Source organism: Streptomyces sp. M41(2017), assembly GCF_002078175.1.
Lineage (GTDB): Bacteria > Actinomycetota > Actinomycetes > Streptomycetales > Streptomycetaceae > Streptomyces.
In genome coordinates this window covers 1204237-1659839 of sequence record NZ_MWFK01000002.1, presented here as the reverse complement: position 1 = coordinate 1659839, position 455603 = coordinate 1204237, and the positions used below count along the sequence as shown (strand labels likewise).

Sequence of the window (455603 nt, the reverse complement as noted above, 5' to 3'; positions counted from 1 at the left end):
GGTCCGAGCACCACGCGCGCGCGGGTGTGCTGCCGTACCGCGTCGCTGAGGAAGTCGAGGTGCTCGAAGTGCTCGGCCACCACGACCGTGACACCGGCCGCCCGGCCGTGCCGCAGGGGCACCTGGAGCAGCGACTGCGGGTCCGTGCGGCCGTCGGCGGTGGCCAGGTGGGCCAGCGCGGTCGGCCGGTCGACCAGGATCCACAGCGGGTTCTTGATGTCGTCCGGAGTGGGATGCCCCGACTGGAGAGCGCGGTTCGCGGCGATCAGCCGCCGCTCCGTCTCGTTCGCCGCCCACTCCAGGCTGCCGAGCGCGCCGGCCGTTCCGCACTCGACGGCCAGGACGCCGTCCCGCCCGGTCAGGCACGCGTACTCGCCGGTGCCGCCGCCGTCGACGATGACGACGTCGCCGTACTGAAGGGCCTGGAGAGCGATGGAACGCACGAGTGTGGTCGTGCCGGTGCCCGGTTCGCCCGCGATGAGCAGGTGCGGTTCCGTCGAGCGGACGCCGGTGCGCCAGACGACCGGCGGGACGTCCCGCTGCTCCTCGCCGTAGGTGAGGGGGAGCGTGCGCTGGACGTCGGTGGGGTCGGTGAAGCCGAGGACCGTCTCACCGGGCGCGGTGACGAAGCGCTGGGCGGTGATGTCGGTGGGCAGCGGCGGCAGGACGGTGACCGTGAGTTCGTTGCCCTCCTCGTCCCACTCGAAGTGGTACTCGCGGCCGCGGCCCGACTTGGCGTACAGCAGCTGTTCGATCCGAGCGCGGGCGTCCGGCTCGCCGTCGGTGAAGTACGCCGGGTAGCGGACGAGGAGACGGGAGACCCGGCCGTCGTCGTCGAAGTCGTACGAGGCGAAGGCCTTCTCCCAGTCGCCGCCGTGGGCGTAGAGGGGAGCGGGGTCCTCGGCCGCGGAGAAGTACGGCACGAGGGCCTCGTAGAGCGACTGGAGGCGTCCGGTCTGTGCCTCGTCGGGACCGGTCGGGGGCGGCGGGGTGCGTTCCCGGCCGGTCCAGGCTGCCGCCGCCATCAGGCTGATGACGGCGAGCAGCGGTCCGTACGGCACCAGAGCCACCACCAGGATCACGGAGGCCACCAGGAACAGCAGTGGTCCGCGCCGGTCCTTGGGCGTGGCGGCCCACTTGCGCCGTCCGGCGGCTGCCAGCCGGCGCAGTCCACGAGTGACCGTGATCAGTGGATGGAGGACGTCGGTGGCGCTGTCGGCTGCCGTCCGGGCCAGCTCCCGGCTCTTGGCGATGTGTGCGTTGCCGTTGACGAGGATGCGGGGGAGAGGGCGCCGAGCCACTGCTGTCTCCTGAAGGTGCGTACGAAGTGGGGGGACGTCGTCAGAACTTGATCCCGCCGAGGAGGCCCGCCAGGCTCTCCCCGCCGGCCTTGATGCTCGGTGCGATGGCCGTGCTCGCGAGGTAGAAGCCGAAGAGTGCGGCCACCAGAGCGTGCGACGCCTTCAGCCCGTCCTTCTTGAAGAACAGGAAGACGATGATGCCGAGAAGGACGACGCCTGACATGGACAGAATCATTTGAGCTCTCCTGGTTCGTGGGGACAGTCACCATGAGTTGTTCCAGGATCACAGAATGTATCCATACGATAAAAGGTGCAACTGGGTGAAATTCGGCTGTTTTCACTCGTGCGATGGAGCTCTCTTGGGCCGCCTGAGCTGGTCTGTTGCGCCTTGCGCGCCTTTTGTGATCTTTGCCGCAGGCGATGCCGGTCATGTGCCCGTGGAGCCAGTACCCTGTCGATTCACCCGAACGGTTGCACTGAGAGGCGGTCCGCCCCGATGAGTGAAGTCCCCGACCCCGAGGTCGTGGAGCTCGCGACGAAGATCTTCGATCTGGCGCGGCGCGGCGAGACGGAGACGCTCGTGGCGTACGTGGACGCGGGCGTTCCGGCGAATCTCACCAACGACCGCGGCGACTCGCTCGTGATGCTCGCGGCGTATCACGGCCACGCGGAGGCGGTCCGCGCCCTGCTGGACCGCGGCGCCGAGGCCGACCGGGTCAACGACCGCGGCCAGACCCCGCTCGCGGGGGCCGTCTTCAAGGGCGAGGACGCGGTCGTCCGGGTTCTCCTGGCCGCCGGTGCCGATCCGGCCGCGGGCACGCCCTCGGCGGTCGACACGGCCCGCATGTTCGCCAAGACCGACGTGCTCGAACTGTTCGGCGCGCTCTGACGTCGGCGCTCTGACCAGGCGCGACGCAAGAAAAAGGGGAGGCGGAACGGGGCCGCCGGAAATACGGTCGCGGCAGGAAGAACTGCCGAGTCATCATGACGACGTGATTCACGGACGTGATGGCCGGGCAGATGTTGCCGCACCGCGCGGACCGTGACGCGGCCCGTATGGGCCACCGACGAGAGGCAGAGGAAGATGGTCTACAGCAAGCAAGAGACGGCGGGCGCCCCGACGTGTTGTCACGCGGCCAGGTAATGCAGGATCCCGGTTGCGTCGACGCTTGATGTGAGGCTGTTTCCCATGTTCGATCCGGTCATAGCGCCCAGCGGTACGCTGCTCGGCCTGCTCCAGAGGGGCCGCGGCGACGGCACGCTGCACGCGCTCACCGCACCGCGCGCCGAAGCGCTCGCGGCGCTGAACCACTGTGTGCTGCGGGATCCCCGCCACGACTGGCAGGTGGAGAACCGCTCCCTGTACTACGCCCGTCTCTACCTCGATCTGGCCGGCGGGCTGGACGAGATCGAGCGGCACCTCTTCGACGCCGAGGACGTCCTCGACGACTGCGAGTCCCGCACGGGGCTGTCCCTCGCGGTCCTCGGACACCTCGCCTCCTACGGCAGGCAGGACGCCCTCGCGCTGCTGCGCAGGTACGCCGCCACCGGCACCAATTGGGCCTGGGCCCTCGACGAACTCGCCCTGCGGGACGACGACGCCGGGCTGCGGGCGCTCGCCGTCCCGACCCTCGCCCGGTTCCCGGCCGACCCCGAGGGCGAGGCCGCCCTCACCGCCGCCGTGCGCGACGCGTTCGAACCACGGCCCTGGCGGCTGTGGGCCGACGACCCGCGCCCCTCCGTCGCCGCACGCGTGCGTGCCGCCCAGGAGGCAGGGTCCTTCGACCGCTGGCAGCGCCAGATGCGCCCGTCCGGGCCTCGCCCCGGCTGGAGCGTGCAGGCCGTCTTCGACTGGGCCCAGCAGGGCATCGACCGCGGAGCCGCGCTGTATGTGCCGGCCGCCCGCTGCCTGACCGCCGTCGCCGGCCCCGAGGACCGGCCCGAGATCGTCGAGGCGGCGCGCGACGGCGCCGAGGGAGCGCGCTGCACGGCCCTGCGCTACCTCGCCGACGGCAACGACCCCGACGCCCTCGATCTGATCGAGGCGGCCGTGGCGAACGGCTCGACCGGTGTCACCGAGGCCGCCGTCGACGCCTTCGAGCGGATGCGCGGCGCCGCCGCGGTCGACCGGGCCCGCGGATGGGCGCACCGGCCCGACGCCCTCGGCGCCGCCGCCGGACGCGTCCTCGCCTGCCGCGGCGGAGCACAGGACCGCGACCTCGTGCTGGGCGCCCTGCGCGAGGCCGTACGGGGCGAAGGACCCGACGCGCCGACGCTGTGGACCCTCGTCGACGGCACCGGACGGCTCGGCATCGCCTGCGCCGCACCCGTCCTGCGCCACATCTACCGGGAGACCGCCTCCTCGCACCTGCGCCAGCGGGCCGCGCGGGCCCTGGCCGTCACCGACCCCTCCTTTCCCGCCGGCTTCGCCGTCGAGTGCCTGTGGGACTGCGAGGAGACCACCCGCGAGACCGCCGCACGGCACGCCGAGACCGGCGACGCGCGCGTGGTGGACCAACTGCGCCGACTGGCGGCGGATCCGGCCGAGGAGGCCGAGGTCCAGACAGCGGTCAGGAGCCGGATCGGGCCCGACATGCCCGCCGTGTGAACGGGCGGTGGCCCGTGGGCCGGAGTCGCGTGGACAGGGGCTGACCTGGCCGGGTGCGGTGCGCAACGCTCACGGGACGTTCACCGTCGGCAAAGATCGACGTTGACGCGGGCACGTCCAGTACGGCGAGAACACCCGTATGCGTGTCGTCATCGTGACCGAATCCTTTCCCCCCGATGTGAACGGCGTGGCCCACTGCGCGCTCCAGACCGCCCGGCACCTCGTCGATCGCGGTCACGCTCCCCTCGTCGTCGCCCCGGCCACCTCCGCCGGGAACGGACCCGACGTCCTCGCGCCGTGTCCCGTCGTCCGTGTCCCCTCCCTCCCGCTCCCGGGCTACCCCCAGGTCCGCGTCGCCCTCCCCAGCCGACGCGTCGCCGCGGCCATCACCGAACACCGCGCGGACCTCGTCCACCTGGCCAGCCCCTTCATCCTCGGCGTCCGCGGCATGGCGGCCGCCTCCCGTCTCGGCATCCCCGCCGTCGCCGTCTACCAGACCGACCTCGCCGGATACGCCCGTACGTACATCAGCGCCGGTGAGGCGACCGCGTGGCGGCGCATCCGCTCCGTGCACGCAGCCGCCGACCTGACGCTCGCTCCGTCCACCGCGGCCCTGTCCGACCTGGAGACCCACGGCGTGCCCCGTGTCCGGCTCTGGGCGCGCGGTGTCGACACGGCGCGCTTCCGGCCCGCTCTCCGGGACGAGGCGCTCCGCCGCGAGCTGGCCCCGAACGGCGAGCTGATCGTCGGCTACGTCGGCCGGCTCGCCCCGGAGAAGCACGTCGAACTGCTCTCCGGGGTCTGCGGACTCGACGGCGTCCGCGTCGTCGTGGTCGGCGACGGACCCAGCGAGACCACCCTGCGGGCCGCCCTCCCCGGCGCCGCCTTCCTCGGCCGGCGCACCGGTGACGAACTCGCGCGGATCTTCGCCTCCCTGGACGTCTTCGCGCACACCGGCCCCTTCGAGACCTTCTGCCAGACCGTCCAGGAGGCCATGGCCAGCGGGGTACCCGTCGTGGCGCCCGCCGCCGGCGGACCGCTCGACCTCGTGGACCACGGCCGCACCGGGCTCCTCGTACCGCCCCGCGACCCCGACGCCCTGCGGGACGCGGTGCTGACTCTGGCCGCCGACCCCGCCGTGCGGGCCGCCTGTGGGGCCGCCGGTCACGCCATGGTCGAGGGCCGCACCTGGGCCGCGGTGGGCGACCAGCTCATCGGCCACTACGACGACGTCCTGTCGGCACGGAAGCTGGTGGCGGCATGAGCCTCAGGATCGTACGGCTGGCCAACTTCGTCGCCCCCGCGTCCGGGGGCCTGCGCACCGCCCTGCGGGAACTGGGCGCCGGCTACCTGGCGGCGGGCCACGACCCGGTGCTGGTCGTTCCCGGCGAGCGCGCCGGCGACCACGAGACCGAGCAGGGGCGCGTGATCACCCTGCCCGGCCCGCTGCTGCCCGGGACCGGTGGCTACCGCGTGCTGACCGACCGACGGAGAGTGGCCCGGCTCCTGGAATCGCTCGCCCCCGACCGCCTGGAGGTCTCGGACCGCACCACCCTGCGCTGGACCGGAGTCTGGGCCCGGCGAGCCCGGGTCCCCGCCGTGATGGTCTCCCACGAGACCGCCGACGGTGTCCTGCGGACCTGGGGACTGCCGGAGGCGATGGCCCGGCGGACCGCCGACGCCCTCAACGTCCGTACCGCCCACTCCTACGCGCGCGTGGTGTGCACCACCGAGTTCGCCGAGCGCGAGTTCGTCCGTATCGGCGCCCGCAACGTCGTACGCGCCCCGCTCGGCGTCGACCTGGAGAGCAGCCGTCCCGCCCTGCGCGACCCGGCGCTGCGGGCCCGCCACGCGCGCGTCGACCAGATCCTGCTCGTCATGTGCTCGCGGCTCTCGGTGGAGAAGCGGCCCGGCACGGCGCTCGACGCCCTCGAAGCGCTGCTGCGGCGCGGGCGGCCCGCCGTGCTCGTCGTCGCCGGCGACGGGCCGCTCAGGGCCCGGCTCGAACAGCGGGCGCGGGAACGGAGGCTGCCCGTCACCTTCCTCGGGCACGTCGCCGACCGCAGTCTGCTCGGTTCGCTCCAGGCCTCGGCCGACGTGTGCCTGGCCCCGGGGCCGGCCGAGACGTTCGGGCTCGCCGCGCTGGAGGCCATGGCCTGCGGCACCCCGGTCGTCGCCAGCTCGCTCTCCGCCCTGCCCGAGGTCCTCGGGTCCGCAGGAGCCACCGCCGCCGACAGCGGAGACTCCTTCGCGGACGCGGTCGGGCTGGTGCTCGGCCGTCCCGAGAGCGAGCGGCGCGGCGCGGCACGCGCGCGTGCCGAGTGCTTCGGCTGGGACGCCGCCGTCGCGGGCTTCCTCGCCGCGCACGACGCGGTCGCGGTCCCGCCCCGGATCCAGGAAGTCCAGGAGGGCGTGGCATGAGACCGCTTCGCTTCGTGGTCCTCGGGGACTCGCTCACGGAAGGCGTGGGCGACCCCTTGGGGGACCGGTGGCGGGGTTGGGCCGAACTGCTCGCCCGCGGCCTCGCCCCGGTGGACGCGGCCGTGGAGTTCACCAACCTCGCGGTCAGCGGGGCGCAGACCCGGGACGTCCTGGAGCGGCAGACCCCCGAGGCGCTGGCGCTGCGGCCCGACGTCGTGTCCGTCGTCATCGGCGTCAACGACACCCTCCGGTGCACGTTCGACATCCGCTCCGTCGCCGAACGGCTGGACACCGTCTACGCGGCGTTCCGCGCGGGGGACACTCTGCTGATGACGGCCTGCCTGCCGGATCCGGGCTCGATGCTCGGACTGCCCGGGGCCCTCGCCCGCCCGCTGGCCCGCAGGCAGCGCGCGGTCAACGCCGTCGTGCACGCGCTCTCAGAACGGCACGGGGCGCTGCATCTGCACGCCGCCGAGGAGGAGTGGCTGACCGACCGCGCCATGTGGAGCGCCGACCGGCTGCACCCGGGGGAGCGCGGGCACCGCCAACTCGCCCTGCGTTTCCACGCCCTGCTCGCCGACCGGGGCATCGCCACCGGGGCCGCGCCGTCGGGGGAACCCGAGTTCGCTGCCCCCACCCGCTCGGCGAGCCTCTGGTGGCTCGCCACCGCGGGAACGGGCTGGGTCGCCCGCCGGTGCACGGACCTGCTGCCCCAACTGCTCACCCTCGCCGTGTCAGAGGTGCGCCACCGGACGCGGGGCACCAGCTCCCGCCTCGACATCGGCGCGGCGCACGCCGTCTCCGCCGCGCTCGCCGCCCTGTCCGCGGCCGAACGGCCCGACGCGGCATGACGGTCGGGCGCCCGGGACGCCCGGGACGCCTGGGACGCGCGGGCCGTCACGGTCCCGCTTCCCGTCCCGGGCCCACGACCCGAGGCCGGGCTCAGCGGCGACGGACCGCCAGGAAACGGACGGGAATGCCCGGGACGGCCTGAGCGGCCGCGGGGAGGTCCGTCTCGCGGACGACCGCGATCACCGGATAGCCGCCGGTCGTCGGATGGTCGGCGAGGAACACCACCGGCCGCCCGTCGGGCGGCACCTGCACCGCGCCCAGCACCATTCCCTCACTGGGCAGTTCACCGGAAACGGCCCTCTCCAGGGCGGGCCCCTCCGTGCGCAGCCCGATCCGGTTGCTCGCCGACGACACCCGGTAGGTGCGGGTCGTCAGCGTCCGGACCGCCGATGCCGTGAACCAGTCCTCGCGCGGGCCGGGCGTCACCCGCAGGACGAGTTCGTCGGGCGGGGCGGGGTGCGGAACGACGTCCACACGCGCGTGCCCGGCGCCCGGGCACCCCAGCGGAAGCACCGTTCCGTCCGTCAGGGGCGCGGGGCCCAGCCCCGACAGCAGATCGGTGGACCGGCTGCCGAGCACCGGATCGACCGCCACACCACCGGCCACGGCCACATAGGAACGCACCCCCGCGCGAGCGGGGCCGATGTCAAGGAGAGCGCCGGCGGGCACCCGGACGGGTGCTCCCCAGGCCGCGGGCCGCCCGTCGACCGAGACCGGACAGGGCGCTCCCGTCACGACCGCGACGACCGCCGAACGAGGGCGCAGGGAGCAGCCGTCGAGGGTCGTCTCCAGCACGGCCGCCCCGGTGGCGTTGCCGACGAGCCGGTTGGCCAGCGCCGCCGCGGGGGCGTCGAGCGCCCCGGAGCGCGGCACGCCGAGGTGCGCGTGCCCGGGGCGCCCCTGGTCCTGGACGGTGGTCAGGGCGCCCGCCCGTACCACCGACAGGGCCCGATCACTCATGAGCCGTCCACCGGGACGAAGCGGACCCGTGTGCCCGGCGCCAACAGCGCGGCCGGCACGCGCGCGTGGTCCCACAGCACCGCGTCCGTGCTGCCGATCAGCTGCCAGCCGCCCGGCGAACTGCGCGGATACACCCCCGTGTACGGGCCCGCCAGCGCCACGGAGCCCGCCGGAACCGCGGTCCGGGGAGTCGCCCGGCGCGGCACGTCGTACCGTTCCGGCAGCCCGGTCAGATAACCGAAGCCGGGCGCGAACCCGCAGAACGCCACCCGGAACTCGGCCGCCGCGTGGATCGCCCGCACCTCGTGCACCCGCACCCCCCACAGGGCCGCCACGTCCGCCAGATCGGGACCGTCGTAGCGCACGGGGATCTCGACGGCCTCGTCCGCGCGCGTGCCCAGTGGGGGGATCACCCAGCCGGGCAGCCGTTCGGCCACCCTCGCCGGGTCGTCCAGGCCGTCCAGCAGCACCGTGCGCGCCGCCGGGACGATCTCCCGCACCGTCAGTGAGCCCTCGGCGCGGCGCCGCAGCAGTTCGGCGTGCAGCGCCTGGGCCGCCTCGACGGAGAAGACCTCGACGAGCAGCGCCCGGTCGCCGACGGGAAGCACCCTCGTACGGGTGGGCGTGGTCGCCGGTGCCGTGCGGTGACCCGCGGGGGTGTCGTCCCCCGAGGGCGTCCGGGCCGCCCCGTGGTCGGCCCGGACGCCGGTACCGGGGGACACCGACGGTGTCGCGTCGCCCGTCGTGCGAGCCGTCATACGAACGCCTCCACACGGACGCCCGAGGATTCCAGCCGCTCGCGGACCCGGCGGGCGAGGCCGACCGCGCCGGGAGTGTCCCCGTGCAGGCACAGGGAGCGGGCGCGGACCGGGACGCGCTCCCCGGAGCGGGCCGTGACCGTCCCGGACCGGGCCAGTCCCAGCGAGCGTTCGACGACCGCCTCGGCGTCCGTGATCACCGCGCCCTCCTCGGTGCGCGGCACGAGCGTGCCCTCCTGCGTGTAGGCGCGGTCCGCGAACGCCTCGGTGACGACGGGCAGTCCGGCCCGCTCGGCCACCTTCAGGAACCGCGAGGAGGGCAGTCCGAGGACGGGCAGACCGGCACCCGCGAGCACGACACCTTCCACGACGGCGGCGGCCTGCTCCTCGTCGTGCACGACCCGGTTGTAGAGCGCGCCGTGCGGCTTCACGTAGGCGACACGCGAGCCCGCCGCGCGCGCGAAGACCTCCAGGGCGCCGATCTGGTAGGCGACTTCGGCCGCCAGTTCGTCGGACGGCACGTCCATCGCGCGCCGCCCGAACCCCGCCAGGTCCCGGTAGGAGACCTGGGCGCCGATCCGTACCCCGCGCTCCGCGGCCAGCTCGCACACCCGCCGCATGGTGGGCGCGTCCCCGGCGTGGAAGCCGCAGGCCACGTTGGCGCTGGTGACGACGGACAGCAGTTGTTCGTCGTCCGTCAGCCGCCAGCGGCCGAAGCCCTCGCCGAGATCGGCGTTGAGATCGATCCGGGTCATGGGTTGCCGTGTCTCCTCTCCCGGCCTCTTCAGGCCACTCGGTACTGCTCGTCGCGGGCGTCCGTGAGGAACATCCGCCCCGGCGCGTGGGTGATCGCGAACGGCGGCCGGGACGCCATCACGGCCGCCTGGGGCGTCACCCCGCATGCCCAGAACACCGGGATGTCGTCCGGCGCCGCGATCACCGGATCCCCGAAGTCCGGGCGCGAGAGATCCTCGATGCCCAGCCCCGACGGCTCACCGCAGTGCACCGGGCTGCCGTGCACGGCCGGCAGCAGACTGCTCTCCCGGATCGCCGCCGCCAGGTGCTGCGGTGGCACCGGGCGCATGGACACCACCATCGGCCCGTGCAGCCGCCCGGCCGGACGGCACTGCCGCGCCGTCACGTACATCGAGACGTTCCGGCCCTGCTCGATGTGGCGCATCGGTACGCCCGCCGCGCCCAGCGCCCACTCGAAGGTGAAGCTGCAGCCGATCAGGAAGGACACCAGATCGGGGCGCCAGTGCTCCACCACGTCCGTGGGTTCGGCGACCAACTCGCCGTGCTCCCACACGCGGTAGCGCGGCAGGTCGGTGCGCAGGTCCGCGCCCGCGGCGAGCGGCGTGGTCCAGGAACCGGCGTCGGTGACGTCGAGGACCGGGCACGGCTTCGGGTTGCGCTGGCAGAACAGCAGCGTCTCGTACGCCCAGTCTGCGGGGACCGAGACGAGGTTCGCCTGGGTGTGGCCCGCGGCGATCCCGGCGGTGGGCAGCGACAGTCCCGCACGGAAGCGGCGGCGTGCCTCGCCGGGGCTCCACGCGTGCGCGTGGGGCTCGGCTTCCCGCACACCGGGGGAGGGGACGTGGTCTCGGGCGGTGGTCTCGGCGGGGTTCCGCGGGAGGACCCTGACGGTGTCGGTCACAGCAACTCCTTGCCACGCGTCTCGGGCAGTCCGAGCAGGGCCACGGCGGCCAGGGCGTAGCCGATCGCGCCGAAGACCAGCGCGCCGCCCACGCCCCAGCTGTCGGCCAGGAAGCCGACCGTGGTGGGGAAGACGGCGCCGACGGCCCGTCCCGTGTTGTACGTGAAGCCCTGTCCGGTGCCGCGTACCGCCGCCGGGTACAGCTCGCTGAGGAAGGAGCCGAAGCCGCTGAAGATGGCCGACATGCAGAAGCCGAGCGGGAAACCGAGCACCAGGAGAAGGGTGTTGGCCCCGCTCGGGATGTTCGCGTACGTGAGGATGCAGGCGGCGGAGAGGACCGCGAACAGCAGGATGTTGCGCTTGCGGCCCAGCCGGTCGGTGAGGTGTCCGCCGGTCAGGTAGCCCAGGAAGGCACCCGAGATCAGGAACGTCAGGTAGCCGCCGGTGCCGACGACGGACAGCCCGCGCTCCGACTTCAGATAGGTGGGCACCCAGGTGGCCAGCGTGTAGTAACCGCCCTGGACACCGGTGGAGAGCAGGACCGCGAAGCAGGTGGTGCGCAGCAGACCCGGTGCTCCGGCCGTGCCGCGCTGGAAGATGGCCGTGAACCGCCCCTTGTCGGCGCTCTTCTCGCGCACCGCGGTCGCCCCGGGCGCGTCCTGCACCCGTCGCCGCACCCACACCACCAGCAGCGCAGGCAGTGCCCCGGTCCAGAACATCACGCGCCAGGCGAGATCGTCGCCGAGGAACTGGAAGACCAGCGTGTAGACCACCACGGCGAGACCCCAGCCGACGGCCCACGCGCTCTGGACCGCGCCGAGTGTCCGTCCCCGGTGCCGGGGACTCGCGTACTCCGCGACGAGGATGGCGCCGACGGCCCACTCGCCGCCGAACCCGAGGCCCTGGAGGGCACGGAACACCAGCAGCGTCTCGTAGTTGGGCGCGAAGCCGCAGGCGACCGTGAACAGCGCGTACGTGACGACGGTGATCATCAGCGCTCTCACGCGGCCGATCCGGTCCGCGACCACGCCGGCGACGGCGCCGCCGATCGCGGAGACGATCAGGGTGACGGTGGTGAACAGGCCCGTCTGGCCGCTGTCGAGGCCGAAGTAGGCGGCCAGGGCGACCATGCTGAGCGGCAGGGTGAAGTAGTCGTACGAGTCGAGGCCGTAGCCGCCGAACGCGCCGCCGAAGGCACGTCGGCCGCGCGGGCCGAGAGCGCGCAGCCAGCCGAACGCGCCTTCCTGGACGATGGGTTCACCCGTGTCGGGTGGAGTGTCCTTGGTCAGGGACGGGGGCGGAGGGGTCGTGCTCATGGGCACCTCGCAGGGAGGGACGGAGGGTGCTTGAGGACTGAGCCGTGCCGTGCGGAAGCGATGGGCGCCGGGGCGGTGCGAAGGGGTCGGTCCGTGGGCCGGGTCTGCCGGCGCCTGTTCGACAAGGTAGAGGATCGTTGAACGATCCCTCAATACCCCTGTTGTCTCGTTCCTGGGTCTGCGGTTGAATTCCGGGCATGGCAGAGCTGACGGAACTGGCCGACGACCGAGCCCTGTTGGGCCGCACCAGCACCGCCGAGCGGGTCGCGGACATCCTCAGGTCCCGCATCGCCGAGGGCTTCTTCCCGCCCGGGACGCGGTTGTCCGAGGACAGCATCGGCGGCGCGCTCGGCGTCTCGCGGAACACGCTGCGGGAGGCGTTCCGGCTGCTCACGCACGAACGGCTGCTGGTGCACGAGCTCAATCGCGGGGTCTTCGTGCGGGTGCTCACCGTGGAGGACGTAGAGGACATCTACCGCACCCGCGCCCTCGTCGAGTGCGCCGTCGTCCGCGGGCTCGGCGACCCCCCGTACGCCGTGGAGGGGCTCGCGGCGGCCGTCGCGGAGGGGCGGCGGGCAGCGGCTGAAAGTGACTGGAAAGGGGTGTCCACGGCCAACATCCACTTCCACCGCGAACTGGTCGCCCTGGCCGGCAGCGCCCGCACCGACGAGGTGATGCGCAGCGTCTTCGCCGAACTCCGCCTCGCCTTCCACGTCGTGGACGACCCGCGTCGGCTCCACGAGCCCTATCTGGCCCGCAACCACGAGATCCTCCGAACCCTCCAGGAGGGTGCCGGAGACTCCGCCGAACACCTCCTCGCGGCCTACCTCGACGACTCCCTGAAGGGCCTCGTCGAGGTGTACGCGCGCCGGGTGGCGGACGGGGGACAGGGGGCCGTCTGACCGGCGGGACCGCGGAAGGAGTCCGTGAGCCCGCAAGCGGCTCGGCCGGGCGGTGCCCGGAGGACCTTGACCTGTCGCGAGCCGCGCCCGGCCCTGGGAGCGCGCCCGGCCCTGTGAGCGGCCGGGCTCTCACCGCCGGTTGGGTGGCCGGGAGGCCGATCCGGACGAGGCCGGAACCTGGGGCTCGATCCGGCACCCCACCGGGACCGTCGGCCTTGATCCGGCACTCCCTCCAGGACCGGTCGGTCTCGATCCGGCACTCCCTCCGTGACCGGTGGGTCTCGACTTGGCACTCCCTCCGGGACCGGTCGGTCTCGAACCGGAACGCCACCGGGACCGGTCGGTCTCGAACCGGAACGCCACCGGGACCGGTCGGTCTCGAACCGGCACGCCACCGGGACGGTCAGCCTCGATCCGGCACTCCTTCCGGGACGGTCGGCCGGGAAGGTGGTCCCGGCCGTGCCGGTCGGGTAGCCGTCCCGGCCGCACCGGTCAGGCCGGCCGGGTCGGGCAGAGTGAAGGCGGGGACGACTGCGACGAACGCCGGGGTCGGAGGGAACATGCGGCGACAGCGAGGGCGAGGAGAGGGGCGGGCCGGGGGCGCCGGTCGCTTCTGCGTCGTTTCGACCGTTGTCGGACCGAGGACCTAGTCTGTGCACCGTGACTTCGCCTGCAACGACGGACAGCGTTCCGCCCCAGCTCAGCGCGGGGCCGCGCCCGGCTCCGGGTCCGGCCGCCGACGAGGGCCTGGCGCGGCGGCTGCGCGCGCTCGCCTGCACCGCGCCGCTGCACGACCTGGACGTGCGCAAGGCGAACCTCGCGGGCGAGTACACGGTGTACGGCATGGCCGAGGTCGCCCTCGCCGCCATCGACCTCGTCACACTGAACATGGACTTCGACACGGGTGCCGACCACGACCAGATAGTGGCCAGGCTCATCCCGCGCATCGCCGCCCAGGCCCCCCGCCGCCCCGTCGTCGAGCACGAGCGCGTGGCCCGCTGGGTCCTGGAGAACCTGATCAACGTCGGCAGCGTCGACCGGGGTTTCCGTGCCGTGTACGGCACCTTCGCCCCGGACGGCTCGTACGTCCGGCGTGACTACGACTTCAAGCTGATCGAGGAGGTCCCCGGTTACGGGGGCAGCGTCTACCTCCGGACGACCGACGAAGCGGTCAACGTCCTGGTCGGTGCCCTCGACACGGACGTCACGAGCGCGCAGATCGCCGCCGAGGTCAAGCTGGAGGTCCTGATCAGCCGCGGCCGGCTCGCCGACGCGCAGCTCGCCGCCGAGCAGGCCCGCTACCGCACCGTGCAGTACGCGGAGACCCTCCGCAGAGCCCTCGACGCGACCCGGCGCAACGTACGGGCCGTCGACTGGCTCCAGGCCGTCCCCGACATGATCGCCGAGGCCCTGGACCACGTCGCCGACCGGTACCGCCACGAGAACGCGATCCTCACCAACATCCGCAAGGCCCGCGACGAGTCGGAGGACCCCGAGCAGAAGCGCCGCGCCGCCGAGCTGGTCGACATCGTCAAGGACTGCATCCGCCGGCACACCCAGCTCCAGTCCCGCCTCCTGGAGGCGGGACCGCTGTTCCGCGCCGAGCAGGACCGGCAGGCCTTCGGCACGCCCATGACCACCTCGGGCATCGACCTGTACGGACACCTCGTCGCACCCGTGCTGCCGCTCCCGGTCGAGAGCGCGCTGCGCGTCACCGACGCCTTCTTCGCCCGGGGCACGGGCCTGCGCACCCCTGTCGCCGTCCGCGTCGGAGATCTCGTCGACATCCTGCTGACCCCGCCGCAGGAGCGCGAGCACCTCGGCGCGGAGATGCCCGAGCCCGACCTGATCGCCACACCGGACGACAGCCGTTTCAGCGAGGAGCAGCTGGCCTCCGCCATGGACCTGCTGAACCTCCCCGCCGACGCCCCCCGCCGGTTGTCGGGCCTGCTGGCCGACGCCCGCCGCCGCGACCCCGAACTGCCCTATCTGGTCGCCCTGTTGGCCGTGCACGCCGCCAGCCCGCCGGTCGGTACCGCCTACCGCCAGGGCGAGGAGCGCCTGCTGTTCGCCGTGGACGACGGGACCGAGCTGGACGACCCGGAGTTCGGCGGCGCCGACCTGATCGTGGGCATGGCGCTCCTCGACGCGGCGGGGATGAAGGCGGACCGCGCGTGAACGCCCCGCCGGACCACCCGGCCCCTCCCGGCCGACGAGCCCTGCCGGGCGCCACGGCCCACGTCCCCGTACCGGCCCATGGCCGGCCGAACCCCGTACCCCGCCGCCCCGACCCGGTACGTCCGAACAAGGAGTCCCAGCCGTGACCGAGCACGTCGAGTGGAGTGAACCGGAGGCCGTCGCCGCTCCGGCGAACGCCCCCGTCACCCCTGCCGACGCCGCCGACGCGGCGCGGCTCGTCGCCTTCGGACTCCAGCCCAAGCTGCAGCCCGCACGCGACCAGGAGTACACCGAACTGCTGCGCCGCTACCGCGAGGACCCGCCGTTCGCGCGGCTCGCCGACGCGGTCGCGGCCGGCCTCGGGCTCATCGTCCTGGAGGTGTCCCCGCGCGCGGGGATGGCGGTGACCGCCGCCGAGGACTCGGTCTTCGCCGTCCGCATGGGCGACTACGCGCGCCGCGCCTCGGCGGACTCCGGAGACCGCTTCCTGCACGGCCTCGCCCACCTCGCCGTCGCCGCGATGGCCTTCCCGCGCCCCGAGGACCTCGCGGACGACGGATACATCGGGCGTGTCTCGGTCAACGGCGTCGACGCGTTCGTCCGGCAGGCCTGCCGCCGCCTGGAGGAACGGGCCGAGGAGACGGGCGAGAACACCGACCCGGCGACGGACGCGCCGGGCCTGGAGGCGGCCTGGCGGATCTGGGCCCGGCGCAGTTCCACCGGCGCGACCAAGGACGCCCGAAGACTGGCCGGCTCGACGACCGGCATCATCGCGAAGGCCGTCGCGTTCCTCACCGAATCGGGCTTCCTCCAGCGCACCGGGGACGACGCCGGCGGCACCTACCGGACGACGGCGCGCTACCAGCTCCAGGTCCGCGACATGGCGGGCACCGCCGCGATGGGCGAACTGCTGGAGCTGGGCGTCGTCCCGGTGACCGACGGCACCGCGACCCTGCTGCCCGCCGAGGACACCGACGACCTGGAGCTGGCGGCCGGCGCCGGACTGCCCTTCCACTCCTGACGCGGCCCGCCCCGGCCCCCGACCACGCCCCACCTCCCCTCACGACGACGAGAGTCCGCCGCCATGTACGAGTTGTCCCGGGTCCGCCTCTACTCCATCGGGCCTGCCGGTGCGCGCTACGCCGACACCGTGCTGGACCTGCGCGGAGTCGGCGAGCCCGTGCCCGACCCCGCGCCCACCCAGGCGGAGTTCTTCGCGGAGGAGCCGGTCGGGCCGCCGCGTCGTCCCGCCCCCGCCGGAGTGCTCTTCCTGGAGAACGGCGGCGGCAAGTCGGTCCTGCTCAAGCTGATCTTCTCGGTGATGCTCCCCGGCCACCGCAACACCCTGGGCGGCGCCAGTTCCGGTGTGCTGCGCAAGTTCCTCCTCGCCGACGACTGCGGACACGTCGCACTGGAGTGGCAGCACACGATCACCGGCGAGTGCGTGGTCGTCGGCAAGGCGAGCGAATGGCGCGGACGCCAGGTCTCCAACGACCCGAGGAAGTTCGCCGAGGCCTGGTACTCGTTCCGGCCCGGCCCCGGACTCAGCCTCGACAACCTGCCCGTCGCCGAGGCCACCGCCGTACGACCCCTCGCCGAGGGAGCCTCCGGCGCGCAGGGCAGACGCCGCACCATGAAGGGCTTCCGGGACGCGATCACCGAGGCGGGCAAGGCGTACCCCCACCTGGAAGTCCACTGGGAGGAGATCCACGACCGCTGGAACGAACACCTCGGCGACCTCGGACTGGACCCCGAACTCTTCCGCTACCAGCGGGAGATGAACGCCGACGAGGGTGAGGCCGCCGGTCTCTTCGCGGTCAAGAAGGACTCCGACTTCACCGATCTGCTGCTGCGCGCCGTCACCGACACCCGCGACACCGACGGACTCGCCGACCTCGTCGGCGGCTTCGGCAACAAGCTCGGACGGCGGGCCGAGCTCATCGCCGAACGCGACTTCACCGCCGGGTCCGTCGACCTGCTGGGACGCATCGTCGACGCCGGCGAAGCACGGGCACGCGCGCGGGACATCCACTCCGGCGCGGAGCGGCGGACCCGGACCCTCGCCCGCAGACTGTCGGCACGCGCCGTACAGGAACGGGTGCGCGCGGGAGAGCTCGCCCAGCGGGTCACCGCCGCCGCGTACGCCGTCACCCATGCCGAGGGCGCCCGTGAGCGCAGCGCGCTGATCGCCGCCGAACTCGCCTACCGGCACGCCTCCCTGGCCCTCGCCGGAGCGGAGAAGTCGGCCGCCGCGCAGAAGCGGGAGCTGGCCGACGCGCGCACCCTCCACTCCGCCTGGCAGGCCGCCGAGGCCGTGCTGCGGCACCGCGCCGCCGCCGACCGCTCCACCCGCGTGGCCGCCGCGATCCGCGAGGCCGAGCGGGACGCCGCACCCGCCCTCGCGGCTCGCGCCCGGGCCGCCGTCGACCTCGTACGCGCCCTGCACCGGGCCGCCGACGGCGCCGAGTCGCTGGCCAACGAGCAGGAGGAGCGGTCCGCGGGCCTCCAGGAGATCGGTGAGCGCTCGCACGCCGACGCGACGGCCGCCGCCACCGGGGCCCAGCGCGCCCGCAGCGAGGTCGGCCATCTGAAGCAACGCCTGGCCGAGGTCGAGCAGGAGACCGCCGAGGCGGTCCGCGCCGGCTGGCTGGACGACACCGCCCCCGACGCCGACCCGGCCCGCGCCGCCCTCGCCGCCAGCGACGCCGAGAAGACCGCCGTCGCCGGCTGGGACACCGCCCGCGAGGCCTCCCGGCGTGCCGCCGACCACGCGCGCGAGGCGGCCTCCGCCGAGTCCCGTGCCGAACTGACGGCCGCCCGCGCGGCGGACGCGGCGACGGCCGCCGAGGGCTCGTACGCCGGGGAGCGCCGCACGGCCGAAGCCCTCGCGGAGGAGGAGCGGCTCGTGGAGCTGCTCGGCCTGCCGGGCACCGACACCCGAGGCGCCGGCGCCGTGCCCCGGCCCCGCCGCGACGAGGAGACCGACGGCACCGCCGCCCTCACCGACGGCGCGCCCCTGACACCCGAACAGCTCGACCGGTACGCCGACGACCTGCGCGCACTCCTCGACGACGGTGTCGCCTCCGCCGAACGCCACCTCTTCGAACTGCGCACCGCCGCGGCCGACGACGCGCGCATCCTCGGAGCACTCGGCGACGGCGGCCTGCTGCCCCCCGGGCCGGACGTCCTCGCCACCGTCGAGTACCTCGGCGAACACGGCATTCCCGCGCTCCCCGGCTGGCGCTACCTCGCCCAGGCCGTCGACCCCGTCGACCACGCGCGCGTGCTCGCCGCCCGCCCCGAACTCGTCGACGGCGTGATCATCACCGACCCGGACACGCACGCCCGGGCACGCGAGACGCTCGGGGACGCCGCCCTGCTGCCGCGCTCGGCGGTCGCCGTCGGTACGGCCGCCGCCCTGCTCGCCCCGACCCCGGCCGAGGACGCGGGAGACGCCGGCGTCTTCCTCGTACCGCCGAACCCGGCCATGCACGACGAGCACGCGGCCGACGAGGAGCGCCAGACGCTGCGGGCCCGCGCGGGCCTGCGCGACGAGGAGATCCGGACGCTCGCCGCCCGCCTCGGCAAGGACCGGGAACTGGCGGCACGGCTCGCGTCCTGGCGCACCGGCTGTCCGGCCGGACGGCTCGTCGAACTCGCCGCGACCGCCCGGGACGCGCGGGCCTTCGCCGAGGAGGCCGAGGCCGAGCTGACCGAGGCACGCACCGTCCGGGCCGAGGCCGACGAGACCGCGGCCGGCGCCGCCCACGTACGCGACGAGCGACAGGAGGCCGCGCAGAAGGCCCGGCGCGCCGCCGACGCTCTCGCCGGACTCGCCTTCCGACTCCGTGAACGCGCCGGATGGCAGGTCCGGCTCCGTGAACTCGCCGACGAGGCAGCCGAGTCCGAGGCCCGCGCCCAGGAGTGCCTGGAGCGCGCCCGCGCCGCCGACGAGGACCGCCGCGCCACCCAGCGCGCCGCCGACGACGCCCGCCGCACGGCCCGCGCCCTGCGGGCGGAGCGCGCGGAGATCGCCGGCGCACCGGACGACGTGGCGCAGGACGACACGGCCGCGCAGTCCTCGCTGCCCGCCCTGCGGGAGGCCTACCGGGCCGCGTCCCAGCTGTACGAGAAGGTCGGCGTCGGCGCCGACCTGCGGGCCGAGCAGGCACGCGCCGAGAGCGACGAGAGCGCGGCCCTCGCCGATCTCGACCGCCTCAGCAACAAGGTCCGTACCCGGGCTGCCCAGCTTCTGGAGTCGCCCGACGGATCCGACGGCCCCTCCCGGCAGGCCGCCGTCGCGCGCGCCGACGAGCTGGTGCAGCTCCTGGAGACCCGGATGTCCACCGCGAGCGAGCAGCTCGGGCGGCTGCGCGGCGAGGCGGAGCGGCACGCGCCCGAGGAGGGCGGCGCGCACACCGAGCTGGCCGATGATCTCGTGCCGCGCGACGCCGAGCACGCCCAGGCCCTGCTCCGCACCGCCACCACCGAACTCGCCACCCGGGCCGAGGCGTTGGAGCGGGCGCGGGAGTCACACGGCGAGTTCCTCGGCGCCCACCGGTCCGCCGAGGACGCGGCCGGCGGCTTCGACGAGACGTCCGCCCTGCTCAGGGACCTGCTCCGCGAGCACTCCGACGAGGAGCAGGAGGAGCCCGAGCCGTATCCCGGAAGCCTCGAGGAGGCACGGCACTCCGCCGCCGAGAGCCGCCGCTCGCTGCGCGGCTGCGCCGCCGACCTCAGCGCGTCCGAGGGTGCCGTCCGTGAGGCCTGCGACATCCTCGTACGGCACGCCAACTCCACCCGCTACGAGCAGGTGCGGACCCCCGCGCGGCAGCAGATCCGTGAGCTGCCCGCCTCCTCGCTGCCGGAGCACGCGCACAAGTGGGCGGACGCGTTCGCGCCCCGACTGCGCGTGCTGACCGACGAGTTGGAGCAGCTGGAGCGCAACCGCGACTCGATCGTGGACCGGCTGCGGGGACTCGTGGAGTCCTCCCTCGCCACCCTGCGGTCGGCGCAGCGCCTGTCCCGGCTCCCGGAAGGCCTCGGCGAGTGGTCCGGGCAGGAGTTCCTGCGCATCCGCTTCGAGGAGCCCGACCAGGCCACCCTCACCGAGCGGCTCGGCGAGGTCGTCGACGAGGCGACCCGCGCCGCCGTCAAGAAGAACTCCGACATGCGGCGCGACGGCATGTCCCTGCTGCTGCGCGGCGTCGGCGCCGCACTCCAGCCCCGGGGCGTCGCCGTCGAGATCCTCAAGCCGGACGCCGTCCTGCGCGCCGAACGCGTCCCCGTCGGACAGATGGGCGACGTGTTCTCCGGCGGACAGCTGCTCACCGCCGCCATCGCGCTGTACTGCACGATGGCCGCCCTGCGGAGCAACGACCGCGGCCGGGACAAGCACCGGCACGCGGGCACCCTCTTCCTCGACAACCCCATCGGCCGCGCCAACGCGACCTACCTGCTGGAGCTCCAGCGGGCCGTGTCGGACGCGCTCGGCGTCCAACTCCTCTACACCACCGGCCTGTTCGACACGACCGCGCTCGCCGAGTTCCCGCTCGTCATCCGCCTGCGCAACGACGCGGACCTGCGCGCCGGGCTGAAGTACATCAGCGTGGAGGAACACCTCCGGCCGGGACTGCCGAAGGAGGCCCCGGCGGGCGAGGCCGCGCACACCGAGATCACCGCGACGCGCATGTACAAGCGCCCGGCGCCGGTGACCCCCTAGGGACCCGGCCGGGGAGCCGCGCACCGGTCACGGTCTTGCGCGCGGCTCCTCGGGCACCCGTCGGGGCCGGGGCTTCAGGGGCCCGTCCGCCCGTCCTCCTTCACCAGGTCGGCGCACTTCTCGCCGATCATCATCGTGGTGATGCACGGGTTAACGGAGATCAGATCCGGCATCGCCGAGCCGTCCGCGACCCGCAGGCCCCCGACCCCCTTGACCCGCAGCCGGGCGTCGAGCGGGGCCGACGGGTCGTCGTCCGCACCCATCTTCACGGTGCAGGAAGGGTGGTAGACGGTGTTGTGCGTCTTGTGGATGTAGTCCAGCAGCTCGTCGTCGGACCGGACGTCGGGGCCGGGCGCCAGCTCCGCACCCGCCCAGCCGCTCAGCGCCGGCTGCGCGGCGATCCGCCGGGCCAGCCTCAGCCCGTACGTCATGACCCGCACGTCGTGCTCGTGCGTGAAATAGCGCGGGTCGACCATCGGCTTGTCCCGGTAGTCCCGGGTGCGCAGCCGCACCGTGCCGCGCGACTTCGCGCGCGTCACGTTCGGAGTGAGGCAGAACGCGTTCTCCGACGTGGGGAAGCCGTACCGCGCGGTGTTCATGTCGAACGGCACCGAGCCGTAGTGGAACATCAGGTCCGGCCGGTCCAGGCCCGGTTCGGTGTCGTAGAAGATCCCCGCCTCCCACCACTGGCTCGACGTGGTGGGCATGGGCTGCCGGGCCTCCCACATGATGACGCCCTCGGGATGGTCCTGGAGGTTCTCGCCGACCCCCGCCGCGTCGACGACCACCTCCACACCGACCTCGCGGAGATGCGCCGCGGGGCCGATCCCCGACAGCATCAGCAGCTTCGGAGTGTCGACGGAACCGCAGGAGACGATCACCTCGCGACGGGCGCGGACCGTCCGGGTGTGGACGAGATCCGGGTCGAGGTACCGCGCGCCCACGCACCTCCGCCCCTCCAGGACCAGCTTCTTCGCCCGCACTCCCGTCCGCACCGAGAGGTTCGGCCGCTTGCCCATGACCGGGTGGAGGTACGCCACGGACGAGGACTGCCGGATGTTGTTCTCGTCGGAGTTGATCTGGAACCAGTTGGCTCCCCGGACCACCGTCGTCCCGCTGTTGAACGGCGTCGTCGGGATGCCTTCCTGGGCGCACGCCTCCAACAGGGCCGCGCCGCACGGGTCCTCGCCCTTGAGCGTGCGCAGCTTCACCGGCCCGGTGCGGCCGTGGTGATCGCCGGGGGCGTCGTTCGACTCCAGCCTCCGGTACAGCGGGAAGAGATCGGCGGAGCCCCAGCCCGTACAGCCGGCGGCGGCCCAGTCGTCCAGGTCCTCCGCCGGAGCCCAGAAGGCGATGCACGAGTTGTGCGACGAACAGCCGCCGAGCACCTTGGCCCGGGCGTGCCGCATGAAGCTGTTGCCGCTGGCCTGCGGCTCGACCGGATAGTCCCAGTCGTAACCGGATTCCAGCAGACCCATCCAGCGGTCCAGTCTGAGGACGTCCTCGTCTCCGACGTCGCTGGGACCGGCCTCCAGGACGCACACGGTGACGGACGGATCCTCGGAGAGCCGGGCGGCGACCACATTGCCCGCGGTGCCACCGCCCACCACGACATAGTCGAACTCATCGATGCTCATGCGCTGTTGCCCTCCATTACTCGGCTGCCGGGGCGGTGAGCGGGGGCGTCGGGGCGGGATCCGGCCGGTGCGAGTCGAGCACACCGGTGCGGTGCCGCTGGACGAACCAGTAGTAGGCGAAGCCGCCTCCGGCGATGACCGCGACGAACAGCACCGCGCCCCAGCGCAGGTACCAGTGGAACGGCGCCGCCGCGTTGTACACCTCGGCGCGCGGCCAGATCAGGTTGACCGTCATGGCCGCGCCCCACACCACGGCCACGAGGTTCACCGGCAGGCCCCACCGGCCCAGCGAGAACCTGCCCTCGCCCGCCGGCTGCCACCGGCCGCGCAGCCGGGCCACCAGCATCGGCGCCGTCACCCCCAGGTAGGCGAGGTAGATCATGATGATGCCGATGCTCGTCACCACGGTGAAGATCTGCGGCTGGCGGATGTTCACGACGAGGATCGCCACCGCCAGGATCCCGATGACCACCGCGGGCAGCACCGGGGTCCGGAACCGCGGACTGACCCGGGCCATCAGGGACGACGCGGGCAGGTTGTTGTCCCGGGACATCGCGAAGGCCAGCCGGATCGCCGCCGTGTGCACCGCGAGGGCGCACACCGTGACCGCGATCAGCACGCACCACAGCATCGCCTTGCCTGCCGTCGGACCGAGCACGTCCAGCACCACGAACTGCAGGCCGTCCGTGGACAGTCTGCCGCCGTTCAGGCTGGACACGCTCATCAGCGCCAGCAGCAGGACCAGACCGCCGAGGACGAACGACGCCACGATGGCACGGATGATGGCCCGCGGCGCGTTGCGCGAGGGATCGAGCGACTCCTCGCCGAGCGAGGCCGCCGTGTCGAACCCGTACATGACGTACGCCGAGGCCAGCGAGGCCACCAGGAACGCGCCCAGGTACCCCGTCGCATGACCGGCTCCCGTGCCCGCCGTCTCCGTGACCACCTGCGGACCCCGGGTGATGTGGACGGCGAACAGCACGATGAGGACGACGGTGGCGATCAGCTCGATGAACACACCCGCGCTGTTGATGGTGGCCATCAGCTTCACACCGAAGGCGTTCACCAGGGTCGTGAACAGGATGAGCACCGTGGCCAGCACCACCGCGTTGGTCGCGACGTCGTACTTGCCCGTCCCGTCCCCGACGAACTGGAAGACGTCCGAGATCTGCGGGAGCGTCAGCTGGTAGGCCAGCGCCACCGCCGAGATCGACACGATGGAGGCGACGAGCATCATCCAGCCGGCCAGCCAGCCGAGATGCGGATTGCCTATCTTCTTCGACCAGTTGTAGACGGAACCGGCGACGGGATAGCGCGCGGCCAGCTCCGCGAAGCAGAGCGCGACCATGAACTGGCCGACGAAGACCATCGGCCAGGACCACCAGTAGGCGGGACCGCCACTGCCGTAACCGAAGTAGAAGAGCTGGAAGGTGCCGGTGAGGATGGAGATGTAGCTGATGCCGGCGGCGAAGGTGTGGAAGCTGCCGAGGGTGCGCTTCAGTTCGGGCCTGTACCCGAACTCGGCGAGTTCGGCGTCGTCGTGCTGTGGTCCTGTCGGGTGCTCGGTGGTGGACATGAGCGGACTCCAGGTGGTCCTGGGGGCGGGGTGAGGGAGCGGCCTGAGCGGGTGCCGGGTTCCTTGAGGGGCTGGTTCGCGCGGGCGCCGTGTCCGCGGGGTGCGCCGGGGCCGGTCGGGCCCGCCCCGGCGGTCGGGTCAGTCGAACCAGCCTTGCGGGGAGGGATCGGTGTTGCGCCAGATGTGCTTCGTCTCGCGGTACTCGGCCAGACCCGACGGGCCGAGTTCGCGCCCGGATCCGGACTGTTTGTACCCTCCCCATTCGGCCTGCGGGACATACGGGTGGAAGTCGTTGATCCACACCGTGCCGATCCGCAGCCGGGCCGCGACCCGCTGCGCCTTGGCCTCGTCGGTGCTGAACACCGCGCCGGCGAGACCGTAGATCGTGTCGTTGGCGAGGCGTACCGCCTCGGCCTCGCCGCTGAAACGCTCCACGGTGAGGACGGGCCCGAACGACTCCTCCCGCACCACGGACATGTCGTCGCTGCACTCGTCCAGCACCGTCGGCGGATAGTAGAAGCCGTCGTCCAGGCCGGGACCCGTGGGACGCTCGCCTCCGCAGCGCAGCACCGCTCCCTCGGCCAGCCCCCGGGCGACGTACGCCTCGACCTTCTCGCGGTGCGCCGCCGAGATCAGCGGCCCCGTCTGCGCCCGCTCGTCGAACGGCCCGCCCAGTCTGATCCGGGAGGCACGCCGGACGATCTCGTCGACGAGCCGGTCGTGCAGCCCGTCCTCGACCAGCAGCCGCGCGCCGGCCGAGCACACCTGCCCCGAGTGCAGGAAGACCGCCGTCAGTGCCATGTCGACGGCCGTCTCGAAGTCGGCGTCGGCGAAGACGATGTTGGGGTTCTTCCCGCCGAGTTCGAGCGCGACCTTCTTGACCGTCCCGGCCGCCGCGGCCATCAGCGCCCTCCCGGTCGCCAGGCCCCCGGTGAAGGAGACGAGGTCGACGTCCGGGTGGTCGGCGAGCGGGGCGCCCGCCTCGGGGCCCGCGCCCAGCACCAGATTGGCGACGCCCGGAGGCACGCCCGCCTCCTCCAGGAGCCGCATCAGACGGATCGCCGTGTGCGGGGTCAGTTCGCTCGGCTTGAGCACGAAGGTGTTGCCCGCGGCGAGCGCCGGAGCGACCTTCCAGGCCGTCTGCAGGAGGGGGTAGTTCCAGGGCGTGATCAGTGCGCAGACCCCGACCGGTTCGTACACGACACGGCTGTCGACACTCGGCGTGCCCGTCTCGACGACCCGGCCGGCCTCGGCGGTCGCCTGCCGGCCGAAGTAGCGGAAGCAGTTGGCGATGTCGTCGATGTCGTACTCGCTCTCGACGAGTCGCTTGCCGGTGTCCAGCGACTCGGCACGGGCGAGCGCGTCCTTGTCCCGGACGAGGAGGTCGGCCACGCGCAGCAGCAGATCCCCGCGGTCCGCCGCCGGAGTCGTCGGCCAGGGTCCCTCGTCGAAGGCGCGACGTGCGGCGGCGATCGCCTCCACCGTGTCCTTGCCGCCCGCCTCGTCGACGACGCCGACCCGGGAGCCGTCCGCGGGACAGCGGATCTCCCGGGTGCGCTCGTCGAGTGCGCCGCGCCAGCTTCCGTCGATGTACAGGTCAGGCACGTGGGCCTCCCAGTCGGGCGATCAACCACGCGTGGAAGATCCCGATGTGATGCTCGGTCGGGACCAGCACACCACCGTTGCGATAGGCCCGCGACGCCATGGCCGGCTGGGTCCGCTCGCACGCTTCGAAATCCTGCTCGTTCACCCGGTGAAACAGCTCCACGGACTTGGACAGGTCCGCGCCGGACGCGACGACCTCGGGGGCGTAGAGCCAGTCGCACTCGACGACCGTACGGTCCTCGGCCAGCGGGAACATGCGGTGCAGGATGACATGGTCCGGGACCAGATTGACGAAGACCGTCGGTTTCACCGTGATCGCGTAGTAGCGGCGGTCCTGCTCGTCCGCGACAGCGGGAAGTCTGGCGAACCCCTCGCTGCCGTCGACCGTGAACCCCCTGATCTCCTCCCCGAACGCGGCGCCGTGTCCCACGTAGTACTGGGCGGCGTACCCCTCGGCGAACTCCGGGAGTACTTCGGTCAGTTCCGGATGGATCGTCGCGCAGTGGTAGCACTCCATGAAGTTCTCGACGATCAGCTTCCAGTTCGCCCGCACGTCGTAGGTGACCCGCCGCCCGAGCGCGAGGTGCTCGGTGCCGTAGTGCTCGATGGCCGCCGCGGTGCCGAGGCGCTCCACGGCCGCGCCCATCACCGTCTCCTCGAAGGAGGGCGGTTCGGCGGCCAGGCACACCCAGGCGTAACCCAGCCACTCGCGCAGGGCGACCGTGACCAGGCCGTACGCGACGCGGTCGACGTCCGGCATCTTCACCAGGTTCGGGGCGGCCACCAGCCGGCCGTCGAGGTCGTACGTCCAGGCGTGGTACGGGCATTGGAGGTTGCGCCGCACCTCGCCCGACTCCTCGGTGCACAACCGGGCGCCGCGGTGCCGGCAGACGTTGAGGAACGCGCGCAGTTCTCCCGTGCGGGAGCGGGTCACGAGTACGCTCTCCCGGCCGATCTGCACGGTGCGGAAGGCTCCCGGCCGGGCGAGGTCCCCGGAGCGGACCGCGCAGAACCACATCGACTCGAAGAGCCGCTCCTGCTCCTGGCGGAAGATCTCCGGGTCCGTGTAGTACCGCCCGGGGAGGGTCGCGATGAGGCTGGGGGAGAGCGGGGAAGGGGAGGCGGGGATCGTCGTCACGGGGGCTCCTCAGGCGGGCGCGGCGGCGAGGCGGTGGGGGTCGAACAGGCCGATGGGGTGCTCGGTCGAGCCGTCCAGGGCGAGGTCGGCGAGGATCTCGCCGACGACCGGCACGAACTTGAATCCGTGCCCGGAGAAGCCGCAGGCCACGGTGACCGACTCCGGATGCGCGGGATGACGGGCCATGACGAAGTGCTCGTCGGGGGTGTTGGAGTACATGCAGGTCGACGCCTTGAGGAAGGTGCCCGGCAGATCGGGGATGCAGCGCGCCATCTGGTCCGCCATGGCCCGGATCTCGTCCTCGTGCACCGTCCGGTCGATGTTCTCGGGGGTGCATTCCACACCGCCCCTGCGGAAGAAGGCGACCTTGGCGCCCAGGTCCGGTCCGTCGATGGCGGGGAAGCCATACACCTGGACGCCGGCCGCGTCCTCCCAGATGTAGATCGGATGCCGCTCCGGCACGAACGGGGCGGTTCCGCCGCGCGGCTGGAACCAGTACATGATCTGCCGCTCGATCCTGAACGGCACCCCGAGATCGGTGAGCAGCCCCGGAGCCCACGCGCCGGGGCAGATGACGAGTTGGCCGGCCGTGTAGGTGTTCTCCGCCGTATGGACGCGCACGCCGTCCCGGTACGGCTCCCAGCGGGTCATCGGCTCTTCGAAGTGCAGGTCGGCGCCCTGCCGGGTGGCGAGCTGGAGGTGTGCGGCGACCGTGTTCTCGGGGCGGATCAGTCCGGCCCGGGCCTCGAACAGCGCCACCTCGTCGTCGCGTGGGTTCAGGGTGGGGAAGCGGCGCCTGATCTCCGCCGCGTCCAGCATGTCGTGGGGCAGGTCCCACTGCCGGGCCGAGAGGACGGATCCCGCGACGGTCCGCGACTCGGGCCGCCCCACCATGACGCCGCCGCAGAGGGTGGCGATGTCACGGCCGGTGGCCCGCTCCAGGTCGTCGTACAGCTCGTAGGCGCGCAGCAGCAGCGGGACGTACGCCGGGTCCTCGAAGTAGGACTGGCGGGTGACGCGCGAACCGCCGTGGCTGGAGCCCCGGTTGTGCACGGGGCCGAACTTCTCCAGCCCGAGCACGCGGGACCCGCGCGCGGAGAGGTGGTGGGCGGCGGCGCTGCCCATACCGCCGAGACCGATCACGATCACGTCGTACGTGGGGGACACGGGGCCTCCTCGACCTTTTGTCCGGCTCTTGCCTCTTCATCGGATTCAACGGCGGATTCGGTTCATCTCCGGGTCGAAGAGCGGTTCGTCGCAGACGGTGGCGGGGATCTTCTCGCCGAAGTAGTCGACGTGGACGCCCGTTCCGGCGGGGAGCGCGGGCAGCCAGGCGTAGGCCACGCAGCGGCCGAGCGTGTAGCCGTACGCGGCGCTCGTGACATGGCCGGCGGGGGTGCCGTCGACGTGGACCGGTTCCTTGCCGAGGACGACGGCGGCCGGATCGTCGAGGAGGAGCGCGGTGAGCCGGCGCGCCGGTGTCCGCGCGGCCGGTCCCCGGAGGGCGTCCCGGCCGACGAAGCCGTCCTTGTCCATGCGGACGGCGAAACCGAGTCCCGCCTCGTAGGGATCGTGCTCGTCGGTCATGTCGGTGCCCCAGGACCGGTAGCCCTTCTCCAGGCGGAGCGAGTTGAAGGCGGACCGCCCGGCGGCGATCACACCGTGGGCCCGGCCGGCCTCCCAGAGGGTGTCCCAGAGCCGGAGTCCCAGGTCCGCCGTGGTGTACAGCTCCCAGCCCAGCTCTCCGACATAGCTCAACCGCATCGCGGTGACGGGGACATGGCCGATGTACGTCTCCTTCGCGCGGAAGTAGCCGAAGCCCTCGTGCGAGAAGTCGTCGCGGGTCAGCGGCTGGACGAGATCGCGGGCGAGCGGACCCCACACCCCGATGCAGCAGGTGCCGGACGTGATGTCCCTGATGTGCACGTCGCGCGGGGCGTACCGCAGGAACCGGTCGAGGTCGGCGGGGGAGTTGGCGCCGACCTGGAACCGTTCGGGGGCCAGCCGGGCGACGGTGAGGTCGGAGCGCACACCGCCCGCCTCGTCGAGGAGCAGGGTGTAGGTGACCGCGCCCGGCTTCTTGCGGAGGTTGTTGGAGGTCATGCGCTGGAGGAAGGAAAGGGCACCGGCGCCGGTGACCTCGAGACGGCGCAGCGGGGTCATGTCGTAGAGGGCGACCCTCTCCCGGGTCGCCCTCGCCTCCGCCGCGACGACGGGTGACCAGTGGCGGGCCGACCAGGCGTCGCGCTCGGGCAGCGGACCGAGTGAGTCGACGAGAGGGGCGTTCGCCTCGTACCAGTGCGGGCGTTCCCAGCCGCCGCCCTCCAGGAAGTAGGCGCCGAGCCGCTCCTGCCGGGCGTGGAACGGACTGACGCGCAGCGGGCGCGGGTGTTCCATCGGCTGGAGGGGATGCAGCACGTCGTACACCTCGACGAACTGCTGTGAACCGCGTTCACGGACGTACGCCGGTGAACGCTGCGCGTCCTCGAATCGCGTGAGGTCGCACTCGTGCAGGTCGACGGAGGCACGTCCGTCGACCATCCACTCGGCGACCGCCTTGGCCACCCCCGCCGAATGCGTGACCCACACGGCCTCCGCCAGCCAGAATCCGCGGAGTTGCCGTGACTCGCCGAGGACGGGCATGCCGTCCGGGGTGAAGGAGAAGACGCCGTTGAATCCCTCCTCGATCTCCGTCGCGCGCAGTGCGGGCAGCAGCCGGCGGCAGTCCTCCCAGCTCGGCGCCCAGTCCTCCTCGGTGAACGGGTACGAGGACGGCATCTCCATCCCGCGCGCGCGTGCCGCGTCGTACGGGAGCACCGTGAACGGGTCGACCGGCAGCGGCCGATGGGCGTAGCTGCCGATGCCGATGCGGTCATGGTGCTCGCGGAAGTAGAGGTCGCGGTCCTGGAACCGGAGGATGGGCATCGAGGCCTCCGCCTCCGCTCCCGCCAGATCGGGGAGCGGCCGCGTCCTGGCGTACTGGTGCGCGAGCGGCTGCAGGGGCACGTCGACGCCGGCCATGCGGCCGATGACGGGGCCCCAGAAGCCGGCCGCGGACACCACATGGTCGGCGGGGAACGTGCCCCGGTCGGTGACGACCCCGGTGACCCTGCCCTCCGCCTGCTCGATTCCGGTGACCGTGTGACGGTCGAGGAAGCGGGCTCCTCTTCCTGTGGCGCGGTCCAGTTGGGCGCGGGCCGCGAGGACGGCGCGGGCGAGTCCGTCGTCCGGGGTGTGGAAGCCGCCGAGGACGACCGACCGGTCGATGAGCGGCCAGAGCTCCGTGCACCGGTCGGCGCCGACGATCTCACCGCGGATGCCCCAGGCGGTGGCGTAGCCGGCCCTGCGGTGCAGTTCGGCCAGACGCTCGGGGGTCGTGGCGAGTTCCAGGCCGCCCACCCGGTCGAAGCAGGAGACGCCGTCGACCTGGAGTGAGGAGAACTTCTCGACCGTGTACCGCGCGAACGCGGCGAGCGTCCTGGAGGGGCTGGTCTGGAACACCAGGCCCGGCGCGTGCGAGGTGGAGCCGCCCGGGGCGGGCAGCGGGCCCTGTTCGAGAACGGTGACGTCGGTCCAGCCGCGGGCGGTCAGTTCGTCCGCGAGGGAGCAGCCGACGATACCGGCGCCGATGACGACGACACGGGGACGGAGTGCGGGAGTGCTGGACATGCCCCTCCTTGCAGGGTGGGGGAGTGAGCGCTCAGTGGGCGGGGGAGCCGAACCGCCCAGGAGCGAAGTCGGGTTCGCCGTGCACGCGGGTCGAGGGCGACCGCTCCGATCCCGTCACAGGACCACGACGGAACGGAGCACCTCACCGCGGCGCATCTTCGTGAAGGCCTCCTCGACCTGGTCGAGGGCGATCGTCTCGCTCACGAACGCGTTCAGGTCGAGCAACCCGTACAGGTACTGGTCGATGAGGAACGGGAAGTCCCGGCTCGGCAGGCAGTCCCCGTACCAGGAGGACTTCAGGGCGCCGCCGCGCGAGAACAGGTCGATCAGCGGGAGGTCGACCGTCATCCCGGGGTCGGGGACGCCGACCTGGACGAGCACACCGGCGTGGTCGCGCATGTTGAAGGCCTGTTTGTACGTCTCCGGTCGGCCCACCGCGTCGATGGCGACGTCGACCCCGAAACCGTCGGTCAGTGCCCGGACCGCCTCGACGGGGTCGGTTCCGCGCGAGTTGACCGTGTGGGTGGCGCCGAACCGCTCCGCCAGGTCGAGCTTCCTGTCGTCGATGTCCACCGCGATGACCTTCATCGCGCCGTTCAGGCAGGCGCCGGCGATGGCCGCGTTGCCCACGCCGCCGCAGCCGATGACGGCGACGGTGTCACCGCGCCCGACGTTGCCGGTGTTGACCGCGGCGCCGTATCCGGCCATCACCCCGCACCCGATCAGCCCCGCCGCCTCGGGCCGTGCGGCCGGGTCGACCTTCACCGCCTGTCCTGCGGCGACCAGGGTCTTCTCGGCGAAGGCCCCGATCCCGAGAGCGCTGCTGAGCGGGGTGCCGTCGAGGAGGGTCATCGGCTGGGTGGCGTTGCGCGAGTCGAAGCAGTACCAGGGGCGGCCGCGGCGACAGGAACGGCACGTGCCGCAGGGCGCGCGCCACGCGAGGATCACGTAGTCGCCCGGTGCGAGGTCGACGACACCCGGGCCGACCGCCGCGACGGTTCCCGCGGCCTCGTGGCCCAGCAGGAACGGGAACTCGTCGTTGATCGCGCCCTCCCGGTAGTGCAGATCCGTGTGGCAGACCCCGCACGCCTGGACATCGACGAGCACCTCGCCCGGCCCCGGGTCCGGAACGACGATCGTCTGCACCTCGACCGGTGCGCCCTTCTTCACAGCGACTACGGCACGGACCTCGTGGGGCACGACAAGCTCCTCTGCTGTTGCGCATTGCACGATGGGTTGCGTGATGAGGAACATCTTGAGAATGCCCTCAGGGAGCCGTCAAGGGGTGGGAGTTAACCCTTGGCAAAAGGAACGGGAGCCCCGAAACGCGGTGGACACACAACGACGCGGGGCCGGATCACCCGGCCCCGCGTCACCGACGAACGGGCCTGCTCGCGCGGGGGAGCGGACCTCGACCGCCGTGGACGGCACTCCTGTCGGCCGGCCGGCTGCAGCGCATCGCGCCGCCCGGCACCGCCGGGCGGGCACTCACCGCCTCAGAAGCCGTATCCCATCCGCCGGGACAACTCCGCTCCCGCCGCCACCGTCCGCTTCGCCAGCTCCGGAAGCCGGTCCGCGTTCATCCGGTACACCGGTCCGGACACGCTGATCGCGGCGATCACCTTGCCGTCGTGGGCCCGCACCGGTGCCGCGACGGCGGCGAGCCCCAACTCCAGTTCCTCCAGGGTGAGCCCGTACCCCTGCTCGATCACGGCCTCCAACTCCCCGCGCAGCGTGGACGGCCCGGTGACCGTGCGCTCCGTGAAGCGGGGCAGGGTCCGCGCCAGCAGACCTTCCCGCAGGGTGGGCGGCATGTGGGCGAGCAGGACCTTCCCGCTGGACGTCGCGTGCAGCGGGGTGCGTCTTCCCAGCCAGTTCTGCGCGGTGACGGACGCGGTGCCGCGGGCCTGCATGATGTTGACCGCCGCGTCGTCGTCGAGCACCGCGATGTTGACGGTCTCACCCAGCTCGTCGGCGAGTTCGCGGCAGACCGGTACCCCCTCCTGGGAGATGTCGAGGCGCACCGCCGCCGCCCCCGCGAGCCGCAGCACGGCGGCTCCCAGGTAGTACTTGCCCCTGTCCTTGGCCTGCGCGACCAGGCCGCGGTTCTCCAGGACCCCGAGCAGGCGGAAGGCCGTGGACTTGTGCACGTCCAGTTCCTCGGCGATCTCGGTGACGCCCGCCTCGCCGACCCGGGCGAGGATCTCCAGCACGCTCACGGCGCGGTCCACCGACTGGACGGCGCTGCCCGCGCCCCGGCCGCTCTGCTTCTCGGAGGTGTCCTCGGTCCGTTCGGCCTGCTTCTGCGTGCGGGTCATAGGTCAACTCTCACCACCTGACGGCCCGGTTTGGGCCGCATCTGCGGGAAGCCCTTGACGTGACGGGACACCCGCGCGGATTCTGTTGCGCATAGCGCTCCCTCGTGCGCCATGCGAAACATCATGTTACCGAAGCGTCCGGAACCGGGAAGGTTCCCGACGCCCCTGGACCTGAGAGGTCGCGGACGAACCGTCCGGACCGAGAGGGGGGCCCATGATTCCCGTCTGCCGCCTTGAAGACCTCCCCGTCGGCGAATCCGTCCGCGTCGGGACCACACCACCGGTCGCCGTGTTCAACGCCGACGGTGAGCTGTACGCCATCGACGACACCTGCACCCACCAGGACGCCTCCCTCTCGGAGGGCTGGCTGGAGGGCTGCCTCATCGAATGCCCGCTGCACGCGGCCTCGTTCGACCTCCGCACCGGTTCGCCGACGTGCCTTCCCGCGCGCCGCCCCGTCCGTACGCACCGCGTCACCGTCGACGACGGGATCATCCACGTCCACCTCGCCGTGGAGGAGGGCACCGCCGCATGAAGGCCGTATCTCCCGCCCGCACCTGCCGCGCCCGGCCCAGGAGCGGCGTCGAAGCCGGCACCCTCCCTCCTGAACTCCCCGGACCTCTACGGCCCGAGCATGCACCGCGCGCAGTCGAAGCACCCGGGGACAGGTGACCCGGATGAGGACCGTGACCGTCGTGGGCGCCTCCCTCTCCGGCCTGTACGCCGCCCGAGAGCTGCGCGCTCAGGGCTTCGACGGGCGGCTGGTGATCGTCGGCGCCGAACCCCACCTCCCCTACGACAGACCTCCCCTCTCCAAGGACTTCCTCACCGGCCACGCCGGCGAGGACCAACTCGCCCTCACCGACGCAGAAGAGAGCGCGCAGCTCGACGCCACATGGCTCCTCGGCGTCGGCGCCGGCGGCCTCGACACCCGGGGCCGCGCCGTCGTCCTCGGCGACGGCCGTACCGTTCCCACGGACGGCGTGGTCGTCGCCACGGGAGCCTCTGCCCGACGTCTTCCCGGCGACGGGCTCCCCGGCGTGCACACCCTGCGGACCCTCGACGACGCCCGCGCCCTGCGTGCCGAACTCACCGCAGGGCCGCGCCGTGTGGTGGTCGTCGGCGGAGGCTTCGTCGGCGCCGAGACCGCGTCCTCCTGCACCGTCCTCGGCCATGACGTCACCGTCGTCGAGGCCGCCGCGCTCCCCCTTGTGCCTCAACTCGGCCCGGAGATGGCCGCCGTGTGCGCGGCACTCCACCGTCGGGCAGGCACCCGTCTCGTGACCGGGGCGGCGGTCGCCGGGTTCCGGGTGGGCGAAGCAACTCCCGGCGCCGTCACCGGAGTCGAACTCCGTGACGGTCGCGTGCTGCCCGCAGATGTCGTGATCGTCGGGATCGGGGCGGTTCCGAACACCGGCTGGCTGGTCGGCTCGGGGCTCCGTCTGCAGGACGGAGTGGTCTGCGATGCCGGCTGTGCGACCGCTCTGCCGAACGTGGTCGCCGCGGGCGACGTCGCGCGCGTGGGCGGCAGCCGTGCGGAGCATTGGACCTCCGCCACCGAACAACCTCGCATCGCCGTGGCCAGCCTGCTCGCCGGACACACGGTCGAGTCCGCGCGGCCGCTGCCCTACTTCTGGTCCGACCAGTACGGGGCGCGCATCCAGTTCGCCGGGCGACGTCATCCGGCGGACACGGTGCGGATCGTCGAGGGCGATCTCGACGGCGGCGCACCGACGGCGGACGGTGTCCTCGCCCTGTACGAGCGAGAAGACCGCACGACCGCAGTGCTCTCCGTGAACCGGCCCCGCCCTTTCCTGCGTGTCCGGCGTGAACTGGCGCGCACCGCCGGCCCGGTGGAGCCGGCGCCTCTGTGAGGACCGGGCTCAGGGCCGCTACGAGTGCGACAGCTGTCCGGCCGCGCCCCGCCTGCGTATCCGCTCCTGCGTCCGCGCCGAGACCCGGGCGTGACGCCGGGCCTTGCGACGCTCGCGCCGCAGCGCCCGCGCGGTGCTGCTCGGTTCCGACACCACACCGTGCCGCTGGTTCCACACCTGCCGGGTCACCCAGACGTCCAGGGCCGCCCAGGTGGCCACGACCGTGCTCGCCACACTGCTCAGAACCATCGGGAAGGCCAGCCACGACCCCGTCACCGTGCACAGGAAGGCGACGACCGCCTGGGTCAGCGTCACCGAGATGATGACCACCGCCCGCACCGCCGACGTACGCACCGGATCGGGCAACCGCCGTTTGCGCGCGGGCTCCTCGATCCACAGCGGCCGGTAGTAGGCCCGTACCTCGTCCTCTTCGTATGCGTACGCGTCCGTGACGGTGCCCTTCTCGTCGGCCCGGCCCCGGCTGTCCCGGGCCGACCGCCGGGCTCCCGCCCGGTCGCGCTCTTCCGTCACCGCTCGCGGCCGGTCACGCGGATCGCGCCCGACTGCCGGTATGTCGCGATCCGGTGCCTGCGGGGCCTGTTGTGCCGCCTCGCGCGGCGCAACCCGTGCCTCGAGTGTCCCGCTCCGCTCCGCCGTGCCCATCAACTCGTCACTCCCCACCGCCCAGCAGCCATCTCGCACGAGTGTCTTGCAACACCCGCTCCCCAGTGGCTGCCCGGCTTGCGCTCTTTTACGCCGCCTGAGTGCGTCATGCGGCGCCTGTGGCCGATTCCGCCCTCAACTCCCGTACATAAAGACGAACGACCAGCGTCGAAGATTCCCGGCGAGCGAAGAATTCCGGCCAACTGACCAAGTTTATTCCTTCGTTGGGATCCGGCCCCGGAAGGCGGATTCAGGGAGGCAATCTCCCCCAATGAACGGACAACTCCCCATGTCTTGTTCCCCGTCGGGGCCGGAGTGGGTGCGGACAGGCCTTCGAGTTACCTGTGTGTCAGTAGTAGGCTCACGCCGTTTGTTGACGCACAGGTGTACCCCCCCGAACCGGAGGGGTCGAGCTGGGGGAGGCCATGCGCTTTCGCGGGAAGTCCATCCGCCGGAAGATCGTGGCGCTGCTCCTCGTGCCTCTGGTGTCCTTGACCGCGATCTGGGCCTTCGCCACCGTGATCACGGGGCGTGAGGCCAGCCGGTTGTTCAGCGTGTCCGACATCGTGAAGAAGATCGGATATCCGACCGAGGACACCGTCAGGGTCCTCCAGCAGGAACGCCGCCAGACTCTCGTCTACCTGGCCGACCCGCGGGCCTCCGACGGCCTCGCCGCGCTCAAGCGGAGCCGCGCCGCCACGGACCGCATCGTGGCCAAGGTGCGCGAGAACTCGCGCGACAAGGACGTGCGCGAGGAGATGAACGAGGGCACCACCGAGCGGCTCACGTCCATCCTCGACGCCGTCGACGGGATCGACTCGCTGCGCCGCAGCGTCGAAGAGGGCACGGTGAACCGGTCCCAGGCCCTCGACCTGTACGACCGGCTGATCGACCCCTGCTACGTCCTGATGGCCAACCTTCACGTGGTGGACGACGTGGAGGTGGACAAGGAGGGCCGTGCCCTGGTCAACGTGGCCCGAGCACGTGAACTGCTCTCCCGTGAGGACGCGCTTCTCGGCTCCGCGCTGGTCGCCGGGCGAACCACCCGTGACGAGCTGCGCGACATCTCCGACCTCATCGCCCAGCGCACCCTCCTCTACGACGTCAGCCTGCCGCTCCTGCCCTCCTCGGAGCGCGAACGCTACGAGCGCTATTGGAAGAACGCCGACACGGCACCCCTGCGAGTGGCCGAGCAGGCCGTCGTCACCTCCCCCGCAGGCTCCCCGCGGGGCGTCACCGCGAGGAGCTGGGACACCGCCGCGGGTCATGTGCTCGACGACCTGGGCACGCTCGACGACCAGGCCGGCGACCGCTACCAGGACCGCGTCAGGCCCGTGGCCATGACCGTCATCCTCAAGGCGGTCGTCGCCGGCGTGATCGGCCTCATCGCCCTGCTCGTCTCCCTGGTCATGTCCGTACGCATCGGCCGCAGCCTCATCCGCGACCTGCGACGGCTGCGCCTGGAGGCCCACGAGGCGTCCGGCGTCCGGCTGCCCAGCGTCATGCGCCGCCTCTCCGCGGGTGAACAGGTCGACGTCGAGACCGAAGTGCCCCGACTGGAGTACGACCGCAACGAGATCGGTGACGTGGGCCAGGCCCTCAACACCCTTCAGCGCGCCGCCGTCGAGGCGGCCGTCAAACAGTCCGAACTGCGCGAGGGCGTCTCCGAGGTCTTCGTCAACCTCGCACGCCGTAGTCAAGTGCTCCTCCACAAACAGCTCACCCTGCTCGACACCATGGAGCGCAGGACCGAGGACACCGACGAGCTGGCCGACCTGTTCCGCCTCGACCACCTGACCACCCGTATGCGCCGGCACGCCGAGGGCCTGGTCATCCTCTCCGGCGCCGCGCCGTCCCGGCAGTGGCGCAAGCCGGTCCAGCTCATGGACATCGTCCGGGCCGCCGTCGCCGAGGTGGAGGACTACGAGCGCATCGAGGTGCGCCGGCTGCCCCGCGTCGCCGTCACGGGACCCGCCGTCGCCGACCTCACCCATCTCGTCGCCGAGCTGCTGGAGAACGCCACGGTGTTCTCGCCCCCGCACACGGCCGTCCAGGTCGTCGGCGAGCGCGTCGCCAACGGCTTCACCCTGGAGATCCATGACCGCGGCCTCGGCATGGCCGCCGAAGCGCTGCTCGACGCGAACCTGCGCCTCGCCGAGACCCCCGAGTTCGAGCTCTCCGACACCGACCGGCTCGGACTCTTCGTGGTGAGCCGGCTCGCCCAGCGGCAGAACGTCCGCGTCTCCCTCCAGCCGTCCCCGTACGGCGGGACCACCGCGGTCGTCTTCATCGCCGACGCCCTGCTCACCGACGACGTACCGGACACCAACGGCATCGGATTCCGTCTCGACCGCACCCTGCCCACCAAGGAAGGCGCGACGGAGGAGAGCCGCACCGCGGCACTCTCCCAGACACCGGTGCGACTGCCGGGACTGCCGCCCTCGATCCTGGACGGCCCCGTCGAGCTGGAGGCACCCGTCGAACTCGACGCGATCACCGGGTTCCCCGGCGCGCTCGGCGACGACGACAGCGGACGCGGCGGCCTCTTCCGCCCGCGCACCTCCATCGCCGGAGTCCCCGCCGAACACCACCAGCAGGCCCGGGACGGCAGCGACGAACCCGCCCGGTCCGCGGACGCCGACCGGCCGGACGCCGGGCCGGTCCCCCTGCCGCGTCGCCGCACGCCCAAGCTCGTCAGCTCCCACGGCCGTCCCGTCTCCCCGACGCGATCGCGACGGGGAGAGACGCAGGACGAGGTGTCCGACGACATCGAGCCGGCGCAGCACCTGGAGCCCGTGCGGGGTCGCGGCACGCCCTCCGGCCAGGGAACCCGGCAGGGCACGGATCGCCCGGAGCGCCGAACGGCGCAGTTCGATGGAGCCAAGCCGCTGCCCCAGCGACGCGGTGAGCGTTCCTCGGGTTCCGCCCGGCGCGGCGACGACCGCTCCGGCACCCCCGGACTGCGCACCGCCCCCGGCCCTGGTGAGGCCTCCGAACGCGGTACGGCCGCGTTCCGCGATGCGCCCGCACTGCCACAACGCACTCGCGGCTCCGCCGCGCCAACGGGCCCGGACGACACCCTCCCGCGCTCCGACAGGGACATGGAGGAGTCGGACACGAACGCCACTCCACTGCCCCGACGGGTCCGACAGGCCAGCCTGGCACCGCAGTTGAAGGACGGACCCGCGCGCCTCGCCGAACGGGACATGACCCGCGACGGTGCGGGACCCGATCCCGCCGAACGGGACGCGGACGAAGTACGCAGCCGGATGGCCTCGCTCCAGCGCGGCTGGCAGCGCGGCCGCGAGGAGAACGCCGTGGGCGACCAGGCCCAGGACGGCTCAGCACCACGAACGACAGAGGGGGACGGTCGATGACCGCACCGAAGGCCGCAGAACCCACCGCGACCGGCAGCCGGACCGGTGATCTGAACTGGCTGCTCGACGAACTCGTCGATCGCGTCGCCAGCATCCGCAAAGCCATCGTGCTCTCCGGCGACGGCCTTCCCACCGGGGCCTCCAAGGACCTCACCCGGGAGGACAGCGAGCACCTCGCCGCCGTCGCGTCCGGCTTCCACAGCCTCGCCAAGGGCGTGGGAAGGCACTTCGAGGCGGGCAGCGTCCGGCAGACCGTCGTGGAACTCGACGAGGCGTTCCTCTTCGTCACGGCCGCCGGCGACGGCAGCTGCCTCGCCGTCCTCGCCGACGCCGACTCGGACGTGGGCCAGGTCGCGTACGAGATGACGCTCCTCGTCAAGCGGGTGGGCGCACATCTGGCCGCCGCTCCGCGCACCGATCTGCCCGCCGGTGGGTAGTGGGATGACATGAGCGGAGACGGTCAGGGAAACGGCCAGGACGCACGCCACTGGTTCGACGACGACGCCGGACCGGTGGTCCGTCCGTACGCCATGACACGCGGCCGCACCACCAGTGCGGGTCAGCACCGCCTCGACCTGATCGCGGTGGTGGTCACCGAACAGCACGCCGACGACCCCGAGGCGGACCACTCGCTGTCCCCGGAACACGTGGACATCGTCGAGCTCTGCCGCGACGCGCCCCAGTCCGTCGCCGAACTCGCCGCAGAGCTCGACCTGCCCGTCGGCGTGGTGAGGGTGCTCATCGGCGACCTCGTCGCCGACGACATGGTGCATGTGACACGCCCCGTACCCCCGGCCGAGCTGCCCGACGAGAGTATTCTGCGCGACGTGATCAGCGGCCTCCGGGCGCTCTGAGCTGGGCGGAAGCGGGGAACAGACGTGACAGGCTGGCAGTTCTGGGTCGACCGTGGAGGCACCTTCACCGACATCGTCGCGCGGCGCCCCGACGGTCGACTGCTCACCCACAAACTCCTGTCGGACAACCCCACCCGCTACGCCGACGCGGCCGTCGCGGGCGTCCGCGAACTCCTCGGTGCCGACGGTGCCGATGGCGGTGTCGGGGGCGAGAGCGCCTCGATCGACGCCGTCCGCATGGGCACCACCGTCGCCACCAACGCCCTGCTCGAACGCAAAGGCGAGCGCACACTGCTCATCACGACCAGGGGATTCCGCGACGCCCTGCGCATCGCCTACCAGAACCGGCCCCACATCTTCGCGCGCGCCATCGACCTTCCCGAGCTCCTCCACGAACGGGTCGTCGAGGTCGACGAACGGATCGCCGCCGACGGCACCGTCCTGCGCGCCCCCGACCTGGACGCGCTCGCCGGACCTCTTCAAGAGGCCTACGACGACGGGATCCGCGCCGTCGCCGTCGTCTGCATGCACAGCCACCTCCATCCGGGCCACGAAGAGGCCGTGGGCGCCCTGGCGAGCACGATCGGCTTCCCGCAGATCTCGCTCTCCAGCGAGGTCAGCCCCCTGATGAAGCTGGTACCGCGCGGGGACACAGCGGTCGTCGACGCCTACCTCTCGCCCGTACTCCGCCGCTACGTCCAGCAGGTCGCCGACGAACTGCGCGACGTGCGGCTGATGTTCATGCAGTCCAACGGCGGCCTCACCGAGGCCGGTCAGTTCCGTGGCAAGGACGCCGTCCTGTCCGGGCCCGCCGGTGGCATCGTCGGCATGGCGCGGATGTCGCAGCTGGCCGGCTTCGACCGCGTCATCGGATTCGACATGGGCGGCACCTCCACGGACGTCTCCCACTTCGCCGGCGAGTACGAGCGGGTCTTCACCACCCGGATCGCCGGGGTCCGGCTGCGCGCCCCCATGCTGGACATCCACACCGTGGCCGCCGGCGGAGGCTCCGTGCTCCACTTCGACGGTTCCCGCTACCGCGTGGGTCCGGACTCGGCGGGCGCCGACCCGGGTCCCGCCTGCTACCGGAACGGCGGGCCGCTGACCGTCACCGACGCCAACGTCGCACTCGGCCGCATCCAACCCGGCCATTTCCCCGGCGTGTTCGGCCCCGACGGGAACCAGCCCCTGGACGCCGACGTCGTCCGGGACCGCTTCGCCACGCTCGCGCGGGAGATCCGCGAGGCGACCGGCGACGCACGCACCCCGGAGCAGGTGGCCGAGGGCTTCCTCCGGATCGCCGTCGCCAACATCGCCAACGCCGTCAAGCGGATCTCCGTCCAGAAGGGCCACGATGTCACCCGCTACACGCTGACCACCTTCGGCGGCGCCGGTGGCCAGCACGCGTGCCGGGTGGCCGACTCCCTCGGTATCCGTACGGTCCTCGTCCCGCCCCTGTCCGGCGTGCTCTCCGCCCTCGGCATCGGACTCGCCGACACGACCGCGATGCGGGAACAGTCCGTGGAAGCACCCCTGGAAGCCGCCTCCATGCCCGGCATCCTCAAGACCGCCGACGACCTGGAGAGTGCCGCCCGCGCCGAACTTCTGGCCGAGGACATTCCCGAGGCCGGCGTCCGGATCACCCGCAGGGCCCAGCTCCGCTACGACGGCACCGACACCGCACTGACCGTCGAGCTCACCGAACCCGACACCATGACCCGCGCCTTCGAAGAGCGTCATCGCGCCACCTACTCCTTCACCCTCGACCGCCCGGTCGTCGTCGAAGCCCTCTCCGTGGAAGCCACCGGTCTCACCGAAGCCCCCGATCTCTCCGCCCTCGCTCCCCACGAGGCCGAACCCGGCTCCATCCCGACAGGACCGGCCACCGTCAGCCTTCACACGGACGGTGCCTGGCGTGATGTACCGCTGCACCGCCGCGAACAGCTCCCGCCCGGGGAGGGCGTGACCGGACCCGCGCTCATCACCGAAGCAGGGGCGACAACCGTCGTCGACGGCGGCTGGCGGGCCGCGACGACCGACGACGGGCATCTGATCATGGAACGCGTGTCGGTCACGGAGAGTTCCGACGTGAGCACGGAAGCGGACCCCGTCCTCCTCGAAGTCTTCAACAACCTCTTCATGTCCATCGCGGAGCAGATGGGCGCCCGGCTGGAGTCGACCGCCCAGTCCGTCAACATCAAGGAGCGTCTGGACTTCTCCTGCGCCCTCTTCGACCCGGACGGCAACCTGGTCGCCAACGCCCCCCACATCCCCGTCCACCTCGGCTCGATGGGGACGAGCGTTCAGGAGGTCGTCCGGCGGCGCGGCGACAGCATGCGCCCCGGGGACACCTACGCCGTGAACGATCCCTACCACGGTGGCACCCATCTCCCCGACGTCACCGTGATCACCCCGGTGTTCGACACGGAGGGTGACCACATCCTGTTCTACGTCGCCTCGCGCGGCCACCACGCCGAGATCGGAGGCATCGCCCCGGGCTCGATGCCCGCCGACAGCCGGACCATCGACGAGGAGGGCATCCTCTTCGACAACTGGCTCCTCGCCGAGAACGGCCGCTTCCGTGGGGCGGAGACCCTCGCCCTGCTGACCGCTCCACCGCACCCCTCACGGAACCCGGGCACGAACCTCGCCGACCTGCGGGCCCAGATCGCCGCCAACCGGAAGGGCGTCGACGAGGTCGCCCGCATGATCGAGGACTTCGGACTCGACGTCGTCCAGGCGTACATGAAGCATGTCCAGGACAACGCCGAAGAAGCGGTACGCCGCGTCATCGACACCCTCCAGGACGGCGAGTTCGCCTACGAGACCGACTCCGGAGCGGTCATCCGCGTCCGCGTCACCGTGGACCGCGAGGAGCGAGCCGCCACGGTCGACTTCACCGGCACCGCAGCGCAGCTCGCCACCAACTTCAACGCGCCCTTCGCCGTGGTCAACGCCGCCGTCCTGTACGTCTTCCGGACGCTGGTGGACGACGACATCCCGCTCAACGAAGGATGCCTGCGCCCGCTGCGCATCGTGGTGCCACCCGGGTCGATGCTCGCCCCCGAGCCACCCGCCGCCGTCGTCGCCGGCAACGTCGAGACCTCGCAGGCGATCACCGGAGCCCTGTACGCGGCCCTCGGAGTGCAGGCCGAGGGATCCGGCACGATGAACAACGTCACCTTCGGCAACGAGCGGAACCAGTACTACGAGACCGTGGCGTCCGGATCGGGCGCGGGGAACGGCTTCCCGGGCGCCCCCGTCGTACAGACCCACATGACCAACTCGCGGCTCACCGACCCCGAGGTCCTGGAGTGGCGACTGCCCGTCCGGCTGGACGAGTTCGCGCTCAGGCACGGCAGCGGTGGAGCCGGACAATGGCAGGGTGGCGACGGCGCCGTCCGTCGCGTCCGCTTCCTCGAGACGATGACCGTCTCCACGCTCTCCCAGCACCGCAGGGTCCCGCCCTACGGCATGGCGGGCGGCGAGCCGGGCGCCCTCGGCACCAACCGCGTGGAGCACGCCGACGGCACCGTCACCGACCTCGGCGGAAGCGGTTCGGCCGAGGTCGCCCCCGACGACGTCCTCGTCATCGAAACCCCCGGCGGCGGAGGCTACGGGCCACCGCCGCGCGACCACCACCAAGCAGGAGAAGAGAACGATGATCTTCGGGCGTACTGAGCGCGGCAAGCCCCCGGTCGAGCCCGTCACGCTCAAGATCCTGGTGGCCGGCGGCTTCGGCGTCGGCAAGACGACCCTCGTCGGCGCGGTCAGCGAGATCAAGCCGCTGCGCACGGAGGAGCTCCTCACCGAGGCGGGCCGGCCCGTCGACGACATCAGCGGCGTGGAGGGCAAGAACACCACCACCGTTGCCATGGACTTCGGCCGCATCACCCTCCGCGAGGATCTGGTCCTCTACCTGTTCGGAACCCCGGGTCAGGACCGTTTCTGGTTCCTCTGGGACGAGCTCGCCACCGGGGCCCTGGGCGCCGTCGTCCTGGCGGACACCCGACGCCTCGAGGACTGCTTCGCCGCGGTCGACTACTTCGAAAGGCGCTCCATACCCTTCGTGGTGGGGGTCAACTGCTTCGACGAAGCGGTCCGTTACCCCACCGACGCGGTCCGGCAGGCACTCGACCTCGATCCCGGCGTTCCCGTCGTCCTGTGCGACGCGCGGGACCGCGAGACCGTCAAGGAAGTCCTCATCCGCGTCGTCCAGCACGCCATGGCCCGCGCCGCCGACCGTCGCGAGGCCCTGACCACCTGACGCGTACAGCAAGGCCGCCGCACGCAGGTACGGCCCGTACCCCCGCCGACAGGGGTACGGGCCGCAGTCGTGCACGCGCGCGTGGTTCGTTCGAGGGGCACGCACGCGTGGAGCCTTGTTTCGCGCCGACATCGCGGAGCGTCGGGCGTCGTTCTCAGTCGATCGCGTCGTCGTGCCAGCCGAAGCTCTTCTCCACAGCCTTGCGCCAGTTCTGGTACTCGCGGTCACGCACCGACGTCTCCATGGACGGGGTCCACTCGACGTCCTTCTGCCAGTGCGACTTCAGTTCGTCGAGGTCGCCCCACACGCCGGTGGCGAGTCCGGCGGCGTACGCGGCTCCCAGACAGGTCGTCTCGGACACCTTGGGGCGGATCACCGGCACCCCGAGAACGTCCGCCTGGTGCTGCATCAGCAGATTGTTCTTCGTCATGCCTCCGTCCACCTTCAGGGTGGTGATCTGCACTCCGGAGTCCTGGTACATGGCATCCACGACCTCGCGCGTCTGCCAGCTGGTGGCCTCCAGCACCGCGCGCGCGAGGTGGGCCTTCGTGACGTACCGCGTCAGGCCGGTGACCACGCCCCGCGCGTCCGACCGCCAGTAGGGCGCGAACAGGCCCGAGAAGGCCGGCACGATGTACGCGCCGCCGTTGTCCTCGACGCTCGCCGCCAGAGTCTCGATCTCGTCCGCGTTGCGGATGATGCCGAGCTGGTCACGGAACCACTGGACCAGAGCGCCCGTGATCGCGATCGATCCCTCCAGGCAGTAGACCGGCGCCTCGGAACCGATCTTGTACCCCATGGTCGTCAGCAGCCCGTTCTTCGAGGGGACGGGCCGGTTGCCGGTGTTCAGCAGCAGGAAGCTGCCCGTGCCGTAGGTGTTCTTGGCGGTACCGACGTCGTAACAGGCCTGGCCGAATACCGCGGCCTGCTGGTCGCCGAGGGCCGATGCCACGGGGACACCCGAGAGCTGGCCCACGGCGGTGCCGTACACCTCGGCGGAGGACCTGATCTCCGGGAGCACCGCTTCGGGGATGTTCATCGCGGAGAGGATCGACGGATCCCACTGGAGGGTCTCCAGATTCATCAGCATGGTCCGGCCCGCGTTGGTCACGTCGGTGACGTGCTGCCCGCCGTCGGTGCCACCCGTCAGGTTCCAGATGAGCCACGAGTCGATGGTGCCGAAGGCGATCTCACCGCGCTCGGCCCGCGTCCGCAGGCCGGGGACGTTGTCCAGCAGCCAGGCCGCCTTGGGCCCGGAGAAGTAGCTGGCGAGTGGCAGACCGGTCTGCTCACGGAAACGGTCCTGGCCGTCAGTGCCACCCAACTCCGTACAGAGCGCCGACGTACGGGTGTCCTGCCAGACGATCGCGTTGTGGACGGGCTTTCCGGTGGCGCGATCCCACAGCACGGTCGTCTCGCGCTGGTTGGTGATCCCGAGAGCGCTCACCTGGTCGGCGCGCAGTCCGGCCTTGGCGATCGCTCCCGCGACCACGGCCTGGACCTTGGACCAGATCTCGGTGGCGTCGTGCTCCACCCAGCCGGGCTTCGGGAAGATCTGGCGGTGTTCACGCTGGTCGACGGCGACGATCGCGCCGTTCCGGTCGAAGATGATGCAGCGGCTCGACGTGGTGCCCTGGTCGATTGCGGCGACGTATTTCTCGGCGTTGTCCGTCATGGCGTCCCCTTACGTGTTCTTCGTCAGGAGCTGCGTGCGGGTCAGAAGGCTGCGTTGTAGATCAGGGCACCGATCGCGGCACCGGCGATCGGGCCCACGACCGGGATCCAGGAGTAACTCCACTCGGATGTGCCCTTGTTGGGTATCGGCAGCAGTGCGTGCGTGAGGCGCGGCCCCAGGTCGCGGGCCGGGTTGATCGCGTACCCGGTCGGCCCGCCGAGCGAGAGGCCGATACCGACGACGAGGAACGAGATGAGCAGGACCGGCAGCCCCGCGTCACCGATGCCCGCGACGTGCTTGCCTCCGCCGGCCAGCGCGAGGATGGGCAGCATCAGCGCGGCGGTGCCGATGACCTCGGTGATCAGGTTCTGCACCGGGTTGTTGATCTCGGGCCGTGTCGAGAAGATGCCCAGCGTCTCGATGGCCGTGTCCTCCTCGGCGTTGAGATGGAACTGTCCGAGGTAGAGAAGCCAGCACAGGACCGCCCCGACGATCGCTCCGGCGAACTGCCCGAGGATGTAGAAGGGCACGTCCCCCCACTTCGTGGAGCCCTCGATCGCGAATCCGATCGTGACCGCCGGGTTGATCTGCCCGCCCGACAGCGGTGCCGCGGTGTACGCCCCGGCGAGCACGCCGAAACCCCATCCGAAGGCGATGACGATCCAGCCCGCCCCCTGGGCCTTGGACTTGTTGAGGGTGACAGCGGCGCACACACCCGCGCCGAACAGAATCAGAATCGCGGTGCCGATCAACTCGCCGACAAAGATGTCCCCGTTGGTCATGGCGGCTCCTAGGCCCTCGCCCGGGGCGAACCGCTCCGGGCCACCGATCAGGGTGCGTTTCCCATGGCTACTTCAGCCGAAGGCAGGGAGGTCCCGAGCCCCGCCCGGCGTCCGTGACGAGCGTGCCGTCGTGGCGGAATCGCCCGTGGGGGGACGGCCCTGGGTGCAGGTCGGAGACTCGAGCGGTGCGGTGCCCGAACACGCTCGAATGCGGCGATGCCGACTGACACCCGGAAGTGTTCACCGGTGCCCAGGGGGCGTCAAGGTCGTGGACCGCAACGGTTCGAGGGGTGCAAAGGGGACGTGGCGTGGGACCGGCGGCGGAGCGGCCGACACGCCCGAGCTGTCCGGCCCGTGGTCGAACGACGCCCTGCCGACACTCGGGCACCACGCCACGCGGTCGAACACCGGCGACGTCGTCGGACGTACGGTCCCGGTCTCCGTCCGCGACGACATCCAGAACCTCCCAGGCCGTCGCGTCCACACCGACCGTGCGCGGCGGATCACCGAGTCGAGCGGCCGGCCGGTCGGCGTACAGCGCGTGCCCGTACCGCCCGGACATCGACAGCAGGAACCGTGAGCGGTGGACCGACCGGAGGCGGAATCCCGGACGGGGCGACCAGAAGGACCCCGGACACTTCGGGCAACCCCGTGAGCAGGGCGCATACCTGACTCGCCGATGCGGTGGCGGGGAGCAACGCGGCCGGACGTACGAACTGCCTTACGGGCGGCCCTGTTCCGGGGGGGGGGGGGGGGCACCGACGCTCCGGGACAGGGCCGGAACGTATACGTCCGCCGAAGGGAGCCGGGAGGGCGGCGCGAACAGTTCGCCCTGTGCGAGTTGCAGCCCCGGCGGGCACTGCGGCGGCGCAGTGCAGTTCCGTCTCGACGCCCTCCACGGACAGGAGCGCGCCCAATTGCTCGCAGAGGGTCCGCATGGCCCGCACCGCGGCGGGCCACGACAGCAAGGACACGTCGAGCTTCATCAGTTCAGGCGCCAGGTCCGTCGGCAGGCGGCGGTGGCAGGTGGCCCTTGGCGCTGAGCCGCCGCTCCGTCTCCCCTTCGTGCACCGCGACTGCCGGACCCGGCTACCGGATCGCCACCACCGACGAGCCGTGCCCGAACAGCCCCTGGTTGGCGGTGATCCCGACGCGCGCTCCGGCGACCTGCCGGTCACCTGCCGTGCCGCGCAACTGCCACGTCAGTTCACAGACCTGAGCGATGGCCTGAGCCGGAACGGCCTCGCCGAAGGAGGCGAGCCCGCCGCTCACGTTCACGGGTATGCGTCCGCCGAGCGTCGTGGCACCTTCACCCAGCAGCTTCGCGGCCTCGCCCTGCGCGCAGAGACCCAGGTCCTCGTACCACTGCAACTCCAGTGCGGTGGAGAGGTCGTAGACCTCGGCGAGGGAGAGGTCCTCGGGGCCGATGCCCGCTTCCTCGTAGGCCGCGCGGGTGATCGACGCACGGAAGGTGTCGGCCGGCGGCTCCACCGCGACGGAGGAGTCCGTAGCGATGTCCGGCAGATCCAGCACGGTGTTGGGATAGCGGGGCGTGACCGTGGACACCGCGCGGATGCGCACCGGCGTCGACGCGCCGTGCCGGCGGGCGAACTCCATGCTGGAGAGCACCACCGCCGCTCCGCCGTCCGAGGTCGCGCAGATGTCGAGGAGCCGCAGCGGATCGGCCACCACGGCGGAGCCGGCGACCTCCTCGGCGGAGACGCGCTTGCGGTAGCGCGCGTTGGGATTGAGCGCGCCCACGGCCGCGTTCTTCACCTTGACCTGGGCGAAGTCGTCCAGTGTGTCGCCGTGCAGGAACATCCGGCGCCGCGCGTACAGCCCGAAGTACGTCGGGTTTGTCGCCCCGAGGGCGCGGAACCGCAGCCAGTCCGGATCGTCGGGCCGGTCCCCGCCCGCGGGGCGGAAGAACCCCTTGGGCGCCGCGTCCGCGCCCACCACCAGCACCACGTCCGCCAGGCCCGAGAGGATCTGGGCCCGTGCCGTGGCGAGAGCCTGCGCGCCTGACGCGCACGCCGCGTACACGCTCGCCACGCGGGCCCCCTGCCATCCGAGAGCCTTCGCGAAGGTCGCGCCCGCGACATACCCGGGATAGCCACCGCGGACGGTGTCGGCTCCCACGATCGACCCGACATCGCGCCAGTCGATGCCCGCGTCCGACAATGCGGCGCGCGCGGCCGCGACCCCGTACTCGACGAACCCGCGCCCCCATTTGCCCCACGGGTGCATCCCGGCGCCGAGCACCGCCACTTCGCCCGTCATGCCGCCGCCTCCGTCCGCCCCATGTTCCTCACGACGCCTCCGTCGGCCGCCAGTGCCATGTCGTCCAGGTCGTCTCCGCGTCCTCGTTCAGCACACCGGGGACGACCTCTACCTCCATACCCACCGCCAGGTCGGCGACGGTGATCCCGGGAGCCGCCTGACCGAGAACCACGATGCGCTCGGATTCCAGCTCCACGGCGATCAACACGTAGGGGCTCCAGGGGAGTTCCGGATCACTCACATAGGGTGACGGAGGACGGTACCGGCTGTCGGTGTACGACCAGACGCGGCCACGGTGGGACAGCGGAACCTCGGCCAGTTCGCCTCCCGGGCAGTCCGGGTTGCGGCAGAAGGCGTCCTCGCGGGGAAAGAACACCGAGGCGCACGCCGAGCAGCGTGTGCCCAGCAGGCGGAAGTCGCGGCCCTCCCCGGCGAACCACCCGGCGACCACCGGTGTGCGTGTGCGCGTCACAGTCCCTCCCGGCACCGAATCCAAATCTGACGGAACGTCAGAAGTGTGGCACGGGCTGCCGGAATTGGGCAGGGCGAGGGGTGAACCAGGGGCGGGCCCCGGGCGTCGGAGTACCTGTGGGGGCGGCCGGGGCCCACGGGGGTGGTTCCGGCCGCTCCCTCGCGAACCACGATGAAGACGTGTGTTCGGTGATCCGCTACAGTCCGCGTCGTGTCCGAGACCCCTCACCCGCCCGCCGATTTCGCGCCGGGCTCCCACTGTTCGAGCTGTGGTGCCCCCTATGGAGACGGCGTCTCCGACTGGCCCCGCACCTGCCCCTCCTGCGGCACGGTGGCCTACCGCAACCCGCTGCCGGTCGCCGTCGCCCTGCAGCCCGCCTACGACGACAAGGGCACCGCGCTTGTCGTCATCACCCGGACCATCACTCCCGCGCGCGGGGGCATCGCGTTGCCCGGAGGGTTCATCGACCACCGGGAGGAATGGCGGCACGCCGTCGTGCGCGAACTCAAGGAGGAGACGGGCATCGACGCGGCGGTGAGAGACGTCCGGCTCGCCGACGTCCTGAGCTCACCGGCAGGCCATCTGCTGCTCTTCGGTCTCCTTCCGGAACGCCCCGCCGCCGAACTGCCTCCGTCCGCCCCGACCGACGAGACGGAAGGGTGGCATCTGCTGCGCCGACCGACCGAACTGGCCTTCCCGCTGCACACGCTGGTGGTCCGGGCCTGGTTCGAGGGACGGTACATCTGAGGGTCAGCTCGTTCCGAGCCCTCGTATCCGCACCGGATACGAGGGCTCGCTGAGGCCGCCCTTGCCATCGGCGCGGCGCACCACCACCTCGCCCTCGTCCCAGCGGGTCACGAAGCGTTCGATCTCCGGTTCCGCCCACCCGTCACCCGCGTCCGGCACGACGAGCCCGCTGCCGCCCCGCCCGCGCGCGGGTGCCCACGCCTCCAGCTCCAGCCCACCGTCGACACCCCGCACGGGAACCACCGAGCCGGCCCTCGCCAGCACCGGAATCCGCGACAAGGGAGCGTCGATCAGAACCTGCCCGGGCCCCTCGTACGCCTCCTCGGTCACCGTGTCGTACCAGCGCCCGCGTGGCAGCTGCACCGCCCGCCGGTCCGCCCCGTGATCGAGGACCGGGGCCACGAGCAGACAGTCCCCGAGCAGGAAGGCGTCCTCGCAGTCGCGCAGTGCCCGATCCTCCGGCGCGTCCCACCACACCGGCCGGACGTACGGCGCACCCGTACGGCGTGCCAGATGCGCCAGCGTCATGAAGTACGGGAACAGGCGCCGCCGTTCGACGAGCGCCACGCGCGCGTGCTCCAGCACCTCGTCACCGAACGCCCAGGGCTCCCTGCGCCCCGCGCGCAGACTCGCGTGGGTGCGGAACAACGGGAGATACGCGCCCAGCTGGAACCAGCGCAGGTAGAGCTCCCCTGACGGGCTGCCGTCGAATCCACCCACGTCGGGCCCCGAGTAGGGCACTCCGCACAGCCCGAGCCCCATCACCAGGGACAGTGACGCCCGCAACCCCGGCCAGCCGGTGGCCACGTCCCCGGACCAGGTCCCTCCGTAGCGCTGCATGCCGGCCCAGCCCGAGCGTGAAATCAGGAACGGCCGCTCCTGGGGGAGGAGTTCACGGACGCCCTCGTAGCCTGCCCGTGCCATGCCCAGCGCGTACACGTTGTGCGCCTCGCGGTGGTCGCCGCCGCGTCCCTCCAGGGAGTGCCGCGCCGAGCGCGGCAGCGTCGACTCCCCGAAGGCCGTGAACGAGGTCGGCTCGTTCATGCCGTGCCAGAAACCGGCGAACCCCTGCTCCAGCCTCTCCTCGTAGAGCCCGCCCCACCAGGCACGCGTACGTGCGCGCGTGAAGTCCGGATAGACGGACTCGCCGGGCCACACGACCCCCGGCACCAGATGCCCCGCGGCGTCCCGGACGAACGCGTCCTCCGCGAGCCCGCTGTCGAACACCCCGTCGCCCGCCTCGGCCTTGACCGCGGCGTGCACGATCGACACCAGCCGGATCCCGTCCCGGCGCAGTTCCTCGGCCAGCACAGGAAGCTTCGGGAACCGCTCCCGGTCCACCGTGAACACCCGGTGCCCGTCGTGGTGGTCGATGTCCAGATGGACGGCGTCCAGGGGGAGACCGCGCTCCCGGTATCCCGCGACGACCCGGCGCACCTCCTGCTCACCGCCGAGACCCCACCGCGCGTGATGATGTCCCAACGCCCACGCCGGCGGCAGCGCGGCCGCCCCGGTCAGTGATGCCCACGCGGTCAGCACGCGCGCGGGGGAGCCGACGATCACCCAGCAGCGCAACGGACCGCCGTCCATCCGCAGCTCGCACGAACCGGTCCGGTCGTGCCCCGAGCCGGCCCCCTCCTCGCCCTCACGCAAGGACACCGTCCCGTCCCAGGTGGTGTCGTGGAACACCAGGTGCGTGGCCGCGTCCGCGACGACCATCTGCACCGGCATGGTGATGTACAGCGGATCGTCACCCGGCCCGAAGGGACGCCCGGGGTCCGTGTTCCACAGCCGGTACCTGCCGTTCCGCAGCCGCGGTCCACCCGCTCGCCCGCCCAGGCCGAAGATCCGGGCGTCGGCCGCCACTTCGGAACGCTGCATCCAACGGGCCGTGCCGCCGCCGACCGGCTCCCACCAGCGGGGCGGCAGATCGCGTCGCAGCATCACCCCACCAGGGGTACGCACCTCGACCGCTCCGTGCCGTGAGACGACGACCGTGACCCGCTCGGCGACGACCCGCCACCCCTCGTCCTTGTCCGGCTCCAGGACGGCCCGCGGGTCCGGCTCGGGACAGGGGCCGGCGAGCGCGTAGGACGGCTCAGGGGCCGCCCCGTCCCAGCCCCAGAACACGGCACCGCTCGCCGCGACGGTGATCCGCAACTCGGAGCGCGTGAAACGGACGACCCCGCCGCCGGGCTCCGGCTCCACGCCGAGCACGGGTCCGGGCACCCGGGCCCGCTCGGGGCCCCGCTGCGGCAGACCGATGGCGTCGGCCCGCCTCCTGCGCCACGCCGCCCGCACCGTGCGCAACCCCTGAGTGGCACCCCCCGAGCCGACCGCCTTCACCGAACGCACCAGGTCACGACCGTCCATGCTGCTCACCCTGCCACTACCGGCGCCATGCGAGTGAGTCGTTCAACTGCCGTTCACCCGCGGCGACGCCACTTCTTCACGTCGCCGCCCCTGTGTGGCGCGCCCTGGTGCAGAAGTCGATCACATGGCATCGTCCGTGTCAGCCGCGTGACGCGCACACCCCTGCCCGTGCGCGACCCACGCCCACGAAGCGCACAGTCCGGGAGCCGCCCCATGTCCACCGCGAACCCCTCACCGCTCTGGGAGCCCACCGACGAGGTGGTGGCCCAGGCACAGGTCACGAAGTTCCAGGCCTGGGCGGCCGAGGAGCACGGAGCCCCGTCCGACGGCGGCTACGCGGCCCTCCACCGCTGGTCGGTCGACGAACTGGACACCTTCTGGAAAGCCGTCACCGAATGGTTCGACGTACGGTTCCCGACCCCCTACGCGCGCGTGCTCGGCGACCGGTCGATGCCCGGTGCGCAGTGGTTCCCCGGAGCGACGGTCAACTACGCGGAGCACGCGCTGCGCGCCACCGAGACCCGGGCGGACGAACCGGCCCTCCTGTATGTGGACGAGACGCACGAGGCCGTCCCGGTGACGTGGTTCGACCTGCGCCGGCAGGTCGGCTCCCTGGCCGCGGAACTACGAGACCTCGGCGTCCGACCGGGAGACCGCGTCAGCGGCTATCTCCCGAACATCCCCCAGGCCGTCGTGGCCCTCCTCGCCACCGCCGCGGTGGGCGGGGTCTGGACGTCCTGCGCCCCCGACTTCGGAGCCCGTAGCGTCCTCGACCGGTTCCAGCAGGTCGAACCGGTCGTCCTGTTCACCGTCGACGGGTACCGCTACGGCGGCAAGGAACACGACCGCCGAGACGCCGTCGCCGAGCTGCGCCGGGAACTGCCGACACTGCGTGCCGTCGTCCACATCCCCCTGCTGGGCACCGACGCTCCCGAGGGTGCCCTGGAGTGGTCCTCCCTCACCTCCGCCGACGTCGAGCCCGTCTACGAGGAGGTCCCCTTCGACCACCCCCTGTGGGTGCTCTACTCCTCCGGCACGACCGGCCTCCCCAAGGCCATCGTCCAGTCCCAGGGCGGCATCCTCGTCGAGCACCTCAAACAGCTCGGCCTGCACTGCGACCTCGGGCCCGAAGACCGCTTCTTCTGGTACACGTCCACCGGCTGGATGATGTGGAACTTCCTCGTCTCGGGCCTGCTCACGGGAACCACGATCGTCCTCTACGACGGCAGCCCCGGGTACCCCGACACAGGTGCCCAGTGGCGTATCGCCGAACGCACCGGAGCGACGCTCTACGGCACGTCCGCCGCATACGTCATGGCGTGCCGAAAGGCGGGCGTCCACCCCTCCCGCGACTTCGACCTCGCGCGCGTGCGGTGCGTCGCCACCACCGGCTCGCCCCTGCCGCCCGACGGATTCCGCTGGCTGCACGACGAGGTCCGCGACGACCTCTGGATCGCCTCCGTCAGCGGAGGCACCGACGTCTGCTCCTGCTTCGCGGGAGCCGTTCCGACACTCCCCGTGTACATCGGCGAACTCCAGGCACCGGGCCTCGGCACCGACCTGCAGTCCTGGGACCCCAGCGGAAAGCCCCTCGTCGACGAGGTCGGCGAGCTCGTCGTCACCAACCCGATGCCCTCGATGCCGATCCGCTTCTGGAACGACCCCGACGGCAGCCGCTACCACGACAGCTACTTCGACACGTACCCCGGAGTATGGCGGCACGGCGACTGGATCACCGTCACGTCCCGGGGCTCGGTCGTCATCCACGGCCGCTCCGACTCGACGCTCAACCGGCAGGGCGTCCGCATGGGTTCGGCCGACATCTATGAAGCCGTCGAACGGCTTCCCGAGATCAGGGAATCCCTCGTCATCGGCGTCGAACAGCCCGACGGCGGCTACTGGATGCCCCTGTTCGTCCACCTCGCCCCGGGAGCCGTCCTCGACGAGGCACTCCTGGGCCGCATCAAGCGGACCATCCGCGAGCAGCTCTCCCCACGCCACGTCCCCGACGAGGTCATCGAGGTGCCCGGCGTGCCCCACACCCTGACCGGCAAGCGCATCGAGGTGCCGGTCAAGCGCCTCCTCCAAGGCACCCCCATGGACAGGGCGGTCAACATCGGCTCCGTGGACAACGTCGAACTCCTGCGCTTCTACGAGGAGCTGGCCCGCCAACGCGGATGACCGGAACGCGAAGGCAGCCCCGGACCTCATCGAGCACGGCGCCGAGATCCAGGGGCTGCCCGCACCGCGTCGACCCGCGCCCCGAGCCACGGACCGTCACCGCACCCCCCGTGCCGGCCGTGCCCGGCTGGATACCTTCCCCTCAGGAAAGCCGGCTGAACTGCAGTTTCCGCCACGTGGGCGGGCGGGAGCGGCTCTCCCCGCCAGCGTTGTCAGTGCCCCCGATTACTGTGAGTGAGCATTGATCGACTGTGCACTGGGGGAGAAATGGCAGACATCCAGCACCACACCCTGCGCCGTGTCCTGCGGCGTGAGATCGCGGGCACCATCGGCCTGCTGACCGATGAACAGGACTTCCGGACGATGCGGAACTACCGCAGCTTCGCCTTCGACGACCACACCACCTATCTCCAACAGGTGGAGTCCCTGCTGCGGAGCCTCGCGGCCCAGGGCAGCCACACCACGGTGGCCCTCTTCGACCCCGTGGAGTACGCCGAGTACTGCGCCGAGAGCGGCCTGGAACCCGACACCCCGTCCAGCCGCACCCGCTTCACCGCGCACCTGGCCGCGACCGGCCCCACCGTCCCCTACGACGGGCAGCCGCTGGCCGAACTCGTCCCGGATCTCGTCGACGAGGCCGTCCGCCAGGCCACCTGGGAGTACGCGACGACACTCCTGGCCCGCATCGGCACCTGCGCCACCTGCGGAGAGGACATCGGCCGCGCCTCCTTCATCCGCGCGGCCCACCTGCTCACCCGCGTCGTCGACACCGCCGGCCCCGGAAGTCTCCATCTGGTCTGCAGCGTCTCGACGGCGCCCGACACACTCGTCGCCGTCCTCCGCGTGGAAGAGCGCACCGACGACGCGATTCGCCTGGACGAATCCGAAGCCCTCGAATTCACCACCGTGCTCGCCCTCGGCATCGCCACCCGGAGCGCCGGCGGACTCGTCATGCGCACCACCACCCCCGACACCACCGACCGCGTCTACGGATGGCGACTGCGCGGCGAGAACCTCGACCCGCTCACCGCCTCCGAAGTGTTCGACGCCTACTGCACCGACATCGAGTCCGGCGACCTGGTCTCGCCGGAATCAGGCGTCGACTACGGCACACCCCCCGACCTCGGCGACACCGGAGAGGGGACGCACCACACGCACTGAACGTGGAAGGGGCGCCCCATCCGGCGATGGAGCGCCCCCCGTCCCGCTTCCTCCGCCGCCCCTCGGCGACGGTGCCACGGTTACTCGCCGGACAACACCGCCTGCGCGGCGCCGCGCGCCTCTTCCGCCGTGTCCGCCGCACGTGCGGCCGCGGCCGCACGCTCGCACTGGGCCAGCGTGTACTTCGCCAGAGTCGACCGCACGTAGGGGATCGACGCGGCACCCATCGACAAGGAGGTGACACCCAGACCGGTCAGCACACACGCGAGCAGCGGATCCGACGCGGCCTCGCCGCAGACCCCGCAACTCTTGCCCTCGGCCCTGGCCGCATCCGCGGACAGCGCGACCAGGTCGAGGAGCGCGGGCTGCCACGGATCCTGCAGACGGGACACAGCGCCCACCTGCCGGTCGGCCGCGAACGTGTACTGCGCGAGGTCATTGGTGCCGAGCGACAGGAACTCGACCTCCTGCAGGACCGAACGGGCCCGCAGCGCGGCGGACGGAATCTCCACCATCGCGCCGAACTTCGCGTGCAGTCCGGCGGCCCGGCACGCGTCCGCGAACGCCTTGGCGTCCGTACGGTCCGCGACCATGGGGGCCATGACCTCGAGATGGACCGGCAGACCCTCCGAAGCCTTCGCGAGGGCGGTGAGCTGCGTGCGCAGCACATCGGGGTGATCGAGCAGCGAACGAAGCCCGCGCACACCGAGGGCGGGGTTCGGTTCGTCGGCCGGAGTCAGGAACTCCAGCGGCTTGTCCGCACCGGCGTCCAGCACGCGCACCACGACCCGGCCCTCCGGGAAGGCCTCCAGGACCTGCCGGTACGCCTCGACCTGCTTCTCCTCGGACGGCGCGTTCTTGCTGTCGTCGAGGAAGAGGAACTCGGTGCGGAACAGGCCGACGCCCTCGGCACCGGCCTCCAGCGCCGCCGGTACGTCCGCGGGACCGCCGACGTTGGCCAGGAGCGGCACCTTGTGGCCGTCGGAAGTGGCACCTGGACCCGTCGAAGCGGACAGCGCGGCTTTGCGCTCGGCCGCAGAGGATTCCAGTTGCGCCTTCTTCTCGGCCGTCGGCTCCACGAAGATCTCGCCGGTGCTGCCGTCGACAGCCACCACCGTGCCTTCGGCGAGCTCGCCGGCGCCGGGAAGAGCGACGACCGCCGGCACACCCAGCGCACGCGCGAGGATCGCACTGTGGCTGGTCGGCCCGCCCTCCTCGGTGACGAATCCGAGGACGAGCGTCGGGTCCAACAGCGCCGTGTCGGCGGGCGCGAGGTCACGTGCGATGAGGACGTAGGGCTCGTCACTGTCCGGGACGCCCGGCATCGGCACTCCGAGGAGGCGCGCGACGATGCGGTTCCGTACGTCGTCGAGGTCGGCCACGCGTCCGGCGAGATACTCACCGGCTCCCGCGAGCAGCGCACGGTACGCGGCGAACGCGTCGTAGACCGCCCGCTCGGCCGTGCTGCCGACGGCGATGCGCCGTTCCACGTCGGCCATCAGCTCGGGGTCCTGGGCCATCATGGCCTGGGCCTCGAGGACCCCTTGGGCTTCGCCCCCCGCCAGATTGCCGCGCGCAATCAGGTCGGCTGCCACAGCCTCCACGGCCTTGCGGGCACGCCCCTGTTCGCGCTCCGCGTCCTCCGCAGGGATCTGCTTGGCCGGCGGTTCGAGAACCGCCGTTCCCATGTGCCGAACCTCGCCGATCGCCACACCGTGGCTCACGCCGACGCCTCGCAGCGTTGTCTCCATCTCACCCGTCTCCGATAGTGCGGCGGGTCCCGCCGCCGCGTGGTTTGTCGAACGTGCCGTCCAGGACAGCGTTGATGTCACCGCCAGCCGAAGAGCGCGTCGCCCGCCTTCACATCGCCGTCCTCGCGAACGTCGGAGAGGGAGTCCGCCGTGGCCTCGAGAGCCACGATCGGGCACACAGGGGACTTGCCGGCTGCCTCTACGGCGGCCGGGTTCCACCGGACGACGGCCTGGCCGCGCGTCACGGTGTCCCCCTTGTTGACGAGCAGCTCGAAGCCCTCGCCGTTGAGCTGCACGGTGTCGATGCCCAGGTGGGTGAGGACTCCGTGGCCCTCGCCGTCGACGACGACGAACGCGTGCGGGTGGAGCGAGACGATCACTCCGTCCACGGGGGCGACAGCCTCCGAGGGCTCACGCACGGGGTCGATCGCCGTGCCGGGGCCGACCATCGCCCCGGAGAACACGGGGTCCGGTACTGCTGCGAGTCCGATGGCGCGTCCTGCAAGAGGGGACGTCACGGTGGTCATGGGAAGCCTCCCAGGGGTGGAGATGTATATGGGCCGTCACTGCCTGTCCCTGACGGCGCACTGTTTCAGCAGGGTATGTCATATGAAGTGCCGGTTCCGCACGAGAGGTCCCGGTTGGAGGCCGTAGAGCACGGGCGAAACGATTTGCGCCCGCTCCCGGCCCCCGTGTACTGTCGTACCCCTGCTTGAGGCTGAGCGGCGTCACCAAGCGTCGTTGCCCGGCAGCACCCAACTTGTCAGATCCTATCTCGGGGTCCCGTTCTGCATGTTTGCGGGACGGTGGTCAGAGAGACGGGAAATCGCTGATAGAGTCGGACTCGCCGGAAAGGGAAACGCGAAAGCGAAAACCTGGAAAGCACCGAGGAAATCGGATACGGAAACGGTCTGATAGAGTCGGAAACGCAAGACCGAAGGGAAGCGCCCGGAGGAAAGCCCGAGAGGGTGAGTACAAAGGAAGCGTCCGTTCCTTGAGAACTCAACAGCGTGCCAAAAATCAACGCCAGATATGTTGATACCCCGTCTCCGGCCGTTCGGTCGGGACGAGGTTCCTTTGAAAAAGTCCTGCCCCTCGGGGTAGGCGCACAGCGAGGACGCTGTGAACGACCGGTCTTATTCCGACCGATTGTTCCGCTCTCGTGGTGTCGTCCCGATTACGGGAAAACATTCACGGAGAGTTTGATCCTGGCTCAGGACGAACGCTGGCGGCGTGCTTAACACATGCAAGTCGAACGATGAAGCCCTTCGGGGTGGATTAGTGGCGAACGGGTGAGTAACACGTGGGCAATCTGCCCTTCACTCTGGGACAAGCCCTGGAAACGGGGTCTAATACCGGATAACACTCCTGCCTGCATGGGTGGGGGTTAAAAGCTCCGGCGGTGAAGGATGAGCCCGCGGCCTATCAGCTTGTTGGTGAGGTAGTGGCTCACCAAGGCGACGACGGGTAGCCGGCCTGAGAGGGCGACCGGCCACACTGGGACTGAGACACGGCCCAGACTCCTACGGGAGGCAGCAGTGGGGAATATTGCACAATGGGCGAAAGCCTGATGCAGCGACGCCGCGTGAGGGATGACGGCCTTCGGGTTGTAAACCTCTTTCAGCAGGGAAGAAGCGAAAGTGACGGTACCTGCAGAAGAAGCGCCGGCTAACTACGTGCCAGCAGCCGCGGTAATACGTAGGGCGCAAGCGTTGTCCGGAATTATTGGGCGTAAAGAGCTCGTAGGCGGCTTGTCACGTCGGTTGTGAAAGCCCGGGGCTTAACCCCGGGTCTGCAGTCGATACGGGCAGGCTAGAGTGTGGTAGGGGAGATCGGAATTCCTGGTGTAGCGGTGAAATGCGCAGATATCAGGAGGAACACCGGTGGCGAAGGCGGATCTCTGGGCCATTACTGACGCTGAGGAGCGAAAGCGTGGGGAGCGAACAGGATTAGATACCCTGGTAGTCCACGCCGTAAACGGTGGGAACTAGGTGTTGGCGACATTCCACGTCGTCGGTGCCGCAGCTAACGCATTAAGTTCCCCGCCTGGGGAGTACGGCCGCAAGGCTAAAACTCAAAGGAATTGACGGGGGCCCGCACAAGCAGCGGAGCATGTGGCTTAATTCGACGCAACGCGAAGAACCTTACCAAGGCTTGACATACACCGGAAAGCATTAGAGATAGTGCCCCCCTTGTGGTCGGTGTACAGGTGGTGCATGGCTGTCGTCAGCTCGTGTCGTGAGATGTTGGGTTAAGTCCCGCAACGAGCGCAACCCTTGTTCTGTGTTGCCAGCATGCCCTTCGGGGTGATGGGGACTCACAGGAGACTGCCGGGGTCAACTCGGAGGAAGGTGGGGACGACGTCAAGTCATCATGCCCCTTATGTCTTGGGCTGCACACGTGCTACAATGGCAGGTACAAAGAGCTGCGAAGCCGTGAGGCGGAGCGAATCTCAAAAAGCCTGTCTCAGTTCGGATTGGGGTCTGCAACTCGACCCCATGAAGTCGGAGTTGCTAGTAATCGCAGATCAGCATTGCTGCGGTGAATACGTTCCCGGGCCTTGTACACACCGCCCGTCACGTCACGAAAGTCGGTAACACCCGAAGCCGGTGGCCCAACCCCTTGTGGGAGGGAGCTGTCGAAGGTGGGACTGGCGATTGGGACGAAGTCGTAACAAGGTAGCCGTACCGGAAGGTGCGGCTGGATCACCTCCTTTCTAAGGAGCATCTAGGCCGCCAAGCTTGCTTGGTGGTCCAGGGCCATTACGTCGGCATACGTTCGACGGTGGTTGCTCATGGGTGGAACGTTGATTATTCGGCACTCAAGTCATCTCGGGCTGCAAGTACTGTTCTTCGGAGCGTGGAAAGCTGATCACGAGTGGTGAGGGTGTCGGGCACGCTGTTGGGTGTCTGAAGGTACGGCCGATGGTTGGCTGCCTTCAGTGCCGGCCCCAGTGAACTCCGGTGGTAACCGGGGGTGATGGGTGGTTGGTCGTTGTTTGAGAACTGCACAGTGGACGCGAGCATCTGTGGCCAAGTTTTTAAGGGCGCACGGTGGATGCCTTGGCACCAGGAACCGATGAAGGACGTGGGAGGCCACGATAGTCCCCGGGGAGCCGTCAACCAGGCTTTGATCCGGGGGTTTCCGAATGGGGAAACCCGGCAGTCGTCATGGGCTGTCACCCACTGCTGAACACATAGGCAGTGTGGAGGGAACGCGGGGAAGTGAAACATCTCAGTACCCGCAGGAAGAGAAAACAACCGTGATTCCGGGAGTAGTGGCGAGCGAAACCGGATGAGGCCAAACCTTGTATGTGTGAGACCCGGCAGGGGTTGCATGCAGGGGGTTGTGGGATCTCTCTTTCACAGTCTGCCGGCTGTGAGGCGAGTCAGAAACCGTTGATGTAGGCGAAGGACATGCGAAAGGTCCGGCGTAGAGGGTAAGACCCCCGTAGTCGAAACATCAACGGCTCGTTTGAGAGACACCCAAGTAGCACGGGGCCCGAGAAATCCCGTGTGAATCTGGCGGGACCACCCGCTAAGCCTAAATATTCCCTGGTGACCGATAGCGGATAGTACCGTGAGGGAATGGTGAAAAGTACCGCGGGAGCGGAGTGAAATAGTACCTGAAACCGTGTGCCTACAAGCCGTGGGAGCGTCGGATATGTGCTTGCACATATCTCGTGACTGCGTGCCTTTTGAAGAATGAGCCTGCGAGTTTGCGGTGCGTTGCGAGGTTAACCCGTGTGGGGAAGCCGTAGCGAAAGCGAGTCCGAATAGGGCGATTCAGTAGCGCGCTCAAGACCCGAAGCGGAGTGATCTAGCCATGGGCAGGTTGAAGCGGCTGTAAGAGGTCGTGGAGGACCGAACCCACCAGGGTTGAAAACCTGGGGGATGACCTGTGGTTAGGGGTGAAAGGCCAATCAAACTCCGTGATAGCTGGTTCTCCCCGAAATGCATTTAGGTGCAGCGTCGTGTGTTTCTTGCCGGAGGTAGAGCACTGGATAGGCGATGGGCCCTACCGGGTTACTGACCTTAGCCAAACTCCGAATGCCGGTAAGTGAGAGCGCGGCAGTGAGACTGTGGGGGATAAGCTCCATGGTCGAGAGGGAAACAGCCCAGAGCATCGACTAAGGCCCCTAAGCGTACGCTAAGTGGGAAAGGATGTGGAGTCGCACAGACAACCAGGAGGTTGGCTTAGAAGCAGCCACCCTTGAAAGAGTGCGTAATAGCTCACTGGTCTAGTGATTCCGCGCCGACAATGTAGCGGGGCTCAAGCGTACCGCCGAAGTCGTGTCATTGCAGCAATAGGGCCAACGCCTGCTGTGATGGGTAGGGGAGCGTCGTGTGCCGGGTGAAGCCGCGCCGGAAGGCAGTGGTGGACGGTTCACGAGTGAGAATGCAGGCATGAGTAGCGATACACACGTGAGAAACGTGTGCGCCGATTGACTAAGGGTTCCTGGGTCAAGCTGATCTGCCCAGGGTAAGTCGGGACCTAAGGCGAGGCCGACAGGCGTAGTCGATGGATAACCGGTTGATATTCCGGTACCCGCTGTGAAGCGTCAAACATCGAGCCCATTAATGCTAAGGCCGTGAAGCCGCCCTGATCTCTTCGGAGTTGAGGGGAGTGGTGGAGCCGCCGGCCCAAGGTGGTAGTAGGTGAGTGATGGGGTGACGCAGGAAGGTAGTCCATCCCGGGCGGTGGTTGTCCCGGGGTAAGGGTGTAGGCCGTGTGATAGGTAAATCCGTCACACATTGAGGCTGAGACCTGATGCCGAGCCGATTGTGGTGAAGTGGATGATCCTATGCTGTCGAGAAAAGCCTCTAGCGAGTTTCATGGCGGCCCGTACCCTAAACCGACTCAGGTGGTCAGGTAGAGAATACCGAGGCGTTCGGGTGAACTATGGTTAAGGAACTCGGCAAAATGCCCCCGTAACTTCGGGAGAAGGGGGGCCATCACTGGTGATCCGATTTACTCGGTGAGCTGGGGGTGGCCGCAGAGACCAGCGAGAAGCGACTGTTTACTAAAAACACAGGTCCGTGCGAAGCCGTAAGGCGATGTATACGGACTGACGCCTGCCCGGTGCTGGAACGTTAAGGGGACCGGTTAGTCACTCTTCGGGGTGGCGAAGCTGAGAACTTAAGCGCCAGTAAACGGCGGTGGTAACTATAACCATCCTAAGGTAGCGAAATTCCTTGTCGGGTAAGTTCCGACCTGCACGAATGGCGTAACGACTTCTCGACTGTCTCAACCATAGGCCCGGTGAAATTGCACTACGAGTAAAGATGCTCGTTTCGCGCAGCAGGACGGAAAGACCCCGGGACCTTTACTACAGTTTGATATTGGTGTTCGGTTCGGCTTGTGTAGGATAGCTGGGAGACTTTGAAGTCATGGCGCCAGCCATGGTGGAGTCGTCGTTGAAATACCAGTCTGGTCGTGCTGGATGTCTAACCTGGGTCCGTGATCCGGATCAGGGACAGTGTCTGATGGGTAGTTTAACTGGGGCGGTTGCCTCCTAAAGAGTAACGGAGGCGCCCAAAGGTTCCCTCAGCCTGGTTGGTAATCAGGTGTTGAGTGTAAGTGCACAAGGGAGCTTGACTGTGAGACCGACGGGTCGAGCAGGGACGAAAGTCGGGACTAGTGATCCGGCGGTGGCTTGTGGAAGCGCCGTCGCTCAACGGATAAAAGGTACCCCGGGGATAACAGGCTGATCTTCCCCAAGAGTCCATATCGACGGGATGGTTTGGCACCTCGATGTCGGCTCGTCGCATCCTGGGGCTGGAGTCGGTCCCAAGGGTTGGGCTGTTCGCCCATTAAAGCGGTACGCGAGCTGGGTTTAGAACGTCGTGAGACAGTTCGGTCCCTATCCGCTGTGCGCGTAGGAATATTGAGAAGGGCTGTCCCTAGTACGAGAGGACCGGGACGGACGAACCTCTGGTGTGCCAGTTGTCCTGCCAAGGGCATGGCTGGTTGGCTACGTTCGGGAGGGATAACCGCTGAAAGCATCTAAGCGGGAAGCCTGCTTCGAGATGAGTATTCCCACCCCCTTGAGGGGTTAAGGCTCCCAGTAGACGACTGGGTTGATAGGCCAGATCTGGAAGGCGGGTAACCGCTGGAGGTGACTGGTACTAATAGGCCGAGGGCTTGTCCTCAGTTGCTCGCGTCCACTGTGTTGGTTCTGAAACCACGAACAACCGTCGTAGCTATGCCACGGCTCCGGTTGACAGTTTCATAGTGTTTCGGTGGTCATAGCGTGAGGGAAACGCCCGGTTACATTCCGAACCCGGAAGCTAAGCCTCACAGCGCCGATGGTACTGCAGGGGGGACCCTGTGGGAGAGTAGGACGCCGCCGAACTCGTATTAGAGCTCCGGCTCCCAGGATTTCGATCCTGGGAGCCGGAGCTTTTTTGTTTTTCGGGGGAGTTTCCCCTGACGCCGCGACCCCTCTGCGCTGGTGCGAGGAGCCTGCGGGTAAGGTCAGGGGGCATCGTTGGCTCGTTTCCCACAGGAGGCCCCCGGGTGGAGGTCCAGGAGACCCGCGTTCAGACGGACCGGGTCCTCACCATCCCGAACATCCTCAGCATGGCGCGCCTCGCCGGCGTCCCCATCTTCCTGTGGTTGATCCTCAGGCCGGAGTTCGGTGGCCCCAAGAGCGACGGATGGGCCCTGCTCGTCCTCATGCTCAGCGGTATCAGCGACTACCTGGACGGAAAGCTCGCCCGGCGCTGGAACCAGATCAGCAGCCTCGGCCGGCTGTTGGACCCCGCGGCCGACCGGCTGTACATCCTGTCGACGCTCGTCGGTCTCACCTGGCGCGAGATTCTCCCGCTCTGGCTGACGGCCGCCCTGCTGGCACGTGAGCTGGTCCTGCTCGTCATGGTGGGCATCCTCCGACGCCACGGCTATCCGCCGCCGCAGGTGAACTTCCTCGGCAAGGCGGCCACCTTCAACCTGATGTACGCCTTCCCGTTGTTGCTGCTCAGCGACGCGGGCGGCTGGATCGGGACAGTCGGCGCTATTTTCGGATGGGCGTTCGCCGGATGGGGTACAACCCTCTATTGGTGGGCAGGAGTCCTCTACGTGGTGCAGGTCCGCCGGCTGATCCGAGCGGACACCTTGACCGATTGAGCTCGGCCCCCGTTGGGGCGGCTTCTGAAGTGCCCCGATGGCCCCCGCTCGAGAACTGCGGGACAATCAGGACGGGTGAAGTCGGCTGTACCGTCGTCTCTTAGAGGAGGACGCTTCCGACATGAAGGCCGTCGTGATGGCCGGAGGCGAAGGCACACGCCTTCGCCCAATGACCTCAAGCATGCCCAAGCCGCTCCTGCCCGTGGTGAACCGCCCGATCATGGAGCACGTGCTCAGGCTGCTCAAAAGGCATGGGCTCAACGAGACCGTCGTCACCGTGCAGTTCCTGGCCTCTCTGGTCAAGAACTACTTCGGTGACGGTGAAGAGCTCGGCATGGAGCTGACCTATGCCAATGAGGAGAAGCCACTCGGTACTGCCGGGAGCGTCAAGAACGCCGAAGAGGCGTTGAAGGACGACGCCTTCCTCGTCATTTCCGGTGATGCACTCACCGACTTCGACCTCACCGAACTCATCGCCTTCCACAAGGAAAAGGGCGCGCTCGTCACCGTCTGTCTGACGCGTGTTCCCAATCCGCTGGAATTCGGCATCACCATCGTGGACGAGGAAGGCAAGGTAGAGCGCTTCCTGGAGAAGCCGACCTGGGGCCAGGTCTTCTCGGACACGGTCAACACCGGCATCTACGTCATGGAACCCGAAGTCTTCGACTACGTCGAGGCCGACGTGTCCGTGGACTGGTCCGGCGACGTCTTCCCCCAGCTGATGAAGGAAGGCAAGCCGATCTACGGCTATGTCGCCGAGGGCTACTGGGAGGACGTGGGCACCCACGAGAGCTACGTGAAGGCCCAGGCCGACGTCCTCGAGGGCAAGGTCGATGTCGAGATCGACGGATTCGAGATATCGCCGGGTGTCTGGGTGGCCGAGGGTGCCGACGTGCACCCCGACGCCGAGCTCCGTGGACCGCTGTACATCGGTGACTACGCCAAGGTCGAGGCCAACGCCGAGATCCGCGAGCACACGGTCATCGGCTCCAACGTCGTCGTCAAGAGCGGCGCGTTCGTGCACCGCGCCGTCGTGCACGACAACGTGTACATCGGACAGCAGAGCAATCTGCGTGGCTGCGTGATCGGCAAGAACACCGACATCATGCGTGCCGCCCGGATCGAGGACGGCGCGGTGATCGGCGACGAGTGCCTCGTCGGCGAGGAATCGATCATCCAGGGCAACGTCCGTGTCTATCCGTTCAAGACCATCGAGGCCGGCGCGTTCGTCAACACCTCGGTGATCTGGGAGTCCCGCAGCCAGGCGAACCTGTTCGGCGCGCGCGGTGTATCCGGCATCCTGAACGTCGAGATCACGCCCGAGCTCGCCGTGCGCCTCGCCGGCGCCTACGCCACGACCCTGAAGAAGGGGTCCACGGTCACCACGGCCCGTGACCACTCCCGAGGTGCCCGCGCCCTGAAGAGGGCGGTCATCTCCGCTCTGCAGGCCAGCGCCATCGACGTACGCGACCTGGAGAACGTACCGCTGCCGGTGGCACGGCAGCAGACGGCCCGGGGCAGCGCGGGCGGCATCATGATCCGGACGACACCCGGAGTGCCCGACTCCGTCGACATCATGTTCTTCGACGAACAGGGCGCCGACCTCTCCCAGGGCGGGCAGCGGAAGCTGGACCGGGTGTTCTCGCGCCAGGAGTACCGGCGTGCGTTCCCCGGCGAGATCGGCGACCTGCACTTCCCAGCGAGTGTCTTCGACTCGTACACGGGGTCGCTGCTGCGCAACGTCGACACCACTGGGATCAGGGAGTCCGGCCTCAAGGTCGTGGTGGACGCCTCCAACGGCAGCGCGGGACTCGTGCTGCCGAGCCTGTTGGGCAAGCTCGGTGTCGACTCGCTCACCATCAACCCCGGCCTGGACGAGTCCAGGCCGACGGAGACGGCGGAGTCGCGGCGGGCCGGTCTCGTGCGGCTCGGCGAGATCGTCGCGTCGGCGCGGGCCGCGTTCGGCATCCGTTTCGACCCGGTCGGTGAGCGGCTGTCGCTCGTCGACGAGAAGGGGCGGATCGTCGAGGACGACCGTGCCCTGCTGGTCATGCTCGACCTGGTGGCGGCGGAGCGCCGCAGTGGCCGGGTCGCGCTGCCGGTGACGACCACACGGATCGCCGAGCAGGTGGCGGCGTACCACGGCACGCAGGTCGAGTGGACGACGACGTCCCCGGACGACCTGACCCGGGTCGGTCGTGAGGAAGCCACGATCTTCGGTGGTGACGGGCGCGGCGGGTTCATCATTCCCGAGTTCAGCGGCGTCTTCGACGGTGCGGCCGCGTTCGTACGGCTCATCGGTCTCGTGGCGCGGACCCAGCTCACGCTCAGCCAGATCGACGCCCGGATTCCGCGGGCGCACGTCCTCAAGCGGGACCTCGCGACACCGTGGGCCGTCAAGGGTCTGGTCATGCGGCGGGTCGTCGAGGAGGCGGGAGACCGCTCCGTGGACACGACGGACGGCGTACGCGTCGTGGAGGCCGACGGACGCTGGGTCATGGTGCTGCCCGACCCCGCGGAGGCGGTCACGCATCTGTGGGCCGAGGGCCCGGACGACGCCTCCGCGGAGGCTCTGCTCGACGAGTGGGCGGCCGTGGTGGACAGCGCCGGCCGCTGAAACATCCTTCACCCGTGCGTGTCGGACAAGTGCCCCCAAGGGGGCCTGTCCGGCACGCCGGTGGGGCCATTCGGAGGTAGCACCCGCGACGTGCGACGATGTGCGGCATGCCGCAGCAGCCCCCCGTTCGGAGCAGCGCTCCGCGCCCCTCGCGCCCGGACGCCTCCATGTCGCTGCTCACCAATGTCATGGACCACAGCCTCGACGACGGATACGCCGAGGCGGCCGCCCGTAAGCAGGCCGAGGGCGACGGTGGTCTGCCGAAGACTTTGCGGGCGAAGCTCGGACTCGCGGCGGGCCTGGTGCTCGCGGCGCTGGTGGTCACCGTGGGAGCGGCGAACGCGCGGATAGCGGCCCCGGTCGTCGCCAAGGAGCGCCAGGAACTCATCGACCGCATCGAGCGAGAGTCCTCGACCGCGGACAAGCTGGAGAAGAACGTCGACACGCTGCGCTCCGACGTGAGCGCGCGCCAGCGCGAGGCCCTCAAGAAGACCGGCGGCGGGCAGGCCGACCTGGTCAGCATCCTGTCGGGCGCCACCGATGTCCACGGGCCGGGCGTGAAGCTCGTCGTGAACGACGCCAAGGAAGCCAGTACCGGCGGCGACGGGACCAACCCGCGGGAGACGTCCGGATTCTCCGACACCGGACGCGTGCGGGACCGCGACATGCAGCGCGTGGTCAACGGGCTCTGGGAGTCGGGCGCCGAGGCCGTCTCCGTCAACGGACAGCGGCTGACCGCCCTGTCGGCCATCCGGGCCGCCGGTGACGCGATACTGGTCGACAACAAGCCGCTGGTGCCGCCGTACACGGTGCTCGCGGTGGGGGACGGCCAGCGACTCAGCACCAGGTTCCAGGACAGCGCCGACGGGCTGTACCTGCACGCCCTGCAGGAGAACTACGGCATCCGGACCAGCATTTCCGCCGAGGACGACGTCCGGTTGTCCGCGGCACCGAGTGTGATCGTACGTACAGCAGAGCCGAGCACAGAGAAGGGCACATCGTGATCGCCGTACTGGGCCTCGTCGTGGGAGTCGTGGCTGGATTGTTGGTCCGGCCCGAGGTTCCGGCGGTCGTCGAGCCGTACCTTCCGATCGCCGTCGTCGCGGCGCTCGACGCCGTGTTCGGCGGCCTGCGCGCGATGCTCGACGGCATCTTCGACGACAAGGTCTTCGTGGTCTCGTTCCTGTCGAACGTGGTCGTCGCCGCACTGATCGTCTTCCTGGGCGACAAGTTGGGCGTGGGCGCCCAGCTCTCCACGGGCGTCGTCGTCGTCCTCGGTATCCGCATCTTCTCCAACGCCGCCGCGATCCGCCGGCACGTCTTCCGGGCGTGAGGCCGATGAGCAACGAGGACGAGACCCCCGAGAACCCGCTCCGCAGAGAGCTGCCGGACGAGGTCCCCGCCGCCGCGGAGGGCCCCGGTCCCGTACAGCCGGAGCCGGTCGCCCGTCCGTCGTCCGCCGGTCGGCAGCGGCTGGTCAGCGGACTGTGGCCGCCGCGCGTCTCACGTGCCCAACTCATCGTCGCCGTGCTGCTGTTCGGCCTCGGCTTCGGCCTGGCCGTCCAGGTGGCCTCCAACAGCGACGGGGACAGCGCCCTGCGCGGGGCCCGCCAGGAGGATCTCGTACGCATCCTCGATGAACTCGACAACCGCACTCAGCGTCTTGAAGACGAGAAGCAGGGACTCGAGGACCAGCGCACCGAACTGGAGAACAGCTCGGACCAGGCCGAGGAGGCCCGCAAGCAGACGGTCGAGAAGGAGAAGCAACTCGGCATCCTCGCGGGCACCGTGGCCGCCCAGGGCCCCGGCATCACGCTGACGATCGACGACACGAAGGGGACGGTCAAGGCCGACATGCTGCTCGACGCGATCCAGGAGCTGCGCGCCGCGGGCGCGGAGGCGATCCAGGTGAACGGAGTGCGTGTGGTCGCCGGTACCTATCTGGCCGACTCCGGGAGCGGAGTGAAGGTCGACGGGAACAAGATCACCCAGCCGTATCGTTTCAAGGTCATCGGCAAGCCGCAGGATCTGGAGCCGGCGCTGAACATTCCGGGGGGTGTGGTGCAGACGCTGGAGAAGGAGCAGGCCACCGTCACGGTGGAGCGTTCGACGAAGATCGTCGTGGATGCCTTGCGACCGGCGGAGCGGCCTGACTACGCTCGGTCGTCCTCCCCGTGAGGTGGGTCGCATGAGGTCCGCCGGGCGAGGGCATGAGGTTGCGGGGGGTCGGCGCACCGAATGGGTGGTGCGTGGTGGAAACTGTCTGGTGGATACGGACGTTGTGAGGATGTCCGGGTCGACCGGTGTGTTCATTCAGTGTTCGTCCTGCCCCACGGGCGGGTCTGTTTCGGTCAAGGGGAATCGCCCGTGAAGTTGTTTGCGAAGTTGTTCGGCAAGAGCACGCGAGAGGCCAGCGGTGACAACGCGACGGCCCGCCACCGTGCACCGCGCCAGGGAGACGCGGCGGACGCCCAGAGCGGCGACCGCCCGCTGTTCCGTGACCAGGTCGGCGGTGCCGGTGGTCCCGGCGCGCCGTCTGTTGACCCTGCCCAGTCCGGCCGCATAGGTTTCGGGGAACCGTCAGCCTCAAGCTCGGGTGGAGGGTTCGCCTCCGATCCGTATGCGTCCCAAGCCCCTGGTGGGCAGCCGCGGCAGGAGGATCCGTCCATGTCGGCCCTGGTGTGTACGAGGTGCGGGAACCGGAACGCGGAGAACAGCCGGTTCTGCTCCAACTGCGGTGCCCCGCTGCGGGGCGGCGCGGAGCGCCCCTCCGAGACGACGTCCACGATCTCCATCTCGGGGATCGAGGCCTACGACGCAGAGGTGACGGGCCAGACGCCCTCGCCGATGCTCTCCCCGGAGGCGCAGGCGGCGGTCGACGCGCTGCCGCTCGGCTCGGCGCTCCTGGTGGTGCGCCGCGGCCCGAACTCGGGCAGTCGCTTCCTGCTGGACAGCGATCTGACCACGGCCGGGCGTCATCCGCAGAGCGACATCTTCCTCGACGACGTGACCGTGTCGCGTCGCCATGTGGAGTTCCGTCGCGTGGCGGACGGATCGTTCACCGTCGCCGACGTCGGCAGCCTGAACGGGACGTACGTCAACCGGGAGCGGATCGACCAGGTCGCCCTGTCGAACGGTGACGAGGTGCAGATCGGCAAGTACCGGCTGGTGTTCTACGCGAGCCAGCGGGGCGTCTGACCCTCCCCCAACTCCGTCCGGGGGGACACCGAGGGATGTCCATGCTTCAAACACCGAGCGGCGGTGCCGGCAGCGGCACCGCCGCGGACAGTGGTCTGATGAGCATCGGCGCGGTGCTGAGCCAGCTGCGCGACGAGTTTCCCGAAGTAACCATCTCCAAGATCAGATTTCTGGAGTCGGAGGGGCTCGTCGAGCCGCGGAGGACCCCTTCGGGGTATCGCAAGTTCAGCGCGAACGACGTCGAGCGCCTCGGTCACGTCCTGCGCATGCAGCGCGACCACTATCTCCCGCTCAAGGTGATCCGCGAGCACCTGGACGCCCTGGAGCGCGGTGAGCAGGTACGTCTGCCCGCGGTGGGGCGCCAGCGCGACTCCGGTGACGGAGAACCCCTCGGAGAGCTCTACGGCGAGCCCGAGGGGCCGACGGCGGCCCGGGTGGGCCGTGCGGAGCTGCTGGCCGCCGCGGAGATCGGTGAGCAGGAACTCGAGGAGTGGGAGTCGTACGGCCTGATCGGCCCCCTTCCGGACGGTGTGTACGACGCCGAGGCGGTGACCGTGGCCGCACTCGTCGTGGAGCTGGGCCGCTTCGGAATCGAACCGCGGCATCTCAGGGCGATGAAGGCGGCGGCGGAGCGGGACGCGGGCCTGGTGGACCAGGTGGTGGCCCCGCTGCGGCGCCACCGCAATCCGCAGACCCGGGCGCACGCGGAGGCCCGGGCGAAGGAGCTGGCGGGGCTCACGGTGAAGCTCCACGCGGCCCTCGTACAGACCGCGCTGGGCGTGCGACTTCCCTGATCGGGGCACCGGCGCCGCCGGTGGATCGGCCACCCGTTCTGTGCCCGACTACCCAAACGTCCCGAGCACGGCCTAGGGTTGCTGTGTGAACGAGCTCGATGTCGTAGGTGTCCGGGTGGAAATGCCCTCCAACCAACCGATCGTGCTTCTGCGTGAAGTGGGAGGCGACCGCTACCTCCCCATCTGGATCGGACCGGGGGAGGCGACGGCGATCGCCTTCGCCCAGCAGGGCATGGCCCCCGCACGACCGCTGACCCACGACCTGTTCAAGGACGTGCTGGAGGCTGTCGGCCAGGAGCTCACCGAAGTACGGATCACGGACCTTCGTGAGGGTGTGTTCTACGCGGAGCTCGTCTTCGCGAGCGGGGTCGAGGTCAGCGCGCGTCCCTCGGACGCCATAGCGCTCGCCCTGCGCACCGGCACGCCGATCTACGGCAGTGACGGGGTGCTGGACGACGCGGGCATCGCCATCCCGGACGAGCAGGAGGACGAGGTGGAGAAGTTCCGCGAGTTCCTCGACCAGATCTCACCCGAGGACTTCGGCACCAACAGCCAGTGAGGCCGGCGGCGCGGGAGTCACTTCGGCGGCATTTGCCCCTGGCGCGTGTGGTGTGCCGCGGCCCGCGCCGACCGCATTCGGCTAGCCTTTCCCCGCGGTAGGACACGGCAAACCACTCCTTGGGTGATTAGCACTCGGCGTGCCGAGTGTGGCGATCGTTGACGAGCCCCTGGTGACTGCCTACCGTCGTGAAGGCAGGTCTAGGACGGAGGTCGGCGTGAGAAGCAGCGGCGACGGTACGGCTGGGGGTGCTCCCGGACGCGGTCTGGGAGAGAGCGGCCCGTACCCTCCCCCAAGCTCTCGGCTCGACTCGAGCAGGGGGCACCCTCAGCACGGCGGCGCGGCCGATCACGGTCCGCGGCGGCCGACGGCAGTGTCCGACGACGAGGGAGGGACAGTTCCCGAGGAGGTCGGCTACCGGGGACCCACGGCGTGTGCCGCCGCGGGCATCACCTACCGCCAACTGGACTACTGGGCGCGGACCGGTCTGGTCGAGCCCAGTGTGCGCCCGGCCTACGGGTCGGGGACACAGCGGCTCTACAGCTTCCGTGACGTGGTGGTTCTGAAGATCGTCAAGCGCTTCCTGGACACCGGGGTGTCGCTGCAGAACATCCGCACCACGGTTCAGCACCTCAGGGAGCGCGGTTTCCAGGACCTGGAACGCATGACGCTGATGAGCGACGGCGCGACGGTCTACGAGTGCACCTCCCCGGACGAGGTCCACGCCCTGTTGCAGGGTGGTCAGGGTGTCTTCGGCATCGCCGTGGGCGTGGTGTGGCGGGACGTCGAGAGCGCCCTGTCGCAGCTCCACGGGGAGCGGGTGGACACCGGGGAGACGCTCCTCGCCAACAATCCCGCCGACGAACTGGCCCGCAGACGGAACCGGGCCGTGTGACCGAAGCGCGCTTCCGATGACCTGATGCCCCGGCGTTGCCGGGGCATTGTCAGTGGCGTAGGGCAGCATCGGACATGTGAGAACCGCGCCCACGATCCTGCATCTCGACATGGATGCCTTCTTCGCCTCGGCGGAGCAGGCGTCCAAGCCGAGTCTGCGCGGGAAGGCCGTCGTCGTGGGCGGCCTCGGGCCCCGCGGGGTCGTCTCCACCGCTTCGTACGAGGCACGGGTTTTCGGGGTGAACTCGGCGATGCCGATGGCACAGGCGCGCCGCCGGGCGCCGAACGCCGCGTATCTGGTGCCGCGCTTCGCTCTCTACAAAGAGGTCAGCGAGCAGGTGATGGGCCTGCTGAGGGCCCTGTCGCCGCTGGTGGAGCCGCTGAGCCTGGACGAGGCGTTCGTGGACCTGGAGGCGGGCGGAACGGCGTGGGACGAGCGCTCGGCGCGGCTGGCCGGGGTGAAGCTGCGGGCGGACATCAGAGCTGTCACGGGGCTCACGGGATCGGTGGGACTCGCCGCCTCCAAGATGCTGGCCAAGATCGCCTCGGAGCAGGCGAAACCCGATGGTCTGGTGCTGATCGATCCGGGCACCGAGCGGGAGCTTCTGGGGCCGATGTCCGTGCGGACCCTGCCGGGCGTCGGACCGGCGACGGGGGACCATCTGCGCCGGGCCGGGATCACCACGGTCGAGGAGATCGCCGAGGCGGGCGAGGACGAGCTCGTGCGGCTGCTGGGGAAGGCCCACGGGCACGCGCTGTTCGCGATGGCGCTGGCGCGCGACGACCGGCCCGTGGTGTCCGACCGGGAGACGAAGTCGGTGTCGGTGGAGGACACGTACGACGTGGACATCCACGACCGCGTCCGGGTGGGCCTCGAGGTGGCGCGGCTCGCGGACCGCTGTGTGCGGCGGCTGCGCGGGGCGGGCCTGTCGGGCCGGACCATCGTGCTGAAGGTGCGCCGGTACGACTTCTCCACGCTGACCCGGTCCGAGACGCTGCGCGGGCCCACGGACGACCCCGGGGTCGTCCAGGAGGCCGCCGCACGGCTGCTGGAGGGCGTGGACACGACCGGGGGCGTGCGGCTGCTCGGGGTGGGTGTCTCCGGGCTCGCCGACTACACGCAGGAGGACCTGTTCGCCCAGGCCCAGGCGCAGGCGCACGCGGAGGCCGTCGCCGCGGCGGAGCCGTCGGCGCAGGAGCAGGCGGAGGCGGAGCCGGACGGGCCCGCGGGCGGGAAGGAGCCGGCCGCGGAGCGGCGGTGGTCCGCGGGGCACGACGTCCGGCATGCCGAGTTCGGGCACGGATGGGTGCAGGGGAGCGGTCTGGGGCGGGTGACGGTGCGGTTCGAGACGCCGTATTCGGAGCCGGGCCGGGTGCGCACCTTCCGGACGGACGATCCTCGGCTGGAACCCGCGGATCCGCTTCCCCTGGTGGAGCGGAGACCGGAAGGGCCGGGGCGGACGCCCGCGGACGTGGAGCCGGGAGCCTCGGGAGCCGGAGCGCCGGACGCGGAACCGACGGCACCTGCGGTCTCGAGCGCAGGGGGCCAGGGCGCCGGGGGCCAGGTGCCCTCGGGCACCGGGGATCAGGTGTCCTCGGATCCCGCGAGCCGGCCGAAGTCACGGTCCGGCGGCGGCGGAGGGGCCGCCACGTCGAGTCCGTAGTGGTGGTAGAGCTGCAGTTCCTGCTCGGGGGAGAGGTGCCGGCCGACGCCGAAGTCGGGGGCGTCCTTGATCAGGGCCCGGTCGAAGGGGATGCGCAAGGTCCCCTCGACGACCTCACTGGGCTCCAGGGGGACGAACGCGTCCCGGCTGAACAGGCCGGTGCGTATGGCCGCCCATTCCGGTACGCCGGTCGCGTCGTCGAGATAGACCTCGTCGATGGTGCCGATCTTGGTGCCCTTGCGGTCGAACGCCTTGCGGCCGATCAGGTTGCGCGGATCGATGTCGGTCTGCACGTTCCCTCCACGTGGTCGCAAACTCATCCGTAAGCACTACATCCGTAAGCACTACAAAAGAGCACTTTCGGGCGGGCGGCCACTCGAAGGCAGGTGTCTTGTCCCCGCTGGTAGGCTGGCCAACGGCTGCTGATCCCGTGCGGGAGAGTCCTCCAGACTTCACCGGAGGCGCCGAAGGAGCAAATCCTCCCCGGAATCTCTCAGGCTCACGTACCGCACGGACGAGGTCACTCTGGAAAGCAGGGCGGGTGCCGATGGCCTCCGCCCTCACCGACGGTGAAAGCCGGGACGTCAGCGGACGGACCGGTGAAGCTCTCAGGTTGAGATGACAGAGGGGGAGGCCGTCGGGGTACCCGTGCCGGGGTACCCCTCGAAGGTCGCGTCAGACCAGGAGGCCTCCGCAATGACCGCCCCTCGCATTCCGCTCTCCGAGCTCGAACAGGGAATCCCCTTCGAGCAGCGCCACATCGGGCCCGACTCCGAAGCCCGGGCCAAGATGCTCGCGCAGGTCGGATACGGCTCGCTCGACGAGCTGACGGCCGCCGCGGTGCCGGACGTGATCAAGAACGCCGAGGCCCTGAAGCTGCCGGCCGCGCGCACCGAGGCCGACGTGCTGGCCGAGCTGCGTTCCCTCGCGGACCGCAACCAGGTGCTCGGCTCGATGATCGGTCTCGGTTACTACGGCACGTTCACGCCGCCGGTGATCCTGCGCAACGTCATGGAGAACCCGGCCTGGTACACGGCGTACACGCCGTACCAGCCGGAGATCTCGCAGGGCCGGCTCGAGGCGCTGCTGAACTTCCAGACCGTCGTCGCCGAGCTGACCGGTCTGCCCACCTCGGGCGCCTCGCTGCTCGACGAGGGCACCGCCGCCGCCGAGGCGATGGCGCTGTCCCGCCGGATGGGCAAGAACAAGAGGGGCCTCTTCCTGGTCGACGCGGACGCGCTGCCGCAGACCATCGCGGTCATCCAGACCCGCGCCGAGCCGACCGGCGTCGAGGTCGTCGTCGCCGACCTCGCCGAGGGCATCCCGGCCGACCTGGACGGGCGCGAGATCAACGGCGTGCTGGTCCAGTACCCGGGTGCCTCCGGTGCCGTACGTGACATCAAGCCGCTCATCGAGCAGGCGCACGCGCTGGGCGCGGTCGTCACGGTCGCCGCCGACCTGCTCGCCCTCACGCTGCTCACCTCGCCCGGCGAGCTCGACGCGGACATCGCCGTCGGCACGACGCAGCGCTTCGGTGTCCCGATGGGCTTCGGCGGACCGCACGCCGGCTACATGGCGGTGCGCGAGAGGTTCGCCCGCAGTCTCCCCGGCCGCCTGGTCGGCGTGTCCGTGGACGCCGACGGGCACAAGGCGTACCGCCTCGCCCTCCAGACGCGCGAGCAGCACATTCGTCGCGAGAAGGCGACCAGCAACATCTGCACGGCCCAGGTGCTCCTCGCCGTGATGGCCGGCATGTACGCCGTCTACCACGGCCCCGACGGGCTGCGGACCATCGCGCGCCGCACGCACCGCTACGCCACGGTTCTGGCCGCCGGGCTCACCGCCGGCGGAGTCGAGGTCGTGCACGGCGCGTACTTCGACACGCTCACCGTGCGGCTCCCGGGCCGCGCCGCCGCCGTCGTGGAGCGCGCCCGCGACCTCGGCGTCAACGTCCACGGGGCGGACGCCGACCATGTGTCGGTCTCCTGCGACGAGACGACCACGCGCGCGCAGCTCGCCGCCGTGTGGACCGCGTTCGGCGTCGAGGGCGATGTCGAGGCGCTGGACGCGAGCGCGCAGGACACACTGCCGGCCGCGCTGCTGCGCACCGACGACTACCTCACGCACCCCGTGTTCCACCAGCACCGCTCCGAGACCGCGATGCTGCGCTACCTGCGCAGGCTCTCCGACCGCGACTACGCGCTCGACCGCGGCATGATCCCGCTGGGCTCCTGCACGATGAAGCTCAACGCGACCACGGAGATGGAGCCGGTCACCTGGCCCGAGTTCGGGCAGATGCACCCCTTCGCCCCCGCCGAGCAGGCCCAGGGCTACCTCACGCTCATCCACGAGCTGGAGGACCAGCTCGCCGAGGTCACCGGGTACGACAAGGTGTCGCTGCAGCCCAACGCCGGTTCGCAGGGCGAGCTGGCCGGTCTGCTGGCCGTCCGCGGCTACCACCGTGCCAACGGCGACGACCAGCGCACCATCTGTCTCATCCCGTCCTCCGCCCACGGCACCAACGCCGCGAGCGCCGTGATGGCCGGAATGAAGGTCGTCGTCGTGAAGACGGCCGACGACGGCGAGATCGACGTCGAGGATCTGCGCGCCAAGATCGAGCAGTACCGCGACGAGCTGTCAGTGCTGATGATCACCTACCCGTCGACGCACGGTGTGTTCGAGGAGCACGTCGCCGACATCTGCGCCCAGGTGCACGAGGCCGGCGGCCAGGTCTACGTCGACGGCGCCAACCTGAACGCCCTGGTGGGTCTCGCCAAGCCGGGCCACTTCGGCGGCGACGTCTCCCACCTCAACCTGCACAAGACGTTCTGCATCCCGCACGGCGGCGGCGGTCCCGGCGTCGGCCCGGTCGGCGTGCGGGCGCACCTGGCGCCGTACCTGCCGAACCACCCGCTGCAGCCCGAGGCCGGCCCCGAGACGGGCGTCGGTCCGATCTCCGCCGCGCCCTGGGGTTCCGCGGGCATCCTGCCCATCTCCTGGTCGTATGTCCGGCTGATGGGTGGCGAGGGTCTCAAGCGCGCCACGCAGGTGGCCGTGCTGTCCGCGAACTACGTGGCCAAGCGCCTGGAGCCGCACTACCCGGTGCTGTACACAGGCCCCGGCGGACTGGTCGCGCACGAGTGCATCATCGACCTGCGCCCGCTGACCAAGGCGACCGGCGTCAGCGTGGACGACATCGCCAAGCGCCTGATCGACTACGGCTTCCACGCGCCGACGATGTCGTTCCCGGTGGCCGGCACTCTGATGATCGAGCCGACCGAGTCCGAGGACCTCGGCGAGCTGGACCGGTTCTGCGACGCGATGATCGCGATCCGCGCGGAGATCGAGAAGGTCGGCTCCGGCGAGTGGGCCGTCGACGACAACCCACTGCGGGGGGCGCCGCACACGGCCGCCGCGCTCGGCGGTGACTGGGAGCACGCGTACAGCCGCGAGGAGGCCGTGTTCCCCGCCGGTGTCTCGGCAGCGGACAAGTACTGGCCGCCGGTCCGCCGGATCGACCAGGCCTACGGCGACCGGAACCTCGTCTGCTCCTGCCCGCCGCTGGACGCCTACGAGGACTGATCGGCACGCCGAACGCGGATGGTCACACGCAGTGACCATCCGCGGAGATGCGTCGGGGCCGGTTCGGAGAGTGCGTCTCCGGGCCGGCCCCTCGTCTGTCTGGGCGGCCCTGTGGGGGCCGCCCGGGTGTGCGGGTCAGGCAGCGGTCATCACCGCGGCGCCGCCCAGCGGGCGGTGCGGGGCGATGATCCGGCCGTCCGGCAGGAGCTCACCGGTGTCCTCGAAGAGGAGAACGCCGTTGCACAGCAGGCTCCATCCCTGTTCCGGGTGATGCGCCACGAGACGGGCGGACTCCCGGTCGGCGGACGCGGCTGACGGGCACGGTGGCTGGTGCTGGCACATGGGTGGGATCTTTCGCTGGGTCGAGAGGTCAGTGATGGATGTGGTGTCTGTCCCGCGGCTCGAAGTACTCATGGCCGCCCCCCGTTGGTGTGTGGTCTGGAACCCAGTGTTGCCCCACGGGCGTCGATCCGCAGGGATTTGACGGCACCGCTTCTCACAGGTTGATGACGCATCACCCGTGCGGACGGTTCATCCCAACTGCAGTACCTCTTCGGGTGGTTCGAGGTGACCGAATAGGGCTAGTCCGGTCGGGTCGGGAAGGCGTCCTCCCTCGTACGAGCGCTGTGGAGCCCCGATGAGCGGGCCGGTGGTCCGGGGTGGTGACAGCGCTGTGCCCCGCGGCCGGTCGTCGGCCGCGGGGCACGGTGGTCGTCGGGTCAGGCGGGTGAGCCGAGCAACGGTCCGGGAGTGACGGGGGTGACCCGGTGGGTGAGTACCGGGAGGAGTTCGGCGACGCGGTGCGGGCGGTGCGCGGCGATGCCGGGAGGGGCGGGTGCCAGGGGGACGAGGAGGTCGGTGGCGGCCGGATGGCCGTCGGCGCCGTCAGCAGTGACGTCGCCGTGCAGCCAGAGGGTCAGCATGTACAGCTCGGGTACGGACAACAGGCGTGCCTGGTAGGGCTGGTGCATGGCTTCCGCCTGCCGCAGGGCGTGTTCCGTGGCGGCGATGTAGGGCCCCTCGAAGAAGCGCGAGAAGGCCCAGCCGTCCGGCGTGAGCATGGTGTCGGCGGCCGCCACCGCGCGGTCCCCGCTGCGGAGCAGGAACCGCCACCCCGCGAGCCGGGTGGTGGACGCGCCGGCGGGCGTGATGCGGTCCAGGACATGGACGGGCAACGGGAGTTCGGGCGTGATCGGTCCCTGCGCCAGGCGCAGGGAGGGCGTTCGGGCTTCGCGGACGGCGGTGGGAGAACCGAGTGCCGTGAGGACGGTGCGCAGGGCGGGCGCGGGAGCCGGAGGTACGTGCAGCGGCATGGTGGGTCGCCTCTCGTTCGACAGGCACAGTGGCGCGAGGGAGGGGGCGGACGGCGCTGTCAGCTCTCGGGTCAGAGGGGCGTGGGGTCTGGATCCGCCGGCAGGAATGCCGCCTGTCGTCGTCACCGTGACGACAGGACCTAGGACCGCGAGCGCAAACTCTCTGCCTCGGTAGCGGAGTTTATACGACACGTGTTCATACAGTGTTTCGGCTAGTCGTCCCGAATATGAAGAACAAGGCACTATTCGGTCGCGAAAACGCGCGCTTCATCCCGGTTCTGCGGGGCCGCATCGCGGTGACCTCGGAATATTTCACCGGAGCGGTCGGCCGATACTCGTCGGCGTTTTTCACGAGATCACGCCGCCCGTAAACTTGCTTATTGCCGCATGCCTCGTGAATGTGCCCGCGGAATCGGACCCCAGCGTAGCGGCCGAAGGGCGCGCGCGGGACGTTATGGATCGCGTTGCCGGGGCATCATCCTCCGTACCCGGGACACCAAGGCCGCCGGATCGTCGGCCTGCCCAGTCGAGGAAGGACATCGCGATGGGGGAGAAGGTCGTTGCAGGGCCGTTCGACCTGAGCGACCGACAGCGCCACCGCGACAAGCTCCGGCAGTGTCTGACGGTGCTGGAGAGGCTGCTGGAGGAGAAGAGGTTCGACCGGCCGAAGAACCTGATGGGCCTGGAGATCGAATTGAATCTCGCGGGGCCCGACGGCATGCCGCGCATGATGAATGCCGAAGTACTGGAGCGGATTGCGAGCAAGGATTTCCAGACAGAACTCGCCATGTTCAACCTGGAAGTCAACATAGCCCCACACCGCTTGGACGGCCGGGTATTCGACCGGCTAGCCGAGGAGTTGCGCACCTCGCTCGCGTACGCCCATCGAAAGGCGAGCGAGGTCGACGCGGGAATCGTGATGATCGGCATCCTGCCGACGCTCGGACAGGACGACCTGGTCTCCGCGAACCTGTCGGACGTCGACCGGTACGCGCTGCTCAACGACCAGATCGTCGCGGCGCGCGGCGAGGACTTCGTGCTCGACATCGACGGGGTGGAACGCCTCGTGTGCCGCTCGGGATCCATCGCGCCCGAAGCCGCCTGCACCTCCGTGCAGTTGCACCTCCAGGTCACCCCGGGCCGCTTCGCGGACGTGTGGAACGCGGCGCAGGTCGTCGCCGCCCCGCAGGTCGCCGTCGGCGCCAACTCGCCCTTCCTGTTCGGCCACGAGCTGTGGCGGGAGTCGCGGCCCCCGCTCTTCCAGCAGTCCACCGACACCCGCCCGCCCGAACTGATGGAACAGGGCGTCCGGCCCCGGACGTGGTTCGGCGAACGCTGGGTCACCTCCGCCTACGACCTCTTCGAGGAGAACCTGCGGTTCTTCCCGCCGCTGCTGCCCATCTGCGACGACGAGGACCCGCTGGAGGTGCTGAACGCCGGCGGAGTGCCGAAACTCGCCGAACTCGTGCTGCACAACGGAACGGTGTACCGGTGGAACCGGCCCGTGTACGACATCGCCGACGGCGTTCCGCATCTGCGGGTCGAGAACCGGGTGCTGCCCGCCGGTCCGACCGTCACCGACGTCGTCGCCAACGCCGCGTTCTACTACGGGCTGGTGCGCGCGCTGGCCGAGGAGTCCCGGCCGGTGTGGACGCGGCTTCCCTTCGAGGCCGCCGCCGCCAACTTCGACGCGGCCTGCAAGCACGGCATCGAGGCGCGCCTGGAGTGGCCGCGGCGCGGACGCCACAGCGGCACCGTCCAGGTGGACGCCGCGCAGCTGATCAGCGACGAACTGCTCCCGCTGGCAGCCGCCGGACTGGACGCGTGGGGCATCGAACCCGCCGACCGGGACCTGTACCTGGGTGTGATCGAGGACCGCTGCCGGCTGCGCACGAACGGCGCGACCTGGCAGGCCGCCACCTTCCACCGGGCACTGGAGAAGGGCCTCGGACGGGATGCCGCCCTGGCCGCGACGACCAGGCGCTACGGCGAACTCATGCACCTCGGGGACCCGGTGCACACCTGGCCGGTCGGGCTGCCGGAGCCGGCTCCGCTGGCGTGAGGTGACGGGGTGGCGGTCGGCCCGTGCTGCCGGGGGCTCAGCCGGTGATGCCGGAGCCGGCCGCCACGATCGCCTTGAGCATCACGGCGTGGATCTGTGCCGGGTCGTTGACCTGCTGACCCGATCCACCGGTCGCCCTGGCGATCTGGTCGACCTCCTCCTTGTCGGCGTCGGGACCCACCGCGATCGCGATCAGCGGCACCGGGTGCTCCGGGTCGGTCAGCTTCTGCAACTCGGCGACGAGGTTGGAGCGGGAGATGCTGCCCGGGTCCTGGTTGGCGCCGTCCGTCAGGACGACGAGCGCGTTGAACTTGCCCTTCGCGTAGGACGCGACGGCCGCCTTGTACGCGGCGAGCGTGGTGTCGTACAGGCCGGTGGCCCCGTCGGGGACCGGCTCCAGGGAGCTGAACGCGGCCGACAGTTTCTCGCGCTGGGTTCCCGCGCCCTTCGAGTCGCCGAGCCGGGCGGTGGGCACGAGCACGCGGTAGTCCTTGTCGCCGTCGAGCTTCGTGGAGAACTTCCACAGCCCGATCTCGTCCTCGGGCGTGAAGGTGGCGAGGGCCTGGAGCAGGGACGACTTGGTGACGTCCATGCGGGACTGGTCGGTCCCGGCCACCGGTTCGCTCATGGACGCGGAGGCGTCGACGACCGTGGTGATCCGGGCGCTCTGCACGGTGATCGTCCACATGCCGAGGGCTTCCTTGACCGCGGAGGGCGACTCGGGTTCCGTGGCGGTCCGGGTGTACGGCTGCGGGGAGCTGCCGCCGGCCGCGGTGACCAGCGCCCTGGACGGGCTCTGCGCGTCCGTTCGGAAGCCGTACTTCCGCAGGATCCTCTGTGGTGCGGGTTCTCCCAGCAGAGTCATGAACCGCAGGGCGGCGCGGCTCTCGTCGGTGCTCTGCCCTGCCTCGTCGACCAGGGTGTAGGGGTAGTCGAGCAGCGGAGTGCCGTCCTTCGGGTAGAACAGGTCGAGGTCCTGCCCGCCCTCGTCCGAGGCGTTGTGCGCGAACGCCGCCTGCTCGGAGAGGATCAGTGCCTGGTTCCGCTTCGGGTTGCCCCGCTCGGTGCCGGAGTCGTCGCGGGGGAGTGTGTCGAGGACCTGGGTGTCGCTGTCCGAGGTGCGCTGCGAGAGGGCCTTGGCCATGGCGGCGGCCTGGGTGTCACCACCCTTGACGCGGGACGCGGCCGCGCTGATCCGGGTGAGGGCGAGCAGACCCGTCGAGCTGCGGGTCGGGTCGGCCGCGCCCAGCTTGAGCTTGTCGTCCTGCATCGTCGCGCCGACCAGTTCGGTCCACGCGTAGGTCTTCTCGGGCCAGCCGAGCGTTTTCGCGGCCGCCGGGACCATGGCGACGCCCACGGGGGTGGAGGCAATGTTGCCGGCGCCGGTGACCTGGGTCGCGGTGGTGGCCCCGGTGACGCGCTCCACCCACAGCCCCGAGTCGGGCACCCAGACCTGAATGCCGGTCGGCTTGCCGGTCTGGAGCGAGTCGGTGACCTTGTAGGACTCGCGAGCGGTCACCCGGACGTCGAGGCAGCGGCCGTCCGAGGTGATGTTCTTCTCGCGTGCGTACGCCGCGGCGGCCGTGAGGGCGGGCGTGATGTCCGGCGATGCGGCCACCGCGAGCTGCACGGCGTCGTCCTTGCAGGAGCCGCCGAAGGAGAACAGACCGCCGCGGACCGCGACGGCCGTGCCGCCGGCGACGGTGAGGACGAGCACGGTCGCGACAGCCACCGTGCGGCGGCGTGCGCGGATCCGGGGGTCGGCGGTGCCCGCCCGGCGCTCGTCGGGCAAGCTGTGACGTCCCATGACGGTGTGGTCCCTCCGAGGTGAGCCTGAGCCGTGGGACAGCCGTAAAACAGGCAAAGGGGGAAGTACACCCCGTACGGAGCCCGTGTCCCCCAACGGCCTGTCGCGCACGATCTTCGTAACTTCTTTCGAGACCCTAGCGGGGCGAAGATGGGGATGAGGCGCGATTACTCAACTGGAGGCGGGAGTGCAGGTGGAGGCGGGCTCGGTGGCCGATTCTTTTCCCGAAGCGGGGCTGACACGACGGATTTTCCGGGATGAGACGCTGCTCGTCCTGGCGCTGTCGCTCGGTGCGAGCGGAGTGTCCGCCCTGATCAGCTTTGTCGGATCGGTCACCAAACCAGGGGGCTTGAAGGATCAGGCGGCCACGCTCAACGCCTCGGCCGCACCGGGGCGTCCGTGGCTCGATCTGGCCTGGCAGCTCTTCGGTATCGCGTCCGCTCTGGTGCCGGTCGCGCTCGTCGCGCACCTGCTGATGCGCGAGGGCAAGGGCCTGCGCGTGATCGGCTTCGACCGTACGCGGCCGGGGCCGGACCTCGGGCGGGGTGCCCTCGTCGCGGCCGTGATCGGCAGTACGGGGATCGCCTTCTATCTCGGGGCCCGCGCGTTCGGCGCCAACCTCACGGTGGTGCCGGAGGCGTTGCCCGACGTCTGGTGGAAGTTCCCGGTGCTGATCCTCTCGGCGGTGCAGAACGCCGTACTGGAGGAGGTCATCGTCGTCGGCTACCTGCTGCGCCGGCTCGGACAGTTGGGCTGGACGCCGGGGACGGCCCTGGTGGCGAGCGCGGTGCTGCGCGGCTCGTACCACCTCTATCAGGGCATCGGCGGGTTCGTCGGCAACATGGCGATGGGCGTCGTCTTCGTCTACCTGTACCGGCGTTGGGGCCGGGTCGGGCCGCTCGTGGTGGCGCACTCGCTGCTCGACATCGGCGCGTTCGTCGGGTACGCCCTGCTCGCAGGCAAGGTGGGGTGGCTCCCGACGGCATGAGCGCGGGAAGCGGACCACGAAGGGGCGTACGGCATCGGCGTACGCCCCTTCGCATGCCGGGACGCGGGGTGCGGCCGGCCCCACGTCCCGGGCGGCGTCACGCCAGCAGCTCGCCGTCGACGACGGTGACCGCTTGCCCGGTGAGGAGGGTGCGCTCGCCGCGCAGTTCCGTGCGGACCAGGCCGGAACGGGGTGAGGCCTGCAGTCCCGTCAGAGTGGTCCGGCCGAGGCGCTCGGACCAGAAGGGGGCGAGGGCGGTGTGCGCGCTGCCGGTCACCGGGTCCTCGTCGATGCCCACGTTGGGGAAGAAGCAGCGCGAGACGAAGTCGTAGCCCCGGGAGGGGTCCTCGGCGCGAGCGGTCGTGATGATGCCCCGCTTCGAGTAGCGGGCCAGCGCCTTGTGGTCCGGGGCGAGTCCGAGCACCGTCCTCTCGTCGGTGACCTCGATGAGCAGGTCCCCGGTGTTGGGGCCGGTGTCGAAGGTGGCCAGCGGTTCGGCGCCGAGGGCCTCGGCGACGCCGTTCGGGGCTGCCACCGGGGTGAGCGGAGCGGTCGGGAAGTCCAGCGTGATCGAGCCGTCGTCGCCGGGGGTCGCGACGAGAACGCCGCTGCGCGTGGTGAACCGCACCGGACCCCGATGCGCGCCCGTCGTGTGCAGGACGTGCGCGGCGGCGAGCGTCGCGTGCCCGCACAGGGCGACCTCGGTGGTGGGGGTGAACCAGCGCAGCGCCCAGTCGGCCTCACCGCCGGCGGGGAGCGGGTGGGTGAACGCCGTCTCCGCGTGGTTCACCTCCACGGCCACGTTCTGGAGCCAGGCGTCGTCCGGGAACGAGTCGAGGAGGAGGACCCCGGCCGGGTTGCCGGCGAAGGGGCGGTCGGTGAAGGCGTCGACGATACGAATGCGCATGGTCCGAAGCTAGCCGCCGTGCGAGGCGGCGGGCCAAGGCCAATCCGGTGCGGCTGGACCCAAGACGGCGCGGCGGTGACCGCGTCCCGTGAACACCCGCCCGGCAGAAGGAAGACGGCGAAGCTCGCGCGAGCCGCGAGCCGCGAGCCGCGAGCCGCGAGCCGCGAGCCGCGAGCCGCGAGCCGCGAGCCGGGGCCGGGACGCCGTCGCGCCGACGGGGAGACCGGGTGGTCGCGGCGAGGGCCGGTGGCCGCGCGGCCGGCGCGGGGAATGACGGTGTGGCTGAGCGGATCCCGCTAGGACTCCGTGACGGCGGTACCGGCGTCGCGTGCGCGCGCCGCGGCCGCCGCGTCCAGCAGCGACCAGCCGTCGATCTCCACCGACCGCCGCTCCTCGGGGCGCCACCCGCGGGCCAGAGCCACGTCCAACAGGGCCCGGACCGCTCCCGGCTCGTGCAGGTTCAGGTCGGCGCCCCGGGTGAAGCCGACGTCCCCGGAGCCCAGCGGTGCCCCTCCCGGGATGTACCTGCCGGGCCCCTCGGTGAACACGACACGCAGCACGCCGCCGGTGCCGGACGGCTGCGGGGTCAAGGTGAGGACCTCGCGGCAGTCGACCGGACGTCCGCCGGGATCCGGCCGGTGGCTGTGGCGCAGCCCCCACAGATACACGCGCCCGTCGGCGACGAGCCGACGGGGCTGGTTCGCACGGCGTGGCATGCGAGCGAGGCTACGGGGTCCCACCGACACGCGCGACGACGAACCGTCATCGCCCGCCCCCTGTCCGCCAGGTGGTCGAGGTCTGGCCACGGCCCCCTGGTCGACTCCTGCCGGGCCGCGAGGTGTGATCAGGGGCGGTCGGGTGCGGCCCGAGCAGGGGCTCAAGCGGATCGCCCTGGCGCCGGGGCGGGCGATCGGGGCGGTTGGTGCGTCGCATCCGTTCCCCCGGCTCACCGTATGCGGAGCCTCCGACAGTGCCCGAGGCGGACGTCCGGGCCGGGGCGGTGTGTGGCGGGCCGGGTCGACGGTCGACGGTCGGGGTGGAGGTCGGACACGGTCCGCTCGGTGCGGGGTTGTCTTCCGAGTGGTTCCGATATATCGTTGACGCATCGCGACCGATCAACGATGGAATGGAGTGATTGCGATGCGTTCCCGTGGAGAAGACTTCGGATACGAGCACGAACACGGACATGGACACCACGGCGGACCCGGCCATCGAGGTCGGGGCGGCTTCGAGGGGCGACGCGGGGCTTTCGGGCCCTTCGGGCCGGGCGGACCCGGTGGCCCCGGCTTCGGTGGACCGGGCTTCGGCGCCGGCCCCTGGGGCGGGCGTGGCGGTCGGGGCGGACCGCGGGGGAGGGCGCGGCGCGGCGACGTGCGCGCGTCGATCCTCGCTCTGCTCAAGGACCGGCCCATGCACGGTTACGAGATGATCCAGGAGATCGCCGAGCGCAGCGGCGGGGCGTGGAAGCCCAGCCCGGGTTCGGTGTACCCGACCCTCCAACTGCTGGAGGACGAGGGCCTGATCACCAGTGAGGCGGAGGGCGGCAAGAAGCTGTTCTCGCTCACCGAGTCCGGCCGCACCGCGGCCGACGAGGGACCCGACGCGCCCTGGGAAGAGGCCGGGCGCGGGGTCGACTGGGAAACGCTGCACGAGATCCGGCAGGCCGGATTCGGCCTCATGGAGGCCTTCGGCCAGGTCTGGAAGACCGGCAGCAAGGATCAGCGCGAGAAGGCGCTGAAGGTCATCAACGAAGCCCGCAAGAAGCTGTACCTGATCCTCGCCGACGAGGACTGACGGCATGCTGTGGTACCTGCCGGCGCCCCGTGGAAGTGTTTCCGCGGGGCGCCTTTCCGCTTACGGGGTGCCGGATCCCGCCGTGCGCGAGGCGGAACCGCGCGGGACTCAGGCCACCAGTCCGGACAGCTTGCGCAACGACTCGTCGAGCGCGGCCGTCGCCGAGTCCTTGAGTTTGCCGGCCATGAGGGAGACCGCGGCACCCGTGAACTCGCCGTCGATCCGCACCGACGTGGCGTCCCGTTCGGGGGTGAGCGTGTAGCGGGTGGTGACGTTCACCGCCATCGGGCCCTTGCCGCGGATGGCCAGGACGCGGCCGGGCTCCAGTTCCTCGATCGTCCAGATGACCTCGGCCGGGAAGCCCATGAGCTTCATGTTCTCCGCGAAGGTGCCGCCCACTTCGAACTTCTCGGGTCCGCCGTTCGGGAAGTTCGTGTGCGTCGCGTTCCACTCCCCGTATCCCGGCCAGTCCGTGAGCCGGTCCCAGATCTTCTCGGCGGGCGCCTCGATGCGTGCTTCCGCGCTGACTTCGGCCATGCGACCACCCCTTCGTGTCGGCGGCTGCGCCCGGCGCAGCTCCGGTGTCGCGGAACGTAGCCGCAGGCCCGGCAACATTCAATACTGATGAACCGTCAGAATCGCGGGACGTGGCGGAGGGGCGCGGAGCGAGGGGGCAAGGCGGCGCGCCCCCTCGGGGAGAATCGGCGCGAAGTCATCCGCAGGGAGGAGAATCCGCACCGGGTTGCCCACCCTGTGTCGGACGCCAAGATGCTGCCCGCCGGGGATGCCCCGGCTCCGCGGGGCTGATGAGGTGGGAGATGTGTCGTCCCTCATCCCCCAGCAGTCCGCCGCCGCGAGCGGCCCGAGCCTTCCTGACAACGATGCCGGTCTCAGCGCGGAGCTGGCCTCGGTGGTCTCCGGTGCGCGAAGACGGGCGCTGCGGGACGGCGACCGGCAGATCGACACGGCTCATCTGCTGCACTCGCTGCTGGAGTCCGACCCCGAGGTGCGCGCCGCGTTCGACGGGGGAGCACAGCTCGCCCGGCTCCTCGGCTACCTCGTGCAGCGCAGCATCGGTTACGGGCTGCGCTGGCAGGGCACCGTCGAGGATTCCGGCGCCGTCCCGGTCGTCACCGAGGCGGGCTGGTCGCCCGCGGCGGCCGGCGCGATGGAGCGGGCGCAGGAGAGTGCCCTGGTGCGCGGGGACGAACGCGCCCGAGGCCTCGACCTGCTCGCCGCGCTCGTCGCCGATCCCCGGTCGAGGGCGGTCGAGGTCCTCGCGCACGCCGGGGTCGACGTCCCGGTGCTGCCGGAAGGGGCGGCGACGGAGTCCAGTCGTTGAGACAGGTGTCATCGGGGATGACGGTCATGTCATCGCCTGTCATCATGTGCCCGTGCATACGTCTCAGGGGAGTCAGGGCAGTGGTGGCAGAGGGGTGGGGCTGGGGCTCGCGCTCGTGTCGGCGGTCGCCTTCGGCGGATCGGGTGTCGCGGCCAAGCCGCTGATCGAGGCGGGGCTCGACCCACTCCACGTCGTGTGGCTGAGGGTCGCGGGCGCGGCGCTGGTCATGCTGCCGTGGGCGGTCCGGCACCGGGCGCTGGTCAGGCGCCGTCCCGCGCTGCTCGCCGGCTTCGGGCTCCTCGGCGTGGCCGGTGTCCAGGCCTGCTACTTCGCCGCCATCTCCCGTATCCCCGTGGGTGTCGCCCTGCTCGTGGAGTACCTCGCTCCCGCTCTGGTCCTCGGCTGGGTGCGGTTCGTGCAGCGCAGGCCCGTCACCCGTGCCGCCGCGCTCGGCGTCGTCCTCGCCGCCGGCGGACTGGCCTGCGTGGTCGAGGTGTGGTCGGGGCTGAGCTTCGACCTCCTGGGGCTCCTGCTCGCGCTCGGCGCCGCCTGCTGCCAGGTCGGCTACTTCGTGCTGTCCGACCAGGGCGGCGACGCCGGCGACGAGGCACCCGAACCGCTCGGTGTCATCGCGTACGGGCTGCTCGTCGGCACGGTCGTGCTGACCGCCGTCGCCCGCCCGTGGACGATGGACTGGTCCGTCCTCGGCGGCAGCGCGGACATGAACGGCACGTCCGTCCTCGCCTCGCTGCTCCTCGGCTGGATCGTGCTGATCGCCACCGTCGTCGCCTACGTCACCGGGGTGCTCTCGGTGCGCAGGCTCTCCCCGCAGGTCGCGGGCGTGGTCGCCTGCCTCGAAGCGGTGATCGCCACCGTCCTCGCCTGGGTGCTGCTCGGCGAGCATCTCTCGGCTCCGCAGATCGTCGGCGGAGCGGTCGTCCTGCTCGGCGCCTTCATCGCGCAGTCGTCGGCTCCGGCGAAGCCCTCCGACGGACCGGTGGCCGGTGGGCCGGGCGACGCCGAAAGGGAGTTGTCGGCCCACGGAACCGCCGTCTAGGCTGCGGATCATGCCAGCGACGCTCGTTCTTCCGCCTCCGGCCGCCTGAGGCGGGCGTACCGAAGACCCGCCCGGCCCGCGCCGGGCGGAACGGCGCTGCCCGCAGAAGAAGCCCGAGGACCTTTCCGTACGTCCCTGCCGCCACGGCCGGGACGGCGACGTGGTCCCTTCCCGAACTTCTGCGGAACTGCGGAGAGAACACGTGTCGAACGCGAACACTTCTTCCGGCCTGCCCATCGGGCGAGGTCTGCTCTTTCTGATCGTCGCCGGTGCCGCCTGGGGCACCGCGGGCGCGGCCGCGTCATTGGTCTACCGGGCCGGTGACATGGGGCCGGTCGCCCTCTCCTTCTGGCGTTGCGCGGGCGGGCTCGCCCTGCTGCTCGCCGCGCGGGTGCGGCCGGGGCGGCGCCCGGTCCGTCCCGTCATCAGGGAGCCGCTCGGCGGCAGGGCGCTGCGGATCGGTCTCACGGGGATCGGCCTCGCGGTCTTCCAGACCGCCTACTTCGCCGCTGTCGAGGCGACCGGGCTCGCGGTGGCGACCGTCGTCACGCTGGGCGCGGGGCCGGTGCTCATCGCGCTCGGCGCGCGGGTCACCATGGGGGAGCGGCTCGGGCGTGGCGGGAGCGCGGCCGTCGTCGGGGCGCTCGCCGGGCTCGGGGTGCTGGTCCTGGGGGGTGAGGGCGCGACCGTACGGCCCTGGGGCGTCCTGCTCGCCCTGCTCTCGGCGGCCGGATACTCGGCGATGACGCTGCTCACCCGCTGGTGGGGTCGCGACGGCCGGGCCGACGGGTCCGCCACGACGGTGGGGGCGTTCGCCGTCACCACCGTGTGCCTGCTGCCCTTCGCGCTCGCCGAGGGACTGACGCCGCACACCGCGCACCCGGTCCGGACGCTGGTCCTGCTCGCGTACATCGCAGCGGTTCCCACGGCGCTGGCCTACGCCCTCTTCTTCGCGGGTGCCGCCGTCGTCCGCTCGGCGACGGTGTCCGTGATCATGCTGCTGGAACCGGTCAGCGCGGCGGTGCTCGCCGTCTGCCTGCTCGGCGAGCGGCTGACCCTGCCGACCGTGGTCGGCACGCTCGTCATGCTCGGCTCGGTCGGGGGACTCGCGGTGGCGGAGGCGCGCGCCGCGGGGGCCGACCGGCGTTCGACGGCGGAGCCGGAGGCGGCGCTCGTGTGAGGACGTCGGGGTGGTGGTGGGGGCCGACCGGCCCGCACCGCCACCCGGCTCCATGGTCCGGCCGCGCCGGCGGCGGGTGATGCGCGACCGGTGAGCCGTCAGCCGGCCAGGTAGTCAGGCAGCTCGATGCCCGGGGCCAGGTCGTCCGCCGGGACGGGGGTGCCGTGTCCCCTGGTCACGGGGATCACGCCGGTCCAGTACGGAAGCCCGAGGTCCTCCTCGTCGTCGTTCGGACCGCCGGTGCGCAGCTTGGCGGAGACCTCGTTCAGGTCGAGGCTGATCACGGCGGTGGCCGCGAGTTCCTTGGCGTTCGCGGGCCGGGAGTCGGCCGAGCGTCCGGCGACGACGTGGTCGACCAGCGCGTCCAGGGCCAGGCGCTTCTCCTCGGGGTCCGTCACCTGGTGGGCGATGCCGTGCACCACCACGGAGCGGTAGTTGATCGAGTGGTGGAAGGCGGAGCGGGCGAGGACGAGTCCGTCCACGTGCGTCACGGTGAGGCACACGGCCAGACCGGGATCGGCCTGGCCGGTCATCCGCAGCGGGCGGGACCCGGTGGAACCGTGGACGTAGAGACGCTCACCGGCCCGCGCGTACAGCGTCGGCAGCACGACCGGGGCGCCGTCGCGGACGAAGCCGAGGTGGCAGACGTATCCCTCGTCGAGTATCGCGTGCACCATCTCGTGGTCGTACGCGGCACGCTCCTTGGAGCGGGTCGGGACGGTGCGGTCGGTCGGGGTGTAGGCAGCGGACTGCGTCGTCCTCGGCTGGGTGCTCGTCTCCGGCATTGCCTTCTCCATTGCACTGGTGCATAATCTTGTTTGTGCTAGGAGAGTATCGGATCGAAGGGCGCCGCGCAGCCGACATCGCTGCCAGTGTCGAGCGCGCGGTGGGGTCGGGGGAGCTGGAGCCGGGGCAACTGCTCCCGCCGATGAGGGAGTTGGCGGAGCGGCTCGGGGTCAATCCCAATACGGTCGCGGCCGCCTATCGCACGCTGCGGGAACGCGGGGTGATCGAGACCGCGGGCCGGCGGGGCAGCCGGGTGCGGTCGAAGCCGGTCACCACGGGACGGGAGTACCTCCGGGTGGAGGTCCCCGAGGGCGTTCGGGACCTCGCCCACGGCAACCCCGACCGGGCGCTGCTGCCCGGCCTCGCCTCAGCCTTCGCCGTGGCGGGCCGGGAGTCCGACCTGCACCCCGTGCAGTACGGGGAGGACGCCGTGGAGCCGGAGTTGGGGCGGATCGCCCGCGCCGACCTCGACGCGGACGGGGTGCCCGAGGGCCCCGTGGTCGTGACCTCCGGATCGCTCGACGCCATCGAGCGGGTCCTGGCCGCGCACCTCAAGCCCGGCGACGCGGTGGCGGTCGAGGACCCCGGCTGGGGCAGTGTGTTCGACCTCGCTCCGGTCCTCGGCCTGCGGACGGTCGGGGTCGGTGTCGACGACGAGGGCCCGCTGCCCGACGACGTACGGCGCGCGCTGGCCGGCGGGGCGCGGGCCCTGATCGTCACCGACCGGGCGCAGAACCCCACCGGCGCCGCGGTGACCGCCGCACGCGCGCGTGCCCTGCGCTCCGTGCTCGCCGAGTACCCCGAGACCCTGCTCGTCGAGGACGACCACGGTCACCGGATCGTCGATGTGCCCCTGCATCCACTCGCCGGGGTCACCCGCCACTGGGCGTTCGTGCGCTCCGCCGCGAAGGCCTACGGGCCCGACCTGCGGCTCGCCGTGCTCACCGGGGACGCCGTCACGGTCGACCGCGTGCACGGCCGGCAGCGGCTCGGCCCCGGCTGGGTGAGCCGGCTGCTGCAGAAGGCCGTGGTCCATCTGTGGACCTCCGGCGCGGTGGACGTGGTCGCCGTGTCGGACGCCTACGGAAAGCGCCGCGACGCCCTGATCTCCGCCCTGGAGGCGCGTGGCGTCGCGGCGCACGGGCGGAGCGGCATGAACGTCTGGATCCCCGTCCCGGACGAGACCGGCGCCGTCGCCCGTCTGTTGCACGCCGGCTGGGCGGTCGCCCCCGGCGCCCGGTTCCGGATGAGCGCGCCGCCCGGCATCCGGATCACCGTCTCTCCCCTCGGGTTCGACGACATGGAACCGCTCGCGGACGCCGTGGCCGCGGCCGTGGGTCCCGGTCCCGCCCGCCGCTACGTCTGAGATGCGCGGGCCACGTCGACGCCGGGGTGCCTGAGGTTGGCGCCCTGGACGCACCGGACGCCCCGGGATCAGCGGCGCGGCTTCGCCTGGGTCAGGGCCGCGCCCGCCAGGACGATCACCGCGCCGACCGGGGTCGACCAGGCCAGCGACTCGCCGAGGATCGCGACACCGGCGGCGGTGGCGATGACCGGGATGAAGTACGTGACCATCTGCGCCGTCGTCGGGCCGACCTCGGCGACGATGCCGTACTGCAGGAAGATCGCGAAGCCGGTGCCGAGTGCGCCCAGAGCGACGATCGCGAGCAAGGGAACCACCGGGAATCGGCTCGGCAGCGAAGTGAACAGCGGTGTGACGACGGCGAGTTGTACGGTCGCCAGGAGCAACTGGGCGCCGGTCATGGACAGGTGCGAGGCGCCGGTGCCGGCCAGGGTGCGGCGGACGTAGATCCAGCCGACCGGGTAGCTGAGCGAGGCGAGCAGGGCCATCGCGGTGCCGGTGGCGTCGAGACCGTGGAAGCCCTGCCAGACGCCGAGGACGGTCAGGACGCCGAGGAAGCCGATGCCGAGGCCGGCGACCCTGCGCCGGGTGGGCCGGTCCTCGGAGAGGGCGACCAGGGAGAGCGCCATGCCCCACAGCGGTGACGTCGCGTTGCAGATGCCGGCGAGCGTGGACGGGATGGTCAGCTCGGAGTAGGCGAACAGGGAGAACGGCAGCGCGTTCAGCAGCAGGGCGGCGACCGTGAGATGGCCCCAGGTGCGCGCCCCGCGCGGCAGCCGCTCCCGCTTCACCGCCATCGCGGCCACCAGCACCGCCGTCCCGAACAGCAGCCGGCCGAAGGTGACCTGGAAGGGCGCGTAGCCGTCCGTGCCGACCTTGATGAGCAGGAAGCTGAACCCCCAGACCAGGGACAGGACACCGAACCGGATCCGCCAGTCCAGGGCGGTACGGGGGCGGGCCGGGGCGCCGGTCGGCGATGCGGTGCGGGGCGTGGCGACGGTGGTCATGAGGCCACGATGCGGCACCGCGATGTCGTAGCACAAGCGAGAAATTTCGAGCGGTATCTCGTAGCATCGCTTACATGTTGAATCTCGAGCGCCTGCGCACCCTTGACGCCCTCGCGCGGCACGGCTCGGTGAGCGCGGCGGCCGAGGGGCTGCACGTGACGACATCGGCCGTCTCGCAGCAGATGTCCAAGCTGGAGCGCGAGGTGGGCCAGCAACTGCTCGCCAAGAACGGCCGGGGGGTGCGCCTCACCGACGCGGGACGGCTGCTCGCCGAGCACGCGGCGCGGATCCTGTCCCAGGTCGAGCTGGCGCGGTCGGACCTGGAGGCGCATCGCGGGCAGGTGGTGGGCGAGCTGCGGCTGTCGGCGTTCCCGACGGCGGCGCGCGGACTGTTCCCGGCCGCGCTCGCCGCGCTGCGGGCCGACCACCCGGGACTGCGGGTGCGCTCCAGCGAGTTGGAGCCGGAGGCCGGGGTCGCGGGAGTGGTCCGCGGTGACCTCGACCTCGCGGTGGTGCTCGACTGGTACAACAAGCCGATGCCGCTGCCCGACGGCCTGGTGAAGGCGTCGATCCTCGACGACCCCGCCGATGTGGCGATGCCCGCCGGGCACCGGCTCGCGGGCAGGGACGAGGTGGACCTGGGGGAGTTCGCGGACGACGAGTGGATCACCTGGAACGAGGGCGAGTTCTGCCACGAGTGGCTGATGTTCACCCTGCGCTCCAAGGGCGTCGAACCGCACGTCGGACACCGTGCCGCGGAGACGCACACCCAGCTCGGGCTGGTCGCCGCCGGCCTCGGCGTGTGCGTGGCCCCCCTCCTCGGACGCCATCCGATGCCCGAGGGTGTCGTCACGGTCCCCGTCCGCCAGCGGGTGCGTCGGCACGTCTACGTGGTGTGGCGGGCCGACGCCGACCGGAGGCCGTCGATCAGGGCGGCGGTGGACGCCCTGCGCAGAGCGGGCGAGGCGGTCAAGTGAGCCGTCGGTGCGGCGGTTCGGCTACATCGGGGGCAGCTTGCGGAAGTCCCACGAGGCGATGGCGTCCGGGGTCAGCCGCATCCAGGCGTGCCGGCCGTCGTGCGGCATCTCCTCCAGCCCGAAGTTCTTCCGGGCGAACAGGGTCTCGGGGACGTCGAGTTCGGCGCACAGCTCCCCGGTCCGCGGGAACTCGCCCACGAACTCGACGGTGCCGGACAGCTCGACACCGCGCAACTCCCCGTACTCCTCACCCGAGTCGATCACGACGGCGACGCGCGGATCGTTGCGCAGCTGCACCCAGCGCTTGCTGCGCACCACCGAGTAGAGCCACAGCGAGGTGCCGTCCCAGGTGAACCAGAGAGCGCTGACGTGCGGGACGCCGTCCTTCGACACGGACGCGACGCGGCAGGTGCGCTGGGTCGTGAGGAACTCGTCCAGTTCACCGGGAGTCATCATGATCTTCCGGCCTCGGCGCTGAGTGACGGCCATGCGGTCCCCTCGTCCTGTGTCTGTGGGCCCCGCTCCCTGCGGACCGGGGTCTCTGACGTTCCGTCAGAAAAGCATGAGGTGTCTTCCGTCCTCACGCAATGGTCGTTACGCTCGCCCGCCCCGACCCACGACGACAAGGAGAGCCATGCCGTCGTCCGAGCACCTCAGTGAACTCCTCGACCCCGCCGGCACGGTCCTGCTCACCATCGAGTGCCAACAGGGTGTCGTGGGCCAGGACAGCGCGCTACCCGAACTCGCCAAGGAGGCACGCTCCTCCGGAGTGCTGGCCCGGGTGGCCCGCCTGGTCGACGCGGCGCACGAGAACGGTGTGCAGGTCGTGCACGCCGTCGCCGAACGACGCCCGGACGGCCGCGGCGCGAACCGCAACGCCCGGCTGTTCCGCGCGGCCGAACGCCTGCCCGTGCAGCAGCTGACCGGCACCACGGCGGTGCGGGTCGCACCGCCCATCGAGGTCGCCGAGGAGGACTTCGTCGTCCGCCGCCTGCACGGACTGTCGCCGATCGCGGGCACCGACGTCGATCCACTGCTGCGCAATCTCGGCTGCCGCACCCTCGTGGTGACCGGCGTCTCGGCCAATATCGCGGTCCCCAACGCCGTGTTCGACGCCGTGAACCGCGGCTACACCGTCGTCGTGCCGTCGGACGCCATCGCGGGGGTACCCGCCGAGTACACCCCCGCGATGATCCGGAACACCCTCGCGCTGGTCGCCACCATCACGACGACCGACGACGTGCTCGCGTGCTTCAAGGGGCCCCGGCGATGACGCCCCGCACGCTCACGCGAGTTTGATCGATTCGCCCTCGACGGTGATGTTCGCGGCGGCCAGGGCGCTGGTCGCGGGTCCCTTCTTCACGCTGCCGTCGGTGGCCGAGAACTGGCTGCCGTGGCAGGGGCAGGTGATCACGCCGTTCGCGATCCCCTTGACCGCGCAGCCCTGGTGCGTGCACTTCGACGAGAAGGCCTTGAAGGTACCGGCCGCGGGCTGGGTCACGACGACTCCCTGGTCGGCGAAGACCTTGCCGCCGCCCTCCGGGATGTCCGTGGTCTTCGCCAGTTCCGTGCCGCCGCCTGCCCCGCCGCCCGAACTCTTGCCGCCGCTCCCGCCGTCGCCGGAGCCCACACTGTCGGACGCCTTGTCGTCCGCACCGCACGCGGTCAGCGCCACGGCGAGTCCCGCCGCGCCGACCGCCGCCACGACGGTGCGCCGTGCCGGTCCCGGCACGGGGTGAAGCGATTCGCTGGTCATGCTGACGTTCCCTTCGACGGACGGAGATGGTTCTGATCAGAAGTACGGTCGGGCCGTCCGCCCTGTTCAGGGCATGAGGACTTCTTGACCGGATCGACAGCCGGTCGACAGGAGCGGCCGTCCCGATGGGGCGCCGCGGTCCGGGCAACCGGTTCCGGCGAGGCCGCGGGCTGCGTCCGCCGGACGTGAACGCCCCAGTAACCTGGGGCGATGCTCAAGGAAGTCAACGCCACCCGGTACATCACGCCGTTGCGTGAGGGCGGATCGCTGCCGGGACTCGTCGAGGCCGACGACCTCGGGACGTACGTCATGAAGTTCACCGGCGCCGGCCAGGGGCGCAAGACGCTCGTCGCGGAGGTCGTGTGCGGTGAGCTGGCGCGCCGGCTCGGACTGCGGGTGCCCGGCCTCGTGACCATCGGCCTCGACCCGGTCCTCGGCCTCGGCGAACCCGACCAGGAGGTCCAGGAACTGCTGAAGTCGAGCGGCGGACCGAACCTCGGGATGGACTTCCTCTCGCGCGCCCTCGGCTTCGACCCGCTGGCCTTCGAGGTCGGACCCGAGGAGGCCGGCCGGATCGTCTGGTTCGACGCCCTGGTCAACAACGTCGACCGGTCCTGGCGCAACCCCAACCTGCTGATGTGGCACGGCGAGCTGTGGCTCATCGACCACGGCGCCACGATGATCTGGCACCACCACTGGCCCGGAGCGGAGACCTCCGCGGCCAAGCCGTACGACATCGCCGACCACGCTCTCGCGCCCTTCCGCCCGGACATCGCCGCCGCGGCCGCCGAGCTGGCCCCGCTGATCACCGAGGACCTGCTCGCCGAGGTCACCGCCCAGATCCCCGACGCCTGGCTGGCGGACGAACCGGGCTTCGAGTCGGCCGACGCGCTGCGCCGCGCCTACGCGCGACCGCTGCTGGCCCGGGCCGGCGTCATCCACCGGCGGATCAAGGGCGCCGACGGCATCCACGGCACCGAGGGGGACAAGTGAGCGAGCGGGACGTCTTCGAGTACGCGCTGCTGCGGGTGGTGCCGCGTGTCGAACGCGGCGAGTGCTTCAACGCGGGTGTGCTGGTGTACTGCCGCGCCCGGACCTTCGTCGCCGCCCGGACCCATCTGGACGAGGGCAAACTGCTCGCGCTCGACCCGGGCGCGGACGTCGCGGGTGTGCGGGCCGCGCTGCGGGCCGTCGAAGGGGTCTGCGCCGGAGGGAAAGCCGCCGGTCAGGCGGCGGGGGACGATGCCGGGCGGCGTTTCCGCTGGCTGATCGCACCCCGCTCCACGGTCGTCCAGCCGGGCCCCGTGCACACCGGCCTGACCGCCGATCCGGAGGCCGAGACCGAGCGGTTGCTCCAGCTGCTGGTCAGGTAATGGATCACATGCGCGCGGTGTGCCGTTGACACCGGGTGCCAGGGCTTCTAGCGTCACGTCTGCTGAAGGTACTAAGCGGTCGCTCACCGGACGGGCGTACCGTGTGAGCCGCAGGTCCTTCGGGGCTCCCGAAGGCGCCGCAAGGTTGTCGAGACAGCTTGGCCGGGCTTGGGCCGGCTTTTCCAAGGGCGAGGAGAACCAGCAATGTCCACCACTGAGCAGCGCGTCGCCGTAGTCACCGGTGCCGCGCGCGGCATCGGCGCCGCGACCGCCGTACGTCTGGCCGCCGAGGGCCGCGCCGTCGCGGTGATCGACCTCGACGAGGCCGCGTGCAAGGACACCGTGGAGAAGATCACCGCCGCCGGCGGCAAGGCCCTCGCGGTCGGCTGCGACGTCTCCGACGAGGCCCAGGTCGAGGCCGCCGTCGCCCGCATCGCCGAGGAGCTCGGCGCGCCGACCATCCTGGTCAACAACGCGGGCGTCCTGCGCGACAACCTGCTGTTCAAGATGAGCGCGACCGACTGGGACACCGTCATGAACGTGCACCTGCGCGGTGCCTTCCTGATGGCGAAGGCCGTGCAGAAGTACATGGTGGAGGCCAAGTTCGGCCGGATCGTGAACCTGTCGTCCTCGTCGGCGCTGGGCAACCGCGGCCAGGCCAACTACTCCACGGCCAAGGCCGGTCTGCAGGGCTTCACCAAGACCCTCGCCATCGAGCTCGGCAAGTTCGGCGTCACCGCGAACGCCGTCGCGCCCGGCTTCATCGTCACCGACATGACCGCCGCCACCGCCGCCCGCGTCGGCATGGACTTCGACGACTTCCAGGCCGCGGCCGCCACCCAGATCCCCGTGCAGCGCGTCGGCAACCCCGACGACATCGCCAACAGCATCGCGTTCTTCACCGGCGAAGCCGCCGGATTCGTCTCCGGCCAGGTGCTGTACGTGGCCGGCGGACCGCTCAACTGAGGCCGGGGGAAACCGACATGACCACTCTTCCCGAACTCTCGGGCAAGGTCGCGCTCATCACGGGCGCGAGCCGCGGTATCGGCTACGGCGTCGCGGAGGCCCTGGTCGCCCGCGGTGACCGGGTCTGCATCACCGGCCGCAACGAGGACGCCCTCAAGGAGGCCGTCGAGACACTCGGCGCCGACCGTGTCATCGGCGTCGCCGGCAAGGCGCACGACGAGGCCCACCAGGCCGTCGCCGTCGAACGCACCATGGAGGCCTTCGGCCGCGTCGACTACCTGGTCAACAACGCCGGTACGAACCCCGTGTTCGGCCCGATCGCCGAGCTCGACCTCAACGTGGCGCGCAAGGTCTTCGAGACCAACGTCGTCTCCGCGCTCGGCTTCGCCCAGCAGACCTGGAAGGCGTGGCAGAGCGAGAACGGCGGCGCCATCGTCAACATCGCCTCCGTCGCCGGCCTCGCGCCCTCGCCCTTCATCGGCGCGTACGGCATCAGCAAGGCCGCGATGATCAACCTCACCGTGCAGCTGGCACACGAGTTCGCGCCGAAGGTCCGCGTCAACGCGATCGCGCCCGCCGTCGTGAAGACGAAGTTTGCGGCCGCACTGTACGAGGGCCGTGAGGCGGAGGCCGCCGCGGCCTACCCGCTCAACCGGCTCGGCGTGCCCACCGACATCGGCGGGGCAGCCGCCTTCCTCACGTCGCAGCAGTCGGACTGGGTCACCGGTCAGACGCTCGTGGTCGACGGCGGTCTCTTCCTGAACGCCGGCGTCGCCTGAGACACCCTCGGGGAACGTTCCCCGAGCCAGGGCCGGTGGCCTCCCGCACCATGGGGGACCACCGGCCCTTGTGTTGTGGGGAGTCGACAGCGTGGGTGCCCGCGCCGGGCGACGCGGAGTCCGATATCCGGAGCACCGGACGGTCCACAGGATCCTGACAACGTAGTCACAAATGTGCTGATCAAGTGCCCTGCCGCGAACCCGGTTCCGATACCGGAATGCTGCGGTATGGTCTGCCGACCCTTGGTACGGCAGATCGAGGAGCGTGCGCGTGTTCAACCGGAGCAGATGCCTGAGACAGCTGGCTGCGATCACGTCCATAACCCTGGTGGCCGGATGCGGCGTCTTCTCCTCGGGCTCGTCCGAAGACAAGGGGCCGATCGTGGTGGGCACCACGAGTGCCCCGAGCACGCTGGATCCCGCGGCCTCCTGGGACGGGTCCTGGGAGCTGTTCCGCAACATCTACCAGACCCTGCTGGGCTACCCGAACGGCTCGGTCAGCCCGCAGCCGGACGCGGCCGAGAAGTGCGCGTTCACGGATGGAACCAACCGCACCTACCGTTGCGAACTGCGGTCGGACCTGACGTTCTCCGACGGAGACCCGCTGGACGCCCGGGCGGTCAAGTACTCCATCGACCGCATCAGGAAGATCAATGTCCGGGGCGGCCCCGCCGGTCTGCTCGGCAGCCTCGAACGCGTCCAGGTGCTCGGCAAGCGCGAGATCGTCTTCCACCTCAACCAGCCCGACGCCACCTTCCCGTTCGTACTGGCCACCCCGGCGATGTCGATCGTCGACCCCGAGGAGTACCCGGCCGGCTCCCTGCGCAAGGGCGACCGGATCTTCGGCTCCGGGCCCTACAGCCTGGAGTCGTACCAGGAGGGCAAGCAGGCCGAGCTCGTCAGGAACAGTCACTACGAGGGCTTCGCCGAGCGCCGGAACGACGCGGTGACCATCCGGTACTTCCCGGACTCGGCCCAGATGGTGGGGGCCCTGAAGGACCGCAAGATCGACCTCACCTACCGCGGTCTCGCCGCCTCCGACATCGTGGACCTGCAGGGCGGAGGCACCGACAAGGACCTCCAGCTCGTCGAGGGCGCGGGCACCGAGATCAGCTACCTGGTCTTCAATCCCAAGGACCCCTGGGCCGGCAAGGCCGCCGTCCGCAGGGCGATCGCGCAGGTCGTCGACCGGCCGGCCATCGCGCACAAGGTCTACCGGGACACCGTCGACCCGCTGTACTCCATGGTCCCGGCCGGCCTGGTCGGTCACACCACCGGCTACTTCGACGCCTACGGCAGCCCCAGCGCGTCCAAGGCCCGCAAGATCCTCCTGGACTCCGGGATCGACCGGCGTGTCCCGCTCACCCTCTGGTACACGACCGACCGCTACGGCTCCGAGACCGCCCCGGAGTTCCGCGAGCTCAAGCGGCAGCTCGACGCCTCCGGCCTGTTCACCGTCACCCTCAAGAGCCGTCCCTGGAAGACCTACGAAGCCGGCTACCGCGACGGCGAGTACCCGGTGTTCGGGCGCGGCTGGTTCCCCGACTTCCCGGACGCCGAGAACTTCATCGCCCCCTTCGTGGGCGAGCAGAACGCGCTCGGAACGCCGTACCCGGCGCCGCGCATCACCGAACACCTGCTGCCCGACTCCCGCGGGGTGAGCAACCGCGCCGCCGTGGTCAAGGAGTTCGAGGAGGCGCAGCAGATCCTCGTCGACGACGCCCGGCTGCTGCCCCTGTGGCAGGGCAAGCAGTACGTGGCCGCGAGCGGGGAGATCTCCGGCGGTGAACGGGCCCTGGATCCGTCGACGATCATGACCATGTGGGAGCTGGACCGCAAGACCAGCTGGTAGCGGGTCCGGACCGGCGGCGGTGACGTCCGCGTGCGGCCGCGCATCCGGGACCTGTCGCCCGGCCGGGCTCCACCGGACGGTGGGCGGTACGGGGCACGGAACCCGTTGTCAGTGGGCGACGGTAGGTTCTGTGGTCTGGAAGTGACCGCACATCGGAGGAAGTTGACGTGACCGATATCGCCATGCTGCCCGAGTCCTGGCGCGGAGTACTGGGCGAGGAGCTGCAGCAGCCCTACTTCAAGGAACTCACCGAGTTCGTCGAGGAGGAGCGTGCGAAAGGCCCCGTCTACCCTCCGCGGGAGGAGGTCTTCGCCGCGCTCGACGCCACACCGTACGAGCGCGTGAAGGTCCTCGTCCTCGGTCAGGACCCGTACCACGGCGAGGGCCAGGGACACGGCCTGTGCTTCTCGGTCCGCCCGGGAGTGAAGACCCCCCCGTCGCTGCGGAACATCTACCAGGAGATGAAGGAGGAGCTCGGCACCCCGATCCCGGACAACGGCTATCTCATGCCGTGGGCCCAACAGGGCGTCCTGCTGCTCAACGCGGTGCTGACGGTGCGTGCCGGTGAGGCCAACTCGCACAAGGGCAAGGGCTGGGAGAAGTTCACCGACGCGGTCATCCGCGCGGTGGACGGGCGTCCCGATCCCGCGGTCTTCGTGCTCTGGGGCAACTACGCGCAGAAGAAGCTCCCGCTCATCGACGAGACACGGCATGTGGTGGTGAAGGGGGCACACCCCTCCCCGCTGTCCGCGAAGAAGTGGTTCGGCTCGCGTCCGTTCACGCAGATCAACGCGGCCGTGGCGGCGCAGGGTCACGACCCGATCGACTGGACCGTTCCGGACCTCGGCTGAGACCGGCGTCCGCCGGCGCCCTCCGATGGGTCAGGACCGTCACCGGCCTGGCCCATCGGTGCACGGGGGCGCCTGAGCGGGATTGTCAGCGGCTCGGGCTAGCGTCGGCTGAGACAGTGACGAGCCTGGAGGACGCGGTGGCGGAGCAACAGGAGCAGGCGGCGCCGGACGCCATGATGACCAGGATCGGACAGGCCGTCATGCTGCACCACGCCGGTGACCGCGAAGAGGCCAGGACCCGTTTCCTGGACCTGTGGGAGGAGATCGGCGAGGACGGCGACGCCCTGCACCGCTGCACCCTGGCGCACTACATGGCCGACACCCAGGACGATCCCGCGGACGAACTCGTGTGGGACCTGCGCGCCCTGTCGGCCGCCGACGAGCTGGCGGACGGCAGGCTCGCCGAGCACCACCAGTCCCTCGCCGTCCGCGCGTTCTACCCCTCGCTCCATCTGAACCTCGCGGCCGACTACGTGAAGCTCGGGCGGTCCGAGGCGGCGCGCACCCATCTGAGCCACGCGCGCGGCGCGACCGGCGCGCTCGCGGACGATCGCTATGGGGACGGCGTCCGGGCCGCGATCGGCCGCCTCGAACTGCGTATCCAGGGTCCCGGCAGCTCGGTGGAGACGGACCGACCCGACCGTTTCGGCGGTCCCGGGGGCGAGACGCTGGGACCGCCGAGACAGCGTCCGTGAGAGCGGGCGGAGTGCCGAAGGCCGGGATCAGTGTCCGTAGGTCCCGGAGCAGATGACCGCCTCCGGGCTGTCCGCCTTCCAGCCGCCGTAGGTCCTTCCCAGGGCGCACACATCCGCGTTCTTCGGCACGTCGGGGGGGACACGCGGGACGGCGGTGCGGGGCTCGGCGTGGTGCGGCGCGGCAGGAGGGGCCGGGCGCGGGTGACGCTGGTGCGGACGCGCGGGCTCCGCCGGTGCGGCCGCCGGTGGGGGAGCGGCCCGCTGCCGGTGCGGCGTGGCGGGCTTCGGCTTCCTGGAAGGGGCGACGCGTTCCAGGGCTTCGCGGGCCGGGGCCTGCACGATCTGCGGTTCCGCCCTGCCGCCCGGCTGCGGCACGGCGGATCCGGACGGGGCGGTCGGCGGTCCGGAGGCGGGGGGCCGCTGGACCGTCATACAGCCGGAGAGGGCGGTGACCGCCACGGTGACCAGGAGTGCCGCGGTCGTCGTCGTTCGATGCACCCCGGCAACTCTGCTGGTTCGCAACGGCTTTGGGGAGCGGGGAGACGCAGGTTGCCCCGCACGGGTGATCCTTCCGCTCCTCCGGCGGGCGCGGGGCCCTGCGGGCTGACGACGGAGGAGGCCCTGAGCCGGGGCGCCACGCTGACGGGGAGCCAGGTCCATCGAGGGCGTTCGCGGTCTCTGGGCCGTCGGCCGGAGGTGTGGCCCGGGCGGTCCGCGATCGCGGCGAGCGGGCGCCGCCGGACTGCTCCGTGCGGGGAGGCGATCGGCGCCGACCACGGCGGACCTGCGCTTTTCCCGCGCCTCTCGGGCGACATCGTCGACGGGCGCCCGACGCGGCGGCCGTATGCTTCCGACGGAGCACGGTCTCCGGCCCCGCCCTCGGAGGGTCGCGCCGGGACAGGTGCGCGCGGACAGGCCCGGACGAACGAAGGAGATCGCTGTGAAGGTCGGCTGCATCGGACTCGGCGACATCGCGCAGAAGGCGTATCTGCCGGTGCTCGGCGTGCAGCCGGGGATCGAGCTGCACCTCCAGACGCGGAACCCCGAGACGCTCGCGCGGGTCGCCGACACCCTCCACCTGCCGGCGCCGCAGCGCCACACGGACCTGGACGACCTCTTGGCGCAGGGCCTCGACGCGGCGTTCGTGCACGCGGCCACGATCGCCCACCCGGAGATCGTCACGCGGCTGCTGGAAGCGGGTGTCCCGACGTACGTCGACAAGCCGCTCGCCTACGAACTGGCCGAGTCGGAGCGGCTCGTGCGGCTCGCGGAGGAGCGGAACGTCAGCCTCGCCGTCGGCTTCAACCGCCGTCTGGCGCCCGGCTACGCGCAGTGCGTCGAGCACCCACGCGAGCTGATCCTGATGCAGAAGAACCGCACCGGGCTGCCCGAGGCCCCTCGGACGATGATCCTCGACGACTTCATCCATGTCGTCGACACCCTGCGGTTCCTGGTACCCGGCCCGGTCGACGACGTGACCGTCCGCGCCCGCACGGAGGGCGGCCTGCTGCACCACATCGTGCTCCAGCTCGCCGGAGACGGCTTCACCGCTCTCGGTGTGATGAACCGGATGAGCGGTTCGAACGAGGAGATCCTCGAGGTGTCGGGTCAGGACACCAAGCGGCAGGTCGTCAATCTCGCCGAGGTGGTGGACCACAAGGGACAGCCGACCGTGCGGCGGCGCGGGGACTGGGTGCCGGTGGCCCGTCAGCGGGGCATCGAGCAGGTGGTCCTGGCGTTCCTCGACGCAGTCCGCGCGGGAAAGGTGCTCAGCGCCCGGGACGCGCTGGCGACTCATGAGCTGTGCGAGCGGGTGGTCCTGGCGGTTCAGGAACGCTCCGCCGCACTCTGAGAGCCCGGGCGCCCTCCGTCAGACACAGCGCCGCCAGGACGAGCAGGGCACCGTGCACCGGCCAGTCCCCGAACCGGACGTACGGGGTGACGCCGGTGGCCAGCGGCACCTCGTACACCGCGGCCTCGCTCGCGTCCGTGCCGAGCCAGGAACCGATCCGCTCGCCGCTCGGGCCGTAGACCGCGGAGACTCCCGTGAGCGTGGCGTGCACCATGGGGCGGCCGGTCTCGGCGGCACGCAGCGCGGCGAGCGAGGCGTGCTGCTCCGGCGCCCAGCTGTGCTGGAAGCTCGACGTCGACGACTGGGCGAGCAGCACCTCGGCACCGTCCTCGGCGAGATGGCGGCTCATGTCGGGGAACGCGGACTCGAAGCACACCATGGGACCGATACGCAGCCCGTGCCCCACGTCCATCACCACCTGCCCGGTGCCCCGCATCCGGTCCTCGCCGGCCGCCTTGCCGACGGAGGTCGCCCAGCCCAGCAGGGAACGCGCCGGTACGTACTCGCCGAACGGGACCAGCCGCATCTTGTCGTAGCGGTCGCCGGTCGGGCCCTGCGGACCCACCAGCACCGAACTCTTGTAGATCCCGGGCCGGTCGGAGCGGCGCGCGTCGACGTTCACCAGGATGTCGGCGCCCACCTCGCGCGACAGGGCCGCGATGCGGTTCGCCAGGTCGGGCCGCCCCGCGAGGTCGTGCCCGACACTGCTCTCGCCCCAGACGACCAGATCGGCTCCCCGGCCCGCGAGTTGCCGGGTGAGGGCCTCCTCCCGGTCGAACCGCCTGTCACCGCCGGCGCCGCCGTCCATGACGCCGGGCTGCACGACGGCGATCCGTATGCGGCCGTCGACGTCCGGGCGCGGCGACCAGACCCAGGCGGCCGAGGTCGCGGCGGCCGTCGCGACCAGTCCGGCCACGGCGGGCAGCCGGGACTCGCGCACCGCGACCAGGACGGCGATCGCGACGTTGACCGCGACGAGCAGGAAGCTGAGCAGCCACACCCCGCCGACCGAGGCCAGCCGCAGCGCGGGTCCGACCTGCCACTGGCTCGAACCGAGCAGACCCCAGGGACCGCCCAGGCCCTGCCAGGAACGGACGAGTTCGACCGCCAGCCACCCCGAGGGCAGGACGAGGAGGGCGGCGCCGACGCGGCCCGCCGAGGGCACTCCCGCCAGGAACCGGCGGACGAGCCAGCCCCACGGGGCCCACAGCGCGCCGAGCAGGGCCGCTATGAGGACCGTGAAGACATGCAGGCTGGGCAGCAGCCAGTGGTGCACGGCCAGCATGAAACCGAGTCCGCCGAGCCAGCCGTCGTACGCGGCACGCCTGCCGGTGGGCGCCGCGCGGGCCAGCAGGATCCAGGGCACCAGCGCGACGTACGCGAACCACCACCAGGACGGGGCCGGGAAGGCGAGCATGGGCAGCGCGCCGGCCAGCGCCGCCACGATGTTCCGCCTCCAGGGGGAGACGAGCCATCGGTCGAGCGGACGATCGGGCCTCTTCACAACGTGCCTCCCTCCCCGGTGGTCCCTCCAGTGTGCGCGCCCCCGACGATCTACGACAGGGGGCACCGAGAGCGGAGCGGGGCGCGCACCGGGTGAAGCGACCCAGTTCGTGACACCTGGCACGTTGGCGGGGAGGAGGGACGGGGTAGTGCGGGCCGGTGGTGCGGTGGTGCGGTGGTGCGGTCGTGCTGACGGGCTTGGAGGGGCGGGACGCGGAGGTGACCGGGAGATGCGGGTGCCGGGACCGCGGGGGGTCCGGTGGATCAGGATGTCGCGGGGGTGTGCCTGCGGGGTTGCGGCATCCGGCGCCACTTCTCGTCGACGACCACCTGACGCAGCCGCCAGCCGTCGTCCGTACGCAGCAGGCCGAAGGCGTAGCGTCCGCCGCACACGAAGTCGGGGGCGGTGGAGGCTGCGTCCTGGCCGGCCAGCCTCATCGGGTTGATGTAGTCCGCCCGGAGCAGGGCGGTGTCGCCCGCGTTCTGGTCCAGGAGATCGAAGCGCACGCGCCGGTTGACGATCAGATGCTGGCGCATCGAGAACAGCTCCAGGCTCGTGGCGAGCCACTCCGCGACCTGACCGGCGTCGCCCTCGATGCCGCCGGCCGTGCGGTAGTCGGCGCGTCCGTCCTTCGTGAACAGCCTTCGGTAGGCGTCCCAGTCGCCGTCGTCCACCGCCACCGCGTACTCGGTCACGAGTCCGTCCACGGCCAACCGGTCCATCACGGTCGCGAGTTCCACGCGCTGCGTCATCGGCTCAGTGTTGGCCACCGGGCGGGCCACGCCAAGGGGGTGGGAGGGGTTATTCGATGTGCGGTCGCTTCGGGTTCCGTTTGCGCCCGCGTCGCAGGGACCGGGGACGCGGGCAGGGACCGGTGACCATGGCCGGTGAGGCGCCCGCGGAACCCGTCTGCCATCGTGGGTGATCCACTTCGACCGCGGACCCGGGGTGCCGCGGTCGGTCGAACCAGGAGGTTGTCATGACGCGTCCCGTCACGATCGTCACGGGCGGCAGCCGGGGCATCGGGGCTGCGACCTGTGTGCGGCTCGCGGCGGACGGGCACGACGTGGTGGTCGGCTACGTCAGTGATGCCGACGCCGCCGAGCGGACGGCCTCCGCCGTTCGTGAGACCGGTGGGCGCTGTGTCACGGTGCGGGTGGACACCTCCGACGAGACGGATGTGGAGCGGCTGTTCGCCACGGCGGAGGAGCGGCTCGGGCCGGTGACGGGACTGGTGAACAACGCCGGGGTGACCGGGCCGCTCGGCCGTCTCGCGGACGCCGATCCCGCCGATCTGCGGCGGGTGCTGGAGGTCAACGTGCTGGGCACGCTGCTGTGTTCGCGCCGTGCCGCCCGCTCGATGACCGCCCTCGGCGTTGGGGTCATCGTCAATGTGTCCTCGGCCGCGGCCACCCTGGGGAGTCCCGGCGAGTTCGTGCACTACGCGGCGAGCAAGGCGGCCGTCGACGCGCTGACCACGGGGCTCGCCAAGGAACTGGGTGCCGACGGCATCCGTGTCAACGCCGTCGCCCCCGGGATGATCGACACCGAGATGCACGCGGCCATGGGCGCCCCGGACCGAGCCCTGCGCGCCGCCGCGTCGATTCCGCTGGGCCGGGCCGGCCGGGCGGAGGAGATCGCCGCCGCTGTCGCGTGGTTGATGTCACCCGACGCGTCGTACGCGACGGGAGCGGTGCTGCGGGTGTCCGGCGGGCGCTGATCCGGGAGAGAGCGACGGGCTTTCGGCGGCGCTGAGCCGGGGGGAAACCGACGTGCCTGATGCCCCCGGGGACACCTGCGGGCCCGCGGTGGGCGGGCTTCAGGCCGCCTCGATGATCTCTCCGCGGATCGCCTCGGCCCACCGCACGACCAACAGCTCGTACTCCGCCCGCTCCTGCGCGGACAGGGATCCGCCCGCCCGCATCCACAGGGCACGGATCTGTTCGTTTAACGCGGCGGCCGAACGCACGGAACCAGAGGGATCGAAGTCGGGGGACATGCGCACCAGCCTAGGGGCAAGGACTGACACTGCGCTACCGGGCGGCTACGCAACTCGTATGCCCTTCGTCACGACGAAACGGAACGACGTCACGCGGCGTGTCGAACTTCCCTTATGGAGGCGCCGGTTGACCTGGCCCTCTGCGCCGTCGCGGGGTCGTGCAGGGAATCAGCCCGCCGACTCGGCCGCGTGCGGGCTCAGTGTGCCCATCGTGACCAGCGCGATGATGACGATGCCGAGGACGATCCGGTACCAGACGAACGGCATGAAGCTCTTGTGCGAGATGAACTTCATGAACCAGGCGATGACCGCGTACCCGACGCCGAAGGCGATGAGCGTGGCGAACATCGTGGGGCCCCAGGCGACATGGCCCTCCGCCGCCGCGTCCTTCAGCTCGAAGGTGCCGGAGGCGAGGACGGCCGGCATGGCGAGGAGGAAGGAGTAACGGGCCGCCGCCGCACGGGTGTACCCCATGAACAGGCCACCGCTGATCGTCGCGCCCGAGCGGGAGACGCCGGGGATCAGGGCCATCGCCTGGCAGAGGCCGTAGATCAGGCCGTCCTTGGTGTTCAGGTCCTCAAGTGCCTTGCGCTGCTTGGCCGCCCGGTGCCGGCCGCCCGTCTCGTCGCGGGCCGCCAGCCGGTCGGCGACGCCTATGACGATGCCCACCACGATCAACATGGTCGCGGTGACCCGCAGATCGCGGAAGGGCCCTTCGATCTGGTCCTTGAGGGTGACGCCGAGCACGCCGATCGGGATCGAGCCGACGATCACCAGCCACCCCATCTGGGCGTCGTGGTCGCTGCGCATCGCCTTGTCGGTGAGCGAGCGGAACCACGCCGACAGAATGCGTCCCACGTCCTTGCGGAAGTAGATCAGCACGGCCGCCTCGGTGCCCAGTTGAGTGATCGCGGTGAAGGCCGCACCGGGGTCCTCCCAGCCCGCGAACGCGGCGGTCAGCCGCAGATGCGCGCTGGAGGAGACGGGAAGGAATTCGGTCAGCCCCTGGACGAGTCCGAGGATGAGGGATTCAAACCAAGACATGAAGTTACGTGGTCCAAGCGCTGATCGAGGAAGGGCGGCGGGCACGCCGTATCGCGGTGCGAGGTGATCACGGGTGTTGAGGGCAGCGTAGCGCCCGCGTCCGCACGTCCCGCCACAGGGGTTTCACCGGCTCCCCACGCGAGATTCGCCCGGGGCGACCGGTACGCCCGTGGGTCGGCCCGGCGGAACCCGGTCGTCCGGCCGCCCCTGTGTCACCGCGGATCGCCCTGCGCCACCGCCGGCCCGGTCACCGTCCACCCGGGGCTCTGGGGGTGCGGCGTCAGGGTGTGGTGGTCGACCTGCTCGCCGCATTCGCGGCAGACCACCTGGGGGACCAGCTCGTGACCACAGGTGTGCTCCAGCACCATGGGCCGCGCACCGTCCTCCTGGAGGTGGCGGTCGCCCCACGCCATGAGGGTCAGCAGGACGGGCTCCAGCTCCCGCCCGGCGGCCGTCGCCCGGTACTCGTAGCGCCTGGGTCGCTCGCTGTACTGCACCTTCTCCAGCACGCCCGCGTCGACGAGGCGCTTCAGCCGGGCGGTCAGCACGTCGCGCGGGGCGCCGGTGTTGCGGACCAGCTGGTCGAAGCGGGTGGCACCGAGCGACACCTCGCGCAGGACCAGCAGGGAGTACTTCTCGCCGACGAGGGCGAGGGTGGCGGCGATGGAACAGGGGCGCGCGTCCTTCATGGGCCCAGTCTACGGGGAGGGTTGGATGTTCCAACTCACTCGGTTACCCTTGGGTCACTTAGTGGGTTGGAAAATCAAATGCACTGGGTCGCGGTGCGTCGCCCCGGCGCATCCCGACGTGGCGGGCCGAGCACGGCGCGCCGAACCCGCCCGGCCGCCGGTCCCCGACCTGGAGACCTCAGAGACCTGAGAGGCATCCCATGCGTGACGCCGTGATCGTCGAAGCCGTACGCACGCCCGTGGGCAAGGGCAGGCCGAGCGGCTCGCTCGCCCACGTCCACCCCGTCGAACTTCTCGCCCACACCCTCCGCGCACTGGTGGAGCGCGCCGGGATCGACCCGGCTCTGATCGACGACGTCGTCGGCGGCACGGTCGACCAGGTCGGCGAGCAGGCCATGAACACCACGCGGTACGCCGTGCTCTCCGCGGGCTTCCCGGAGAGTGTGCCCGCGACCACCGTGGACCGCCAGTGCGGCTCGTCCCAGCAGGCCGTCCACTTCGCCGCGCAGGGCGTCATGTCGGGGGCGTACGACATCGTCGTGGCCTGCGGTGTGGAGTCGATGAGCCGGGTCCCGATGTGGTCGAACGTGCCCGCGGGCAAGGACCCGTTCGGGCCCGGGGTCGCCGAGCGCTACCCCGAGGGGCTGGTGCCCCAGGGCATCAGCGCCGAACTCATCGCCGCCAAGTGGGGCATCTCCCGCGAGCGGATGGACTCCTACGCCGTGGAATCGCACCGCAGGGCGGCCGAGACATGGGACAGCGGCCTCTTCGACGCCGAGGTCGCACCGCTGGACGGCGTCACCCGTGACGAGAGCGTCCGCCCGGGCAGTACACCCGAGACGCTCGCCGGTCTGAAGCCCGCCTACTACGACGCCGGGTTCGGCGACCGCTTCCCGCAGATCGACTGGTCGGTCACGGCGGGCAACGCCAGCCCGATCAACGACGGCGCGTCGGCCGTGCTCATCATGTCCGGCGAGACCGCCGACCGTCTCGGCCTGCGGCCCCTCGCCCGGCTGCACAGCTTCGCCGTCACCGGATCCGACCCGCTGCTCATGCTCACCGGCGTCATCCCGGCCACCGAGAAGGTGCTGCGCAGGGCCGGCCTCGACCTCGGCGACATCGACCTCTTCGAGGTGAACGAGGCCTTCGCGGCCGTCGTCCTCGCCTGGCAGCAGGAGACGGGCGCCGACCTGTCCCGGGTCAACGTGCACGGCGGCGCGATCGCGATCGGCCACCCGCTGGGCGCGAGCGGCACCCGGCTCACCACGACCCTCGTCCACGCCATGCGCGTCCGCGGAGCCCGCTACGCGCTGCAGACGATGTGCGAGGCGGGCGGCCTGGCCAACGCGATGATCCTGGAAGCCGTCCGCCCCTAGGGCGCCGTGCCGCGCAGGTGGTGGCGCTTGCGCCAGGCCACCACGGCGCCGACCAGGGCCGGAACCGCGATGAACCCCATCGCGATGAGGAAGGCCGGAGAGGTCGGCGCCGACGCGCGGGCGCCGGCGACCGCGTACGCGGCGGTGTTAGGGATCGAGCCGAGCGCCGTCGCGAGCAGGAAGGGCAGCCAGCCCATGCGGGAGACGGCGGCGCAGTAGTTGGCGGCCCAGAACGGCACGCCCGGGAAGAGCCGGGCCACCATCATCGAGCGGAAGCCGTGCCGGCTGAGCTGTCCGTCCGCCGCCTTCAGCCAGCGGGCCCGCAACAGGGGGCGCAGCGCGTCCTGCCCGAGGATCCGGCCCAGCCCGAAGGCGACGCCCGCGCCGAGCACGGTGCCCGCCAGCGCCGTGGCGAGGCCCAGCTGGGAGCCGAACAGGGCGCCGGCCGCCAGGTTGAGCAGCGGTCGGGGCACGAACGCGACGGTGCACAGGCCGTACGCGACGCCGAACGCGAGCGCCGCCGCCGCGCCGCCGAGCTGGGGCGGCCAGCCGTCCGCGAGCAGCCGCTGCGGTTCGAAGAGCAGCACGCTCGACGCGGCGCCGGCCAGCAGGACGAGCAGCAGGGACAGCCGTGACCAGGGCGAGAGGAGCACTCTCAGGCAGCGGGCGGCGGTGCCGGTACGTGCGGTGTCGAGGGCGGCGGGGGTTGCGCCGGCGAGCTCGGCGGCGACGACCAGGTCGGTGGTGACGCCGAACTTGTCTGCGATGGCCTGGGGACTGGCCGTGGCGGTGCCCCCAGAGCGGTTGGTGGCATCGAGCATCCGGTGACACTAACCGACGCATGTGTGTGATCGCCGTATGGTTCGTCTCATGGGCGTCACAGCTTCCGGAACGTCAGGTGCTCCGTTCGAGGTGCCGAACAGCACGCTCGCGGACACCCTGATGGAGCGGCTCACGGTCGTCTACCCGGCTGCCGCGGATCCCGAGCGCGCCGCGTCCATGCGCGCGTACATGAAGGACATCGCCCCTTTCCTCGGGTTGAGCACGCCCGATCGCCGAGCCCTCTCGCGGACCGTGCTCCTGGACACCGCCCGCCCCGACGAGAGGGACTGCGCCGCGCTCGCGCTGCGCTGCTGGGAGCTGCCGGAACGCGAGTACCAGTACTTCGCCGTCGACTACCTGCGCCGTCATGTGACGCGTCTGTCCTCGGAGTTCCTGCCGGTGGCCCGGCACCTCGTCGCCACCGTCTCCTGGTGGGACACGGTCGACGCGCTCGCCGCGCACGTCGTGGGCGGTCTCGTGACCGCCGACCCCGGCCTGCGCTCCGATATGGACGCCTGGATCGAGGACGACGACCTGTGGGTCGCCCGGACGGCGCTGCTCCATCAGCTCCGTCACAAGGAGGCCACCGACGTCGAGCGGCTGTTCGCGTACTGCGTCCGCCGGTCCGGGGACACGGACTTCTTCATCCGGAAGGCGATCGGGTGGTGTCTGCGCGAGTACGCGAAGACGGACCCGCAGGCGGTACGGGACTTCGTGGCCGCGGAACGCGAGCGGCTCGCACCGCTCTCCGTGCGTGAGGCCCTCAAGAACGTCGGCCCCTGAACCACGGGCCCGCCCTCTCCGTGAACCCTCGCCTCCTGCACCAGCGTTCACCGTGCGACGCCCCGGTGCGCGCGGAGGGAAAACCATTCGACGGGGGACGACGCGTGGGCGAGTATCAGCTCATGTTCCGGTACGCCTTCCTCTTCGCAGCATCCGCAGTCGCGGATGCGCCGAAGGCTGCCGTCCCGTTCATCGCGGCAGCCGTCGACGGCGCCCGAAGCTGACCCTTCCCGGATCGTCCGGCGGACCCCGCAGGGGGAGGGTCGGCAACTCCTGGGGGTCCCCGCTCCGGCCCGTTCGCGCCGGGGCCACCACTCGGCTTCGCCGACACCGAAGAGGCTTCGAGGTACAGCCATGCCCAAGACGGCTTACGTGCGCACCAAACCGCACCTGAACATCGGCACCATGGGTCACGTCGACCACGGCAAGACCACCCTGACCGCCGCCATCACCAAGGTCCTCGCCGAGCGCGGCTCCGGCACCTTCGTCCCGTTCGACCGCATCGACCGGGCGCCGGAGGAGGCCGCGCGCGGCATCACGATCAACATCGCGCACGTCGAGTACGAGACCGACACCCGGCACTACGCGCACGTCGACATGCCGGGCCACGCCGACTACGTCAAGAACATGGTCACGGGCGCGGCCCAGCTCGACGGGGCGATCCTCGTCGTGTCCGCGCTCGACGGGATCATGCCGCAGACCGCCGAACACGTGCTGCTCGCCCGGCAGGTGGGCGTCGACCACATCGTCGTGGCCCTCAACAAGGCCGACGCCGGGGACGAGGAGCTCACCGACCTCGTGGAGCTGGAGGTCCGCGAACTGCTCTCCGCGCAGGGGTACGGCGGCGACGCGGTACCCGTCGTACGGGTGTCCGGCCTCAAGGCCCTCGAGGGGGACCCGCGCTGGACCGCGGCGATCGACGCGCTGCTCGACGCGGTGGACACCTACGTGCCGATGCCCGAGCGCTATCTCGACGCGCCGTTTCTCATGCCCGTCGAGAACGTGCTCACCATCACCGGACGCGGAACGGTCGTCACCGGTGCCGTGGAGCGCGGCACGATCCGCGTCGGTGACCGCGTCGAGGTGCTGGGCGCCGGCGTCGACACGGTCGTCACCGGCGTGGAGACCTTCGGCAGGCCGATGGAGGAGGCGCAGGCCGGTGACAACGTGGCGCTGCTGCTGCGCGGGGTGCCCCGCGACGCGGTCCGCCGCGGGCACATCGCCGCCGCGCCCGGCAGTGTCGTCCCGAGCCGTCGCTTCACGGCGCAGGTGTACGTCCTGTCCGCCCGCGAGGGCGGCCGGACGACCGCCGTCTCCACCGGATACCGGCCGCAGTTCTACATCCGCACGGCGGACGTGGTCGGCGACGTCGACCTCGGCGAGCGGGCCGTGGCGCGGCCCGGCGACACCGTCACCATGACGGTCGAGCTCGGACGGGACGTCCCGTTGGAGCCGGGGCTCGGCTTCGCGATCCGCGAGGGCGGCCGGACGGTCGGCGCCGGGACGGTCACGTCGATCGTCTGACCGGCTCGGCCGCCCGGCCCGGCCGCCGCGCTCCACCCGTGTCGTCGCCCGGCGGGGCGACGACACGGGTGCCCGCCTGCACGGGCGCCCCCTGCCCGTGCACGCGGGGGCCGCGGGGGCGTGCCGGAGGGGGAGACGGGGGCCGGCGGTCGGGCCGCGTGGCGCAGGCGGGCACCGGTCGCGCTGCCCGGATCCGGCCGCCGGGCTCCCCGGGCGGCGGGACCGGCGGGAGGCCGCACAATGGATCCGTGGACGAGCCGATACCCGTGACACGGGCCGTGGATCACGGCACCGCGAAGCTGATGCCCGACGTGGACCGTAAGCGGGCGTGGCTGCTGACCGTGGACGGCGCACCCCAGTCGTACGTGGACCTGGACGAGCCGGCGCACCTGGAGTTCGAGTACACGCGTCGCCTCGGGCACGTCCTGGACACGGTGGCGGAGCCGGGGCGGGCACTGGACGTCCTGCACCTCGGCGGCGGGGCGCTCACCCTGCCCCGGTACGTCGCGGCCACCCGGCCCGGTTCACGGCAGGACGTGGTGGAGGCGGACCGGGGGCTGCTCGCGCTGATCGACGAGCACCTGCCGCTGCCCCCGGGCTCGGGCGTCACCCTGCACGGCGCCGACGCCCGGCACTGGCTCGAAGCCGCTGCCCCCGACTCCGCGGACATCCTGATCGCCGACGTCTTCGGCGGCTCGCGCATCCCGGCCCATCTGACGTCCACCGCCTACGCGCAGGCGGCCGAACGGGCCCTGCGTCCGGACGGCGTCTACCTCGCCAACCTCGCGGACGCGGCGCCGTTCGCCTTCCTCCGGTCCCAACTCGCCACGTTCTCGACCGTGTTCGAGGAACTCGCCCTCATCGCCGAACCCGGGGTACTGCGCGGCCGGCGCTTCGGGAACGCCGTGCTCGTGGCCTCCCACAGGCCCCTCGACACGGCGGCCCTGGCCCGCCGCACCGCCGCCGACGCCTTCCCGGCGCGTGTCGAACACGGCGCCGCGCTCAGGCGTTTCGTCGCCGGAGCCGCGCCCGTCGGGGACGAGGACGCGGTCCCGTCACCCGAGCCGCCCGGCGGATCCTTCGGCATCGGCTGACGCGAGCGTCCCGCCGGGCACCTGGGCACCCTCCGCGCCGAGCAGCGGGACCCCGTCGGCGGGGGACACCGGCGTCCGCTGCGCCACCTGCCGGGTGCGCCGCGTCAGGTTCCGTACCTCCGGCACGCACAGCACCGCCGCGGTGACCACCACGACCAGCGCCGAGCAGCCCCACAGCGCGGACGTGCGGCCGAAGGCCTGCTCGGCGGGGCCCGCGAGCGCGGTGGCCAGCGGGACCATGGCGACCGAGCCGAACCAGTCGTAGGCCGACACCCGGGAGAGCTTCTCCTCCGGGATCTCCTGGTGCAGCGCGGTCATCCACGAGACACCGAACACCTCTATCGCCAGACCGCTGACGAACATCACCGCGTACAGCGGGCCCACCGGGACAGGGACCGCGAGAGCCGCGGCGGGCGCCGCGAGCGGGAAGACGCAGAGGGTGCCGGCGAGCAGCAGCCGCCGGGGCTTCCACCGGGTCATGAGCAGGGCGCCGCCGACGGTTCCGGCGCCGAACGCGCCGAGGGCCAGCCCCCAGGGCCCCGGCCCGCCGAGGCTGTCGCGGGCGACCAGCGGACCGTAGACCGCGTCCGCGGCGCCGACCACCGCGACGACGACGGAGAACTGCGCGACGATCGTCCACAGCCAGGGGCGGCCGACGAACTCGTGCCAGCCGTCGCGCAGATCGGCGAGCAGACCGGCTCCGGGTGCGCGTGGCGGTATGTGGCCGACGTCCAGGAAGGAACGCAGGCCACCGGCGACGGCGAACGCCACAGCGTCCACCGCGAGCACCCAGCCCGGTCCGATCACGGCCACCAGCGCTCCGCCGAGGGCCGCTCCGCCGAGGCCCGCGCCCTGCATCGCCATCCGGAACACCGCGAACGCGCGGCCGGCCTGTTCACCCTCCACGGAGGACATCAGCATGCCCTCGGCTGCGGGCCCGAAGAACGCCTGTCCGGTGCCGCCGAGCGCGGACAGCAGCATCATCTGCCACAGCTGCGCGTGACCGCCGAGGACCAGGAGCGCGAAGGCGCCCTGCGAGACGCAGTTGAGGACGTTGGCGGCGACCATCACCCGGTGCCGCGGCAGCCGGTCCGCGACCGCACCGCCGATGAGCAGGAACAGGACCAGCGGCAACGTCCGCGCCGCGGCGACCAGACCGACGTCGCCACCGTCGCCACCGGTGGCGAGCACCGCGAACGCCGCCGCGATGAGCGCGCCCTGGCTGCCCAGGTTGGTGACGACCGCGGCGGCGGTCAGCAGGGTGTAGTTCCGTCCCGCCCAGGAAGGGCGTCGGGTGCGGCGGGGGAGGGCGGCGGCTGAGGTCACCCCGTGACTATCGCCGCCCGCCGCTCGACTTGCCAAACCGATTGCATCCGCGTCGAGCGAACGCCCCGCCGGGCGCCCCGCCGGGCCGGACGCCGGGCCTCAGGAGCCGGACCCCGGCCCTCAGGAGCCGGTCGGCGTCCCGTGCAGCCGGACCGTGCTGAGGATCTTCCGCACGGTCGCGTCGGGGACCTCCTCCTTGACACCCTTGGCGCCGTAGAACGTCCACGAGACGAAATCGCCCGCCGAGTTCTTGAAGGCGAACGTGGTCGCCTTGCCGTCGGAGTCGCACTTGCCCTTCTTGGGGACTCCCGTGGAGTAAGTGGTCGCGACGCTGCCCTTGACGCCCGACGCCGTGGTGTACGTCTCCGACTTGCCGACCTTCAGCAGCTTCTTCGAGGCCTCCTTCTGGTCGGTGTACCCGCCGAAGACCCATACGGCGGCGTCGTTGCGCGCCACGTCGGCCGTGTTCTTGGCACCGCTCTGGCCCTTGGTGCCCGCGGCGGCCAGTGACGTGTCACTGTCGTGACCGTCCTTGTCGTCGTCGGACGTGCACCACTTCTCCTTGAGGAACGCGGGCGCGGACATGCCGATGAACGGGGAGCCGTCGCCCTTCTTCTCGTCCTCGAAGCCGATGAAGGTGCCGGGCGTCTCGACCTTCCAGTCCGCCGGAACGTCGAAGGCGGTGCCCCACTTCGGGTTCACCACGACCTTCCAGCCGGCGATCGTCGCCTTCTCCTCGTCGCCGCCGCGCGGGTTGTCGTCGCTTCCGCCGCCGCTCGCGCTCGGCGACGTCGAGGCGGACGCCTTGGGCGACTTGGACGCGTCACCGCCCGCGTCGTCGTCCTTGTCGCCGCCGCCCAGGACGAGGAACGCGGTGACCCCGGCGGCGATCACCACGGCGGAGGCCGCGACGATCGCGGTGACCTTGGTTTTGTTCCCGCCGCCCCCGCCGCCGCTGCCGCCGGACGGCAGGGGTCCGCCGAGCGGCTCGGTCGGAGCCCCCCACTGCGGTCCGCCCTGCGGCTGCCCGTACGGCGCGCCGGGCTGCTGGTACCCCGGTTGCTGCCCCGGCTGCTGGTAGCCGGGCTGCTGGTAGGGATTCGGCTGCTGGTACCCCGGCTGCTGGTACGGGTTCTGGTCCTGCGGGTTCTGCTCGCCCCCGGGCGGCTGCTGTCCTGGCCACATGGCCGGTAACGATAGAGGGGGCGGAGACCCGAGTGCCATGGCGGTCCCCGAAAGGAGCGGGCCACCACCGTACTTGCCCCCTTTGGTCCCGGCTTGCGACCGGCGGCTGCGTCTCCTGGGCCGGCGCACCCGGCGCGCCCGCCCGAACCGGCGACGGGCGGCGGGCTGGTCAATGTTTGCTACCCATGGGTAACATCGAGGCATGAGCGCAGACCAGATGACGATCGGCGAGATGCTCGCCGCGACCGTGCCGATGGCCCGGACCCTGAACCTCGAGTTCGTCGAGACCTCTCCGGAGAAGGCCGTCGTGGCGCTCCCGGACCAGGGCGACTTCCACAACCACGTCGGCGGCCCGCACGCGGGTGCGATGTTCACGCTGGGGGAGTCGGCCAGCGGGGCGATCGTCCTGGCCGCCTTCGGTGACCAGCTCGCGCGCGCCGTGCCGCTCGCCGTGAGCGCCGAGATCGCGTACAAGAAGCTCGCGATGGGCCCCGTCACCGCCACCGCGACGCTCGGCCGGCCCGCCGCCGAGGTCGTGGCCGAACTCGACGCCGGTCAGCGCCCCGAGTTCCCGGTCGCCATCGCGATCCAGCGCGCCGACGGCGCGGTGACCGGCGAGATGACCGTGGTGTGGACGCTCCGCCCCAACAGCTGAGCCGCACGGTGCACGCCGGGCCCTGATCGGGACGTACGAGCCGATCGGGGCCCGCGGTCGTTCCGGGCCCCACTGCGGCTCAGGCCGTCGGCCCGGATCCGGCCGCGGTGACCGGCAGGGCGACCCCGGTGAGTCGTTCGGCCTCGCTCCACAGACGGGCGTTGGTCCCGGAGTCGAGGGCCCGGCGGGTGACGCGTGCCGTGGTCGTCGGACCGACCAGCCCGAACCGGCCGCCCGGACCGTAGTAGCCGCCGGCCACCGCGTCGGGGCTGGTGGCGGCGTACAGGAGCGGCTCGGTGCCCTGTTCGACCTGCTGCTTGGGCAGGAAGTCCAGCGCGTTGAGCAGGGACCGCTTCGGCTTGTCCCGCCCGAGGCTCGCGCCCGCCGTCTGGAGGTTGGTGACCGTGTAGCCGGGGTGGGCGCCGGTGCTCAGCAGGTTCCAGCCGCGCTCGGCGGCGATCGCCGCGAGCTGCCGGGTCAGGATGAGGTCGGCCAGTTTCGACTGGGCGTAGGACAGGTTGGCGCTGTAGCGACGGCTCTCCCACTGGAGGTCCGTGAAGTCGATCCGGCCGTAGTTGGCGGTGCCGCTGCTCATCGTGGCGACGCGCGGGGCGCCCGCGGCGAGCAGGGCCGGCAGCAGCCGCACGGTGAGCGCGAACGGGCCGAGGAAGTTGCTGCCCATCTGGAGCTCGAACCCGTCCGCCGTGGTCATCCGGGTCGGCGGTGCCATCACGCCCGCGTTGTTGACCAGCAGGTCCAGCGGGGTGCCGTCGGCCAGGATCCCGTCCGCGAACGCCTCGACCGTCGCGAGGTCGGCGAGATCGACATGGCGCACGTCGAGCCGGGCCTGCGGATGGCGGGCGAGGATCTCGGCGCGGGCCCGCTCGCCCTTGGCGACCGTACGGACGGCCATGATCACGTGCGCTCCGGCGGCGGCGAGCCGCAGGGTGGCCTCCTTGCCGGTGCCGCTGTTGGCTCCGGTGACCACGACGAGCTTCCCGGTCCGGTCCGGCACGGTGTACATGAGAACTCCCTCGGCAGATTCAAAAGACCAGTGGTCTCTTCTCTCTTCCGAACGTAGCAGACCACTGGTCTGATAACAACAGACCGGGGGTCTGTAGTCTGGGGTGATGAGTACGTCCTTCCAGCGCGCCCGCAGCGAGGAACAGCGCGCCGTGCGCAAGCAGGCCATCCTCGACACGGCCGCCGCGATGCTGGCCGAGATGCCCGTCGCCCGGCTGAGCCTCAACGAGCTGAGCCGTCGCGTCGGGCTCGCGAAGTCGAACGTGCTGCGCTACTTCGAGTCCCGTGAGGCCGTGCTGCTCGAACTCCTCGACGCCGCCGAGCGCGAGTGGCTGGCGGGGCTGGAGGGGCAGCTCGGCGCGGCCGTCGACGACGCCGCGACCGTGGCCGAGCGCGGCGACCGGGTGGCCGAGGTGCTCGCGGTGTCCCTCGCGGCGCGACCCGTCCTGTGCGACCTGATCAGCGCGCAGGCGGCCGTCCTCGAGCGGAACGTCTCGCCCGTCGTCGCCGCCGAGTACAAGCACACCGCGATCGCCAACGTCGGGCTGCTCGCCCGACTGGTGCAGACGCACGTGCCCGAATTGGGCGACGGTGACGCGGGCCGGTTCGCCGCCGCGACGATCATGGTCGCCGGGGCGGCCTGGACGCACTCGCAGCCCTCCGCCGCGATGCTCGCCGCCTACGAGGCCGATCCCCGACTGGCCGCCCTGCGGCTCGACTTCACGGACGTCCTGCGCGAGATGCTCGCGGTCGTCGTCGCGGGTCTGCTCGCCCGTGCGGCACGCGACGACGCCGGGTCCGCACCCGGAGTCTGACGTCCCGGGTCCCGGCCCGCCGGGGACGGGTGCGCTCGGCGACCGCACTCCTTCGGTTCTTGTCCGACTCCCCGCTGTTTCTGTTCACTTCATTGACACGAGTCACCTCGGGTCATAGTTTTCGCGCCGTACCCACGGTGCCTGACGGACGGTCAAGTCGACTTCCACGCAACCGCGTTCGAGGAACGAACGCGAGGGTCGCCGACACCGGTACACGCGGACCACGACGACGTGTCCGCGCACCGAAGGAGTGACGGCTCATGTCCCACACCTTTTCCCGGCGATCGGCCCTGCGACTGGTGGGCGGCGCCGTCGCGGTCGCCGCGGCCGCCACCGCTCCCGGCTTCGTCCCCGGCGCCCACGCGGCACCCGGAACGGCCGCGGGCCCGCGCGTCGAGGGCCTGATCCGCAGACTCACGCTCGACGAGAAGATCTCCCTGCTGCACGGCGCTGCCGACCCGGAGTCCCTCGGCCAGGCCGGCTTCGTCCCCGGCGTCCCCCGGCTCGGCATCCCCTCCCTGCGGCTCGCCGACGGCCCGGCCGGCGTCCGGGTCACCCGGCACGCGACGGCCCTGCCCGCCCCCGTGCTGCTGGCCTCCGCCTTCGATCCCGGACTGGCCCACCGCTACGGCCGGGTCATCGGACACGAAGGACGCGCCCTCGGCCAGGACGTCCTGCTCTCCCCGATGGTCAACCTCATCCGCACCCCGTACGCGGGCCGCAACTTCGAGACGTTCAGCGAGGACCCGCTGCTCGCCGCGGATCTGGTCGCCGCCGAGATCCGCGGCATCCAGGGCGAGGGCCTCGTCGCCACCGTCAAGCACTTCGCCCTGAACAACCAGGAGAAGGACCGCCAGTCCGTCGACGTCGTCGTGGACGAACAGACCCTGCACGAGGTCGAACTCCGCGGCTTCGAAGCCGCCGTCGACGCGGGCACCGGCGCGGTCATGGGCGCCTACAACAAGGTCGACGGCGTCTACGCCTGCGAGAACCGGGCGCTCCTGACCGGCGTCCTGCGCGATCAGTGGGGCTTCGACGGCTGGGTGATGACCGACTGGTTCGCCGCCCACAGCACCGCCGCCGCGATCACCGCGGGCCTCGACATGGAGATGCCCGACGGCACCTACTTCGGAGCGGCTCTGCGGTCGGCGGTCCGGAACGGCACTGTCTCCGAGGCGTACATGGACCGCGCCGTGCGCCGGATCCTCGGAGTCATGGACCGCTTCGGCCTGCTCGACGGAAGCGCTCCGGCCCGCCCCGCCCGCGACGCGAAGGCGGGCGCGGCCGTGGCCCTGGAGGTCGCGAAGGCGGGAGCCACCCTGCTCCGCAACGAGCACCACGCGTTGCCCCTCACCGGCGCCGCGGCACGCGACATCGCCGTCGTCGGCCCCACCGGCATGCTGCCCTTCGTCAGCGGCGGCGGCAGCGCGCACGTGGTGCCCGACCACGCCGACAGCCCCCTCGACGCCATCCGGGCCCGCGCGGGCCGCGGTGCCCGCGTCACCTACTCCCCGGGCGAGGACCTGTTCGGCAAGGCCGTCCCCGCGAGCGCGCTGAGCCCGGCGCTCACCACGGGGGCCCAGCAGGTGCCCGCGGGACAGGCATGGTCGTACGAGGGGACCCTCACCGTCGCCGAGCCCGACGAGTGGACCCTGGTCATCCACTACTCGGGCGAACGGCCCAAGGTCCTGCTCGACGGGCAGGACCTCTTCCCCGTGGCGCCCGGCTACGGGGAGTACTTCTCCGGCGGCCTGGTCTCCGCCGCCCCCGACGGGCTGGCGGTGCGGCGCGCGACCCTGAACCTCGGGAAGGGGGCGCACACGCTGAAGATCACCGCCAACGGCGGAAGCGCCGGGCAGGTCTTCCGGCTGCGGCGCAGCACCGGCGCGACCCGCGCCCAGGACGTCGCCGAGGCGGTCCGCGCCGCCCGGGCCGCGCACAGCGTCGTCCTGTTCGCCTACGAGGACGCCACCGAGGGCCTGGACCGCACGACCATCGCCCTCCCCGGGCACCAGGAACACCTCATCGAGGCGGTGTCCGCGGCGAACCCGCGCACCACCGTCGTCCTCAACACCTCGTCCGCCACCTCCATGCCGTGGCTGCGCCGCACCGCGGCCGTGCTCCAGATGTACTACCCGGGGCAGCAGGGCGCCGCGGCCACCACCGCCGTCCTGTTCGGCGACTGCGATCCCGGAGGCCGGCTCACCCAGTCCTTCGCCGTCGACGACGACCACCACCCCGTGGCCGGGGACCCGCGCCGCTACCCGGGCGTCGACGGCACCGAGGAGTACTCCGAAGGCATCCACGCCGGATACCGCTGGTACGACGCGGAGGGCGTGCGCCCGCTCTTCCCGTTCGGCCACGGACTCTCGTACACCTCCTTCGCCTACGACGACGTCCGGGCCCGACAGGAGCGGCGGGGGCTGCGGGTCGAGTTCACCGTGCGCAACACCGGGCTGCGCGACGGCGTCGAGGTCGCGCAGGTCTACGTCGGACCCTCGCCCCGGCTCGAACTCGACCAGGCGGTCCGGGTGCTGGGCGGCTACCAGCGGCTCGTTCTGCGTGCGGGGGAGCGGCGACGGGTCACCGTGCGGGTGGCCGCACGCACCCTCTCCTCCTGGGACACGAAGAAGCACGGCTGGGTGCTCGGAACGGGGCGCCGGACCGTCTGGGTCGGGGCCTCCTCGCGCGACCTGCGGCTCAGGACCACCGCGGAGGTCCGTGCCTGATCCGGAGCGGGTGCGCCACGCGCCGGCCCCGCGGCCACCGCCTGCCCTTCCCGTGCCGCCCCTCCCTCAGCGCCGATGGGCGGGGGGCGGCTGCCGGGCCCGCGCGACCGGACCCCGGTCCGGAGCGACCAGGTAGGCTTCCGGGCGTGCGCTCCGGGGGAAGCGCGCGCCGGGTGACCGAGCGAGACGCAGCCGCCCGGGTCAGGCACAGCTCAACGGGAGGAACCGGCGTTGCACGTCCAGGAGTGGCTAGAGACGGTGCCCGCGGTCAGTATCTACGCGCTCGTGGCCCTGGTCATCGGCGTGGAGAGCCTGGGCATCCCGTTGCCCGGGGAGATCGTGCTCGTCTCGGCGGCCCTGCTCTCCTCGCAGCACACCGGCATCAACCCCGTCATCCTCGGAGCCTGCGCCAGCCTCGGCGCGATCGTGGGCGACTCCATCGGCTACGCGATCGGACGCAAGGGCGGCCGCCCGCTGCTCGCCTGGCTCGGCGCGAAGTTCCCCCGGCACTTCAGCGAAGGCCATGTGGCCACCGCCGAACGGTCGTTCCAGAAGTGGGGCATGTGGGCCGTGTTCTTCGGCCGGTTCATCGCCCTGCTGCGGATCTTCGCCGGCCCGCTCGCGGGCGTCCTGCACATGCCGTACTGGAAGTTCCTGATCGCCAACGTCCTCGGCGGCATCGTCTGGGCGGGCGGCACCACCGCCGTCATCTACTACGTGGGTGTCGTCGCCGAGGCCTGGCTGAAGCGTTTCTCGTGGCTCGGCCTGATCCTGGCGGTGCTCATCGGTCTCGGCTCGATGCTGATCGTCCGCCGCCGGGCGCAGAAGTCGGCGGCGGAGCACGAGTCGGCGGAGCCGGAGCCCGTCCCCGCCGACTAGCCCTCCGCCTCCCGGGCGGGACCGCTCACGTGTGGATCCCGCGGTGTGCCTTGGCCAGTTCGACGTACAGCGTGCCGTTCAGGGTGATGCCCTCGCGCTCCTCGTCGGTCAGCGAGCGCCTGATCTTGGCGGGCACACCCGCGACGAGCGACCCCGGCGGGACCTGCATGCCCTGCGGTACGAGCGCCTGCGCGGCGACCAGCGAACCGGCCCCGATCACCGCGCCGTTGAGCACCGTGGCGCCCATCCCGATCAGACAGTCGTCCTCGACGGTCGCCCCGTGCAGCACGGCGTTGTGGCCGATGGAGACCCGCTCCCCGACGGTGATGGGGAAACCGGGGTCGACGTGGAGGCTGCAGTTGTCCTGCACGTTGCTGTCCGCGCCGATGACGATCGGCCCGCAGTCGGCCCGCAGCACCGCGCCGTACCAGGCGCTCGCGCCCGCGTGCAACGTGACGTCCCCGATGACGACCGAGGTGGGCGACACGAACGCCTCCTCGTCGACCTGTGGGTCCTTGCCGCCGATTCCCTTGATCAGCGCCTGCTGAGTCGTCACCGTGTCACCGTCTCGTCGTCTCGTCGGTCGTCGTCGCGCGGCCGGTGGTACCGGCCGCACCGGCACCGTATGCCATCGTCGGCGCCCTCGGTGGGGTGAAGATCACAGCGGTGCGACGGCGTTCGCGTATCCCGCGCTGAGTACCGTGAGCGGGTGCCCACGAGCAGGAACACGTTCTCATCATGGCGGCGACGTCTCGCGCAGCGCGCCGTCCACGCGGGCTGGGCCTGGGTGCAGCGCACGGGCGCGGTCACGGCCGAACATCCGGGACGGTTCCGCTTCGGAGCCATCGGGCCGAGCACCCGCCTGGCCTTCCCGCTCGGCACGGTCTTCGGGGAGCCCTGGATCCACCTCGGCTCGCACTGCATCGTCGCCGAACAGGTCACGCTGACCGCGGGGCTGATGCCCGACCTCGACCTCGGCCCCGATCCGATCCTGCGCGTCGGCGACGGCGTCGTGCTCGGCCGCGGCAGCCACGTCATCGCGGACACGACCGTCACGATCGGCAGCGACTGCTACTTCGGGCCCTACGTGTACGTCACGTCCACGAACCACTCGTACGACGATCCGCACCAGCCCATCGGCCGGCAGTGGCCCCGGATGGAGCCCGTGGAGATCGGCGACGGCTGCTGGATCGGGACCGGGGCGGTGATCCTGCCCGGGGCGCGGATCGGCAGGAACGTCGTGGTGGCCGCCGGCGCGGTCGTGCGGGGCACGGTGCCCGACCGGTGTGTGGTGGCCGGAGCCCCCGCGCGCGTCGTCCGGCGCTGGGACCCCGTGGAAGGGTGGCAGCCGCCGCTGCGGACCCCGCCGCCGGTGCCGATCCCCGACGGGGTGACCCCGGACCAGTTGTCGGCGCTCTCCGGGCTGGACGAGGAGACGGCCGCGCGCCTCGCCGCACTGGACCCCGACACGCCGGACGCCTCCGCGGACGTGCCGGTGCAGAGCGGGGACGTCCGCGCCGAGTCCTGAACCGTCCGGTCCCCGCCCGGCCCGGCGGTCATCCCGTCGCCAGCAGAACCGTGCCCACCAGGGCGAGTCCGGCACCGGCGGCCTGCACGGCACGTAGCCGTTCCCGCAGGAGGCCGCGCGCTGCCAGGGCTGTGACCACCGGATAGAGCGAGGCGAGGACGGCGGCCACGGTCACCGGGCCGTGCTGGGCGGCCACCGAGTACGTGCCGTTGGCCGCGACGTCGGCGAGGCCGACGAAGGCGAGCGCGGGCAGGGAGGCCCAGGGGAAGCCGCCCTCGGGAAGCGCGGACGCCCCGCGCCGCACGGAGACGGCCAGCGCCGCGCCGCCGGTGGCGACGTTCGTCACGCGCTGCACGAACAGGGCCAGGAACAGTCCGGTGACCGACGAGGACGCCTCCGCGATGAGCGCGAACACCGTGCCGAACCCGGCGGCCGCGATCAGCGTGAGGAGGATCGCCTGCCGCTGCACGGGCGCTCCGCGCAGCTGGGGCCCGCCCGCGAGCACGACTCCGGACACGGCGACCGCGATGCCCGCGACCTGCAGCAGCCCGGGGCGCTCGCCGAGGAAGAGGCCCACGCCGATCGGGACGGCGACGGCCAGCGAGCCCAGCGGGGAGACCACGCCCATCGGGCCGAGCGCGAGCGCCTTGTAGAAGGAGAGCAGCGCGACCGGACCGACGAGGCCCGCCGCGAACGCGAACCACAGCTGCGGTCCCGCCGCGCTCCAGGCGCCGGTGACGAGCACGATCGCGCCGAGCACCACCGCCGCGATCGACTGGGAGACGACCACCACCGTGAGGGCGGGCGTGCGGCGGGTCAGCAGGCCTCCTCCGAAGTCCGCCAGACCCCACAGGAGGCTGGTGGCCAGGGCGAAGAGTGCTGTCACGGGGGGCCTCGCAGTACAGTTCGGTGGACGATCGGGTGCACCACACGATAGTTCACCTGATTGAACTCTGTCATTCACAATATTGGACGGAATGTGTCGGATCTCGACCTGCTGACTCAGTCCCTGGGGCGCAACGTCAAACGCTGGCGCGCCGAGCGCGGCTTCACCCTGGAAGCGCTCGCCGCCCGTGCCGGAGTCAGCCGCGGCATGCTCATCCAGATCGAGCAGGCCCGGACCAACCCCAGCCTCGGCACCGTCGTCAAGATCGGCGACGCGCTCGGCGTCAGCATCACCACTCTGCTGGACTACGAACAGGGGCCCCGCGTCAGGATCGTCCCCGCCGACCAGGCCGTACGCCTGTGGCACACCGACGCGGGCAGCTACAACCGGCTGCTGGCCGGAACCGAGGCGCCCGGCCCGCTGGAGATGTGGGACTGGCGGCTCATGCCGGGCGACGGCAGCCCCTCCGATCCGCACCCGGCGGGCACCGTCGAGCTGGTGCACGTCCTCGCGGGCGAGATGACGCTGACCGTGGACGGCGTCGAACACCGCGTTCCCGAGGGCGCGAGCGCGTCCTTCGAGGCCAACACGCCGCACACCTACGCCAACAAGGGCGAGGTGCCGGTCGACATGGTGATGGCCGTGTCCGTACCGCTGGTCCACTGACGGCGCGTCCGGGCTGCCGTCCGCCCGGTGGCGAGACGGCTCCCGGCGCCGCCTGCTCGCGTGGTGGACGCCCCCGCCGGGCCGGTGGGCACCGCTGTTAGCGTGCGGTCATGCGCGCACCGATCGGACACTTCGACCACGCCGTCCCCGCCCCCGACTGCCTGGACGAACTCACCCGTCCCGTCGCCGACGCCGTACGCGGCTGGCGCGGGGCCACCCCCGCCGAGCAGATCGTCCACGTCGACACGAACCCCGATTGGGCCGACACCGCCACCTTCGTCGAGCACTACGGCAAGGAACTGCTCGACCGGTCCGCGAACTGCGTGGTCGTCGCCGGAAAACGCGGCGGTGAGACGACGCTGGCCGCCTGTGTCGTCCTGTCCGCCACCCGCGTCGACGTCAACGGCGTGGTGCGCCGCCAACTCGGGGCGCGCAAGGCCTCGTTCGCCCCGATGGACACGGCGACCGGCGAGACCGGCATGGAGTACGGCGGCATCACGCCCGTCGGACTCCCCGCCGACTGGCCGGTGTTGGTCGACGCGGCCGTCGTCGCGCTGCCGTACGTGCTCGTGGGAAGCGGCCGCCGACGCGGCAAGCTCCTGGTGCCGGGAGCGGCGTTCGCCGAACTGCCGAACGCGGTCGTACTGGAGGGGCTGGGCCTCGCCTGACCCCTGCGGCGGGGGAGCGGCGGCCGCGGTCGGCCTCCGCCCCCGCCGGGCCTCGTTCAGGCGGTGACGTGATGGGCCAGCCGCCCGTGCGGGTCCGCCTCGCCGGGCAGCGGCGCCGGGTCGGCGTGCACGAGCGCGGCGGTCAGCTTCGGGACCGCGTGCAGCAGGGCGTGCTCGGCCTCGACGGCGATGGCGTGGGCCCGGCGTACGGTCACCTCGCCGTCCACCACCACGGCGACCTCCCCGCGCAGCCGGTGGCCGATCCAGCGCAGCCGCAGCTCGCCCACGTCCCGCACGCCCGCGACGTCCCGCAGTGCCTGCTCGGCGCGGTCCACCAACTCCGGCTCCACGGCGTCCATCACGCGCCGGAACACCTCGCGGGCCGCATCCCGCAGCACCACCAGGATGGCCACCGTGATGGCCAACCCCACCAGAGGGTCGGCGAGTTGCCGGCCCAGGGCCGAGCCGCCCGCGCCCACGAGCACCGCGAGCGAGGTGAACGCGTCGGTGCGGGCGTGGAGTCCGTCCGCCACCAGCGCGGCGGAGCCGATCTCGCGGCCCACCCGGATCCGGTGCCGGGCTACCCACTCGTTCCCGGCGAAGCCGATGAGCGCGGCGACCGCCACCACCGGAAGATGCCGGACGGGGTGCGGATCGAGGAGGCGGCCGACCGCCGCCCAGGCCGCGAAACAGGCGGACGCGGCGATCGTCAGCACGATCACGACGCCCGCGAGATCCTCCGCCCGACCGTAGCCGTAGGTGAAACGCCGGGTCGCCGCGCGACGGCCCAGCACGAACGCGATCCCGAGCGGTACGGCCGTCAGCGCGTCGGCCGCGTTGTGCACGGTGTCGCCGAGCAGGGCCACCGATCCCGACAGTGCCACGACGACCGCCTGGACCAAGGCCGTTGTCCCGAGGACGGCCAGGGACGCCCACAACGCGCGCATGCCCCGGGCCGACGACTCCAGCGCGGCGTCGACACGGTCGGCCGTGTCGTGGGAGTGCGGGGCGAGTCGATGGCGGAGCCGGCGGATCAGGCCGGGAGGCGGGTCGCCGGCCGGGTGATGGTGGGCGGCGTGCTCGTGATCGCCGTGCGGGTGCGGGTGCGGGTGCGGGTGCGCGTGCGGGTGGGCGGGCGAGGCGGCGTGCTCGGTCCGGCCGTGCTCGCCGTGCGGATGCCGGTGCTCGGCCCGGTCGGGCTCGCCCGGCGCGGGACGATGAAGGCCGGAGCCGTGCTCGTCGTGGTGGCCGTCCTCGTGATGGTGCCGGTCGTGCACGGGCGTCCCCTTCCGGTGCGCGGGAGTGGACGCGCGGGCGCCCACGACGCCATTATGTGCGTATGAGCGCACGCATGCACCTGTCACCTGCGCACGGTACGCATCCGCGCAGTCCCGGCGAGGAGCAGTTCGCGCTCGCGGCCGAACTCCTCGCCCTGCTCGGCGACCGCACCCGCCTGGCGCTGCTGCACGCGCTGGCCGACGGCGAGGCGGACGTCGGCACGCTGACCGAGGGCTGCGGGGCGGCCCGCCCCGCAGTCAGCCAGCACCTGGCCCGGCTCCGTCTCGCCGGGCTGGTGAACACCAGGAAGGACGGCCGCAGGGTGATCTACTCGCTCGGCGACGGCCATCTGCGCCGGGTGGTCGACGAGGCGCTGAGCCTGGCCGACCACCGGCTGTCCGACCGTCCCGCGCACGACTGAGTCCACGCTCCGGCCCGCGACTTCGGACCCCGCGGGACCCGCCGAGCGGGACTCAGGCCCCCGCGGGTCCAGCCGAGGGCATCGTGTCGTCCTCGCCCTCCTCCATCAGGTTGGCCGCCGCGCCCACGATGCTCGGGTCGGGCAGCCCGACGACCTCCTCGTCCTTGTCCGCGTAGGCGAAGCGGGCCAGCACACTGCGCATGGCGTCGACGCGGGCCCGCTTCTTGTCGTTGCTCTTCACCACCGTCCACGGCGCCTGTTCGGTGTCCGTCTCGCGGAACATGGCGACCTTGGCCGCCGTGTAGTCGTCCCAGCGGTCCAGCGAGGCCAGGTCCATCGGACTGAGCTTCCACTGCCGCACCGGGTCGACCTGGCGGATCGTGAAACGGGTGCGCTGCTCGCCCTGCGAGACCGAGAACCAGAACTTGATCAGGTCCACCCCGTCGTCGACGAGCATGCGCTCGAACGCGGGCGCCTGCCGCATGAAGCGCCGGTACTCGTCGTCGCTGCAGAAGCCCATCACCCGCTCCACACCGGCCCGGTTGTACCAGGACCGGTCGAACATCACGATCTCGCCCGCCGTCGGCAGATGCTCGACGTACCGCTGGAAGTACCACTGACCGCGTTCCCGCTCGGTGGGTTTCTCCAGGGCCACGACGCGGGCGCCGCGCGGATTGAGGTGTTCGGTGAAGCGTTTGATCGTGCCGCCCTTGCCGGCCGCGTCACGCCCCTCGAAGACGATGACGAGCCGCCGTCCCGTCTCCTTGATCCAGCTCTGCAGCTTCAGCAGTTCTATCTGCTGGAGCCGCTTGTGCCACTCGTACTCCTTGCGCTCCATCCGCTGTTCGTACGGGTAGTTCTCCCGCCAGGTGTCGACCGTGCTTCCGTCCGGCCGGATCAGCACCGGGTCGTCGTGGTCGGTGTAGTCGACCCGCATGCCTGCCAGCAGTTCCGTCATCCGGCCCTCCCCTTCGCGTCCCGCGCGTTCCCCGTCGACCGGGTTCTTCCCGCCGAGTCAGTGGAACTGCGGCACGATCAGATAGATCCCGTACGCCACCACGGCCGCGCAGGCCAGGAAGCAGAGCCCTGCCTGAGTGATCCCCAGGGCGCCGCCGGAAGCGCCCGTGTCGGCGGCGCCTTCACGGGCCGCCTCGACGCGGGCGAGCCCGAGCACACCGAGGGCGAAGACGACGACCACGGCCACGGTGACTCCCGTGCTCACCGCGGCGACCTCGCCGAGTGCGGTCCAGTCGAGATGCATGTCCGGAACTCTCCCTGACTCAGGCGGCCGAGCCGACGCCGGCCGGCGCGGCCGTGCGGACGGTGACCTGGTGATCGTCGTTCACGTTCGATGCGTGCACCGGATTGCGGCGTGAGGCGGCGACGATGAACGACGCGACGGCCACCGCGACGAGCGCGATCACCACGGTGCCGAACGTTCCGCCGTGCTTCACCACACTCGCCGACACACCGCCGACCAGCGCGGCGGCCGGCAGGGTCACCAGCCAGGCGACCGCCATCCGGCCCGCGGTGCCCCAGCGCACCTCGGCCAGCCGCCTTCCCAGTCCGGCGCCGAGAATGCCCCCCGAGCAGACCTGCGTGGTGGACAGCGCGAAACCGAGGTGGGCCGAGGTCAGGATCACGGTCGTGGAGGCGGCCTCGGCCGCGAAGCCCTGGGGTGACTGGATGTCCGTGAGTCCCTTGCCCATCGTCCGGATGATCCGCCAGCCGCCGATGTAGGTGCCCAGACCGATCGCGAGGCCCGCCGACGCGATGACCCAGACCGGCGGGCCGGCGTCGTGGCCGAGCGCGCCCGACGAGATCAGGGTCAGCGTGACGACGCCCATCGTCTTCTGCGCGTCGTTCGTCCCGTGCGCCAGCGACACCAGCGAGGCGGAGGCGATCTGGCCGAGCCGGAAGCCCTTCGTCACCGACTTCTCGCGGGCCCGGGCGGTGATCCGGTACGCCAGGTAGGTGGCCAGGAGCGCGGCGACGCCCGCGACGACCGGCGAGGCCACCGCCGGGATCAGGATCTTCTCCAGCACCTTGTCGAAGTGGACGCCCTTCGTACCCGCGCCGACCCACACCGCGCCGATGAGCCCGCCGAACAGGGCGTGCGAGGAACTGGACGGAAGCCCGAGCAGCCACGTCAGCAGATTCCAGAGGATCGCCCCGACCAGGCCCGCGAAGATCATGCCGGGGGTCACGAGGGTGTCGTCGACGATCCCACCGGAGATGGTCCTGGCGACCTCGGTGGACAGGAACGCCCCGCCCACGTTCAGAACACCACTGATGAGGACGGCCGTTCTGGGCCTGAGGGCGCCGGTGGCGATGGACGTGGCCATCGCGTTCGCCGTGTCATGGAACCCGTTGGTGAAATCGAAGGCCAGAGCCGTGACGATGACGACCGCCACGAGGAACGTGATGTGGTCCATCCCTCGATGAAAGCAATCGGAGGCGTACGCCGGGCGAACCGGAGGCAAAGCGCACGCATGGCCGAGTCGAGATGGACGTGTGTTCACGACGTATCGGACGGCGCCCGGCCACACGGACGTCCCTGATGGTCCGTCACAGCGCTTGCCCGGCAGCGGACGAACTGTTCAGGATGACGGCCATGCCGACCTTCGCCGCATCCGACGGAACCCGACTCGCCCACCACGGCAGGGGCGAGGGCCCGCCGCTGCTCTGTCTGCCCGGTGGGCCGATGCGCGCCTCCGCCTACCTCGGCGACCTCGGAGGGCTGGCCCGTCACCGCCGGCTCTGCCTGCTCGACCTGCGGGGCACCGGCGCCTCGGACCGTCCGGCCGACCCGGCGACGTACCGCTGCGACCGCCAGGCCGACGACGTGGAGGCGTTCCGGCAGCACCTCGGACTCGACCGGGTCGATCTGCTCGCCCACTCGGCGGGCGGCGACCTGGCCCTGCTGTACGCCGTCCGGCACCCCGACCGCGTCCGCTCCCTCACCCTCGTCACCGCTCGGGCCCGGGCCCTCGGTGTCGACTTCACGCCGGAGCACCGGGCGGAGGGGGCGGCGCTCCGCGCGGGGGAACCGTGGTTCGAGGGTGCGCACGCTGCCTACGGACGGATCTGGGCCGGCACCGCCGGCGATGCCGACTTCGACGCGGCCGCCCCGTTCTTCTACGGCCGTTGGGACGCGGCCGCACGCGCCCACGCGGCGACCGACCTCGACCAGACGAACGAGGAGGCCGCCGACCGCTACGCGACACCGGACGCCTTCCGGCCCGCGGCGGCCCGGGCCGTCGTGGCCGCCTGGGACGTGCGGGTGCTGCTCGTCGCGGGCGCCCTGGACAGCGGCCCTCTGCCACGCGTCGCCGCGACCGTCGCGGACCTCTTCGCGCGGGCCGAGTCGGCCGTCCTGCCGGGGGCCGGCCACTTCCCCTGGCTCGACGAACCGCGACTCTTCACGGACACGGTCGAGGGTTTCCTCGGCCGCCAGGAGTGAGCGGAAGGGGTCGCATCAGGACGCTCCGGACCTGCCGGACCTGTCTGCGGGAGGAAGGGGCGGGGTGAAGGCGGGGAACGGGCCCTGGGCCAGGCGCAGATCGACCCACTCCGCCGTCTCGCCCGGCAGGACGTACCGGTCGAACTCCACGAACCCGTGGCGTCGGGCGAAGCGCAGGCCCGCCTCGTTGGCCGCGAGCACCACCGTCTCGATCGTCTCGGCACCCAGCGCCCGGGCCTCGGCCAGGCCGTGCGCGTACAGCTCCTCGCCGAAGCCCTGTCCGCGGTGCTCGGCCAGCACGCGCGCGATGACGGTCGCGGTCCCGCCGTCCCCGGCCGGCGGGCGCACGGTCGTGCAGCCCACCAGGACGTCACCCGCGTACGCGACCTCCAGACGGTAGCGCCGGACCCGCTCGCGCACGTCGTCGAGCGACAGGGCGGCGGGCGGCACGATCACGTTGTGGACGTGCTGCCAGTCCGTGAGACGGGCGTCGTCGTCGGGCTTCTCGATACGCAGTGTGGGCACCGGAGCAGGAAACCCGCGCGCGCGGCCCGCCGTCAACGGCGTTTGCGCGCAGGGCCGTCCGGACGGTGCCGGGGCGTCGTGCCCGCCGATTCAGCCGAGACGCGGGATCTCGATCGCGGGGCAGCGGTCCATCACCATGTCGAGCCCCGCGGCGCGCGTCCGTTCGTAGGCGCCCTCGTCGATCACGTCCAGCTGGAACCACACGCCCTTGGCTCCGATGGTGACGGCCTCGTCCGCGACCGGACCGGCCAGCCCGCTGTTGACGAAGACGTCGACGACGTCGACCTCGAAGGGGATGTCCGCCAGCGACGCGTACCCCTTCTCCCCGTGGACCGTCTCCGCCTTGGGGTGCACCGGCACGATCCGCTTGCCGAAGCGCTGGAGGACGTCGGCCACGCCGTAGGCCGCGCGATGCTGGTTCGAGGAGAGCCCGACGATCGCCCAGGTGTCGCCCAGCTCGGTGAGGATCTTGCGGATCGTTGCCTGGTCGCCGTACACGCTCGGCCTCCTCGTGGTCCCTGACATGGATGCTCGGCCATCCGGCCGCCCACCAGGCACAACGGCTCGCGTCACGCGGTGATTCCCGCCGGTTCCGGGTCGTTCGACGGCGTCGCCGCCGGGAGGGCGGAGAACCGGCGAAGTCGGCGCGACCGGGCCACCCGGGGGCGCGCGGGCGGGAGCGCCCGTCCGGAATGGCGCCGACCTCCCCGCGCCCGGCCGCCCACCGGCCTAGGCTCAGCCCGTGCTCCGTATCCTCGACGCCCGTACGGGCGAACTCATCGACGCCGCCCGCGCCCGCCGCGGTCTGGTCCGGGTCCACGCGCGCGTGGACGCGTTCGACGCCACGGCGCTGCGGGTGCTGGTCTGCGCCGACGTCCTGGTGCGGGCCCTGGAGGTCGGCGGCAATCCCGTGTGGTCGACCCTGACGTCGGTCGAGGATCCTGCCCACGCGGACGGACTGAGGGAGAGCGCTGCCGGACTCGGTATCCGGCCCTTCGAGGAGCATCACGACACGGGGACGGGACCGGTGGCCACCCAGACGGTCGAGGTGTGCGCCGCGGGCGGAACGGCGACGGACGCCGTCCGCTTCGAGGTGGCGCCGGTCGACACCGGCGGCGGCCCGGTTCCCGCACCCGCCGACCCCACCGTCCTGCGCCTGGCACTGCTCGCACCTCCCAGGGACCGGCCCCTCCGTCTCGACGCGGCGGCCCTGGCGGACGCCGAGAGCACCCTCGAGCGCCGGCGTGCCGCCGTCGCTCACTGGGCCACCCGGCCGTCCAAGGCCGTCCCCGACGACGTACGCCTGCGGCTGCGCACCGCCTGGGAGGACGACCTGGACGTCCCCGCCGTCCTGGACGTGCTGGGGTGGATCGAGACGTCGGACCTCGCGGAGGGAGCGCGCTTCGAGTCCTACGCCTACGCCGACCGGCTGCTCGGCCTGGAACTCACCCGCGAGATCGGTTCGGCGTGGTGAACCGGCGCGCCCAGGCGGGCCCGCGGCGCAGGCTCGTCGTACTGCGGCACGCGAAGTCCGCCTACCCGGCCGGAGTCCCCGACCACGAGCGCCCTCTCGCGCCGCGCGGACTGCGGGACGCGCCCGCGGCCGGACGCGCGCTGGCCGAAGCCGACTGGATCCCCGACCTCGCGCTCTGCTCCACCGCCGTGCGCGCCCGCCGGACCTGGGAACTCGCGGCCGACCAGTGGGGCACGCCGCCGCCGGTACGGGTCGACGAACGGCTGTACGCGGCGGACGTACCCGAGCTACTCGAAGCGGTACGCGAAGTCCCCGAAGGGGTGCGGACGTTGCTGCTGATCGGACACAACCCCGGGCTGGAGGAACTGATCCTCACACTCGCCGGTGACGGATTCGACGACACACTCGACCAGGTCAGGACGAAGTACCCGACGTCGGCCGTCGCGGTCCTCGTCTGGCACGGCGCGGGGTGGCACGAACTGGCACCCGGCACGGCACTCCTGACGGACGTCACCGTGCCACGCGGCAAGAAGGCCTGATCCGCCGCGCCGGCCGGTCGCCGCCCCCCCGCGCCCCCCCGGTTCCGGTCGGGCGGGCACCGCCGTCGGGCACGCGCGCGTACAGCGCATACGCTGGGACGATGCTGGACGAGTACCGCACCGTGGCCCGCGCGGGTGTGCACGAGACCGAGATCAACCGCTCCCGCTTCCTGTGCGCCCTCGCCCCGGCCGCCACCGAGCAGGAGGCCCAGGACTTCATCGCCGCCGTCCGCAAGCGGCACGCCGACGCGAGCCACAACTGCTCCGCCTACGTCATCGGAGCCGACGCGGCCGTGCAGAAGGCGAGCGACGACGGCGAACCGGGCGGCACCGCGGGCGTCCCCATGCTCCAGATGCTGCTGCGCCGCGACATGCGGTACGTCGTCGCCGTCGTCACCCGCTACTACGGCGGGATCAAGCTCGGCGCCGGTGGACTGATCAGGGCGTACGGCGGCTCGGTGGGCGAGGCGCTGGACGAACTGGGCACCATCACCCGGCGCCGGTTCCGGCTGGCGACCGTCACCGTCGACCACCAGCGGGCCGGCAAGGTAGAGAACGATCTCCGCTCCACCGGGCGCGAGGTGCGTGATGTTCGTTACGGCGAGGCGGTCACCATCGAGATCGGGCTGCCGGACGCCGACGTGGACGCGTTCCGCGCCTGGCTGGCCGACACCACGGCGGGGACGGCCGGGTTCGAGCTGGGCGGAGAGGCCTACGGAGACGTGTGACACGGGCGGAGAGGCCGACCGGGACGTGTGACAGGCGGCGCGAACCGGACGAAACGGTCAACTCCCCTGCGGTCATGACGGGCTGATACGGGAGTAACCGCCCGTGATGTCAGACCCGGCCGTTACCCTTCGGGGATCATGAGGCTCCTGCACACTTCCGACTGGCATCTGGGCCGGGCGTTCCACCGGGTGAACATGCTCGACGCCCAGGCCGGGTTCATCGGCCATCTCGTCGACACCGCCCGCGAGCGCGAGGCGGACGCCGTGGTCGTCTCGGGAGACGTGTACGACCGTGCCGTCCCGCCGCTCGCCGCCGTCCAGCTCTTCGATGACGCGCTGCACCGGCTGGCCGACCTCGGCGTGCCCACGATCATGATCTCCGGCAACCACGACTCCGCGCGACGCCTCGGTGTCGGTGCCGGGCTCATCGACCGGGCGGGCATCCACCTGCGGACCGACGCCACGGCCTGCGGCACACCCGTGGTGCTCACCGACGGCCACGGCGACATCGCCTTCTACGGCCTGCCCTACCTCGAACCGGCCCTCGTGAAGGACGAGTTCGGCGTGGACAAGCCGGGCCACGAAGCCGTGCTGGCCGCCGCCATGGACCGGGTCCGCGCCGACCTCGCCACGCGCCCGCCGGGCACCCGCTCCGTCGTCCTCGCCCACGCCTTTGTCACCGGCGGCGCGGTGAGCGACAGCGAGCGGGACATCACCGTCGGCGGGGTCGCCTCCGTGCCCGCAGGGGTCTTCGACGGCGTCGACTACACCGCCCTCGGCCACCTGCACGGCAGCCAGACCATCAGCGAGCGTGTGCGCTACTCGGGCTCGCCCCTGCCGTACTCCTTCTCGGAGGCCGACCACCGCAAGACCATGTGGCTGGTGGACCTCGGGCCCGACGGCTCCCTGGACGCGGAGCGGATCGACTGCCCCGTGCCACGCGGCCTCGCCCGCGTCCGCGGCCACCTGGAGGACCTGCTCGCCGACCCCGGCCTCGCGCGTCACGAGGACGCCTGGGTCGAGGCCACCCTCACCGACCCGGTGCGGCCCGCCGATCCCATGGCCCGCCTGACCGAGCGCTTCCCGCACACGCTCAGCCTCGTCTTCGACCCCGAGCGCGCTCCACAGGACCCCGACGTCTCGTACGCGCGGCGCCTCGCCGGCCGCAGTGAGCAGGAGATCGCCGAGGACTTCGTCGCGCACGTGCGCGGGGCGGGCCCCGACCCCAGCGAACAGGCCGTGCTGCGGGACGCGTTCGACGCCGTCCGCGCCGACGAGACCGTACGGGAGACCGCCCGGTGACATCCCGCCCGCCGCACCCCCCTGCGACCGCACGCCCGGACACCGAGAGGACCCGATGAGGCTGCACCGCCTGGACATCACCGCCTTCGGCCCCTTCGGCGGCACCCAGCGGGTCGACTTCGACGAGCTGTCCGCCGCCGGACTCTTCCTGCTGCACGGCCCGACGGGCGCCGGCAAGACCTCCGTGCTCGACGCCGTCTGCTTCGCGCTGTACGGCGCGGTCCCCGGCGCCCGGCAGAGCGGTCAGGGCCTCGGCCTGCGCAGCGACCACGCGGCCCCCGCCACCCGCACCGAGGTCCGCGTCGAACTCACCGTCGCCGGAAGGCGCCTGGAGGTCACCCGGCAACCGCCCTGGGCACGCCCCAAGAAGCGCGGCACCGGCACCACGACCGAGAAGGCGCAGAGCTGGCTGCGCGCCTACGACTCCGCCGCCGGCGCGTGGACGGACCTCAGCCGCTCCCACCAGGAGATCGGCGAGGAGATCACCCAACTGCTCGGCATGAGCCGTGAGCAGTTCTGCCAGGTCGTGCTGCTGCCCCAGGGAGACTTCGCGCGTTTCCTGCGTGCCGACGCCGAGGCCCGCGGCAAGCTGCTCGGCCGGCTCTTCGACACCCACCGGTTCGCGGAGGTGGAGAAGCGCCTCGCCGAGCGGCGCCGGGCCACCGAGGCCGAGGTGCGGTCCGGTGACGCCGCGCTGCTCGCCGACGCGCACCGCATGCACCAGGAGGCCGGGGACATCACCGAGATTCCGTTCCCCGACCTGGCCCCGGGGGATCCGGGTCTCGCCGAGTCCGTGCTCGCCTGGGCGGCGGTGGCCCGCAGCGCCGCGCGCGAGCGCTCGACCATCGCCCACTGCGCGCGCCGGGCCGCCGAGTCGGCGCAGGCGGCGGCGGACCGTGCACTGGACGAGGTACGTGAAGTGGACCGGCTGCAGCGCCGGTTCACCGAAGCACGGGAGCGGGCCGCACGCCTGGAGGACCGCGCCGAAGCCCACCGCGACGCCCGGACGCGGATGGAGCGCGCCCGCAAGGCCGAGGCCGTCGCTCCCGCGCTCGACCTGCGCGAGGCGGCCGAGGCCGAGCACCGGCGGGCGGCCGACGCGGAGACCCGCGCGCGGGCGGATCTGCCGGAGACCTTCGCCGGGGCCGGAGCCCCGGGGCTGGCCGCCGCCGCACGCAAGGCCGCCGAGGAGCTCGGCGGCCTCGCGTCGGCACGCCGCGCCGAGCGCCGCCTCACCGAGCTCGGCACGGAGCGCACCGACCTGGACCGCCAGGAGCGGGCCGACGAGGACGTCCTCCAGGACACCGAGAGCTGGCTGGCCGACTGGGAGAACCTGCGCGCGGACATCGAGACGCGGATCGAAGCCGCGCAGGACGCCGCCTCCCGCGCAGAACAGCTCGGCCTGCGGCGCGACCCCGCGATCAAGCGGCTCGGTGCCGCCCGCGCGCGCGACGCGTTCGCCCGGGACACCGAGGACGCCCACGAGCGGACCCTCACCGCGCGCGAGACGGCCACCGAGGCCCGCACCCGGTGGCTCGACCTGAAGGAGCAGCGCCTCCAGGGCATCGCCGCCGAACTCGCGGCCGGCCTCGTCGAGGGGGAGGCCTGCGCCGTCTGCGGTGCCACCGAACACCCCGCCCCCGCGCGGAAGATCGCGGGACACGTCGACCGCGAGACGGAGGAGCGTGCCCTCGCCGCCTACCAGCGCGCCGACGAGGAGCGGGCCGAGGCGGAGCGGCGCCTCGGTGTCGTCCGCGAGGCCCTGGCCGCCGCCACGGCCGAGGCCGGAGACGCGCCGACCGGGCAACTCGCCGAAGAGGCAGAGGAACTGGAGCGGCACCTCGACCAGGCGCGCAGAGCGGCCTCCGGGCTGCACGCGGCTCGCGAGGCGCGCGAACAGGCCGAGCGGGAGCACCGGCAGCGGCTGGCCTCCCAGCAGGAAGCCTCCCGCCGGGTCGCCTCACGCGCCTCGCTCAGGGACGCCCTCGACCGCGAGAAGGTCGCACTGGAAGAGGAGTTGGAGCAGGCGCGTGCTGCCGCCGTGAGCGTGGCCGTGCGGGCCGCCCAGCTGGAGCGGCAGGCCGCGCTCCTCACCGAGGCGGCCGACTGCGCCCGCGCGTTCGAGGACACCGCGCAGCGACTGAAGGACGCCGACGCGCGCCTCGCCGACGCCGCCTTCCGCGTCGGGTTCGAGACCCCTCGGGCCGCAGCCGACGCGCTGCTCGACGACGAGGCCCACCGCGACCTCCAACGAAGGCTCGACGCATGGCAGTTCGAGGAGTCGGCGGTCCGTGCCGTGCTCGCCGAGGCCGACACCGCGGACGCCGCCCGCCGCCCGCCCGCTGAGCTGCCCGCCGCCGAGCGGGCCGCCGAAGCCGCCGACCGCCGCCTGCGGGAGGCAGCCTCGACGCAGGACGCGGCGGCTCGTCGCTGCACGGAGCTGGACGGCCTCTCCGCCCGGGCCCTCAGGGGAGTGGTCCGGCTCGCCCCGCTGCGCGCGGAGTACGACCGGGTGGCCGGGCTGGCCGGTCTCGCCGCGGGCACGTCGGCGGACAACGAACGCAGGATGCGTCTGGAGTCGTACGTCCTCGCCGCCCGCCTGGAGCAGGTCGCCGCCGCCGCGACCGTACGGCTGCAGCGCATGTCCTCCGGGCGCTACACCCTGGTGCACTCCGACGACCGGGCCGGCCGGGGCCGCAGCGGGCTCGGGCTGCACGTCGTGGACGCGTGGACCGGACGCGAGCGTGACACGGCGACCCTGTCGGGCGGCGAGACGTTCTTCGCCTCCCTCGCCCTCGCCCTGGGTCTCGCGGACGTCGTGACCGACGAGGCCGGCGGGGTCCGGCTCGACACGCTCTTCATCGACGAGGGCTTCGGCAGTCTCGACGACCAGACCCTCGACGAGGTCCTCGACGTCCTCGACTCGCTGCGCGAGCGCGACCGCAGCGTCGGCATCGTCAGCCATGTCGCCGACCTGCGCCGGCGGATCCACGCCCAGCTGGAGGTGGTGAAGGGGAGGACGGGGTCGGTCGTACGGCAGCGGGGCGGCGAGGGGTGAGCGGGGCGCTCACCGGGTGGTGAGGCCGGGGACGCCGGGTGCGTCAACCCCAGCGGCCTGCGCCGAGGCGGACACCTGCCCGCCGGCCCGGCGCCTTTCCACGCCCGTTCGCGTCAGCCCGACCGGCCGCGTGCACCGCGTCGGCGTCAGAGGCCCAGCGGGCGGCGGGGCAGCGGCGAGGAGTAGACGACGCTCGTCGTCACCGAGCCCAGCGTGCCGATCCTGCCCGCCACCGTCTCCAGGTGGGTCATCGAACGCGCCGCGACCTTGATGACGAAGCAGTCGTCGCCGGTCACATGATGCGCCTCGAGAATCTCGGGCGTCGCCTCGACGAGGTCGTGGAACGGTTTGTAGTTGCCGTTCGGATACCGGAGCCGCACGAAGGCGAGGATCGGCATCCCCAGACTCTCCGGCGCGACGACGGCCGCGTACCCCTGGATGACGCCCGCCTCCTCCAGGCGCCGCACCCGCTCGGTGACGGCGCTCGCGGACATGGAGACGGCACGGGCCAGGTCGGCGAAGCTGGCCCGGCCCTCCCGCTGGAGGACGTCGAGGATGCGCCAGTCGGTGGCGTCCGGGGAATACGCGGTCACTGTTGATGAATACCAGCCGAATCCCCGGCGGATCAAGAGCGATGCCGTGGATCGCCGCTTCAGGACGGCGATCGACGACCGTAGATTTCTGGTCAGGAAGTCCCGCGGGACCGGTGCGGCACAGGCACCGGGGTGGCGACGGCGGCACCGGGCCGACGGGACACGGGTGGAAGGCCAGACCATGACTGTCACCACTGCCGGCAGCACTGCCGACACGGCAACCGACACCGCTGCGACTCCGGAGGCCGCACCGGCGAACCCCGTTCTGCGCGTCGCGCCCGCCTCGCCGGCCGCCGCGGCGGCCTACTTCGGGACGAGCCTCGCCTTCCACGCGGACGTGTCCGACGTGGCGGCGGCCCTCTCCACCGGCGAGGACCCCGGATTCGTCGTTCTCGACGCCCGCTCCACCGCGTCCTGGGACCAGGGACACGTTCCCGGCGCGGTCCACCTGCCGACCGCTCTCATCCCCGGTCAGGCCGGGCACCTGCTGGACCGGTCCGTACCCGTCGTCACGTACTGCTGGGGCCCCGGCTGCAACGGCGGAACCCGGGCGGCACTCGCTCTCGCCGAACTGGGCTATCAGGTCAAGGAGATGCTCGGTGGCTTCGAGTACTGGGCGCGCGAGGGCTTCGAGTTCGAGACCTGGCAGGGGCGGGAGCGCCGCGCCGCCGACCCGTTGACGTCACCCGTGGACACGGACGACTGCGGTTGCTGAGTGTCCCAACAAGGTTCTGAGGGACGCCAATTGGGAGTTCACGGCCTCACCGGCGCGGTACCGGGCGGCTTCGGGGCGCCTGCCGAACGGGTGCCGGCGCGCGCCGTGTAGCTTCTGCCCATGGTCAGATACGCGGAGCCCGGTGCGGTCGAGTGGGTGGAGTCGGGCGGCGGGCCGCTCATAGCGATCCCGGAAGCGGTCCTGCCGTTCTGGTCGGGGGCGGACGGCGACGAGTCGTCCTCCGACTACGACCGGGCCTGCGATGTCGAGGGCTTCATCGGGCTCGTACCGGTCGGTGACTCCAGGGCCCTGGTCCTCGGCGACGAACCCGCCTCGACCTCCTACCTCCCCGAGCACGGCGTCTTCGTACGGTGGAGCGCCGCCGAGTCCGAGGACGAACTCCTCGCCGTCGTCCCGGCGGCCCTCGCGACGGCCGTGTGGGATCCGGAGGTGCAGTGGAACGTGCCCGGCCCCGTCGTCCTCTTCGACGCCGCGTGGCCGGGCCCGGCCTCCGAGCGCACCGACCACCTGAAGGTGGCCCTCGCGCCGGGCCGGTACGGGGTGCGCGCGGCCCATGTCGAGCCGGGCCCCGAGACGTGGGTGGGGCTCGTCCAGCTGCGTCGGCTCGCGCACTGACGCATGGTGCGGAGCGGCCCTCGCCGGCAGGGCCGCTCCGCACGCCGCGGTCAGAGCCGGGACAGTTCCTCGACCAGATCGTCCAGTCCGAGCGACCCCAGCGACAGGGCGGCCATGTGCCACGCCTTGGCGTCGAAGGCGTCACCGTGGCGCCGCTTCGCGTTCTCGCGGCCCAGCAGCCAGGCGCGCTCGCCGATCTTGTAACCGATGGCCTGCCCGGGCATCGTGAGGTAGCGGGTCAGCTCGCTCTCCACGAAGTCCGCGGGACGACTGCTGTGCGCGCCGAAGAACTCCTGCGCCAGGTCCGGCGTCCAGCGCTCGCCCGGGTGGAACGGCGAGTCGGCCGGGATCTCCAGCCCCAGGTGCATCCCGATGTCGATGATGACGCGGGCGGCCCGCATCATCTGCGCGTCGAGGTAGCCGAGCCGCTGCTCCGCGTCCGTGAGGAACCCCAGTTCGTCCATCAGGCGCTCCGCGTACAGCGCCCAGCCCTCGCAGTTGGCGCTGACCCGGCCGACGCCGGACTGGTAGCGGGACAGGTCATCGACCACGTGCACCCACTGGGCGAGCTGCAGGTGATGGCCGGGCACGCCCTCGTGGTACCAGGTCGACACGAGATCGTAGACCGGGAAGCGGGTCGCTCCCATCGTGGGCAGCCAGGTGCGTCCCGGGCGCGAGAAGTCCTGCGAGGGGGCCGTGTAGTACGGGGCGGCGGCGCTGCCGGGCGGGGCGATGCGCGACTCCACCCGCTTGACCTGCTCGGCCAGTTCGAAGTGGGTGCCGTCCAGGGCCGTGATCGCCTCGTCCATCAGCCCCTGGAGCCAGGCCTGGACCTCGTCGACCCCCTCGATGTGCCGGCCGTGCTCGTCGAGGTGCGCGAGCGCCACCCACGGTGTCGACGCGCCGGGCAGGATCTTCTCGGCCTCCGTCCTCATCTCGGCGAGAAGCCGGTGGTACTCGGCCCAGCCGTACGCGTACGCCTCGTCCAGGTCGAGATCCGTGCCGTTGAAGTAGCGCGCGAGCCGCGCGTACCGTTCGCGGCCCACCGTCTCGGACGCGCCCTCGATCGTCGGCGCGTACACGTCGCGCATCCAGTCCCGCAGGGAGAGCAGCGCCTCCGTCGCGGTCCGCGCCGCCGTGTCCAGCTCCTCGCGCAGCGACGCCGGGCCCGCCGAGACGAAGTCCTCGAACCAGCCGCGCCCCTGCCCGTCCGTGTCCGACCACTCGGTGAGCTGTTCGATGAACGTGGCGGCCGGGCGCGGGGCCGCGTACAGCTTGCGGTCCAGGCCGAGGGCGAGCGACTCGCGGTAGCCGGTGAGCGCGGCCGGTACCGCCCGCAACCGCTGGGCGACGGTGGCCCAGTCCTCGTCCGTCCCGGTCGGGGTCAGTGTGAAGACCTGCCGCACCGAATGCACCGGGGTGTGCAGGTTACCGACCGCCCGCAGGCCCTCGCCGGCGTCGTGGACGGCGAGTTCGGCGGTGAGCCGCTCTCGCAGCAGCCGGCCGCAGCGGCGCTCGATGTCACGCTCCGCTCCGGGCTGCCGCTCGGCCTCGTCGAGCCGGGCGAGTGTGACGCGCGCCAGTTCGGCGACGGCCTCCTGGCCGGCGGGCGAGGTGTCGGGGAGCCTGCCGTAGCTCTCCGGAACCCCGAGATAGGTACCGAGGACCGGATCGAGGGCGGTGAGCTCGTCGACGTACGCGTCGGCGACCTCGCGGGGCAGCGGCTTCTTCGTCTGTGACATGCGGCCATCCTCGTACGGGGACGGCCGCCGCGTCAGCCCCGGTCCGCCGGTCCGGTCACCGCATCAACCGGATTTCGCCGCCGGTGACGACCCTGCCGGAGCCGGGGGCAGCAGCGGTCCGCAGTCCCACTGCTGGAAGATCAACCGCGTCTCGACGCGGGCCACTTCGCGCTGGGAGGTGAACTCGTCGAGCACCAGCCGCTGAAGATCCGCCATGTCCGCGACCGCGACGTGGATGAGGTAGTCGTCCGGGCCGGTGAGGTGGAAGACGGTCCGGGACTCCGGCAGCAGCCTGATCCGGTCCACGAACGGGCCCACCAACTCCCGTCGGTGCGGCCGGACCTGCACGGACAGCAGGGCTTCGAGCCCCCGCCCCAGCTTCGCCGGGTCCAGCCGCAGCTGATGGCCGAGAATCACCCCCGCCCGCCGCAGCCGCGTCACGCGGTCCAGGCAGGTCGAGGGCGCGACACCCACCTGCGCCGCGAGATCCCGGTACGTCGTCCGGGCGTCGTTCTGCAACAGCCGCAGCAGATGAAGATCGACCGGATCGAGTACGACGGAATCGGCCATGGCGCGAACGTAACACGGGATGCGGCGCCCGAACCCCGTCGGGTGTTCAGGCTTCCTCCCATGGACTCCGTTGTGTACGACACCGCAGACGCGTACGACGCCGACGCCCGCGACGACCGGCGGGGAACCGGCGCCGCTTCCGTCGCCCGCCCCCGGGCCCTCGCCACCGAGGCCGTGCACGCCGGCCGGGAGGATCTGGCCGCCCTCGGCCTGCACGCGGCACCGATCGACCTGTCCACCACCTATCCCTCGTACGACAGTCGCGGGGAGGCGGCCCGCATCGACGCGTTCGCCGCCGAGGGCGCAGAACCCGAAGGCCCGCCCGTCTACGGCCGCCTCGGCAACCCGACCGTGGCCCGCTTCGAGACGGCCCTCGCGCGCCTCGAAGGCACCGAGAGCGCGGTCGCGTTCGCGAGCGGCATGGCCGCACTCAGCGCCGTGCTGCTGGTACGGAACGCGATGGGCCTGCGCCATGTCGTCGCCGTCCGGCCTCTGTACGGGTGCAGCGACCACCTGCTCACGGCGGGGCTCCTCGGCTCCGAGGTCACCTGGGTCGACCCGGCCGGAATCGCCGACGCCCTGCGTCCGGACACAGGTCTCGTCATGGTCGAGTCGCCCGCCAACCCGACGCTCGCCGAACTCGACCTCCGGGCCGTCGCGCACGCCTGCGGTTCCGTCCCGCTCCTCGCCGACAACACCTTCGCCACCCCCGTGCTGCAACGCCCCGTCGAATTGGGCGCGCGGCTGGTCCTGCACAGCGCCACCAAGTACCTCGGCGGACACGGCGACGTCATGGCCGGGGTGGTGGCGTGCGACGAGGAGTTCGCCCGGGGGCTGCGCCAGGTGCGGTTCGCGACGGGCGGCGTCCTGCACCCGCTGGCCGGCTATCTGCTGCTCCGCGGCCTGTCGACCCTGCCGGTACGGGTCCGGGCCGCGTCCTCGAACGCCGCCGAACTCGCCCGCCGGCTGGCCGACGACCCGCGCGTGGCCCGCGTCCACTACCCGCGCATCGGCGGCGCCATGATCGCGTTCGAGGTGCACGGCGACCCGCACGACGTCATCGCCGGGGTCAGGCTCATCACCCCGGCCGTGAGCCTCGGCAGTGTGGACAGCCTCATCCAGCACCCGGCATCCATCAGTCACCGCATCGTGCCCACCGAGGACCGCCATGACGCGGGCGTCAGCGACCGGCTGCTGCGCCTGTCGGTGGGCCTGGAGGACGTCGACGACCTGTGGTCCGACCTGGACGGCGCGCTCGGGTTCACGAGCGGCGGCTGAGGGGTTCGGGGGTGCGGGTGGGGCTTGGGCGCGGGGACGGGCGAGGCGGCGGCGAGTCCTCCCGTGGGTGCCGCCCGCCGCCTTCGCCCCGCCGGTGAACGGGCACGCCCGTTCACCGGCTCCCGGGTCAGCCCCGGACCGCTCGCGTCCCCTGCTGCTCCCGGCCCTCGCCGACGCCCTGCTCGTACGGCAGCAGCGACGTCGTCAGCGGCGTCGTCTCCAGACGGGCGGTGATGACGAGGGTGCCCTCCTCGATCTGGTAGTCGAGGGGGAGTCCCAGACTGCGCATCGCGGCGACCATGCCGGTGTTGGAGGCCTGCGTGACGGCGTACACGCTCTCGCAGCCTGCCTCCACCGCCATCGTCACCAGGCGGCCGATCAGTTCGGTCCCGATGCCGCGTCGCTGCCACTCGTCCTCGACGAGGAGGGCGACCTCCGTCTCGTCGCCGTCCCAGAGGAGGTGGCCGAGTCCGACGATCCGGCCCGACGCCGTCTGCACGGCGAGGGTGCGGCCGAAGCTGGGGCTGAGCAGGTGGTTGAGATAGCGGTCGGCGTCACCGACCGGGCCGTGATACCGCATGCCCAGCGTGCGCGGCGAGCAGCGCTCGTGCATCGCCTTGGCCGCCTCGACGTCGGAGATGTCGGCGCGCCGCACGGTGATCGCGTTGCCCTGCGGAAGCGTCAGCAGGTCCCTGCCGCCGGGGACCCGCGGACCGAGCCGCGCGTCCAGTTCCACCAGCGCACGCGCCCGCGCGAACTCGGTGGGGGTGAAGGGCAGGTACGGCCGCTCCACCGTGATGACTCCGCCCTCGGGCGCCCGCAGCCGCATCACCGTGCCCTCCAGCGCCCCCTCGACGGGAGCTCCCTCCGCCGACCGTCCCGAGAGGGGCGACTTGGCGGGCAGGGAGCGGATGGTGCAGCGGCCGAGCAACTGCCGCAGGGCGAGAGGGAGTTCGGAAGTATCGAGAGCGGTACGGGTGGCCAGTCCCAGCACTCGGGTCGGTGCGTCCACGAGGTCGTGGGCGTCCGCGCGCTCGATCCAGGTGGCGGTGCCGCCCGCCCGTGCCACGTCACGGGTGATCTCGGACGCGGCCAGCTCGGCGGGCGCGCGCAGCAGGAGTTCGTCCACCGTGCCGTCCGCCAGGGGGTGCGTCTGCAGGCTCAGGATGTCGACCTGTCGGTGGGCGAGGGCGGCGCACAGCCTGGCCAGCGAACCCGGGGTGTCCTCGACCGTCGTGCGCATGCGCCACAGCACGGTCTCCCCGGCGGCCTCAGGCGTGCCGGGCCCCTCGCGCTGCTCCTGTTCGTCGGACGGCCCGGCCGCTCGCCGTTCGGCGAGCGGCCGGGCGCCGGTATCGCCCGTCGGCGGTGCGTGACCGTGGCGGCGTGCCCACCATGTGTGGAACCCGGCCGTGGCGACCAGGAGCACCGCCGAGATCGCCAGCAGGGCGGGGCCGTCCGGCCCGTGCCCGATCAGGTTGGCCACACCGTCGGCGACCGCCACGGCCGTGAAGAGCGCGGCGAGTTCGACGACATCGCGTCGCCAGTGGTGGACGGGGCGTCCGTGCTTCGCACGCGTCACATCAGACATGTCTGGAGTCATACCGACACTGTGAAGGAACGGTGTTGCGTGATCACGAACGCTTTGTGACTGATCGGTTAAGTGTCACTCTGCCCCTTTTGTAGTTCTTTTTTGAGGATCTTTACCTCGAACGTGCACGCGGGTGTGCGGGCCCGGTCAGCGCGCGCACGCGGTGCAGGGGCGGAGCGGGGGCGGATCCGGGCTCCGGGCGCCCCTCCGTCAGGCGGCGTCCTCCTGCGCCAGCGCCGTCCTCAGGCGGCGCGCCTGCACGACCACTCGGGACGAGCCGCGCCGCTCGGCGGCCCGCGACAGATGGTCGAGAGCGCCGCGCGCCCCGGACCTCTCGGCGCAGTCGGCGGCGACGGCCAGCAGGTCGCCGAGCCCGCGCACCGGACCGGCGCCCGACGACGGGTCCACCGCGAGCCCGGACAGCAGACTCGGCAGCAGGACGCGCAGCACGGACCACACGGTGGAGTGCGCACCCGTGGCCGCCGCCGTCCGTATCGACTCCGCCAGCCGGGACGGCTTCAAGGCACCCCGCTCCACCAGCTCCCCGAGATCCGAGCCGAGCCGCCCCGCGTCCAGGTGTCCCCGCGCGGCGAGGACCAGCAGGGCGTCCACGGCGGCGAGCCGGTCCTCCGGGTGACGGGCCGCGAGGCCGTACGCGACGGCCAGGTGCAGCGCCTCGCCGGCCGTGCCGTCGGCCTCGGCGAGGAGCGGCAGGACCGCGGCCCCGCCACGGCTCTCGTCCACGGCGACGGTGCTGATGTCGTGCAGCAGGCGCGCCGCCAGAAGCTCCCGCCGCCCCGGGACGACGGCCAGCCAGTGCTGTCGGTCCGCTGTGTCCCAGTGCCGGCAGTACCAACGGTGCTTGGACAGGGCGAAGGGGCGGCCCAGCAGCCGGAACTCCGGAGGGAACAGGCCCTGGATCTCCTCCAGTTCACCGATCTCGACGAGGACGCGGGTGCCCGATGTCCGCCGCCGGATCGCGGGCGGCGGGGACGCCTCGGAGGTGAGCCACTGGGCCAGCCGGTATCCCTCCGGACTGCCGAGGGCCCGCGCCCGCGCCGCGGCTGCCGCCGCCGTCGCCGGGTCGTCGCGGCGGACGCGCAGGAGCGCCTGGGCGAAGTCGGCCGCTCCCGGCCGGGTGTCGAGCCTGCGGTACTCGGTGAGGCGGGCGACCAGCTCGTCGGCCTCCAGGAGTCCGGTGCCCCAGGTGGGAGTGGCCAGCAGGAACGGCAGGGGCTCGGTGCGGATGCGGTACGCCACCTCCCACAGGCGCGCCTCGAAAGCCCGGGCAGGGCCGCTGTGCCGGCAGTTCGCCTCCGTGCTGCCCCGCTGGACCGCGGCGTGCAGTGTGTGCATCCCGACCGCCTCGAACACCGCCGCGACGACGACGTCCAGGCCGTGCGGCGACAGGCCGAACGGTCCGTTCCCCGTGGAGTGCCACGATGCGGCGTCCTTCCACCAGCGGCGCGCGACCACCGGGTCGAGCGCCGCCACCAGATCCTCCCGGTCGCGGTGGGCGTGCCGGACCAGTCCGTCCAGGGCGCGCTCGAACGCGGCCACGTCGCCACCGGAGACGAGCAGCGCGCCGACCTCCTCGGCCAGTTCGGCCGCCGATTCCGGCGCCGCCGCCAGCCGTGGCCGCTCGGGAACGGCAGGCAGGATCTCGTCCTCGACAACGGACACGGAGTCCAGCGCCTCGTCGCCCAGGAGCTGCCGGGCCCGAAGCCGCAGCCCCGGGCTCAGATCCGCCGCGAGCTCGCCGAGCCGATCGCGGGCGCCGCCCTTCGGGGGCAGGGCGGAGAGGTGGCGCTCCACCAGCTTCAGGGCGCGCTCCTGCAGGTCCGTGTCCTCCTGCCCGAACGCCTGCGCCACCGCGGGCAGCAGGACCTCCGTCGCGGCGGGATCGCGCCTGAGGACCTTGCCGAGGAGGACGAGTTGAGCCCGGACCAGCTTCTTCTCGGTCCTGAAGAGCACGCCCGAGGACAGCTCCGCCAGCTGCCCGGACGTCAACTCGCCGTCCAGGGCGAGCGAGGCGAGGACCGACTGGGCGTGCCCGGCGACGGCCGGGGTGGCCTCGCAGGCCAGCGCCGTCCAGTCGGCGGTTCGCTCCCGCTCCTCGTCCCGGGTGGGAGCAAGGCACGTCAACAGGCGCAGGAAGACCCGCTGGTCGGCGACCGGGCCGCCGCGCAGCAACCGCGCCACACAGGCGTCCATCATGACCTTCCGGTCGAGGACGCCCTCCCGCGTCACCGTCGCCAGCGCGTTGTACCAGCTGCCCGGGCCGTCGCCGAACCGCCAGGCGATCTCCCCCGCCGCCTGCGGCGACTCGAAGAAGGCCGTGACCATCCTGGCCGTGTCCGGGTCCTGCCGCAGCCGCTCGGCCACGGAGCCGGTGCCCTGCCACCCGGTGCCGATGTTCTCGAACCAGCCCCGGACGTAGGCGTCGGTCGTCGGGGTCGGGCTGCCGGACAGCCTCACCAGCCCCGAGAGCAGCGCGAACGGGAGCCCGGACGCCACCGGCCGGGCGGCCAGCCGGTGGGTGACGTCGGCGAGCCAGTCCGACTCCCGGTCGCCCAGTACGTGCAGGAGGACACCGGGGGACCCCTGGGACCAGCGCATGTCCGCTCCGGCGATCCACGCGGCCGCCGCCGCGGCACCCGTGTGACAGGCCGCCCCCGCCGCGTGCAGCGCGGGATACGCCGTCCGGGATTCGGCGTTCCACGGCGCCGCCCGCAACTCCTTGCGCAGATCCTTCAAGGCGGGCAGAGCGGCCCGGCGTTCACCGTCCGTCATCCCGTCCAGAAGACCGACGGCCTGCGCCGTCGACCCCGCCCGTACCGCCTTCAGCAGTGCTTCGCCGCTCATCGTCCCTCGCCCCCCTCGACCTGGATTCCCGCGAGTCCCTCGCGTCCCGCACCGGCCCGCGCCGGGTCCTCCGCACGGCCACCCCGCGCGCCCCGCCGCACCATCCGTACGGCCAGCGCGTGCTTGCAGGGGCCGCGCCCCCCGCGATACTTCGCCCACCAGAGACAGGAGCAGCTCAGCGTCCCGGCGGTGTCGCGGACGCGGTGCACGTGCCCGTCGTCGGCGGTCACCGTGCCGAGGCCGCCGTCCAGGGCGACCGCGCCCGCGGCGACCAGGGCCCGCGCCGAGCGCAGCCGCGGGTTGTGGCGCTCCACCCGCCCCGCGTCGTACGGCAGTTCCCGGTGGAAGTAGGCCGCTTCCGCGGTGTCGTACCCGACGCGGCCCGACGTGCCCAGCCGGACCAGGGCGGCCCGCACCCGCTCGGCGGTCAGGCCGGACGAGGCGGCCAGGTCGCCCACGTCGACCCGTGGCTCCCAGGCCAGCAGGACGGCGATCAACTCGGCGTCCTCGGCGGCCTCGTCGGTGGCCAGCGCGTCCAGCACCCCGCCCTCCCCGGAGAAACCGCGTGAGGCGTCCGGCGAGAGCGTCAGAGTGAGCCGCATGCCCGGCAGCACCGCTTCCCAGGCGCCCGCCGCGACGGCGTCCCCGGTGACCGGCGGGCCGTACACCCGCAGGGCCATGGCATGGCGCAGCACCCGCTGGAGGGCGATCAACCGCTCCGGACCGGGCAGGCAGACCGCGCCGGGGACCGGACGCGTCGTCGGACGCAGACTCCGGCCGGCCGGGACCACCCATCGCGGTCCGCCGGAGGCCCCGAGTGCGGTGCCGCGCGGCAGGGAACGCAGGAACCGCACCGCCTCCGCGGCAGGCAGCTCGGCGCGCAGATCGAAGCCCGCCGCGATCACCTGGGCCTCGGCGAACCCCCGCAGCCAGCGGTCGGGCAGCGGCACCTTCTTCTCGACGACCGGGCCGTCCAGCGTGGTCACGGCCATCTCGTCGGGGCCGACCCGAAGATGCAGCGGGTCGTCCCCGCCGATCCGGGACAGTGCCTCACGCAGCGGGTTGTTGACGTCGACGTTGGTCGTCCCGTGCCCGACCTCGCCGCCGTCCAGACCCGCGTCCAGCACGTCCAGCCGTGCGTACACCCCGCCGCAGCCGGAGAAGGACTCGAAGCGGAGCCGGTCGCCGTTCCCCGTCACCACCGGGTCCAGTGACGCGCGCAGCTCCCGCTGGTAGTACCGGGCGGACGCGACGTCCGCCACCGCCAGAAGACCCGCCGCCGCCACTTGAGGGGACGTCAGGAAGCCTGCGAAGAACCGTGGATGGTCCTCGATGCCCGCGGGCGTCGCACCCCGCGAGGTCTCAAGTCCCAGGCGCCGCCCGCCCGGTGCGGATTCCAGCGCGGAGGGTCGGGTGTAGGCCACGGCCTGCAAAGATCGCGTCATGGAAAAACCGTAGAGGCGACCACTGACAACAGGTCCTGACCTGCGAGGACTTGGCCGGTCACGGCGGTTTGGGGGGCCTCGTGGAGCCGCGCACCGGGGGATGACTCCGGTGCGCGGCGGACCCTTCGAGGGTACGGGATCCGAACGCCCGGCGCGGTCGCGGCGGGCGCGCACCGCTCGGCCCCGCGGAGGGCGGCCCCGGCAGCCCCTTGGTCCCCTACTGCCCCACGCGACCCGGCTGGAGTCGCTGCGTGAACAACACGGTCCCGTCCTGCTCGCGCAACCGCACCGTCAGCTCACCGCTGCCGCCGTCGATGTCCACCTCGCCGAAGAACTGGTAGCCGCCGGCGGGCGAGACGTTCGAGGCGGTCGGCGCCTTCACGAACACCCGCTCCGGTCCGAACGTGCCGTCCAGAGCGCTCGCCGGGAAGGCGCCGGCGTTGAGCGGGCCGGAGACGAACTCCCAGAACGGCTCGAAGTCCGTGAACGCGGCCCGCGAGGGCTGGTAGTGCTGGGCGGAGGTGTGGTGCACGTCGGCGGTCAGCCAGACCGTGCCCGTGATCCGCCGGTGCTTGACGAACCGCAGCAGTTCCGCGATCTGCAGTTCACGCCCCAGCGGCAGGCCCGGGTCGCCCTGCGCCACAGCCTCGATGTTCGGCTTCCCCTCCGTGGTGTCGGGCACGACGAGACCGATCGGCATGTCCGCGGCGATCACCTTCCACACCGCGCGTGAACGGGACAGTTCGCGCTTCAGCCACTCCAGCTGCTCGGCCCCGAGGATGCCCTGCGGGTCCGTGGTCTGGTCGTCGGGCGAGTTCGCGTTGCGGTAGGTGCGCATGTCGAGCACGAACACGTCCAGCAGCGGTCCGTGCCGCATGACCCGGTACACACGGCCGTCACGGCGGCCCGGCGGCAGCGTCGAGACGGGGAAGTACTCGCTGAACGCCCGACGCGCCCGGCCGGCCAGCACGTCGACGCTCTTCTCGGTGTACCGCGTGTCGGTGCTCGCGATCACCTCGCCCGGGTACCAGTTGTTGCGCACCTCGTGGTCGTCCCACTGGACGATCGACGGCACCTGGGCGTTGAACCGCCGGAGGTTGTCATCCAGCAGGTTGTAGCGGAAGTTGCCGCGGAACTCCGCCAGCGACTCCGCGACCTTGGACTTCTCCTCGGTCGTGATGTTCCGCCAGGTGCTGCCGTCGGGGAGCGCGGCCGTGGCGGCGAGGGGGCCGTCCGCGTAGATGTTGTCGCCGCTGCAGAGGAAGAAGTCCGGGTCGAGTCGGGCCATCGCGTCGTAGATGCGGTAGCCGCCGATGTCGGGGTTGATGCCCCAGCCCTGTCCCGCCAGGTCCCCCGACCACAGGAAGCGGACCCCGCCGCGCCGGCCACGCGGGGTGGTACGGAACGTTCCGGCCACCGGTTCGCCGGTGCGCCGCGGGTCGTCGGGGTCGGCGAGCAGGACGCGGTAGTGGATCTGCTCGCCGGAGGGCAGCCCCCGCAGCCGCGTGGTCCCGGTGAAGTCCGTGTCCGGCCCGAGCAACGGCCCGTGCCAACGGAGCGGACTGCGGAACGACTCGGTCGCCGAGGTCTCGACGATCATCCGGGCCGGCCGGTCGGAGCGGACCCAGACGAGCCCCGAGTCGGCGGTCACGTCACCGGCCTGGACACCCCAGCCCGCTTTCGGCCCTCCCGACCGGGCGAAGGCCGGTGCCGAGCCGAGCGCGGTGGGCAGAGCCAGGGCCGCCGACGCGGCGAGCGAGCCGCGCAGCACGCTGCGTCGGCCGGGGAGGGAACTGTGCGGGCGGTGGGACATGAGGGCGCCTCCGGGGGACGGATTCGGCCGGTGTGGACTGCCACACCTACTGGTGCGCCGCAGCGCACACGGAAACCAGAGGTGAACAACTCTCCCTGAGAGAACGGGAAAGGGCGCGGAGGCGGCGCGGCCGGCCGACACGTTCGACCGACACCTCGGGGCCCTCGGGGGCGGCGCCGGTGCTCACCGTTCCGCCCTGTCGGCACCCGCGTCGCCCTGGGCCTCGGCCATCAGACGCACGCCGTCGCGTATCCGCGCGGGCGGCAGATGCGCGTACCCCAGGACCAGTCGCACACCGTCGCGGACGGCCTCCCCGTAGTGGGCCGCCGGGCGGACCACCACGCCCGCCCGCGCCGCCCGCTCCAGGAAACGGTCCTGGGGCCCGTACCGGGCCGGGAGCGCGGCGACGGCGTGCAGGCCCGCCGCGATGCCGGACACCCGCGTCCCGGGGAAGTGCTCGTCCAAGGCCGTCACCAGCGCGTCCCGCCTCTCCCGGTAGGCGCGTTGGCAGCGGCGCAGCTGTCGGTCGTAGTCGCCCCGCTCGACGAACCGCGCCAGGAGCGCCTGGTCGAGGACCGGGTTGCCGAGGTCCATGGTCCGTTTCCGCTCGACGACCTCCTCGACGTGGGACGCGGGGACCAGCAGCCAGCCGAGCCGCAGCCCCGGAGCGAGCGACTTGCTGACGGAACCGGTGTACGCGACGTGCTCGGGGTCCAGTCCCTGGAGGGCGCCCACCGGTGCGCGGTCGTAGCGGAAGTCGCCGTCGTAGTCGTCCTCGATCACCAGCCCGTCCACCCGGCGGGCCCAGTCGAGGAGTTCGGCGCGGCGCCGCGCCGAGTACGCGATGCCGGTGGGGAACTGATGCGCCGGCGTCGTCACCACGACGCGTACCCCGGAGTTCCGGAGCGGATCCACGGCGAGCCCCTCGCCGTCCAGGGGCAGCGGTACGGTGTCGAGGCCGGCCGAGGCGAACAGTGCTCCGTGCTCCGGACTTCCGGGGTTCTCGACCCCGACACCACGTCCTCCGCGCGCGTGCAGGACGAATCCGAGCAGGGTCATCGCCTGCGCCACGCCGGAGACCACGACGACACGGTCGGGATCGGCGACCACGCCCCGGCGGCGGCCGAGGAGCGCGGCGAGAGCGGTCCGCAGCGCGGGCAGGCCGCGCGGATCCGGATACCCCAGCGCCTCGTGGGGCAGTTCGGCCAGCACACCGCGATGCGCGGCGGCCCACGCGGCACGCGGGAAGAGCAACAGGTCGGGCGTGCCCGCCACGAAGTCGGCCCGCACGCCCGTCGGCCGCGGGGAGTGGTCCCGCGCGCGCGGGGCGACCGCCCGCACCGCGCCGCCGACCCAGGTGCCCGCTCCCCGGCCGCTCCGCAGATACCCCTCCGAGCCCAGCTGCTCGTACGCCTCCGTGACCAGGCCCCGGGACACCCCGAGGTCACTAGCCAGTTCACGGCTGGACGGCAGCCGGGTGTCCGGGGCGAGCCGCCCGGAGCGGACGGCCTCGCGCAGCGCTTCCTGGAGCGCGCGTCCCCGCGCGCGTGCCGGTGCGGCCGCGGCGGGCAGCAGCAGCTCCCAGGCCGCCGCCCACGGTGCCGCACCGGACGGAGCGGGTTCCGGCGGCCCGCCGTGACTGGTCCCCGATGGCGTCATGGAAGTGGACCTTAATCCGGACCACGTCCCCTCATAGCGTCACCGTCATGAACGCCACCACCACCCGCGGCACCCTGCTCGTCGCCCTGGCCTGTGTCCTCGTCGGCGGTTCCTTCACCGCCAACAGCCTCCTCGGCGACTACCCGTACGGGGGCGGCCAGTTCCTCCGCTACGGCCTCGCCTGCCTCCTGCTGCTGCCCCTGCTCGGCGGGCGCGGAACCGCCCCGCTGCGCCTGCTCGGAGCCCGAAGGTGGACACGTCTCGCGCTGGTCGCGGCCGTCGGCATGGTCGGCTTCAACCTCGCCGTGCTCGCCGCCGAGCGCACGGCGGAGCCCGCGGTCCCGGGCGTCCTCGTGGGCTGCGCCCCGGTCGTCGTGGCCGTTCTGGTGCCCCTCCAGGAAGGACGCCGTCCGCTGCGGCGCGTGCTGTACGGGGCCTCGGTCGTCGCCCTGGGGGCCTTCGCGGTCCAGGGCTGGGGACGCACCGACGCCGCCGGAATCGCCTACTCGGCCGGCGCGCTGGCCGGTGAGGTCGGCTTCGCCGTGCTCGCCGTGCCGGTGCTGCGCCCGCTCGGGCCACGACTGCTGTCGGCCACCGTGTGCGGGATCGCCGCCGTCGAGTCGGCGGCGGCCGGGCTGATCGCCGACGGCGGGGACTGGCTGCGGCTGCCGGACGCCACGGAGACGGCCGCGCTGGTGTGGCAGGCGGTGGTGGTCACCGTCGTCGGCTTCGTCTGCTGGTACATGGGCGTGCAGCGGATCGGTGCCGAGCGCGCCACGCTCTTCTCCGGTCTCATCCCCGTCGCGGCGGCCGCCACCGCCCCACTCGTCGGAACCGGCTCCTACGGGTCGCCCCAGGCCGTCGGCAGCGCGCTCGTCGCCGCCGGAGTAGCGCTCGGGTCAGGGGCGTTGGGGCCACTCGCCGCCCGGCGAGCCGCACCCGTCGCCGCGCGGCGGGGCGGAGGTCCGGAGGCCAGGACGGTCGTGCGGGGCGGTGGCGGCGGGCGGCGTCAGGGTGTCGGCAGGGGAGAGGGGCCGAGCACGTCAGCGGCTGCCGTCGAGCAGGACGCGGGCGACGAGCGCCGGGTCGTCGTTCATGGGGACGTGGCCGCAGCCGGGCAGCCGCACCAGCCGCGCGCGCGGAATGATCTGCTTGGCCCGGACGCCCTGGCGGCGCACCAGCAGCCGGTCACGGGTGCCCCAGGCCACGGTGACGGGCAGCGCGGGGATGTCGTCGGTGAACTGGACGGTCGTCCCCGCCCGCAGGGTCTCGGTGAACGCCTCGGCATGGGCCAGCGCGAGGGTCTCGGCGACGACCGCCTCGGGTGAACGGCGGGCGGGGCGGGCGTAGATGCTGCTGGTCAGCACCGTCCGTCCGGCGGCCGAACGGGAGAGCCGCTCGACGACCGGAAGGGGCATGCGCCGTGCCGCCTGACGCATGGCGAGCAGTACTCCGAACGCGTACCTCCGCTCGACCGGCGACCAGAAGCCCGCCGGCGAGAAGGTCGTGACGGACCGTACGAGCTTCTCGCGGCCCAGTTCCAGCGCCAGCAGCCCGCCCAGCGAGTTGCCGGCGACGTGCGGGCGCTCGATCCCCAGTGCCTCGCACAGCGCGCCGAGCACCGGCACCACCGTCGACAGGTCGTGCGTGAGCCCGTCGGGAAGTGCCGGGGACGCGCCGAAACCGGGGAGGTCGACGGCGATGACGTCCCGCTCGCCCGCGATCAGCGGAATGACCGGGTCCCAGGCCTGCCGGTGATGTCCGATCCCGTGCAGCAGGAGCAGCGGTTCACCGGTGCCCACGCGCGTGTAGGACAGCGTGACCGTCCTCGGGCCGTGCGGGGAGGGGACGCTGAAGGAGACCGTGTCGGACATGGTGCTGCTCCTCGTCTGGGACGCGGGGAAGGACTGACTCGTAGACAGCTTGTCAGCAACTGCTACCGACGGGTAGCCCCTACTCGTCATCAACCCCACGAGGCCGCCGAGCGACCCCGCCCGGGCCGATCACGGCGGCGGTTCCGCCTGGACAGGAAGGGGAGCGTCGGGTGGGATGGTCCGGTGGCAACCGACATCGCGACCGACGTGTTCGAAGAGCACCGGCCCGTCCTGACCGGCGTGGCGTACCGCATGCTCGGGCGGGTGGCCGACGCCGAGGACGTGGTCCAGGACGCCTGGCTGCGCTGGTCCGCCGCGGACCGGTCCGACGTGCGTGAACCGCGTGGCTACCTCGTCCGCGTCACCACCCGCCTCGCCATCGACCGGCTCCGCCAGATCCAGTCGCGCCACGAGGCCTACGTCGGACCGTGGCTCCCCGAGCCGTACGTCACCGACTTCGCGGACACCGTGGAGGACGGCGCCGAACGCGCCGTCCTCGCCGACACCGTCTCGCTGGCCGTCCTCGTCGTCCTGGAGTCCCTCTCGCCCCTGGAACGCGCGGTGTTCGTCCTCCGGGAGGCGTTCGGCTACCCCTACGCCGACATCGCGGCCGTCCTCGACCGGGGTGAACCGGCGGTGCGCCAACTCGCCGGGCGGGCCCGCAAGCACGTCGAGGAGCGTCGGCCGCGCTACGAGGTCGACCCGGCCGAACGCAGGGATCTCACCGAACGGTTCCTCGCGGCGGCCGTGGAAGGCGACCTGGAAGGCCTGATGTCCTTGCTGGCGCCGGACGCACGTCTGATCGGCGACAGCGGAGGCCTCTCCAAGGCGCCGCTGCGCGTGCTCGACACCGCCGACAAGATCAGCCGGTTCATCGTCGGCGCCGGCCGCAAGGGTGTGCCCGAGCTCTCGTTCCGCTTCCTCGAACTCAACGGCGGTGTCGCGGCCGTCGCGATGTCCGCCGGGAAACCGGACACCGTCTTCCAACTGGACGTCGCCGACGGGCGCATCAGGTGCGTCTATGTCATCCGCAACCCGGAGAAACTCGTGTCGCTCCCCGGCGGACATCCTGACGAGAGTCCGGCCCCGTCCGCCCGCGACACCGGTTCCGCACCGCCCTCCGCTTGACCGCAGTGCAGCGAAAGCCCCCGCCCATCTGGCCGGGGGCTTTCGGCGTTGTGTCGCGAACGTCGCCCAGCGCGAACGCCCCGTGAACGCTGTGCTGCAACGCGCCTGTGGGTTCCCCAAGGATCGAGGATTGGTCTTGACCAAGGGTGGGGGCGGCCCTATGGTCGCAGGGATAGTGCAGGAACCTTTAATAAACAAGGGCGCTAAAACGCCGCCGGGACACGGCGATTGCGGAGGCACAGGGTGGGGACCACGCAGTTGGAATCGGTGCCGGAACCGAAGTACTGGCATCTCAAGACCGTGCTCAGCGAGGCGCTGGACTCCGAGTTCACCGTGGGCGAGATCCTGCCCAACGAACGTGACCTCGCGGCCCGGTTCGGCGTCGCCCGGGCCACGCTGCGCCAGGCGCTCGAACAGCTCGAACTCGAAGGCCGCCTGCAGCGCCGCCGGGGCGTGGGCACCACGGTCGCCCCGCCGCGCGTGGGCGTGGCCGTCGGCAACGAACAGCACGTGTGGCCGGGGGCGGCGGGGGACGCCTGGCAGGCCGCCGACTGTGTCGTCGCCGCACCGCCCGCGCCGGTGGCCGGCTTCCTGGAGGCCGCCCAGGGCGAGCTCGTGCACACGGTGCGCCGGTCCCGCGTGACGCACGGCCAGCCCGTCGCCGCCGAGCTCCTCTACGTCCCGGCGTCCTCGGTGCCGGACCTGTCCGCCATCGACGCGCCCTCGGGTGCCGCACGGGCGCGTGCGGTGCTGCGCGAACTGCAGCGTCTGGAGCTGGAGGGTCAGGACCGCGCCGTGGAGCTGGGCTCGGCCCGCGCGGACGACGCCCGCGAACTCGACCGCCTGCCCGGCGCGCCGGTCCTCGTCGTCACGACCCGCTTCTTCGCCGGGGGACGCACCGCGGCGGTCTCCGTGGCCACGTACCGTGCGGACACCTGCCGGCTCACGTTCGGCGTCTCCGGCGGCGTGGAGATCCACCACGACCCGGAACGCCGCGCCTCCTGAGCCGCCCGGCCGGGGCCTCGCGCCCCGCCGAACCGCACCGTGTCACCCGCTCCGCGCCCCGGACCCCTCCGGGGCGCGAACCGTTTCCCCGCCGCCGTCCGCACGAGGTGCGCGGCCCCCGGGTCAGCGGCGGGCCGTCACCGTTCCCTCCACGGCGAAGAGCTGCTCCTCGACGTGGTCCAGGGCCAGGCGCAGGGCGCCGGTCGCGACGGCCGCCTCGCCCAGCAGGGAGAGGGCGACCTTGGGCGGGCGCAGGCAGTAGCGCGCCAACTCGCGCCGCAGCGGCTCCAGTACGCCGTCCAGGCCCGCCGCCCAGCCGCCGATGACGACCAGCTCCGGATCGAGGGCGAGGGCGAGCGCGGCCACGTCGTGCACGAGCCGCTGGATGAACCGTTCCATCGCGGCGCGTGCCCGCTGGTCGCCGTCCTTGGCCAGTGCGAAGACCTTGGCGACCGCCTGCTCGTCGAGCGGATGCAGCGGCTCGTCCGTCGTGGACAGCAGGGTCTCGGGCGTGACGTCGCGGCCCAGCAGATGCAGCGCGCCGATCTCACCGGCCGCCCCGCCGTACCCCCGGTGCAGCCGCCCGCCGATCAGCGAACCGGCTCCCGGGCTCAGCCCCGCGAGGACGAACACGACGTCGTCCGTCTCGGTCGCCACACCCTTCCAGTGCTCGGCCACCGCCGCCGCGTTGGCGTCGTTCTCCACGAGTACCGGGCATTTGAACGAACGGCTCAGACGTTCGCCCAGGGGCAGGCCCGTCCACTCGGGCAGCGCGGTGCCGAGCCGCACGGTGCCGTCGGCCTCCACGATGCCGGGGCTGCCGACCCCCACCGCCCGCAGGGAACTGCGGGCCACACCGGCCCGGCGCAGCAGCTCGGCGACCGCGATCCGCAGCCGTTCCAGCCGCTCGTCGGCGGACGCCGTCTCGTCCACGTCCTTGGCCATCGCGCCCATGACACGGCCGTCCAGGTCCGCGAGGAGCGCGGCGACACGGTGCGGGCCGATCTCCAGGCCCAGCAGGTGCCCCGCCTCGGCCCGGAACCGGTACCGACGCGCCGGGCGTCCCTGACGGCGCGTGGCACCCTCCTCGGCCGCCTGCTCGACGACGAGTCCGTTCTCGATGAGTCCCTCGACGACGCCCTCGACCGTGGGCCGGGACAGCCCCGTCACCCGGGTGACCTCGGTGAGGGTCGCGCAGTCCGTGGCACGCAGGGCGTGCAGCACCACCGCGGAATTGATCCGTCGCAGCAGAGAGGGATCCCCGCCGGTCAACTGCCCCAACGTCCATCCTCCCAGCTTGTGCGCGTGTTGGCCGGATCGTACTCGGCGCCGGGGACCCCGGCGAGTGCCGGGGACCATTTCGTCCTCATCAGTCCTCCTCAGCCCGGCGCCACGAAGCCCGACTCGTACGCCGCGATGACCGCCTGCGTACGGTCCCGGGCGCCCAGCTTCGCCAGTACGGCGCTGACGTGGGACTTGACCGTCTCCGTGCCCACGACGAGCCGCGCGGCGATCTCCGCGTTCGACAGACCTCCGGCCATCAGCCGCAGCACCTCGGCCTCCCGCTCGGTGAGCGCGGCCCGCTCCATGGCCGCCCGCGCCGCCGGGTTCCCCGCGGCGTCCCCGTAGGCGGCCGCCAACTGCCGCACGGAGGAGGGAAAGAGCAGGGACTCGCCCTCGGCGACCAGCCGCACGGCGTGCACGATCTCGGCCGGGCGCGCCCGCTTCAGGAGGAACCCGTCGGCGCCCGCGCGGAGCGCCTCGTAGACGTACTCGTCGTTCTCGAAGGTCGTCACCACGAGGATCTTCGGCGGATCGGCGACGGCCCGCAGCACCGCGCGCGTGGCCTCGATGCCGTCGAGCAGCGGCATCCGGACGTCCATGGCGACCACGTCGGGCCGTAACCGCCGGACCAGCGGGATCACCGCGGCACCGTCGGCCGCCTCACCGACGACCTCGATGTCGGACTCCGCCTCCAGCACGGCACGCAGGCCCGCGCGCACGAGGGGTTCGTCATCGACGAGGAGAACGGTGACCGGCATCGGGCCAGCGTAGATCAACTCACCGGCAGCTCGGCGTGCACCTGCCAGTCACCCTCGTGCGGGCCCGTTCTCGCGCGGCCGCCCAGCAGCGCGGCCCGCTCGCGCATGCCCCGCAGGCCGCTGCCCCGCGCGGGCGCGGACAGGCCGGCGGGCAGCGGGTTGCGGACCTCCAGAGCGAGCCTGCCGTCACGCACCTCTATGCGGACCCGCACCGGGACACTCCCCGCGTGCCGGAGCACGTTCGTGAGCGACTCCTGGAGGATGCGGTAGCCCTCCCTGGACACCGGACCGGGCACGGTCTCCAGCGGGCCGCTCACCTCGGCGTGCACCGTCGCTCCCGAGGCCCGGGCCGACTCCAGCAGCCGGTCGGCGTCGGCCAGTGTCGGACGCCCGCCCGCCGGACGCTCCGCCTCGCGCAGCACCCCGAGGACCCGCTCCAGATCCTCCAGGGCCGCGCGCCCCGTCTCCTCGATGGCCACCAGGGCCCGGTCGGTGAAGGCGGGGTCCCTCGCCGCCCGCGCCGCGCCGGCCTGGACGACCGCGACGGTCAGGGCGTGGCCGATGGAGTCGTGGAGTTCGCGGGCGATGCGATTGCGTTCCAGGAGCTGCTCGGTGCGCTCCTCCAGGGCGGCGAGACGCTCGGCGGGGGAGGGCCCCAGGAGCCCGCGCGCGAGGACCGTGACCAGCTCACCGAGTCCGACGACCGCTCCGTACAGCGCGAGCAGCGGCAGCGGGACCAGCAGGGCGCAGCTCCAGTGCGGGTCCAGCAGGGACACCACGGGGTCGCCGGACGACCGGTGACCGGCCGCCGCTCTGCAGAGGTCGAACGCGAGGACGGGCAGCCAGACGGTGGCGGCGCAGGTCGACCAGCCCAGCAGGAGCCGCGCCTCCAGCCACAGCACGGTCCGCCACCGGTCCCGCGGACCGGCCGAGGGGGCCACCGAGAACGCCGGGTCCTCGCCGCCCCGCCGGCCCGGCGCCAGCATGAACCGTGCCTGTACGCCCTCGCCCCGCCGGACGGCCGGGACAAGGCCCAGCGGCACGATCAGAACCGCGGGCACCCAGGGCTTCGACGGGTCGACGAAGAGCCAGACGCTGACGAACAGCATCGGCACCCACAGGTGCAGCAAGCGCGTGTACGTCGTCCCCCACAGCAGCGGGCGCAGAAAGCGGGCCATGCGCACATCGTGTCAGCGGGTACCGACGACGAACCTCCCCCGCCCGGGGGAGACGGTCCCCGCCGACGGGGGAGGCGGTGGCCCGCGTGCCACGGCCACGCTGAACCCATGACCAGCATCGACGTCCACGAACTGACCAAGGAGTACGGCGGCAGGCGCGCCGTGGACCATCTGACCTTCAGCGTCCTCCCGGGCCGTGTCACCGGATTCCTCGGGCCCAACGGCGCCGGGAAGTCCACCACGATGCGGCTCGTGCTGGGCCTGGACCGGCCGACCTCCGGCACCGCCACGGTCGGCGGCCGCGGCTACGCGTCCCTCGACGAACCGCTCCGGCAGGTGGGCGCCCTGCTCGACGCCGGAGCCGCGCACGGATCGCGGACCGCCCGGGACCACCTGCGGGCGCTCGCCGCCACCAACCGCATCCCCGAACGCCGGGTGGACGAGGTGCTGGAGGAGGCCGGGATCGCGTCCGTCGCCCGGCGCCGGGTGAGGACGTACTCCCTGGGGATGCGTCAGCGCCTGGGCATCGCGGCGGCGCTCCTCGGTGACCCGCCGGTGGTGCTCCTCGACGAGCCGTCGAACGGTCTCGACCCGGAAGGGATCATCTGGATCCGGGAGTTGCTGCGCCGCCTCGCCGGGGAGGGGCGCACCGTCCTCGTCTCCAGCCACCTCATGAACGAGACCGCCTCCTTCGCCGACCAGTTGGTCGTCCTCGGCCGGGGACGGCTCCTCGCCGACCTGCCCATGCGGGAGTTCATCCACGCGCGCGTGCGACCACGGGTGCGCGTGCGCAGTACGGACGCCTCCGCCCTCGGAGACCTGCTCGCCCGGCACGGCATCGAGGCCGCCGAGAGCGAGGACGGGCTGTGGACCGCCCTGGACGTGCGGGTGGCCGACATCGGGCACCTCGCCTCGGCCTCCGGCCTCCCGATCCTGGAACTCGCCGCGGAGGAAGGCACCCTGGAACAGGCCTACCTCGATCTGACCGCCGCCGAGACCGAGTTCGGCACCGCTCCGACGCAGCACCAGGAGGCCTGACCATGACGGACACCGCCGCGGCCAAGGGCCTGACCGAACCGGGCGCCACCCCCGCGGGCCGTCCCGGGGGCTTCGCGCCCGCCCTCCGCGCCGAGTGGATCAAGATCCGCACCCTGCGTCCGCTCGTCCTCGCCCTGTTCGCCGTTCCCCTCACCACCGTGGCCTTCTCCGCGCTCGCCGGACTCGACGACTCCAGGGGCCCGGACTTCGACCCGCTGTTCTCGGCTCTCTTCGGAGTGAGCTTCGGGCAGATCGCCGCCATCACCTTCGGCACGCAGGCGATGGCGGCCGAATACCGGTACGGAGCCCTGCGGTTGTCGCTGGCGGCGGTCCCCGACCGAGGGCGCTGGTATCGCGCGAAAGCGGTGGCGATCGCCACCCCCGTCCTCGTCGTCGGCCTGGTCACCGGAGTCACCGGACTGCTCGTGGGGACGTCCGTGCTCGGTGCCGGGGCGGACGGCCTGGGCCTTGCGGAGGAGGTCCGCGCGGTCGTCGGCTGTGCGCTCTACCTGACCCTGATGGCGCTGCTCGCGGCGGGCCTGACAGCCGTACTGCGCAGCGGAGTCGCCACGTTGAGCACGCTGATCCCGTTCCTGCTGATCGTGTCCTTCGTCGTCGGGGGAGCGTCGGGAAGCGTGGCGGACTTCCTCCCCGACAAGGCCGGCCAACTGGTCCTGCACCGGACGCAGGACGGCACGCTCGGCCCCTGGGCCGGTCTCGGGGTGACCGCTCTGTGGACCGCAGCGGCCCTCGGCGCCGGAGCCCGGAGCGTCCGGCGCCGGGACGCCTGACCGCCGACGGTCCCTCTGACGCCCCGCCAATTGTCAGTGCCGGGCGCTTTACTGGAGGCCATGACCATCGCACGGCATCTCGCCACGATCGACCGGCTGTGCTCCGAGGAGTTCCCCGCGGAGCACGGCCGCTCCGCCGACGGAACCGCCGGACCCGGGTACCACGTGGCCGAGTTGGTGACGAGCGAGGACTTCTCGGACACGGACGGCGCGACGCGCGCGGAGACGGAGGAGCAGTTCGAGGCCGAGCGGGAGGGACTGTCGCAGCTGCTCACCCGGCGGTGGGGTCCTCCGCAGTGGGTCAGCCTGGCGAGTGTCCTCGAGCGGTCGACGAGCGGTGAGGACATACCGGAGCCCTGGGGTGACCTGAGCTCTCGCGTGCCGGACCTGCACCTCTGGAGACCGGACGGCTGCGAGCGCTGGATCGCCCTGGGCATAGGGCGGTGGGGCCGCGAACTCCCGTTACAGCTCCTGGCCCTGGTCACCGTGACGGACCCGCCGTGACTCAGGAGGCCTCGGCGGCCGACCGCAGACGGCCGTACTCCTCGGCCATCGTCGCGGCGGTCCAGTGCGCGTTGAGCCCGCTGGGGTTGGGCAGCACCCACACCCGGCTCGATCCGATGGTCCGCTTCTGAGGGCCGATGCGCGCCTTCCGGTCGTCGAAGGCCGCCCGGTACGCGGTCACACCGACCACCGCCAGCCACGCCGGGCGCAGCCGCTCCACCCTCTCGGCGAGCAGCCGGCCGCCCTCGCGGTACTCCTCGGCGCTCAGTTCGTCGGCCCGCGCGGTCGCCCGCGCCACCACATTGGTGATGCCCAGCCCGTAGGAGAGCAGTTCCTCCTGTTCGGCTGGCTTCATGAGCCGCGGCGTGAACCCGGACAGATGCAGCACGGGCCAGAACCGGTTGCCCGGCCGGGCGAAGTGATGACCCGTGGCAGCCGTCATCAGTCCCGGGTTGATGCCGCAGAAAAGCACCGAGAGGCCGTCCGCGACGACATCCGGCACGAGCCGGTCGCGGGCGGCCTTCAGGTCCGCGGGGGTGAGCCGCGTCAGAGGATCGCCCCCGGCGTGTAGCCGGCCGCCTCCGGGTGCTGCTTCAGGATCTCGTCGACGCGGGCCACCACGGCGGCGACCTGGTCGGCGGCGGCGCCCGTGAAGGACAGCTTGTCGGCCATCAGCTCGTCCAGCTGCGCACGGTCCAGCGGGATGCGCTCGTCCGCGGCGAGCTTGTCGAGCAGTTCGTTGCGCTCCGTGCCCTGCTCGCGCATCGCGAGGGCGGAGGCGACCGCGTTCTCCTTGATCGCCTCGTGGGCGACCTCGCGGCCGACACCGGCGCGCACCGCGCCCATCAGGACCTTGGTCGTCGCGAGGAACGGCAGGTAGCGGTCCAGCTCACGGGCGACGACGGCCGGGAACGCGCCGAACTCGTCGAGGACGGTCAGGAAGGTCTCCAGCAGACCGTCCAGCGCGAAGAACGCGTCCGGCAGCGCGACGCGGCGCACCACCGAGCACGACACGTCGCCCTCGTTCCACTGGTCGCCCGCCAGCTCGCCCGTCATCGACGCGTACCCGCGCAGGATGACCATGAGGCCGTTGACGCGCTCGCAGGAGCGGGTGTTCATCTTGTGCGGCATCGCCGAGGAACCGACCTGGCCGGGCTTGAAGCCCTCGGTGACCAGCTCGTGCCCGGCCATCAGCCGGATCGTCTTGGCGGTCGAGGACGGGGCGGCGGCCAGCTGCACCAGCGCGGTCACGACCTCGTAGTCCAGGGAGCGCGGGTAGACCTGGCCGACGGAGGTGAAGGCCTGCGAGAAGCCCAGGTGCCCGGCGATCCGCTGCTCCAGGTCCGCGAGCTTGGCCGCGTCGCCGCCGAGCAGGTCCAGCATGTCCTGCGCCGTGCCGACGGGACCCTTGATGCCGCGCAGCGGGTAGCGGCCGAGGAGCTCCTCGAGGCGGCCGTACGCGACGAGCAGCTCGTCGGCAGCCGTCGCGAAACGCTTGCCCAGGGTGGTGGCCTGCGCGGCCACGTTGTGCGAGCGGCCCGCCATGACCAGCTCGGCGTACTCCCCGGAGAGCCTGCCCAGCCGGGCGAGGACGGCGACCGTGCGGTCGCGCATCAGTTCCAGCGAGAGCCGGATCTGCAGCTGCTCGACGTTCTCCGTGAGGTCGCGGGACGTCATGCCCTTGTGGACGTGCTCGTGCCCGGCGAGGTCGTTGAACTCCTCGATGCGGGCCTTCACGTCGTGCCGGGTGACCTTCTCGCGCTCGGCGATGGAGGCGAGGTCGACCTGGTCGAGGACGCGCTCGTAGTCGGCGACGGCGGCGTCCGGCACCTCGATCCCGAGGTCCTTCTGCGCGCGCAGCACGGCGAGCCAGAGCTGACGCTCCAGCTTCACCTTCTGCTCGGGGGACCAGAGCGTGGCGAGCTCGGCGGAGGCGTAGCGTCCGGCGAGGACGTTGGGGATACGGGGCTTTGCAGGCGCGGCAGTCACGTGTACGGAGCATACCGGCTGAACAGAGCCGCTCCCGTACCGCGGGTCGGCCTCATGATCCCTGGACGGCGACCTCCGGACTCATGATCCCGAGCGCGGTGGTCGGGTCTCGTACCCCGCTCGCGCGTGCGGGTCCGGATGGGACTGATCACTGCCGACCACCGCGCGCAGACCCCCGTACGTCTTGGTGGTGAAACGGTCGCGCGCCAGGCTGAGTTCGGTGGTGATCAGCTGGTTCCGCTCGTCGTTGACCTCCTCGATCTCCTCCATCAGCTGCGCGTTCCTGGCACGCAGCGCCGCGTTCTCGTTGCGCGACTGGTCGACCGCCCTGGCGTGACTCGCGAGCCGCATCGCCGTGAGGGTGGTGCTGCGGGCCAGGGCCCGCTCGCGCCGGGACAGGTCCGTTTCGCGCATCTGCATGTCCAGCTCAAGACGCCTCCGGTGCTCCGCCAGCACCCCGAGGTCCCGCCGTGTGCGGGCCTCGACCTGGCTGAGCGTGTGACGCAGCAGGGCGGCCAGCAGCCCCGCGACGCCGACGGTCAGGAGAGTGCCCCCGACGGCCGCCAGTTCCCACGTACACTGCCAGACGCCCTCGCCCACGAATGTCCCGCCGGCTGTGCAGCTGGCGGTGGACGCGATTGCCAGTCTGTACGCCACGTTTCGTTACCCCCTTGCCGTGGCCCCCCGGTCGTCGCCTGCGTCGAGGTCTTTCTGGAGCTCGATCGCCTGGACGATGTTCCCGTTGAGCATCGTGCGGATTCTGAGATCGGTGATTCCCCACGCGTCCATGGCCTCCTCGGGCGTGAGTGACGCCGAGGCCACCCTCCGGATCGTCGGCTGAGGCCCGTGTTCCGGGGAAAGCATGCCGCTGTTGACCAACATCTCCCGTTGGTCGAGACCGAGCACCGACGCCCATGTCGTCAGTTGTGAGGGGAGGGGAAGCGTCTTCCCCTCCAGGGTTCTGCTGATCGTCGTCAGGCTCACTCCGATCGAGACGGCCAGTTGGGCCCGGCCGCCGGCTCGTGGGCGGACGTCGTACCCGGCCGCGGTCGCGGCTTTCGTGAGGTACTCGCCAACCCTCCTTGCGAGAGCTTGTCGCTCACCGCGGGACTCGTGGGGGGACTCTTCCATGCTCCGCATGCCCGGAGAGTAGCGCGCACGTATGCAACTTGCACACGACTTGCACGCGCTTATCGTCGCAGGTCAGTTGGAGCGATCTCGTCACGACAGGCCAAGGGGCAGTGTTCGTACGCCAGTTCAGGTCAAAAAGTCGTGCGGCTGTACCGCGAAGCAACTTGCGTACGTGTACGCAAGTTGCATATGTTGCATGACTGTGAGTTAGTCGCACGTATGCAAGTCCTGGTCGTGGGGACCTCTGCGCCCCGCCTCGGCGTCCGCTCGATCACGGTGCGGAGCTGCGAGGCGGCGGCGGGGGCACCGCGCGACCGCACGAACCTCGCTCACGAGGCCCGGGCCGCACACGCGCCCGGAGCCGGCCACGGCCGGAACACACCGTCACACCATCCGCCGCCCGGCAGACCGTCAGCGCACCCGCCCACCACAGTTCATCCACTCATGAACGGAGTAGGCCTTGATCGCCGAGGCTAACGCCGCCACACCGCGGTCCGACACCAGAGAACCGGCCCTGATCGCCCGCGCCCTCGCGGGCGACCGGGACGCGTTCGGGGAGCTCTACGCACTGCACCACCCCGCGGTGCTCGCCTATGTACAGCGTCGCGTGCGCAACCGGCAGGTCGCCGAGGACATCACGGGCGAGACCTTCCTCAACGCCTGGATGAAACGGGGCACGTTCACCTACCGCGGTGTCGGGTTCGTGGGGTGGCTGATCACCATCGCGCGCAACAAGGTCATCGACCACTGCAAGAGCGCGCAGCGGCGGGAGTTCGTCGTCGAGGACATGCTCGGCTTCGACGAGGATCTCACCGTCAGCACCGAGGACACCGTGCTGATCGGCCTGGACGAGGAGCTGTTGCGCCAGGCGCTCGGCCAACTCCGGCCGCCCCAGCGCGAAGTCCTCACCCGGCGCTTCCTCATGGAACTGTCGGTCCTGGAGACCGCCCGGCACATGGCGCGGACCGAAGGCGCGGTGAAGACCCTGCAGTTCCGGGCCCTGGCCAAGCTGCGCAGCGAGCTCCTGGGTGTGGCGGCATGACCCCCGCGCCCGGGGGCCGGACGGCGGTGGAAGCGGATCTCGCCGATCAACTCGGCGCTTTCGCGCGGGAGTTCGTCGCCGAACTGGAGGCGCAGGGGCGGCTCGTGGAGGTCGGCGGCGCCGGAGTCCTCGAACGGCTGCGGACCCAGGTCGAGGCCTGGCGCAACGGCCCGGAGTCCTATCGGGTGGCCGTGGACACGATCGTCGAGGACTGCGGATACCCCAGCGAGGTCGCGATGCGGATCGCCACGGCGTTGAACCGCAGGGGGCTGCTGCCGGGCGGCGAGGAACCCGAACCCCGGCCCGACCACGGCCCGGCGGCGCTGCCCCTCGTCCCGGGTGCGCGTGGCGCCATCGTCCTGCACCTCGCCGACCGCGGTGCGGGGCGTCCCTCCGCCGAGGCCGAAGTCGAGGCCGAGGGCGAGGGCGGGCGCGGAGACGATCACGATCACGAGCACCGACAACGGCGCGAATACGGCCATGAATCCGGTGTCGCGGGGGTGCCCGAGATCGGCTGCGGCGGCGGGCACCGTAAGGGCCGCGAGAAATGGATCGGGAACGGGACCGGAAACGGGGTCGGCCAGGGAAGCGCCGGCGGGGACGGGGCCGAGGGCTTCGCCGGACCTGAGGCCGCCCACGGGTACGCGGTGGCCGCCGGATCCGAGGCTCGGCGCGGACACGAGATCGCGGTCGGCGGCGAAGAGGCCGCCGCCCGGGAGGCCCCGTCCGCAGCGGACCGTGTGCACGGACGCGCTGTCGCTCCGGTGCCCGAGCCGGTGCCCGAACCGGTGGACGGACAGGTGCCACGGGTGCGCCCGGCGGCAGCGCGGTCCCGCACCGCCGGATGGGACACCGCCTCCGCCCGCGCGGTCTCCGTCGCCGCGACCCTCCAGTCGGACCACCTCGCACGCCTGGAGGCCATGCGGATCACCGCGGACGGCGAGCGCGTCACCGTGGCCATCAAGGCGACCTGTCTGGCCGACTGGGAGTACTGGCTCGACGCGATCGGCGCGGCCCGCAACGTACGCACCAGGACGGCGGGACACGCGCAGGTGGCCGCCGGGACCCTCGACGGCGTCGCGGTCCACCTCACCGCCCACGGCGTCCCCGAACTTCTCCAGGAGGCCAGCGACGCCGCGGCCGATCCCTTCTATCTGTGGGGGCGGATCTACGACCTCGGCGTGGGACAGACCGATCGGTCCGACCGCGTCTGGCTGTCGCTCGGACGGCGACAGGACGAACGCGGCATGCCGCTGCTGGTCCTGCGCGGCACCGCCGGTCCGCCGTACCCGCTGGCCGCCATCGTCATGGCCCACGGACCGCTGGCTCCCGCCGCCCCGCCCGCCGCGGGCACCGACGGGGGAGACGGGTAGCCGAGCGACGCGATCCAGCCAGCCCAGCCGCGAGGTCTCCGCTTCGGGTGACTGTTTCTCACCCGTGCCCACCGGCACCGCTGCACCAGAGGAAACACGGTCACGCGTCCACCGGGTCGCCGGAACCCCGTACTGCACCTGGCCCAGAACCTCCTCCGAGCGCTGTAGGCGAACGCCTTCGGCGTGGCCGGTTCTCTCCCTCGGCCGCGTGGTGACGAGGTGGCGTCGGTGGGGCACATCGGCCCTGATCCGTCCACGAATGGCGCGACAGGGCGAAAAGGTACGAGTCCGCCGCTCCGCCGTTCGCCCGGGCGGCCCGGCTGCGGCCCGTCGGCCCCGTGGCGCCCGGGGGCGTACTTCTCAGGTCCCCGCATGAGTGCTTGGATGCTGAACCCGGCCGGGTTCCCGGCCGGCCCCGTTGCTCGCCATCCGATCCGGGTGGTGGGACGGCTCCTTTCCATGCTCCGCAAAGCTGAAGGGGTCGTCGGCTGGGCCCGGTGCTCACGCCGGGCCCAGCCGTAGTGCCCGGGAGCGCTTCCCCACGCGCCGTCGGAGGGCGTCGCGCCGTCGAGCGCCCCCCGTGCGCCCTGTGGAGGCCACGGCGCGAGGCGGTAGCTTGCCTGTCATGCGGAGCATGGCCGCCGTGCCGCTCGACAGAGAGGCACGGCGGAAGCCGTCCGCCAACCGCGCGTGACAGGACCGGCCGCAGCGCGGATGCACCGGCGGCGGCGCCTGCCGTTCACGTGCCCGCCCGTGCCGGTTCAGTCCAGCCCGGTGTCCAGTGGATCGACCCCGGGTGCCCGGAGTGCGGATTCAGCCCCCGTGCACGGACTCCGTGCCATGGCTTCCCGTGACAGGAACCTCGTACGGCAGCAGGTCCGGGCGCTTCGCCGGGCGGCCGTCGCCGGACGAGCGGCCCGTCAGGCGCCGGCCGATCCACGGCAGCAGATGCTGCCGGGCGAAGCGGGCGTCCGCGGTGCGACGGGAGACGAAGCCGGGCAGGGTCGTCGGCCCCATCGGGGTGCGCCACTCCTGGTCCTCGCCGTCGTACCCGAGCGTCTGCCACACGGCCTCGGCGACCCGGCGGTGTCCCTCGGCGGTCAGGTGCAGCCGGTCCACGTCCCACATGCGCGGGTCCGCCAGCGAGGGCGCTCCGTACAGGTCGACCACCAGCGCTCCGTGCCGCTTCGCGAGGTCGTCGACGACGACGAACAACTCCTCCATGCGCGGACGGAAGCGTTCGAGCACCGGACCGTTGCGCGCGGGGCTGCGCATCAGGACGAGTTGTTCGCAGGCCGGGGCGAGCCGTTCCACGGCCTCCTCCAGGAGACCCCGGACGCGTCCCATGTCGACCTTGGGCCGCAGGGTGTCGTTCAGGCCGCCCACGAGCGTGATCACGTCGGGACGCATGGCGGCGGCGACATCGACCTGCTCGGCGACGATCTGCCCGATCAGCTTGCCGCGCACCGCGAGGTTGGCGTAGCGGAAACCGGGGGCCCGGGCCGCCATCCGGGCTGCGAGGAGGTCGGCCCAGCCCCGGTAGGAACCGTCGGGCAACAGGTCCGACATGCCCTCGGTGAAGGAGTCGCCGACCGCGACAAGACTGGTGTAGGTGGCATTCGTCTGCATGGCGGGAAAGATGGTAACCCGAACACATACTCAGCGGTCGGTCGGGTCCACCGCCGCGGGAGCCGTTCGCCCGGGCCGGCCCGCCGTACACGCCGGTGCCCGGCGGACGACGACCGTCCACCGGGCACAGGCCTCCGCTCCGGGACCGGAAGCGCGACTCCCGGGCCGGAAGCGTGACTCCCGGGCCGGAAGCGTGACTCCCGGGCCGGAAGCGACTCCTAGACCGGCTGTCCGAACAGCTCCCGCAGGACGTCCTCCATGGTCACCAGGCCGGCGAGGCGTCCGTCGCTGCCCATCACCGCCGCGAGGTGCGTCCGGCTGCGGCGCATGGCCGTCAGGACGTCGTCCAGGGGAGTGCTCTCCCGCACCCGCGCGATGAGCCGCATGTCCTCCACCCGGAACGGTACGTCGCGCGGGGTGGCGTCCAGCGCGTCCTTGACGTGCAGATACCCGAGGATGCGACGGCCGTCGTCGACGACCGGGAAACGGGAGAAGCCCGATTCGGCGGACAGCCGCTCCAGCTCCTCGGGCGTGACGCCCGCATGCGCGTAGACGACCCGTTCCACCGGGAGCACGACGTCGTGCACGGGCCGACGGCCCAGCTCCAGGGCGTCGTGCAGGCGCTCCTGGGCCCGGTCGTCGATGAGCCCGGCGGCGCCGGAGTCCTTCACGAGGCGGGCCAGCTCGTCGTCCGAGAAGGTCGCCACGACCTCGTCCTTGGTCTCCACCCGCAACAGCTTCAGCAGTCCGTTCGCGAAGGCGTTGACGGTGAAGATCACCGGGCGCAGGGCACGCGAGAGGGCGACCAGCGGCGGCCCGAGCAGCAGCGCCGTCCGCACCGGTTCGGCGAGCGCCACGTTCTTCGGCACCATCTCACCGAGCAGCATGTGCAGATACGTCGCCAGGCTGAGCGCGATGACGAAGGAGACGGCGTGGCCCGCGCCGGAGGGCACGCCCACCGCGTGGAACACCGGCTCCAGCAGATGCGCGATCGCGGGTTCGGCCACGATGCCGAGCACCAGGGTGCACAGCGTGATCCCCAGCTGGGCCGTGGCGAGGAGCGCGGAGACGTGTTCGAGACCCCACAGCACGCTGCGGGCGCGTCGGTCTCCCTGCTCCGCGTGCGGCTCGATCTGACTGCGGCGCACCGAGATCAGCGCGAACTCGCCGCCCACGAAGAAGCCGTTCACGACGAGCGTCGCGAGCCCGATCAGCAGTTGTACGGCGGTCATCGCGTGGCCTCCTCGGCGTCGTGCGGCGCGTGCAGCAGCACGCGGGCGGCCCGTCGTCCCGAGGCGTCCACCACGTCGAGCCGCCAGCCGGTGGCCTCGACGGCGTCCCCCTCGGCGGGGATGCGGCCCAGCTCGGCCGCGACGAAACCGGCCAGGGTCTCGTACGGGCCGTCGGGCACCCGCAGTCCCACCCGGGCGAGCTGGTCCGTACGGGCGGACCCGTCGGCCGAGTACAGCGTCCGGCCGGAGTCGTCCGTGCCGACCGGCGCGATGTCCGGCGTCTCGTGCGGATCGTGCTCGTCACGGACCTCGCCGACGACCTCCTCGACGATGTCCTCCAGCGTGGCGACACCGGCGGTACCGCCGTACTCGTCGATGACCACGGCCATCGTGCGCTTGCCGGCCAGCCGGTCCAGCAGGCGGTCGACGGTCAGCGACTCCGGCACGAGCAGCGTCTCCCGCATGATCCGGGCGACGGGTGTCTGGATCCGCTCCTCGGCGGGCACCGTCAGGACGTCCTTGATGTGGGCCACACCGACGACCTCGTCGAGGCTGTCCTGGTAGACGGGGAAGCGGGACAGGCCGGTCGCCCGGGTCGCGTTCGCCACGTCCTCGCAGGTCGCCTGCATGTCCAGGGCGATGACCTGGACGCGCGGCGTCATCACGTTCTCCGCGGTCAGGTCGGCGAGGTTCAGGGTGCGCACGAACAGCTCGGCGGTGTCCGCCTCCAGCGCTCCCTCCTTCGCGGAGTGCCGGGCGAGCGCCACCAGCTCCTGCGGCCCGCGTGCGGAGGCCAGCTCCTCGGCGGGTTCGAGGCCGAAACGCCGTACGACGTGGTTGGCCGTGTTGTTCAGGTGCGCGATGAACGGACGGAAGGCCGCGCTGAACCAGCGCTGCGGCGTCGCCACGCGCTTGGCCACGGCCAGCGGCGTGGAGATCGCCCAGTTCTTCGGCACCAGCTCGCCCACGACCATCAGGAAGACGGTCGAGAGCGCCGTACCGATGACCAGGGCCACCGAACGCGACGCGGAGGCCGGAACGCCGATCGACTCCAGGGGGCCGGCGATCAGCTTGGCGATCGAGGATTCGGAGAGCATGCCGACGACCAGGTTGGTCACGGTGATGCCGAGCTGGGCGCCGGACAGCTGGAAGGTGAGGTTGCGTACGGCCTTGAGGGCGCCCGAGGCGCCCCGCTCGCCGCGCTCCACGGCACGTTCGAGTTCGCTGCGCTCGACCGTGGTCAGCGAGAACTCCGCCGCCACGAAGGCGCCGCAGGCCAGCGAGAGCAGAACGGCCACCAGCAGCAGGAGAACTTCGGTCATCGGGTCACCTCCGTCCCATGATCGGCCAGGGTCGGGGGGATCGCGCGATGTCCGCGGCCACCGTGACGAGCACGGCGCCGGGTACTGGGAGGTTCGCCCATGGGCGGACGCTCACACCTTTCGTAGGAGGACGGAGTGTCCACCAAGGGTAAAGGAAGGGCAAAGCGTTCTCCTCGGTGGCCCCCGTACCTGACAAGGAACCAGGGGAGTGTCGCTGGGACCAGTCCGGTTCCCCCGACCGGTCCGGACGACACCCGCTACGCGCCGAGCGGCTTCACCCAGCGCCGCCAGTGTTCCTCGGGCGCGTACCCGGCCGCGCGCCAGGCGTGGTGGGCCGACTCGTTCCGCCGCAGCACCATCGCGTCCCCGCGCCGCCCGCCGAGCCGTACGAAACGTTCCTCCGCGGCGGCGAGCAGCGCCGAGCCGATGCCGAGCCGTCGTCGGTCCGGACGCACCGCCAGCCGGTACAGATGGCAGCGCCAGCCGTCGAAGCCGGCGATCACCGTGCCGGCCAGTTCCCCGTCCCGTTCCGCGAGGAGCAGGGCCCCGGGGTCCCGGGCGAGCAGCCGCTCCACGCCGTCGCGGTCGTCACTTATGCTCGTGCCCTCGGCGGCCGTCTTCCAGAAGGCGAGCACCGTGTCCAGATCCTCGGGCGCGGCGGCCCGTATCCGCAGGTCGGTCATGGGCCGATCCCATCACGCGGGCCGTGCCGTGGCACCGGATTCCACCATCCGGACGGCCGTCGGCCACCGGTGCGCGAGGAGACCCGGTCGGCCGCCGGCGCGCCGGTCACTCGTGCGCGATCGCCGCGAGGACGTTCATCCGCGACGCCCGCAGCGCCGGGAGCAGTGCGGCGACGACGCCGACGAGCGCCGAGCCGACCACGACCGCCACGATCGTCGTCCAGGGGACGGCCAGCTCCTCCATCCCCTGGAGAGCGAGCACCCGCTGGACGCACACGCCCCAGACGAGCCCCAGCGCCAGACCGAGCACGGCCCCGAACACGGCGATGACCACCGACTCCAGCCGGATCATCCGGCGCAGCTGACGGCGGCCGAGCCCGATGGCCCGCAGCAGCCCGATCTCGCGGGTCCGCTCGACCACCGACAGGGCGAGGGTATTCACGACACCGAGCACCGCGATGACGATGGCGAGCCCGAGCAGCGCGTACACGAGGTAGAGCAGCACGGCGATCTGGTCGTGCACCAGCTTCTTGTAATCGGCCTGGTCGCGGACCTGAACCTGGGGATACGGATCGAGGGTCTTCTCCAGACGTGGGCGCAACCGGTCCGCGTCGGTGCCCGGGCCCGCGTTCACGTACAGCGCGGAGTCCTGCCCGCCGGGCACGTACTTCTCGACCGTGCCGAAGCCGATGACGAGCCCGCCCTGCATCCCGAACCCGCCGCTGCCCGCCTGGTCGGTGAGCGCGCCCACCGTCAGGTCGGCCCTGCGGCCGGCCGGGAACTCGACGGGAATCGTGCTGCCCACCCGGACGCCGTGGTCCTCGGCGAACGTCGCGTCCATGGCGATGCGTCCGTCCGCGAGCGCCGCCGCGGTGTCGCCCCGCGCGTACGTGATGTGGGCGACGTCGTCGAGCCGCCGGTCGTAGGCCGCCGCGGACGTCTCGACGCGCCTGCCGTCCGGCAACCGGACCGCGATCGGCGTGAACCGCTGCCGGACGACGAGCCCCACGCCCTCGGTGGCGCGCACCTTGTCCGTCAACTCCTTGGAGAACGGGACGAAGTTGTCGTTCTGCAGCACGAAGTCGGAGCCGAGCGTCTTGTCGATCTGGCTGTCGAAGGACTTGCTCATGGAGGCGCTGGCCACCGACATCCCGCCGACCAGGGCGAGCCCCACCATGAGCGCGGCGGCGGTGGCGCCGGTGCGGCGCGGATTGCGCAGGGCGTTGCGCTGGCTCATCCGGCCGACCGAGCCGAAGAGCGCCGGGAAGGCGCCTCCGAGGACCCGGATCACCGGCCGGACCAGCAGCGGCCCGGCGATCACCGTGGCGATCAGCGTCAGGACGACACCGAGTCCCAGCAGTGAGGCGGACGTCGACGTCTTCGACGCGGCCGCGCATCCGGCGAGCGCCGCCGCTCCGGCCGCCCCGACGACCAGGCCCACGACGGCCCGCGTCCGCAACGGCTTCCCGACCCCGGCGACTTCGGCGTCGGCGAGGGCCGCCATCGGCGAGACGGTCGCCGCGCGCCGGGCCGGCAGATACGCGGCGACGAACGTGACGCCCACCCCGACGACGTACGCCGCCACCGGCGTCGGCCAGCCGATCACCATCTCCGTGGACTTCAGGTTCATGCCGAACGCGGTCATCAGCTTGATCAGACCGACCGCGAGCCCGATCCCCGCGGCGAGGCCGAGGGTGGAACCGACCAGGCCGAGGAGCAGCGCCTCGGTGAGCACCGACCGGCGCACCTGGCGGCGGTCCGCGCCGAGAGCCCTCAACAGGCCGAGTTCGCGGGTGCGTTGGGCGATCAGCATGGAGAACGTGTTGACGATCAGGAAGATGCCGACGAGCACGGCGATCCCGGCGAAGCCGAGCATCACGTACTTGATGATGTCCAGGAAACCGCCGAGCTGTTCGGCCGACGACTCGGCCTGTTCGTCGGCCGTCTTCACGTCGTACCTGCCGGCGCCCAGCTCGGCGGCGATCCGCTGCTTGACCGTCGCGTCGCCGACGCCCTTCGTCGCGTCCACGGAGATGCTCGTGGCGACGCCGGTGGATCCGAGGAGCTTCGTCTGCGCGGTCGCGGTGTCGAGGTAGACCAGTGCGGCACCGGGGTTCGTGGTGGTGAAGGTCGCGATCCCGACGATCCGCACCTCGAACGACCCGGGCTGCGCCTGCACGGTGAGCGTGTCCCCGATGCCGAGGTGCTTCTTGTCGGCGGTGTCCGCGTCGAGCAGCGCCTCGCCGTCGCCCTCGGGCGCGTGCCCTGAGGTCAGCTTCACCGGACTGCGGTCGGTGACCCGCCAGTCCGTGACGACGGTGGGGGCACCGGTCGTCGGGCCGACGGACCGGTGCGCGCTGTCCACGACGGGGGCGTTCTCCACCGAGGCGTCGACCCGGGCCGCGGCGACGCCCTCGACCTTCGCGATCCGGTCCGCGAGCGAGGCCGGCACGGTCTCGGTGGCGCCGGTCGGCAGCTGCGCGTTCAGGTCGTTCCTCGGCTCCACGGTCACATCCGCGGAGGTGGAGGCGAAGAGCCGGTCGAACGTGCGGCTCACCGTGTCCGAGAAGATGAGGCTGCCCGCGACGAACGCCACGGACAGCACGATGGCGAGCGCCGACAGGAGCAGCCGGCCCTTGTGCGCGAGAAAGCTCCGCAGGGTCGCTCTGAGCACAGCCGCCTCAGTCCTTGTCGAGGGACACGTCGGCGGAGCCGGCCGTGGCGGAGCCGCTGCCCGAGCCGGCCGGGGGAGACCCCTCGGTGGCGCCGCCGGCGCGGGGCGTCCCACCGGGCCCGCCCGGGGCCGGGATGCCGCCGGACCCGCCGGCGTCCGACGCCGTGCCCCCCGGTTCGCGGCCGTCGTAGGTCACGCGGACCGTGTCGAAGCGCTTCATCCGCTCCAGCACCGCCTCGGCGGTCGGCCGCTCCGTCTCGTCCACGATCCGCCCGTCCGCGAGGAAGAGCACCAGGTCGGAGTGGGCGGCCGCGCCCGGGTCGTGCGTGACCATGACGACGGTCTGGCCCAGTTCGTCGACGGCCTCGCGCAGGAAGCCGAGGACCTCGAGTCCGGCACGGGAGTCCAGGTTGCCGGTCGGCTCGTCGGCGAAGATCAGCTCCGGCCGGGAGGCGAGCGCCCGAGCACAGGCCACGCGCTGCTGCTGGCCGCCGGACAACTGGGCGGGCCTGTGCTTCAACCGGTCCCGCAGCCCCAGCGTGTCGATGACCTGGTCCAGCCACTGCCGGTCGGGCTTCTGGCCCGCGATGTCCATGGGCAGCGTGATGTTCTCCGCCGCGTTCAGCGTCGGGATCAGGTTGAACGACTGGAACATGAAGCCGATCCGGTCCCGGCGCAGCCGTGTCAGCTCACGGTCCTTGAGCCCGGTGATCTCCGTGCCGCCCAGCCAGACCTGTCCGGCCGAGACGGTGTCGAGCCCGGCCAGGCAGTGCATGAGGGTGGACTTCCCGGAGCCCGAAGGGCCCATCACGGCGGTGAACCGGCCCCGCGCGATGTCCACGTCGACCGAGTCGAGGGCGAGCACCGCGGTCTCGCCCGAGCCGTACGCCTTCGTCAGACCGCGGGCTCGGGCGGCGATCCCGTCTCCCTCCGCGCGGCCGGGTGCCTGCTCCGCAGCAGCTGTGGACAAGGCCGCCTCCTCCGTGTTCGACGTCCCGAATCCCTCGTCGCGCCCGAGCGTAGTGTGACGGAGGGCACACCCGGTATCCCCCTTGAGTGCCGGATGGTCTCCGCCCCAGGTCGCGCCCCGGGCACGGATGTAAGGGGCACTCTCCACCCGCGTGCGCCCGGCCGGTGGCGGCGACGCCGGCCGTCCCGGGCTGCTGGAGGGGGAGGCCCCCTTGCGGGTGCTAGCGGTTCCGCGCTAGCTTCGAAGGATGGCGAAGACTCAGCTGAACGTCCGGGTGGACGAGGGCACGGCCCGAGCCGCCCGTGAGCGAGCCCTGGAACGGGGGATGAGCGTGAACCGCTACATCGAGGAGCTGGTCCGGCAGGACACCGGGGAGGTCGGCCACACGTTCGTGGACGCCGCCGCCGATTTCATGAAGCAGTACGAGTCCGTGTTCGCCGAGGAGTTCGGCTCGGACCGTGAAGGCACCCGCGAAGGTCGTCGTTGATCCCTTGAGCAGTCTCAGAGTCGATCTTGCCTGGCTCCTCATGATCGCCGAACAGAAAACCCCCGGAGATCCCCAGGTCACCGACTGGGGAGCCCTCGTCGCCGCCGTCAGCCGGCACGAGGCGGAGATCTTCGGCATCCCCGTCTACGACAGTCCGCACACCCGCGCCGCCGCGCTCCTCCAGCTCCTGCTGCATGTCCCGGCGCTCGAGCGTTCCAACGCGATGTTCGCCTCGGCCGTCGCGTACGCCTATCTCGTCGCCAGCGGCCTGAAGGTCGTCACCTCGCCCGAACAGGTGCGGGAGCTGGCCCGCCTGGTGAAGAGCGGTGACGCCACCGTCCACGAGATCGCGCACGAGTTGCGCCGCTGGAGCCTGTAGTCGGGCACCGCCCACCGGCCCTCAGTCCATGGGCCGGTACGCGGTGCCCAGGACGCAGTACGAGGTGGGCAGCCTCATCCCCTTCTCGGGCATGAACAGCCTGCGGTACGGCCCCAGCTCGAAGCCGGCGTCGCGCAGTGCGGAGACCGTGTCGCGGGACAGGTGGCAGCCGCCGGCCAGCCGGGGCCACACCGTGCGGTCCAGGCCCCGCTGCGTCGACCGCATCACCGGTCCGCCGCCGCTGCCGTGCTCGAAGAACCGCACCGTGCCGCCGGGGCGCAGCACCCGCCGCACCTCGGCGAGGGTCCTCGGCACGTCCCGCACGCTGCACAGCACCAGCGACAGCACCGCCGCGTCGTACGCCTCGCTCTTCACCGGCAGGGCCTCCGCCGTACCCGGCGCCACATCGACGGGCACCTCGCAGCGCAGCGCCGCCTCCACCGCCAACTGGCGCAGCAGCCGCTCGGGTTCGATGGCCACGACCTCCGACACGGTCCCCGGATAGTGCGCGAAGTTCAGCCCGTTGCCCGCGCCGATCTCGATGACCCGGCCGGACAGCCCGGCGAGCAGCCGGTCCCGCATCCGGCCCATGCCCATCCGGGTCTCGGCGCCGACGCTGAGGCGAGCGTAGGAACGGGCGAACACCGGATGGTGCACGGCGTCAGCCGTCACCTTGCCGGAGCCGGCCGGACGCAACGGCTTGAACGGCATGACGGACCTCCCGGGAGGACGGGTCTTACCGGGATTGTCCCCCCGCGGGGTCCGCCGCACGCGCCGGACGGCCGGCCCGCTCCCACCGCACCCGCGCGCCGGGACACCGGCCGGGCCGGTGTCCCGGTGGAGGCCGATCTCCGTGGGCGCCCGCGCGTCCCCCCGGCCGGGGGCGGCTCAGGCGCCGCTGGCCGCGGCGAAAACGTCCGCGTTCCACCGTCCGCCCAGTCGCGGATCGAGCCAACCCGGGGCGCCCGTACGGAAGTCGGCGGGCGACAGACCCCCCGCTCCCGCCGGGACCGCGCCCAGCAGCGGCGCACCGCACACCGCCGGCAGGTCGGCGAGGTTGCAGCGCATCGCCAGATCCGGCGCGTCCGGCCAGCTGCCAATGACGACACCGGCGAACTCCAGCTCGCGGCGCCGCAGTTCACGGGCCGTCAGTTCCGTCGCGTTGAGGGTGCCGAGCCCGGCCGGCGTCACGACCAGCACGGGCGCGTCGAGCATCCGGGCCGCGTCCGCCAGCGTGCCGTCCTCGTCGTCGAAGCGGACGAGGAGGCCGCCCGCCCCCTCGACGAGCACCAGGTCGTGCTCAGTGGCCAGTTTGGCGGCGGCCTCGGCGACATCCCGCGGTGGCACCGGCGCGAGGCCGGCCCGCCGGGCGGCGGTCGCCGGCGCCAACGGCTCCGGGTAGCGGCCGAGTTCGAGCGTCGTGACCGCGCCCGCGAGCCGCGCCGCCTCGTCGGCGTCGCCCCGCTCGTGCGGTCCCACACCGGTCTGTGCCGGTTTGAGCACGGCCACCGACCGTCCGGCCGTGAGCGCCGTGGCGGCGACGGCGGCCGTGACGACCGTCTTGCCGACCTCCGTGCCCGTTCCCGTGATCACCAGTACCGGCATCTCAACCCTCCCGCGCCGCCGCGCACACGGCGCGCGCGATCCGTTCGACGTCCCTGTCACCCGTGACGTACGGCGGCATCGTATAGACGAGGTCGCGGAACGGCCGCAGCCACACGCCCTCGCGCACCGCGGCCGCCGTCGCCGCCTTCATGTCCACCTCGTGGTCGAGCTGGACGACTCCGATCGCGCCGAGCACCCGTACGTCCCGCACGCCCGGCAGGGCCGCGGCCTCCGCGAGCCCGTCCCGCAGTCCCGTCCCGATCCGCTTCACCTCGGTCCGCCAGTCCTGGCCGAGCAGCAGGTCGACCGACGCGCACGCCACCGCCGCCGCCAGCGGGTTGCCCATGAACGTCGGGCCGTGGGCGAGTACCGGGACCTCGCCGCGCGAGATGCCCTCGGCCACCCGCGTGGTGCACAGCGTCGCCGCCATCGTCAGATAGCCGCCGGTCAGCGCCTTGCCGACGCACATGACGTCCGGCGTCACCCCCGCGTGGTCCGCCGCGAACAGCTCGCCCGTCCGACCGAAGCCGGTGGCGATCTCGTCGAAGACCAGCAGCACGTCGTGCGCGTCGCACGCCTCTCGCAGCACCCGCAGATACGCGGGGGAGTGGAACCGCATGCCGCCCGCGCCCTGCACCACCGGCTCGACGATCACCGCCGCCAGCTCGTCGGCGTGCGCGCCGATCAGCTCGCGCAGCCGCTCGGCGTACGACGCGTCGTACTCGGCGGGCGGCGCGTCGGCGAACACCTGGCGGTGGAGCACGCCCTGCCACAGCTCGTGCATCCCGCCCTCGGGGTCGCACACCGACATGGGCTGCCAGGTGTCCCCGTGGTAGCCGCCGCGCCAGGTCAGCAGGCGCTGCTTGGCCGGGCGACCGAGCGAACGCCAGTACTGGAGGCACATCTTGACGGCGACCTCGACGGACACGGAACCGGAGTCGGCCAGGAAGACGTGTTCCAGGCCGTCCGGAGAGATGTCGACCAGCCGCTTCGCGAGCCGTACGGCGGGCTCGTGCGTGAGCCCGCCGAACATCACGTGGCTCATCCGGTCCAGCTGGCCGCGCGCCGCCTCGTCGAGCACCGGATGGCCGTAGCCGTGGATCGCCGACCACCAGGACGACATCCCGTCGACCAGCTCACCCGCACCGCCGGCCAGTCGGAGCCGGACTCCGCTCGCCGACTCCACGACCAGCGGTTCCTGGCGGCCGGGCATCGGCCCGTACGGATGCCAGACGTGCCGCCGGTCGAGGTCGAGCAGCTCCCGCACGGACAGGTCAGGCATTGGGCGCGAGATCCGTTCCGGCACCACGGCGGCGGACGGCGACGAGGTCGGTCCTGGCGCCCGCGGGCACCGCTTCCGCGCCCTGTGTCCGCGAGTCCGCCTGCTCCGCACCCGCGGTCTCCGCGCCTGCCGCCTCGACGGAGGGTGCCGGGACCGAGCCGCACGCACCCCCGCCGTCGTGGGACCCGCAGCCGCCGCCCGCGTGGGATCCACAGCCGACCTCGGCGTGCGACCCGCACCCCGCGCCCTCGGACACCGTGTCCCCGGCCGACGCCTGCGCACCGCAGCCTCCCGCCGCCGCACGGTGCTCCGGCAGGGTCACCTCGCCCGCGTTCTCCACCTCGAAGCCCGCGTCCGCGATCATGTCCAGATCCGCCTTGCCCGCCTGGCCCTCGCTGGTGAGGTAGTCACCGAGGAAGATCGAGTTGGCGAGGTGCAGGGCGAGCGGCTGGAGGGTGCGCAGGTGCACCTCGCGGCCGCCGGCGATCCGGACCTCGACGTCCGGGCACACGAACCGGACCATGGCGAGGATGCGCAGGCACCGCTGCGGGGTGAGGTTCCACTCCTTGGCGAGCGGGGTGCCCTCGAACGGGATCAGGAAGTTCACCGGGACGGAGTCGGGGTCGAGAGCGCGCAGCGCGTACACGACGTCGACGAGGTCCTCGTCCGCCTCGCCCATGCCCGCGATCAGACCCGAGCAGGCGGACAATCCCGCCGCGTGTGCCTTCTGGACGGTGTCGACCCGGTCGGCGTACGTGTGCGTGGTCGTGATCTCGCCGTACGTGCCCTCGGACGTGTTCAGGTTGTGGTTGTACGCGTCCGCGCCGGCCTCGCGGAGCCGCTCGGCCTGGCCGTCGGAGAGCAGACCGAGGCAGGCGCACACCTCGACGCCCTCGTTCTGGTCCTTGATGGCCTTGATCGTGTCGGAGACCCGCTCCACGTCACGGTCGGTCGGCCCGCGGCCGCTGGCCACCAGGCACACCCGCTTGGCGCCCCCGGCGAGCCCCGCCGCCGCGGCCCGGGAGGCCTCGTCGGGCTTCAGCCAGCTGTACTTCAGGATCCCGGCCTGGGAACCGAGGCGCTGCGAGCAGTACGAGCAGTCCTCCGGGCACAGGCCCGACTTCAGGTTGACCAGATAGTTCAGTTTCACCCGTCGGCCGAACCAGCGGCGGCGCACCTTGCCGGCCGCGGCCACCACGTCGAGCACGTCGTCGTCGGACGTGGCCAGTACGGCCAGCGCCTCCTCGCGGGTCGGCAGCTCGCGCCGAAGCCCCTTGTCCACCAGCGTGTTCAGCAGGTCCATGAGGTCCGATCCTGGCGTATACGACCGGTCCCGGCCAAGGAGAGATCGGACAACAGAGTGGGTTCGACGTGTGGGTATTGCCACATCCTGGGCGGCTGGTCCGGCCGCTAGGGTCTGTGCACTGCCTACAAAACACCCGCCACGACGGTCCGGAGGACACATGGCGTTCGGCTGGATCGACGAGCAGGCCGCGGCGCGCCGCACCGCCGGGCTCGTACGGACCCTGCGCCCGCGCCCCGCCGACTCGCCGCTGCTCGATCTCGCGAGCAACGACTACCTCGGTCTGGCCCGCCACCCGCGGATCACGGCCGGTGCGGCGCAGGCGGCGAACACCTGGGGCGGCGGCGCGACCGGTTCCCGGCTCGTCACCGGCACCACCGAACTCCACACCGAACTGGAACGCGAACTGGCCGACTTCTGCGGCTTCGAGTCCGCGCTCGTCCTCTCCTCCGGCTACGCGGCCAACCTCGCCGCCGTCACCGCCCTCGCGCCGCACGGCTCGCTCGTCGTCTCGGACGCGGGCAACCACGCCTCACTGATCGACGGCTGCCGGCTCGCCCGCGGCACCACCCAGGTGGTGGGGCACGTGGATCCCGCCGGAGTGCGCAAGGCGCTCGGCACGCACGAGGGCCCGGCCGTCGCCGTCTCCGACACGGTCTTCTCGGTCGACGGGGACGCGGCATCGCTCGCCGAACTCGCCCTCGCCTGCCGGGAGTACGGGGCCGGGCTGATCCTCGACGACGCGCATGGGCTCGGTGTCCTCGGCGACGGGGGCCGGGGTGCCCCGCACGCTGCGGGACTCGCCGGGAACCCGGACGTCGTGGTGACGGTGACGCTGTCGAAGTCGCTGGGCAGCCAGGGCGGAGCCGTCCTCGGTCCGGCGGCGGTCATCGACCATCTCGTCAACGCTGCGCGCACCTTCATCTTCGACACCGGCCTCGCGCCGGCGGCCGTGGGAGCGGCGCTGGCCGCGCTGCGACTGCTGCGCGAGGAACCGGAACGGGCGGCGAGGGCGCGCGCGGTGGCCACGGCGCTGCACACCCGGCTGACGGCCGAGGGGCTGTCGGCGGTACGACCGGACGCCGCCGTCGTCTCCGTCAGGGCACCGTCCCCCGAACGGGCCCTGAGCTGGGCCGCCGACTGTCGCGAGGCGGGCCTCGCCGTCGGCTGCTTCCGTCCCCCGTCGGTGCCCGACGGTGTGTCGAGGCTGCGGCTGACGGCCCGCGCGGACCTCTCCGAGGAGCAGATCGAGCGCGCGGTGGACGTGATCAGCCGCACCCGGTGAACCGGCCCGCGGTCAGGCCAGGCCGGTGATGAACCCCTCCCAGGCGGCAGGGGCGAACAGCAGGGCGGGGCCTGCCGGATTCTTGGAGTCGCGCACCGCGACCGTCCCGGACCACGGTCCGGAGCCGGGGCGCGCCGTCTCGACGCAGTTGTTCATTCCCGTGCTGCGGCTGCTGCGCAGCCATCGCACGTCGCGCAGTGCAGTGCTGGAGGGTACGTACCGAGGCGATGCAGACAATGGGGGTGCCTCCTTACGCGCCGTCACCTATCCCGGCGATGTAGTCCAACGAGTCCTCGGGCGAAAGGGCGTGGAACTGAAGGGTGTTGAAGGCCTCCGTATAGGCCTGGAGGTCTTCTTTCCGTTCGAGGTAGAGGCTACTCGTCAAGTGGTCGAGAACAACCACATCCAGATCAGTTGTGTTCGGAAATGAGAAGATAACGAAAGGCCCGGTGATCCCGATGTGAGCTCCGGCGGCGAACGGCAGCACCTGGAGCCGGACTTGGGGGAGCGCCGCGGCCTCGCACAGCCGGTCCAGCTGGCGGGCCATCACCTCGGGACCGCCCACCTCCCGTCGCAGTACCGCCTCGTCGAGCACCGCGCACAGCTCCAGCGGGGGATCGGCGCGCAGCACGTCCTGCCGGGCCAGCCGCACCTCGACCAGGGTGTCGAGCTTGCTCTCCTCCAGACCGTCCACGGCGGCCCGCGTCACCGCGCGGGCGTAGTCGGGCGTCTGCAACAGCCCCGGTACGACGGACGTCTCCAGGGTGCGCATCCCCCTCGCGCCCGACTCCAGACTGATGAAGTCGCGGTAGGCGGGCGGCAGGACCCCCCGGTACGCGTGCCACCAGTGGTGCCGGCCGTTCCCCTCGGACCCCGCCAACACGACCAGCAGCTCGCGCAGTTCGGGGTCCTCGACCGCGTACACGTCCAGCAGGCGCTCGACGTCGGCCGGTTTCACACCGCTGGTTCCGGTCTCGATGCGGCTCACCTTCGACTGGTGCCAGCCGAGCAGGCGGGCCGCCTGGCCGCTCGTGAGGCCCGTGCCCGCGCGCAGCGCGCGCAGTTCGGCGCCGAGCTTGCGGCGGCGCACCGCGGGACCGTGCTGCATGGCCGTTCTCCTTACTCCTTCCAAGCCGCCCGAATACGTTCCGCGGACGCAGAGTTCACCGCATCGAGCGACAGATATATGCATTACTCGGTGGATCGCACCCGCGACCGGCCCGGTAATGGCAGTCTGGCGCAAGCACCAGTCCGGGACCGTACTCGAACCATCCGCTCCGTGTCGGACTCCGGTCCCGTGGGAAAGGGACGACCTCGCCATGGCAGATCACCAGGAAGCAGCCGTCACTCTGCCGAGCGAAGCCGTCTCGGTTTCCGTGGCCCGTAAATTCGTCGCGGAAGTGCTGGCCGAATGGGGCCTGCCCGGCGACGCCGAAGTCGGTGAGACCGTCCGCCTGATCGTGTCCGAACTGGCCACCAACGCCGTTCAGCACACCTTCGGGCAGTCGCCCACCTTCACGGTCGACGTGTGTCTCGACCGGGAGGAGCGCCTGCGGATCGGCGTCACCGACAGCCATCCGCGCTTCCCGAAGCGGCTCCCCGCGGCGGTCCAGCAGGACAACGGTCGCGGCATGGTGATCATCCGCTGGCTCGCCAACGAGTGCGGCGGCAGGCTCAGCGTCCGCGCCACCCGCGAGGGAGGCAAGACGGTCTCCATCGAACTCCCCTGGACGGCACCGGTCCGGCCGATCACGGCCGGGGCACCGCCCGAGGCGTAGCGACGCCGCGAGGACCCCATCCCCGGCCGGGCGACCGGTCGTTGGAGGAGAGGCCGCTGACCGCGACGCCCGGCGCGGCACGACACCCCGATGCCGCGGTGCGCATGGACCGCGCGGAACTACGCCTCCGGCCGGTTTCCCCAGGGGTGCCCGCGGCCGACGCGGCCGAACGCGCCGCGCAGCAGGGCGCGGAACGCGTCGGCGGCGGGCGTGGCTCCCTCCGCGCGGTGGACGACCGAGATCGTGCGCCGCAGGTCTCCCGGGTCCAGCAGCCGCGTCCCCACCGGAGTCGCGGCGGTCGACGCCACCATCTCCGGCACCACCGCGACCCCGAGCCCGGCACTGACCAGCGCGCACACCAGGGCGTAGCCCGGCGTCTCGACGAGCACGGCAGGGGTGGCTCCGGCGCCGGCGAGCGCGGCCTCCACGGCCTGCCGCGGTGGGTGGTCCGGCGCCATGCTGATCAGCGGCTGGCCCGCGAGGTCCGCGAGGGGCAACCGCCCGGAACCGGCCGCGAGCACGTGCCCCGGCGCCGTCACCAGCACCAACTCCTCGACCAGCACAGCCTCCACGGCGACGGACGAGGGCAGCGGTACACGCGGCGCGGGCTCGTAGGTGTGCGTGAGGGCCAGGTCCACCTCCCCGGCGGCGACCGCCGCGATCCCGTGCGGAGGCTCGTAATCGGCGACCGCCAGCTCCACGTCCGGATGGGCCCGGCGGAACGCGCTGAGCACGGGCGGCAGCAGATGGATGCCCGCCGTCTGGAAGGTGCCGAGCCGCAGCGTCCCGCCCGACAGGCCCGCCAGCCGCGCCAGTTCGTGCCGAGCCAGTTCCATCTCGTCGAGCACCCGCCGCGCTCGCGCCACCAGCAGTTCGCCGGCGCCGGTGAGCCGCGTCCCGCGGTGCGACCGCACCAGCAGTGCCGCCCCCGCCTCCCGCTCCAGCTTCGCCACCTGCTGGGAGAGTGCGGGCGGCGTGTACCCGAGCCGTTCGGCGGCCCGGGTGATCGAGCCCGCCTCGGCGACCGCCACCAGCGCCGCCAGCCGCGTCGGGTCGTACATGTGCCGCTCCTGGATCCAGGGGCCACTACCGGACCTCGTCGAGGGGCCGCCCCGGACGGCCCGGTCCGAGGTGACCCCTCACCGGGGTCTAAACGGATGCTTAAGGAGAACCCAGGATATTCGACATACCTGCTGAAGGCCCCTGCGGGTGAACCTGGTGGCATGGACGCACAGCTCTTCGCCTTCACCGGAGTGGCCGCCGGCATGGTCGCCATGCCCGGAGCCGACTTCACCGTCGTCGTACGCAACGCCCTCGTCTCGCGCCGGGCCGGAGTCGCGTGCGCCCTCGGCATCGCGGGCGGACTGCTCCTGCACACGGCGCTGGCCGTCGCCGGGGTGGCCGCGGTCCTCACCGCCGTCCCCGCGCTGTTCCGGACGCTCCAGCTGCTCGGTGGCGCCTACGTGCTCCACCTGGGCCTGCGGACCGTGCGCGCCCTCGGGCGACCGCGCCCGGCCGACGGGACCGGACCGGGGACGGTCACGGCCTCGGCCGACGACCGGAAGGAGTCCGGAAAGGATGCGCATGGGGCGGCGGGGACGGCGGGGACGGGCACGGCTGCCCGACCGCTGCGTCAGGGCTTCGTCACCAACGCCCTCAACCCGAAGGCGCCGATCACCTTTCTGAGCCTGCTGCCGCAGTTCGTGCCGGCGGGCAGCCCCGCGATGCCGCGGACGCTGCTCCTCGCGCTGATCGTGGTCGTCCTGGCCCTGGTGTGGTTCCCGGCGGTCGCGCTGCTCGTGGACCGGCTGGGACGGTGGCTGCGCCGGCCGCGGGCCGCACGCGCCGTGGAGGCCGTCACCGGCGGAGCGCTCACCGTGCTCGGCCTCGTGCTGCTCCTGGAGCCGCTGAGGGGCTGAGCCGGGCGCTGCCGGCGTGGCGGGGACGGTCGCCGTCCCTGCGGCGCACGGCCGGACGGAGGCGGCGCACCGAAAAGGGCGGCCGGACGGAGGCGGTACACCGAGGGGTGGCAGGACCGCAGTGTCGGTGTTCCCCGGGCGGCGGCCCCCGCCGCCGCCCGGGGTCAGGTCAGCTGACCCGCCCGTACCAGACGCTCCGTGTCCAGATCTTCTGGAGCTTCACCACTTCCCCGGTCTTCGGGGAGTGCCAGATCTTTCCCTTCCCGGCGTAGATGCCGACGTGGTAAACACTCCGGCCCGAGTGGAAGAACACGAGGTCCCCGGCCTTGCGGTGCGAGGCGGAGACATGGTGCGTCTTGTTGTACTGCGCCGCGGCCGTTCGAGGCAGCTTCTTGCCCGCCTTCTTGAACGAGTAGAGCGTGAGCCCGGAGCAGTCGAAGCGGTGCGGTCCCGTGGCGCCGTACTTGTACGGGGCGCCGTGCTTCGAGGCCGCGACCTGGAGTGCCTTCGTCGCGGTCGTGGCCGCCTGGGCGTCGGGTGCGACACCAGGGACCACGAGGCTGCCGCCGACGGCGGCGATGGTGAGGGCCGAGGCCGTACCGGCCCTGGTCCACAGCGACGGGACACGATTGAGCGCAGTCATGCGCAACCCTTCGTCAGCCGCCTGTGAAGGATGACCTGTCGGATTCGGGCTGGCGAAGTTGCCCGGCCGCTGCTGCGGCTTCACCCCAAGGACCGCGCGGAATGCTGCTCCGGCGGACCGTCGTGCTGGGTCCTCCACTCCTGCCGATCCACTTCTGTCGACCGGGCATCCGGGCGGCGGCAGGACTCGGCGTCCGCCCGGACCGCCCCGCCGCTGTGGCGGGGGCTTGTCGTCGGAAGGGATCTTCACCCATGAACGTCCGAAAATCCGAGTGGAACCGATGTTTTGTGGGCTTACTCACCACTCACCCGTTCGGGTGGACACCCCTCTGTTCGAGGGGGTGTTGGGGACGCGGGCGACCCCCGCACCTGCATCGGAACCCCTCATTCCGCCTTTCTGCCCTCCGTGTTGCGCAAGTCGGAGGGGTCCGAGAAAGGACGGATTCCTACGCCATCAGGGGGTACACCATCTGGTGCGTTTGAGTCGCGGTGCGGACGGTCCGGCGGCGCGGTGCGCGCCGGACCCGGGCGTGAGCGCCTCAACTGCCGGACACGGGAGGGATCGTGACCCGCGTGGTGCGCCGCTCGCCGTCCAGCACGCGCAGAGCCTGAGCCAGGGTCGGCGCGTGCACCTCGCTCTCGCCCCGCTGGTGCATGAGCGCGAGGGCGTCCCGCAGGGCCGTCGCCTTGGCGACCAGAGCCTGGGCGGCGCGCAGCCCCCGGTAGGTGTCGCCGGGACGCGCGGGATTGATCCGGCCGACCAGGTCGACCACGTCCAGATAGCGGTCGATCAGCTCGGCCTCCGCGCGGGTCAGCGCGGGCAGCGGCGGCAGGTCGGGGATCATCGGCCGCTCACCTCGCGCCGGGTGCGCCGGGCGAGTCGCCGGACGGCGAGATGTCCCGGTCGGGGGCGCGGTGTTCGAGGTGGGTGAACCGCCCCGTCACGGCGTTCGCCGAGGTGTCGTCGATGGTCGTCCCGAGGAGCACGGTCCGCTCGTCGAGCGGCTGCGCGTACGGATCCGGTGTCCCGTGTCCCGCGCCGGGGTGTCGGGTGAGGCCGGTCGGGACGTGGCGGGTGGACGGGCGGTGCATGGGCACGCCTCCTCGCGATCGGTGGATCGACGTCTGTAAAAAATGTACAGGGCGTACGTCAATCGGGAAGGGCTCCCCGCTGAGAGCGAAGAGCCTTGTCAGGCGGCCGGGGAGCCCTTCCGGGCGCGCCTCGCGCCGCCTTCCGGGCCGGCCCCACGCTCCCCGGACGCCGCCGCGACCGGTCTAAGCTGGGCCCATGGCCTACGAGATTCCGGTGACCCGAGCCAGGGCCGAGCTGGCCGAACTGATCAACCGCGTCGTGTACGGCGGCGAGCGCGTCGTCGTGACACGGCACGGGAAGCCGCTCGTCGCCCTCGTCTCCGCCGCCGACCTCGAACGCCTCGAAGAACTCCACGGTTCCGCCGACGAGCCGGCCATCGGATCCCTGTCCGGCGCCCGTGAGGTGGCCTCCGCGTCCCGCGAGCGCCGGCGGTTCGGCATCGCCGCCGAGCACCGAGGGCCCAACGCCTCCTGACCGCGCGACGGTTGGCCGGCCCCGCGTTGTGAGCCGGGTGCTCCGTGCTTCGGTACGGGGCACCCGGCTCTGTGCGTGGGCCCCGCGGGGCCGGGTTCGGCGCCCCGCCGTATACGGTCCATCGCCCACGGCCTGGTGTCGTACCCCGCGCAGCCGTGGCCCGGCGGCCATGATGGGGGTGCCTGCCGGCCGATCCCTGCCCGGAGGTGACGCCGCCGACGTCGCGTCGCGAACCGGGTATGCGGCCGCCCAGGAGCCGGTCATCAGTGGATCAAGGACTGGTTAACGTAGTTGAAACTCCGTCCAACTAACCTGCCGATCCACGCCGCCAGGGGTTCTTGTGCCCGGATTCGCCAAGAACGCGACAAGTGTCGGTGTGTTACATCTATCTCGTCGCGATGGTTGCGGCACCCCGGGCCCCGCACGGTCCGGAGCGAGGACTGTGAGGTGGGAAGCCGTGCAACTGACCCCGCACGAGCAGGAGAGGCTGCTGATCCACGTGGCCGCCGACGTGGCCGAGAAGCGCCGGGCCCGCGGAGTGAGACTGAACCATCCGGAAGCGATCGCTCTGATCACGTCGCACATCCTGGAAGGCGCCCGGGACGGCCGCACCGTCGCCGAGCTGATGTCCTCCGGACGCAAGATCCTCACCCGTGACGACGTCATGGAGGGCATCCCCGAGATGATCCACGACGTCCAGGTCGAGGCGACGTTCCCCGACGGGACCAAGCTCGTCACCGTCCACGACCCGATCGTCTGACGGGGGAGCACGCGCCATGATTCCCGGAGAGATCCTCTTCGCCGACGGGCCCGTCCTCTACAACGAGGGCCGCGAGGTCACCCGCCTGACCGTCCTGAACGCCGCCGACCGCCCCGTCCAGGTCGGCTCCCACTACCACTTCGCCGAGGCCAACCCCGGACTGGACTTCGATCGCGGCGCCGCACGCGGCAAGCGGCTCAACGTCGCCGCGGGCACCGCCGTGCGCTTCGAGCCCGGAATCCCCGTCGACGTCGAACTCGTCCCGCTCGCCGGCGCCCGCGTGGTGCCCGGCCTGCGCGGCGAGACCGGAGGTGCCCTCGATGCCTGAGATCTCGCGCGCCCAGTACGCCGACCTGTTCGGGCCCACCACCGGCGACCGCATCCGCCTCGCCGACACCGATCTGCTGGTCGAGATCGAGGAGGACCGCTCGGGCGGCCCCGGACTCGCCGGTGACGAGGCGGTGTTCGGCGGCGGAAAGGTCATCCGCGAGTCCATGGGCCAGTCGCGCGCGACGCGCGCCGACGGCACCCCGGACACGGTCGTCACCGGGGCCGTGATCATCGACCACTGGGGGATCGTCAAGGCCGACGTCGGTATCCGCGACGGCCGGATCACCGGCATCGGCAAGGCGGGCAACCCCGACACCATGGACGGGGTCCACCCCGATCTGGTGATCGGCCCGGAGACCGAGATCATCGCGGGCAACGGGCGCATCCTGACCGCGGGCGCCATCGACGCCCACGTCCATCTGATCTGCCCGCAGATCGCCGACGAGGCGCTCGCCTCCGGCATCACCACCCTCGTCGGCGGCGGTACCGGACCCGCGGAGGGCTCCAAGGCCACCACCGTGACGCCCGGCCCCTGGCACCTGGCCCGGATGCTGGAGGCGATGGAGGGCTACCCTCTCAACTTCGGTCTGCTCGGCAAGGGCAACACCGTCTCGCACGACGCGATGCTGTCGCAGATCCGGGGCGGCGCGCTCGGCCTGAAGATCCACGAGGACTGGGGCTCGACGCCCGCCGCGATCGACGCCGCCCTCACGGTGGCCGACCGCACGGGCATCCAGGTCGCCATCCACACCGACACCCTCAACGAGGCGGGGTTCGTCGCCGACACCCTCGCCGCGATCGGCGGGCGCGGCATCCACGCGTACCACACCGAGGGTGCGGGCGGCGGGCACGCGCCGGACATCATGTCCGTGGTCTCCGAGTCGTACGTGCTCCCCAGTTCGACCAACCCGACCCGGCCCTACACCGTCAACACCGCCGAGGAACACCTCGACATGCTGATGGTGTGCCACCATCTCAACCCGGCGGTGCCCGAGGACCTGGCCTTCGCCGAGTCCCGCATCCGGCCGTCGACCATCGGCGCCGAGGACATACTGCACGACCTCGGCGCCATCTCGATCATCTCCTCCGACTCCCAGGCGATGGGACGGGTCGGCGAGGTGATCATGCGAACCTGGCAGACCGCCCACGTGATGAAGCGGCGCCGTGGCGCACTGCCCGGAGACGGCGGCGCGGACAACCACCGAGTGCGTCGCTATGTCGCCAAATACACCATCAACCCGGCGCTCGCGCAGGGCCTCGCACGGGAGATCGGTTCCGTCGAGACCGGCAAGCTCGCCGACCTGGTGCTGTGGGAGCCCGCGTTCTTCGGGGTCAAGCCGCACCTCGTCATCAAGGGCGGAATGATCGCGTACGCGCAGATGGGCGACGCCAACGCGTCGATCCCGACGCCGCAGCCGATCCTGCCCCGCCCGATGTTCGGCGCGATCGGGCGGGCGCCGGCCGCGAACTCGTTCAACTTCGTGGCGCCGCTCGCCATCGAGGACGGGCTGCCGGAACGGCTCTCGCTCGGCAAGCGGTTCGTGGCCATCGACTCCACCCGGGCGGTCACCAAGGCCGACATGCGGGAGAACGACGCACGGCCACAGGTGCGGATCGACCCCGACAGCTTCGCCGTGCACATCGACGGCGAACTCGTCGAGGCGACTCCGGCCGCCGAACTGCCCATGGCCCAGCGTTACTTCCTCTTCTGATGTCCCGCGCAGCACTGCTGGTCCTGGCCGACGGCCGGTTCCCCGCCGGAGGGCACGCGCACTCCGGCGGGGCCGAGGCCGCCGTGAAGGCCGGGCGGATCACCGGGGCGGCGGGCCTGGAGGAGTTCTGCCGGGGCCGGCTGCACACGACCGGACTCGTCGCGGCCTCACTGGCCGCGGCGGCCGCGCTCGGCGGCGACCCCGCGGCGCTGGACGCCGCAGCCGACGCCAGAACCCCCTCCCTCGCCCTGCGGGGCGTCGCGCGCCGGCTGGGGCGGCAGCTCATGAGGGCAGCCCGCGCCACCTGGCCCTGCGCCGAACTCGACCAGCTGGCCAAGGAGTTCCCCAAGGGAGCCCACCAGCCGGTCGTCCTCGGCGTGGCGGCACGGGCGGCCGGACTCGGACCCGAGGACGCCGCGTACTGCTCCGCGTACGAGTGCGTCAGCGGGCCCGCGTCCGCGACGGTACGGCTGCTGAGCCTCGACCCGTTCGAGGCCACGGCTGTCCTGGCCCGGCTGACACCGGAGCTGGACGTCGTCGCGCACGCGGCGGCGAGCGCGGCACGGCGGGTCCTCGACGAAGGGGTCGAGGCACTCCCCGCCACGTCGGCGCCCCTGCTGGAGATCAGCGCGGAGGCGCACGCCGCCTGGCCCGTCCGCCTCTTCGCGTCCTAGCCGAAGGCGTGCCGCACGGAAGCCGCCCTGCGGGGAACGGCCACCACCGGACACGGCCGTTCCCCTCGCCCTGCGGGGGACGGCCACCACCGGACCCGGTCGTCCCCGCACCGCTCCCGGAGACCGGCACCGTCGCCGCCGCCGGAGCCCCGCCCTCGGAAGAAACCCCCATACCAGCACCCCGTCCCGGCCCGACCGGCCGGCGCCGGACAGAACGAACCGAACCCCAGCGGACCGGAAGAAACCGGAGACCTGACATGCATCTCGGCCACTCCCACGACGGCCCCGCCGCGATCAGCGCCGATGCCCACCGGCCCGACGGCCGCCGACGTGCCCTGCGCATCGGACTCGGCGGACCCGTCGGATCGGGCAAGACCGCCACCGTCGCCGCCCTCTGCCGCGCCCTGCGCGACGAACTGTCCCTCGCCGTCGTCACCAACGACATCTACACCCGCGAGGACGCCGCGTTCCTGCTGCGCGAGGCGGTCCTGCCGCCCGAGCGGATCACCGCCGTGGAGACGGGGGCCTGCCCGCACACGGCGATCCGCGACGACATCTCCGCGAACCTCGAAGCGGTCGAGGACCTGGAGGACGAGGTCGGACCGCTGGACCTGATCCTCGTCGAGTCCGGCGGCGACAACCTCACGGCGACCTTCTCGAAGGGACTCGTCGACGCGCAGATCTTCGTGATCGACGTCGCGGGCGGGGACGACATCCCGCGCAAGGGCGGGCCGGGCGTCACCACCGCCGACCTGCTCGTGGTGAACAAGACCGACCTGGCGCCCTACGTCGGCTCCGACCTCGGACGCATGGCCGCCGACGCCAAGGCCCAGCGCGACGAACTCCCTGTGGTCTTCCAGTCGCTGCGGACCGAGGCCGGCGTCGCGGACGTCGCCGGCTGGGTGCGCGGCCGGCTCGCCGCATGGACGGCATGACCACCCAGGGCGTGCGTGCCACCGCACGGATCGAGGCCCGGGCCGACGGCAGGGGCGGAACGGCACTGCCGGTGCTCGACGGCGAGGGCCCCCTTGCCCTGCGCCGCACCCGCAGCAGCGGAGCCGAGGCGCGGGTGACGCTGGTCGGCGCGATGAGCGGACCGCTCGGCGGCGACCACCTCACCGTGGAGGCACGGGTGGGGCCGGACGCGCTCCTGCGGGTCGGGTCGGCCGCAGCCACCATCGCCCTGCCCGGACAGGCCGGGGGTGAGGCCCGCTACGACGTACGCCTCGATGTCGCCGAGGGCGGTGAACTGCACTGGCTCCCCGAGCAGTTGATCTCCGCGGGCGGCAGTGAGCTGTCCGTCGTCTCGCGTATCGAGCTGCGGCGCGGCGCCCGGCTCGTCTTCCGGGAGGAGCAGGTCCTCGGGCGGGTCGGCGAGGACCCGGGGCGCCTCACCAGCAGGCTCACCGTGCGCCACGACGGACGGACCCTGCTGGACCAGGAACTGGCGTGCGGCCCCGGAGCGCCGGGAGGCTGGGACGGGCCCGCCGTCCTCGCGGGGCGCCGGGCTCTTGGCCAGCTCGTCGTCGTACGACCGGAGTTCGAGGAGGAACCGCCGCCCGCGCGCCTGCTGGGGGAGTACGCCGCTCTCACCCCGCTCGCCGGGCCCGCCGTGCTCGTCACCGCGCTCGCCCCGGACGCCCTGCTGCTGCGGCGGATCATGGACGAGGCGCTGTGCGACCTCACGTGACGAGAAACCGCTGGAGAAAGGCGGGTTCGCGCCATCCTCACCGCTCAACGGAGCACCGCGTACCGGCTATCGGAATGGTAAAGAACGCCGGTCACATCTGTTCTCAGGGACCTCACAGCAGCAAGGATCCCCGTACCAATCGCAACGATGTACGGGGAGGTCCCACTTGAGGTCCAAGAGACCGACGAAGCGGGTGACGGCGTTCGGTTCGGCCGGCGTGCTCGTCACGGCGACCCTGATAGCCGGAGCCGTGGCGGCCCCGTCGGCCACCGCCGACTCGCGTCACGGCTGGAGCCACGGGCAGAGCCGCGAGCAGCGCGGTGCCGCCGTCGCCGCGGACCGGGCCGCCAAGGCGGGGATCGACTGGCAGGACTGCCCCGCCGACTGGGGCTTCGTGAAGCCCATCCAGTGCGGCTGGGTCAGCGTGCCGCTGGACTACGCACACCCGCACGGCAAGCAGATCAAGCTCGCCGTCGACCGGATCGGCAGCACCGGGACGAAGGAGGAGCGCCAGGGGGCGCTCGTCTACAACCCGGGCGGCCCCGGTGGCTCGGGCATGCGCTTCCCGACCCGGGTCACCGGCAAGAACCCGCTCTGGGTGAACACCTCGAAGGCCTACGACTTCGTGGGCTTCGACCCCCGCGGTGTCGGCCACTCCGCCCCGATCTCCTGCATCGACCCGCAGGAGTTCGTCAAGGCGCCCAAGGCGGACCCGGTCCCGGACAGCGAGGCCGACAAGCGCGCCCAGCGCAAGCTGGCCGCCGAGTACGCCGACGGCTGCGCCGAGCGCAGCGGCAAGGCCGTGCTCCAGCAGATGACCACCCCCAACACCGCCCGCGACCTGGACGTCATCCGCGCCGCGCTCGGTGAGAAGAAGCTCAACTACCTGGGCGTCTCGTACGGCACCTACCTCGGCGCCGTCTACGGCACCCTCTTCCCGGGCCACGTGCGCCGCATGGTCGTCGACAGCGTCGTCAACCCCGCGCGCGAGAACATCTGGTACGAGGCCAACCTCGGCCAGGACGTGGCCTTCGAGGGCCGCTGGAAGGACTGGGAGGACTGGGTCGCGAAGAACGACGCCGCCTTCCACCTCGGTGACACCCGTGCCAAGGTCCAGAACCAGTGGCTGAAGCTGCGCGCCGCGGCGAAGAAGAGCCCCCTGGGCGGTGTCGTCGGCCCCGCCGAGCTGATCTCCTTCTTCCAGAGCGCCCCGTACTACGACTCCTCGTGGGTACCGGTCGCCACGGTGTTCAGCAAGGTGGTCGCCGGTGACACCCAGGCGATCGTGGACGCCGCCGCGCCCGACCTGTCCGACACCGCGGGCAACGCCTCCGCGGAGAACGGCAACGCTGTCTACACGGCCGTCGAGTGCACCGACGCCAAGTGGCCGACCAGCTGGCGGAAGTGGGACCGGGACAACTCCCGGCTGCACAAGGACTACCCGTTCATGACGTGGGCCAACGCGTGGATGAACCTGCCGTGCGCCACCTGGCCGGTCAAGCAGCAGACGCCCGTCGAGGTCAAGACCGGCAAGGGCCTGCCGGCCGTCCTGATCGTGCAGTCCACGAACGACGCCGCCACGCCGTACGCGGGTGCCGTCGAACTGCACAAGCGCTTCAAGGGCTCCCGCCTCATCACGGAGAAGGGCGCCGGTTCGCACGGTGTGACCGGTCTGCTCAACCCCTGCATCAACGGGCGGGTGGACTCCTACCTGCTCACCGGGAAGACGGACGCGGCCGACGTGACGTGCACGCCGCACGCCACCCCGCAGCCGTAGCACCCGCGACATGAGGGGGCGGCCGGTTCCGACCGGCCGCCCCCTTCACGTACGTCCCGGCCGGTCGCCGGTGCCGCTCAACTCGACGGCGTGCGGCGGAACGGGCGCCGCGACTCCGCCTTCGCGGCGGCCTCCTTCTTGACGTCGGCCGCGTACCGGTCGACGTACTCCTGCTCGGAGAGGGAGAGGATGGCGTACATGATCTCGTCGGTGATGGCGCGCAGGACCGTCTTCTCGTTCTCCATCCCGGCGTAGCGCGAGAAGTCGAGGGGCTCGCCGAAACGGATCGACACCGGGCGGATCCGCGGAAGCTTCCGGCCCGGGGGCTGCGCCTCGAACGTGCCGATCATCGCGCAGGGGATCACGGGCGCCTCGGCGCGCAGCGCCATCACCGCCACGCCGACCTTGCCCTTGTAGAGGCGGCCGTCGTGCGACCGGGTGCCCTCCGGGTAGATGCCGAGCAGCTCGTCCTTGGCGAGGACGCCGAGGCCCTCGCGGATGGCGGCCTGTCCGGCCTCCTTGCCGGAGCGGTCGACCGGGATCTGCCCCGCGCTGCGGAAGAACGCGGCCGTCAGCCGGCCCTTGATCCCCGGCCCCGTGAAGTACTCGGCCTTCGCGAGGAAGGTGATCCGGCGCTTCAGGATCGCGGGCATCAGGAAGTGGTCCGCGAACGACAGATGATTGCCGGCCACGATGGCCGCGCCCGACGACGGTACGTGCTCGAGGCCCTCGATCCGAGGCCGGAAGACCAGTCTCAACAGCGGACCAAGAAGAACGTACTTGAGCACGTAATAGAACACTGGAGCGCTCCTCATTTCCCCGGGGGAGCGATCAGTGTAGGCGCGGCCGTCGCCGGGCGTAACCGCTTCGGGGTCACCCTCTGTGGCCCCGTGGCCGGTATCAGACCCCTTGCGTCAGTACCTTCTCCAGAGCCCCGAGAGCCGTCCCGAGTTCGTCCTCCGTGATGGTGAGAGGCGGTGCCAGACGGATGGTCGAGCCGTGGGTGTCCTTCACGAGGATCCCCTCGCCCATCAGCGCCTGGCTGATCTCACGGCCCGTGCCGATGGACGGGTCGATGTCGACGCCCGCCCACAGACCGCGCGAGCGGAAGCCGACGACCCCCCGGCCCACCAGCGTCGTCAGACCGTCCCGCAGGAGGACGCCCAGCGCGGCCGCCCGGCGCTGGTGTGCCCCGGTCCTCAGCAGGCCGACCACCGCGGAGCCGACCGCGGCGGCGAGCGGGTTGCCGCCGAACGTGGAGCCGTGCTCGCCGGGCCGCAGCACCTCCATGACGTCCCGGCGCCCGACGACCGCGGAGACGGGCACGATGCCGCCGCCCAGGGCCTTGCCGAGCAGCACCAGGTCAGGGACGACGGATTCGTGGTCCACCGCCAGGGTGGTCCCCGTGCGGCCGAGGCCCGACTGGATCTCGTCCGCGATGAAGAGGCAGTCGGTCCGGCGCGTGAGGTCGCGGACACCGGCGAGATAGCCGTCGTCCGGGATGACCACACCGGCCTCGCCCTGGATGGGTTCGATCAGGACCGCGGCGGTGGTCTCGTCGATCGCCGCCTCCAGCGCGGCCAGGTCGTTGTACGGCACGACCCGGAAACCGGGCGTGAAGGGACCGAAGCCGGCCCGCGCCGTCTCGTCCGTCGAGAAGCTGACGATGGTGGTCGTCCGGCCGTGGAAGTTGTCCGCGGCCACCACGATCGTGGCGCGGCCGGGCTCGACACCCTTCACCTCGTACGCCCACTTGCGCGCCAGCTTGATGGCGCTCTCCACCGCCTCCGCGCCGGTGTTCATCGGCAGCACCATGTCCTGGCCGGTCAACTCGGCCAGTGACTCGGCGAATCCGGCCAGCCGGTCGTTGTGGAACGCCCGTGAGGTGAGGGTGAGCCGGTCGAGCTGGCGGTGCGCCGCCTCGATCAGCACCGGATTGCGGTGACCGAAGTTGAGGGCGGAGTAGCCGGCCAGCATGTCGAGGTAGCGACGGCCCTCGACGTCCTCGACCCAGGCGCCCTCGGCGTGCGCGACGACCACGGGCAGCGGGTGGTAGTTGTGCGCCAGGACGGGCGCCTCGGCACGGATCAGTTCGGCGGAGCCGCGCGTACCGTCGACGGCGGGGGTACTCACACGGGCGGGAGCGGTCATGAACGGATCTCCTGAGTGCAGCACTTGATGCCGCCGCCGGCCTTCTGGAACTCCGAGAGGTCGACGGGGACGGGAACGTAGCCGTGCCGGTCGAGCTGACCGGCCAGGGCCTCGGCGCGCGGGGCGATGAAGACGTGGCGGCCGTCGGACACGGAGTTGAGGCCGAAGGCGAAGGCGTCCTCGCGGGTCGCCACCACCGCGTCCGGGAACAGCCGGGCCAGCACCTCGCGGCTGCCCGGCGAGAAGGCCTCCGGGTAGTAGGCGATGTTCTCGTCGTCCAGGACGAACAGCGCGGTGTCCAGGTGGTAGAACCGCGGGTCCGTCAGACGCAGCGTGATCACCGGGACGCCGAAGAACTCCTGGACCTCGCGATGGGCCTCGGGCGTCGTACGGAAGCCGGTGCCCGCCAGGACGTAGTGGCGGGTCGGGACGAGGTCGCCCTCGCCCTCGCAGACCGCCTCGGGACGGTGGACGTCGAACCCGGCCGTCTTGAACCAGGTGTCGTAGGCGGTGGACTCGGGGCGCCGCTCCGGCGCGTGGAAGTACGAGCCGAAGACCCGGCCCGCGATGACGAGCGCGGAGTTCGCCGCGAAGACCATGTCGGGCAGGCCGACGACCGGCTCGACGGAGTCCACGGAGTGGCCGTGCGCGCGGTAGGCGCTGATCAGCGCCTTCCACTGGTCGCGCGCGAGATCCACATCCACGGGGGTGTCGGGATGCATCCAGGGATTGATCGCGTACTGAACGGCGAAGTGTCTGGGTTCGCAGACGAGAAAGCGCCGGGGGCGCGGCACACGGCTGTCGGGCACAGAGGGGTCCCTCCGCTTCCTGCGGTGTCGGCTGGGTGGATACCTCAACGGTAGGAAACGGGGGATACGGGCGACAAGCGATGAGAGCTGCGTGTACGCGCACCATCGCTGCGTGATCGACTGGGTCAGCGCACGTTTCCTGCGTCGTCGGGGGCCGCGTGGGTCGCCCCCGCCTCCGGAGCCTCGGGCAGCAGGTGGGACAGCACCATGTAGCTGATCGTCTTCCGGATGAACGGTTCCACCCGGATGCGCTCCAGCACCTCCTCGAAGTGCTCCACGTCCACCGCCCGCACGTGCAGCAGCGCGTCCGCGCCCCCGGTCACCGTCATCGCCGCGGTGATCTCCGGATGGTTGCGCACCACCTCGGCGAGCCGCCGCGGCGGGGCCGCCCCCTCGCAGTACACCTCGACGTACGCCTCCGTGCGCCAGCCGAGCGCGACCGGTTTCACCGTGGCGGTGAACCCGGTGATCACGCCCGTCTCGCGCAGCCGGTCCACGCGTCGCTTGACCGCCGTGGCGGACAGCCCGATCGCCGCGCCGATCTCCGCGAAACTCGTCCGGGCGTTGGCCATCAGAGCGGTGATGATCTTGCGGTCGAGCTCGTCGAACATCGCGGGCTTGCTGTTCATGGCGGCACTGTATCCAGCGGCGGGCACCACCCCGCCGGGTACGACGGCCCTGTCCGGCACGTGTCCAGCCGCGTGAATCGCTCCTACACTCCACTCTCATGCTGCGCGCCCTCGCCGTCGACGACGAACAACCCTCCCTGGAGGAACTCCTGTACCTCCTCAACGCCGATCCCCGGATCGGCAGCGCCGAGGGAGCCGGCGACGCGACCGAGGCGCTGCGCCGCATCAACCGCGCCCTGGAGTCCGGTCCGGGCGGCCCCGAGGCGATCGACGTCGTCTTCCTCGACATCCACATGCCGGGCCTCGACGGACTCGACCTCGCCCGGCTGCTCGGCGGGTTCGCGCAACCGCCGCTCGTCGTGTTCGTCACCGCCCACGAGGGCTTCGCCGTCCAGGCCTTCGACCTCAAGGCCGTCGACTACGTCCTCAAGCCCGTACGGCGCGAGCGGCTCGCCGAGGCGATCCGCCGGGTGGCCCAACTCCGCGACACCGCACCGCGGATCCCCGTCCACGAACCCGACCCCGACCATCTGTCCGTCGAACTCGGCGGCGTCACCCGCTTCGTGGCCGTCGACGACATCACCCACGTCGAGGCCCACGGCGACTACGCCCGGCTGCACACCGCGCAGGGCAGCCACCTGGTGCGCATCCCGTTGTCCACCCTCGAAGAGCGCTGGCGCTCCCGCGGCTTCGTCCGCATCCACCGCCGCCACCTCGTCGCCCTGCGCCACATAGCCGAACTCCGCCTGGACGCGGGCACCGTCAGCGTCCTCGTCGACTCCGTCGAACTCCAGGTCAGCCGCCGCCACGCGCGACAACTGCGCGATCTGCTGCTGCGCCGGACCACGAGCTGAGGGGGACGGCGTGCCGCAGGATCCCGCCGAACGCCGCGTGGTCGTCACCGGAGCACCCCGGCGTGCCGGGCGGACGTCCGGCTACTACCGGCCACGGACCGAGATCGACGAACAGACCACCCTCGGCCACACCTACGTCCGATCCCTGATGCGCAGTCAACTCCGAGTGGCGCTGGCCGTCTTCACCGTCCTGGTCCTGCTCGTCGCCCCGCTGCCGCTGTTCTTCGCCGCGATGCCCGACCGCGCCGGCCTGGAGTGGGCCGTCCTCGGCTTCTGCGTCTACCCGCCGCTGGTCCTGCTCGCCCGCTGGTACGTCCGGCGCGCCGAACGCAACGAGCGCGACTTCGTGCGGCTCGTCGAGGACCGCTGACCCGTGAACCAGAACTACGCCGTCCCCGCGGTCGCCCTCGTCGTCGTCGCGACCGTCCTCGTCGGCGCCTTCGGCCTGCGCATCTCCCGGACCACCTCCGACTTCTACGTCGCCTCGCGCACCGTCGGCCCCCGCCTCAACGCCGCCGCGATCAGCGGCGAGTACCTCTCCGCCGCCTCCTTCCTCGGCATCGCCGGACTGGTCCTCGTCCAGGGACCCGACATGCTCTGGTACCCCGTGGGCTACACCGCGGGCTACCTCGTCCTGCTCCTGTTCGTCGCGGCACCGCTGCGCCGCTCCGGCGCCTACACGCTCCCCGACTTCGCCGAGGCGCGCCTCGGATCGCAGGCGGTGCGGCGGCTCGCCGGCGCCTTCGTCGTCGGCGTCGGCTGGCTGTACCTGCTGCCCCAACTCCAGGGCGCGGGACTGACGCTGGCCGTGATGACGGACGCGCCCGACTGGTTCGGCGGCGTCCTGGTGGCCGTCGTCGTGGTCGCCACCGTCGCCGCGGGCGGCATGCGCAGCATCACCTTCGTGCAGGCCTTCCAGTACTGGCTCAAGCTCACCGCCCTGCTCGTCCCCGCGCTCTTCCTCGTCCTCGCCTGGCAGGCCCACGGCGCGCCCCGCCACGCCTTCGACGAGCCGCCGGCCTTCCGCGAGCAGCGCCTCGTCCGGATCGACGACACCGTCGACCTGAACCTGTCCCGGCCGCTCACCGTCACCGCGACCGGCACCGTGGACGGCCACCGCCACGACGCCACACGCCTTCGCCTCCCGGCCGGCACCCACCACGTCGAGCGCGGCACCCGGCTGACCTTCGACCGCGGCGCCCCGGTCCCCGCGGCCGACCGCGGCAGCAACGGCGGGATGTCGACCTCGCTCGCGGCCGGACGTGAGGAACGCCCCCTCTACGCGACGTACGGACTGATCCTCGCCACCTTCCTCGGCACCATGGGCCTGCCCCACGTCGTCGTCCGCTTCTACACGAGCCCGCACGGGGTCGCCGCGCGCCGCACCACCGTCGCCGTGCTCGGCCTCATCGGCGCCTTCTACCTGCTGCCGCCCGTCTACGGAGCGCTCGGCCGGCTGTACACCCCCGAACTCAGCCTCAGCGGCGACGCGGACGCCGCGGTACTCCTGCTGCCCGACCGGATGCTCGGCGGAGCCGGCGGGAACCTGCTGGGCGCCCTCGTCGCGGGCGGAGCCTTCGCCGCGTTCCTGTCCACGGCCTCCGGACTGACGATGGCGGTCGCCGGGGTGCTCACCCAGGACGTGCTGCCCTCGCGCGGGGTACGGCACTTCCGGCTGGGCACCGTCCTCGCGATGGCCGTCCCGCTCGCCGCGAGCGTGCTGGTCGGCGGGCTGCCCGTCGCCGACGCGGTCGGCCTCGCGTTCGCCGTGTCCGCGTCCTCGTTCTGCCCGCTCCTCGTCCTCGGCATCTGGTGGCGGCGGCTCACCCCGCCCGGCGCCGCCGCCGGGATGCTCGTCGGCGGCGGCGCCGCCCTCGTCGCCGTCGGCGCCACCATGGCCGGCTATCCGCGCTCCGGCTCGCTGCACGCCCTGCTCGCCTGGCCGGCCCTCTGGTCCGTGCCGCTCGGCTTCGTCACCATGGTGCTCGTGTCCCTGGCCACCGCCGCCCGCGTACCGGCGGGGACGGCCGCCATCCTCGCCCGCTTCCACCTCCCGGAGGAACTCACCGAGGCGGCGGGACGGTGAGCGGGTTCCTCGCCGGCCTCTGCGTCGCGGCGCTGCCGCTCCTCGCCGCGGGGTTCTGGCTCGGCAGACGCACCGCCCGGCCGCAGAACCTCGGCGGCCTCGGCACGCCCGTCGAGCACGCCACCTTCCAGACCCTGCACACCGCCTCGCTCGCCGCGCCGCCGCTGCGCGCCGGTCTCACGGAGGAGACGGCCCGCCGCTCCGCGCGACGGCTGCGCACCCTGCTCGGCACCGACGCGCTCTGCCTCACCGACCAGGAGACGGTGCTCGCCTGGGACGGCGTCGGTTCCCACCACCGCGCCGAGATCATGGAACGGCTCGGCGGCCCGCTGGACACCGGCCGCGGCGAGGCCTTCCGGCTGCACTGCGAGGAACCCGCCTGCACGCTCCGCTGGGCCGTCGTCGCTCCGCTCACCGTCGAGGAACGGGTGCACGGAGCGCTGGTCGTCTGCGCGCCCCGCGAGTCGGCCGTCCTCGTGCGCGCGGCCGGCGAGGTCGCGCGCTGGGTCTCCGTCCAGCTGGAGCTGGCCGACCTCGACCAGTCCCGGACCCGGCTCATCGAGGCCGAGATCAGGGCCCTGCGCGCCCAGATATCACCGCACTTCATCTTCAACTCGCTCGCGGTGATCGCCTCGTTCGTGCGCACCGACCCGGAGCGCGCCCGCGAGCTGCTCCTGGAGTTCGCCGACTTCACCCGCTACTCGTTCCGCCGGCACGGCGACTTCACCACGCTCGCGGACGAACTCCACGCCATCGACCACTACCTGGCGCTCGTCCGGGCCCGCTTCGGCGAGCGGCTCTCCGTCACCCTGCAGATCGCACCCGAGGTGCTGCCGGTGGCGCTGCCCTTCCTCTGTCTCCAGCCACTGGTGGAGAACGCCGTCAAACACGGTCTGGAGGGCAAGACCGACAAGAGCCACATCAGCATCACGGCCCAGGACGCGGGAGCCGAGGCCCTCGTCGTCATCGAGGACAACGGGGTCGGCATGGACCCCGACCGGTTGCGCCGCATCCTGTCCGGCGAGGTCGGGCCCTCCGGCGGGATCGGCCTCTCCAACGTCGACGAGCGGCTGCGGCAGGTCTACGGCGACGACCACGGCCTGGTCATCGAGACCGCCGAGGGCGCGGGCATGAAGATCACCGCGAGGCTGCCCAAGTACCAGCCGGGCGTCCACTCGGCGGCCCGGCGCGCCCGGCAGTGACCGGTTCGCACGGGGGCCGGGCGCGCCGCGCCGGGGTCAGGCGTGGGAGACCACCATCCCCAGCGTGATCAGACCGAGCACGACCCAGCCGAACCACAGCCAGCCGTTGCTGCCCAGTGCCACCGTGTAGGCCGTCACCATGACGAGCCCGCCCACGGTGAGCACCCCCATCGTCTTCGTCGTACCGGGCATCGCGACACCCTCCTCCAGGCGGGTCCGCAGCGCGGACCGTGGCCTTCGGTGCCATTTTCACCCGGAGGGACGCGGTTCGCCAGGGGCGGGAGGCTGTCCCGCGCCCGGCGCCGGTCAGCGACCGCGTGCGTCGAGCGAGGCCAGATAGGCGTTGTACGCCTCCAGCTCCTTGTCACCGTCGCGGTCCGCGGCCCGGTCCTGGCGCTTGGCCTGCCGCTGCTCGGAGCCGTACCACTGGAAGAGCAGGGCGAGCAGCACGAGCACGGAGGGGATCTCGCTGAACGCCCAGGCGATGCCGCCCGCGGCGGTCTGGTCGGCGAGCGCGTCGATACGGAGGGAGGCGGGCGGGTTCTCGTACGTCTCGACCATCGGCTGCGAGGCCATCATCAGCGCGATGCCGAAGAACGCGTGGAAGGGCATGCCCGCGAACAGTTCCAGCATCCGCATCAGATAACCCGGCCGGTGCGGGCCGGGGTCGACGCCCATGATCGGCCAGAAGAACACCAGCCCGACCGCGAGGAAGTGGCACATCATCGCGATGTGGCCCGTCCTGGAGCCCATCAGGAAGTCGAAGATCGGGGAGAAGTACAGCGCGTACAGGCTCGCGATGAACAGCGGGATGGTGAACGCGGGGTGGGTGACGATCCGCATGAACCGGCTGTGGAGGAACATCAGCAGCAGTTCACGCGGCCCCTTGCTGCCGCGCTTCGCCGCCACCGGCAGCGCCCGCAGGGCCAGCGTGATCGGAGCGCCGAGCAGGATCAGGATCGGCGACAGCATGCTGATGACCATGTGCTGCACCATGTGCACGCTGAACATGACCATGCCGTAGTCGTTCAGGCGGGTGCACATCATGAGGAGGACGGTCAGCACACCGATGACGAAGGAGACGGTCCGGCCCCACGACCAGCTGTCGCCGCGCCGTGCGAGTCGCACCACGCCCCAGCCGTACAGCGCGAGCCCGAGCAGACACGCGACGAGGAAGAACGGGTCCGTGGACCATGTGAGCCCCCGTCCCAGCGTGAACGGCGGCAGATCCATGGTCATGCCGTGCCCGCTGTGATCCATCCACCGGCTCCTGTTTCTGGGGGTGCCTCCCAGGGCCCTTTTACGGCACTGCGGGAGGGTTGTGCGCTGTCTGTCCGCACCAGACTAGAACTGCCCCCGGCCGCACTCGCGACCGGGGGCAGTTCCAGACGGGTACGTCTCAGAGCACGCACTCCGCCTCGGCGTAGCGCTCGTCGGGGACCGTCTTGAGGGTCTCCACCGCCTCCGCGAGCGACACCATCACGATGTCGGTCCCGCGCAGCGCGGTCATGTTCCCGAACTCGCCGCGGTGCACGGCCTCCACCGCGTGCCAGCCGAACCGGGTCGCGAGGACGCGGTCGTACGCCGTCGGCGTGCCGCCGCGCTGCACGTGTCCGAGGATGACCGGCCGGGCCTCCTTGCCGAGCCGCTCCTCCAGCTCGATGGAGAGCTGCCGGGCGATACCCGCGAAGCGCTCGTGGCCGTAGACGTCCTTGCCGCCCTCGTCGTACTCCATGGAGCCCTCGCGGGGCTTGGCGCCCTCGGCGGCGACGACGATGGCGAAGCGCTTGCCGGCCGCGAACCGTTCGCCGACCTTCGCGGCCAGCTCCTCGATGTCGAAGGGCCGTTCCGGTACGACGATGGCGTGCGCGCCCGCCGCCATGCCGGAGTGCAGCGCGATCCAGCCGGTGTGGCGGCCCATGACCTCCACGATCAGCACACGCTGGTGCGACTCGGCGGTGGTCTTCAGCCGGTCGAGGGCCTCGGTCGCCACACCGACCGCCGTGTCGAAGCCGAAGGTGACGTCCGTGACGGCGATGTCGTTGTCGATGGTCTTGGGCACACCGACGATCGGCAGACCGGCGTCCGACAGCAGCCGGGCGGCCTTGAGCGTGCCCTCGCCGCCGATCGGGATGATCGCGTCGAGCCCGAGCTCCTCGACGTGCCCGCGGGCGCGCTCCACACCGTCACGCAGATGCGCGGGCTGGACCCGGGAGGAGCCGAGCATGGTGCCGCCGCGAGCCAGGATGCCGCTCACCGCGTCGAGGTCGAGCTTGAGGTAGTCGCACTCCAGCAGTCCCTTCCAGCCGTCGCGGAAGCCGATGACCTCGTCGCCGTGGTCGACGACGGCACGGTGTACGACGGACCGGATGACGGCGTTCAGGCCGGGGCAGTCGCCGCCGGACGTGAGGACACCAATGCGCATAGCCCGAAATACCTTCTCAACGTGGTCCGGGGACCGGACCACGTTGTCCGGCAGGATTCCCGCCACCCTACCGGCGGGAGGGGGCGGAACCGCACCGTGCGTCCGCCAGCTGGACGTGCCCGCTCACCTGTGCGGGAGCCGTGTCAGACGGGCCCCGGGGCGGCGCCCGCCCGACACCCCCGGAAACGCCGAGAGGAACCGTTCCTCCCTGGAACGGTTCCTCTCGGCCGGCCCGCCGCCCGGCGGGCCGGTGCGCCTAGGCGGGCTGGGTGGCCGCCGCGATGCGCTCGGAGCGCAGCGCCTCGTACCAGCGGTCGTCGATCGGCGGCAGCGCGTTCACGTCGAGCGCCAGCTTCAGCAGCAGGTCGGCGATCAGCGGATTGCGCGCGAGGACGGGGCCGTGCATGTACGTACCGAACACGGTGTCGTTGTACGCGCCCTCCGTGCCGTCCCCCGTGCCGTTGCCCTTGCCGAGCCGCACGTTCGCGAACGGGCGGGCCGTGGGGCCGAGGTGGGTGACGCCCTGGTGGTTCTCGAAGCCGGTCAGCTGGGGCAGGCCGAGCCGCGGGTCGATGTCCGCGAGCACGTCGCCGACGCACCGCTCGCCCTCGCCCCGGGTGGAGACCACGTCGAGCAGGCCGAGGCCCGGCTCGCGCTGGCCGAGGTCGTTGATGAACTCGTGCCCGAGGATCTGGTAGCCGGCGCACACCGAGAAGACGATCGCGCCGTTGCCCACCGCGCGGTGCAGACCGCCGTCGCGGCGCAGCCGCTCCGCCGCGAGCCGCTGAGGCCGGTCCTCGCCGCCGCCGATGAGGTAGATGTCGCCGGAGGTGGGGATCGGCTGGTCGCTGCGCACGTCGAGACGGGCCACGTCGAGGCCGCGCTGGCGGGCCCTGCGCTCCACGACGAGGGCGTTGCCCTGGTCGCCGTAGGTGCTCAGCAGGTCCGGATAGATCCACACCAGACGCAGGCTGTTGTCACTCATTCTCTTCGTCCTCCGTGGCTCAGTTGCCGACACGACGCCTCAAGTCCTGGAAAGCGGTGTAGTTGGCGATGACCTCGATGCGTCCGGGCGGAGCCATCTGCACGGCCTGGTCGAGGTTCTCGCATACCTGGAACTGCTGGTTGGCGACTTCGAGGCGTACGGCGAGGTCCAGCTTGCGGTCGCCGAGGACGAAGATCGGGTGCCCGGTCAGGCGGGTGTAGTCGACGTCCCACAGCCAGGACGTGTCCGTGCCGTCGGCGCCGCGCGCGTTCACCGACAGGATGACCGGGGTCGGCGGCGGGTCGATCAGCGAGAACGTCTCCAGCCAGCCCGCCGGGTTCTTGGCGAGCAGCAGACGCAGGTCGCGCTGCATGAACTGCACCACGTCGTAGCGTCCGGCGACGGCCTGCACCTGGTACATGCGCTCCAGGGCCACCTGCGGGGGCACCCCGAAGACGGCGGCGACGGCGGCCGACGAGGCGGCGTTCGCCTTGTTGGCGCGGCCCGGCAGCTGGAGGTGGATCGGCCACGCGGAGCCATGCGGGTCGAGCACGTGGTCCCCGGACAGGGCCCAGGTCGGCGTCGGTCGGCGGAAACCGCAGTCCCCGCAGAACCAGTCGTCGCCGGGGCGCTGCATCACACCGCCGCAGGACGGGCAGGACCAGGCGTCGTCCTTCCACATCTGACCGGCCGCCACCCACATGACGTTCGGCGAGGAGGAGGCGGCCCAGACGACCAGCGGGTCGTCCGCGTTGGCTACCACGACGGCCTTCGAACCAGCGAGCCCCTCGCGCCAGTGCTCGGCCATCATCCGGGTCTCGGCGGCCCGGTCGAGCTGGTCGCGCGAGAGGTTCAGCAGCGCGATGCACTTCGGGTCCGTGTCCCGGGCCACGCCCGAGAGGTACTTCTCGTCGACCTCGATGACCGCGAACTTGGCGTCCGAACCACCGGCGAGCGCCGAGGTGATGCCCGCGGGCATGTTGGCGCCGAGCGCGTTGGACACGACCGGGCCCGCGGCGCCCAGTGCCTCCGCGATCAGCCGGGTCGTGGTGGTCTTGCCGTTGGTCGCCGACACCAGGATCACGTCCAGGTGTGTGGCCAGCCTCGCCAGCAGGTCGGGGTCGAGCTTGAGAGCCACCCGGCCGCCGATCACCGATCCGCTGCCGCGTCCGGCGGCTCGCGAGACGGCCGCCGCCGCCTTGCCCGCCGTCACGGCCAGCTTGGCCCGCGGCGTCAGCGGGTCCGAGTTGCCTGACATCGTTTCTCGATCCTCCTTGCGTACGCGCCGCGCCCCTGCCCCCGGCACCGTGTGGGCCTCAGCCTATCGAGATCCACTCACGTGCCCGAATCGCGGCACCACCTGGGTGCCCGCGCGACATGCGCGCGCCTCCCAGGACCGTACCCTTGCCGCCATGCGACAGAGCTCCATCCCGGGCACCCACGGGCGCGTCCGGCCCCTCACTCTGCTCGGCGACCCCGTGCTGCGCACGGCCTGCGCGGAGGTCACCGACTTCGGTCCCCAACTCGCGTCCCTCGTCGAGGACATGTTCGCCACGATGTACGCGGCCGAGGGCGTCGGTCTCGCCGCGAACCAGATCGGCCGGGGGCTCCGCGTCTTCGTATACGACTGTCCCGACGACGACGATGTCCGCCATGTCGGTCATGTGGTGAATCCACGGCTCGTCGCCGCGGACGGCGAGGTCCTGCGCGGACCCGAGGGCTGTCTCTCGCTGCCGGGCCTGGAGGCCGGCACCGAGCGCTTCGACCGTGCCGTCGTCGAGGGACTCACGGTCACCGGCGAGCCCGTGACCGTCGAGGGCACCGGCTGGTTCGCCCGCTGCCTCCAGCACGAGTGCGACCACCTCGACGGCCTGGTGTACGCCGACCGGCTCACCGGATGGCGCAGGAAGCGGATCCTGCGTCAGGTGGGCCGGGCGTCCTGGAGCGGGTGAGGGGGAGTCAGAAGCCGGGGCCGCCCACGCGGTCGCCCGCGGCGGCGAGCCGGCCCCACAGCAGGTCGGCCAGGCTGCGCACCAACTCGGCGCGCGTGCAGGGCCGTTCGCCGAGCCACCAGTCGCCGGCCGCGTGCATCATGCCGACGATCCCGTGGCCCCAGACCCGCGCGAGCTGCTGGCTGCCGGGACCGAGGTCGACCCGCTCCTCGATGACCTCGGCCAGTTCCTCGCCCATGCGGCGCAGGACCGGGGCGGAGTACTTGCCGACGTCGAACCCCGGGTCGCCCGGCTGACCGCCCTCCGACGGATGCATGAGGAAGCGGTACACCTGGGGGCGGGCCTCGATGGCCGCCAGATAGGTGTCGAGCGTCGCCTCGACGCGCTCGCGCCGGCCGGCCGGCGCGTCCAGAGCCGCCCGCAGTGCTCCGAGGAGCGCGTCCGTGTGCCGCTTGGCGAGCGCGGCGTACAGGCCGCCCTTGTCGCCGAAGTGGCGGTACAGGATGGGCTTGGTGATGCCGGCCTCGGCGGCGATGGCGTTCATGGAGGCCCCTGGGCCGTCGCGGAGCACCACTCTGTCCGCGGCCTCCAGCAGCTCGCGCCGGCGGCGGTCCGCGGACCTCTGCTGGTCGGTCCGCTGTGTGGTGTCCATGTGCTCTCCCCACCCGTGGTGATTCGGTGACGCCTGCGCAAACTAACACTGTTCGGCGCACGGGGATCGAACGGGCTGCCGAGCCGGGCCCGGGAGTTGACTTTTCCTACTGGGCGGTAACAGACTCGGGTTACCGCAAGTAACATATCAGTGCAGCGCTGGAGGGGACATGGCCGAGTTCACCATGGAGCTCAACGACGAACAGAAGGAGGTCCGGGACTGGCTGCACGGCTTCGCCGCCGATGTCATCCGCCCCGCGGCCGCCGAATGGGACGAGCGCGAAGAGACTCCCTGGCCGGTCATCCAGGAGGCCGCGAAGGTCGGCATCTACTCCCTGGACTTCTACGCCCAGCAGTACTTCGACCCCACCGGTCTCGGCATCCCCATGGCGATGGAGGAGCTGTTCTGGGGCGACGCCGGCATCGCCCTGTCCATCGTCGGCACCGGCCTCGCCGCCGTGGGCGTCCTCGCCAACGGCACCGAGGAACAGATCGGCACCTGGATACCCCAGATGTACGGCGACGCCAACGACGTCAAGGTCGCGGCCTTCTGCTCCTCCGAGCCCGACGCGGGCTCCGACGTCGCCTCGCTGCGTACGCGCGCCGTCTACGACGAGGCCAAGGACGAGTGGATCCTGAACGGCACGAAGACCTGGGCGACCAACGGCGGTATCGCCAACGTCCACGTCGTCGTGGCGGCGGTCGACGCCGAGCTCGGCTCCAAGGGCCACGCCTCCTTCATCGTGCCGCCCGGCACCCCCGGTCTCTCCCAGGGCCAGAAGTTCAAGAAGCACGGCATTCGCGCCTCGCACACCGCCGAGGTCGTCCTGGAGAACGTGCGGATCCCCGGCTCCTGTCTGCTCGGCGGCAAGGACAAGCTCGACGAGCGTCTCGCCCGGGCGCGTGAGCGGGCCAGGACGGGCGGCGAGCGGGTGAAGAACGCGGCGATGGCCACCTTCGAGGCCAGCCGTCCCGCCGTCGGCGCGATGGCCGTCGGCACCGCCCGGGCCGCGTACGAGGTCGCCCTCGACTACGCCAGGACACGCGAGCAGTTCGGCCGCCCGATCATCGACAACCAGGGCGTCGCCTTCCAGCTCGCCGACATGCGCACGTCGATCGACGCCGCGCGACTGCTGGTGTGGCGGGCGTCGTGGATGGCGATCAACGGCAAGCGGTTCACCGCCGCCGAGGGCTCGATGTCGAAGCTGTTCGCGAGCGAGACGGCGAAGAAGGTCACCGGTCAGGCGATCCAGATCCTCGGGGGCAACGGCTACACCCGGGAGTACCCGGTGGAGCGCATGCACCGCGACGCCGCGATCTACACGATCTTCGAGGGCACCAGCGAGATCCAGCGTCTGGTGATCGCCCGGACGCTCTCGGGCATGCCGATCCGCTAGGCGGGGGCGAAGGGGCCGGGCGGCCGAGGAACGGCCCGCCCGGCGACGGTCCGGCCGCGGTGCCCGCGTCCGGGCGGGCGGTCAGTCGCCGGTCGGACCGCTGCTGTGCGCGATGCAAGCGACGTCGATCCGGTCGGCCAGCTTGGCCAGCTCGATGGTGAGCGCGGCGACCGTGTCCTCGTCGAGCCCGTCCTGGCCGGCCTCCACCAGGTGCAGCCACCGGCCGCCCACCGTGCGCAGCAGCTTGCTGACGTCGGCGGCCGCCACCTGCAACGTGCCGCGGTCGTCGACGATCAGGGGGAGGGTCACTTCGCGGTTCACAGGGGGGATCGTAGCTGCGGAACGCTCACGCTCCGTGCCATACGGTGGTGATGTTGCAGAACTCGCGGATTCCGTGCTCCGACAGCTCACGTCCGTAGCCGGACCGCTTCTCCCCGCCGAAGGGGAACGCCGGGTGCGAGGCCGTCATCCCGTTGAAGAAGACGCCGCCGGCCTCGATGTCCCGCACGAACCGCTCCACCTCGGCCTCGTCACGCGTCCACACGTTCGAGCTCAGCCCGAACGGGGTGTCGTTGGCGATGGCGACCGCCTCGTCCAGGTCGGCCGCCCGGTAGAGCGTGGCGACCGGGCCGAACGTCTCCTCCTGGTGGATGCGCATCTCGGGGGTGATGTCGGTCAGCACGGTCGGCGCGTAGTACCACCCGTCCGGGAACCCGTCGGGGCGTTCGCCGCCGCACAGTACGGTCGCGCCGTTCTCCACCGCGTCGTCGACGAGCTCCTCCAGGTCGGTGCGGCCCTGCTCGGTCGAGAGCGGTCCCACCTCGGTGTCCTCCTCGAGCGGATCGCCGACCTTGAGGGCCCGCATCCCTTCGGCGAAGTGCTCCGCGAAGGTGTCGAACACGTCGGTGTGCACGATGAACCGCTTGGCGGCGATGCAGGACTGTCCGTTGTTCTGCACCCGGGCGGTCACGGCGGTTCGCGCGGCCCGCTCGACGTCGGCGGACGGCATCACGACGTACGGGTCGCTGCCGCCCAGTTCCAGCACCGTCTTCTTCACCTCGTCGCCGGCCACCGAGGCGACCGCCCGGCCCGCCGGTTCGCTGCCGGTCAGCGTGGCCGCCTTGACGCGCGGGTCGCGCAGGATGTCCTCGACGGCTCCCGAGCCGATCAGCAGGGTCTGGAAGCAGCCCTCGGGGAAGCCCGCCCTGCGGAACAGGTCCTCCAGGTAGAGCGCGGTCTGCGGCACGTTCGACGCGTGCTTGAGCAGGCCCACGTTGCCCGCCATCAGAGCGGGCGCCGCGAACCGGACCACCTGCCAGAGCGGGAAGTTCCACGGCATCACGGCGAGCACCGGGCCGAGCGGCCGGTAGCGCACGAGGACGCGGGACGCGCCGGAGTCCTTCGCGTCCGCCGCGTCCGGGTGTTCGTCGGCGAGCAGTCCCTCGGCGCGGTCGGCGTACCAGTGCATCGCCTTGGCGCACTTGGCCGCCTCCGCGCGCGCCTGCTTGACGGGCTTGCCCATCTCGACCGTCATCACCCGGCCGATCTCGTCCTGGTCCTGCTCCAGAAGTTCGGCGGCCCGGTGCATCAGCCGCGCCCGCTCGGCGAACGAGGTCGTGCGATACGAACGGAACGTGGCCTCGGCGGCGGCGAGCCTGCGCTCGATCTCCTCGGCGCCGAGCGCGTCGTACGTCTTGAGCGTCTCGCCGTTCGCCGGGTTCACCGTCGCGATGGCCATGGGCCGACCTCCTGAGAGCGGGCTGTTGTCCGACCCTCCCGCGCCGCGGGGTCCGGCGCAACGCGGAGGGCTGGTGGGCGAGCCGGCGCACGTGGCCGAACGCCGACTCTCAGGCCGAGTGCTCCACCAGCCGGTCGAGAAACGTCGCCTGGGCGGACACGATGAGGGTCCGGGCCCGGTCCGGGGTCATCCACTCCACCCGGTCCAGTTCGGGAAACTCCTGGTGGCGGCCCGATTTCGGCGGCCATTCCATCGTGAAGGTGCCGGGCACCACGGCCGCCGGATCCAGATCCGCCTCGATCGCCCAGGCCGTGACGACCTTGCCGTTCGTCTGGGTGACCTCACCGAGCGTGACGGCCTCGCCGTCGGGCGGCGGCAGCCCCAGCTCCTCGCGGAACTCGCGGCGGGCCGCGTCCCAGGCGGTCTCGTCGGGTTCGTACTCGCCCTTGGGGACCGTCCAGGCCCCGGCGTCCCGCCGTGCGAAGAAGGGGCCGCCCATGTGGCCGAGGAGGACCTCGATGCCGTGCCCGGTGCGCCGGAACAGAAGCAGGCCCGCACTCCGCCTGGCCCTCCTGCCGCTCACGCCGTCACCTCGGGGTGGGCGGCGAGCAGGGTGTCGACCGTGTCGGCTTCGGCCGGGCGCTTGTCCTCGCGGTAGCGGACGACCCGAGCGAAGCGCAGGGTGACGCCGGCCGGATAGCGCGTGGACCGCTGCAGACCGTCGTAGGCGATCTCCACGACCAGTTCGGGCCGTACGGTCACCACGTGCCCGTCGTCCTCCACCGCCAGTTCCCGGAGCCGCTCGGTCTGCCAGGTGAGCATCGCGTCGGTCATGCCCTTGAAGGTCTTGCCGAGCATGGCGAAGGCGCCGTCGCCGGTGCGGGCGCCCAGGTGCAGGTTGGAGAGCTTGCCGGTGCGCCGGCCGTGCCCCCACTCGGCCGCGAGGACCACCAGGTCGAGGGTGTGCACGGGCTTGACCTTCAGCCAGGACGCACCGCGCCGGCCCGCGCTGTAGGGGGCGTCGAGCGCCTTCACCACGACACCCTCGTGGCCGCGCGCCAGCGAGTCGGCGAGGAAGCGCTCGCCGTCGTCGGCGTCCTCCGGTCCCGCCACGGGCGTCCGCCGGACCCGCATCGGTTCCGGCACGAGACGGGCCAGCTCCATGTGCCGTTCCGCGAACGGGAGGTCCAGCAGGTCCCGGCCGTCCACCGAGAGGGCGTCGAAGAAGACGGGGGAGACGGGCACGGCCTTCGCGGCCGTCGCCACGTCCACGCGGGACCCCACGCGCCCGGCCGTCTCCTGGAAGGAGCGCGGCCGGCCCCGCTCGTCCAGCGCGATCACCTCGCCGTCCAGGATGAACCGCTCGCCGCGCAACTCCCGTGCGGCGGACGTCAGTTCAGGGAGGCGGTCGGTGATGTCGTCGAGCGTCCGGGTGTAGACGCGCACCTCCTCGCCGTCGCGGTGCACCTGCACCCGGATGCCGTCGAGTTTCTCCTCCACCACACAGGCGCCGAGCTTGCCGACCGCCTCGGACACTGACGCGGCGCTGTGCGCCAGCATCGGCAGCACCGGCCGGCCGACCGTGAGCCGGAACCCGGACAACGCCTCCGGGCCGTCGGCGAGCAGGGCGCGCGCGACCGTCCGGAGCGAACCGGCGAGCATCACCGCGCGCCGTACGTCCCCGGCGGGTGTGCCGGTCGCCTGGGCGAGCCCCTCCACGGCGACGGCGTCCAGGGCGCCCTGGCGCACCTCCCCGGTGAGCAGCCCGAACAGGAAACGCTGCTCCTCCTCGGTGGCCGCCCCCATCAACTCTGCCACCAGTCGGGCCCGCTCGGCCTGCGAGCCGGTGCCGGACACCTGGCCGAGAGCGCTGAGACGGGCGTCGACCTCGCGCACGGTGAGGGTGGGCTCGGCGGCCGGCGGGACCCGGTCGCTCAGCACCTTCCAGCCGATGCCGAGCCGGCCCTGCGGCAGCCGGCCCGCCAGATACGGGATCACGATCGGCACGTCGTCCGGCTCGGCGTCCCGGAACAGCTCCGCGAGCAGAGCGGTCTTCCGGGACCGCGCCGAGGTGGCGGCGACCTCCTGGGACACATGGGCGAGCCGGCTCAGCAGCATGCAGCCATGGTGCTACGCGGACGCCGGGTTCACACCCGTACGGGGGCGGGCCGGTGACCTCGCGGTGCCGCGGCCGGGCGTTGTCCGTGCGGCGCGGGCGCCTACCGCCGCCCCCGTGCCACGGCAGCGTCCAGGTCGGTGAAGAGCAGTTCGCCGTTGAGGGTGGCCGCCGCGCGGTAGCCGCCGCTCGCCGCGTTCACGACCTGCTCGGCGAAGCCGGCGGCGTTGCCCGCGGCCCAGACGCCGGGCACGCTCGTCAGGCCGGTCGGATCGGTCACCGGATAGGAGCCGAACGGGGTCTCGGTCAGCTCTGCGCCCAGTCGTGCGAGCAGGCCGGTCCGCGGCACGGCCCGGGGAGCGACGAACAGCGCCGAGCGCGCGTGCGTGGACCCGTCGGTGAGGCGCACGCCGGTGAGCCGGTCGGCGTCCACCACCAGCTCCGCGACCTCGCCCGGCACCACGGCGACCCCGGCGGCGGCCAGCCGGCGCAGGTCCTCGTCACCGAGCTCGTCCTCCGCGACGGTGTGCAGGAACAGCGTGACGTCCTTCGACCACTGGGTCACCATCAGCGCCTGGTGCACGCTCATCGGCGTCGTGGCCAGCACACCGAAGGCCTCGTCGCGAACCTCCCAGCCGTGGCAGTACGGGCAGTGCAGCACATCGCGCCCGAAGCGCTCGGCGACGCCGGGCACGGCGGGCAGCTCGTCGGCCAGGCCCGTGGTGACGATCAGCCGACGCGCGTGGACGGCCCGCCCGGACCCGAGCGTCACGTCGAACTCCCCGGTGCCGTCGCGGACCACGTCCACCGCGTCGTCACGCACGATCTCCACCCCGTAGCCCTCGACCTCCCGGCGGCCCTCGGCGAGGAACGCGGCGGGCGGCATGCCGTCCCGGGTCAGATAGCCCTGCAGGTGCGCGGCGGGCGCGTTGCGCGGTTCGCCCGCGTCGACGACGAGGGTGCGGCGCCGGGCCCGGCCGAGGACCAGGGCGGCCGACAGTCCGGCCGTGCCGCCGCCGACGACGACCACTTCGTATGTCTCGGTCATGGTGACCACCTCCGCCCCGAACGTCGCCGATCGACGACGGATTGACAAACGGCTTTGCCGAATCTGCAATGTGGGGATGAGCGAGGAGACGTCCACGGGGACGAACGACGGGAGCAGGCCGGGCGCGACGGGGGACGCCGGGACGGACGAGGTGCTGGCCGAGGTGGGCCCCCGGCTGCGCCGGATCCGCAAGGACCGCGGGGCCACGCTGGCCGGGCTGTCCGAGGCGACCGGCATCTCGGTGAGCACGCTGTCGCGGCTGGAGTCGGGTCTGCGCAAGCCCAGCCTGGAGCTGCTGCTGCCCATCGCGCGGGCGCACCAGGTCCCGCTCGACGAACTGGTCGGCGCTCCGCCGGTCGGCGACCCGCGGGTGCGGGCCGAGCCCATCGTGCGCGGAGGGCGCACGCACTGGCCGCTGACCCGCCAGCCCGGCGGCCTCCAGGCCTACAAGGTGCTCGAACCGCAGCGGTCCATGACCCCGGACCCGCGGACCCACGAGGGCTACGAGTGGCTGTACGTGATGGCCGGGCGGCTGCGCCTGGTGCTCGGCGAGCACGACGTGGTGCTCGGTCCCGGGGAGGCGGCGGAGTTCGACACACGGGTGCCGCACTGGTTCGGGTCGACGGGGGAGGGGCCCGTCGAGTTCCTGAGCCTGTTCGGGCCGCAGGGGGAGCGGATGCACGTGCGGGCCCGGCCGAAGGTGCGCGGCCAAGAGATCTGACCGCCGGAACGCTCCACCGGGGAGTGGCGAAGACGACGGGCGCCCCCTGTTCCCAGGTGGGCAAGCGACCGCTTAGTATGCGATCGACCCCGGTCAGACGACGCAGTCCCCTGGAGGCCCCGCATGCAGGCATGGCAAGTGCACCAGAACGGCGAGCCCGCGGAGGCGATGCGCCTCCAGGAGGTGGACCGGCCGACGCCCGGTGACGGCCAGGTCCTGCTCACGGTCCGCGCCGCCAACATCAACTTCCCGGACGCGCTGCTGTGCCGCGGCCAGTACCAGGTCAGGCCGCCGCTGCCGTTCACGCCCGGCGTGGAGATCTGCGGCGAGACCGAGGACGGACGCCGGGTGATCGCCAACCCCGTTCTGCCGTACGGCGGCTTCGCCGAGTATGCGCTCGCGGACGCCGCGGCCCTCCTGCCGGCCCCCGACGCCCTCGACGACGCCGAGGCCGCGGCCCTGCACATCGGCTACCAGACGGGCTGGTTCGGCCTGCACCGCCGCGCCCGCCTGGAGGCCGGCGAGACGCTGCTCGTGCACGCCGCGGCCGGCGGGGTCGGCAGCGCGGCCGTACAGCTCGGCAAGGCGGCCGGCGCGACCGTCATCGGCGTCGTCGGCGGCGCCGACAAGGTCGCCGTGGCACGGGAACTGGGCTGTGACGTCGTCATCGACCGGCGCGCCGAGGACGTCATCGGCGCGGTCAAGGAGGCGACCGGCGGACGCGGCGCGGACGTGATCTACGACCCGGTCGGCGGCGACGCCTACACCCAGTCCACCAAGGTCGTCGCCTTCGAGGGCCGGATCGTGGTCGTCGGCTTCGCGAGCGGCAGCATCCCGAGCCCGGCGCTCAACCACGCCCTCGTGAAGAACTACGCGATCCTCGGCCTGCACTGGGGCCTGTACAACACCAAGAACCCGAAGCTCGTCCAGCACTGCCACGAACAGCTCACCGAGCTGGCCACCCGCGGCGCGATCAAGCCGCTGGTGAGCGAGCGGGTCCCGCTGAGCGGGGCCGCCGCCGCCGTGCAGCGGGTCGCCGACGGGGTCACCACCGGACGGATCGCCGTGGTGCCCGCACTGGAGAACGGAGCCGCCGCATGACCGACGCAGCCGAACTGCGCCGCCGCACCCAGGAGTTGCTGGCCGCGCACCCGCCCGCCGAAACAGAACGTCTGGACTTCCTCAAGGCCCGCTTCGACGCCGGACTCGCCTGGGTGCACTACCCCGAGGGCCTCGGCGGACTCGGCGCACCCCGCCGCCTCCAGGCCGTGGTCGACGCCGAACTGGCCGCCGCGGGCGCGCCCGACAACGACCCCCGGCGCATCGGCATCGGCCTGGGCATGGCCGCGCCGACGATCCTCGGCTTCGGCACCGAGGAGCAGAAGCGGCGCTTCCTGAGGCCCCTGTGGGTCGGGGAGGAGGTGTGGTGCCAGCTGTTCAGCGAGCCCGGCGCCGGCTCGGACCTCGCCGCGCTCGGCACCCGCGCCGTCCGCACCGACGCCGACGCACCCGAGGGCGGCGGCGACTGGGTGATCAACGGGCAGAAGGTGTGGACGTCCAGCGCCCACCTCGCCCGCTGGGCCATCCTCATCGCCCGCACCGACCCGGACGTGCCCAAGCACCGGGGCATCACGTACTTCATCTGCGACATGAGCGACCCCGGTGTCGAGGTGCGGCCGCTGCGCCAGATCACCGGCGAGGCCGAGTTCAACGAGGTCTTCCTCACCGACGTCCGCATCCCCGACGCGCACCGCCTCGGCGAGGTCGGTGACGGCTGGCGGGTCGCGCAGACCACGCTGATGAACGAGCGCGTCTCCATCGGCGGCATGCGCATCCCGCGCGAGGGCGGCATGATCGGCCCGGTCTCGAAGACCTGGCGCGAAAGGCCCGAACTGCGCACCCACGACACGCACCAGCGCCTCCTGAAGCTGTGGGTCGAGGCCGAGGTCGCGCGGCTCTCCGGCGAACGCCTGCGCCAGCAGCTCGCCCAGGGCCAGCCGGGACACGAGGGCTCCGGCATGAAGCTCGGCTTCGCCCGGCTCAACCAGGAGATCAGCGGACTGGAGGTCGAACTCCTCGGCGAGGAAGGCCTCCTGTACGAGGACTGGACGATGCGCCGGCCGGAACTGGTCGACTTCACCGGCCGGGACGCCGGCTACCGCTACCTGCGCTCCAAGGGCAACAGCATCGAGGGCGGGACCAGCGAGGTCCTGCTGAACATCGTCGCCGAACGCGTCCTCGGCCTGCCGTCCGAGCCGCGCACCGACAAGGACGTCGCATGGAAGGACCTCGCCCGATGAGCCAGGTGAGCACCGAGCCCGATCTGCTCTACACGGAGGAGGAAGAGGCGCTGCGCGCCGCCGTCCGCGACCTCCTCACCGACCGCTGCGCCGCGGCCGACGTCATCACCCGCGGTGAGTCCGCCACCCCGCACGACCCCGAGTTGTGGAAGGCCCTCGCCGACGGCATGGGCCTGGCCGGACTCCTGGTGCCCGAGGACCAGGGCGGACAGGGCGCCACCCACCGCGAGGCCGCCGTGGTCCTGGAGGAACTGGGCCGCGCGGTCGCCCCCGTTCCCTATCTGACGAGCGCCGTCGTCGCCACCGAGGCGCTGCTGGCCTGCACGGGAGCCGACGCGGCCGAGCTGCTCGCCGCCCTCGCCTCCGGCCGCACGGTCGGTGCCCTCGCCGTCCCGCTCAGCAGCGGGCCCGGAGCCGCCCTTCGCACCGTCCCACTGGAAGGCGGCGCGCTGCACGGCGAGTTGACGGGCGTCGCCGACGCGGCCGCCGCCCACGTCCTGCTCGTCCCGGCCGACGACGGCGGGCTGTACGCGGTCGACGCGGACGCCGTCACGGTCACCCCGCAGGTCTGCCTCGACCCGACCAGGCCGCTCGCCCGCGTCACGTTCGAGGGGGCGCCGGCACGACTGCTCACCGACGACGCGTCGAGCGCGGTCCGGCGCGGGCTGCGGGCCGGTGCCGGACTGCTCGCCTCCGAGCAACTCGGCCTTGCCGACTGGTCGTTGACGGAGACCGTCCGCTACCTCAAGGAGCGCAAGCAGTTCAACCGGCCGGTGGGCGGCTTCCAGGCGCTCAAGCACCGGCTGGCCCAGGTGTGGCTGGAGGTCGTCAACACCCGTGCCGCAGCCAGGAACGCGGCGGACGCGCTGGCCACCGGCAGCTCCGACGGCGACATCGCCGTGGCCGTCGCCCAGGCCTACGCGGCGCCCGCCGCCGTCCACGCGGCGGAGGAGGCGCTCCAGTTGCACGGCGGGATCGGCATGACGTGGGAGCACCCGGCGCACCTGTACCTGAAGCGCGCCAAAGCCGACTCGATCGCGTACGGCACGGCGGGCGCGCACCGCGCCGCACTGGCGGACCTGGTCGACCTCCAGGCCCCCTGAACCGACCTCACCCGGCCCGGCCCTGCCCTCGGCCCGGGTGCCGGTTCCGAGAGGAGTCCGAGAGCAGTCCGGAGAGGCCCGCCCCAGCTCGGGGCGGGCCTCTCCCGTGCGCCCGTCCTCCGTCCGAAGGAACCGGCCGGACGGACGACGGGGCGTCACCGGCCGCGCGGTACGCGGCGGAACGCCCGGATCCGGTCAGGTGAACACCCCACGGCGCTCCGGCCAACTCCCGCACCGGCAGGGTTTCCTGACCACTGCCGGACCGCATACTCCCTGAGGTCCCGTACGGCACCCCTCAAGGGAGGCAGAGCATGGCCCTCACCACCCGCCGCAGAGCCCTCGGCACCCTCGGCGCCGCCCTCGCCGGCTCGGTCGCGTTACCCGCGTCCCGGGCCCTGGCCGCCGACGCGAAGCCGCGCACCCGTCCCCTGTGGCGCGCACACGCCCACAACGACTACGACCACCCACGCCCCCTCCTCGACGCCCTCGACCACCGCTTCGGCAGCGTCGAGGCCGACATCTACCTCGTCGAGGGCCAACTCCTCGTCGCCCACGACCCGGTGGACCTCGACCCCACCCGCACCCTCGAATCCCTCTACCTCGCCCCGCTGGCCGCCCGCGTCCGCGCGCAGCACGGCTCGGTCTACCGGGGACACCGCACCCCGCTGCAACTCCTCGTCGACATCAAGACCGAGGGGGCCTCGACCTATCGCGAACTCGACCGCCAACTGCGCCGCCACCGGCACCTGTTCACGACGTACGCGCACGGCCGGGTGCGTCCCGGGCCCGTCACCGCCGTCGTGTCCGGGGACCGCGCCGCCCGCGCCCCGATGGAGGCGCAGACCGTCCGGCACGCGTTCTACGACGGCAGGCTCGCCGACCTCGGCAGCGCCGCGCCCGCCTCCTTCGTCCCGCTGATCAGCGACAACTGGACACTCGCCTTCAGCTGGCTGGGCGCGGGACCCTTCCCGGCCGTCGAACGGGCCAAGCTGCGCACCATCACGGCCGGCGCGCACCGGAACCGGCAGAAGGTCAGGTTCTGGGCGACTCCCGACGTCGCGGGCCCGGAACGCGAAGCCCTGTGGCGCGAACTGCTCGCCGCCGGCGTCGATTACCTCAACACCGATGACCTGGGCGGTCTCCAGGAGTTCCTGGACGCCCACGACCGCAGGTAGAAGACCACTCGTTCGGCGGACACGTCAGCCGCCCGGACGAACTCCCCGCTGGGCCACACTTGCGGCCGAACGCCGCGAAGCGGACGTGGCGGAGGAGGTTGACGATGGCCATTTCCATCTCTGCGGTGCTGCTGCTCCTGGTGCTGGCGGTGATCTTCCTGCGCAACGGGCTGAAGTTCTCCCACGCACTGGTCTGCGCCCTGCTGGGGTTCCTGCTGGCCAGCACGAGCATGGCGCCGACGATCCACAGCGGACTCACCGCCACCGCGGACATCGTCGGAAGTCTCACGCCGTGACACTCCGGGGCGTGCCCGTGCGGGCAGCCCCGGAGCCACCGGCGGGACGGCGTGTCACGGGCGGGAGAACACCCCGATGCCGTTCGGTACAGGGCGCTCCGCGCCGCCGGTCGGATGGTTGAGGACGCTGACGGTGTCGGAGCCCGGCTGCCGGGCGACCATCGTGGTGGACCCGCCGCCGTCCAGGCTGAAGGCGTCCTCGGATCCCACCCTGCGCATCGCGGCGGTCACTTCGGCGATGGTGAGCCCTCCGCGGAACTCCGGGGCACCGTCGAGGGCGAGGAGTTGCAGCCGGTGCCCGTGGTCGGAGAAGCCCACGGCGGTCCGCACGGCCGAGGTCCTGTCGTCCAGGCCCGGCAGGGGCACACCGCCGGTCATCATCGGATAGCCGCCCACCGCGAAGCGGTACGGCACCCGGGACGACCCGGAGACCAGCCTGTGCCGCACGAGCACGTGCTCGCCGACCGACAGCTTCCGCAACGACCGGGCGCCCGCCTCACGCCCCACCAGGACCGTCGTGCCCGGTGCGATGCCGCCACCGCCCGGAGTGTCGGCGACGGACGCGACCCGACCGTCCCGGACCGTCACCTCGTAGGTGTCGGAGCTGCACGGCGCGGCCCGCTCGGTGTCCGTCCCGCAGGTGGCGCGCAGTCGGGAGACGGAGCCCCAGTCGGAGGTGAACGCGCCCACGGAACCGACCGGGAGCGCGTACTGGTTGAATCCGCCGAGCGGCCAGGTGCCGTCCTCGCTGCGGACCGAACCGTCGAGGTCCAGTCCGTCCAGCCGCGCCCGGCGGTCGACGCCGACCCCGAACACGTCGTTCGTGTGGGTGCCGGGCGGCAGCGCGGGCCCGAACCGCTGGCCGTCCGGGACCGCGGCCTTGAGGGCGTGACCGCTCGCGATCGCGGGCCCGACGGTCGCACCCGTGGCCTCGACGCCCGGGTGCTGGGACTCCTCGATGTTGAAGAAGTCGCCGTTGACACCGGCCACCGCTCCCTGTCCGGCGGCCAGCCGGGACACGGGCTCCCGCGACGCCACGGCTCCGGGGTGCAGCAGGTCGACCCGCACATGGGGATTGCGCAGGTCGACGGTCAGGACGTGCGCGTGGGCCACACCCTTCGCGGCGGGGATGTCCAGCTCGCTGTACTCGACACCGGGCGCGATGGCCCCGGTGTCCTCCGCGCCGCTGGCCGGTGCCGCCCCCACCAGGGCGGCAGCGGCCAGCGCTCCGCATGCCGTGAAGACCGTCAGTGCCGATCCGAACCGTGCGTCGCGACGCGTCACCGTGCCCCCTGATGTCTCGTCAACTTTCCCAGGACTCAGGGGGATTGCACCAGAGGACGGTGCCCGGGCCGGTGGCTAGCGGCCGACGACCCGGGAACGGATCAGAAAACGCACTCCTTCGGGTGCTTCGAGGGAGAAGCCGCTGCCCCGGCCCGGCACGACGTCGACGGTCAGGCGGGTGTGGGCCCACAGGTCGTACTGGCTCTTCGACATCCAGAACGTCACCGGTTCCTCGACGCCCTCGACCTCCAGCTCGGCCAGCAGCACGTCCGAGCCGCCGGTGCGGAACTCGCCGGCCGGGTAGCACATGGGCGCGCTGCCGTCGCAGCAGCCGCCCGACTGGTGGAACATCAGGGGCCCGTGCAGACCGTGCAGGCGTCGCAGCAGATCGGCGGCGGCGGGGGTCAGCCCCACGCGCGCGACGTCGTCGTCCTTGTCGTCGTCCATCGGTACGTCCCGTCGGGTGTCACGGCTCGGGCCTCACGGCCTTCCCGCAGGGTGCGGGACCGCGCGTCGGGCGAGCGCCGGCGCGGGGCGTCGACCAGCACACCACCCGGGACGTTGCGACGGGGTTGCACCCGGGCGCACAAAAGGCCGGCCCCGGTGCGCCCGCGGGAGGCGGGTCGTCACCGGGGCCGGTCAGGTGCGCGGCCGGGGGCCGTCCCGTGCGGGGACGGGGGAGCGGGCGGGTCCGGTCAGCAGATGCGCGGCAGCTGTTCGCCGAGCGGCATGTCGACCACGCGGGTGCCGCCCAGGCCGGTGGCCGCGACGACCATGCCGGGGTGATCGGGAACGCACTGGCCGATCACCACGGACTCCTTGCCCAGCGGATGCGCGCGCATCGCCTCGAGGACGGCGTCGGCGTGCTCGGGCGGCACGAACGCCACCAGCTTGCCCTCGTTGGCCACGTACAGCGGGTCGAGGCCGAGGAAGGCGCAGGCGTTGGCGACCGTGTCCGGGATCGGCAGCGACCGTTCGTCGAGCGCGATGCCGACGCCCGACGCCGCGGCGATCTCGTTCAGGGAGGTGGCCAGACCGCCCCGGGTCGGGTCGCGCAGCACATGGAGGTCACGGCAGGCCGCCAGCATGTCCGCGACGAGCCCGGCCAGCGAGGCGGTGTCGCTCTGGATCTCGACGCCGAACTCCAGCCCCTCCCGCACACTCATGATGGCCACGCCGTGCACCCCGATCGGCCCGCTGACCAGGACCACGTCACCGGGCGCCGCACGCTGCGGGCGGATGTCGACGCCGTCCTGGATCAGGCCGATCCCGGCGGTGTTGATGAAGATGCCGTCGCCGTGCCCCGCGTCGACCACCTTGGTGTCGCCGGTCGCGACGACCACGCCCGCGGTGCGGGCCGCCTCGCCCAGGGCCTCGGCCACCCGGCCCACGACGGACAGCTCGATGCCCTCCTCCAGGATGAACCCGCAGGACAGATAGGCGGGCGCGGCCCCCGCCATGGCCAGGTCGTTCACCGTGCCGTTCACGGCCAGGTCCCCGATGCTGCCTCCGGGGAAGAACAACGGCCGGACGACGAAGGAGTCGGTGGAGAAGGCGAGGCGGGCGCCGCCCAGGTCCAGGTGCGCCGAGTCGCCCAGCTCGGCGAGCACGTCACTGCCGAAGGCGGGCGCGAACAGGTGCTCCACCAGCTCGGCGGAGAGCGTGCCGCCCCCGCCGTGCCCCATGACGATCCTGTCGTGGTCGCGCAGCGGCGCGGGACAGGTCCAGGAGGAGAAGTCGACCGGAGCCGACGCGGAGTCAGCCAACGGAACTCGCCTCCTTGTCCGGGGTCTCCAGCCGCCGGTACAGGTAGTACGCGGCACACGCGCCCTCACTGGAGACCATCGTCGCGCCCAGCGGACTGCGCGGCGTGCACTCCTTGCCGAACGCGGCGCACTCGTTCGGCTTGATGAAGCCCTGGAGCACCTCGCCACTGCGGCAGACGGTCGACTCCTGCGTGTCGATGCCGGTCACCGAGAAGCGGTGCTCGGCGTCGTACGCGCGGTACTTGGGCGAGAGGCGCCAGCCGCTGGCCGGGATCATGCCGATCCCGCGCCAGGCCCGGTCGGTCACCTCGAACACGTCCGCCAGCATGGCCTTGGCCGCGGGACTGCCCTCCGCCTGCACGGCCCGCGGATAGGCGTTCTCCACCGTGTGCTCGCCGGCCTCCAGCTGCCGTACCGCGCGCCGGATGCCCTCCAGGATGTCGAGCGGTTCGAACCCGGTCACCACGATCGGCACCCCGTGCTCCTCGGCGAGTTCGGGATACTCGGCCATGCCCATCACCGTGCAGACGTGCCCGGCGGCGAGGAAGCCCTGGACCCGGCAGTCCGGCGAGCGCATGATCGCGTCGATGGCCGGGGGGACCCGGACGTGCGAGACCAGCAGGCTGAAGTTGGAGATGCCCAGCTTCTTCGCCTGGTAGACGGTCATGGCGTTGGGCGGCGCCGTCGTCTCGAAACCGATGCCGAAGAACACGACCTGCCGGTCGGGGTTCTCCTGCGCGATCTTCAACGCGTCCAGCGGCGAGTAGACGACCCGTACGTCCGCGCCCTCGCTCTTGACCTTGAACAGGTCGCGTCCGCTGCCGGGCACCCGCAGCATGTCGCCGAACGAGCAGAAGATCACGTCGGGCCGGGAGGCGATCTCCAGCGCCTTGTCGATGATCTCCAGCGGGGTCACGCAGACCGGGCAGCCCGGTCCGTGGATCAGCTCGATCTCCTCGGGCAGGAGCTGGTCGATGCCGTGCCGGATGATCGAGTGCGTCTGGCCGCCGCAGACCTCCATGAGCGCCCAGGGCCGCGTGGTGACGGCTCTGATGTCGTCGAAGAGCCGTTTGGCGAGGACCGGGTCGCTGAACTCGTCCAGGTACTTCATGGCCGCGCCTCCTTCTCGACGCCGTCCGTGGGCGGCAGTCCGGTTCCGGCGGGACGTTCGGCGCCCGCGTCCCGGGCCGCCCGGCCCCACGCGTCGCCGAACTCCTCCTCCAGCACCCCGAGGTTCTCGAACAGCTCCAGGGTCTGTTTCGCCGACTCCTCGTCCAGCCGCTGCAGGGCGAACCCGACATGGACGATGGCGTAGTCCCCGACCCGCATGTCCGGCACGTACTCCAGACACACGTCCTTGACGACGCCGCCGAAGTCCACCTTGGCCATCCGCGTCGCGTCGCGTTCCTCGATCTCCAGCACTCGGCCGGGTACGGCCAGACACATGACGCGCTCCTCGCTAGTCCTGTGCTCGGGCGGCGACGATCAGCTGCCCGAGGGCGAGACCGCCGTCGTTGGGGGGAACCCTGCGGTGCCGCAGCACGGTGAAGCCGTCCCGTTCGAGGACGGCGGCACAGCCCTCGGTGAGCAGGGCGTTGCAGAACACCCCGCCGCTCAGGGCCACCGTGCGGATTCCGGTGCGGTCTCGTGCCACCGCGCACACCTCCTGGACCAGGGCGACCACCGCCCGGTGGAACCGCCGCGCCACCGGCCCGGCCGTCACACCGCCGAGGACGTCCGCCGCGGCGGCGGCCAGAACCGGTCCCGGATCGGCGGTCAGCGGCGCCGCGCGGTCCTGGCGGCCCGTTCTCAGGATGAACCGGTACACGTCGTCGCGCTCGTCGTCGGCGAGCGGACCGGTCAGGTCGCCCAGCGCCGCGTTCTCCAGCTCCATCGCCGCCTGCGCCTCGTACTCGACCCGGTGGCAGACCCCGGCGAGCGAGGACACCGCGTCGAACAGGCGGCCCATGCTGGAGGTGGGCACACAGTTGAGCCCACGCTCCAGCTGCCGTGCGAGCAGCCGGCGCTCCTCGGGCGTCGCGGCGGCGACGCACGGCAGCTCGTCCGTCCAGGGCAGGTCGGCCGCCCGCAGATGGGACAGCGCCATCCGGTACGGATTGCGCACCGCCGCGTCGCCGCCCGGCAGCGGCACGTATCCCAGACGGGCGAACCGCCGGTATCCGTCGTAGTCGGCGAGCAGCACCTCACCGCCCCACACCGCGCCGTCGTCCCCGTAACCCGTCCCGTCGAAGGCCACGCCGATCACCGGCGCCGAGCCGTCGAGGCCGTGTTCGGCCATGCAGGAGGCGACATGCGCGTGGTGGTGCTGCACCCGGCGCAGCGGCCGTCCCCGTGCCTCGGCGGTGCGCACGGCCCACTGCGCGGAGCGGTATCCGGGATGCCGGTCGGCGACCAGCAGCCGCGGTGCGACGCCGGTGAGGTCCGTGAGGTGTCCGGTGGCCCGTTCGAAGGCGGTCAGCGTGGCGAGGTCGTCCATGTCCCCGACGTGCGCGGACAGCCAGGCGTAGCGGCCGTCGCCGGCGCAGAAGGTGTTCTTCAGATCGCCGCCGACGGCCAGCGCGGGCAGCACCGGGACCGGCAGCGCGACCGGGAAGGGGGCGTAGCCGCGCGACCGGCGCACCGGCAGCTCGGCGCCCGCGCAGACCCGGACCACCGAGTCGTCGCAGGGCACGTGCACGGGACGGTCGTGCGTGAGCCAGGCGTCGGCCAGCCCCGCCAGCCGGGTCAGCGCCTCCTCGTCGTCGGTCACGATGGGTTCGCCCGCGCGGTTCCCGCTGGTCATGACGAGGACGGCGGGGCCCGGTGGATCACCGGGCAGACCGAGCAGCAGCCGGTGCACCGGCGTGTACGGGAGCAGGAAGCCGAGGTCCGGGCTCCCCGGCGCGACGCCCGGTGCGACGGCGTCGGACGAGGTGTCCCGGCGCCGCAGCAGGACCACCGGTTTGCGCGGCCCGAGCAGCAGTTCCTCCTCGGCGGGGCCGAGGTGGGCGAGGCGCCGCACGGTCTCGGGGGAGTCGGCGAGCACCGCGAAGGGCTTGCCGCCCCGGTTCTTGCGCTTGCGCAGGGCGCGGACGGCCGCGGGGTCGCCCGCGTCGCAGGCCAGGTGGTAGCCGCCGATCCCCTTGACCGCCAGCACGGCCCCGTCGGCGAGCAGCCGACGCGCCTCCGCCAGGGCCTCGGCGTCGCGCGGCGCGCGGAGGTCGCCGGGTCCGGTGCGCAGGGTGAGCCGGGGCCCGCAGGCATGGCAGGCGATCGGCTGGGCGTGGAAGCGCCGGTCGGCCGGGTCGGCGTACTCCCGGGCGCAGTCCGCGCACATCGGGAAGTCCGCCATCGTGGTGTTGGCCCGGTCGTACGGCAGCGCCGTCACGACGGTGAAGCGGGGGCCGCAGTGCGTGCAGGTGATGAACGGGTGCCGGTGACGCCGGTCGGCGGGGTCGGCCAGCTCGCTCATGCAGGCGTCGCAGGTGGCGGTGTCGGGGGAGACCAGCGTGCGCCCCTGGCCGCCGGAGGAGGGGCGGATGGTGAACACGGAGCCGTCGTTCTCCAGGGGCAGGGCACGTTCCTCGACGGACTCCACCACGGCGAGCGGCGGCGGCCGGGTCCCGATCCGGCCGCAGAACGCGGCCACGGCGGCCGCCGGGCCCTCCACCTCGGCCTCGACACCGGCCGCGTTGTTGGTGACCCAGCCGGACAGGCCGTACTCCTCGGCGAGGGTGTAGACGAACGGCCGGAAGCCCACACCCTGCACGACGCCCCTCACGGTGACGTGCCGGCGCTCGCGTCCCGGGATCCCCGTCACGGCGCGTTCCCCCGTGTCCCGGCCGGGACGGGTGCCGCTCCGGGCCCGTCGTCGTGCCGGCGTCGCCCGCCGGACGAGGGTCCCCGCGCGTCGCCGTGATCGTGATCGCCGTCGTCGTGGACATGCGGCCCGGTTCCGTCGCCGTGGTCGTGACTCTCCAGGTACCGCTCGTGCTCCCGGGCCAGGACGGGGACGTGCGCCTCCTCGCCGTCCGCGGCGCGCAATACGTGGGCCAGCAGCGCGTCCACACCCGCACCGGTACGGGCCGAGGTCTCCAGGACCGGTACTCCGGGGTTGACCTGCTCGACCCCGCGCAGGAACGCCTCCCGGTCGAAGCCGACGGCGTCCGCGACGTCCGTCTTGGTGATCACCACCAGCTGTGCGAGGCCGAAGGCCGTCGGGTACTTCACCGGCTTGTCCTCGCCCTCGGTCACCGACGCGAGCGCGATGCGCAGCGTCTCGCCGAGGTCGTAGGAGGCGGGGCAGACGAGGTTGCCGACGTTCTCGACGAACAGCAGCCGGGTGCCCTCGGGCATCCAGCCCTCCAGCCGCCGCCGGAGCATGCCCGCCTCCAGGTGGCACAGCCCGTCGGTGAGGATCTGCCGGACCGGGGCGCCCGATCGGGCCAGCCGGGTCGCGTCGTTCTCCGTCGCCAGGTCGGCGGTCACGGCCGCGGCCGGGACACCGTCCGCCACCGCCCGCGCCAGCAGTTGTTCGAGCAGCGCCGTCTTGCCGCTGCCCGGACTGGACAGCAGATTGACCGCGACCGCGCCGCGGTCACCCAGGTAGCCCCGCAGCGCCAGCGCGTTCTCGTCGTTCCTCGCCAGCACGGCCTGATGCAGATCAACGGTGCGGCACATGGCCCGCCTCCTCGTCGCGTGTCGGCAGCCCGGCCACCGCGGGCCGCGGCCCGGCCCCCGCGCTCTCGGCGCCCGGCGGCCCGTCGGCGAGCACCACCCGGACGATCTCCAGTTCCCGGCCACCGAGCAGGGTCAGCGTCGCCCCGCACCCGGTGCACCAGAGCACCGGCGGCATCCCGGTCGGTGCCTCGCGGCCGCAGCCCTCGCACCGCCCCCGACCCTCGACCGTGTCGATCAGCAACCGGGCCCCCGCCAGCGCGGTCCCCTCCGTCGCCAGGGCGAACGCGAAGTCCAGTGCCTCGGGCACCACCCCGGCGAGCTCACCGATCCGCAAGGTCAGGGACGCCACCGCACGTCCCTGGTCCCGCACGGCCTCCTCGACCTGCTCGACGACGGCCACGGCGATCGACAGCTCATGCACGGCCGTCACCCCCTGTGACCGACGTCCCCCCGAGTGCCGCTCCCGGGTGGGTGGCGAGCGCGCCGCTGGCTACTCTGAGAAGACGATGACTGGCCACGAGGTCGAGCGACGCGCCCTGCTGACCCCGGTGCTGCTCCTGCTGCTGGCCGAACGCCAAGGCCACGGTTACGAGCTCGTTCAGCGCCTGGGCGCGTTCGGCTGCGCCGAGGCCGACCCGGCCCACGTGTACCGGCTGCTGCGGGGCATGGAGAGCAGCGGTGAGGTCACCTCGCACTGGCTCGCCTCGGAGAGCGGTCCCGCCCGCCGGGTCTACGCGATCACCCAGCAGGGCGCCATGAACCTCGCGCTGTGGTTCGTCCGCCTCGGCGACCTCCACGGCACCCTGCACCTCTTCCTGGAGCGGTACGTGCAGCTCGACGGCGTCGCCGGCCGGCCGGGCCGCGAGGGCGGAGGCCCGGGTGTCGCCGGCGGCGGTTCGCCCGATCACGCGCGTACGCCGGATCACATGCGCCGCATGCGCAAGTAGCGGCGGATGTCCGACAGGTTCCGGGCGAGCCCGTAGGCCACCACCAGTCCCGCGGCCACGCCGACCCATTGCCATTCCATGCCTGCCTCCATCGTCGTCAGCCTCTCTGCGGTACGGCGCTGTCGCGGCGCACCAGGTCCAGCACCAGGTCGGCGGCGGCGTCCACGACCGCGGCGACCGGGGGCGTCAGACCCATGCCCTCGTCCGTCGCGCCGGGCTCGCAGCCGATGACGTACACCTCGTCGGGAAGGGTGCCGCCCGCCCCGGCGTGCAGGTCGTGCAGCAGCGCCAGCACGGTGGCCGGGTCCATCGCGTGGGTGTCCAGCGGGCCCGGTGCGGGCCGCTCCGCGGGCACCTCCGGGCCGACGTCGATCGTGTAGAGCGTGCCCGGTGTGCCTCCCCGGCCGACGAGGTCCACCAGGACGAGGGTGCGGTAGCCCTCCAGCAGCCGGTAGGCGAGGTGCACCCCGCGGATGCCGACGTCCATCAGCTCGACGCCGGGCGGGAGTTCGGGCATGCGGGCGGAGAGGCGCCGTACGGTCTCGACGCCGAAACCGTCGTCCTGGAGGAACACGTTGCCGACCCCGGCCACCAGGACCCGCCCGGTGGCGTCGGGCGCGGCCGCGCCGTCCGGTTCCGTGGACCCGGTGCCGCTCATGGCGCCGCCTCCTTCCCGTCCCGCGGCCGGTCCCCGAGGGGAACCACCTCGTCGGGCTTGAAGTAGAGGAAGCGGCCCTGGGCGCGCCGCAGGTCGGTCCCGGGATCGTCGTCCACGACGACGGCCAGGTGGGTCTCGCCGTCGAGGTCGCCGACCACGGCCTCGACCGTGGCGTGCCGGCCGACGAGGAAGGAGTCCTGGGCATCGGAGCGGCGGGCGCCGGGGGTGAGCCGGACCCGGCTGCCGGCCCGGACCGTCGCGCCGTCGATGACCACACCGTCCGGGACCTCCGGGCCGTCGGGGTCCCGCGCCGGGTCCCACCAGGGGGGCCCGGGGCCCTCCGGCAGGGTGAGCCCGCTCTCCGCCCCGGCCGGCGGCTCGCCCGGAGCGTCCTCCCCGGTGATGTCGCGCAGGCCCCGGATCGCCCCGTGCAGGCGCTCCCGCACGGCCTCCGGCATGTCGTCGACGAGGTCGATGACCTCCGCGGCGCGTGCGTCCGTGCCGCGGGCCTCGCGCTTCTCCCGCTCGGTGAGGGCGGCCGTACGCAGGGAGAGGATCTCGTCGATCTCGGTGGCGTCGTAGAGGGGCCCCGGGCTCTCGTCGGCGACGGCGGGGTGGTCCTCCAGGATGATCGGAGAGGAGAGCATGACGTCCTCGGTGCCGGGAGGTCCCGCGAGCACCGGCCAGGTGTGGTCGTTCGAGCAGCCCGCGACGAGCGGCCGGGCCCATTCGGGCGGATCGGTCAGTGACAGGAACCGTCCGCCGGGCACACCGAGCAGCAGATGGGCGCCGATCATGCTGTGGGCGAGGGCCGTCTCCCGGTCGTTCCCGGCGTCGTCCTGCGCGGCGGTGGTGTTGTGCACGCTCACCGTCAGCCGCAGCACCCGGTAGGGGCCGGGCAACTCCTCGGCTTGTGGCCGCAGTTCTCCGGTCAGCCGTTGTCGGTGCCGCACCAGCCGGCCCACCGTCCGGCCCTCGGCGTCGGTCACCGGTTCGTGCTCGACGGCGGCCGGCAGGTCGAACCGCACGGCGTGCGTGGCAGCCTGATCCCCCGTCAGTTCGGCGAAGGTCTCGTGGACCAGGACGCGCTCCTCGTGTCCCTCGTCCCAGGGAACCAACACCCGGTCGGACAGCTCCAGTTCCGGCACCTCGGTGTAGCCGCCGTCCGGGTCGAGCCGCTCGACCGTGCGCCGCCGGACGTGCAGGAAGCGCAGCTCGGCGTGGAGCCGGTCGCCGTCGCGTGGCTCCAGCAGGCATTCGGTGCGCTGGACGGCGTGTTCCCCGGTGGTGGCGGTCCAGGCCGGCGGCACCAGGACGCCGAACTGCCAGCGCAGTTGGTTCTTCGCGGCCGACGCGCGGTACGGGTAGAGGACGTACCCCTCGAACAGCACCGCGTCCGCCACCGCGCGGGCCTGCTCGAACCCGTACTCCAGCGGGTTCCTCATCTCACTCGACCCCCTTCGCCTCGGTGCTCGCGAGGAGTTCCTCGAAGACCCGCTCCCAGGACGGCAACGCCCTCGAGGACCGGTAGCGCCGCAGCGCGTCCAGTACGTCGAGCCGGACGCGCAGCCAGCCCGAGTTGGGGAAGTACTGCTCGATCATGGTCCGCCACACGTCCACCGGCATCCGGTACGCGGTCTCCTTGTGCCAGGGCACCGGCTCGGCCCGGAATCCGTCGCGGCCGGTGAACACCGTGCCGGAGAAGAGCAGCAGCAGGGGAATCTCCCCGCGGGACAGCGCCCGGAAGTACGAGGCCGAGGCCACCTCCGTGTCATAGGTGCAGGGCACCGGGAGGTCGACCTCCGTCGCGCCGGTGAACCCCGGCACGGTGATCGAGGCGTGGGCGAACTGGAGGGGCTTGAGCGTGCTGCTCCAGCGGTCCGGCTCGCCGAACAGGTCGCCCAGCATGCCGACTTCGTCCGGGTCGTACGCGCGGCCCGCCGGCTCGATGCGGATCTGGCAGCGCAGTGCGACGGCGTGCACCGGCTGGTGGTCGGCCTCCTCGATGCGCAGCCCGAAGAGCAGCGTGGGCCCGGCGCCGTAGGGTTCGGGGCGCACACCCGTGCACGTGAAGCGGAGATCGGTCACGGAGTCCCCCCGGAGGGCCTGCCCGTGGTCCCGGACTCCGCCGGGGCCGGCGATCCGGAACCGGCGGCCGTCGAACGGTCGGGCTCCAGGGGCCGGGCGGCCGCCGTGATCCGCTCGAAGAACTCCGCGATGTCGGCGCGTGCCTCCGCGCCGCCGTCGAAGCCCTTCCAGTGCAGCCGCATCCGTCCGACGAGTTCGTAGCAGACGTCGACCGGGACGAGTGTGCACGTCACCGGGGTGCCGCGCTCGTGGTGCAGCAGCAGTGCCTCCACGTCCGGTTCGAGGATGTCGGCGAGCCGGCTGCGCCCGAGGACCGCGTCCCAGGTCCGTGGGTCCAGTTCGCTCTCGGTGGCGCCCGCCGGACTGGGGTAGAAGGCCGCGAGCCGGTCGAGGCCGGAGTTGCGGAAGAAGAAGGCGAGCGCGACGGGGATCTGCAGCCGGTTCCAGTCCGTCTCCTCCAGTTCGAACCCGGGATCGGTGAGGTACCGGGCGGGGACGGCCCGGAAGCGGCCCTGCCCCGCCCCGGGCCGGGTGAACAGCAGGTGGCAGGGCGGACAGGCGCACTTCAGGGACCGTCGCGTGGTGTCGACGAGATGCCGGTGCTCGGCCGGCAGCGGTTCACCGCACAGGTCGCAGCGCTCACCGGCCGGGGGTGGCCGGCGGGTGAACTGCTTCAGCACGTCGGCGGTCACGGTCCCGCCCCCAGCAGCTCGCCGGGCAACGCCACCCGTACCTCGCCGTCCTCCTCCAGCAGCGGCACGGGCTCCAGGTGGGCCCGGTCGCCCCGTCCCGCCCGGTGCACGTCGAACGTGGCGGCGCACTCCGCGCAGCGCAGCGACTCACCGTCCAGCAGCGCGGGGGCGAGGCTCGCGGCACACACCGGGCAGCGGTCGCGGTAGGCGAGCAACCGGCCCGGCAGCCGGACCAGGAGCAGGGCGCGGCCGGACACCTCCGTGACGCCGGTGGACGGTTCGCCCGAGGGCAGGGCGCCGGGACCCAGGAGGTGCCAGCGGGCCTGGCCGTCCGCACGCTCCGGTGGGCCGGCGGCGGCCGGCGCGTCGTCCGGGGGATGCGGGAGGATCTGGAGCAGGGCCGGCTGCGCCTCGTCCTCGGTCACGCCCTCCACCTCGATGTGCGCGACCTCGGGGGCGATCCGGGCGACCGCCTCCTCGATGGTCCAGCGCACGGTCTGGGCGGAGGAGGGACAGCCGTCGCAGCTGCCGCGCAGCCGGAGCCGCAGCGTCGGGCCGTCCGCGGCCTCCAGGTCGAGCCCGGCCACCTCGACGTCGCCCGCGTGCGAGCCGAGATAGGGCCGGACCTTGTCGAGGGCCCGGCCCACCCGGGTCGCGGTGTCCTCGGGATGAAGGTCGTGCAGGATCAGCAGGTCGCTGACCAGTTCGTCGGCGGTGAGCACGGCGATCGGGTCGGCGCCGTGCGGCGCGGCGCCCAGCAGCCGTACCGCACGTTCCAGGCCCTCGCCGTAGAACTCCACCAGAGAGCGCACCAGTTCGTCCGCGGTGTCGCGTGCCTCCGGTCCCGCCCGCTGTGCCAGTTCGTCGAGCAGCGCCTCGATGCGCTCACCCGTCTCCTGTCCGGCCATCGGCAAGCACCTCTCCTGAGGAAGGTCAGACCGCCAGTCCGCTCAGCCCGGTCGGCATGTGCGTCTCCTCGACGGTCCGCCCGCCGCCGACGTACATGTGCACGCCGCACGGCAGACAGGGGTCGAAGCTGCGGACGGCCCGCATGATGTCGATGCCCTTGAAGGTCTCGGGCGGGTTCTCCTCGAAGATGGGGGTGTTCTGCACCGCGTCCTCGTACGGCCCCGGTGTCCCGTAGCTGTCGCGCACGCTGCCGTTCCACGGCGTCGGCGGATACGGGTGGTAGTTGGCGATCTTGCCGTCCCTGATCACCATGTGGTGGGACAGCACGCCCCGCACGGCCTCGGTGAAGCCGCAGCCGATCGACTCGTCCGGCACGTCGAACTTCTCCCAGGTCTGGGTGCGGCCGGCGCGGATCTCCTCCATGGCCTGCTCGGCGAAGTACAGGGCGGCCGCGGCGGCGTACGCCTGGAAGTAGGTGCGGGCCCTGTTGCGTTCCAGGGCGTTGCTCCACCGCGGGATCCTCCACTCCAGGGCCGTCTCCGGCTTGGTCATGGTGCGCGGCAGGTTGATCTGCACGCTGTGCCCGGTGGCCTTGATGTAGCCGATGTCGACGAGCCCGGACAACGCCGTGGACCACAGCCGGGCGATCGGGCCGCCGCCGGTGTCCAGGGCGAGGTGGTCCTTGCCGTCGAACCAGCGCGGTGACATGACCCAGCTGTACTTGTCGTCGAAGTCGCGCTTCTGCGGCGCCGGGATGGTGTGCTGGTTCCACGGGTGCCGCTCGTCCACGGGGTTGCCCAGCGGGTCCCGTTCGACGAACTTCCCCATGCCCGCCCAGTCCTCGTAGTACGAGCTGCCGAGCAGGATGCGGATGCCGAGGTTGATGTCCACCAGGCTGTTGGTGACGAGTTCGCCGTCCACCACGACGCCAGGGGTGACGAACATGCGCCGGCCCCAGTCCTCCATGTGCGCGTACTGGAAGTCGCAGTACTCCGGATCGTTGAGCGCGCCCCAGCAGCCGAGCAGCACCCGGCGCCGGCCGACCTCCTCGTAGCCGGGCAGTGCCTCGTAGAAGAAGTCGAAGAGGTCGTCGTGGAGCGGGACGACGCGCTTCATGAACTCCACGTAGCGGGTGAGCCGGGTCAGGTAGTCGGTGAAGAGCTGGATCGTCGCGACCGTGCCGACCCCGCCCGGGTAGAGCGTGGAGGGGTGCACATGGCGGCCCTCCATCAGGCAGAACATCTCCCGTGTGTAGCGACTCACCTGGAGCGCCTCACGGTAGAACTCGCCCTCCAGCGGGTTGAGCGAGCGCATGATGTCGGCGATCGTCCGGTAGCCGTGGTCGGCGGCGTGCGGGGCCTCGGTGCGTTCGGCGAGTTCGAGCACGCCGGGGTTGGTCTCGCGGACCATCCGCTCGCAGTAGTCCACGCCGACCAGGTTCTCCTGGAAGATGTTGTGGTCGAACATGTACTCCGCGGCCTCGCCGAGGTTGATGATCCACTCGCCGAGGGCCGGGGGCGCCACCCCGTACGCCATGTTCTGCGCGTACACCGAGCAGGTCGCGTGGTTGTCGCCGCAGATCCCGCAGATCCGGCTGGTGATGAAGTGCGCGTCGCGCGGGTCCTTGCCGCGCATGAACACGCTGTACCCACGGAAGACCGACGAGGTGCTGTAGCACTCCGCGACCCGCTTCGCCTTGAAGTCGATCTTGGTGTGGATGCCGAGACTGCCCACGATGCGGGTGATCGGGTCCCACGACATCTCCGTGAGGCCGTCACCGGCCGGCTTGTTCGTCGCCGTCGCCATGGTGCCGCGCCGCCTTCCTGTCGGGTGTCCTGCTCAGCGGATGACCGCGGTCACCACGGGGCCTTGTAGCCGGTCGTGAGCTTCTCGCCCTTCCCACGCCACTTGGGTTCCTTCTCTACGGTCTTCTCGGTGATGTGCCGCAGCCGCCGCACGACCGAGCCGTAGATACCGCTCGCCGTCGCGGACACGTGGCCGCCCGGCGGCTCGTCCATGAACGGCATGAACTTGTCGGGGAAACCCGGCATGGTGCAGGCGATGCAGATCCCGCCGACGTTCGGGCAGCCGCCCACGCCGTTGATCCAGCCGCGCTTGGGCACGTTGCACTTCACCACCGGACCCCAGCAGCCGAGCTTGACCAGGCACTCCGGGGATCCGTACTCGGTGGCGAACTGTCCCTGCTCGTAGTAGCCGGCCCGGTCGCAGCCCTCGTGCACCGTGGCACCGAAGAGCCAGGTCGGGCGCAGTTCCTCGTCCAGCGGGATCATGGGCGCCGCGCCCGCCGCCTGGTAGAGGAGATAGAGCAGGGTCTCCGAGGCGTTGTCCGGGTGCACCGGGCAGCCCGGGATGCAGACGATGGGGATGCCCGCCTTCGACTTCCACTCCCAGCCCAGGTAGTCCGGCACGCCCATCGCCCCGGTCGGGTTGCCGGCCATGGCGTGGATCCCCCCGTACGTCGCGCAGGTGCCGATGGCCACGACGGCGAGCGCCTTCGGCGTGAGGCGGTCCAGCCACTCACTGGTGGTGATCGGCTGACCCGTCTCCGGGTCGTCCCCGAAGCCGCACCAGTAGCCCTCGGGCTTGACCCGTTCGTTCGGGATGGACCCCTCGACGACCAGTACGAAGGGCTCCAGCTCCCCGCGGTCGGCCTTGAAGAACCACTCGACGAAATTGTCGGCGCCCTCCACGGGACCGCACTCGAAGTCGATCAGGGGCCAGTGCACCGCCACCTTGGGCAGTCCCGGCAGGGCGCCGAGCGCCAGCTCCTCGATGCTCGGCTGGGTCGCGGCGGTCAGTGACACGGAGTCCCCGTCGCAGCTCAGCCCGGCGTTGATCCAGAGGATGTGAACGGTGGGGTCGGTCGGGTCCTGCGCGTCGTCCTGTGCGACGGGATCGGTCGTCGTCGCGGTCGGGGCGTCCATGAGCCCTCCTGGGAAAGGGGCTGAACCGGCCAGAAAATGGCCAAACTGCCTTTCCCATGGTGGCCGCCGCGGAGCCCGCAGGTAAGTGCGAACGGGCCCTATCGTCTCCGCGCACCGGCCCGGGGGCAGGTGCGGCGGGCGGGCGCGCGACCGCCCGGTGCGACCGCCCGACGTGACCGCGTCAGGGGGTGCGGGCGCCGGGTGAAGCGAATTCCGCCCACCGCCCGCCGCCCGCCGCCCGCACCCGCCTCCCGACATCCGTCACGCTGGGCTGTGGGCTGTGGGTTGTGGGCTGTGGGCGGCGCCGGGGCGGCGTCCGCCGGACGACCGGCTAGAGCCGGTCGGCGAAGACCGAGGCCAGCTCGCGCCAGGCCGCCCGGGGCAGGCCGGAGCGCCCCTCGCTCGCGGTCAGCACCTGGAACGCGATGTGATCGGCGCCGGCGTCGAAGTACTCCTGGGCGCGGGCCCGCACCCGCTCGGCGTCGCCGAGGGCGAAGAGCGCGTCGAGGAGGCGTGCGCTGCCGCCGTCCTCGAAGTCGCTCTCCGTGAAGCCCAGACGCAGCAGGTTGTTGGTGTAGTTGGGCAGTTGGAGGTACGTCTCCAGCATGCCCCGTGCGGTCGTGCGCGCCCGGTCGAGGTCGGGGTCGAGGACGACGGACAGCTCGGGCGCGAGCAGCGCGCCGGGGCCGAGCGCCTCGCGCGCCTCCGCCGTGTGCTCGGCGGTGACGAGATAGGGGTGGGCTCCCAGCGACCGGTCGGCCGCGAGCCGCAGCATCTTCGGGCCGAGCGCCGCGAGAACCCGGTGTCCACCGTCCACGGGCGGGGCCGCCTCGTCGAGGGCGTCGAGATAGTCCACCATCGCGCTGTACGGCTTCGCGTACTGCGGGGCCAACGTGTCGTGGCTGACGCCCAGGCCGAGGACGAAACGCCCCCGCGCGCTCGCGTCGATCGCCGCGACACGGGCCGCCACCTCCTCGGCTCCGTGTTCCCAGATGCTCAGGATGCCGGTGGCCACGGTCACCCTGCGGGTGGCGGCGACGAGGGCCGCCGCGTCCTCGGGGGAGGGGCTGCCTCCCATCCACAGCGTGCCGTACCCCAGGTCTTCGAGCTCGGCGACGGCTTCGACGATCGCCGCCCTGCCCGCCTCGTCCACCCGCGACGCGTGCAGGGCGCCGCTCCAGATGCCGATCCGTCCGAATGCCTCGCGTGTCCCGGAAGTCATACTGTGATCAACTGCGGCCCCGAGGCCGTTGTTCCCCGTGGCCGAGGACGCGCTCGATCGGCCGACCGGACCACGTACGAGCCGCGGGACGAGACGGCTGACCGCCGTTGTGCCGCGGGCCGTTGATCACAGAGGAAGACATGTTCAAGCGATGTGTGACGGCCGCGGTGGTGGCGGTTCTGATATCCGGCCTCGGCGCGTGCGGCAGCGGCAGTGACGTCCGCGACGCGGGTACGGACCGCCCGGCCGGCGTGGACCAGAGCAGCGGGAGCGGCGTCGAGAAGTCCCGGCCGGACCCGGCGACCACCACGGACGCGATCGTCTTCGGCCTCCGTGACGAGATCCGCCACCTCGCCGCGAGGACGACCCGGGCCACCCGGCCGCACATGACCAGGAAGTGCACCACGGCCACGCGGCGGGTCAAGCACACGAAGAGTTCCGGGTCGGGCACCAAGCGGCGCACCCGCACCTGGTACTCCACCGAGCGGTCCAAGACCTGCCGGCAGATCCGCAGCGGCTCCGAGACCTACACGCGCGTGGTCCGGCCGGAACGGTGGTGCGTGAGCCTGGACGATCTGGGCGGCCACGCGAAGCAGGACGACGTCTGGTACCAGGTCAGCAGGGCCACCTACGACGCCGCCGTCCGCACGGACAAGGCGGTCCGCATGCAGTTCACCCCCGAACGCAGGGGCTGCTGACCCGACGTGCCGGAGCCGGCCGTGCCGCGGGCCGGGATTCCGGACGCCGTCTCCCGGCCGGATCGGCTCAGACGGGTGCGGGTGCGGGTGCTGCGGGCGCGGGATCTTCCAGGCGCTCGTCGACCAGGAGCGTGGCGTCGGTCGCCGCCAGGACCTCCGGCACGGTGACGCCCGGAGCGGTCTCGACCAGTCGCAGTCCCTCGGACGTGATGTCGATGACGGCCAGATCGGTGATGACCCGGTCCACCACCCGACGTCCCGTGGCGGGAAGGCTCAACTCCTCGACCACCTTGGGACTGCCGTCCTTGGCGGTGTGCTCCATCACGACCAGCAGCCGGCGAGCACCGTGGACGAGGTCCATCGCACCGCCCATGCCCTTGACCATCCTCCCCGGGATCATCCAATTCGCCAGGTCGCCGCGGGCCGACACCTGCATCGCGCCGAGCACGGAGACGTCGATCCGGCCGGCCCGGATCATGCCGAAGGAGAGGGCCGAGTCGAAATAGGCGGTACCGGGGAGGGTGGTCACCGTCTCCTTGCCGGCGTTGATCAGGTCGGGGTGCTCCTCGCCGTCGTACGGATAGGGACCCACGCCGAGAATGCCGTTCTCCGAGTGCAGCACCACGTGCACCCCGGCCGGCAGGTGACCGGGGATCAGGGTGGGCAGGCCGATGCCCAGATTGACGTACTGGCCGTCGCGCAACTCCCGGGCGGCGCGGGCGGCGAGCTGGTCGCGGTCGAGCGGCATGGTCACTTCTCCTCGGAGTCGGCGGCCGGGACGACAGCCTCGGCGCCCCGTTCCGCTGCTTCGGCGGGCGGGACGACGGCCAGGGCGTCCCGGTCGTCCGCTTCGGTGCGCGAGACGACTGCCTCGGTGCCCTGGTCGTCTGCTTCGGTGCGTGAGACGACTGTCCCGGCGGCCCGGTCGTCCACTCCGTCGGGGGATCCGGCCGCGACCGCGCGACCGCGCGCAGGGCGCACCGTGCGGCGCTCTACGCGCTTGTCCAGCGAGGCGTCGACGGGGACGACCCGGTCCACGTACACGCCGGGCAGATGGACGGCGTCCGGCGGCAGTTCACCTGCCTCGACGATGCGTTCGGCCTCCACGACGGTCACCCGCCCCGCCATCGCGCACAGCGGGTTGAAGTTGCGGGCCGCCGCGTGGAAAACGCAGTTGCCGTGCCGGTCGGCGACCGCCGCCCTTACCAGCGCGAAGTCGGCGCTGATGGCCTCCTCCAGCAGGTAGCGGCGGCCGCCGAACTCCCGCGTCTCCTTGGGCGGAGAGGCCAGCGCGACGCCGCCGTCCGGGGTGTGCCGCCACGGCAGGCCGCCCACCTCGACCTGGGTCCCCACGCCGGCCGGGGTGTAGAACGCGGGCACTCCGGTACCGCCGGCCCGCAGCCGTTCGGCGAGAGTGCCCTGCGGTGTCAGCTCCACCTCCAGTTCACCGGACAGGTACTGACGGGCGAACTCCTTGTTCTCGCCCACGTAGGAGGAGGTCATCCGGGCGATACGGCCGGCCCGCAGCAGCAGACCGAGTCCCCAGTCGTCCACACCGCAGTTGTTGGACACGATCCGCAGGCCGGACACGCTCGTGGCCGAGAGCGCCGCGATCAGCGTCGACGGGATGCCGCACAGGCCGAAACCGCCGACCGCGAGGGTCGCCCCGTCGGGGATGTCCGCCACTGCCCGCGCGGCAGCGGTCACCACTTTGTCCATGCCGATTCCTTCCTCACAGGGGTCCGTTCCCTTCGTCGGCCCGGCCCGCCCACGACGACGCGGCCGGGACGGGGTGTCCCTCAGCTTTGCCCGCACCGTCGGTCCCGGGCCATGTGGGCCGGCGCCATGACAGGGCGGCAAAGAGCGGTGACGGACGACATGCCGCCCGTCGTACGGCGCTCCTAGGGTTCCGGCCATCACGCAGCGCGTCCGTCGTCGTGGACCGGTCTGCCGCCCTGGACGAGGTCGGCACAACCCCCGCGGAGGCGGCGACATCCCGTCAGGAGCCGATCGTCATGCGTTCCAGCCTCACGGACACCTTCAGCAGCAGATCCCTGCGCGCACTCGCCCTCCTCGCCGTCGGCGCCCTGGCCGCGGGGTGCTCCTCGGCCGGTACCGCCGGTACCGCGTCCGCCGGCTCGGGCGGCAAGGCCGCCGCCGTGAAGGTGGGGCTCGTCTACTCGCGCAGTGGACTCCTCGCCGCCTACGGCAAGCAGTACGAGGAGGGCTTCAAGGCGGGACTGGCCTACGCCACGCACGGGACGAACAAGGCCGGCGGCCATCCCATCGAGGTCACCGAGCGGGACGACGCGGGCGACCCGGCGAAGGCCGTCGCCGCGGCCAAGTCCCTGGTCGGCAAGGGGTACAAGGTCCTCGCCGGAACCACCGACTCGGGTGTGGCGCTGCAGATGGCGCCGCTGGCCGCGCAGAACAAGGTGCTCTACCTCAGCGGTCCGGCCGCCACCGACGCGGTCACCGGCGTCAACGCCTACACCTTCCGCTCGGGCCGGCAGTCGTACCAGGACATCCTCACCGCCGGCACCCTGCTCGGCGACGCCCGGGGCAAGAAGGTCACCGTGCTCGCGCAGAACTCGGCGTTCGGGCAGGCCAACGTGGCCGCGGTGAAGGCGGTCCTCGGCAGGAAGGGCGCGCACGTCGGTTCGGTGCTGGCCCCGCCGAGCGCCACCGACCTGACACCTTTCGCGCGCCGGACCGGAGCAGGGAAGCCCGACCTGGTGTTCGTCGCCTGGGCGGGCTCCAACGCCCCCGCCCTGTGGACCGCGCTGAGCCAGCAGGGTGTGCTCGACGCGAGCAAGGTCGTCACCGGCCTCGCGGGCACCGCCTCCTACCCCGTCTTCGGATCGGCCGGCTCCAAGGTCGCCTTCCTCGCGCACTACTTCCCGGGCGCCGGAGGGGGCAACCCGGTCGAGAAGGCCATGCTCGACGGCATCACGAAGGCGGGCGGCACCCCCGACCTGTTCAGCCCGGACGGCTTCACGGCCGCCCAGATGATCGTCCACGCGATCGAGTCCGGCAGCGCCACCGACACCGCGGCCATGGCCGGGGCGCTGGAGGGCTGGAGTTTCGACGGGCCCAAGGGCAGGGAGCAGGTCCGCGCCGCGGACCACGCCCTGCTGCAGCCGATGTTCACCGCCCGGCTCAAGGGCCACGGCAGCGCCGCCCGGCCCGAACTGACCGACAGCATCCCGAGGACCGAGGTCGCACCCCCGGCCGCCGGCACGGCGGGCTGAGCGGATGTCCTCCTCCTCGAACACGACATCGGCGGGCGCCGCCGACGCCGCGGGCAGCCGAGCGGCCCCCACCGTCGCGGCCCCGGAGGCCCTCACCGGCACGGCCCCGGAGGCCCCCACCGGCGCGGCGCCGGTGCTCCGGCTGCGCGACATCGGGTGGACGGTCGGCGGCGCGACGATCGTCGACTCCGTCTCCTTCGACGTCCGGCCGGGCGAGTTCCTCGCCTTCATCGGGCCCAACGGCGCCGGCAAGACGTCCTTGTTCAACCTGATCAGCGGGATCGGCCCGGTCTCCCGGGGCACGATCGAACTGGACGGCCGCGACGTCACCACGGAAGCCGCCTACGCCCGGGCCCGGCGCGGTCTCGGGCGCACCTTCCAGACCTCCAGCCTGTGGCCGGGGATGACGGTCGCCGACCACGTGCGGCTCGCGGCCCAGGCCGCCGAGGGCCGTTCGTACCGTGTCTGGCGCCGTGCCGGCACCTACCCGGAACTGGTCGACCGGGTCCTCGCCCGCACCCAGCTCGCCCACCGCGCCGACTCCTGCGCCGACGCCCTCTCCCACGGCGAGAAACGCAAGCTCGAACTCGCGGTCCTGCTCGTCGGCGAGCCCCGGCTGATGCTGCTGGACGAACCGATGGCGGGCGTGAGCGCCGAGGAGGTGCCCGCGCTGACCGAGCTCATCCGCTCGCTGCACAAGGAGGAGGGACGCACCGTGCTCATGGTCGAGCACCACATGGACGTCCTGCTGGAACTGGCCGACCGGGTGGCCGTGATGCACCACGGCACGCTCCTCGCGCTGGACACGCCGCAGGCCGTCATGGCCGACCCCACCGTCCAACAGGCCTACCTCGGGGAGGGGTTGTGACCCCTGCACCCCTGCTGACCGTACGTGGCCTGCGGGTCGTGATCGGTGGCGGGCACATTCTGCACGGCGTCGACCTGGAGGTCGCCGCCACGGGCACCACGGCGCTGCTGGGCCGCAACGGTGCCGGCAAGACGACCACGGTGCGCGGCATCCTCGGCCTCGTTCCGCGCACCGGAAGTGTGCTGCTGGCCGGGGAGGAGACCGTGCGCCTGGCCACACACGCCCTGGTGCGCCGGGGCGTCGGTTACGCGCCCGAGGACCGCGGAGTATTCGCCGCTCTCACCGTGGCCGAGAACCTGCGTCTCGCCGAGCGGTCCGGAGCAGGTGAACCGGACTACGGCCTGGTGCACGAACTGTTCCCCGAGCTGAGGCGCCGTGCGCGGCAGGCCGCCGGCACGCTGTCCGGCGGGCAGCAGCAGATGGTCGCCATCGCCCGGACGCTGCTCAACGGCAACCGGCTGATCATCGCCGACGAACCCACCAAGGGGCTGGCGCCCAAGGTGGTCACCGAGGTCGCCCAGGCGATCGAGCGCGCAGCCGAGGCGGTGCCCGTGCTGCTCGTGGAACAGAACCTCGCCGTGGTGCGCCGCCTCGCCCGCACCTGCGTCGTCCTCGCCGACGGGCGCACGGCGCACCGGGGCTCCACCGACGATCTGCTCGCCGACGCCGAGGCGGCCCGTCGGCTGCTCGGTGTCGGCAGCGCGGGCTCCGGTGGCCTCGTCGGCCGTGACGGTCACGGCGACCACAGCGACCACAGCGACCACGGCGGTCACGGCGGCACCGTGAGGGTGCCCGTCCGTCCGTCCGTTCACAGCGCGGCGCGTCCCGCCGCCGGACTCCCGGAGGCGGACGCCTGATGCCCACGGTCGTACTGCTCACCTTCACCGGCCTCGGCCTGGGCGCCCTGTACTTCCTGGTCGCCTCCGGACTGTCGCTGATCTTCGGTCTGATGGACGTCCTCAACTTCGCCCACGGCGCGCTGCTGTCCGTCGGCGCCTACGGCACCTGGTGGGCCGCGTCCGGCCACCTGCCCGGAGCCGGACCGGGCGGGGCCGGATTCGGGCTCGCCGTCGCCTTCGGCACCGCGGTGGGCACCGTCGCCGCCGTCCTGCTCGAACTCGCCGTGATCCGCCCGCTGTACACGCGACCGCGCGAACAGATCCTTGCGACGGTCGGCGTGGGTCTGGCCGTCCCGGCGCTGCTGTCCGCGATCTGGGGGTCCGACGCCCGGCCCTTCCCCGGGCCGGAGGCGCTCTCCGGCACCTTCGGCCTGCTCGGCGCCGAAGTACCGCTCAACCGCCTGGTACTGATCGCCGCCGCCCTGCTCGTGCTGACCGCCCTCCGGCTGTTCCTCGGCCGCACCCGGCACGGACTGGTCGTCCGCGCGGGGGTGGAGGACCGGGCGATGGTCACCGCACTCGGCATCGACGTGCGGCGTGCCTTCTCCCTGGTCTTCGCCATCGGCGGAGGGGCGGCGGCCCTCGGGGGCGCCCTCGGCGGCCTCTATTTCGGCTCCGTGGACCCCGAACAGGGCACCTCCCTGCTGATCTTCGCCTTCGTGGTCGTCGTGACCGGCGGCATGGGCTCGCTCACCGGCGCCGCACTCGCCTCGGTGGCCGTGGGGCTCGTCCAGCAGTTCGCCAACTACTACACCACCGCCGGACTCGGCGACCTGGCCGTCGTCGTCCTGCTCGCCGCCCTGCTGCTCGTCCGGCCGCGAGGGCTCACCGGGAGGCTCGCATGACCATCGTCACCCAGCCCCGTGGCCGCCGGGCCCGCGCTGAGGACCGAAGCGGCACCATCGGAACCACCCGACTACGGCGTGCCGTCCGCTGGTGGCCCGCCCTGCTGCTGGCGATCCTCCTGACCGTCCCCTACAGCGCGCTGCCCCTGCCGGTCCTTCTCGAAGGACCGATCGGCAGCCCGGGCAACCTTCAACTGCTCGCCCTGTGCCTGGTGTTCGGCGCGCTGGCCACCGGGTACGACCTGCTGCTCGGGCGTACCGGCCTGCTCTCCTTCGGGCACGCGCTGTACTTCGCCGCCGGCACGTACGTCACCGACATCGTCATGCTCGAAGCGGGCCTGCCGTTCGCCGTGTCGGCGCTGCTCGGACTCCTCGCGGGCACGGCGCTCTCCGTCCTGCTGGGCGCGGTCGGTCTCAGGGTCGGCGGCATCGCGTTCTCCATGGTGACCCTGGCCTTCGCCCAGGCCGGCTCGATTCTCGTGCAGCGCGACCCCGGCGGATTCACCGGCGGTGAGGAGGGCAGGGCGGCTCCTGCCGACGGGCTGCCCGCCTCGCTGGTGGGCATCCAGCACACCGCCGGCCTGTACTGGATCGCCCTGGCCTACCTCGTCCTCGTGCTGGCCGTCGTGCAGTGGGCGGTCCGCTCGCCCGTCGGCAGGGTCTGGGAGGGCATCAAGGAGAACGAACGCCGGGTGGAGGTACTGGGCCTGCGTCCGTACGGCTTCAAGCTGGCCGCCTTCGTCCTGGCCGGCACCCTGGCCGCGCTCGGCGGCATCGTGTACCTGCTGCTGACGGGCGGCGCCACTCCGCAGACGACCACCTCCGACTTCACCCTCTCCCTGCTGGTGATGGTGGTGCTCGGCGGTTCGGGAACCCGATGGGGTCCCATGATCGGCGGCATCCTCTACACCTGGGCCGACCATCGGCTCGGCGACCTGGCCGGCTCGGACACGGTCACCGCCCTGCCCGCCGTGGTGCGGGCGCCGCTCTCACAACCGCTGTTCCTGCTCGGGGCGTTGTTCGTCGCGGCGATCTACCTGTTGCCCGGCGGCGTGGTGCGGCTGCCGGCGCGGCTGCGTGCGGCCCGTACGACCCGTGCCGTCTCCGGCCCGGAGGAGGCGGGCACGGCATGAGCGACGTTCCCCGGAACGACGCCGCCGTCCGGAAGGACGGGGACGCACCGGCGCGCGAGGAACTGCGGGTGCCGGTGCGCGGCGGCGAACTGGCCGTGTCGCGTTGGCCCGCCGGCGATCCCGCCGCGCCGGTGGCTCTCGCGCTCCACGGCATCACGGCGAACGGCCTGAGCTGGGCGCGCGTCGCCCACCATCTGGCCGGCCGGATGACGCTGGTGGCGCCGGACCTGCGGGGGCGGGGTCGCAGCGGGCGCGTGCCCGGCCCGTACGGCATCACCGCGCACGCCGACGACATGGCCGCCGTGGTGGACGAACTGGGCCTGGGACAGGTCGTGTTGACCGGTCACTCGATGGGAGCCTTCACCGCGGCCCTGACCGCGGTGCGGTACCCCCACCTGGCGACGTCCCTGCTGCTGGTGGACGGCGGGGTGGGCTTCCCCGTCCCGGCCGGACTCGACCCCGACGAGCTGCTCACCGCGGTGATCGGCCCTGCAATGCGGAGGCTGTCGGCGACGTTCCCGGACCGGGAGGCCTACCGCGCCTTCTGGCGACGGCACCCCGCCTTCGCCGACCGCTGGTCGCCGTGGGTGGACGCCTACGTCCAGCGCGATCTCGTGGGGGAGGAGCCCGAACTGCGCTCCGCCTGCAGCCTGGAGGCCGTCCGCGTCGACGGTGTCGACCAGTTCCGCGCGGAGGTGTCGGGCGCGGTGCGCCGGCTGCCCCGGCCGGCGGTGCTGCTGTGGGCCGAGCGCGGACTGATGGACGAGCCGCAGGGGCTGTACGACGAGCGGCGGCTCGCCGCGGCGGGCCTCGACCCCGAACGGGTCCGCCCGCGCCTCGTCACCGGGACCAACCACTACACGATCCTCGTCGGTGACGAAGGCCCCCGGGTCGTGGCACAGCACCTGCTGGACGCGGCGGCCGACCCGGGAGCGGACGGGCGGGTCGACATGTCGTCAAGATGACCGTGCGGCTTCCGTCCGCGCGGTGCACGGGAGGGGTGGGGTCGGTCCACGGCCGCTCCGGAGAGCCCCTGCCGCCGGGCGTCAGGCGCCGGACAGGAGGTGCAGACGCAGGGCGAGTTGGAGTTCCAGTGCCTGCTCGGGGGTGTTCCAGTCGGGGCCGAGGAGTGCCTGGACCCGGTCCAGACGCTGCACGACCGTGTTCACGTGCACGTGCAGGTCCTCCTTGGCCCGGGTCAGGGATCCGCCGCAGTCGAAGTAGGCGCGCAGCGTGCGCACCAGCTGGGTCCCGCGCTGGGCGTCGTACTCCAGCAGCGGTCCGAGGGCCGTGGTGACGAAGCCGTCCACGTCGTGATGGTCGCCCAACAGCACGCCGAGGAAGCCGAGTTCGGCGACGCTCGCCCCCTGCCCCGCACGGCCGAGCACGCGCAGGGCCCGCAGGCAGCGCACGCCTTCCGTGTGCGCGTCGGCGATCGCCCGCGGCCCGGCCGCCGGTCCGGCGCCGGCCACCGTGACCGGCGCGCCCACCAGTTGGCCGAGCTGCCCGGCGGCGAGGCGGGCCGCTTCCCCCGGACCGGTCCCACCGCGAGGAAGCAGCAGCACCACGGCCCCCTCGTGTTCCGCGCTGACGCCTCCGCCCCCGAAGAGGTACTGCACGGCCGCGTCGGCGAGCCGGTCCCGTGCCTCACCGTCGGTCCGGGCGGCCAGCAGGATGTGCGGCCGGTCGAGGTCGAACCCGAGGCGCCGGCCCCGGGCCACAAGGCCGGCCGGGTCGCGATCGGGTGCGGTGAGGAGATCGGTGATCAGGTCTCCCCGGACCCGGTTCTCGGTCTCCGCCACCGACCGCCTCAGCAGGAGCAGCAGGGAGGTCACGACACTGCTCCGCTCGAAGAGACGCTGGTCAGGGCCGTCGAGATCCGGACGCCCGTACAGGACCAGACAGCCCAGCAGCTCCCGCCCCGCCAGCATCGCGCACACCCACCGCCCGTCACGGAACACCGCGCGGGCCGCCGCGCGTGAGCGCTTCGCCGCCGCGACCAGTTCCGCCGCCTCCGCCGCGCCACCGCCGTCCTCCCCGCTCCCGGGCGCGCCACCCCCGTCCGCGGACGCGGCGCCGCCGTGCGCGCCGACCGCCGTGAGCGGCCGGCCGGAACCGTCGTGGACCGCGACGTCCCCCTTCAGCAGGCCGGCCACGGCGTCGGCCACGTCGGCCACGTCGCCGCCCCGCAGGACGAGATCGGTGAGCCGGTCATGGGACTCCTCGGCACGCTGGATGGCGGCGGAGTGCTCGCCGATCACGGCGTTGGCCTCGGCCAGTTCGGCCAGCGCGATCCGTGCGTCGGCCATGGCCTTGGCGGTGTCGATGGCGATGGCGGCGTGGTCGGCCAGCGAACAGAGCAGCGCGACCTCGTCCGGTGCGAAGGTGCGGGGCGTGCGGTCCGCCGCGAAGAGCGCCCCGATGACCTGGCCGCCGCTTCCCGACCCCAGCAGCAACGGCACGCCGAGGATCGCGACCAGGCCCTCGTCCAGGACTCCGGCGTCGATGCTGCCGGTGTGCAGGAAGCGGTCGTCGGTGCGGTAGTCCGGCGTGGCGTAGGGGCGGGCGGTCTGCGCGACCAGACCGCCGAGCCCCTCACCCAGTTGCAGGCGGAGGTTCTGGAACAGTTCGGACACCGAGCCGTCGGTGACCCGCATGAAGGTGTCCCCGGCCTCCTCGTCGGGCAGCGTGAGGTAGGCCGTGTCGGTGCCCAGCAGCATCCGGGCCCGCCGGACGATGGAGCGCAGTACCGCGTCGAGGTCACGCAGGGCCGCCAGGTCGCCCGCGGTGTCGAAGAGCGCGGTCAACTCCGCTTCCCGGCGCCGGTGCTGCCTGAGCGTGCTGTGCACGCGCAGCGCCGCCTCGGTGGCCTGTTCCACCTCGGCGAGATCCTCGGCCGTGGCGCCGTTGCGGCGCGCCTCGGCGGCGACGGTCCCGAGTTCTTCGGCGGGGGCGCCCGCGGCGAGGAGTTCGAGGAGCCGGCGCAGATGACGGGCGGGGGACTGGGGCGTGTGCGACATGGGCGGGCAACCGTTGCGAGTCGGTGGGAGGTGGTCGGTGATGGGTGACGGGTGGAGCCGGTTCAGGTGGGGTCGGGGTGCGGCCCGGAACGGAACGCCCGACGAGGGCCAGTGTCCCCCGACGGGAGGACACCGACCCTCGTCGGGTGAGCGGTGCCGGACGGTCAGGCGGACGCGGCCGGTTGCTGTTCCGGGACGGTACGCGCCACGGTGTCGTCCGGCTCGATGGCCGAGAGGTCCCTGCCGCGGGTCTCCCGGGCGGCGACGACGGCGATCACCGTGACCACCGCGGCCAGACCGACGTACACCGAGATCGGGGTGGCGTTGCCGTAGGAGCTCAGCAGCGCGGTCGCGATCAGCGGAGCCGGTGCGCCGGCCGCCACGGAGGACAGCTGCGCCCCGATCGAGGCGCCGGTGTACCGCATCCGGGTGGCGAACAGCTCCGAGAAGAACGCCGCCTGAGGTGCGTACATGGCGCTGTGGAAGATCAGCCCGACGGTGACGGCGAGCACCAGCGCGGGGAAGGACCGGGTGTCCAGCAGGGCGAAGAAGGCCCACGACCACAGTCCCACGCCGACCGCCCCCACCAGGTACACGGGCTTGCGGCCGATCCGGTCCGAGAGCGCGCCGAACAGCGGGATCAGGCAGAACTGCACGGCCGAGCCGATCAGCACGGCGTTGAGCGACGTCTGCTTGTCGATCTCGAGGTGGCTGACGCAGTAGGTCAGGACGAACGCGGTGATCACGTAGTACGAGATGTTCTCGGCCATCCGCGCGCCCATCGCGACCAGGATGTCCCGCCAGTGGTGGCGTACCACCGCGACGAACGGCGGCTGCTCGGCCCGCTGCTCCGCCTTGCGCCGCTCCGCCTTCGCGAGCGCCTCCTTGAACAGCGGGGACTCGTCGACGGACAGCCGGATCCACAGACCGATCATGACCAGGACGGCCGAGAGCAGGAAGGGCACCCGCCAGCCCCAGGAGTTGAACGCCTCGTCGCTCAGCACGGTGGTCATCAGCGAGAGCACCCCGACGGCGACCAGGTTTCCGGCCGGGGCGCCGGCCTGCGGCCACGAGGCCCAGAAACCCCGCCTGTTGGCGTCCCCGTGCTCGGAGACCAGCAGCACGGCGCCGCCCCACTCGCCGCCGAGGGCGAAGCCCTGGACCAGCCGCAGGGTGGTCAGCAGCAGGGGAGCCGCGACGCCGATGGTGTCGTAGCCGGGGACACAGCCGATCAGCGCGGTGGACAGGCCCATCATCAGCAGGCTGACGACCAGGAGCTTCTTGCGTCCGAGGCGGTCGCCGAAGTGACCGAAGACCACGGCGCCGATCGGGCGGGCGGCGAAACCGATGGCGTAGGTGAGGAAGGACAACAGGGTGCCGGTCAGCGGGTCCGACTCCGGGAAGAACACCCGGCCGAAGACCAGGGCGGCGGCCGAGCCGTACAGGAAGTAGTCGTACCACTCGATGGTGGTGCCGATCAGGCTGGCCGCGACGATCTTGCGCAGACCGCCTGGCGTCGCGGATGTGCCTGGGTCGTTCACGGCGTTGTGAGCGCTGGGCATGGTTGTCACCGTTTCGGGATGGGGAGGGGAGCGGAACCACCGGGCCCGGTCGACGCTGGGGACGAAGGGAACGGGTCCGGGGAGTCTGTTCGGTGCGATGCGGCGGCGAGGGAGGTGCCGTTCGCGCCGCCGCCGCGGCGGGAACCGTCATCGGCCGCGGGTGAGCCGATCCGGTGCGCCGTCAGTGGGATGTCAGTGGGCCGTCCAGCCGCCGTCCAGGGGGATCGACGTGCCGGTGATGTAGGCGCTGTGGTCGGTGCACAGCCACAGGGCCGCCTCGGCGACCTCGGGCGGCTCGATGAGGCGCTTGATCGCGGTGCGGTCCAGGAAGACCTGGTCCACCACGTCCGCGGCCGGAATGCCGTGGGCGAGCGCCTGTTGGGCGATCTGCTCCTCGACCAGCGGGGTACGGACATAACCCGGACTGATGCAGTTGCTGGTCACGCCGTGCGGGGCGCCCTCCAGGGCCACCACCTTGCTCAGGCCCTCCAGCGCGTGCTTCGCCGTGACGTACGCCGACTTGTAGGCGCTGGCCCGAAGGCCGTGCACGGACGAGATGTTGACGACCCTGCCCCACCCCCGCGCGTACATGTGGGGCAGCGTGCGGCGCAGGATGCGGAACGGCGCTTCGACCATGACCCGCTGGATCAGCGCGAAGCGCTCGGGGGGGAACTCGTGCAGAGGGGCGACATGTTGCAGGCCCGCGTTGTTGACCACGATGTCGGCGTCGTCCGGCAGCGCGTCCACGGCCTCGGCCTCGGAGAGATCGGCCACGACGGCCGTGCCACCGATCGCCTCCGCCACCTCCTTGGCCGCCTCGCCGGCCCGGTCCACCACGTAGACCTCGGCGCCCGCCGCGGCGAAGCCGTCGGCGCAGGCCCGGCCGATCCCGCTGGCGGCACCGGTGACCAGCACTTTGCGGCCGGTGAGGAAGCCGGTCGACGCCAGGCCGGACGCGGTGGTGTCACCGGGCCCGGGATGCTGAGGTGAGCCCTCGTCGGAGCTCTTGGTGCTGTCCATGGCGGACCACGGTAGGGAGGAACCACGCGGCCAGACATGTGGGTCGCCGACATACTTTCGCGCCGGGGAATGGACCCCACCACCATGGGGTGACGGCGGGCCGTGCTCCGACATCCTCCGACCGCCCGTCTGAACCACCGCAGGGACGCGGGCACTCCGGCCTGTTCGTCCCGCCCGGCCCGGGGCATGTCACAGCGTCACGGCCGACACCATGGGTGGACGAGCCACGCCGGGCACCGCGGTCCTGGCTGTCCCTCACATGTCGCGGCGCCGGGCGCCGGTCGTACGGTCCGCTTCCAGCACGTCGTACGACAGCGGGCCGGCCGCGGACACGTGCCGCGGAGTCCGGCCGAAGGAACGGGTGCGGGGCGCGACCCGGCGGGGTGGGACCACCGCCGCCGCGCCGCGTCCCCGCTCCCACCCACCTGACACCACCCCACCCCAGCCCACCCGACCCCCCATCACTCATCGGAGCCGCATCATGCTTCACTCCCCCTGGCGTGGATTCCTCCGGCGCTGCGCGTCGGCCGCAGCACTGGGCGCCGTCGTCGCCGGCCTGGGCGTCGTCGGCCCTGCCGCGTCGAGCGCGGCGGCCGCGGGCACCCTCCAGCAGGTCACCGGCTTCGGCTCGAACCCCGGCAACCTGGCGATGTACGAGTACGCCCCGTCCGGTCTTCCCGCCGACGCACCGCTGGTGGTCGCCCTGCACGGCTGCACCCAGTCCGCGAGCGACTACCACACCCACTCCGGCTGGCAGAAGTTCGCCGACCAGTGGGGCTTCGCCGTGGTGTACCCGCAGACCGGCTCGGCCAACAACAGCCTGTCCTGCTTCAGTTGGTTCGACGCGGCCAAGGACACCCGGGCGAAGGGCGAGGCGGCCTCGATCAAGCAGATGGTCGACACCGCCGCGGCGCAGTACGGATCGGACCGCAGCCGCGTCTTCGTCACCGGGCTCTCCGCCGGCGGTGGGATGACCGCGAACCTCCTCGCCGACTACCCGGACGTGTTCGCCGGCGGATCGGTCGACTCCGGTCTCCCCGCGCAGTGCGCCACGACGCAGGCCGCCGCCTCGGGCTGCCAGTACAGCAACCAGAACCTCACCCCGAAGCAGTGGGGTGACAAGGTCCGCAACTCCTACCCCGGCTATACGGGTCCGTGGCCGCGGGTCGCCATCTGGCAGGGCTCCTCCGACACCACCGTCGCCCCCGTCAACGGCACCGAACTGCGCGACCAGTGGACCGACGTCTGGGGCATCGGCCAGACCGCGTCCAGCACCCGTAACCTGACCGGCGGCACCACCGAGAGCATCTACGACGACAGCACCGGCAAGCCCGCCGTCGCCCTGTTCTCCGTCTCCGGCATGGCGCACGGCCTCGCCGTGAACCCCGGCTCGGGTGCCGACCAGTGCGGCAGCACGGGGACGTACTACCTCAACTCCATCTGCTCCAGCTACCACACGGCGAAGTTCTGGGGCCTCGACGGCAGCGGTGACCAGGGAGGCACCGGTTCGCTGCCCGCCCCGTCCGGCCTCAAGGTGACCGGCACCACGGACACGGCCGCTTCGCTGTCGTGGACCTCGGTCAGCGGCGCCACCACGTACAACGTCTACCGCGGCGGCACCAAGGTGGCCTCCACGACGGGCACCGCCTACACCGACAACGGTCTGTCGGCCGGGACCTCCTACGGCTACACCGTCGCCGCGGTCGATCCCTCCGGAGCCGTCGGCGCGATCTCCGCGTCCGTCACGGCGACGACGACAGGCTCCGTACCCAGGTGCTACACCGGCAACAACTACCAGCAGGTGCAGGCCGGCCGCGCCCACCAGACCGGCGGCTACACCTACGCCAACGGCTCCGCCCAGAACATGGGCCTGTACAACGTCGCCGTCACTCACACCCTGAAGGAGACCTCTCCGGGCTACTTCGTCATCGCGGACTCGGGCTGCTGACGCGGTTGCGCGAACCGACGGGCGTCAAGGGGACCTGACAGAGAACCATCGGGTCAGGTCCCCTTGTCGCCGCGGGGAAGAAGGTTGTTCGCGGTGTCCGCGACACGCCTGACCGGCGGACGGCGTCGGGTCGTCATGCGCTGGTGGGCGGCCCCGGAATCCGTTGGTTGTAGTGGCGTGCCGCCCGGTCGTTGAGGCCGCTGCCCAACCGCCGGGCCCTTTCCGTCCAGCTAGTGGCTGGGCGATCGATGGTGTGGCCTTGCGCCATGCCGTCGTCCGCGGAGTCGCCGGCCGCGCTTTCCGCGGACGGGGACCGAGGGAGAAGCCGGGCAGCGAGTCCGCTGAGCCGGGTGACCGTGGTAGGCGCCACGCCGTGCGCCACCGACGCGACCCGCGCCGCGGGGGTGAGGACCACGCGGGTCCGGCGCTTCTCCAGGGCCTGGACGATGCGCTCCGCCGCACGTTCGGCGTCCATGGAGATCACGGGCGCTCCGGACAGAGCGGAGAACCAGGCGAACTCCTCGGACGACCGGCCGCCGAATTCGGCCTGCAGATGCGAGCCGGTGCGCATCAGGCCGGGATGGACCGTCGTCACGCTGAGGCCTTGGCCGGCCGTCTCGGCACGCAGTCCCTCGCCCAGAGCGCCGACGGCTGCCTTGGCACATGAGTAGGGGAGCAGGTGCGGAACCGCGAGCAGCCCGCCGACGGAACCGATGAGGCACAGGCGGCCCCCGGCCTCGCTCATGCGCAGGTGCGGAAGGGCCGCCATGGCCGTGTTCACGGTGCCACCGAAGATGGTGGTCATGGCGTCCTCGAAAGCCTCGTTGTCGAGCGATTCCACCGGAGCGACCTGGATGACACCCGCGTTGGCGACGACGACATCCAGCCTGCCGCGCCGCGCCTCGGCCTGCCGCACCATCGACTCCACCGCGTTCCGGTCACGGACGTCGCACACCGCGGTGGAGACGCGTCTCCCGGTCTTCTCTTCGACCCATTCGGCGCCGCGGCGCAGTTCGTCCTCGTCGCGCGCCGCCACGGTGACCTGGCAACCGCGCTGTGCCAGACGTGCGGCCACCAGCAGTCCCAGCCCTCTGGACCCACCGGTGACCAGTGCGGACAGGCCTTCCAGGTTCGATCGCCTTGACGTGTGTGTCACGTGTTCTCACCTCGCTCTTCGAAGGAGCCTCGAGTACCCGCATCGCCTGCGCGCAGACGCGAGGACGCCGCACTCCGGCGAAGCACCCTGGATCGAGGGCGCTTCGCTAGGCCCCGCCGATGGCCCTCCGGTAGGCGACGTGCCCACCCAAGGCGCCGCTGACGGCGACCGCTGCCAGGCCGGCCAGCGACCACAGCTTCCCCTTCGCGGAGCGGCCGCGTAGCCGGGCGGTCAGGGATCCGGTGAAGAAGGCCACCGCCGCCACGTTCGTGACCGCGTGGGCCAGCCCGACCCGGGCCTGTTCGGGCGGCAGATCGGCCCAGTCGGTCCAGCCGGAGACGGCGGCGGGGGCGATGCCCGCGAGGCCGACGGCCGTGAGGATGGTGGGCGCGCTCCGGACGGCGGGCCTCGGCACGACGTCGAGCACGACGGCCGAGAGCCAGCAACCGATCGGCACCTGCACGAGGACGGGATGCACCGGGTGCCCCAGTGGCCTGCCGCGCAGGAGATCACGTACGTCGCCCAGAGGAAGCGAGCGGATTCCTCGCTGAAGAGCCCGGACGGCCGGGTCCGCCACGGGCGAGTTCTCGATACGGCCCAAGGTTTTCAGCCACGCCGCTGACGGCGCGGACGGGATGAGGGGACTTCTGGAATCTTCCGGGACGGGGGAGAGGGGTGGGTTCATGCAGAACGCGTACCCGTTATGACAGCTCCGTCCCGTTGCTGTGCCGACTGGTCTCCCGTGCCGCCCGGCCTGCGGGCGGCCCGCTCGACTGCGGAGTGCGTCCGCTCTCAGCCCCCTCGACGGCCGGTGCCCGACCTCTGTGTGAGCGACGGGATGCGCGTATCGCCTGCCTCCGGCGATGCCTGATGGCCCTTCTCAAGGTGCGGTATGTCGGATATGCACAAGACTTAACCCCATGGCAGAAGAGCGTCGCCCTCGCGCAAAGAAGTCCTCGACGGCCACCGCGCGCCGCCCACGCGCCGTGAAAGGAGCCGAATCGGCTGCTCGTGCTGCCTCCCGGAGCCTCGAGGGCCTGATCGGCCACCCGACCGAGGGCGTCACGGCCGTCGGACGGGAGGACGACGGCTGGCGTGTCGTGGTGGACGTACTGGAGCTGCCGCGCATCCCGGACACGACGAGCCTGCTGGCCTCGTACGAAGTTCGGATCGACCAGGACGGCGAACTCGTGGAGTACCACCGGGTCCGCCGCTACCGGCGGGGATCCGCCGACGACTGACCCAGTCTCCCGACGACCGGAAGGACGCTTCATGTCCGCGACCACCTACTCCGACGAGGTAGTGGCTTGCCCACCTCGCGCGGGCACGTTGTACGACGTGCTCGAGCTCATCCTTGACCGGGGCATGGTGATCGACGTGTTCGTCCGGGTCTCCCTGGTCGGCATCGAGATCCTCAAGATCGACGCACGCATCGTGGTGGCGAGCGTCGACACCTATCTGCGTTTCGCCGAGGCCTGCAACCGCCTCGACCTGGAGCGGGACTCCGGCAGCACGACCATCCCGGAACTGCTGGGCGGGGGTGCGGCCGGCGCCGCCAAGTCCATGGGCAAACGCAAGGTGCGCGAGGCCGCACACAGTGTCGGCGACACGGTCCTCAAGGCCGTCGGAGGCAGGGACGACGACGCCGACGAGTCCGACGAGGACGAGGAAGAACACCGGGAGCACCCGAGGAAGCGTCGCCCTCCGGTCCGCAGCAGCAGTGCCGGCCGCCGCCGCCGCTCCGCGGAGGCGTGAGTCGTGAGCGACGACGCCGGTCTCTACGTCTACGCGATCACTCGTGCGGGAAGGCCGCTGCCGCCTGGTACATCGGGCGTCGGCAGCCCCGCGGCGCCCGTACGGTCGATCCGGCAGGGACGGGTGGCGGCGGTCATCAGTGACGCCCCGTCCAAGTTGCGCGCCAGGCGCCGTGACCTGCTGGCTCACCAGGACCTTCTGCTGCGGCTCTCGGCCCGGGGTCCCGTCCTGCCGATGCGCTTCGGAATGGTCGCCTCGGACGAAGAGACGATCCGCGGCCAACTGGCGGCCCGCGAGGCGGACCACCTGGTGGTGCTGGAGCACCTCTCGAACGCGATCGAGGTGAACGTCAAAGTGCTGTCCGCGCAGGACGCACTGGCGAGCGTCGTTGCCGAGGACAAGAACGTACGCCGCCTGCGGGACACTCTGCGTCGGCAGCCGGGGTACGAGGCCAGTCTGCGGCTGGGGGAAGCCGTGGCGGCGGCCCTGGACAGCCGGGCCCTGGACGCGGGTCGGCACGTTCTGCGGGAGCTCGCCCCCCGGGCCAGAGCGGTGGCTCAGGGCCCCGACGTCCAGGGTTGCGTTCTGAACACCTCGTTCCTCGTGCCCCGAACAGACAGCGACGCCTTCCTGGCGCTGGCGCGAGACATGGCCCACGAACACCGGAACCGGCTGCAACTGCGCCTTTCGGGCCCACTGCCCTGCTACAGCTTCGTCTCCGCCGAACGTGTCCCCGTCCGAACGGCTGGAGTCTGAGATGGGCCTCATCAGTGGACTCCTCACGCTGCCCATCGCACCCGTCCGGGGCGTCGTCTGGGTGGCGGAGAAGCTCAATGACGCAGCGGAGCGTGAGCTGCACGATCCAGGAGTGCTCCGTACGCAGCTGGCCGTCCTGAACCAGGAACTTGAAGACGGCGCCATCAGCCTGGAGGAGTTCGAACGAGAAGAGGAACGGCTGCTCGACCGGCTCCATGCCGCCCGAGCCCGTTCCACGCCGACGGATCGAAGGTGACGCACTCATGGACGAGAAGGACAAGGTGGCTCTTGCCGCCGCTGTAGTGGGCGGCTACGTGCTGGGCCGTACCAAGAAGGGCCGGATGGCCCTCTCCATCGCTACCTACCTGGCCGGCCGTCGATTCGGCCTGGAGCCCCGTCAGTTGGCCGCCGAAGGCATGCGCCGTCTGACAGAGATCCCGCAGGTGGCCGAGTTGCAGGAGCAGTTGCGCGGAGAGGTGCTGGACGCGGGCCGCAAGGCCATGGCCGCCGCGGCCGAACGCAGCATGGGGACGCTTGCCGGTGCCATCAGTGAGCGCACGGCGCTGATCGGCGCGAAGCCGGACGAGGAAGAGGACGAAGAGGAGTACCCGGAGGACGAGGACGCCGAGTACGACGAGGAAGACGAGGAAGAGGAGGACGGCGAACCGGAGGACGGCGAACCGGAGGGGGAGTACGAGGACGAGGAAGAGGAGGAAGAAGAGGAGGACGAGGAGCCGGAGGGCGAGTACGAGGAAGAGGAGGAGCCCGAAGAAGAGGAAGAGGAAGAGGACGAGGAGGAAGAGGAAGAAGAGCCGGAGGAGGAGCCGGAGCCCAAGCCGCGTCGGCGGAGGGCTGCTCCCAAGCGCGGAGAGAGCGACTCCGGGTCGCAGGGGAAGACCGCAGGGCGCAAGTCGGCGCCGGCGAAGAAGTCGGCGGCGAAGAAGACCGCTCCTGCAAAGAAGGCTGCTCCCGCCAAGAAGGCGGCTGCGAAGAAGGCGCCGGCCAAGAAGGCGGCCGCGAAGAAGGCACCGGCCAAGAAGGCACCGGCCAAGAAGGCGCCGGCGAAGAAGACGGCGGCGAAGAAGACCGCTCCCGCGAAGAAGACAGCAGCCAAGAAGACGGCGGCGTCCAAGCGGACCGCATCCAAGAGCGCCAGTCGTCGGAGGTAGACCGCCATGGCCAAGACGGAAAGCGACCAGCCCGCCGAGGCATCGGGAATGGACCAGGTTCGCGAAGAGCTGTCGAAGTTCCTGTCCAAGCAAGTGGAGCACCTTGCCGAGAAGGCCGGGGGGAAACTGACCGACCTCACCGGACAACTGACGGACGCGGCCGACAACGGAGGCTCTCTTCCCGCGATCGGATCACGCATCCTGCAGGGTGACTCGCCGGTGAAGGCCTTTGTCTCGGAGAAGGCCAAGGGCGTCAAGGACAACGTGGTCGACAAAGCGAAAAGCGCCTTCGGGGGAGGTGGAGGCAAGGGGAAACGGAAGTCCAGCGGCGGCAAGGTCATGAACATCGACGAGGTCCTCGACATCGGCGTGCCGCTGCGGGACGCCTATGACTACTGGACGCAGTACGACCAGTTCAGCAGCTTCGCGAAAGGCGTCCAGGACGTCTCGAAGGGCGACGAGCTCGAGAGTGACTGGAAGGTGAAGGTCGGGCCGTCGACACGCAGCTTCAAGGCGACCGTCCAGGAACAGATCCCCGACGACCGCATCGTATGGACCTCCGAAGGCGCCAAGGGCACCACCCGCGGGGCGGTCAGCTTCCACGAACTGACACCCACGCTGACGCGCGTCATCCTCGTCATGGAGTACTACCCGGCCGGGTTCTTCGAGAAGACCGGCAACCTCTGGCGCGCTCAAGGCCGCCGTGTACGCCTCGACTTCAAGAACTTCCAGCGATACGTCACTCTCGCCACCGAGGAACCCGAAGGCTGGCGAGGTGAGATCCGCGACGGGGAAGTCGTGGTCACCCATGAGGACGCCGTCGAGGAGGAAGAGGCGCAGCGGGAGGAGTCGGAAGGCGACGAGCCCGAGGACGAGTCCGAGGAGAGCGCCGACGACGCTTACGAGGACGACGACGAGGACGAGGAAGAGCCCGAGGACGGAGAAGAGCCCGAGGACGAAGAGGAAGAGGACGAAGAAGCGGAGGAGGCCTACGACGGCGAGGACGAGCCCGAGGACGAAGGGGGAGAAGAGGAAGAAGCCGAGGATGAGGACGAGGACGCAGCGCCGCCGAAACGCGGACGGAGGCGACGTCAGTGACTGATGTCGACTTTCGGCAGGAGCACTATCCCGCCCCCGGACCTCAGGCGAACAACCTCGCCGACATCCTCGAACGCGTCCTGGACAAGGGCATCGTGATCGCCGGAGACATCAAGATCGACCTCCTCGACATCGAACTGCTCACCATTCGGCTCCGCCTGTTCGTGGCATCCGTGGATACGGCGAAGAAGGCCGGAATCGACTGGTGGGAGTCCGATCCTGCCCTCAGCTCCCGCGCTTCTCGCGACGCCCTGCACGAGGAGAACCGCGAACTGCGGGAGCGTCTCCGGGCGCTCGAGTCCGGGACGGCGGACGAGTAGGGACGCCGCCGGACGGTGTGCACGGTCTGAAAGATCAACCATCGACGATCGAGGAGAGCCGACGTACATGAGGCAGCACGACGCTGACGTTTCGGACGCCAACGCCACCTATGTGTTCGCCGTCTGCCGCGACCCGGACCCGTCTTCCTGGGCCGGCCTGCCCGGAGTGACGCACGAGGCGCCTGTCAGGCTGCTGGCGCTGGACTCCTTCACAGCGATCGTGCAGACCGTCCGAGCCCGTGACTTCACCGACGAAGCCTGGCAGAGCCGTCTGTCGGACCAGCGGGAACTGGAACGATACGCACGCGCGCACCACGACGTCGTCTCGGTGGTCGCGGCTGCCTGCCCCACCGTTCCGCTGCCGATGGCGACGGTCTATCACGCGGACGAACGGGCCCGGGACGCTCTGACGAAGGAGACGGCTCGGTTCCGCGCCGCGTTGAAGCGGATCGCTCACCACGCCGAATGGGGTGTGAAGGTGTACGCACCCCCGGCTGCAACGGCTGCAACGGCTGCAACGGCTGCAACGGCTGCAACGGCTCCCACGGACGACGCGGACCGGCGCGCCGGTCGGCCGGGCGTCACAACGGGCCGAGGGCGCCCGGCGGCGGGAGCGGGCCTCGCGTACCTCGAGCGCAAGCGCGGTGCGCAACGACTTCGTGAGCGGAGTCAGGAAGATGCCCTGAGGACAGCCGAGACGGTGGATGAGCAGGTCGGGCGGCTCGCCACCGCGTCCCGCAGGCTTCGACCGCACCCTCAGCCGTCGACGGACCGGAGGGTCCAGATCCTCAACGCCACCTATCTCGTGGCGGAACGCCGCTCCGAAGAGCTCGCGCTGCTGACACGAACCCTGCAGGAACGTACCGGAGCACAGATCGAGCTGTCCGGACCCTGGGTGCCCTACTCCTTCGTCGGCGAGGTGTAGACCGTGACGCACGACCCGGTTCCCTGGGACAGCGCAGGTCCGTTGAACGGGCCCATCGGCGTGCCGCTCGTCGACCTGCTGGATCGTGTTCTGGCAACTGGCGTGGTGGTCAGTGGGGACCTGGTCATCGCCATTGCCGACGTGCCCTTGGTACGGATCTCGCTCCATGCCCTGCTGTCATCCGTCAACGAACGCGTCCCGGCCCCCTGGGCAGACAGTGGGCCACTGTGACGACCCCCCGACTGGACCTCGACCGTGACCAGATGGGACGCGATCTGGTGGCGCTGGTGCTCACCGTGGTCGAGCTGCTCCGGCAGCTGATGGAACGGCAGGCGATCCGCCGCATCGAGCAGGGAGACCTGAGCGATGAGCAGGCCGACGAGATCGGGACGACCCTGATGCTGCTCGATCAACGCATGACCGAGCTCTGCGCACAGCACGGTGTGAACCCCGAGGACCTCAATCTCGACCTCGGCCCCCTGGGAACGCTGCTGCCCCGAAACTGAGGGCGCCCCGGCGGGTGGCCCCCAGCGTGTTCGTGGGGGCGCGTCCCGTGTGTGCGCCGGCCCTAGACGAAGCTGTACGGCGGAAGCGGGCCGTGCAGCCGGAAGTCGAAGTCCTCGCCCATCTGATGGGCGAGGCTCATCTCGGAGGCCGTGAACAGTTCGTCCTGGTCGCTCGACACAAGAAACGAGACGCTGAGGAAGTCCTCGCCGCTCGGTGCACCGGGCTTGACCTCCCGGGTGAACGGGCGGAACGCCTCGGTCACGCCGGACGCCAGTGCCTCCAGGCGGGGGCGCGCGTTCTGTACGTCCAACTCGCCCTGCCGGGAACCCGCTTCGGAGTCGGCTTCGGCGTCCCGGAGGTGATCATTGGGCTGTCTGGCTTCCTGGGCCGCTTTGAGGCTGTATTCGACGCACCCGTCCAGCCGGCGCAGCCTCTCCGCGTAGTCATCCGCGTGTTCCTCCACAGCGGAGCGGACGGCATCGTCGTCCGGGGCTGTGGCGCCGAAGCGGAGGGGGAGGACGACACCGCTCTCCATCAAACGTTGCTGGACGTCGTGATGGGCGCCGATGTCCCGTTCCGTGGGATGCGGTTCCTCGGAGACGTCGCTCACCACGGCGCAGAGAGGGCCGGCGGGCACCGTACGCAGAGGGGTCGGTGGGCCGCCCACGCCGTTGAGGCCGTCGAGCCGCAGTGGATGGTCCCTGAGCGTCAGGGCGTACGCGTACACGGTCGCTGCGCGGTCCGCGCGGTCCTCCTCGGGAGAAACGGTTCCCGAGGCGCTTCGTGCCCGGTGCCGACGCGGTCGAATGCCCGCCGCTCCCGCCTCCGCTCCTGCGTTGTCCCTTTCCGAGTCGTTGCTTTCGCCATCCTTCCGGGTGTTCGGCTGGGCCCGGGTGAACGCGTCGATGACAAGTCCGCGGTCGAGAATGAGTTCCAGAACGTCGCAGAGGCTGCCCGTTCCACTACTGGGGGCAACGCTGTATCCGCTCTGTGGCATCACACTCACGATGCTTCCTTTCACTGAAAGTGAGGCCGGCGCCGCTTTCGCCGCGCTGGGAGCGCCGCTTTCGTCACGGAGCGTCAGGCAACCTTGTACGTGGAGCGCTGCTCGGTAGGTGATCGTCACACTGGCGGCTTCCGATATGTGGTGATGCCCGAGTACCTCTGCCTCCGTCTCTCAATCGTCGTCCATCTGGTTGCGATGGCGAAAGCGGAGGGAAACCTGCTGTGTGCCGATGAGAACTGCGCCGGTCGAAGGCTTCGCCGATCTGCAGGAAGTGCTGGCGGACCTCTGTCGTCCATAGGGCCGCCCCGCCCCCGCGGGGATGGTGAACCGGAGTGGACTGCGCACGGGCCGCTGGGACCGGCGGCCTGGCCGGCTGCCCCGGTGGTGCGGTCACTCGGGCCGATGCGTCAACCGGGCGGGACCCGCGCCGTCGTGATCGCACCGGTGAACGTGCCCTGACCTTTAGGTCTCCGGATCTCCTGGGGCGGAGCCCTCGTCGAGGTCCAGGAACATGCGGGTCGAGCGGCGTGGTGTCGGGGCGCCTTCAGGGCCGTATCCGAGCCGGATGAGCATCTGGACATGGTCGAAGGCGGCCGTGGGGTTCCCTAGACGACTGCGCAGGTCGGGCCACTCCATGGCCTGATGCAGGAGCGACGTCCGTAGGCCGTGCGCGGTAGCGACCAGCAGGACGTGTTGCAGCGACTGTCCGGCCCGCAGCCAGTCGGAGCGGCGGTCGTGGCCCGTGGCCAGACAGGCCAGCGTCGGGGTCCGCTCGAACGGGCGTGAGGGCAAGCGCTCCCGGGAGCGTTGAGCCGAGAAGTCACGCATCGGCATGCGTTCGAAAGCGTCCTGCGGTCCGAGGGCGTCGGACGGGATGCCCGAGTCGGAGGTTGCGTCCCGGCCGGTCCACCGGCGGCTTTCGACGCTTCGGTAGGGGTCGTCATGATTGCGGTGTTCGGCCTGTGCCGTGACCCGCAGCAGACGTTCCACCTCGTGCGGCGTGGGGACGGTCAGCTTGGCGCCCTCCAACTGGGCGGCCTCCACCAGATCGAGCAGGACGAGGCCCGGGACCGCTTCCTCGGTGAAGGTGAGCCGACTGCTGTGTCGGCGCCAGATCGCGTCGTACAGATCGGTGGTGTGCGGTGCGCGGGCGTTCGCCTGGCGGGCGATCCGGACGGTGGCGAGGAGGCCGGGGCGGTGAGGATCGGGGAGCAGCCGGGTGACCGGCGTCCAGCCGAGGTGGGTCACTGCCACGCGAAGGTTGAACAGAGCCGCTCCGGCCGCTATGTGCAGGGCCCTGCCGTGAGGGTCCTCGTAGGGCAGAGCCCGCTCGGCGGTCGCGTGAATCTCGAGGGTGGGCGCGTCGGCGGCGAGCCGGAAGCGCCACGGCTGGGTGTTGTGCATCGATGGAGCCGCCACGGCGGCGGACACGAGCTTTTCCAGCGTCGCCGAGTCCGGATAGGTCGAGGGCATGGCGGCCTCCTGCCGGACGAGGTGGACCGCGGACACGCGGCTGTCTTCAGGCTGGGCTTCCGGGGGGCGACGGCCCAGGGGCCGACCGGCCCGGGCCAGGGGGCTGAACGGTCACGTTCTGGTGCGTTCGTCCTTCGACGGCACACCGTCCTGGAGGGAGCAGAAGGCGCACCGGGCTCCTCCTGGACGGACATCCGTGCCGGGTGTCCAGTCGAAGGCTCGGCCCGAGCGAGGCGATTCCGTCGGTGGGGAAAGGCTCGGCCCGAGCGAGGCGATTCCGTCGGTGGGGAAAGGCTCGGCCCGAGCGAGGCGATTCCGTCGGTGGGGAAAGCCTCGGTGGGGAAAGCCCTCGTGGTCCGTCCGATCGGCCCTCGCGTGGCAACGGCGATCGAAGAGATGCTGAGCGGATGACGAAGGGGAGGGAGTTGCATGTCCCTGCACCGTGGTGCTGAGAGCAAGGGACCGTGGCATTGCCTGGTGCCGCGGCTGGCACCGGGCCTCGGAGTCCTGAGGGGGTACCAGCGGTCCTGGCTGCGCGGTGATCTGGTGGCCGGGCTGACGGTGGCCGCCTATCTCGTTCCCCAGGTCATGGCGTACGCGGGCTTGGCGGGACTACCGCCGGTCGCCGGACTGTGGGCGATCCTGCCGGCTCTGCTCCTCTACACGCTGCTGGGTTCGTCGCGGCTCCTGTCCGTGGGGCCTGAGTCGACGACCGCGCTGATGACGGCAACGGTCGTCGGTCCGCTCGCCGCAGGCGATCCCGGACGGTACGCCGTGCTCGCCGCGGGCCTGGCCGTCGTGGTCGGCCTGCTGTTCCTCGTGGCGTGGGCGGCACGCCTCGGCTTCCTCGCCGATCTGCTGTCCCGGCCGATCCTGGTCGGTTATATGACGGGCGTGGCGCTCATCATGATCGTCGACCAGTTGTCCAAGTTGACCGGTGTGCCGACCACGGGAGCGGAGTTCTTCCCCCAGCTGTTTTCCTTCCTGGCCCATCTCGGTGAGGCCCATCTCGCCACGGTGGCTTTCTCCGCTGCGACGATCGCCTTCCTCTTCCTGGTGCCGCACTACTCCCGTGTCCTTCCGGGGCCGTTGATCGCCCTGGTGCTCGGCACGCTGCTCGTGGCCGTCCTCGGTCTGGATCACCACGGCATCACCGTGATCGGTGATGTGCCGTCCGGCTTGCCCACTCCGGTGCTGCCGGCCGTCGACGATCTTGCACGACTGGTCCTTCCGGCGCTCGGGGTCCTCCTCGTCGGCTACACCGACGTCATCCTCACCGCGCGAGCTTTCACCATCGACGACGGCGAACTCGACCCGAACCAGGAGCTCCTGGCACTGGGCGCCGCCAACCTCGGCGCGGGAGTCCTGCACGGACTCCCGGTGAGCAGCAGCGCGAGCCGCACCGCCCTGGCGGCCTCGGCGGGCGGCCGCACTCAGGCGTACTCCCTCGTCGCGGCCGCCGCCGTCCTCGCCGTCCTGCTCCTCCTCAGCCCCCTGCTCTCCCACACCCCGGCGGCGGTGCTGGGCGCACTGGTCGTGTACGCCGCCGTCCGCATCATGGATTTCGCCGGATTCCGGCGGCTGGCCGCCTTCAGACGGCGCGAACTGCTCCTCGCCGTGGGCTGTCTCGCCGGGGTCCTTGCCCTGGACATCCTCTACGGCGTCCTGGTCGCCGTGGGGCTGTCGGTCGCCGAGATGCTCACGCGCGTGGCCCGCCCCCACGACGCCGTCGAGGGACTGGTGCCGGGGCTGGCCGGCATGCACGACGTGGACGACTATCCGCAGGCCCGCACGGTGCCGGGACTGCTGGTCTATCGCTACGACTCGCCTCTCTTCTTCGCCAACGCCGAGAACTTCAGGCGGCGGGCCCTTTCAGCGGTCGACGAACATCCTGGTCCGGTGGGGTGGTTCGTACTGAACACGGAGGCCAACGTCGAGGTCGACATCACCGCTCTCGATGCCGTGGACGAGCTGCGCAAGGAGCTCGGGCGCCGTGGCATCGTCTTCGCGCTCGCGCGCGTCAAGCAGGACCTCCGCCGCGACCTCGACGTCTACGGACTCACCGCATCAGTCGGCCCGGAGCTGATCTTCCCGACGCTTCCGACGGCTGTGGCGGCCTACGAGGACCGGCGGCGAAACCGCCCGGGGTCCTAGCTCCCGAGTCGTGTCAGCGTGCGGCCTTTGGCGACTCTCCGCGTGTCCGACCCCGGGCAACCCGCCCTTCGGGCGGCGCATTGGACCAGAACGCACGGACCTCCGACGGTTCGTGCCGGGCCCTCCGGCCCAACCGGGCTTCCGAGAAGGGCCGTTCAGCCCTGAGGTCGCGGCCGTTCGGCATCCGGTGCGGATCACCCTCGCTCGGGAGAGTGTTCCGTGTCGGGCACCGGGCCCGGCGGTTCCCGAAAGGGTCAGCATCATGGCTGTGCACGAGCATTCTCGTCGGCATGTGGGATTCCGTTGGCCGTCGTTGCGCGGGGCGGGCTCCGCGCGGCCGGCGGAAGGAGCCGAGGCGACGTCCGTCCCGGCGGTTCGGTCGTATGCGTTCGCGGGTCTGCGGCTGGTGACGGGGTTCGTGTTCCTGTGGGCGTTCCTGGACAAGACGTTCGGGTTCGGCTACGCGACGCCGTCCGGCAAGGGCTGGATCGACGGGGGATCGCCCACCAAGGGCTTCCTGAGCGGTGTGGCGGCCGGCCCGATGGAGTCGACGTTCCATTCGTGGGCCGGGGACACGTGGGCGGACTGGCTGTTCATGGCCGGTCTTCTGGGTGTCGGGATCGCTCTCGTCGCGGGTGTGATGCTGCGGCCGGCGGCGGTGGCGGGAACGCTGATGATGGCGTTCATGTGGCTGGCCGAATGGCCGCCGGCCCGGCATCTGTCGGACGGTTCGCCGAGCATGTCGACGAACCCGTTCGCCGACTACCACGTGGTCTACGCGGTGGTTCTGATCGTCCTGGCCGTGGTGGGCGCGGGAGCGACCTGGGGTCTGGGCAAGGTCTGGGAACGGCTGCCGCTCGTGAACCGCAACTCCTGGCTTCGGTGACCGCGGGGGCGGGGCGGTACGCCCACAGGGCCACCGCCCCGCAGGCCGGCCGGCGTCCATGGGGCCGATCGGCCCCCAGCGAGGACCCTGCGGCCCCTGCACCGCGAAGCCGTTCCGCACGACGCTGGAATCAGGCCCCCCGACCCTGGAGGTGGACACCATGCTCCGCACTGTCACCGTAGGTCTCGACGGCTCGTCCGAGAGCCTCGCCGCCACCGAATGGGCCGCACGTGAGGCCCAGCTCCGAGGACTGGAGTTGCGACTGGTCCACGTCTGGGAGCCGGTTCCCACCCCCATGGCACAGGCGCCCCTGCTCGGCGCCGAGACCCACCAGCACTGGAGCGAGCGGATTCCACGCGAGGCGGCCGACGGAGTACGTGCCCGGCACCCCGGGATCGAGGTCGCCGCGGAGCAGCACCACGGACAGCCGGCCGAGGTGTTGGTCAGGGCCGCGAACGACTCCGAACTCCTCGTTCTCGGAACCCGCGGACTGAGTGGCGTGGGGGGCTTCATGGTCGGCTCCGTGGGCCTGGCCGTCGTCGCGCACGCCGAGCGCCCCGTGATCTTCGTGCGTGCCGGTGAGCTGGCTTCGGACGAGCACCTGATGGATCCTTCGGGCATTCCGTCGGCGGCAGCGCCGTTCCGGCCCGTTGCACTCGGCCTCGACCCCCGTAGCCCCCATGACGCGCTGACGGGGTTCGCCTTCGCCGCGGCACAGCAGCGTGCCACGGCGCTTCGGGTGGTGCACGCCTGGAACGAACCGCCCTACATCGCGTACGGCATGCCGCCGGACCTGGAGATGAACGCCCGGCTCGCCGCGCAGGACGCCGCGGCGGTGACGGACGCGCTCCGGACCTGGCGCGAGAAGTACCCGGACGTCGAGATCATCGAGGACTCGCTGTCCGGCAAGGCGGCCAACCATCTCGTGGACGCCTCCCGCGAAGCGTCCCTGGTCGTCGTGGGACGTCGGATCCGGCGCGCGACGCTCGGCGCCCACATCGGACCCGTCACCCACGCCGTGCTGCACCACTCGGTCGCGCCCGTCGCCGTCGTCCCGCACGACTGATTCCGACAGCCCCGGCAACGGTCCGGTCCCACAAGGAGAGAGATCCATGAAGGCAGCAGTCGTCCGAGCGTTCGGTGAGCCGCTGGTCATCGAGGAACGCCCCGAACCCGAGCCGGGTCCCGGGCAGGTCCGGGTCCGTCTTGAGGCCTCCGGGCTGTGCCACACCGACATCCACGCCGCCCGCGGCGACTGGCCGGTCAGGCCGAGCCCGCCGTTCGTGCCCGGACACGAGGGTGTGGGCCTGGTCGAGGCACTGGGCGACGGCGTCACCCACCTCACGCTGGGACAGCGCGTGGCGGTGCCCTGGCTGGGCCGGGCCTGCGGACGCTGCGAGCACTGCCTCTCCGGCTGGGAGACGCTGTGCGAAGAGCAGATCAACACCGGATACGGGTGCGACGGCGGCTACGCCGAGAAGATGCTCGCCCGGGCCGACTTCGCCCAGCCGGTGCCGGACGGGATCGATCCGCTGGACGCTGCGCCGCTGACCTGCGCCGGCGTCACCACCTACAAGGCCCTGAAGGTCGCCGCCGTCAGGCCCGGGCAGTTGGTGGCCGTCTCCGGCGTGGGCGGGCTCGGTCACTTGGCCGTGCAGTACGCGAAGATCGCCGGCGCGACCGTCGCGGCGATCGACGTCACGGACGACAAACTGGACCTCGCCGAGGAACTGGGCGCCGACCTCGTCATCGACGCCCGCAAGGAGGACCCCGGCGAGGTGCTCAAGCGCCATGGTGGCGCGCACGCCGCGATCGCCCTGGCGGTGAACGAGGAGGCCTTCTCCGCCGCGTACTCCGGTCTGCGGCGCGGGGGAAAGCTCGTCATGGTCGCGCTTCCGGCGCACGGAACGATCCCCGTCCCGATCTTCGACACCGTGTTGAACGGGACGTCCGTGATCGGGTCCATCGTCGGCACCCGGCAGGACCTCGCCGAGGTCTTCGACCTGCACGCCGCGGGCCGGACCCGGGTGATCCGTGAGTCCCGCCCCCTCGCATCCGTCAACGACTCCATGGAGGACGTTCTCGCCGGCCGGGTCGCGGCCCGGATCGTCTTCGATCTCCGTCAAGGGAGCTGATCGCCATGGACCTTCCCCTCGTCGTGGGCGTCGACGGATCCGAGTCCAGCATGCGCGCCGTGGACTGGGCCACGGACGAGGCCGCCCTCCGCGGACTGCCGCTGCGCCTGGTGTACGCCTCGCTCTGGGAACGCTACGAGGGTGCCGCCCTCGCCGAGGGCCTCGGACGGTCTTCGGAGCAGATCATGGCCGACACGATCGTCGAGGTCGCCACCCAGCGGGCCCACCGTCGCAACGTCGACGTGAAGATCACCGCCGAGGTGCTCCCCGAAGACGCGGTGAGCCTGCTGCTCACGGAGGGCTTCGGCGCCACCGCGCTCATCCTCGGCTCACGGGGCCGCAGCGGGATCGCCGAAAGGCTGCTCGGGTCGGTGAGCCTCACGGTCGCCGCTCGCGCCCACTGCCCGGTGATCGTGCTGCGTGGCAGCCACGACAACCAGGCCAGGGCCGGGCGACACCAGCGGGTCGTCCTCGGCGTCGCAGATCCGGCGCACGGCGAGGCGGCGACCCGCTTCGCCTTCCAGGAGGCGGCGGAACGCGGGGTCCCCTTGGAGGCGATACGTGCCTGGCGGTGCCCCGCCCACGAGTCGACCGACCACCCGCTGATGTCGGGCGAGCCCGCGCGGTTGCACGAGCAGGCGGCCGTCGACATCCTCGACGCGGCGCTGCACACGGCGGCCGCCGATCACCCCGGGGTGGAGGTGCACCGGCGTACCGCCGAGGGACCGGCCCGCAAGGTGCTGCTGGAGGCCTCCACCGACGCCGACCTGCTCGTGGTCGGCGTCCGGCGACACGAGCCGCACGGACGCGTCGGCATGCAGCTCGGCCGGGTCGCTCACGCGGCCCTGCATCACTCGGCCTGCCCGGTCGCCGTCGTGCCACAACGGGGATGAGCGCCTCAGAGGCCCGCCGCGTGGTCAGGGACAAAGGTCTGCAGGTCGCGCGGCGGGCGCACATAGCCCGTCGACGGCGGCCGGGAGGGCAGTTCCAGGACCGGCGGCGGCACGTCGTGGTAGGGAACGGAGTCGAGCAGGTGAGCGATCATGTTCAGCCGGGCGCGGCGCTTGTCGTCGCTCTCGACCACGAACCACGGCGCCTCGGAGATGTCGGTGTGGACCAGCATCTCGTCCTTCGCCCGGGAGTACGCCTCCCAGCGGGTGATCGACTCCAGGTCCATGGGGGAGAGCTTCCAGCGCTTCGTCGGGTCCTTCAGCCGGCGCCGGAACCGCTTCTGCTGCTCCGCGTCGCTGACGGAGAACCAGTACTTGCGGAGCAGGATTCCCTCCTCCGTCAGCATCCGCTCGAAGATCGGGCACTGCCGCAGGAACAGTTGGTACTCCTCCTTGGTGCAGAAGCCCATGACGTGCTCGACTCCGGCGCGGTTGTACCAGCTCCGGTCGAACAGCACGATCTCCCCGGCGGCCGGCAGATGCTCCACATAGCGCTGGAAGTACCACTGGGTGCGCTCCCGCTCGGTCGGCTTGGGCAGCGCCACCGTGCGCGCGACGCGCGGGTTCAGATGTTCCGCCGCCCGCTTGATCGTGCCGCCCTTGCCCGCGGCGTCACGCCCCTCGAAGATCACCACCACGCGGGCGCCCTCGCTGCGTACCCATTCCTGGAGCTTCACCAGCTCCGTCTGCAGACGCAGCAGCTCCCGCTCGTACGCCGCAAGCGGCACCTTCGCCGTCTTCTTCTCGGCCATGCCGCCTCCTCCGCAGGATGACGCCTCCCGTCGCGAGGCGTTCCGATGCACGGCTTCCTCGTCACACCCCGCTGACTCACGGAGTGATCATGCCCAAGGCCGAACACCAGGACAGCACCGTACTGACGGATGAGGAACTCCGCGCGCTGGACGCCCACTGGCGGGCCGCCAACTACCTTGCCGTGGGCCAGATCTACCTGCTCGCGAACCCGCTCCTCACCGAGCCCCTGGCCCCCCATCACATCAAGCCGCGCCTCCTCGGCCACTGGGGTACGTCCCCCGGCCTCAACCTGGTCCACACCCATCTCAACCGGGTGATCAAGGCGCGCGGGATCGACGCGCTGTGCGTGTGGGGGCCGGGTCACGGGGGGCCGGCGGTGCTGGCGAACTCCTGGCTGGAGGGCACCTACAGTCGGACGTACCCCTCCGTGTCCCGCGACGCCGAGGGCATGGGGAAGCTCTTCCGGCAGTTCTCGTTCCCCGGCGGTGTGCCGAGCCATGTCGCGCCGGAGACGCCGGGCTCGATCCACGAGGGCGGTGAGCTGGGCTACTCCTTGGCCCACGCCTACGGGGCCGCGTTCGACAACCCGGATCTGCTGGTCACGTGTGTCGTCGGTGACGGCGAGGCGGAGACCGGGCCGCTGGCGGCGTCCTGGCACTCCAACAAGTTCCTCGACCCGGTCCACGACGGTGCGGTGCTGCCGATCCTGCACCTCAACGGCTACAAGATCGCCAACCCGACCGTGCTCGCCCGCCTTCCGGAGGCCGAACTGGACGAGCTGCTGCGGGGCTACGGGCATGAGCCCCTCCACGTCTCCGGCGACGACCCCGCCGCGGTGCACCGGGCCATGGCCGCCGCGCTGGACGAGGCGCTCGACCGCATCGCCCTGATGCAGCGGACCGCGCGGGAGGACGGTGTCACCGAGCGCGTGCACTGGCCGATGATCGTGCTGCGTACGCCGAAGGGCTGGACCGGCCCCGCCGAGGTGGACGGCGTGCAGGTCGAGGGCACCTGGCGTGCCCACCAGGTGCCCCTGGCCCGGGTCCGCGAGAATCCCGAACACCTCCGCCAGTTGGAGGAGTGGCTGCGTTCGTACCGGCCCGAGGAGCTCTTCGGTGCCGAGGGCCGGCCCGTCGCCGACGTGCTGGCCTGTGTCCCCGACGGCGTCAAGCGGTTGGGTGCCACTCCCCATGCCAATGGCGGCCTGCTCGTCCAGGACCTTCCCCTTCCGCCTCTCGACGACTTCGCCGTGCCGGTCGACAAGCCGGGCGCGACCCTGCACGAGCCGACCCGGGTGCTCGGTGACCTCCTGGCCCGGGTGATGAAGGACACCGGCGGACGCAGGGACTTCCGGCTGGTGGGTCCCGACGAGACGGCGTCGAACCGGCTCCAGGCGGTCCTCGACGTCAGCGGCAAGGCCTGGCAGGCCGAACACCTGCCGGTGGACGAACACTTGGAGCGCCACGGCCGGGTCATGGAGATCCTCTCGGAGCACACCTGCCAGGGCTGGCTGGAGGGCTACCTCCTCACCGGCCGGCACGGGTTGTTCTCCTGCTACGAGGCGTTCGTGCACATCGTCGACTCGATGGTCAACCAGCACATCAAGTGGCTCAAGACGTCACGTGAGTTGGCCTGGCGTCGTCCCATCGCGTCCCTCAACTATCTGCTGACGTCGCACGTCTGGCGCCAGGACCACAACGGCTTCTCGCACCAGGACCCCGGGTTCGTCGACCACGTCCTGAACAAGAGCCCCGAGGTGGTGCGCGTCTACCTGCCGCCGGACGCCAACACCCTGCTGTCCGTCGCGGACCATGTGCTGCGCAGCCGCGACTACGTGAACGTCGTCGTCGCCGGCAAACAGCCCTGCTTCGACTGGCTGTCCATGGACCAGGCCCGCGACCACTGCGCACGCGGCGCCGGCATCTGGGAGTGGGCGGGCACGGAGCACGGCGGCGAGCCCGACGTCGTCCTCGCCTGCGCCGGTGACGTGCCCACCCTCGAGGTCCTGGCCGCGGCGCAGTTGCTGCGCCGGCACCTGCCCGACCTGGCCGTGCGGGTCGTCAACGTCGTGGACATGACCCGGTTGCTGCCGCGTGAGGAACACCCGCACGGCATGAGCGACTTCGAGTACGACGGGCTGTTCACCGCGGACAAGCCGGTGATCTTCGCCTACCACGGCTATCCCTGGCTCATCCACCGTCTCGCCTACCGGCGCAGCGGCCACGCGAACCTCCATGTGCGCGGTTACAAGGAGATGGGGACCACGACGACGCCGTTCGACATGGTCGTGCGCAACGACCTGGACCGCTACCGGCTCGTCATGGACGTCATCGACCGCGTGCCCGGTCTCGGGGTCCGCGCCGCCACCGTGCGCCAGCGGATGGAGGACGCCCGCTCCCGCCACCACGTCTGGATCCGTGAGCACGGCACCGACCTGCCCGAGGTCGCGGACTGGACCTGGAGCGGCTGAACCCCACCCACTCGCGAAGGAGTACACCGCCATGACCGTACGCGTCGGCATCAACGGCTTCGGCCGGATCGGCCGCACCTACCTGCGCGCGGCACTGGAACGCGCCGAAGCAGGCACTCAGTACGTCGAGGTGGTCGCGATCAACGACATCGCGCCACCCGCCGCGCTCGCTCATCTCCTCGAGTACGACTCCACGTTCGGCCGGATCGGCCGTGAGGTCCTGCACGACGACAACTCCATCACCGTCGACGGCCGACGCATCGCCGTGACCGCCGAGCGCGACCCCGCGTCGCTCCAGTGGTCCGACGAAGGTGCCGACATCGTCATCGAGTCGACCGGCCGGTTCCGCGACAGGGACGCCGCCGCCGCGCATCTCAAGGGCGGAGCCCACACGGTGCTGCTCTCGGCCCCCGGCAGGAACGCGGACGCCACCATCGTGATGGGCGTCAACGACAGCACCTACGACCGCTCCACCGACCGCATCGTGTCCGCCGCCTCCTGCACCACCAACTGCGTCGCGCCGATGGTCAAGGTGCTCCACGACGCCTTCGGGATCGAGCGGGGTGTGATGACCACGATCCACGGCTACACCAATGACCAGTCGCTGCTGGACAGCCCGCACAAGGACCTTCGCCGGGCCCGATCGGCCGCGCTCAGCATCATCCCCACCAGCACGGGTGCCGCCCGCGCCGTGGGCCTCGTCGTGCCCGAACTCGCCGGCGTGCTGGACGGGACAGCGGTCCGGGTGCCCGTCGAGGACGGGTCGCTCACCGACCTGACCCTCGTGCTGCGCGCCGAGGTGTCGGCCGACGAGATCAACTCCGCCTTCTCGGAGGCGGCGGACGGGCGACTGAACGGCATCCTCCGCGTGTCCCGGGCCCCGATCGTCTCCCGGGACGTCATCGGCGACCCCGCCTCCTGCATCTTCGATCCGGCCCTGACCCAGGCCAACGGAACGCTGGTCAAGGTGTTCGGCTGGTACGACAACGAGTGGGGGTACACCAACCGGCTCCTCGACCTCACGGCACTGGTCGCCGACGACTGACGCCGTGAGAGGCGGTCGAGCCGTGCCCCCGCGTGCCGCGGATCACGACTCGACCGCTCATGACACAGGATGGCGCAATGCATGATCGGACCTGGGACTACGAAGGCTACGAACCGGCCGAGGAGCGTCTGCGCGAAGCGCTGTGCACGCTCGGCAACGGCTACTTCGCGACGCGTGGCACCGCCCCGGAGTGCACGGCGGATTCCGTTCATTACCCCGGCACGTACGCTGCGGGCGTCTACAACCGCCTCACGTCGAACGTCGGGGGCATCCGTGTCGAGAACGAGGACATGGTCAACCTGCCCAACTGGCTGCCGCTCCGCGTCCGTACCAGCACGGGAACCTGGCTCACCCCCGACACCCATCGCCTCCTGGACCACCGTCTCCGGCTCGACACGAGCGCCGGCACACTGGAGCGCACCGCGCGGTACGAGGACGAGGAAGGCCGGCGCGTCGCCGTACGGCAGGTGCGCCTGGTCCATATGGCCCACCCTCATATGGCCTTGCTGCGCACGGAGCTGACCGCCGAGGGCTGGTCGGGTCCGGTCGACATCGAGTCGGCGCTCGACGGCACGGTCACCAACAGCGGAGTCGCGCGGTACCGCTCTCTCGCATCGCAGCACCTCGTGGACATCCGTACGGGGAACGGCGCGGCGGACACGGTCTGGCTCAGTTGCCGTACCAGCACCTCCGACATCGCCGTCGGGCTGGCCGCGCGGACCGTCACGGACACGCCTGCCGCGACCTCCGACGCCCACACCCCGGGTCGCGCGGCCCAACTGCTGCGACTCGACCTCACCGACGGCCGCACCGTGACCGTCGACAAGACGGTCGCCCTGCACACCTCCCAGGACCCGGCGATCAAGGACCCGGCGGGCGCCGCTCTCGACGGGGCCGCTCAGGCCGCGGACTTCGACGCACTGCTCGACTCCCATCGCACGGCATGGGCGCAGCTGTGGCGCCGTGCCGTACTGGACGTGCCGAACAGCGCAGGACCGATCCTGCGTCTGCATCTGTTCCACGTCCTGCAGACTCTCTCGCCGCACACGGCGGAGCTGGACGTAGGGGTGCCGGCCCGCGGGTTGCACGGCGAGGCCTACCGGGGGCACGTGTTCTGGGACGAGCTGTTCGTGCTGCCGTACCTGAACCTGCACTTCCCGGAGGTCTCCCGCGCCTTGCTGACCTACCGTCACCGGCGGCTGGAGCGGGCCTGCCGGGCAGCGGAGGGCGCCGGCCTCACCGGCGCCATGTATCCGTGGCAGAGCGGCAGCGACGGACGGGAGGAGACCCAGCAGCTCCACCTCAACCCCCGCTCCGGACGCTGGCTGCCCGACCACTCGCGGCTCCAGCACCACGTGGGATCGGCGATCGCCTACAACGTGCTGCAGTACTGCGGGGCGAGCGGTGACACGGAGTTCCTGCACGGCAAGGGCATCGAGATGCTCACGCAGATCGCCCGCTTCTGGGCCGGGCTCGCCGTCCACGACGACTCTCTGGGTCGCTACCGGATCCGTGGTGTGGTCGGCCCCGACGAGTATCACGACGCGTACCCCGGAGCTGCCGGGCCGGGGCTCGACGACAACACGTACACCAACGTCACGGCGGCCTGGGTGCTCGCCCGCACACTCGATGTCCTGCGCGAGATGCCCGAGCTGCCACGCCGGGACCTGATGGAGCGGACGAACCTCGACAAGGCGGAACTCGACCTGTGGCAGGACGTCTCGCGTCGGCTGAACGTGCCCTTCCACAGCGGGGTCATCAGCCAGTTCGAGGGCTACGGAGATCTCGCCGAGCTGGACTGGGAGGGCTACCGGGAACGGTACGGGGACATCCGGCGGCTGGACAGGATCCTGGAGGCCGAGGGGGACAGCGTCAACCGGTACCAGGCGTCGAAGCAGGCGGACACGCTGATGCTCGGCTACCTCTTCTCCCCGGCCGAACTCGGCGGCCTCTTCCGCCGGCTCGGTCACGAGGTCGACGACGTGCTGTGGCGCCGTACCGTTGACCACTACCTGCGCCGGACCAGCCATGGATCGACACTGAGCAGCCTCGTGCACGGCTGGGTCCTGGCCCGGGCGCGGCGGGGCGAAGCGTGGACCTACGTCCATGAAGCCCTGCACGGCGACATCGCCGATCTCCAGGGTGGTACCACCGGGGAGGGCATCCACCTCGGAGCCATGGCCGGCACCCTCGATCTCGTCCAGCGCGGTCTGACGGGACTGGAGACCCGTGGGGGAGTGCTGCGTCTGGACCCCGCACCTCTGCCCGAGCTGTCCGAGTACGGCTTCGCGATCCGGTACCGCGGTCATCAGGGCGTACAACTGCGCCTGAGCGCAGGGCGGGTGAGTGTGGCCGTTCCGGTATCCGACGCCGAGCCGATCGTCGTGGCGCTCGCGGACCGCACGGTCACCGTGGCCCCGGGAGAGTCCTGCAGCCTGACACTGCCGGACTGGTGACGTTCTCCGATGAGCGCGGCCGGTCCCGTCAGTGGGGGACCACCGTCACGGGACACCGGGCGTGGCCGAGAAGATCCGTGAGCGTGGGCCCGAGGGCGGTGCCGGCGCGGCCGACGACCAGGGCGCCCGCCGATTCCGCGGCACGCAGGAGAGCCGTCGCGGGAGTCTGAAGCCTGACGTCCTCGTAGACGCGCACCCTGGGATACTTCTCGCGCCACGGCCGCAGCGCGTCGGACAGCAGCTGAACCTCCTGGTCCTCCCAGGCGCCCCGGTCCTCCTCGGGCACGGCGAACGGCATCGACCACTCGGCGGACGCGGGAAGGCGCCAGGCGTGCACCGCGTGCAGCAGTGCGCCGCGCCGCGCAGCGGCCTCGAAGGCGAACGCCGTGACGGTGCCGCACGGACGGCGGGCATCGATCCCGAGGACCACCGGGCGTGGACCGCCATGCCCGGCCTCGGCGCCAACGGGTCTCTGTTCCATCGCGGTTCGCCCCTCCACGCACGTACAGGATTTCACGCCTTCACGGTCCCTCCTCGCCCCCGCCTGCGCACAGAGGCCGGACGGATCCCGTCGAGGGCATGAGCGGGGCCGACCGGCCCATGCGGTGCACCCGATCAGCCCCTGGGGCGGCGGCGCGGACCGCTGGATGCTCGACGTGTCGACGGGGTTCCGAGGAGGCCAGTGATGACGGACGACGACCGCCCACCGGTGCACGCGCTGCTCCAGGACGGCACCACGGTGTGCATACGCACGCCGCTGCCGGGTGACCACGAGTCGCTGCACGGACTGTACGAGGAGATGTCTCCCGACAACCTCCGGCTGCGGTTCTTCGCCGCGAGTCGTCGTTCAGCCGACATGGCGGCCGACCGGGCATGCGCGACTCCACGCCCCGGCTACGCGTCCCTGCTCGCCGAGGCACAGGGACACGTCGTCGGCCTCGCCGAATACGAGACCGGTGAAGACCCGGACACGGCCGAGATCTCCATCAGCGTCGCCGACGGCCTGCACCACCGGGGCGTCGGGACGCTGCTCGTCGAGCACCTGGTGTCCGCGGCGAGGGCGGCCGGCATCCGTGAATTCACCGCGGACGCCCTGGCCGAGAACCACGAGGTTCTGCGGCTGTTCGCCGACCTCGGACTGCGCACGGACCGGCATGTCGAAGGCCCGGAGGTGCGCTGCACCATCGCCCTGGACGAGGACGAAACCTACCTGACGGCCGTCGAGTCGCGAGGCCGGGGCGCCGACGTGGCCAGCCTGGAGCCGTTGTTGCGCCCCGATGCCGTGGCCGTGGTCGGAGCGGGGCGCCGCCCCGGATCGGTCGGCCGGGCTCTCCTGCGCCATCTGCGCGCCGGAGGTTTCACACGCCGCCTGTTCGCCGTGAATCCCAGCGTCACTTCAGTCCTGGGAGTGCCTTCCTACCCCTCGATCGGCTCCCTCCCCGCCATACCCGACCTCGCCGTGCTCGCCATCCCGGCCGCGGCCCTGCCCGACGCCGCCGAGGAGTGCGGCAAGGCCGGCGTTCGTGCCCTGCTGGTCGTAACTGCGGGGCTGGACCACGAGCAGGCGCGCCGGTTGCTGGACGCGTGCCGCACACACGGCATGCGGCTCGTCGGACCCAACTGTCTGGGCGTCTCCAACACCGACCCCGAGCTCTCGCTCGACGCGACCTTCGCCGCCGACCACCCCCGACCGGGCACGGCGGGTGTCGCCGTCCAGTCGGGCGGCGTCGGAATCGCCCTGCTCGACGGGCTGTCCCGGCTCGGGATCGGCGTCTCCTCCTTCGTGTCGCTCGGAGACAAGTACGACGTCAGCGGCAACGACATGCTCCAGTGGTGGGAGAGCGACGGCATCACCGATCTGGCGCTGCTGCACCTGGAATCGTTCGGCAACCCGCGCGCCTTCTCGCGTACGGCGCGCCGCGTGACCCGCCGTATGCCGGTCCTCACGGTCGACGCGGGACGCACCGACGCGGGCCGCCGCGCGGCCGCCTCGCACACCGCGGCCGCGGCGACCCTGACGATGACCCGCCAGTCCCTCTTCACCCACGCGGGCGTCACCGCCACCCGCTCGGTCGGCGAGCTCCTCGAAACGGCCGCACTTCTGCACGCGCAACCCCTACCTGCCGGCAGCCGCGTCGCGATCGTCACCAACGCCGGCGGTGCCGGCGTCCTCGCCGCGGACGCGTGCGCGGAAGCCGGACTGGTCCTACCGCCTCTGACGCCGCAACTGAGCGACGATCTGCTCGCCGTGCTGCCCGACGGCGCCTCCGTGGCCAATCTCGTGGACGTCACCGCAGCCGTCTCGGAGGAACAGCTCAGGGAGTGCGTGGACCAGGTCGTGCGCCATCCATGCGTCGACGCGGTCCTGGTGGCGCTCGTGCCCACCGCGGTCGCCACGGCGACCGGCGACGATCTGGTCCGGGCGCTGACCGCGGGCCCCGCGCGCAGGGCCCGCCCGGTTGCCGTCATCCGGCTGGAACAGGCCCTGCCGATCGAGCTCTTGCCCGCAGCGGACGGCGGCACGATCCCGTCCTACGCCGAGCCGGACGCAGCGGCGGGGGCGTTGGCCCACGCCGCGCGCAGGGCGGCATGGCTGACCCGGCCGGCCGGAACGGTCCCCGAACTGTCGGACGTCGACACCGAACGCGCCAGGACGGTTGCCGCTGCTTTCCTCACCACCCACCCCGACGGCGGCTGGCTGGACCCGCGCACCTGCGCCGAGCTGCTCGCCTGCTACGGCATACCCCAGTGCGACTGGGCCTGGGCCGAGACCGAGGACGACGCCGTCATCGCCGCCGAACGGCTCCGGGGTCCGGACGGCCGTGTCGTCCTGAAGGCGTACTGGCCCGGCCTGCTCCACAAGACCGAACAGCACGCGATCCACCTCGATCTCCAGGGCGACGCCCAAGTGCGCGCAGCGTTCCGGGACTTCGAGACGCGGTTCGCCGGGCTCCTGACCGGAGTGGTCGTCCAGCCGCTCGCCCCCCGGGGGACCGAACTCTTCGCCGGCGTCGTCCAGGACGAGGTATTCGGCCCGCTCGTGCTGTTCGGGATGGGAGGTACGGCCACAGAGGTCCTGGCCGACCACGCGGCCCGCCTCGCGCCACTGACCGACCACGACGTTCACGACCTGATGACTTCGCCGCGCTGCGCACCGCTGCTCTTCGGAGCGCACGGCAGCGGGGCGGCCGACCTCGAGGGCCTGGAACAGGTTCTGCTGCGTCTCTCCCGGATGGCAGGAGATCTGCCACAGCTCGCCGAGACGGACTTCAACCCCGTCCTCGCGACCCGCGGCGCCGTCAGCGTCCTCGACGCACGGGTCCGGCTGCTGCCGCGCCACATCCAGAACCCCTACCTGCGCCGACTGCGCTGAGGAGGAACGGACATGAAGCACAACAAGGTCGGATCCGTGATGACGACGGACGTGGTCCGCGCACGCTACGGCGTCCCGTTCAAAGAGGTCGCGCGGCTGCTCGCCGCCCACGCCATCAGCGGGCTCCCCGTCGTCGACGAGGACGAGAAGGTCATCGGGGTGATCTCCGAGTCCGACCTCTTGGTCCGGCAGGCACAGACCCCCGACCCGTACGCGCCCAAGCGCCGCTTCCGGTTCAGCCTGCCGGCCCGCGGTGCTCGCCGACAGGCGGTCAAGGCGCGAGCCCGGACGGCCGGGCAGCTGATGTCCGCACCGCCCGTCACGGTCTACGCCGAGAACACCATCGCCGAAGCCGCGCGCATCATGGCGCAGAACACGGTGGAGCGGCTCCCCGTGGTGGACGAGGAGGACCGCCTCGTCGGCATCGTGACCCGGCGTGACCTGCTGCAGGTGTTCCTGCGGCCGGACCGTGAGATCCGCGCCGAGGTGATCGACGAAGTCCTGGTGCGCTCCCTGTGGCTGGTTCCGCAGTCCGTCACCGTCACCGTGTCCGAAGGAGTGGTCACGCTCGACGGCCACGTCGAGCGCCGCAGTGAGGCGGAGATCGCCCTTTCCATGACCCGTCGGATCGATGGCGTCGTGGGCGTCGTCGACAAGCTCAAGTACCGCTTCGACGACGCACATCTGCGCCCCGGCGAGCCGGCTGTCCACGGAGTCGCCGACCAGTTCCTTCGCAAGCTGTGAGAGGAGGCGTGTCCAGATGGTGCACAAGATCCTCGTCGCCTACGGAACGACCAACGGATCGACGGCGCGCATCGCCGAGATCGTTGCGGAGAACCTGCGCAAGGGCGGAGTGTCCGCCGAGACGCTGCCCGCGGGGTCGGTGACGACCCTCGCGCCCTACGACGCCGTGGTGGTGGGGGGCGCCCTGTACGGAGGCCGCTGGCACAAGGACTGCCGCAGCTTCGTGAGCCGGAACCGTCGAGAGCTGGGGACGATGCCCCTGTGGTTCTTCAGCAGCGGTCCGCTCGACTCCTCGGCCTCGGTACGGAACATCCCGCCGGTGTCCGGCGTCAAGCGGGTCATGGCGCGGCTCGACGTCAAAGAGCACGTGACATTCGGAGGGTGCCTCCAGGAGGGGGCGACGGGATACGTCGCCCGGAAGATCGTGTCCTCCGGAAAGGGCGGTGACTTCCGTGATGTCGAGCAGATCGAAGCGTGGGCGGCCGGTATCGGCAGGACGCTGACAGCGGGGGAGGCTCAGCGCTGAGCGCCGGGGGCCTGTGCCTTGACACCGGCCGGAGCCGGCCCGCCTCGTTGGGCCGGGCCTTGTGACCGTCCTCGAACTACCTGCCGCCCTTGCCCTGCAGGCCGGGCCAGGTGGCCGGGAGCGTGGGAGCGGCGTGCGTCGGCTGCGTGATCAGGAGCCGCCGCTCTGCGAGGAGGCCTACTGGGTGATCAGCTGTCCCGGCGGCCGTTCGGGCCCCCGGTCCCCTGGCTGAAGCGGGCGTGCCCCGGCGGAGCCGGCGCGTGACGGGGAAGCGACGAGACGACCCGCGCCAGGGATCCGGGGGCCATTTCGTGGACCATCGACTGACGCCGGAGACCGGCCGTGCCGCGTTCCCGCGGAACGGTACGGTGAAGGCAGGGGCACGGCTGCCCTGTTCGCTGCTGTGCCGGCCGGAGGATGCGATGAGCGGGGACGGGCGCGAGCGCTCACAGGACCACTTGCCGAAACTTCGCCTCGACGAGTTGCTGGGCGAGCTCCAGGTCCGCATCGACGCGGTGCGCGGCACCCGGGACCGGTTGCACAGCCTGCTGGAAGCGGTGCTGTCCGTAGGCCGTGAATTGGATCTGCCACAGGTGCTGCGGAGCATCGTCGAGGCCGCGGTGGTGCTCGTCGACGCCGAGTACGGCGCCCTGGGAGTGATCGGCGGCGACCGCAAGCTCGCCGAATTCCTGACGGTCGGTATCGAGGGCGAGCAGCGGGAGCGGATCGGAGCGCTTCCCAGCGGCCACGGCATCCTCGGCGAACTGATCCGGCACCCTGAACCCCTGCGGCTCCCGGAACTCTCGGAGCACCCGGCCTCCTACGGATTCCCTGCCGATCATCCGCCGATGCATTCGTTTCTCGGCGTCCCCATCCGGGTCCGTGACGAGGTGTTCGGGAACCTCTACCTGACCGAGAAGCGCAGCGCCAAGGAGTTCGACACCGAGGACGAGGCCGTCCTGTCGACCTTGGCCGTGGCAGCCGGTGTGGCCATCGAGAACGCGCGACTGTACGAGGAGACGCGGCTTCGTGAACGGTGGCAACAGGCCAGCGGTGAGGTCACCAGGCTGCTTCTGTCAGGGGCCCCCAGCGCCGAGGTGTTGGAGCAGATCGCCGACGCGGCACGGAAGATCGTCTCCGCCGACGTGGGGATGATCGCCGAGCGGTTGCCGGGGGAAGACAGTCTGCGTCCAGCGCTCGCGGTCGGCCATGGTGCCGAGCAGCGCCAGGGGCTGGTGATGTCCGGCAAGGACGGACTCGTGGCCGCGGCACTGACCTCGTCGGAACCCGTCGTCAGCGACGACGTCGCGCACGACGAGCGCGTGGCCCGGGGCGGCGACCCGCAGTGGGCCGGGCTCGGCCCGGTGGTCGCCGTACCTTTGGGCGCGGGCGGGAAGGCGCGCGGGGTGCTGCTCCTGGGCCGTGCCCCGGGTGCCGCTCCCTTCGGTGAAGCAGCCACCGGCCCGCTGCTCGCGTTCGCCGGCCAGGCCGCGCTGACGCTGGAGCTCGCGGAGCGACGCCGGGATGCCGAGCAGATCGCGTTGCTGCAGGACCGGGATCGGATCGCCCGCGATCTGCACGATCTGGCGATCCAACGGCTCTTCGCCGCCGGGATGACGCTCCAGAGCACCCAGCGTTTCATGGAGCATCCCGAAGGCAGGGAACGCCTGACGCGGACCGTGGACGACCTCGACGACACCATCAAGATCATTCGCTCCACCATCTTCGGCCTCCGCACGCACGGCGGAACCCGGGAGGGCGGAGGCCTGCGTGCGCGGGTGTCCGAGGCGGTGCGGGCCGCCACGCACTCCCTGGGTTTCTCTCCTGGCCTCCAGATCGAAGGACTCGTCGACACGGACGTCCCCGGCGGTATCGCCGACCATGCGATGGCCGTCCTGGGCGAAGCGCTCAGCAACGCCGCACGGCACTCGGGCGCCCAGGCAGTCGATGTCCGGCTGCGTCTCGTCGCGGGGGAGCTCACGCTCACGGTGACGGACGACGGCTGCGGAGTCGCGAGCGACGCACCGCGCAGCGGTCTGAAGAACATGGAGGAGAGGGCCGCCGCACTCGGCGGCACCTTGAGCCTCGCCGAACGCCCGGAAGGCGGTGGCACCCGGCTGGAATGGCGCGTGCCGGTAGCGCTGAACAGCGGTGCGACGGACTGAAGCCGGTCGCGCCGCAGGACCGGTCATCCGTTGGAGGTGCCGGGGCGGCCCGTGGACGACCGAAGCAGGGCGGCGCGCGCCGAATCGCCCGGCGGCCGAGTCCCGCCCGCTTCAGCGTGTGGAGTGATGGCCGGCCGTTTCGGGATTCTCGAGATGGCTGGCCAGTACCGCTGCCTGGACCCGGCGCTGGACGCCGAGCTTGGCGAGCAGTCGGGAGATGTGGTTCTTCACCGTCTTCTCCGAGAGGTACAGCTTCTTTCCGATCTCCCGGTTGGTGAGCCCGTCCCCGATCAGGGCGAGGATGTCCCGTTCGCGAGGCGAGAGACTGGCGAGCTCCGGGGCCAGCGCCGGCTCCTCGGCCGGGTCCGCGCGGAGCCTGCTCATCAGCCGCGCCGTGGTCGCGGGGTCCAGCATCGACTGGCCGGACGCGACGGTACGGACGGCGGAGACCAGGTCGGAGCCCTTGATCTGCTTCAGCACGTATCCCGCGGCTCCGGCCATGATCGCGTCCAGCAGCGCTTCCTCGTCGTCGAACGACGTGAGCATCAGGCAGGCCAGCTCCGGCATCTGGCTGCGGAGCTCCCGGCACACGCTGATGCCGTCGCCGTCCGGCAGGCGGACGTCGAGGACGGCCACGTCCGGGCGCAGGGCCGGGCCGCGCGCGAGCGCGTGCTCCACGTTGCCCGCGTCGCCGACCACGGAGATGTCGGGTTCGGCGTCCAGGAGGTCGGTCAGGCCGCGGCGTACGACTTCGTGGTCATCGAGCAGGAAGACCCGGATGGGGTCCTGGTCGGAGAACGTACGCGTCTGTCCCATGACGACCCCTCGTTCGGACTGGCCGGAAGACGAAAACACGGACAGTGAGCCCGCTGTGACGACGATCATCGTCCCTGAGGCCCGGGCGCACTAGGGCCGACCGGCCCCCATTCGAGCCTATCCGGCCTGCTCCGCCTCCGGCAGGTGCTCCGGGCCCGAGATGTCGAAGCCGACATCGACCACTCCCTCGACGGCGCGCACCAGGCGAGCGGCCACGGGGACGAGGGAGGTGTCGCGGACGCGCCCGGAGAGCGTGACGACACCCTCCTCCACCTTCACGCGAATCGGCGACAGCGGGGCCCGGAAGAGGTAGGAGACGATTTCCCTCTGCACCTCCTCGGCGATGTCCTCGTCGCTGCGCAGGAACACCTTGAGGAGATCGCTGCGGCTGACGACGCCTTCCAGGCCGCCCAGCTCGTCGACGACGGGCAGCCGCTTGACCCCGGCGTGCGCCATGATGCGGGCGGCCTGTGCGAGGGTCGAGCCCGCCGTCACCGTCACAGCGGGCGATGTCATCAGGTCCTCGGCGGTGACCCCGCCGGCCTTGGCCAAGTCGTCCAGCCGCCTCAGCTGGGTGTATCGGTCGGGGTCGCCGTCGCGGAACTCCTCCTTGGGCAACAGGTCCGCCTCCGAGACGACACCGATCACCCGGCTCTCGCCCTCCACCACCGGGAGGGCGCTCACCTTCCACTGCTCCATCAGCTTCACGATCTCCTTGAACCCGGCACCGGGGCCGATGGCGGCGACGGTGTGGGTCATCACGTCGCTCACGATGTGCGGACTGCCGTGCACGGTGACTCCTCGCTGGGTTCCGACAGGTTCCGGTCAGCGGGTGGTGCCGCTGCCGTAGGGGGCGTAGAGGTCGAGCAGCCGTGTCCGGGCGGACTGGAGCCGGTGGGCGACGATGCCGCCCGCCCACTCGGCCACAGCCATGCCCAGGACGGGGTCGGCCCGGCACATCGCGCGGACGGCCTCGGCGTCGAACTCGTAGGCCCGGACCGGGCTCGTCGCCTCGGCGCCCAGATGAAAGGTGTGGGGCGCGAACAGCCAGGACCAGCCGACGAGTTCGTTGTGACCGAGAATCTCGATGACGGCCGCGCGGCGGCCCGGGACGCGCAGGTCGAGGGCCACCGTGCCGGTCCGGATGATCCAGAACCGGTTGGCGCTCCGGCCTTCCTCGAACAGTCGCGTTCCCTCAGGGAACGACACCTCGCGAGCCAGCCGCATGAGCTGATCCCGGTAGTCCACGGGCAGTGCCCGCAGCATGGTGGTGGGGGAAGCGTTCATGATCCTGCCTCTTCCTGGGGCGCGATCCTTCCATCCCCAATCTGTCCTCACGCCCGTCCCGGCACCATGGGCCACCCGGCCCCGGCCGGGGGCCACCCGGCTCGACCGGGGCCGGGTGGCCCCGCGGAAGGGCCTGGGCGGCCCCTGCGCGCCGCACCCGCCCCGCATCAGGCTCGACCACAGAGGAGTTTCCACGGGCGGCGGTCACCCCGCGCCGGCGGCCTCTCCACCGAGCTCACCACGCAGGAGGTGCGGACCATGCTTCGACACGTCGCCGCGGGGATCGACGGATCACCGGAGAGTCTTGCCGCGGCGCACTGGGCGGCCCGTGAGGCCCTGCGCCGGGACGCCACCCTGCACCTGGTGCACGCCTGGGAGTGGCACCCGCGACCGGCCCCGTCCGTGCCGGCCGACATGTCCCAACGGGCCTGGGCCGACGACCTGATGACCCGCGTCTCCGACGGCATCCGGGCGGCACATCCCGCGGTGAAGGTGCTCGATCGCTCCCTCAACGCGGCCCCCGCAGCAGCTCTCCTCGCGGCGGCCGACCAGGCCGACGTGCTCGTCCTCGGATCGCGCGGCCTCAGTGGACTCACGGGATTCATGATGGGGTCGATCTCCCAGCGCGTCGTCTCCCGGTCGCCGGCCCCGGTGGTCCTGGTCCGCGCTGGAGTCGGAACCTGCGCCGAGCACCTCCCGGCGCCGGACGGTGTCGCACCCGACGAGATCTCGCAGACCCCCTACCGTGACGTGGTCCTGGGCCTCGACACCGCCCGCCCCTGCGACGAGCTGATCGACTTCGCCTTCGATGCCGCCCGGCGCCGTGGCGCCGCCCTGCGAGTGATCCACGCGTTCAGCGCCCCAGCTGCCTTCGTGGCCGCGGACCGACTCGTCCGGCCAGATGGCCCGGAGATGCCGGCGGAGCATGAACACCTTGTCGTGGCCACGCTGCGCCCCTGGTGTGAGAAGTATCCCGATGTGCCGGTCGCCGCGACCGTGATGGAAGGCCGGCCGGCCGGTGAACTGATCAGCGCCTCCGCGGACGCCGCGCTGACCGTCGTGGGCCGACGAGAACGCGAAGCCCGGTTCGGCAGTCGCCTCGGGCCGGTCGCGCACGCCGTGCTCCACCACGCCGGCTCTTCCGTCGCCGTGGTCCCTCACGCCTGAACCGACCCGAAGGGTGAAAGTCATGACCCGGTACGTGTACCCGTTCGCCGATGGCGGCCGTGAGATGGCGGACCTGCTCGGCGGCAAGGGGGCGAACCTGGCGGAGATGACCAGGCTGGGGCTGCCCGTGCCGCCCGGATTCACCGTCACCACCTCGGCGTGCCGGGAGTATCTGGCCACGGGCGAGGAGCCGGGCGAGCTTGGAGCCCAAATCGTGCACGCCCTTGCCGAGTTGGAACGGAGTACCGGCCGTGAGCTCGGCGGTCGGGACAACCCCCTCCTCCTCTCCGTCCGGTCCGGCAGCAAGTTCTCGATGCCCGGCATGATGGAGACCATCCTCGACATCGGCCTCGGGGACGAGGCCGTCCTCGGTCTCGCCAAGGCGACCGGCCGCGAGCACTTCGCCTGGGACTCCTATCGCAGACTCCTGCAGATGTACGGCCGCACGGTGCTGGGTATCGCCCCTGAGCTACTCGCCCACGAAGCGACCGAGGACGACCCGGCGGCGCTCGTCGAGCACTTCAAGGGAGTCGTCCGCGAAGCGACCGGAGAGGCGTTCCCCCAGGACCCGGCGGAGCAGCTCCAGAGGGCGATCCGCGCCGTCTTCGACTCGTGGAACGGTGAGCGCGCCCGCCTCTACCGGAGGCGCGAACACATCCCCGACGACCTGGGGACCGCCGTCAACATCCAGGTGATGGTCTTCGGGAACCTCGGGGCGGACTCCGGTACGGGAGTCGCTTTCACCCGTGACCCCGCGACCGGCGCCCGGGGCGTCTACGGCGACTACCTCCCGGACGCCCAGGGCGAGGATGTCGTGGCCGGCATCCGCAACGCCGTACCACTCGCCGACCTGGAGAACCTCGACCCCACGTCGTATCGCCAACTCCTGGGAAACATGGAGACCTTGGAGCGGCATTACCAGGACCTGTGCGACATCGAGTTCACCATCGAACGCGGCCGCCTCTGGATGCTCCAGACCAGGGTCGGCAAACGAACCGCGGAAGCCGCGTTCCGCATCGCCGAGGCGCTCGTCGACGAGAACCTGATCGGAGAGGACGAGGCACTCGCCCGCGTCGGCGGGACACAACTGGCCCGGCTGATGTTCCCCCGCTTCGAGGCACACGCCGGGACCACACCCCTCGCACACGGGGTCGCCGCGTCACCCGGTGCCGCAGTGGGAGCGATCGTCTTCGACTCGGCCGAGGCCGTGCGCCGCTCAGACGCGGGAGAACCCGTCGTCCTGGTACGGCGCGAGACGACACCTGACGACCTCCCCGGGATGGTCGCCGCCGAGGCGGTGCTCACGAGCCGGGGCGGCAAGACGAGCCACGCCGCCGTCGTCGCGCGGGGGATGGGCAAGGTCTGCGTCTGCGGCGCCGAGGAGCTGACGGTGGACGTCGCAGCGCGCGCGCTCACGACACCCGACGGGAGCGTGCTTCGCGAAGGCGTCGTCGTGTCCGTGGACGGAACCGCCGGTACGGTCCATCGCGGGGCGCTGCCGTTGACGGACTCCCCGGTGGGTCGCTTCCTCGAGACAGGCGCAGGCGACGGCCCGCTGATCAACGCGGTGGCCCGCACGCTCGAACATGCCGACCGGACACGGCGGTTGGGGGTCCGAGCCAACGCCGACACCCCGGAGGACGCCGAACGGGCCCGTCGATACGGTGCCGAGGGAATCGGACTGTGCCGCACGGAGCACATGTTCCTCGGTGAACGACGGACCCTGGTGGAGGCGATGATCCTCGCCGACGGGGAAGCCGGACGACGCGCCGCACTCGACGCCCTGCTCCCTCTCCAGCGAGCCGACTTCACCGGCATCCTCGCCGCGATGGACGGCCACCCCGTCACGATCCGGCTCATCGATCCGCCCCTCCACGAATTCCTGCCCGACCGCACGGAGCTCGCGGTCCGTGTGGCGACCTGGCCGACCGAACGTGATCGCCGCCTGCTCGACGCGGTGGAGCGCATGCACGAGTCGAATCCCATGCTGGGCCTCCGTGGTGTCCGTCTCGGACTCGTCGTTCCCGGACTGGTCGAGATGCAGGTGCGCGCGATCGCCGAAGCCGTCGTCGAGCGACTCCGCGCCGGGGGAGACCCCCGGGCCGAGATCATGGTTCCGCTCGTCGGGACGGTCGAGGAGCTACGGATCGTACGAGCGACGGCGGAGCGGGTCCTCGCCGAGGTGTCACAGGCATCCGGGCTCGCCGTCGACTGCCCCATCGGCACGATGATCGAGCTGCCCCGCGCCGCACTGACCGCCGGGCGGATCGCCGAGGAGGCCGACTTCTTCTCCTTCGGCACCAACGACCTGACGCAGACGGCCTGGGGACTGTCCCGCGACGACGTCGAGGCGTCCTTCCTCCCGGCCTACCTGGCGCAGGGCGTTCTCGCCGTGTCGCCCTTCGAGACGCTCGACCGTGACGGAGTGGGACGCCTGGTGCGCATCGCGGTCGACGAAGGCCGAGCGGCCCACCCGGGCCTGAAGATCGGCGTCTGCGGCGAACACGGCGGTGACCCCGACTCCATCCACTTCTTCCACGACATCGGTCTCGACTACGTCTCCTGCTCACCGTTCCGCGTCCCCGCCGCCCGCCTCGAAGCGGGCAGGGCCGCGCTCACCGACAACAAGGGCGCCGCGTCGCCTCCGCAGTAGAGAACACAGAGGCAAGGGGAGGACAGACATGGCACTCCGTCAGGTGCTGGTCGGCGTCGACGGCTCACTCTCCGCCGTCAGGGCACTCGACCGGGCCTCCGAGGAGGCGGTACTGCGAGGCGCCGCCCTGATCATCCTGTACGCCGTCCCCGACGCGGATATCGCCGGCCCGGTCCTGGCATCCGCGGCGTTACGGGTCCGCAACCGTCAACCAGGGCTGGCCTTCACCTCCGTGGCGGTCGTGGACAGCCCCGTCCGGGCACTGCTCCGTCACGGCCGGGATGCGGAACTCACCGTCGTGGGCTCCCGTGGCCTCGGCGGAATCGTGGGACTGGTGGCCGGCTCGGTGAGCCGGCGGCTGGCTGCGCGGATCCAAGGCCCGTTGCTCGTCGTCAGGGGCGGTCGGGCGGACCCGGAGGGCGAGGTGTTGCTCTGGCCGTCGGGCGCCGCCGATCTCGATGCTGCGGCGTTCGCCTTCGCGGAGGCAGCCTCCCGGGGGAAGCGCCTCCACGTCCTGGCCCCTGAGGCCACTCCGCACGTGGTCCCCTGTCGCAGGGAGGGTGTGTCCGACAACGGCCCGGGCTGCCCGGCGGGTCGCGAGGGGGCAGGAGTCCCGGCGGTCGGCCCCCAGCGGGGAATCGGGGGTTCGGCTGCGGAACTCTCAGGGGAACGCGGCCTGTTGGGCAGGACCCGCGGGGCCGCTCTCATCGTGGTGGGTGCCCATCGGGCACGGTATCGGCCCGGTGCAGGTGCCGGCCGCAGGCTTCTCCGTCAGTCCCACTGCCCTGTCGTGATCGTTCCTGGCAGCAGGAGTTGAGCCGGAACACATGGGGGTACACCGCGGGCCGTCGCGAACACGTCACGGTGCGCCCTGTTCCGCGGAGGCGGCCGTCTGTCCGCCTGAGGCGGCAGGGCGGGAGTCCGGCGCGGCGAGGCCGCGGGGATTTACGCGGTGGGCCCCGGAGCGATCTCCTTGATCAGGCCTGCGACAAGAGTTTTGATCTCGTCGCGGATGGGGCGGACGGCTTCGACGCCCTGGCCGGCCGGATCGTCGAGCGTCCAGTCGAGGTAGCGCTTGCCGGGGAAGACGGGGCAGGTGTCGCCGCAACCCATGGTGATGCAGACGTCCGCTTCCTTGACCGCGTCGACGGTGAGGATCTTCGGGGTCTCGGTGGAGATGTCGATGCCGACCTCGGCCATCGCCGCGACGGCGGCCGGGTTGACGGCGTGCCCCGGGGCGGATCCTGCGGAGCGGACCTCGACGCGGTCGCCTGCCAGGTGGGACAGCCACGCGGCCGCCATCTGCGAGCGGCCGGCGTTGTGGACGCACACGAACAGGACGGAGGGCTTGTCGGGCATCGTTCGTTCCTCGGTGAAGTCAGGCCGTGACGAGACCGTCGCGCGACCTCTTGGGCACACCCCAACAGTTCAGCGAGATGTGATATCAGCCTAGAGTGATGTGACAGTATCAGCCCATGATGACGTCAGTCGACACTGATCTGATCCGGGTTCTGGCCGACCCGCTCAGGCTCCGGATCGTGACCCTGCTCGCCCGGGAGACCCTGTGCACCACGCACCTGGTCGAGGAGACCGGCGCCAAGCAGACCAACCTGTCCAACCACATGAAGATCCTGCGCGAGGCGGGCGTGGTGGACACCGAGCCGTGCGGCCGCTTCACCTACTACAAGCTGCGCCCCGAGGTCCTGGCCGGGCTGTCCGAGCGGTTCGGCGCACTGGCCGCATCCGCCCGCACCGCCGCCGAGAACAAGAGGGCCTGCCCGTGACCGCCGCCGAGCCCGCCACCGCCCCCACCGACGGAACCGGCCAGGCCGGGGACGACTCGGTCGTCGACAGGCTCTCCACCCTGGACCGCTACCTCGCGGTGTGGATCCTGCTCGCCATGGCGATCGGCCTGGGCCTCGGCCGTCTCGTCCCGGGGATGAGCGGCGCGCTCGCGAAGGTGGAGATCGGCGGGATCTCCCTGCCGATCGCGCTCGGCCTGCTGGTGATGATGTATCCGGTCCTCGCCAAGGTCCGCTACGACAGGCTCGACACCGTCACCGGCGACAAGAAGCTGATGGTGTCCTCGCTCGTCGTCAACTGGATCGTCGGCCCGGCGGTGATGTTCGCGCTTGCGTGGATCTTCCTGCCCGACCTGCCCGAGTACCGCACCGGCCTGATCGTCGTCGGCCTCGCCCGCTGCATCGCCATGGTCATCATCTGGAACGACCTCGCCTGCGGCGACCGCGAAGCCGCGGCCGTCCTGGTGGCGCTGAACTCGGTGTTCCAGGTCCTGGCGTTCGGCCTGCTGGGCTGGTTCTACCTCGACCTGCTGCCCCGCTGGCTCGACCTCGGTGACGGCCAGGGACTGGACGTGTCCGTCCGGCGCATCGCCCTGAACGTCATCGTCTTCCTCGGTGTCCCCCTCGCGGCCGGCTTCCTCACCCGCCGGATCGGCGAGCGGAGGATGGGCCGCGAGAACTACGAGGCCACGTTCCTGCCGAGGATCGGCCCGTGGGCTCTGTACGGACTGCTGTTCACGATCGTCATCCTCTTCGCCCTGCAGGGGAAGGCGATCACCTCGCAGCCGCTGGACGTCGTGCGAATCGCGCTACCGCTGCTGGTCTACTTCGCGATCATGTTCTTCGGGACCTTCCTCCTCGGCAAGGGGATCGGCCTGGCCTACGACCGCACCGCCACGCTCGCGTTCACCGCGGCGGGGAACAACTTCGAGCTGGCCATCGCCGTCGCGATCGCCACCTTCGGCGTCACCTCCGGCCAGGCACTGTCCGGAGTCGTCGGCCCCCTCATCGAAGTCCCTGTCCTGATCGGCCTCGTGCATGTCGCGCTCGCCTGGCGCAGGCGGTTCGCCCCTGACGCGGTGACGACATCTCCGTAGACCGACCTCGTGGACCTGCTGGTGATCTGCCTCACGCCGGTCCATCGCCCGGGTTCGCCGAGTGCCGTTGCGCCGGGTAATCCGAACGCTCGTGGGTACTTGCTCCCGGCGGCGCGCCGTCCGCGGCTCGTCAGGGGCAATCGCCCCCGGATGCGGTGGGAGTGGTGAATGAGGTTTCGTGGTGCGGCTCCGAGGGTCGCCTCTCGTTGGTCCGTCGACATTCTCGGCGGCCGGTACCGATTGGACGGTCTTCTCGGCTCGGGGGGCGCCGCGGACGTCTACCGAGGCTTCGATCTGAGGCTGCGTCGTTCCGTGGCGGTCAAGGTGTTTCGACCGGATACGGGCTTCGACGTCGAGGAAGGAGCCCATGGCGAAGCGGTGATCCTTGCCGGCCTGCACCACCCCGGCCTTGTCACCGCCTACGACGCCGGACAGCACGGGGGACGTGCCTTCCTGGTCATGCACCTGGTCGAGGGCGCGACCCTGAAGCAGCGCATCGCCCGTGGGTTGCTGTCCGCCCGGGAAACCGCCGTCCTGGGTGCCGAAGTGGCCAACGCCCTGGCTCACGCACACGCCGCGAACATCGTGCATCGAGACGTCAAGCCGTCCAACATCCTTCTTGACGCGTGCGAGCGGCCCTATCTGACCGACTTCGGCATTTCGCGCCGGCTCGACGCCACCAATCGGACGGTCAGTGGCACGCTCACCGGGACCGCCGCCTACCTCTCGCCCGAGCAGGTCCTTGGGCGGCCTGTCGGTCGCCCTTGCGACATCTACGCCCTGGGCCTTGTCCTCCTTGAATGCCTCACGGGCAGGCTCGAGTACGAGGGTGGTCCGCTCGAGTCGGCGATCGCGCGACTCCATCGCAAGCCTCAACTGCCCGAGCATCTCCCGGAAGACCTGGCCGACCTCGTGACGGCCATGACAGCCCTCGACGAGGACGAACGTCCGACAGCGAGTGACTGCGCTCTTGCTCTGGCGAGAGCGTCTTCCTCGCGGCGACCCGCAACCATCCTGTCCAGCGCGGCCATTCCTGCGGGGCCTGTCGTCGGGGGTGCGGCGGAAGAGGGCCCCGACCGCACACACGGCAACCCCCCGCGCAGCGACCATCAGGGGCCTTCAGGATTCAGGTCGGTCCGGTGGCGGACCCTGACCGTCGGTGCCTGTGCCGCGGTCACCGCCGCCGCCGCTGTCTTCGCCTGCACCGCCGACTCCCTGCCGCACGGCGACGATCAAAGCGGCACGCCGGTCACCAGCAGCCCCGCTCGACCGTCCAAGTCCTCCGACCACGTGCGGAGCGAGCGGGCCACCGCCGCCGCCGCGAGGAGGACTGCCTCCGATCACGAGGCGGGGGCCGACGGCACCCCGGACAAGCAGGACGAGGCGGCTCCGGGGCCATCGGGGAGCGGGCCGCTCCCGCACCGCTCCGGAACGCCTCAGCGCGCTCATGCCGGATCCGGAGCTCCCCATGGTGCGGGGCCCGCGGGTGACAGCTCGCTCCGGGCGCCCGGGCAGTCGAAGAAGGCAGCGAAGCCCGAGCCCAAGAAGGCCAAGAAGCCCGTCGCCGAACGCTGACAGCGGACGCACGGTGGATCGCCGCCACCTGACAGGCGTGCTCGGGAACCGGCGGCACGACGGCCGTACTCCTCGCGTCGTGCGCGCCGACGCGCCACGGGTCGTGGATCATGCCACCGGCACCGGCACCGGCACCGGCACCGGCACCGGCACCGTCAGCGACTGGCAGGCAGCGTCAGCAACTGGCCCATGCCCGCGAGGACGGACGCCTCGACCCGGTAGTACACCCAGGTCCCACGCCGCTCCGAGGTGAGCAGCCCGGCGTCCTTGAGCTTCTTCAGGTGATGGGAGACGGTCGGCTGGGAAACGCCGACGTCGGAGATGTCACACACGCACGCCTCGCCGCCCGGGTGCGAGGCGACCTTGGAGAACAGGCGCAGCCGCACCGGGTCCGCGAGGGCCTTGAACATGGCGGCCATCTTCTCCGCGTCCTCCTGCGACAGCTCCCCGGCGGTGATCGGCGGGCAGCACGGCGTCACCGCACCCGTGTCCAGTACCGGCAGCTCCGCAACCTCAGACTTCGGCATACGTCTATGTTGACACTCGTCGATACCGAGTGGCAAGGTGCGTATATCGACCGTGATCGAAATAGCGGCCTGTCGGGTCGCGTGTCTCGGAGGACATCACCGCCATGACCACCACCTCAGACCGTCCGGTCGTCGTCATCGGTGCCGGCCCCGCCGGGCTGGCCGCCGCCGCCCATCTCACCGAACGCGGCATCGACGCGCTGGTCCTGGAGGCCGGGCCCACCGCGGCCACCGCGGTCCGTGCCTGGTCGCACGTGCGGCTCTTCTCGACCTGGGGCGAGCTCACCGACCCCGCCGCCGAGAAGCTTCTCGCGCCGACCGGCTGGAGCAGGCCCGACGCGGACACCTACCCGACGGGAGGGGACTGGGCCGAGCGGTATCTGCAGCCGCTCGCCGACGTCCTGGCTGAGAGGGTCCGCTACGGCGCCACGGTCACCGGCGTCTCCCGCCTGGGCCGCGACCGGATCGTCGACGCCGACCGTGACGAGCAGCCCTTCACGGTCCGCATCGCCCTCGCCGACGGCGCCGAGCAGCGCATCCTCGCCCGCGCGGTGATCGACGCGTCCGGCACCTGGTCCACCCCCGGCCCGATCGGCGCCGACGGCCTCCCGGCCCTGGGCGAGCACGCCGCCGCGGCCCGCATCTCGTATCGCATCCCCGACCTCAAGGACCCCGCCGTCCGCGCCCGGTACGCGGGCAGGCGCACCGCCGTCATCGGCTCCGGCGCCTCCGCGTTCACCGCGCTGGCCGGCCTCGCCGCCCTCGCCAAGGCCGAAGAAGGCACCCGGGCGGTGTGGATCCTGCGCCGCGGGATCAGCGGCTCCACCTTCGGCGGCGGCAGCGCCGACCAGCTCCCCGCCCGCGGCGCGCTGGGCCTGGCCGCCAAGGCCGCCGTCGACGACGGATACGCCGACGCCGTCACCGGATTCCGCACGGATGCCGTCGAACCCGACAGGGAGGGACGCCTGGTCCTGGTCGGTGAGGACGGCCGCCGCCTCGAAGCGGTCGACGAGGTCATCGTGCTGACGGGCCTGCGCCCCGACCTGTCCTTCCTGTCCGAACTGCGCCTCCACCTGGACGAGCGCCTCCAGGCGCCCGTGGAGCTGGCCCCGCTCATCGATCCCAACCAGCACTCCTGCGGCACCGTGTACCCGCACGGCCACAAGGAGCTGTCCCACCCCGAACAGGGCGTCTACCTGGTCGGCATGAAGTCCTACGGCCGCGCCCCCACCTTCCTGGCCATGACCGGGTACGAGCAGGTCCGCTCCGTCACCGCCGCCGTCGCCGGCGACCTCGAAGCCGCCGACCGCGTCGAACTCACCCTCCCCGAGACCGGGGTGTGCGGCGGCGCCGGACTCTTCGACGACCCCACCGCCGCACAGGCCGAAGGCGGCGGCTGCTGCGCCCCCGCCCCGGCGCTCGTACAGATCGGCAGCACCACCTCGGCGGCCCCGGCCGCCGAGCACACAGCGCCGGGTGGCTGCTGCGGCTGATGAACCACCGTGCCCCGGCCGACAGACCGGGGCACGTCCGTCCCGTGTCAGGAGGAACGTCATGTCCCGCGTACAACTCGCTCTGCGCGTCCCCGACCTTCCCGCCTCGATCGCCTTCTACAGCAAGCTCTTCGACACCGAGCCCGCCAAACTCCGTGACGGTTACGCCAACTTCGCCATCGCCGACCCGCCGCTCAAACTCGTCCTCGTCCAGGGCACCGCCGACGACGCCACGCGCATGGACCACCTGGGTGTCGAAGTCGGCACCACCGACGCCGTCCACGCCGCCACCACCCGCCTCGCCGACGAAGGGCTCGCTACCGACGTCGAGGACGACACCACCTGCTGTTACGCCGTCCAGGACAAGGTCTGGGTCCACGGCCCGGGCCGGGAACCCTGGGAGATCTATGTCGTCAAGGCCGACACCGAGTCGATGGCCGAGCAGGAGGGCGGCGCGTGCTGTGCGCCCCGGGACACGGCCGAGAGCCCGGACGGGCGGGAGGAGGCCGTCCGCGGCTGCTGACCGGGACCGAACCAGCCTCCATCCGGTCGCGACTGCCGCAGTCCCGGCCCTTCTCGGTGCGACGACGCACGCGGGGTGCTTGACACGCCACATGGGCCGGTCGGTCCCTCAGCGGGACCAGCGGCCCCTCCTCCGGCCCCGGACCGGCGACAAGACTGATCGTGCATCCCCCAAGGAGGTACCCCATGTCCCGCACCATCGTCGTCGGTCTGGACGGTTCGGCCGAGAGCCTCGCCGCGGCAGAGTGGGCAGCCAGTGAAGCCCTGCTCACCGACGCCCATCTCCGTGTCGTCCACTCCTGGTTGTGGCACCCCTACGTGTACGCCCCGCTGGCCGGCGTCACCGTGCTGCCCCCGTCGGAGGACACGCAGCTCGAATGGGCCGAACGCCTGCCCCACGAGACCGCGGACCGGCTCGCCGCCGAACATTCCGGACTGTCGGTCGGCGCCGAGCGTCTCGCCGAGCAGCCCGCGACCGGGCTCCTGGCCGCGGCGGAGGGCGCCGAACTGCTCGTCCTCGGCTCGCGCGGCCTGAGCGGGGTCCGAGGCTTCCTGGTGGGATCCGTGGCCCTGTCCGTCGTGGCCCGCACCCGTACGCCGGTCGTTCTCGTCCGGGCGGCGACGCGGCCCGCGGAAGAGGCTTCGCGGAACGACGTCGTCCTCGGTCTCGACCTGGAGCACCCGGATGCGGCGGTCATCGGCTTCGCCTTCGAGGCGGCGGAGAGGCGGGCCGTGGATCTGCGGGTGGTCCACGGGTGGGGTCTGCCGCCCTACTACGGTTTCACCGGTGCGTCCGATCCGTCGGTGAACGCCGACCTGCTCATCGAGGCCCAGAGCCGTCTCACGGAGGTGCTGCGTCCCTGGCGCGACAAGTTCCCCGAGGTCGACGTGCCGGCCCAGACCGTGATCGGCGGCGCGGCCCCCCACCTGATCGACGCCTCCCGGGAAGCGGGCCTGGTGGTCGTCGGCCGTCGCAACCGGTCTGCGTCGGTCGGGGCGCACATCGGCCCGGTGACCCAAGCGGTCCTGCACCACTCGACAGCTCCGGTCGCCGTGGTTCCGCACGACTGACCACCACGACGTGGCCGTACGAGGTCGCGGGGGTACGCGAAGGGCCCGGGCGGACCGCCCGGGCCCTTCGCCGCGGTCTGCGAGCCGGAACGCTCGTCGACAGCCGGCCGACACATCGCATCACGGTGTCCTGCGTCCCCACTGCGGCCCGACCTGGTCCCACTCACGTCCCCACTGTTCGTAGCGGCGCTCGTCGAGCCGCCACCGCGCGAGGGCGCCGGCACCGACCGTCAGGCCCGCGAGCGCCAGGGCGGCCCCGACACCGAACAGACCCGACTCGACGGCTGCCGAGCCGGCGCTCGGCGGCGCGGTGCTGAGCTGTTCCCTGCCGTTCAGCCAGACCTCGACGTGCGAACCGGCTCGATGTCCGCTCTCCACCAGAGCGCGCCCGGTGTGCGGTGCGCCGTCCGCCGTGGTCCACCGGACCGTCGCCCGCACCTGGTCGTAGCGTGAACCCTCGCCCGAGGGCACCATGGAGCCGGAGCTCTCGAGCAGTACGGCCGAAACCGTGTGGCGGTCGTGTCGGAGCCGGACGAAGGACTCGTCGGCGGCGTGGGACGTCACCAGGCCGACGAGCGTGCCGCCCAGCATGATCACTGTCCAGACGACCAGCACGATCCACGCCTCGACGACGTCGGTACGGCGGCGCAGCGGATTTCTCCGCCAGCGCCGGCACCACTGCCTCGCACCCTGTGCTCCGCGCACGACACCGCACCTCCTCGTACCGACCCTTCCAGCACACCGCGCCGGGCACGGGCGACGGCAGGTGCCGCCCGGTCCCCTGTGAGGGGACCGACCGGCCCAAGCGCCGGACGCGGCGGCGGGTCAGGCTGAAAACGTCAGGAGCCAGCCGAAGGAGCGGTCATGAAGGCACTCGTGTTCCACGGTCCAGGAGAGTCCGCGTGGGAAGAAGTGGCGGACCCGGGCATCCAGGAGGCGACCGACGTCATCGTGCGGGTCGACGCCGTCACCATCTGCGGGACGGACCTGCACATCCTCAAAGGCGATGTCCCGGAGGTGCGCCCGGGTACCGTGCTCGGGCACGAGGCCGTCGGCGAGGTCGTGGAGGTGGGCGACTCCGTCCGCACGGTCAGGCCCGGTGACCGGGTCCTGGTTTCCTGCATCACGGCATGCGGACGTTGCCGCTTCTGCCGGGAGGGCACGTACGGACAGTGCCTGGGTGGGGGTGGCTGGATCCTCGGCCATCTGATCGACGGCACACAGGCCGAGTATGTCCGCGTTCCGCACGCAGATCTGTCCACGCACCTTCTCCCCGGCGCTGTCGACAGCAAGGACGCCGTGCTGCTGGCCGACATCTTCCCGACCGCCTACGAGGTCGGCGTCCTCAACGGGCGCGTTCGTCCCGGAGACACAGTCGTCATCGTCGGAGCGGGCCCCATCGGCCTGGCAGCGATCGCGACAGCTCGTCTCTACTCGCCCGAGAGGATCGTCAGCGTCGACATCGCCCCGGCCCGACTCGACGCGGCCAAGGGACTCGGCGCCGACGCGGTCGCGACGGCGAAGGAGGCCGAACAACTGGTCTCGGACCTCACCGGCGGGCTCGGAGCCGATGTCGTCGTCGAGGCGGTGGGTGTTCCCGAGAGTTTCGAGATGTGCACCCGCATGGTGCGACCCGGCGGACACGTCGCCAACGTGGGCGTGCACGGCAAGCCCGCGACGCTGCATCTCGAGAGCCTCTGGATCAAGAACGTCACGATCACGACCGGTCTCGTCGACACCTGCACCACTCCGACCCTGCTGCGGATGATGGCCGCCGGCCGTCTCCCGGCTGCGTCCTTGGTCACCCATACGTTCCCGCTGGATCAGATGGAGGAGGCGTACGACGTCTTCGCCCGCGCCGGCGACACCGGCGCTCTGAAGGTGGTCCTCGGAGAGGCGCGTCACGACGTCCTGACGGTCAGGACACCCTGACCAGGAAAGGTGCAGATCATGTCCGTCGAAACGCCAGGACCCGGGCCCGTTGGGACCCCCGTGGACAGCGGAGCGAGGATACCGAGGACGGGGGCGCCTCGCGATCTTGTGAACGAGCGCTCCCGTCACGTCGCGGCGTCGTCGGCGATCGCACCGGGGGACATCGGCCGTCGCATCGCTGCTCGACGCAAGGAACTCGGGCTCACCCGAGGTGAGGCGGCCGACCGGGCCGGTACTGCTGCCGGCTACCTCCACTACCTGGAGGAAACAGCCACGGCCATGCCCGGCACGAGCGTCCTGATCCGTTTGGCCGACGCCCTTGGAACGACCGTTGCCGCTCTGCAGGGTGGTGAAGCTGATCTGCCGCCCGGTCTCGGTCAGGCCGCGTCCAGAGCGGAGCTGATCGAACTCGACTTCGAGGAATGCAGGACCCGTCTGTCCACCCATGGGGTCGGCAGGCTCGCCGCGCATACACCCCAGGGTCTCAGCGTCCTTCCCGTCAACTACACCGTCATCGACGGAACCGTCGCCTTCAGGACCGCGCCCGGTGCGGCACCCGCCGCGACCGTGGGAGACCAGGTCGCCTTCGAGGTCGATCAGATCGACGAAGCGCTGAGCCAGGGCTGGAGCGTACTGGTTCGTGGCCGAGCGCGTGCTGTGACCGACCCGGTTGTCGCACGTCGGCTCGATGCACTGGCCTACAGCCGGCCCTGGACCGGTGGGGACGGTCGTGATCTGTGGGTTCGCATCGATGAGGAGGGGATGACAGGCCGCCGGATCGCGGTGCTGTGATCACCCGTTCTCGGCATGGCGTCTGAGGGTTGGTTCCGATGATGTGTCCGCGCGACGGGTTCCGTGAACTCGCGAGGCACGAATGCCTCGACCGGCTGGGCAGCGCGCCCATCGGCCGGGTCGTCCACACGCGTGGCGCACTCCCCGCGGTCCTGCCGGTCACCTTCACCCTGGACGCGGACTCCGCCGTGCTGATGCGTATGCCGGCGGACTCGGAACTGGCCCGGTCGATCAACGGAGTCGTGGTCGCGTTCGAAGCCGATGCGGTGGACGTCGGGACCCAATCCGGGTGGAGTGTCGTCGTGACCGGGTACGCCACCGTGGTCGACGACCCTGTCGCGCACGCCTACCTGACCCACACGGGGCCGCGGTCCTGGGCTGCATCGCCGGAGGACATCTTCATTCGCATCGCGTCCGAGGTGGTCACCGGCCGTGAACTCGTCGGCGGTGGAACGGCCTTTGGAGCAGACGCGTCCGACGAGCTTCCCTGACCGCTGAAAGGGCCGACCGGCCCGGCGGCAGAGCCGGTCGGTGCACCGGCCGGGTCCTGCCCGGCACTCGCCGCGGTCTCCCGAGGAGACAAGCATCGAGAGTGCAGGACCGACCGCACACTGCGAGGGAGACCAGTGATGACCGCGACGGTAACGTCTGTGAGCGGAACCGTGGACGCATGGCTCGGCTTCGCCGGTTCGGCGTGGCGCGACCGCGTCGACGTCCGTGACTTCATCCAGTCCAACTACACCCCGTACGAGGGTGATGCGGCCTTCCTGGCCGGCCCGACGGAGCGCACGCGGGCCGTCTGGAACACGGTCAGCGCGCTCTTCCCGGAAGAGCGGCGCAGGGGAGTGCTCGACGTCGACACCGCGACCCCGTCCACGATCACCTCCCACGCGCCCGGATACATCGACCGCGACCGTGAGTTGATCGTCGGTCTGCAGACCGACGCCCCGCTGAAGCGCGCCATCATGCCCAACGGCGGCCTGCGGACGGTCGAGAACGGGCTGAAGGCGTACGGATACGAGCCCGACGAGTTCGTGACCCGCGTCTTCGGGACCTATCGCAAGACCCACAACGACGGTGTCTTCGACGCCTACACCCCCGCGATGCGCGCCGCTCGCAGGGCGGGCGTCATCACCGGCCTGCCCGACGCCTACGGTCGCGGCCGGATCATCGGTGACTACCGCCGCGTGGCCCTGTACGGCACCGACCGCCTCATCGCCGCCAAGCGCGCGGAGCGAGCCGGCCCGGACGCCGAGCCGTCGACCGAGCACGTCATCCGCGACCGCGAGGAACTGGCCGAACAGCTGCGGGCGTTGGCCGAACTGACCCGTATGGCCGCCACCTACGGCTGCGACGTGTCCCGTCCCGCGCGCACCGCCCACGAAGCCGTGCAGTGGCTCTACCTCGGCTACCTCGCCGCGGTGAAGGAGCAGAACGGCGCCGCCATGTCCCTCGGCCGGACATCGACCTTCCTGGACGTGTACCTCCAACGCGATCTGACGGCCGGCGTCCTCGACGAATCCCGCGCCCAGGAGCTGATCGACGACTTCGTCATCAAGCTGCGGATCGTCCGGTTCCTGCGCACGCCGGAGTACGACGCCCTGTTCTCCGGCGATCCGACGTGGGTCACCGAGTCCATCGGCGGCATCGGCGTCGACGGCCGCCCGCTCGTCACCCGCACGTCGTTCCGCTTCCTCCGGACGCTGTACAACCTCGGCCCGGCTCCGGAGCCGAATCTCACCGTGCTGTGGTCACCTCGACTCCCCGCCGGTTTCAAGGAGTTCTGCGCGCAGGTCTCCATCGACACCAGCGCCGTCCAGTACGAGTCGGACGAACTGACCCGCCCGCGTACCGGGGACGACACCGCGATCGCCTGCTGTGTCTCCGCGATGGCCGTGGGTCGGCAGATGCAGTTCTTCGGCGCGCGGGTCAACCTCGCCAAGGCGCTCCTGTACGCGATCAACGGCGGCCGGGACGAGATCAGCGGCGAACAGATCGCGCCCGAGACCCCTGCCCTGACGGGGGAGTATCTGCGGTACGACGAGTTGTCCAAGGCATTCGACGTGACGCTCGACTGGCTGGCGGAAACGTATGTCAACACGCTCAACGTCATCCACTTCATGCACGACAAGTACGCCTACGAGCGCGTCGAGATGGCGCTCCACGACTATCCCGTCCACCGCTTCATGGCCTGCGGTATCGCCGGCCTCTCCGTCGCCGCCGACAGCCTTTCCGCCGTCAAGTACGGTCGGGTGAAGGTGATCCGGGACGCGACCGGACTCGCCGTGGACTACGAGGTCGAGGGCGACCATCCGGAGTTCGGGAACAACGACGACCGGGTGGACTCCATCGCCGTCGGGCTGGTCGAGTCGTTCATGGCGAAACTGCGCGAGCATCCCACCTACCGGGATGCCGAACACAGCCAGTCGGTGCTGACGATCACCTCGAACGTCGTCTACGGCAAACACACCGGCAACACACCGGACGGCCGACGCGGGGAACAGCCCTTCGCACCCGGGGCCAACCCGATGAACGGCCGGGACCGGCACGGAGTGGCCGCCTCGGCACTGTCCGTGGCCAAGCTCCCCTACGAACAGGCCGGCGACGGCATCTCACTGACGACGACCATCACCCCGGAAGGCCTCGGGCACGTACCGGCCGAGCGCGCCGGACACCTCGTCGGCATCCTCGACGGCTACATGGCCTCCGGCGGATTCCACATGAACGTCAACGTCCTGGACCGGGCCACGCTGGAAGACGCGATGGAACACCCCGAGAAGTACCCGGCCCTGACCATCCGGGTCTCCGGATACGCCGTCAACTTCGTCCGGCTGACCCGGGAACAGCAGCTCGACGTGATCAGCCGCACCTTCCACGGATCGCTGTGACACTGGTGACAAGCGGCCGGATCCACTCCTGGGACCTGTCCACCGGCGTGGACGGTCCCGGGACCCGCTTCGTCCTGTTCGTCAGCGGCTGCCCCCTGCGCTGCCTCTACTGCGCCAACCCGGACACCTGGCACATGCGCGACGGGCGGGACGTCAGCGTCGACGAGGTCATGACGGAGATCGAGAAGTGCCGCACCTTTCTGACCGCGTCAGGCGGTGGAGTGACCATCACCGGAGGGGAACCTCTCCTGCAGCCCGCCTTCACCGCGGAACTGCTGAGCCGGTGCAAGGCAGCCGGACTGCACACGGCCCTCGACACCTCGGGATTCCTCGGCGACCGCGCCGACGACGAGCTCCTCGCCGCCACCGACCTGGTCCTCCTGGACATCAAGTCCTTCGACATCGACACCTACCGGAAGCTGACCGGCGGCCGGCTCGGACCCACGCTGAACTTCGCCACGCGCCTCGACCGCCTGGGCGTCCCGATGTGGATCCGCTATGTGCTCGTCCCCGGCTGGACCGACGATCTCCGGTCGATCGACGGACTGGCCCAATTCGTCGCGCAACTCGGTTCCGTCGACAGGGTCGACGTACTGCCGTTCCACAAGCTGGGCACCGGGAAGTACGACGCCCTAGGGGTCCCCTTCCCCCTGCGGGACACTCCGGTTCCCGAGCCCGCGATGACCGAAACGGTCCGCCAGTGCTTCAGGAACCACGGCGTATCGGCCTATTGAGACGCGCGATCTGGGGGAGGGCAGGACAAGGGGTCCGGTTGGGCTTCGGGGAGGGGGCCGGACGGCCCAAGCGGATCGGCCGGTGCCCGGCCAAGCTGGGAGTGGCAGGCCATGCGGGCAGAAACTGATCAGCCTGGGGACGCGTCCTGGAGGCGCCTCACCCTCTCCGCCCGGTGGCGCAAGGATGTGAGGTTCGACCAGAGGACGTGACAGGTCATGGACGAGCAGGAAAGCATGCACGTGACGGAGGTTGCCGCCGGTGATCTCGGGCGCCGGCTCGCGGCTCGCCGCCTGGAACTCGGACTGACGCGTGAGGAAGTGGCCGGCGCCTCGGGGATGGCCCCCAGATACCTTGCGCACCTGGAAGAGCACTCCGGTGCGGCTCCGGGCCGGGGAACGATGCTGACACTGGCCGCGGTTCTGCGGACCACCGTCTCGGCCCTCACCGGAGGTGACGCCAATCGGGCACCCGGTCCAGGAAAGGCTGCTCGTGCTCCCGAGTTCATCGAGCTGAGCAGGACCGAATGCGGTGATCTGCTCGGCCAGCACGGCGTCGGACGGCTGGGCGTGTCCACGGATCAGGGACCTGTCGTCGTGCCCGTCAACTACAGCGTGATCGACGGCGGGATCGTCTTCAGAACGGCTCGCGGCACGACTCCGTCGCTCGCGGCGGGCTCACTGGTCGCGTTCGAGGTCGACCGCATCGACGACGCTTTCAGCGAAGGGTGGAGCGTTCTCGTCCGTGGTCGTGCTCGGACGGTGACGGATCCGGGGGAGATCCTTCGATTCACGGAGCTCTCGTACAGCGCGCCGTGGGCGGGTGGACGCAAGGACGTGTGGATGCGCATCGAGCCCCGAGCTGTCACGGGCCGTCGGATCGTGGTCTGAGAGCCGTCCCGGGCGGGTGGAGGCGTTGGAGCCCGAAGCGGCCGGACCTGCGGAGTGCTCCCCGGACCATCAGGTCCGCGCCGGTCGTGCCAGGCGACGGACGGTGGGGGAGCCATGAGCTCCCACCCCATCGTCCGGCCCCACCAACGGAACACATCCGCCGCTGCGGAGCGCTGATTCCGCGGGCCCTGCTTCGGCGTGCCTGTCCGCTCCGGCCGAGGAGGGCTACCGTGGAAGGCAGCTTCCGTGTGAGGCCCGCGTGCCTCAGGAATGCCGACAGGGCGGAGGGAGCACGGTGGAGAATCCGGGCGAGATCCGTGGTCCGGGGACTGGCCTGCGACTCGATGAACTCCTGGACGAGCTTCAGGCGCGACTGAGGGCCGGGCGGGACACGCGTGGTCGCGTGCACGGACTCCTCGCCGCGATTCTCTCCGTCGGTCGGGAACTGGACCTCGAACAGGCTCTGCGGTCCATCGTGGAGGCGGCCGCGACCGTGGTCGACGCCCAGTACGCCGCGCTGGGCGTGGTCGGACCCGACGGCAGGTCTCTGTCCGCGTTCCACACCTTCGGCATGAGCGATCAGCAGATCGCCGCGATCGGCTCGCCTCCCGAGGGCCACGGCATCCTGGGTGAACTGATCCGCCACCCGCGGCCCCTGCGCTTGGAGAAGCTCTCCCAGCACTCCGCCTCGCACGGTTTCCCGGTCGGTCACGTCCCGATGAACAGCTTTCTGGGCGTTCCGATTCGCGTACGGGACGAGGTCTTCGGCAACCTGTATCTGACCGAGAAGCGCGGCGGCGGTCAGTTCGACGAGGAGGACGAGGCGTTGCTCTCCACGCTCGCCGTGGCGGCAGGTGTGGCGATCGACAACGCTCGGCTGTACGAGAACTCCCGTCTCCGTGAACGCTGGCTGAAGGCGAGCGCGGAGATCAGCCACAGTCTGATGTCCGGCAGAGCGGTGGCCGAGGCGCTGGCCCAGATCGCTGGACACGCGCGAGCCATCTCCTGCTCCGCCCTGGCTGCCGTAGCCATACCGGTGGAGGGGAGCCCGACGCTCAGTGTGGAGATCGCCGTGGGCATGGACGCGGAGGCCCACCGGGGACTCGTACTGCCCCTGGAGGGAACACTGGTCGGACTGGCGTTCACTGCCGCCGCCCCCGTCTCGAGCGACGACGTCACGGAGGACGAGCGGATCTCTCCCGAGCCGCCACGCTTCCAGGGGCTCGGGCCGGCCATCGCTGTGCCCATCGGCACGGGAGCGGAGGGTGTGCGCGGAGTGGTGCTCCTCGCACGTGAAGCAGGTGACTCGGTCTTCTCCGAGACGGAGAGCGAGATGCTCAGGGGGTTCGCGGCACAGGCCGCGATCGCCATGGAGCTGGCGGAGAGGCGACGAGACGCGGAGAAGGTGGTGGTCTTCCAGGAGCGGGAACGGATTGCTCGTGACCTGCACGACTTGGCCATTCAGCGGTTGTTCGCCACCGGGATGACACTGCAGAGCGCGGGCCGTTTCATCGAGCATCCTGAGGCTTCCGAGCGGGTGCTGCGGGCGGTGGACGACCTGGACGAGACCATCAGGATCATCAGATCGACGATCTTCGGCCTGCGGACGCGTGAGGGCGAGACGGCGGGCACCGGGCTGCGTGGCCGAGCCGCCCGAGCTGCCGCCGACGCCGTCTCCGTGCTCGGGTTCACGCCCAGCGTGCGTATGGAGGGGCTGCTCGACACCGACGTACCGCGCGAGGTCGCCGACCACGTCGTGGCCGTACTCGTCGAGGCGTTGACCAACATCGCCCGCCACGCCCACGCCGACCGAGCCGATGTCGTACTCAGGACGGATGGCCGGGAGCTCCGCCTGACGGTGTCCGACAACGGTGTGGGTATTCCGAGAGACGGCCGCCGCAGCGGGCTGAGCAACATGGCGGAACGGGCCACGCAGTTCGGCGGATCGCTGGAGGTCGGCCGTTCGCCCGGCGGTGGCGCGATGCTCGACTGGCATGTACCGCTGACCACGAGCTAGGGGAGGGGCCGTTGGACGCAGGGCCGGTCGGCCCCCTCCGCCTGGCCCGCTCGGCTCATGACGTGCAGGGGCCGGCCCCGCAGCCTGAAGGTGTCCCGTGACGGCAGCCGAGTCCCTGGAGGACACCATGAGCGGCACTCCGATCGTCGTGAACGATGTGATGACCCGCCGAGTCGTCGCCCTGCGCACCGGAGCGGCCTTCAAAGACATCGTTCGGGTCATGAACCGGTGGCGCGTCAGTGCACTTCCGGTGCTGGACGACACCGGAAGCGTCGTCGGTGTCGTCTCCGAGGCCGATCTCCTGCCCAAGGAGGAGTACGGCGCGGGGGACGCAGGGCGATACGGACAACTGCAGCACCCGGCCGAGTTCCGCAAGGCCGATGCGCTGTGCGCGGGCGAACTCATGAGTGCACCCGCCATCACGGTGTCGCCGGCCACGAGTCTTGCCCACGCCGCCCGCGTCATGGCGCGCAACAGGGTCAAGCGACTGCCGGTCGTCGGCTCCGACGGCGGGCTTCAGGGCGTGGTCAGCCGCTCCGACCTGCTCAAGGTCTTTCTGCGCGAGGACAGCGACATGGCGCGGGAGGTGCGGCGCGATGTCGTCCTGCGTCTCTTCGGCCCGCACACCGATGGGACAAGGGTCGAGGTTCAGGACGGCATCGTCACGCTCGCAGGCCGAGTGCAGGAACCGGAACTGATTCCGCTGGCCGCACGCCTCGCGCGAGCGGTGGCGGGTGTGGTGGATGTACGGTGCGCACTCACCGGACCGCCCAGGCACCCTGATCTCGACCCGGACCTCCCTGATCCCCGCCCAGCAGCGCGGCGTGAGGCGAAGCCGTCGGTGCAGGAGAAGCCGCGGCAGCGGTGACTGGCCCGCAGCCGGAGTCCCCACCCCGTGAGGATGGGGCGCATGCGCCGCAACACGCCGGGATGAAGCAGCGACGTCCGCGAGGGACGGATCGCCATGCTCACCTGGATGCTTGCGATCCAGTGAGCCGGCAGTCCACCTTCACCACTCCCTCGACGCCGCGCGTCATCCGGGCCACGAGGGGGATGAGAGCGACGTCCTCCACCTGCCCCGTCAGTGTCGCGACTCCGTCGTCGACGGTGACGGCCACGGAGCCGGCCGGGGCAGTCGAGCCCACCGCGTCGACGACGCTGTGCCGGATTTCGTCCGCGAGCTCCGTGTCCGGACGCAGGAACACCTTCAGAAGATCGCCGCGGCTGACGATGCCTTCGAGTACCCCCTCGTCGTTCACCACGGGCAGTCGTTTGACGTGGCGAAGGGCCATGACGCGCGCGGCCTCGGCGAGTGTCGCCTCCGCGTGAACGGTGACGGCCGGCGCGCTCATCAAGTCCTCCGCGCTCACCGCCTCCGCCTTGGCCAGCTCGGGCACGGACCGCAGCCGAGTCATCCGGTCGGCGTCGCGGCCCCGGAGCGCCTCCTTGGACAGGAGATCGGCCTCAGAGACCAATCCGATGACCCGCCCGTCGCCCTCCAGCACCGGCAGGCCGCTGACCTGCCACTTCTCCATTCGTTCGAGGATGTCCTTGAACAGGGCTTTCCGGCCCACCGCGACGACGGCATGAGTCATCACGTCGCCCACTCGATACGGATTCCTCTCCATGGCCTTGCTCCTCACGGCCGAGGTGGTGCGTCGGATGGCGCAGGGTTCCCGGGTGCCGCTTCCCGGGACTCTTGAAGGACGCTCCATGCGACCGGTCCGAGCAGGTCGCCGAGTCGCCGGAAGACGTCGAGAAGCAGATCATCGATCGTGAGCACCCCCACCACCTGGCCGGAGGCCAGGACCGGCAGCCGGCGCACGTCTGCGCGACGGAACGTCTGGTAGGCGGTCTGCAGATCGTCGGACGCCTCGACCGTGACGACCCGCGGAGACATCATGTCTCCCACCCGAGTTGTCGACACCAGGCCACAACCCATCCCGCGTACCGCGAGATCTCGGTCGGTGACGATCCCGCGCAGCGTGCCGTCCTCGACCACGAGGACCGATCCGACGGCGCGCTCGTCCATGTCCCTGGCCACCTCTGCCAGGGAGATGTCCGGCGGCACGCACACCGGGGGCGAGGTCATCACATCCGAGACCCTCATGCGCCTGCACCTCACTGTTCGATGAGCCTGCGTCAGATGACGTCGAGCACACCTGCACCGGCCGGCGGGGACTCGCCCCACCTGCGGAATCGTTCTCTCCTCCTCCCAGCGATGGCCAGGAAGTAGCTCCCCACTCCATGGAAGACTCTGGCGGGCCGGCAGCGGCAGGGGCCGTTGGTCCCGGAAGGGGGCCGGATGGCCCGGCCACGGGTTCCCTCTCGACCGTGGACGATGTCGACCAGAACTACGCCCGACCGGACTCGCCGGTGCCGCCGCGCTCACGCGGCACGTCGATGTGGACATCGACCACACCCTCCACCGTCCGCACCAGGCGTGCGATCACAGGGATCAAGGCAGTGTCGTGGACGCGACCGGTCAGGGTGACGACGCCGTCCCACACATCGACCCGAATCGCCGAGGACGGCTGACTGAAGACGGAGGGAAGAACCTCCCGCCGGACTTCCGCGGCGATGTCCTCGTCATCGCGGAGGAAGACCTTCAGCAAGTCGGAACGGCTGGCGATCCCCTTGAGCCGTCCGGTCACGTCGACCACGGGCAGGTGCTTGACGCCCTCCCGCATCATCACGCGTGAGGCCTCCGCCAGGGTCGCGTGCGCGTGGACGGTGACGGGAGGAGAGGACATCAGATCCGCCGCGGTGACAGCCCCGGCCTTCGCCATGTCCACCGGCTGACGCAATTGCAGGAAGGCGACGTCCGGATCGTCTCGTACCTCCTCCTTGGAGAGGAGGTCGGCCTGGGAGATCACACCGACCACGTGTCCCGTGGCCGCGGTGACCGGCACTGCGCTCACGTGCCGGTGCTGCATGAGACGAGCGACCTCCTTGAACCCGGTTTGCTTGTCGACGGCGGCGACCGTGTATGTCATGACGTCCCCGACAGTGAGCGGTGTGCCACGCATGATGACTCCGTGAGTTGAGGATCCGCTCGGCCCCTGCAGCCTGTGACGCTGCGGTGGACCCGGGTCTGTGTCCGTGCGGCAGGTGCCATCTCAAGTCTCGTACTCAGCGAGCCGGGCACCATGGGGCAACCGGCCGTTTGCGACGGGCCACTCGGCCTTGCCCGAGTGCCATGAGGACCCCGTGAAAGGTCGCCCGGACTGCTCTACGCGGCTCGTGTGCTCGGGGAGCGTCTTCTCCAGCACGCCGGCAGCGCACTCTTCGGGCCGGTCGGACCCCCGCGGGGGACGACCGGCCGCTTCCCGCTCGTGGGCCGGGGTGCCACGGTGGAACGACCTTGAACCTTGGAGGGATCATGGATGTCGTGCGCGCGCCCATCGTCGTAGGGGCGGACGGATCCGAGGGCGCCGCGCCCGCAGTGCGGTGGGCCGCCCTCGAAGCCGCCTCCCGCGACGCACCACTGCACATCGTGTGCGCCACCGCTCTGGATACCTGGGGTGCGGACCTGGCCTCGGCCGCTGTGGCACAGCGGGTGCTCGACACCGGTCTGGAAACCGCGGAGACCGCTGTCGAGCGGGCGGAGGAGCAGGCCCCGGGGATTCGTGTCGCCTGTGTGGTCAGCCGAAGGTCGCCCGCAGAAGCACTGCGTGACGCCTCGCGGGAAGGCGGCCTCATGGTCGTGGGTTCCCGTGGCGCCGGCGGGTTCGCCGCTCTCCTGCTCGGGTCGGTCGGACTACGGGTCGCCGCCTGCGCGACCGTTCCCGTCGTCGTGGTCCGCGGCGAGCCCGACCACGTCACCACTGGCGTCGTGGTCGTGGCCGTCCGCGACGAACGCGACCTCGACGTGGTGCGGTTCGCCGCGGAGACCGCCGACCGCCACAAGGCGTCACTTCGCGTGCTGAGCGCCTACACCTACTACCAGTACGCGGGAAGCATGGTGCCGATGCTGGGTGATCTCCCCGAGGTCGCCGAGGAGCAGGCGAGTTCCGTCGGCCGTCTCATGGCACCCGTACGGGAAGAGTTTCCCGATCTGACGGTGACGTGCGATCTGGTCCGTACGCAGTCCCCGGCCGGTGCTCTCGTCGATGCTTCCGGACACGCGGATCTGCTGGTCATCGGGGCGCGTCGGCCCGTGCACGCGCCCGGTACCCCGCTGGGGAGGGTCGCCCACGCCGTTCTGCACCATTCCCACTGCCCGGTGGCCGTGGTTCCCCACGGTGCGTCGCGTCGACCGGGCGACTGAGCGTCAGCGTGCCATCCGTCCGAGGGGAAGCAGCAGCCGGAACGTCGTGTGACCCGGGCTGCTCGTCATCGCCACCGTCCCGCCGTGCGCCGTGACGACCGCGTGGACGATGGCCAGGCCGAGGCCGGAGCTTCCCGTGCTGCGGGAGCGGGCGGGGTCGGCCCGGACGAAGCGGCCGAAGACCGTCTGCTGGAGTTCTTCCGGAATGCCCGGCCCGTTGTCGGTCACGGTGACGCAGGCTCCGCTCAGGCCGGTCGTGAGCGCGATCGTCACGTCGGTCCCCGGCGGCGTGTGCGTCCGGGCGTTGGCCAGGAGATTGCCGATGGCCTGCTGGAGGCGGTGGGCGTCGCCCGGCACGGTCACCGGCGTCTCCGGCAGATCGAGGCGCCAGACATGGTCGGCGCCCGCCGCGCGAGCGTCCGCCGTCGCGTTCAGGATGAGCAGCGTCAGATCGACCGGCTCGTGTTCGAGGTGGCGCCCGGCATCCAGGCGGGCGAGGAGCAGAAGGTCGTCGACGATGCGGCTCATGCGCTGCGACTCGCCGTCGATGCGCTCCAGCGCGTGGCGCACTTCCGGTGCGACGGGCCCGCGGTGGCGGAGGGCCAGTTCCGCGTGTCCTCGGATGTTGGCTACGGGGGTGCGCAGTTCATGGCTGGCGTCGGCGGCGAAACGACGCAGTCCCTCCTCGCTCGCCTGACGGCGGACGAGGGCGTCCTCGACGTGACCGAGCATGTGGTTCATCGCCGTGCCGACCTGGCCGACCTCGGTGCGCGGATCGGTGTCCGACAAGGGTCCGGGCATGGCGATCTCGCCGCTGGCGAGCGGCAGTTCCGACACCTCGGCCGCCCTGGCGGTCACTCGCTGGAGGGGGCGGAGAGAGATCCGTACCCACTGCGCCCCCGCGATGCCCGTGATCACGAGGGCCGCACCGAACAGCACGGCCTCCACCGCTTCGAGCCGGTGCACCGTCTCCTCCACCGGGTGGAGAGGCAGACCCGTGATGAGGACGTCCCCGTCGTCGCCGTGGAAGGCTGTGACGCGATAACTCCCCAGGGTGGAGAGGTGGATGCCGTGCCCCCTGCCGTCCACCGGAACGGCGGCCAGAGCACGTCGGTCGCCGGACGTGAGCGGGACGGGGCGGTCGGTGTCGTCGTCGACGACGGCGGCCTGGGTGGTGGTGCCGTTCAGGAGGCGTGCGCCGAAGGTCGACTCCGCCTGACCCCGGGTGTCGGGGCGGTTGTCCGCGTCGGGTCTGGCCTCGTGTTCCAGGCTGGCGGCGAAACGGCCGCCGGACGCGACGAGTTGTTCGTCGAGGCGCCCCATGAGGAACCCTCGCAGGGCCGGCGCGGTGGTGATCCCGACGGCGAGACAGGCGAGGGCGAGCAGCGTGACGAGGCCGACGGTGAGCTGGCCGCGGAGGGTGCGCGGCGGAAGCCGCTTCACTGGGCTTCCGGCTTGAGGACGTAGCCGACTCCGCGCACGGTGTGGATCATCGGGCTGCGCCCCGCGTCGACCTTCCTGCGCAGATAGCTGATGTAGAGCTCGACGACGTGGGACCGGCCACCGAAGTCGTAGGACCAGACCCGGTCGAGGATCTGTTCCTTGGACAGCACGCGCCGCGGGTTGCGCATGAGGAACCGCAGGAGTTCGAACTCCGTGCGGGAGAGTTCGACGGGCGCGCCGCCGCGGCTGACCTCTCGGGCCTCCTCGTCCATGGTGAGGTCCCCGACCGTGAGCCGGTTCGATCCGGACGCCGCGGTCATGCCGGAGCGTCGGAGCAGGCCCCGCACGCGGGCCAGGACCTCTTCCAGGCTGTAGGGCTTGGTGACGTAGTCGTCCCCGCCGGCGGTGATGCCCGCGATGCGGTCCTCCACCGCGTCACGAGCGGTCAGGAACAGCACACAGACGGTGGGCGCCTCCTGCCTGAGGAGCCGCAGGATCTGGAGCCCGTCGAGATCAGGCAGCATCCAGTCCAGGACCACCGCGTCGGGGTGGAACGCGCGGGCGGTCGCGACAGCGGACCTTCCGTCCGCCGCCGTCCGCACCTGCCATCCCTCCGCGGTCATGACCCTGGAGAGGACATCGGTGACGTCGGCTTCGTCGTCGACGACGAGGATGCGCACCGGCTGCCCGTCGGGGCGCACCAGCGGGGATGTCGTACGTGGCTCGTCCATGGTTCCTTCAGCATCCCCCACCGCGCTCCGCGCCAGGTCGACCGAATGCTCTGAGTTTCCTCTGAATGCGTGCGGAGGGGCGGGTCCGGAGACCGTTTCAGAGGGTCCTCAGAAGTTGGGCTGTGAAGCTGACCGCTCATCGCCGGAGCGAGCCACATCCGGAGGAGCCCATGACCACCACGTTCACGTCCACCACCCACCGGGACCACGGGACACGCCACCGGCGTCCGCGGCGCAGCTGGGTGCCGTTCCTCGCCCCCCTGGCGATCTGGGCCGGTGCCGCGGGAGTGCTGGCCCTGTGGTGGAGCGACACGGCCTCGGTGGTCGGCCCGGCCGGCTGGCTCACCGGGGCAGGACGCATCACGGGCCTGCTCGCCGGCTACGGCTGCGCCGTGCTCCTCGCGCTGATGGCTCGCATGCCCCTCCTGGACCACACGGTCGGAACCGACCGTCTCGCGCGCTGGCACGCCCTGGGCGGCCGTTGCGTGATCTCCCTGGCCCTGGCGCACACCCTGCTGATCATCTGGGGCTACTCCCTGACCTCGCACACCGACGTGATCGGCCAGACGTCCACGCTCGTGCTGAACTACCCCGACCTCCTCAAGGGCACCATCGGCTTCGTCCTCTTCCTCGCCACCGGGATCCTCTCGGCGCGGGCCGCGCGCCGCAGGATGAGTTACGAGACCTGGCACTACCTGCACTTCGCCACGTACCTTGCGGTCTTCCTCACCTTCGGCCACCAGCTCTCCAACGGAGCGGACTTCGTCGGCCACCGGCCCGCCCAGATCGCCTGGTACACGCTCTTCCTCGGCGTCTCCGCACTGCTCGCCTGGTACCGGCTCGCCGTGCCGCTGCGGCGCGGGCTGCGCCACCAGATGCGTGTCGCCGCCGTACACCCCGAGGCACCGGGCGTGGTGTCCGTCCACCTCACCGGCACACACCTCGACGAACTGGGAGGTATGCCCGGGCAGTTCCTGCGCTGGCGCTTCCTGACGCGCGGACTGTGGTGGACCGCGAACCCGTACTCCCTCTCCGCGCCGGCACGGCCCGACCGCCTCCGCATCACCGTCAAGACCGTCGGCGCCCACAGCGCGGCCCTCGCCGGCCTCGCGCCCGGTACCCGTGTCTGGGCCGAGGGACCCTACGGCGGCTTCACCGCGGACCGCCGCACGTCCCACAAGGTCCTGCTCATGGCAGGCGGCGTCGGCATCACCCCGTTGCGCGCGCTCTTCGAGACGCTGCCCGGACAGGTGACCCTCGTCTACCGGGCCGGCCGCCATGTCGACCTCGCCCTGCGCGGTGAGATCGACGCGATCGCCGCCCACCGGCGAGCCGTCGTGCACTACGTCGTCGGTGAGGACGCCCGCCACTCCGCACCCCTGACCGCCCCGGCCCTGAACGCTCTGGTACCGGACCTGGCGGCCCACGACGTCTATCTCTGCGGTCCCCCCGGCATGACGCTCGCCGCGATCGAGTCCCTGCGCGAGGCCGGCGTACCGGCGCGGCGCATCCACCACGAGTCGTTCACGTTCTGAGGAAGTCCGTCATGCGCCGAGCCGTCCTCGCCACCACAGGGATCAGTTCCCTCGTCGTCCTGCTGCTCACCCTGAAACCGCACCAGCTCCCCGCCACCTCCGGCGCGGCCCCCCGCTCCTCGACGCCCTCCTCGTCCGGCACCTCCACGGGAACCGCGTCCGGGGCGGCGACCGGCACGTTCACCGGCGACCCCGTCGACACCCAGTACGGAACCGTGCAGGTCGCGGTCACCCTCGCCAAGGGGAAGCTCACCGCGGTCAAAGTGCTCCAGGCGCCCGACCAGAACGGCCGGGACCAGCAGATCGCCTCCTACTCCCTGCCGCGCCTCACCCAGGAGGCGATCGGAGCCCAGAGCGCGCACATCGACGCCGTCTCCGGGGCCAGCTACACCAGTCAGGGCTACATCCAGTCCCTGCAGAGCGCCCTGGACCAGGCCCGTGCCTGAGACCGCGACAGGCCTCCGCCACGTCGAGCACGTGATGGGCACCGCCTTCTCCTTCGACATCCGCGACCGGCCCACCCCGGCCATCCGCCACGCCCTCGCCGAAGCGGTACGTCACCTCCACCGCGTCGACGCGGTGTTCTCCACGTACCGGGACGACAGCCACATCAGCCGCCTCGACCGGGGTGAAATCCGGCTGAGCGACTGTCCCGACGAGGTCCACGAGGTCTTCTCCCTGTGTGCGAAAGCCACCCACGACACCGAGGGCTGGTTCTGCGTCGTCCCCGGGAACGCCCTCGATCCATCAGGGCTGGTCAAGGGCTGGGCGACCGAAGCCGCGTCCCAGCTCCTGCACGACGCCGGCGCCCACCACACCTGCGTCAACGGCGGCGGCGACCTCCAGCTCCGCGGGCGGCCGAGCGCAGGCACCCCGTGGCGCATCGGGATCGCCCACCCCCTGCGCCCCGCCGAACTGGCCACCGTCGTCACCGCCGGCGACGACCTGGCCATCGCGACCTCCGGGACCGCCGAACGAGGCCTCCACGTACTCGACCCGCACAACGGTGAACCCGTCACCCACCTCGCGTCCCTCACCGTGGTCGGGCCCCGGCTCACCATGACCGACGCCTACGCAACCGCCGGGTTCGCCCGGGGCGAGGGCGCGCAGGAGTGGCTGGAGTCCATGGACGGTTACGAGGCGTTCGCGGTCCTGCCCGACGGCCGATCGTGGCAGACCTCGGGATTCAGCCGACATGGGTCATGAGGCGGGGCGTGCCCGGGAGGCCGCTCTCGGAGCGCGGGCGCCCCCGCCCGTAACCGCCGTGCCGCACGCACACGGCCCACACGATTCCGTCCGTCACCAACCTCCCAGCGAAGGAGTTCCCGACCGTGGGACTCGATCTGATCAACGGCATCCCCGCGCACGTCCTCTTCGTGCACGTGGTGGTGGTCCTCGTGCCGCTCACCGCGCTCGCACTGGTCCTCTGCGCCGCCTTCCCGTCGGTCATGCGCCGGTTCGGGCTCGCGCTGCCGATCCTCGCTCTCGCCTCCTTGATCAGCGTGCCGCTGACGACCAGCGCCGGCGAGTGGCTGGAACGCCACGTGGACAGCAACGCTCTGGTCCGCAAGCACGCCGAGCTGGGAGACCAACTGCTTCCCTGGGCCATCGGACTCTTCGTGGTGGCCGCCGGAGTGTGGTGGGCCTACCGGCGAACCGCCCGCAGTGTGTCCGAGACGGCGGGAGGGGCCGGCGGGACAGTGGGCATGCCACTGCGGGTGACGGCGGCCGTACTCTCCCTCGCCGTCGGCGTGGGAGCGGGCGTGCAGGTGTATCGCATCGGGGACTCCGGCGCCAAAGCCGCCTGGCGGAACGGGTACTCGGCGACGGCGCACGCGGATCGTGACTGAGGCCTGAGTCGCGCGACGGTCCCACAACCGGTCTCGACCGATGGCAGGTTGCGGGGAACTGGGGTGGTGCGGCGTTGCGCTCTCATGACGCTCGATCACGTGCGGCGGGAGTACGGCGCCCGGCCCGCGATGGTCCCGTCGACGGCACCGCAGTGTGCTCTCGGTGTGGGGTTGCCGGGAGCCCAACGATGCCTCCGGGCAACCCCACTTCAGGCTCTAGAAGAAGCCCAGCTTCTTCGGCGAGTAGCTCACCAGCAGGTTCTTCGTCTGCTGGTAGTGCTCCAGCATCATCTTGTGGTTCTCGCGGCCGATGCCCGACTGCTTGTAGCCCCCGAAGGCCGCGTGTGCCGGGTAGGCGTGGTAGCAGTTGGTCCAGACGCGGCCGGCCTGGATCGAACGGCCCGCGCGGTAGGCGGTGTTGATGTCACGGGTCCACACGCCGGCCCCGAGGCCGTACAGCGTGTCGTTCGCGAGCTTGATGGCGTCGTCGAAGTCGTCGAACGACGTCACCGACACGACCGGGCCGAAGATCTCCTCCTGGAAGATCCGCATGCGGTTGTCGCCCTCGAAGATCGTCGGCTGGACGTAGTAACCGCCCTTCAACTCGCCGTCGTGCTCGATGCGCTCCCCGCCCGTGAGCACCTTGGCGCCCTCCTGACGGCCGATGTCCAGGTAGGAGAGGATCTTCTCCAACTGGTCGTTCGACGCCTGGGCGCCGATCATCGTGTCCGTGTCGAGCGGGTTGCCCGGCTTGATGAGTTCGGTGCGGGCGACCGCCGCCTCCATGAACTCCCGGTAGTGGCCGCGCTGGATGAGAGCCCGGGAGGGACAGGTGCAGACCTCGCCCTGGTTGAGCGCGAACATGGTGAAGCCCTCGAGGGCCTTGTCGCGGAAGTCGTCGTTCTCCGCCCAGACGTCGTCGAAGAAGATGTTCGGGGACTTGCCGCCGAGCTCCAGCGTGACCGGCTTGATGTTCTCCGAGGCGTACTGCATGATCAGCCGCCCCGTCGTGGTCTCGCCCGTGAACGCGACCTTCGCCACGCGAGGGCTGGACGCGAGCGGCTTGCCGGCCTCCACGCCGAAGCCGTTCACGATGTTGACCACGCCGGGCGGGAGGAGGTCCGAGATGAGACTCATCCAGTAGTGGATGGACGCCGGCGTCTGTTCGGCCGGCTTGATGACCACCGCGTTGCCCGCCGCCAGCGCCGGCGCGAGCTTCCACACCGCCATCAGGATGGGGAAGTTCCACGGGATGATCTGCGCGACCACACCGAGCGGCTCATGGAAGTGGTACGCGACGGTGTCGTCGTCGACCTCGCCGATCGATCCCTCCTGGGCCCGGGCCGCCCCCGCGAAGTAGCGGAAGTGGTCGATCGCGAGCGGGATGTCCGCCGCCAGGGTCTCGCGGACCGGCTTGCCGTTCTCCCAGCTCTCGGCGACGGCCAGCTTCTCCAGGTTCGCCTCCATCCGGTCGGCGATCTTGAGCAGGATGTCGGCGCGCGCCGTCACCGAGGTGCGGCCCCAGGCCGGGGCTGCCGCGTGTGCCGCGTCCAGCGCGCGTTCCACGTCCTCCGCCGTCCCTCGGGCGACCTCGGTGAACGGCTGCCCGTTCAGCGGACTCGGGTTCTCGAAGTACTGCCCGCGAGCCGGCGGAACGTACTCCCCGCCGATGAAGTGGTCATACCGCGCCTCGTACGAGACGATCGCGCCTTCGCTGCCGGGCGCCGCGTAACGGGTCATGCTGGTCTGCCTCCCGGAGAAGCGCTGCCCGCCGTTGGGCAGCTCTCGCCGCGAGGCTAGAAACCCCGACGTTGCAACGACGTTGCGCGCCCCCGAGAGAGCTTCTCGCCCCGCAGGTGGGGAGGCGGCCGGCCGGTCAGCGCGGCTCCGGTCGCATACGGTCGCCCCGGCGCTGCCGCGCCCAGCCCGCTGGTACGGCCTGCTCCGACTCCAACTCCGCCAGCCGCGACCGCACGACCGGCGCCGGCCGTACCGACGACAGTGCCCGCCAGACGTCGAGGTCGTCCTCCCCCCACGGCGCGCGGGCCCAGTCGGCCAGCAGATCCGGGTCCCGACGGGCGATGAGGGCCGTCCGCAGCCCGTCGGCCAGTCTGCGCCGCAGCCGCACGACCGCCGGGGCCGTGGACCCCGGCAGCAACGGACCGGCATACGCCGCGACGGCTGCCGTGACCGCCCCCGTCCCGAGCCGCCGCTCCACCACCGTCACGTCGGACTCGACCGGGCGGGTCAGCCGGTAGGGCCGGGAATCCAGCAGACCCGGACCGAGGAGGCGGCGCAGCCGGGCCAGCTCCGCGCGCAGCGTCACCGGCGTCACCGACTCGTCCTCGTACAGCGCGCACAGCAGCTCGTCGCCGGTGAGACCCTCCGGATGCCGGGCCAGCAGCACGAGGATCTCGCTGTGTCTGCGGCTCAGCCTGGTCTTGCGCCCGTCCACGACGAGTTGGGCCTCGTCCCGTCCCAGAACGGTCAGTTCGAGAGGGCCGTCCGTCACGGTTCGCGGCGGTGAAAGGAGGGCGAGATGGGACTCCGCGGCGCGCGCCACCGCCTGCACGAAGGCGAGGCTGTGCGGGTGCGCCAGCCCGTCCCCGCCGGTGATGTCGACCGCGCCGATGACCCGCCCGGTCCGCGGATCGTGCACCGGAGCGGCCGCGCAGGTCCAGGGCTGGACCCGCCGGATGAAGTGCTCCGCCGCGAAGACCTGCACGGGGTGGTCGACGGCGACCGCCGTACCCGGCGCGTTCGTCCCCGCGGCCGCCTCCGACCAGAGGGCGCCCGGCACGAAGTTCATCCGGCCGGCCTGCTTGCGCGTTCCCGGGTGGCCCTCGACCCACAGGAGCCGGCCCTGCGCGTCGCACACCGCGAGCAGGTGCTCCCCGTCCGACGCGAACGTGCCCATCAGCTCACGGAACAGGGGCATCACCCGGGCCAGCGGATGCTCGGCCCGGTAGGAACCGAGATCTCCGTCCGTCAGGTCGACGTTCGCCGTGCCGTCCGGGACGACGCCGGCCCGCGCCGACCGACGCCACGAGTCCGCCACCACGGATCGCACGGGCCGCGGCACCGTTCCCGCCTCGGTGAAGGACTCGTAGGCGCGGCGCAGTGACCGAACCCTCTCGACGGGGTCGGCTCCCGGTTCCAGGGCCACCCAAGGATCGATCAACTCGGCCTCCCGGAAGGCGATGCGGCTGGGTCCATCGTCACTCCCCGTGCGGGCATCGACAACCCGTGTGACGTTCCGCTTCCGCCCGCGGCCGCACGGGGACCGCGTCGAGGGGCGCAGCAGGCCCCCGGTCAGGCGAAGTTGACGAGCCTGATGTAGCGCGTCCAGTCCCAGTTGGGCCCTGGATCGGTGTGGTCGGAACCCGGCACCTGGTAGTGGCCGAGGATGTGGGCGCGGTCCTTCGGGATGCCGTACTGATCGCAGATCGCGGCGGTCAGCTTGGCCGACTCCTCGTAGAGCGCGTTCGTGAAGTAGGCGGGCTTGTCCACCCAGCCCTCGTGCTCGATACCGATGCTTCTGGTGTTGTAGTCCCAGTTCCCCGCGTGCCAGGCGACGTTGCGTTCGCGTACGCACTGGGCGACGTGACCGTCGGCGGAGCGCACGACGTAGTGCGCGGACACCTTCTTCGCGGGATTCCGGAAGATGGACAGGGTGTCGGCGTACGTCGCCTGCGTCACGTGGATGATCACGTAGTCGAGGTCGTAGCTCTCCGGTCGGTCGGACGCCGTGTAATTGGAGGAGGTCGCCGCAGTCCACTCCGCACCGGGATAGTCGACGGCCGCGGTCTGGGCGGTCGCCCTCGCCTCGGGGAGTAGCGCGTAAGGGAGGGCGGCGAGGGCTGTGCCCTTGAGCAGCTGCCGCCGGCTCGGGAACGACCGTGCTCTCTCCATGGAGTACTGGCCTTTCGTCGCTGGGGTGTCCGGGGTGTGCGGGGTGTCCGGGGTGCCGGTGGTCCGAGGCCGCTGCCGGGGCCGGCCGGTCGAGGTGGACGCGGGCGGCCTCGGCCGTTCGCCCGGCGTGACGGCGCGGCAGGAAGATCAGTATCACGACACCCACGGCCCGCCGGGCATGCGCGACCCAACGGGTCCGGACACGTCGCCTCTGTGCCGCAGGAGGTGGTCCGAACGGACCGATCGCTTCGCTCCGCTGCCCTGCATTCCTCGCCGGCCTCATGTGAATCCCCCGATTCGCTCCGGTCCCGAGGCGTCGGCCGGACGGCTGCGCCTCGCGTGAATCACCGTACGACGCCTGCCGGTTGGGCAGCAGGGCCGAGGCGTGACTCGGTGGACAACCCGAGAACTGTGGATACGACGATCACTCGTAGGAGGGAACGGAATGCGCACGTGGTCCGCGACGACGCGGACGGGGAACGGGGACCGCCCGGTGGCCTGCTGTACCGCCGGGTGCCGAAGCGGATCCGCTGCGAGAGGCCGACCGCTCCCGTGGGTTGTCGAGTGTGCCGGAGCCGGCCCGCTACGCGCGCCCGACCGCTCCCGCCGGATCGTCGAGCACGGCCCGCACCACGGAATGCGCGGCGCCCAGCAGGGGTCCCTCGGATCCCAGCCGGGACACGGACACGGGGCAGGCCGGTCCCGCGGTGCGCCGTGCCAACTCGCCCTGCAGCGAGGGGAGCAGCCAGGGCGCGAGGCCGGCGAGTGCGCCGCCCAGCACGACCGTCTGCGGGTCCAGCAGGTTCACCGCCCCGGTCAGGGCGATCCCGAGAGCGGTCCCGGCGTCGCTCAGAGCGCGTCGTACGTCCGCATCGCCGGAGGCGGCGCGGTCGGACAGCAGCCCGACCTGGTCCTCGCCCGGTTCCAGGCCGGCGGCGCGCAGGACGGCCTCCTCGCCGGCGTACTGTTCCAGGCACCCGCGCCCACCGCAGGGACACTCGGGCCCCTCCGGGCGCACCGGTACGTGCCCCAGTTCACCCGCGAACCCGCGGGTCCCGCGCAGCAGCCGTCCGTCCACGAGCACCGCCGCACCGATGCCGATCTCCGCCGACACGTGCAGGAAGTCGCGCGGGGTCGTGTCACCGAGCCAGAGTTCCGCGAGACCGCCGAAGTTCGCCTCGTTGTCGACCGTCAGGGGCATGTCGAAAGGGAGCAGGGCGCCGAGGTCCGTGTCGTGCCAGTCCAGGTTGGGGGCGCGGACCACGGTCCGTCCGTCGCGTGCCACGAGTCCGGGGACAGCGACGGCGAGGCCCGCCGCCCACAGCCCGTCCTGTTCGGCCTCGGTGACGACCTGGCGGACCAGCTTCGTCAACTCCCGGGTCACCTGCTCGGCGGCCCGGCCACGGTTCGTGCCGTGGCGCACGGCACGTGCCCGGACGGCGCCGCGCAGGTCGACCGCGCACACGGCGAGGTGGTCGACGCCTACCTCGGCGCCGATGCCGGCCGGGCCGTGCCCGCTGACGGCGAGCGCGGATCCGGGACGCCCCACCCTGCCGGGCCGTTCGGGGCCCAGTTCCTCGAGGAGCCCGGCCCGGATCAGTTCGTCGACCAGCGTCGACACGGCTGCCCGGGTCAGACCGATGTGCGAGGCCACAGCGGCGCGCGACAGCGGCCCCTCGGTGCTGACGGTGTACATGACCCGGGAGAGGTTGCGGCGGCGCATGCCCTGCTGGGTGTCGGGCAGGCGTCGGCCGGAACCGTTCTGACTGGCCTCGTGCAGCGGTGCGGTCATGCCTCCGTCAATCCTCGTCCGGCCGGTCCCGCCGGCCCCTGTCGGTGCCCGCCCCACTGGAGCGCTTTCTCGCCGTACCTGTCACCGGGCGGCGTAGCGGTCCGCGGGTTCCCCCCGGCGCCCGCCCATGTATGCGCTCTCCGGGAGACGCGCACGTGAGAGCGGGTTCCCGTGCGGGCGGCTCGCGTCGGTTCCGGTCAATTACCGTTTCCGTGCGGCCGCCGTTCGAACAGAGGGGCCGCGTCGGAGAGTACCCCGGTGATCCTCGCGAGCGTGTCCTCGTCCCGCTCCATGGCGTCGAGGACGGGGCCCCGGTCGGTGCCCCAGCGCCGCGCGACCGCCGCCGGGTCCTCGCCCGTCAGCAGGCCGGCCGCCTGCGCGGCGGCTCCCAGCGCGACCAGTTCCCTCGCCTCGGGGACCTGCACCGGGCGGCCGGACAGCCGCCGTACGGTCTGCTGCCAGGCCGTCCCCCGTGCTCCGCCGCCGATCAGGAGCAAGGGCGCCGAACGGTCGGCGTCGGCGTCCAGGACCAGGTCCAGGGCGTCCAGCAGGGAGTGCACCGCTCCGTCGTACGCGGCCTGGAGCAGTTGGCCGCCCGTCGTGTCGTGCCGGAGGCCGTGCAGCAGGCCCGACGCGTTCGGCAGGTTGGGTGTGCGCTCGCCGTCCAGATAGGGCAGCAGCGTGACCGCGCCGCCCGGTTCGACCGCCTCGCGGTCGAGGCCGAGCAGAGCGGCGACCCGGTCGACGGCCAGGGTGCAGTTGAGCGTGCAGGCCAACGGAAGCCAGTCGCCGCGGGCGTCCGCGAACCCCGCCACCGTGCCCGTCGGATCGGAGGGCCGGCGGGTCGAGACGGCGTACACCGTGCCCGAGGTGCCGAGGCTCACCACCGGCGCCCCGGGGCGCAGACCCAGACCGAGGGCCGCTGCCGCGTTGTCCCCCGTCCCGGCGGCCACGAGGGTCCCCTTGGAGAACGGGAGATCACCTCCGGCGTGCACCGTGCCGGCGACCTCGCCGGGCCGGACGACGCGGGGGAGCAGAGCCGGGTCGAGTCCGATGTGGGCGAGGACCTCCTCGTCGTACGCCTCGCTGCCCGAGGACCACCAGCCCGTGCCCGACGCGTCACCGCGATCGGTGGTGCCTTCACCCGTGAGGCGTTCGGTGAGGTAGTCGTGCGGCAGACGGACGGCCGTCGTCGCCCGTACGGCCTCCGGTTCGTGCTCGGCGAGCCAGGCCCACTTGGTGGCGGTGAAGGACGCGGCGGGCACACTGCCCGTCCGCTCGGCCCAGGACTTCGGGCCGCCGAGCTCCTCGACCAGCCGACGTGCCTGCGGCGCGGAGCGCACGTCGTTCCAGAGAAGTGCGGGGCGTACCGGTTCGCCGTGGGCGTCGAGGGTCACGAGGCCGTGCTGCTGGCCACCGATCGACACCGCGGCGGCCTCGTGCGCGGCGGTGCCGCACTGGTGCAGAGCCGCACGCAGAGCGTCCCACCACTGGCGGGGGTCGCTCTCGCGTCCCGCCCCGGTGGAGACGGTGTGCGGCGCCTGTCCGCTCGCCACCACCTGTCCGGTCGACGCGTCCACGACCAGGGCCTTGGTGGACTGGGTGGACGTGTCCACCCCGACGACGAGCGGACCCTCGGCTGCTGACATCGGGCTCTCCCTCTTCCGCTGCTCTGCGGGATCTGTCCTGGTTGCGGGGCTGTCCGGGCCGGCGCGGCCCGGTTTCGCACGGTGTCCCGGCCCGCCACGACCAGGGTTTCGTACGTCGTCTCTTCCCAGAGATGCGTTCGCATACTAATTTGTAAACCGCCATGACGAAATAGTCGGAGCCAACAAGGAGCCGAGACATGAACTACCAGCCCACCCCCGACGACAGGTTCACCTTCGGCCTGTGGACCGTCGGCTGGCAGGGAAGGGACCCGTTCGGCGACGCCACCCGGCGCGCCCTCGACCCGGTCGAGTCGGTGCAGCGCCTGGCCGAGCTCGGCGCCTACGGAGTGACCTTCCACGACGACGACCTGATCCCCTTCGGATCCTCGGACAGCGAGCGCGAGTCGCACATCAAGCGCTTCAGGCAGACCCTGGACGCCACCGGCCTCAAGGTCCCGATGGCCACGACCAACCTGTTCACCCACCCCGTCTTCAAGGACGGCGCGTTCACCGCGAACGACCGCGACGTGCGGCGCTACGCCCTGCGCAAGACCATCCGCAACGTCGACCTGGCGGTCGAACTCGGCGCCGAGACGTACGTCGCCTGGGGTGGCCGGGAGGGCGCGGAGTCCGGCGCCGCCAAGGACGTACGTGTGGCGCTCGACCGCATGAAGGAGGCCTTCGACCTCCTCGGCGAGTACGTGACCTCCCAGGGCTACGACATCAAGTTCGCGATCGAACCCAAGCCGAACGAGCCGCGCGGCGACATCCTGCTGCCCACCGTCGGACACGCCCTGGCGTTCATCGAGCGCCTGGAGCGACCCGAGCTGTACGGCGTGAACCCGGAGGTCGGGCACGAGCAGATGGCCGGACTGAACTTCCCGCACGGCATCGCCCAGGCCCTGTGGGCGGGCAAGCTCTTCCACATCGACCTGAACGGTCAGACGGGCATCAAGTACGACCAGGACCTGCGGTTCGGAGCGGGTGACCTGCGATCCGCCTTCTGGCTGGTCGACCTGCTGGAGAGCGCCGGTTACGCCGGTCCGAAGCACTTCGACTTCAAGCCCCCGCGGACCGAGGACCTCGAAGGGGTCTGGGCTTCGGCGGCCGGCTGCATGCGCAACTACCTGATCCTGCGGGAGCGTTCGGCTGCCTTCCGTGCCGACCCCGAGGTCCGGGCGGCCCTGCGTGCCTCGCGCCTGGACGAACTGGCGCAGCCCACCGCGGCGGACGGCCTCCAGGCGCTGCTCGCCGACCGCGGGGCGTTCGAGGACTTCGACGTCGAGGCGGCGGCCGCGCGTGGCATGGCGTTCGAGCAGCTGGACCAGCTCGCGATGGACCATCTCCTGGGCGCGCGTGTCTGATCGGAGTTCCGAGGGGCACGGGTCCACGTCCGGTGGACCCGTGCCGGGACGGCGGAGGCGAGCCGGCCGCGGGCCTCGAATGCGCCGGAATGATGCGGTCCATGGCATGAGTCCGTATCAACTTCCGCGCAGGGGTCGCGCGGTGACCGGTTCGCGGCGACTCTTGACGGTATGGCCATGCCGCCCTTACCCCCTCAGCCCCCACGGTCGCCCGGCGCTGCTCCTCACGGGAGTGATGGGCCGGGCGCGCCGCCAGGGGGCTACGGGCCCCCGGTGTCCGGAGGCTATGGGCCACCCTCCTCGGGCGGATACGGACCGCCGTCCTCAGGCGGATACGGACCGCCTTCCGGCGGTCACGGATCTGCCCCCGGCAGCGCCGGCGGACCTCCTTCGGGAGGCTTCGGACCACCGTCCCAGGGGGATTGGCCGCCCGGGCAAGGAGGCGGGAGCTGGCCGCCACCACCGCCAGGACCGCCCGGCGGCCCCGGAGGCCACCGGGGAGGGCGGCGCCGCAACACGGTGCTCATCGTCATCGCGGTGATCGTCGTCGTCGGGGTCGTCGTCGCTGTCGCCGTGACTGCCGGCGATGGTGGTGGGGACGACAAGAAGGCGCCCACCGAGAGCACGGCGAGTTCGCCGAGTCCGTCCCCGAGTCTCCCGTCCGGGCTCCCCTCGCTCCCCACGAACCTGCCCACGGCGCTGCCCAGCGTCGCGCCGTCGCTTCCCACCGATCTGCCCACGGACCTCGTCCCCAGTGGCCTGGAGTCACTCGTTCCGACCCTCGCGGCCGACGAAGTGCCCTACTACATGCTGCGGAAGGGCGACTGTTTCGACACCAACGCCGCTCTTCCCGGCCAGGCGGCAAAACGCTCGTGCACCGAGCCGCACGACGCCGAAGTGGTGAAGATCGCCGAACTCAACGGCACCTATACGACGGACGCCACGCTCAAGAAGGCCGCGTCGGCCCTGTGCAAGGCGCCGCTGGAGCGCAAGGCGGCGGCTCAGGCGGCGGGTACGGTGCGCAACACACTCGTGCAGTACCCCGACACCGGCAGCTACAAGATCGGTATCGACAACGTGGCCTGCAGCCTGGCCGCGAACGTCGGCAAGGGGCCCGGCAGACTCACCGCCCGGCTCAAGTGAAGCCCTTCACAGCGCCGTTCGGGCGAACGGCACGCGCGCGTGGTCGCTGTCCATCGTCCACACGCGCGTACCGAGATCGAACGACCCGCGATCAGATGCGGCGGGGCAGCCGCACGTAGGTGACCGTCGTCTCGATACCGCTGTCCACGAGCCGGCCCTGCCCGTCGAACGCGCCCGACCCGTCCGTCATGCCGAAGTCGTTGTCGTTGATGAGGGCGAGCGTGTCGCGGTCCACGCGCGCGACGCCCTCGATCTTGCCGGGAACCCCCGCGACCGTCCCCAGGTCGACGACCAGACGCTTGCCCAGCACCGGAACACCCGCGGTGGCCGGATCGTCGAGCTGCTCCAGCGACGGAGACGTGGTGTCACGGTCGTACGGGCCGCCCAGGATGTCCGCGCGACGTGTCAGCCGTACCTCGTGCAGACGAGCGGACTTGTCGGTGCGCTCCTCGACGAGCAGGTGGTCGGGGCCGACCGCCACCACGGAGGAGATCTTCAGCTCGGACGTGTCGTCCTCGCTCGGGTCCACCACGTTCACCGGGTCGAAACGGTACGCGTACTCGGCCGTCACGGAGCGCTTCCCGGGCGAGAAGCGCAGCAGACGGGTCGTGCGGGACGTGTCGCCCGCGTCGCCGTCCGGCAGGGAGAGCGGGCTCTGCAGGGCCATCACCAGATCGCCGCCCGGAAGCTGCGTGAGCCCTTCGAGACCGCGGTTGATCTTCCGGTGCAGCAGAATCGCGGGCAGCGCCTCCACGACGGGGTAGTCCGTGCCGGTCAGGTGCAGTCCCCTGGGGACGTAGCGCGTGAGAACCTTCCCGCGCGCAGAGACGTGGAGCAGCGACGGACCGTACTCGTCGACGAGCCAGAACGCCCCGTCCGCAGCCCGCACGATGCCCTCGGTGTCCACGCCGTTCGGGTTGTACGGCAGCGGCGTCCGCGCGTCGAAGGAGTACGGCGCCTCGTCGCGTCCCGCCTGGTTGGAGAGCCCGGTGACCGGCTTGCCGGACGACGTGGTGATCGGGATCGCGTCGATCACCTTCACCGCCCCGCCGCTCACCCGGATCCTGACGATCGCCGGGTCGAAGCCCGGCACCGGGAACGTCCGGCGCTTGGCGCCGTCCACCTTGATCTGGCCGTTGGGCCCGCGGTCGGTGACCGTCCAGAACTCGCCCTTGCGGCCGGTCGGGTAGATGTCACTGCCGATGCCGCCGAGGTCGACGCCCCGGTCGTTGTCCACCGTCCCGGGCAGCAGGCCGTTGCTGAACGTCCCCAGAGGGAGGTCGCCGAGGGTCGCGGTGTGCGTCACCCTCGGCTGCGCCGGCCCTGACGTCGCGTTCGCCGTGCCGGCCACCGTGAAGGCCGCCAGCAGAGCGAGCGGCACGCCGACGGCGACGGAGCGGTGGATGGGGCGTCTGCCGGCGGCGCGCGGGGACATGGAGCCTCCTGGGAAACGGGTTCGTTGACAGCGGCCAGAGTTGGCCCCGGCGTCTAACGAAGTCCGACAGCGAGGTGAACGTCGGGCGTCAACCAGTCGTCGGGTCTTCCTCGGCGATCGCGAGCGCGGTCGCCGGGTCGTGCGTGGCCGGCCCCGCCGGAGCCCAACGGCCGCCTTCCTTGCGGTAGGGCCACCATCTGCCGTCGCGGCCGAGACGAAGTTGCGTGCCCCTGCCGACCGCGGTCCAGCGATTGCGGTCCGCCCGCAGCCGGGGCCGCTCGTCCTCGTCCCAGGCGGTGAGCAGAGCCGCACGCGCGCGTGACAGGGACTCCGCCCGGACGTCCCACGCGTCGTCCAGGACCGAGAGCGCGCAGACACCGCCGTACCGCCAGGCCCGTACCGCGAGAGCCAGTTCCCCGCGTTCCCGACACGAGCCACCGGCCAGCCGCTCCGCGACCCCCTCCGGCGGGTCGCACGCCGCCAGCCGAACGGCATCCTGGACGAGGGACAACGTCTCCGGCGCGGTGCTGCGCCCTACGGGTACGCGGCCGAGCGCCTCGGCGAGCAGCCGGTGCGCCTCCTGAGCCGCCGCGCGAGCGATGAACTCCAGGGCGACGGAATCGACTCCGACAGCAGGTGTGCCCTCGGTCTCCAGGGACGGCGGAGTCCCGGGCTGTTCGGGCCACTCCGGGTCGGCCGGAAGCGGCGGAAGGATGTCACCCGTGGCATAGGCCTCCAGGGCGTCCACTCCTCCGTCCATGTCGCCAGGATCGTCCGAGGGCTGCGCCACGCGTCCCTGGAGGGCTTCCAGGAGCGCCCGCTCACCCCGCCCCCGCAGCAGGAGCAGCACGAAAGGGTCCTCATCGAGCAGCAACGCCACCTGGTAGCAGAGTGCGGCGGTGTGGCCGCAGTGGTCCCAGGCGCCGCACTCGCATTCCGCGTCCAGATCACCCAGCCCCGGCAGGAGTTCGACCCCCGCGGCCGCCGCGTCCTCGACGAGGTGGGGAGGCACGTCGCGGTCGAGCAGCGCGGCGACGTGCCCGGACCGCTCGGCGGCCATGTCCAGGAAGAGATCCCAGTGCTCCTGCGAAAGTTCGTGCAGCAGAACGTCCGCCCGGTGAGCGGTTCCGTCGCGGTCCTCGACGACCGCCGTGACGCGTCCGGGCCGTACCGAGACCGTGCCCACCGCTCCCGCGCGTGCCAGCCTGCGGCCCGTCTTCACCTGCCCGGAGTCCAATGCCGCGTCCTCCAAGGCACTCAGCCAGGCCTTGCCCCACCACGTCTGCGCGAAGCTCCGCCCGCGCGTGGGCGGCAGCGCTCCGAACGTACGCTCCTCGTCCCGATCCGTCATCGTGCGCCCCCTCGCAACTCCACCAGGTCGGCCAGTTCCGCGTCGGTCAGCTCGGTGAGCGCCCCCTCACCCGCGCTCAGGACGGCGTCCGCCAACCGCTGTTTGCGACGCAGCATGTCGGCGATGCGGTCCTCGATGGTCCCCTCGGCGATGATGCGGTGCACCTGCACGGGCCGGTTCTGGCCGATGCGGTACGCGCGGTCCGTGGCCTGTGCCTCGACGGCGGGGTTCCACCAGCGGTCGTAGTGCACGACGTGCTCCGCGCGCGTCAGGTTGAGCCCGGTGCCGGCGGCCTTCAACGACAGCAGGAAGACCGGGATCCCGCCCTCCTGGAAGCGTTCCACCATCGCCTCGCGTTGCGGGACGGGCGTTCCGCCGTGGAGGAACTGAGTCGTCACCCCGCGCTCCGCCAGATGGCGCTCGATGAGGCGTGCCATCCGCACGTACTGGGTGAAGACCAGCACGCTCGCCCTCTCCGAGAGGATGGTGTCGAGGAGTTCGTCCAGCAGCTCCAACTTGCCCGACCGGCCGGGAATCCTGGGCCGCTCCTCCTTGAGGAACTGCGCGGGATGGTTGCAGATCTGCTTGAGCCCGGTGAGCAGCTTCACGATCAGACCGCGCCGGGCCATGCTGTCGGCGGCGGCGATCTCCGCGAGGGTCTCGCGGACCACGGCCTCGTACAGGCCGGCCTGTTCCGGGGTGAGGGACACGGCGCGGTCGGTCTCGGTCTTCGGCGGCAGCTCGGGTGCGATGCCCGGGTCCGACTTGCGACGGCGCAGCAGGAACGGCCGGACCAGCCGGGCGAGCCGGTCGGCGGCCCCGGGGTCCTGACCGCCCTCGACAGCCTGCGCGTAGCGACTGCGGAAGGTGCCGAGCCGGCCGAGCAGACCTGGTGTCGTCCAGTCCAGGATCGCCCACAGCTCGGAGAGGTTGTTCTCCACGGGAGTTCCGGTGAGCGCCACGCGTGCGCGTGCGCCGATGGTGCGCAGCGCCCGCGCGGTCGCCGAGTAGGGGTTCTTGACGTGCTGGGCCTCGTCCGCCACCACCAGACCCCAGGGCGCCTCACCGAGCCGGGGCGCGTCGAGCCGCATCGTGCCGTACGTCGTGAGGACGAACTCGCGGTCGGACAGGCCTTCCAGGCTCCGCCGGGCACCGTGGAAGCGGCGTACCGGGGTGCCGGGGGCGAAGCGCTCGATCTCCCGCTGCCAGTTGCCCAGCAGGGAGGCCGGAGAGACCACGAGTGTGGGGCCCGCGGTCGACGCGTCCGCCTGCCGGTGGAGGTGCAGGGCGATCAGGGTGATCGTCTTGCCGAGACCCATGTCGTCGGCCAGGCAGCCGCCCAGTCCCAGAGAGGTCATCCGGGCCAGCCAGTTGAGGCCGCGCGACTGGTAGTCGCGCAGCGTGGCACGCAGTTCCGCGGGCTGCCCGACCGGCCGCTGCGCCTCGGGGTCGGTCAGCCGCTCCCGCAGGGTCGCCAACCATCCCGTGGGCTCCACGGCGACCCGGTGGCCGTCCACCTCGGCGGAGCCCGTCAGAGCGGCGCTCAGCGCCTCGACGGGCGTGACCTTGCGGTCCCGGCGTTCCCGCGCCCGGCGGACCTCCTCGGGGTCGACGAGAACCCACTGGTCGCGCAGCCGCACCATGGGCCGCTTCGCCTCGGCCAGCCGGTCCAGTTCCTGTCGTGTGAGCTGCTGGTCGCCGAGCGCGAACCGCCAGTCGAACGAGAGCAACGCGTCCGCCGACAGGAAGGACGGCACGTCCGAGACCGTCCTGTCGCGTGATCCCTCGTCGCCGGCCGGCCCCTCGTGCGGGCCGTCCCCGAGAGCGTGAGGGCCGACGACCGCGCGGGCGGTCACCTTCCGCACCAGCTCCTTGGGCCAGTGCACATCGACACCGGCGAGCGCCAGAAGCCGGCCGCCCGCTCCGAGGAGTTCGCCGACCTCCTCGTCGACGAGTTCGACCGCGTCCGGAACCGCGGCCGACAGCAGTGGTGTCAGCGCAGGCCAGCTCTTCGCTGCACGGCGGAGGGCGAGCAGGGCGGTCATCCGCGCACGTGGGCCGAACGGTGAGGAACCGGCCCACACGCTTTCGGCGTCCACCACGAGAGCGGGGTCGTGGGCGCTGTGCAGTTGGACCACGGCCCGGAAGGCCGGCGGAAGATCTTCCGGCCCGGTCGACACGAGGGTCTGCGCCTCGACGCGCAGTGAGATCCGCACGTCGGCCTCGTGCGTCTCCGCGACCTCCGCGGTCCAGGCGCGATGCTGCGGCACCGGCCGGGGTTCAGGCGCCGCGAACGCCGGGCCGCCCGCTGCCAGCGCCGCCGCGGGGGAGCGCGGCAGGGCATCGGCGACGGCGTCCAGGAATGCTCGAACGAGCCCTTCGGGATCGGCCAGTCGCGAGGGTGCCATGAGGCCGTCCCCCGGACCAGGAGCGTCCATGGCCTCCGGGTCCTCGTCCGCCGCCCTGGAAGGGCCCCGCGTCGGCACGGCGTGTGCCTCCGGGGGCATCGCCGCGGCCAGTTCACGGACGCGCTCCAGGTCCCGTGCGCTCAGCGGGCCGGCGCGCCAGGCGTCGTGGTCGTCGGCCGTCACTCCCGGCAGCAGGAGCCCGCGGGCAACGAACTGGAGGGCGAGCACACCGGCAGCGCCCCAGAACGAAATCGACCCGTGCGCCTGCGTCGCGGCACGCGCGCGCGTGAGGACCGGCAGGGCGGCCCGCACCGGCAGCAGCACCGCGGGCACCGAGACGGCCTCGACGCCGTCCCCCACGGGCAGGGCGACCGTCAGGTCGCCGACCGAGCCGGAAGCAACCAACGGGGGCGACTCGCCGTCCGGGCGCCAGAACGCGACGCTGCCCGAGCGCGGCGGATCGGCGGGTACGAACACGGCGCAGCAGCGGGCCAGTTCGGAGATCTCGGCGGCGTCGACCGCGGGAATCCTCTGCACAGCGATGACGCATCCCTCGGATTCATCAAATTTGACTACTGAGTCGAGTCGCCGAGGGTACAGCACGACGGGCACGGACGGGCGCCGGCCTGACCGCGCGAGACCGCAGCCCGGCGAAGAGCGATGCCCCCGGTCCCTAGAGGGGTGCCACCCCCCTGAGAGGCCGGGGGAAACCCCCGCACGGAACGGGGTGGTGGCGCCATGGCTGCCGCAGGCCGTCGATTCGTACGTTTCATCAGGTCAGCCCACTTCCTGAGAGATCAGGTCGGCCCGCCCCGAGAGACCGGAGACCCACCATGGCCCAGACCGCCGCCGTCCTCGCAGAACCCGCCCCCAGGGAGAGCGCGAGGGCTGCACCCGGCAGCGATTTCGCACCCCTCCTGCGCGAGGTCAAGGAACGTGGAATGCTGGACCGGCGTCGTGGCTGGTACGCGCGCGAGATCGTCGTGAACCTGTTGAGCCTGGCCGGCGTGGTCACCGGCGTCGTCCTCGTCGGAGACTCCTGGTGGACCCTGCTCCTCGCGCCGTTGCTCGCTGTACTGGGGGCTCGTACAGCGTTCATAGGCCACGACGCGGGCCACTCCCAGATCACGGGTGACAAGGCGGTCGGCCGTGCCATCGGCCTGGTCCACGGCAACCTGCTCCTCGGCATGAGCTACGCCTGGTGGAACGACAAACACAACCGGCACCACGCCAACCCCAACCACGTCGACAAGGACCCCGACGTCCTCGCCGACGTCCTGGTCTTCACGAGCGGCCAGGCACACGAGCGGACCGGATTCCGGCGCTGGCTCACCCGTAACCAGGCCTGGCTCTTCTTCCCCCTGACCCTCCTCGAAGGCATCGCCCTGAAGATCCACGGATTCCGGGACCTTCGCCGGCAGCCGCCACGCGAGCGTGCAGTGGAGGCCCTGCTGCTCGTCACACATGTCGTCGCCTACGCGACCCTGCTGCTCACCGTCCTGTCCCCGGGCAAGGCCCTGGCCTTCGCGGCCCTTCACCAGGCACTGTTCGGCCTGCACCTCGGGATGTCCTTCGCGCCCAACCACAAGGGCATGGAGATGCCCGACCCGGACGGCGAGCGATGGGGGACATCTGCGCCGACAGGTCCTCACGTCGCGCAACGTCCGGGGCGGCGTCCTCACGGACTGGTTCCTCGGCGGTCTCAACTACCAGATCGAGCACCATCTGTTCCCCAGCATGCCCCGCCCGCACCTGCGCCGAGTCCAGCCTCTGGTGCGCGCGTACTGCGCCGAGGTGGGTATTGCCTACGCTGAGACCGGGCTCGTCGACTCCTACCGGCAGGCCCTGCGCCACATGTACGAGGTCGGGGAGCCCCTCAGGGCCGAGTAAGGGGCGTACCTCAGGGACGTATCAGGGTCGCGGTCCGGAACCGTGGGACGCAGGGACCCGTTCTCACGACAGAGAGCGGCAGCAGCCGCGGAGGAGGCGACACACATGTCGAAGAACGCGAAGATCGCCGCAGGGGGTGTGGCGGTCGGCCTGATCCTGTTGATCTGGCTGCCCTGGTGGGCCGCCTTCCTGATCGTGCTGGGCGTTCCGGCGGCCGCGTACCTGGCCCTGGACCCCTCGCAGCGGCGCAGGCTGCGCCGCGTCACCCGCAAGGAGATCGGCCGCTGAGGGGCGCCGGGACTCCGTTCGACGGCACCGACGAGGGCCGGCGGACCGGGGTGGCGGACAACTGACGAGGACGGCGTCACCAGGTCTCCCGGTGGCGCCGTCGCTCAGCTCGGGCGTACCGCCATCTTGTCGAGGGCCTCAAGGAGGCCGGGCAGCTCCGGTCCGCGCCCCACCGGCAGGACCTCGCCCGGCTCGTCGTCGAGGAGGACGAACGCGATGTCGTCCGTCCTGGCGACCAGAGACCAGCCCGGACCGTCGGCGCGCAGGGTCCGGGCATCTCCCGTGGCGAACGACGAGCGCACGCGGCCCAGCGGGGGAGGGGCGTCCACGTAGGAGCGCGCCTCGGCCAGGACGCGGCGGACCGCCGTGCGTTCCTCGCCGTCGCCGTGCTTCTCCGGCCCGGCCGGATCGTCTTCCGCGGCTCCATTGGCCTCGCCCTGCATCTCGCCGGCGGACCGCTCCGCGCCGTTCGTGGACGCGAATTCGCCGTCGTCGATCTGGTCCCGCCACATCGCCCACTGGAGAGCGATCTCGTCGGCGCCCAGACGCCGCTGCGCGGGCCCCCAGGTGCTGGTGTCCGGAGGGGTCAGCGGAGGGCGTTCCGTGGGGTCGGTCGACGGATCGTGGGGGGCCGGGATGCCCGGGGCCGCGACAGCCACTTCGAGGGGCCAGCCGGGCAGCGCGGCGACCACCGTCCGCTCGTCCGGCGACAGCTCGTGCTCCATCCCGCAGTCCCAGGAGGCGATGGCAACGGCGACCAGGGACACGTCGTCGATGACGACGGTCCATCGCGCGCCCTCCCCGTCCTGGCCGAGCACCAGGCCGTACCCCTCGGCGAGCGGCGCGAGGCCGAGCGTCGCACAGGCCTCGGGATAGTCGTCCCCCAGCATGCTGGGGAACTTCGCCGGTGTCAGCAGCACCGCCGTCAGTACGTACAGCGCGTCGTCGTCCACGGTGGCGACGGCTTCCTCGTCCACGGTGGTGACGGCTTCTTCGTCCGTCCCGGCCATCCCAGCCTCCCGATCGGTCCATCTGTCGGCGCACCCTAATGCGACCGGAAGGCGCTTGTCACGGGCCTGAAACACATGCGGAGCTGCAGTTATCCGTCTGGACAGGGGCGAAACGCCCCCGGCGCGGCCGGCCGCTTCAGGCGGCGGGGAGTCCGAGCAGCGAGCGCGTGACCGTCCCGGGCGACTCGTCGCGTTCCCGGGCGAGGGCGATGACCGCCCGGCAGGCCAGTTCCGTCACCCCGAAGGAGAGCGCCTCGGGCGACACCCAGGAGGCCGCCTCGTCGATGCGCTCCTGATCGTCCTCGGCGCACGCGGAGACATACGCCGAGGCCGCCTCGAAAAGGTTGTGGCCGCGCTTCCCGCCCTCGCGGGCCGTAGCGGGACCGACCCCACCGCGCTGTTCCCGCGCCTTCCTGCCCGCCATCGTGCGGATCCTGTCGAACATGCCTGACATCCGGCCGCCTTCCCGTGCTCGATCGTCGTCGCCAAGCGTTCATCTGCCGCTACTCAACGTAGAGTTGGAGGCGCGGAGACAGAAGGGGTGTGGCCCGGGGAAGCGGGACCTGCCCCGATTCCGGGTGTGCGCCTGCCCGGTCTCACCCGACCGCGGCGTCCAGTGAGTCTCACCCGTCCGCGGCGTCCAGTGAGCCGAGGGTGGCCCGCAGCCACGCCAGTTCGGCATCGCTGGTGGCCCGGGCGATGGTGAGGATCCCTCGCCGGAAAGGGTCGTCCAACTCCTCGGCCCGCACCGGTCGCTCACCGTCGTAGAAGAAGCTCGCCGGCTCCTCCAGGAACGCGAGCCGACGGCGCAGCACCGCCGCCTGCGCCGACGGGTCCTCCAGATGCCTCAGGAAGGCGAGCACCGAGAACCACCTGTTCTCGTCGCTGATGTCCCGCCCGGCGGCTTCCGCGAGCCGGCGGCGCAGCTCGCGACCACCCTCCTCGGTGAGCGTCAGGACGTGACGAGGGGCGGCCACGGAACCGGGCTGCGTGGTGCGTTCCAGCAGGCCCGCGTTCTCCAGTCGCTTGATGGCGGGATACAGCGTGCTCTCCGCCACCGGCTTCACGTGCCCCGTCAGGGCGGTGATGCGCTTGCGCAGCTCGTAGCCGTGCAGCGGGGTGTCACAGAGGAATCCGAGGATGGCCAGCTCCAGCATGACCTCATCCTCTCGCACTCTCGCGGTACATCGCTTCATTGATACATCGGGTCCGATGTATGCTCCGGATGGAAGAATGACAAGCGCTGATGGGGAGGGCCCGATGAGGCAGGCCGAGTTCGACAGCGAGGGAAGCCTGATCCGATGGATCGAGGCGCCGGGGACGGGGCCCGCACGTGTGTACGTGCACGGTCTGGGGGCGGCCTCGACGGTCTACTTCGCCCACATCGCCGCCCGACCCGAACTCGCGGGCCGCAGAACGCTGTTCGTCGACCTGCCGGGGCACGGCATCAGTGACCGGCCGGCGGGCTTCGGCTACACGTTGGAGGATCACGCGGCTGCTCTCGCCGCGGCCTTGGACGGCGCCGACGTCGGCGGGGCGGAACTCGTCGCCCACAGCATGGGGGGCGCGGTCGCCGTCGTGCTCGCACACCGGCGGCCCGACCTCGTCTCCCGGCTCGTCCTCGTCGAGGCCAACCTTGACCCGTACCCGCCGGGCACGACGGGCGACAGCGGTATCGCCGCCTATGAGGAGGACGACTTCGTGCAGAACGGCGGACACGCGCGCGTGCTCGAGAAGGTCGGGGCCTCCTGGGCCGCGACCATGCGCCTCGCCGACCCGCGTGCCCTGCACCGCACCGCGCTGGCGCTCCAGCGCGGCACGGTCCCGACGATGCGTCGGATGCTCACCGGGATGGCCGTCGACCGCGTCTACCTTCAGGGCGAACTCAACGGCGAACTCCTCGGCGCACAGGCGCTGGAGGAGGCAGGCGTGCGGGTCGTGTCCGTGCCGGGCGCGGGTCACAACATCATGTTCGACAACCCTGACGTCTTCGCCGCCGTTCTCGCCGGTACGCACTGACCGCCGGCTGCCGATCCCAGGGCGCCCCTCAGCCTCTGCGCACGGCGAGCGCCAGGAAGCGGGCGTCCTCGTCGGCGTACGAGGTCATGTCCCAGCCCGAATCGACGAGCAGGGGGCCCAGGTTGGACTCCGCGCGCAGGTCCTCCGGGGCGAGCTGCCGACCCTGGCGCGCCGCGAGGGCCGCCCGCCCGATCGGATGGAACAGCGCCAGCGTGCCGCCGGGTCGCACCACCCGCGCCAACTCCCGCAGATTCTCGGCAGGGTTCGGCAGGTGAGCCACGAGTCCGGCCGCGAACACCGCGTCCAGTGACTCCGAACGCAGCGGCAGGGCGGCGACGTCGGTGAGCAGCAGGTGTCCGTCGCGGTCGCGTCCGGCCCGCACGGCGGCCTCCAGCATGGCCCAGGTCAGATCGGCCCCGACAACCACGCCGGAGGCGCCCACGACGGCCTTCAGCGGCGGCAGGGCGCGTCCGGTTCCGCAGCCCGCGTCGAGCACCCGGTCACCCGGGCGCAACCCCATGTCGGACACCGCCGCCTCGTACGCGGGGCCGTCGTCGGGGAACCGCGTGTCCCAGTCGGCCGCGCGGGCGCCGAAGAACTCCTGGACGTGTGTGTGGTCGTCGCTCATGTGCCGCATGATCCCTCACCGACACGAAGGACGACGCGGTGCACACGTTCGAACTCGACGCGATCGCTGAGGCGCACGCCTTCGCCAGATTGCAACAGCTTTCGAAACGCGCCCCCTTCGTGTCCCTGCGCGCCGACTAGCGTCCCTGGGCCATGGGACACCTGGACCACGCCGCCTTCGGATGGCTGACCCCCGTGCTGTCGTACGTGATGGCCTCCATCGGCGCCGCCCTCGGCCTGCGCTGCGCGGTCCGCGCGCTCGCATCCACCGGCTCGTCGCGCCGCAACTGGCTCCTCGCCGCCGCCTCCGCGATCGGCAGCGGCATCTGGACGATGCACTTCGTGGCCATGCTCGGCTTCGGCGTCACCGGCACGGAGATCCGCTACAACGTGCCGTTGACCGTCCTGAGCCTGCTCGTCGCGATGGCGTTCGTGAGCGCCGGACTCTTCGCCGTCGGCTACGGACGCGACCGGCGCCGTGCGTTCGTCATCGGCGGGCTCACCACCGGGCTCGGCGTCGCGAGCATGCACTACCTCGGTATGGCGGCCCTGCGCCTGCACGGCCAGGTGCACTACGACCCCGCACTCGTCGGACTCTCCGTCGCACTGGCGGTCCTGGCGGCGACCGCCGCCCTGTGGGCGGCGCTCTCCACGAGGTCGCCCGTCGCGGTCACCGTCGCCTCCCTCGTCATGGGCGGAGCGGTGAGCAGCATGCACTACACCGGGATGGCGGCGGTGAGCGTGAGCGTCCACCCTGCCGCGGGCACCCTGCCCGGGGCCACGGCCATGCAGTTCATCTTCCCCCTCGCCGTCGGCCTCGGGTCCTACCTCTTCCTCACCGCGGCATTCGTCGCGCTCTCCCCGATGGCCGAACGCCCCGAGGCGTCCGCGTCGGTCCGGCGGCGGGTCGAGAGCATCGCCCGCTGACGGCGGGCTCGGCAGCATCCGGCCGTGAAGGGCCGCCCCGACTCTCCGATCGAGGAGGCCATGCGTACACCCCGCAGATCCACCACAGCCGGTGCCCAGCCGCCACCACGGGCCCGCGGTCGCCGGGCCCACGCGGGCCCGCCGGCGGACGAGCGCCCCGAGTTCGATGTGTCCGCCGTCGACGCTGTGACGCAGACCCGCCCTCCCCTTGAGGGATGGCACCTTCGGCCCCGTACCGTGCGGGCCAAAGTCGTCAGCCTGTTGATGGTGCCGGTCGTCTCGCTGCTCGCGTTGTGGGCGTTCGCCACCGTCGGCACCGCTCAGGACGTCGCACGGCTGCGTCAACTGCAACGCGTGGACACCACCGTGCGTGCTCCCGTCGACGCCGCTGTCGCCGCGCTCCAGGCAGAACGTGCCGCCGCGGTCGGCTACGCGACCGACCCCGCCACGGCGCGGTCCAGCGAGTTCAGGAACCTCTCCCGCCAGACCGACCGCGCCGTCGGGAAACTCCGCCTCGGCGACGACCACACCGTCGCCGACGGCGCAGACCTCCCCGCGGCGGCCACGCGACGGCTCGACGCCTTCGTCACCGACGCGGGGAGCCTGACGTCGCTCCGCACCTCCGTACTGGACCGGCGCACCGGCTGGGACGAGACGTACGACCGCTACACGAAGGCCATCGCGACCGCCTTCGGGGTCGAGGGAGCGCTTTCCGGCGTCGACGAAGCGGGAATGAGTTCCGACGCGCGCGTACTGCTCGAGTTCGCCCGGGCCGGTGAAGCCCTCGCCCAGGAGGACGCCGTCCTCGGCGGGGCCCGGCTCGCCGGAACACTCGACGGTGAGCGGCTCCGCCTCTTCACGGGCGCGGTCGACACACGCCGCGCTCTGACGGATGCCGCCATGGTGGATCTACGAGGACCCGAACTCGCGGCTTGGAAGGACCTGGCCCGGGGGGCCGCCTACCTGGACGTGAGCACGGTCGAGGACAAGGTGCTGGCCGCCCGCCCGGGGATCAAGGCCGTCGAGGCAGCGCCGGAATCGGCCTGGGACATCGCTCACGCACGTGTGCAGGACGGTATGCGGACGATCGCGACCGAAGCGGCCGTCGCGGACCGGGCGGACCCGTTCGGGAGGGCCCTGCTCACGCCCGCGGGCGCGGCGGTCCTCTTCGGACTCGCCGCGGGCATCGCCTCGCTGATCATCTCCGTGCGCATCGGCCGCGACCTCGTCGTCGAACTGGTCAGCCTCCGCGACAGCGCCCTGGACATCGCGCGCAGGAAACTTCCCGAGGCCATGCGCCGCCTCCGGGCCGGTGAAGCGGTCGACGTGCGTGCCGAAGCGCCCCTCGGAAAGCCCTCGGACGACGAGACGGGCCAGGTCGCCGAAGCGCTCAACACCGTGCACCGAGCCGCTCTGCGTGCCGCCGTCGAACGCGCGGAACTAGCTGGCGGTATCTCCGGAGTCTTCGTCAACCTCGCCCGGCGCAGCCAGGTGCTCGTGCACCGTCAGCTGAACCTCCTGGACACCATGGAGCGCAGGTCGGACGACCCCGACGAGCTGAGCGACCTGTTCCGCCTCGACCACCTCACCACCAGGATGAGACGCCACGCGGAGAGCCTGATCATTCTCTCCGGAGCCGCACCCGGCCGCGCCTGGCGGATGCCGGTCTCGCTGACCGACGTGGTCAGGGCGGCCGTCTCGGAAGTCGAGGACTACGCGCGCGTGGAGGTGCGCCAGCTTCCCGACGCTGCCGTGATCGGGACCGCGGTCGCCGACCTGACCCACCTCCTCGCGGAGGTCGTGGAGAACGCCGCCCAGTTCTCGCCGCCCCACACCCGCGTCCGGATCACCGGCGAACCCGTCGGCAACGGCTACGTGATCGAGGTCGAGGACCGGGGCCTCGGCATGGGCAAGGAGACACTCGCCCAGGCCAATCGCCGCATCGAGCAGTCCGAGGCACTCGATCTGTTCGACAGCGACCGGCTCGGCCTCTTCGTGGTCAGCAGACTCTCTGCCCGGCACAACATCAAGGTCCAATTGCGGACCTCGCCCTACGGCGGCACCACCGCGGTGGTCCTGCTGCCCACCGCCCTCCTGGACGGCGGCCCGAGGGAACGATCCACCGCACAGGCCGAGACCGACAGGCCGGTGGAACGGGAGTACGCGCGCGTGGCGTCCGTCCCGGAGCAGGACGCCGTCCGAACAGCAGGCGAACGCCCCGCACTGATACCGCCCGTGGCAGCGGCGCCCGAAGGCCCCGTGAACGGCTCACGGGAGACGCCACCGCCCAATGTCGCGACACTCCGCCTGCACCGCCCGGCCGACGAGACCGAGACCTCCGAAGAACTCCCACGGCGGGTACGCCAGGCACACCTGGCACCTCAACTGCGCGGACAGCGCGCCTCGGAGACGGCGGAACCACCACCGTCCGCGACGGACGACGAGCGCACACCCGAACGCGTACGCGCGCGGATGACCGCCTACCGGGACGGCTGGATACGCGGTGGCGGCACGTCACCCGGCGTCCCCGCGCCCCCCGATGCCACAGCGGGCCGCGACAGCAGCGAAGGAGACTCCGCATGATCCAGGATCCGAGCACGAGATCCGCCCAGCCCTCCGGTGAACTCGACTGGCTGCTGGACGACATGGTGCTGCGTGCGGCCGACGTGCGACACGCCGTGGTGCTGTCGAACGACGGCCTGGCGGTGGGCGCGTCCACCGGTCTGCGGCGCGAGGACGCCGAGCACCTCGCCGCCGTCGCCTCCGGATTCCACAGCTTGGCCAAGGGGGCGGGGCGCCACTTCGGGGTCGGCGGGGTGCGCCAGACGATGGTGGAGATGGACGACGGCTTCCTCTTCGTGGCCGCGGCGGGAGACGGGTCGTGCCTCGCCGTCCTGACCGCGGTCACCGCGGACATCGGCCTGGTGGCCTACGAGATGGCACTCCTGGTCAAACGGGTCGGCGAGCACCTCCGCACGCCCGCGCGCGCCGCCGCACAGCCGCCCGCCGCCGGCTGACCGAGGACGGCAGCAGATGACCGAGGAGACGTCGGGCGCCCCGGCACAGCCCGGGAGCCAGTGGTACGACCAGGAGGCGGGGCCTCTCGTCCGTCCTTACGCGATGACGGGCGGCCGCACCCAGTCGGGCCCCACCGGGGTCCACTTCGATCTGATCGCCCTGGTCTCCCTCGACGAGGGCGCCCCGGGGGCCGACGACGACACCTCCCTGGGACCGGAACACCGGACCCTGATCGAACTGTGCCGTACCGAAACCCAGTCCGTCGCCGAGCTGGCCGCCGACGCCGATCTTCCGCTGGGCGTGGTCAGGGTGCTGCTGGGAGACCTGCTGGACCGCGGCTGTGTCACCGTCAGCCGCCCCGTACCGCCCGCACAACTGCCCGACGAGCGCATCCTCCGCGAGGTGATCGAGGGACTGAGGGCGCTCTAGATGACCCAGAGGTACCGACGTCGACGGTGGTCGACACTCCCGAGAGAAGTGATCGATGGTCTCCGAGAACTCCGACGCCTCGGGTGGCGACACCTCCGCCCTGGCGTTGAAGATACTGGTCGCGGGCGGATTCGGCGTGGGGAAGACCACCCTGGTGGGCGCCGTCAGCGAGATCAGGCCGCTGCGTACCGAGGAACTGCTGAGCGAGGCCGGCCAGTCGGTGGACGACACCGGCGGAGTGGACCAGAAGGTCACCACGACCGTCGCCATGGACTTCGGGCGCATCACCATCAGGTCGGGCCTCTCGCTCTACCTTTTCGGGACGCCCGGCCAGGACCGCTTCTGGTTCCTGTGGGACGAGTTGTCGACGGGCGCCCTGGGCGCGGTCGTCCTGGCGGACACCCGACGGCTGGAGGACTGCTTCCCGGCGGTCGACTACTTCGAGCACCGGCACATCCCGTTCGTGGTGGCCGTCAACTGCTTCGCCGACGCACGCGCGTACGGCGCTCAGGATGTCTCCCGCGCCCTCGACCTCGACCGGGGCACCCCGGTCGTGCTCTGCGACGCCCGTGATCGCGACTCCGGCAAGGAGGTGCTGATCCGGCTCGTCGAGTACGCCGGGCGGGTCCACACCGCCCGGCTCCTCGACTCGGTCGGTTGAGGCCGAGGCCGGCCGCTTCTGTCGTCCGGGTCGTGACCGCTCAGTCGGCCACCGCGGCGAAGGCCAGGACCTTCTCGATCCGCAGGCGGACGAGCAGTTCACCGGGTACGCCGTTGCGCCTGCCGAACTCCTCGGCGCGGTCCTCGCCCATGTAACGGCCGCCGATCCGGGCGGCCCAGTGCCGCAGATCGTCGACATCCTCCGACAACACGGCCCGGCCCTCCAGCACCACGAAGGCGAAGGGCGGCCGGTCGTCGTCCACGCACAGGGCGACCCGGCCGTCCCGCGCCAGGTTCTTCCCCTTCACGCTGTCCTTCGCGGTGTTGAACACCAGGTCCTCGCCGTCCAGCACGAACCAGATCGGTGCCACGTGCGGACTGCCGTCGGCCCGGACGGTGGACAGCTTCCCCGTGCGGGTTCCCTGCGAGACGAACGCTCGCCACTGCTCGTCGGTCATCTTCTCTGCCATGCCGCCCATCCTCCTTGCCCGGAGGGCGGCAGTGGGGAAGGCTTGCTGGGCGAATCCTCCGGTCGGGGGGAAACGACACACGGGGAGACCGGATCATGGCACAGAACACGGGACTTGGCTGGCTGCTGGACGACCTCACCCAGCGGGTCGAACACGTCCGGCACGCCCTCGTGCTCTCGAACGACGGGCTGGTGACCGGCGCGAGCACGGGGCTGCGACGCGAGGACGCCGAACACCTCGCCGCCGTCTCGTCGGGACTGCACAGCCTCGCCAAGGGCTCCGGACGCCACTTCGGCGCCGGGCACGTACGGCAGACGATGGTCGAGTTCGACGACGCCGTGCTCTTCGTCACTGCGGCCGGCGCGGGCAGCTGTCTGTGCGTGCTCAGCGGTGCGGAGGCGGACATCGGTCAGGTCGCGTACGAGATGACGTTGCTGGTGAACCGGGTCGGTGAGCACCTCGGCGTGGACGCGCGACTGCCGGGCAGCAGGCCCGCCACAGACCTCTGACCTGCTGCTTCGTCGTCGCGGTCAGAGTTTTCCACAGGCTCGCCGCGATGTCCGTCCGGCCGGATACGGTTTTTTCCGAGGCGAGCGCACACGGCGCGAGCATCCGACTCCACGGGGGAGAACCGTCATGACCGCCGGCAGCACCATCACCCAGTCCGCCACCGCATCGCTCGGCCGCGCCGCGCGAGAACTGGAACTCAGGCGCGGAGAGTTCGACCTGGCCGTGCACCTCGGCTGCGTGCGCACCCTCCCCGACGAGGGAGGCGGGGGACGCAGGGTCGCCCGCGCCGAGATCGACCGGCTGCGTTCCGAGGCCGGCTTCCCCGAGACCCTGCACGAGCGGGTGAAGGCGGTCGGTACCACGGAGGGCGCCGCGCTCATGGGTATGACGACCACGCGGTTCACCCGCCTCGCCCGCCTGGGCCTCGTGGTGCCCGTAAAGTTCTATTTGAACCGATACCGGGCGATTGTCTGGCTGTATCTCGCCGAAGAATTGCGGCAGTTCGCCGCCGACGAGAAGCACGCCCCGTTGATGAAGGGCCGGACGCCCGAAGGACTCCGCGGTCAGCTCGAAGAAGGCGTCGATCTCCGGCCCCGCAACTGGCGCGGACGCCACCTGGGTTTCCAGCTCCGGCAGTCCGAGGATCCCTGGGCTCGTGCCGCTGTCGTGGCGTCGTTGCTCGCCCCCGCTGCGGTCGCCGAGGTCGCACGGGACCCCTACGAGCGCGCGTACCTCAATCGTCTCCGGCCCGACCGGGCTTCCGGCGCGGCTCCGGACTCGCCCTCGGCGCTGATCGCCGAGCGCATCATGACGGCGGACGATCCCGACGAGATCGGGTGGCTCCGGGCCGACCTGCGCCAGACCCTCTCCGAGGCACGGGAAAATCGGCCCGCACCCCGACCCGGTGTGTCCGCGGTCCCGCCGATGCCGGCCACTCGCCAGGACCGGCCACCGGCACCCGCCCGCACGACCGACGCCACCGACGAGCCGGACGTCGCCCGCTCGCGGAGGCTCCTCGGGTGGCTGCGCCGCAGGAACGCGGACGCGAACCTGCCTACAGCGCCCTGAACAGGCCTTCCTGGACGACCGAGACGAGCAGGTGCCCCTCCTGGTCGTAGATGCGGCCGCGGGCCAGCCCACGTCCGCCCGTCGCGATGGGGGACTCCTGGTCGTAGAGGAACCACTCGTCCGCACGGAACGGCCGGTGGAACCACATGGCGTGATCCAGCGACGCCATGTCGAAGCCACGCGGACCCCACAGCGGTTCCACCGGGATCCGGACGGCGTCCAGGAGGGTCATGTCGCTCGCGTAGGTGAGAGCACAGGTGTGCACGAGCGGGTCGTCGCCCAGCGGGCCGACGGCACGCATCCACACCGCGCTGCGCGGCTCGGCGCCCTTCGTCTCCTCGGGCGTCCAGCGCAACCGGTCCACATAGCGGATGTCGAACGGCTGACGCCGCGCCATGCGCTCCAACGCTTCGGGCAGAGCCCCCAGATGCTCCTTGATCTCCTGCGACACCGTCGGCAGGGACTCGGGGTCCGGCACCACACGGGCCGGCGGCAACTGGTGCTCGAAGCTCCCTTCCTCAGGCTTGTGAAAGGAGGCGGTGAGATTGAAGATCGTGCGGCCCTGCTGCACCGCGGTGACCCGGCGGGTCGTGAACGACCGCCCGTCCCGCACCCGTTCGACCTGGTACACGATCGGCACACCCGGCCGGCCGGGGCGCAGGAAGTACGCGTGCAGCGAGTGCACCGGCCGGTCGCCCTCGGTGGTGCGGCCGGCGGCCACCAGCGCCTGGCCCGCCACCTGTCCGCCGAAGACCCGCTGGAGGGACTCCTGCGGACTGCGGCCCCGGAAGATGTTGACCTCGATCTGCTCCAGGTCGAGCAGGTCGACGAGTCTCTCGGCAGGATTCGTCATCGCTGGTTCTCTCCCGTGCTCACAGCTGGCCGACGTCGGTGACCTTGACGATGGCACGGCCTTCCGCGTCGGAGGCCACCAGGTCGACCTCCGCACTGATGCCCCAGTCGTGATCGCCGTTCGGATCGGCGAAGGTCTGGCGGACACGCCACAGACCGTTCTGCGGCTCCTCGACGATCGACAGCAGCTTCGGGCCGCGAGCGTCGGGACCGGTACCGAGGTCCTCGTACTCGTCCCAGTACTTGTCCATCGCGTCGCCCCACGCGTCGGCGTCCCAGCCGGCGTCGGCGTCCAGCTCGCCGAGCTCGCGGACGTGGTCGAGAGCGGCCAGTTCCACCCTGCGGAACATCGCGTTGCGGACGAGGACACGGAAAGCACGGGCGTTCGCGGTGACCGGCTTGACCTGATCGGCCTTCTCCTGCGCCTCCTCCGCCGTCATCACCTCGGGATTGGCGAGCTGCTCCCACTCGTCGAGAAGGCTGGAGTCGACCTGGCGCACCAACTCGCCCAGCCAGGCGATCAGGTCCTCCAGGTCCTCGGACTTCAGGTCGTCCGGGACGGTGTGCTCGAGCGCCTTGTAGGCACTCGCCAGGTAGCGCAGCACGATGCCCTCGGTGCGGGCGAGTTCGTAGAAGGACACGAACTCCGTGAAGGTCATGGCCCGTTCGTACATGTCGCGAATGATGGACTTCGGCGACAGAGGATGGTCACCGACCCACGGGTGGCTCTTGCGGTACACGTTGTACGCGTGGAAGAGCAGTTCTTCCATGGGCTTGGGGTACGACACGTCCTGGAGCCGCTCCATGCGCTCCTCGTACTCCACACCGTCGGCCTTCATCGCGGCCACGGCCTCGCCACGGGCCTTGTTCTGCTGCGCCGCGAGGATCTGTCGCGGGTCGTCCAGCGTGGACTCCACGACCGAGACCATGTCGAGGGCGTAGGACGGCGACTCGGGCTCCAGAAGGTCGAACGCGGCGAGCGCGAACGTCGACAGGGGCTGGTTGAGCGCGAAGTCCTGCTGAAGGTCGACGGTGAGGCGCACGATGCGGCCGGTCGGGTCGGGCTCGTCGAGCTTCTCGACGATGCCGCCGTCGAGAAGCGAGCGGTAGATGGCGATCGCCCGCCGGATATGGCGAAGCTGCTGCTTGCGCGGCTCGTGGTTGTCCTCGAGGAGATGGCGCATGGCGTCGAAGGCGTTGCCGGGCCGGGCGATCACCGACAGCAGCATCGTGTGCGTCACGCGGAAGCGCGAGGTCAGCGGCTCGGGATCGGATGCGATGAGCTTCTCGAAAGTGCTGTCCGTCCACCCGACGAAGCCCTCGGGAGCCTTCTTGCGCACCACCTTGCGGCGCTTCTTCGGGTCGTCGCCCGCCTTCGCGAGCGACTTCTCGTTCTCGATGACGTGCTCCGGCGCCTGCGCCACGACGTAACCCGCCGTGTCGAAGCCCGCCCGCCCGGCGCGTCCGGCGATCTGGTGGAACTCGCGCGCCCGCAGCGTCCGGACCCGGGTGCCGTCGTACTTCGTGAGCGCGGTGAACAGCACGGTGCGGATGGGGACGTTGACGCCCACCCCCAGCGTGTCCGTGCCACAGATGACCTTCAGAAGACCGGCCTGGGCCAGCTTCTCCACCAGGCGCCGGTACTTGGGCAGCATGCCGGCGTGGTGCACACCGATGCCGTGCCGGACGTAACGCGAGAGGTTCTGGCCGAATTTGGTGGTGAAGCGGAAGTTGCCGATCAGTGCCGCGATCTGGTCCTTCTCCTCACGCGTGCACATGTTGATGCTCATCAGCGCCTGCGCCCGCTCCACGGCCTGCGCCTGAGTGAAGTGCACGATGTAGACCGGGGCCTGCTTCGTGGCGAGCAGCTCGGTGAGCGTCTCCGTCAGCGGAGTGAGGACGTACTCGTAGGAGAGCGGGACCGGCCGGGTCGCGGAGCGGACCACCGAGGTGGGACGTCCGGTGCGCCGCGTGAGGTCCTTCTCGAACATCGCGACGTCACCGAGCGTCGCCGACATGAGGATGAACTGCGCCTGGGGGAGTTCCAGGATCGGGATCTGCCAGGCCCAGCCGCGGTCGCCCTCGGCGTAGAAGTGGAACTCGTCCATGACGACCTGGCCCACGTCGGCCTGCTTGCCGTCCCGCAGCGCGATGGAGGCGAGCACCTCGGCCGTGCAGCAGATGACCGGAGCGTCGGCGTTCACGGACGCGTCGCCGGTGAGCATGCCGACGTTCTCGGTGCCGAACATCTTGCACAGCTCGAAGAACTTCTCCGAGACCAGCGCCTTGATCGGCGCCGTGTAGAAGGTGACCTCGTCCCGGGCGAGCGCGGCGAAGTGCGCGCCCGCGGCGATCATGCTCTTGCCCGACCCGGTGGGCGTGGAGACGATCACGTTCGCCCCCGAGACCACCTCGATCAGCGCCTCCTCCTGGTGGGGGTAGAGCGTGAGACCGCGTTCCCCGGCCCACGACTCGAAGGCTTCGTAAAGGGCGTCGGGGTCTGCGGTCTGCGGCAGCTGATCGATGAGGGTCACGCACCCATCTTGCCTGCCGACGCACGCTATGGGGGAATCGGATGCCGGTCCGATGATCACGAACGCTACGCTGTGTCGCCGACGACGCGTCAGCGGGCACGGGCAACTGGGCAGCGGCACAAGAGGAATGGGGCGGGGAACGGCCATGATGGGACCAGCACACTCACTGTCGGGAGCCGCGGCCTGGCTCGGCGTCGGAGCGGCCGCCGCCGCGGCCGGTCACACCATGCCCTGGCCGGTCCTGTTGGTCGGCGCGCTGATCTGCGCCGGTGCCGCGCTCGCCCCGGACCTCGACCACAAGGCGGCCACCATCTCGCGCGCCTTCGGACCCCTGTCGCGGGGCCTGTGCGAGATCGTCGACAAGCTGTCGTACGCCGTCTACAAGGGAACCAGGAAGCAGGGCGATCCCCGGCGCTCCGGCGGCCACCGCACACTGACGCACACCTGGCTGTGGGCCGTGCTCATAGGCGCCGGAGCCTCCGTGCTGGCGATCACCGGCGGCCGCTGGGCGGTCCTCGCCCTCCTCTTCGTCCACATGGTCCTCGCCATCGAGGGCCTGCTGTGGCGGGCCGCCCGCGGGTCGAGCAGCGATGTGCTGGTCTGGCTCCTCGCCGCGACGAGCGCCTGGATCCTCGCCGGAATCCTGGACAAGCCGGGCAACGGCTCGGACTGGCTGTTCACCTCGCCCGGGCAGGAGTACCTGTGGCTCGGCCTGCCGATCGTCCTCGGCGCGCTCGTTCACGACATCGGGGACGCGCTCACGGTGTCCGGCTGCCCGATCCTGTGGCCCATCCCGGTCGGTCGCAAGCGCTGGTACCCGATCGGGCCGCCCAAGGTGATGCGGTTCCGCGCCGGCAGCTGGGTCGAGCTCAAGGTGCTGATGCCCGCCTTCATGCTGCTGGGCGGCGTGGGCTGCGCGGCCGCGATGAACTTCATCTGAGCCGGACTCCCTCGGGAGGCCGGCACGGCTCAGGCGTTCCCGGCTCCGTCGGAGCCCTGTCCGCCGCCTCCGTACCGACGCTCGAACTGGGCGACGCGGCCCTCGGAGTCCACGGTGCGGGCCTTGCCCGTGTAGAACGGGTGGCTCTCCGAGGAGATCTCCACGTCCACGACCGGATAGGTCTCCCCGTCGTCCCACTCGATGGTGCGCTCGCTCGTGGCGGTGGACCGGGTGAGGAAGGCGTAACCGGCGCTGCGGTCGCGGAAGACCACGGCGTGGTAGTCGGGCTGCTTGTCCTGCTGCATGGATGCTCCTTCGGGGCAGTGACCTGGGCCGGGCGCCGGTCAGCCGGACACGGAGTCCTCGTCGACGATGTGCATGGCGGCCTCCTCGGCCGAGGCCGCGGCGCCGTCGATACCGATGTCCGTCGCGATGAGCCCGCTCTCCTCATCCTCGTGCGCCCCCTCGTCCGGTGCCACCAGACGGCCCGAGCGGCGGTCGCCGACCTCGTCGTCGAGAGGCTCGCCGTCGGTGTCCTCGCAGTCACCGATGCCGTCGCCGTCCGACGCGGTGACGTCGGGCAGCTCCTCGGCGAGACGCTCGTCAAGGGTTTCGCCGGCGACGGCCTCCGACGCGGTCACACCCTGGTGTTCCACCGCCCAGGGCCGCTCGGGCGGGGACCAGCCGCGGTCCAGGGGGTCGTCGACGCCGTCGGTGGTGAGAGTGTCCTCCGCGTCGAGCAGCCCCGCGTCGTCCTGTACCTCGGATCCGTCGGGCTGGTAGACCTCGTCTCCCCAACCGTCGGCGCTGTCCACGAGTACCTCCAGGGGGTGCGGACGGGACCGGCGCCGCCGAAACCGACGACGGGCACGCGGGCCACGGGACACGGCTGTCGCCCCACGCGAACCGGGTGGTTCCCGGAGGTCCCCCGAGCGGGTGTCCACATCCAGCCTTCCATCCCCCTTCGGCACCGCGCAACGCCACAGGGGCGGACCTGCGGTGCCGCAGGGGCCGTCGACGCGGTAGGGCGCGGGTCGCAGCAGGGCTCCAGAGGCAGGCGGGGTCCCGCTCCCGCCCTGAATCAGGACGCCGGCCGCCCGGGCGGCCGACGCCAGGAGGATCGCCCCGGTCCGTGGCGCCCGGGCCGTGCACTTCCCTGCCGAGCGTCCCGTCCGTGCCGCACGCCGGTGAGGCAGGCCCACCCCGGGGAGGCCCGCTCCTCCCGACCGCGTCCTGTCGGCGCCGGCCCGCCCCCAGCCACCCCGGGGCGGGCCGGCCCCGAGCCCTGCGGACTGCCCGCGCCCGTCTCACTCACCCCCGACTGGCAAGACCCCGACTCGCCGGCCCCCGACTCACCCGTGCCAGGACCGCCACAGGGCCGCGTAGGCGCCGTCGGCGGCGACCAGCTGGTCGTGGCTGCCCAGCTCGCTGATCCGGCCGTTCTCGACGACGGCGATGACATCCGCGTCATGGGCCGTGTGGAGCCGGTGTGCGATCGCGATGACGGTGCGGCCCTCCAGGACCCGGGCCAGCGAGCGTTCCAGATGGCGCGCCGCACGAGGGTCAAGGAGCGAGGTCGCCTCGTCCAGGACCAGCGTGTGCGGGTCCGCGAGGACCAGCCGGGCGAGGGCGATCTGCTGGGCCTGCGCGGGGGTGAGCGCGAACCCGCCCGACCCCACCTCGGTGTCCAGCCCGTCGTCCAGTGCCTGGGCCCAGCCGTCGGCGTCCACCGCTCCGAGGGCCGCCCACAACCGGGCCTCGACGGAGGCGTCGACGCCGGCGGAGTCGACAGGGGCGTCCGTGGGCGTGCCCGCGGCCGGACCCTGCCGGGCGCGGGGGAGGGCCAGCAGCAGGTTGTCGCGCAGGGAACCCACGAAGACGTGGTGCTCCTGGTTGACGAGGGCCACGTGCGAGCGAACCTCCTCGGCGGGCATCCGGGACAGTTCCGCGCCGCCGAGGGTGATCCGGCCGTCCCGGGGTGCGTAGATCCCGGCGAGCAGCCGGCCCAGCGTGGACTTGCCCGCGCCGGACGGGCCGACGAGCGCCACCCGGGTCCCGGGTGGGACGGCCAGGGTGACGTCACGGAGCACGTCGACGCCGGCCCGGTAGCCGAAGTGGACCCCGTCCGCGTGGACGTCACGTCCGTCCGGTGCCACGCCGGGATCGCCTGCGGCGGGCTCGATGTCCCGGACACCGACGAGACGGGCCAGCGAGACCTGGGCGACCTGCAGCTCGTCGTACCAGCGCAGGATCAGCCCCACCGGGTCGACGAGCATCTGCGCGATGAGCGCACCCGTCGTGAGCTGGCCCACTCCGATCCAGCCGTGGAGGGCGAAGACCCCGCCGACCATCAGGACCGAGCAGAGCACCGTCACATGGGTGATGTTGACGATGGGGAAGAGCACGGACCGCAGCCAGAGCGTGTACCGCTCCCACGCCGTCCATTCCTTCACGCGGCGGTCCGAGAGGTCGATGCGACGTCTGCCCAGCCGGTGGGACTCGACCGTGCGTCCGGCGTCGACGGTCTCGGCGAGGACGGCGGCGACGGCCGCGTAGCCCGCGGCCTCCGACCGGTAGGCGGCCGGTGCCCGCTTGAAGTACCAGCGGCAGCCGACGACCAGCAGGGGGACGGCGATCAGGACCGCGGGTGCGAGCGCCGGTGCCGTGACGGTGAGTCCGCCGAGCAGCAGTGCCGCCCACACCACACCGATGGCCAGCTGCGGAACGGCCTCCCGCATGGCGTTGGCGAGCCGGTCGATGTCGGTGGTGATGCGCGACAGCAGGTCGCCCGTCCCGGCGCGTTCCAGCACGCCGGGCGGCAGTCCGACCGACCGCACGAGGAAGTCCTCGCGCAGGTCGGCCAGCATGCGCTCGCCCAGCACGGCACCGCGCAGGCGCACCTGCCGCACGAACACGGCCTGGACGACGAGCGCGACGACGAACAGGGCGGCGGTGCGCTCCAGATGGAGGTCACGCGTGTGGTCCGTCACCCGTTCGACGACCGCGCCCAGCAGATAGGGCCCGGCCATCGAGGCCACGACGGCCACGGTGTTGACGCCGACGAGCAGGAGGAACGCCGTGCGATGACGTCGGAACAGGTCGGTCACGTAGGCGCGTACGGTGGCGGGCGCGCCGACGGGCAGGGTGGTCGCCGTCGTCGGGGCGGCCGGGTCGTAGGCCGGGGGCGCCACGCCGATCATGCGGTCTCCTCGATTTCTTCCAGTACGCCGTTCAGCACGGCTTCGTCGTCGGGGGTCACAGCGCCCAGGGAGGTCCGTGAAGCCACCTTGGTGGCGGCTTCCTCCTCGGTCTCCCGCGTCACCACGGCCCGGTACAGCGGCTCGTCGCGCACCAGTTGGCGGTGCGCTCCGACCGCGGCGACCCGGCCCTCGTGGACGAGGACCACCCGGTCCGCGTGGTCGAGGAGCAGGGGCGACGAGGTGAACACGACCGTCGTCCGCCCGGCCCGCAGGGACCGCAGCCCCTCGGCGATCCGGGCCTCGGTGTGCGAGTCGACCGCGGACGTCGGTTCGTCCAGGACGAGCACCTCCGGGTCGGTGATCAGCGACCGGGCCAGCGCGAGTCGCTGGCGCTGGCCGCCCGACAGGGAGCGTCCGCGCTCGGTGATGCGTGCGTCCATCGGATCGTCGGTATCCAGCGAACCCTGGGTGAGGGCGTCCAGTACGTCACCGCACTGCGCGGCCTCCAGCGCCGAGGCGGCACTGACGAGCCCCGAGGCGGGCACGTCGAGCAGCTCCCGCAGGGAGCCGGACAGCAGCACCGGGTCCTTGTCCTGGACGAGGACGGCGGTGCGTGCGGAGTCGAGGGGCAGTTCGTCCAGCGGCACGTTCCCGAGAAGCACCGAGCCGTTGGACACGGCCCCCTCGACGCCGGCCTCGGCGGTCCGCTCGGACGGATGGCCGCCGAGGCGCTCGGCGAGCAGGCCCGCGACGTCCGGGTCGCCGCACACCACGGCGGTCAGCCGGCCGGCCGGAGCGAGCAGACCGGTCGCGGGGTCGTACAGATCACCGGACGGCGCCTGCGCCGCCCGTGAGCCGTCACTGTCCATGGCGCGGTCGAGGGCCAGGACGCGTGCGGCCCGCTTGGCGGACGGGCGCGAGAACGACCAGGCCATCGCGATCTCCTCGAAGTGCCGCAGAGGATAGGTGAGCAGCATGACGGCGCTGTACACGGTGACGAGTTCGCCGACCTCGATCCGTCCGTCGCGGGCCAGCAGCACGCCGCGCCAGACGACGGCGATCATCAGCAGACCCGGCAGCAGCACCTGGATCGCGGCGATCAGGGACCACATGCGGGCGCTGCGCACGGCGGCGTGGCGCACTTCCTGGGAGGCGCGGCGGTAGCGGTCGAGGAAGAGCTCCTCGCCGCCGATGCCGCGCAGGACCCGCAGGCCCGCGACGGTGTCGGAGGCCAGTTCGGTGGCGCGCCCCGCCTTCTCCCGCTGGACGTCGGCCCGTCCGGTGGCGCGGGGCAGGAGGGGCAGTACGGCGAGGGCGAGGACCGGCACGCCGACGGCGACGATGACGCCGAGTGCCGGCTGGTAGACGACCAGGCCGACGCAGACCAGCACCACCGTCAGGGCGGCCGCCGTGAACCGGGACACCGCCTCGACGAACCAGCCGATCTTCTCGACGTCGCCGGTCGACACGGCGACGACCTCGCCCGCCGCGACGCGCCGTGTCAACGCCGAGCCCAGCAGGGCGGTCCTGCGGGCCAGCAGTTGCTGGACGCGCGCGGCAGCGGTGATCCAGTTGGTGACCGCGGTGCGGTGCAGCATGGTCTCGCCGAGGGCGATGCAGGCGCCGCACAGCGCCATGAGCCCACCGGTCAGGGCGAGCCGGGTGCCGGAGCGGTCGATGACGGCCTGGACGGCCATCCCCACACAGAACGGCAGGGCGGAGACAGCCACGAAGTGCAGCAGGCCCCACGCCAGCGCCTTGAACTGTCCGCCCAGCTGATTCCGGCCGAGCCACCACAGGAATCGGGGACCCGAGCGGGCGTCCGGCACACCCGGGTCGGGATACGGAAGGTCTTGGATCTGCATGACGTCCCAGTGGCTCGTGTCAGGCGGGCGAGGAGGAGCCGCCGGTCTCCGGCAGCCCGCCGGTCGTGGAGAGCGGCGCACCCCGGTCGTGGAGACCGGTGGCGACCGGTCGCGGAGACCGGCAGCAAACCGTGAAAGGTTCGCGTCGTAACGTGGTGGAAGGCAAACGATTTTCCGGCCGGGAGCATGGATCCGGCCTGATCGGCCGCGACTGGCCGGGGAGCGGGAGAGGACGATTCGTCAGCTACGTGGTGCGAGGATGGACGGCATGCGAATGAACGGTGCGATGCGTACGGGGCTCGCCGCAGTGACCTGCGGGACCCTCGCCGTCGGTCTCGCGGCCTGTGGTGGCTCGGCGGACGGCGGGTCGAAGGACGTGAAGGGGAACGCGGGATCGGCCGGACAGGCGGCCCGCACCAGCGCTCCCCCCGCGGACCCGACCCGCATCCCGGACGTGGGTGACCGGCTCCAGAACAAGATCCCGTCCGACTCCGGGCAGGTTCTGGCGGTCTACGGCGAGGGCAAGGACTCGGCGACGTCCACCGCCGTGCTGTACACGAAGTCCGGCAAGAACTGGAAGAAGACCATCAGCTGGGCCGCGCACAACGGCAAGAAGGGCTGGACGACCGACCACCACGAGGACGACAAGCGCAGTCCCGTGGGTGTGTACACGCTCAGCGACGCGGGCGGGGTGCTCGACGACCCGGGCGCCCGGCTGCCGTACACGCAGTCGGAGGACTTCCAGGCACCGCACTACTGGGCGAAGTCGCACTGGCACGACTTCGACTACGTCATCGCCATCGACTACAACCGCCTCAAGGGCAATCCGCCGGACGACGGCACCCGCCCCTGGGGTGACGAGAAGGGCGGCGGCATCTGGCTGCACCTGGACCACGGCAGTGGCACCTCGGCCTGCGTGAGCCTGCCCAAGTCCGGTATGGAATACCTGCTGCGCACCCTCGACCCCGACCAGCACCCGGTCGTGGTCATGGGCGACAAGGCGGACCTCAAGGCCTGACCGCCGCGCCGCCTTCGTCGGCGGCGCGGTCACGGGTCGCACGCTCCAGTTCCAGCAGCGCGGAGCGGTAGCCGCGGCCCGTCGTGTGGTCCATCCCCACCTCGCACATGCGGTTCGCCGACAGGTGCGCGTCGAACGTGCGGGAGGCCACGAACGCCGCCTCCTCGCGGGTGGCCGACTCGGTGAGTTCCCGGTGGAGCATGCCGCGGTCGCCCGCGAAGGCGCAGCACCCGGCGTCGTCCGGTACGACCACCTCCTCGGCGCAGGCCTCGGCCACCGCACGCAGTTGTTCCTCGTCGCCCAAGTGCCGCATGGAGCAGGTCGGATGGAGCACCGCGGAGCCGACGGTGCGGCGCACGGTGAGGTGGGGGAGCAGTTCCTCCGCCGCCCACACCAGGGAGTCGACCACCGTCAGTGCGGAGTGCAACTCCCTGTTGTCGGCGGTCAGATGAGGCACGACCTCGCGCGCGATGCCGAGCGTGCAGGACGAGGCGTCCACGACGAGCGGCAGCCGCCCGCCCGCGGTCCAGCCCCAGGCGGCCTCGACGATCCGGTTGGCCATGACGGCGTTGCCCGCGTCGTACCCCTTGGAGTGCCAGATCGTCGCGCAGCACGTGCCCTTCACGTCGTCCGGGATCCAGACGGGCCGGCCGGCGCGCCCGGAGACCGCGACGACGGCCTGCGCGAGCGACACGTCTCCGGGGCTGCCGAAGATGCGGTTGACGCAGGCCGGGTAGTAGACGGCGGCGGCCCCCACCCGCGCGGTGTCCGGCAGGGACGCGGGCGCCGCCCCGGGCATCCGGGGCAGCCACTCGGGCACGAGATCCGGCCGTACGGCCCTGCGCGCCATCCGCGTCGCGGCGCCCACCCACCGGTCGCCGACCCGGTCCGCGACGGCGACGGCCAGCCGCGCCGAGGCTTCGAGCGCCCGGAAGTTCCGCGCGGCCAGCGCCGCCACGCGCTCCTCGCGCGGCGAGTGACGCGCGTGCCGGAAGTCCTTCATCAGGGCGCCCGTGTCGATGCCGACGGGACAGGCCAGTGCGCAGGTCGAGTCGCCGGCGCAGGTGTCCACGGCGTCGTACCCGTAGGCGTCCAGGAGACGGTCCTCGACCGGTGAGCCGTCGGGCTGGCGCATCATCTCCCGGCGCAGCACGATCCGTTGGCGGGGTGTGGTCGTCAGGTCCTGGCTGGGGCAGGTCGGCTCGCAGAAGCCGCACTCGATGCACGGGTCGGCGACGGCCTCGATGCGCGGGATGGTCTTCAGGCCCCGCAGGTGCGCCCGCGGATCACGGTCGAGGACGACGCGGGGCGCGAGCACCCCGTCCGGATCGATCAGTTGCTTCGTCCGCCACATCAACTCCGTCGCCACCGACCCCCATTCGAGCTCCAGGAAGGGCGCGATGTTGCGGCCGGTGGCGTGTTCGGCCTTCAGCGAGCCGTCGAAACGCTCGACGGTGAGCCGGCAGAACGCGTCCATGAACGCGGCGTACCGCTCCACGTCGTCCTCGCGGGACGCGTCGAAGGCCAGCAGGAAATGCAGGTTGCCGTGTGCGGCGTGGCCCGCGACCGCCGCGTCGAAACCGTGCCGGGTCTGGAGGTCGAGGAGTGCCTCGCAGGCCTCCGCGAGCCGCTCCGGTGGCACCGCGAAGTCCTCCGTGATCAGGGTCGTACCGGAAGGGCGCGCCCCGCCGACCGCCGTGACGAACGCCTTGCGCGCCTTCCAGTACCCGGCGACGGTCGTCCTGTCGCGGGTGAGGGAGTTCGTCACCGACGCCACCGGGGAGACCGTCGTCAGTCCCTCCAGCACCGCGCCCGCCTTCTCCTCGTACGCCTCCTGCGCGGCCTCGTCCGCGGCGCGGAACTCGACGAGCAGCGCGGTCGTCGGCCCGGGCAGGTCCGCCCAGTCGCCGGGCACGCCCTCGACGCTCACCGAGGCACGCAGCGTGTTGCCGTCCATCAGCTCGACGGCTGAGGCGCCCGCGGCGTTGAACAGGGGAACGGCCGCGGCCGCGTCGGTCAGCGAGCCGAAGAAGAACAGCCCCGCGGTGACCCGTCGCTCCAGAGGCAGGGTGTCGAGGACGACTTCCGAGATGAAGCCGAACGTGCCCTGCGAGCCGACCATCAGGCCCCGCAGGATCTCGACCGGTGTGGAGCCGTCGAGGAAGGCGTCGAGGCGGTAGCCGTTGGTGTTCTTGATCGCGTACTTGGCGCGGATGCGGGCCGTCAGGGCCGCGTCGGACTCGATCTCCGCCTTGAGACGCAGGAGCCCGGCGCACAGGTCCGGTTCGGCGTGCGCGAGCTGCTCGTCCGCATCGGGCTCGGCCGTGTCCACGACGGTGCCCGACGGCAGGACGAACGTGAGCGAGGCAAGGGTGCGGTAGGAGTTGCGATGGATCCCCGCCGTCATGCCGGAGGCGTTGTTCGCGACCACCCCGCCGACCGTGCAGGCGACCGCGCTCGCCGGATCGGGGCCGAGCACGCGGCCGTGGCGGGCGAGCGCCGCGTTGACGCGGGCGATCGTCGTACCCGGTGCGATGCGGGCCCGCGCGCCGCCGTCCAGGACCTCGACGCCGGTCCAGTGGCGGCGCACGTCGACGAGGATGTCCTCGCCCTGCGCCTGACCGTTGAGCGAGGTGCCCGCCGCACGGAACACGACCTCGCGGCCCTTGCCGTGCGCGTACGACAGGACGGCCGAGACGTCGTCGATGTCCTCGGGGACGACGACGACCCGTGGCAGGAAGCGGTAGGGACTGGCGTCGGAGGCGTAGCGCACCAGGTCGGAGATCCCGGTGAGCACCTTGTCGGCGCCGAGCAGGGCGATCAGCTCGCCGCGAAGGGGCTCGGGGGTGCCTGCGGCGCGGTCCTCGGGGACCCGGTCGGGCGCGGGCGCCCCAGGACGCGCGTCGGGGCGCAGGGCCTCGGGGCCGGGCTCCAGCAGGGGCATCGCGCACCACTCCTCACGGGCTCACCGGACGACCGGGTGAGGGCGCCCGTGACGGACTCGCGGCGCCACCGACGTCAGTGTTCCCGCCGGATCGCTCCGCCACCGCTCCGCGCCGGGCCTCCCGGCGGCGACGCCGCGGCCGAACCGTCCCGGCGTCGCACCCGTGCCCGTCGGTTCCGGCGCCCACCTCGGGCGCCGGGCCGCGTCAGCAGGGATGCTCGGCCCTCGGCACTCCGTCCACCAGTGTGTCCAGCAGTCCGCCGAGCACCTCACGCTGCTCGTCCGTCAATGGAGCCAGGATCTCCTCCGCGGCGCCGCGGCGCGCGGCACGCAGCTCCCGCAGGGCGGAGCGGCCCTCGTCCGTGACCTCGATGCGGATCACCCGCCGGTTGGTGGGATCCGGGACCCGGCGCACCTTCCCACCGGACTCCAGGGCGTCCACCAGGGTCGTCACGGCCCGCGGCACCACTTCGAGACGCTCGGCGAGATCGGCCATCCGAGGCGGTGAGCTGTAGTGCGCCAGGGTGCGCAGCAGGCGCGACTGGGCCGGTGTGATGCCCAGCTCGCGCTGCTCCAGATGGCGCTTCTGGATGCGGTGCACGCGCCGTGTGAGGCGCAGCAACTGCTCGGCGAGCAGGCCGTCGGCATCGGGGGTGGTCATGCGGGAACAATATCAGGACGCGGTTCATTGTGAGTATAGGTAACAATGAGCTAGGCTCCGTCAATCGCCGGATCCTCACGGTGCACCCGTGGTCCTCGCGTGCAGCATGGACCCGTGGTCCCGTGCTTCCCACCGTCCCGTTTCCCTAGGAGTCCATTGCCTCCCGAACACATCACCTGGAGCCCGCCACCTGCCGACAAGGAACAGCCCCGGCAGGTGCGGCGCATCCTGAGCCTCTTCCGCCCCTACCGGGGCCGCCTCGCGATCGTCGGCCTGCTGGTCGGTGCCGCGTCCCTCGTGTCCGTCGCCACGCCCTTCCTGCTGAAGGCGATCCTGGACACGGCCATCCCGCAGGGCCGCACGGGCCTGCTGAGCCTTCTCGCGCTCGGCATGATCCTCAGCGCCGTCCTGAGCGGTGTCTTCGGCGTCCTGCAGACCCTGATCTCCACGACCGTCGGCCAGCGCGTGATGCACGACCTGCGCACCGCCGTCTACGGCCGTCTCCAGCGCATGTCGCTGGCCTTCTTCACCAGGACGCGCACGGGCGAGGTCCAGTCCCGCATCGCCAACGACATCGGCGGCATGCAGGCCACCGTCACCTCCACCGCGACCTCCCTGGTCTCGAACCTCACCAGTGTGATCGCGACCATCGTCGCCATGGTCGCCCTGGACTGGCGCCTGACCGTGGTCTCGCTGCTCCTGCTCCCGGTCTTCGTCTGGATCAGCCGCCGCGTCGGCAACGAACGCAAGCGGATCACCACCCAGCGGCAGAAGCAGATGGCCGCGATGGCGGCCACCGTCACCGAGTCGCTCTCCGTCAGCGGCATCCTCCTCGGCCGCACCATGGGCCGGTCGGACTCGCTGACGAAGTCGTTCGCCGACGAGTCCGAGGGACTGGTCGACCTCGAAGTGCGGTCGAACATGGCGGGACGCTGGCGCATGTCCGTCATCGGGATCGTCATGGCCGCCATGCCCGCCTTCATCTACTGGACCGCGGGCGTCGCCCTCCAGCTCGGCGGCCCGACCATCTCGATCGGCACCCTCGTCGCCTTCGTCTCTCTCCAACAGGGCCTGTTCCGGCCGACGGTCAGCCTGCTGTCCACCGGTGTGCAGATCCAGACCTCCCTGGCGCTCTTCCAGCGCATCTTCGAGTATCTCGACCTGCCCATCGACATCACGGAGCCCGAGCGTCCGGTCCACCTCGACCAGGTCAAGGGCGAGATCCGCTTCGAGGACGTCGAGTTCCGCTACGACGACAAGGGCGCCCCGATCCTGGACGCCATCGACGTCACCGTCCCGGCCGGCGGCAGTCTCGCCGTCGTCGGACCGACCGGCTCCGGCAAGTCCACGCTCAGCTACCTGGTGCCGCGCCTGTACGACGTCACCGGCGGCCGCGTGACGCTGGACGGGGTGGACGTGCGCGACCTCGACTTCGACACCCTGGCCCGCGCGGTCGGCGTCGTCTCGCAGGAGACCTACCTCTTCCACGCCTCGGTCGCGGAGAACCTGAGGTTCGCCAAGCCCGACGCCACCGACGATGAGCTGCACGCGGCGGCGCGCGCGGCCCAGATCCACGACCACATCGCCGCACTGCCCGACGGGTACGACACGGTCGTCGGCGAACGGGGCCACCGATTCTCCGGCGGCGAGAAGCAGCGCCTCGCCATCGCCCGCACCATCCTGCGCGACCCGCCCGTGCTCGTTCTCGACGAGGCGACCAGCGCGCTGGACACCCGTACGGAGCACGCCGTGCAGGAGGCCATCGACTCCCTGTCGGCCAACCGCACCACCATAACCATCGCCCACCGGCTGTCCACGATCCGCGGTGCCGACCAGATCGTGGTCCTCGACTCCGGCCGCGCGGTCGAGCGCGGAACCCACGAGGAACTCCTGGATCAGGGCGGCCGCTACGCCGCCCTCGTGGACCGGGACGCCCAACTGGAGCCGACAAGATGACGATATGCCGGGTTTGTGTGCATTAGCGGGTTAACGTGCCCGTTATGCAGATGAACACTCCGCCACGGAGCACGATTCGACTGACGCGCCGGGGCCGGGTCGCCCTCATCGCGACCGGAGCCGTCGTGGCGGCCACCGCCGTGGCGGTGCCGCTGCTCAGCATGGGAAGTGACCAGGACGAGGCCCCCAAGGCCCTGGTCATCCCGGAGGGCTGGCGCTCCGGCCAGGTCTACGCGGCCGTCGACAAGGCCCTGCGGATGCCCGCGGGCACCACGAAGAAGTCCCTCGCCAAGGCGAACCTGAAGCTTCCCAACGACGCCGAGGGCAATCCCGAGGGCTATCTCTTCCCGGCGACGTATCCGCTCGGCAAGAAGTCGACGCCCGAGTCGCTGCTCACCTTCATGGTCGACACCGCGAACAAGAAGTTCAACGGAGCGCCGGTCGCCGCGGGCGCCCAGCGCAACGCGATGAACGTCTACCAGGCCGTCACCATCGCGAGCATCGTCCAGTCGGAGGCGGCGACCCCCGCGGACATGGGCAAGGTGGCCCGGGTCATTTTCAACCGCCTGGAACGCGGCATGCCGCTGCAGATGGACTCCACCATCAACTACGCGATGAACCGCTCCACGCTGAACACCACGCAGAAGGACACCCGGCTCAACAGCCCCTACAACTCCTACCAGCGCATGGGGCTGCCGCCCACGCCGATCGCCAACCCCGGCGAGGAGGCGATGCGCGTCGCGATCAACCCGCCCGCCGGTGACTGGCTGTACTTCGTCACGGTCAAGCCGGGCGACACCCGCTTCACGGCCAGCTACGAGGAACACCAGCGCAACGTCGCCGAGTTCAACCGGAACCAGAGCCGCAAGAGCGCCTCCCCGGCCGCCTCCGCCACCGCGTCGCCCACCCACTGAGCCGAGCGCCGAGCGCTGCGGGAACCGGCGCGCCGCACCGGGCCACGCGGCCCGGCGCACGGGACATCACACGGTGGCCGGCGCCGTCAGCCTCCTGATGTCCCGCACCGCGGCCCGCCCCGCCCGGTTGGCGCCGATCGTGCTCGCGGACGGCCCGTAGCCGACCAGATGGATGCGCGGATCGGCGACCACCCGGGTCCCCTCGACGCGGATGCCGCCGCCCGGCTCCCGCAGGCGCAGCGGAGCCAGATGGTCGATGGCGGCCCGGAAACCGGTCGCCCAGAGGATCACATCGGCCTCCACCCGCTGTCCGTCCGCCCACTCCACCCCGTCCGGGGTGATCCGGTCGAACATCGGACGCCGGTCGAGCACCCCGTCGGCCAGACCCTGCCGGATCGCGTCGTTCAGCGGCAGCCCGGTCACGGAGACCACACTGCGGGGCGGAAGCCCCTGCCGCACGCGTTCGTCCACCAGCGCGACCGCGGCCCGCCCGAACTCCTCCGTGAAGGGACCCTCCCGGAAGACCGGAGGGCGCCGCGTCACCCACGTGGTCGCGGCGGCGTACGCCGCGATCTCCATCAGATGCTGGGTGCCCGACGCGCCACCGCCCACGACGACCACATGCCGCCCGGCGAACTCCTCCGGGCCCGCGTACTGCGCCGTGTGCAACTGCCGCCCGCGGAAGGTCTCCTGGCCCGGATAGCGCGGCCAGAACGGCCGGTCCCAGGTGCCGGTGGCGTTGATCAGGGCCCGCGCGGACCACGTTCCGTCGTCCGTCTCCACGAGCAGCCAGCCGTCGGACCCCTCCCGGACCGCCGTGACGTCCACGGGTCGCCGCACCCGCAGGTCGAAGGTGCGTTCGTAGGCGTCGAAGTACTCCCCGACGACCTCCGCCGACGGGCGGTCCGGGTCGGCGTCCGTGAGCTCCATCCCGGGCAGCTCGTGCATCCCGTGCACCTTGCCGAACGTCAGCGACGGCCACCGGAACTGCCAGGCACCACCCGGGCGCGGCGCGTGGTCGAGGACGACGAAGTCGCGCTCGGGCTCGTAGCCGCTACGCCGCAGGTGGTAGGCGCTGGACAGGCCGGCCTGGCCCGCGCCGACCACGACCACATCGACCTCACGCGCGCGTACCCCTGTGTCGTTCACGCCTCTGCCAACCCGGCCGCGCTCCAGGATCTTCCCGCCGGGCGGCCAGGTGTGAGCCACCCGACGGGAGCGGTGTCACCGGCCGCCGGCCACGAGCAGCGGCGCACCACCGCCCGTGCCGGCCTCCGTCGCGGCCGACAGCAGCCCCCGCGCCGCCAGCTCGGGGATCACGCCCTCCCCGAACCAGTACGCCTCCTCCAGGTGCGGATATCCCGAGAGCACGAAGTGCTCGACACCCAGCGCGTGGTACTCCTCGATCCGGTCGGCGACCTCGGCGTGGCTGCCCACCAGGGCCGTGCCCGCGCCGCCGCGCACCAGGCCGACGCCCGCCCACAGATTCGGCGAGATCTCCAGGCCGTCGCGGGAACCGCCGTGCAGCGCCAGCATCCGCTGCTGGCCCACCGACTCGCTCCGCCCGAGCGCCGCCTGCGCGGCCGCGACCGTGTCCCCGTCGAGATCGTCGAGCAGCCGGTTCGCGGTCGCCCACGCCTCGGCCGACGAGTCCCGCGAGATCGTGTGCAGCCGGATGCCGAACCGGACCGTGCGCCCCTCGCGCTCGGCGAGACCGCGGATCCAGTCCGTCTTCTCCTTCACCTGGGCCGGGGTCTCGCCCCAGGTCAGGTAGACGTCCGCGTGCCGGGCCGCGACCGGTCCCGCCGCGGCCGAGGAGCCGCCGAAGAAGATCTCCGGGAGCGGATCGGGCGGCAGCGCCGTCAGACCGCCCTCGACCTGGTAGTGAACGCCGTCGAAGTCGTACGGCTGCCCGCTCCACACCCCGCGGACGACCGAGAGGAACTCGTCCGTCCGGGCGTACCGCTGGTCGTGCCCGAGGTGGTCCCCGAAACGCCGCTGTTCGGCCGAGTCGCCGCCGGTGACGACGTTCAGGAGCAGCCGCCCGCGCGTCACCCGCTGGTACGTGGCCGCCATCTGGGCCGCGAGCGTCGGCGAGATGACACCCGGCCGGAACGCCACCAGGAACTTCAGCCGCTCGGTGTGCTGGGCGAGGGCCACCGTCGTCAGCCAGGCGTCCTCGCACCAGGTGCCGGTCGGGGTGAGCACCGCCTCGAAGCCCAACTGCTCGGCCGCCTTGGCGATCTGGGCCAGGTACTCGATGTCCGGCGCGCGCACGCCGCTCGGCCGGCGTGACCGGTCGAGGGTGTTGCCGGTGTAGGCGTGCCGGTCCACCAGGGTCCGGCCGTCGCCGCCCGTCGGCAGGAACCAGTGCAGGTGAACGGTCATCAGGACTCCTTGAAGACACGGGGAGCGGTGGTCGACGCCGGCAGGTCACCGTTGAACCGGGGGTCCACGAAACCACTGAAGTCGACCTTGCCCGGCAGCAGCTTCAGACCGGTGAAAGTGTCGGCGATGGCCTGTTCGGAGGCGATCAGCGGCTTGTCGACCGCGACCGCGATGCGGCTCGCGTTGGTCCGCTTCACCGACGCGAGCGCCACCTCGTACGGCAGGCCGGTGTCCTTCGCCCACACCTTCGCCCACGCGTCCGGGTGCTCGTAGACCCAGTCCTGGGCCCGGCGCAGCCGCTGCAGATAGTCCCTGACGGCCGCCGTCTTCTTCTTGTCGCGCAGCGCGCCGGGCGCCGCGACCTGGAAACTGAGCCCGTTGACGACCCCCTCGCCGTCGGCCAGGATCCGCCCCTGCTTCGCCTGCAACACCTGCGAGGTGTACGGGTCCCACACCGCCCACGCGTCCACCCTGCCGCTGGTGAACGCGGCCAGCGCGTCGGCGGGCTGCAGGTACTTCACCTTCACGTCGGCCGGAGTGAGCCCGGCCTTCTTGAGCGAGGCGATCAGCTGGTAGTGCGCGGACGAACCCTGCGCCACGGCGACGGACTTGCCCTTCAGCTCCTCGGGCTTCCGCAGTGTCGAGCCCTTCGGCACGAGGATGGCCTCGCCCTGGGAGTTGCCGTGCCAGGCGGCCACCACCGAGATCTTCGAGTGCGCCCCGGCCGCGAAGACGGGCGGCGTGTTGCCGACGCCGCCGATGTCGACGGCCTTGGCGTTGACGGCCTCCAGGAGCGGTGGGCCGGAGGTGAACGTCGACCATTTGATCGTGTAGTCGAGGTCCTTGAGCTCACCCGCGGCCCGGAGAACCGCCTCGGAACCGCCCTTCTGGTCACCGACGTTGAGCGTGAGGGAGCCCTTGCCGTCGGTGCCGGAACCCGTGCTGGTCTCGGCCGCGGAGTTTCCGCCGCAGGCGGCGAGCAGCAGGGTCAGGGGCAGCAGCAGGGCGGCGGGGACGGGACGTCGTCGCATGGGGTTCCGTTCGTGGAGGTGGGTGAACCGCAGTGGGGTGAAGCCAGGTGAGATGCACGCGCGTGCCGGTGGGTAGGGCGAAGCGACGTGGACCGGCGGACGGGACGGCCGGATTCAGGCGGCCTCGGCGGCGGTGTCGACGCCGAGCCGTTCCAGCAGACCGGCCCGGAGGGCGGCGAACCGGGGATCGGCGATGTCGCGGGGGCGTTCCAGGTCGACGCGGGTCTCGTAGGCGATGACACCGTCGTCCATCACCAGGACACGATCGGCCAGCAGCACGGCCTCCTCGACGTCATGGGTCACCAACAGGACGGCGCAGCCCCTGCGTTGCCACAGCTCGCCGACGAGCCGCTGCGCCTTGATGCGGGTCAGGGCGTCGAGCGCGCCGAACGGCTCGTCGAGCAGCAGCAGGTCGGGTTCGCGGACCAGGGCCCGGGCCAGCGACGCGCGCTGCGCCTCACCGCCGGACAGCGTCTTGGGCCAGGCGTCCGAACGGTGGGTGAGACCGACCTCGGTCAGCGCACGCTCGGCCAGTGCGCGGCCGGGCTTCCCGGGCAGCCCGAGCAGCACGTTGCGCCACACCTTCTTCCACGGCATCAGGCGGGGCGACTGGAACGCCACCGCCTTGCGGCGCGGAACCAGGACGGTGCCCTCGATGTCACGGTCGAGTCCGGCGAGGATCCGCAGCAGCGTCGACTTGCCGCAGCCGCTGCGTCCGAGGAGGGCCACGAACTCGCCCGGCCGCACGTCGAGTCGGAGGTGATCGATGACGGCCCGGCCGTCGAAGGAGCGGGTCAGGCCCTCGACCCGTACGGCCGGGGTCGCCTCGGGGCTCACCGGCCCGTGAACGTCGGTCGCCATTGCAGCAACAGCCTTTCGAGGGTGCGGACGACGAAGTCGGCGAGCAGGCCGAGGAAGGCGTAGACGATCAGGCAGACCACGATCACGTCGGTCCGCAGGAAGTCGCGCGCCTGAACCATCAGGAAGCCGATACCGGCGTCGGCGTTGATCTGCTCCGCGAAGACCAGCGCGAGCCAGGCGATGCCGAGCGAGTAGCGCAGTCCCGTCATCGCGCCGGGCAGCGCACCCGGCAGGATCACGTGCCGCACGAGCCCCCACCGGGACAGGCCGAGGGACTCACCCGCCTCGATGAGCTGGGAGTCGACGCCGCGGATGCCGGCGTAGACGTTCAGATACAGCGGGAACGACACCCCGAGGGTGATGATCGCGACCTTCGGGGTCTCGCCGATGCCGAACCAGATGATGAACAGCGGGATGAGGCCGACGAAGGGCACCGTCCGCAGCATCTGGACGGAGGCGTCCACCAGGTCCTCGCCGATACGGAACAGCCCCGACAACAGGGCGAGTCCGGTGCCCACGAGGGTGCCGAGGAGGAGGCCGACGCCGACGCGTTGCAGGGAGACGCCCATCGCCCCGGGCAGCGAACCGTCCGTGATCAGGTCCCGGCCGACCCGGGCGATGGTGCCCGGGGACGCGAGGACGTCGGGGGTCAACACCCCCGTGCTGCTCCGGAGTTGCCACAGGGCGAGCAGCAGGACAGGTCCGGAGGTGCGACGCAGCCAGCGCGGAACGCGGGCGCGCCGGGTGGAGGCGGGAACGATGGGTTCGAGCTCGGGTGCCGCGTGTGCCGCGTGGCCCGGTCCGCTCGCGGCGTTGCCCGAGGGGCCGTCCTTGGATATGGGCGACATGTCCGGCCCGGGAGAGCCGGGCGGGGCGTGACTGATGCTCATGAAGGCTCCACGGGAGGAGGAGAGCGTCGGGGAAGGGGGTACGCCGGAACCCCGACACGTCGGCGGCTCGGTGTGCGGGCACGGGAGAGCCGTACGTGCGGGTCGGGCGGGGCGCGAGAGCGCTGGGGTGCTAGAGAGCCAAGGTCGTCAGCAGCCGCGGCGACACGCGGCGGAGGCCACCCGCAGCAGGTCGATGTGACCGCGCGTGGTGAGCAGGGCTGAACGCAACATGCGGCAGAAACTAGCCAGCTTGTTGGTGCGCGGTCAACGGTGTCTCGCGGAATGGACCCGGCGTATCACTGCGCGGGCAGTCGGGCGGGTGCGGAATCCGGCGTATGGGAGAGGATTGGAACATGTCCGATGCCTTCACCACGCACGTCCTGAACGTCTCCTCCGGATCGTCCGAGACGGTCGTCGACCTGACCCGCGACTGCGAGGCCTTCCTCCGTGAGGTCGCGGCGGGCCGCGACGGTCTCCTGAACATCTTCGTGCCCCACGCCACCGCCGGGATCGCCGTCATCGAGACCGGCGCGGGCAGCGACGACGACCTCCTCGCCGCGCTGCACACCCTCCTCCCCGCCGACGACCGCTGGCAGCACCGCCACGGCAGCCCCGGCCACGGCCGGGACCACGTCCTTCCGGCGATCGTCCCGCCGCACGCCACCCTGCCGGTGGTGGACGGGAGTCTGGAACTGGGCACGTGGCAGTCGGTGTGTCTCGTCGACACGAACAAGGACAACCCGAACCGTCAGGTCCGGCTGAGTTTCCTCGGCTGAGACCGCACGAGACGACACAGGGCCGTTCCTCCTCACCGGCACGCGTGGAGCCGACGGCCCTCAGGGGCCGCCGGCTCCAACACGCCCGTACGCGACCCCATATGACGTCGCGTCATGCTCGCTCAGCTCGTCGTGCGGTGGCCGCGCTCCGTGGTCCAGTACAGGAGCGCCAGCAGAGGAAGCGCAGCGCCCAGGAGTGTCAGGGCCGTCCAGCCGCCGGCGTGGTAGACGACCGAGCCGAGCTGCGAACCGAGCGCGCCGCCCACGAAGAACGTGGCGATGAAGGCGCTGTTGAGCCGGGCCCGCGCGCCCGCGTCGAGCTGGTAGATCGTGTGCTGGCCGAGGATCAGCGTGGTCTGCACGGCCATGTCGATCAGGATCGCCGCCACGGCGATCAGGACGACGCTGTGCCCGCCGAAGCCCGCCACCGCGAAGGCCAGCGCGGCGGCCACGAACGCGGCGCCCGTCATCGGACGGACCAGGCCCCGGTCGGCCCACCGCCCCGCGAAGGGGGCGACGGCCGCGCCCGCGGCACCGACCAGGGCGAACACACCCACCCCGACAGGGGAGTAGTGGAAGCGGGGACCGGTCAGCACGAAGGAGACCGTCGTCCAGAAGGCGCTGAACGCTCCGAACATTGCCGCCTGGTAGAGCCCCCGGCGCAGCAGCACCGGGTGGGTGCGCACCAGACGGAGCGTGGAGCGCAGGACGTGGTGGTAGGGGATCGTCGTGGTGGGGGCGTGCTCGGGCAGGGCCACCCGCAGTGCTACGGCCAGCAGGGCCATCAGACCGGCGGAGCCGAGGAAGACGACCCGCCAGCCGGCCACGTCGGAGACGAGGCTGCTCAGGGTTCGGGAGAGCAGGATGCCGGTGAGCAGACCGCTCATCACCCGGCCGACGACGCGACCGCGGGCGTGGTCGGACGCGAGGCTCGCGGCGAACGGCACCAGGATCTGGGCGACGACCGAGGTGGCTCCGGCGACCAGTGAGGCGATCAGCAGCATGGGGAAGCTGGTCGCGAGACCCGCCGCCACGAGTGCCAGCGTGGTGACCGTGAGCAGGGCGGTGATCAGGTTCCGCTTCTCCAGGCGGTCGCCGAGCGGGACCAGGAACAGCATGCCGAGGACGTAGCCGACCTGCGTGAGCGTGATGAGCGCTCCGGCCGTCGAGGTGCCGATGTGGAAGACGTCGCTCAGCGAGGAGAGCAGGGGCTGGGCGTAGTACAGGTTGGCGACCGTCATCCCGGAGGCGACGGCCAGCAGTGCGACCAGTCGGCCGGGCACACCGGAGGCGGCCTGTGCCGGTGCGGAGCGGCGGGAGGTCCGGACGTCGGACGATGCGGACATGTGCACCTTCTCGAAAGGCGAGCCGGGAAACCCGGCTCGGGTGGGAACGCCGTGCGGTGACGGCATCCCCTTCGAAGCCGTCACAGGGCACAAGCGCCCGGCCGCCCCTCGGTCTTCCTCACCGGATGCGATGGTTCGGGATGTCAGTCATCTCGAACGGAGATGAGCGTGCGGGCGTGTGGTCACGGGGCGGGGCGCACCGGGTGCCGACTCAGGACGGAGACCCTGTTGAAGGCGTTGATGGTGATCGCCACCCAGATCACGGCGGAGATCTCGTCGTCCGACAGGACACGTCGCGCCGCGGCGTAGGCGGTGTCCTGCGCGCCGCCGTTCGCGGGCTCGGTGGTCGCCTCGGCGAGCGCCAGCGCCGCCCGCTCCCGGTCCGTGAACAGCTCGGTCTCGCGCCACGCGGCCAGGACGCCGAGCCGCCGGGTGGAGTCACCGGCCCGCAGCGCGGCCCTGGTGTGCACGTCCAGGCAGAAGGCGCAGCCGTTGATCTGGGACACCCGCAGGTTGACCAGCTCCACCAGCACCCGGTCCAGGCCCGCTTCGGCGGCGACGGCCCGCACGGCCTCGGACGTCTCGACCAGCGCGTGATAGGCCTTCGGACTCTGCTTGTCGACGAAGACCCGCCGGTCCGTCGCTCCGGCTGCCGTGTCGCTCACCCTCGACTCCTTCGTGGACCGTGCCCGGCCCCGCTGGGCTCCACCGGCACGCTGGTGATCATTGTCCTATGATCCCCGGACGACGATCGGGCGGCCCCCGACGAGCCGTCCGCGACGGGACCCGGGAAGGACACACGGACGCTCCGGTGACGACGTCGGGCGGCGGCGGGACGAGCCGTGGCCGGAACCGGTGACCGTTCACCCCCTCCCGGGAACACGCGGGCGCACGCGGCTACTTCGCGGGGATCTTCTGCTCGAACCAGACGACCTTGCCGCTGCTCACCCTGGTCGCACCCCACCGCAGGGCGAGCTGGTCGACCAGGAACAGACCGCGGCCGCACTCGTCGCCCGGCGCGGCCTGCCGCATCCGGGGCACCAGCGGCGAGTCGTCGGTCACCTCGCAGCGCAGCACCTCGGTGCGCAGCAGCCGCAGCGAGATCGGCCGCGAGGCGAAGCGCACGGCGTTCGTCACGACCTCGCTGACCATCAGCTCCGTCGTGTCGAGCAGGGCGTCCAGACCCCAGCGCCGCAGGGCCCTGCGGATCAGCCGGCGCGCCTGGCCCGCGGTCATCGGATGAGGGGCCAGGTACCAGTAGGCGACGCTGTCCGGCGGGAAGCCCTCGAACCGGGCGGTGAGCAGGGCGATGTCGTCGTCCCGGGTGCCCGGACCGAGCGTCCCGAGGACGTGGTCGCACAGTGTCTCCAGCGAGGCGGGGCCGGCGGCGGTGGTCTGCAGGCGGAGCCGCAGCTCCTCCACACCGCTCCCCACGTCGGTGGTGCGCGACTCGACCAGCCCGTCCGTGTACAGCACCAGGGTCGCCCCGGTGGGCGCGGCCATCTCCACCGACTCGAAGACGACACCTCCGACACCGATCGGGGCGCCGGGCGGGACGTCCAGCACCTGGGCACGGCCGTCCTCGTGCAGCAGCACGGCGGGCGGGTGACCGGCGTTGGCCATCAGCAGGCGATGCGATATCGGGTCGTAGATGGCGTAGAGACAGGTCGCCATGTGATCGCTGCCGAGCCGCTGGGCCTGCTCGTCGAGATGGTGCAGCACCTCGTGGGGCGGCAGGTCGAGGCCGGCGAGGGTCTGCACGATGGTGCGGAGCTGGCCCATGATCGCGGCGGACGTCATGGAGTGCCCCATGACGTCGCCGACGACGAGCGCGACCCGGTTGCCGGGCAGCGGGATCGCGTCGTACCAGTCGCCGCCGACCTGGGCGGTCTTCGAGGCGGGCAGATAGCGGCTGGCCAGCCGCACGCCGGTGGGTTCGGGCAGCGACGACGGGAGCATGGTGTGCTGCAGCGTGTCCGCCACGGCGGCCTCGTGGCCGTACATGACCGCCTTCTGCACCCCGAGCGCCGTGTGGGTGGCCAGTTGGGAGGCGACGAGCAGGTCGTCCGCGGTGAACGCCGGGCGGTCCGCGCACCGGAGCAGCACGACCGTGCCCATGACGTGATGGCTGCCGTGCAGCGGGGCGATGATCAGGCGGTGGCCCGGCGGCAGCGGGCCCGGCGGGTGACCGCCGGATGCGAGCAGTTCGTCGACGGCGGACGCGTTCCCCGGTGCGTCCCCGAAGGCGGGACGCCCGTCCAGCAGCAGTTCCGCGAGACGCCCGCCGCCGGCCGGTTCCACCCGCTCGGCGACCTCCGGCAGGACGGGTGCCGAAGGGCCGTCGGCAGGCCGAGTCCCCGGCGCGTTCCCGGTGGCCGGTGGGCCGGGGACCTCGTCGCCGTGCAGGCGCAGCACGACGGGTGCGGCCGGCCGTTCCGCCCCCACCGGCAGCGGGTCGTCGAGATGGATGTGGATGGCGTCGGCGAACGCGGGGACGGCGGCCCGTCGCAGCTCCCGGAGCGTCTCGTCGAGGTCCATCCCGCGGGCGATCCGCCGTGTCGCCACGTCGAGGTACCGCAGACGGTCGGTCTGCGGCAGGCCGTCCTCGGCCACCGTGGCGAACGGGCCGGTCGCCACGCCGGGCGGACCCGTCGGGGCGACGGGCGTCCCGGCCGCCGCCACGGCAGGTGCGACGGTCACCGCGGCGGACGAGGGAAGGCCGTGCGGCGGGGGAGTTCCCTCATGGGGGATGTGGTGCTCGGTCACGCGATCTGTCCCGTCCGGTGGGTGCGCGGTCCGCGGCTCGGACCGGCCTCCTCAGTCGCTCCGCCGGCAGCAGAGGAAGACCTGCTCCTCCGGCGGGACGTCGGCCACCGAGGGGGCGTACGTGTACGAGGTCTCGTCGACGATCTCGAAACCGGCCGCATCGACGACCTTGTGCAGGTCCTCCCGCAGATAGCCGGACACCCGGATCGTGTTCCCCAGGAACGGGATGGCGAAGTTGTCCACGTCCGCCTCGACCATCGAGAGGGCGAACAGGCCCCCGGGGGCGAGCAGATGACGGATCGTCCGCAGTGCGAGAGGGATCTCGGCGCGGGGCAGCATCAGCAGCGAGAAGAAGGCGGCGACAGCGTCGAAGCGGCCGAGGTCGCGGGGGCCGCCCGGCCGCAGGTCCGCGATGTCGGCCTGGTGGAACGTGCCCTCGGGGACGGCTGCGCCGGCCAGCTTCACCATGCCGGGGGACAGGTCGATGCCGGTGACCTCCAGGCCGGCGTCCGACAACTGGCGCGCGGTCGGTACCCCCGTTCCGCACCCCAGGTCCAGCACGCGCGACCCGGCGGCGAGCGACTCGACCAGCCAGGTGCCGGCCGCGACCTGGCCCTCCTTGTGCGGGAAGGCCTCGTCGTAGCGGTCACCGATGGCGTCGAACGCGTTCGCCTGACCGGTGCGATCGAGCCGCATGCTCTCGTAATCAGTCCCGTGATTGCTGTTGATCACGAAAGTACCTTCCAAGGGGTCGATCGAGTGATTGCGCTATCCGACCGAAAGTGGCCGTGACGAGATCTCCGAGCCGAATCAGACGCTCAGGAGACGTCAATTCGGAACGATAGTCGTTCAATGTTCGGTCGGATGCCAGAGTGGCTGAAGTTGACTCCCGGTCAACGAAGTTGAGGGCCGAGCGCACGGTCAGCCGCGTCTCCGCTCGTCTTCGCGCGCCGCATTCCGTCCCGGGTCCCGGAATCCGCCGAGCGCCGCCTCCCCGTACCGGAACGCGCAATTCGTGGAAGGATCGTGTTCAGTCCCGGACCCGGAGGTTGTCGTGGCCGTACACCGTGTCGGACTGGTCGTCCACCAGGGACGGACGGCGGCCGACGACGCCGCCCGTGCCGTGCACGACTGGTGCGCGGCGCGCGGCATCCGGTGCACCGAGATCGACGTGTGGGCCAAGGACCATCAGCGTCGAGGTGGTCGTGCGGAGGCCGAAGCGGCCGGAAACCCGGACCTCGTCGTCACGCTCGGCGGCGACGGCACCTTCCTCCGTGGCGCCCGCATCGCCCTCAAGAGCGACGCCAGTGTGCTGGGCGTCGACCTCGGCAAGGTCGGCTTCCTCACCGAGGTGCCCGCGGCCGCCGTCACCGAGGCGCTGGACTCCGTCCACGACGGCCACGCGGTGGTCGAGGAGCGCATGACCCTCACCATGCGCGCGTCCCGGGCCCTGGAGATCCCCGCGGGCATGGAGGCCCTGCTCCACTACGGGCGTGGCCCCGCGCTGCCGCCGCCCCTGGTCCGGCCCGAGACGACCGAGGGGGACGGCTGGGGGGTCGCCCTGGACGTCATGGCCCTCAATGACGTCGTCCTCGAGAAGCTGGCCCGGGACCGTCAGGTCAGCGTCGGCGTCTACATGGCCGGACGGCGACTGGCCTCCTACTCCGCGGACGCCTTCGCCGTCGCCACGCCCACCGGCTCGACGGCGTACAGCTTCGCCGCCGGCGGTCCCGTGCTCTCCCCGCACATGGACGCGGTGGTCTTCACGCCGATCGCCCCCCACATGACCTTCAACCGCAGCGTGGTGGCCGCGCCGGACGAGCCCGTCGCCCTGCGGGTGCTGCCCCACTCGGGTCAGGCGGCCGTCAGCATCGACGGCCAACTGCGCGGCGTCGTCGATCCCGGCGACTGGATCGGGGTCTTCCGGGCCCCGCAGCGGGTGCGCCTCATCCGGCTGCGACCGACCGACTTCTACGGCCGGCTGCGGGAGCGGTTCCGGCTGACCGACGCGCCGGCCACCGCCGCCGACGCGGAAGCCGCTCCGTTCTTCCGTCCCGACAGCCCCGTCCCGCCGGACCTCGCCGGGCTGCGGCTGCCGCCGCCCTCGGCGGCGCGCTGACGGAAGCCGCGCACCACCGGCCCGGCCCGGTGATCGCCGCGCACACGACGGGCCGGGCGCCATCGATGTCGAACTTCCCGCATCCGGCCGTCGATCCGCCGCTGACCCGTCCGGGGCGGATGCCCCGGCCCCGGCCCGGCGGGGGAGCGGGACGGACCTCGGCGTACGCCCACCCCGCGGGCGCCGACCGGCAGGCGGCGCCGACCGTGCGCGCGTCGACCGACAGCGCGCACCGACCGTGGGCGTGCCGTGCCCTTCAGTGGGCGCCGACCGTAGGTGTGCCGTCCCGGCCGGCGCTGACCACGCGAGCGCCGGCCCCTGGGCGGGTGTCGACGGACCAGGACCGCGAGATCCCCTCGCGGCGACCTCGGACGGACCGCCGTCCAGGACCGTGCGACCTCGGACGGACCGCCCGCTCAGGACCGCGCGGCCTCGGCCGCGAGCCAGTCGTACGCGGCGCGTGCCGTGAACTCGCTCTGGCCGCCGCGGAACAGGAGGTCGGCCCCGGCGAACGCGGGGTCGCCGGCCTGCGCGGCGACGTAGGGAACGGCGACGCAGCGCATGCCGGCCGCGTGTGCCGCGGTCGCCCCCGGTGCGGCGTCCTCCAGGACCACGCAGCCGGACGGATCGGCGCCGAGCCGGCGTGCCGCCTCCAGGAAGACGTCGGGGGCGGGCTTGCCGTGCGCGACCTCGTCGGCCGAGACGGCGGTCGTCACGAGAGCGGCCAGCCCCGTCCCGGTGAGGATCGCCTCGATCGCCGCGGGAGAGGAACCCGAGGCCACGGCCATCGGGACGCCCTCGGCGGCCAGCAGTTCCACGAACCGGCGCATCTCCGGGTAGACGTGGGTGGAGGCGCGGGCCAGCTCCAGATAGCGGCGGTTCTTCTCGGCGAGCAGGTCGTCGAGCGGTGCCCTCAGCCCGTAGCGCTCCCTCCAGAGCGCAAGGGTCTCCCGGGTGCTGACGCCGACGTACCGCTCGTGGTCGGCCCAGGTGAAGTCCGTGACCCCCTGCCCGGCGAGGGTCTGACGTCCGGCTTCGAAGTAGTTCGGTTCACTGTCCACGAGCGTTCCGTCGAGATCGAAGATGACCGAGATCCTGCCGAGAGTGCTCATGCGCTCCAGGATGCCCACCGCCCCCGGGCCGTCGTGGCCGCCCCCCGCCTCAGCCCCCGGCTTCCCGCCCGATCGACTCGACCAGCGGCAGCAGCCGGTGCGGGACGCGCTCGCGCAGCGTCACCTCGGTACGGGTGCGCACCACGCCGGGCAGGCTGATCAGGGACTGGATCACGTCCTCCAGGTGGGCGTTGTCGCGGGCGGCGACGCGGGTGATCAGATCACCGCCACCGGTGATCGAGAACGCCTCGATGATCTCCGGCACGGTGGCGAGGGCGTCACCCACATCGTCGAGATGGCCCTGCGTGACCTCGATGTGCACGAAGGCGAGCACCGGGTGGCCGAGGGCCGCGGGGGAGAGCGCCGGCGCGGTCCCCGTGATCACGCCATCACGCTCCAGCCGGTCCAGGCGGGCCTGGAGCGTGCCGCGGGCGACGCCGAGGATGCGGGCGTACTCGCGCACGCTGGTGCGTGGCTGCTCCAACAGCAGACGCAGGATGCGGGTGTCCAGTTTGTCCACGGCCATGGTCCGTTGGCCTCTCTGTGGCCGACAACGATCGTGCGCCACTGTACCAATGGCCCAGTCATGGGCGAGCCGGTTGAGCCAGGCGCACGCTCCTGCTTACCGTGTGCGTATTCATGGCGCTGCGCAGCGCCGGACGGCAAGGTCGCCGTACCGGACCCGCGGCGCCTTTCGTATGCGCGGACGTGCCTGTCGAACCGGTGCGGAAGAGCGAAGTGGGGGCGGGCGGCCGACGGTGAAGAAGATGTTCATGGCTCCGGACCCGGGACTGTTCCGGCTGCGGGTCTCGCTCCGGGCGGTCCTCGGGATCGGCCTGGCGGTGACCCTCTGCGAGCTGGCCGGGCTCTCGCTCCCCGCGTCCGTCACCGGCGGACTCGCGGCGCTCCTCGCCCTGTTCACCGTCGGTGACCCGACGGTCCGCGGGCAGGCCGGCACGACCGCCCTGCTCCCCGTGGTCGGCCTGCCGGTCCTGGCGCTCGCCACCGCGCTGCACGGCACGCCGACGCTGCGCGACGCGAGCTGGCTCGCCGTCGTCTTCGCCGGGGTCCACGCCCGCCGCTGGGGACCGCGCGGACACGCGCTCGGCATCTTCGCGTTCATGATGTTCTTCGCCACCCAGTTCCTGCACGCCGTCCCGGGCCAGCTCCCGCAGCTGTACGCGGCCGTCGCGCTGTCGCTCGCGGCGTCCTCGGCGGTGCGCTTCGGCGTCTGGTGCGTGGAGCGGCGCACCGCCCTGCCCGTGGCGCCGGTACCGCTGGACGGACGCGGCCTCGCCCGCCCCGCCACCCGTCAGGCCTTCCAGGCGACGGCGGCCTGCGCCTTCGCGCTCGTCGCCGGTCAGCTGCTCTCGCACGACCGCTGGTACTGGGCCGTCGGCACCGCCTGGTGGATCTTCGTGAACACGGCCTCGCGCGGCGAGACGCTGGTCCGCGGTTTCCGGCGGGTCGTCGGCACCGTCGCCGGGATCGGGGCGGGGCTCCTGGTCGCCGTACCGCTGCACGGCGCGCCGGCGCCCACCGCCGTGCTCGTCGCCGTGTGCGTCTTCGGGATCTTCTACACGGCGGCGCTGTCGTACAGCTGGATGATGTTCTTCGTCACCGTCATGGCCGGTCTGCTGTACGGCCTGCTCGGTGTGCTGCACCCCGGTCTGCTCGGGCTCCGGTTCGCCGAGACCGCCGTCGGCGCGCTCGGCGCTGCCCTCGCCGTGGCCTTCGTCCTGCCGATCACGACCCATGCCGTGACCGACCGGTGGATCGAGCGGGCCCTGCACGCCGTGCACGGGTGCACCGCGGCGGCGGCCCGGCGCCTCGCGGGCGACGCCCAGGCGGACCCCGCGCCGCGCGCGGGGGAGCTCGAAGCACTCCTGGGGCGCGTACGGCTGTCCCTCGCGCCCCTCGTTCACCCGCTCAACCCGATGCGCGAACGCCGGGCACGGGCCCGCGCGGTCCTCGCCCTGCTCGACGACTGTGCCCGCGAGGTGCGCGGTCTCGCCGCCGTCGCCGCCGATCCGGACGCCTCCCACGACGCCCGCCTGACGGCGGCCTGCCGACGGGTCGAGACCGCGATGGAGTCCCTGGTCGGCGCCGTGCCGGGCGGCGCGCTGGACGCCCACCACGGCGCTCCCGGACACCACCCCGGGGCCGAGCAGGCGCTCGCCCATCTCCATGGCCTGGAGCGGGCACTCGTCGACCTGGCGACGCCGTTGCGCGGCTCCCGGCTCGTCGGCGCCTGACGCTCCCTCGCCCGGCGCCGTCCCGCGTTCTGTCCCGTTTCGGTGGACACCGATGCCCGGAATGGGGCAGATTTACCGGCCACGTACAGGGTGGATCAACACTCCCGCCGGGTAACTCCGCGGCCATCGGACGCACGGACACCGCGGGCCGTGCCGGAGTGGCCCCGCGGGCGGATCTCTTGGGGGCGGCACCATGCGCGACTTCCCGCGCGAAACCAGACACGAAGAGCGCGGCGCGGACGGCCCGATCGACGGGGGCGCCGGTGGCGCGGACGGCCGGAGGGGTACGGACACCGGTGGCGCGGACGGCCCGAGGGGCACGGGCGCCGGCGGTGTGGACGGCCCGAGGGGCACGGGCGCCGATGGCGCGGCGGGCGCCGGGGACGTCACGGCCGGGCCGCCGCCGACCGGTGGCGGCGAGGGGCCGGGCGGCTGGCTGGAACGCCTCAGGTACGCCGACGACCCTGGAGTCCCCGCGGACACGCCCCGGACGGAGGGTGCCTCCGTGTCGGTCGTCCCGCTCGACGCCCGCCACCCCGGCGCGGTCACCGGCACCCGCACCCTGCACGCGCGGCTCGACGCCGTGGCACGGTTGCTGACCGGCCCGGGCACCGTGCCGCCGCCTCCGCCGCTTCCCGGGCTCCGGGGGCGCCTGGTCCCCGGACCCCCCGCGCGCGACGGTCGGAGCTGTCCCGTCGCCGGGGACGGCCGGACCGCCCCGGGAACGGGCACGGGCACGCACCGCGTCGATCGGGCTCCCGCTCTGGCTCCCGTTCCGGAGCGGCCGAGCCCCGGCCTCCACGAACTGCTTCGCGCCGCCAATGAGTTCATCGTCCTGCACCACAGCGAGGAGCGTCTCGGCGATCCGGCCGGCCGTCTCGCCGCCGTGCGCGCGGAGATCGCGGACACGGGGACCTACCGGCACACCACGGGCGAACTGGTCTTCGGCGCGCGGGTCGCCTGGCGCAACGCCAACCGCTGCATCGGCCGGCTGTACTGGAACTCGCTGACCGTGCGCGACCGCAGGGACGTGAGGGACGCCCGGGGGGTCGCGGAGGAGTGCGCCGAGCACCTGCGCGAAGCCACTCGCGACGGCCGCATCCGGGCCCTCATCACCGTCTTCGCGCCCGACGCGCCGGACCGGCCGGCCCCCAGGATCTGGAACGAACAGCTCGTCCGGTACGCCGGATACCCGCGTCCCGACGGCGGAGTGACCGGCGACCCGCGCAACACCGGCCTCACCGAAGCCGCCCGCCGGCTCGGCTGGCCCGGCGGCCCCGGCACCCCCTTCGACGTCCTGCCGCTGCTGGTCCAGGACGCCGGCGCCCGGCCGCGCTGGTTCGAGCTGCCCGAGGACGCGGTCCTCGAAGTCGATCTCACGCACCCGGAGCACGCCTGGTGGCCCTCCCTCGGCCTGCGCTGGCACGCGGTGCCCGCCCTCTCCGACATGTGCCTGGAGATCGGCGGCATCTGCTACCCCGCCGCGCCGTTCAACGGCTGGTACATGGGCACCGAGATCGGCGCCCGCAACCTCGCCGACACCGACCGCTACGACCTGTTGCCCGTCGTCGCCGAACGCCTCGGCCTCGACACCCGCACCGACCGCTCCCTGTGGAAGGACCGCGCCCTGGTCGAGCTGAACCGTTCCGTCCTGCACTCCTTCGACAGCGCGGGCGTCACGGTCACCGACCACCACACCGAGTCCCGGCGCTTCCTCACGCACCTGGGCCGCGAGGAACGGAAGGGCCGCCGGGTGGGCGCCGACTGGTCGTGGATCGTGCCGCCGATCTCCGCCAGCGCCACGCCGGTCTTCCATCGCACCTACGAGACCGTCGAACGGAATCCGGCCTACGTCCATCACCCGGAGGCACTCGAACGGGCGCGGGGCGCGGGCGACTTGTGACGAGGGACGTCCGAAGCGCCCCGGGCCCGGGGCGCCCGGACACGGCCGGTCCGTCCGGAGGCGACGGACACCGCCCACCGCGGGAGCGCGGGCCGACGCGTTCCGGCACGCGGCCCGGCGTGAGGCCGGGCGGCCACCCGGTACCCCGTGCACCAGCCCTGGTCTAGACCGCGGAACCCCGGCTGCTACCGTCGCCCCCGAGCACGCGGGACCGAGAGGGGACAGCTGTGACAGGCGGCGGCAAGCGGCAACAGAGGGCGTACATCGGCTCGTTCACGGCGGCGGGAGGCCGCGGTGTCCTCACCGCGGCCGTGGACCCGGACAACGGCGCGCTGACCGTCCTGAGCGCGGTCGACGGAGTCCCCGACCCCTCGTACCTGGCCCTGTCTCCTGCCGGGGACACCCTCTACGCCGTCAGCGAGACGGCCGACGGCGCCGTGGCCGCCTACCGCGTGCACGCCGACAAACCGGAACTGACCGGCCCGCCGACCCGGATCGGCGGCAGCGGTCCCACGCACCTGAGCGTCTTCGACGGACACGTGCTGACCGCCAACTACGGCTCCGGCAGCGTCTCCGTCCTCCCCGTGCGTCCCGGCGGCGGTCTCGCCGGGGCCGCGTCCAGCGTGCTCCGCCACACCGGTTCGGGACCGCACACGCCCCGCCAACAGGGCCCGCACGCCCACCAGGTGCAGCCCGACCCCACCGGCCGCTGGGCGGTCAGCGTGGACCTCGGAACGGACTCCGTCCGCGTCTGCGCCCTCGAAGGCGGCGAACTCACCGTGCACCGCGAGATCGCCCTGCGCCCCGGCTCCGGGCCGCGCCACCTCGCCTTCCACCCCGGCGGCGAACACGCCTACGTCCTCAACGAACTCGCCCCGACCGTCACCGTCTGCCGCTGGGACGCCGCCGAGGGCTCGCTGCGGCCGGTCGGTGAGACGCCGGTGCTGACTGGTGTCCCGGACGGTGACGCGTTCCCGTCGGGCATCGCCGTCTCGCCCGACGGCCGCTTCGTGTGGACCGCCACACGCGGCCAGGACGTCGTCTCCGTCCTCACGCCCGACGCGGTGGGCGAGGGGCTCCGACTGGTCGCCACGGTGCCCTGTGGCGGCGTCTGGCCCCGCGCGCTGACCGTCGATCCCTCGGGCCGCTTCCTGTACGCCGCCAACGAGCGCTCCGGCGACGTGACCTGGTTCGTCGTGGACCCGGACACGGGCGTGCCGCGCCGCGGTGGGTCGGTCGAGGCGCCCGCCGCGTCCTGCGTGGTGTTCGGCTGAGCGACCGCGTCGCCACGGCTCCCGCGGGTGCCGGGCACGGGCACCGACGGAGCGCACGGTCACGGCCCGCGGCGCGGGGACACCGCGACCGTTCCTCCAAGGTGCGCCGACCGGGCGCGCAGGGCACCGAAGGCACCCGGCACCGGACGACGCCAGGCGCCCCGCACACGGAAAGGGCCCGCTCCTGTCACAGGAGCGGGCCCTTTCCGTACGCCTCGGACGCGCCGTCCGGGTCGAGGGGCCCACGGCCGGGGCGGCGGGTCAGCGGACCGGCGCACCCTGGGTCTGCGGCGGGGCGATGCCCAGCGCCGACGTGTACTGGGCCAGCGCGAGCTTGCCGATCGCCGGGTACGGGCCGAGGGCCTCGGCGGCGTGGCAGCCGGCCTCCTTGGCCGCCGCTTCGAGCAGACCGGAATCGAGCTCCGGGCCGATCAGGTACGGGGCCAGCGCGAGCTGCTGCGAACCGGAGTTGCGCAGTTCCTCGGCGACGGCCGCGATCGAGCCCTCCTCGTCGAGGGCCGCCGCCATGACGGGCACCGCGAGCCGCGCGGCGAGCAGCATGCCGGTGATGCCCGCTGCCTGAACGGCCTCCTCGCCGCCCACCGCGGCGAGCACGATGCCGTCCGCGGCGGTCGCCACGGTGAACAGGCGGGCGCGGTCGGCGCGGGCCAGACCGGCCTCGGAGAGCCGCACGTGCAGCGCCTCGGCGAGCAGCGGGTGCGGGCCGAGGACATCGGTCAGTTCGGCCGCGACACGGCTCTCCATGACCGCCTGGCGGACGCGGCGCAGCAGCGCGTTGTCCGGACCGGCGAGCAGCGGCACGACGATGGCGACCGGGCCGTCGGGCTCGGCCACGTCGGAACCGGCGGCACGGGCCTGCTCGAAGCGCGCGGCGCGCTCCTCGGAGGCCCGGACCAGCGCGGACTGCAGCGTGGGGAACTCGTCGTCCCCGTCCAGGTACCCGATACGGGCGTCGAGGCCGGGGAGCTCGGAGCGCGCGATGCTCACGACCTCCTCGGCGAGGCTGCGCGTGGCGGCGCTGGGGGTGCCCGGCACCGCGAGGAGGAGCGCGGGCGCGCCCTCGGGAGCCGCCAGGGGCTCCGGACGGCGGTGCCGTCCGGGCTGGCGGGGTCGCGGCATTCGTACTGGCAGGCCGGACGCGGGCCCAGTGGGGGAGCTCATGGCGCCGCATGTTACTGGCTTCTCGGGTTCCCCTGTTCGGGGAGGGTGCAGGTGAGCGGTATCCGTCCGCTTTTGTCTGATGAGTTACGTACCGATCAGAAGTGATCGGTACTCATCGCCTTGTCGGTCCTACGCCGAATTCAGAGCATCGATTTCCGGATAGGGCTTTTCAGCCACCACGTACAGCATCCGGTCGTCCTGGGGGAGTGCGAGCCTGCCGTCCGCCAGGGCGACGGCGATCCGGAGCGCTCCGTCGAGCGGGTCGCCCGCGGCGGGCACCAGCCGCGCGTGCGGTACCCGCGCGGCCAACTCCTCGCGCAGCGGGGCGAGAAGCGGCTCGCCCATCCTGAACAGGCCTCCGGTGAGCGCGAGGAGCGGCTCGCCGTCGGGCGGGCAGGCGGCCGCCGCCGACTCGGCCATGTGCCGTGCGGCGGTCCGCAGGATGTCCGCGGCCACCGGGTCGCTCCCGGCGCGGGCGGCGACCTGCGGGGCGAAGGAGGCGAGCACGGCAGGCCGGTCGGTGCGCGGGTACAGACGGCCCGGCAGCTCGGACATCGGCCCGAACACCTCCTCGGCCCCCGCCAGCAGCTCCCGCGAACCGCCCTGCCGACCGTCGAAGGCCCGCAGAGCAGCCTCCAGCCCCGCTCGCCCGATCCAGGCGCCCCCGCCGCAGTCGCCGAGCAGATGTCCCCAGCCGTCGGCCCTGCGCCACGACGTGAGGTCGGTCCCGATCGCGATCATGCCGGTGCCCGCGGCGATCACCGCACCGGCCCGCGGACCCAGAGCGCCGGTGTACGCGGTCACCGCGTCGGCCACCAACGCGAGCCGCCGTACGCCGAGTTCACGCTCCAGAGCTGCGGGAAGCTCGTCCCGCAGCTCGTCACCGAGCGTCGCCAGGCCCGCCGCGCCCACGGCCACCGCACCGAGCCGCACGGCACCGGCGTCGTCCATCAACCGGCCCGCCATCGGGAGCAGTTGCTCCATCAGGTGGGCCGCCGAGATGCCCCGCGGCCCGGTGCGGACCGGTTCCCCTGAGGTCAGAGGGTCGCTCAGCGCGACCGGTGCGGCGGCCGTCAGCCCTTCTCGACCTGCGGCGGTCCCGGCGTCGTACGCCGTCCCGTGCGCCGCGAGGACCGCGCGCAGCCCGGAACCGCCCGAGTCCACCGCCAGCACGACGGAGGGGCCCAGGGCGTCCTGTCGCGACTCGCCTCCGGCGCCGGGGGTCACGGCAGGCGCCAGTCCACCGGCTGGGCTCCCTGCCTGACCAGCAGGTCGTTGGCGCGGCTGAAGGGGCGGGACCCGAAGAAGCCGCGGTCGGCCGACATGGGGGAGGGGTGCGAGGACTCCACCGACGGCAGATCACCCAGCAGAGGGCGGAGGTTGCGGGCGTCGCGGCCCCACAGGACCGACACCAGCGGGCGCCCGCGGGCGGCCAGCGCCCGGATCGCCTGCTCGGTGACCTCCTCCCAGCCCTTGCCGCGGTGGGCGGCCGGGCTCCGGGGGGCCGTGGTGAGCGCCCTGTTGAGCAACAGCACGCCCTGCCGCGTCCACGGCGTGAGGTCGCCGTCGGACGGCTGCGGCAGCCCCAGGTCGGTGGTCAGCTCGCGGTAGATGTTGATCAGGCTCGGCGGCAGCGGACGCACGTCCGGGGCCACCGAGAACGACAGGCCCACCGCGTGTCCCGGTGTCGGGTACGGGTCCTGCCCGACGATGAGGACGCGCACCTCGTCGAAGGGCTGCTGGAACGCCCGCAGGACGTTCGCGCCGGCCGGTAGATAGGTGCGTCCCGCGGCGATCTCCGCGCGCAGGAAGTCGCCCATCTCGGCGACCCGTCCGGCGACGGGTTCGAGGGCTTTCGCCCAGCCCGGTTCGACGATCTCATGCAACGGTCGTGGTGCCACGGCGTCACCCTACTGCCGCACCCACGACGGAGATCAACCGGTGCCGTCCGCCGATCACGGATGACCGTTTCACCGGCACATCGGGCCTTCACCGGACAAGATGCCTTTGCCCGGGGGGTGTTGTGGTCCCCCGGAACCGCGGACGGCCCGAGGTCAGGCCAGGACCGCCGCGCGGACGCACAGGACGTCCGGCAGGTGCGAGGCGAGCTGCTCCCAGGAGTCGCCGTCGTCCGCGGAGGCGTAGACCTCGCCGTTGCGATTGCCGAAGTACACACCGGCCGGGTCGGCGTCGTCCGTGCACAGGGCGTCGCGCAGCACCGTGCCGTAGTGGTCCCCCGTGGGCAGGCCCGCCGTGAGCGGCTCCCAGCTCCGTCCCGCGTCCGAGGTCCGGAAGACGCGGCATCTCCGGCCGGCCGGCACTCGGTCGGCGTCCGCGTTGATGGGGAAGACGTACGCCGTGTCGCCCCGGTGCGGATGGGTCGCGGCGGCGAATCCGAACGTCGACGGCAGGCCGGCGCCGATGTCGGTCCACCGTCCGCCCGCGTCGTCACTGCGGTACACACCCCAGTGGTTCTGGAGGTAGAGGCGGTCGGGGTCCGCGGCGTCGCGCGCGACCTTGTGCACACACTGCCCGAACTCCGGATCGGGGTCCGGCAGGAAGACCGCGGAGACACCGGAGTTGGCGGGCTCCCAGCTCGCGCCGCCGTCGCCGGTGCGGAACACGCCGGCCGTCGAGACGGCGACCGTGAGGGCCTTCGGGTCGCGCTCGTCGGTCAGGATCGTGTGCAGCCCCTCACCGCCGCCGCCGGGCACCCACCGGGAACGGGTCGGGTGCTCCCAGAGCGGACGGACGAGTTCGAAGGACTCGCCCCGGTCCGTCGACCGGTACAACGCGGCCGGCTCCGTCCCCGCGTACACCACGTCGGGCTCGGCGGCCGCCGGATGCAGCTGCCAGACGCGCTCCAGGGACGCGCCCGTCTCCTTGGGGAACCGCACCGCCGGACGGGCCGGCTCGGTCCAGCTCCGGCCGAGGTCGTCCGAGTGGAACACGGAGGGACCCCAGTGGGCGCTGTCCCCGCCCGCCAGCAGCCGCAGCCGATTCCCCCGGGTGTCGATCGCGACCGAGTACACGGCCTGCGCGTTGAAGTACGGACTCTCGTCGAACGCCCAGACACCGGAGTGCCGGCGGCCGATGAAGAGGCCCTTACGTGTGCCCACGGTGAGAAGCACGTCGACCATGTCCGGTCACCTCCGCGACCTCGTCGTCTGCGTCACCGGCCAGTCTGCACCGCGCCACTGACAACGACCCGCGGCTCGCTGGTTCGCGCTGGTCGGCGGGTCGCGCCGGCGTCACCGCCGAGGACCCCGGAGGCCGGTCCGGAGAAGGTTCTCCGCGCGTCCCGACGGTCCCGGGGCCCACGAGCGGGCGCGAACACGTGAGCACCGGGGGGAGCGGGTCCGTAAGGGAGGGAGATGTGGCGGGTCGGCGTGGCGGTGAGGAGGATGCCCTTGATGGCGGCATTCCGTGGTCCGAAGAGGTGGCTGTGGCGGTGGCGGGGCAACCCGCTGCGGCGGCGCAGCGATGCCCTGGAGGGCTGGGTCCTCCTGGCCGCCTGGGCGTTCACCGTGTTCGGCGGGGCGGTCACCGGTCTTGCCGCCACCCAGGCGGTCGAGGACGGGCTGGCCCGGCAGCGGGCGGCCCGGCACTCCGCGACCGCCCGGCTCACCGAGGACGTGCCACCGGCGAGCGCGACCGGGTCCGGCGCCCGTGTCGTGTGGGCGAAGGCCCGCTGGACGACGGCGGACGGCGCGCCCCGCTCCGGGCAGATCCGCGTCGAGGCGGGCAGCGCGGCGGGCACCCCGGTGGCCGTGTGGACCGATCCCGAGGGCCGTCTGGTCGGCCGACCGGCCACCGTCGCCCAGGCCCGCGTCCGGGCGTCCCTGGTCGGCGCCCTCGTCGGCGTCAGCGCGGCGGGCATCCCCTTCGTCTCCGGTCGGCTGGTCCGCGCCCGCCTGGAACGGCGCCGCATGGAGCAGTGGGACGCCGAATGGCAACGCGTCGGCCCCCTCTGGGGCCGCATGACCAGCTGACCGGGACGGCCGCGTCTTCCCAGGGCACCGCGTCTCGCAGGTCCCGCGGCAACACCCCACGGACAGGATCCGGCGCGCCCCCCACGGTGCCCAGCACGCCGTCCAGCCCCCCCGCGCACACGGCCGCTCCTGGCGCCGGGCCCTGGCCGGCCGCCGACCCGACTGCGGGCTGCCGTCCCCGGCTCACGACGGCCACGGAACGCGCTTCTCTCGCCCCCCGGCGGTTCGCCGCACCCCGACGGCCGCTCACGGGGGCGGGCCGGAGGTCGAAGCCGGCCCGCGGGGCCACCGCCCCGCCGGTCTCCGCGACCACCCCCGCGCGCCGTCGACGCCTGCTCAGCAGGGCTGCCGCACCAGCCGTCCCGCACGCGGTCCGTCGTGCAGCGCGCCCGCGCCTCCGGTCGGCCCTCGTGGGCTGCCACCCACCCGCCCGCGTCCGCACGGTCACCGCGCCGGCGCCCCGTCCGCACGGTGACTGCGCCGACGCACCGAGCCTGCTGCGGCCTACGCGCCCTCCAGCACCCTCCGGCAGTCCCGCAGCAGGGTCTCGTCCTCCAGGACGTCATGGCTGCCGTAGCCGCCGGAGCGGGCCCGGTGGCGGCGTGGGGTGGCCAGTTCCGTGGCGACCAGGTCGTGGGCCGGGCTGCCGGCGTCACCCATGCGGACGAGACAGGCGGTGATGGTGCCACGGGCGTACGGGTTCTGCCGCCAGGCGTCGCGGAACACGGGCAGGACCGGCTCCGGGTCGGCACCGATGTCCCAGACGGCACAGGCCGCCGCCGTCCGCTCCCACAGGTCGGCGGAGTCCGTCAGACTCCGCAGCCGGGGAAGCGCGACGCCTGCATCGGAGCCCATGCGCGCCAGGGCCGAGACGGCCGGCCGGGAGCCACCCGCGGGCCCCGGAAGGTCCAGCGCGCCCAGCAGCGGAGGGAGGACGGCCTCCGCGTCACCCTCGACGGACCAGAGCGCGGCGGCGGCGGCCACCGCGCTCTCGCCGCTCAGCAGCCCCCGCAGCACGGGGACCGCCTCCCGGGCGGCCGGCCCGAACGCCACGAGCGCCTCGGCCAGAGCCTCCACGAGGGAGTCCCGCAGGCGCAGATCGCGGGGTGCGCCCTGCAAGAGCCGCAGCACCTCCGGGACGGCGGCGGCGTAGCGCAGGGCACCGAGGGCGGACAGCAGGGGGGCGGCCCGGCCGAACGTGTCGGCGTCGTCCAGAGGCACGTCGGCCAGTCGCTCCCGCAGCAGCGGTGCCAGGGGGAGGGCGGCCGGGCCGAGGTGCCGGACGGTGTGACCGGTCTCGTTCGGAACGACTCGGTGCCGCAGGACCTCGGTGAGCGGCGGGACCGCGCGCGGGTCCCCCGCCCGGGCGAGCGCCCGGAGCGGGCCGCCCAGCGTGGCCGTGCCGCGCCCCCAGGAGTCCTGGTCCGATGCGACGAGGGCGGCGAGACGGTCGGCCGCCGGTTCCGCCAGGCCGAAGAGGAACTCCAGGACGGACACGGCGGCCTGCCGCAACCGCTCCTCGTCCGAGGCCAGTTGCTCACCGATCAGGGCGACCGGCTCCGCGTAGGCAGCCCGCCATTCGCGGAACAGTCCCGCCGACATCCAGACGGCGTTGCACCGGTCGGCCGTGTCCGTGCTGCTCAACTGCCCCTTGAGCAGGGCGATCCGGTCACCGGTGCGGGCCCCCAGCGCGCTGTGCAGCGTCCGGAGCAGTTGCGCGCCCTCCTCGTCCGCGGGGCGCATGCGGCGCAGCCGGCCGAGGAGCGTGTCCGTGGACGTCCGGGTGGGTTCCCCGGACGGCCGGAAGTGCCGCGACCTCGTGTGGAGCAGCTCCACGACCGTGCTCACGAGGTCGGCCGGCAGCCGGTCGGGGGCGCACAGGGCCAGCTGCCCGAGCGCGGCGAGCCGCAGCCCCGGTTCGTGGGGTGGGGCGCAGAGCGTGGCCAGCAGATCGACGGCCGGGGCGGAGAGCCCGGGGTGCAGACGCGCGAACAGTCCGAGCCCCTCGACCAGAGCGAGACGGACGCCCTCGTCGTGTTCGTCCGTCAACTGCCGTATCAGCAGGGGCAGTAAACGGCCCGGTGCCTCGGAGAACCGTACGAGCGGCGTCGGTACGGAGCGGCGCACCTCGGGGTCCGCGTCCGTCACGAGGTCGAGGAAGACCGCGGCACCCGACCGGATCGCGGCCCGCGCCGCGGTGTAGTTGTCGTCGGGCCGGTCCTCCGTGTCCGGGCCGCCCGGGTGCTCGTCGTCACCGGGACGGCCGGACCCCTCGCCGTCGGGCTCCGCGGGTGCGTCGTCGACGTCCCCGCCGCCGATGCTGGCGAGCAGTTCCACGACACCGCCACGGTCCGGAAGCCCGGGGTGTCGCAGGAGGCCGAAGAGGAAGGGGATGCACGCGAGCGTCGAGTCGTATACATCGCCCTGGTGGTGCACCGCCCCGTACATCCCGTCGAGCGCCGCCTCCCGCTCATGGGGGTGCCGCGAGGCCAGGCCCCGCAGCAGCTCCGGCACGTCCGCGGCGCTTCCGTAGGCATGCTCCATCGAGGCCCAGTCGACCTCGTCGATCCCCCTGAACACGGCGTCCTCCCCAGGCGTACGGCCAATGATCGCGAGTGTGCACCACGGCACTGACAGTGACGCCCGGGCGCCGCCACGTCGACCGTGACAACCCGGCCAACTCCCGCGATAAAGGCCGCTTTACGACGGTCGGCCGGGGCGTTCCGTCCGTCGTGCGGGGAACCGGGGGAGCGCGGGGGGAGCGAGGAAGCCCTCGGCGCGCGCCGCGGCGATGCCGATCCGGGGGAGATCGGCGCTCTTCTCGAAGAGCAGATAGCGGGGTTCCCAGACCGGCCGGTACTTGGCGTTGGCCCGGTAGAGGGACTCGAGCTGCCACCAGCGCGAGAGGAACGTCAGCACCGAGCACCACAGCCGCAGCACGGGTCCCGCGCCCAGCCGTGTCCCGCGCTCGAAGACGGACCGGAACATCGCGAAGTTCAGGGACACCCGGTCGACGCCGATCTCCTCGGCCCGCCGCAGGAGTTCGATCACCATGAACTCCATCAGCCCGTTGTCGGAGTTCCGGTCGCGACGCATCAGGTCGAGGGACAGCCCCCGTACGCCCCAGGGCACGAAGCTCAGAACGGCCCGGGGCACCCCGTCCCCGTCCCGGCACTCCAGCATCACGCACCGTCCGTCGGCGGCGTCCCCCAGCCGGCCGAGCGCCATCGAGAAGCCGCGCTCGGTCTCCCCGTCGCGCCACTGGTCCGCCAGGTCGGTCAGAGCGGCCGTCTCGGCGTCGGGGATGTCCTCGTGGCGCCGGACCCGGACCGTGTGTCCTGCCCGCCGGACCCGGTTGTGCGCCTGCCGGACGCCCCGCATCGCGCGGCCCTCCAGGGTGAAGTCGGCGCGATCCACGACGGCTTCGTCCCCGAGCTCCAGCGCGTCCATGCCGTGCCGGGCGTACATGGTCCCGGCCTCCTCGCTCGCGCCCATCACCGCGGGCGTCCACGCGTGCCGCCGCGCCTCCCGGAGCCACGCCTCGATCGCGCCGGGCCACGCCTCCGGGTCGCCGATCGGATCGCCGGAGGCGAGGGTCACGCCGCCGACGACGCCGTACGCGATCGCCGCCTTGCCGCTCGGTGACCAGATGACCGCCTTGTCGCGCCGCAGCGCGAAGTAGCCGAGCGAGTCCCGCTCACCGTGCCGTGCCAGCAGTTCCCGCAGGCGCGTCTCGTCCTGTTCACCGAGGAGTTCGAGCCCGCGCGGGGAGCGGAAGCAGGCGTAGAGCACCAGCAGGAAGGTGCCGGCCATGAGGGCGTTGACGAGGACGTCCGCCCAGCGCGGCGCGGCGACGGTGTCGAAGCGGTCGGCGAGCGGGCCGACGCTGACGCCGCGCAGCAGGGTGTACGCGATGCGGTCGCTCAGCGGCGTACCCGCCACGCGGTTGGTGGCGCTCACGAGCGCGGTGCCGAGTGCGGCGCTGACGAGGAGCCCACCGGCGCCGACGGCCAGGGCGAGGCGGGGGTTCGAACGGTCCCCCACGGCGTGGAACTCCCTGCGACCCAGCACCAGGGCGCCGACGAAGAGGGCGGTGAGCAGCACCGACAGCCAGTTGAACCAGTGCTGCCGGTAGCGCTCCTGGCTCAGGGCCACCCCGTAGAGCACGAGGAGAGGTCCCGCCAGCAGCATGTTGAAGATCCACGCGGCGCGTTTGCGGCGCCGCATCACGAGCGCGAGGAAGAGGGCGAGCGCCGCCGAGACGAGACCGGCGGTGGCCAGGTACGGAGTGAAGAACTCGCCCGCGTTGTGCTCGTGGACCTCCTCGCCGAACGGCAGCGAGACCACCGCGACCACGTTGAGCAGCGCGAGCAGCCTCAGATACCAGACGGTGGAGGCGGCGGCCCGGCGCCGGAGCAGGGCGCCCGTCCGTCCGGGCGGCGCCACCCCCTGACGCGCGACGGAGTTCCGCTGTTCCTTGACGGGCACTGACTGTTGTACGGACACCGTGGAGCATCACCTTGGGGAGCGGCCGGGCGAACCGGTGCGAGCAGAGGGCGGAACACTACATGGTGTAGGGAAGAGGAAGGTGGTCGCCACGTAGGAGGGGCCCGAGGTGGTAAGGGAGTGGTGTGAATCGCCCCGCCCCGCCGTCCGTCAGCCGCGCCCCGGGTTCTTCAACTGCCCGCCCGGGCACGGATCCCCGCCCTCGGTGAGGGCCGGACGCCCGCGGGTGGTGGCCCACCATACGAGGTCGCCGAGGGCCGCGCCCGCCGCGACGAGGGCCGTGATCACCCCGGCCATGGTCAGGCCGTCGCCGAGGTGAGGGCGTCCGTGCAGGGCGTGCAGGTCGAATCCGCACAGGTGATACACGCCCACCGCGGCGATCCCCAGACTCGGCACGAGCAGTGCCAGCACGGACGCCGGACCACGTCCCGTGCGTCCGGCGTCACGTTCCCTCACAGGTTCCCCCTGACGTACGACGCTTTCCCCGGGGGAACCTACAGCACGTAGGGTCTCCCCGGCGTGGCCTTGCTCCCATTGTGTTCCGCCGGGTACCCGGGGCCGTCCCCGTCACACACCGGCGTGTCGGGCACGGCTTCAACAGGCCCTGTCGCACGGGGAGTTCGCTTCAGGCGGTGTCAGACGGAGCGGTGGTACTGCTCCGGCACGTGGACCTCCGCGCCGAGTTCGCGCGCTGCGAGCCGGGCGAAGGAGGGGTTGCGCAGCAGTTCGCGGCCGAGCAGCACCGCGTCGGCCTCGCCGTTGGCGACGATCTTCTCGGCCTGCTCGACCCCGGTGATGAGGCCGACGGCCGCGACGGCGAGCGGCGTCTCCTTCTTCACCCGGGCGGCGAAAGGCACTTGGTAGCCCGGACCGACGGGGATGCGGACACCCGGCGCGTTCCCGCCCGTCGAGACGTCGAGCAGATCCACGCCGTGCTCGTGCAGTGTGCGTGCGAAGCGAACGGTGTCGTCGGCGCTCCAGCCGGCGTCCTCCAGCCAGTCCGTCGCCGAGATGCGGAAGAACAGCGGTTTGCCGTCGGGCCAGACCTCCCGCACCGCGTCCACGACCTCGAGCGCGAACCGGGTCCGGTTCTCGTACGAGCCGCCGTACGCGTCGGTGCGGTGGTTGGAGTGCGGGGAGAGGAACTCGTTGACGAGGTAGCCGTGGGCGCCGTGGATCTCGACGATCTCGAAACCGGCCGCGAGAGCGCGCCGTGCCGCGTCCGCGAACTGCCCGACGATCTCGTGGATCCCCGCGACCGTCAGCTCGTCCGGGACCGGATGCCCCTCGTCGAAGGGAAGGGGGCTCGGTGCGAGCGCCGTCCAGCCGTGCGCGTCCGGACCGACCGGCGCGCCCCCCTTCCAGGGCCGGTCGGTCGAGGCCTTGCGCCCGCCGTGTCCGAGCTGGATGGCGGGAACCGTGCCCTGGGCCGCGAGGAACCCCGTGATCCGGCGGAACGCCTCGACCTGGGTGTCGTTCCAGAGGCCCAGGTCGTACGGGGAGATCCGCCCCTCGGGCGAGACGGCGGTCGCCTCGACGACGATCAGTCCCGCTCCGCCGGTGGCGCGTGCCGCGTAGTGGGCGAAGTGCCAGTCGTTCGGGGTACCCGTGGAGGGGCCTTCCGGGGCCGCCGAGTACTGGCACATCGGCGGCATCCAGACCCGGTTGGGGAGGGTGACGTCGCGCAGGGTGCAGGGCTCGAAGAGCGCGCTCACGGCGGACTCCATTCGTCGCGGGGCCGGTGTACGACTCGCACGATAGGCCGCGTAGTACGGCGGGTGTCAAACTACGACGACTCTCGTACTATGAGACTCCGGGAACGGAACCCGTACCCGGACCGAGTCCCCGGACGATGTGGAGCCGCCGTGACGACCGCCGCCCCCGCCCCCAGCGGCCGTGATCTGCCGCATCCCGCGTGCGAGGAGATCCGGCTGGAGTCCGTGCTGCACGCGCTCTCCGACCCGATGCGGCTTCAGGTCGTGCGAGAGCTCGCCGCCGACGGCGGCGAGCTCTCCTGTTCGCACTTCGTGCTGCCGGTGACCAAGTCCACGACCACGCATCACTTCCGGGTTCTCCGGGAGAGCGGCGTGATCCGGCAGGTCTACCGCGGCACGGCGAAGATGAACGGACTGCGCGAGGACGACCTGGAGGCCCTGTTCCCCGGACTCCTCGGCCGCGTTCTGGAGGCGGCGGCCCGCCAGTCGGATCGGCTAGGCGGGCGCTGAGGCCGCCTCCGGCTCCGCTTCGGTCTTCGGCCGACTCTCCCTGCCGGGAAGGTGGTTGAACAGCAGGTTCAGGGCGATCGCCGTGAGGCAGCCCGCGCTGATGCCGCTGTTCATGACCGTCTGGAACCAGTCGGGGAACCGGGCGTAGACCCCGGGCACACCGACCGGCAGCATGCCGATCGCGACCGAGACGGCCACCACGGTCAGGTTGTGGTTGTCCTTGAAGTCCACGGCCGCGAGCGTACGCAGTCCGCTCGCGGCGACCGTCCCGAACATCACCAGGCCGGCCCCGCCGAGCACGGGCGCCGGTATCGCGGCGACCACGGCACCCAGCTTCGGCAGCAGGCCGAGCACGACGAGGATGCCGCCCGCCGTGGCGACCACCCACCGGCTGCGCACCCGCGTCATGCCCACCAGGCCCACGTTCTGTGCGAACGCCGTGTAGGGGAACGTGTTGAAGACGCCGCCGGGGACCGTGGACAGGCCGTCGGCCCGGAGACCGTCCGCGAGGGTGCGCGGCACGACGGGCCGTTCGGTCATCTCGCCCACCGCGATGAAGTCACCAGTGGTCTCGGTCATCGTCACCAGCGCCACGACCAGCATCGACACGATCGCGGAGGCGTGGAACGACGGCGCCCCGAAGTGGAACGGTGTGCTGATGCCCAGCCAGTCGGCGTCCCCGACCCCGCCGAAGTCCGTGAACCCGAACGGCACCGCCACCGCGAGGCCCGCGGCGATGCCGACGAGGACGGCTATCCGGCTCAGGAACGCGGGCGCGAACCGCTGAACGCCGAGGACCACGGCCAGGACGAACCCCGCGAGGGCGAGGTTCTTCGGCTCCCCGAAGTCCTTCGCGCCCGCACCGCCCGCCGCCCAGTTGCCCGCGACCGGCAGCAGCGAGACGCCGATGATCAGGATGACCGTGCCGGTGACGAGCGGCGGGAAGAAGCGCAGCAGTCGTCCGAAGACCGGGGCGAGCAGCACGATCGCGAGACCCGCCACGATCACCGACCCGTAGATCGCCGGCAGCCCGCCGCCCGTCGTCCCGATGAGCACCATCGGCGAGACGGCGGCGAAGGTGCAGCCCTGCATGATGGGCAGTCGCACCCCGAAGCGCCAGAAGCCCACGCACTGGATCAGGGTCGCGATACCGCACACGAGCAGGTCCGCGGTGATCAGATACGCCAGGTCGGCGGGCGACAGCTTCATCGCGCCGCCCACGATCAACGGCACGGCCACCGCGCCCGCGTACATCGCGAGCACGTGCTGGAGCCCGAAGGCGGCCAACTGGCGTACGGGTGGGACCTCGTCGACGGGATGCACGGGAGCGGTGGTTGCCATGGGCACTCCAGAAGCTGCGGGGAGAGAGGGCGTCCGCACGACACGCGCACGCCCGGACAACACGGGACCGTAGGCGTCTTGAACAGTTTGTTGATTTCCGGTCTGTTGCCGGTGTGTGTCATGAGTCGCGAACCGGCCGGGACCCGGGCCGGTACGGCCTCCGCGCGGTTGGCGGACCCCGGAGTGGCGGGGCCCGTCAGGTGCTCGCGGTCCGTGCCGCCGCCCACAGCGCGTCCCAGTCGGGCAGCTTCACCACGCCCCGGCCGAGCCGGGCGCCGAGCTCTGCCTCGGCCCGCTCGATCGCCTGCCACCCCGCCCACTCCACCGGCCGTACGCCCGCCGCCCGGAGGGCTTCGAGGGGGTCCTCCGCGACCTTCCGCCGGGCGAGAGCGGGGGCGTCCTCCAGCAGTGAGGTCACCGTCTCCTTGGCGCAGGGCCGGTTCGTTCCGATGACGCCCGTCGGGCCGCGCTTGATCCAGCCCGCCACGTACTCACCCGGAACGACCGCGCCGTCCCGCAGGACCCTTCCGGCCAGGTTCGGCACCGTACCGAGCAGGGGGTCGAAGGGCAGTCCGTCGAGGGGAACGCCCCGGTAGCCCACCGAACGCAGCACCAACTGCGCCTCGATCTCCTCGTACCGGCCCGTTCCGGTGACCCCGCCCGACCCGTCCGGCACCGTCCGTTCGAAGCGCACCGCTGCCACGCGCCCGCCGTCCGCGAGGAGTTCGACGGGACGCAGGAAGAACCGCGGGCGGATGCGACGGGGCCGGCCGAGCGGCGTCGCGTCCGCCCAGCCCCGCAGCACCTCCACGTTGCGCCGCTGCGCCGCGGGCAGACCCGACGGGTCGAGGTAGTCCGGGTCCAGTGCCAACTCCGCCGAATCCACGACCACGTCGGCATCCGGCAGGGTCCCCAGCTCGCGCAGCTCCTTGGTCGTGAACCGGGCCTGCGACGGGCCGCGTCGCCCGACCATGCTGATGTCCGTGACCGCGCCGGCCGCCAGCGCGGCGAGCGCCGCCTCCGGGATGTCCGTGCGGCTCAGTTCGGGTGCGCCGCGCGCCAGGATCCGGGTCACGTCCACGGCGACGTTCCCGACGCCGATGACCACGGCCGAGCGCACGTCGCGGACGAATCCCTCGACCGCCGCGTCCGGGTGCGCGCTGTACCAGGACACGAACTCGGTGGCCGACCAGCTACCGGGAAGATCCTCGCCGGGCACGCCGAGACGCCGGTCGGTGGCGGCGCCGACGCAGTACACGACGGCGTGGTAGAGCTCCCGCAGCCGCGACACGGGGATCCCGCCCGGGCCGATCCGGACACCGCCGAGGAACCGCACCCGCTTGTCCTCCAGGACGCCCCGCAGGCTGTTCTGCAGTGACTTGATCTTCTCGTGGTCGGGGGCGACCCCGTAGCGCACCAGGCCGTAGGGGCAGGGCAGCCGGTCCAGGACGTCGACCCGGACGTCGGGCGGACCGTTCCGCCGGACAAGGCCTTGCGCGCTGTAGACCCCGCTGGGTCCCGAGCCGACGACGGCGACATGGAGCACGGCGGAACTCCTCACCCGAGGGATCAGGAAGATCGCGGACGTGAGAGCGCTGTTCCTTCCAGGATCGCACCGCCGGTGCTCCGCTGACAGGGTGCTGCGCGGGACAGAGGCGCGCGTGTCCGTTCGTATGGAATGTGATGATGCGGTTACGTTCCGTATGTGCTAGAAGCATCGTTCCTTAATCTGTCCGACCGGTGCCGCGCGGACAGCGCGGTGTCGGTGTGGCCCGCCTGGGAGGTCCGGGAGGGCGAGACCGCCACGTCCTGGTTCCACGTCCGCCTGGCGTTCGCCGACGGCGCCGCCGTCGACCTGCTCGCCGTGCTGGCGGAGGGGGGACTGTCGGTCGAGGACGTACGGGCCGAGCCGCCCCTCTCCCTCGACGACCTCGCGACGGTCGCCGACTGGATCGAGGAGCCGCTGTTCGAGGCCTGCGGAAGCAGGCTCGGCGCCGAAGGCGACCCGGAGGAGGAGGGGCAGGCGCGCAGGGCGCGGCCGGCCTGGCCGCGTGGCGCCGAGGGCCGTCAGCTGATCGCCGACGAGTACCGCGCCGCCCAGGAGGAGGGTGTGGACCCCGTGCTGGCGGTGATGGACGCCACCGGTCACAGCCGCCGCAAGTCGCTGCGCCTGATCGCCGGGGCACGGGACGCGGGGCTGTTGACGCCGCGCCACATCCGCCGCTGACACCGGCGGAGCGCAGGGCCGCGGTGATCAGGACATCGCGCGCATCCGGCTGATCTCGCTCGTCTGCTGCGCGATCACGTCGTCGGCCATCTCCTCGATCTGGATGTTGTTGCCCTGTGCCTTCACGTCCGTGGCCATGGTGATCGCGCCGTCGTGATGGCTGATCATCAGCCGGAGGAAGAGCCGGTCGAACGCGCTGCCGTCGGCCGCGCGCAAGTCCGCGAGCTGTGCCTTCGTCGCCATGCCGGGCATGTCCGTGTGATCGTGCCCCGTGTCCGCGCCGGCTCCGTCGTGCGCCTTCAGCCAGCTCTTCATGGTGGCGATCTCCGGGCCCTGCGCCGCGGCGATCCGCCCGGCGATCCGCCGCACGGCGCCCGACCCGGCCCGTTCCGGGGCGAGTTCGGTCATCCGCAGGGCCTGGGTGTGGTGGGTGATCATCATCCGCGCGTAGGCGAGGTCGGCGGCGTTGGGGGTGTCGTCGTCGGAGCGCCGTTCGTCCGCCTCCTTCGCGGACAGGGTCTCCGCCGCCTCGCCCGGCCTGCCCGGTGCGATCACCGAAGGCCCGCCCGCCGAGGCGGACTTGGTGTCGGAGCCGGAGTCGCAGCCGGTGAGCGCGAGCGCGGCGACGGCCAGTGAAGCCACGACCAGGGACGTACGGGGCGCATGACCAGCGAACACGGCGGCCTCCTGGGGCACACGAATCGGCGGACATCTCACGGGTGTTGATGACCGTCCTAACACGCTTCCGAACGTGACTGATCAAAAACGTTCATTACGAGTACGTTGCCATCTGTTGATCTGTACATGGTGAGGACGATACTTCAGGGGTCCGTGAACCGTTCGACTGCGAACGGCTACAAGGGAGAACACAGTGACCCTGTTGAACCACCCCCGAACGCGGCGCAGAAAACTGGGAGTCGCCGCGGCTGCGGCCGGACTCCTGGCCGCGTTGTTCACAGCAGTCCCGGCGTCCGCAACCCCCGACCCCGGGGACACCCCCACCACGCGGGAGCAGGTTTCCGGCGGTGAAGCCGCCGCGGCGCGAGCGGCGATCGCGAGCGGCGAGATACCCGGCACCGACGAGATCGTCCACTCCGACAACATCGAACATCTCGCCAACGTCCCCAAAGAGGCCTTCACCGGCCTCAACTCGGACCTGGCCTTCCAGGGCAAGTACGCCTTCGCCGGCAACTACGACGGGTTCCGCGTCTTCGACATCAGCGACCCGAAGGCGCCGAAGACCGTCGCGCAGGTCCTCTGCCCCGGCTCGCAGAACGACGTGTCCGTCTCGGGTGACCTGCTCTTCCTGTCCACCGACTCCTCGCGCAGCGACAACTCGTGTGCGAGCACGACACAGCCCGCGACCGAGAAGTCGTCGTGGGAGGGCATGAAGATCTTCGACATCAGCGACAAGGCGAACCCCCGGTACGTCGCCGCCGTCGAGACCGCCTGCGGCTCGCACACCCACTCGCTGGTGCCCGAGCGCAAGAACGTCTACGTCTACGTCTCGTCGTACTCCCCGAGCGCCACCTTCCCCGACTGCCAGCCGCCGCACGACGGCATCTCGGTCATCAAGGTCCCGCGCAAGGCGCCCGAGAAGGCGGCCGTGGTGAACTTCCCCGTGCTCTTCCCGGGCGAGGGGCCCGACGGAGGCGGCAACCCGGGCTCGCCCACCAACCCGGGTGTCTCCAAGACGACCGGCTGCCACGACATCACGGTCCTGCCGTCGAAGGACCTGGCCGCGGGCGCGTGCATGGGCGACGGCATCCTGTTCTCCATCGAGGACCCGGAGCATCCGAAGGTCATCGACCGGGTCCAGGACAACGTGAACTTCGCGTTCTGGCACTCGGCGACCTTCAACCAGAAGGCCGACAAGGTCGTGTTCACCGACGAGCTGGGCGGCGGCGGAGCGGCCACCTGCAACGAGGCGACCGGCCCCGACCGCGGCGCCGACGGCATCTACGACATCGTCGGCAGGGGAGACCACCGCAAACTCGTCTTCCGGAGCTACTACAAGATCCCCCGCCACCAGGCCGACACCGAGAACTGCGTGGCCCACAACGGCTCGCTGATCCCGGTCAAGGGCAAGGACCTCATGGTCCAGGCGTGGTACCAGGGAGGCGTCTCCGTCTGGGACTTCACGAACTCCGCGAAGCCGAAGGAGATCGCCTACTTCGAGCGCGGCCCGCTGTCCACCGACACCCTGCAGGTCGGCGGCTCCTGGTCCGCGTACTACTACAACGGCTACATCTACTCGAACGACATCGCCAAGGGCTTCGACGTGCTGAAGCTGAGCGACCGACGGACGGACGCGGCCCGGCGGGTCCACCTGCGCGAGCTCAACGTCCAGACGCAGCCGGACTACTTCGACTGATCGTCCTCCGGCTCCGCACCCGTCTCGAAGAAGCGTGAGAGATCCGTCCCGGGGGTTCCGCCCGATGTCTCGGCGTCGGGCGGGACCCCCAACTCCCACTCCAGCCGGTACCGTTTGAACAACTCCGCCCGCAGTACCGGCACCTGCATCGGCACGCCCGGCACCAGCGCCGCGTAGACCGCGCCCATGAGCAGCGCGCGCAGCATCGGGTAGTCCGCCGTGACCTGCGTCGAGCCGTACGCGGCGACGGTCTCCCCGAGCAGTTCGGAGAGCCGGCGCTGCTCCGGGCACTGGACGAACCCCTCGGCGTGGAGCAGTCCGGCCATGTGCTGGCGCATGAGGACCGGCTGGTCACGGGTGAGGCCGAGGATCGCGTCGATGGCCCGCGCCATCCGCTCCCGGCCGTCCTCGCTGCGCGGCTCCCGTTCGAGTGCCTCCTCCAGCGTGCGGTGCATCAGCCGGTGCACGGCCGACTGGAGGAGCTGTCGCTTGCCGGGGAAGTAGTACGACACCAGTCCGCGGGCCGATCCCGCCCGGTCGGCGATGTCCCCGAGCGTCGTAGCGTCGTAGCCCCGCTCACTGACCAGCTCCACGGCGGCCTGGAGCAGCCGCTCCCGGGAACGCCGCCGCAACTCTTCATTGACCGAGGCGCTTCGCGGGGACATGCTGTAACTCCTGCGTTGACTGGCTGCCAGCCAACTATACTCAACGCGTCCGGACCGAGACCCTCCGCGGGTCGCTTCCGGGCTGTCGCCGACCTGGGGCGACGCGGGGGATCGCCTCAGGTCGGACGCGGCAGCGGCCTGCGCCGTGCCTCGGTGCCCTCATGAACCGACCTCCTGCATCGCGGGAGCGGTCTGCGCCGGGACGGGGGTCGCCTCCTCCTCGGCGGGCCCGGCGCCCCGCGTGGTGCGGAGAACCCGTCGCCAGCTGCCGACCATGTACCAGCCCATGGACAGGCTCAGCAGGACATTGCCGACGAGGGATTCCTTGTCCCGGCTGAGGGCGGTGTTGTGGAGAGCGGCGCCGGTGACGTACGTGAGCAGCCCGGCGAGGAGGATCCAGAGTGCTGTCTTCAAAGGGACCTCATGAGAGTGCGGTGGAGGCGCCAACCTAGCCACGTCTCCCGCATTTAGGGTCATTTGACCCGTGTTGGCGCAAGCTTGACCATCGCTGGCCGATCAAGCCCGAGAGTGATCCATTGCGCGGCGGATCGTCCCAGGTCGGACGCGTGCCGCCCGTGAAGGTCGCCCGAGGCCACCTCTATCGCTCGCCGAGCCCGCGCGTCCTCCATAGAGTGGCCTGGAGTCCTGAGGAGGCGTACGGACATGGATCAAGAGCAGATCCTGAGCAGGATCACGGCGATGGTGGACGACGAGCGACGGCTGCGCGACGCCGTGGCGGCGGGCGAGATCGACAGCTCCACGGAGCACGCGCGCCTCTCGGAGCTGGAGCGCGAGCTCGACCAGTGCTGGGACCTGCTGCGCCAGCGGCGCGCCAAGTCCGAGTTCGGCGAGAACCCGGACGAAGCACAGTCGAGGCCGTCGTCGCAGGTCGAGGGCTATCTGGGCTGAGCCCCGGTTCCCGCGCGGCCCGTCAGTGCGCCGGGCCGAGCACTGCCCGGAGCCCGTCCGGGCGGTCCGCGACGGGCAGATGGTCGACGAAGCGCACCGCGCAGCCCAGCGCCGCCGCACCGCCGTCGGCCCGTCGGTCGTCGCCGACCATCAGGGTGTCCTCGGGGGCGACGCCGAGCGCGGAGCAGGCGACCGCGAAGAGCCGCGGATCCGGCTTCTGGATGCCGTGCTCGTACGACAGCGCATAGGCCGCCACGTACGGGTCGAGGCCGTGCGCACGGAACACCGGGCGCAGATCCCAGCCGATGTTGCTGACCACGCCGACCGGGACGCCTCGCTCGTGCAGCGTGCCCAGCACCTCCGCCGCGTCCGCGTAGGGGGTCCAGGCGGCGGGCGCCATGTGGCGTTCGTACAGGGCGTCGTGCAGATCGGGCCCGGGCAGGGACACCAGCCGGGAGAGACCCGTGAAAGCCGCCCTGTGCTCGGTGGCGCTCCGGTCGCGGGCGGCCCACACGGCGTCGAGGTGGGCCGGCACCGGCACGGTCGGCCTGGAGCCACCGGGGAGCGCGCCCGCCGACTCCAGTTCCCGCGCGGTGCGCGCCAGTTCCTCCTCGGACAGTTCGTGCCCGGCCTCGGCGAGGGCCGCACGCAGCCAGGAGGCCGCGGACTCGATGCGGAAGAGGGTCCCGGAGAAGTCGAACAGCACTCCCTTGAAGGTCATGGGGAGAATCCTTCGGGGCACCGTCCCCGCCGGTCAAGGGGCCCCCGGTCGCCCCACCGCCCGTAGGCGCTCACGGCAAGGGCCACGACGAGGGCTCCGACGAGCCAGCCGCCCGCCACGTCGGAGGGCCAGTGCACCCCGAGCCAGACACGCGTCAGACCGACCCCGACCACGCTGACGAAGGCCAGGGCCAGTGCGGTACGCCGCACGGCGCGTCCGGCGTCGTACCGGTAGAGCAGCCACAGCAGCAGGCCGCACACGACGGTGGCCGTGAGGGCGTGCCCGGAGGGGAAGGCGGCGTAGTGCGCGGAGTCGACCGGGTCGGGCCAGACGGGCCGGGGGCGTCCGACCGCCCACTTGAGCCCCTGCTGCACCAGCGTGCCGAGCGCGCACGTGGCCACCAGCCACAGCGCGAGCCCCCAGGCCGCGTGGCGCCGGACCAGCCAGACCACGGCCACCGCGCACAGCGCCCGCATGGTCCAGGGGTCCCACACCCAGTCCGTCAGGATCCGGCACGCGTGCGTGACGCCCGGTGAGTCGACCGCCCACCGGTGGGTGGTGCGGGCGATGTTCTCGTCCAGGGTCATGAGGGGCCTCCACGAGAGGGCGACCAGGAGGAACAGGGCCACCGTGGGCGGGGTCAGCGCTGCCGCCGTGATCAGTGCTGTGCGGGTCGGAGGGCCGGGCGGGAGGCGCATGCGTCGATCCTCCCCGACGGACACCCCTCGGCCCTCGCCTCGACGCGCGGCGTCGGGCGGAGCCACTCTTCTCCGGGGTGACCGTGCGTGCTGGGCCGGCCACCCCACCCACCGGCCACCCCCACCCCTTCTTCGCCCCCTCCGCCCCTGCCCGTCCTGCACTCGGGGCCCCGCCCCGGACCCCGCTCCTCGAACGCCCGAGGGGCTGAATGCTCCGAGTACGGGAGGGCGGACTACCCCAGCGCCCGAAGACCCGGAACGAACGCCACCAGCACCGGAACCACCGGCACCAACGCGGCGGCCGCCGTCAGCTGGAGGCGACGGGTCGCCGGGAGCCGGTGCCGCGGCGTGAGGAGGCGGTCCACGCGCTGGGGGACATGCGCCCCGGGGGTCGGGCACGGCCCGAACACCCCGCGGTCCTCGTTGAGTTCGACCAGGGCGAGAGCGATCGTCAGGCGCCCGAAGCGGCGCGACGCGACATCGTCCGCGGCGAGCTCCACCAGCCGGTGCATCTCGTCGCGGAACGCCGCGAACACCGGCACCCGCGGGAACCCGTTGGCCAGCGCCCCCGAACAATGCAGCAACCAGTCGTGGCGAGCCCGCGCGTGCCCCTGCTCGTGAGCGAGCACGGCGTCCAGCTGACGCCCCTTCAGGCGACGCAACGCGGCCGTGGTGATGACCAGTTGAGGGGCTGTGCCGGGCAGCCACCAGGCGTCGGGACGCTCTCCCTCCAGCACGACGAGACGATCCGCGCCGGGCTCCTCGCCGGGCAACAGCGGCGCCCGCACGAGGAGTTCACGTCGGCTCTGCCGGCGCCTCCGCCGAGCCCGGAAGATCTCCCGGGCCAGCATCGCCGCGGTCCAGGCGCCACCGCAGGCGAGGGCCACCGCGGTCGTCGCGGCCCAGGGGCTGCCCGCGCCGAGTGCGTAGGCGTCCACGACAGGGGCCGGCGCGCCGTCGAAGACGTGCCCGCGCACGGCGGCCCAGGCGGCGGCCGCGGAGAGGGTCATCGACAGGACGCAGCACAGCAGGACAGCCGCCACCACGCACTGCCAGACCCACAGGGCGACGACGGGTTCTCGGTCCGGCCAGTCCGCCCGGGCAAGCAGTCGCGGAGCGACCGCGGCGACCAGGGCGCCGAGCAGCAACAGTGCCGCGGGGACCATCATGGGCCGAAGCCTATGAGCGGGGCGTAGCCGCTGGATACGGTCGGCGACGGCAAGTGACGTACGCCACGGTTTCGTGCGGCCCCGGCCCGCCCCCAGGACCTGGCGCTCAGAGCGTGACCAGCATCGCCAGCATCGCGATGCCCATCGACAGACGGCAGGCCTGCGAGAGTTCGGGCCGGTCACCCCACCGGACGGCACGCCGCGCGCCCCACACCGCGGCACCCGAACCGCTCCGGGGGCCGCCGACGCCGGGACCGGCACCGCCGCCACCGGCGGCCGTCAGGGGCAGGAGACGAACGCCCGACCGGAGGACGTAGCCGGTGAAGTAGAGGAGGAGCGCTCCGGTGAGGAGCGGGACACCCGCGCCGCCGTGGCCGTGCGCGTGGTGGGCCGGCGCGAAGGTCATCACGGCGGCCATGTAGACCATGGCGACCGCGCCCATCAGATGGTGCAGCTGATGGGGCCTGCTGCGCGCGGTCCAGAGGCCCCGCAGTGCGGCGGTACCGAACACGGTCACGTAGACGAGCCAGGCCCAGCGCGGCGGGGCCACCACCGCGGCCGGTACGGCCATCGCGGCCATGCCGAACCCCATGAGCGCCTCGGCGCCGGCGGTGTGCCGCTGTTCCTCGACGGGGCTGCGCATCCGCAGCAGGCAGTACGCCCCGGTGGCCGCGCACAGGGCGACGAGCAGCCAGCCGGGCGAAGCCGGTTCGTACACCGTGGAGCCTCCCCGCTCGGCGATGCCGACACGCGACGGACGAAGGACACCCGATGCCGGGCGGCGCGACGGCGGACATCGCGGCACGGCGTCGGACGGACGGATGGATGGATGGATGGGTGTGTGGGTGAGGGGATGGATGGAGGGACGGCCCGGTCGGTCGGCCGGGCGCTCGGTCGGTCAGGGCATGCCCAGGCCGGTCGGGGCGCAAGCGAGCGCAAGGGTGTACGAGGGGGAGCGCGCAGGGGGTGCACCGTCCTGCCCCGATCTCCTCGGGGTGGCCCGGAGCGCCGGACGGGCCCGGTGGGAGCAGCGCCGGGAGCAGGGAGGAGGGCGGCCGTCCGCCAGATAATTTACAAGTAAAACACCTGTTAAGGTTATGGCATGAGCAGTGCACCCCGCCCCGCACCGTCGCGCGTCCCCCGCCTTCCGCTCGCCGGTGTCCTGCGTCTCGGCAGACCCTCGGACATCTGGTTCAAGCCCGCCCTCAGCGTCGTCGTCGCGGTCGCTCCGCCGAACCTCACGCTCCTGGCCCTCGGGCGCCTCGATCTCGCGATGTACACGATGGCCGGGTCCCTGTGCGCGCTCTACGCCCACAACCGCCCGTACGCCGCCCGGGCCCGCGTCCTCGCGTGGGTGGTGCTCGGAATGCTCGGCGGGCTGGGAGTCGCGCTCGTCACGGCCTCGCTCACCACGAACACCGTCGTGCTGGTGACCATCGGCGCGCTGCTGGCCGCCGCCCAGAAGGCGCTGTGCGACGCGACCCGCGTCGGCCCGCCCGGGCACGTGGTCCTCGCGTTCGTCTCCTCGGCCTCCCTGTTCGTGCCCCAGCACCTCGGTCAGGTGCCCGGGCACCTCGCGCTGGGAGCGGCCGCGGGAGTCTGGGCCTGGATCGTCGGCATGGCCCCCGGACTCGTGCGCCCGCACGGGCCCGAGCGGCGTGCCACGGCGCACTCGCTGAACGCGGCGGCGGCGTACGCCCAGAGCCCCGGCGACGCCCGGGCCCGCGCCGCCGGCGCCGCCGCCGTGCACGCGGCGTGGCAGTCGCTGCTGTCGACCGGGGCGCGCTCGGCACCCCGCCGCGCCCTCGAACGGCTCGTGGTCCGCGCCGAGGTCGCGCTCGCCGCTCCCGCCGACACCGAGCCCGAGCGGTTGCGTGGCCTCGCCCGCGACCTGTCCGGCACCGGTCCGGTGCCGCGCACGGACGGTCTCGGGGACGCGGCCGACGAACTCCTCGGCGTGGAGGCGGCCCTCGCCCTCGGGGAACGCCCGCTGCGCGACCGCCTCGGCCCGCTCGCCCCGATCGCCCTGCGCACGGCCGTCGGCTGCGCCCTCGCCGGCTACGTCTCGCTCGCCCTCGGTGTCGGCCGCCCCTACTGGGCGCTGGTCACCGCGGCCTCGCTCTACCAGGCCAACGTCACCCTGACCTGGAGCCGGGGTGTACAGCGGGTGGTCGGCAACCTGGTCGGGGTGCTCGCCTTCGCCGCTCTCGTCCCCCTCGCCCACGTCGGCCGGGCGGCCCTGGTGCTGTGCTGTATCGCGCTGAACTTCGGCGCGGAGGCGGTCATCGGCCGGAACTACTGGCTGGGCAGCGTCTGCGTGACGCCCATGGCTCTGCTGATCACCGAGTTCGCCCGGGCTCAGCAGCCCGCCGAGCTGATGACCGACCGGGTCGTGGACACCCTCGTCGGCGCGCTGGTCGGCCTCGCCGCCGCGATCGCCGTCACGAACCGGCGGGCCGGCGACCGGATCGAGGACGCCCTCTCGGCCGTGGAGCGCGCCCGGGAACACGCCGACGGACTGATGACCGCGGAGCGCCCCGGCCCCGGGGCCCTGGAGTCGGCCCGCCGCGGCCTCGCCGCCGCCGTGGTGGACCTGCGGGCCGCGGCCGACGCGGCGGCCGGCGAGTGGTGGCAGCGCGCCCTGCCCGAGGAGCGCGTGATGCGGGCCGAACAGGCCGGACACCGTACGCTCGCCGCGACGGTACGACGCCAGGGACTGCACGGCCGGGAGGGCGCACAGGCATGACGACAGCGGACGGACGGAGCACGGCGGACGGTGACCCGGTGACCGGGCCGCCGCCGGTACCCGTCGACACGGTGGCCGCCGTCGTGCGCCAGTGGCAGACGGTGCGGCCGGAGCTCGACACGGGCCCCATGGAGGTCATCGGGCGCGTCAACCGCTGTGCGGCGCTCCTCCAGCAGGCCGAGGACGCGCCGCTGCGCCGGGCGGGGCTCACCCGCCCCGAGTTCGACGTGCTCGGCACACTGCGCCGCACCGGGCACGAGCTGACCCCCGGTGACATCGCCCGCGAGACGTTCTCCTCGGGTGCCGCCGTCACCAAGCGACTCAAGGCGCTGAGCGAGCGCGGACTGGTCGAGCGTCGCGGCGACACCCGTGACCGCCGGGTCGCGCACGTCAGGCTGACGGACGCGGGGCGCGACCTCGTCGACGGCGTCCTCCCCGACCAGCTCGCCTACGAGACGACGGTCCTGTCCGGCATCGACGCCGAACGCCAACGTGAACTGGCCGCACTCCTCGGGGAGTTGCTGGGTCAGCTCGAAGGACGTCTGGGTCTGCCGCGATCCTGACGCCGCCGCGACAGTCCCCCCGCACGCCTCAGGGGCGGTACCGGAGCGGATGATCGGCCGGTGTCTCGACGAGCACGATCTCCGTTCCGTCCGGATCCGCGATCCACATCTCGATCAGCCCCCACGGCTCACGCACCGGAGGCCGCACCACCTCGACGCCGGCGGCCACCAGCTCCTCGTGGGCCGCCGCCGCGTCGGCGACCTGGAGCCACAGTTTCAGCGCGGGGGAGGGCGGTGTCGCGGACCGCCCGGCGACCTCCAGGAAGCCGCCGCCGAGGAAGTAGACGGTCCCGCGCTCGGGTCCCGTACCGAACTCGCGGTAGACGGCCAGACCGAGGCGTTCGCCGTAGAAGGCGCGTGAGCGCTCGGGGTCGGCGGGGCGCAGAAGGACGCGGCTGCTCAGTACGTGCACCATGCAGCGGGATCATAGGGGCGGGTTACGCTCAGGTGTGCTCGAACCGCGCCACCGAACGGAGAACCACTCCATGGAAACCGTCTCCACCGACCTGACCTTCCGCGACGCCGCGGACGGCGACGTGGACGTCCTGGTCGCGCTGATCGAATCGGCGTACCGGGGCGACTCCAGCCGCGCCGGCTGGACCACGGAGGCCGACATCCTGGAGGGGCAGCGCATCGACCCCGAGGGTGTCCTCGACGTCGTCAAGTCGCCCGACAGCCGCCTCCTGACGGTCGAGCGGGACGGCACGGTCGTCGCCTGCTGCCAGTTGCAGCACCGCGGCGACCACGCCTACTTCGGCATGTTCGCGGTCAGCCCGGCGCTCCAGGGCGGCGGCCTCGGCAAGGTGATCATCGCCGAGGCGGAGCGCACGGCGCGCGAGAACTGGGGCGTCACCGAGATGCACATGACGGTGATCTCCGTGCGCGAGGACCTCATCGCCTGGTACGAGCGGCGCGGCTACCGCCGTACGGGACGGATGACCCCGTTCCCGTACGGCGATGAGCGCTTCGGCGTCCCGAAGCGTGACGACCTGCGCTTCGAACTGCTGGTCAAGCCCCTCGCCTAGGGCGATGCCGTCCGGCTCGGGCGGCGGACCCCGGAAGCCGTCCGACGGCCGGTCCGCCCCCCCCCCCGAGCCTCACGCGGTGAAGCGGCCGGTGCGTTTGATCTCGGGGTAGTCGGTGGTCGCGCCGTCCAGCTCCAGGGCGCGCACCAGCCGCAGGTGGTCCTGGGTGTTGACCACCCAGCCGATGATCCGCAGCTCGGCCTCGCGGGCCTTCTCGACGACCTCCAGGCTCAGCCTGCGGATGTTGAGGCAGACGGTCTCGGAGCCGACCTCCACGGCGCGGTCCACCACGTCGACGCCGTAGCGGCTGGCGATCAGCGCGGTGCGGACGCCCGGCACCAGCCGGGTGATCTCGGCGACCGCCTCGTCGTGGAACGACGACACCTCCACCCGGCCGACCAGGTCGCGCCGCTGCATGACCTCCGCCAGCGCCCGAGCCGCCGCGACATCCTTGATCTCGGCCTGCAACGGCGAGCTGACGGCGTCCAGCACCTCTTCGAAGACCGGTACGCGCTCGCCGTGCCCGGCGTCCAGCGCGCGCAGCTCCGCGAGGGTCTTCTCGGCGATCGGCCCCGAGCCGTCGGTCGTACGGTCCACGTCGGCATCGTGCATGACGACGAGGGCGCCGTCCTTGCTCAGGTGCAGATCGAGTTCGATCAGGTCGAGGCCGGCGTTCTGCGCGGCGGTGAAGGAACGGAGAGTGTTCTCGGGTTCGACGCCCATCACTCCGCGGTGACCGATGGTGAGGAAGTTCAAGATGCGACTCGCTTCCGTCGACGGCGGCTCGGCTCGCGCGTGGTTCCGACGGGGACGCCCACGCGGCAAGGCCGCAGCCTAGTGGCCTGACTGTGCGATGTACCCGTTCCTGCGCCGGGCAATGAGGGTGTCGGACGAGGAGACCCTGCCCCGATCCGCGGACGGCTCACCGGAGCACCGGTCACGTCCTGCCGCGGCCGGCCCCGCGCGCCCCCGGGAGGCCCACCCCGCGGCCCCCGACTCCCGTGCCCCGCCGAAGAGTTCGGCTCGGCGCGCGGTGTCCGGCCGAGGCGCGTCCCGCCGCCGGAAGGCCGAGGCACATGGGGCCGTCTTTGTCGTGTCGGACAGGAAAAAGAGCGGTGAAGGCGGAGCTGCGCAGGATAATCTCTCGGATTCCCTCTTGCGGGAAGGAACCTCGTATACATACGGTGTCCATACGCGAGGTTCTCCTGTGGAGGGTGGGACATGACGGAAATGCTTGTGCAGGTGGGTGTGGAGGATCGGACTCCTCCCGTCGCCAGGGTGGTGGAGCACCCGGCATGGCCCGTGCTCAAGGATGCCGTCGAGGAGATCCGGCCCTGGCAGTCGAAGGACGGCTCCATCGACTTCGACGCGGACGACGCGCCCGACGCCTCGGACGTCGACCTGGCCGTCCGCCGCGCGATAGACGCGATCGAGCGGCTCTCCCCGCTGCTGCCGCACGACGTGGCGTACCACGAGGCCCTCGTGAAGGACCTGCGCCGCTGGGCCGACGCCGGGTTCCACGTGCCCGACTTCCTGGACTCGCTGCTGGCGTTCCAGCCCGCCGCGGCCCGCGAGGACGGTCTGCAGCACCTGGTCGTCTTCCCGATGTACACGCAGAACGGCAACCCGGACCGCAACTTCGAGGCGGTCGTCCTGCGCATGGTGTGGCCGGACTGGCTGGCCGAGCTGGAGCGCACGCGCTACGACAACCCGCTGTTCTGCGGCATCACCTTCGAGGACTTCACCGCGGGGTACGACACGAACTCCGCCGTGCTCTTCCCGGAGACCATCGCGGTCCGTGAGGCGCCCGAGCGCTTCTCCTGGGGCGGCATCTTCTGTGACCGCGAGGCCGCCCGCTTCCGCGCCGTCACCGACGCCGCCGTCGACCTCCTGAGCCTCGAGCTGCCCGAGGACATCGCGGCCATGGTGGACGACCAGCAGCGCTGCGAGCAGGCCTTCGTCCTGTGGGACATGGTCCACGACCGCACCCACAGCCACGGCGACCTGCCGTTCGACCCCTTCATGATCAAGCAGCGCCAGCCGTTCTGGATGTACGGCCTGGAGGAGCTGCGCTGCGACCTCACCGCCTTCAAGGAGGCCGTGAAGCTGGAGGCCGAGGGCAACCAGCACGGCCGTGACGTGCAGTACGCCGTGCTCTTCGACCGGATGTTCCGCTTCCCGGTCACCGGTGACCGCGTCCGCAACTACGACGGGCTCGGCGGCCAGCTCCTCTTCGCCTACCTGCACAAGCACGACGTCGTCCGCTGGACCGACAACAAGCTGCACATCGACTGGCAGCGCGCCCCGCAGGTCACCAACGAGCTGTGCGGCGAGATCGAGGACCTCTACCGGGCCGGCATCGACCGCCCGAAGCTCGTCCACTGGTTCAAGGCCTACGAGCTGGTCTCCACGTACCTCGCACCGCACCCGGGCTCCCGCTGGGCCAAGGGTCCGGACGCCCTGGACCTGTCCCAGCCGCCGCGCAAGCTGGTGGACGACGTGCTTCCGGACGAGTTTCCCCTGAGCATGTTCTATGAGGCGCTCGCCAAGAAGCTGAAGAACGTGATCGCCTCGACCAAGGGCATCACGGCGGCAGACTCCGAGCGGATCGCCGCGTGACCGACCGCGGTACCGAGATCATTGCTCAGGAGGCGAAGACCATGGGGAACGGGGCTCTCAGCGGTGCGGTGATCGCGGTGGCCGGAGCGGGTGGACCCGCCGGCCGTGCGACGCTGCTCCGGCTCGCCGAGGCCGGCGCGACCGTCATCGGCGCGGACAACGACGCGGAGCGGCTGGCCGAGGCCGTCGACGCCGCCAGCTACGCCCACGGCGGCTCCACCGTCGTCGGGGACACCGTGGATCTGCTGGAACTGCAGTCGACCCGTGACTGGGCCACCCGCATCCAGAAGGACTTCGGCCGGGTGGACGGCCTCGTCCACCTCGTCGGCGGCTGGCGGGGCAGCGAGACCTTCACCAAGACGGTCCTCGACGACTGGGACCTGCTCGAACTGCTGCTCATCCGTACCGTGCAGCACACCACCCTCGCCTTCCACGAGGCCCTGCAGAGCAGCGAGCGCGGCCGGTACGTCCTGATCAGCGCCGCCGGCGCGAGCAACCCCACCGCGGGGAACGCCGCGTACTCCGCGGCCAAGGCCGCCGCCGAGGCGTGGACGCTCGCCATGGCGGACTACTTCCGCAAGGCCGGCATCGCCGAGGGCGCCGAGGGCGCGACGTCCGCTGCTGCCATCCTGGTGGTGAAGGCGTTGGTGCACGACGCGATGCGCGCCGAGCGACCGAACGCGAAGTTCGCGGGCTTCACGGACGTCAAGGACCTGGCCGAGTCCATCGTCGACGTCTGGAGCCGGCCCGCCGCCGAAGTGAACGGAAACCGTCTGTGGCTGACCGAGAAGCCGTGAACCCTCCGAAGACCGACGCCCGGCGTCATCACGACCCGGCCGTCCGCGGTTTCGCCAGTGACAACTACGCGGGGGCCCACCCCGAGGTGCTCGCCGCGCTCGCCGTGGCCAACGGCGGGCACCAGGTCGCGTACGGCGAGGACGACTACACGGAGCACTTCCAGGGCATCATCCGCAGCCACTTCGGTGCCGGCGCGGAGGCCTTCCCGGTCTTCAACGGCACCGGGGCCAACGTGGTCGCCCTCCAGGCGGTCACCGATCGCTGGGGTGCGGTGATCTGCGCGGAGAGCGCGCACATCAACGTCGACGAGGGCGGCGCCCCCGAGCGCATGGGCGGTCTCAAGCTGCTCACGGTGCCCACGCCCGACGGCAAGCTCACCCCCGAGCTGATCGACCGGCAGGCGTACGGCTGGGACGACGAGCACCGCGCGATGCCGCAGGTCGTCTCGATCACCCAGAGCACCGAACTGGGCACGCTGTACACGCCCGAGGAGATCCGGGCGATCTGCGACCACGCCCACGCGCACGGCATGCGGGTGCACCTGGACGGTTCCCGGATATCCAACGCGGCGGCCTCCCTGGACGTGCCCATGCGGACGTTCACCAACGCCGTCGGCGTCGACATCCTCTCGCTCGGCGGCACCAAGAACGGCGCGCTGTTCGGTGAGGCGGTCGTCGTCATCGACCACGGCTCGGTCCGTCACATGAAGCACCTGCGCAAGCTGTCGATGCAGCTCGCCTCCAAGATGCGGTTCGTCTCCGTGCAGTTGGAGGCGCTGCTCGCCAAGGACCTGTGGCTGCGCAATGCCCGGCACGCCAACGAGATGGCCCAGCGACTCGCCGAGGGCGTCCGCGCGGTGCACGGGGTGGAGATCCTCCACCCGGTGCAGGCCAACGCGGTCTTCGCCCGCCTGCCGCACGAGGTGACCGAGCGTCTCCAGAAGCGCTTCCGCTTCTACTTCTGGGACGAGGCGGCCGGCGACGTCCGCTGGATGTGCGCCTTCGACACCACCGAGGACGATGTCGACGGCTTCGTCGCCGCGCTCAAGGAGGAGATGGCCCAGCGCTAGACGGGCGATCCCAGTCTCCTTCGAACTGCATAGGTATGCGGTCATCCGGAAAAGCATTGACTCCCGGGTGATCGCTTTCCTATGCTCTGCGGGCATGGAGCTGATCCAGGAAACCAGCGACCTGTCCGCTTATCTGGCCGCTGACGAGGTCGTCGACCATCACCATCCGCTCGTCCGCGCGACGGCGGCGCGGCTCGCCGCCGGGGCGGACGACTCGTATGCCTATGCGCGTTCGGCGTTCGAGTTCGTGCGCGACACCATCCCGCACTCGCAGGACTCGGGCGATCCGCGGGTCACCTGGCGCGCCTCCGACGTCCTGGAGCGCCGCACCGGCATCTGCTACGCCAAGGCTCACGCGCTGGCGGCCCTGCTGCGCGCCGAGGACATCCCGACGGCCTTCTGCTACCAGCGGCTCGGCGAGGTGCACGGACTCGTCGCCGTCCGCTTCCACGGCGCCTGGCACCGTCAGGACCCTCGCGGCAACAAGCCCGGCGTGGACGCCCGCTTCTCCCTGGACGGCGAACGGCTGGCCTTCACGCCCGATCCCGAGTCCAATGAGCTGGACTATCCGGTGTTGTACGCTGAACCTCACCCGGCCGTGCTCGGCGTCCTGAAGGCCGCCCCGGACCGGCCGTCCCTGTGGCGGACCCTTCCCACCGCACTCTGAGGCAAGGCCGACGATGACTCTCACGCTCACCGTGTCCGACGAGGTGCGCGCGCTCGCGCCCGGCTTCACCCACGTCGTCGTGGAGGCGGACGGCCTGGTGAACGGCCCGAGCACGGACGGCACTTCGGCGCTGCTCGACGACGCCGCTCGTCGGCTGGCCGACCGGCTGGGGGGACGGCCCCCGCACGAGGACGCGCACATGGCCGCCTGGCGGCAGACGTACACGGCGTTCGGCTCCAAGCCCTCCCGTACCCGCAACTCCGCCGAGGCGCTGGCCAGACGTGCCCTCTCGGACGCCGGCCTCCCGCGGATCAACGTCCTCGTGGACGTCTACAACGCGATCAGCGTGGCCCACCTGATCCCGGTCGGCGGCGAGGACACCGACCACATCCGGGGTGCGATGCGCCTCGTGCGGGCCACCGGCGACGAGGACTTCGTGACCGTCGCGGGAGGCGAGGAGACCATCGAGCACCCCGACGCGGGCGAAGTGGTCTGGCGCGACGACACCGGCGTCACCTGCCGCCGCTGGAACTGGCGCCAGGGACCGCGCACCCGGCTCACCGAGCGGTCGACCTCGGCCGTCTTCCTGCTGGAGAGCCTCGCTCCGATGCCCGTCGCGGACGTCGGGAGCGCGGGTGCGGAACTCGCCGAACTGCTGGCGAAGTTCAGCCCCGGGGCGCGGATCACCGTCCACGCCCCGGAGTGACGCCTCGGTGCGCGCCGGGCGGGAGGACCGTCAGCGGGCCTCGGCCGCGCGCACCTCTTCGGGGGTCGGCGCGGTCCCGCCGAGATGGGCGGGCATCCACCAGGTGTCGTCCGGCCCCTTGGGGCGTACGGGATAGGCGCGCTGCGCCGCTTCGAGCAACTCCTGGACCCGCTCGCGCAGTCGCCGGGTGATGGCGCCCGCGTACTGGTCCTGCGGGGCTTCCACCGGCTCGCCGACCCGGATGGTGATCGGGGTGTGGCTGCGCTTGAAGTTGCGCGGGTGACCCTTGGTCCACAGGCGCTGCGTGCCCCACAGCGCCATGGGGATGAGGGGGACGCCGGCCTCCTGGGCCATGCGCGCGGCACCCGACTTGAAGCTCTTCAGAGTGAAGGACTGCGAGATGGTCGCCTCGGGGAAGACGCCGATGATCTCACCGGCGCGCAGCGACTCCAGCGCGTGCTGGTAGGCCGTCTCGCCCTTCTCGCGGTCCACGGGGATGTGCTTCATGCCCCGCATCAGCGGTCCGGAGATCCTGTGCCGGAACACCGACTCCTTGGCCATGAAGCGCACCAGGCGCTTCTGCGGCAGGGCGGCCAGGCCGTCGAAGATGAAGTCCAGGTAGCTGATGTGGTTGCTGACCAGCACGGCGCCGCCCGAGCGCGGAATGTTCTCCGATCCCTGGCAGTCGATCTTGAGGTCCCAGGCCTTGAACAGCGTCTGGGCGAAGGCGACGACGGGACGGTAGACAAGCTCTGCCATGGACGGGGTGGACCCTTCTCTCTGCCTGGGAAGGGGTCTCCCGGCGGGAAAGTTACGCAGCCGTAGGTTTACGGCATTGCGCAGATCGTGCCCGAAGAACGGACGGGTGGCCAGTCCTGGTGCCGGAGAACCGCGAGATCCTTGTCACGTCGCGCACTTGATCCACCTCGGGGTTTTAACCTGCCTTTACTCCGCGCGTACCGTCACGCGCCGTACGAGCAGGTACATCTCGCACCCCAGGCAGTACCCGAACGCCGCATTGAGAAACGCCGCCGCGAGCGCGCACCCGGTCGCGGCGAGGCCGAGCCACTGCGGGCCGGCGGTGAAGCCGATCAGTCCGACCACCGCGAAGACGAGTCCGACCGCCTGCGCGAACTGCGGCGGCTCCGGCGCCTCGAACTGTTCCGGCGGTCCGAGTCGCGGCCGCACCACCTTCCGGAAGAGCCAGCCGTACGGCGAGCGCGCCACGCCGCCCGAGGCGCCCAGCGCGAACGCCAGCGTCTGCCACGCCAGCAGCCAGGTGCTCCCGGTGATGAGCGTCGCCGCAAGCACGACCGTCGTCACGACCGCGCCGAAACGCGGTCCCCTCACATCAATGTCCATGATTCAAGGATTCCGTATGCCGGGCAGTGCTCGACGCCGGGAATCAATGCGGTCTCATGAATGCTTGTGCATGTGATGACCGGACTTGTGGTGTGCCTGGCGGTGCTCGCGCTGACGAGCGTGTACGGAGTGCTGCATCGGCGGCGGAGCGGGAGGGTGACAGTGCGCGGGCGTGACGACGGAAAGCTGCTCGGTGCGGCGGAGTTGGGGGAGGGGCTCGGTGAACGGGCCACGCTCGTGCAGTTCTCCAGCGCCTTCTGCTCCCCCTGCCGGGCGACCCGGCGGGTCCTCGGCGAGGTGGCCGAGATGGTCCCCGGCGTGTCGCACGTGGAGATCGACGCCGAGGACCATCTCGATCTCGTCCGCGATCTCGGCATCCTCAAGACGCCCACCGTGCTCGTCCTCGACGCGGACGGCCGGATCGTGCGGCGCGCGACGGGACAGCCCCGCAAGGCGGACGTCATCGCCGCGCTGGGAGAGGCTGTCTGAACGGTGGCGATCATGGTGAGGCATCTCGCAGATACCCGTGCGCACTTGACTGCACGCACCACCTATCGTCAGCCTGACCGTATGCCCCCGGAACTCCTTCTCCACGAGCGCCTCCCAGTGGATCCGGCCCGCACCGCGAGTGGGCGCTGTCCGGGCTGTTGAGCAGCCAAGGACCCCTCCCCGCACCCGGCTCCGCCCGGCTGGTGGGATTTCCACGTCAGCCCTCGCAGAAGGACAACTCCATGTCGGCCACGCCCGGCCTCGGTACCGCCCGCATCGCCTCCCCGGATCTGCTCCGCTCCGTCTTCCGCCGGCACGCCGCCGGAGTGGCGGTGATCACCGCCACCGGTCCGCGGGGTCCCGTCGGCTTCACGGCCACCTCGCTCACCTCTGTCTCCGCCGAACCGCCGGTGGTCTCCTTCGGCATCGGCACCGGTGCCTCCAGCTGGCCCGCGGTGTCGGAGTCCGAGCATGTCGGCGTCCACATACTCGGCGAACACCAGCAGGACCTCGCCGCGACCTTCGCGCTGAGCGGGGCCGACCGGTTCGGCGCGCCCACCCGTTGGCGTAAGGGCCCCGAGGAAGTTCCCGTCCTCGACGACGTGCTGGCCTGGCTGGTGTGCCGGGTCGTGGCGCGGGTGCCCGCCGGGGACCACCGGATCGTGCTGGCGGAGGTCGTGCTCGGCGACGCCTCGGGTGAGGGCGGCCCGCTCCTGTACCACCAGGGGCGTTTCAACGGCCTGCGCGACTGAGGCGGGGCCTGGGCTGCTCGCCGGTTCCCCGCACCGGTTACACAGCGTTGCGAAGGTCACAGTTCAAAGCGCTTGCTTAGTGGGCACCCAATGGATGTACTGGCGAGTAATATTTCGTTCGGAGCGCGGGCCGCCCCGACCGGGATCGCCCGCTTCAGGCGCCTATGCTGCCTGAAAGAAGGCAGCCCAGAAATGACGATGCAGTAGGAGAGCCGGCGTGAGCTTGAGGATCGTTGTCACTGTGAAGTACGTGCCCGACGCCACTGGCGACCGGCACTTCGCCGATGACCTGACCGTCGACCGTGACGACGTGGACGGCCTGCTGTCCGAACTCGACGAGTACGCCGTCGAGCAGGCGCTGCAGATCGCCGACGACGCGGACGACGCCGAGATCACCGTGCTGACCGTCGGCCCCGAGGACGCCAAGGACGCCCTGCGCAAGGCGCTGTCCATGGGTGCCGACAAGGCCATCCACGTGGAGGACGACGACCTGCACGGCACCGACGCCGTCGGCACCTCGCTGGTGCTGGCCAAGGCCATCGAGAAGGCCGGCTACGACCTGGTCATCTCCGGCATGGCGTCCACCGACGGCACGATGGGCATCGTGCCGGCGCTGCTGGCCGAGCGTCTCGGTGTCCCGCAGGTCACGCTGCTCTCCGAGGTGACGGTCGAGGACGGCGTGGTCAAGGGCCGCCGTGACGGCGACACCGCCTCCGAGTCGCTGGAGGCCTCCCTCCCCGCGGTCGTGTCGGTGACGGACCAGTCGGGCGAGGCGCGTTACCCGTCCTTCAAGGGCATCATGGCCGCGAAGAAGAAGCCGGTGGAGTCCTGGGACCTGTCGGACCTGGAGATCGAGGCGGACGAGGTCGGTCTCGACGGCGCCTGGACCAAGGTCGACACCGCCACCGCTCGCCCCGCGCGCACCGCGGGCACGATCGTCAAGGACGAGGGCGAGGGCGGCAAGCAGCTCGCCGAGTTCCTCGCGGGCCAGAAGTTCATCTAGTCGCCGTGGGTCCGGGGCGCGTCCCCGGACCGGCACAGCGGCCGAGGCCCACCCCGCTTACCGCCCCTCAGACTTCGTAATCCGCAGGAGAGCATCCCCATGGCTGAAGTTCTCGTCTATGTCGACCACGTGGACGGTGCCGTCCGCAAGCCCACCCTGGAACTGCTGACGCTGGCCCGCCGCATCGGCGAGCCCGTCGCCGTCGCCCTCGGCTCCGGTGCCGAGAACACCGCCGCCGCGCTCGCCGAGCACGGCGCGGTGAAGGTCCTCACGCACGACGCCGCCGAGTACGCCGACTACCTCGTCGTACCGAAGGTCGACGCGCTCCAGGCCGCGTACGAGGCCGTTTCCCCGGCGGCCGTGCTCGTCCCGTCCTCCGCCGAGGGCAAGGAGATCGCGGCCCGCCTCGCGGTCCGCATCGGTTCCGGCATCATCACCGACGCCGTCGACCTGGAGGCCGGCGCCGAGGGCCCGGTCGCCACGCAGTCGGCGTTCGCTGCCTCGTACACCACCAAGTCCCGCATCTCCAAGGGCACCCCGGTCATCACGGTCAAGCCGAACTCGGCCGCCGTGGAGGCCGCCCCGGCCGCCGGCACCGTCGAGGCCCTCGCGGTCTCGTTCTCCGACAAGGCCACCGGCACCAAGGTCACCTCGCGCACCCCGCGCGAGTCGACCGGCCGTCCCGAGCTGACCGAGGCCGCGATCGTCGTCTCCGGCGGCCGTGGCGTCAACGGCGCGGAGAACTTCTCCGTGATCGAGGGCCTCGCCGACTCGCTCGGTGCCGCCGTGGGCGCCTCGCGTGCCGCGGTCGACGCCGGCTGGTACCCGCACACCAACCAGGTGGGCCAGACCGGCAAGTCCGTCTCGCCGCAGCTGTACATCGCCTCCGGCATCTCCGGCGCGATCCAGCACCGGGCGGGCATGCAGACGTCGAAGACGATCGTCGCGATCAACAAGGACGCCGAGGCGCCGATCTTCGACCTCGTCGACTACGGCGTGGTCGGTGACCTCTTCGAGGTCGTCCCGCAGCTCACCGAGGAGATCAAGTCCCGCAAGGGCTGATCGCTCCGTGCTCCACGAGGCCCCCGTGACCGCGCGCCGGTCCCGGGGGCCTCGGTGCATCCTGGGGAGGCCGGGCACGCGGGCCGCGGCCGTGTCCCAGGATCCAAGAGGGTGTTGACCCGCGAGAAGCTCGCCGGATAACTTCGCTCTACGGATTGTTGATTCCGTAGTGCGGAAAACAGGAGGGTGTGGCATGGGTCAGGGCCAGCAGGAGAAGGTGGCGACGAGCCTCGCGGGAGCCGTCAGCGAGGAGATCAGCGCCTCCCTCGCCCCGGTCGACGCCGAACTGGAGCGCCGTTACCCCGGGGACCCCGGCACCCGCCAGCCCGTCCACACCGTGTACGTCCCCGGTGACGCGTTCGCCGCCGACACACTCCGCACCTGGGGCGACCGCGCCCTCGCGGCCCTCGACGAACACGCCCCCGACGCCGCCTCCTTCGCCGCGGTCCTCGGTCTGTCCGACGAACTCGCCGGGTCCGTGTACGACCGCGTCCGCGCCAAGCTCGAGCGGGAGCCCGTCGAGGACCTGCGCGTCGACTTCGAGGACGGCTACGGACCGCGCCCGGACGCCGAGGAGGACGCCACGGCGGCCCGCGCCGCGCGGCTGATCGCCGAGGCCTACGAGAACGGCACCGCCGCCCCGTACATGGGCATCCGCATGAAGTGCATGGAGGCGCCGGTGCGCGACCGGGGCATCCGCACCCTCGACATCTTCCTGACCGGCCTGATGGAGGCCGGCGGCCTGCCCGAGGGGCTGGTCCTCACCCTGCCCAAGGTGACGTACCCCGAGCAGGTCACCGCGATGGTCCGGCTCCTGGAGCAGTTCGAGAAGGCGCGCGGCCTGGAGCCCGGCCGGATCGGCTTCGAGATCCAGATCGAGACCAGCCAGTCCATCCTCGCCACCGACGGCACCGCGACCGTCGCCCGGATGATCCAGGCCGCCGAGGGCCGCGCCACGGGCCTGCACTACGGCACCTTCGACTACAGCGCCTGCCTCGGCGTCTCCGCCGCCTACCAGGCCAGCGACCACCCGGCCGCCGACCACGCCAAGGCGATCATGCAGGTCGCCGCCGCGGGCACCGGCGTCCGCGTCTCCGACGGCTCCACGAACGTGCTGCCCGTCGGCACCACCCAGAAGGTGCACGACGCCTGGCGCCTGCACTACGGCCTCACCCGGCGCGCCCTGGCCCGCGCCTACTACCAGGGCTGGGACATGCACCCCGGCCACATCCCCACCCGCTACGCCGCCGTGTTCGCCTTCTACCGGGAGGGCTTCGAACAGGCCGCCGCCCGCCTGGCCCGCTACGCCAACCACGCGGAGGGTGACGTGATGGACGAGCCCGCCACCGCCAAGGCCCTCAGCGGCTACCTGCTGCGCGGCCTCGACTGCGGCGCCCTCGACATCGCCGAGGTGGCCCGCGCGACCGGCCAGACCCGGGCCGACCTGGAGGCCTTCGCGTCACCGCGGCGGGGGGACCTGACGATCTCGGGTCAGTAGACGACGGGCCCCGGTGAACGGCGCCGGCCGCCCACCCGAGGGCTGTTCACACCGAAGGCGCGCCACCTCCCGGGAGGCGGCGCGCCTTCGGCGTGCCCGGCTCCGCGCCGTCGTCCTCAGCGCCCTGGCCGCAGTTCGCCCGAGCCGCGGGTGATGAGGCGGGTCGGGAGTTCGATCCGCTCCGGGGCGAGCAGGGTGCCGTCGAGCTGGCGGAAGAGGCGTTCCGCCGCGGTGCGGCCGAGGGCGGCGGCGTCCTGGGCGACGACCGTGACGCCCGGTTCCAGCAGGTCGGCGAGCTCGATGTCGTCGAAACCGACGAGTGCCACGGGACGGCCGCGTTCGGCGATCACGCGGACGACGGTCACGGTGACACGGTTGTTGCCGGCGAAGACGGCGGTGACGGGGGAGGGGCCGGAGAGCATCGTCTCGGCCGCCTCGCGCACCCGCTGCGGGTCGGTGACGCCGAGGGACATCCAGTCGTCCTCGACGACTATCCCGGCGTCCTCCATGGCGGCCCGGTAGCCCCGCAGACGCTCGGCGGCCGTGTGGATGCGCGGCATGTCGCCGATGAAGCCGATGCTGCGGTGTCCGTGCGCGATGAGGTGGGCGACGCCGTCCCGTGCGCCGCCGAAGCTGTCGGACAGGACGACGTCGGCGTCGATCCTCCCGGCGGGGCGGTCCACGAAGACCGTGGCGACGCCCGCCTTTATCTCCGGCTCCAGATAACGGTGGTCGTCACCTGCCGGGATGACGACCAGCCCGTCCACGCGTCGCGCGCACAGGGCGAGGACCAGTTCCTGCTCGCGGTCCGGGTCCTCGGCGCTGGAACCGTTGATCAGCAGGGCGCCGTGGGCCCGGGCCACCTCCTCGACCGCGCGGCTCAGCGGCCCGTAGAAGGGGTCGGCGAGGTCCTCCAGGACGAGACCGATGCTGGCGGTGCGGCCCTTGCGGAGCACCCGGGCGCTGTCGTTGCGCCGGAACCCCAGGGCGTCGATGGCCTCCTGGACGCGCCGCTCGGTGTCGGGGGTGACGCCGGGCTCGCCGTTCACCACGCGGGAGACCGTCTTCAGGCCGACTCCCGCACGCGCCGCCACGTCCTTCATGGTCGGACGATTGCCGTAGCGGTTCTCGGATCGGCGGGCGGTCTCGGCCACGATGTGCTGTCCTGTCCTGTCGTCCACGGGGATGCGTAGGTCCATGGGGTTGTATGAGGATGTGGCGTCGAGCATAGAGCCTGGACAACGTTGTCAGATGCGGGAGACACTGTCCACCGCAATCTCCGGCCTGCGTCTTCCCCAGGGCGCACGGTTCCCGTCGTCCGCGGACGCCTGCCGCGCGGCGTACGACGGGGTCCGATCCTGCTCGGTTCTCGGCCGGAAACAGGCACCCGGACCCGCGGCGCGGCGGGCCCGTCACGACACCCCATGGGAGATCTGACTCTGATGCACACCGACCTCGTGGCCGCGCTCGACATCGGCGGCACCAAGATCGCCGGAGCGCTGGTGGACGGCCACGGCCGGATCCTGGTGCGCGCGCAGCGCGCGACACCCGCGCAGGAGGACGGCGACACCGTGATGCGTGCCGTCGAGGACGTGATCGGCGACCTGTCCGACTCCCCGCTGTGGAGCAGGGCCGGCGCCCTCGGTATCGGCAGCGCGGGTCCGGTCGACGCCTCGGCCGGCACGGTGAGCCCCGTGAACGTCCCCGGCTGGCGCGGCTACCCGCTGGTCGAACGGGCCGCCAAGGCCGCCGGAGGGCTGCCCGTCGAGCTGATCGGCGACGGCGTCGCCATCACCGCGGCCGAGCACTGGCAGGGCGCCGCCCGCGGTCACGACAACGCGTTGTGCATGGTGGTGTCCACCGGCGTGGGCGGCGGCCTCGTGCTGAACGGCCGGCTGCACCCCGGTCCCACCGGCAACGCCGGCCACATCGGACACATCAGCGTCGACCTGGACGGAGATCTCTGCCCCTGCGGCTCGCGCGGCTGCGTCGAGCGCATCGCGAGCGGCCCGAACATCGCCCGCCGCGCGACGGAGGGCGGCTGGCGGCCCGGACCCGACGGTGACACCTCGGCCGCGGCGGTGGCCGAGGCGGCCCGTGCGGGCGACCCGGTGGCCGTGGCCTCCTTCGAGCGGGCCGCTCAGGCCCTCGCCGCGGGCATCGCGGCGACCGCGACCCTCGTGGAGATCGACATCGCGGTGATCGGCGGCGGCGTCGGCAAGGCCGGCGACGTGCTGTTCACCCCGCTGCGCAGGGCGCTGGCCGACTACGCGACGCTCTCCTTCGTCCAGCGGCTGACCGTGGCGCCCGCGCTCATGGGCACGGACGCCGGTCTCGTCGGCGCCGCCTCGGCCGCGCTCACCCGGAAGGCGAGCGCGGCCGAGGCCCGCGTCTGACCGTCGTGGTCCCGGTGACCGGGACCACGACACCCGTCCCACAGGGGAATCGGACCGGACAGGGCGACAGGCGTCAGCAACTGAGCTTCGCGTCGGCCCAGTCCGCGTGGTCCGAGTCGATGCCGTCGCCGCCGTCCGTGACGACCAGACGGACCACCTGGGCGCCGGTCACGTCGGCGGTGAGGGCCTGTGCCGGCATCGCGTTGGTCAGGACGCCGGTGGAAGCGACCTTCGTCCCGTCCGCCCAGATCTCGAAGGCGACCGTGCCCTTGGTGCCCTTCTCGTCGTCGAGCCCGACATCGGCGGTGACGCGCTCGCAGGCCGTGCCGGTGTAGTACTCGACCGTGCTCTCGGCGTGCACGCCCAGTCCTCGGGCGTACGGCACGCCGCCGATGGTGAGGGTCCCCCCGTCGCCCGAGCCCTCCTCACCGTTGCTCGTGTCGCGCTCGACCGGTCCCCAGCCGTTGGTCGTCGAGAGCCAGGGCAGGTCGCCGAGCGGGGACGTGCCCGCCGGGGGAGCCACCACCACGGACGCCCGCACCGGGAGTTCGGCCTCGGCGGCGATCCCGGTCGGCGAGCGGTAGACGGCCTTCAGCACGAGGTCGTACGATCCGGCGGCCGTCCCCGCGGGCGCGGTCACCCGCCACGGCGTCCGCAGGGAGCGCCCGGTGGGGAGCGAGGCAGCGGTCGTCGGTCCCGTCGCGGCGACCGCCCAGCCGGCCGGGCCGCGCAGCGTCACCGCCACCCGGGTGGCGGAGGTGCGCCCGAGGTCGGTCACCGCGGACGTCAGGGTGGCCGTCCTGCCCGCCTCGACCAACGGGCTTCCCTCCAGGCCCAGTTCGACGGCGGGCGGGTTCTTGGACCACGCGGGGTCCGCGGAGACCCGGACGAGGACGGTGCCGTGCGCCGGGACGGTGGCCGCGATCGTGCCCGCCGTGTTGGAACTGCGGTGCCGCCACAGATCGCGCAGGGTGTAGGCGTCCGCGCCGGGCAGGCCGACGGCGGCCGCGGTCGTCGCGATGCGCTGCGCGGTGCCCGACTCGTTGAACAGCGCCACCGTGCGGCTGCCGTCCCGCATCTCCTTGGCGACGACCCAGCGCCCGTCCGTCGAGGAGATGACCGAGCCCTGCTTGCCCAGCGGGTCCTGGTCGACCGCGACGACCTCCTTGTTGCCGAGGATGTCGAAGGTCGCGGCGGAGGCGGTGCGCAGGTCGGAGCCGATGAGCAGGGGGGCCGCCATGACCGACCACATCGAGAAGTGCGATCGGTACTCCGTGTCCGTCATCCCGCCGTTGCCGACCTCCAGCATGTCCGGGTCGTTCCAGTGCCCCGGTCCGGCGTACGGGGCGAGCGGCAGGTTCTGCTTGAGGATCGAGAGCATCGAGCCCCAGCTGTCGCTGATGTCACCGGTCGTGCGCCACAGATGCCCGACGTCGGAGGCCCACTCCCAGGGCTTGTTCTCGCCCCATTCGCAGATGCTGTAGACGATGGGCCGGCCCGTGGCCCGCAGTGCGTCCCGCATGGTCGTGTACCGCGATCGCGCGTCCACGCCCTGGTTGTTGCAGTTGTCGTACTTGAGGTAGTCGACGCCCCAGTCCGCGAACTGCCGCGCGTCGCTGTACTCGTGGCCGAGGGCGCCGGGAAACCCGACACTGTCGCAGGTCTTGGTGCCGGCGCTGGTGTAGATGCCCAGCTTGAGGCCCTTGGAGTGCACGTAGTCGGCGACGGCCTTGATCCCGCCCGGGAACCGCTCGGGGTCCGGGACGAGCTTGCCGTCCGCGTCCCGGGACGGCAGCGCCCAGCAGTCGTCGAGGTTGACGTACCGGTAGCCGGCGTCCTTGAGCCCCTTCTCCACGAAGAGGTCGGCGATGCCCTCGACCATGTCCTGGTCGAACTCGGCGCGGCAATGCGTGGAGTTCCAGTTGTTGAAGCCCATCGGCGGGGTGAGCGCGAGCCCATCCGCGGAGGTGGGGGAGGCGGTGCGCGCGGCGGGGACCGCCGCGGTGGCGCCGCCCGGCGCGGCGAGCGCGGGCGTGGTGAGGGCGGGCGTGGTGAGGGCGGCCGCGCACAACAGGCCTGCGGCCAGCGCTCCGGCCACTCTGGTACGGCCCGGGAGCGGCGCGCGTGCGGTGCGGGCTGTGCCGGTTCCGGGGGGTGTGGGGGTGGTGCGGGTGTGAAGGTGACGCATCGTTACGTTCCTCCGAACTCGCGACAGATGGGGTGTCTTCATGTCCGCGACAATGGTGCGCGTTTACGGTAGGACCTGTCGGACTCTGTTGGAAGGTGTGTGATCGCATCACTCGATGAGCCGAAGGCGCGCACCGATCGCCATCGGTTCGGGACGAGGAAGGTGATCCACCCGTGACCCCCTCCCCGCCTTCGGAGTTGAACCGGGCATGAAGAAGCGCAGCATGCTCGCCATCGCCTCCCTCGCCACCGGGTTCGTCGTCGCGGCGATCACCCCGTCGCACGCCGTGGACGCGGACGCCCTGAGCGACCTCAACGTCAACGACACGCTCAGCGCCGTCGACCACACCGTCGGCAGCGACAGCCTGGCGGTCGACGAAGGGGCCCTGGGCGGCACGAACAGCTGAACACCCCGACCCCAGGCGCCGGTGTCCCCAGCACGGGGACACCGGCGCCACGCCGTGGGTGCCCCCTCATCAGCGGCTGGTTTCCGTGGCAGGGTGGAGCGGGCAAGCCTCAGGGGGCCAACAGAAGAGGGGGAATCGTGATCGTCTGGATCAACGGTGCGTTCGGTGCGGGAAAGACCGCCACCGCACGGGAACTGATCGAGCTGATCCCGAACAGCACGCTCTTCGACCCCGAGGTCGTCGGGGGCGCACTCACGCACCTGCTCCCCGCCAAACACCTCGCCGAGGTCGGCGACTTCCAGGACCTGCCGATCTGGCGCCGGCTCGTGGTCGACACGGCCGCCGCGATGCTCGCCGAACTGGGAGGTGTCCTCGTCGTCCCCATGACCCTGCTCCGCCAGGAGTACCGGGACGAGATCTTCGGTGGACTCGCCGCCCGCCGCATTCCGGTGCACCACGTGCTCCTCGCCCCGGCGGAAACGATCCTGCGCGAGCGAATAGCCGGGCGCGAGGTGTCCCCGGAGCCCGACGGCGAGACGCGTGTGCGGCAGTGGTCCTACGACCACATCGAGCCCTACCGGGCCGCGCTCGGCTGGCTCACCGCCGACGCCCACCCCGTGGACACCAGCGCGCTCACCCCGCACGACACCGCCGTCCGCATCGCCGACGCCGTGCGCGGCGGGGACGCGCCCGTGTGCGACATCGTGCAGACCCCGGAACCCACCGCCGAGACGGTCGCCGCCGGGGTGCTCCTCTTCGACGAGCGCGACCGCTTCCTGCTCGTCGATCCCACGTACAAGGCCGGCTGGGAGTTCCCCGGCGGCGTCGTCGAGGCCGGAGAGGCTCCGGCGCGCGCCGGGATGCGCGAGGTCACCGAGGAGACCGGTGTCGTCCTGGACGAGGTGCCCACACTGCTCGTCATCGACTGGGAGTCCCCCGCGCCCCCCGGTTACGGCGGCCTGCGGCTCCTCTTCGACGGTGGTCGCCTCGACGAACACGCCGCGCGGGGACTGCTGTTGCCGGGCCCCGAACTCCGCGAGTGGCGCTTCGTCACCGAACAGGAGGCCGCCGACCTCCTGCCGCCCGTCCGCTACGAACGGCTCCGCTGGGCCCTGCGCGCCCGCGAACGCGGCGCCGCGCTCTACCTGGAGGCCGGCATCCCCCTCGGCTGACACCGCCGCACCGACGGGCCCGGCCGACACCCCGGCCGGGCTGCCGTGAGCGTCCCGCCCCGGAAGCCCCGGAGGGCCCGCACCGTGCGGTGCGGGCCCTCCGGTCTCGGCGCGTGCTCGGCTGCGCCGCGCGGTTCGTGAGGCTCAGCTCGCCGCGTAGTTCTGCAGGAACAGCGCCTCGGAGACCGACAGGCGCTCCAGCTCGTCCGGGGAGACGCTCTCGTTCACCGCGTGGATCTGCGCCTCCGGCTCGCTCAGGCCGATGAGCAGGATCTCCGTCTCCGGATACAGCGAGGCGAGGGTGTTGCACAGCGGGATGGAGCCGCCCATGCCCGACGACTGCATCTCCTGGCCCGGATAGGCGACGGCCATGGCCGCCGCCATCGACGCGTACGCCGGGCTGGAGGTGTCGGCCCGGAACGCCTGGCCCTGGCCGATCTGCTCCGTGGTGACGCGCGCGCCCCACGGCGTGTGCGCCTCGATGTGCGCCCGGAGCAGCTTCGACGCCTCGTCGGCGTCCACGCCCGGCGGCACCCGCAGGCTGACCAGCGCCCGGGCACCCGCCTGCACGGAGGGCGTCGCGCCCACGACCGGCGGGCAGTCGATTCCGAGGACGGTCACGCTCGGACGCGCCCAGACGCGGTCGGCGACGGTGCCGGAGCCGATCAGCTCCACCCCGTCGAGCACCTTGGCGTCCTCACGGAACGCCTGGTCCTCGTACTGCAGGCCGTCCCACACGGACTCGGCGTCCAGACCGTCGACGGTCGTCGAGCCGTCCCGGTCCCGCAGCGAGTCCAGTACGCGGATCAGCGCGGCCAGCGCGTCGGGTGCCGCGCCGCCGAACTGCCCCGAGTGCAGGTTCCCTTCCAGGGTGTCCACCTGAACCCGTACGAGGGTCATGCCGCGCAGCGTCGCCGTCACCGTCGGAAGACCCGCCCGGAAGTTGCCCGCGTCGCCGATGACGATGGTGTCGGCGGTGAGCAGCTCCGGGTGCTCCTCGGCGTAACGCTCCAGACCGCCGGTGCCCTGCTCCTCGGAACCCTCGACGATCACCTTGACGTGCACCGGCACGCCGCCGTTCGCCTTCAGCGCGCGCAGCGCCAGCAGGTGCATGATGACCCCGCCCTTGCAGTCGGCGCTGCCCCGCCCGTACCAACGGCCGTCACGCTCCACCAGGTCGAACGGCGGGGTCGCCCAGGCCGCTTCGTCCAGCGGCGGCTGCACGTCGTAGTGCGCGTACAGCAGAACCGTTTTGGCGCCCTCGGGGCCCGGCAGGAAGCCGTACACGGACTGGGTGCCGTCCGGGGTGTCCAGCAGCGCCACGTCCTCGAAGCCCTCGGCACGCAGCGCGTCGGCGATCCAGTTCGCCGCACCCTCGCTCTCGCTCCTCGGATACTGGTCGAAGTCCGCCACCGACTTGAAGGCCACCAGCTCGGTGAGCTCCGCCTTCGCCCGGGGCATGAGCGAGGCGACGGTCTCGGCGACCGGATTCGACGACATGGGCACGCTCCTCGTAGGTGCGACGTTGTACTTCTGTGTACAAGTGATCGGTGATGCGTGCACACGTCCCGGTGTGCGGGACGGGTGCGCTGCCGATCCTCCCACAGTGGCCTGCGGCGATGCCCGCCGTAGGATGCGGGGGACAGGTGCGGCAGACGGCTGGACTGGGAGCAGTAGACCAACGTGAGCAGCGAGAACTCTTCGGCGGACGACGTGCGGCGTGCGGCGGACGACGGGCAGCAGGTGTGGGACGTCGTAGTCGTCGGCGCGGGGCCCGCGGGCGCTTCGGCCGCCTACGCGGCAGCGGTCGCGGGACGCAGCGTCCTGCTCCTGGAGAAAGCCGAACTGCCCCGCTACAAAACATGCGGCGGCGGCATCATCGGTCCTTCCCGGGACGCCCTGCCACCCGGCTTCGAGCTGCCGTTCAAGGACCGGGTGCACGCGGTCACCTTCTCGATGGACGGCAGGTTCGCCCGTACGCGGCGGTCCCGGCAGATGCTGTTCGGGCTGATCAACCGGCCCGAGTTCGACCAGCAACTCGTCGAGTACGCCCAGAAGGCGGGCGCCGAACTGCGCACCGGGGCCACGGTGTCCCGCGTCGAGCAGCACGGCTCTGCCGTGCCGGACCGGCGCACCGTCGCCGTGGTCCTGCAGGGCGGCGAGACCGTCCTGGCACGCGCGGTGGTCGGCGCCGACGGAAGCGCCAGCCGCATAGGGGCACACGTAGGGGTGAAGCTCGATCAGGTCGACCTCGGCCTGGAGGCCGAGATCCCGGTGCCGGAGACGGTCGCCGAGGACTGGCGGGGCCGCGTCCTGATCGACTGGGGCCCCATGCCCGGAAGCTACGGATGGGTCTTCCCGAAGGGGGACACCCTCACCGTCGGCGTCATCTCCGCCCGCGGTGAAGGAGCTGCCACCAAGCGGTACTTGGAGGACTTCATCGCCCGGCTGGGCCTCGCCGGGTTCGAACCGTCCATCTCCTCCGGCCACTTGACGCGCTGCCGCGCCGACGACTCGCCGCTGTCGCGCGGCCGGGTGCTCGTCTGCGGAGACGCGGCGGGCCTGCTCGAACCGTGGACCCGCGAGGGCATCTCGTTCGCGCTGCGCTCCGGCCGGCTCGCGGGGGAGTGGGCGGTGCGGATCGCCGAGGCGCACGACGCCGTCGACGCCCGGCGGCAGGCCCTGAACTACGCGTTCGCGATCAAGGCGGGTCTCGGCGTCGAGATGAGCGTCGGCAAGCGTCTGCTCGCCGCCTTCGAGCGCCGTCCCGGCATGTTCCACGCGGGTCTCACCGGGATCCGCCCGGTGTGGAAGGCCTTCACGGGAATCACCCGCGGCTCCACGACGCTGGGCGAGATCGTGCGGTCGCGCCCCATGGTCGGGCGTGCCCTGAGCGCTCTCGACCGGGCGCCGCAGGTCACCGAGGCCGAGGACGCGGACCCCAAGGACGCCGACGGCCGGGACGGCGAACCGCAGGGCGTGGAGCCCAAGGGCGCGGAGGGATAGGCGCGCCGGCCGGCGTCAGCTCCCGACCGCGATCCGGAAGACGGGGTGGTCGGGGGCGATGCGGCGCAGCTCCTCGTCGGACGAGTCGGGACCGACGCCGCCGAAGAACACCCCCACCTCGGCCTTCCAGCGCTTGAGGTAGGCGCGCAGCAGCGGGACCTTGTCGTCGTCGCCGACCTCGACGGCCGTGAAGGCCTCCACCTTCTTGCCGAGCCGCAGCTCGCCGCCGCCGGCCGCCCGCATGTTGTGCGTCCACTGGACGTGACCGCGGGGGGCCACGAGGTACTGCTTCCCGTCCACCGTGAGCAGGTTGACCGGCGTCGTGCGCCACTCGCCGCTCTTGCGGCCCCGGACGGCCAGCACCCGCGAACCCCAGACGCTGAGGCCCCGCCTGGTCGTCCAGGCCACGGCGCGGTTGAGGATGTTGACGGTGAACCAGCCGGGCTTCTGGACATGTGTCGACACGGTGACCCCTTGAGATCCGTGGTGGGAGCGCCGCTCTCTTTTGTGAGCACTGCTCTCGCTTGAGGTAAGTCTGCCGGAGGTGGGTGCCCAAAAGCAAGAGCACTGCTCTCGTATTTGGTCACCGCTCTCGTTTTGGAGCGCCTGTTTTGAACGGGAGCGACGCTCTCATAGCGGAGCGCTGCTCTCGTTTGTGTGCACTGCTCTGAAAACGTGGGAGACTGCCCCTCATGAGTACCGCACGAGGGGCACGCGCCCGAGCCAGGATCGAGGTCACGGCGGCCATCAAGGACGAGGCGCGCAGACAGCTCGCCGCGGACGGCGCCGCGAAGCTCTCCCTGCGGGCCGTGGCCCGCGAGCTCGGGATGGTCTCCTCGGCGCTCTACCGCTACTTCCCCAGCCGCGACGACCTGCTCACGGCTCTCATCATCGACGCCTACAACTCCCTCGGCGAGTCCGCCGAGTCCGCGCACACCGCCGTCGCCGAGGCCGGGCCCCGGGCCCGCTGGATCGCCGTGTGTCTGGCGGCCCGCCGGTGGGCGCTGGCACATCCGCACGAGTACGCCCTCATCTACGGCTCGCCCGTCCCCGGCTACGTCGCGCCGCAGGAGACCGTTCCGGCCGCCGCCCGGGTCGGGCTGCTGCTGATCGGCGTGGTGCGCGACGCGTACCGCGGCAAGGGCGTGGCGCGCTCCGAGCTGGCCCCGGACCTGACGGCCGAGGCGCGCCGGATGTCGGCGGATCTCGCGCCCGACCTGCCGCCCGATGTGATCGTGCCGCTGGTGGCCGCGTGGGCGCAGCTCTACGGGCTGATCGGGTTCGAGCTGTTCGGCCAGTTCAACCGGGTCGTCGAGGACCGCGAGCCGTTCTTCCGGCAGGCGGTGGGGAGGCTCGCGCACGACGTGGGGCTCGTCCATCCGGAGCCGGGCGGCGCCGCCTGAACCGCCGGCACGGCGGAACAGCGGAACGGGCGGTCCAGCCCGCACCTGGCACCGCCGTGCCGGCACGCCGGGTTCGCGCCACCGTGCTCCCGTCGGGCTCCGGGTCGTACTCCCGGGGGAGTACGGGTGATCACCTCGCCCGGCGGACGCCGGGCGGGTGCCCGGCCGTCTAGCGTGACGGTCATGGAAGAGCAGCGCACGCCCGTGGCCCCGACGGGGGGCGGTCCGCCGTGGCGGCGGTACGGGCCGCCCGGCTGGGACCGCTGGAGCGAGGAGGCGCACGGCACGCGGTGGCCGTGGCGCTCCACACTGCTGCTGACCGCCTTCGTGCTGCTCGGTTCGACCTTCGCCGCCCACGCCCAGCACGGCGACCGGCTCGGACTCGACGTCTTCGCGCGGGTGCTGCTGGTGGCGGGCTCGGGGCTGCTGCTCTGGCGGCAGCGGTACCCGGTGGCGGTCGCGTTCGGCACGGCGGCGGTCGCCCTGGTGTACGTCGCCGCGGGCTACCCGTACGGGCCGGTCTTCCTGCCGGTCGCCGTGGGCTGCTTCAGCGCGGTCGTCGCGGGTCACCGACGGGCCGCCTGGACCGCGATCGGGCTGCTCTGGGCGGGGCATCTGCTGGTCTCCCACTGGCTCTACCGCCGGCTGCCGCCGACGGGTGACCGTCCGCCGTCCTGGATGCAGGAGGTCGGCGTCGCGACCTGGGTGGTGGCGGTCGTCGCGCTGTCGGAACTGGTCCGGGTACGCCGTGAGCAGTGGTCCCGTGAACGGGCCGAACGGGCACAGGCCGCCCGGCGCCGCGCGGACGAGGAGCGGCTGCGGATCGCCCGGGAACTGCACGACGTCCTCGCCCACAGCATCTCGGTCATCAACGTCCAGGCCGGCGTGGGTCTCGCCCTCCTCGACTCCGACCCCGAGCAGGCGCGGACCGCGCTCACCACCATCAAGGCGGCCAGCAAGGAGGCCCTCGGCGAGGTGCGCCAAGTGCTCGACACCCTGCGCGCGCCGGGCGAGGCACCGCGCACCCCGGCGCCCGGACTCGACCGGCTGCCCGAACTGGTCGCGCAGGCGGCGCGCGCCGGCCTGACGGTCGAGGTCCGTGGGGAGGCCCCCGCGTCGGCACCCGGTGCCGACCTGGCCGCGTTCCGCATCGTCCAGGAGGCGCTCACCAACGTCGTACGGCACTCCGGGTCGCGCCGCGCGCGTGTGCGGCTCGATCACGCCCGGGGCGTGCTGCGGCTCCTGATCGACGACGACGGGCCGGCCACCGGCGTGGACGCGGGCGGCAGCGGCAACGGTCTCGCCGGGATGCGGGAGCGGGCGGCGGCGCTGGGAGGCACGATCGAGGCGGGACCGCGCGACGACGGGGGGTTCCGTGTGCTGGCGGTGCTGCCGTGGAAGGCCAAGGAGGACCGGTGATCCGCGTACTGCTCGCCGACGACCAGTCGTTGGTCCGGGCCGGGTTCAAGGCGCTGCTCGACGCGCAGCCTGACATCGAGGTGGCCGGGGAGGCCGCCGACGGTGCGGAAGCGGTGCGCTCCGTGGGTGAACTGCGCCCCGACGTCGTCCTGATGGACATCCGGATGCCCGTCCTGGACGGCCTCGCCGCGACCCGGCGGATCACCGGTGACGCCGGCCTGCGGGACGTGAGGGTGGTCATGCTGACCACCTTCGAACTCGACGAGTACGTCTTCGAGGCGATCCGTTCCGGTGCCTCCGGCTTCCTCGTCAAGGACACCGAGCCCGAGGAACTCCTGCGCGCCGTACGGGCGGTGGTCGGCGGCGACGCCCTGCTGTCGCCGGGGGTGACGCGGCGGCTGATCGCCGAGTTCGCGGCCCGCTCGAAGGAACCCGAGTCGGCCGCCTCGCTCGCCGAACTCACCGACCGGGAAAGGGAGGTGATGGCGCTCGTGGGCATCGGCCTCTCGAACGACGAGATCGCGCGTCGTCTGGTGGTCAGCCCCCTCACGGCCAAGACCCACGTCAGCCGCACGATGGTGAAGCTGGGTGCCCGTGACCGCGCCCAACTGGTCGTCCTCGCCTACGAGTCGGGCCTGGTGCGCCCGGGCTGGCTCGGCTGAGCGGCCGGGTTCCCGCCGTTGAAGCGGAACAGCACCGTGGCCACCCGGAGGGCGAAGACGGCGGCGGCCAGGCCGCCGCCCGAGGTCACGAGCATGCGGACGGTGTCCCGCGACAGGTCCAGGAAGAGGGCGGGTCCGGCGACGACTCCGAAGGCCACGGCGGCGACGAACGCGGCGCTGGCCAGGGCGTATCCGATCTCGACGGTGACGGCGTCCCGCTCGGCCTGACCGCGCCGCCCGCCCGTGCCGTCCGCGGTGCCGCGGTCGTGGTCCCTGGGATCCCCGTCGTTGTTCATCCCCCGAGTCAACCGTGCGGTGCCCGGTGGGGCAAGGCTCCACCGGGCACCGCGGGACGGACGTTCCCGTCCGTCCTAGTCGCGGACGGGCACGCGCTCCTGCTCCGTCGTGCTCGGCAGGGAGCGGGCGACGACGACGGACTCCCGCGGTCGCCGGGTGCGCAGGCCCGGCAGGGTGATCAGCAGCCCCGCGAGAGCGATGCCGGTCACCACCATCAGGCCGGGACGGTAACTGTCCAGGACCGCCTGGGGCGATGACCCCTCCGAGGAGTTCGCGGTGACGGCCGCCGTCACGACGGCGAGGAAGATCGCGCCGCCGACCTGCACGGAAGTGTTCAGGAGACCGGAGACCATGCCCTGCTCGTGGTCGTCGACCCCGTTGGTCGCCTGGATGTTGAGGGACGGGAAGACCAGGGCGCAGGCGGCGCCGATCAGCAGCATGGTCGGCAGGATGACCGCCGCGTAGACGGGGTGGAGGTCGACGCGGAGGAACAGCGCGTAGCCCGCGACCATCAGGGCGAAGCCCGTCGCGATGAGCCCGGGAGTGCCGAAGCGGTCGACGACCGCGCCCACCTTGGTGGAGGACAGCGCCACCAGAGCCCCGGCCGGCAGGAACGCCAGCGCGGTGTGCAGGGCCGACCAGCCGAGCAGCGACTGCATGTACAGGGTCACCAGGAACTGGAAGCCGACGTACGAGCCGAAGAACGCCATCGCGCCGAGCTGGGCCCGGACCTGGCTGCCGGAACGCAGCACACCCAGCCGGATCAGCGGGCTCGGGCTGCGCCGCTCGACGCCGACGAAGGCGCTGAGCAGGACGGCGACGGCCGCGAAGGAGAGCAGCGTGCGGGCCGAGCCCCAGCCGGCCTCGGGGGCCTGGACGACGGTGAAGACGAGCAGCAGCATCGAGGCCGTGCCGAGGACGGCGCCCGGGATGTCGTAGCCGCCGTGGTTCTTCTCGCGGTCGCTGCGCGGGATGAGCTTCAGGCCCACGACCAGGGCGACGAGGGCGATCGGCGCGGGCAGCAGCATGGTCAGCCGCCAGCTCGCCTCGGTGAGCAGGCCGGACAGGACGAGGCCCATGGAGAAGCCGGTGGCGGCGCAGGTGGTGTAGATGGACAGCGCGCGGTTGCGCAGCGGGCCCTCGGCGAAGGTCGTGGTGATGATCGACAGTCCCGCGGGGGCGGTGAAAGCGGCGCTCAGGCCCTTGATGAAGCGGCTGGCGATGAGCAGCGGTCCCGAGTCGACGAGTCCGCCGAGCACCGACGCGAGCGCGAAGACGGCCAGGGCCACCAGGAAGACCTGGCGGCGGCCGAGCAGGTCGGCGGCGCGTCCGCCGAGGAGGAGCAGTCCGCCGTATCCCAGGATGTAGCCGCTGACGATCCACTGGAGCGTCGAGGTGGAGAGGTGCAGTTCCGAACCGATGGACGGCAGGGCGACGCCGACCATCGACACGTCGAGGGCGTCCAGGAACATCGCCGCGCAGAGCACGAGCAGGGTTCCCCACAGCCTGGGAGTCCAGCGGTCCTGGGGTGTGGGACGGGTGAGCGGAGAGGTCATGAGGTCAGAGATTACATGCACACGCATTCAATGCAAATGCATTTAATGACGATGCAACAAAGTGGATCGTTTGCTACGGTGCGGCCATGGCGGCGACGAATGCCGAGCAAGGGCTCGTGGACCAGTGGCGCGACATCCTGGCGGTGCATGCCCGCACGCTGTGCGAGCTCGACCGCGAACTGCACCGGCACGGTCTGGGTGCCAGTGACTTCGAGGTCCTCGACGTCCTGGCCGGGTGTGCCGCGGCGGACGGCGGTTCCTCCTACCGCGTCCAGGAGATCTCCGAGCGGGTCCACCTGAGCCAGAGCGCGCTGTCGCGCCTGATCGGACGTCTGGAGAAGGACGGCCTCGTGACGCGGGGGACGTGCGCGGAGGACAGGCGGGGCGTGCGCGTCTGCCTCACCGCCCGAGGACGCCGACTCCACGGTGAGGTGCTTCCGTTGCAACGCGCCGTCCTCACGCGCATGCTCGCGGCGGCGCCTGCGGCCGACGTGCGGACCTGTCTCTCCCCCTGACGCGGGGTCGGTACCGATCGCCCGGAGCCGGAGCCGGAAGCGGAACCGGACTACGGAACCCGGGTATCGCCCGACGCCCGGTCTCTGAGCGGCCTCGTACCGGCGTCGTCAGTTCCAGGTGATCCCGGACGTCTCCCGCCAGAGGGCGGCGAGTGAGGCGTCGCCGCTCACGTCCGGGAACGGTGCGCGGTTCCACAGGGCGAGATAGAGGAGGCCGGCCGGTCCCGCCACCTCGCAGTCGGCGGGCGGTGCGTCCGCCGCGGACTCGGCTCGGTCGCTCACCGGTGCCTGATCCGACAGTCGTACGGTCCACACGGCTCCCGGCATGTCGGTGGCCGTCACGCGCAGCACCCGTGGCTCCTCGCTGCGCACCCTGCTCGTCGGGCGCCCGTGGAAGCCGAACAGCAGCTCGTCGATGCCGTCGACCGCGAACTCCGCCGCGACCGGATCCCGTTCACCGCTCCGGGCCGACTCGGCGTCGATCCGGTGCACGGTGGTCTCGTGCGCCTGGCGGCGGGCCCAGAAGGCGGGACCGGAGGGTGCGGGCAGAAAGCTCCAGCACCTGAGATCCGGCGAGGCCCCGGCCAGTGTCTCCACGAGGCGGCCGTGTCCCTCGCGGAACCAGGCCAGGAGATCGTCGCCGTCCAGTTCCGGCAGGCCGCCGTCGGGCCGGTACGAGGTGTGGCCCTCGGCGACGAACGCGGTGGCCCAGCGGTGGACCATGCCGGTGTGCCGCACCAGATCCCTGATCCGCCACCCGGGGCAGGTCACCACCTCCGCGTCGACGCCCGCCGCCTCGGCGGCGGCGCACAGCAACCGGCCCTCCCGGTCCAGGGTTTCCACGTGCTCGGCAGTCTTCATGCGGCGAGTCTGCACGATCGACCGCGGTCCGGGAGGCGGTGGAGGACATGCTGCGGGGTGCCGCGTCGGGAAGGCCCGGCCGCGGGGGTGTTCACCCCGTGGCGGCCCGGCGCGTGGCGAATCCGATCAGCGCGGCCACCGCGGCGAGCACGGCGACACTGGTCAGCGCCGTCGGCAGGGAGTACCAGTCGGCCATGAATCCGATCGCGGGCGGTCCGAGCAGCATGCCCCCGTAGCCGAGGGTGGAGGCGACGGCGATACCGCTCGCCCCGGCGAGGGCACCGGCCCGTTCGATCGCGACGGGGAAGATGTTGGCGAGGCCCAGGCCGGTGACGGCGAAGCCGAGCAACGCCACCCATACGGAAGGGGCGAGCGCGCCGAGCAGCATGCCGAGCGCGGCCGTCGTGCCGCCCGCGACGAGGGTGCGGGTGCGGCCGAGCCGTTCGAGCAGCGTCGTCCCGCTCAGCCGCCCGATCGTCATGGCGAGGGCGAAGCAGGAGTAACCGGCCGCCGCGATCCCCGGGTGGGCCTCCAGGTCCTGCTCCAGGTGGAGCGCGCCCCAGTCCGCGAGCGCGCCCTCGCCGTACGCCGTGCACAGGGCGATGAGGCCGAACACGACGACGAGGCCACGGGTACGGCCTTCCAGCCGCCGGGGTGCCGCCCTGTCGTCGCTCCGGGGCCGGTCCGGGGGTACGGGCATGTCGTGGCGCAGCAGGGCCGGCCCGGCGAGGGCGATCACGAGCAGGCCGATGAGGGCGAGGGCCAGCAGGTGGCGCGTCGGGGACAGATGGGCGGCGACCAGCCCGCCGAGCCCCGCCCCGATCATGCCGCCGAGGCTGAACGCGGCGTGGAAACCGGGCATCACCGGGCGCCGCAGCGCCGCCACGAGATCGACGGCCGCGCTGTTCATGGCGACGTTGATCCCGCCGTAGGCCATGCCGAACACGAGGAGCACGGCGGCCAGTGCGGCGGCCGAGTGGGTCAGTGGCGGCAGGACGACGCTGACGCAGAGCAGGACGGCGCAGGCGAGGGTGACGGGGCGGCTGCCGTAGCGCCGGCAGAGCTGCCCGGTGAAGACCATCGTCACGACGGCCCCGGCGGAGACACCGAGCAGGGCGAGGCCGAGCGCGCTGGCCGAGGCGCCGGTCTGCTCCTTCACGGCCGGAATCCGTACGACCCATCCGGCGAAGACGAATCCGTCGAGGGCGAAGAACGTGGTGATCGCGACGCGGAGGCCGGTGAGAGTGGGATTCGGCACGACACTGTGCGGACGGGTTTTGTTTATTAGCGGCACAAACTCACGTTAGGCCGGTGCTCCGCCGAGAGCAAGGGAGGAAGAGGGGCGGTGACGGAGACGGCACTCCGTGTCGCGGCCGGCGGCGCCGTTCCGCGGATCAGGGGGCCTTGGACGGAGCGCGGTATCCCGCTGCCCGCGCCCGGAAGCCCGCGGTTCGCCGTCCCACCTGCCCGGACGGCGAACCGCGGTCCCGCCGGCGGGGTCAGGCCGCCGGAGCCGGGTACGTCGGGTACTCCACCCCGGACACGTGCTGCACCACGCGGATGACCTGGCAGGAGTAGCCGAACTCGTTGTCGTACCAGAGGTAGAGGATCGCGTTGTCGCCGTCCACCTTGGTGGCGCCCGCGTCGACGATCGAGGCGTGGCGCGAGCCGATGAAGTCGCTCGACACCGCGTCGGGCGCGTTCGTGAAGTCGATCTGGCGCTTGAGCGGCGAGGTCAGCGAGACGTCACGCAGGTGGTCGAGGACCTCCTCGCGGGTCGTCTCGCGGCCCAGGCGCAGGCTCAGGATCGCGATCGACACGTCCGGAACCGGCACGCGGATCGAACTGCCGGTGATCGGGGCGTCGAGGTCGGGCAGCGCCTTGGCGACCGCGGAGGCCGCGCCTGTCTCCGTGATGACCATGTTGAGCGGCGCGGAGCGGCCCCGTCGGTCCGAGCTGTGGTAATTGTCCAGGAGGTTCTGGTCGTTGGTGAACGAGTGGACCGTCTCCACGTGGCCGCGCAGGACGCCGTACTCGTCCGCCATCGCCTTCAGCGGCGGCACGATCGCGTTGGTCGTGCAGGAGGCGCAGGACAGGATCTGCTCGTCCGGCTTGATCATGTCGTGGTTGACGCCGTGCACGATGTTCGGGACGTCGCCCTTGCCGGGCGCGGTCAGCACGACCTTGTCGATGCCGGGGCGCAGGTGGTTCGAGAGGCCCTCGCGGTCGCGCCACTTGCCGGTGTTGTCGATGAGGATGGCGTCGCGGATGCCGTACACCGTGTAGTCCACCTGGGACGGGTCGTCGGCGTAGATGACCTTGATCTCGTTGCCGTTGGCGATGATCGTGCTGTTCGCCTCGTCGACGGTGATCGTGCCCTGGAACTGGCCGTGGATGGAGTCGCGGCGCAGCAGCGAGGCGCGCTTGACGATGTCCTGGGCGCCGCCGCGGCGCACGACGACGGCGCGCAGCCGCAGCCCGTTGCCGGAGCCGGTCTTCTCGATGAGCAGGCGGGCGAGGAGCCGGCCGATCCGGCCGAAGCCGTAGAGGACGACGTCGCGGCCCTCGCGGCGCTCGATCTTGTTGTCGCCCGTGGCGCCGGAGACCGCCTCGGCGGTGAACTCCTCGACGGACAGGCCGCGCTCGTCCGCCCGGTAGGTCGCCGCGAGCATCCCGAGGTCGATCTGCGAGGGGCCGAGGTCGAGCGTGCTGAGCGTCCGCAGGAACGGCAGCGTGTCGGTGACCGAGAGCTCCTCCCCGGCGATCTGCCGGGCGAAGCGGTGGGTCTTGAGAATGCTGACCACTGACTTGTTCACCAGGGAACGGCTGTGCAGGAGGATCGTGACGTCCTGCTCCCGGTGCAGCCGGCCGATGATCGGGATCATCGACTCCGCTATCTCTTCGCGAGTCTTCCAGTTGGTGAACGCGTCGTCGTTGACAGTCACAGAATCATCTTTCGAGCTAGGTGGCGCTCATATGCTAACCCGCCCCCTCGGGGTGATCGTTCACGCGGTGTCCACCCGGGCGGAACCCGGGGCTCCGGTCGGCGTTCGTGAACCCGCCGGCCGGCGCTCGACGGCCGCCGGTGTGCCCGTGACGTCGGGTCGCCGGGGGCGGAAGGTTCTCGCCTTCCGTCCTGGACTCTTTCGTTGTGGTAGGCACCCTTGACAGCGTGCGTACTGTTTCGCGACGTTTGAGCCCTGCCGATCGCATTCGGATATCGGCGCTCGACCGGGGGGCGAGGCGCAGTGCGGCGCGGATCGGCGGACACCGGAAACGTGGCAGGACGCGGACAGCGCGTCATGGGGGGAGCTGTCGCCCATGCGATCCATCAACGAAGATCCACACGCCCGAACGGCCTGTGTTGTGACCGGCACGTCTCTCGCAGCACTCACGGAAGGGCGGTTGATCTGAGGTGGAGATCACGAACCACAGACTCGACGGCCTGAGCGTCCCGCTGCGCGAGGCCTGGCACCGGGCGATGGACGAGTCGCCCGAGTACGCGAATCCTTTCCTGGCACCGGAGTTCGCGACCGGGGTCGGCAGGTTCCGGAAGGGAGCCCAGGTCGCCGTCCTGCACGAGGGAGGGGAGCCCGTCGGCTTCCTGCCCTACGAGCGCAACGTCCTCGGCGCCGGCAGAGCCGTCGGCCTCGGACTCTCCGACTGCCAGGCCCTGGTGCACCGACCGGGGATCACGTGGGACGTCCAAGCGGTGCTGCGCGCCTGCGGGTTGTCCGTCTTCGAGTTCGATCATCTCGTCGAGGAGCAGAGGCCGTTCGGCCGGTTCGTCACGGGAACGTTCGCCTCCCCGGTCGTCGATCTGAAGCCGGGGGACAGCGGTTATCCGGAGTGGCTGCGCAGCGCGTACCCGGGCCAGGCCAAGACGACCTTGAAGAAGGAACGGCGGCTCGCCCGCGACGTGGGTGAGGTGCGGTTCGTCTTCGACGAGCGCGACCCCCGGATGCTGCGCACGCTGATGCGCTGGAAGTCCGCGCAGTACCGCAGGACCGGACGGATGGACCGGTTCGCACGCCCCTGGATCGTGGACCTGGTGGACCACCTCTTCGACGTCCGCGAGGAGCACTTCACCGGCGTGCTGTCCGTCCTCTACGCAGGGGACCGGCCGGTCGCTGCCCACTTCGGGCCGAGGTCCCGCAGTGTCCTCGCGGCCTGGTTCACGGCGTACGACCCCGAGTTCCACCGCTATTCGCCCGGCCTGATGATGCACCTGCGGACCGCCGAGGCGGCCGGCCGGAACGGCGTCAGCGTGCTGGACCTGGGACGCGGGGACAAGGAGTACAAGGACTGGCTCAAGACCCGCGAGCTGCGCGTGGCCGAGGGCTTCGCCCACCGCCCCCACCCGGTGGCGGCGGCGCACCGGCTGTGGCGCCGGCCCGTGCGGGGCCTGCGGAACACGGTTCTCGCCCATCCCGAGCTGCGCGACCCGGCCGACCGGCTGCTCAAGGCGGTGGGCAACCTGCGTGCCTCGGGGCGCGTCCGGCCCGGTGCCGGCCCCCGGGCGGACTGACCGGGCGGCCCGGGAACAGGACCATCGGTGCGGGGGCGCCCAGGCCGTGGTGCCGAGGCCGCCTCCGCACGGAGGCGCGGCGCGGACCGTCCGGGTGCGTGTCCCGTGGCTTTGGAGTGCCGGCGGAGGCCGGGGCGTCGGGTCGTGCGGGGTGGCGGCGGTCCCGTACGTCAGACCGTGACGACCTCGACGCCCGCCTCCTCGAACTGGCGCACCGTCGCCGGAGCCACCGCGGTGTCGGTGACCAGCGTGCCCACCGCCTCGGCCGAGCAGATGCGGGCGAACGCGCGCCGGCCGAGCTTGCTGGAGTCGGCGGCGACGATCACGCGCTCCGCGCGTTCGCACAGCAGGCGGTTGATCGCGGCCTCGGCCTCGTCGTGCGCTGCGGCACCGTGGGCGGCGTCGAACGCGACCACGCCGAGCACCGCGACATCGAGGGTGATCTGCCCGAGCACACCGTCCGCGAGGGGCCCGATGAGTTCGTAGGACTGGGGCCTGGCCACACCGCCCGTGACCACGATCTTGAACTGGGGGCGCACGGCCAGTTCGTTCGCGATGTTCAGGGCGTTCGTGACGACGGTGAGCGCGGGGGAGCCCGAGGCCAGGTCCGGACGCACCGCCAGGGCGCGGGCCACCTCGGTCGTGGTCGTGCCGCCGGTCAGCCCGACCGCCTCGCCCGGAGCGACGAGGCCGGCGACCGCCTTGGCGACACGCTCCTTCTCGGAGGCGTGCCGGGCCGTCTTGTAGCGCAGAGGCAGTTCGTACGAGACCCCGTGGACGACCGCGCCGCCCCGGGTGCGTACGAGCATCTGCTGTTCCGCGAGCTGGTCGAAGTCGCGCCGGATGGTCGCCGCCGACACCTCCAGCCGGGTCGCGGCCTCCTCGACGTCCAGGCGGCCCCGCTCCACCAGCAGGTCCAGCAGCGTCTTCCAACGGGCGTCGCGCGACATCCGCCTCTCCCTTGCTCGTTCCTTCGCGACCCTAGCGCACCCCACCTCACCTCGAATGCTTGATTGTGCTCGAAAACTCGCTATATCTTGCACGAACAATCATCAGTGGGAGGGGTACCGCATGACCCATGTCGAGGACGAGCTGAGCAGTCAGCCCGAGTGCTGGATCCGCGCCGCCGAAGAGGCCGCCGGACACGGGGCCGCGCTGCCCGCGGCGGGGGAGCGGGTCGCGATCGTGGGCTGCGGCACCTCCTTCTTCATGGCGCAGGCCGTCGCCGCGCTGCGCGAGGGGTCCGGGCAGGGCGAGACGGACGCCTTCGCCGCCTCGGAGTACCCGCAGGGCCGCTCGTACGACCGCGTGCTCGCCCTCACCCGTTCCGGGACGACCACCGAGGTGCTGGAGCTCCTCGGACGCCTGCGCGGACACACCCGGACGACCGCCGTCACCGCCGACCCGCGCACCCCGGTGATGGAGGCGGCCGACGACATCGTCGTGCTCGACTTCGCCGACGAGCGGTCCGTCGTGCAGACACGGTTCGCCACCACCGCGCTCACCCTGCTCCGGGCCCACCTCGGTCTGCACACGCAGGCCGTCGTGGCCGACGCGCGCACCGTGCTGGAGACGCCGTTGCCCGAAGGGCTCGTCGACTGCGCCCAGTTCACCTTCCTCGGCCGAGGCTGGACCGTCGGCCTCGCGAACGAGGCCGGGCTCAAGATGCGGGAGGCGTCCCTCGCCTGGACCGAGGCCTATCCCGCCATGGAGTACCGCCACGGCCCCATCAGCGTCACCACCCGCGGCACCGCCACCTGGATGTTCGGCGAAGCCCCCGACGGGCTGGCCGAACAGGTCCGCGAGACCGGCGCACTGTGGGTCGCCGGTGGACTCGACCCGCTCGCCGAACTCGTCCGCGCCCAGCGCCTCGCCGTGGCCGTCGCGGCGGCCAAGGACCTCGACCCCGACCAGCCGCGCCACCTCACCCGCTCGGTGATCCTCGGCAACTGACGCCCGCTCACCCGTTCCCAGAGAAGGAGGAGTTGTGCCCCTCGCAGCAACCGGTGAGCTGGTCGCCCGGGCCGCGGCGGCGCGGACCGCCGTCGCCGCGTTCAACGTCATCACCCTGGAGCACGTCGAGGCCGTCATCGCGGGAGCCGAGTCGGCCGGCGCACCCGTCGTCCTCCAGGTCAGCGAGAACGTCGTCACCTACCGCTACGGCCGGCTGCTCCCGCTGGCCCGGGCGGCCACCGCCGCCGCCGAACGCGCCGCGGTTCCGGTCGCGTTGCACCTCGACCACGTGCAGAGCGACGACCTGCTGCGGCAGGCGGCCGGCGCCGGATTCAGCTCCGTGATGTACGACGCCTCCCGCCTGCCGTACGAGGAGAACCTCACCGCGACCCGCGCCGCCGCCGACTGGGCCCACGCCCAAGGGCTCTGGATCGAGGCCGAGTTGGGTGAGGTCGGCGGCAAGAACGGCGAACCGCCGCGTGACGCTCACGCGCCCGGCGCCCGCACGGAGCCCGGAGAGGCCCGCGCCTTCGTCGGCGACTCGGGGGTGGACGCCCTCGCGGTGGCCATCGGCAGTTCGCACGCGATGACCACCCGCACGGCCGCTCTCGACCACGGCCTGCTCAAGCGGTTGAGCACGTCGCTCGGCGTCCCGCTCGTCCTGCACGGCTCCTCGGGTGTGCCGGACGGCGAACTGCGGGCGGCCGTCGAGGGCGGCATCGCCAAGGTCAACGTCGGCACCGCCCTGAACATCGCGATGACCGCCGCCGTCCGGGAGTTCCTCGCCGCACATCCCGAGGCCGTGGACTCCCGGAAGTACCTCAGTGTGGGGCGGGAGGCCATGGCACGGACGGTGACCGGACTCATCGGCGTGCTGCGAGGCGCCACCGATCGGTAGTCGAAGCACGTCGTCCTGACGGGCGACGACCGCGAAGCAGGGCCTCCCGCCGCTCGGGCGACGATCACCACGAGCCGCGCGGGAGGCCCTTTCCCGTCCCCGGGCCTGACCGAGTTCCGCAGGCGACCGTTCGCACGGGTGACAACGTGGCTAGTGTGAACAAGTATGGGAGAAGGCCGAAAGGGCACGGCAGGCTCGCGCGTGAGGCACCCTCTCGGAGGCCTTCCGGGCAGGCGTCCCGATGCCCCGTTGACGCGAGGAGCAGGAGTTGGCGGTGATTCGTAGAGGTCCGGGCCGACACCGGGCCCGGCGCGTGACCGCGGCGTCGAACGGCGGGCGCGTGGCTGGTTTCCGCACCTCGGAGCGGTGCGCGGGACGCCCGCGGGCCGGTGGCGGCGGTGAACCGGCTCCGGCCGATGGTGCGTTGGACCGCGGGCCGCGCGAAGGTGCCGCACGGCCAGGGTCTGTGGGCTGACGTGAGCGGACTGATCTACTACTTCGCCGCCGCCGTCCTCTGGACGGGACTGGCGGCTCAACTGCCCGACCTGTGGCGTCACAGAGGAGACCCTCTCAAGCAGTCCTTCTGCGCCGTCATCTTCCTGTCGGGACTCTGCTTCGTGCTCGGCGCGCCGCCCACCGTGGCCCTGGTCAACGGACTGACGGGGATACCCAACATCGCCGCGCCGCTGGCCTACGCGACGGTGACCGCCTTCAGCGCGGCGTCCCTCATCCTCATCGTGCACTGGCGGGGTACCGACCCCGTCCGGGTGCGTCGCACCGCCCGGGCCTGGCTGTTCAGCTATCTGGGAGTGATCGCGGCCCAGGGAGTCCTGTTCGCGCTGGGCGACACCCCCGTCGAGCGCCGCGCGGACTTCGACACCTACTACGCCGCCACGCCGTTCATCCGCGAGATGATCGTGCTCTACCTGGCGGCCCATCTGGTGGCCGCGGTGACGACGACCGTGCTGTGCTGGCGCTGGACCCGGCAGGTCACACGGTGGGCCCGCAGGTCGTTGGCCCTGCTCGTCGTGGGCTGGCTCTTCACCAGTGCCTACGGTGTCGTCAAGTTCGTGGCGCTGACGGCGCATTGGCTCGGGCACCGTTGGGACGGACTCAGCACCAGCGTCGCACCCCTGGTCGCGGTCGGCGCGTGCCTGGTGTCGGCCGGCTACATCCTGCCCGTCGTCGGACCGCGCGTGGACTCGGCCATCACCTTCGTGCGGCTGCGCCCCCTGTTCCGGCTGCTGGCCGGACCCACCGGCGGCCGGCGCTTCGTCGCGCCCCTGTCGTGGCGGACCGTCGGCGACGTCGATCTCCGGCTCACCGCCCGGGAGACGGCCATCCGGGACGGTCTCAAGCGGCTCGCCGGTCAGCTCGACGATCAGGTCAGGCGGCGCGCCTACCGGGAGGCGCTCGCCGCCGGATTCCGTGCCGCCGACGCCGAGGTCATCGGCATGGCCGCGATGGTCGCCGTCGCCGCGCTGGCCGAGGCCCCGTCCCGCGCCGCGGAGACCGGCACGGTCGGCATCACGGTCGGCGACATCGACGTGGTGGTGTCCGTGAGCGCGTTCCTGAGGCCTTCCGGCGCGGGGACGGGCGCCCTGGACACGGGGCAGCCGTCGTTGCTGAGCCTGTCCAGGGCGGTGCGCACCCCCATCGTCGACGCGGCGGTCCAGTCACGCAGGACCGCGGTGCGGCAGCCCTGAACCGGCCCGGCCGACAGGTGGTTCGCGGAGGTCCGGGCCGGAGGCGCCGCGTCGGGAACCCGGCACGGCGCCTCGCCGTCAGGCGCCGGAGGTGTCGGCGCCGTCGAGGAAGGCGCTCTCCTCGGGTGTCAGCGGCGGTCCCGAAAGAGGCTCCAGGACCGGTCCCTTGAGGGTGGCGAGCAGCAGTCGCGGATGGACGAGACGGCTCGCGTCGGCCTGCAGCGTGGTGACCGCGCACATGGCGGCGGACACCTCGTACGAGGTGGTGGCCACGCGCGCCATCCGTCCCATGTAGCGGCTGAGGATCCGGTCCACGAACGTCGGAGCCTTGCCCACGACGTCCGGGAACCACTGGTCCTGCGAGGTGCTCAACGCGTAGGCGGCCCCCACGGACCGGGCGGCGTCGCGCTGGACTCCGCGGGCGAACCCCGGCGTGGTGACGTCGGCGTCCCGCAGCCGGTGACTCAGGGCCAGCGCGCCGAGCGCGGCGACGGACATGCCCTGTCCGTAGACGGGGTTGTACGTCGCGACGGCATCGCCGAGAACGACCAGACCCTCGGGCAGCGCAGCCTTCTCGAAACCACGGCGCCGGTTGCGGGTACTGCGGCTGAGGGACACCTCGCTCAGGGGTTCGGCGCGCGAGATGAGCCGCCCGATGAGCGGATGCCGCAGCTCCAGGGCGAAGCGCGTGAACTCCTCCGGATCCGTGGTCGGTTCGCCACCCCGGGTGCCTCCGAGACTGACCAGCCAGCGGTTGTCCTCGATCGGCACGAGGTTCCCCGAGCGTCCCGGCAGATGGTCGACGGGGTCGGCTCCGACCTGTGTCAACGGGATGGTCTCCGCACCCTGCGGGATACGGAAGACACGGCTGGCGTAGACGAGACCCGAGTCGACGTCGTCGCTGGGTGTGCCCGTCACCCCGAGCGACTCGAGCCACTGCTCCGCCCGTGATCCCCGTCCGCTCGCGTCGACGACGAGGTCGGCGTGGAGGTCCTCCTCGTCGGCGCCCGCCACGACGCGTATCCCCGTGACGCGCCCGGCGTCGCCCAGCAGCGCCACCGCTTCGCCCTGGCGCACCGTGACCCCGGTGGTGCTCAGGACGGCGTCGCGGACCGTCCAGTCGAGCAGGTCGCGGCTGCAGCAGGTCAGCAGCAGCTCGTCGGTCACCTGCGGCCAGCGCCGGAACCAGCCCTGCGGGCCGAGGCCCAGCATGCCGGTGAGGGACTGCTCGCGCGCGCCCGCCGCGAGCAGCTGCTTGCGGATGCCGGCTCCGGGAAGGAGTTCCTCGATGGCCGCGCGGCCGCTGGGCAGCAGAATGTGCGCGTGGCGGGCCTGCGGGAGTCGCCTGCGCGGCCGTGGCCCGTCCGGGAGTTCGTCCCGGTCGACGACGATCACCTCGTCCACGGACCTGGCCAGGGCCGCGGCGGCGAGCATCCCGGCCACGCTCCCCCCGATGACGACAGCACGGCGTGACATGGTTCCCCTAGTTGTCATGGACTTTGCAGTGAGTGGGCGAACTCACCCTATGGTCGCGCGAGTCCATGTTCACCGGAGATCGGAAAGTGCACCGGTTCGGTCGGAGAGGAACAGCGTCGACTGCCACCGCGCGATGCGTGATCACCCCTTACGCGGTGAAACGCGAGGTCGTGGCGGTGTGGATGAGGTCCACGCCCGACACCGCCCCGGGCGACCCGGACCGCCCCTGGTACTTTTCCCCCGTGCGCGAGACGGAGCTGTACCTCCGTGAGCCGCCCGGTGTGGCCGGTGTCGGCGTCGGCGTGCATGGTGTCGCGAGTGCCACGGACGTGTTCCGGCTGCCGGAGCTGTGGCAGCTGCACCTCTACCAGTACGAGGCCGAGCTGACCGTCGACGGCACGCCGCACGTCGTCCGGCCCGGCCGGGTGAGCCTCGTGCCGCCCGGCGCCACGGTCCGGTTCCGCTACCGGGGCCGCTCCGAGCACCTTTACGCGCACCTGCGCATCACGCCCACCGGCCCGCCCCGGACCGTTCCCGTCGTGCAGGACGCCGGCCCCGAACTGCCGCTGCTGTCGGCGTTGTTGCTGAACGCGGTCGCGGCCGCCCCGGCGCAGCCCGACCGGTCCCGGGCGGAGATCTGGGCCGCACTGTGGCGCGTCGCCGACCTCGCACCCGCCGCTGCGGCGCGACCCGGGCCGCACCCCGCCGTCGGCACCGCCATCGCCCACATCGAGGCCCGTCTCGCCGCCCCGCTGACCATCCCGGAGGTCGCGCGCGCGGCAGGGGTCTCCCACAACCACCTCACCCGGCTGTTCCGCGCCGAGACCGGCGGCACCGTCGTGGCGTACATCCGCCGCCGCAGACTCGAGCGCGCCCACCACCTGCTGCGCGCCTCGACCCTCTCCATCCCGGCCGTGGCCGCCGCCGTCGGCATCCCCGACCTGCAGGCCTTCAACAAGGCGTGCAGGCGGGAACTGGGCGCCCCGCCCCGCGTCCTGCGCGGCGCTACCGGCTGACGTCCTTCCTGACGGCCCGCAGGATCACGAACTTCGCGTCCCCGGCCACCAGTTCGCTGTTGCCGAAGAGTCGTCGCAGCTTCAGGTGGTAGTCGAGGTGGCGGTTGCCGATCACCCACAGTTCGCCGCCGGGCCGCAGCGCGTCGCGGGCGTCCGAGAACATCCGCCGGGCGGTCGTGTCCGTCGTCGCCTGGTGGGAGTGGAACGGCGGGTTGTTCACGACGAGATCGACGCTCCCGGCGGGGACGCCCGCCAGACCGTCGGCGACGCGGAACTCGGCGGCTCCCCCGGCGTTCGCCCGGTACGTCGCCTCCGCCGACGCGACCGCCTGGTAGGACTCGTCGACGAAGAGCACGTCGGCGTCCGGGTTGGCCAGCGCCAGCGCCGTACCGACCACCCCGTTCCCGCAGCCCAGGTCGACGACGCGCTCCGGGCCCCGGCTGCGCGGCAGGTGCTGGAGCAGGAAGCGGGTGCCGATGTCGAGGCGGTCGGCGCAGAACACGCCCGCGTGATTGACGACCGTGCGTCCGGAGACGATCCCGATGTCCTCGGGGAGCCGGTAGCTCAACGGCCAGGGGTTCGCCTCCCGGGCGATCCCCGGCAGCGGGGTGCAGAAGATGAGCCGGGCCTTCTTCTCGGCCAGCGAGGTGCGCGTGGGACCGAGGATCCGCTCGAACAGCCGGAGCGTGGAGGTGTGGATCTCCTTGACCATCCCGGTGCCGACGACGACGGTCCCTTCGTGCACCGCGGGTGCCAGCCGGTTCAGCTGGTCCTCCAGCAGGGCGAGGCTCTTCGGCACCCGGACCAGCAGCACGTCGATCCGCCCCGGCGGCGGGTCCTGGGTGGTGAGCAGCCGGACCGGCGACTCGCCGGCACCGGCCCGCGCCAGGTTCGCCCTGGTCGCCTGCTGCGCCAGGTGGGAGTCGGTGATCTGCGTCGGCCCGGCGTCGGACAGCGCGGTGGTGAGCGCGCCCCACCGGTCGCCGACGATCACGACCGAACCGGTCAGGTCGGTCCCGCTCTCCGCGAGGTGCCGGAGCAGATAGGTGTCGGCGGCGTCCCACGCGCGCAGGGGATCGCGGGGGTCCTCGGGAAAGCGGGCGAGCTCGTGGTCGCCCCAGGGGGTGGTCATACGGTCGGTCATCGTGGGTCCAGGCTAAGCGACACAGGTCGGCGGGGGTGCGCGAGGATGGAGGCATGTCGATGGACGCGGAGCTCTTCCCCCGCAGCCGCCGGGAGATCGCGCCCGGCGCGGTCCACCTCCCGGACTGGCTGGGCGCGGACCGACAGCGCCGGCTCCTGGAGGACTGCCGCGCCTGGGCCCGGCCGCCCGCCGGCCTGCGCAGGGTCCGGACCCCCGGGGGCGGCACGATGACCTCCCGGCAGGTCTGCCTCGGCTGGCACTGGTACCCGTACGGCTACGCCCGCACGGTCGTCGACGGTGACGGCTCCCCGGTGAAGCCGTTCCCCGACGAACTCGGCGAGCTGGCCCGCGCGGCGGCCCTGGACGCCCTCGGCGGCGATCCCGGCGCCGGCGGGGCCGCGTACGACATCGCGCTGATCAACTTCTATGACGCCGACGCCCGTATGGGCATGCACCGGGACGGCGACGAGTCGTCCGACGCCCCGGTGGTCTCCCTCAGCCTCGGTGACACCTGCGTCTTCCGGTTCGGGAACACGGCGTCCCGGACGCGGCCCTACACGGACGTCGAGCTGCGCAGTGGTGACCTGTTCGTGTTCGGTGGCCCGTCACGGCTCGCGTACCACGGTGTGCCACGGGTGTACGGCGGCACGGCGCCGCCCGAGTTGGGGCTGACCGGACGGCTGAACGTCACGCTCCGGGCAAGCGGGTTCTGAGCGGTGCTCGCGCCGTGGCGCCGGGCACCCGGCGGACGGGCGGCCCGGCGCGGAGCGGACGCGACGTCCGGCGCGGGCCGGTCCCGCGCACCGCAGGGGCCGACCCGGCCGGCCGGGCCACCGTGGGAGCGGATCATGGGAGACTCACCCTCATGAACGGCAAGGCGGGCCCCCGGACGGCGGGGGACGGGAACACGCGGACACGGCTCGACCGGGGGCGCGGGGCGCTCGGACCGGCCCTGGAGCTCGTGCACACCGGGCGTGCGCCGACGCGTGCCGTGCTCACCGCCGAACTCGGCGTCACGAGGGCGACCGCGGGCGCGGTGGCCGCCGAGCTGGAGGCGCTGGGGCTGATCCGCGTCGACGCCCGGCCCGGTGCCGCCGCCGGCTCCCAGGGTCGCCCCTCGCACCGACTGGAGGTCGCCGAGGACGGGCCCGTCGCGCTCGCCGCCCAGGTGCACGCCGACGGGTTCCGCGCCGCGCTGGTCGGTCTCGGCGGCCGGATCGTCGCCACCGCGCCCGGCTGCGAGGCCGTCGACGCCGACCCGGCCAAGGTGCTCGGCTCGGTCGTCGAGGCCGGCGCCGACCTGCTCCGGGCGACCGGCCGCCGCTGCGTCGGCGCGGGACTCGCCGTGCCCTCCGCGGTCGCCGAACCCGAGGGCCTCGCCCTCAACCCGCTGCACCTGGCGTGGCCCGCCGGAGCCCCGGTCCGGCAGATCTTCGCCGAGCGGGTGCGCGCCGCGGGCATCGAGGGACCCGCCTTCGCCGCCAACGACGTCAACCTCGCCGCGCTCGCCGAGCACCGGCACGGAGCGGGCCGCGGCGCCCGCGACCTGCTGTGCGTGGCCACCGGGCACCGCGGCGTCGGCGGCGCGCTCGTGCTCGACGGCCGCCTGCACACCGGCAGTTCGGGGCTCGCCCTCGAAGTGGGTCACCTCACCGTGAATCCCGAGGGGCGTCCCTGCTACTGCGGAAGCCGCGGCTGTCTCGACGTCGAGGCCGACCCGCTGGCCTTCCTCACCGCCGCGGCACGTGCCCCCGGCCCCGAGGTGTCGCTGCTCCAGCAGTCCAACGAACTGATCCGCGACGAGTACGCCGATCCGTCCGTGCGCCGCGCGACCGAGGCGCTCATCGACCGGCTCGGCCTCGGGCTCGCGGGCCTCGTCAACATCCTCAACCCGGACCGCATCATCCTCGGCGGACTCCACCGCAGCCTGCTGGACGCCGACCCCGACCGGCTGCGTGCCGTCGTCGCCGACCGCAGCCTGTGGGGCCGCAGCGGTGTGGTGCCGATCCTGGCCTGCACCCTGGACCACAACAGCCTGGTGGGCGCGGCCGAGTTGGCGTGGCAGCCCGTCCTCGACGACCCGCTGACCGCTCCGGCCGCCTGACCGCTCCGTCCCGCTCCGGCCTCCCGACGACGCGGACGCCGTCCCGACTCAGGAACGCCAGGCCACGCCGAAGGCGCGGGCCGGATTGCCGGTGAGGATCCGGTCCACCAGGTCGATCCCCAGGGCGTGTTCGAGCCGGGGGCGGACGCGGCGCAGCAGATACGGCAGTCCCGGGCCGCCGTTCACCGACCGGGCTGCCGCGGTCGTGGTGTCGCCCCCGAGCAACAGGCGTTCCCCGAACCCGGCGTCGGCCAGGGCCCGTAGGGCGTCCGGCATGCGCCAGTCGGTGGCGTGGTTGGCGCGGGAGGGACCGTCGAACGCGAGGAAGGCGCCCGCCGCGGCGGCCTCGCGCTGGACCACGAAGTCCGGCGAACGGTTCAGATGCCCCAGGATCACCGCGTCCGGCGGCACCATCAACTCCCCGCACAGCAGGTCGAGTACGTCGAGGGCGGCCGTCCCCAGCTCCAGGTGGACCGCGATCGGCGCACCGGTCGCGTGGTGGGCCTCGGCCGCCGCCGTCATCGTCCAGCGGGCGTGCGCGTCCACCGCGTGGAAAGCGCCCGCCACCTTGATCAGCCCGGCGCGGACACCGGAGGTGCCGATGCCCGAGGTGAGTTCGGAGACGAAGAGAGCCGCCGGGTCGCGGCGCAGCCGCCGCAGCGCCTCCGGTTCGTAGTGGGCGGCTTGGTGGAGGCCGGTCGCCGCCACGACGTGCACCCCGGTGTCGCGCGAGATCAGCGGCAGATCGGCGGCGCGCCTGCCCAGCCCGTACGGCGTCCACTGGATCACGGCCGCGCCGCCCTGTTCGCGGAACGCGGCCAGCTCGGCGCGGGCGGCGGACGCGTCCCGCAGTTCCTGGCCCGGCAGCCGGGGGCTGCCGAAGAAGAGGTGGTCGTGCGCGTCGCACACCCCGAGGGCTTCGGGCGGCAGGTCCCCGAGCACCGTGCGGACGGCGGCGGCCGGGCTCACCACTGCCGGCCCCGGGGGAGCGACTCCCGCTCCGGCAGGGAGAGATGAAGCACCTGGAAGACCTCACCGGCCGCCTCGGGGGAGGCGGCGGCCCAGAGCGACAAGTGGACGATCTCCCAGTGCCGCGGATCGACGGCGGCCGTCGCGCTCACCACCCCGTCCAGGGACGCGAGCCGCGCGGTCTCGCGCCCCGCCTCCGCCATCACCTCCGACAGATCCGTCCCCTCGGCCACGGGCCGACGGCTCCGGACCGCCGCCACGGGCGCCGAGCCGGCGGCGTCGCCCTCCTCGTGGGCGAGGCCGGTCCAGTGCTGGACGACAGGGCGCCCGAAATCGTTCACCAGGCCCTGGAACGCGCCACCCCAGAGGAAGGAGTTCATGCCCGCGGTGGTGTTCCAGAGGTAGAACGGCGCGTACTGGTTCACAGGGGAGCCGTCGACCCCGCGTTCGCGCATCAGATACGCCTTGAACCCGAGGCCGTCCCAGGCGTCGAGCAGATGGCCGACCCGGGCGACGCGGTCGCGGACGACCGTCATGTCGTAGTCGGCGGGAAGCGTGATCTCGTACTGCATCGCGTGCATGGCGGAGTTCCTATCCGTGCGCGGAATCGGGGGCGGCCGGGGCCAGCAGAGCGAGCAGCCCGCGCACCCCGGCGTCGAAGGCGGCCGGGGAACCCGAGGCACGGGCCAGCACATAGCCGCCCTGGACGGTCGCGAGGATCGTCGCGGCGACGTCACCGGCGTCGAGCCCGGCCGCGAACTGCCCCTGCTCCTTGCCCTCTTCGACGAGCGCGGCCAGCCGCCCGCGCAGCCAGTCGAGCGTCTCGTCGACCGGTGCGCGCAGCTGGGCATCGGCGACCACGTCCGGATCCATCGTGAGCCGCCCCACGGGGCAGCCGCGCAGCACGTCGCGTTCACGCCGCAGGTAGGCCTCGACGCGCTCGTACGGGGAGCCGGGCGGGGCGAGCACGGTCTCGGCGGCAGCCCGCATCTCGGCCGCCGTGCGGCGGATCGCAGCGAGCGCCAGGTCGGGCTTGCCGCGGAAGTGGTGATACATGCTGCCCTGCCCGGCGCCCGCGCGCTCCAGGATCGCCTTGGGGCTGGTGCCCACGTAACCGCGCTCCCACAGCAGCTCGCGCGTGGACTCGATCAAACGGTCCGCAGTGTCCATGCCGCCACTGTACATACCAGTAGGTACAGAGATCGAGAGCGGAGCGTGAACCCGCCGGTCCCGGCCCGGGCGGCAGCCGTGCGGAGCAGCGCCCGGCGCCGCGCGTACTCCCGGGGAGGTACGCGGACGGCCGCTGGCCGTACGACGACCGGGACCCCCTCGGGGCGCGAGTCTCGAAGCATCAGCAGATCCCGCGTGACAGCGCGGTCCCACCGAGGAGATGAACCGAGATGCAGACCCTGGCGAACTGGGACGGCGGACCCGGCCCGTGGATCCTGTTCTTCCCGCTGATCTGGGCGGCCGTCGTGATCGGCGCCGTGACCGTCCTGCGACGCACCGCCTGGCGTGGCCGCCGTGGAGCGTGGCGGGCCACGGGCGGCTTCGGCCCCGGTGATCCCCGCCCGACGGGCGACTCACCGATCGCCGTGCTCGGCCGGCGCTTCGCGTCCGGGGAGATCGACGAGGACGAGTACTGGCGCCGGCTGTCCGTCCTCGACGAGCAGTTCGGCCGCACCGGCAAGGGCGGTGCGGCATGACCGCCGGCACCACCGCCCGCGACGCGGCCCGGGTCACCGAGGCCGTGAAGGTCTATGGCAGCGGGGACACGGCCGTACGGGCCCTCGACGGGGTGAGCGTCGGCTTCCCGGCCGGCCGCTTCACCGCGATCATGGGCCCGTCCGGGTCCGGCAAGTCCACCCTCATGCACTGCGCCGCGGGCCTCGACACCCTCACCTCCGGAACCGCCCACATCGGCGACACCGAGATCGGCACGCTCGACGACCGCCGCCTGACCCTGCTGCGCCGCGACCGCGTCGGATTCGTCTTCCAGGCCTTCAACCTGATCCCGACCCTCACCGTCGCGGAGAACATCACCCTGCCCCTGGACCTCGCCGGCACCGGCGGCTCCCGCGAGTGGATCGACTCGCTCGTCGACGTCGTCGGTCTCCGCGACCGGCTGCACCACCACCCGAGCCGGCTCTCCGGCGGACAGCAGCAACGGGTGGCCGTGGCACGGGCGTTCGCCGGCCGGCCCGACGTCGTCTTCGCCGACGAACCCACCGGCAACCTCGACTCCCGCTCCGGCGGCGAGGTCCTGAACCTCCTCGGCCGCACGGTGCGCCGCACCGGCCGCACGGTCGTCATGGTCACCCACGACCCGGTCGCCGCCGCGCACGCCGACGAGGTGGTCTTCCTCGCCGACGGACGCCTGGTCGACCGGATGGAGAACCCGACGGCCGACCGGGTCCTCGACCGGATGAAGGCCCTCGACGGAACGGCGGCGTCGGTATGAACGCCGCCCTGCGCCTCAGCGTCTCGTCGCTGCGCGCCCACCGGCGTCGCTTCGCCGGCACGTTCTTCGCGGTGTTCCTGGGCGTCGCGTTCCTGGCCGGCACGCTGGTCATGGGCGACACCCTGCGCGCGGGGTTCGACACGATGTTCGGCGACGCGACCCGGGGCACCGACGCCGTCGTCCGCAGCGCCGGGACCATCACCGCGCCGGGGGAGAGCCAGGGCGTGCGCAGCCCCGTCGGCACCGACCTGGTGCGGACGATCGAGCGGGTGCCCGGCGTCGCCGCCGCGGTGCCCGACATCCAGGGCGCCGGCCAACTGGTGGGCGCCGACGGCAAGCCCATCGGCGGACAGGGGCCGCCGACCCTCGCGGGCAACTGGATCGACGACCCGGGACTCAACGCCTACCGGCTCGCCGAGGGGCGGGCGCCCGCACGGACAGGCGAGGTCGTCGTCAACCGGGGCGCCGCGAAGAAGGGCGGTCTGCGGGTCGGCGACACCACGGTCCTGCGCACCCCCGACCCCGTCCACGTGACCGTCGTGGGCCTCGCGACCTTCGGCGGCGAGGACGGCATGGCGCAGGTGACGTTCACCGGCATGACGCGGGCCGACGCCGAGAAGTACCTCACCCCGAAGC

414 protein-coding genes, 3 rRNA genes, 4 pseudogenes and 2 riboswitches (2 of these 423 only partly in view) are annotated in these 455603 nt (G+C 71.7%); of the genes and pseudogenes, 215 read left to right on the top strand and 206 right to left on the bottom strand.

The window, feature by feature from the left end; all coding sequences use genetic code 11:
- A protein-coding gene (locus tag B0675_RS33040) for an ATP-binding protein (protein WP_081223274.1) crosses the window boundary here: on the bottom strand, window positions 1-1301 show its 5' portion. It extends 298 nt beyond the left edge of the window; 1301 of the gene's 1599 nt are visible here — the first part of the coding sequence; its start codon is at window positions 1299-1301; its stop codon lies off the left edge, out of view.
- 40 nt (window positions 1302-1341) lie between these two features.
- Window positions 1342-1536, bottom strand: coding sequence for a hypothetical protein (locus B0675_RS33035; protein WP_037621052.1), 195 nt, complete (start codon window positions 1534-1536; stop codon window positions 1342-1344).
- A 261-nt stretch (window positions 1537-1797) separates the two neighbouring features.
- Between B0675_RS33035 and B0675_RS33030 the strand changes: the two genes are divergently transcribed.
- From B0675_RS33030 to B0675_RS33010, 5 genes are all read left to right on the top strand, one after another.
- A complete protein-coding gene (locus B0675_RS33030; RefSeq protein ID WP_081223273.1) occupies window positions 1798-2190 on the top strand; it encodes an ankyrin repeat domain-containing protein in 393 nt (130 codons plus the stop codon).
- Between the two features lie 300 nt (window positions 2191-2490).
- Window positions 2491-3909 carry a hypothetical protein gene (locus B0675_RS33025; protein WP_081224027.1) on the top strand — a complete coding sequence of 473 codons (1419 nt, stop codon included), beginning with the start codon at window positions 2491-2493 and terminating at the stop codon, window positions 3907-3909.
- 139 nt (window positions 3910-4048) lie between these two features.
- Window positions 4049-5173, top strand: coding sequence for a glycosyltransferase family 1 protein (locus B0675_RS33020; protein ID WP_081223272.1), 1125 nt, complete (start codon window positions 4049-4051; stop codon window positions 5171-5173).
- Window positions 5170-6330 carry a glycosyltransferase gene (locus B0675_RS33015; RefSeq protein ID WP_081223271.1) on the top strand — a complete coding sequence of 387 codons (1161 nt, stop codon included), beginning with the start codon at window positions 5170-5172 and terminating at the stop codon, window positions 6328-6330. The genes B0675_RS33020 and B0675_RS33015 overlap by 4 nt, the downstream gene beginning before the upstream one ends.
- Complete coding sequence (locus tag B0675_RS33010) at window positions 6327-7181, top strand: SGNH/GDSL hydrolase family protein (protein ID WP_081223270.1); 855 nt, start codon at window positions 6327-6329, stop codon at window positions 7179-7181. The genes B0675_RS33015 and B0675_RS33010 overlap by 4 nt, the downstream gene beginning before the upstream one ends.
- Window positions 7182-7272: 91 nt before the next feature.
- Here B0675_RS33010 and B0675_RS33005 read toward each other — a convergent pair whose 3' ends face one another.
- From B0675_RS33005 to B0675_RS32985, 5 genes are all read right to left on the bottom strand, one after another.
- Window positions 7273-8142 carry a biotin-dependent carboxyltransferase family protein gene (locus tag B0675_RS33005; protein ID WP_081223269.1) on the bottom strand — a complete coding sequence of 290 codons (870 nt, stop codon included), beginning with the start codon at window positions 8140-8142 and terminating at the stop codon, window positions 7273-7275.
- Window positions 8139-8900, bottom strand: coding sequence for an allophanate hydrolase subunit 1 (locus B0675_RS33000; protein WP_081223268.1), 762 nt, complete (start codon window positions 8898-8900; stop codon window positions 8139-8141). The genes B0675_RS33005 and B0675_RS33000 overlap by 4 nt, the downstream gene beginning before the upstream one ends.
- Complete coding sequence (locus B0675_RS32995) at window positions 8897-9655, bottom strand: 5-oxoprolinase subunit PxpA (RefSeq protein ID WP_081223267.1); 759 nt, start codon at window positions 9653-9655, stop codon at window positions 8897-8899. The genes B0675_RS33000 and B0675_RS32995 overlap by 4 nt, the downstream gene beginning before the upstream one ends.
- Before the next feature lie 29 nt (window positions 9656-9684).
- A complete protein-coding gene (locus B0675_RS32990) occupies window positions 9685-10482 on the bottom strand; it encodes a putative hydro-lyase (RefSeq protein WP_179165530.1) in 798 nt (265 codons plus the stop codon).
- Window positions 10483-10553: 71 nt separating this feature from the next.
- Complete coding sequence (locus tag B0675_RS32985; RefSeq protein WP_081223265.1) at window positions 10554-11873, bottom strand: MFS transporter; 1320 nt, start codon at window positions 11871-11873, stop codon at window positions 10554-10556.
- A gap of 197 nt (window positions 11874-12070) precedes the next feature.
- Here B0675_RS32985 and B0675_RS32980 point away from each other — a divergent pair, with 197 nt between their 5' ends.
- The 4 genes from B0675_RS32980 to B0675_RS32965 all read left to right on the top strand — a co-directional run bounded on the left by B0675_RS32980 (window position 12071) and on the right by B0675_RS32965 (window position 20675).
- The gene (locus B0675_RS32980; protein ID WP_081223264.1) at window positions 12071-12775 is read left to right on the top strand and encodes a GntR family transcriptional regulator; all 705 of its coding nucleotides are present in this window, start codon (window positions 12071-12073) and stop codon (window positions 12773-12775) included.
- Window positions 12776-13435: 660 nt separating this feature from the next.
- Window positions 13436-14953 carry a hypothetical protein gene (locus B0675_RS32975; protein ID WP_081223263.1) on the top strand — a complete coding sequence of 506 codons (1518 nt, stop codon included), beginning with the start codon at window positions 13436-13438 and terminating at the stop codon, window positions 14951-14953.
- A 142-nt stretch (window positions 14954-15095) separates the two neighbouring features.
- Window positions 15096-15974 carry a hypothetical protein gene (locus B0675_RS32970; protein ID WP_081223262.1) on the top strand — a complete coding sequence of 293 codons (879 nt, stop codon included), beginning with the start codon at window positions 15096-15098 and terminating at the stop codon, window positions 15972-15974.
- A 63-nt stretch (window positions 15975-16037) separates the two neighbouring features.
- Complete coding sequence (locus B0675_RS32965; protein ID WP_081223261.1) at window positions 16038-20675, top strand: hypothetical protein; 4638 nt, start codon at window positions 16038-16040, stop codon at window positions 20673-20675.
- A 74-nt stretch (window positions 20676-20749) separates the two neighbouring features.
- Here the strand turns inward: B0675_RS32965 and B0675_RS32960 are convergent, their stop codons facing one another.
- From B0675_RS32960 to B0675_RS32925, 8 genes are all read right to left on the bottom strand, one after another.
- Window positions 20750-22312, bottom strand: a complete 1563-nt coding sequence (locus B0675_RS32960) for a GMC family oxidoreductase N-terminal domain-containing protein (protein ID WP_081223260.1) — start codon at window positions 22310-22312, stop codon at window positions 20750-20752.
- Window positions 22313-22328: 16 nt separating this feature from the next.
- Window positions 22329-23888, bottom strand: a complete 1560-nt coding sequence (locus tag B0675_RS32955) for an amino acid permease (protein ID WP_081223259.1) — start codon at window positions 23886-23888, stop codon at window positions 22329-22331.
- A gap of 138 nt (window positions 23889-24026) precedes the next feature.
- Window positions 24027-25493, bottom strand: coding sequence for an aldehyde dehydrogenase family protein (locus B0675_RS32950; protein ID WP_081223258.1), 1467 nt, complete (start codon window positions 25491-25493; stop codon window positions 24027-24029).
- Window positions 25486-26631, bottom strand: a complete 1146-nt coding sequence (locus B0675_RS32945) for an aromatic ring-hydroxylating dioxygenase subunit alpha (protein ID WP_081223257.1) — start codon at window positions 26629-26631, stop codon at window positions 25486-25488. The genes B0675_RS32950 and B0675_RS32945 overlap by 8 nt, the downstream gene beginning before the upstream one ends.
- 9 nt (window positions 26632-26640) lie before the next feature.
- On the bottom strand, window positions 26641-27798 hold the full coding sequence (gene solA, locus B0675_RS32940) for an N-methyl-L-tryptophan oxidase (protein WP_081223256.1): 1158 nt from the start codon (window positions 27796-27798) through the stop codon (window positions 26641-26643).
- A gap of 45 nt (window positions 27799-27843) precedes the next feature.
- On the bottom strand, window positions 27844-30300 hold the full coding sequence (locus B0675_RS32935; protein ID WP_081223255.1) for an FAD-dependent oxidoreductase: 2457 nt from the start codon (window positions 30298-30300) through the stop codon (window positions 27844-27846).
- A 114-nt stretch (window positions 30301-30414) separates the two neighbouring features.
- Window positions 30415-31500 (bottom strand): S-(hydroxymethyl)mycothiol dehydrogenase, encoded by a 1086-nt coding sequence (locus B0675_RS32930; protein ID WP_081223254.1) that lies wholly within the window; start codon window positions 31498-31500, stop codon window positions 30415-30417.
- Between the two features lie 296 nt (window positions 31501-31796).
- Window positions 31797-32618 (bottom strand): IclR family transcriptional regulator, encoded by an 822-nt coding sequence (locus tag B0675_RS32925; protein WP_179165487.1) that lies wholly within the window; start codon window positions 32616-32618, stop codon window positions 31797-31799.
- Between the two features lie 214 nt (window positions 32619-32832).
- On the opposite strand from B0675_RS32925, the gene B0675_RS32920 reads away from it, so the two are divergent.
- Window positions 32833-33153: a bifunctional 3-phenylpropionate/cinnamic acid dioxygenase ferredoxin subunit gene (locus B0675_RS32920; protein WP_081223253.1), complete on the top strand. Its 321-nt coding sequence runs from the start codon at window positions 32833-32835 to the stop codon at window positions 33151-33153.
- Between the two features lie 142 nt (window positions 33154-33295).
- The gene (locus tag B0675_RS32915; RefSeq protein ID WP_179165486.1) at window positions 33296-34492 is read left to right on the top strand and encodes an FAD-dependent oxidoreductase; all 1197 of its coding nucleotides are present in this window, start codon (window positions 33296-33298) and stop codon (window positions 34490-34492) included.
- 18 nt (window positions 34493-34510) lie between these two features.
- Here B0675_RS32915 and B0675_RS32910 read toward each other — a convergent pair whose 3' ends face one another.
- Window positions 34511-35155 (bottom strand): hypothetical protein, encoded by a 645-nt coding sequence (locus B0675_RS32910; RefSeq protein ID WP_081223252.1) that lies wholly within the window; start codon window positions 35153-35155, stop codon window positions 34511-34513.
- Window positions 35156-35580: 425 nt separating this feature from the next.
- Here B0675_RS32910 and B0675_RS32905 point away from each other — a divergent pair, with 425 nt between their 5' ends.
- The 5 genes from B0675_RS32905 to B0675_RS32885 are packed head-to-tail and all read left to right on the top strand — an operon-like array spanning window position 35581 to window position 43653.
- Window positions 35581-38532 (top strand): nitrate- and nitrite sensing domain-containing protein, encoded by a 2952-nt coding sequence (locus B0675_RS32905; protein ID WP_081223251.1) that lies wholly within the window; start codon window positions 35581-35583, stop codon window positions 38530-38532.
- A complete protein-coding gene (locus B0675_RS32900) occupies window positions 38529-38969 on the top strand; it encodes a roadblock/LC7 domain-containing protein (RefSeq protein ID WP_081223250.1) in 441 nt (146 codons plus the stop codon). Before B0675_RS32905 ends, B0675_RS32900 begins: the two co-directional genes overlap by 4 nt.
- Window positions 38970-38978: 9 nt before the next feature.
- Window positions 38979-39386, top strand: coding sequence for a DUF742 domain-containing protein (locus B0675_RS32895; RefSeq protein ID WP_081223249.1), 408 nt, complete (start codon window positions 38979-38981; stop codon window positions 39384-39386).
- Window positions 39387-39410: 24 nt separating this feature from the next.
- Window positions 39411-43067, top strand: a complete 3657-nt coding sequence (locus B0675_RS32890; RefSeq protein WP_081223248.1) for a hydantoinase B/oxoprolinase family protein — start codon at window positions 39411-39413, stop codon at window positions 43065-43067.
- On the top strand, window positions 43048-43653 hold the full coding sequence (locus B0675_RS32885) for an ATP/GTP-binding protein (RefSeq protein ID WP_081223247.1): 606 nt from the start codon (window positions 43048-43050) through the stop codon (window positions 43651-43653). The genes B0675_RS32890 and B0675_RS32885 overlap by 20 nt, the downstream gene beginning before the upstream one ends.
- Window positions 43654-43807: 154 nt before the next feature.
- Here B0675_RS32885 and glpK read toward each other — a convergent pair whose 3' ends face one another.
- The 5 genes and pseudogenes from glpK to B0675_RS32860 all read right to left on the bottom strand — a co-directional run bounded on the left by glpK (window position 43808) and on the right by B0675_RS32860 (window position 48841).
- Window positions 43808-45328 (bottom strand): glycerol kinase GlpK, encoded by a 1521-nt coding sequence (gene glpK, locus B0675_RS32880; RefSeq protein WP_081223246.1) that lies wholly within the window; start codon window positions 45326-45328, stop codon window positions 43808-43810.
- A 41-nt stretch (window positions 45329-45369) separates the two neighbouring features.
- A complete protein-coding gene (locus tag B0675_RS32875) occupies window positions 45370-46110 on the bottom strand; it encodes an MIP/aquaporin family protein (protein ID WP_081223245.1) in 741 nt (246 codons plus the stop codon).
- Between the two features lie 409 nt (window positions 46111-46519).
- Window positions 46520-47126 (bottom strand): annotated as a pseudogene (locus tag B0675_RS42280) (diguanylate cyclase); the annotation flags it as partial.
- 73 nt (window positions 47127-47199) lie between these two features.
- Window positions 47200-48390 (bottom strand): lipid-transfer protein, encoded by a 1191-nt coding sequence (locus B0675_RS32865; RefSeq protein WP_081223244.1) that lies wholly within the window; start codon window positions 48388-48390, stop codon window positions 47200-47202.
- A gap of 28 nt (window positions 48391-48418) precedes the next feature.
- Window positions 48419-48841: a zinc ribbon domain-containing protein gene (locus B0675_RS32860; protein WP_081224024.1), complete on the bottom strand. Its 423-nt coding sequence runs from the start codon at window positions 48839-48841 to the stop codon at window positions 48419-48421.
- A gap of 231 nt (window positions 48842-49072) precedes the next feature.
- Here B0675_RS32860 and B0675_RS32855 point away from each other — a divergent pair, with 231 nt between their 5' ends.
- Window positions 49073-49609, top strand: coding sequence for an NUDIX domain-containing protein (locus B0675_RS32855; protein WP_081223243.1), 537 nt, complete (start codon window positions 49073-49075; stop codon window positions 49607-49609).
- A gap of 3 nt (window positions 49610-49612) precedes the next feature.
- Here the strand turns inward: B0675_RS32855 and B0675_RS32850 are convergent, their stop codons facing one another.
- Complete coding sequence (locus tag B0675_RS32850) at window positions 49613-51982, bottom strand: TIM-barrel domain-containing protein (protein WP_081223242.1); 2370 nt, start codon at window positions 51980-51982, stop codon at window positions 49613-49615.
- Window positions 51983-52195: 213 nt separating this feature from the next.
- On the opposite strand from B0675_RS32850, the gene B0675_RS32845 reads away from it, so the two are divergent.
- Window positions 52196-54163 carry an acetoacetate--CoA ligase gene (locus B0675_RS32845; RefSeq protein ID WP_081223241.1) on the top strand — a complete coding sequence of 656 codons (1968 nt, stop codon included), beginning with the start codon at window positions 52196-52198 and terminating at the stop codon, window positions 54161-54163.
- A gap of 267 nt (window positions 54164-54430) precedes the next feature.
- Window positions 54431-55324, top strand: a complete 894-nt coding sequence (locus B0675_RS32840; protein WP_081223240.1) for a hypothetical protein — start codon at window positions 54431-54433, stop codon at window positions 55322-55324.
- Between the two features lie 80 nt (window positions 55325-55404).
- Here B0675_RS32840 and ptsP read toward each other — a convergent pair whose 3' ends face one another.
- Both ptsP and B0675_RS32830 read right to left on the bottom strand, forming a co-directional pair.
- Window positions 55405-57075, bottom strand: coding sequence for a phosphoenolpyruvate--protein phosphotransferase (gene ptsP / locus B0675_RS32835; RefSeq protein ID WP_081223239.1), 1671 nt, complete (start codon window positions 57073-57075; stop codon window positions 55405-55407).
- 77 nt (window positions 57076-57152) lie between these two features.
- A complete protein-coding gene (locus tag B0675_RS32830; RefSeq protein ID WP_081223238.1) occupies window positions 57153-57602 on the bottom strand; it encodes a PTS glucose transporter subunit IIA in 450 nt (149 codons plus the stop codon).
- 663 nt (window positions 57603-58265) lie between these two features.
- Between B0675_RS32830 and B0675_RS32820 the strand changes: the two genes are divergently transcribed.
- From B0675_RS32820 to B0675_RS32760, 13 genes are all read left to right on the top strand, one after another.
- A 16S ribosomal RNA gene (locus B0675_RS32820) occupies window positions 58266-59791 on the top strand.
- Window positions 59792-60105: 314 nt separating this feature from the next.
- Window positions 60106-63227 (top strand): 23S ribosomal RNA (locus B0675_RS32815).
- Window positions 63228-63313: 86 nt separating this feature from the next.
- Window positions 63314-63430: ribosomal RNA gene (gene rrf / locus B0675_RS32810) — 5S ribosomal RNA — on the top strand.
- Together the 16S, 23S and 5S rRNA genes form the textbook arrangement of a ribosomal RNA operon.
- A 164-nt stretch (window positions 63431-63594) precedes the next feature.
- Window positions 63595-64203, top strand: a complete 609-nt coding sequence (locus tag B0675_RS32805) for a CDP-alcohol phosphatidyltransferase family protein (protein WP_081223237.1) — start codon at window positions 63595-63597, stop codon at window positions 64201-64203.
- Between the two features lie 121 nt (window positions 64204-64324).
- Window positions 64325-66820, top strand: a complete 2496-nt coding sequence (locus tag B0675_RS32800; protein ID WP_081223236.1) for a mannose-1-phosphate guanyltransferase — start codon at window positions 64325-64327, stop codon at window positions 66818-66820.
- A gap of 98 nt (window positions 66821-66918) precedes the next feature.
- Complete coding sequence (locus B0675_RS32795; RefSeq protein ID WP_107482896.1) at window positions 66919-67824, top strand: DUF881 domain-containing protein; 906 nt, start codon at window positions 66919-66921, stop codon at window positions 67822-67824.
- Window positions 67821-68153 (top strand): small basic family protein, encoded by a 333-nt coding sequence (locus tag B0675_RS32790; RefSeq protein WP_003988855.1) that lies wholly within the window; start codon window positions 67821-67823, stop codon window positions 68151-68153. Before B0675_RS32795 ends, B0675_RS32790 begins: the two co-directional genes overlap by 4 nt.
- Before the next feature lie 5 nt (window positions 68154-68158).
- Window positions 68159-68998 carry a DUF881 domain-containing protein gene (locus B0675_RS32785; RefSeq protein WP_081223234.1) on the top strand — a complete coding sequence of 280 codons (840 nt, stop codon included), beginning with the start codon at window positions 68159-68161 and terminating at the stop codon, window positions 68996-68998.
- Between the two features lie 60 nt (window positions 68999-69058).
- Window positions 69059-70018, top strand: coding sequence for an FHA domain-containing protein (locus B0675_RS32780; protein WP_081223233.1), 960 nt, complete (start codon window positions 69059-69061; stop codon window positions 70016-70018).
- Between the two features lie 41 nt (window positions 70019-70059).
- The gene (locus tag B0675_RS32775) at window positions 70060-70812 is read left to right on the top strand and encodes a MerR family transcriptional regulator (protein ID WP_081224023.1); all 753 of its coding nucleotides are present in this window, start codon (window positions 70060-70062) and stop codon (window positions 70810-70812) included.
- An 85-nt stretch (window positions 70813-70897) separates the two neighbouring features.
- Window positions 70898-71371, top strand: coding sequence for a bifunctional nuclease family protein (locus B0675_RS32770; protein ID WP_006123076.1), 474 nt, complete (start codon window positions 70898-70900; stop codon window positions 71369-71371).
- A 265-nt stretch (window positions 71372-71636) separates the two neighbouring features.
- Window positions 71637-72266 carry a MerR family transcriptional regulator gene (locus B0675_RS32765; RefSeq protein ID WP_081224022.1) on the top strand — a complete coding sequence of 210 codons (630 nt, stop codon included), beginning with the start codon at window positions 71637-71639 and terminating at the stop codon, window positions 72264-72266.
- A gap of 76 nt (window positions 72267-72342) precedes the next feature.
- A complete protein-coding gene (locus tag B0675_RS32760; RefSeq protein ID WP_081223232.1) occupies window positions 72343-73929 on the top strand; it encodes a DNA polymerase IV in 1587 nt (528 codons plus the stop codon).
- Here B0675_RS32760 and B0675_RS32755 read toward each other — a convergent pair.
- On the bottom strand, window positions 73851-74222 hold the full coding sequence (locus B0675_RS32755; protein ID WP_081223231.1) for a PRC-barrel domain-containing protein: 372 nt from the start codon (window positions 74220-74222) through the stop codon (window positions 73851-73853). The two genes, B0675_RS32760 and B0675_RS32755, sit on opposite strands and share 79 nt — an antisense overlap.
- 130 nt (window positions 74223-74352) lie before the next feature.
- A riboswitch (glycine riboswitch) is annotated at window positions 74353-74448 on the top strand.
- Between the two features lie 177 nt (window positions 74449-74625).
- Here B0675_RS32755 and gcvP point away from each other — a divergent pair.
- Window positions 74626-77511, top strand: a complete 2886-nt coding sequence (gene gcvP, locus B0675_RS32750; protein WP_081223230.1) for an aminomethyl-transferring glycine dehydrogenase — start codon at window positions 74626-74628, stop codon at window positions 77509-77511.
- A 135-nt stretch (window positions 77512-77646) separates the two neighbouring features.
- On the opposite strand, the gene B0675_RS32745 is transcribed toward gcvP, so the two are convergent.
- On the bottom strand, window positions 77647-77853 hold the full coding sequence (locus B0675_RS32745) for a DUF5999 family protein (protein ID WP_081223229.1): 207 nt from the start codon (window positions 77851-77853) through the stop codon (window positions 77647-77649).
- 377 nt (window positions 77854-78230) lie between these two features.
- Window positions 78231-78824 (bottom strand): hypothetical protein, encoded by a 594-nt coding sequence (locus tag B0675_RS32740; RefSeq protein ID WP_081223228.1) that lies wholly within the window; start codon window positions 78822-78824, stop codon window positions 78231-78233.
- Window positions 78825-79368: 544 nt separating this feature from the next.
- Here B0675_RS32740 and B0675_RS32735 point away from each other — a divergent pair.
- The gene (locus B0675_RS32735; protein ID WP_081223227.1) at window positions 79369-80886 is read left to right on the top strand and encodes a glutamate-cysteine ligase family protein; all 1518 of its coding nucleotides are present in this window, start codon (window positions 79369-79371) and stop codon (window positions 80884-80886) included.
- 37 nt (window positions 80887-80923) lie between these two features.
- On the opposite strand, the gene B0675_RS32730 is transcribed toward B0675_RS32735, so the two are convergent.
- A complete protein-coding gene (locus B0675_RS32730) occupies window positions 80924-82693 on the bottom strand; it encodes a substrate-binding domain-containing protein (protein ID WP_081223226.1) in 1770 nt (589 codons plus the stop codon).
- Window positions 82694-82880: 187 nt separating this feature from the next.
- On the opposite strand from B0675_RS32730, the gene B0675_RS32725 reads away from it, so the two are divergent.
- On the top strand, window positions 82881-83681 hold the full coding sequence (locus tag B0675_RS32725; protein ID WP_081223225.1) for a CPBP family intramembrane glutamic endopeptidase: 801 nt from the start codon (window positions 82881-82883) through the stop codon (window positions 83679-83681).
- A 97-nt stretch (window positions 83682-83778) separates the two neighbouring features.
- On the opposite strand, the gene B0675_RS32720 is transcribed toward B0675_RS32725, so the two are convergent.
- Together B0675_RS32720 and B0675_RS32715 are read right to left on the bottom strand one after the other, a co-directional pair.
- Window positions 83779-84588 (bottom strand): PhzF family phenazine biosynthesis protein, encoded by an 810-nt coding sequence (locus B0675_RS32720; protein ID WP_081223224.1) that lies wholly within the window; start codon window positions 84586-84588, stop codon window positions 83779-83781.
- A gap of 296 nt (window positions 84589-84884) precedes the next feature.
- Window positions 84885-85304, bottom strand: a complete 420-nt coding sequence (locus tag B0675_RS32715) for a hypothetical protein (RefSeq protein ID WP_179165485.1) — start codon at window positions 85302-85304, stop codon at window positions 84885-84887.
- A 424-nt stretch (window positions 85305-85728) separates the two neighbouring features.
- Between B0675_RS32715 and B0675_RS32710 the strand changes: the two genes are divergently transcribed.
- Entirely contained in the window at window positions 85729-86382 is a 654-nt protein-coding gene (locus B0675_RS32710) for a PadR family transcriptional regulator (protein WP_081223223.1), read from the top strand.
- A 108-nt stretch (window positions 86383-86490) separates the two neighbouring features.
- Here the strand turns inward: B0675_RS32710 and B0675_RS32705 are convergent, their stop codons facing one another.
- On the bottom strand, window positions 86491-86919 hold the full coding sequence (locus B0675_RS32705; RefSeq protein ID WP_081223222.1) for an SRPBCC family protein: 429 nt from the start codon (window positions 86917-86919) through the stop codon (window positions 86491-86493).
- 274 nt (window positions 86920-87193) lie between these two features.
- Between B0675_RS32705 and B0675_RS32700 the strand changes: the two genes are divergently transcribed.
- The 3 genes from B0675_RS32700 to B0675_RS32690 all read left to right on the top strand — a co-directional run bounded on the left by B0675_RS32700 (window position 87194) and on the right by B0675_RS32690 (window position 89961).
- Entirely contained in the window at window positions 87194-87724 is a 531-nt protein-coding gene (locus B0675_RS32700) for a Clp protease N-terminal domain-containing protein (protein ID WP_081223221.1), read from the top strand.
- Window positions 87725-87770: 46 nt separating this feature from the next.
- On the top strand, window positions 87771-88781 hold the full coding sequence (locus B0675_RS32695) for an EamA family transporter (RefSeq protein WP_081223220.1): 1011 nt from the start codon (window positions 87771-87773) through the stop codon (window positions 88779-88781).
- A gap of 202 nt (window positions 88782-88983) precedes the next feature.
- Entirely contained in the window at window positions 88984-89961 is a 978-nt protein-coding gene (locus B0675_RS32690; protein WP_107482894.1) for an EamA family transporter, read from the top strand.
- A gap of 98 nt (window positions 89962-90059) precedes the next feature.
- Here the strand turns inward: B0675_RS32690 and B0675_RS32685 are convergent, their stop codons facing one another.
- Window positions 90060-90746 carry a pyridoxamine 5'-phosphate oxidase family protein gene (locus tag B0675_RS32685; RefSeq protein ID WP_081223219.1) on the bottom strand — a complete coding sequence of 229 codons (687 nt, stop codon included), beginning with the start codon at window positions 90744-90746 and terminating at the stop codon, window positions 90060-90062.
- 35 nt (window positions 90747-90781) lie between these two features.
- Here B0675_RS32685 and B0675_RS32680 point away from each other — a divergent pair, with 35 nt between their 5' ends.
- Window positions 90782-92113 (top strand): aminotransferase class I/II-fold pyridoxal phosphate-dependent enzyme, encoded by a 1332-nt coding sequence (locus B0675_RS32680; RefSeq protein WP_081223218.1) that lies wholly within the window; start codon window positions 90782-90784, stop codon window positions 92111-92113.
- Between the two features lie 68 nt (window positions 92114-92181).
- On the opposite strand, the gene B0675_RS32675 is transcribed toward B0675_RS32680, so the two are convergent.
- Window positions 92182-93117, bottom strand: coding sequence for a DMT family transporter (locus B0675_RS32675; RefSeq protein ID WP_107482958.1), 936 nt, complete (start codon window positions 93115-93117; stop codon window positions 92182-92184).
- Between the two features lie 74 nt (window positions 93118-93191).
- Here B0675_RS32675 and B0675_RS32670 point away from each other — a divergent pair, with 74 nt between their 5' ends.
- A complete protein-coding gene (locus B0675_RS32670; RefSeq protein WP_081223216.1) occupies window positions 93192-94094 on the top strand; it encodes a LysR family transcriptional regulator in 903 nt (300 codons plus the stop codon).
- A gap of 21 nt (window positions 94095-94115) precedes the next feature.
- On the opposite strand, the gene B0675_RS32665 is transcribed toward B0675_RS32670, so the two are convergent.
- Window positions 94116-94583, bottom strand: coding sequence for a pyridoxamine 5'-phosphate oxidase family protein (locus B0675_RS32665; RefSeq protein ID WP_081223215.1), 468 nt, complete (start codon window positions 94581-94583; stop codon window positions 94116-94118).
- A gap of 145 nt (window positions 94584-94728) precedes the next feature.
- Between B0675_RS32665 and B0675_RS32660 the strand changes: the two genes are divergently transcribed.
- Window positions 94729-95367, top strand: coding sequence for a cysteine hydrolase (locus B0675_RS32660; protein WP_081223214.1), 639 nt, complete (start codon window positions 94729-94731; stop codon window positions 95365-95367).
- A gap of 12 nt (window positions 95368-95379) precedes the next feature.
- Here B0675_RS32660 and B0675_RS32655 read toward each other — a convergent pair whose 3' ends face one another.
- A complete protein-coding gene (locus tag B0675_RS32655; RefSeq protein ID WP_081223213.1) occupies window positions 95380-95850 on the bottom strand; it encodes a Rieske (2Fe-2S) protein in 471 nt (156 codons plus the stop codon).
- 210 nt (window positions 95851-96060) lie between these two features.
- On the opposite strand from B0675_RS32655, the gene B0675_RS32650 reads away from it, so the two are divergent.
- The 7 genes from B0675_RS32650 (at window position 96061) to B0675_RS32620 (ending at window position 102366) form a co-directional block, all read left to right on the top strand.
- Window positions 96061-96843, top strand: coding sequence for a HipA family kinase (locus B0675_RS32650; RefSeq protein ID WP_081223212.1), 783 nt, complete (start codon window positions 96061-96063; stop codon window positions 96841-96843).
- Window positions 96840-97223 (top strand): DUF3037 domain-containing protein, encoded by a 384-nt coding sequence (locus B0675_RS32645; protein WP_081223211.1) that lies wholly within the window; start codon window positions 96840-96842, stop codon window positions 97221-97223. The genes B0675_RS32650 and B0675_RS32645 overlap by 4 nt, the downstream gene beginning before the upstream one ends.
- A gap of 204 nt (window positions 97224-97427) precedes the next feature.
- Window positions 97428-98189: a 3-oxoacyl-ACP reductase FabG gene (gene fabG, locus B0675_RS32640; RefSeq protein WP_081223210.1), complete on the top strand. Its 762-nt coding sequence runs from the start codon at window positions 97428-97430 to the stop codon at window positions 98187-98189.
- Between the two features lie 17 nt (window positions 98190-98206).
- Window positions 98207-98968 (top strand): SDR family oxidoreductase, encoded by a 762-nt coding sequence (locus B0675_RS32635; protein ID WP_081223209.1) that lies wholly within the window; start codon window positions 98207-98209, stop codon window positions 98966-98968.
- A gap of 265 nt (window positions 98969-99233) precedes the next feature.
- Window positions 99234-100820: an ABC transporter substrate-binding protein gene (locus B0675_RS32630; protein ID WP_081223208.1), complete on the top strand. Its 1587-nt coding sequence runs from the start codon at window positions 99234-99236 to the stop codon at window positions 100818-100820.
- A 167-nt stretch (window positions 100821-100987) separates the two neighbouring features.
- The gene (locus tag B0675_RS32625) at window positions 100988-101671 is read left to right on the top strand and encodes a uracil-DNA glycosylase (protein WP_081223207.1); all 684 of its coding nucleotides are present in this window, start codon (window positions 100988-100990) and stop codon (window positions 101669-101671) included.
- Window positions 101672-101808: 137 nt separating this feature from the next.
- A complete protein-coding gene (locus tag B0675_RS32620) occupies window positions 101809-102366 on the top strand; it encodes a tetratricopeptide repeat protein (protein ID WP_081224019.1) in 558 nt (185 codons plus the stop codon).
- Window positions 102367-102393: 27 nt separating this feature from the next.
- On the opposite strand, the gene B0675_RS32615 is transcribed toward B0675_RS32620, so the two are convergent.
- The gene (locus B0675_RS32615; protein WP_081223206.1) at window positions 102394-102864 is read right to left on the bottom strand and encodes a hypothetical protein; all 471 of its coding nucleotides are present in this window, start codon (window positions 102862-102864) and stop codon (window positions 102394-102396) included.
- A gap of 442 nt (window positions 102865-103306) precedes the next feature.
- Between B0675_RS32615 and B0675_RS32610 the strand changes: the two genes are divergently transcribed.
- Window positions 103307-104218, top strand: coding sequence for a Gfo/Idh/MocA family oxidoreductase (locus B0675_RS32610; protein ID WP_081223205.1), 912 nt, complete (start codon window positions 103307-103309; stop codon window positions 104216-104218).
- On the opposite strand, the gene lnt is transcribed toward B0675_RS32610, so the two are convergent.
- Together lnt and B0675_RS32600 are read right to left on the bottom strand one after the other, a co-directional pair.
- Window positions 104136-105722 (bottom strand): apolipoprotein N-acyltransferase, encoded by a 1587-nt coding sequence (gene lnt / locus B0675_RS32605; RefSeq protein WP_241540071.1) that lies wholly within the window; start codon window positions 105720-105722, stop codon window positions 104136-104138. The two genes, B0675_RS32610 and lnt, sit on opposite strands and share 83 nt — an antisense overlap.
- Before the next feature lie 263 nt (window positions 105723-105985).
- A complete protein-coding gene (locus B0675_RS32600) occupies window positions 105986-106474 on the bottom strand; it encodes a nuclear transport factor 2 family protein (RefSeq protein WP_081223204.1) in 489 nt (162 codons plus the stop codon).
- Window positions 106475-106701: 227 nt separating this feature from the next.
- Between B0675_RS32600 and B0675_RS32595 the strand changes: the two genes are divergently transcribed.
- Window positions 106702-107442: a glucose 1-dehydrogenase gene (locus B0675_RS32595; protein WP_081223203.1), complete on the top strand. Its 741-nt coding sequence runs from the start codon at window positions 106702-106704 to the stop codon at window positions 107440-107442.
- Window positions 107443-107541: 99 nt separating this feature from the next.
- Here the strand turns inward: B0675_RS32595 and B0675_RS32590 are convergent, their stop codons facing one another.
- The 3 genes from B0675_RS32590 to B0675_RS32580 all read right to left on the bottom strand — a co-directional run bounded on the left by B0675_RS32590 (window position 107542) and on the right by B0675_RS32580 (window position 109454).
- Window positions 107542-107721: a hypothetical protein gene (locus B0675_RS32590; protein WP_081224017.1), complete on the bottom strand. Its 180-nt coding sequence runs from the start codon at window positions 107719-107721 to the stop codon at window positions 107542-107544.
- A gap of 168 nt (window positions 107722-107889) precedes the next feature.
- The gene (locus B0675_RS32585; RefSeq protein ID WP_081223202.1) at window positions 107890-108765 is read right to left on the bottom strand and encodes an undecaprenyl-diphosphate phosphatase; all 876 of its coding nucleotides are present in this window, start codon (window positions 108763-108765) and stop codon (window positions 107890-107892) included.
- 212 nt (window positions 108766-108977) lie between these two features.
- Window positions 108978-109454 carry a helix-turn-helix domain-containing protein gene (locus tag B0675_RS32580; protein WP_081223201.1) on the bottom strand — a complete coding sequence of 159 codons (477 nt, stop codon included), beginning with the start codon at window positions 109452-109454 and terminating at the stop codon, window positions 108978-108980.
- A gap of 200 nt (window positions 109455-109654) precedes the next feature.
- On the opposite strand from B0675_RS32580, the gene B0675_RS32575 reads away from it, so the two are divergent.
- On the top strand, window positions 109655-110830 hold the full coding sequence (locus B0675_RS32575; protein ID WP_081223200.1) for a thiolase family protein: 1176 nt from the start codon (window positions 109655-109657) through the stop codon (window positions 110828-110830).
- Here B0675_RS32575 and B0675_RS32570 read toward each other — a convergent pair.
- Window positions 110827-111651, bottom strand: coding sequence for a VTT domain-containing protein (locus B0675_RS32570; protein WP_081223199.1), 825 nt, complete (start codon window positions 111649-111651; stop codon window positions 110827-110829). The genes B0675_RS32575 and B0675_RS32570 overlap by 4 nt on opposite strands.
- 49 nt (window positions 111652-111700) lie before the next feature.
- Here B0675_RS32570 and B0675_RS32565 point away from each other — a divergent pair, with 49 nt between their 5' ends.
- The 3 genes from B0675_RS32565 (at window position 111701) to B0675_RS32555 (ending at window position 115053) form a co-directional block, all read left to right on the top strand.
- Window positions 111701-112435 carry a DNA alkylation repair protein gene (locus tag B0675_RS32565; RefSeq protein WP_081223198.1) on the top strand — a complete coding sequence of 245 codons (735 nt, stop codon included), beginning with the start codon at window positions 111701-111703 and terminating at the stop codon, window positions 112433-112435.
- Window positions 112436-112789: 354 nt separating this feature from the next.
- The gene (tuf, locus tag B0675_RS32560; protein WP_081223197.1) at window positions 112790-113959 is read left to right on the top strand and encodes an elongation factor Tu; all 1170 of its coding nucleotides are present in this window, start codon (window positions 112790-112792) and stop codon (window positions 113957-113959) included.
- A gap of 248 nt (window positions 113960-114207) precedes the next feature.
- Window positions 114208-115053 carry a fused MFS/spermidine synthase gene (locus B0675_RS32555; protein WP_081223196.1) on the top strand — a complete coding sequence of 282 codons (846 nt, stop codon included), beginning with the start codon at window positions 114208-114210 and terminating at the stop codon, window positions 115051-115053.
- On the opposite strand, the gene B0675_RS32550 is transcribed toward B0675_RS32555, so the two are convergent.
- Together B0675_RS32550 and B0675_RS32545 are read right to left on the bottom strand one after the other, a co-directional pair.
- The gene (locus tag B0675_RS32550) at window positions 115015-116379 is read right to left on the bottom strand and encodes an MFS transporter (RefSeq protein WP_081223195.1); all 1365 of its coding nucleotides are present in this window, start codon (window positions 116377-116379) and stop codon (window positions 115015-115017) included. The two genes, B0675_RS32555 and B0675_RS32550, sit on opposite strands and share 39 nt — an antisense overlap.
- A 120-nt stretch (window positions 116380-116499) precedes the next feature.
- The gene (locus B0675_RS32545; protein WP_081223194.1) at window positions 116500-117564 is read right to left on the bottom strand and encodes a hypothetical protein; all 1065 of its coding nucleotides are present in this window, start codon (window positions 117562-117564) and stop codon (window positions 116500-116502) included.
- Between the two features lie 202 nt (window positions 117565-117766).
- Between B0675_RS32545 and B0675_RS32540 the strand changes: the two genes are divergently transcribed.
- Window positions 117767-118219: a DUF4442 domain-containing protein gene (locus tag B0675_RS32540; RefSeq protein WP_179165484.1), complete on the top strand. Its 453-nt coding sequence runs from the start codon at window positions 117767-117769 to the stop codon at window positions 118217-118219.
- 79 nt (window positions 118220-118298) lie between these two features.
- On the opposite strand, the gene B0675_RS32535 is transcribed toward B0675_RS32540, so the two are convergent.
- Window positions 118299-119243: an SDR family oxidoreductase gene (locus B0675_RS32535; RefSeq protein WP_081223192.1), complete on the bottom strand. Its 945-nt coding sequence runs from the start codon at window positions 119241-119243 to the stop codon at window positions 118299-118301.
- 106 nt (window positions 119244-119349) lie between these two features.
- Between B0675_RS32535 and B0675_RS32530 the strand changes: the two genes are divergently transcribed.
- The 3 genes from B0675_RS32530 (at window position 119350) to B0675_RS32520 (ending at window position 123665) form a co-directional block, all read left to right on the top strand.
- Window positions 119350-120057: a TetR family transcriptional regulator gene (locus tag B0675_RS32530; RefSeq protein WP_081223191.1), complete on the top strand. Its 708-nt coding sequence runs from the start codon at window positions 119350-119352 to the stop codon at window positions 120055-120057.
- A gap of 260 nt (window positions 120058-120317) precedes the next feature.
- The gene (locus B0675_RS32525; protein WP_081223190.1) at window positions 120318-122786 is read left to right on the top strand and encodes a glycoside hydrolase family 3 protein; all 2469 of its coding nucleotides are present in this window, start codon (window positions 120318-120320) and stop codon (window positions 122784-122786) included.
- Window positions 122787-123017: 231 nt separating this feature from the next.
- Window positions 123018-123665, top strand: coding sequence for a DedA family protein (locus B0675_RS32520; protein WP_081223189.1), 648 nt, complete (start codon window positions 123018-123020; stop codon window positions 123663-123665).
- Window positions 123666-123690: 25 nt separating this feature from the next.
- On the opposite strand, the gene B0675_RS32515 is transcribed toward B0675_RS32520, so the two are convergent.
- Window positions 123691-124221, bottom strand: a complete 531-nt coding sequence (locus B0675_RS32515; protein WP_081223188.1) for a gamma carbonic anhydrase family protein — start codon at window positions 124219-124221, stop codon at window positions 123691-123693.
- A 153-nt stretch (window positions 124222-124374) separates the two neighbouring features.
- Here B0675_RS32515 and B0675_RS32510 point away from each other — a divergent pair, with 153 nt between their 5' ends.
- Window positions 124375-125193, top strand: coding sequence for an acyltransferase (locus B0675_RS32510; RefSeq protein ID WP_081223187.1), 819 nt, complete (start codon window positions 124375-124377; stop codon window positions 125191-125193).
- A gap of 28 nt (window positions 125194-125221) precedes the next feature.
- Here B0675_RS32510 and B0675_RS32505 read toward each other — a convergent pair whose 3' ends face one another.
- Window positions 125222-126079 (bottom strand): DMT family transporter, encoded by an 858-nt coding sequence (locus B0675_RS32505; protein ID WP_081223186.1) that lies wholly within the window; start codon window positions 126077-126079, stop codon window positions 125222-125224.
- Window positions 126080-126172: 93 nt separating this feature from the next.
- Here B0675_RS32505 and B0675_RS32500 point away from each other — a divergent pair, with 93 nt between their 5' ends.
- Entirely contained in the window at window positions 126173-126745 is a 573-nt protein-coding gene (locus tag B0675_RS32500; RefSeq protein WP_081223185.1) for an XRE family transcriptional regulator, read from the top strand.
- A 110-nt stretch (window positions 126746-126855) separates the two neighbouring features.
- Complete coding sequence (locus tag B0675_RS32495) at window positions 126856-127413, top strand: YbaK/EbsC family protein (RefSeq protein ID WP_081223184.1); 558 nt, start codon at window positions 126856-126858, stop codon at window positions 127411-127413.
- A 56-nt stretch (window positions 127414-127469) separates the two neighbouring features.
- On the opposite strand, the gene B0675_RS32490 is transcribed toward B0675_RS32495, so the two are convergent.
- Entirely contained in the window at window positions 127470-128450 is a 981-nt protein-coding gene (locus tag B0675_RS32490; RefSeq protein WP_241540119.1) for a cation diffusion facilitator family transporter, read from the bottom strand.
- 302 nt (window positions 128451-128752) lie between these two features.
- Here B0675_RS32490 and B0675_RS32485 point away from each other — a divergent pair, with 302 nt between their 5' ends.
- The gene (locus B0675_RS32485) at window positions 128753-129112 is read left to right on the top strand and encodes a metalloregulator ArsR/SmtB family transcription factor (protein ID WP_081223182.1); all 360 of its coding nucleotides are present in this window, start codon (window positions 128753-128755) and stop codon (window positions 129110-129112) included.
- Window positions 129113-129164: 52 nt separating this feature from the next.
- Here B0675_RS32485 and ppk2 (B0675_RS32480) read toward each other — a convergent pair whose 3' ends face one another.
- Genes ppk2 (B0675_RS32480) through B0675_RS32470 form a run of 3 tightly spaced genes read right to left on the bottom strand, consistent with a single transcriptional unit; the run spans window position 129165 to window position 131547 of the window.
- The gene (gene ppk2 / locus B0675_RS32480) at window positions 129165-130070 is read right to left on the bottom strand and encodes a polyphosphate kinase 2 (RefSeq protein WP_081223181.1); all 906 of its coding nucleotides are present in this window, start codon (window positions 130068-130070) and stop codon (window positions 129165-129167) included.
- 57 nt (window positions 130071-130127) lie between these two features.
- The gene (locus B0675_RS32475) at window positions 130128-130373 is read right to left on the bottom strand and encodes a hypothetical protein (RefSeq protein WP_081223180.1); all 246 of its coding nucleotides are present in this window, start codon (window positions 130371-130373) and stop codon (window positions 130128-130130) included.
- Window positions 130374-130392: 19 nt separating this feature from the next.
- The gene (locus B0675_RS32470) at window positions 130393-131547 is read right to left on the bottom strand and encodes an inorganic phosphate transporter (protein WP_081223179.1); all 1155 of its coding nucleotides are present in this window, start codon (window positions 131545-131547) and stop codon (window positions 130393-130395) included.
- A 179-nt stretch (window positions 131548-131726) separates the two neighbouring features.
- Here B0675_RS32470 and B0675_RS32465 point away from each other — a divergent pair, with 179 nt between their 5' ends.
- Window positions 131727-132575 (top strand): alpha/beta hydrolase, encoded by an 849-nt coding sequence (locus tag B0675_RS32465; protein ID WP_081224015.1) that lies wholly within the window; start codon window positions 131727-131729, stop codon window positions 132573-132575.
- A 15-nt stretch (window positions 132576-132590) separates the two neighbouring features.
- On the opposite strand, the gene B0675_RS32460 is transcribed toward B0675_RS32465, so the two are convergent.
- On the bottom strand, window positions 132591-133100 hold the full coding sequence (locus tag B0675_RS32460; RefSeq protein ID WP_081223178.1) for a GNAT family N-acetyltransferase: 510 nt from the start codon (window positions 133098-133100) through the stop codon (window positions 132591-132593).
- A 90-nt stretch (window positions 133101-133190) separates the two neighbouring features.
- On the bottom strand, window positions 133191-133598 hold the full coding sequence (locus tag B0675_RS32455) for a CoA-binding protein (RefSeq protein ID WP_179165483.1): 408 nt from the start codon (window positions 133596-133598) through the stop codon (window positions 133191-133193).
- A 244-nt stretch (window positions 133599-133842) separates the two neighbouring features.
- On the opposite strand from B0675_RS32455, the gene B0675_RS32450 reads away from it, so the two are divergent.
- From B0675_RS32450 to B0675_RS32430, 5 genes are all read left to right on the top strand, one after another.
- Window positions 133843-134574 (top strand): hypothetical protein, encoded by a 732-nt coding sequence (locus tag B0675_RS32450; protein WP_081223176.1) that lies wholly within the window; start codon window positions 133843-133845, stop codon window positions 134572-134574.
- Window positions 134571-135113, top strand: a complete 543-nt coding sequence (locus B0675_RS32445) for a histidine phosphatase family protein (RefSeq protein ID WP_081224014.1) — start codon at window positions 134571-134573, stop codon at window positions 135111-135113. The genes B0675_RS32450 and B0675_RS32445 overlap by 4 nt, the downstream gene beginning before the upstream one ends.
- Before the next feature lie 101 nt (window positions 135114-135214).
- Window positions 135215-135841, top strand: coding sequence for a YigZ family protein (locus B0675_RS32440; protein WP_081223175.1), 627 nt, complete (start codon window positions 135215-135217; stop codon window positions 135839-135841).
- Between the two features lie 138 nt (window positions 135842-135979).
- The gene (locus B0675_RS32435; RefSeq protein WP_081223174.1) at window positions 135980-137143 is read left to right on the top strand and encodes an exonuclease SbcCD subunit D; all 1164 of its coding nucleotides are present in this window, start codon (window positions 135980-135982) and stop codon (window positions 137141-137143) included.
- Window positions 137144-137198: 55 nt separating this feature from the next.
- Window positions 137199-140201 carry an SMC family ATPase gene (locus tag B0675_RS32430; protein WP_081223173.1) on the top strand — a complete coding sequence of 1001 codons (3003 nt, stop codon included), beginning with the start codon at window positions 137199-137201 and terminating at the stop codon, window positions 140199-140201.
- Window positions 140202-140347: 146 nt separating this feature from the next.
- On the opposite strand, the gene B0675_RS32425 is transcribed toward B0675_RS32430, so the two are convergent.
- On the bottom strand, window positions 140348-140794 hold the full coding sequence (locus B0675_RS32425; RefSeq protein WP_081223172.1) for an Lrp/AsnC family transcriptional regulator: 447 nt from the start codon (window positions 140792-140794) through the stop codon (window positions 140348-140350).
- Window positions 140795-140975: 181 nt separating this feature from the next.
- On the opposite strand from B0675_RS32425, the gene B0675_RS32420 reads away from it, so the two are divergent.
- A complete protein-coding gene (locus tag B0675_RS32420; RefSeq protein WP_081223171.1) occupies window positions 140976-141509 on the top strand; it encodes a rhodanese-like domain-containing protein in 534 nt (177 codons plus the stop codon).
- A 120-nt stretch (window positions 141510-141629) separates the two neighbouring features.
- Window positions 141630-142145, top strand: a complete 516-nt coding sequence (locus B0675_RS32415) for an immunity 21 family protein (RefSeq protein ID WP_081223170.1) — start codon at window positions 141630-141632, stop codon at window positions 142143-142145.
- 50 nt (window positions 142146-142195) lie between these two features.
- Here B0675_RS32415 and B0675_RS32410 read toward each other — a convergent pair whose 3' ends face one another.
- Together B0675_RS32410 and B0675_RS32405 are read right to left on the bottom strand one after the other, a co-directional pair.
- Window positions 142196-143887: a DUF885 domain-containing protein gene (locus B0675_RS32410; protein ID WP_081223169.1), complete on the bottom strand. Its 1692-nt coding sequence runs from the start codon at window positions 143885-143887 to the stop codon at window positions 142196-142198.
- Window positions 143888-143950: 63 nt separating this feature from the next.
- Window positions 143951-144457 carry an Lrp/AsnC family transcriptional regulator gene (locus B0675_RS32405; RefSeq protein ID WP_081223168.1) on the bottom strand — a complete coding sequence of 169 codons (507 nt, stop codon included), beginning with the start codon at window positions 144455-144457 and terminating at the stop codon, window positions 143951-143953.
- Between the two features lie 60 nt (window positions 144458-144517).
- On the opposite strand from B0675_RS32405, the gene B0675_RS32400 reads away from it, so the two are divergent.
- Window positions 144518-145735 carry a PLP-dependent transferase gene (locus tag B0675_RS32400; protein ID WP_081223167.1) on the top strand — a complete coding sequence of 406 codons (1218 nt, stop codon included), beginning with the start codon at window positions 144518-144520 and terminating at the stop codon, window positions 145733-145735.
- Window positions 145736-145862: 127 nt separating this feature from the next.
- Here the strand turns inward: B0675_RS32400 and B0675_RS32395 are convergent, their stop codons facing one another.
- The 5 genes from B0675_RS32395 to B0675_RS32375 all read right to left on the bottom strand — a co-directional run bounded on the left by B0675_RS32395 (window position 145863) and on the right by B0675_RS32375 (window position 155108).
- Window positions 145863-147326: a GNAT family N-acetyltransferase gene (locus tag B0675_RS32395; RefSeq protein ID WP_081223166.1), complete on the bottom strand. Its 1464-nt coding sequence runs from the start codon at window positions 147324-147326 to the stop codon at window positions 145863-145865.
- 210 nt (window positions 147327-147536) lie between these two features.
- On the bottom strand, window positions 147537-150191 hold the full coding sequence (locus B0675_RS32390; RefSeq protein ID WP_081223165.1) for a DUF6493 family protein: 2655 nt from the start codon (window positions 150189-150191) through the stop codon (window positions 147537-147539).
- Entirely contained in the window at window positions 150188-151636 is a 1449-nt protein-coding gene (locus B0675_RS32385; protein ID WP_107482890.1) for an SWIM zinc finger family protein, read from the bottom strand. Before B0675_RS32385 ends, B0675_RS32390 begins: the two co-directional genes overlap by 4 nt.
- A 217-nt stretch (window positions 151637-151853) precedes the next feature.
- Entirely contained in the window at window positions 151854-153449 is a 1596-nt protein-coding gene (locus tag B0675_RS32380) for an alkaline phosphatase D family protein (RefSeq protein ID WP_081223164.1), read from the bottom strand.
- Window positions 153450-153632: 183 nt separating this feature from the next.
- Window positions 153633-155108: a PLP-dependent aminotransferase family protein gene (locus B0675_RS32375; protein WP_081223163.1), complete on the bottom strand. Its 1476-nt coding sequence runs from the start codon at window positions 155106-155108 to the stop codon at window positions 153633-153635.
- On the opposite strand from B0675_RS32375, the pseudogene B0675_RS32370 reads away from it, so the two are divergent.
- Window positions 155099-155992: pseudogene (locus B0675_RS32370) on the top strand (EamA family transporter); the annotation flags it as partial. The gene B0675_RS32375 and the pseudogene B0675_RS32370 sit on opposite strands and share 10 nt — an antisense overlap.
- A 159-nt stretch (window positions 155993-156151) precedes the next feature.
- Here the strand turns inward: B0675_RS32370 and B0675_RS32365 are convergent.
- Window positions 156152-156982, bottom strand: a complete 831-nt coding sequence (locus tag B0675_RS32365; RefSeq protein WP_081223162.1) for an alpha/beta fold hydrolase — start codon at window positions 156980-156982, stop codon at window positions 156152-156154.
- Window positions 156983-157165: 183 nt separating this feature from the next.
- Here B0675_RS32365 and sigJ point away from each other — a divergent pair, with 183 nt between their 5' ends.
- Entirely contained in the window at window positions 157166-158110 is a 945-nt protein-coding gene (sigJ, locus tag B0675_RS32360; RefSeq protein WP_081223161.1) for an RNA polymerase sigma factor SigJ, read from the top strand.
- 243 nt (window positions 158111-158353) lie between these two features.
- Window positions 158354-159115: a GntR family transcriptional regulator gene (locus B0675_RS32355; protein WP_081223160.1), complete on the top strand. Its 762-nt coding sequence runs from the start codon at window positions 158354-158356 to the stop codon at window positions 159113-159115.
- A gap of 123 nt (window positions 159116-159238) precedes the next feature.
- Here B0675_RS32355 and B0675_RS32350 read toward each other — a convergent pair whose 3' ends face one another.
- The 3 genes from B0675_RS32350 to B0675_RS32340 form a co-directional block, all read right to left on the bottom strand.
- On the bottom strand, window positions 159239-160396 hold the full coding sequence (locus tag B0675_RS32350) for an ROK family transcriptional regulator (protein WP_081223159.1): 1158 nt from the start codon (window positions 160394-160396) through the stop codon (window positions 159239-159241).
- A gap of 98 nt (window positions 160397-160494) precedes the next feature.
- Window positions 160495-161157, bottom strand: a complete 663-nt coding sequence (locus B0675_RS32345) for a response regulator transcription factor (RefSeq protein ID WP_081223158.1) — start codon at window positions 161155-161157, stop codon at window positions 160495-160497.
- Window positions 161158-161171: 14 nt separating this feature from the next.
- Entirely contained in the window at window positions 161172-162335 is a 1164-nt protein-coding gene (locus tag B0675_RS32340) for a histidine kinase (RefSeq protein ID WP_081223157.1), read from the bottom strand.
- Window positions 162336-162443: 108 nt separating this feature from the next.
- Here B0675_RS32340 and B0675_RS32335 point away from each other — a divergent pair, with 108 nt between their 5' ends.
- The 3 genes from B0675_RS32335 to B0675_RS32325 are packed head-to-tail and all read left to right on the top strand — an operon-like array spanning window position 162444 to window position 164668.
- Window positions 162444-163373 (top strand): ATP-binding cassette domain-containing protein, encoded by a 930-nt coding sequence (locus B0675_RS32335; protein WP_081223156.1) that lies wholly within the window; start codon window positions 162444-162446, stop codon window positions 163371-163373.
- Between the two features lie 2 nt (window positions 163374-163375).
- The gene (locus B0675_RS32330) at window positions 163376-164164 is read left to right on the top strand and encodes an ABC transporter permease subunit (protein WP_107482889.1); all 789 of its coding nucleotides are present in this window, start codon (window positions 163376-163378) and stop codon (window positions 164162-164164) included.
- Window positions 164165-164224: 60 nt separating this feature from the next.
- Window positions 164225-164668: a hypothetical protein gene (locus B0675_RS32325; RefSeq protein WP_081223155.1), complete on the top strand. Its 444-nt coding sequence runs from the start codon at window positions 164225-164227 to the stop codon at window positions 164666-164668.
- A 1-nt stretch (window position 164669) separates the two neighbouring features.
- Here the strand turns inward: B0675_RS32325 and mug are convergent, their stop codons facing one another.
- The 4 genes from mug to B0675_RS32305 form a co-directional block, all read right to left on the bottom strand.
- Complete coding sequence (mug, locus tag B0675_RS32320) at window positions 164670-165218, bottom strand: G/U mismatch-specific DNA glycosylase (RefSeq protein ID WP_081223154.1); 549 nt, start codon at window positions 165216-165218, stop codon at window positions 164670-164672.
- Window positions 165215-166657 carry an adenylosuccinate lyase gene (gene purB / locus B0675_RS32315; RefSeq protein ID WP_081223153.1) on the bottom strand — a complete coding sequence of 481 codons (1443 nt, stop codon included), beginning with the start codon at window positions 166655-166657 and terminating at the stop codon, window positions 165215-165217. Before purB ends, mug begins: the two co-directional genes overlap by 4 nt.
- Before the next feature lie 81 nt (window positions 166658-166738).
- Window positions 166739-167314 carry a hypothetical protein gene (locus B0675_RS32310; RefSeq protein ID WP_143661135.1) on the bottom strand — a complete coding sequence of 192 codons (576 nt, stop codon included), beginning with the start codon at window positions 167312-167314 and terminating at the stop codon, window positions 166739-166741.
- A gap of 6 nt (window positions 167315-167320) precedes the next feature.
- Window positions 167321-167797: a transcriptional regulator gene (locus tag B0675_RS32305; protein WP_081223151.1), complete on the bottom strand. Its 477-nt coding sequence runs from the start codon at window positions 167795-167797 to the stop codon at window positions 167321-167323.
- 451 nt (window positions 167798-168248) lie between these two features.
- Here B0675_RS32305 and B0675_RS32300 point away from each other — a divergent pair, with 451 nt between their 5' ends.
- Window positions 168249-168830: a sigma-70 family RNA polymerase sigma factor gene (locus B0675_RS32300; RefSeq protein ID WP_081223150.1), complete on the top strand. Its 582-nt coding sequence runs from the start codon at window positions 168249-168251 to the stop codon at window positions 168828-168830.
- A complete protein-coding gene (locus B0675_RS32295; RefSeq protein WP_143661134.1) occupies window positions 168827-170203 on the top strand; it encodes a BN159_2729 family protein in 1377 nt (458 codons plus the stop codon). Before B0675_RS32300 ends, B0675_RS32295 begins: the two co-directional genes overlap by 4 nt.
- Window positions 170204-171016: 813 nt before the next feature.
- Here the strand turns inward: B0675_RS32295 and B0675_RS32290 are convergent.
- The 6 genes from B0675_RS32290 to B0675_RS32265 form a co-directional block, all read right to left on the bottom strand.
- On the bottom strand, window positions 171017-171832 hold the full coding sequence (locus tag B0675_RS32290) for an SGNH/GDSL hydrolase family protein (RefSeq protein ID WP_081223148.1): 816 nt from the start codon (window positions 171830-171832) through the stop codon (window positions 171017-171019).
- A 218-nt stretch (window positions 171833-172050) separates the two neighbouring features.
- Entirely contained in the window at window positions 172051-173064 is a 1014-nt protein-coding gene (locus B0675_RS32285) for a hemolysin family protein (protein WP_081223147.1), read from the bottom strand.
- A complete protein-coding gene (locus B0675_RS32280) occupies window positions 173061-174386 on the bottom strand; it encodes a hemolysin family protein (protein WP_081223146.1) in 1326 nt (441 codons plus the stop codon). The genes B0675_RS32285 and B0675_RS32280 overlap by 4 nt, the downstream gene beginning before the upstream one ends.
- A 257-nt stretch (window positions 174387-174643) precedes the next feature.
- Window positions 174644-175069 (bottom strand): GNAT family N-acetyltransferase, encoded by a 426-nt coding sequence (locus B0675_RS32275; protein WP_081223145.1) that lies wholly within the window; start codon window positions 175067-175069, stop codon window positions 174644-174646.
- A 106-nt stretch (window positions 175070-175175) separates the two neighbouring features.
- Window positions 175176-177743 (bottom strand): FtsX family ABC transporter permease, encoded by a 2568-nt coding sequence (locus tag B0675_RS32270; RefSeq protein ID WP_081223144.1) that lies wholly within the window; start codon window positions 177741-177743, stop codon window positions 175176-175178.
- A 7-nt stretch (window positions 177744-177750) separates the two neighbouring features.
- Entirely contained in the window at window positions 177751-178713 is a 963-nt protein-coding gene (locus B0675_RS32265) for an ABC transporter ATP-binding protein (protein ID WP_081223143.1), read from the bottom strand.
- 247 nt (window positions 178714-178960) lie between these two features.
- Between B0675_RS32265 and B0675_RS32260 the strand changes: the two genes are divergently transcribed.
- The gene (locus B0675_RS32260; protein ID WP_081223142.1) at window positions 178961-179200 is read left to right on the top strand and encodes a toxin-antitoxin system, antitoxin component; all 240 of its coding nucleotides are present in this window, start codon (window positions 178961-178963) and stop codon (window positions 179198-179200) included.
- A gap of 4 nt (window positions 179201-179204) precedes the next feature.
- Complete coding sequence (locus tag B0675_RS32255; protein WP_081224010.1) at window positions 179205-179579, top strand: fic family toxin-antitoxin system, toxin component; 375 nt, start codon at window positions 179205-179207, stop codon at window positions 179577-179579.
- A gap of 21 nt (window positions 179580-179600) precedes the next feature.
- On the opposite strand, the gene B0675_RS32250 is transcribed toward B0675_RS32255, so the two are convergent.
- From B0675_RS32250 to bioB, 4 genes are all read right to left on the bottom strand, one after another.
- Complete coding sequence (locus B0675_RS32250; protein ID WP_081223141.1) at window positions 179601-180290, bottom strand: class I SAM-dependent methyltransferase; 690 nt, start codon at window positions 180288-180290, stop codon at window positions 179601-179603.
- A gap of 177 nt (window positions 180291-180467) precedes the next feature.
- Window positions 180468-181184, bottom strand: a complete 717-nt coding sequence (gene bioD / locus B0675_RS32245; RefSeq protein WP_081223140.1) for a dethiobiotin synthase — start codon at window positions 181182-181184, stop codon at window positions 180468-180470.
- Window position 181185: 1 nt separating this feature from the next.
- Entirely contained in the window at window positions 181186-182466 is a 1281-nt protein-coding gene (locus B0675_RS32240) for an adenosylmethionine--8-amino-7-oxononanoate transaminase (protein WP_081223139.1), read from the bottom strand.
- A complete protein-coding gene (bioB, locus tag B0675_RS32235) occupies window positions 182459-183769 on the bottom strand; it encodes a biotin synthase BioB (protein ID WP_081223138.1) in 1311 nt (436 codons plus the stop codon). Before bioB ends, B0675_RS32240 begins: the two co-directional genes overlap by 8 nt.
- 160 nt (window positions 183770-183929) lie before the next feature.
- Between bioB and B0675_RS32230 the strand changes: the two genes are divergently transcribed.
- Entirely contained in the window at window positions 183930-185054 is a 1125-nt protein-coding gene (locus B0675_RS32230) for an 8-amino-7-oxononanoate synthase (protein ID WP_081223137.1), read from the top strand.
- Between the two features lie 12 nt (window positions 185055-185066).
- Here the strand turns inward: B0675_RS32230 and B0675_RS32225 are convergent, their stop codons facing one another.
- The gene (locus tag B0675_RS32225; protein WP_081223136.1) at window positions 185067-185291 is read right to left on the bottom strand and encodes a DUF397 domain-containing protein; all 225 of its coding nucleotides are present in this window, start codon (window positions 185289-185291) and stop codon (window positions 185067-185069) included.
- A gap of 13 nt (window positions 185292-185304) precedes the next feature.
- Window positions 185305-186162: a helix-turn-helix transcriptional regulator gene (locus B0675_RS32220; RefSeq protein ID WP_081223135.1), complete on the bottom strand. Its 858-nt coding sequence runs from the start codon at window positions 186160-186162 to the stop codon at window positions 185305-185307.
- A 211-nt stretch (window positions 186163-186373) separates the two neighbouring features.
- Here B0675_RS32220 and B0675_RS32215 point away from each other — a divergent pair, with 211 nt between their 5' ends.
- On the top strand, window positions 186374-186832 hold the full coding sequence (locus B0675_RS32215) for an ATP-binding protein (RefSeq protein ID WP_081223134.1): 459 nt from the start codon (window positions 186374-186376) through the stop codon (window positions 186830-186832).
- Between the two features lie 119 nt (window positions 186833-186951).
- On the opposite strand, the gene B0675_RS32210 is transcribed toward B0675_RS32215, so the two are convergent.
- On the bottom strand, window positions 186952-187893 hold the full coding sequence (locus B0675_RS32210; protein WP_081223133.1) for a LysR family transcriptional regulator: 942 nt from the start codon (window positions 187891-187893) through the stop codon (window positions 186952-186954).
- A gap of 162 nt (window positions 187894-188055) precedes the next feature.
- Here B0675_RS32210 and B0675_RS32205 point away from each other — a divergent pair, with 162 nt between their 5' ends.
- Window positions 188056-188751: a LysE family translocator gene (locus B0675_RS32205; protein WP_081223132.1), complete on the top strand. Its 696-nt coding sequence runs from the start codon at window positions 188056-188058 to the stop codon at window positions 188749-188751.
- A gap of 169 nt (window positions 188752-188920) precedes the next feature.
- On the opposite strand, the gene B0675_RS32200 is transcribed toward B0675_RS32205, so the two are convergent.
- The 3 genes from B0675_RS32200 to B0675_RS32190 form a co-directional block, all read right to left on the bottom strand.
- A complete protein-coding gene (locus B0675_RS32200) occupies window positions 188921-189394 on the bottom strand; it encodes a C40 family peptidase (RefSeq protein ID WP_081223131.1) in 474 nt (157 codons plus the stop codon).
- A 3-nt stretch (window positions 189395-189397) separates the two neighbouring features.
- Window positions 189398-189596: riboswitch (cyclic di-AMP (ydaO/yuaA leader) on the bottom strand.
- 336 nt (window positions 189597-189932) lie between these two features.
- Window positions 189933-190238, bottom strand: a complete 306-nt coding sequence (locus B0675_RS32195; RefSeq protein ID WP_081223130.1) for a hypothetical protein — start codon at window positions 190236-190238, stop codon at window positions 189933-189935.
- A gap of 7 nt (window positions 190239-190245) precedes the next feature.
- On the bottom strand, window positions 190246-190485 hold the full coding sequence (locus B0675_RS32190) for an ATP-dependent Clp protease proteolytic subunit (protein ID WP_081223129.1): 240 nt from the start codon (window positions 190483-190485) through the stop codon (window positions 190246-190248).
- A 196-nt stretch (window positions 190486-190681) separates the two neighbouring features.
- Between B0675_RS32190 and B0675_RS32185 the strand changes: the two genes are divergently transcribed.
- The 8 genes from B0675_RS32185 to B0675_RS32150 all read left to right on the top strand — a co-directional run bounded on the left by B0675_RS32185 (window position 190682) and on the right by B0675_RS32150 (window position 197903).
- A complete protein-coding gene (locus B0675_RS32185; RefSeq protein WP_081223128.1) occupies window positions 190682-190960 on the top strand; it encodes a type II toxin-antitoxin system Phd/YefM family antitoxin in 279 nt (92 codons plus the stop codon).
- A 457-nt stretch (window positions 190961-191417) separates the two neighbouring features.
- The gene (locus B0675_RS32180) at window positions 191418-191720 is read left to right on the top strand and encodes an urease subunit gamma (RefSeq protein ID WP_081223127.1); all 303 of its coding nucleotides are present in this window, start codon (window positions 191418-191420) and stop codon (window positions 191718-191720) included.
- Between the two features lie 16 nt (window positions 191721-191736).
- Complete coding sequence (locus tag B0675_RS32175; protein WP_081223126.1) at window positions 191737-192048, top strand: urease subunit beta; 312 nt, start codon at window positions 191737-191739, stop codon at window positions 192046-192048.
- Window positions 192041-193762: an urease subunit alpha gene (locus tag B0675_RS32170; RefSeq protein WP_081223125.1), complete on the top strand. Its 1722-nt coding sequence runs from the start codon at window positions 192041-192043 to the stop codon at window positions 193760-193762. The genes B0675_RS32175 and B0675_RS32170 overlap by 8 nt, the downstream gene beginning before the upstream one ends.
- Window positions 193762-194436, top strand: coding sequence for an urease accessory UreF family protein (locus B0675_RS32165; protein WP_081223124.1), 675 nt, complete (start codon window positions 193762-193764; stop codon window positions 194434-194436). Before B0675_RS32170 ends, B0675_RS32165 begins: the two co-directional genes overlap by 1 nt.
- Window positions 194437-194693: 257 nt before the next feature.
- Entirely contained in the window at window positions 194694-195371 is a 678-nt protein-coding gene (gene ureG / locus B0675_RS32160; protein WP_081223123.1) for an urease accessory protein UreG, read from the top strand.
- A complete protein-coding gene (locus tag B0675_RS32155) occupies window positions 195368-196126 on the top strand; it encodes an urease accessory protein UreD (RefSeq protein ID WP_081224009.1) in 759 nt (252 codons plus the stop codon). The genes ureG and B0675_RS32155 overlap by 4 nt, the downstream gene beginning before the upstream one ends.
- Window positions 196127-196292: 166 nt before the next feature.
- Window positions 196293-197903, top strand: a complete 1611-nt coding sequence (locus B0675_RS32150; protein WP_081223122.1) for an alpha/beta hydrolase — start codon at window positions 196293-196295, stop codon at window positions 197901-197903.
- 77 nt (window positions 197904-197980) lie between these two features.
- Here the strand turns inward: B0675_RS32150 and B0675_RS32145 are convergent, their stop codons facing one another.
- From B0675_RS32145 to B0675_RS32130, 4 genes are all read right to left on the bottom strand, one after another.
- Window positions 197981-198703 (bottom strand): lysophospholipid acyltransferase family protein, encoded by a 723-nt coding sequence (locus B0675_RS32145; RefSeq protein WP_081223121.1) that lies wholly within the window; start codon window positions 198701-198703, stop codon window positions 197981-197983.
- A gap of 100 nt (window positions 198704-198803) precedes the next feature.
- The gene (gene rocD / locus B0675_RS32140) at window positions 198804-200054 is read right to left on the bottom strand and encodes an ornithine--oxo-acid transaminase (protein ID WP_081223120.1); all 1251 of its coding nucleotides are present in this window, start codon (window positions 200052-200054) and stop codon (window positions 198804-198806) included.
- Window positions 200051-200863: a dimethylargininase gene (gene ddaH, locus B0675_RS32135; RefSeq protein ID WP_081223119.1), complete on the bottom strand. Its 813-nt coding sequence runs from the start codon at window positions 200861-200863 to the stop codon at window positions 200051-200053. The genes rocD and ddaH overlap by 4 nt, the downstream gene beginning before the upstream one ends.
- A gap of 125 nt (window positions 200864-200988) precedes the next feature.
- Entirely contained in the window at window positions 200989-201492 is a 504-nt protein-coding gene (locus B0675_RS32130) for an Lrp/AsnC family transcriptional regulator (protein ID WP_081223118.1), read from the bottom strand.
- Window positions 201493-201590: 98 nt separating this feature from the next.
- Between B0675_RS32130 and B0675_RS32125 the strand changes: the two genes are divergently transcribed.
- The 4 genes from B0675_RS32125 to B0675_RS32110 are packed head-to-tail and all read left to right on the top strand — an operon-like array spanning window position 201591 to window position 205634.
- The gene (locus B0675_RS32125) at window positions 201591-202346 is read left to right on the top strand and encodes a response regulator transcription factor (protein ID WP_081223117.1); all 756 of its coding nucleotides are present in this window, start codon (window positions 201591-201593) and stop codon (window positions 202344-202346) included.
- A gap of 10 nt (window positions 202347-202356) precedes the next feature.
- Window positions 202357-202716 (top strand): hypothetical protein, encoded by a 360-nt coding sequence (locus tag B0675_RS32120; RefSeq protein WP_081223116.1) that lies wholly within the window; start codon window positions 202357-202359, stop codon window positions 202714-202716.
- A gap of 3 nt (window positions 202717-202719) precedes the next feature.
- Complete coding sequence (locus B0675_RS32115) at window positions 202720-204432, top strand: cation acetate symporter (protein ID WP_081223115.1); 1713 nt, start codon at window positions 202720-202722, stop codon at window positions 204430-204432.
- Window positions 204429-205634 (top strand): histidine kinase, encoded by a 1206-nt coding sequence (locus B0675_RS32110; RefSeq protein WP_081223114.1) that lies wholly within the window; start codon window positions 204429-204431, stop codon window positions 205632-205634. The genes B0675_RS32115 and B0675_RS32110 overlap by 4 nt, the downstream gene beginning before the upstream one ends.
- 36 nt (window positions 205635-205670) lie before the next feature.
- Here the strand turns inward: B0675_RS32110 and B0675_RS40815 are convergent, their stop codons facing one another.
- From B0675_RS40815 to B0675_RS32090, 5 genes are all read right to left on the bottom strand, one after another.
- Window positions 205671-205826 (bottom strand): hypothetical protein, encoded by a 156-nt coding sequence (locus tag B0675_RS40815; RefSeq protein WP_107482888.1) that lies wholly within the window; start codon window positions 205824-205826, stop codon window positions 205671-205673.
- Window positions 205827-205940: 114 nt separating this feature from the next.
- Window positions 205941-206894, bottom strand: a complete 954-nt coding sequence (locus B0675_RS32105) for a cytochrome c oxidase assembly protein (protein WP_081223113.1) — start codon at window positions 206892-206894, stop codon at window positions 205941-205943.
- A 139-nt stretch (window positions 206895-207033) separates the two neighbouring features.
- Window positions 207034-208059 carry a 6-phosphofructokinase gene (locus B0675_RS32100; RefSeq protein WP_081223112.1) on the bottom strand — a complete coding sequence of 342 codons (1026 nt, stop codon included), beginning with the start codon at window positions 208057-208059 and terminating at the stop codon, window positions 207034-207036.
- 256 nt (window positions 208060-208315) lie between these two features.
- Window positions 208316-209044, bottom strand: a complete 729-nt coding sequence (locus B0675_RS32095; protein ID WP_081223111.1) for a glutamine amidotransferase — start codon at window positions 209042-209044, stop codon at window positions 208316-208318.
- Between the two features lie 19 nt (window positions 209045-209063).
- Complete coding sequence (locus B0675_RS32090) at window positions 209064-210302, bottom strand: MurT ligase domain-containing protein (RefSeq protein ID WP_081223110.1); 1239 nt, start codon at window positions 210300-210302, stop codon at window positions 209064-209066.
- 154 nt (window positions 210303-210456) lie between these two features.
- Between B0675_RS32090 and def the strand changes: the two genes are divergently transcribed.
- Window positions 210457-210996 carry a peptide deformylase gene (gene def, locus B0675_RS32085; RefSeq protein ID WP_081223109.1) on the top strand — a complete coding sequence of 180 codons (540 nt, stop codon included), beginning with the start codon at window positions 210457-210459 and terminating at the stop codon, window positions 210994-210996.
- A 7-nt stretch (window positions 210997-211003) separates the two neighbouring features.
- On the opposite strand, the gene B0675_RS32080 is transcribed toward def, so the two are convergent.
- Window positions 211004-211648, bottom strand: coding sequence for a TetR family transcriptional regulator (locus B0675_RS32080; protein WP_081223108.1), 645 nt, complete (start codon window positions 211646-211648; stop codon window positions 211004-211006).
- Window positions 211649-211817: 169 nt separating this feature from the next.
- Here B0675_RS32080 and B0675_RS32075 point away from each other — a divergent pair, with 169 nt between their 5' ends.
- The gene (locus B0675_RS32075) at window positions 211818-213044 is read left to right on the top strand and encodes an acyl-CoA dehydrogenase family protein (protein WP_081223107.1); all 1227 of its coding nucleotides are present in this window, start codon (window positions 211818-211820) and stop codon (window positions 213042-213044) included.
- 81 nt (window positions 213045-213125) lie between these two features.
- Here the strand turns inward: B0675_RS32075 and B0675_RS32070 are convergent, their stop codons facing one another.
- The 5 genes from B0675_RS32070 to B0675_RS32050 all read right to left on the bottom strand — a co-directional run bounded on the left by B0675_RS32070 (window position 213126) and on the right by B0675_RS32050 (window position 217946).
- Window positions 213126-213365 carry a DUF6213 family protein gene (locus B0675_RS32070; protein ID WP_081223106.1) on the bottom strand — a complete coding sequence of 80 codons (240 nt, stop codon included), beginning with the start codon at window positions 213363-213365 and terminating at the stop codon, window positions 213126-213128.
- A gap of 25 nt (window positions 213366-213390) precedes the next feature.
- A complete protein-coding gene (locus B0675_RS32065) occupies window positions 213391-214782 on the bottom strand; it encodes an NADP-dependent succinic semialdehyde dehydrogenase (RefSeq protein WP_081223105.1) in 1392 nt (463 codons plus the stop codon).
- Between the two features lie 109 nt (window positions 214783-214891).
- Entirely contained in the window at window positions 214892-215365 is a 474-nt protein-coding gene (locus B0675_RS32060) for an NUDIX domain-containing protein (RefSeq protein WP_081223104.1), read from the bottom strand.
- A complete protein-coding gene (locus B0675_RS32055; protein WP_081223103.1) occupies window positions 215362-216900 on the bottom strand; it encodes an ATP-dependent DNA ligase in 1539 nt (512 codons plus the stop codon). Before B0675_RS32055 ends, B0675_RS32060 begins: the two co-directional genes overlap by 4 nt.
- Window positions 216901-217001: 101 nt before the next feature.
- Window positions 217002-217946 carry an NAD(P)/FAD-dependent oxidoreductase gene (locus B0675_RS32050; protein ID WP_081224008.1) on the bottom strand — a complete coding sequence of 315 codons (945 nt, stop codon included), beginning with the start codon at window positions 217944-217946 and terminating at the stop codon, window positions 217002-217004.
- A gap of 76 nt (window positions 217947-218022) precedes the next feature.
- Here B0675_RS32050 and B0675_RS32045 point away from each other — a divergent pair, with 76 nt between their 5' ends.
- The 6 genes from B0675_RS32045 to B0675_RS32020 all read left to right on the top strand — a co-directional run bounded on the left by B0675_RS32045 (window position 218023) and on the right by B0675_RS32020 (window position 223541).
- Window positions 218023-218667 (top strand): XRE family transcriptional regulator, encoded by a 645-nt coding sequence (locus B0675_RS32045; protein ID WP_241540070.1) that lies wholly within the window; start codon window positions 218023-218025, stop codon window positions 218665-218667.
- A gap of 123 nt (window positions 218668-218790) precedes the next feature.
- Window positions 218791-219768 carry an NADPH:quinone oxidoreductase family protein gene (locus tag B0675_RS32040; RefSeq protein ID WP_081223102.1) on the top strand — a complete coding sequence of 326 codons (978 nt, stop codon included), beginning with the start codon at window positions 218791-218793 and terminating at the stop codon, window positions 219766-219768.
- Window positions 219765-220967 carry an acyl-CoA dehydrogenase family protein gene (locus B0675_RS32035; protein ID WP_081223101.1) on the top strand — a complete coding sequence of 401 codons (1203 nt, stop codon included), beginning with the start codon at window positions 219765-219767 and terminating at the stop codon, window positions 220965-220967. The genes B0675_RS32040 and B0675_RS32035 overlap by 4 nt, the downstream gene beginning before the upstream one ends.
- The gene (locus B0675_RS32030; RefSeq protein ID WP_241540069.1) at window positions 220964-222070 is read left to right on the top strand and encodes an acyl-CoA dehydrogenase family protein; all 1107 of its coding nucleotides are present in this window, start codon (window positions 220964-220966) and stop codon (window positions 222068-222070) included. The genes B0675_RS32035 and B0675_RS32030 overlap by 4 nt, the downstream gene beginning before the upstream one ends.
- 311 nt (window positions 222071-222381) lie before the next feature.
- A complete protein-coding gene (locus B0675_RS32025; protein ID WP_081223100.1) occupies window positions 222382-223245 on the top strand; it encodes a phosphatidylinositol-specific phospholipase C/glycerophosphodiester phosphodiesterase family protein in 864 nt (287 codons plus the stop codon).
- 104 nt (window positions 223246-223349) lie between these two features.
- The gene (locus B0675_RS32020; protein ID WP_081223099.1) at window positions 223350-223541 is read left to right on the top strand and encodes a hypothetical protein; all 192 of its coding nucleotides are present in this window, start codon (window positions 223350-223352) and stop codon (window positions 223539-223541) included.
- 54 nt (window positions 223542-223595) lie between these two features.
- On the opposite strand, the gene B0675_RS32015 is transcribed toward B0675_RS32020, so the two are convergent.
- The 8 genes from B0675_RS32015 to B0675_RS31980 all read right to left on the bottom strand — a co-directional run bounded on the left by B0675_RS32015 (window position 223596) and on the right by B0675_RS31980 (window position 231692).
- Entirely contained in the window at window positions 223596-224825 is a 1230-nt protein-coding gene (locus B0675_RS32015) for a phosphodiester glycosidase family protein (protein ID WP_081223098.1), read from the bottom strand.
- Between the two features lie 75 nt (window positions 224826-224900).
- Window positions 224901-225272 carry a DUF779 domain-containing protein gene (locus B0675_RS32010; protein WP_081223097.1) on the bottom strand — a complete coding sequence of 124 codons (372 nt, stop codon included), beginning with the start codon at window positions 225270-225272 and terminating at the stop codon, window positions 224901-224903.
- 248 nt (window positions 225273-225520) lie between these two features.
- The gene (hypE, locus tag B0675_RS32005) at window positions 225521-226591 is read right to left on the bottom strand and encodes a hydrogenase expression/formation protein HypE (protein ID WP_081223096.1); all 1071 of its coding nucleotides are present in this window, start codon (window positions 226589-226591) and stop codon (window positions 225521-225523) included.
- Window positions 226584-227702: a hydrogenase formation protein HypD gene (gene hypD / locus B0675_RS32000; RefSeq protein WP_081223095.1), complete on the bottom strand. Its 1119-nt coding sequence runs from the start codon at window positions 227700-227702 to the stop codon at window positions 226584-226586. Before hypD ends, hypE begins: the two co-directional genes overlap by 8 nt.
- Window positions 227699-228037 (bottom strand): HypC/HybG/HupF family hydrogenase formation chaperone, encoded by a 339-nt coding sequence (locus B0675_RS31995; RefSeq protein ID WP_081223094.1) that lies wholly within the window; start codon window positions 228035-228037, stop codon window positions 227699-227701. Before B0675_RS31995 ends, hypD begins: the two co-directional genes overlap by 4 nt.
- A 13-nt stretch (window positions 228038-228050) precedes the next feature.
- Window positions 228051-230411, bottom strand: a complete 2361-nt coding sequence (gene hypF, locus B0675_RS31990) for a carbamoyltransferase HypF (RefSeq protein ID WP_107482887.1) — start codon at window positions 230409-230411, stop codon at window positions 228051-228053.
- Window positions 230408-231271 carry a hydrogenase nickel incorporation protein HypB gene (hypB, locus tag B0675_RS31985; RefSeq protein WP_081223093.1) on the bottom strand — a complete coding sequence of 288 codons (864 nt, stop codon included), beginning with the start codon at window positions 231269-231271 and terminating at the stop codon, window positions 230408-230410. The genes hypF and hypB overlap by 4 nt, the downstream gene beginning before the upstream one ends.
- Entirely contained in the window at window positions 231255-231692 is a 438-nt protein-coding gene (locus B0675_RS31980; protein ID WP_081224004.1) for a hydrogenase maturation nickel metallochaperone HypA, read from the bottom strand. The genes hypB and B0675_RS31980 overlap by 17 nt, the downstream gene beginning before the upstream one ends.
- Window positions 231693-231777: 85 nt before the next feature.
- Here B0675_RS31980 and B0675_RS31975 point away from each other — a divergent pair, with 85 nt between their 5' ends.
- On the top strand, window positions 231778-232218 hold the full coding sequence (locus B0675_RS31975) for a helix-turn-helix transcriptional regulator (protein ID WP_081223092.1): 441 nt from the start codon (window positions 231778-231780) through the stop codon (window positions 232216-232218).
- A gap of 97 nt (window positions 232219-232315) precedes the next feature.
- Here B0675_RS31975 and B0675_RS31970 read toward each other — a convergent pair whose 3' ends face one another.
- The 8 genes from B0675_RS31970 to B0675_RS31935 form a co-directional block, all read right to left on the bottom strand.
- Complete coding sequence (locus B0675_RS31970) at window positions 232316-232876, bottom strand: hydrogenase maturation protease (protein WP_081223091.1); 561 nt, start codon at window positions 232874-232876, stop codon at window positions 232316-232318.
- Window positions 232873-234321: a hypothetical protein gene (locus tag B0675_RS31965; RefSeq protein ID WP_081223090.1), complete on the bottom strand. Its 1449-nt coding sequence runs from the start codon at window positions 234319-234321 to the stop codon at window positions 232873-232875. The genes B0675_RS31970 and B0675_RS31965 overlap by 4 nt, the downstream gene beginning before the upstream one ends.
- Window position 234322: 1 nt before the next feature.
- The gene (locus B0675_RS31960) at window positions 234323-234964 is read right to left on the bottom strand and encodes a DUF6084 family protein (RefSeq protein ID WP_081223089.1); all 642 of its coding nucleotides are present in this window, start codon (window positions 234962-234964) and stop codon (window positions 234323-234325) included.
- On the bottom strand, window positions 234961-235656 hold the full coding sequence (locus B0675_RS31955; protein WP_241540068.1) for a DUF5947 family protein: 696 nt from the start codon (window positions 235654-235656) through the stop codon (window positions 234961-234963). Before B0675_RS31955 ends, B0675_RS31960 begins: the two co-directional genes overlap by 4 nt.
- Window positions 235653-236564, bottom strand: coding sequence for a NifU family protein (locus B0675_RS31950; protein WP_081223088.1), 912 nt, complete (start codon window positions 236562-236564; stop codon window positions 235653-235655). Before B0675_RS31950 ends, B0675_RS31955 begins: the two co-directional genes overlap by 4 nt.
- 25 nt (window positions 236565-236589) lie before the next feature.
- The gene (locus tag B0675_RS31945) at window positions 236590-238371 is read right to left on the bottom strand and encodes a nickel-dependent hydrogenase large subunit (RefSeq protein ID WP_081223087.1); all 1782 of its coding nucleotides are present in this window, start codon (window positions 238369-238371) and stop codon (window positions 236590-236592) included.
- 50 nt (window positions 238372-238421) lie between these two features.
- Window positions 238422-239510 (bottom strand): hydrogenase expression protein HypE, encoded by a 1089-nt coding sequence (locus tag B0675_RS31940; protein ID WP_081223086.1) that lies wholly within the window; start codon window positions 239508-239510, stop codon window positions 238422-238424.
- A gap of 331 nt (window positions 239511-239841) precedes the next feature.
- Window positions 239842-240732, bottom strand: coding sequence for a TIGR03620 family F420-dependent LLM class oxidoreductase (locus B0675_RS31935; protein ID WP_081223085.1), 891 nt, complete (start codon window positions 240730-240732; stop codon window positions 239842-239844).
- A 140-nt stretch (window positions 240733-240872) separates the two neighbouring features.
- On the opposite strand from B0675_RS31935, the gene B0675_RS31930 reads away from it, so the two are divergent.
- On the top strand, window positions 240873-241430 hold the full coding sequence (locus B0675_RS31930; protein WP_081223084.1) for a hypothetical protein: 558 nt from the start codon (window positions 240873-240875) through the stop codon (window positions 241428-241430).
- 67 nt (window positions 241431-241497) lie between these two features.
- Here the strand turns inward: B0675_RS31930 and B0675_RS31925 are convergent, their stop codons facing one another.
- Window positions 241498-242178 carry a 3-oxoacid CoA-transferase subunit B gene (locus B0675_RS31925; RefSeq protein ID WP_081223083.1) on the bottom strand — a complete coding sequence of 227 codons (681 nt, stop codon included), beginning with the start codon at window positions 242176-242178 and terminating at the stop codon, window positions 241498-241500.
- 227 nt (window positions 242179-242405) lie between these two features.
- Window positions 242406-243155, bottom strand: a pseudogene (locus B0675_RS31920) (CoA transferase subunit A); the annotation flags it as partial.
- Window positions 243156-243445: 290 nt separating this feature from the next.
- On the opposite strand from B0675_RS31920, the gene B0675_RS31915 reads away from it, so the two are divergent.
- Genes B0675_RS31915 through B0675_RS31890 form a run of 6 tightly spaced genes read left to right on the top strand, consistent with a single transcriptional unit; the run spans window position 243446 to window position 249391 of the window.
- A complete protein-coding gene (locus B0675_RS31915) occupies window positions 243446-244681 on the top strand; it encodes a substrate-binding domain-containing protein (RefSeq protein ID WP_081223082.1) in 1236 nt (411 codons plus the stop codon).
- 4 nt (window positions 244682-244685) lie between these two features.
- Window positions 244686-245549, top strand: a complete 864-nt coding sequence (locus B0675_RS31910) for an ABC transporter ATP-binding protein (RefSeq protein WP_081223081.1) — start codon at window positions 244686-244688, stop codon at window positions 245547-245549.
- Window positions 245546-246406, top strand: a complete 861-nt coding sequence (locus B0675_RS31905; RefSeq protein ID WP_081223080.1) for an ABC transporter ATP-binding protein — start codon at window positions 245546-245548, stop codon at window positions 246404-246406. Before B0675_RS31910 ends, B0675_RS31905 begins: the two co-directional genes overlap by 4 nt.
- Window positions 246406-247293: a branched-chain amino acid ABC transporter permease gene (locus tag B0675_RS31900; RefSeq protein ID WP_081223079.1), complete on the top strand. Its 888-nt coding sequence runs from the start codon at window positions 246406-246408 to the stop codon at window positions 247291-247293. The genes B0675_RS31905 and B0675_RS31900 overlap by 1 nt, the downstream gene beginning before the upstream one ends.
- Window positions 247290-248426, top strand: a complete 1137-nt coding sequence (locus B0675_RS31895; RefSeq protein ID WP_081223078.1) for a branched-chain amino acid ABC transporter permease — start codon at window positions 247290-247292, stop codon at window positions 248424-248426. The genes B0675_RS31900 and B0675_RS31895 overlap by 4 nt, the downstream gene beginning before the upstream one ends.
- On the top strand, window positions 248423-249391 hold the full coding sequence (locus tag B0675_RS31890; protein WP_081223077.1) for an alpha/beta fold hydrolase: 969 nt from the start codon (window positions 248423-248425) through the stop codon (window positions 249389-249391). Before B0675_RS31895 ends, B0675_RS31890 begins: the two co-directional genes overlap by 4 nt.
- A gap of 81 nt (window positions 249392-249472) precedes the next feature.
- Here B0675_RS31890 and B0675_RS31885 read toward each other — a convergent pair whose 3' ends face one another.
- The 3 genes from B0675_RS31885 to B0675_RS31875 all read right to left on the bottom strand — a co-directional run bounded on the left by B0675_RS31885 (window position 249473) and on the right by B0675_RS31875 (window position 254028).
- Entirely contained in the window at window positions 249473-251446 is a 1974-nt protein-coding gene (locus B0675_RS31885; RefSeq protein WP_081223076.1) for a helix-turn-helix domain-containing protein, read from the bottom strand.
- 164 nt (window positions 251447-251610) lie between these two features.
- Window positions 251611-253008, bottom strand: coding sequence for an MFS transporter (locus tag B0675_RS31880; RefSeq protein ID WP_081223075.1), 1398 nt, complete (start codon window positions 253006-253008; stop codon window positions 251611-251613).
- Between the two features lie 192 nt (window positions 253009-253200).
- Window positions 253201-254028: a 3-hydroxybutyrate dehydrogenase gene (locus B0675_RS31875; protein WP_081223074.1), complete on the bottom strand. Its 828-nt coding sequence runs from the start codon at window positions 254026-254028 to the stop codon at window positions 253201-253203.
- A gap of 481 nt (window positions 254029-254509) precedes the next feature.
- Here B0675_RS31875 and B0675_RS31870 point away from each other — a divergent pair, with 481 nt between their 5' ends.
- Entirely contained in the window at window positions 254510-255976 is a 1467-nt protein-coding gene (locus tag B0675_RS31870) for a PHB depolymerase family esterase (RefSeq protein WP_081223073.1), read from the top strand.
- A 133-nt stretch (window positions 255977-256109) separates the two neighbouring features.
- Here the strand turns inward: B0675_RS31870 and B0675_RS31865 are convergent, their stop codons facing one another.
- Both B0675_RS31865 and B0675_RS31860 read right to left on the bottom strand, forming a co-directional pair.
- Window positions 256110-257132 carry an SDR family NAD(P)-dependent oxidoreductase gene (locus B0675_RS31865; protein WP_081223072.1) on the bottom strand — a complete coding sequence of 341 codons (1023 nt, stop codon included), beginning with the start codon at window positions 257130-257132 and terminating at the stop codon, window positions 256110-256112.
- 106 nt (window positions 257133-257238) lie between these two features.
- Window positions 257239-257733, bottom strand: a complete 495-nt coding sequence (locus B0675_RS31860; RefSeq protein ID WP_179165481.1) for a DUF2231 domain-containing protein — start codon at window positions 257731-257733, stop codon at window positions 257239-257241.
- Between the two features lie 319 nt (window positions 257734-258052).
- On the opposite strand from B0675_RS31860, the gene B0675_RS31855 reads away from it, so the two are divergent.
- From B0675_RS31855 to B0675_RS31810, 10 genes are all read left to right on the top strand, one after another.
- A complete protein-coding gene (locus B0675_RS31855; protein WP_081223070.1) occupies window positions 258053-258373 on the top strand; it encodes a gas vesicle protein in 321 nt (106 codons plus the stop codon).
- Between the two features lie 31 nt (window positions 258374-258404).
- On the top strand, window positions 258405-258887 hold the full coding sequence (gene gvpJ / locus B0675_RS31850; RefSeq protein ID WP_081223069.1) for a gas vesicle protein GvpJ: 483 nt from the start codon (window positions 258405-258407) through the stop codon (window positions 258885-258887).
- 3 nt (window positions 258888-258890) lie between these two features.
- On the top strand, window positions 258891-259643 hold the full coding sequence (locus B0675_RS31845) for a GvpL/GvpF family gas vesicle protein (protein WP_081223068.1): 753 nt from the start codon (window positions 258891-258893) through the stop codon (window positions 259641-259643).
- Between the two features lies 1 nt (window position 259644).
- Window positions 259645-259899, top strand: coding sequence for a gas vesicle protein GvpG (locus B0675_RS31840; RefSeq protein WP_081223067.1), 255 nt, complete (start codon window positions 259645-259647; stop codon window positions 259897-259899).
- A gap of 7 nt (window positions 259900-259906) precedes the next feature.
- A complete protein-coding gene (locus B0675_RS41110; RefSeq protein WP_081223066.1) occupies window positions 259907-260812 on the top strand; it encodes a histone protein in 906 nt (301 codons plus the stop codon).
- Window positions 260813-260818: 6 nt separating this feature from the next.
- Window positions 260819-261910 carry an SRPBCC family protein gene (locus B0675_RS31830; protein WP_081223065.1) on the top strand — a complete coding sequence of 364 codons (1092 nt, stop codon included), beginning with the start codon at window positions 260819-260821 and terminating at the stop codon, window positions 261908-261910.
- A complete protein-coding gene (locus B0675_RS31825; RefSeq protein WP_081223064.1) occupies window positions 261907-262230 on the top strand; it encodes a gas vesicle protein in 324 nt (107 codons plus the stop codon). The genes B0675_RS31830 and B0675_RS31825 overlap by 4 nt, the downstream gene beginning before the upstream one ends.
- Window positions 262231-262297: 67 nt before the next feature.
- A complete protein-coding gene (locus B0675_RS31820) occupies window positions 262298-263155 on the top strand; it encodes a GvpL/GvpF family gas vesicle protein (RefSeq protein ID WP_081223063.1) in 858 nt (285 codons plus the stop codon).
- A 3-nt stretch (window positions 263156-263158) separates the two neighbouring features.
- Window positions 263159-263386, top strand: a complete 228-nt coding sequence (locus B0675_RS31815; RefSeq protein WP_081223062.1) for a gas vesicle protein — start codon at window positions 263159-263161, stop codon at window positions 263384-263386.
- Window positions 263383-263661 (top strand): gas vesicle protein K, encoded by a 279-nt coding sequence (locus B0675_RS31810; protein ID WP_081223061.1) that lies wholly within the window; start codon window positions 263383-263385, stop codon window positions 263659-263661. Before B0675_RS31815 ends, B0675_RS31810 begins: the two co-directional genes overlap by 4 nt.
- A 62-nt stretch (window positions 263662-263723) precedes the next feature.
- Here B0675_RS31810 and B0675_RS31805 read toward each other — a convergent pair whose 3' ends face one another.
- Both B0675_RS31805 and B0675_RS31800 read right to left on the bottom strand, forming a co-directional pair.
- Window positions 263724-264659 (bottom strand): GvpL/GvpF family gas vesicle protein, encoded by a 936-nt coding sequence (locus tag B0675_RS31805; RefSeq protein ID WP_081223060.1) that lies wholly within the window; start codon window positions 264657-264659, stop codon window positions 263724-263726.
- Between the two features lie 471 nt (window positions 264660-265130).
- Window positions 265131-266141, bottom strand: a complete 1011-nt coding sequence (locus B0675_RS31800) for a nitroreductase family protein (protein WP_081224003.1) — start codon at window positions 266139-266141, stop codon at window positions 265131-265133.
- A gap of 429 nt (window positions 266142-266570) precedes the next feature.
- Here B0675_RS31800 and sulP point away from each other — a divergent pair, with 429 nt between their 5' ends.
- The 5 genes from sulP (at window position 266571) to B0675_RS31775 (ending at window position 272209) form a co-directional block, all read left to right on the top strand.
- Entirely contained in the window at window positions 266571-268295 is a 1725-nt protein-coding gene (gene sulP / locus B0675_RS31795) for a sulfate permease (RefSeq protein ID WP_081223059.1), read from the top strand.
- 262 nt (window positions 268296-268557) lie between these two features.
- On the top strand, window positions 268558-269181 hold the full coding sequence (locus tag B0675_RS31790) for a DoxX family membrane protein (RefSeq protein WP_081223058.1): 624 nt from the start codon (window positions 268558-268560) through the stop codon (window positions 269179-269181).
- Between the two features lie 160 nt (window positions 269182-269341).
- Complete coding sequence (locus B0675_RS31785) at window positions 269342-270247, top strand: universal stress protein (RefSeq protein WP_081224002.1); 906 nt, start codon at window positions 269342-269344, stop codon at window positions 270245-270247.
- 46 nt (window positions 270248-270293) lie between these two features.
- Window positions 270294-271316, top strand: a complete 1023-nt coding sequence (locus tag B0675_RS31780) for a zinc-dependent alcohol dehydrogenase (RefSeq protein WP_081223057.1) — start codon at window positions 270294-270296, stop codon at window positions 271314-271316.
- A gap of 5 nt (window positions 271317-271321) precedes the next feature.
- Entirely contained in the window at window positions 271322-272209 is an 888-nt protein-coding gene (locus B0675_RS31775; protein WP_081223056.1) for a universal stress protein, read from the top strand.
- A gap of 5 nt (window positions 272210-272214) precedes the next feature.
- Here the strand turns inward: B0675_RS31775 and ppk2 (B0675_RS31770) are convergent, their stop codons facing one another.
- Window positions 272215-273018: a polyphosphate kinase 2 gene (ppk2, locus tag B0675_RS31770; RefSeq protein ID WP_081223055.1), complete on the bottom strand. Its 804-nt coding sequence runs from the start codon at window positions 273016-273018 to the stop codon at window positions 272215-272217.
- Between the two features lie 89 nt (window positions 273019-273107).
- On the opposite strand from ppk2 (B0675_RS31770), the gene B0675_RS31765 reads away from it, so the two are divergent.
- The 3 genes from B0675_RS31765 (at window position 273108) to B0675_RS31755 (ending at window position 278990) form a co-directional block, all read left to right on the top strand.
- On the top strand, window positions 273108-275489 hold the full coding sequence (locus B0675_RS31765; protein WP_081223054.1) for a phosphoketolase family protein: 2382 nt from the start codon (window positions 273108-273110) through the stop codon (window positions 275487-275489).
- A gap of 31 nt (window positions 275490-275520) precedes the next feature.
- Complete coding sequence (gene gap, locus B0675_RS31760) at window positions 275521-276534, top strand: type I glyceraldehyde-3-phosphate dehydrogenase (protein WP_081223053.1); 1014 nt, start codon at window positions 275521-275523, stop codon at window positions 276532-276534.
- A gap of 77 nt (window positions 276535-276611) precedes the next feature.
- Window positions 276612-278990 carry a glycosyl hydrolase family 65 protein gene (locus tag B0675_RS31755; protein ID WP_081223052.1) on the top strand — a complete coding sequence of 793 codons (2379 nt, stop codon included), beginning with the start codon at window positions 276612-276614 and terminating at the stop codon, window positions 278988-278990.
- 28 nt (window positions 278991-279018) lie between these two features.
- Here the strand turns inward: B0675_RS31755 and B0675_RS31750 are convergent, their stop codons facing one another.
- Complete coding sequence (locus B0675_RS31750) at window positions 279019-279471, bottom strand: universal stress protein (protein WP_081223051.1); 453 nt, start codon at window positions 279469-279471, stop codon at window positions 279019-279021.
- Window positions 279472-279675: 204 nt separating this feature from the next.
- Here B0675_RS31750 and B0675_RS31745 point away from each other — a divergent pair, with 204 nt between their 5' ends.
- From B0675_RS31745 to B0675_RS31730, 4 genes are all read left to right on the top strand, one after another.
- Window positions 279676-282363 (top strand): bifunctional GNAT family N-acetyltransferase/acetate--CoA ligase family protein, encoded by a 2688-nt coding sequence (locus tag B0675_RS31745; RefSeq protein WP_081223050.1) that lies wholly within the window; start codon window positions 279676-279678, stop codon window positions 282361-282363.
- A gap of 12 nt (window positions 282364-282375) precedes the next feature.
- Window positions 282376-283107: a CBS domain-containing protein gene (locus B0675_RS31740; RefSeq protein WP_081223049.1), complete on the top strand. Its 732-nt coding sequence runs from the start codon at window positions 282376-282378 to the stop codon at window positions 283105-283107.
- Window positions 283108-283123: 16 nt separating this feature from the next.
- Window positions 283124-283633: a flavodoxin domain-containing protein gene (locus tag B0675_RS31735; RefSeq protein WP_081223048.1), complete on the top strand. Its 510-nt coding sequence runs from the start codon at window positions 283124-283126 to the stop codon at window positions 283631-283633.
- Between the two features lie 422 nt (window positions 283634-284055).
- Complete coding sequence (locus tag B0675_RS31730; RefSeq protein WP_179165480.1) at window positions 284056-285798, top strand: GAF domain-containing sensor histidine kinase; 1743 nt, start codon at window positions 284056-284058, stop codon at window positions 285796-285798.
- A 111-nt stretch (window positions 285799-285909) separates the two neighbouring features.
- Here the strand turns inward: B0675_RS31730 and B0675_RS31725 are convergent, their stop codons facing one another.
- The 3 genes from B0675_RS31725 to B0675_RS31715 all read right to left on the bottom strand — a co-directional run bounded on the left by B0675_RS31725 (window position 285910) and on the right by B0675_RS31715 (window position 287901).
- Window positions 285910-286614 carry a response regulator transcription factor gene (locus B0675_RS31725; RefSeq protein ID WP_081223047.1) on the bottom strand — a complete coding sequence of 235 codons (705 nt, stop codon included), beginning with the start codon at window positions 286612-286614 and terminating at the stop codon, window positions 285910-285912.
- A gap of 117 nt (window positions 286615-286731) precedes the next feature.
- Window positions 286732-287406: a CBS domain-containing protein gene (locus tag B0675_RS31720; RefSeq protein ID WP_081223046.1), complete on the bottom strand. Its 675-nt coding sequence runs from the start codon at window positions 287404-287406 to the stop codon at window positions 286732-286734.
- 33 nt (window positions 287407-287439) lie between these two features.
- A complete protein-coding gene (locus B0675_RS31715; RefSeq protein WP_081223045.1) occupies window positions 287440-287901 on the bottom strand; it encodes a cyclic nucleotide-binding domain-containing protein in 462 nt (153 codons plus the stop codon).
- A 258-nt stretch (window positions 287902-288159) separates the two neighbouring features.
- Between B0675_RS31715 and B0675_RS31710 the strand changes: the two genes are divergently transcribed.
- From B0675_RS31710 to B0675_RS31700, 3 genes are read left to right on the top strand one after another with little or no spacing between them, the layout of a single operon-like run.
- A complete protein-coding gene (locus tag B0675_RS31710) occupies window positions 288160-289068 on the top strand; it encodes a universal stress protein (RefSeq protein WP_081223044.1) in 909 nt (302 codons plus the stop codon).
- A 22-nt stretch (window positions 289069-289090) separates the two neighbouring features.
- The gene (gene ppdK, locus B0675_RS31705) at window positions 289091-291721 is read left to right on the top strand and encodes a pyruvate, phosphate dikinase (protein WP_081223043.1); all 2631 of its coding nucleotides are present in this window, start codon (window positions 289091-289093) and stop codon (window positions 291719-291721) included.
- Between the two features lie 28 nt (window positions 291722-291749).
- The gene (locus tag B0675_RS31700) at window positions 291750-292538 is read left to right on the top strand and encodes a universal stress protein (RefSeq protein ID WP_241540067.1); all 789 of its coding nucleotides are present in this window, start codon (window positions 291750-291752) and stop codon (window positions 292536-292538) included.
- Between the two features lie 128 nt (window positions 292539-292666).
- Here the strand turns inward: B0675_RS31700 and B0675_RS31695 are convergent, their stop codons facing one another.
- The gene (locus tag B0675_RS31695) at window positions 292667-293080 is read right to left on the bottom strand and encodes an arsenate reductase ArsC (RefSeq protein ID WP_081223042.1); all 414 of its coding nucleotides are present in this window, start codon (window positions 293078-293080) and stop codon (window positions 292667-292669) included.
- A 116-nt stretch (window positions 293081-293196) separates the two neighbouring features.
- On the opposite strand from B0675_RS31695, the gene B0675_RS31690 reads away from it, so the two are divergent.
- The 3 genes from B0675_RS31690 (at window position 293197) to B0675_RS31680 (ending at window position 296195) form a co-directional block, all read left to right on the top strand.
- On the top strand, window positions 293197-293505 hold the full coding sequence (locus B0675_RS31690) for a metalloregulator ArsR/SmtB family transcription factor (RefSeq protein WP_081223041.1): 309 nt from the start codon (window positions 293197-293199) through the stop codon (window positions 293503-293505).
- Window positions 293502-294620, top strand: a complete 1119-nt coding sequence (arsB, locus tag B0675_RS31685; protein WP_081223040.1) for an ACR3 family arsenite efflux transporter — start codon at window positions 293502-293504, stop codon at window positions 294618-294620. The genes B0675_RS31690 and arsB overlap by 4 nt, the downstream gene beginning before the upstream one ends.
- A gap of 168 nt (window positions 294621-294788) precedes the next feature.
- Window positions 294789-296195 carry a serine/threonine-protein kinase gene (locus tag B0675_RS31680; protein ID WP_081223039.1) on the top strand — a complete coding sequence of 469 codons (1407 nt, stop codon included), beginning with the start codon at window positions 294789-294791 and terminating at the stop codon, window positions 296193-296195.
- Window positions 296196-296350: 155 nt separating this feature from the next.
- Here B0675_RS31680 and B0675_RS31675 read toward each other — a convergent pair whose 3' ends face one another.
- Window positions 296351-296722, bottom strand: coding sequence for a metalloregulator ArsR/SmtB family transcription factor (locus tag B0675_RS31675; protein WP_081223038.1), 372 nt, complete (start codon window positions 296720-296722; stop codon window positions 296351-296353).
- A 104-nt stretch (window positions 296723-296826) separates the two neighbouring features.
- Between B0675_RS31675 and B0675_RS31670 the strand changes: the two genes are divergently transcribed.
- From B0675_RS31670 to B0675_RS31660, 3 genes are all read left to right on the top strand, one after another.
- Window positions 296827-298215, top strand: a complete 1389-nt coding sequence (locus B0675_RS31670) for an NAD(P)-binding domain-containing protein (protein WP_081223037.1) — start codon at window positions 296827-296829, stop codon at window positions 298213-298215.
- Window positions 298216-298276: 61 nt separating this feature from the next.
- A complete protein-coding gene (locus B0675_RS31665) occupies window positions 298277-298738 on the top strand; it encodes an ArsI/CadI family heavy metal resistance metalloenzyme (RefSeq protein WP_081223036.1) in 462 nt (153 codons plus the stop codon).
- A gap of 185 nt (window positions 298739-298923) precedes the next feature.
- The gene (locus tag B0675_RS31660) at window positions 298924-299808 is read left to right on the top strand and encodes a universal stress protein (protein WP_081223035.1); all 885 of its coding nucleotides are present in this window, start codon (window positions 298924-298926) and stop codon (window positions 299806-299808) included.
- Between the two features lie 120 nt (window positions 299809-299928).
- On the opposite strand, the gene B0675_RS31655 is transcribed toward B0675_RS31660, so the two are convergent.
- On the bottom strand, window positions 299929-300513 hold the full coding sequence (locus B0675_RS31655; RefSeq protein ID WP_081223034.1) for a hypothetical protein: 585 nt from the start codon (window positions 300511-300513) through the stop codon (window positions 299929-299931).
- Window positions 300514-300672: 159 nt separating this feature from the next.
- Here B0675_RS31655 and B0675_RS31650 point away from each other — a divergent pair, with 159 nt between their 5' ends.
- The 8 genes from B0675_RS31650 to B0675_RS31615 all read left to right on the top strand — a co-directional run bounded on the left by B0675_RS31650 (window position 300673) and on the right by B0675_RS31615 (window position 309927).
- Window positions 300673-301740, top strand: a complete 1068-nt coding sequence (locus tag B0675_RS31650) for a zinc-dependent alcohol dehydrogenase family protein (protein WP_081223033.1) — start codon at window positions 300673-300675, stop codon at window positions 301738-301740.
- 108 nt (window positions 301741-301848) lie between these two features.
- A complete protein-coding gene (locus tag B0675_RS31645; protein ID WP_241540066.1) occupies window positions 301849-302532 on the top strand; it encodes a pyridoxamine 5'-phosphate oxidase family protein in 684 nt (227 codons plus the stop codon).
- Between the two features lie 41 nt (window positions 302533-302573).
- A complete protein-coding gene (locus B0675_RS31640) occupies window positions 302574-303023 on the top strand; it encodes a pyridoxamine 5'-phosphate oxidase family protein (protein WP_081223998.1) in 450 nt (149 codons plus the stop codon).
- Window positions 303024-303161: 138 nt separating this feature from the next.
- Window positions 303162-305420 carry a formate C-acetyltransferase gene (gene pflB / locus B0675_RS31635; RefSeq protein ID WP_081223032.1) on the top strand — a complete coding sequence of 753 codons (2259 nt, stop codon included), beginning with the start codon at window positions 303162-303164 and terminating at the stop codon, window positions 305418-305420.
- Window positions 305417-306154 (top strand): pyruvate formate-lyase-activating protein, encoded by a 738-nt coding sequence (gene pflA, locus B0675_RS31630; RefSeq protein WP_241540065.1) that lies wholly within the window; start codon window positions 305417-305419, stop codon window positions 306152-306154. Before pflB ends, pflA begins: the two co-directional genes overlap by 4 nt.
- Before the next feature lie 216 nt (window positions 306155-306370).
- Entirely contained in the window at window positions 306371-307042 is a 672-nt protein-coding gene (locus tag B0675_RS31625) for a pyridoxamine 5'-phosphate oxidase family protein (RefSeq protein WP_081223031.1), read from the top strand.
- A 295-nt stretch (window positions 307043-307337) separates the two neighbouring features.
- On the top strand, window positions 307338-309059 hold the full coding sequence (locus B0675_RS31620) for a GAF domain-containing protein (RefSeq protein WP_107482886.1): 1722 nt from the start codon (window positions 307338-307340) through the stop codon (window positions 309057-309059).
- A gap of 127 nt (window positions 309060-309186) precedes the next feature.
- Window positions 309187-309927, top strand: a complete 741-nt coding sequence (locus B0675_RS31615) for a CBS domain-containing protein (protein ID WP_081223995.1) — start codon at window positions 309187-309189, stop codon at window positions 309925-309927.
- Window positions 309928-310027: 100 nt separating this feature from the next.
- On the opposite strand, the gene B0675_RS31610 is transcribed toward B0675_RS31615, so the two are convergent.
- The 3 genes from B0675_RS31610 to B0675_RS31600 form a co-directional block, all read right to left on the bottom strand.
- Window positions 310028-310687 carry a CBS domain-containing protein gene (locus B0675_RS31610; protein ID WP_081223030.1) on the bottom strand — a complete coding sequence of 220 codons (660 nt, stop codon included), beginning with the start codon at window positions 310685-310687 and terminating at the stop codon, window positions 310028-310030.
- Window positions 310688-310698: 11 nt separating this feature from the next.
- Window positions 310699-311169, bottom strand: a complete 471-nt coding sequence (locus tag B0675_RS31605) for a CBS domain-containing protein (RefSeq protein WP_081223029.1) — start codon at window positions 311167-311169, stop codon at window positions 310699-310701.
- A gap of 244 nt (window positions 311170-311413) precedes the next feature.
- On the bottom strand, window positions 311414-312088 hold the full coding sequence (locus B0675_RS31600; protein WP_081223028.1) for a CBS domain-containing protein: 675 nt from the start codon (window positions 312086-312088) through the stop codon (window positions 311414-311416).
- A gap of 353 nt (window positions 312089-312441) precedes the next feature.
- On the opposite strand from B0675_RS31600, the gene B0675_RS31595 reads away from it, so the two are divergent.
- The gene (locus B0675_RS31595) at window positions 312442-313329 is read left to right on the top strand and encodes a universal stress protein (protein ID WP_081223027.1); all 888 of its coding nucleotides are present in this window, start codon (window positions 312442-312444) and stop codon (window positions 313327-313329) included.
- A gap of 3 nt (window positions 313330-313332) precedes the next feature.
- Here B0675_RS31595 and B0675_RS31590 read toward each other — a convergent pair whose 3' ends face one another.
- Complete coding sequence (locus tag B0675_RS31590) at window positions 313333-314772, bottom strand: ATP-binding protein (protein ID WP_081223026.1); 1440 nt, start codon at window positions 314770-314772, stop codon at window positions 313333-313335.
- A complete protein-coding gene (locus B0675_RS31585; RefSeq protein ID WP_081223025.1) occupies window positions 314769-315503 on the bottom strand; it encodes a response regulator transcription factor in 735 nt (244 codons plus the stop codon). Before B0675_RS31585 ends, B0675_RS31590 begins: the two co-directional genes overlap by 4 nt.
- A gap of 170 nt (window positions 315504-315673) precedes the next feature.
- On the opposite strand from B0675_RS31585, the gene B0675_RS31580 reads away from it, so the two are divergent.
- From B0675_RS31580 to B0675_RS31565, 4 genes are all read left to right on the top strand, one after another.
- A complete protein-coding gene (locus tag B0675_RS31580) occupies window positions 315674-317038 on the top strand; it encodes a ferric reductase-like transmembrane domain-containing protein (RefSeq protein ID WP_081223024.1) in 1365 nt (454 codons plus the stop codon).
- 11 nt (window positions 317039-317049) lie between these two features.
- A complete protein-coding gene (locus tag B0675_RS31575) occupies window positions 317050-317484 on the top strand; it encodes an FMN-binding protein (protein WP_081223023.1) in 435 nt (144 codons plus the stop codon).
- A 34-nt stretch (window positions 317485-317518) separates the two neighbouring features.
- On the top strand, window positions 317519-318244 hold the full coding sequence (locus tag B0675_RS31570) for an FAD:protein FMN transferase (RefSeq protein WP_179165525.1): 726 nt from the start codon (window positions 317519-317521) through the stop codon (window positions 318242-318244).
- A 125-nt stretch (window positions 318245-318369) separates the two neighbouring features.
- Entirely contained in the window at window positions 318370-318888 is a 519-nt protein-coding gene (locus B0675_RS31565; RefSeq protein WP_081223021.1) for a DUF2231 domain-containing protein, read from the top strand.
- 216 nt (window positions 318889-319104) lie between these two features.
- Here the strand turns inward: B0675_RS31565 and adh are convergent, their stop codons facing one another.
- The 5 genes from adh to xylB all read right to left on the bottom strand — a co-directional run bounded on the left by adh (window position 319105) and on the right by xylB (window position 326241).
- Window positions 319105-320628 (bottom strand): aldehyde dehydrogenase, encoded by a 1524-nt coding sequence (gene adh / locus B0675_RS31560; RefSeq protein WP_081223020.1) that lies wholly within the window; start codon window positions 320626-320628, stop codon window positions 319105-319107.
- Window positions 320629-320764: 136 nt separating this feature from the next.
- Entirely contained in the window at window positions 320765-322069 is a 1305-nt protein-coding gene (locus B0675_RS31555) for a GAF domain-containing protein (protein WP_081223019.1), read from the bottom strand.
- Between the two features lie 131 nt (window positions 322070-322200).
- A complete protein-coding gene (locus B0675_RS31550) occupies window positions 322201-322800 on the bottom strand; it encodes an N-acetylmuramoyl-L-alanine amidase (RefSeq protein WP_081223018.1) in 600 nt (199 codons plus the stop codon).
- Window positions 322801-323383: 583 nt separating this feature from the next.
- A complete protein-coding gene (locus tag B0675_RS31545) occupies window positions 323384-324592 on the bottom strand; it encodes an ROK family transcriptional regulator (protein ID WP_081223017.1) in 1209 nt (402 codons plus the stop codon).
- Between the two features lie 197 nt (window positions 324593-324789).
- Window positions 324790-326241: a xylulokinase gene (gene xylB, locus B0675_RS31540; RefSeq protein ID WP_081223016.1), complete on the bottom strand. Its 1452-nt coding sequence runs from the start codon at window positions 326239-326241 to the stop codon at window positions 324790-324792.
- A gap of 197 nt (window positions 326242-326438) precedes the next feature.
- Between xylB and xylA the strand changes: the two genes are divergently transcribed.
- Both xylA and B0675_RS41595 read left to right on the top strand, forming a co-directional pair.
- The gene (xylA, locus tag B0675_RS31535) at window positions 326439-327605 is read left to right on the top strand and encodes a xylose isomerase (RefSeq protein WP_081223015.1); all 1167 of its coding nucleotides are present in this window, start codon (window positions 326439-326441) and stop codon (window positions 327603-327605) included.
- A 519-nt stretch (window positions 327606-328124) separates the two neighbouring features.
- A complete protein-coding gene (locus B0675_RS41595) occupies window positions 328125-328748 on the top strand; it encodes a hypothetical protein (RefSeq protein WP_081223013.1) in 624 nt (207 codons plus the stop codon).
- Window positions 328749-328839: 91 nt separating this feature from the next.
- Here B0675_RS41595 and B0675_RS31520 read toward each other — a convergent pair whose 3' ends face one another.
- From B0675_RS31520 to B0675_RS31510, 3 genes are all read right to left on the bottom strand, one after another.
- Window positions 328840-330183 (bottom strand): esterase-like activity of phytase family protein, encoded by a 1344-nt coding sequence (locus B0675_RS31520; protein WP_081223012.1) that lies wholly within the window; start codon window positions 330181-330183, stop codon window positions 328840-328842.
- Between the two features lie 88 nt (window positions 330184-330271).
- Window positions 330272-331534, bottom strand: coding sequence for an SWF or SNF family helicase (locus B0675_RS31515; protein ID WP_081223011.1), 1263 nt, complete (start codon window positions 331532-331534; stop codon window positions 330272-330274).
- Window positions 331531-334479 carry a DEAD/DEAH box helicase gene (locus B0675_RS31510; protein ID WP_081223010.1) on the bottom strand — a complete coding sequence of 983 codons (2949 nt, stop codon included), beginning with the start codon at window positions 334477-334479 and terminating at the stop codon, window positions 331531-331533. The genes B0675_RS31515 and B0675_RS31510 overlap by 4 nt, the downstream gene beginning before the upstream one ends.
- A gap of 296 nt (window positions 334480-334775) precedes the next feature.
- On the opposite strand from B0675_RS31510, the pseudogene B0675_RS31505 reads away from it, so the two are divergent.
- Window positions 334776-335832 (top strand): annotated as a pseudogene (locus B0675_RS31505) (acyl-CoA desaturase).
- A 105-nt stretch (window positions 335833-335937) separates the two neighbouring features.
- Window positions 335938-336120, top strand: a complete 183-nt coding sequence (locus B0675_RS31500) for a hypothetical protein (RefSeq protein WP_081223009.1) — start codon at window positions 335938-335940, stop codon at window positions 336118-336120.
- Between the two features lie 104 nt (window positions 336121-336224).
- On the opposite strand, the gene B0675_RS31495 is transcribed toward B0675_RS31500, so the two are convergent.
- The 3 genes from B0675_RS31495 to B0675_RS31485 form a co-directional block, all read right to left on the bottom strand.
- Window positions 336225-337130 carry a hypothetical protein gene (locus B0675_RS31495; RefSeq protein WP_081223008.1) on the bottom strand — a complete coding sequence of 302 codons (906 nt, stop codon included), beginning with the start codon at window positions 337128-337130 and terminating at the stop codon, window positions 336225-336227.
- Between the two features lie 136 nt (window positions 337131-337266).
- Window positions 337267-337554 carry a hypothetical protein gene (locus B0675_RS31490; protein WP_241540115.1) on the bottom strand — a complete coding sequence of 96 codons (288 nt, stop codon included), beginning with the start codon at window positions 337552-337554 and terminating at the stop codon, window positions 337267-337269.
- A 199-nt stretch (window positions 337555-337753) separates the two neighbouring features.
- On the bottom strand, window positions 337754-338287 hold the full coding sequence (locus B0675_RS31485) for a PadR family transcriptional regulator (RefSeq protein ID WP_081223006.1): 534 nt from the start codon (window positions 338285-338287) through the stop codon (window positions 337754-337756).
- A 103-nt stretch (window positions 338288-338390) separates the two neighbouring features.
- Between B0675_RS31485 and B0675_RS31480 the strand changes: the two genes are divergently transcribed.
- Window positions 338391-339149, top strand: a complete 759-nt coding sequence (locus B0675_RS31480; protein WP_081223005.1) for an alpha/beta hydrolase — start codon at window positions 338391-338393, stop codon at window positions 339147-339149.
- Between the two features lie 28 nt (window positions 339150-339177).
- Here B0675_RS31480 and B0675_RS31475 read toward each other — a convergent pair whose 3' ends face one another.
- Window positions 339178-339777 (bottom strand): class I SAM-dependent methyltransferase, encoded by a 600-nt coding sequence (locus B0675_RS31475; RefSeq protein ID WP_081223004.1) that lies wholly within the window; start codon window positions 339775-339777, stop codon window positions 339178-339180.
- 152 nt (window positions 339778-339929) lie between these two features.
- Here B0675_RS31475 and B0675_RS31470 point away from each other — a divergent pair, with 152 nt between their 5' ends.
- Genes B0675_RS31470 through B0675_RS31450 form a run of 5 tightly spaced genes read left to right on the top strand, consistent with a single transcriptional unit; the run spans window position 339930 to window position 344811 of the window.
- Complete coding sequence (locus tag B0675_RS31470) at window positions 339930-340703, top strand: MHYT domain-containing protein (protein ID WP_081223003.1); 774 nt, start codon at window positions 339930-339932, stop codon at window positions 340701-340703.
- 60 nt (window positions 340704-340763) lie between these two features.
- Entirely contained in the window at window positions 340764-343286 is a 2523-nt protein-coding gene (locus B0675_RS31465) for a nitrate- and nitrite sensing domain-containing protein (RefSeq protein WP_081223002.1), read from the top strand.
- Window positions 343283-343720, top strand: a complete 438-nt coding sequence (locus tag B0675_RS31460; RefSeq protein ID WP_081223001.1) for a roadblock/LC7 domain-containing protein — start codon at window positions 343283-343285, stop codon at window positions 343718-343720. The genes B0675_RS31465 and B0675_RS31460 overlap by 4 nt, the downstream gene beginning before the upstream one ends.
- Window positions 343721-343736: 16 nt before the next feature.
- Window positions 343737-344150, top strand: coding sequence for a DUF742 domain-containing protein (locus B0675_RS31455; RefSeq protein ID WP_081223000.1), 414 nt, complete (start codon window positions 343737-343739; stop codon window positions 344148-344150).
- Between the two features lie 55 nt (window positions 344151-344205).
- Entirely contained in the window at window positions 344206-344811 is a 606-nt protein-coding gene (locus B0675_RS31450; RefSeq protein WP_081222999.1) for an ATP/GTP-binding protein, read from the top strand.
- A gap of 40 nt (window positions 344812-344851) precedes the next feature.
- On the opposite strand, the gene B0675_RS31445 is transcribed toward B0675_RS31450, so the two are convergent.
- The gene (locus B0675_RS31445) at window positions 344852-345280 is read right to left on the bottom strand and encodes a PPOX class F420-dependent oxidoreductase (RefSeq protein ID WP_081222998.1); all 429 of its coding nucleotides are present in this window, start codon (window positions 345278-345280) and stop codon (window positions 344852-344854) included.
- 95 nt (window positions 345281-345375) lie between these two features.
- Here B0675_RS31445 and B0675_RS31440 point away from each other — a divergent pair, with 95 nt between their 5' ends.
- Together B0675_RS31440 and B0675_RS31435 are read left to right on the top strand one after the other, a co-directional pair.
- Complete coding sequence (locus B0675_RS31440) at window positions 345376-345789, top strand: roadblock/LC7 domain-containing protein (RefSeq protein WP_081222997.1); 414 nt, start codon at window positions 345376-345378, stop codon at window positions 345787-345789.
- 127 nt (window positions 345790-345916) lie between these two features.
- Complete coding sequence (locus B0675_RS31435) at window positions 345917-346858, top strand: DUF6397 family protein (protein WP_081222996.1); 942 nt, start codon at window positions 345917-345919, stop codon at window positions 346856-346858.
- Here B0675_RS31435 and B0675_RS31430 read toward each other — a convergent pair.
- The gene (locus B0675_RS31430; RefSeq protein ID WP_081222995.1) at window positions 346845-347711 is read right to left on the bottom strand and encodes an acyl-CoA thioesterase II; all 867 of its coding nucleotides are present in this window, start codon (window positions 347709-347711) and stop codon (window positions 346845-346847) included. The two genes, B0675_RS31435 and B0675_RS31430, sit on opposite strands and share 14 nt — an antisense overlap.
- Window positions 347712-347730: 19 nt before the next feature.
- The gene (locus B0675_RS31425; RefSeq protein ID WP_081222994.1) at window positions 347731-350244 is read right to left on the bottom strand and encodes a DEAD/DEAH box helicase; all 2514 of its coding nucleotides are present in this window, start codon (window positions 350242-350244) and stop codon (window positions 347731-347733) included.
- Window positions 350245-350389: 145 nt separating this feature from the next.
- Here B0675_RS31425 and B0675_RS31420 point away from each other — a divergent pair, with 145 nt between their 5' ends.
- On the top strand, window positions 350390-351184 hold the full coding sequence (locus B0675_RS31420; protein ID WP_081222993.1) for a metal-dependent hydrolase: 795 nt from the start codon (window positions 350390-350392) through the stop codon (window positions 351182-351184).
- A gap of 29 nt (window positions 351185-351213) precedes the next feature.
- Here B0675_RS31420 and B0675_RS31415 read toward each other — a convergent pair whose 3' ends face one another.
- The 4 genes from B0675_RS31415 to B0675_RS31400 all read right to left on the bottom strand — a co-directional run bounded on the left by B0675_RS31415 (window position 351214) and on the right by B0675_RS31400 (window position 356249).
- Window positions 351214-351489 (bottom strand): type B 50S ribosomal protein L31, encoded by a 276-nt coding sequence (locus B0675_RS31415; protein ID WP_081222992.1) that lies wholly within the window; start codon window positions 351487-351489, stop codon window positions 351214-351216.
- Window positions 351490-351528: 39 nt separating this feature from the next.
- Window positions 351529-351999: a DUF5709 domain-containing protein gene (locus B0675_RS31410; protein ID WP_081222991.1), complete on the bottom strand. Its 471-nt coding sequence runs from the start codon at window positions 351997-351999 to the stop codon at window positions 351529-351531.
- A gap of 537 nt (window positions 352000-352536) precedes the next feature.
- Entirely contained in the window at window positions 352537-354384 is a 1848-nt protein-coding gene (locus tag B0675_RS31405; protein WP_081222990.1) for an ABC transporter ATP-binding protein, read from the bottom strand.
- On the bottom strand, window positions 354381-356249 hold the full coding sequence (locus tag B0675_RS31400) for an ABC transporter ATP-binding protein (RefSeq protein ID WP_081222989.1): 1869 nt from the start codon (window positions 356247-356249) through the stop codon (window positions 354381-354383). Before B0675_RS31400 ends, B0675_RS31405 begins: the two co-directional genes overlap by 4 nt.
- 268 nt (window positions 356250-356517) lie before the next feature.
- Between B0675_RS31400 and B0675_RS31395 the strand changes: the two genes are divergently transcribed.
- A complete protein-coding gene (locus B0675_RS31395; protein WP_241540064.1) occupies window positions 356518-357267 on the top strand; it encodes a L,D-transpeptidase family protein in 750 nt (249 codons plus the stop codon).
- Here the strand turns inward: B0675_RS31395 and B0675_RS31390 are convergent.
- Both B0675_RS31390 and B0675_RS31385 read right to left on the bottom strand, forming a co-directional pair.
- Window positions 357257-360211 (bottom strand): FAD-binding and (Fe-S)-binding domain-containing protein, encoded by a 2955-nt coding sequence (locus tag B0675_RS31390; RefSeq protein ID WP_081222988.1) that lies wholly within the window; start codon window positions 360209-360211, stop codon window positions 357257-357259. The genes B0675_RS31395 and B0675_RS31390 overlap by 11 nt on opposite strands.
- Window positions 360212-360416: 205 nt before the next feature.
- The gene (locus B0675_RS31385; protein ID WP_081222987.1) at window positions 360417-360872 is read right to left on the bottom strand and encodes a MarR family transcriptional regulator; all 456 of its coding nucleotides are present in this window, start codon (window positions 360870-360872) and stop codon (window positions 360417-360419) included.
- Window positions 360873-361028: 156 nt separating this feature from the next.
- On the opposite strand from B0675_RS31385, the gene B0675_RS31380 reads away from it, so the two are divergent.
- Complete coding sequence (locus B0675_RS31380; RefSeq protein ID WP_081222986.1) at window positions 361029-362828, top strand: ABC transporter ATP-binding protein; 1800 nt, start codon at window positions 361029-361031, stop codon at window positions 362826-362828.
- A 44-nt stretch (window positions 362829-362872) separates the two neighbouring features.
- A complete protein-coding gene (gene mltG, locus B0675_RS31375) occupies window positions 362873-363742 on the top strand; it encodes an endolytic transglycosylase MltG (protein ID WP_081222985.1) in 870 nt (289 codons plus the stop codon).
- A gap of 66 nt (window positions 363743-363808) precedes the next feature.
- Here the strand turns inward: mltG and B0675_RS31370 are convergent, their stop codons facing one another.
- The 5 genes from B0675_RS31370 to B0675_RS31350 form a co-directional block, all read right to left on the bottom strand.
- A complete protein-coding gene (locus B0675_RS31370) occupies window positions 363809-364891 on the bottom strand; it encodes an NAD(P)-binding domain-containing protein (RefSeq protein ID WP_081222984.1) in 1083 nt (360 codons plus the stop codon).
- A 75-nt stretch (window positions 364892-364966) separates the two neighbouring features.
- Entirely contained in the window at window positions 364967-366130 is a 1164-nt protein-coding gene (locus B0675_RS31365; protein ID WP_081222983.1) for an LLM class flavin-dependent oxidoreductase, read from the bottom strand.
- Window positions 366130-367161 carry an ABC transporter substrate-binding protein gene (locus tag B0675_RS31360; RefSeq protein ID WP_081222982.1) on the bottom strand — a complete coding sequence of 344 codons (1032 nt, stop codon included), beginning with the start codon at window positions 367159-367161 and terminating at the stop codon, window positions 366130-366132. Before B0675_RS31360 ends, B0675_RS31365 begins: the two co-directional genes overlap by 1 nt.
- 114 nt (window positions 367162-367275) lie before the next feature.
- Window positions 367276-368022 carry an ABC transporter ATP-binding protein gene (locus B0675_RS31355; protein ID WP_081222981.1) on the bottom strand — a complete coding sequence of 249 codons (747 nt, stop codon included), beginning with the start codon at window positions 368020-368022 and terminating at the stop codon, window positions 367276-367278.
- A complete protein-coding gene (locus tag B0675_RS31350; RefSeq protein WP_081222980.1) occupies window positions 367995-368912 on the bottom strand; it encodes an ABC transporter permease in 918 nt (305 codons plus the stop codon). Before B0675_RS31350 ends, B0675_RS31355 begins: the two co-directional genes overlap by 28 nt.
- Window positions 368913-369265: 353 nt before the next feature.
- On the opposite strand from B0675_RS31350, the gene B0675_RS31345 reads away from it, so the two are divergent.
- Window positions 369266-369688, top strand: a complete 423-nt coding sequence (locus B0675_RS31345; RefSeq protein WP_081222979.1) for a secondary thiamine-phosphate synthase enzyme YjbQ — start codon at window positions 369266-369268, stop codon at window positions 369686-369688.
- A 122-nt stretch (window positions 369689-369810) separates the two neighbouring features.
- Here B0675_RS31345 and B0675_RS31340 read toward each other — a convergent pair whose 3' ends face one another.
- The 4 genes from B0675_RS31340 to B0675_RS31325 all read right to left on the bottom strand — a co-directional run bounded on the left by B0675_RS31340 (window position 369811) and on the right by B0675_RS31325 (window position 374496).
- Window positions 369811-371034 (bottom strand): MFS transporter, encoded by a 1224-nt coding sequence (locus B0675_RS31340; RefSeq protein ID WP_081222978.1) that lies wholly within the window; start codon window positions 371032-371034, stop codon window positions 369811-369813.
- Window positions 371035-371216: 182 nt separating this feature from the next.
- A complete protein-coding gene (locus tag B0675_RS31335; protein WP_081222977.1) occupies window positions 371217-371699 on the bottom strand; it encodes a carboxymuconolactone decarboxylase family protein in 483 nt (160 codons plus the stop codon).
- 232 nt (window positions 371700-371931) lie between these two features.
- Window positions 371932-373572 carry a SpoIIE family protein phosphatase gene (locus B0675_RS31330; RefSeq protein ID WP_347110957.1) on the bottom strand — a complete coding sequence of 547 codons (1641 nt, stop codon included), beginning with the start codon at window positions 373570-373572 and terminating at the stop codon, window positions 371932-371934.
- A 279-nt stretch (window positions 373573-373851) separates the two neighbouring features.
- Window positions 373852-374496, bottom strand: coding sequence for a class I SAM-dependent methyltransferase (locus B0675_RS31325; protein ID WP_081222975.1), 645 nt, complete (start codon window positions 374494-374496; stop codon window positions 373852-373854).
- 358 nt (window positions 374497-374854) lie between these two features.
- On the opposite strand from B0675_RS31325, the gene B0675_RS31320 reads away from it, so the two are divergent.
- The gene (locus B0675_RS31320) at window positions 374855-375919 is read left to right on the top strand and encodes an NAD(+)/NADH kinase (RefSeq protein ID WP_081222974.1); all 1065 of its coding nucleotides are present in this window, start codon (window positions 374855-374857) and stop codon (window positions 375917-375919) included.
- A gap of 416 nt (window positions 375920-376335) precedes the next feature.
- Here the strand turns inward: B0675_RS31320 and B0675_RS31315 are convergent, their stop codons facing one another.
- The gene (locus tag B0675_RS31315) at window positions 376336-377031 is read right to left on the bottom strand and encodes an HAD family phosphatase (RefSeq protein WP_081223992.1); all 696 of its coding nucleotides are present in this window, start codon (window positions 377029-377031) and stop codon (window positions 376336-376338) included.
- A gap of 49 nt (window positions 377032-377080) precedes the next feature.
- On the bottom strand, window positions 377081-377557 hold the full coding sequence (locus tag B0675_RS31310) for an Lrp/AsnC family transcriptional regulator (RefSeq protein ID WP_081222973.1): 477 nt from the start codon (window positions 377555-377557) through the stop codon (window positions 377081-377083).
- Between the two features lie 241 nt (window positions 377558-377798).
- Here B0675_RS31310 and B0675_RS31305 point away from each other — a divergent pair, with 241 nt between their 5' ends.
- The 3 genes from B0675_RS31305 to B0675_RS31295 all read left to right on the top strand — a co-directional run bounded on the left by B0675_RS31305 (window position 377799) and on the right by B0675_RS31295 (window position 382463).
- Entirely contained in the window at window positions 377799-379286 is a 1488-nt protein-coding gene (locus B0675_RS31305) for an FUSC family protein (RefSeq protein WP_081223991.1), read from the top strand.
- A gap of 805 nt (window positions 379287-380091) precedes the next feature.
- Window positions 380092-381189: a nitric oxide synthase oxygenase gene (locus tag B0675_RS40790; protein ID WP_107482949.1), complete on the top strand. Its 1098-nt coding sequence runs from the start codon at window positions 380092-380094 to the stop codon at window positions 381187-381189.
- A 227-nt stretch (window positions 381190-381416) separates the two neighbouring features.
- On the top strand, window positions 381417-382463 hold the full coding sequence (locus B0675_RS31295; RefSeq protein WP_081222971.1) for a lactonase family protein: 1047 nt from the start codon (window positions 381417-381419) through the stop codon (window positions 382461-382463).
- A gap of 261 nt (window positions 382464-382724) precedes the next feature.
- On the opposite strand, the gene B0675_RS31290 is transcribed toward B0675_RS31295, so the two are convergent.
- From B0675_RS31290 to B0675_RS31275, 4 genes are all read right to left on the bottom strand, one after another.
- On the bottom strand, window positions 382725-383645 hold the full coding sequence (locus B0675_RS31290; RefSeq protein ID WP_107482885.1) for a hypothetical protein: 921 nt from the start codon (window positions 383643-383645) through the stop codon (window positions 382725-382727).
- A 129-nt stretch (window positions 383646-383774) separates the two neighbouring features.
- Window positions 383775-384872 (bottom strand): BadF/BadG/BcrA/BcrD ATPase family protein, encoded by a 1098-nt coding sequence (locus tag B0675_RS31285; protein ID WP_241540063.1) that lies wholly within the window; start codon window positions 384870-384872, stop codon window positions 383775-383777.
- On the bottom strand, window positions 384869-385546 hold the full coding sequence (locus tag B0675_RS31280) for a uracil-DNA glycosylase (protein ID WP_081222969.1): 678 nt from the start codon (window positions 385544-385546) through the stop codon (window positions 384869-384871). Before B0675_RS31280 ends, B0675_RS31285 begins: the two co-directional genes overlap by 4 nt.
- 153 nt (window positions 385547-385699) lie before the next feature.
- Complete coding sequence (locus tag B0675_RS31275; protein ID WP_081222968.1) at window positions 385700-386785, bottom strand: glycosyl hydrolase; 1086 nt, start codon at window positions 386783-386785, stop codon at window positions 385700-385702.
- Between the two features lie 273 nt (window positions 386786-387058).
- On the opposite strand from B0675_RS31275, the gene B0675_RS31270 reads away from it, so the two are divergent.
- A complete protein-coding gene (locus B0675_RS31270; RefSeq protein ID WP_081222967.1) occupies window positions 387059-387637 on the top strand; it encodes a hypothetical protein in 579 nt (192 codons plus the stop codon).
- A 504-nt stretch (window positions 387638-388141) separates the two neighbouring features.
- Here B0675_RS31270 and B0675_RS31265 read toward each other — a convergent pair.
- The 4 genes from B0675_RS31265 to B0675_RS31250 all read right to left on the bottom strand — a co-directional run bounded on the left by B0675_RS31265 (window position 388142) and on the right by B0675_RS31250 (window position 393858).
- On the bottom strand, window positions 388142-390217 hold the full coding sequence (locus tag B0675_RS31265; RefSeq protein WP_081222966.1) for a HEAT repeat domain-containing protein: 2076 nt from the start codon (window positions 390215-390217) through the stop codon (window positions 388142-388144).
- A 120-nt stretch (window positions 390218-390337) separates the two neighbouring features.
- The gene (locus B0675_RS31260) at window positions 390338-392083 is read right to left on the bottom strand and encodes a phosphatidylglycerol lysyltransferase domain-containing protein (protein WP_179165524.1); all 1746 of its coding nucleotides are present in this window, start codon (window positions 392081-392083) and stop codon (window positions 390338-390340) included.
- A 210-nt stretch (window positions 392084-392293) separates the two neighbouring features.
- Window positions 392294-392599, bottom strand: a complete 306-nt coding sequence (locus tag B0675_RS31255) for a hypothetical protein (protein ID WP_081222964.1) — start codon at window positions 392597-392599, stop codon at window positions 392294-392296.
- 179 nt (window positions 392600-392778) lie between these two features.
- Window positions 392779-393858 (bottom strand): NADH:flavin oxidoreductase/NADH oxidase, encoded by a 1080-nt coding sequence (locus tag B0675_RS31250; RefSeq protein ID WP_081222963.1) that lies wholly within the window; start codon window positions 393856-393858, stop codon window positions 392779-392781.
- 150 nt (window positions 393859-394008) lie between these two features.
- Here B0675_RS31250 and B0675_RS31245 point away from each other — a divergent pair, with 150 nt between their 5' ends.
- A complete protein-coding gene (locus B0675_RS31245; RefSeq protein WP_081222962.1) occupies window positions 394009-394368 on the top strand; it encodes a helix-turn-helix transcriptional regulator in 360 nt (119 codons plus the stop codon).
- On the opposite strand, the gene B0675_RS31240 is transcribed toward B0675_RS31245, so the two are convergent.
- Together B0675_RS31240 and B0675_RS31235 are read right to left on the bottom strand one after the other, a co-directional pair.
- Entirely contained in the window at window positions 394354-395709 is a 1356-nt protein-coding gene (locus B0675_RS31240; RefSeq protein ID WP_081222961.1) for a nucleobase:cation symporter-2 family protein, read from the bottom strand. The two genes, B0675_RS31245 and B0675_RS31240, sit on opposite strands and share 15 nt — an antisense overlap.
- Window positions 395710-395905: 196 nt before the next feature.
- Entirely contained in the window at window positions 395906-397255 is a 1350-nt protein-coding gene (locus B0675_RS31235; RefSeq protein ID WP_081222960.1) for an NADP oxidoreductase, read from the bottom strand.
- 213 nt (window positions 397256-397468) lie between these two features.
- Here B0675_RS31235 and B0675_RS31230 point away from each other — a divergent pair, with 213 nt between their 5' ends.
- Window positions 397469-397936: a DUF6214 family protein gene (locus B0675_RS31230; protein WP_081222959.1), complete on the top strand. Its 468-nt coding sequence runs from the start codon at window positions 397469-397471 to the stop codon at window positions 397934-397936.
- Window positions 397937-397963: 27 nt separating this feature from the next.
- Here B0675_RS31230 and B0675_RS31225 read toward each other — a convergent pair whose 3' ends face one another.
- Window positions 397964-398614, bottom strand: coding sequence for a DUF305 domain-containing protein (locus B0675_RS31225; protein ID WP_107482883.1), 651 nt, complete (start codon window positions 398612-398614; stop codon window positions 397964-397966).
- A 193-nt stretch (window positions 398615-398807) separates the two neighbouring features.
- Between B0675_RS31225 and B0675_RS31220 the strand changes: the two genes are divergently transcribed.
- On the top strand, window positions 398808-400310 hold the full coding sequence (locus B0675_RS31220; RefSeq protein ID WP_081222957.1) for a hypothetical protein: 1503 nt from the start codon (window positions 398808-398810) through the stop codon (window positions 400308-400310).
- On the opposite strand, the gene B0675_RS31215 is transcribed toward B0675_RS31220, so the two are convergent.
- Window positions 400298-400975 carry a TetR/AcrR family transcriptional regulator gene (locus B0675_RS31215; RefSeq protein WP_081222956.1) on the bottom strand — a complete coding sequence of 226 codons (678 nt, stop codon included), beginning with the start codon at window positions 400973-400975 and terminating at the stop codon, window positions 400298-400300. The two genes, B0675_RS31220 and B0675_RS31215, sit on opposite strands and share 13 nt — an antisense overlap.
- A 159-nt stretch (window positions 400976-401134) precedes the next feature.
- On the bottom strand, window positions 401135-401389 hold the full coding sequence (locus B0675_RS31210; RefSeq protein ID WP_081222955.1) for a hypothetical protein: 255 nt from the start codon (window positions 401387-401389) through the stop codon (window positions 401135-401137).
- A 249-nt stretch (window positions 401390-401638) separates the two neighbouring features.
- Here B0675_RS31210 and B0675_RS31205 point away from each other — a divergent pair, with 249 nt between their 5' ends.
- A complete protein-coding gene (locus B0675_RS31205) occupies window positions 401639-401884 on the top strand; it encodes a DUF2630 family protein (protein WP_081222954.1) in 246 nt (81 codons plus the stop codon).
- 22 nt (window positions 401885-401906) lie between these two features.
- Here B0675_RS31205 and B0675_RS31200 read toward each other — a convergent pair whose 3' ends face one another.
- The 4 genes from B0675_RS31200 to B0675_RS31185 form a co-directional block, all read right to left on the bottom strand.
- Window positions 401907-402605, bottom strand: coding sequence for an HAD-IA family hydrolase (locus B0675_RS31200; RefSeq protein WP_081222953.1), 699 nt, complete (start codon window positions 402603-402605; stop codon window positions 401907-401909).
- Complete coding sequence (locus tag B0675_RS31195; RefSeq protein WP_081222952.1) at window positions 402602-403303, bottom strand: phosphatase PAP2 family protein; 702 nt, start codon at window positions 403301-403303, stop codon at window positions 402602-402604. The genes B0675_RS31200 and B0675_RS31195 overlap by 4 nt, the downstream gene beginning before the upstream one ends.
- Window positions 403304-403536: 233 nt before the next feature.
- Window positions 403537-404472 carry a M56 family metallopeptidase gene (locus B0675_RS31190; protein WP_081222951.1) on the bottom strand — a complete coding sequence of 312 codons (936 nt, stop codon included), beginning with the start codon at window positions 404470-404472 and terminating at the stop codon, window positions 403537-403539.
- A 106-nt stretch (window positions 404473-404578) separates the two neighbouring features.
- Window positions 404579-405190 (bottom strand): DUF5134 domain-containing protein, encoded by a 612-nt coding sequence (locus B0675_RS31185; protein WP_081222950.1) that lies wholly within the window; start codon window positions 405188-405190, stop codon window positions 404579-404581.
- 384 nt (window positions 405191-405574) lie between these two features.
- Here B0675_RS31185 and B0675_RS31180 point away from each other — a divergent pair, with 384 nt between their 5' ends.
- Window positions 405575-407218 carry an FUSC family protein gene (locus B0675_RS31180; protein WP_081222949.1) on the top strand — a complete coding sequence of 548 codons (1644 nt, stop codon included), beginning with the start codon at window positions 405575-405577 and terminating at the stop codon, window positions 407216-407218.
- Window positions 407215-407781 carry a MarR family transcriptional regulator gene (locus B0675_RS31175; RefSeq protein ID WP_081222948.1) on the top strand — a complete coding sequence of 189 codons (567 nt, stop codon included), beginning with the start codon at window positions 407215-407217 and terminating at the stop codon, window positions 407779-407781. The genes B0675_RS31180 and B0675_RS31175 overlap by 4 nt, the downstream gene beginning before the upstream one ends.
- Before the next feature lie 28 nt (window positions 407782-407809).
- On the opposite strand, the gene B0675_RS31170 is transcribed toward B0675_RS31175, so the two are convergent.
- The gene (locus tag B0675_RS31170) at window positions 407810-408196 is read right to left on the bottom strand and encodes a VOC family protein (protein WP_081222947.1); all 387 of its coding nucleotides are present in this window, start codon (window positions 408194-408196) and stop codon (window positions 407810-407812) included.
- Between the two features lie 70 nt (window positions 408197-408266).
- Here B0675_RS31170 and B0675_RS31165 point away from each other — a divergent pair, with 70 nt between their 5' ends.
- On the top strand, window positions 408267-408806 hold the full coding sequence (locus tag B0675_RS31165) for a GNAT family N-acetyltransferase (RefSeq protein ID WP_081222946.1): 540 nt from the start codon (window positions 408267-408269) through the stop codon (window positions 408804-408806).
- Window positions 408807-408878: 72 nt separating this feature from the next.
- Here B0675_RS31165 and B0675_RS31160 read toward each other — a convergent pair whose 3' ends face one another.
- Window positions 408879-409562, bottom strand: coding sequence for a glycerophosphodiester phosphodiesterase family protein (locus tag B0675_RS31160; RefSeq protein ID WP_081222945.1), 684 nt, complete (start codon window positions 409560-409562; stop codon window positions 408879-408881).
- 465 nt (window positions 409563-410027) lie between these two features.
- Between B0675_RS31160 and B0675_RS31155 the strand changes: the two genes are divergently transcribed.
- From B0675_RS31155 to B0675_RS31135, 5 genes are all read left to right on the top strand, one after another.
- The gene (locus B0675_RS31155) at window positions 410028-411425 is read left to right on the top strand and encodes a DUF6421 family protein (RefSeq protein WP_081222944.1); all 1398 of its coding nucleotides are present in this window, start codon (window positions 410028-410030) and stop codon (window positions 411423-411425) included.
- A 41-nt stretch (window positions 411426-411466) separates the two neighbouring features.
- Window positions 411467-412222, top strand: coding sequence for an SDR family NAD(P)-dependent oxidoreductase (locus B0675_RS31150; RefSeq protein WP_081223989.1), 756 nt, complete (start codon window positions 411467-411469; stop codon window positions 412220-412222).
- Window positions 412219-413292, top strand: coding sequence for a low specificity L-threonine aldolase (locus B0675_RS31145; RefSeq protein WP_081222943.1), 1074 nt, complete (start codon window positions 412219-412221; stop codon window positions 413290-413292). The genes B0675_RS31150 and B0675_RS31145 overlap by 4 nt, the downstream gene beginning before the upstream one ends.
- A 94-nt stretch (window positions 413293-413386) precedes the next feature.
- Window positions 413387-413959: a transglutaminase domain-containing protein gene (locus B0675_RS31140; RefSeq protein WP_081222942.1), complete on the top strand. Its 573-nt coding sequence runs from the start codon at window positions 413387-413389 to the stop codon at window positions 413957-413959.
- A gap of 13 nt (window positions 413960-413972) precedes the next feature.
- Complete coding sequence (locus tag B0675_RS31135; protein ID WP_081222941.1) at window positions 413973-414665, top strand: phenylalanine--tRNA ligase beta subunit-related protein; 693 nt, start codon at window positions 413973-413975, stop codon at window positions 414663-414665.
- 30 nt (window positions 414666-414695) lie between these two features.
- Here B0675_RS31135 and B0675_RS31130 read toward each other — a convergent pair whose 3' ends face one another.
- Both B0675_RS31130 and B0675_RS31125 read right to left on the bottom strand, forming a co-directional pair.
- Window positions 414696-415424, bottom strand: coding sequence for a lysophospholipid acyltransferase family protein (locus B0675_RS31130; RefSeq protein ID WP_081222940.1), 729 nt, complete (start codon window positions 415422-415424; stop codon window positions 414696-414698).
- Window positions 415425-415610: 186 nt separating this feature from the next.
- Window positions 415611-416027 (bottom strand): DUF4395 domain-containing protein, encoded by a 417-nt coding sequence (locus B0675_RS31125; RefSeq protein ID WP_081222939.1) that lies wholly within the window; start codon window positions 416025-416027, stop codon window positions 415611-415613.
- A 75-nt stretch (window positions 416028-416102) separates the two neighbouring features.
- Here B0675_RS31125 and B0675_RS31120 point away from each other — a divergent pair, with 75 nt between their 5' ends.
- From B0675_RS31120 to B0675_RS31100, 5 genes are all read left to right on the top strand, one after another.
- Window positions 416103-416516, top strand: coding sequence for a thioredoxin family protein (locus tag B0675_RS31120; RefSeq protein ID WP_081222938.1), 414 nt, complete (start codon window positions 416103-416105; stop codon window positions 416514-416516).
- A 242-nt stretch (window positions 416517-416758) separates the two neighbouring features.
- A complete protein-coding gene (locus tag B0675_RS31115) occupies window positions 416759-417268 on the top strand; it encodes a flavin reductase family protein (RefSeq protein ID WP_081222937.1) in 510 nt (169 codons plus the stop codon).
- 217 nt (window positions 417269-417485) lie between these two features.
- The gene (locus B0675_RS31110; RefSeq protein WP_081222936.1) at window positions 417486-418271 is read left to right on the top strand and encodes an electron transfer flavoprotein subunit beta/FixA family protein; all 786 of its coding nucleotides are present in this window, start codon (window positions 417486-417488) and stop codon (window positions 418269-418271) included.
- Between the two features lie 99 nt (window positions 418272-418370).
- Entirely contained in the window at window positions 418371-419333 is a 963-nt protein-coding gene (locus B0675_RS31105) for an electron transfer flavoprotein subunit alpha/FixB family protein (RefSeq protein ID WP_081222935.1), read from the top strand.
- Between the two features lie 193 nt (window positions 419334-419526).
- A complete protein-coding gene (locus tag B0675_RS31100; protein WP_081222934.1) occupies window positions 419527-420831 on the top strand; it encodes an aldolase/citrate lyase family protein in 1305 nt (434 codons plus the stop codon).
- Window positions 420832-420947: 116 nt separating this feature from the next.
- On the opposite strand, the gene B0675_RS31095 is transcribed toward B0675_RS31100, so the two are convergent.
- Window positions 420948-422030: a LacI family DNA-binding transcriptional regulator gene (locus tag B0675_RS31095; RefSeq protein WP_179165479.1), complete on the bottom strand. Its 1083-nt coding sequence runs from the start codon at window positions 422028-422030 to the stop codon at window positions 420948-420950.
- A 243-nt stretch (window positions 422031-422273) separates the two neighbouring features.
- Here B0675_RS31095 and B0675_RS31090 point away from each other — a divergent pair, with 243 nt between their 5' ends.
- A complete protein-coding gene (locus tag B0675_RS31090) occupies window positions 422274-423227 on the top strand; it encodes an ROK family protein (RefSeq protein ID WP_081223987.1) in 954 nt (317 codons plus the stop codon).
- 73 nt (window positions 423228-423300) lie between these two features.
- Here B0675_RS31090 and B0675_RS31085 read toward each other — a convergent pair whose 3' ends face one another.
- On the bottom strand, window positions 423301-425325 hold the full coding sequence (locus B0675_RS31085; protein ID WP_081222932.1) for an NPCBM/NEW2 domain-containing protein: 2025 nt from the start codon (window positions 425323-425325) through the stop codon (window positions 423301-423303).
- A gap of 298 nt (window positions 425326-425623) precedes the next feature.
- Between B0675_RS31085 and B0675_RS31075 the strand changes: the two genes are divergently transcribed.
- Window positions 425624-425821 carry a hypothetical protein gene (locus B0675_RS31075; protein ID WP_081222930.1) on the top strand — a complete coding sequence of 66 codons (198 nt, stop codon included), beginning with the start codon at window positions 425624-425626 and terminating at the stop codon, window positions 425819-425821.
- A gap of 134 nt (window positions 425822-425955) precedes the next feature.
- The gene (locus B0675_RS31070; RefSeq protein WP_081222929.1) at window positions 425956-426993 is read left to right on the top strand and encodes an NUDIX hydrolase; all 1038 of its coding nucleotides are present in this window, start codon (window positions 425956-425958) and stop codon (window positions 426991-426993) included.
- Window positions 426994-427137: 144 nt separating this feature from the next.
- On the opposite strand, the gene B0675_RS31065 is transcribed toward B0675_RS31070, so the two are convergent.
- A complete protein-coding gene (locus tag B0675_RS31065) occupies window positions 427138-428493 on the bottom strand; it encodes a dipeptidase (protein ID WP_081222928.1) in 1356 nt (451 codons plus the stop codon).
- A gap of 183 nt (window positions 428494-428676) precedes the next feature.
- Here B0675_RS31065 and B0675_RS31060 point away from each other — a divergent pair, with 183 nt between their 5' ends.
- Window positions 428677-429999, top strand: coding sequence for a geranylgeranyl reductase family protein (locus B0675_RS31060; RefSeq protein WP_241540062.1), 1323 nt, complete (start codon window positions 428677-428679; stop codon window positions 429997-429999).
- Window positions 430000-430014: 15 nt separating this feature from the next.
- Here B0675_RS31060 and B0675_RS31055 read toward each other — a convergent pair whose 3' ends face one another.
- Complete coding sequence (locus B0675_RS31055) at window positions 430015-430464, bottom strand: nitroreductase family deazaflavin-dependent oxidoreductase (protein WP_081222927.1); 450 nt, start codon at window positions 430462-430464, stop codon at window positions 430015-430017.
- A gap of 227 nt (window positions 430465-430691) precedes the next feature.
- Here B0675_RS31055 and B0675_RS31050 point away from each other — a divergent pair, with 227 nt between their 5' ends.
- The 3 genes from B0675_RS31050 to B0675_RS31040 all read left to right on the top strand — a co-directional run bounded on the left by B0675_RS31050 (window position 430692) and on the right by B0675_RS31040 (window position 433483).
- Window positions 430692-431402, top strand: coding sequence for a TetR/AcrR family transcriptional regulator (locus B0675_RS31050; RefSeq protein ID WP_081222926.1), 711 nt, complete (start codon window positions 430692-430694; stop codon window positions 431400-431402).
- A gap of 183 nt (window positions 431403-431585) precedes the next feature.
- Entirely contained in the window at window positions 431586-432821 is a 1236-nt protein-coding gene (locus tag B0675_RS31045; protein ID WP_081223986.1) for a sensor histidine kinase, read from the top strand.
- The gene (locus tag B0675_RS31040; RefSeq protein WP_081222925.1) at window positions 432818-433483 is read left to right on the top strand and encodes a response regulator transcription factor; all 666 of its coding nucleotides are present in this window, start codon (window positions 432818-432820) and stop codon (window positions 433481-433483) included. The genes B0675_RS31045 and B0675_RS31040 overlap by 4 nt, the downstream gene beginning before the upstream one ends.
- Here the strand turns inward: B0675_RS31040 and B0675_RS31035 are convergent.
- Both B0675_RS31035 and B0675_RS31030 read right to left on the bottom strand, forming a co-directional pair.
- Window positions 433444-433779 (bottom strand): DUF6332 family protein, encoded by a 336-nt coding sequence (locus B0675_RS31035; protein WP_081222924.1) that lies wholly within the window; start codon window positions 433777-433779, stop codon window positions 433444-433446. The two genes, B0675_RS31040 and B0675_RS31035, sit on opposite strands and share 40 nt — an antisense overlap.
- Before the next feature lie 75 nt (window positions 433780-433854).
- Complete coding sequence (locus B0675_RS31030; RefSeq protein WP_081222923.1) at window positions 433855-435336, bottom strand: MFS transporter; 1482 nt, start codon at window positions 435334-435336, stop codon at window positions 433855-433857.
- A gap of 86 nt (window positions 435337-435422) precedes the next feature.
- On the opposite strand from B0675_RS31030, the gene B0675_RS31025 reads away from it, so the two are divergent.
- Window positions 435423-435851 carry a MarR family transcriptional regulator gene (locus B0675_RS31025; RefSeq protein ID WP_081222922.1) on the top strand — a complete coding sequence of 143 codons (429 nt, stop codon included), beginning with the start codon at window positions 435423-435425 and terminating at the stop codon, window positions 435849-435851.
- A 108-nt stretch (window positions 435852-435959) separates the two neighbouring features.
- Here the strand turns inward: B0675_RS31025 and B0675_RS31020 are convergent, their stop codons facing one another.
- From B0675_RS31020 to B0675_RS31010, 3 genes are all read right to left on the bottom strand, one after another.
- Entirely contained in the window at window positions 435960-436712 is a 753-nt protein-coding gene (locus B0675_RS31020) for a maleylpyruvate isomerase family mycothiol-dependent enzyme (protein WP_081222921.1), read from the bottom strand.
- A gap of 91 nt (window positions 436713-436803) precedes the next feature.
- Complete coding sequence (locus B0675_RS31015; protein ID WP_081222920.1) at window positions 436804-437970, bottom strand: MFS transporter; 1167 nt, start codon at window positions 437968-437970, stop codon at window positions 436804-436806.
- A 241-nt stretch (window positions 437971-438211) separates the two neighbouring features.
- The gene (locus tag B0675_RS31010; RefSeq protein ID WP_081222919.1) at window positions 438212-439657 is read right to left on the bottom strand and encodes a glyceraldehyde-3-phosphate dehydrogenase; all 1446 of its coding nucleotides are present in this window, start codon (window positions 439655-439657) and stop codon (window positions 438212-438214) included.
- 470 nt (window positions 439658-440127) lie between these two features.
- Here B0675_RS31010 and B0675_RS31005 point away from each other — a divergent pair, with 470 nt between their 5' ends.
- Window positions 440128-441240: a GNAT family N-acetyltransferase gene (locus B0675_RS31005; protein ID WP_081222918.1), complete on the top strand. Its 1113-nt coding sequence runs from the start codon at window positions 440128-440130 to the stop codon at window positions 441238-441240.
- 170 nt (window positions 441241-441410) lie between these two features.
- Here the strand turns inward: B0675_RS31005 and B0675_RS31000 are convergent, their stop codons facing one another.
- Entirely contained in the window at window positions 441411-442190 is a 780-nt protein-coding gene (locus B0675_RS31000) for a DeoR/GlpR family DNA-binding transcription regulator (protein WP_081222917.1), read from the bottom strand.
- Between the two features lie 121 nt (window positions 442191-442311).
- Here B0675_RS31000 and B0675_RS30995 point away from each other — a divergent pair, with 121 nt between their 5' ends.
- The 3 genes from B0675_RS30995 to B0675_RS30985 all read left to right on the top strand — a co-directional run bounded on the left by B0675_RS30995 (window position 442312) and on the right by B0675_RS30985 (window position 445797).
- Window positions 442312-443193: a sugar isomerase gene (locus tag B0675_RS30995; protein ID WP_081222916.1), complete on the top strand. Its 882-nt coding sequence runs from the start codon at window positions 442312-442314 to the stop codon at window positions 443191-443193.
- A gap of 34 nt (window positions 443194-443227) precedes the next feature.
- Window positions 443228-444091 carry a class II fructose-bisphosphate aldolase gene (locus B0675_RS30990; protein WP_081222915.1) on the top strand — a complete coding sequence of 288 codons (864 nt, stop codon included), beginning with the start codon at window positions 443228-443230 and terminating at the stop codon, window positions 444089-444091.
- Window positions 444092-444507: 416 nt separating this feature from the next.
- On the top strand, window positions 444508-445797 hold the full coding sequence (locus B0675_RS30985; RefSeq protein ID WP_081223985.1) for an MAB_1171c family putative transporter: 1290 nt from the start codon (window positions 444508-444510) through the stop codon (window positions 445795-445797).
- Between the two features lie 78 nt (window positions 445798-445875).
- On the opposite strand, the gene B0675_RS30980 is transcribed toward B0675_RS30985, so the two are convergent.
- Window positions 445876-447273 (bottom strand): FAD-dependent monooxygenase, encoded by a 1398-nt coding sequence (locus B0675_RS30980; protein ID WP_081222914.1) that lies wholly within the window; start codon window positions 447271-447273, stop codon window positions 445876-445878.
- Window positions 447274-447515: 242 nt separating this feature from the next.
- Between B0675_RS30980 and B0675_RS30975 the strand changes: the two genes are divergently transcribed.
- Window positions 447516-448289, top strand: coding sequence for a helix-turn-helix transcriptional regulator (locus tag B0675_RS30975; RefSeq protein WP_081223984.1), 774 nt, complete (start codon window positions 447516-447518; stop codon window positions 448287-448289).
- On the opposite strand, the gene B0675_RS30970 is transcribed toward B0675_RS30975, so the two are convergent.
- Complete coding sequence (locus B0675_RS30970) at window positions 448279-449433, bottom strand: methyltransferase (protein WP_179165477.1); 1155 nt, start codon at window positions 449431-449433, stop codon at window positions 448279-448281. The two genes, B0675_RS30975 and B0675_RS30970, sit on opposite strands and share 11 nt — an antisense overlap.
- A gap of 59 nt (window positions 449434-449492) precedes the next feature.
- Here B0675_RS30970 and B0675_RS30965 point away from each other — a divergent pair, with 59 nt between their 5' ends.
- Window positions 449493-450146 (top strand): alpha-ketoglutarate-dependent dioxygenase AlkB, encoded by a 654-nt coding sequence (locus B0675_RS30965; RefSeq protein ID WP_081223983.1) that lies wholly within the window; start codon window positions 449493-449495, stop codon window positions 450144-450146.
- A 152-nt stretch (window positions 450147-450298) separates the two neighbouring features.
- Window positions 450299-451537 carry an ROK family protein gene (locus B0675_RS30960; protein ID WP_081222912.1) on the top strand — a complete coding sequence of 413 codons (1239 nt, stop codon included), beginning with the start codon at window positions 450299-450301 and terminating at the stop codon, window positions 451535-451537.
- Window positions 451538-451585: 48 nt separating this feature from the next.
- On the opposite strand, the gene B0675_RS30955 is transcribed toward B0675_RS30960, so the two are convergent.
- Genes B0675_RS30955 through B0675_RS30945 form a run of 3 tightly spaced genes read right to left on the bottom strand, consistent with a single transcriptional unit; the run spans window position 451586 to window position 453676 of the window.
- The gene (locus B0675_RS30955) at window positions 451586-452506 is read right to left on the bottom strand and encodes a phosphotriesterase (RefSeq protein WP_081223982.1); all 921 of its coding nucleotides are present in this window, start codon (window positions 452504-452506) and stop codon (window positions 451586-451588) included.
- Entirely contained in the window at window positions 452503-453087 is a 585-nt protein-coding gene (locus tag B0675_RS30950; protein ID WP_081222911.1) for a DUF4865 family protein, read from the bottom strand. Before B0675_RS30950 ends, B0675_RS30955 begins: the two co-directional genes overlap by 4 nt.
- Before the next feature lie 10 nt (window positions 453088-453097).
- Complete coding sequence (locus B0675_RS30945) at window positions 453098-453676, bottom strand: TetR/AcrR family transcriptional regulator (protein ID WP_241540061.1); 579 nt, start codon at window positions 453674-453676, stop codon at window positions 453098-453100.
- A 230-nt stretch (window positions 453677-453906) separates the two neighbouring features.
- On the opposite strand from B0675_RS30945, the gene B0675_RS30940 reads away from it, so the two are divergent.
- The 3 genes in view from B0675_RS30940 to B0675_RS30930 are tightly spaced (each overlapping or abutting the next) and all read left to right on the top strand, a layout consistent with a single transcriptional unit that may run on beyond the window.
- Window positions 453907-454212 (top strand): SHOCT domain-containing protein, encoded by a 306-nt coding sequence (locus B0675_RS30940; RefSeq protein ID WP_081222909.1) that lies wholly within the window; start codon window positions 453907-453909, stop codon window positions 454210-454212.
- Complete coding sequence (locus tag B0675_RS30935; protein WP_081222908.1) at window positions 454209-454967, top strand: ABC transporter ATP-binding protein; 759 nt, start codon at window positions 454209-454211, stop codon at window positions 454965-454967. Before B0675_RS30940 ends, B0675_RS30935 begins: the two co-directional genes overlap by 4 nt.
- Window positions 454964-455603 carry the 5' portion of an ABC transporter permease gene (locus B0675_RS30930; RefSeq protein WP_081222907.1) on the top strand. 1922 nt of this gene lie beyond the right edge of the window, so the window shows 640 of its 2562 coding nt (coding positions 1-640); it begins with the start codon at window positions 454964-454966; the stop codon falls past the right edge of the window. The genes B0675_RS30935 and B0675_RS30930 overlap by 4 nt, the downstream gene beginning before the upstream one ends.

Excerpts from the sequence above, each read along its gene's own strand:
- B0675_RS31915 (WP_081223082.1), top strand. The coding sequence starts at position 243,446 with ATGCGTTCCAGCCTCACGGACACCTTCAGCAGCAGATCCCTGCGCGCA.
- B0675_RS31050 (WP_081222926.1), top strand. The coding sequence starts at position 430,692 with ATGAGTACCGCACGAGGGGCACGCGCCCGAGCCAGGATCGAGGTCACG.
- B0675_RS31330 (WP_347110957.1), bottom strand. The coding sequence starts at position 373,572 with ATGGACCTCGACGAGACGCTCCGGGAGCTGCGACGGGCCGCCGTCCCC.
- B0675_RS31855 (WP_081223070.1), top strand. The coding sequence starts at position 258,053 with ATGGCAGAAGAGCGTCGCCCTCGCGCAAAGAAGTCCTCGACGGCCACC.
- B0675_RS32955 (WP_081223259.1), bottom strand. The coding sequence starts at position 23,888 with ATGTCCACCACCGAGCACCCGACAGGACCACAGCACGACGACGCCGAA.
- B0675_RS32375 (WP_081223163.1), bottom strand. The coding sequence starts at position 155,108 with ATGACGCCATCGGGGACCAGTCACGGCGGGCCGCCGGAACCCGCTCCG.
- B0675_RS30935 (WP_081222908.1), top strand. The coding sequence starts at position 454,209 with ATGACCGCCGGCACCACCGCCCGCGACGCGGCCCGGGTCACCGAGGCC.
- B0675_RS31325 (WP_081222975.1), bottom strand. The coding sequence starts at position 374,496 with ATGCGGCTCGATCGCACCGGTCAGGCGAACGCGTTCGACGCCATCGGT.
- B0675_RS31030 (WP_081222923.1), bottom strand. The coding sequence starts at position 435,336 with ATGACCTCTCCGCTCACCCGTCCCACACCCCAGGACCGCTGGACTCCC.
- B0675_RS31900 (WP_081223079.1), top strand. The coding sequence starts at position 246,406 with ATGCCCACGGTCGTACTGCTCACCTTCACCGGCCTCGGCCTGGGCGCC.
- B0675_RS32590 (WP_081224017.1), bottom strand. The coding sequence starts at position 107,721 with ATGTCCCCCGACTTCGATCCCTCTGGTTCCGTGCGTTCGGCCGCCGCG.
- B0675_RS32275 (WP_081223145.1), bottom strand. The coding sequence starts at position 175,069 with ATGACCGACCTGCGGATACGGGCCGCCGCGCCCGAGGATCTGGACACG.
- rocD (WP_081223120.1), bottom strand. The coding sequence starts at position 200,054 with ATGACCGCTCCCGCCCGTGTGAGTACCCCCGCCGTCGACGGTACGCGC.
- B0675_RS32530 (WP_081223191.1), top strand. The coding sequence starts at position 119,350 with ATGAGTACGTCCTTCCAGCGCGCCCGCAGCGAGGAACAGCGCGCCGTG.
- B0675_RS31405 (WP_081222990.1), bottom strand. The coding sequence starts at position 354,384 with ATGATCGGCGTGGCGCCCCCGGCCTACGACCCGGCCGCCCCGACGACG.
- B0675_RS32775 (WP_081224023.1), top strand. The coding sequence starts at position 70,060 with ATGCTTCAAACACCGAGCGGCGGTGCCGGCAGCGGCACCGCCGCGGAC.
- B0675_RS32730 (WP_081223226.1), bottom strand. The coding sequence starts at position 82,693 with ATGGGACGTCACAGCTTGCCCGACGAGCGCCGGGCGGGCACCGCCGAC.
- adh (WP_081223020.1), bottom strand. The coding sequence starts at position 320,628 with ATGACCCGTTACGCGGCGCCCGGCAGCGAAGGCGCGATCGTCTCGTAC.
- B0675_RS31490 (WP_241540115.1), bottom strand. The coding sequence starts at position 337,554 with ATGGCGGGCAGGAAGGCGCGGGAACAGCGCGGTGGGGTCGGTCCCGCT.
- B0675_RS31700 (WP_241540067.1), top strand. The coding sequence starts at position 291,750 with ATGGCACTCCGTCAGGTGCTGGTCGGCGTCGACGGCTCACTCTCCGCC.
- B0675_RS31390 (WP_081222988.1), bottom strand. The coding sequence starts at position 360,211 with ATGCCCCTGCTGGAGCCCGGCCCCGAGGCCCTGCGCCCCGACGCGCGT.
- B0675_RS31715 (WP_081223045.1), bottom strand. The coding sequence starts at position 287,901 with ATGAACGCTTCCCCCACCACCATGCTGCGGGCACTGCCCGTGGACTAC.
- B0675_RS31020 (WP_081222921.1), bottom strand. The coding sequence starts at position 436,712 with ATGAAGACTGCCGAGCACGTGGAAACCCTGGACCGGGAGGGCCGGTTG.
- B0675_RS32800 (WP_081223236.1), top strand. The coding sequence starts at position 64,325 with ATGAAGGCCGTCGTGATGGCCGGAGGCGAAGGCACACGCCTTCGCCCA.
- B0675_RS31615 (WP_081223995.1), top strand. The coding sequence starts at position 309,187 with ATGAGCGGCACTCCGATCGTCGTGAACGATGTGATGACCCGCCGAGTC.
- B0675_RS32335 (WP_081223156.1), top strand. The coding sequence starts at position 162,444 with ATGACCAGCATCGACGTCCACGAACTGACCAAGGAGTACGGCGGCAGG.
- B0675_RS31600 (WP_081223028.1), bottom strand. The coding sequence starts at position 312,088 with ATGCGTGGCACACCGCTCACTGTCGGGGACGTCATGACATACACGGTC.
- B0675_RS31340 (WP_081222978.1), bottom strand. The coding sequence starts at position 371,034 with ATGTCCGCATCGTCCGACGTCCGGACCTCCCGCCGCTCCGCACCGGCA.
- B0675_RS31680 (WP_081223039.1), top strand. The coding sequence starts at position 294,789 with ATGAGGTTTCGTGGTGCGGCTCCGAGGGTCGCCTCTCGTTGGTCCGTC.
- B0675_RS31290 (WP_107482885.1), bottom strand. The coding sequence starts at position 383,645 with ATGAGCTCCCCCACTGGGCCCGCGTCCGGCCTGCCAGTACGAATGCCG.
- B0675_RS32735 (WP_081223227.1), top strand. The coding sequence starts at position 79,369 with ATGGGGGAGAAGGTCGTTGCAGGGCCGTTCGACCTGAGCGACCGACAG.
- B0675_RS31275 (WP_081222968.1), bottom strand. The coding sequence starts at position 386,785 with ATGGTCGACGTGCTTCTCACCGTGGGCACACGTAAGGGCCTCTTCATC.
- B0675_RS33015 (WP_081223271.1), top strand. The coding sequence starts at position 5,170 with ATGAGCCTCAGGATCGTACGGCTGGCCAACTTCGTCGCCCCCGCGTCC.
- B0675_RS32095 (WP_081223111.1), bottom strand. The coding sequence starts at position 209,044 with ATGAGTGACAACAGCCTGCGTCTGGTGTGGATCTATCCGGACCTGCTG.
- B0675_RS31045 (WP_081223986.1), top strand. The coding sequence starts at position 431,586 with ATGGAAGAGCAGCGCACGCCCGTGGCCCCGACGGGGGGCGGTCCGCCG.
- B0675_RS31415 (WP_081222992.1), bottom strand. The coding sequence starts at position 351,489 with ATGCAGCAGGACAAGCAGCCCGACTACCACGCCGTGGTCTTCCGCGAC.
- B0675_RS32295 (WP_143661134.1), top strand. The coding sequence starts at position 168,827 with ATGACCCCCGCGCCCGGGGGCCGGACGGCGGTGGAAGCGGATCTCGCC.
- B0675_RS30960 (WP_081222912.1), top strand. The coding sequence starts at position 450,299 with ATGAACGGCAAGGCGGGCCCCCGGACGGCGGGGGACGGGAACACGCGG.
- B0675_RS31440 (WP_081222997.1), top strand. The coding sequence starts at position 345,376 with ATGGCACAGAACACGGGACTTGGCTGGCTGCTGGACGACCTCACCCAG.
- B0675_RS31650 (WP_081223033.1), top strand. The coding sequence starts at position 300,673 with ATGAAGGCACTCGTGTTCCACGGTCCAGGAGAGTCCGCGTGGGAAGAA.
- B0675_RS32910 (WP_081223252.1), bottom strand. The coding sequence starts at position 35,155 with ATGGGCACGGCGGAGCGGAGCGGGACACTCGAGGCACGGGTTGCGCCG.
- B0675_RS31475 (WP_081223004.1), bottom strand. The coding sequence starts at position 339,777 with ATGAGCGACGACCACACACACGTCCAGGAGTTCTTCGGCGCCCGCGCG.
- B0675_RS31095 (WP_179165479.1), bottom strand. The coding sequence starts at position 422,030 with ATGGACCTACGCATCCCCGTGGACGACAGGACAGGACAGCACATCGTG.
- B0675_RS31570 (WP_179165525.1), top strand. The coding sequence starts at position 317,519 with ATGGGCACCGCCTTCTCCTTCGACATCCGCGACCGGCCCACCCCGGCC.
- gap (WP_081223053.1), top strand. The coding sequence starts at position 275,521 with ATGACCGTACGCGTCGGCATCAACGGCTTCGGCCGGATCGGCCGCACC.
- B0675_RS32545 (WP_081223194.1), bottom strand. The coding sequence starts at position 117,564 with ATGTGGCCAGGACAGCAGCCGCCCGGGGGCGAGCAGAACCCGCAGGAC.
- B0675_RS31895 (WP_081223078.1), top strand. The coding sequence starts at position 247,290 with ATGACCATCGTCACCCAGCCCCGTGGCCGCCGGGCCCGCGCTGAGGAC.
- B0675_RS31345 (WP_081222979.1), top strand. The coding sequence starts at position 369,266 with ATGTCCGATGCCTTCACCACGCACGTCCTGAACGTCTCCTCCGGATCG.
- B0675_RS31765 (WP_081223054.1), top strand. The coding sequence starts at position 273,108 with ATGCCCAAGGCCGAACACCAGGACAGCACCGTACTGACGGATGAGGAA.
- B0675_RS32540 (WP_179165484.1), top strand. The coding sequence starts at position 117,767 with ATGAGCGCAGACCAGATGACGATCGGCGAGATGCTCGCCGCGACCGTG.
- B0675_RS31875 (WP_081223074.1), bottom strand. The coding sequence starts at position 254,028 with ATGGACAGCACCAAGAGCTCCGACGAGGGCTCACCTCAGCATCCCGGG.
- B0675_RS31365 (WP_081222983.1), bottom strand. The coding sequence starts at position 366,130 with ATGACCGTTCACCTGCACTGGTTCCTGCCGACGGGCGGCGACGGCCGG.
- B0675_RS33005 (WP_081223269.1), bottom strand. The coding sequence starts at position 8,142 with ATGAGTGATCGGGCCCTGTCGGTGGTACGGGCGGGCGCCCTGACCACC.
- B0675_RS32280 (WP_081223146.1), bottom strand. The coding sequence starts at position 174,386 with ATGACCGAAGTTCTCCTGCTGCTGGTGGCCGTTCTGCTCTCGCTGGCC.
- B0675_RS32075 (WP_081223107.1), top strand. The coding sequence starts at position 211,818 with ATGGCCGAGTTCACCATGGAGCTCAACGACGAACAGAAGGAGGTCCGG.
- B0675_RS30970 (WP_179165477.1), bottom strand. The coding sequence starts at position 449,433 with ATGACCGACCGTATGACCACCCCCTGGGGCGACCACGAGCTCGCCCGC.
- B0675_RS32390 (WP_081223165.1), bottom strand. The coding sequence starts at position 150,191 with ATGAGCGGCGAAGCACTGCTGAAGGCGGTACGGGCGGGGTCGACGGCG.
- B0675_RS32650 (WP_081223212.1), top strand. The coding sequence starts at position 96,061 with ATGCTCAAGGAAGTCAACGCCACCCGGTACATCACGCCGTTGCGTGAG.
- B0675_RS31205 (WP_081222954.1), top strand. The coding sequence starts at position 401,639 with ATGGATCAAGAGCAGATCCTGAGCAGGATCACGGCGATGGTGGACGAC.
- B0675_RS32570 (WP_081223199.1), bottom strand. The coding sequence starts at position 111,651 with ATGCTCGATGCCACCAACCGCTCTGGGGGCACCGCCACGGCCAGTCCC.
- B0675_RS41110 (WP_081223066.1), top strand. The coding sequence starts at position 259,907 with ATGGACGAGAAGGACAAGGTGGCTCTTGCCGCCGCTGTAGTGGGCGGC.
- B0675_RS32785 (WP_081223234.1), top strand. The coding sequence starts at position 68,159 with ATGAGCAACGAGGACGAGACCCCCGAGAACCCGCTCCGCAGAGAGCTG.
- B0675_RS32920 (WP_081223253.1), top strand. The coding sequence starts at position 32,833 with ATGATTCCCGTCTGCCGCCTTGAAGACCTCCCCGTCGGCGAATCCGTC.
- B0675_RS32165 (WP_081223124.1), top strand. The coding sequence starts at position 193,762 with ATGTCCCGCGCAGCACTGCTGGTCCTGGCCGACGGCCGGTTCCCCGCC.
- B0675_RS32995 (WP_081223267.1), bottom strand. The coding sequence starts at position 9,655 with ATGACCCGGATCGATCTCAACGCCGATCTCGGCGAGGGCTTCGGCCGC.
- B0675_RS31830 (WP_081223065.1), top strand. The coding sequence starts at position 260,819 with ATGGCCAAGACGGAAAGCGACCAGCCCGCCGAGGCATCGGGAATGGAC.
- B0675_RS31930 (WP_081223084.1), top strand. The coding sequence starts at position 240,873 with ATGTTCAAGCGATGTGTGACGGCCGCGGTGGTGGCGGTTCTGATATCC.
- B0675_RS32830 (WP_081223238.1), bottom strand. The coding sequence starts at position 57,602 with ATGACCACCGTGACGTCCCCTCTTGCAGGACGCGCCATCGGACTCGCA.
- B0675_RS32715 (WP_179165485.1), bottom strand. The coding sequence starts at position 85,304 with ATGCCACGCCGTGCGAACCAGCCCCGTCGGCTCGTCGCCGACGGGCGC.
- B0675_RS32780 (WP_081223233.1), top strand. The coding sequence starts at position 69,059 with ATGGGTGGTGCGTGGTGGAAACTGTCTGGTGGATACGGACGTTGTGAG.
- B0675_RS32065 (WP_081223105.1), bottom strand. The coding sequence starts at position 214,782 with ATGGCCATCGCGACGGTGAACCCGGCGAACGGCGAGACGCTCAAGACG.
- B0675_RS32040 (WP_081223102.1), top strand. The coding sequence starts at position 218,791 with ATGCAGGCATGGCAAGTGCACCAGAACGGCGAGCCCGCGGAGGCGATG.
- B0675_RS31350 (WP_081222980.1), bottom strand. The coding sequence starts at position 368,912 with ATGAGCATCAGTCACGCCCCGCCCGGCTCTCCCGGGCCGGACATGTCG.
- B0675_RS32035 (WP_081223101.1), top strand. The coding sequence starts at position 219,765 with ATGACCGACGCAGCCGAACTGCGCCGCCGCACCCAGGAGTTGCTGGCC.
- B0675_RS32965 (WP_081223261.1), top strand. The coding sequence starts at position 16,038 with ATGTACGAGTTGTCCCGGGTCCGCCTCTACTCCATCGGGCCTGCCGGT.
- B0675_RS32795 (WP_107482896.1), top strand. The coding sequence starts at position 66,919 with ATGTGCGGCATGCCGCAGCAGCCCCCCGTTCGGAGCAGCGCTCCGCGC.
- xylA (WP_081223015.1), top strand. The coding sequence starts at position 326,439 with ATGAACTACCAGCCCACCCCCGACGACAGGTTCACCTTCGGCCTGTGG.
- B0675_RS32130 (WP_081223118.1), bottom strand. The coding sequence starts at position 201,492 with ATGAACAGCAAGCCCGCGATGTTCGACGAGCTCGACCGCAAGATCATC.
- B0675_RS30980 (WP_081222914.1), bottom strand. The coding sequence starts at position 447,273 with ATGTCACGCCGTGCTGTCGTCATCGGGGGGAGCGTGGCCGGGATGCTC.
- B0675_RS31170 (WP_081222947.1), bottom strand. The coding sequence starts at position 408,196 with ATGGTGCACGTACTGAGCAGCCGCGTCCTTCTGCGCCCCGCCGACCCC.
- B0675_RS31460 (WP_081223001.1), top strand. The coding sequence starts at position 343,283 with ATGATCCAGGATCCGAGCACGAGATCCGCCCAGCCCTCCGGTGAACTC.
- B0675_RS31465 (WP_081223002.1), top strand. The coding sequence starts at position 340,764 with ATGCGTACACCCCGCAGATCCACCACAGCCGGTGCCCAGCCGCCACCA.
- B0675_RS32230 (WP_081223137.1), top strand. The coding sequence starts at position 183,930 with ATGGCGTTCGGCTGGATCGACGAGCAGGCCGCGGCGCGCCGCACCGCC.
- B0675_RS32020 (WP_081223099.1), top strand. The coding sequence starts at position 223,350 with ATGGCCATTTCCATCTCTGCGGTGCTGCTGCTCCTGGTGCTGGCGGTG.
- B0675_RS33035 (WP_037621052.1), bottom strand. The coding sequence starts at position 1,536 with ATGATTCTGTCCATGTCAGGCGTCGTCCTTCTCGGCATCATCGTCTTC.
- B0675_RS31940 (WP_081223086.1), bottom strand. The coding sequence starts at position 239,510 with ATGGACGCCCCGACCGCGACGACGACCGATCCCGTCGCACAGGACGAC.
- B0675_RS32485 (WP_081223182.1), top strand. The coding sequence starts at position 128,753 with ATGAGCGCACGCATGCACCTGTCACCTGCGCACGGTACGCATCCGCGC.
- B0675_RS31665 (WP_081223036.1), top strand. The coding sequence starts at position 298,277 with ATGTCCCGCGTACAACTCGCTCTGCGCGTCCCCGACCTTCCCGCCTCG.
- B0675_RS32670 (WP_081223216.1), top strand. The coding sequence starts at position 93,192 with ATGTTGAATCTCGAGCGCCTGCGCACCCTTGACGCCCTCGCGCGGCAC.
- B0675_RS31120 (WP_081222938.1), top strand. The coding sequence starts at position 416,103 with ATGACCGGACTTGTGGTGTGCCTGGCGGTGCTCGCGCTGACGAGCGTG.
- B0675_RS31115 (WP_081222937.1), top strand. The coding sequence starts at position 416,759 with ATGTCGGCCACGCCCGGCCTCGGTACCGCCCGCATCGCCTCCCCGGAT.
- B0675_RS32900 (WP_081223250.1), top strand. The coding sequence starts at position 38,529 with ATGACCGCACCGAAGGCCGCAGAACCCACCGCGACCGGCAGCCGGACC.
- B0675_RS32090 (WP_081223110.1), bottom strand. The coding sequence starts at position 210,302 with ATGTCAGGCAACTCGGACCCGCTGACGCCGCGGGCCAAGCTGGCCGTG.
- B0675_RS30940 (WP_081222909.1), top strand. The coding sequence starts at position 453,907 with ATGCAGACCCTGGCGAACTGGGACGGCGGACCCGGCCCGTGGATCCTG.
- B0675_RS32895 (WP_081223249.1), top strand. The coding sequence starts at position 38,979 with ATGAGCGGAGACGGTCAGGGAAACGGCCAGGACGCACGCCACTGGTTC.
- hypB (WP_081223093.1), bottom strand. The coding sequence starts at position 231,271 with ATGTGCCGCACCGTTGATCTGCATCAGGCCGTGCTGGCGAGGAACGAC.
- B0675_RS31755 (WP_081223052.1), top strand. The coding sequence starts at position 276,612 with ATGCATGATCGGACCTGGGACTACGAAGGCTACGAACCGGCCGAGGAG.
- B0675_RS31420 (WP_081222993.1), top strand. The coding sequence starts at position 350,390 with ATGATGGGACCAGCACACTCACTGTCGGGAGCCGCGGCCTGGCTCGGC.
- pflB (WP_081223032.1), top strand. The coding sequence starts at position 303,162 with ATGACCGCGACGGTAACGTCTGTGAGCGGAACCGTGGACGCATGGCTC.
- B0675_RS31575 (WP_081223023.1), top strand. The coding sequence starts at position 317,050 with ATGCGCCGAGCCGTCCTCGCCACCACAGGGATCAGTTCCCTCGTCGTC.
- B0675_RS32365 (WP_081223162.1), bottom strand. The coding sequence starts at position 156,982 with ATGTCCGACACGGTCTCCTTCAGCGTCCCCTCCCCGCACGGCCCGAGG.
- B0675_RS32050 (WP_081224008.1), bottom strand. The coding sequence starts at position 217,946 with ATGACCGAGACATACGAAGTGGTCGTCGTCGGCGGCGGCACGGCCGGA.
- gvpJ (WP_081223069.1), top strand. The coding sequence starts at position 258,405 with ATGTCCGCGACCACCTACTCCGACGAGGTAGTGGCTTGCCCACCTCGC.
- tuf (WP_081223197.1), top strand. The coding sequence starts at position 112,790 with ATGCCCAAGACGGCTTACGTGCGCACCAAACCGCACCTGAACATCGGC.
- B0675_RS32985 (WP_081223265.1), bottom strand. The coding sequence starts at position 11,873 with ATGAGCACGACCCCTCCGCCCCCGTCCCTGACCAAGGACACTCCACCC.
- ppk2 (WP_081223181.1), bottom strand. The coding sequence starts at position 130,070 with ATGACGGAACTGCTGGCAGGCATGCGGGTCGACTACACCGACCACGAC.
- B0675_RS31910 (WP_081223081.1), top strand. The coding sequence starts at position 244,686 with ATGTCCTCCTCCTCGAACACGACATCGGCGGGCGCCGCCGACGCCGCG.
- B0675_RS32200 (WP_081223131.1), bottom strand. The coding sequence starts at position 189,394 with ATGACTGCGCTCAATCGTGTCCCGTCGCTGTGGACCAGGGCCGGTACG.
- B0675_RS32155 (WP_081224009.1), top strand. The coding sequence starts at position 195,368 with ATGACCACCCAGGGCGTGCGTGCCACCGCACGGATCGAGGCCCGGGCC.
- B0675_RS31195 (WP_081222952.1), bottom strand. The coding sequence starts at position 403,303 with ATGCGCCTCCCGCCCGGCCCTCCGACCCGCACAGCACTGATCACGGCG.
- B0675_RS31840 (WP_081223067.1), top strand. The coding sequence starts at position 259,645 with ATGGGCCTCATCAGTGGACTCCTCACGCTGCCCATCGCACCCGTCCGG.
- B0675_RS31200 (WP_081222953.1), bottom strand. The coding sequence starts at position 402,605 with ATGACCTTCAAGGGAGTGCTGTTCGACTTCTCCGGGACCCTCTTCCGC.
- B0675_RS31750 (WP_081223051.1), bottom strand. The coding sequence starts at position 279,471 with ATGGAACAGAGACCCGTTGGCGCCGAGGCCGGGCATGGCGGTCCACGC.
- B0675_RS31500 (WP_081223009.1), top strand. The coding sequence starts at position 335,938 with ATGTCGAAGAACGCGAAGATCGCCGCAGGGGGTGTGGCGGTCGGCCTG.
- B0675_RS32030 (WP_241540069.1), top strand. The coding sequence starts at position 220,964 with ATGAGCCAGGTGAGCACCGAGCCCGATCTGCTCTACACGGAGGAGGAA.
- B0675_RS31690 (WP_081223041.1), top strand. The coding sequence starts at position 293,197 with ATGATGACGTCAGTCGACACTGATCTGATCCGGGTTCTGGCCGACCCG.
- B0675_RS32345 (WP_081223158.1), bottom strand. The coding sequence starts at position 161,157 with ATGCCGGTCACCGTTCTCCTCGTCGATGACGAACCCCTCGTGCGCGCG.
- B0675_RS32905 (WP_081223251.1), top strand. The coding sequence starts at position 35,581 with ATGCGCTTTCGCGGGAAGTCCATCCGCCGGAAGATCGTGGCGCTGCTC.
- B0675_RS31155 (WP_081222944.1), top strand. The coding sequence starts at position 410,028 with ATGACGGAAATGCTTGTGCAGGTGGGTGTGGAGGATCGGACTCCTCCC.
- B0675_RS31445 (WP_081222998.1), bottom strand. The coding sequence starts at position 345,280 with ATGGCAGAGAAGATGACCGACGAGCAGTGGCGAGCGTTCGTCTCGCAG.
- B0675_RS32665 (WP_081223215.1), bottom strand. The coding sequence starts at position 94,583 with ATGGCCGTCACTCAGCGCCGAGGCCGGAAGATCATGATGACTCCCGGT.
- ppdK (WP_081223043.1), top strand. The coding sequence starts at position 289,091 with ATGACCCGGTACGTGTACCCGTTCGCCGATGGCGGCCGTGAGATGGCG.
- B0675_RS31100 (WP_081222934.1), top strand. The coding sequence starts at position 419,527 with ATGGGTCAGGGCCAGCAGGAGAAGGTGGCGACGAGCCTCGCGGGAGCC.
- B0675_RS31870 (WP_081223073.1), top strand. The coding sequence starts at position 254,510 with ATGCTTCACTCCCCCTGGCGTGGATTCCTCCGGCGCTGCGCGTCGGCC.
- B0675_RS31515 (WP_081223011.1), bottom strand. The coding sequence starts at position 331,534 with ATGACGGATCGGGACGAGGAGCGTACGTTCGGAGCGCTGCCGCCCACG.
- B0675_RS31625 (WP_081223031.1), top strand. The coding sequence starts at position 306,371 with ATGGACGAGCAGGAAAGCATGCACGTGACGGAGGTTGCCGCCGGTGAT.
- B0675_RS31605 (WP_081223029.1), bottom strand. The coding sequence starts at position 311,169 with ATGAGGGTCTCGGATGTGATGACCTCGCCCCCGGTGTGCGTGCCGCCG.
- B0675_RS31890 (WP_081223077.1), top strand. The coding sequence starts at position 248,423 with ATGAGCGACGTTCCCCGGAACGACGCCGCCGTCCGGAAGGACGGGGAC.
- B0675_RS31640 (WP_081223998.1), top strand. The coding sequence starts at position 302,574 with ATGTGTCCGCGCGACGGGTTCCGTGAACTCGCGAGGCACGAATGCCTC.
- B0675_RS31485 (WP_081223006.1), bottom strand. The coding sequence starts at position 338,287 with ATGCTGGAGCTGGCCATCCTCGGATTCCTCTGTGACACCCCGCTGCAC.
- B0675_RS31800 (WP_081224003.1), bottom strand. The coding sequence starts at position 266,141 with ATGCCCTCGACCTATCCGGACTCGGCGACGCTGGAAAAGCTCGTGTCC.
- xylB (WP_081223016.1), bottom strand. The coding sequence starts at position 326,241 with ATGTCAGCAGCCGAGGGTCCGCTCGTCGTCGGGGTGGACACGTCCACC.
- B0675_RS32405 (WP_081223168.1), bottom strand. The coding sequence starts at position 144,457 with ATGGCCGATTCCGTCGTACTCGATCCGGTCGATCTTCATCTGCTGCGG.
- B0675_RS31355 (WP_081222981.1), bottom strand. The coding sequence starts at position 368,022 with ATGGCGACCGACGTTCACGGGCCGGTGAGCCCCGAGGCGACCCCGGCC.
- B0675_RS32585 (WP_081223202.1), bottom strand. The coding sequence starts at position 108,765 with ATGTCTTGGTTTGAATCCCTCATCCTCGGACTCGTCCAGGGGCTGACC.
- B0675_RS32415 (WP_081223170.1), top strand. The coding sequence starts at position 141,630 with ATGGTCAGATACGCGGAGCCCGGTGCGGTCGAGTGGGTGGAGTCGGGC.
- B0675_RS32595 (WP_081223203.1), top strand. The coding sequence starts at position 106,702 with ATGACGCGTCCCGTCACGATCGTCACGGGCGGCAGCCGGGGCATCGGG.
- B0675_RS32675 (WP_107482958.1), bottom strand. The coding sequence starts at position 93,117 with ATGACCACCGTCGCCACGCCCCGCACCGCATCGCCGACCGGCGCCCCG.
- B0675_RS31305 (WP_081223991.1), top strand. The coding sequence starts at position 377,799 with ATGTTCATGGCTCCGGACCCGGGACTGTTCCGGCTGCGGGTCTCGCTC.
- B0675_RS33010 (WP_081223270.1), top strand. The coding sequence starts at position 6,327 with ATGAGACCGCTTCGCTTCGTGGTCCTCGGGGACTCGCTCACGGAAGGC.
- bioB (WP_081223138.1), bottom strand. The coding sequence starts at position 183,769 with ATGGACCTGCTGAACACGCTGGTGGACAAGGGGCTTCGGCGCGAGCTG.
- B0675_RS32190 (WP_081223129.1), bottom strand. The coding sequence starts at position 190,485 with ATGCACCGCCCGTCCACCCGCCACGTCCCGACCGGCCTCACCCGACAC.
- B0675_RS32285 (WP_081223147.1), bottom strand. The coding sequence starts at position 173,064 with ATGACCGCCGTACAACTGCTGATCGGGCTCGCGACGCTCGTCGTGAAC.
- B0675_RS31945 (WP_081223087.1), bottom strand. The coding sequence starts at position 238,371 with ATGGCGACGGCGACGAACAAGCCGGCCGGTGACGGCCTCACGGAGATG.
- B0675_RS31310 (WP_081222973.1), bottom strand. The coding sequence starts at position 377,557 with ATGGCCGTGGACAAACTGGACACCCGCATCCTGCGTCTGCTGTTGGAG.
- B0675_RS32250 (WP_081223141.1), bottom strand. The coding sequence starts at position 180,290 with ATGCCGTTCAAGCCGTTGCGTCCGGCCGGCTCCGGCAAGGTGACGGCT.
- B0675_RS31740 (WP_081223049.1), top strand. The coding sequence starts at position 282,376 with ATGAAGCACAACAAGGTCGGATCCGTGATGACGACGGACGTGGTCCGC.
- B0675_RS32720 (WP_081223224.1), bottom strand. The coding sequence starts at position 84,588 with ATGCGCATTCGTATCGTCGACGCCTTCACCGACCGCCCCTTCGCCGGC.
- B0675_RS33030 (WP_081223273.1), top strand. The coding sequence starts at position 1,798 with ATGAGTGAAGTCCCCGACCCCGAGGTCGTGGAGCTCGCGACGAAGATC.
- B0675_RS31215 (WP_081222956.1), bottom strand. The coding sequence starts at position 400,975 with ATGTCCCCGCGAAGCGCCTCGGTCAATGAAGAGTTGCGGCGGCGTTCC.
- B0675_RS32240 (WP_081223139.1), bottom strand. The coding sequence starts at position 182,466 with ATGCCTGACCTGTCCGTGCGGGAGCTGCTCGACCTCGACCGGCGGCAC.
- B0675_RS32220 (WP_081223135.1), bottom strand. The coding sequence starts at position 186,162 with ATGCAGCACGGTCCCGCGGTGCGCCGCCGCAAGCTCGGCGCCGAACTG.
- bioD (WP_081223140.1), bottom strand. The coding sequence starts at position 181,184 with ATGCCGGTACTGGTGATCACGGGAACGGGCACGGAGGTCGGCAAGACG.
- B0675_RS31270 (WP_081222967.1), top strand. The coding sequence starts at position 387,059 with ATGGCGGCATTCCGTGGTCCGAAGAGGTGGCTGTGGCGGTGGCGGGGC.
- B0675_RS32470 (WP_081223179.1), bottom strand. The coding sequence starts at position 131,547 with ATGGACCACATCACGTTCCTCGTGGCGGTCGTCATCGTCACGGCTCTG.
- B0675_RS31710 (WP_081223044.1), top strand. The coding sequence starts at position 288,160 with ATGCTTCGACACGTCGCCGCGGGGATCGACGGATCACCGGAGAGTCTT.
- B0675_RS31130 (WP_081222940.1), bottom strand. The coding sequence starts at position 415,424 with ATGGCAGAGCTTGTCTACCGTCCCGTCGTCGCCTTCGCCCAGACGCTG.
- B0675_RS31025 (WP_081222922.1), top strand. The coding sequence starts at position 435,423 with ATGGCGGCGACGAATGCCGAGCAAGGGCTCGTGGACCAGTGGCGCGAC.
- B0675_RS31360 (WP_081222982.1), bottom strand. The coding sequence starts at position 367,161 with ATGCGACGACGTCCCGTCCCCGCCGCCCTGCTGCTGCCCCTGACCCTG.
- sulP (WP_081223059.1), top strand. The coding sequence starts at position 266,571 with ATGTCCCTGCACCGTGGTGCTGAGAGCAAGGGACCGTGGCATTGCCTG.
- B0675_RS31520 (WP_081223012.1), bottom strand. The coding sequence starts at position 330,183 with ATGTCCCCGCGCGCCGCCGGCAGACGCCCCATCCACCGCTCCGTCGCC.
- ppk2 (WP_081223055.1), bottom strand. The coding sequence starts at position 273,018 with ATGGCCGAGAAGAAGACGGCGAAGGTGCCGCTTGCGGCGTACGAGCGG.
- B0675_RS32435 (WP_081223174.1), top strand. The coding sequence starts at position 135,980 with ATGAGGCTCCTGCACACTTCCGACTGGCATCTGGGCCGGGCGTTCCAC.
- B0675_RS30995 (WP_081222916.1), top strand. The coding sequence starts at position 442,312 with ATGACCCATGTCGAGGACGAGCTGAGCAGTCAGCCCGAGTGCTGGATC.
- B0675_RS32080 (WP_081223108.1), bottom strand. The coding sequence starts at position 211,648 with ATGGACACCACACAGCGGACCGACCAGCAGAGGTCCGCGGACCGCCGC.
- B0675_RS31695 (WP_081223042.1), bottom strand. The coding sequence starts at position 293,080 with ATGCCCGACAAGCCCTCCGTCCTGTTCGTGTGCGTCCACAACGCCGGC.
- B0675_RS32660 (WP_081223214.1), top strand. The coding sequence starts at position 94,729 with ATGCCGTCGTCCGAGCACCTCAGTGAACTCCTCGACCCCGCCGGCACG.
- B0675_RS31395 (WP_241540064.1), top strand. The coding sequence starts at position 356,518 with ATGCGAATGAACGGTGCGATGCGTACGGGGCTCGCCGCAGTGACCTGC.
- B0675_RS31595 (WP_081223027.1), top strand. The coding sequence starts at position 312,442 with ATGGATGTCGTGCGCGCGCCCATCGTCGTAGGGGCGGACGGATCCGAG.
- B0675_RS32260 (WP_081223142.1), top strand. The coding sequence starts at position 178,961 with ATGGCGAAGACTCAGCTGAACGTCCGGGTGGACGAGGGCACGGCCCGA.
- B0675_RS32840 (WP_081223240.1), top strand. The coding sequence starts at position 54,431 with ATGGCAGACATCCAGCACCACACCCTGCGCCGTGTCCTGCGGCGTGAG.
- B0675_RS32705 (WP_081223222.1), bottom strand. The coding sequence starts at position 86,919 with ATGGCCGAAGTCAGCGCGGAAGCACGCATCGAGGCGCCCGCCGAGAAG.
- B0675_RS32845 (WP_081223241.1), top strand. The coding sequence starts at position 52,196 with ATGTCCACCGCGAACCCCTCACCGCTCTGGGAGCCCACCGACGAGGTG.
- B0675_RS31140 (WP_081222942.1), top strand. The coding sequence starts at position 413,387 with ATGGAGCTGATCCAGGAAACCAGCGACCTGTCCGCTTATCTGGCCGCT.
- B0675_RS32915 (WP_179165486.1), top strand. The coding sequence starts at position 33,296 with ATGAGGACCGTGACCGTCGTGGGCGCCTCCCTCTCCGGCCTGTACGCC.
- B0675_RS32635 (WP_081223209.1), top strand. The coding sequence starts at position 98,207 with ATGACCACTCTTCCCGAACTCTCGGGCAAGGTCGCGCTCATCACGGGC.
- B0675_RS32330 (WP_107482889.1), top strand. The coding sequence starts at position 163,376 with ATGACGGACACCGCCGCGGCCAAGGGCCTGACCGAACCGGGCGCCACC.
- B0675_RS31035 (WP_081222924.1), bottom strand. The coding sequence starts at position 433,779 with ATGAACAACGACGGGGATCCCAGGGACCACGACCGCGGCACCGCGGAC.
- B0675_RS33020 (WP_081223272.1), top strand. The coding sequence starts at position 4,049 with ATGCGTGTCGTCATCGTGACCGAATCCTTTCCCCCCGATGTGAACGGC.
- B0675_RS31150 (WP_081223989.1), top strand. The coding sequence starts at position 411,467 with ATGGGGAACGGGGCTCTCAGCGGTGCGGTGATCGCGGTGGCCGGAGCG.
- B0675_RS32025 (WP_081223100.1), top strand. The coding sequence starts at position 222,382 with ATGGCCCTCACCACCCGCCGCAGAGCCCTCGGCACCCTCGGCGCCGCC.
- B0675_RS32305 (WP_081223151.1), bottom strand. The coding sequence starts at position 167,797 with ATGCGGAGCATGGAAGAGTCCCCCCACGAGTCCCGCGGTGAGCGACAA.
- B0675_RS32525 (WP_081223190.1), top strand. The coding sequence starts at position 120,318 with ATGTCCCACACCTTTTCCCGGCGATCGGCCCTGCGACTGGTGGGCGGC.
- B0675_RS31730 (WP_179165480.1), top strand. The coding sequence starts at position 284,056 with ATGAGCGGGGACGGGCGCGAGCGCTCACAGGACCACTTGCCGAAACTT.
- B0675_RS32925 (WP_179165487.1), bottom strand. The coding sequence starts at position 32,618 with ATGACCCGCACGCAGAAGCAGGCCGAACGGACCGAGGACACCTCCGAG.
- B0675_RS30985 (WP_081223985.1), top strand. The coding sequence starts at position 444,508 with ATGGTGCGTTGGACCGCGGGCCGCGCGAAGGTGCCGCACGGCCAGGGT.
- B0675_RS32710 (WP_081223223.1), top strand. The coding sequence starts at position 85,729 with ATGCGTTCCCGTGGAGAAGACTTCGGATACGAGCACGAACACGGACAT.
- B0675_RS32325 (WP_081223155.1), top strand. The coding sequence starts at position 164,225 with ATGACCATCGCACGGCATCTCGCCACGATCGACCGGCTGTGCTCCGAG.
- B0675_RS32055 (WP_081223103.1), bottom strand. The coding sequence starts at position 216,900 with ATGCTGCTGAGCCGGCTCGCCCATGTGTCCCAGGAGGTCGCCGCCACC.
- B0675_RS31950 (WP_081223088.1), bottom strand. The coding sequence starts at position 236,564 with ATGGCCGGACAGGAGACGGGTGAGCGCATCGAGGCGCTGCTCGACGAA.
- B0675_RS31780 (WP_081223057.1), top strand. The coding sequence starts at position 270,294 with ATGAAGGCAGCAGTCGTCCGAGCGTTCGGTGAGCCGCTGGTCATCGAG.
- B0675_RS31180 (WP_081222949.1), top strand. The coding sequence starts at position 405,575 with ATGAGCAGTGCACCCCGCCCCGCACCGTCGCGCGTCCCCCGCCTTCCG.
- B0675_RS32935 (WP_081223255.1), bottom strand. The coding sequence starts at position 30,300 with ATGTCCAGCACTCCCGCACTCCGTCCCCGTGTCGTCGTCATCGGCGCC.
- B0675_RS31480 (WP_081223005.1), top strand. The coding sequence starts at position 338,391 with ATGAGGCAGGCCGAGTTCGACAGCGAGGGAAGCCTGATCCGATGGATC.
- B0675_RS32385 (WP_107482890.1), bottom strand. The coding sequence starts at position 151,636 with ATGACGCGATCTTTGCAGGCCGTGGCCTACACCCGACCCTCCGCGCTG.
- B0675_RS31970 (WP_081223091.1), bottom strand. The coding sequence starts at position 232,876 with ATGAGCGGCACCGGGTCCACGGAACCGGACGGCGCGGCCGCGCCCGAC.
- B0675_RS32195 (WP_081223130.1), bottom strand. The coding sequence starts at position 190,238 with ATGATCCCCGACCTGCCGCCGCTGCCCGCGCTGACCCGCGCGGAGGCC.
- B0675_RS33000 (WP_081223268.1), bottom strand. The coding sequence starts at position 8,900 with ATGACGGCTCGCACGACGGGCGACGCGACACCGTCGGTGTCCCCCGGT.
- B0675_RS31885 (WP_081223076.1), bottom strand. The coding sequence starts at position 251,446 with ATGTCGCACACGCCCCAGTCCCCCGCCCGTCATCTGCGCCGGCTCCTC.
- B0675_RS31165 (WP_081222946.1), top strand. The coding sequence starts at position 408,267 with ATGGAAACCGTCTCCACCGACCTGACCTTCCGCGACGCCGCGGACGGC.
- B0675_RS31735 (WP_081223048.1), top strand. The coding sequence starts at position 283,124 with ATGGTGCACAAGATCCTCGTCGCCTACGGAACGACCAACGGATCGACG.
- B0675_RS31880 (WP_081223075.1), bottom strand. The coding sequence starts at position 253,008 with ATGCCCAGCGCTCACAACGCCGTGAACGACCCAGGCACATCCGCGACG.
- B0675_RS31580 (WP_081223024.1), top strand. The coding sequence starts at position 315,674 with ATGACCACCACGTTCACGTCCACCACCCACCGGGACCACGGGACACGC.
- B0675_RS31435 (WP_081222996.1), top strand. The coding sequence starts at position 345,917 with ATGACCGCCGGCAGCACCATCACCCAGTCCGCCACCGCATCGCTCGGC.
- B0675_RS32340 (WP_081223157.1), bottom strand. The coding sequence starts at position 162,335 with ATGGCCCGCTTTCTGCGCCCGCTGCTGTGGGGGACGACGTACACGCGC.
- B0675_RS31000 (WP_081222917.1), bottom strand. The coding sequence starts at position 442,190 with ATGTCGCGCGACGCCCGTTGGAAGACGCTGCTGGACCTGCTGGTGGAG.
- B0675_RS32175 (WP_081223126.1), top strand. The coding sequence starts at position 191,737 with ATGATTCCCGGAGAGATCCTCTTCGCCGACGGGCCCGTCCTCTACAAC.
- B0675_RS31430 (WP_081222995.1), bottom strand. The coding sequence starts at position 347,711 with ATGACGAATCCTGCCGAGAGACTCGTCGACCTGCTCGACCTGGAGCAG.
- B0675_RS31675 (WP_081223038.1), bottom strand. The coding sequence starts at position 296,722 with ATGCCGAAGTCTGAGGTTGCGGAGCTGCCGGTACTGGACACGGGTGCG.
- B0675_RS31725 (WP_081223047.1), bottom strand. The coding sequence starts at position 286,614 with ATGGGACAGACGCGTACGTTCTCCGACCAGGACCCCATCCGGGTCTTC.
- B0675_RS30965 (WP_081223983.1), top strand. The coding sequence starts at position 449,493 with ATGGACGCGGAGCTCTTCCCCCGCAGCCGCCGGGAGATCGCGCCCGGC.
- B0675_RS32010 (WP_081223097.1), bottom strand. The coding sequence starts at position 225,272 with ATGGACGACGACAAGGACGACGACGTCGCGCGCGTGGGGCTGACCCCC.
- B0675_RS32575 (WP_081223200.1), top strand. The coding sequence starts at position 109,655 with ATGCGTGACGCCGTGATCGTCGAAGCCGTACGCACGCCCGTGGGCAAG.
- B0675_RS31745 (WP_081223050.1), top strand. The coding sequence starts at position 279,676 with ATGACGGACGACGACCGCCCACCGGTGCACGCGCTGCTCCAGGACGGC.
- ptsP (WP_081223239.1), bottom strand. The coding sequence starts at position 57,075 with ATGGAGACAACGCTGCGAGGCGTCGGCGTGAGCCACGGTGTGGCGATC.
- B0675_RS32395 (WP_081223166.1), bottom strand. The coding sequence starts at position 147,326 with ATGTCTGATGTGACGCGTGCGAAGCACGGACGCCCCGTCCACCACTGG.
- B0675_RS31240 (WP_081222961.1), bottom strand. The coding sequence starts at position 395,709 with ATGGCAACCACCGCTCCCGTGCATCCCGTCGACGAGGTCCCACCCGTA.
- B0675_RS32745 (WP_081223229.1), bottom strand. The coding sequence starts at position 77,853 with ATGTGCCAGCACCAGCCACCGTGCCCGTCAGCCGCGTCCGCCGACCGG.
- B0675_RS31805 (WP_081223060.1), bottom strand. The coding sequence starts at position 264,659 with ATGCCACAGAGCGGATACAGCGTTGCCCCCAGTAGTGGAACGGGCAGC.
- B0675_RS31820 (WP_081223063.1), top strand. The coding sequence starts at position 262,298 with ATGAGGCAGCACGACGCTGACGTTTCGGACGCCAACGCCACCTATGTG.
- fabG (WP_081223210.1), top strand. The coding sequence starts at position 97,428 with ATGTCCACCACTGAGCAGCGCGTCGCCGTAGTCACCGGTGCCGCGCGC.
- B0675_RS32215 (WP_081223134.1), top strand. The coding sequence starts at position 186,374 with ATGGCAGATCACCAGGAAGCAGCCGTCACTCTGCCGAGCGAAGCCGTC.
- hypD (WP_081223095.1), bottom strand. The coding sequence starts at position 227,702 with ATGAAGTACCTGGACGAGTTCAGCGACCCGGTCCTCGCCAAACGGCTC.
- B0675_RS32600 (WP_081223204.1), bottom strand. The coding sequence starts at position 106,474 with ATGACGCAGCGCGTGGAACTCGCGACCGTGATGGACCGGTTGGCCGTG.
- B0675_RS31925 (WP_081223083.1), bottom strand. The coding sequence starts at position 242,178 with ATGCCGCTCGACCGCGACCAGCTCGCCGCCCGCGCCGCCCGGGAGTTG.
- B0675_RS31385 (WP_081222987.1), bottom strand. The coding sequence starts at position 360,872 with ATGACCACCCCCGATGCCGACGGCCTGCTCGCCGAGCAGTTGCTGCGC.
- B0675_RS31175 (WP_081222948.1), top strand. The coding sequence starts at position 407,215 with ATGACGACAGCGGACGGACGGAGCACGGCGGACGGTGACCCGGTGACC.
- B0675_RS31670 (WP_081223037.1), top strand. The coding sequence starts at position 296,827 with ATGACCACCACCTCAGACCGTCCGGTCGTCGTCATCGGTGCCGGCCCC.
- B0675_RS31400 (WP_081222989.1), bottom strand. The coding sequence starts at position 356,249 with ATGCAGATCCAAGACCTTCCGTATCCCGACCCGGGTGTGCCGGACGCC.
- B0675_RS31470 (WP_081223003.1), top strand. The coding sequence starts at position 339,930 with ATGGGACACCTGGACCACGCCGCCTTCGGATGGCTGACCCCCGTGCTG.
- B0675_RS31545 (WP_081223017.1), bottom strand. The coding sequence starts at position 324,592 with ATGACCGCACCGCTGCACGAGGCCAGTCAGAACGGTTCCGGCCGACGC.
- B0675_RS32980 (WP_081223264.1), top strand. The coding sequence starts at position 12,071 with ATGGCAGAGCTGACGGAACTGGCCGACGACCGAGCCCTGTTGGGCCGC.
- B0675_RS31965 (WP_081223090.1), bottom strand. The coding sequence starts at position 234,321 with ATGAGGAACCCGCTGGAGTACGGGTTCGAGCAGGCCCGCGCGGTGGCG.
- B0675_RS32430 (WP_081223173.1), top strand. The coding sequence starts at position 137,199 with ATGAGGCTGCACCGCCTGGACATCACCGCCTTCGGCCCCTTCGGCGGC.
- B0675_RS32885 (WP_081223247.1), top strand. The coding sequence starts at position 43,048 with ATGATCTTCGGGCGTACTGAGCGCGGCAAGCCCCCGGTCGAGCCCGTC.
- B0675_RS31495 (WP_081223008.1), bottom strand. The coding sequence starts at position 337,130 with ATGGCCGGGACGGACGAAGAAGCCGTCACCACCGTGGACGAGGAAGCC.
- B0675_RS32100 (WP_081223112.1), bottom strand. The coding sequence starts at position 208,059 with ATGCGCATTGGTGTCCTCACGTCCGGCGGCGACTGCCCCGGCCTGAAC.
- mltG (WP_081222985.1), top strand. The coding sequence starts at position 362,873 with ATGCAGATGAACACTCCGCCACGGAGCACGATTCGACTGACGCGCCGG.
- B0675_RS33025 (WP_081224027.1), top strand. The coding sequence starts at position 2,491 with ATGTTCGATCCGGTCATAGCGCCCAGCGGTACGCTGCTCGGCCTGCTC.
- B0675_RS32580 (WP_081223201.1), bottom strand. The coding sequence starts at position 109,454 with ATGAAGGACGCGCGCCCCTGTTCCATCGCCGCCACCCTCGCCCTCGTC.
- B0675_RS31975 (WP_081223092.1), top strand. The coding sequence starts at position 231,778 with ATGACTGGCCACGAGGTCGAGCGACGCGCCCTGCTGACCCCGGTGCTG.
- B0675_RS32125 (WP_081223117.1), top strand. The coding sequence starts at position 201,591 with ATGCTGCGCGCCCTCGCCGTCGACGACGAACAACCCTCCCTGGAGGAA.
- B0675_RS31935 (WP_081223085.1), bottom strand. The coding sequence starts at position 240,732 with ATGACTTCCGGGACACGCGAGGCATTCGGACGGATCGGCATCTGGAGC.
- B0675_RS32850 (WP_081223242.1), bottom strand. The coding sequence starts at position 51,982 with ATGGACGGTCGTGACCTGGTGCGTTCGGTGAAGGCGGTCGGCTCGGGG.
- B0675_RS31065 (WP_081222928.1), bottom strand. The coding sequence starts at position 428,493 with ATGTCGTCGAATCCGGTCGCCGAGACCGTCGCCTCGCTCATGCCCCGG.
- B0675_RS40815 (WP_107482888.1), bottom strand. The coding sequence starts at position 205,826 with ATGCCCGGTACGACGAAGACGATGGGGGTGCTCACCGTGGGCGGGCTC.
- B0675_RS31775 (WP_081223056.1), top strand. The coding sequence starts at position 271,322 with ATGGACCTTCCCCTCGTCGTGGGCGTCGACGGATCCGAGTCCAGCATG.
- B0675_RS32960 (WP_081223260.1), bottom strand. The coding sequence starts at position 22,312 with ATGAGCATCGATGAGTTCGACTATGTCGTGGTGGGCGGTGGCACCGCG.
- B0675_RS32170 (WP_081223125.1), top strand. The coding sequence starts at position 192,041 with ATGCCTGAGATCTCGCGCGCCCAGTACGCCGACCTGTTCGGGCCCACC.
- B0675_RS32535 (WP_081223192.1), bottom strand. The coding sequence starts at position 119,243 with ATGTACACCGTGCCGGACCGGACCGGGAAGCTCGTCGTGGTCACCGGA.
- B0675_RS32865 (WP_081223244.1), bottom strand. The coding sequence starts at position 48,390 with ATGACGGGCGAAGTGGCGGTGCTCGGCGCCGGGATGCACCCGTGGGGC.
- B0675_RS31660 (WP_081223035.1), top strand. The coding sequence starts at position 298,924 with ATGTCCCGCACCATCGTCGTCGGTCTGGACGGTTCGGCCGAGAGCCTC.
- B0675_RS32685 (WP_081223219.1), bottom strand. The coding sequence starts at position 90,746 with ATGCCGGAGACGAGCACCCAGCCGAGGACGACGCAGTCCGCTGCCTAC.
- B0675_RS30950 (WP_081222911.1), bottom strand. The coding sequence starts at position 453,087 with ATGCACGCGATGCAGTACGAGATCACGCTTCCCGCCGACTACGACATG.
- B0675_RS32565 (WP_081223198.1), top strand. The coding sequence starts at position 111,701 with ATGGGCGTCACAGCTTCCGGAACGTCAGGTGCTCCGTTCGAGGTGCCG.
- B0675_RS31315 (WP_081223992.1), bottom strand. The coding sequence starts at position 377,031 with ATGAGCACTCTCGGCAGGATCTCGGTCATCTTCGATCTCGACGGAACG.
- B0675_RS32400 (WP_081223167.1), top strand. The coding sequence starts at position 144,518 with ATGGACTCCGTTGTGTACGACACCGCAGACGCGTACGACGCCGACGCC.
- B0675_RS31105 (WP_081222935.1), top strand. The coding sequence starts at position 418,371 with ATGGCTGAAGTTCTCGTCTATGTCGACCACGTGGACGGTGCCGTCCGC.
- B0675_RS31075 (WP_081222930.1), top strand. The coding sequence starts at position 425,624 with ATGAAGAAGCGCAGCATGCTCGCCATCGCCTCCCTCGCCACCGGGTTC.
- B0675_RS32205 (WP_081223132.1), top strand. The coding sequence starts at position 188,056 with ATGGACGCACAGCTCTTCGCCTTCACCGGAGTGGCCGCCGGCATGGTC.
- B0675_RS32740 (WP_081223228.1), bottom strand. The coding sequence starts at position 78,824 with ATGCCGCTGCACGTACCTCCGGCTCCCGCGCCCGCCCTGCGCACCGTC.
- B0675_RS32655 (WP_081223213.1), bottom strand. The coding sequence starts at position 95,850 with ATGACCAGCGAATCGCTTCACCCCGTGCCGGGACCGGCACGGCGCACC.
- B0675_RS32495 (WP_081223184.1), top strand. The coding sequence starts at position 126,856 with ATGCGCGCACCGATCGGACACTTCGACCACGCCGTCCCCGCCCCCGAC.
- B0675_RS31455 (WP_081223000.1), top strand. The coding sequence starts at position 343,737 with ATGACCGAGGAGACGTCGGGCGCCCCGGCACAGCCCGGGAGCCAGTGG.
- B0675_RS32475 (WP_081223180.1), bottom strand. The coding sequence starts at position 130,373 with ATGCATCTCGACTGGACCGCACTCGGCGAGGTCGCCGCGGTGAGCACG.
- B0675_RS31090 (WP_081223987.1), top strand. The coding sequence starts at position 422,274 with ATGCACACCGACCTCGTGGCCGCGCTCGACATCGGCGGCACCAAGATC.
- def (WP_081223109.1), top strand. The coding sequence starts at position 210,457 with ATGCGACAGAGCTCCATCCCGGGCACCCACGGGCGCGTCCGGCCCCTC.
- B0675_RS32465 (WP_081224015.1), top strand. The coding sequence starts at position 131,727 with ATGCCGACCTTCGCCGCATCCGACGGAACCCGACTCGCCCACCACGGC.
- B0675_RS30945 (WP_241540061.1), bottom strand. The coding sequence starts at position 453,676 with ATGGACACTGCGGACCGTTTGATCGAGTCCACGCGCGAGCTGCTGTGG.
- B0675_RS32290 (WP_081223148.1), bottom strand. The coding sequence starts at position 171,832 with ATGCAGACGAATGCCACCTACACCAGTCTTGTCGCGGTCGGCGACTCC.
- B0675_RS31450 (WP_081222999.1), top strand. The coding sequence starts at position 344,206 with ATGGTCTCCGAGAACTCCGACGCCTCGGGTGGCGACACCTCCGCCCTG.
- B0675_RS31125 (WP_081222939.1), bottom strand. The coding sequence starts at position 416,027 with ATGGACATTGATGTGAGGGGACCGCGTTTCGGCGCGGTCGTGACGACG.
- B0675_RS31785 (WP_081224002.1), top strand. The coding sequence starts at position 269,342 with ATGCTCCGCACTGTCACCGTAGGTCTCGACGGCTCGTCCGAGAGCCTC.
- B0675_RS32440 (WP_081223175.1), top strand. The coding sequence starts at position 135,215 with ATGCTGGACGAGTACCGCACCGTGGCCCGCGCGGGTGTGCACGAGACC.
- B0675_RS32105 (WP_081223113.1), bottom strand. The coding sequence starts at position 206,894 with ATGGATCACAGCGGGCACGGCATGACCATGGATCTGCCGCCGTTCACG.
- B0675_RS31610 (WP_081223030.1), bottom strand. The coding sequence starts at position 310,687 with ATGGAGAGGAATCCGTATCGAGTGGGCGACGTGATGACTCATGCCGTC.
- B0675_RS31790 (WP_081223058.1), top strand. The coding sequence starts at position 268,558 with ATGGCTGTGCACGAGCATTCTCGTCGGCATGTGGGATTCCGTTGGCCG.
- B0675_RS31550 (WP_081223018.1), bottom strand. The coding sequence starts at position 322,800 with ATGGAGAGAGCACGGTCGTTCCCGAGCCGGCGGCAGCTGCTCAAGGGC.
- B0675_RS31190 (WP_081222951.1), bottom strand. The coding sequence starts at position 404,472 with ATGATGGTCCCCGCGGCACTGTTGCTGCTCGGCGCCCTGGTCGCCGCG.
- B0675_RS32420 (WP_081223171.1), top strand. The coding sequence starts at position 140,976 with ATGACTGTCACCACTGCCGGCAGCACTGCCGACACGGCAACCGACACC.
- B0675_RS31995 (WP_081223094.1), bottom strand. The coding sequence starts at position 228,037 with ATGTGTCTGGCCGTACCCGGCCGAGTGCTGGAGATCGAGGAACGCGAC.
- B0675_RS31585 (WP_081223025.1), bottom strand. The coding sequence starts at position 315,503 with ATGGACGAGCCACGTACGACATCCCCGCTGGTGCGCCCCGACGGGCAG.
- B0675_RS32875 (WP_081223245.1), bottom strand. The coding sequence starts at position 46,110 with ATGACCAACGGGGACATCTTTGTCGGCGAGTTGATCGGCACCGCGATT.
- B0675_RS32210 (WP_081223133.1), bottom strand. The coding sequence starts at position 187,893 with ATGTACGACCCGACGCGGCTGGCGGCGCTGGTGGCGGTCGCCGAGGCG.
- ureG (WP_081223123.1), top strand. The coding sequence starts at position 194,694 with ATGCATCTCGGCCACTCCCACGACGGCCCCGCCGCGATCAGCGCCGAT.
- B0675_RS31135 (WP_081222941.1), top strand. The coding sequence starts at position 413,973 with ATGACTCTCACGCTCACCGTGTCCGACGAGGTGCGCGCGCTCGCGCCC.
- B0675_RS32380 (WP_081223164.1), bottom strand. The coding sequence starts at position 153,449 with ATGTCCCACCGCCCGCACAGTTCCCTCCCCGGCCGACGCAGCGTGCTG.
- glpK (WP_081223246.1), bottom strand. The coding sequence starts at position 45,328 with ATGACGGACAACGCCGAGAAATACGTCGCCGCAATCGACCAGGGCACC.
- B0675_RS32185 (WP_081223128.1), top strand. The coding sequence starts at position 190,682 with ATGGCCTACGAGATTCCGGTGACCCGAGCCAGGGCCGAGCTGGCCGAA.
- B0675_RS32045 (WP_241540070.1), top strand. The coding sequence starts at position 218,023 with ATGAGCGAGGAGACGTCCACGGGGACGAACGACGGGAGCAGGCCGGGC.
- B0675_RS32410 (WP_081223169.1), bottom strand. The coding sequence starts at position 143,887 with ATGTCACAGACGAAGAAGCCGCTGCCCCGCGAGGTCGCCGACGCGTAC.
- gcvP (WP_081223230.1), top strand. The coding sequence starts at position 74,626 with ATGACCGCCCCTCGCATTCCGCTCTCCGAGCTCGAACAGGGAATCCCC.